The 461,373-nt window shown below is 63.1% G+C and carries 436 protein-coding genes, 3 tRNA genes, 1 other RNA gene and 1 pseudogene (1 of these 441 only partly in view); 197 read left to right on the top strand and 244 right to left on the bottom strand.

Annotation, left to right across the window (positions count from 1 at the left end; all coding sequences use genetic code 11):
- The 9 genes from thiL to cmk all read right to left on the bottom strand — a co-directional run.
- A protein-coding gene (gene thiL, locus VGG89_16740; GenBank protein ID HEY1978202.1) for a thiamine-phosphate kinase crosses the window boundary here: on the bottom strand, positions 1–888 show its 5' portion. Its footprint begins 99 nt before the window's first position; only the first 888 of its 987 coding nucleotides appear in the window; the start codon lies at positions 886–888; its stop codon lies off the left edge, out of view.
- A gap of 1 nt (position 889) precedes the next feature.
- Positions 890–1,543, bottom strand: coding sequence for a ribulose-phosphate 3-epimerase (rpe, locus tag VGG89_16735; protein ID HEY1978201.1), 654 nt, complete (start codon positions 1,541–1,543; stop codon positions 890–892).
- 2 nt (positions 1,544–1,545) lie between these two features.
- On the bottom strand, positions 1,546–2,544 hold the full coding sequence (locus tag VGG89_16730; protein HEY1978200.1) for a PASTA domain-containing protein: 999 nt from the start codon (positions 2,542–2,544) through the stop codon (positions 1,546–1,548).
- 62 nt (positions 2,545–2,606) lie between these two features.
- Positions 2,607–3,353 carry a YebC/PmpR family DNA-binding transcriptional regulator gene (locus tag VGG89_16725; protein HEY1978199.1) on the bottom strand — a complete coding sequence of 249 codons (747 nt, stop codon included), beginning with the start codon at positions 3,351–3,353 and terminating at the stop codon, positions 2,607–2,609.
- Positions 3,354–3,378: 25 nt separating this feature from the next.
- Positions 3,379–6,786 carry a phospholipid carrier-dependent glycosyltransferase gene (locus tag VGG89_16720; GenBank protein ID HEY1978198.1) on the bottom strand — a complete coding sequence of 1,136 codons (3,408 nt, stop codon included), beginning with the start codon at positions 6,784–6,786 and terminating at the stop codon, positions 3,379–3,381.
- Positions 6,783–7,682 carry a polyprenyl synthetase family protein gene (locus tag VGG89_16715; protein ID HEY1978197.1) on the bottom strand — a complete coding sequence of 300 codons (900 nt, stop codon included), beginning with the start codon at positions 7,680–7,682 and terminating at the stop codon, positions 6,783–6,785. Before VGG89_16715 ends, VGG89_16720 begins: the two co-directional genes overlap by 4 nt.
- Before the next feature lie 82 nt (positions 7,683–7,764).
- Positions 7,765–8,604 carry a 4-hydroxy-3-methylbut-2-enyl diphosphate reductase gene (gene ispH / locus VGG89_16710; protein HEY1978196.1) on the bottom strand — a complete coding sequence of 280 codons (840 nt, stop codon included), beginning with the start codon at positions 8,602–8,604 and terminating at the stop codon, positions 7,765–7,767.
- A 10-nt stretch (positions 8,605–8,614) separates the two neighbouring features.
- Complete coding sequence (locus VGG89_16705; protein ID HEY1978195.1) at positions 8,615–9,214, bottom strand: lysophospholipid acyltransferase family protein; 600 nt, start codon at positions 9,212–9,214, stop codon at positions 8,615–8,617.
- A complete protein-coding gene (gene cmk / locus VGG89_16700; protein ID HEY1978194.1) occupies positions 9,211–9,894 on the bottom strand; it encodes a (d)CMP kinase in 684 nt (227 codons plus the stop codon). Before cmk ends, VGG89_16705 begins: the two co-directional genes overlap by 4 nt.
- A 68-nt stretch (positions 9,895–9,962) precedes the next feature.
- Here cmk and radA point away from each other — a divergent pair, with 68 nt between their 5' ends.
- From radA to VGG89_16680, 4 genes are read left to right on the top strand one after another with little or no spacing between them, the layout of a single operon-like run.
- Positions 9,963–11,279: a DNA repair protein RadA gene (gene radA, locus VGG89_16695; GenBank protein HEY1978193.1), complete on the top strand. Its 1,317-nt coding sequence runs from the start codon at positions 9,963–9,965 to the stop codon at positions 11,277–11,279.
- The gene (gene ftcD, locus VGG89_16690; protein HEY1978192.1) at positions 11,269–12,117 is read left to right on the top strand and encodes a glutamate formimidoyltransferase; all 849 of its coding nucleotides are present in this window, start codon (positions 11,269–11,271) and stop codon (positions 12,115–12,117) included. Before radA ends, ftcD begins: the two co-directional genes overlap by 11 nt.
- Positions 12,114–14,801: a pitrilysin family protein gene (locus tag VGG89_16685; protein ID HEY1978191.1), complete on the top strand. Its 2,688-nt coding sequence runs from the start codon at positions 12,114–12,116 to the stop codon at positions 14,799–14,801. The genes ftcD and VGG89_16685 overlap by 4 nt, the downstream gene beginning before the upstream one ends.
- Positions 14,802–16,196 carry an NAD-dependent succinate-semialdehyde dehydrogenase gene (locus VGG89_16680; protein HEY1978190.1) on the top strand — a complete coding sequence of 465 codons (1,395 nt, stop codon included), beginning with the start codon at positions 14,802–14,804 and terminating at the stop codon, positions 16,194–16,196.
- On the opposite strand, the gene VGG89_16675 is transcribed toward VGG89_16680, so the two are convergent.
- Positions 16,186–16,530 carry a hypothetical protein gene (locus VGG89_16675; GenBank protein ID HEY1978189.1) on the bottom strand — a complete coding sequence of 115 codons (345 nt, stop codon included), beginning with the start codon at positions 16,528–16,530 and terminating at the stop codon, positions 16,186–16,188. The genes VGG89_16680 and VGG89_16675 overlap by 11 nt on opposite strands.
- A 6-nt stretch (positions 16,531–16,536) precedes the next feature.
- Positions 16,537–16,902: a Rieske 2Fe-2S domain-containing protein gene (locus VGG89_16670; protein HEY1978188.1), complete on the bottom strand. Its 366-nt coding sequence runs from the start codon at positions 16,900–16,902 to the stop codon at positions 16,537–16,539.
- 42 nt (positions 16,903–16,944) lie between these two features.
- Here VGG89_16670 and VGG89_16665 point away from each other — a divergent pair, with 42 nt between their 5' ends.
- Positions 16,945–17,475, top strand: coding sequence for a Uma2 family endonuclease (locus VGG89_16665; GenBank protein ID HEY1978187.1), 531 nt, complete (start codon positions 16,945–16,947; stop codon positions 17,473–17,475).
- On the opposite strand, the gene VGG89_16660 is transcribed toward VGG89_16665, so the two are convergent.
- Genes VGG89_16660 through VGG89_16645 form a run of 4 tightly spaced genes read right to left on the bottom strand, consistent with a single transcriptional unit; the run spans position 17,464 to position 20,721 of the window.
- The gene (locus VGG89_16660) at positions 17,464–18,093 is read right to left on the bottom strand and encodes an NAD(P)-binding domain-containing protein (protein ID HEY1978186.1); all 630 of its coding nucleotides are present in this window, start codon (positions 18,091–18,093) and stop codon (positions 17,464–17,466) included. The two genes, VGG89_16665 and VGG89_16660, sit on opposite strands and share 12 nt — an antisense overlap.
- A gap of 9 nt (positions 18,094–18,102) precedes the next feature.
- Complete coding sequence (locus VGG89_16655; GenBank protein ID HEY1978185.1) at positions 18,103–19,245, bottom strand: pyridoxal phosphate-dependent aminotransferase; 1,143 nt, start codon at positions 19,243–19,245, stop codon at positions 18,103–18,105.
- Complete coding sequence (locus tag VGG89_16650; protein ID HEY1978184.1) at positions 19,242–20,063, bottom strand: 2,3,4,5-tetrahydropyridine-2,6-dicarboxylate N-succinyltransferase; 822 nt, start codon at positions 20,061–20,063, stop codon at positions 19,242–19,244. Before VGG89_16650 ends, VGG89_16655 begins: the two co-directional genes overlap by 4 nt.
- Before the next feature lie 4 nt (positions 20,064–20,067).
- Complete coding sequence (locus tag VGG89_16645; GenBank protein HEY1978183.1) at positions 20,068–20,721, bottom strand: hypothetical protein; 654 nt, start codon at positions 20,719–20,721, stop codon at positions 20,068–20,070.
- Between the two features lie 57 nt (positions 20,722–20,778).
- Between VGG89_16645 and VGG89_16640 the strand changes: the two genes are divergently transcribed.
- From VGG89_16640 to VGG89_16630, 3 genes are read left to right on the top strand one after another with little or no spacing between them, the layout of a single operon-like run.
- A complete protein-coding gene (locus VGG89_16640) occupies positions 20,779–21,231 on the top strand; it encodes a hypothetical protein (protein ID HEY1978182.1) in 453 nt (150 codons plus the stop codon).
- Positions 21,206–22,501, top strand: a complete 1,296-nt coding sequence (locus tag VGG89_16635) for an MASE1 domain-containing protein (GenBank protein HEY1978181.1) — start codon at positions 21,206–21,208, stop codon at positions 22,499–22,501. Before VGG89_16640 ends, VGG89_16635 begins: the two co-directional genes overlap by 26 nt.
- Positions 22,429–22,776, top strand: a complete 348-nt coding sequence (locus VGG89_16630; protein ID HEY1978180.1) for a SpoIIE family protein phosphatase — start codon at positions 22,429–22,431, stop codon at positions 22,774–22,776. Before VGG89_16635 ends, VGG89_16630 begins: the two co-directional genes overlap by 73 nt.
- A gap of 72 nt (positions 22,777–22,848) precedes the next feature.
- Here the strand turns inward: VGG89_16630 and VGG89_16625 are convergent, their stop codons facing one another.
- Positions 22,849–23,076 (bottom strand): hypothetical protein, encoded by a 228-nt coding sequence (locus VGG89_16625; protein ID HEY1978179.1) that lies wholly within the window; start codon positions 23,074–23,076, stop codon positions 22,849–22,851.
- A gap of 55 nt (positions 23,077–23,131) precedes the next feature.
- Between VGG89_16625 and VGG89_16620 the strand changes: the two genes are divergently transcribed.
- The 3 genes from VGG89_16620 to VGG89_16610 all read left to right on the top strand — a co-directional run bounded on the left by VGG89_16620 (position 23,132) and on the right by VGG89_16610 (position 25,810).
- On the top strand, positions 23,132–23,380 hold the full coding sequence (locus VGG89_16620) for a hypothetical protein (protein ID HEY1978178.1): 249 nt from the start codon (positions 23,132–23,134) through the stop codon (positions 23,378–23,380).
- Positions 23,381–23,543: 163 nt separating this feature from the next.
- Positions 23,544–25,007, top strand: coding sequence for an alkaline phosphatase family protein (locus VGG89_16615; GenBank protein ID HEY1978177.1), 1,464 nt, complete (start codon positions 23,544–23,546; stop codon positions 25,005–25,007).
- On the top strand, positions 25,004–25,810 hold the full coding sequence (locus tag VGG89_16610; GenBank protein ID HEY1978176.1) for a creatininase family protein: 807 nt from the start codon (positions 25,004–25,006) through the stop codon (positions 25,808–25,810). Before VGG89_16615 ends, VGG89_16610 begins: the two co-directional genes overlap by 4 nt.
- Positions 25,811–25,816: 6 nt before the next feature.
- On the opposite strand, the gene VGG89_16605 is transcribed toward VGG89_16610, so the two are convergent.
- Positions 25,817–26,155, bottom strand: coding sequence for an STAS domain-containing protein (locus VGG89_16605; GenBank protein ID HEY1978175.1), 339 nt, complete (start codon positions 26,153–26,155; stop codon positions 25,817–25,819).
- Between the two features lie 80 nt (positions 26,156–26,235).
- Here VGG89_16605 and VGG89_16600 point away from each other — a divergent pair, with 80 nt between their 5' ends.
- From VGG89_16600 to VGG89_16590, 3 genes are all read left to right on the top strand, one after another.
- Entirely contained in the window at positions 26,236–27,372 is a 1,137-nt protein-coding gene (locus VGG89_16600) for an erythromycin esterase family protein (GenBank protein HEY1978174.1), read from the top strand.
- A 62-nt stretch (positions 27,373–27,434) separates the two neighbouring features.
- On the top strand, positions 27,435–27,779 hold the full coding sequence (locus tag VGG89_16595) for a rhodanese-like domain-containing protein (GenBank protein ID HEY1978173.1): 345 nt from the start codon (positions 27,435–27,437) through the stop codon (positions 27,777–27,779).
- A 45-nt stretch (positions 27,780–27,824) separates the two neighbouring features.
- A complete protein-coding gene (locus VGG89_16590; GenBank protein HEY1978172.1) occupies positions 27,825–28,181 on the top strand; it encodes a hypothetical protein in 357 nt (118 codons plus the stop codon).
- On the opposite strand, the gene VGG89_16585 is transcribed toward VGG89_16590, so the two are convergent.
- The 5 genes from VGG89_16585 to VGG89_16565 all read right to left on the bottom strand — a co-directional run bounded on the left by VGG89_16585 (position 28,105) and on the right by VGG89_16565 (position 34,272).
- Positions 28,105–29,859 carry a SpoIIE family protein phosphatase gene (locus VGG89_16585; protein ID HEY1978171.1) on the bottom strand — a complete coding sequence of 585 codons (1,755 nt, stop codon included), beginning with the start codon at positions 29,857–29,859 and terminating at the stop codon, positions 28,105–28,107. The genes VGG89_16590 and VGG89_16585 overlap by 77 nt on opposite strands.
- Before the next feature lie 70 nt (positions 29,860–29,929).
- Complete coding sequence (locus VGG89_16580) at positions 29,930–31,501, bottom strand: peptide ABC transporter substrate-binding protein (protein HEY1978170.1); 1,572 nt, start codon at positions 31,499–31,501, stop codon at positions 29,930–29,932.
- The gene (locus tag VGG89_16575; protein ID HEY1978169.1) at positions 31,488–32,402 is read right to left on the bottom strand and encodes a phosphotransferase; all 915 of its coding nucleotides are present in this window, start codon (positions 32,400–32,402) and stop codon (positions 31,488–31,490) included. Before VGG89_16575 ends, VGG89_16580 begins: the two co-directional genes overlap by 14 nt.
- Positions 32,399–32,980 (bottom strand): alpha-ketoglutarate-dependent dioxygenase AlkB, encoded by a 582-nt coding sequence (locus VGG89_16570; GenBank protein ID HEY1978168.1) that lies wholly within the window; start codon positions 32,978–32,980, stop codon positions 32,399–32,401. The genes VGG89_16575 and VGG89_16570 overlap by 4 nt, the downstream gene beginning before the upstream one ends.
- Positions 32,981–33,000: 20 nt before the next feature.
- Positions 33,001–34,272, bottom strand: a complete 1,272-nt coding sequence (locus VGG89_16565; GenBank protein HEY1978167.1) for a Glu/Leu/Phe/Val dehydrogenase — start codon at positions 34,270–34,272, stop codon at positions 33,001–33,003.
- 108 nt (positions 34,273–34,380) lie between these two features.
- Here VGG89_16565 and VGG89_16560 point away from each other — a divergent pair, with 108 nt between their 5' ends.
- Positions 34,381–35,049: a PilZ domain-containing protein gene (locus VGG89_16560; GenBank protein ID HEY1978166.1), complete on the top strand. Its 669-nt coding sequence runs from the start codon at positions 34,381–34,383 to the stop codon at positions 35,047–35,049.
- Positions 35,050–35,059: 10 nt separating this feature from the next.
- Here VGG89_16560 and VGG89_16555 read toward each other — a convergent pair whose 3' ends face one another.
- The 4 genes from VGG89_16555 to VGG89_16540 all read right to left on the bottom strand — a co-directional run bounded on the left by VGG89_16555 (position 35,060) and on the right by VGG89_16540 (position 39,641).
- Entirely contained in the window at positions 35,060–35,290 is a 231-nt protein-coding gene (locus tag VGG89_16555; GenBank protein ID HEY1978165.1) for a diguanylate cyclase, read from the bottom strand.
- Between the two features lie 72 nt (positions 35,291–35,362).
- A complete protein-coding gene (locus tag VGG89_16550) occupies positions 35,363–35,926 on the bottom strand; it encodes a hypothetical protein (GenBank protein HEY1978164.1) in 564 nt (187 codons plus the stop codon).
- A 32-nt stretch (positions 35,927–35,958) separates the two neighbouring features.
- A complete protein-coding gene (locus VGG89_16545) occupies positions 35,959–37,608 on the bottom strand; it encodes a DUF6600 domain-containing protein (protein HEY1978163.1) in 1,650 nt (549 codons plus the stop codon).
- A 77-nt stretch (positions 37,609–37,685) separates the two neighbouring features.
- Positions 37,686–39,641: a DUF6600 domain-containing protein gene (locus VGG89_16540; protein HEY1978162.1), complete on the bottom strand. Its 1,956-nt coding sequence runs from the start codon at positions 39,639–39,641 to the stop codon at positions 37,686–37,688.
- A gap of 108 nt (positions 39,642–39,749) precedes the next feature.
- Between VGG89_16540 and VGG89_16535 the strand changes: the two genes are divergently transcribed.
- On the top strand, positions 39,750–40,037 hold the full coding sequence (locus tag VGG89_16535; protein HEY1978161.1) for a high-potential iron-sulfur protein: 288 nt from the start codon (positions 39,750–39,752) through the stop codon (positions 40,035–40,037).
- 6 nt (positions 40,038–40,043) lie between these two features.
- Here the strand turns inward: VGG89_16535 and VGG89_16530 are convergent, their stop codons facing one another.
- The 13 genes from VGG89_16530 to VGG89_16470 all read right to left on the bottom strand — a co-directional run bounded on the left by VGG89_16530 (position 40,044) and on the right by VGG89_16470 (position 60,478).
- The gene (locus VGG89_16530; protein ID HEY1978160.1) at positions 40,044–41,375 is read right to left on the bottom strand and encodes an alkaline phosphatase family protein; all 1,332 of its coding nucleotides are present in this window, start codon (positions 41,373–41,375) and stop codon (positions 40,044–40,046) included.
- A 2-nt stretch (positions 41,376–41,377) separates the two neighbouring features.
- Entirely contained in the window at positions 41,378–42,802 is a 1,425-nt protein-coding gene (locus VGG89_16525; GenBank protein HEY1978159.1) for a glycosyltransferase, read from the bottom strand.
- Positions 42,799–43,932 carry a HEAT repeat domain-containing protein gene (locus VGG89_16520; GenBank protein HEY1978158.1) on the bottom strand — a complete coding sequence of 378 codons (1,134 nt, stop codon included), beginning with the start codon at positions 43,930–43,932 and terminating at the stop codon, positions 42,799–42,801. Before VGG89_16520 ends, VGG89_16525 begins: the two co-directional genes overlap by 4 nt.
- Positions 43,910–44,761, bottom strand: coding sequence for a YaiO family outer membrane beta-barrel protein (locus VGG89_16515; protein HEY1978157.1), 852 nt, complete (start codon positions 44,759–44,761; stop codon positions 43,910–43,912). Before VGG89_16515 ends, VGG89_16520 begins: the two co-directional genes overlap by 23 nt.
- Positions 44,758–45,738: a GDP-mannose 4,6-dehydratase gene (locus VGG89_16510; protein HEY1978156.1), complete on the bottom strand. Its 981-nt coding sequence runs from the start codon at positions 45,736–45,738 to the stop codon at positions 44,758–44,760. The genes VGG89_16515 and VGG89_16510 overlap by 4 nt, the downstream gene beginning before the upstream one ends.
- Positions 45,735–47,252: a nucleotide sugar dehydrogenase gene (locus tag VGG89_16505; protein HEY1978155.1), complete on the bottom strand. Its 1,518-nt coding sequence runs from the start codon at positions 47,250–47,252 to the stop codon at positions 45,735–45,737. Before VGG89_16505 ends, VGG89_16510 begins: the two co-directional genes overlap by 4 nt.
- A 188-nt stretch (positions 47,253–47,440) precedes the next feature.
- The gene (locus VGG89_16500; GenBank protein HEY1978154.1) at positions 47,441–48,250 is read right to left on the bottom strand and encodes a YaiO family outer membrane beta-barrel protein; all 810 of its coding nucleotides are present in this window, start codon (positions 48,248–48,250) and stop codon (positions 47,441–47,443) included.
- A 9-nt stretch (positions 48,251–48,259) separates the two neighbouring features.
- Positions 48,260–49,447 carry an acetyl-CoA C-acyltransferase gene (locus tag VGG89_16495; GenBank protein ID HEY1978153.1) on the bottom strand — a complete coding sequence of 396 codons (1,188 nt, stop codon included), beginning with the start codon at positions 49,445–49,447 and terminating at the stop codon, positions 48,260–48,262.
- Positions 49,440–51,584, bottom strand: a complete 2,145-nt coding sequence (locus tag VGG89_16490) for a 3-hydroxyacyl-CoA dehydrogenase NAD-binding domain-containing protein (protein ID HEY1978152.1) — start codon at positions 51,582–51,584, stop codon at positions 49,440–49,442. The genes VGG89_16495 and VGG89_16490 overlap by 8 nt, the downstream gene beginning before the upstream one ends.
- A gap of 2 nt (positions 51,585–51,586) precedes the next feature.
- Complete coding sequence (locus VGG89_16485) at positions 51,587–53,407, bottom strand: acyl-CoA dehydrogenase (GenBank protein ID HEY1978151.1); 1,821 nt, start codon at positions 53,405–53,407, stop codon at positions 51,587–51,589.
- Positions 53,408–53,440: 33 nt separating this feature from the next.
- Complete coding sequence (locus VGG89_16480; protein HEY1978150.1) at positions 53,441–53,851, bottom strand: PadR family transcriptional regulator; 411 nt, start codon at positions 53,849–53,851, stop codon at positions 53,441–53,443.
- A gap of 69 nt (positions 53,852–53,920) precedes the next feature.
- A complete protein-coding gene (locus VGG89_16475) occupies positions 53,921–54,358 on the bottom strand; it encodes a universal stress protein (protein ID HEY1978149.1) in 438 nt (145 codons plus the stop codon).
- 486 nt (positions 54,359–54,844) lie between these two features.
- Positions 54,845–60,478 carry an Ig-like domain-containing protein gene (locus VGG89_16470; protein ID HEY1978148.1) on the bottom strand — a complete coding sequence of 1,878 codons (5,634 nt, stop codon included), beginning with the start codon at positions 60,476–60,478 and terminating at the stop codon, positions 54,845–54,847.
- 26 nt (positions 60,479–60,504) lie between these two features.
- Between VGG89_16470 and pbpC the strand changes: the two genes are divergently transcribed.
- On the top strand, positions 60,505–62,742 hold the full coding sequence (pbpC, locus tag VGG89_16465; protein ID HEY1978147.1) for a penicillin-binding protein 1C: 2,238 nt from the start codon (positions 60,505–60,507) through the stop codon (positions 62,740–62,742).
- Here pbpC and VGG89_16460 read toward each other — a convergent pair.
- Positions 62,714–63,853: a hypothetical protein gene (locus VGG89_16460; protein ID HEY1978146.1), complete on the bottom strand. Its 1,140-nt coding sequence runs from the start codon at positions 63,851–63,853 to the stop codon at positions 62,714–62,716. The genes pbpC and VGG89_16460 overlap by 29 nt on opposite strands.
- Positions 63,854–64,010: 157 nt before the next feature.
- On the opposite strand from VGG89_16460, the gene VGG89_16455 reads away from it, so the two are divergent.
- Entirely contained in the window at positions 64,011–64,595 is a 585-nt protein-coding gene (locus tag VGG89_16455) for a hypothetical protein (protein ID HEY1978145.1), read from the top strand.
- Between the two features lie 8 nt (positions 64,596–64,603).
- Here VGG89_16455 and VGG89_16450 read toward each other — a convergent pair whose 3' ends face one another.
- The 18 genes from VGG89_16450 to topA all read right to left on the bottom strand — a co-directional run bounded on the left by VGG89_16450 (position 64,604) and on the right by topA (position 81,371).
- Entirely contained in the window at positions 64,604–65,602 is a 999-nt protein-coding gene (locus VGG89_16450; GenBank protein ID HEY1978144.1) for a N(4)-(beta-N-acetylglucosaminyl)-L-asparaginase, read from the bottom strand.
- 15 nt (positions 65,603–65,617) lie between these two features.
- Complete coding sequence (locus tag VGG89_16445) at positions 65,618–66,277, bottom strand: copper homeostasis protein CutC (GenBank protein HEY1978143.1); 660 nt, start codon at positions 66,275–66,277, stop codon at positions 65,618–65,620.
- A gap of 132 nt (positions 66,278–66,409) precedes the next feature.
- Positions 66,410–66,679 (bottom strand): hypothetical protein, encoded by a 270-nt coding sequence (locus VGG89_16440; GenBank protein HEY1978142.1) that lies wholly within the window; start codon positions 66,677–66,679, stop codon positions 66,410–66,412.
- A 101-nt stretch (positions 66,680–66,780) separates the two neighbouring features.
- Complete coding sequence (locus VGG89_16435) at positions 66,781–68,070, bottom strand: alpha/beta fold hydrolase (GenBank protein ID HEY1978141.1); 1,290 nt, start codon at positions 68,068–68,070, stop codon at positions 66,781–66,783.
- Between the two features lie 5 nt (positions 68,071–68,075).
- Positions 68,076–68,528 carry a cytochrome c gene (locus VGG89_16430; protein ID HEY1978140.1) on the bottom strand — a complete coding sequence of 151 codons (453 nt, stop codon included), beginning with the start codon at positions 68,526–68,528 and terminating at the stop codon, positions 68,076–68,078.
- 17 nt (positions 68,529–68,545) lie between these two features.
- Positions 68,546–69,331, bottom strand: coding sequence for a divergent polysaccharide deacetylase family protein (locus VGG89_16425; protein HEY1978139.1), 786 nt, complete (start codon positions 69,329–69,331; stop codon positions 68,546–68,548).
- Position 69,332: 1 nt separating this feature from the next.
- On the bottom strand, positions 69,333–70,550 hold the full coding sequence (locus VGG89_16420; GenBank protein HEY1978138.1) for an FtsW/RodA/SpoVE family cell cycle protein: 1,218 nt from the start codon (positions 70,548–70,550) through the stop codon (positions 69,333–69,335).
- Between the two features lie 17 nt (positions 70,551–70,567).
- The gene (locus VGG89_16415; GenBank protein ID HEY1978137.1) at positions 70,568–71,311 is read right to left on the bottom strand and encodes a hypothetical protein; all 744 of its coding nucleotides are present in this window, start codon (positions 71,309–71,311) and stop codon (positions 70,568–70,570) included.
- A 4-nt stretch (positions 71,312–71,315) separates the two neighbouring features.
- Positions 71,316–71,753, bottom strand: a complete 438-nt coding sequence (locus VGG89_16410; GenBank protein ID HEY1978136.1) for an FHA domain-containing protein — start codon at positions 71,751–71,753, stop codon at positions 71,316–71,318.
- Positions 71,754–72,461 (bottom strand): FhaA domain-containing protein, encoded by a 708-nt coding sequence (locus VGG89_16405; protein ID HEY1978135.1) that lies wholly within the window; start codon positions 72,459–72,461, stop codon positions 71,754–71,756. It abuts the gene before it with no gap.
- A 75-nt stretch (positions 72,462–72,536) separates the two neighbouring features.
- Positions 72,537–73,871, bottom strand: coding sequence for a transcription antitermination factor NusB (locus tag VGG89_16400; protein ID HEY1978134.1), 1,335 nt, complete (start codon positions 73,869–73,871; stop codon positions 72,537–72,539).
- A gap of 4 nt (positions 73,872–73,875) precedes the next feature.
- Positions 73,876–74,700: a methionyl-tRNA formyltransferase gene (gene fmt, locus VGG89_16395; GenBank protein ID HEY1978133.1), complete on the bottom strand. Its 825-nt coding sequence runs from the start codon at positions 74,698–74,700 to the stop codon at positions 73,876–73,878.
- Positions 74,697–75,212: a peptide deformylase gene (gene def / locus VGG89_16390; GenBank protein ID HEY1978132.1), complete on the bottom strand. Its 516-nt coding sequence runs from the start codon at positions 75,210–75,212 to the stop codon at positions 74,697–74,699. Before def ends, fmt begins: the two co-directional genes overlap by 4 nt.
- 65 nt (positions 75,213–75,277) lie before the next feature.
- Positions 75,278–75,787, bottom strand: coding sequence for a hypothetical protein (locus VGG89_16385; GenBank protein HEY1978131.1), 510 nt, complete (start codon positions 75,785–75,787; stop codon positions 75,278–75,280).
- 58 nt (positions 75,788–75,845) lie between these two features.
- Positions 75,846–77,288: an ATP-dependent protease ATPase subunit HslU gene (hslU, locus tag VGG89_16380; GenBank protein ID HEY1978130.1), complete on the bottom strand. Its 1,443-nt coding sequence runs from the start codon at positions 77,286–77,288 to the stop codon at positions 75,846–75,848.
- Positions 77,285–77,815 carry an ATP-dependent protease subunit HslV gene (hslV, locus tag VGG89_16375; GenBank protein HEY1978129.1) on the bottom strand — a complete coding sequence of 177 codons (531 nt, stop codon included), beginning with the start codon at positions 77,813–77,815 and terminating at the stop codon, positions 77,285–77,287. Before hslV ends, hslU begins: the two co-directional genes overlap by 4 nt.
- 36 nt (positions 77,816–77,851) lie before the next feature.
- Positions 77,852–79,192: a methylenetetrahydrofolate--tRNA-(uracil(54)-C(5))-methyltransferase (FADH(2)-oxidizing) TrmFO gene (gene trmFO, locus VGG89_16370; GenBank protein ID HEY1978128.1), complete on the bottom strand. Its 1,341-nt coding sequence runs from the start codon at positions 79,190–79,192 to the stop codon at positions 77,852–77,854.
- Positions 79,193–79,196: 4 nt separating this feature from the next.
- The gene (gene topA / locus VGG89_16365; protein ID HEY1978127.1) at positions 79,197–81,371 is read right to left on the bottom strand and encodes a type I DNA topoisomerase; all 2,175 of its coding nucleotides are present in this window, start codon (positions 81,369–81,371) and stop codon (positions 79,197–79,199) included.
- 194 nt (positions 81,372–81,565) lie between these two features.
- On the opposite strand from topA, the gene VGG89_16360 reads away from it, so the two are divergent.
- Positions 81,566–81,949: a hypothetical protein gene (locus tag VGG89_16360; protein HEY1978126.1), complete on the top strand. Its 384-nt coding sequence runs from the start codon at positions 81,566–81,568 to the stop codon at positions 81,947–81,949.
- 49 nt (positions 81,950–81,998) lie between these two features.
- Here the strand turns inward: VGG89_16360 and VGG89_16355 are convergent, their stop codons facing one another.
- From VGG89_16355 to secG, 3 genes are read right to left on the bottom strand one after another with little or no spacing between them, the layout of a single operon-like run.
- Positions 81,999–83,060: a dipeptide ABC transporter ATP-binding protein gene (locus VGG89_16355; protein HEY1978125.1), complete on the bottom strand. Its 1,062-nt coding sequence runs from the start codon at positions 83,058–83,060 to the stop codon at positions 81,999–82,001.
- Entirely contained in the window at positions 83,057–84,070 is a 1,014-nt protein-coding gene (locus VGG89_16350) for an ABC transporter ATP-binding protein (protein ID HEY1978124.1), read from the bottom strand. The genes VGG89_16355 and VGG89_16350 overlap by 4 nt, the downstream gene beginning before the upstream one ends.
- A 9-nt stretch (positions 84,071–84,079) precedes the next feature.
- The gene (gene secG, locus VGG89_16345; protein ID HEY1978123.1) at positions 84,080–84,469 is read right to left on the bottom strand and encodes a preprotein translocase subunit SecG; all 390 of its coding nucleotides are present in this window, start codon (positions 84,467–84,469) and stop codon (positions 84,080–84,082) included.
- Between the two features lie 148 nt (positions 84,470–84,617).
- On the opposite strand from secG, the gene VGG89_16340 reads away from it, so the two are divergent.
- From VGG89_16340 to VGG89_16330, 3 genes are read left to right on the top strand one after another with little or no spacing between them, the layout of a single operon-like run.
- Positions 84,618–85,259 carry a phosphatase PAP2 family protein gene (locus VGG89_16340; protein ID HEY1978122.1) on the top strand — a complete coding sequence of 214 codons (642 nt, stop codon included), beginning with the start codon at positions 84,618–84,620 and terminating at the stop codon, positions 85,257–85,259.
- A complete protein-coding gene (locus tag VGG89_16335) occupies positions 85,256–87,895 on the top strand; it encodes a DctP family TRAP transporter solute-binding subunit (protein HEY1978121.1) in 2,640 nt (879 codons plus the stop codon). Before VGG89_16340 ends, VGG89_16335 begins: the two co-directional genes overlap by 4 nt.
- Positions 87,896–87,918: 23 nt before the next feature.
- The gene (locus VGG89_16330; GenBank protein ID HEY1978120.1) at positions 87,919–89,313 is read left to right on the top strand and encodes a serine hydrolase domain-containing protein; all 1,395 of its coding nucleotides are present in this window, start codon (positions 87,919–87,921) and stop codon (positions 89,311–89,313) included.
- Here the strand turns inward: VGG89_16330 and VGG89_16325 are convergent.
- From VGG89_16325 to VGG89_16310, 4 genes are read right to left on the bottom strand one after another with little or no spacing between them, the layout of a single operon-like run.
- Positions 89,275–92,250 carry a diguanylate cyclase gene (locus VGG89_16325; GenBank protein ID HEY1978119.1) on the bottom strand — a complete coding sequence of 992 codons (2,976 nt, stop codon included), beginning with the start codon at positions 92,248–92,250 and terminating at the stop codon, positions 89,275–89,277. The two genes, VGG89_16330 and VGG89_16325, sit on opposite strands and share 39 nt — an antisense overlap.
- Before the next feature lie 9 nt (positions 92,251–92,259).
- A complete protein-coding gene (murI, locus tag VGG89_16320) occupies positions 92,260–93,099 on the bottom strand; it encodes a glutamate racemase (protein HEY1978118.1) in 840 nt (279 codons plus the stop codon).
- A 17-nt stretch (positions 93,100–93,116) separates the two neighbouring features.
- The gene (locus VGG89_16315; protein ID HEY1978117.1) at positions 93,117–95,057 is read right to left on the bottom strand and encodes an N-acetylmuramoyl-L-alanine amidase; all 1,941 of its coding nucleotides are present in this window, start codon (positions 95,055–95,057) and stop codon (positions 93,117–93,119) included.
- On the bottom strand, positions 95,020–95,541 hold the full coding sequence (locus VGG89_16310) for a GerMN domain-containing protein (GenBank protein HEY1978116.1): 522 nt from the start codon (positions 95,539–95,541) through the stop codon (positions 95,020–95,022). The genes VGG89_16315 and VGG89_16310 overlap by 38 nt, the downstream gene beginning before the upstream one ends.
- Positions 95,542–95,584: 43 nt before the next feature.
- On the opposite strand from VGG89_16310, the gene VGG89_16305 reads away from it, so the two are divergent.
- Both VGG89_16305 and VGG89_16300 read left to right on the top strand, forming a co-directional pair.
- Positions 95,585–95,950 carry a CHAD domain-containing protein gene (locus VGG89_16305; GenBank protein ID HEY1978115.1) on the top strand — a complete coding sequence of 122 codons (366 nt, stop codon included), beginning with the start codon at positions 95,585–95,587 and terminating at the stop codon, positions 95,948–95,950.
- The gene (locus VGG89_16300; protein ID HEY1978114.1) at positions 95,947–96,327 is read left to right on the top strand and encodes a CHAD domain-containing protein; all 381 of its coding nucleotides are present in this window, start codon (positions 95,947–95,949) and stop codon (positions 96,325–96,327) included. The genes VGG89_16305 and VGG89_16300 overlap by 4 nt, the downstream gene beginning before the upstream one ends.
- 4 nt (positions 96,328–96,331) lie before the next feature.
- On the opposite strand, the gene VGG89_16295 is transcribed toward VGG89_16300, so the two are convergent.
- On the bottom strand, positions 96,332–96,517 hold the full coding sequence (locus tag VGG89_16295) for a hypothetical protein (protein HEY1978113.1): 186 nt from the start codon (positions 96,515–96,517) through the stop codon (positions 96,332–96,334).
- Positions 96,518–96,729: 212 nt separating this feature from the next.
- Between VGG89_16295 and VGG89_16290 the strand changes: the two genes are divergently transcribed.
- Positions 96,730–97,356 (top strand): GNAT family protein, encoded by a 627-nt coding sequence (locus tag VGG89_16290; protein HEY1978112.1) that lies wholly within the window; start codon positions 96,730–96,732, stop codon positions 97,354–97,356.
- Here the strand turns inward: VGG89_16290 and VGG89_16285 are convergent.
- From VGG89_16285 to VGG89_16275, 3 genes are read right to left on the bottom strand one after another with little or no spacing between them, the layout of a single operon-like run.
- A complete protein-coding gene (locus VGG89_16285) occupies positions 97,335–97,628 on the bottom strand; it encodes a DUF6504 family protein (GenBank protein ID HEY1978111.1) in 294 nt (97 codons plus the stop codon). The two genes, VGG89_16290 and VGG89_16285, sit on opposite strands and share 22 nt — an antisense overlap.
- Entirely contained in the window at positions 97,628–98,791 is a 1,164-nt protein-coding gene (solA, locus tag VGG89_16280; protein HEY1978110.1) for an N-methyl-L-tryptophan oxidase, read from the bottom strand. Before solA ends, VGG89_16285 begins: the two co-directional genes overlap by 1 nt.
- On the bottom strand, positions 98,784–99,914 hold the full coding sequence (locus tag VGG89_16275) for an aromatic ring-hydroxylating dioxygenase subunit alpha (protein HEY1978109.1): 1,131 nt from the start codon (positions 99,912–99,914) through the stop codon (positions 98,784–98,786). The genes solA and VGG89_16275 overlap by 8 nt, the downstream gene beginning before the upstream one ends.
- 122 nt (positions 99,915–100,036) lie before the next feature.
- Here VGG89_16275 and VGG89_16270 point away from each other — a divergent pair, with 122 nt between their 5' ends.
- From VGG89_16270 to VGG89_16240, 7 genes are all read left to right on the top strand, one after another.
- Positions 100,037–101,146, top strand: coding sequence for an aromatic ring-hydroxylating dioxygenase subunit alpha (locus VGG89_16270; GenBank protein HEY1978108.1), 1,110 nt, complete (start codon positions 100,037–100,039; stop codon positions 101,144–101,146).
- Entirely contained in the window at positions 101,143–104,067 is a 2,925-nt protein-coding gene (locus VGG89_16265; GenBank protein ID HEY1978107.1) for a hypothetical protein, read from the top strand. Before VGG89_16270 ends, VGG89_16265 begins: the two co-directional genes overlap by 4 nt.
- Before the next feature lie 4 nt (positions 104,068–104,071).
- Complete coding sequence (locus VGG89_16260; GenBank protein ID HEY1978106.1) at positions 104,072–107,779, top strand: carboxypeptidase regulatory-like domain-containing protein; 3,708 nt, start codon at positions 104,072–104,074, stop codon at positions 107,777–107,779.
- Position 107,780: 1 nt separating this feature from the next.
- The gene (locus tag VGG89_16255) at positions 107,781–109,367 is read left to right on the top strand and encodes an NAD(P)/FAD-dependent oxidoreductase (protein HEY1978105.1); all 1,587 of its coding nucleotides are present in this window, start codon (positions 107,781–107,783) and stop codon (positions 109,365–109,367) included.
- A complete protein-coding gene (locus tag VGG89_16250) occupies positions 109,364–110,818 on the top strand; it encodes a CapA family protein (protein HEY1978104.1) in 1,455 nt (484 codons plus the stop codon). The genes VGG89_16255 and VGG89_16250 overlap by 4 nt, the downstream gene beginning before the upstream one ends.
- Before the next feature lie 56 nt (positions 110,819–110,874).
- The gene (locus tag VGG89_16245) at positions 110,875–111,297 is read left to right on the top strand and encodes a CARDB domain-containing protein (protein HEY1978103.1); all 423 of its coding nucleotides are present in this window, start codon (positions 110,875–110,877) and stop codon (positions 111,295–111,297) included.
- A gap of 85 nt (positions 111,298–111,382) precedes the next feature.
- Positions 111,383–111,775, top strand: a complete 393-nt coding sequence (locus VGG89_16240; GenBank protein HEY1978102.1) for an opioid growth factor receptor-related protein — start codon at positions 111,383–111,385, stop codon at positions 111,773–111,775.
- Here VGG89_16240 and VGG89_16235 read toward each other — a convergent pair.
- The 4 genes from VGG89_16235 to VGG89_16220 are packed head-to-tail and all read right to left on the bottom strand — an operon-like array spanning position 111,742 to position 115,183.
- Positions 111,742–112,566, bottom strand: a complete 825-nt coding sequence (locus VGG89_16235; GenBank protein HEY1978101.1) for a glycoside hydrolase family 16 protein — start codon at positions 112,564–112,566, stop codon at positions 111,742–111,744. The two genes, VGG89_16240 and VGG89_16235, sit on opposite strands and share 34 nt — an antisense overlap.
- A 36-nt stretch (positions 112,567–112,602) precedes the next feature.
- Positions 112,603–113,244, bottom strand: coding sequence for a hypothetical protein (locus VGG89_16230; protein HEY1978100.1), 642 nt, complete (start codon positions 113,242–113,244; stop codon positions 112,603–112,605).
- 34 nt (positions 113,245–113,278) lie between these two features.
- On the bottom strand, positions 113,279–114,367 hold the full coding sequence (locus VGG89_16225) for a permease (protein HEY1978099.1): 1,089 nt from the start codon (positions 114,365–114,367) through the stop codon (positions 113,279–113,281).
- A complete protein-coding gene (locus VGG89_16220; GenBank protein ID HEY1978098.1) occupies positions 114,368–115,183 on the bottom strand; it encodes a VIT1/CCC1 transporter family protein in 816 nt (271 codons plus the stop codon).
- Between the two features lie 65 nt (positions 115,184–115,248).
- On the opposite strand from VGG89_16220, the gene VGG89_16215 reads away from it, so the two are divergent.
- Genes VGG89_16215 through VGG89_16185 form a run of 7 tightly spaced genes read left to right on the top strand, consistent with a single transcriptional unit; the run spans position 115,249 to position 123,612 of the window.
- Positions 115,249–115,911 carry an energy transducer TonB gene (locus tag VGG89_16215; protein ID HEY1978097.1) on the top strand — a complete coding sequence of 221 codons (663 nt, stop codon included), beginning with the start codon at positions 115,249–115,251 and terminating at the stop codon, positions 115,909–115,911.
- Between the two features lie 15 nt (positions 115,912–115,926).
- Positions 115,927–116,094 (top strand): hypothetical protein, encoded by a 168-nt coding sequence (locus tag VGG89_16210; GenBank protein ID HEY1978096.1) that lies wholly within the window; start codon positions 115,927–115,929, stop codon positions 116,092–116,094.
- Positions 116,095–116,116: 22 nt separating this feature from the next.
- A complete protein-coding gene (gene galK, locus VGG89_16205) occupies positions 116,117–117,172 on the top strand; it encodes a galactokinase (protein HEY1978095.1) in 1,056 nt (351 codons plus the stop codon).
- The gene (locus tag VGG89_16200) at positions 117,169–119,718 is read left to right on the top strand and encodes an MBOAT family protein (GenBank protein HEY1978094.1); all 2,550 of its coding nucleotides are present in this window, start codon (positions 117,169–117,171) and stop codon (positions 119,716–119,718) included. Before galK ends, VGG89_16200 begins: the two co-directional genes overlap by 4 nt.
- Positions 119,719–119,753: 35 nt before the next feature.
- Positions 119,754–120,755, top strand: a complete 1,002-nt coding sequence (locus tag VGG89_16195) for a UDP-glucose--hexose-1-phosphate uridylyltransferase (GenBank protein HEY1978093.1) — start codon at positions 119,754–119,756, stop codon at positions 120,753–120,755.
- Positions 120,752–122,455: a beta-galactosidase family protein gene (locus VGG89_16190; protein HEY1978092.1), complete on the top strand. Its 1,704-nt coding sequence runs from the start codon at positions 120,752–120,754 to the stop codon at positions 122,453–122,455. Before VGG89_16195 ends, VGG89_16190 begins: the two co-directional genes overlap by 4 nt.
- Before the next feature lie 50 nt (positions 122,456–122,505).
- Positions 122,506–123,612 carry a patatin-like phospholipase family protein gene (locus tag VGG89_16185; GenBank protein ID HEY1978091.1) on the top strand — a complete coding sequence of 369 codons (1,107 nt, stop codon included), beginning with the start codon at positions 122,506–122,508 and terminating at the stop codon, positions 123,610–123,612.
- Here VGG89_16185 and VGG89_16180 read toward each other — a convergent pair.
- The 8 genes from VGG89_16180 to VGG89_16145 form a co-directional block, all read right to left on the bottom strand.
- Entirely contained in the window at positions 123,596–124,468 is an 873-nt protein-coding gene (locus tag VGG89_16180; protein ID HEY1978090.1) for a dihydrodipicolinate synthase family protein, read from the bottom strand. The genes VGG89_16185 and VGG89_16180 overlap by 17 nt on opposite strands.
- Positions 124,465–125,388, bottom strand: coding sequence for a proline dehydrogenase family protein (locus VGG89_16175; protein HEY1978089.1), 924 nt, complete (start codon positions 125,386–125,388; stop codon positions 124,465–124,467). Before VGG89_16175 ends, VGG89_16180 begins: the two co-directional genes overlap by 4 nt.
- 6 nt (positions 125,389–125,394) lie before the next feature.
- Positions 125,395–126,387 (bottom strand): adenosine kinase, encoded by a 993-nt coding sequence (locus VGG89_16170; GenBank protein HEY1978088.1) that lies wholly within the window; start codon positions 126,385–126,387, stop codon positions 125,395–125,397.
- 82 nt (positions 126,388–126,469) lie between these two features.
- Positions 126,470–126,859 (bottom strand): fluoride efflux transporter CrcB, encoded by a 390-nt coding sequence (gene crcB / locus VGG89_16165; GenBank protein ID HEY1978087.1) that lies wholly within the window; start codon positions 126,857–126,859, stop codon positions 126,470–126,472.
- Positions 126,856–127,197: a DUF190 domain-containing protein gene (locus VGG89_16160; protein ID HEY1978086.1), complete on the bottom strand. Its 342-nt coding sequence runs from the start codon at positions 127,195–127,197 to the stop codon at positions 126,856–126,858. The genes crcB and VGG89_16160 overlap by 4 nt, the downstream gene beginning before the upstream one ends.
- Complete coding sequence (locus tag VGG89_16155) at positions 127,197–128,633, bottom strand: PQQ-binding-like beta-propeller repeat protein (GenBank protein ID HEY1978085.1); 1,437 nt, start codon at positions 128,631–128,633, stop codon at positions 127,197–127,199. The genes VGG89_16160 and VGG89_16155 overlap by 1 nt, the downstream gene beginning before the upstream one ends.
- On the bottom strand, positions 128,630–129,079 hold the full coding sequence (locus VGG89_16150) for a secondary thiamine-phosphate synthase enzyme YjbQ (protein HEY1978084.1): 450 nt from the start codon (positions 129,077–129,079) through the stop codon (positions 128,630–128,632). Before VGG89_16150 ends, VGG89_16155 begins: the two co-directional genes overlap by 4 nt.
- Positions 129,076–129,972 (bottom strand): DUF5996 family protein, encoded by an 897-nt coding sequence (locus VGG89_16145; GenBank protein HEY1978083.1) that lies wholly within the window; start codon positions 129,970–129,972, stop codon positions 129,076–129,078. The genes VGG89_16150 and VGG89_16145 overlap by 4 nt, the downstream gene beginning before the upstream one ends.
- 38 nt (positions 129,973–130,010) lie before the next feature.
- On the opposite strand from VGG89_16145, the gene VGG89_16140 reads away from it, so the two are divergent.
- Positions 130,011–130,829, top strand: a complete 819-nt coding sequence (locus VGG89_16140) for an isocitrate lyase/phosphoenolpyruvate mutase family protein (GenBank protein ID HEY1978082.1) — start codon at positions 130,011–130,013, stop codon at positions 130,827–130,829.
- Here VGG89_16140 and VGG89_16135 read toward each other — a convergent pair.
- Both VGG89_16135 and VGG89_16130 read right to left on the bottom strand, forming a co-directional pair.
- Complete coding sequence (locus VGG89_16135) at positions 130,826–131,305, bottom strand: VOC family protein (GenBank protein HEY1978081.1); 480 nt, start codon at positions 131,303–131,305, stop codon at positions 130,826–130,828. The genes VGG89_16140 and VGG89_16135 overlap by 4 nt on opposite strands.
- A gap of 21 nt (positions 131,306–131,326) precedes the next feature.
- A complete protein-coding gene (locus VGG89_16130) occupies positions 131,327–132,337 on the bottom strand; it encodes an aldo/keto reductase (protein HEY1978080.1) in 1,011 nt (336 codons plus the stop codon).
- 222 nt (positions 132,338–132,559) lie between these two features.
- Here VGG89_16130 and VGG89_16125 point away from each other — a divergent pair, with 222 nt between their 5' ends.
- On the top strand, positions 132,560–133,417 hold the full coding sequence (locus VGG89_16125; protein ID HEY1978079.1) for an NAD(P)-dependent oxidoreductase: 858 nt from the start codon (positions 132,560–132,562) through the stop codon (positions 133,415–133,417).
- A gap of 106 nt (positions 133,418–133,523) precedes the next feature.
- On the opposite strand, the gene VGG89_16120 is transcribed toward VGG89_16125, so the two are convergent.
- Positions 133,524–133,883, bottom strand: coding sequence for an STAS domain-containing protein (locus VGG89_16120; protein ID HEY1978078.1), 360 nt, complete (start codon positions 133,881–133,883; stop codon positions 133,524–133,526).
- A 90-nt stretch (positions 133,884–133,973) separates the two neighbouring features.
- Here VGG89_16120 and VGG89_16115 point away from each other — a divergent pair, with 90 nt between their 5' ends.
- Together VGG89_16115 and VGG89_16110 are read left to right on the top strand one after the other, a co-directional pair.
- Positions 133,974–135,146, top strand: coding sequence for a HAMP domain-containing sensor histidine kinase (locus VGG89_16115; GenBank protein ID HEY1978077.1), 1,173 nt, complete (start codon positions 133,974–133,976; stop codon positions 135,144–135,146).
- A complete protein-coding gene (locus tag VGG89_16110) occupies positions 135,143–135,817 on the top strand; it encodes a response regulator transcription factor (protein HEY1978076.1) in 675 nt (224 codons plus the stop codon). Before VGG89_16115 ends, VGG89_16110 begins: the two co-directional genes overlap by 4 nt.
- Here the strand turns inward: VGG89_16110 and VGG89_16105 are convergent.
- Positions 135,810–136,478, bottom strand: coding sequence for an HAD family hydrolase (locus VGG89_16105; protein ID HEY1978075.1), 669 nt, complete (start codon positions 136,476–136,478; stop codon positions 135,810–135,812). The genes VGG89_16110 and VGG89_16105 overlap by 8 nt on opposite strands.
- A gap of 40 nt (positions 136,479–136,518) precedes the next feature.
- Between VGG89_16105 and VGG89_16100 the strand changes: the two genes are divergently transcribed.
- Entirely contained in the window at positions 136,519–139,335 is a 2,817-nt protein-coding gene (locus tag VGG89_16100; protein ID HEY1978074.1) for a GAF domain-containing protein, read from the top strand.
- Here the strand turns inward: VGG89_16100 and VGG89_16095 are convergent.
- Positions 139,332–139,889 carry a hypothetical protein gene (locus tag VGG89_16095; protein HEY1978073.1) on the bottom strand — a complete coding sequence of 186 codons (558 nt, stop codon included), beginning with the start codon at positions 139,887–139,889 and terminating at the stop codon, positions 139,332–139,334. The genes VGG89_16100 and VGG89_16095 overlap by 4 nt on opposite strands.
- 62 nt (positions 139,890–139,951) lie before the next feature.
- Here VGG89_16095 and VGG89_16090 point away from each other — a divergent pair, with 62 nt between their 5' ends.
- Positions 139,952–140,305: an STAS domain-containing protein gene (locus tag VGG89_16090; GenBank protein HEY1978072.1), complete on the top strand. Its 354-nt coding sequence runs from the start codon at positions 139,952–139,954 to the stop codon at positions 140,303–140,305.
- Here VGG89_16090 and VGG89_16085 read toward each other — a convergent pair.
- Positions 140,295–141,131: a helix-turn-helix transcriptional regulator gene (locus tag VGG89_16085; GenBank protein HEY1978071.1), complete on the bottom strand. Its 837-nt coding sequence runs from the start codon at positions 141,129–141,131 to the stop codon at positions 140,295–140,297. The two genes, VGG89_16090 and VGG89_16085, sit on opposite strands and share 11 nt — an antisense overlap.
- Positions 141,132–141,268: 137 nt before the next feature.
- Here VGG89_16085 and VGG89_16080 point away from each other — a divergent pair, with 137 nt between their 5' ends.
- A complete protein-coding gene (locus tag VGG89_16080; GenBank protein HEY1978070.1) occupies positions 141,269–142,819 on the top strand; it encodes a DHA2 family efflux MFS transporter permease subunit in 1,551 nt (516 codons plus the stop codon).
- 10 nt (positions 142,820–142,829) lie between these two features.
- Positions 142,830–143,105 carry a hypothetical protein gene (locus tag VGG89_16075; protein ID HEY1978069.1) on the top strand — a complete coding sequence of 92 codons (276 nt, stop codon included), beginning with the start codon at positions 142,830–142,832 and terminating at the stop codon, positions 143,103–143,105.
- Here VGG89_16075 and VGG89_16070 read toward each other — a convergent pair.
- The 4 genes from VGG89_16070 to VGG89_16055 all read right to left on the bottom strand — a co-directional run bounded on the left by VGG89_16070 (position 143,102) and on the right by VGG89_16055 (position 146,469).
- Positions 143,102–143,878 carry a hypothetical protein gene (locus VGG89_16070; GenBank protein ID HEY1978068.1) on the bottom strand — a complete coding sequence of 259 codons (777 nt, stop codon included), beginning with the start codon at positions 143,876–143,878 and terminating at the stop codon, positions 143,102–143,104. The genes VGG89_16075 and VGG89_16070 overlap by 4 nt on opposite strands.
- Positions 143,875–145,632 carry a M56 family metallopeptidase gene (locus VGG89_16065; protein ID HEY1978067.1) on the bottom strand — a complete coding sequence of 586 codons (1,758 nt, stop codon included), beginning with the start codon at positions 145,630–145,632 and terminating at the stop codon, positions 143,875–143,877. The genes VGG89_16070 and VGG89_16065 overlap by 4 nt, the downstream gene beginning before the upstream one ends.
- Complete coding sequence (locus tag VGG89_16060; GenBank protein ID HEY1978066.1) at positions 145,629–146,015, bottom strand: BlaI/MecI/CopY family transcriptional regulator; 387 nt, start codon at positions 146,013–146,015, stop codon at positions 145,629–145,631. Before VGG89_16060 ends, VGG89_16065 begins: the two co-directional genes overlap by 4 nt.
- 82 nt (positions 146,016–146,097) lie before the next feature.
- Positions 146,098–146,469 (bottom strand): hypothetical protein, encoded by a 372-nt coding sequence (locus VGG89_16055; protein HEY1978065.1) that lies wholly within the window; start codon positions 146,467–146,469, stop codon positions 146,098–146,100.
- 129 nt (positions 146,470–146,598) lie between these two features.
- On the opposite strand from VGG89_16055, the gene VGG89_16050 reads away from it, so the two are divergent.
- From VGG89_16050 to VGG89_16020, 7 genes are read left to right on the top strand one after another with little or no spacing between them, the layout of a single operon-like run.
- Positions 146,599–147,483, top strand: coding sequence for a hypothetical protein (locus VGG89_16050; GenBank protein HEY1978064.1), 885 nt, complete (start codon positions 146,599–146,601; stop codon positions 147,481–147,483).
- A 20-nt stretch (positions 147,484–147,503) separates the two neighbouring features.
- Complete coding sequence (locus VGG89_16045; GenBank protein HEY1978063.1) at positions 147,504–149,363, top strand: S9 family peptidase; 1,860 nt, start codon at positions 147,504–147,506, stop codon at positions 149,361–149,363.
- A 9-nt stretch (positions 149,364–149,372) separates the two neighbouring features.
- Complete coding sequence (locus VGG89_16040; GenBank protein HEY1978062.1) at positions 149,373–150,323, top strand: alpha/beta fold hydrolase; 951 nt, start codon at positions 149,373–149,375, stop codon at positions 150,321–150,323.
- A 4-nt stretch (positions 150,324–150,327) separates the two neighbouring features.
- Positions 150,328–151,188, top strand: coding sequence for a DNA-formamidopyrimidine glycosylase family protein (locus tag VGG89_16035; protein ID HEY1978061.1), 861 nt, complete (start codon positions 150,328–150,330; stop codon positions 151,186–151,188).
- A gap of 7 nt (positions 151,189–151,195) precedes the next feature.
- Positions 151,196–152,464, top strand: coding sequence for an NAD(P)/FAD-dependent oxidoreductase (locus tag VGG89_16030; GenBank protein ID HEY1978060.1), 1,269 nt, complete (start codon positions 151,196–151,198; stop codon positions 152,462–152,464).
- A gap of 50 nt (positions 152,465–152,514) precedes the next feature.
- Positions 152,515–153,003, top strand: coding sequence for a hypothetical protein (locus tag VGG89_16025; protein ID HEY1978059.1), 489 nt, complete (start codon positions 152,515–152,517; stop codon positions 153,001–153,003).
- Positions 153,004–153,018: 15 nt separating this feature from the next.
- Positions 153,019–153,561, top strand: coding sequence for a hypothetical protein (locus tag VGG89_16020; protein HEY1978058.1), 543 nt, complete (start codon positions 153,019–153,021; stop codon positions 153,559–153,561).
- 5 nt (positions 153,562–153,566) lie between these two features.
- On the opposite strand, the gene VGG89_16015 is transcribed toward VGG89_16020, so the two are convergent.
- Complete coding sequence (locus tag VGG89_16015; protein ID HEY1978057.1) at positions 153,567–154,277, bottom strand: hypothetical protein; 711 nt, start codon at positions 154,275–154,277, stop codon at positions 153,567–153,569.
- Positions 154,278–154,420: 143 nt separating this feature from the next.
- On the opposite strand from VGG89_16015, the gene VGG89_16010 reads away from it, so the two are divergent.
- Positions 154,421–155,134, top strand: a complete 714-nt coding sequence (locus tag VGG89_16010; GenBank protein ID HEY1978056.1) for a hypothetical protein — start codon at positions 154,421–154,423, stop codon at positions 155,132–155,134.
- Positions 155,135–155,155: 21 nt separating this feature from the next.
- Here the strand turns inward: VGG89_16010 and VGG89_16005 are convergent, their stop codons facing one another.
- Complete coding sequence (locus VGG89_16005) at positions 155,156–155,419, bottom strand: hypothetical protein (protein HEY1978055.1); 264 nt, start codon at positions 155,417–155,419, stop codon at positions 155,156–155,158.
- 143 nt (positions 155,420–155,562) lie between these two features.
- On the opposite strand from VGG89_16005, the gene VGG89_16000 reads away from it, so the two are divergent.
- Both VGG89_16000 and VGG89_15995 read left to right on the top strand, forming a co-directional pair.
- A complete protein-coding gene (locus VGG89_16000) occupies positions 155,563–156,036 on the top strand; it encodes an ATP-binding protein (GenBank protein HEY1978054.1) in 474 nt (157 codons plus the stop codon).
- Positions 156,037–156,043: 7 nt separating this feature from the next.
- A complete protein-coding gene (locus VGG89_15995) occupies positions 156,044–156,667 on the top strand; it encodes an HAD family phosphatase (protein HEY1978053.1) in 624 nt (207 codons plus the stop codon).
- On the opposite strand, the gene VGG89_15990 is transcribed toward VGG89_15995, so the two are convergent.
- Together VGG89_15990 and VGG89_15985 are read right to left on the bottom strand one after the other, a co-directional pair.
- Complete coding sequence (locus VGG89_15990; GenBank protein ID HEY1978052.1) at positions 156,633–157,709, bottom strand: NIPSNAP family protein; 1,077 nt, start codon at positions 157,707–157,709, stop codon at positions 156,633–156,635. The genes VGG89_15995 and VGG89_15990 overlap by 35 nt on opposite strands.
- On the bottom strand, positions 157,693–158,733 hold the full coding sequence (locus VGG89_15985; GenBank protein HEY1978051.1) for a hypothetical protein: 1,041 nt from the start codon (positions 158,731–158,733) through the stop codon (positions 157,693–157,695). The genes VGG89_15990 and VGG89_15985 overlap by 17 nt, the downstream gene beginning before the upstream one ends.
- Positions 158,734–158,786: 53 nt before the next feature.
- Here VGG89_15985 and VGG89_15980 point away from each other — a divergent pair, with 53 nt between their 5' ends.
- Both VGG89_15980 and VGG89_15975 read left to right on the top strand, forming a co-directional pair.
- Positions 158,787–160,211: a PLP-dependent aminotransferase family protein gene (locus VGG89_15980; protein HEY1978050.1), complete on the top strand. Its 1,425-nt coding sequence runs from the start codon at positions 158,787–158,789 to the stop codon at positions 160,209–160,211.
- A 5-nt stretch (positions 160,212–160,216) separates the two neighbouring features.
- Positions 160,217–161,128: a zinc-binding alcohol dehydrogenase family protein gene (locus tag VGG89_15975; protein ID HEY1978049.1), complete on the top strand. Its 912-nt coding sequence runs from the start codon at positions 160,217–160,219 to the stop codon at positions 161,126–161,128.
- Positions 161,129–161,139: 11 nt separating this feature from the next.
- Here VGG89_15975 and VGG89_15970 read toward each other — a convergent pair whose 3' ends face one another.
- From VGG89_15970 to VGG89_15960, 3 genes are read right to left on the bottom strand one after another with little or no spacing between them, the layout of a single operon-like run.
- The gene (locus VGG89_15970) at positions 161,140–163,587 is read right to left on the bottom strand and encodes a hypothetical protein (GenBank protein HEY1978048.1); all 2,448 of its coding nucleotides are present in this window, start codon (positions 163,585–163,587) and stop codon (positions 161,140–161,142) included.
- On the bottom strand, positions 163,581–164,234 hold the full coding sequence (locus tag VGG89_15965) for a hypothetical protein (GenBank protein HEY1978047.1): 654 nt from the start codon (positions 164,232–164,234) through the stop codon (positions 163,581–163,583). Before VGG89_15965 ends, VGG89_15970 begins: the two co-directional genes overlap by 7 nt.
- A gap of 13 nt (positions 164,235–164,247) precedes the next feature.
- Complete coding sequence (locus VGG89_15960) at positions 164,248–165,996, bottom strand: S53 family peptidase (protein HEY1978046.1); 1,749 nt, start codon at positions 165,994–165,996, stop codon at positions 164,248–164,250.
- A gap of 62 nt (positions 165,997–166,058) precedes the next feature.
- On the opposite strand from VGG89_15960, the gene VGG89_15955 reads away from it, so the two are divergent.
- Positions 166,059–167,597, top strand: coding sequence for a hypothetical protein (locus tag VGG89_15955; protein ID HEY1978045.1), 1,539 nt, complete (start codon positions 166,059–166,061; stop codon positions 167,595–167,597).
- Positions 167,598–167,603: 6 nt separating this feature from the next.
- Here VGG89_15955 and VGG89_15950 read toward each other — a convergent pair whose 3' ends face one another.
- Positions 167,604–168,638, bottom strand: a complete 1,035-nt coding sequence (locus tag VGG89_15950) for a cupin domain-containing protein (GenBank protein ID HEY1978044.1) — start codon at positions 168,636–168,638, stop codon at positions 167,604–167,606.
- Positions 168,639–168,666: 28 nt separating this feature from the next.
- Here VGG89_15950 and VGG89_15945 point away from each other — a divergent pair, with 28 nt between their 5' ends.
- On the top strand, positions 168,667–170,730 hold the full coding sequence (locus VGG89_15945) for an AAA family ATPase (GenBank protein HEY1978043.1): 2,064 nt from the start codon (positions 168,667–168,669) through the stop codon (positions 170,728–170,730).
- On the opposite strand, the gene VGG89_15940 is transcribed toward VGG89_15945, so the two are convergent.
- The 7 genes from VGG89_15940 to VGG89_15910 form a co-directional block, all read right to left on the bottom strand.
- Complete coding sequence (locus VGG89_15940) at positions 170,716–171,315, bottom strand: hypothetical protein (GenBank protein ID HEY1978042.1); 600 nt, start codon at positions 171,313–171,315, stop codon at positions 170,716–170,718. The genes VGG89_15945 and VGG89_15940 overlap by 15 nt on opposite strands.
- Positions 171,316–171,334: 19 nt before the next feature.
- Positions 171,335–173,458: an alpha/beta fold hydrolase gene (locus VGG89_15935; GenBank protein HEY1978041.1), complete on the bottom strand. Its 2,124-nt coding sequence runs from the start codon at positions 173,456–173,458 to the stop codon at positions 171,335–171,337.
- Positions 173,459–173,508: 50 nt separating this feature from the next.
- On the bottom strand, positions 173,509–173,931 hold the full coding sequence (locus VGG89_15930; GenBank protein HEY1978040.1) for an SRPBCC family protein: 423 nt from the start codon (positions 173,929–173,931) through the stop codon (positions 173,509–173,511).
- Positions 173,932–174,012: 81 nt separating this feature from the next.
- Positions 174,013–174,306 (bottom strand): hypothetical protein, encoded by a 294-nt coding sequence (locus VGG89_15925; GenBank protein HEY1978039.1) that lies wholly within the window; start codon positions 174,304–174,306, stop codon positions 174,013–174,015.
- Between the two features lie 54 nt (positions 174,307–174,360).
- Positions 174,361–174,435 (bottom strand) — tRNA-Val (locus VGG89_15920).
- A 242-nt stretch (positions 174,436–174,677) separates the two neighbouring features.
- On the bottom strand, positions 174,678–175,037 hold the full coding sequence (locus tag VGG89_15915) for a hypothetical protein (protein ID HEY1978038.1): 360 nt from the start codon (positions 175,035–175,037) through the stop codon (positions 174,678–174,680).
- Between the two features lie 123 nt (positions 175,038–175,160).
- Positions 175,161–176,492 carry a DUF4440 domain-containing protein gene (locus tag VGG89_15910; GenBank protein ID HEY1978037.1) on the bottom strand — a complete coding sequence of 444 codons (1,332 nt, stop codon included), beginning with the start codon at positions 176,490–176,492 and terminating at the stop codon, positions 175,161–175,163.
- 100 nt (positions 176,493–176,592) lie between these two features.
- On the opposite strand from VGG89_15910, the gene VGG89_15905 reads away from it, so the two are divergent.
- Both VGG89_15905 and VGG89_15900 read left to right on the top strand, forming a co-directional pair.
- Positions 176,593–177,153 carry an NTP transferase domain-containing protein gene (locus VGG89_15905; GenBank protein HEY1978036.1) on the top strand — a complete coding sequence of 187 codons (561 nt, stop codon included), beginning with the start codon at positions 176,593–176,595 and terminating at the stop codon, positions 177,151–177,153.
- Positions 177,146–178,063, top strand: a complete 918-nt coding sequence (locus VGG89_15900) for an XdhC family protein (GenBank protein ID HEY1978035.1) — start codon at positions 177,146–177,148, stop codon at positions 178,061–178,063. Before VGG89_15905 ends, VGG89_15900 begins: the two co-directional genes overlap by 8 nt.
- On the opposite strand, the gene VGG89_15895 is transcribed toward VGG89_15900, so the two are convergent.
- Genes VGG89_15895 through VGG89_15880 form a run of 4 tightly spaced genes read right to left on the bottom strand, consistent with a single transcriptional unit; the run spans position 178,050 to position 185,593 of the window.
- The gene (locus VGG89_15895) at positions 178,050–180,767 is read right to left on the bottom strand and encodes a molybdopterin cofactor-binding domain-containing protein (protein HEY1978034.1); all 2,718 of its coding nucleotides are present in this window, start codon (positions 180,765–180,767) and stop codon (positions 178,050–178,052) included. The genes VGG89_15900 and VGG89_15895 overlap by 14 nt on opposite strands.
- A complete protein-coding gene (locus VGG89_15890) occupies positions 180,764–181,576 on the bottom strand; it encodes an FAD binding domain-containing protein (protein HEY1978033.1) in 813 nt (270 codons plus the stop codon). Before VGG89_15890 ends, VGG89_15895 begins: the two co-directional genes overlap by 4 nt.
- Positions 181,573–182,508, bottom strand: coding sequence for an antibiotic biosynthesis monooxygenase (locus tag VGG89_15885; GenBank protein HEY1978032.1), 936 nt, complete (start codon positions 182,506–182,508; stop codon positions 181,573–181,575). The genes VGG89_15890 and VGG89_15885 overlap by 4 nt, the downstream gene beginning before the upstream one ends.
- Positions 182,498–185,593, bottom strand: coding sequence for a multicopper oxidase domain-containing protein (locus VGG89_15880; GenBank protein ID HEY1978031.1), 3,096 nt, complete (start codon positions 185,591–185,593; stop codon positions 182,498–182,500). Before VGG89_15880 ends, VGG89_15885 begins: the two co-directional genes overlap by 11 nt.
- Positions 185,594–185,754: 161 nt before the next feature.
- Here VGG89_15880 and VGG89_15875 point away from each other — a divergent pair, with 161 nt between their 5' ends.
- Both VGG89_15875 and VGG89_15870 read left to right on the top strand, forming a co-directional pair.
- Complete coding sequence (locus VGG89_15875) at positions 185,755–187,590, top strand: PQQ-binding-like beta-propeller repeat protein (protein HEY1978030.1); 1,836 nt, start codon at positions 185,755–185,757, stop codon at positions 187,588–187,590.
- 40 nt (positions 187,591–187,630) lie between these two features.
- Complete coding sequence (locus VGG89_15870; protein ID HEY1978029.1) at positions 187,631–188,575, top strand: EamA family transporter; 945 nt, start codon at positions 187,631–187,633, stop codon at positions 188,573–188,575.
- Here VGG89_15870 and VGG89_15865 read toward each other — a convergent pair.
- The 3 genes from VGG89_15865 to VGG89_15855 are packed head-to-tail and all read right to left on the bottom strand — an operon-like array spanning position 188,495 to position 191,537.
- Positions 188,495–189,049, bottom strand: coding sequence for a dihydrofolate reductase family protein (locus tag VGG89_15865; protein HEY1978028.1), 555 nt, complete (start codon positions 189,047–189,049; stop codon positions 188,495–188,497). The two genes, VGG89_15870 and VGG89_15865, sit on opposite strands and share 81 nt — an antisense overlap.
- A gap of 14 nt (positions 189,050–189,063) precedes the next feature.
- Complete coding sequence (locus VGG89_15860) at positions 189,064–190,578, bottom strand: glycosyltransferase family 39 protein (protein ID HEY1978027.1); 1,515 nt, start codon at positions 190,576–190,578, stop codon at positions 189,064–189,066.
- Positions 190,575–191,537 (bottom strand): GlxA family transcriptional regulator, encoded by a 963-nt coding sequence (locus VGG89_15855; GenBank protein ID HEY1978026.1) that lies wholly within the window; start codon positions 191,535–191,537, stop codon positions 190,575–190,577. The genes VGG89_15860 and VGG89_15855 overlap by 4 nt, the downstream gene beginning before the upstream one ends.
- A 155-nt stretch (positions 191,538–191,692) precedes the next feature.
- Here VGG89_15855 and VGG89_15850 point away from each other — a divergent pair, with 155 nt between their 5' ends.
- The 5 genes from VGG89_15850 (at position 191,693) to VGG89_15830 (ending at position 200,450) form a co-directional block, all read left to right on the top strand.
- The gene (locus VGG89_15850) at positions 191,693–193,483 is read left to right on the top strand and encodes a multicopper oxidase domain-containing protein (GenBank protein HEY1978025.1); all 1,791 of its coding nucleotides are present in this window, start codon (positions 191,693–191,695) and stop codon (positions 193,481–193,483) included.
- Positions 193,484–193,520: 37 nt separating this feature from the next.
- Positions 193,521–195,866, top strand: coding sequence for an AAA family ATPase (locus tag VGG89_15845; GenBank protein HEY1978024.1), 2,346 nt, complete (start codon positions 193,521–193,523; stop codon positions 195,864–195,866).
- Positions 195,863–196,795: an HD-GYP domain-containing protein gene (locus VGG89_15840; GenBank protein HEY1978023.1), complete on the top strand. Its 933-nt coding sequence runs from the start codon at positions 195,863–195,865 to the stop codon at positions 196,793–196,795. Before VGG89_15845 ends, VGG89_15840 begins: the two co-directional genes overlap by 4 nt.
- 176 nt (positions 196,796–196,971) lie before the next feature.
- The gene (locus VGG89_15835; GenBank protein ID HEY1978022.1) at positions 196,972–198,255 is read left to right on the top strand and encodes a S53 family peptidase; all 1,284 of its coding nucleotides are present in this window, start codon (positions 196,972–196,974) and stop codon (positions 198,253–198,255) included.
- Positions 198,256–198,296: 41 nt separating this feature from the next.
- Positions 198,297–200,450, top strand: a complete 2,154-nt coding sequence (locus VGG89_15830; GenBank protein HEY1978021.1) for a SulP family inorganic anion transporter — start codon at positions 198,297–198,299, stop codon at positions 200,448–200,450.
- Here VGG89_15830 and VGG89_15825 read toward each other — a convergent pair.
- Positions 200,400–200,852 (bottom strand): VOC family protein, encoded by a 453-nt coding sequence (locus VGG89_15825; protein HEY1978020.1) that lies wholly within the window; start codon positions 200,850–200,852, stop codon positions 200,400–200,402. The genes VGG89_15830 and VGG89_15825 overlap by 51 nt on opposite strands.
- Positions 200,853–200,927: 75 nt before the next feature.
- Here VGG89_15825 and VGG89_15820 point away from each other — a divergent pair, with 75 nt between their 5' ends.
- A complete protein-coding gene (locus VGG89_15820) occupies positions 200,928–201,419 on the top strand; it encodes a MarR family transcriptional regulator (protein ID HEY1978019.1) in 492 nt (163 codons plus the stop codon).
- On the opposite strand, the gene VGG89_15815 is transcribed toward VGG89_15820, so the two are convergent.
- A complete protein-coding gene (locus tag VGG89_15815; protein HEY1978018.1) occupies positions 201,416–201,685 on the bottom strand; it encodes an STAS domain-containing protein in 270 nt (89 codons plus the stop codon). The genes VGG89_15820 and VGG89_15815 overlap by 4 nt on opposite strands.
- A gap of 52 nt (positions 201,686–201,737) precedes the next feature.
- Positions 201,738–202,781 carry a hypothetical protein gene (locus VGG89_15810; protein ID HEY1978017.1) on the bottom strand — a complete coding sequence of 348 codons (1,044 nt, stop codon included), beginning with the start codon at positions 202,779–202,781 and terminating at the stop codon, positions 201,738–201,740.
- Positions 202,782–202,936: 155 nt separating this feature from the next.
- On the opposite strand from VGG89_15810, the gene VGG89_15805 reads away from it, so the two are divergent.
- Positions 202,937–203,278, top strand: a complete 342-nt coding sequence (locus VGG89_15805; protein ID HEY1978016.1) for a hypothetical protein — start codon at positions 202,937–202,939, stop codon at positions 203,276–203,278.
- A 100-nt stretch (positions 203,279–203,378) separates the two neighbouring features.
- On the opposite strand, the gene VGG89_15800 is transcribed toward VGG89_15805, so the two are convergent.
- Entirely contained in the window at positions 203,379–204,353 is a 975-nt protein-coding gene (locus tag VGG89_15800; GenBank protein ID HEY1978015.1) for a quinone oxidoreductase, read from the bottom strand.
- 54 nt (positions 204,354–204,407) lie between these two features.
- Between VGG89_15800 and VGG89_15795 the strand changes: the two genes are divergently transcribed.
- Positions 204,408–205,910, top strand: coding sequence for an aldehyde dehydrogenase family protein (locus VGG89_15795; protein HEY1978014.1), 1,503 nt, complete (start codon positions 204,408–204,410; stop codon positions 205,908–205,910).
- On the opposite strand, the gene panE is transcribed toward VGG89_15795, so the two are convergent.
- The 3 genes from panE to VGG89_15780 are packed head-to-tail and all read right to left on the bottom strand — an operon-like array spanning position 205,900 to position 208,530.
- Positions 205,900–206,814, bottom strand: coding sequence for a 2-dehydropantoate 2-reductase (panE, locus tag VGG89_15790; protein HEY1978013.1), 915 nt, complete (start codon positions 206,812–206,814; stop codon positions 205,900–205,902). The two genes, VGG89_15795 and panE, sit on opposite strands and share 11 nt — an antisense overlap.
- Positions 206,815–206,821: 7 nt before the next feature.
- On the bottom strand, positions 206,822–207,841 hold the full coding sequence (locus tag VGG89_15785) for a hypothetical protein (GenBank protein ID HEY1978012.1): 1,020 nt from the start codon (positions 207,839–207,841) through the stop codon (positions 206,822–206,824).
- Complete coding sequence (locus tag VGG89_15780; GenBank protein ID HEY1978011.1) at positions 207,838–208,530, bottom strand: peroxiredoxin-like family protein; 693 nt, start codon at positions 208,528–208,530, stop codon at positions 207,838–207,840. Before VGG89_15780 ends, VGG89_15785 begins: the two co-directional genes overlap by 4 nt.
- A 164-nt stretch (positions 208,531–208,694) precedes the next feature.
- Between VGG89_15780 and VGG89_15775 the strand changes: the two genes are divergently transcribed.
- Positions 208,695–208,859: a hypothetical protein gene (locus VGG89_15775; protein ID HEY1978010.1), complete on the top strand. Its 165-nt coding sequence runs from the start codon at positions 208,695–208,697 to the stop codon at positions 208,857–208,859.
- Positions 208,860–209,034: 175 nt separating this feature from the next.
- Here the strand turns inward: VGG89_15775 and VGG89_15770 are convergent, their stop codons facing one another.
- Positions 209,035–209,796 (bottom strand): SDR family oxidoreductase, encoded by a 762-nt coding sequence (locus VGG89_15770; GenBank protein ID HEY1978009.1) that lies wholly within the window; start codon positions 209,794–209,796, stop codon positions 209,035–209,037.
- Positions 209,797–209,879: 83 nt separating this feature from the next.
- Between VGG89_15770 and VGG89_15765 the strand changes: the two genes are divergently transcribed.
- The 3 genes from VGG89_15765 (at position 209,880) to VGG89_15755 (ending at position 213,510) form a co-directional block, all read left to right on the top strand.
- On the top strand, positions 209,880–210,527 hold the full coding sequence (locus VGG89_15765) for a TetR/AcrR family transcriptional regulator (GenBank protein ID HEY1978008.1): 648 nt from the start codon (positions 209,880–209,882) through the stop codon (positions 210,525–210,527).
- Positions 210,528–210,728: 201 nt separating this feature from the next.
- On the top strand, positions 210,729–212,483 hold the full coding sequence (locus VGG89_15760) for a CDGSH iron-sulfur domain-containing protein (protein ID HEY1978007.1): 1,755 nt from the start codon (positions 210,729–210,731) through the stop codon (positions 212,481–212,483).
- 55 nt (positions 212,484–212,538) lie between these two features.
- On the top strand, positions 212,539–213,510 hold the full coding sequence (locus VGG89_15755) for a hypothetical protein (GenBank protein ID HEY1978006.1): 972 nt from the start codon (positions 212,539–212,541) through the stop codon (positions 213,508–213,510).
- Here VGG89_15755 and VGG89_15750 read toward each other — a convergent pair.
- Both VGG89_15750 and VGG89_15745 read right to left on the bottom strand, forming a co-directional pair.
- The gene (locus tag VGG89_15750) at positions 213,507–215,327 is read right to left on the bottom strand and encodes an ABC-F family ATP-binding cassette domain-containing protein (protein ID HEY1978005.1); all 1,821 of its coding nucleotides are present in this window, start codon (positions 215,325–215,327) and stop codon (positions 213,507–213,509) included. The genes VGG89_15755 and VGG89_15750 overlap by 4 nt on opposite strands.
- Positions 215,328–215,329: 2 nt before the next feature.
- On the bottom strand, positions 215,330–216,142 hold the full coding sequence (locus VGG89_15745) for a hypothetical protein (protein ID HEY1978004.1): 813 nt from the start codon (positions 216,140–216,142) through the stop codon (positions 215,330–215,332).
- A gap of 189 nt (positions 216,143–216,331) precedes the next feature.
- Here VGG89_15745 and VGG89_15740 point away from each other — a divergent pair, with 189 nt between their 5' ends.
- A complete protein-coding gene (locus VGG89_15740) occupies positions 216,332–216,823 on the top strand; it encodes a hypothetical protein (protein ID HEY1978003.1) in 492 nt (163 codons plus the stop codon).
- Between the two features lie 258 nt (positions 216,824–217,081).
- Entirely contained in the window at positions 217,082–218,500 is a 1,419-nt protein-coding gene (locus tag VGG89_15735) for a hypothetical protein (protein ID HEY1978002.1), read from the top strand.
- Here VGG89_15735 and VGG89_15730 read toward each other — a convergent pair.
- The 3 genes from VGG89_15730 to ssrA form a co-directional block, all read right to left on the bottom strand.
- Positions 218,485–219,195, bottom strand: a complete 711-nt coding sequence (locus VGG89_15730; GenBank protein ID HEY1978001.1) for a hypothetical protein — start codon at positions 219,193–219,195, stop codon at positions 218,485–218,487. The genes VGG89_15735 and VGG89_15730 overlap by 16 nt on opposite strands.
- Before the next feature lie 63 nt (positions 219,196–219,258).
- Complete coding sequence (locus VGG89_15725) at positions 219,259–219,837, bottom strand: hypothetical protein (GenBank protein HEY1978000.1); 579 nt, start codon at positions 219,835–219,837, stop codon at positions 219,259–219,261.
- A 125-nt stretch (positions 219,838–219,962) separates the two neighbouring features.
- Positions 219,963–220,317, bottom strand: a transfer-messenger RNA (tmRNA) gene (gene ssrA / locus VGG89_15720).
- Between the two features lie 159 nt (positions 220,318–220,476).
- Here ssrA and VGG89_15715 point away from each other — a divergent pair.
- A complete protein-coding gene (locus VGG89_15715; GenBank protein ID HEY1977999.1) occupies positions 220,477–222,264 on the top strand; it encodes an EAL domain-containing protein in 1,788 nt (595 codons plus the stop codon).
- Here VGG89_15715 and VGG89_15710 read toward each other — a convergent pair.
- The 5 genes from VGG89_15710 to VGG89_15690 form a co-directional block, all read right to left on the bottom strand.
- Complete coding sequence (locus VGG89_15710) at positions 222,261–222,632, bottom strand: phage holin family protein (protein ID HEY1977998.1); 372 nt, start codon at positions 222,630–222,632, stop codon at positions 222,261–222,263. The two genes, VGG89_15715 and VGG89_15710, sit on opposite strands and share 4 nt — an antisense overlap.
- A 23-nt stretch (positions 222,633–222,655) precedes the next feature.
- Positions 222,656–224,620 (bottom strand): excinuclease ABC subunit UvrC, encoded by a 1,965-nt coding sequence (uvrC, locus tag VGG89_15705; protein HEY1977997.1) that lies wholly within the window; start codon positions 224,618–224,620, stop codon positions 222,656–222,658.
- Entirely contained in the window at positions 224,617–225,240 is a 624-nt protein-coding gene (locus VGG89_15700; protein ID HEY1977996.1) for a DedA family protein, read from the bottom strand. Before VGG89_15700 ends, uvrC begins: the two co-directional genes overlap by 4 nt.
- 10 nt (positions 225,241–225,250) lie before the next feature.
- Positions 225,251–225,658, bottom strand: a complete 408-nt coding sequence (locus tag VGG89_15695) for a Clp protease N-terminal domain-containing protein (GenBank protein ID HEY1977995.1) — start codon at positions 225,656–225,658, stop codon at positions 225,251–225,253.
- Between the two features lie 36 nt (positions 225,659–225,694).
- A tRNA-Pro gene (locus VGG89_15690) sits at positions 225,695–225,768 on the bottom strand.
- Positions 225,769–225,831: 63 nt separating this feature from the next.
- Here VGG89_15690 and VGG89_15685 point away from each other — a divergent pair.
- Together VGG89_15685 and VGG89_15680 are read left to right on the top strand one after the other, a co-directional pair.
- On the top strand, positions 225,832–226,509 hold the full coding sequence (locus VGG89_15685; GenBank protein HEY1977994.1) for an NAD-binding protein: 678 nt from the start codon (positions 225,832–225,834) through the stop codon (positions 226,507–226,509).
- A gap of 1 nt (position 226,510) precedes the next feature.
- Positions 226,511–227,191: a TrkA family potassium uptake protein gene (locus VGG89_15680; protein ID HEY1977993.1), complete on the top strand. Its 681-nt coding sequence runs from the start codon at positions 226,511–226,513 to the stop codon at positions 227,189–227,191.
- On the opposite strand, the gene VGG89_15675 is transcribed toward VGG89_15680, so the two are convergent.
- Both VGG89_15675 and VGG89_15670 read right to left on the bottom strand, forming a co-directional pair.
- Complete coding sequence (locus VGG89_15675) at positions 227,188–227,823, bottom strand: response regulator transcription factor (protein HEY1977992.1); 636 nt, start codon at positions 227,821–227,823, stop codon at positions 227,188–227,190. The two genes, VGG89_15680 and VGG89_15675, sit on opposite strands and share 4 nt — an antisense overlap.
- A gap of 1 nt (position 227,824) precedes the next feature.
- The gene (locus VGG89_15670; GenBank protein HEY1977991.1) at positions 227,825–229,405 is read right to left on the bottom strand and encodes a HAMP domain-containing sensor histidine kinase; all 1,581 of its coding nucleotides are present in this window, start codon (positions 229,403–229,405) and stop codon (positions 227,825–227,827) included.
- Positions 229,406–229,412: 7 nt separating this feature from the next.
- On the opposite strand from VGG89_15670, the gene VGG89_15665 reads away from it, so the two are divergent.
- Positions 229,413–231,542 (top strand): hypothetical protein, encoded by a 2,130-nt coding sequence (locus VGG89_15665; GenBank protein ID HEY1977990.1) that lies wholly within the window; start codon positions 229,413–229,415, stop codon positions 231,540–231,542.
- On the opposite strand, the gene VGG89_15660 is transcribed toward VGG89_15665, so the two are convergent.
- Genes VGG89_15660 through kdpF form a run of 5 tightly spaced genes read right to left on the bottom strand, consistent with a single transcriptional unit; the run spans position 231,543 to position 236,418 of the window.
- Complete coding sequence (locus tag VGG89_15660) at positions 231,543–231,950, bottom strand: nuclear transport factor 2 family protein (protein HEY1977989.1); 408 nt, start codon at positions 231,948–231,950, stop codon at positions 231,543–231,545.
- Positions 231,951–231,968: 18 nt separating this feature from the next.
- Positions 231,969–232,544 (bottom strand): potassium-transporting ATPase subunit KdpC, encoded by a 576-nt coding sequence (gene kdpC / locus VGG89_15655; protein HEY1977988.1) that lies wholly within the window; start codon positions 232,542–232,544, stop codon positions 231,969–231,971.
- Positions 232,545–232,553: 9 nt separating this feature from the next.
- Complete coding sequence (gene kdpB, locus VGG89_15650; GenBank protein ID HEY1977987.1) at positions 232,554–234,617, bottom strand: potassium-transporting ATPase subunit KdpB; 2,064 nt, start codon at positions 234,615–234,617, stop codon at positions 232,554–232,556.
- Entirely contained in the window at positions 234,617–236,317 is a 1,701-nt protein-coding gene (gene kdpA / locus VGG89_15645; GenBank protein ID HEY1977986.1) for a potassium-transporting ATPase subunit KdpA, read from the bottom strand. The genes kdpB and kdpA overlap by 1 nt, the downstream gene beginning before the upstream one ends.
- A gap of 11 nt (positions 236,318–236,328) precedes the next feature.
- Complete coding sequence (gene kdpF / locus VGG89_15640) at positions 236,329–236,418, bottom strand: K(+)-transporting ATPase subunit F (GenBank protein HEY1977985.1); 90 nt, start codon at positions 236,416–236,418, stop codon at positions 236,329–236,331.
- A gap of 215 nt (positions 236,419–236,633) precedes the next feature.
- Here kdpF and VGG89_15635 point away from each other — a divergent pair, with 215 nt between their 5' ends.
- The gene (locus tag VGG89_15635; protein ID HEY1977984.1) at positions 236,634–237,461 is read left to right on the top strand and encodes a hypothetical protein; all 828 of its coding nucleotides are present in this window, start codon (positions 236,634–236,636) and stop codon (positions 237,459–237,461) included.
- Between the two features lie 12 nt (positions 237,462–237,473).
- The gene (locus VGG89_15630; GenBank protein HEY1977983.1) at positions 237,474–238,304 is read left to right on the top strand and encodes a hypothetical protein; all 831 of its coding nucleotides are present in this window, start codon (positions 237,474–237,476) and stop codon (positions 238,302–238,304) included.
- On the opposite strand, the gene VGG89_15625 is transcribed toward VGG89_15630, so the two are convergent.
- The 6 genes from VGG89_15625 to mutL all read right to left on the bottom strand — a co-directional run bounded on the left by VGG89_15625 (position 238,287) and on the right by mutL (position 244,303).
- A complete protein-coding gene (locus VGG89_15625; protein ID HEY1977982.1) occupies positions 238,287–239,381 on the bottom strand; it encodes a sodium:proton antiporter in 1,095 nt (364 codons plus the stop codon). The two genes, VGG89_15630 and VGG89_15625, sit on opposite strands and share 18 nt — an antisense overlap.
- A 1-nt stretch (position 239,382) precedes the next feature.
- Positions 239,383–240,525, bottom strand: coding sequence for a radical SAM protein (locus VGG89_15620; GenBank protein ID HEY1977981.1), 1,143 nt, complete (start codon positions 240,523–240,525; stop codon positions 239,383–239,385).
- 92 nt (positions 240,526–240,617) lie between these two features.
- Entirely contained in the window at positions 240,618–241,409 is a 792-nt protein-coding gene (gene dapF / locus VGG89_15615) for a diaminopimelate epimerase (protein HEY1977980.1), read from the bottom strand.
- A 1-nt stretch (position 241,410) separates the two neighbouring features.
- Positions 241,411–241,674: an RNA chaperone Hfq gene (gene hfq, locus VGG89_15610; protein HEY1977979.1), complete on the bottom strand. Its 264-nt coding sequence runs from the start codon at positions 241,672–241,674 to the stop codon at positions 241,411–241,413.
- 2 nt (positions 241,675–241,676) lie between these two features.
- Positions 241,677–242,597 (bottom strand): tRNA (adenosine(37)-N6)-dimethylallyltransferase MiaA, encoded by a 921-nt coding sequence (miaA, locus tag VGG89_15605; GenBank protein ID HEY1977978.1) that lies wholly within the window; start codon positions 242,595–242,597, stop codon positions 241,677–241,679.
- On the bottom strand, positions 242,594–244,303 hold the full coding sequence (gene mutL, locus VGG89_15600; GenBank protein HEY1977977.1) for a DNA mismatch repair endonuclease MutL: 1,710 nt from the start codon (positions 244,301–244,303) through the stop codon (positions 242,594–242,596). Before mutL ends, miaA begins: the two co-directional genes overlap by 4 nt.
- A gap of 34 nt (positions 244,304–244,337) precedes the next feature.
- Here mutL and VGG89_15595 point away from each other — a divergent pair, with 34 nt between their 5' ends.
- On the top strand, positions 244,338–244,469 hold the full coding sequence (locus VGG89_15595; protein ID HEY1977976.1) for a hypothetical protein: 132 nt from the start codon (positions 244,338–244,340) through the stop codon (positions 244,467–244,469).
- A gap of 12 nt (positions 244,470–244,481) precedes the next feature.
- Positions 244,482–244,766 (top strand): annotated as a pseudogene (locus VGG89_15590) (peroxiredoxin).
- Here the strand turns inward: VGG89_15590 and mutS are convergent.
- Both mutS and miaB read right to left on the bottom strand, forming a co-directional pair.
- Entirely contained in the window at positions 244,763–247,252 is a 2,490-nt protein-coding gene (gene mutS / locus VGG89_15585; GenBank protein HEY1977975.1) for a DNA mismatch repair protein MutS, read from the bottom strand. The pseudogene VGG89_15590 and the gene mutS overlap by 4 nt on opposite strands.
- 1 nt (position 247,253) lies before the next feature.
- Positions 247,254–248,654: a tRNA (N6-isopentenyl adenosine(37)-C2)-methylthiotransferase MiaB gene (gene miaB, locus VGG89_15580; GenBank protein HEY1977974.1), complete on the bottom strand. Its 1,401-nt coding sequence runs from the start codon at positions 248,652–248,654 to the stop codon at positions 247,254–247,256.
- A gap of 63 nt (positions 248,655–248,717) precedes the next feature.
- On the opposite strand from miaB, the gene der reads away from it, so the two are divergent.
- Genes der through VGG89_15545 form a run of 7 tightly spaced genes read left to right on the top strand, consistent with a single transcriptional unit; the run spans position 248,718 to position 256,144 of the window.
- Positions 248,718–250,109, top strand: coding sequence for a ribosome biogenesis GTPase Der (gene der / locus VGG89_15575; GenBank protein HEY1977973.1), 1,392 nt, complete (start codon positions 248,718–248,720; stop codon positions 250,107–250,109).
- Complete coding sequence (gene plsY / locus VGG89_15570) at positions 250,106–250,702, top strand: glycerol-3-phosphate 1-O-acyltransferase PlsY (GenBank protein HEY1977972.1); 597 nt, start codon at positions 250,106–250,108, stop codon at positions 250,700–250,702. The genes der and plsY overlap by 4 nt, the downstream gene beginning before the upstream one ends.
- Entirely contained in the window at positions 250,699–251,259 is a 561-nt protein-coding gene (gene efp, locus VGG89_15565) for an elongation factor P (GenBank protein ID HEY1977971.1), read from the top strand. Before plsY ends, efp begins: the two co-directional genes overlap by 4 nt.
- A gap of 17 nt (positions 251,260–251,276) precedes the next feature.
- Entirely contained in the window at positions 251,277–253,196 is a 1,920-nt protein-coding gene (locus tag VGG89_15560) for an adenylate/guanylate cyclase domain-containing protein (protein ID HEY1977970.1), read from the top strand.
- A 9-nt stretch (positions 253,197–253,205) separates the two neighbouring features.
- On the top strand, positions 253,206–253,982 hold the full coding sequence (locus VGG89_15555; protein ID HEY1977969.1) for a sulfite exporter TauE/SafE family protein: 777 nt from the start codon (positions 253,206–253,208) through the stop codon (positions 253,980–253,982).
- A 9-nt stretch (positions 253,983–253,991) separates the two neighbouring features.
- Positions 253,992–255,218, top strand: coding sequence for an MFS transporter (locus VGG89_15550; protein ID HEY1977968.1), 1,227 nt, complete (start codon positions 253,992–253,994; stop codon positions 255,216–255,218).
- The gene (locus VGG89_15545) at positions 255,218–256,144 is read left to right on the top strand and encodes a hypothetical protein (protein HEY1977967.1); all 927 of its coding nucleotides are present in this window, start codon (positions 255,218–255,220) and stop codon (positions 256,142–256,144) included. The genes VGG89_15550 and VGG89_15545 overlap by 1 nt, the downstream gene beginning before the upstream one ends.
- On the opposite strand, the gene VGG89_15540 is transcribed toward VGG89_15545, so the two are convergent.
- Complete coding sequence (locus tag VGG89_15540; protein HEY1977966.1) at positions 256,141–257,880, bottom strand: diguanylate cyclase; 1,740 nt, start codon at positions 257,878–257,880, stop codon at positions 256,141–256,143. The two genes, VGG89_15545 and VGG89_15540, sit on opposite strands and share 4 nt — an antisense overlap.
- Positions 257,881–257,927: 47 nt before the next feature.
- The gene (gene fumC / locus VGG89_15535; GenBank protein ID HEY1977965.1) at positions 257,928–259,361 is read right to left on the bottom strand and encodes a class II fumarate hydratase; all 1,434 of its coding nucleotides are present in this window, start codon (positions 259,359–259,361) and stop codon (positions 257,928–257,930) included.
- An 81-nt stretch (positions 259,362–259,442) separates the two neighbouring features.
- Here fumC and VGG89_15530 point away from each other — a divergent pair, with 81 nt between their 5' ends.
- Complete coding sequence (locus VGG89_15530; protein HEY1977964.1) at positions 259,443–259,889, top strand: GNAT family N-acetyltransferase; 447 nt, start codon at positions 259,443–259,445, stop codon at positions 259,887–259,889.
- Here VGG89_15530 and VGG89_15525 read toward each other — a convergent pair.
- On the bottom strand, positions 259,886–260,449 hold the full coding sequence (locus tag VGG89_15525) for a SprT-like domain-containing protein (protein HEY1977963.1): 564 nt from the start codon (positions 260,447–260,449) through the stop codon (positions 259,886–259,888). The genes VGG89_15530 and VGG89_15525 overlap by 4 nt on opposite strands.
- 36 nt (positions 260,450–260,485) lie before the next feature.
- Here VGG89_15525 and VGG89_15520 point away from each other — a divergent pair, with 36 nt between their 5' ends.
- Genes VGG89_15520 through VGG89_15505 form a run of 4 tightly spaced genes read left to right on the top strand, consistent with a single transcriptional unit; the run spans position 260,486 to position 263,415 of the window.
- Complete coding sequence (locus VGG89_15520) at positions 260,486–260,926, top strand: tetratricopeptide repeat protein (protein ID HEY1977962.1); 441 nt, start codon at positions 260,486–260,488, stop codon at positions 260,924–260,926.
- Between the two features lie 54 nt (positions 260,927–260,980).
- Positions 260,981–261,829 (top strand): M55 family metallopeptidase, encoded by an 849-nt coding sequence (locus tag VGG89_15515; protein HEY1977961.1) that lies wholly within the window; start codon positions 260,981–260,983, stop codon positions 261,827–261,829.
- A 3-nt stretch (positions 261,830–261,832) separates the two neighbouring features.
- A complete protein-coding gene (locus VGG89_15510) occupies positions 261,833–262,657 on the top strand; it encodes a M55 family metallopeptidase (protein HEY1977960.1) in 825 nt (274 codons plus the stop codon).
- The gene (locus tag VGG89_15505) at positions 262,654–263,415 is read left to right on the top strand and encodes a M15 family metallopeptidase (protein HEY1977959.1); all 762 of its coding nucleotides are present in this window, start codon (positions 262,654–262,656) and stop codon (positions 263,413–263,415) included. Before VGG89_15510 ends, VGG89_15505 begins: the two co-directional genes overlap by 4 nt.
- Positions 263,416–263,419: 4 nt before the next feature.
- Here VGG89_15505 and VGG89_15500 read toward each other — a convergent pair whose 3' ends face one another.
- Together VGG89_15500 and VGG89_15495 are read right to left on the bottom strand one after the other, a co-directional pair.
- A complete protein-coding gene (locus VGG89_15500) occupies positions 263,420–264,823 on the bottom strand; it encodes a hypothetical protein (protein ID HEY1977958.1) in 1,404 nt (467 codons plus the stop codon).
- Between the two features lie 20 nt (positions 264,824–264,843).
- On the bottom strand, positions 264,844–266,169 hold the full coding sequence (locus VGG89_15495; GenBank protein HEY1977957.1) for an NAD(P)/FAD-dependent oxidoreductase: 1,326 nt from the start codon (positions 266,167–266,169) through the stop codon (positions 264,844–264,846).
- A 29-nt stretch (positions 266,170–266,198) separates the two neighbouring features.
- Between VGG89_15495 and VGG89_15490 the strand changes: the two genes are divergently transcribed.
- The 3 genes from VGG89_15490 to VGG89_15480 are packed head-to-tail and all read left to right on the top strand — an operon-like array spanning position 266,199 to position 268,984.
- Entirely contained in the window at positions 266,199–267,011 is an 813-nt protein-coding gene (locus VGG89_15490; GenBank protein ID HEY1977956.1) for a site-2 protease family protein, read from the top strand.
- Positions 267,004–267,588 (top strand): hypothetical protein, encoded by a 585-nt coding sequence (locus VGG89_15485; protein HEY1977955.1) that lies wholly within the window; start codon positions 267,004–267,006, stop codon positions 267,586–267,588. The genes VGG89_15490 and VGG89_15485 overlap by 8 nt, the downstream gene beginning before the upstream one ends.
- A complete protein-coding gene (locus tag VGG89_15480; protein HEY1977954.1) occupies positions 267,572–268,984 on the top strand; it encodes a glycosyltransferase family 87 protein in 1,413 nt (470 codons plus the stop codon). The genes VGG89_15485 and VGG89_15480 overlap by 17 nt, the downstream gene beginning before the upstream one ends.
- Here VGG89_15480 and VGG89_15475 read toward each other — a convergent pair.
- From VGG89_15475 to VGG89_15455, 5 genes are read right to left on the bottom strand one after another with little or no spacing between them, the layout of a single operon-like run.
- Positions 268,932–270,545 (bottom strand): peptide ABC transporter substrate-binding protein, encoded by a 1,614-nt coding sequence (locus VGG89_15475; GenBank protein ID HEY1977953.1) that lies wholly within the window; start codon positions 270,543–270,545, stop codon positions 268,932–268,934. The genes VGG89_15480 and VGG89_15475 overlap by 53 nt on opposite strands.
- A 27-nt stretch (positions 270,546–270,572) precedes the next feature.
- The gene (locus VGG89_15470; GenBank protein HEY1977952.1) at positions 270,573–272,243 is read right to left on the bottom strand and encodes a peptide ABC transporter substrate-binding protein; all 1,671 of its coding nucleotides are present in this window, start codon (positions 272,241–272,243) and stop codon (positions 270,573–270,575) included.
- Positions 272,240–273,403, bottom strand: a complete 1,164-nt coding sequence (locus tag VGG89_15465) for a hypothetical protein (GenBank protein ID HEY1977951.1) — start codon at positions 273,401–273,403, stop codon at positions 272,240–272,242. The genes VGG89_15470 and VGG89_15465 overlap by 4 nt, the downstream gene beginning before the upstream one ends.
- Before the next feature lie 9 nt (positions 273,404–273,412).
- Positions 273,413–274,966: a TolC family protein gene (locus tag VGG89_15460; protein HEY1977950.1), complete on the bottom strand. Its 1,554-nt coding sequence runs from the start codon at positions 274,964–274,966 to the stop codon at positions 273,413–273,415.
- Between the two features lie 3 nt (positions 274,967–274,969).
- On the bottom strand, positions 274,970–276,271 hold the full coding sequence (locus VGG89_15455; GenBank protein ID HEY1977949.1) for an efflux RND transporter periplasmic adaptor subunit: 1,302 nt from the start codon (positions 276,269–276,271) through the stop codon (positions 274,970–274,972).
- A gap of 101 nt (positions 276,272–276,372) precedes the next feature.
- Between VGG89_15455 and VGG89_15450 the strand changes: the two genes are divergently transcribed.
- Both VGG89_15450 and VGG89_15445 read left to right on the top strand, forming a co-directional pair.
- Positions 276,373–276,768 carry a thioesterase family protein gene (locus tag VGG89_15450; GenBank protein HEY1977948.1) on the top strand — a complete coding sequence of 132 codons (396 nt, stop codon included), beginning with the start codon at positions 276,373–276,375 and terminating at the stop codon, positions 276,766–276,768.
- A gap of 197 nt (positions 276,769–276,965) precedes the next feature.
- A complete protein-coding gene (locus VGG89_15445; protein ID HEY1977947.1) occupies positions 276,966–278,291 on the top strand; it encodes a copper amine oxidase N-terminal domain-containing protein in 1,326 nt (441 codons plus the stop codon).
- A gap of 313 nt (positions 278,292–278,604) precedes the next feature.
- On the opposite strand, the gene VGG89_15440 is transcribed toward VGG89_15445, so the two are convergent.
- Positions 278,605–279,477 carry a hypothetical protein gene (locus VGG89_15440; GenBank protein ID HEY1977946.1) on the bottom strand — a complete coding sequence of 291 codons (873 nt, stop codon included), beginning with the start codon at positions 279,475–279,477 and terminating at the stop codon, positions 278,605–278,607.
- A gap of 141 nt (positions 279,478–279,618) precedes the next feature.
- Here VGG89_15440 and VGG89_15435 point away from each other — a divergent pair, with 141 nt between their 5' ends.
- Genes VGG89_15435 through VGG89_15405 form a run of 7 tightly spaced genes read left to right on the top strand, consistent with a single transcriptional unit; the run spans position 279,619 to position 288,101 of the window.
- Positions 279,619–280,923, top strand: coding sequence for a carbon-nitrogen hydrolase family protein (locus VGG89_15435; protein ID HEY1977945.1), 1,305 nt, complete (start codon positions 279,619–279,621; stop codon positions 280,921–280,923).
- Positions 280,920–281,492 carry a DUF4337 family protein gene (locus VGG89_15430; protein ID HEY1977944.1) on the top strand — a complete coding sequence of 191 codons (573 nt, stop codon included), beginning with the start codon at positions 280,920–280,922 and terminating at the stop codon, positions 281,490–281,492. The genes VGG89_15435 and VGG89_15430 overlap by 4 nt, the downstream gene beginning before the upstream one ends.
- Positions 281,492–282,766 carry a hypothetical protein gene (locus VGG89_15425; protein ID HEY1977943.1) on the top strand — a complete coding sequence of 425 codons (1,275 nt, stop codon included), beginning with the start codon at positions 281,492–281,494 and terminating at the stop codon, positions 282,764–282,766. The genes VGG89_15430 and VGG89_15425 overlap by 1 nt, the downstream gene beginning before the upstream one ends.
- Positions 282,727–285,075 (top strand): phosphodiester glycosidase family protein, encoded by a 2,349-nt coding sequence (locus VGG89_15420; GenBank protein HEY1977942.1) that lies wholly within the window; start codon positions 282,727–282,729, stop codon positions 285,073–285,075. The genes VGG89_15425 and VGG89_15420 overlap by 40 nt, the downstream gene beginning before the upstream one ends.
- On the top strand, positions 284,963–286,384 hold the full coding sequence (locus VGG89_15415; protein HEY1977941.1) for a TldD/PmbA family protein: 1,422 nt from the start codon (positions 284,963–284,965) through the stop codon (positions 286,382–286,384). Before VGG89_15420 ends, VGG89_15415 begins: the two co-directional genes overlap by 113 nt.
- On the top strand, positions 286,377–287,711 hold the full coding sequence (locus VGG89_15410; GenBank protein HEY1977940.1) for a TldD/PmbA family protein: 1,335 nt from the start codon (positions 286,377–286,379) through the stop codon (positions 287,709–287,711). Before VGG89_15415 ends, VGG89_15410 begins: the two co-directional genes overlap by 8 nt.
- Before the next feature lie 12 nt (positions 287,712–287,723).
- Positions 287,724–288,101 (top strand): hypothetical protein, encoded by a 378-nt coding sequence (locus VGG89_15405; protein HEY1977939.1) that lies wholly within the window; start codon positions 287,724–287,726, stop codon positions 288,099–288,101.
- Between the two features lie 38 nt (positions 288,102–288,139).
- Here VGG89_15405 and VGG89_15400 read toward each other — a convergent pair whose 3' ends face one another.
- Genes VGG89_15400 through VGG89_15390 form a run of 3 tightly spaced genes read right to left on the bottom strand, consistent with a single transcriptional unit; the run spans position 288,140 to position 289,778 of the window.
- Entirely contained in the window at positions 288,140–288,988 is an 849-nt protein-coding gene (locus tag VGG89_15400) for a hypothetical protein (GenBank protein HEY1977938.1), read from the bottom strand.
- Positions 288,985–289,521, bottom strand: coding sequence for a TlpA disulfide reductase family protein (locus tag VGG89_15395; protein HEY1977937.1), 537 nt, complete (start codon positions 289,519–289,521; stop codon positions 288,985–288,987). The genes VGG89_15400 and VGG89_15395 overlap by 4 nt, the downstream gene beginning before the upstream one ends.
- A complete protein-coding gene (locus VGG89_15390) occupies positions 289,518–289,778 on the bottom strand; it encodes a hypothetical protein (protein HEY1977936.1) in 261 nt (86 codons plus the stop codon). Before VGG89_15390 ends, VGG89_15395 begins: the two co-directional genes overlap by 4 nt.
- A 60-nt stretch (positions 289,779–289,838) precedes the next feature.
- Here VGG89_15390 and VGG89_15385 point away from each other — a divergent pair, with 60 nt between their 5' ends.
- Complete coding sequence (locus VGG89_15385; protein ID HEY1977935.1) at positions 289,839–290,699, top strand: bifunctional 5,10-methylenetetrahydrofolate dehydrogenase/5,10-methenyltetrahydrofolate cyclohydrolase; 861 nt, start codon at positions 289,839–289,841, stop codon at positions 290,697–290,699.
- Here VGG89_15385 and VGG89_15380 read toward each other — a convergent pair.
- Positions 290,696–291,409, bottom strand: a complete 714-nt coding sequence (locus VGG89_15380; GenBank protein HEY1977934.1) for an LON peptidase substrate-binding domain-containing protein — start codon at positions 291,407–291,409, stop codon at positions 290,696–290,698. The genes VGG89_15385 and VGG89_15380 overlap by 4 nt on opposite strands.
- Positions 291,410–291,465: 56 nt before the next feature.
- Between VGG89_15380 and VGG89_15375 the strand changes: the two genes are divergently transcribed.
- The 5 genes from VGG89_15375 to thpR are packed head-to-tail and all read left to right on the top strand — an operon-like array spanning position 291,466 to position 295,473.
- A complete protein-coding gene (locus VGG89_15375) occupies positions 291,466–292,044 on the top strand; it encodes an O-methyltransferase (protein ID HEY1977933.1) in 579 nt (192 codons plus the stop codon).
- Positions 292,041–292,523, top strand: a complete 483-nt coding sequence (locus VGG89_15370) for a flavin reductase family protein (protein HEY1977932.1) — start codon at positions 292,041–292,043, stop codon at positions 292,521–292,523. Before VGG89_15375 ends, VGG89_15370 begins: the two co-directional genes overlap by 4 nt.
- A gap of 53 nt (positions 292,524–292,576) precedes the next feature.
- Positions 292,577–294,274, top strand: coding sequence for a hypothetical protein (locus VGG89_15365; GenBank protein HEY1977931.1), 1,698 nt, complete (start codon positions 292,577–292,579; stop codon positions 294,272–294,274).
- An 18-nt stretch (positions 294,275–294,292) separates the two neighbouring features.
- Entirely contained in the window at positions 294,293–294,931 is a 639-nt protein-coding gene (locus VGG89_15360; protein ID HEY1977930.1) for an MBL fold metallo-hydrolase, read from the top strand.
- Positions 294,928–295,473 carry an RNA 2',3'-cyclic phosphodiesterase gene (gene thpR, locus VGG89_15355; GenBank protein ID HEY1977929.1) on the top strand — a complete coding sequence of 182 codons (546 nt, stop codon included), beginning with the start codon at positions 294,928–294,930 and terminating at the stop codon, positions 295,471–295,473. Before VGG89_15360 ends, thpR begins: the two co-directional genes overlap by 4 nt.
- A gap of 2 nt (positions 295,474–295,475) precedes the next feature.
- Here thpR and VGG89_15350 read toward each other — a convergent pair whose 3' ends face one another.
- A complete protein-coding gene (locus tag VGG89_15350; GenBank protein HEY1977928.1) occupies positions 295,476–295,973 on the bottom strand; it encodes an iron-sulfur cluster assembly scaffold protein in 498 nt (165 codons plus the stop codon).
- Positions 295,974–295,988: 15 nt separating this feature from the next.
- Positions 295,989–296,621, bottom strand: a complete 633-nt coding sequence (locus VGG89_15345; protein HEY1977927.1) for a helix-turn-helix domain-containing protein — start codon at positions 296,619–296,621, stop codon at positions 295,989–295,991.
- Between the two features lie 107 nt (positions 296,622–296,728).
- Between VGG89_15345 and sufC the strand changes: the two genes are divergently transcribed.
- The 7 genes from sufC (at position 296,729) to VGG89_15310 (ending at position 302,599) form a co-directional block, all read left to right on the top strand.
- Positions 296,729–297,499, top strand: coding sequence for a Fe-S cluster assembly ATPase SufC (gene sufC / locus VGG89_15340; protein HEY1977926.1), 771 nt, complete (start codon positions 296,729–296,731; stop codon positions 297,497–297,499).
- The gene (locus VGG89_15335; GenBank protein HEY1977925.1) at positions 297,492–298,679 is read left to right on the top strand and encodes a SufD family Fe-S cluster assembly protein; all 1,188 of its coding nucleotides are present in this window, start codon (positions 297,492–297,494) and stop codon (positions 298,677–298,679) included. Before sufC ends, VGG89_15335 begins: the two co-directional genes overlap by 8 nt.
- A complete protein-coding gene (locus VGG89_15330; GenBank protein HEY1977924.1) occupies positions 298,676–299,920 on the top strand; it encodes a cysteine desulfurase in 1,245 nt (414 codons plus the stop codon). The genes VGG89_15335 and VGG89_15330 overlap by 4 nt, the downstream gene beginning before the upstream one ends.
- A gap of 3 nt (positions 299,921–299,923) precedes the next feature.
- Complete coding sequence (locus VGG89_15325; GenBank protein ID HEY1977923.1) at positions 299,924–300,313, top strand: SUF system NifU family Fe-S cluster assembly protein; 390 nt, start codon at positions 299,924–299,926, stop codon at positions 300,311–300,313.
- A 68-nt stretch (positions 300,314–300,381) separates the two neighbouring features.
- Positions 300,382–300,609, top strand: a complete 228-nt coding sequence (locus tag VGG89_15320) for a hypothetical protein (protein HEY1977922.1) — start codon at positions 300,382–300,384, stop codon at positions 300,607–300,609.
- A gap of 5 nt (positions 300,610–300,614) precedes the next feature.
- Positions 300,615–300,968, top strand: coding sequence for a DUF485 domain-containing protein (locus VGG89_15315; GenBank protein HEY1977921.1), 354 nt, complete (start codon positions 300,615–300,617; stop codon positions 300,966–300,968).
- Positions 300,968–302,599, top strand: coding sequence for a cation acetate symporter (locus VGG89_15310; protein HEY1977920.1), 1,632 nt, complete (start codon positions 300,968–300,970; stop codon positions 302,597–302,599). The genes VGG89_15315 and VGG89_15310 overlap by 1 nt, the downstream gene beginning before the upstream one ends.
- Positions 302,600–302,605: 6 nt before the next feature.
- On the opposite strand, the gene VGG89_15305 is transcribed toward VGG89_15310, so the two are convergent.
- Both VGG89_15305 and VGG89_15300 read right to left on the bottom strand, forming a co-directional pair.
- A complete protein-coding gene (locus VGG89_15305) occupies positions 302,606–303,409 on the bottom strand; it encodes a hypothetical protein (protein HEY1977919.1) in 804 nt (267 codons plus the stop codon).
- A complete protein-coding gene (locus VGG89_15300; GenBank protein ID HEY1977918.1) occupies positions 303,406–303,804 on the bottom strand; it encodes a hypothetical protein in 399 nt (132 codons plus the stop codon). Before VGG89_15300 ends, VGG89_15305 begins: the two co-directional genes overlap by 4 nt.
- A 62-nt stretch (positions 303,805–303,866) precedes the next feature.
- On the opposite strand from VGG89_15300, the gene VGG89_15295 reads away from it, so the two are divergent.
- The 3 genes from VGG89_15295 to VGG89_15285 all read left to right on the top strand — a co-directional run bounded on the left by VGG89_15295 (position 303,867) and on the right by VGG89_15285 (position 305,707).
- Entirely contained in the window at positions 303,867–304,175 is a 309-nt protein-coding gene (locus VGG89_15295; protein ID HEY1977917.1) for a hypothetical protein, read from the top strand.
- A gap of 109 nt (positions 304,176–304,284) precedes the next feature.
- Positions 304,285–304,869, top strand: a complete 585-nt coding sequence (locus VGG89_15290) for a hypothetical protein (protein HEY1977916.1) — start codon at positions 304,285–304,287, stop codon at positions 304,867–304,869.
- A gap of 61 nt (positions 304,870–304,930) precedes the next feature.
- Positions 304,931–305,707 carry a hypothetical protein gene (locus VGG89_15285; GenBank protein ID HEY1977915.1) on the top strand — a complete coding sequence of 259 codons (777 nt, stop codon included), beginning with the start codon at positions 304,931–304,933 and terminating at the stop codon, positions 305,705–305,707.
- Here VGG89_15285 and VGG89_15280 read toward each other — a convergent pair.
- Positions 305,643–306,035, bottom strand: coding sequence for a hypothetical protein (locus VGG89_15280; protein ID HEY1977914.1), 393 nt, complete (start codon positions 306,033–306,035; stop codon positions 305,643–305,645). The genes VGG89_15285 and VGG89_15280 overlap by 65 nt on opposite strands.
- Positions 306,036–306,284: 249 nt before the next feature.
- On the opposite strand from VGG89_15280, the gene VGG89_15275 reads away from it, so the two are divergent.
- From VGG89_15275 to VGG89_15240, 8 genes are read left to right on the top strand one after another with little or no spacing between them, the layout of a single operon-like run.
- Positions 306,285–306,911, top strand: a complete 627-nt coding sequence (locus VGG89_15275) for a sigma-70 family RNA polymerase sigma factor (GenBank protein HEY1977913.1) — start codon at positions 306,285–306,287, stop codon at positions 306,909–306,911.
- Positions 306,898–307,629 carry a methylated-DNA--[protein]-cysteine S-methyltransferase gene (locus tag VGG89_15270; protein HEY1977912.1) on the top strand — a complete coding sequence of 244 codons (732 nt, stop codon included), beginning with the start codon at positions 306,898–306,900 and terminating at the stop codon, positions 307,627–307,629. Before VGG89_15275 ends, VGG89_15270 begins: the two co-directional genes overlap by 14 nt.
- 20 nt (positions 307,630–307,649) lie before the next feature.
- Positions 307,650–308,366, top strand: coding sequence for a hypothetical protein (locus tag VGG89_15265; protein HEY1977911.1), 717 nt, complete (start codon positions 307,650–307,652; stop codon positions 308,364–308,366).
- The gene (locus VGG89_15260) at positions 308,330–309,934 is read left to right on the top strand and encodes a hypothetical protein (protein ID HEY1977910.1); all 1,605 of its coding nucleotides are present in this window, start codon (positions 308,330–308,332) and stop codon (positions 309,932–309,934) included. The genes VGG89_15265 and VGG89_15260 overlap by 37 nt, the downstream gene beginning before the upstream one ends.
- 32 nt (positions 309,935–309,966) lie before the next feature.
- Positions 309,967–312,003, top strand: a complete 2,037-nt coding sequence (locus tag VGG89_15255; GenBank protein HEY1977909.1) for an elongation factor G — start codon at positions 309,967–309,969, stop codon at positions 312,001–312,003.
- Positions 312,000–313,625 (top strand): peptide ABC transporter substrate-binding protein, encoded by a 1,626-nt coding sequence (locus VGG89_15250; protein HEY1977908.1) that lies wholly within the window; start codon positions 312,000–312,002, stop codon positions 313,623–313,625. The genes VGG89_15255 and VGG89_15250 overlap by 4 nt, the downstream gene beginning before the upstream one ends.
- Entirely contained in the window at positions 313,613–314,167 is a 555-nt protein-coding gene (locus VGG89_15245; GenBank protein HEY1977907.1) for a hypothetical protein, read from the top strand. Before VGG89_15250 ends, VGG89_15245 begins: the two co-directional genes overlap by 13 nt.
- Entirely contained in the window at positions 314,164–315,177 is a 1,014-nt protein-coding gene (locus VGG89_15240) for a hypothetical protein (GenBank protein HEY1977906.1), read from the top strand. Before VGG89_15245 ends, VGG89_15240 begins: the two co-directional genes overlap by 4 nt.
- Positions 315,178–315,282: 105 nt before the next feature.
- On the opposite strand, the gene VGG89_15235 is transcribed toward VGG89_15240, so the two are convergent.
- Positions 315,283–316,056, bottom strand: coding sequence for an MBL fold metallo-hydrolase (locus tag VGG89_15235; protein ID HEY1977905.1), 774 nt, complete (start codon positions 316,054–316,056; stop codon positions 315,283–315,285).
- Positions 316,057–316,085: 29 nt separating this feature from the next.
- The gene (locus VGG89_15230; protein ID HEY1977904.1) at positions 316,086–318,005 is read right to left on the bottom strand and encodes an NAD-binding protein; all 1,920 of its coding nucleotides are present in this window, start codon (positions 318,003–318,005) and stop codon (positions 316,086–316,088) included.
- 2 nt (positions 318,006–318,007) lie between these two features.
- On the opposite strand from VGG89_15230, the gene VGG89_15225 reads away from it, so the two are divergent.
- Positions 318,008–318,610 carry a methyltransferase domain-containing protein gene (locus VGG89_15225; GenBank protein ID HEY1977903.1) on the top strand — a complete coding sequence of 201 codons (603 nt, stop codon included), beginning with the start codon at positions 318,008–318,010 and terminating at the stop codon, positions 318,608–318,610.
- Between the two features lie 2 nt (positions 318,611–318,612).
- Here the strand turns inward: VGG89_15225 and VGG89_15220 are convergent, their stop codons facing one another.
- From VGG89_15220 to VGG89_15185, 8 genes are read right to left on the bottom strand one after another with little or no spacing between them, the layout of a single operon-like run.
- Complete coding sequence (locus tag VGG89_15220; protein HEY1977902.1) at positions 318,613–318,942, bottom strand: rhodanese-like domain-containing protein; 330 nt, start codon at positions 318,940–318,942, stop codon at positions 318,613–318,615.
- A complete protein-coding gene (locus VGG89_15215; protein HEY1977901.1) occupies positions 318,935–319,729 on the bottom strand; it encodes a thiazole synthase in 795 nt (264 codons plus the stop codon). Before VGG89_15215 ends, VGG89_15220 begins: the two co-directional genes overlap by 8 nt.
- A 2-nt stretch (positions 319,730–319,731) precedes the next feature.
- Positions 319,732–319,932: a sulfur carrier protein ThiS gene (thiS, locus tag VGG89_15210; GenBank protein HEY1977900.1), complete on the bottom strand. Its 201-nt coding sequence runs from the start codon at positions 319,930–319,932 to the stop codon at positions 319,732–319,734.
- A complete protein-coding gene (gene thiO, locus VGG89_15205; GenBank protein ID HEY1977899.1) occupies positions 319,929–321,041 on the bottom strand; it encodes a glycine oxidase ThiO in 1,113 nt (370 codons plus the stop codon). The genes thiS and thiO overlap by 4 nt, the downstream gene beginning before the upstream one ends.
- Complete coding sequence (locus VGG89_15200) at positions 321,038–321,586, bottom strand: hypothetical protein (protein ID HEY1977898.1); 549 nt, start codon at positions 321,584–321,586, stop codon at positions 321,038–321,040. Before VGG89_15200 ends, thiO begins: the two co-directional genes overlap by 4 nt.
- The gene (locus VGG89_15195) at positions 321,583–322,689 is read right to left on the bottom strand and encodes a PLP-dependent transferase (protein ID HEY1977897.1); all 1,107 of its coding nucleotides are present in this window, start codon (positions 322,687–322,689) and stop codon (positions 321,583–321,585) included. The genes VGG89_15200 and VGG89_15195 overlap by 4 nt, the downstream gene beginning before the upstream one ends.
- Before the next feature lie 20 nt (positions 322,690–322,709).
- Positions 322,710–324,365, bottom strand: coding sequence for an electron transfer flavoprotein-ubiquinone oxidoreductase (locus tag VGG89_15190; protein ID HEY1977896.1), 1,656 nt, complete (start codon positions 324,363–324,365; stop codon positions 322,710–322,712).
- A gap of 9 nt (positions 324,366–324,374) precedes the next feature.
- Positions 324,375–325,103 (bottom strand): succinylglutamate desuccinylase/aspartoacylase family protein, encoded by a 729-nt coding sequence (locus VGG89_15185; protein HEY1977895.1) that lies wholly within the window; start codon positions 325,101–325,103, stop codon positions 324,375–324,377.
- Between the two features lie 14 nt (positions 325,104–325,117).
- Between VGG89_15185 and VGG89_15180 the strand changes: the two genes are divergently transcribed.
- Genes VGG89_15180 through VGG89_15165 form a run of 4 tightly spaced genes read left to right on the top strand, consistent with a single transcriptional unit; the run spans position 325,118 to position 329,055 of the window.
- Positions 325,118–325,735 carry a hypothetical protein gene (locus VGG89_15180; GenBank protein ID HEY1977894.1) on the top strand — a complete coding sequence of 206 codons (618 nt, stop codon included), beginning with the start codon at positions 325,118–325,120 and terminating at the stop codon, positions 325,733–325,735.
- Positions 325,728–327,086, top strand: coding sequence for an MBL fold metallo-hydrolase (locus tag VGG89_15175; GenBank protein HEY1977893.1), 1,359 nt, complete (start codon positions 325,728–325,730; stop codon positions 327,084–327,086). Before VGG89_15180 ends, VGG89_15175 begins: the two co-directional genes overlap by 8 nt.
- Entirely contained in the window at positions 327,086–328,108 is a 1,023-nt protein-coding gene (locus VGG89_15170; GenBank protein HEY1977892.1) for a low specificity L-threonine aldolase, read from the top strand. Before VGG89_15175 ends, VGG89_15170 begins: the two co-directional genes overlap by 1 nt.
- Positions 328,105–329,055 carry a threonine/serine dehydratase gene (locus tag VGG89_15165; GenBank protein ID HEY1977891.1) on the top strand — a complete coding sequence of 317 codons (951 nt, stop codon included), beginning with the start codon at positions 328,105–328,107 and terminating at the stop codon, positions 329,053–329,055. Before VGG89_15170 ends, VGG89_15165 begins: the two co-directional genes overlap by 4 nt.
- Here VGG89_15165 and VGG89_15160 read toward each other — a convergent pair.
- Positions 329,039–332,512 carry an AAA family ATPase gene (locus VGG89_15160; protein HEY1977890.1) on the bottom strand — a complete coding sequence of 1,158 codons (3,474 nt, stop codon included), beginning with the start codon at positions 332,510–332,512 and terminating at the stop codon, positions 329,039–329,041. The two genes, VGG89_15165 and VGG89_15160, sit on opposite strands and share 17 nt — an antisense overlap.
- Positions 332,513–332,609: 97 nt before the next feature.
- On the opposite strand from VGG89_15160, the gene VGG89_15155 reads away from it, so the two are divergent.
- The 3 genes from VGG89_15155 to VGG89_15145 all read left to right on the top strand — a co-directional run bounded on the left by VGG89_15155 (position 332,610) and on the right by VGG89_15145 (position 334,711).
- Complete coding sequence (locus VGG89_15155) at positions 332,610–332,810, top strand: hypothetical protein (protein HEY1977889.1); 201 nt, start codon at positions 332,610–332,612, stop codon at positions 332,808–332,810.
- Entirely contained in the window at positions 332,807–333,859 is a 1,053-nt protein-coding gene (locus tag VGG89_15150; protein HEY1977888.1) for a multicopper oxidase domain-containing protein, read from the top strand. Before VGG89_15155 ends, VGG89_15150 begins: the two co-directional genes overlap by 4 nt.
- Before the next feature lie 69 nt (positions 333,860–333,928).
- A complete protein-coding gene (locus tag VGG89_15145; protein ID HEY1977887.1) occupies positions 333,929–334,711 on the top strand; it encodes a phosphodiesterase in 783 nt (260 codons plus the stop codon).
- Here the strand turns inward: VGG89_15145 and VGG89_15140 are convergent.
- A complete protein-coding gene (locus VGG89_15140) occupies positions 334,708–335,946 on the bottom strand; it encodes an NAD(P)/FAD-dependent oxidoreductase (protein HEY1977886.1) in 1,239 nt (412 codons plus the stop codon). The genes VGG89_15145 and VGG89_15140 overlap by 4 nt on opposite strands.
- A 72-nt stretch (positions 335,947–336,018) precedes the next feature.
- On the opposite strand from VGG89_15140, the gene VGG89_15135 reads away from it, so the two are divergent.
- Positions 336,019–336,366 carry a hypothetical protein gene (locus VGG89_15135; protein HEY1977885.1) on the top strand — a complete coding sequence of 116 codons (348 nt, stop codon included), beginning with the start codon at positions 336,019–336,021 and terminating at the stop codon, positions 336,364–336,366.
- Here VGG89_15135 and VGG89_15130 read toward each other — a convergent pair.
- On the bottom strand, positions 336,363–337,520 hold the full coding sequence (locus tag VGG89_15130; protein ID HEY1977884.1) for an amidohydrolase: 1,158 nt from the start codon (positions 337,518–337,520) through the stop codon (positions 336,363–336,365). The two genes, VGG89_15135 and VGG89_15130, sit on opposite strands and share 4 nt — an antisense overlap.
- Positions 337,521–337,641: 121 nt before the next feature.
- On the opposite strand from VGG89_15130, the gene VGG89_15125 reads away from it, so the two are divergent.
- Positions 337,642–339,894 (top strand): hypothetical protein, encoded by a 2,253-nt coding sequence (locus VGG89_15125; GenBank protein ID HEY1977883.1) that lies wholly within the window; start codon positions 337,642–337,644, stop codon positions 339,892–339,894.
- 33 nt (positions 339,895–339,927) lie between these two features.
- Here the strand turns inward: VGG89_15125 and VGG89_15120 are convergent, their stop codons facing one another.
- The gene (locus VGG89_15120; GenBank protein ID HEY1977882.1) at positions 339,928–340,230 is read right to left on the bottom strand and encodes a hypothetical protein; all 303 of its coding nucleotides are present in this window, start codon (positions 340,228–340,230) and stop codon (positions 339,928–339,930) included.
- 113 nt (positions 340,231–340,343) lie between these two features.
- Here VGG89_15120 and VGG89_15115 point away from each other — a divergent pair, with 113 nt between their 5' ends.
- Positions 340,344–340,589 carry a hypothetical protein gene (locus tag VGG89_15115; protein ID HEY1977881.1) on the top strand — a complete coding sequence of 82 codons (246 nt, stop codon included), beginning with the start codon at positions 340,344–340,346 and terminating at the stop codon, positions 340,587–340,589.
- A 258-nt stretch (positions 340,590–340,847) separates the two neighbouring features.
- Here the strand turns inward: VGG89_15115 and VGG89_15110 are convergent, their stop codons facing one another.
- Complete coding sequence (locus VGG89_15110) at positions 340,848–341,651, bottom strand: energy transducer TonB (protein HEY1977880.1); 804 nt, start codon at positions 341,649–341,651, stop codon at positions 340,848–340,850.
- Between the two features lie 116 nt (positions 341,652–341,767).
- Between VGG89_15110 and VGG89_15105 the strand changes: the two genes are divergently transcribed.
- From VGG89_15105 to VGG89_15055, 11 genes are read left to right on the top strand one after another with little or no spacing between them, the layout of a single operon-like run.
- Complete coding sequence (locus tag VGG89_15105) at positions 341,768–342,796, top strand: thiamine pyrophosphate-dependent dehydrogenase E1 component subunit alpha (protein HEY1977879.1); 1,029 nt, start codon at positions 341,768–341,770, stop codon at positions 342,794–342,796.
- On the top strand, positions 342,789–343,814 hold the full coding sequence (locus VGG89_15100) for a thiamine pyrophosphate-dependent dehydrogenase E1 component subunit alpha (GenBank protein HEY1977878.1): 1,026 nt from the start codon (positions 342,789–342,791) through the stop codon (positions 343,812–343,814). Before VGG89_15105 ends, VGG89_15100 begins: the two co-directional genes overlap by 8 nt.
- Positions 343,805–344,818, top strand: coding sequence for an alpha-ketoacid dehydrogenase subunit beta (locus VGG89_15095; GenBank protein HEY1977877.1), 1,014 nt, complete (start codon positions 343,805–343,807; stop codon positions 344,816–344,818). Before VGG89_15100 ends, VGG89_15095 begins: the two co-directional genes overlap by 10 nt.
- Positions 344,818–346,113, top strand: coding sequence for a dihydrolipoamide acetyltransferase family protein (locus tag VGG89_15090; GenBank protein ID HEY1977876.1), 1,296 nt, complete (start codon positions 344,818–344,820; stop codon positions 346,111–346,113). The genes VGG89_15095 and VGG89_15090 overlap by 1 nt, the downstream gene beginning before the upstream one ends.
- Position 346,114: 1 nt before the next feature.
- Positions 346,115–346,474 (top strand): hypothetical protein, encoded by a 360-nt coding sequence (locus VGG89_15085; GenBank protein ID HEY1977875.1) that lies wholly within the window; start codon positions 346,115–346,117, stop codon positions 346,472–346,474.
- A 24-nt stretch (positions 346,475–346,498) separates the two neighbouring features.
- On the top strand, positions 346,499–346,879 hold the full coding sequence (gene queD, locus VGG89_15080; protein ID HEY1977874.1) for a 6-carboxytetrahydropterin synthase QueD: 381 nt from the start codon (positions 346,499–346,501) through the stop codon (positions 346,877–346,879).
- The gene (locus VGG89_15075) at positions 346,863–347,438 is read left to right on the top strand and encodes a 7-carboxy-7-deazaguanine synthase QueE (GenBank protein ID HEY1977873.1); all 576 of its coding nucleotides are present in this window, start codon (positions 346,863–346,865) and stop codon (positions 347,436–347,438) included. The genes queD and VGG89_15075 overlap by 17 nt, the downstream gene beginning before the upstream one ends.
- A 3-nt stretch (positions 347,439–347,441) precedes the next feature.
- A complete protein-coding gene (gene mqnB, locus VGG89_15070) occupies positions 347,442–348,062 on the top strand; it encodes a futalosine hydrolase (GenBank protein HEY1977872.1) in 621 nt (206 codons plus the stop codon).
- A complete protein-coding gene (locus VGG89_15065; protein HEY1977871.1) occupies positions 348,059–348,901 on the top strand; it encodes a 1,4-dihydroxy-6-naphthoate synthase in 843 nt (280 codons plus the stop codon). Before mqnB ends, VGG89_15065 begins: the two co-directional genes overlap by 4 nt.
- On the top strand, positions 348,898–349,344 hold the full coding sequence (locus VGG89_15060; protein ID HEY1977870.1) for a hypothetical protein: 447 nt from the start codon (positions 348,898–348,900) through the stop codon (positions 349,342–349,344). Before VGG89_15065 ends, VGG89_15060 begins: the two co-directional genes overlap by 4 nt.
- Complete coding sequence (locus VGG89_15055; protein HEY1977869.1) at positions 349,344–350,567, top strand: DUF1343 domain-containing protein; 1,224 nt, start codon at positions 349,344–349,346, stop codon at positions 350,565–350,567. The genes VGG89_15060 and VGG89_15055 overlap by 1 nt, the downstream gene beginning before the upstream one ends.
- On the opposite strand, the gene VGG89_15050 is transcribed toward VGG89_15055, so the two are convergent.
- Positions 350,564–351,085, bottom strand: a complete 522-nt coding sequence (locus VGG89_15050; protein HEY1977868.1) for a PilZ domain-containing protein — start codon at positions 351,083–351,085, stop codon at positions 350,564–350,566. The two genes, VGG89_15055 and VGG89_15050, sit on opposite strands and share 4 nt — an antisense overlap.
- Positions 351,086–351,137: 52 nt before the next feature.
- On the opposite strand from VGG89_15050, the gene VGG89_15045 reads away from it, so the two are divergent.
- The 7 genes from VGG89_15045 to VGG89_15015 are packed head-to-tail and all read left to right on the top strand — an operon-like array spanning position 351,138 to position 360,130.
- Positions 351,138–352,520: an FAD-linked oxidase C-terminal domain-containing protein gene (locus tag VGG89_15045; GenBank protein ID HEY1977867.1), complete on the top strand. Its 1,383-nt coding sequence runs from the start codon at positions 351,138–351,140 to the stop codon at positions 352,518–352,520.
- Entirely contained in the window at positions 352,517–353,737 is a 1,221-nt protein-coding gene (locus tag VGG89_15040) for an FAD-binding oxidoreductase (GenBank protein ID HEY1977866.1), read from the top strand. The genes VGG89_15045 and VGG89_15040 overlap by 4 nt, the downstream gene beginning before the upstream one ends.
- A 14-nt stretch (positions 353,738–353,751) precedes the next feature.
- Positions 353,752–354,822, top strand: coding sequence for a DUF2600 family protein (locus tag VGG89_15035; GenBank protein HEY1977865.1), 1,071 nt, complete (start codon positions 353,752–353,754; stop codon positions 354,820–354,822).
- 49 nt (positions 354,823–354,871) lie between these two features.
- The gene (locus VGG89_15030) at positions 354,872–356,728 is read left to right on the top strand and encodes a M28 family peptidase (protein ID HEY1977864.1); all 1,857 of its coding nucleotides are present in this window, start codon (positions 354,872–354,874) and stop codon (positions 356,726–356,728) included.
- 1 nt (position 356,729) lies between these two features.
- Positions 356,730–357,941: a hypothetical protein gene (locus tag VGG89_15025; protein ID HEY1977863.1), complete on the top strand. Its 1,212-nt coding sequence runs from the start codon at positions 356,730–356,732 to the stop codon at positions 357,939–357,941.
- Between the two features lie 9 nt (positions 357,942–357,950).
- On the top strand, positions 357,951–359,273 hold the full coding sequence (locus VGG89_15020) for an aminopeptidase P N-terminal domain-containing protein (GenBank protein ID HEY1977862.1): 1,323 nt from the start codon (positions 357,951–357,953) through the stop codon (positions 359,271–359,273).
- Positions 359,270–360,130, top strand: a complete 861-nt coding sequence (locus VGG89_15015; protein ID HEY1977861.1) for a TIGR01777 family oxidoreductase — start codon at positions 359,270–359,272, stop codon at positions 360,128–360,130. The genes VGG89_15020 and VGG89_15015 overlap by 4 nt, the downstream gene beginning before the upstream one ends.
- Here the strand turns inward: VGG89_15015 and trxB are convergent.
- The gene (gene trxB, locus VGG89_15010; protein ID HEY1977860.1) at positions 360,095–361,036 is read right to left on the bottom strand and encodes a thioredoxin-disulfide reductase; all 942 of its coding nucleotides are present in this window, start codon (positions 361,034–361,036) and stop codon (positions 360,095–360,097) included. The genes VGG89_15015 and trxB overlap by 36 nt on opposite strands.
- A gap of 47 nt (positions 361,037–361,083) precedes the next feature.
- On the bottom strand, positions 361,084–362,565 hold the full coding sequence (locus VGG89_15005; protein ID HEY1977859.1) for a S41 family peptidase: 1,482 nt from the start codon (positions 362,563–362,565) through the stop codon (positions 361,084–361,086).
- A gap of 101 nt (positions 362,566–362,666) precedes the next feature.
- Between VGG89_15005 and VGG89_15000 the strand changes: the two genes are divergently transcribed.
- Positions 362,667–363,446, top strand: a complete 780-nt coding sequence (locus VGG89_15000; protein ID HEY1977858.1) for an MBL fold metallo-hydrolase — start codon at positions 362,667–362,669, stop codon at positions 363,444–363,446.
- Here the strand turns inward: VGG89_15000 and VGG89_14995 are convergent.
- From VGG89_14995 to VGG89_14970, 6 genes are read right to left on the bottom strand one after another with little or no spacing between them, the layout of a single operon-like run.
- Complete coding sequence (locus VGG89_14995) at positions 363,443–363,811, bottom strand: hypothetical protein (protein HEY1977857.1); 369 nt, start codon at positions 363,809–363,811, stop codon at positions 363,443–363,445. The two genes, VGG89_15000 and VGG89_14995, sit on opposite strands and share 4 nt — an antisense overlap.
- 7 nt (positions 363,812–363,818) lie before the next feature.
- Positions 363,819–364,580, bottom strand: a complete 762-nt coding sequence (locus tag VGG89_14990) for an ABC transporter permease (protein ID HEY1977856.1) — start codon at positions 364,578–364,580, stop codon at positions 363,819–363,821.
- Positions 364,577–365,407, bottom strand: a complete 831-nt coding sequence (locus VGG89_14985) for an ABC transporter ATP-binding protein (GenBank protein HEY1977855.1) — start codon at positions 365,405–365,407, stop codon at positions 364,577–364,579. The genes VGG89_14990 and VGG89_14985 overlap by 4 nt, the downstream gene beginning before the upstream one ends.
- Positions 365,326–366,054 carry a metallophosphoesterase family protein gene (locus VGG89_14980; GenBank protein HEY1977854.1) on the bottom strand — a complete coding sequence of 243 codons (729 nt, stop codon included), beginning with the start codon at positions 366,052–366,054 and terminating at the stop codon, positions 365,326–365,328. The genes VGG89_14985 and VGG89_14980 overlap by 82 nt, the downstream gene beginning before the upstream one ends.
- Positions 366,055–366,064: 10 nt before the next feature.
- Positions 366,065–366,901 (bottom strand): hypothetical protein, encoded by an 837-nt coding sequence (locus VGG89_14975; GenBank protein ID HEY1977853.1) that lies wholly within the window; start codon positions 366,899–366,901, stop codon positions 366,065–366,067.
- 21 nt (positions 366,902–366,922) lie between these two features.
- On the bottom strand, positions 366,923–369,277 hold the full coding sequence (locus VGG89_14970) for a bifunctional YncE family protein/alkaline phosphatase family protein (protein HEY1977852.1): 2,355 nt from the start codon (positions 369,275–369,277) through the stop codon (positions 366,923–366,925).
- Between the two features lie 66 nt (positions 369,278–369,343).
- Here VGG89_14970 and VGG89_14965 point away from each other — a divergent pair, with 66 nt between their 5' ends.
- Positions 369,344–370,396: a 3-oxoacyl-[acyl-carrier-protein] synthase III C-terminal domain-containing protein gene (locus tag VGG89_14965; protein ID HEY1977851.1), complete on the top strand. Its 1,053-nt coding sequence runs from the start codon at positions 369,344–369,346 to the stop codon at positions 370,394–370,396.
- Complete coding sequence (locus tag VGG89_14960) at positions 370,393–370,896, top strand: isoprenylcysteine carboxylmethyltransferase family protein (protein HEY1977850.1); 504 nt, start codon at positions 370,393–370,395, stop codon at positions 370,894–370,896. The genes VGG89_14965 and VGG89_14960 overlap by 4 nt, the downstream gene beginning before the upstream one ends.
- Positions 370,897–371,193: 297 nt before the next feature.
- On the opposite strand, the gene VGG89_14955 is transcribed toward VGG89_14960, so the two are convergent.
- The 19 genes from VGG89_14955 to VGG89_14865 form a co-directional block, all read right to left on the bottom strand.
- Positions 371,194–371,442, bottom strand: a complete 249-nt coding sequence (locus tag VGG89_14955) for a hypothetical protein (GenBank protein HEY1977849.1) — start codon at positions 371,440–371,442, stop codon at positions 371,194–371,196.
- Positions 371,442–371,750, bottom strand: coding sequence for a hypothetical protein (locus VGG89_14950; GenBank protein ID HEY1977848.1), 309 nt, complete (start codon positions 371,748–371,750; stop codon positions 371,442–371,444). The genes VGG89_14955 and VGG89_14950 overlap by 1 nt, the downstream gene beginning before the upstream one ends.
- A 15-nt stretch (positions 371,751–371,765) precedes the next feature.
- Positions 371,766–373,259, bottom strand: a complete 1,494-nt coding sequence (locus VGG89_14945) for a PLP-dependent aminotransferase family protein (protein ID HEY1977847.1) — start codon at positions 373,257–373,259, stop codon at positions 371,766–371,768.
- Positions 373,228–373,920 (bottom strand): response regulator transcription factor, encoded by a 693-nt coding sequence (locus tag VGG89_14940; GenBank protein HEY1977846.1) that lies wholly within the window; start codon positions 373,918–373,920, stop codon positions 373,228–373,230. The genes VGG89_14945 and VGG89_14940 overlap by 32 nt, the downstream gene beginning before the upstream one ends.
- 24 nt (positions 373,921–373,944) lie before the next feature.
- Positions 373,945–375,276: a TldD/PmbA family protein gene (locus tag VGG89_14935; protein HEY1977845.1), complete on the bottom strand. Its 1,332-nt coding sequence runs from the start codon at positions 375,274–375,276 to the stop codon at positions 373,945–373,947.
- Positions 375,269–376,672: a metallopeptidase TldD-related protein gene (locus VGG89_14930; GenBank protein ID HEY1977844.1), complete on the bottom strand. Its 1,404-nt coding sequence runs from the start codon at positions 376,670–376,672 to the stop codon at positions 375,269–375,271. Before VGG89_14930 ends, VGG89_14935 begins: the two co-directional genes overlap by 8 nt.
- 36 nt (positions 376,673–376,708) lie before the next feature.
- Positions 376,709–378,175, bottom strand: a complete 1,467-nt coding sequence (gene dacB, locus VGG89_14925; protein HEY1977843.1) for a D-alanyl-D-alanine carboxypeptidase/D-alanyl-D-alanine-endopeptidase — start codon at positions 378,173–378,175, stop codon at positions 376,709–376,711.
- Between the two features lie 94 nt (positions 378,176–378,269).
- The gene (locus VGG89_14920; GenBank protein ID HEY1977842.1) at positions 378,270–380,786 is read right to left on the bottom strand and encodes a M1 family aminopeptidase; all 2,517 of its coding nucleotides are present in this window, start codon (positions 380,784–380,786) and stop codon (positions 378,270–378,272) included.
- Positions 380,783–381,538 carry an SDR family oxidoreductase gene (locus VGG89_14915; protein ID HEY1977841.1) on the bottom strand — a complete coding sequence of 252 codons (756 nt, stop codon included), beginning with the start codon at positions 381,536–381,538 and terminating at the stop codon, positions 380,783–380,785. The genes VGG89_14920 and VGG89_14915 overlap by 4 nt, the downstream gene beginning before the upstream one ends.
- Before the next feature lie 25 nt (positions 381,539–381,563).
- On the bottom strand, positions 381,564–382,325 hold the full coding sequence (locus VGG89_14910) for a copper amine oxidase N-terminal domain-containing protein (GenBank protein HEY1977840.1): 762 nt from the start codon (positions 382,323–382,325) through the stop codon (positions 381,564–381,566).
- A gap of 57 nt (positions 382,326–382,382) precedes the next feature.
- Positions 382,383–386,054, bottom strand: coding sequence for an efflux RND transporter permease subunit (locus VGG89_14905; protein ID HEY1977839.1), 3,672 nt, complete (start codon positions 386,052–386,054; stop codon positions 382,383–382,385).
- A gap of 186 nt (positions 386,055–386,240) precedes the next feature.
- Positions 386,241–386,327, bottom strand: a tRNA-Leu gene (locus VGG89_14900).
- Positions 386,328–386,374: 47 nt separating this feature from the next.
- Positions 386,375–387,316 carry an oligopeptide ABC transporter permease gene (opp4C, locus tag VGG89_14895; protein ID HEY1977838.1) on the bottom strand — a complete coding sequence of 314 codons (942 nt, stop codon included), beginning with the start codon at positions 387,314–387,316 and terminating at the stop codon, positions 386,375–386,377.
- Between the two features lie 10 nt (positions 387,317–387,326).
- Positions 387,327–388,301 (bottom strand): ABC transporter permease, encoded by a 975-nt coding sequence (locus tag VGG89_14890; protein ID HEY1977837.1) that lies wholly within the window; start codon positions 388,299–388,301, stop codon positions 387,327–387,329.
- A gap of 12 nt (positions 388,302–388,313) precedes the next feature.
- The gene (locus VGG89_14885; protein HEY1977836.1) at positions 388,314–389,144 is read right to left on the bottom strand and encodes a 3-keto-5-aminohexanoate cleavage protein; all 831 of its coding nucleotides are present in this window, start codon (positions 389,142–389,144) and stop codon (positions 388,314–388,316) included.
- A 28-nt stretch (positions 389,145–389,172) separates the two neighbouring features.
- Positions 389,173–390,777, bottom strand: a complete 1,605-nt coding sequence (locus VGG89_14880; protein HEY1977835.1) for a hypothetical protein — start codon at positions 390,775–390,777, stop codon at positions 389,173–389,175.
- On the bottom strand, positions 390,774–391,664 hold the full coding sequence (locus VGG89_14875) for a hypothetical protein (protein HEY1977834.1): 891 nt from the start codon (positions 391,662–391,664) through the stop codon (positions 390,774–390,776). The genes VGG89_14880 and VGG89_14875 overlap by 4 nt, the downstream gene beginning before the upstream one ends.
- Positions 391,665–391,680: 16 nt before the next feature.
- Positions 391,681–392,244, bottom strand: coding sequence for a manganese efflux pump (locus VGG89_14870; protein ID HEY1977833.1), 564 nt, complete (start codon positions 392,242–392,244; stop codon positions 391,681–391,683).
- A gap of 9 nt (positions 392,245–392,253) precedes the next feature.
- Positions 392,254–392,673 carry a response regulator gene (locus tag VGG89_14865; GenBank protein HEY1977832.1) on the bottom strand — a complete coding sequence of 140 codons (420 nt, stop codon included), beginning with the start codon at positions 392,671–392,673 and terminating at the stop codon, positions 392,254–392,256.
- A 71-nt stretch (positions 392,674–392,744) separates the two neighbouring features.
- On the opposite strand from VGG89_14865, the gene VGG89_14860 reads away from it, so the two are divergent.
- Genes VGG89_14860 through dtd form a run of 3 tightly spaced genes read left to right on the top strand, consistent with a single transcriptional unit; the run spans position 392,745 to position 394,879 of the window.
- Positions 392,745–393,518 (top strand): ABC transporter permease subunit, encoded by a 774-nt coding sequence (locus VGG89_14860; GenBank protein HEY1977831.1) that lies wholly within the window; start codon positions 392,745–392,747, stop codon positions 393,516–393,518.
- Positions 393,519–393,534: 16 nt separating this feature from the next.
- The gene (locus VGG89_14855; protein ID HEY1977830.1) at positions 393,535–394,419 is read left to right on the top strand and encodes a proline dehydrogenase family protein; all 885 of its coding nucleotides are present in this window, start codon (positions 393,535–393,537) and stop codon (positions 394,417–394,419) included.
- Between the two features lie 10 nt (positions 394,420–394,429).
- Positions 394,430–394,879 carry a D-aminoacyl-tRNA deacylase gene (gene dtd, locus VGG89_14850; GenBank protein HEY1977829.1) on the top strand — a complete coding sequence of 150 codons (450 nt, stop codon included), beginning with the start codon at positions 394,430–394,432 and terminating at the stop codon, positions 394,877–394,879.
- Positions 394,880–394,882: 3 nt separating this feature from the next.
- Here dtd and VGG89_14845 read toward each other — a convergent pair whose 3' ends face one another.
- Positions 394,883–396,337 carry a peptidylprolyl isomerase gene (locus VGG89_14845; GenBank protein HEY1977828.1) on the bottom strand — a complete coding sequence of 485 codons (1,455 nt, stop codon included), beginning with the start codon at positions 396,335–396,337 and terminating at the stop codon, positions 394,883–394,885.
- A gap of 122 nt (positions 396,338–396,459) precedes the next feature.
- Between VGG89_14845 and VGG89_14840 the strand changes: the two genes are divergently transcribed.
- The 3 genes from VGG89_14840 to VGG89_14830 all read left to right on the top strand — a co-directional run bounded on the left by VGG89_14840 (position 396,460) and on the right by VGG89_14830 (position 398,279).
- The gene (locus VGG89_14840) at positions 396,460–396,813 is read left to right on the top strand and encodes a hypothetical protein (GenBank protein HEY1977827.1); all 354 of its coding nucleotides are present in this window, start codon (positions 396,460–396,462) and stop codon (positions 396,811–396,813) included.
- A gap of 115 nt (positions 396,814–396,928) precedes the next feature.
- A complete protein-coding gene (locus VGG89_14835) occupies positions 396,929–397,576 on the top strand; it encodes a hypothetical protein (protein HEY1977826.1) in 648 nt (215 codons plus the stop codon).
- A 16-nt stretch (positions 397,577–397,592) separates the two neighbouring features.
- A complete protein-coding gene (locus tag VGG89_14830) occupies positions 397,593–398,279 on the top strand; it encodes a hypothetical protein (GenBank protein HEY1977825.1) in 687 nt (228 codons plus the stop codon).
- Here the strand turns inward: VGG89_14830 and VGG89_14825 are convergent.
- Genes VGG89_14825 through dnaG form a run of 3 tightly spaced genes read right to left on the bottom strand, consistent with a single transcriptional unit; the run spans position 398,276 to position 402,034 of the window.
- Entirely contained in the window at positions 398,276–398,980 is a 705-nt protein-coding gene (locus tag VGG89_14825) for a hypothetical protein (protein HEY1977824.1), read from the bottom strand. The two genes, VGG89_14830 and VGG89_14825, sit on opposite strands and share 4 nt — an antisense overlap.
- A gap of 51 nt (positions 398,981–399,031) precedes the next feature.
- The gene (gene rpoD / locus VGG89_14820) at positions 399,032–400,198 is read right to left on the bottom strand and encodes an RNA polymerase sigma factor RpoD (GenBank protein ID HEY1977823.1); all 1,167 of its coding nucleotides are present in this window, start codon (positions 400,196–400,198) and stop codon (positions 399,032–399,034) included.
- A 36-nt stretch (positions 400,199–400,234) separates the two neighbouring features.
- Positions 400,235–402,034, bottom strand: a complete 1,800-nt coding sequence (gene dnaG, locus VGG89_14815) for a DNA primase (protein ID HEY1977822.1) — start codon at positions 402,032–402,034, stop codon at positions 400,235–400,237.
- A 41-nt stretch (positions 402,035–402,075) separates the two neighbouring features.
- Between dnaG and VGG89_14810 the strand changes: the two genes are divergently transcribed.
- From VGG89_14810 to VGG89_14790, 5 genes are read left to right on the top strand one after another with little or no spacing between them, the layout of a single operon-like run.
- Positions 402,076–403,311 (top strand): HD domain-containing protein, encoded by a 1,236-nt coding sequence (locus VGG89_14810; protein HEY1977821.1) that lies wholly within the window; start codon positions 402,076–402,078, stop codon positions 403,309–403,311.
- Positions 403,304–404,215: a prohibitin family protein gene (locus VGG89_14805; GenBank protein ID HEY1977820.1), complete on the top strand. Its 912-nt coding sequence runs from the start codon at positions 403,304–403,306 to the stop codon at positions 404,213–404,215. Before VGG89_14810 ends, VGG89_14805 begins: the two co-directional genes overlap by 8 nt.
- Positions 404,212–404,481 (top strand): hypothetical protein, encoded by a 270-nt coding sequence (locus tag VGG89_14800; GenBank protein ID HEY1977819.1) that lies wholly within the window; start codon positions 404,212–404,214, stop codon positions 404,479–404,481. The genes VGG89_14805 and VGG89_14800 overlap by 4 nt, the downstream gene beginning before the upstream one ends.
- Entirely contained in the window at positions 404,471–404,743 is a 273-nt protein-coding gene (locus VGG89_14795; protein ID HEY1977818.1) for an SH3-like domain-containing protein, read from the top strand. The genes VGG89_14800 and VGG89_14795 overlap by 11 nt, the downstream gene beginning before the upstream one ends.
- Positions 404,740–405,345: a nitrile hydratase subunit alpha gene (locus VGG89_14790; protein HEY1977817.1), complete on the top strand. Its 606-nt coding sequence runs from the start codon at positions 404,740–404,742 to the stop codon at positions 405,343–405,345. Before VGG89_14795 ends, VGG89_14790 begins: the two co-directional genes overlap by 4 nt.
- Here VGG89_14790 and VGG89_14785 read toward each other — a convergent pair whose 3' ends face one another.
- From VGG89_14785 to VGG89_14755, 7 genes are all read right to left on the bottom strand, one after another.
- Positions 405,346–405,564 (bottom strand): type II toxin-antitoxin system HicB family antitoxin, encoded by a 219-nt coding sequence (locus VGG89_14785; GenBank protein ID HEY1977816.1) that lies wholly within the window; start codon positions 405,562–405,564, stop codon positions 405,346–405,348.
- Positions 405,565–405,809: 245 nt separating this feature from the next.
- Positions 405,810–408,482: a pyruvate, phosphate dikinase gene (ppdK, locus tag VGG89_14780; protein ID HEY1977815.1), complete on the bottom strand. Its 2,673-nt coding sequence runs from the start codon at positions 408,480–408,482 to the stop codon at positions 405,810–405,812.
- A 22-nt stretch (positions 408,483–408,504) separates the two neighbouring features.
- On the bottom strand, positions 408,505–409,812 hold the full coding sequence (locus VGG89_14775) for a glycine--tRNA ligase (GenBank protein HEY1977814.1): 1,308 nt from the start codon (positions 409,810–409,812) through the stop codon (positions 408,505–408,507).
- Between the two features lie 47 nt (positions 409,813–409,859).
- Positions 409,860–410,999 carry a glycosyltransferase family 2 protein gene (locus VGG89_14770; protein HEY1977813.1) on the bottom strand — a complete coding sequence of 380 codons (1,140 nt, stop codon included), beginning with the start codon at positions 410,997–410,999 and terminating at the stop codon, positions 409,860–409,862.
- 2 nt (positions 411,000–411,001) lie between these two features.
- Positions 411,002–411,841, bottom strand: coding sequence for an SDR family NAD(P)-dependent oxidoreductase (locus VGG89_14765; protein ID HEY1977812.1), 840 nt, complete (start codon positions 411,839–411,841; stop codon positions 411,002–411,004).
- Positions 411,838–412,644: an SDR family oxidoreductase gene (locus VGG89_14760; GenBank protein ID HEY1977811.1), complete on the bottom strand. Its 807-nt coding sequence runs from the start codon at positions 412,642–412,644 to the stop codon at positions 411,838–411,840. The genes VGG89_14765 and VGG89_14760 overlap by 4 nt, the downstream gene beginning before the upstream one ends.
- Positions 412,628–413,020: an MmcQ/YjbR family DNA-binding protein gene (locus VGG89_14755; GenBank protein ID HEY1977810.1), complete on the bottom strand. Its 393-nt coding sequence runs from the start codon at positions 413,018–413,020 to the stop codon at positions 412,628–412,630. The genes VGG89_14760 and VGG89_14755 overlap by 17 nt, the downstream gene beginning before the upstream one ends.
- 40 nt (positions 413,021–413,060) lie before the next feature.
- Here VGG89_14755 and VGG89_14750 point away from each other — a divergent pair, with 40 nt between their 5' ends.
- Positions 413,061–413,681 (top strand): hypothetical protein, encoded by a 621-nt coding sequence (locus VGG89_14750; GenBank protein ID HEY1977809.1) that lies wholly within the window; start codon positions 413,061–413,063, stop codon positions 413,679–413,681.
- Here VGG89_14750 and rlmN read toward each other — a convergent pair.
- From rlmN to VGG89_14735, 3 genes are read right to left on the bottom strand one after another with little or no spacing between them, the layout of a single operon-like run.
- Positions 413,664–414,761 (bottom strand): 23S rRNA (adenine(2503)-C(2))-methyltransferase RlmN, encoded by a 1,098-nt coding sequence (gene rlmN / locus VGG89_14745; GenBank protein ID HEY1977808.1) that lies wholly within the window; start codon positions 414,759–414,761, stop codon positions 413,664–413,666. The two genes, VGG89_14750 and rlmN, sit on opposite strands and share 18 nt — an antisense overlap.
- Before the next feature lie 4 nt (positions 414,762–414,765).
- Complete coding sequence (locus VGG89_14740; protein ID HEY1977807.1) at positions 414,766–415,458, bottom strand: uracil-DNA glycosylase; 693 nt, start codon at positions 415,456–415,458, stop codon at positions 414,766–414,768.
- A complete protein-coding gene (locus tag VGG89_14735; protein HEY1977806.1) occupies positions 415,455–415,796 on the bottom strand; it encodes a heavy metal-binding domain-containing protein in 342 nt (113 codons plus the stop codon). The genes VGG89_14740 and VGG89_14735 overlap by 4 nt, the downstream gene beginning before the upstream one ends.
- Before the next feature lie 39 nt (positions 415,797–415,835).
- Here VGG89_14735 and VGG89_14730 point away from each other — a divergent pair, with 39 nt between their 5' ends.
- On the top strand, positions 415,836–416,807 hold the full coding sequence (locus VGG89_14730) for a glycosyltransferase family 9 protein (GenBank protein HEY1977805.1): 972 nt from the start codon (positions 415,836–415,838) through the stop codon (positions 416,805–416,807).
- A gap of 57 nt (positions 416,808–416,864) precedes the next feature.
- Entirely contained in the window at positions 416,865–417,785 is a 921-nt protein-coding gene (locus VGG89_14725; GenBank protein HEY1977804.1) for a hypothetical protein, read from the top strand.
- Here the strand turns inward: VGG89_14725 and VGG89_14720 are convergent.
- Positions 417,782–419,170, bottom strand: a complete 1,389-nt coding sequence (locus VGG89_14720; GenBank protein ID HEY1977803.1) for a DUF2079 domain-containing protein — start codon at positions 419,168–419,170, stop codon at positions 417,782–417,784. The two genes, VGG89_14725 and VGG89_14720, sit on opposite strands and share 4 nt — an antisense overlap.
- Positions 419,134–420,144 carry a peptide chain release factor 2 gene (prfB, locus tag VGG89_14715; GenBank protein HEY1977802.1) on the bottom strand — a complete coding sequence of 337 codons (1,011 nt, stop codon included), beginning with the start codon at positions 420,142–420,144 and terminating at the stop codon, positions 419,134–419,136. Before prfB ends, VGG89_14720 begins: the two co-directional genes overlap by 37 nt.
- 186 nt (positions 420,145–420,330) lie before the next feature.
- On the opposite strand from prfB, the gene VGG89_14710 reads away from it, so the two are divergent.
- Both VGG89_14710 and VGG89_14705 read left to right on the top strand, forming a co-directional pair.
- Positions 420,331–421,335 carry a hypothetical protein gene (locus VGG89_14710; protein HEY1977801.1) on the top strand — a complete coding sequence of 335 codons (1,005 nt, stop codon included), beginning with the start codon at positions 420,331–420,333 and terminating at the stop codon, positions 421,333–421,335.
- Between the two features lie 204 nt (positions 421,336–421,539).
- Positions 421,540–423,747 carry a LamG-like jellyroll fold domain-containing protein gene (locus VGG89_14705; GenBank protein ID HEY1977800.1) on the top strand — a complete coding sequence of 736 codons (2,208 nt, stop codon included), beginning with the start codon at positions 421,540–421,542 and terminating at the stop codon, positions 423,745–423,747.
- Positions 423,748–423,764: 17 nt separating this feature from the next.
- Here the strand turns inward: VGG89_14705 and secA are convergent, their stop codons facing one another.
- From secA to VGG89_14660, 9 genes are all read right to left on the bottom strand, one after another.
- The gene (gene secA / locus VGG89_14700) at positions 423,765–426,416 is read right to left on the bottom strand and encodes a preprotein translocase subunit SecA (protein ID HEY1977799.1); all 2,652 of its coding nucleotides are present in this window, start codon (positions 426,414–426,416) and stop codon (positions 423,765–423,767) included.
- A 10-nt stretch (positions 426,417–426,426) separates the two neighbouring features.
- Positions 426,427–428,874, bottom strand: coding sequence for a GAF domain-containing sensor histidine kinase (locus VGG89_14695; protein ID HEY1977798.1), 2,448 nt, complete (start codon positions 428,872–428,874; stop codon positions 426,427–426,429).
- Positions 428,875–429,020: 146 nt separating this feature from the next.
- Positions 429,021–430,283 (bottom strand): hypothetical protein, encoded by a 1,263-nt coding sequence (locus VGG89_14690; GenBank protein ID HEY1977797.1) that lies wholly within the window; start codon positions 430,281–430,283, stop codon positions 429,021–429,023.
- Positions 430,284–430,322: 39 nt separating this feature from the next.
- Complete coding sequence (locus VGG89_14685) at positions 430,323–430,505, bottom strand: hypothetical protein (protein HEY1977796.1); 183 nt, start codon at positions 430,503–430,505, stop codon at positions 430,323–430,325.
- On the bottom strand, positions 430,505–431,311 hold the full coding sequence (locus VGG89_14680; protein ID HEY1977795.1) for a polysaccharide deacetylase family protein: 807 nt from the start codon (positions 431,309–431,311) through the stop codon (positions 430,505–430,507). Before VGG89_14680 ends, VGG89_14685 begins: the two co-directional genes overlap by 1 nt.
- Before the next feature lie 12 nt (positions 431,312–431,323).
- Positions 431,324–432,694: an LCP family protein gene (locus VGG89_14675; GenBank protein HEY1977794.1), complete on the bottom strand. Its 1,371-nt coding sequence runs from the start codon at positions 432,692–432,694 to the stop codon at positions 431,324–431,326.
- Positions 432,691–434,064, bottom strand: coding sequence for a 30S ribosomal protein S12 methylthiotransferase RimO (rimO, locus tag VGG89_14670; protein HEY1977793.1), 1,374 nt, complete (start codon positions 434,062–434,064; stop codon positions 432,691–432,693). The genes VGG89_14675 and rimO overlap by 4 nt, the downstream gene beginning before the upstream one ends.
- A gap of 4 nt (positions 434,065–434,068) precedes the next feature.
- The gene (locus VGG89_14665) at positions 434,069–434,560 is read right to left on the bottom strand and encodes a YajQ family cyclic di-GMP-binding protein (protein ID HEY1977792.1); all 492 of its coding nucleotides are present in this window, start codon (positions 434,558–434,560) and stop codon (positions 434,069–434,071) included.
- Between the two features lie 22 nt (positions 434,561–434,582).
- On the bottom strand, positions 434,583–435,329 hold the full coding sequence (locus VGG89_14660) for a RodZ domain-containing protein (protein HEY1977791.1): 747 nt from the start codon (positions 435,327–435,329) through the stop codon (positions 434,583–434,585).
- A 50-nt stretch (positions 435,330–435,379) separates the two neighbouring features.
- Between VGG89_14660 and mnmA the strand changes: the two genes are divergently transcribed.
- From mnmA to VGG89_14645, 3 genes are read left to right on the top strand one after another with little or no spacing between them, the layout of a single operon-like run.
- Positions 435,380–436,459 carry a tRNA 2-thiouridine(34) synthase MnmA gene (mnmA, locus tag VGG89_14655; GenBank protein HEY1977790.1) on the top strand — a complete coding sequence of 360 codons (1,080 nt, stop codon included), beginning with the start codon at positions 435,380–435,382 and terminating at the stop codon, positions 436,457–436,459.
- 57 nt (positions 436,460–436,516) lie between these two features.
- Positions 436,517–437,185, top strand: a complete 669-nt coding sequence (locus VGG89_14650; GenBank protein ID HEY1977789.1) for a PilZ domain-containing protein — start codon at positions 436,517–436,519, stop codon at positions 437,183–437,185.
- Between the two features lie 54 nt (positions 437,186–437,239).
- Positions 437,240–438,079, top strand: coding sequence for a PilZ domain-containing protein (locus VGG89_14645; GenBank protein ID HEY1977788.1), 840 nt, complete (start codon positions 437,240–437,242; stop codon positions 438,077–438,079).
- An 80-nt stretch (positions 438,080–438,159) separates the two neighbouring features.
- Here the strand turns inward: VGG89_14645 and mqnC are convergent, their stop codons facing one another.
- The 5 genes from mqnC to VGG89_14620 are packed head-to-tail and all read right to left on the bottom strand — an operon-like array spanning position 438,160 to position 444,222.
- Entirely contained in the window at positions 438,160–439,245 is a 1,086-nt protein-coding gene (gene mqnC / locus VGG89_14640) for a cyclic dehypoxanthinyl futalosine synthase (GenBank protein HEY1977787.1), read from the bottom strand.
- Positions 439,229–440,062: a menaquinone biosynthesis protein gene (locus VGG89_14635; GenBank protein ID HEY1977786.1), complete on the bottom strand. Its 834-nt coding sequence runs from the start codon at positions 440,060–440,062 to the stop codon at positions 439,229–439,231. The genes mqnC and VGG89_14635 overlap by 17 nt, the downstream gene beginning before the upstream one ends.
- A gap of 2 nt (positions 440,063–440,064) precedes the next feature.
- Positions 440,065–441,285, bottom strand: a complete 1,221-nt coding sequence (locus VGG89_14630) for a CofH family radical SAM protein (GenBank protein ID HEY1977785.1) — start codon at positions 441,283–441,285, stop codon at positions 440,065–440,067.
- Complete coding sequence (locus VGG89_14625; GenBank protein ID HEY1977784.1) at positions 441,272–441,922, bottom strand: phosphatase PAP2 family protein; 651 nt, start codon at positions 441,920–441,922, stop codon at positions 441,272–441,274. Before VGG89_14625 ends, VGG89_14630 begins: the two co-directional genes overlap by 14 nt.
- A 17-nt stretch (positions 441,923–441,939) precedes the next feature.
- Positions 441,940–444,222, bottom strand: a complete 2,283-nt coding sequence (locus tag VGG89_14620) for a DNA translocase FtsK (GenBank protein ID HEY1977783.1) — start codon at positions 444,220–444,222, stop codon at positions 441,940–441,942.
- Between the two features lie 114 nt (positions 444,223–444,336).
- On the opposite strand from VGG89_14620, the gene VGG89_14615 reads away from it, so the two are divergent.
- Both VGG89_14615 and VGG89_14610 read left to right on the top strand, forming a co-directional pair.
- Positions 444,337–445,413 carry an isocitrate/isopropylmalate family dehydrogenase gene (locus VGG89_14615; protein ID HEY1977782.1) on the top strand — a complete coding sequence of 359 codons (1,077 nt, stop codon included), beginning with the start codon at positions 444,337–444,339 and terminating at the stop codon, positions 445,411–445,413.
- A gap of 89 nt (positions 445,414–445,502) precedes the next feature.
- Positions 445,503–446,354: a PilZ domain-containing protein gene (locus VGG89_14610; GenBank protein HEY1977781.1), complete on the top strand. Its 852-nt coding sequence runs from the start codon at positions 445,503–445,505 to the stop codon at positions 446,352–446,354.
- A 13-nt stretch (positions 446,355–446,367) separates the two neighbouring features.
- On the opposite strand, the gene VGG89_14605 is transcribed toward VGG89_14610, so the two are convergent.
- From VGG89_14605 to VGG89_14585, 5 genes are all read right to left on the bottom strand, one after another.
- Positions 446,368–447,159 (bottom strand): hypothetical protein, encoded by a 792-nt coding sequence (locus tag VGG89_14605; GenBank protein ID HEY1977780.1) that lies wholly within the window; start codon positions 447,157–447,159, stop codon positions 446,368–446,370.
- A 5-nt stretch (positions 447,160–447,164) separates the two neighbouring features.
- Positions 447,165–448,001, bottom strand: a complete 837-nt coding sequence (locus VGG89_14600) for a hypothetical protein (protein ID HEY1977779.1) — start codon at positions 447,999–448,001, stop codon at positions 447,165–447,167.
- A 27-nt stretch (positions 448,002–448,028) separates the two neighbouring features.
- Complete coding sequence (locus VGG89_14595) at positions 448,029–448,868, bottom strand: DMT family transporter (protein HEY1977778.1); 840 nt, start codon at positions 448,866–448,868, stop codon at positions 448,029–448,031.
- Between the two features lie 12 nt (positions 448,869–448,880).
- The gene (locus tag VGG89_14590) at positions 448,881–449,657 is read right to left on the bottom strand and encodes a hypothetical protein (GenBank protein ID HEY1977777.1); all 777 of its coding nucleotides are present in this window, start codon (positions 449,655–449,657) and stop codon (positions 448,881–448,883) included.
- 74 nt (positions 449,658–449,731) lie between these two features.
- Positions 449,732–451,432 (bottom strand): ribonuclease J, encoded by a 1,701-nt coding sequence (locus tag VGG89_14585; protein HEY1977776.1) that lies wholly within the window; start codon positions 451,430–451,432, stop codon positions 449,732–449,734.
- 53 nt (positions 451,433–451,485) lie between these two features.
- On the opposite strand from VGG89_14585, the gene VGG89_14580 reads away from it, so the two are divergent.
- The 9 genes from VGG89_14580 to dnaK form a co-directional block, all read left to right on the top strand.
- Positions 451,486–451,773, top strand: coding sequence for a hypothetical protein (locus VGG89_14580; GenBank protein HEY1977775.1), 288 nt, complete (start codon positions 451,486–451,488; stop codon positions 451,771–451,773).
- A 66-nt stretch (positions 451,774–451,839) separates the two neighbouring features.
- Positions 451,840–452,592 (top strand): hypothetical protein, encoded by a 753-nt coding sequence (locus VGG89_14575; GenBank protein HEY1977774.1) that lies wholly within the window; start codon positions 451,840–451,842, stop codon positions 452,590–452,592.
- 3 nt (positions 452,593–452,595) lie between these two features.
- The gene (locus VGG89_14570; GenBank protein HEY1977773.1) at positions 452,596–453,963 is read left to right on the top strand and encodes a TolC family protein; all 1,368 of its coding nucleotides are present in this window, start codon (positions 452,596–452,598) and stop codon (positions 453,961–453,963) included.
- Positions 453,964–453,965: 2 nt separating this feature from the next.
- On the top strand, positions 453,966–455,273 hold the full coding sequence (locus VGG89_14565; GenBank protein HEY1977772.1) for an efflux RND transporter periplasmic adaptor subunit: 1,308 nt from the start codon (positions 453,966–453,968) through the stop codon (positions 455,271–455,273).
- Positions 455,270–456,466, top strand: a complete 1,197-nt coding sequence (locus VGG89_14560) for an ABC transporter permease (protein ID HEY1977771.1) — start codon at positions 455,270–455,272, stop codon at positions 456,464–456,466. The genes VGG89_14565 and VGG89_14560 overlap by 4 nt, the downstream gene beginning before the upstream one ends.
- Before the next feature lie 79 nt (positions 456,467–456,545).
- The gene (locus VGG89_14555) at positions 456,546–457,742 is read left to right on the top strand and encodes an ABC transporter permease (GenBank protein ID HEY1977770.1); all 1,197 of its coding nucleotides are present in this window, start codon (positions 456,546–456,548) and stop codon (positions 457,740–457,742) included.
- Positions 457,735–458,445 (top strand): ABC transporter ATP-binding protein, encoded by a 711-nt coding sequence (locus VGG89_14550; GenBank protein HEY1977769.1) that lies wholly within the window; start codon positions 457,735–457,737, stop codon positions 458,443–458,445. The genes VGG89_14555 and VGG89_14550 overlap by 8 nt, the downstream gene beginning before the upstream one ends.
- Positions 458,446–458,532: 87 nt before the next feature.
- On the top strand, positions 458,533–459,801 hold the full coding sequence (locus VGG89_14545) for a trypsin-like peptidase domain-containing protein (protein HEY1977768.1): 1,269 nt from the start codon (positions 458,533–458,535) through the stop codon (positions 459,799–459,801).
- Between the two features lie 255 nt (positions 459,802–460,056).
- A partial coding sequence (gene dnaK, locus VGG89_14540; protein HEY1977767.1) for a molecular chaperone DnaK occupies positions 460,057–461,373 on the top strand: 1,317 nt, incomplete at its 3' end.

Genomic DNA, 461,373 nt, shown 5'->3' with positions numbered 1-461,373 from the left:
CGCGTGCAGCGTGCGGCCGAAGCGCGCCGCGAACGCCGCGGCGACACGTTTGAACGCGCGCGGACGAATCGCGACGATCAGTTCGAAATCCTCACCGCCGGCGAGCGCGAAACGCTGCGGATCTTGGCCGAGCGCGCGTGCCGCCGCGTTTGCGGATTGCGCAACGGGAATCTCGTCGAGCGACGCTCCCAAACCGCTTGCAGCACAAAGACGGTCGAGGTCAGTCGACAAGCCGTCGGAGGAGTCCATCATCGCATCGACGTTTCGGCTCGCGGCAAGGAAGCGCCCTTCGTCGCAGCGTGCCTCGGGGCGCCGAAATGCCGCCAGCGCGCGCGATCGAAGGTCGCCTTGAAGCAGCGACGGTTCCTTGGCCGCTTCCAGCCCGGCGCGCGAAGCCCCGAGCTCGCCGGTCACGGCGATGACGTCGCCCGCTCGCGCGCCGCTGCGCAGCTTAACGTTCGACGCGCGCACTTCCCCGACGGCGGCGATCGAAACGGTCAACGCGGGGGCGCGTGAGAGATCGCCGCCGGCGATGGCAAGGCGCGACGCGCGCGCCGCTGCGGCGATGCCGCGGTAGAGCTCCAAAACGTCGTCGCGGCCGTCCGCTTCCGCAAAGCCCAAACTCACCGTCGCGAGGACCGGCCGCGCGCCCATCGCGGCAAGATCGCTCGCGTTCGCTGCCATCGCCCGCCAGCCGGCGTCTTCGAGCGACATGAGGTCGCGCGTGAAATCCACGCCCTCGACGAGCATGTCCGAGGTGATCGCACTGCGGTGCGAGCGCGACGGCTGCCACAGCGCGGCGTCGTCGCCGATGCCGAGGTTTACGCGCCGGTCGAACGGCGAACTCGCGATCTCGGCGATCGCGGCGATGAGCGCATCTTCGTTCATATCAGAGGAGCGAACGGATGCGGCGCAGTTCGGCGCCCGGATCGCCGGCGCCGAAGATCGTCGAACCCATGACCAGAACGTCGACGCCCGCGTCGGTCAGCGCGCGCGCGTTACGCTCGCCCACACCGCCGTCGACTTCGATCAAACAGTCCGGATTGCGGCCGTCGATGAGCGACCGCGCCTGACGCACTTTTTCAAACGTGCGCTCGATGAACTTCTGGCCGCCGAACCCGGGATTGACGCTCATGACCAGTACGAGATCGCAGTCGTCGATAATATCTTCGAGCATCGCGACCGGCGTCTGCGGGCAGATCGCCACGCCCGCCTTTGCGCCCAGCTCGCGAATCCGCGTGAGCAGCCGCGGCGCATGCGGCGTCGCTTCTAAATGGAACGTGATCCTGTCGCATCCCGCCTCGCGAAAATCCTCGACGTACCGTTCGGGCTCGACGATCATGAGATGCGCGTCGAAGACGAGCGGCGACAGCCTGCGCAAATCGCCGATGATCTTCGGCCCCCAAGTAATGTTAGGCACGAATCGCCCGTCCATGACGTCGAGGTGAAGCCAGTCGGCGCCGGCGTTTTGCACCGTCGCGATCTGATCCGCGATGCGCGCGAAGTCGGCCGAGAGCAGCGACGGCGCGATCAGCGCGGCCATCCTCAGAACGCTCCCGGCGACGGCGAGGGCGACGCTTTTTCCGTGTACACGGCGGGCGGCTCGGCGCCCAAACGCGTCTCACCGACGAGCACGTTGTTGACGTACATGCCCACCACGGACGTACCGATGGCCGTCACGGTGAAATCCAGCTTCTGCCCCGGCTCGGCGAAGGCGTGATAGAGATCGTACTTTCCGGTTGCATCGTACATGGTGAGTTTGACGTCGAGCTGCTGTCCGTTTTGATAGTTTTCGGGCACCGGAACCGACACGAGCACGTGCACTTGCCGGATAATACGCCCCGACTCGAACCGGCCGGCACTCACCTGCAGCGAGACCGGCTGATAGGCGACCGTCTTCGCGTTGGCCGGCGGGTACTGGCGAACGACGGCGCCGTGCTCCGGACCCTCTTTCCCCAGCGGCGTCCAAACCACTTGGCCGAGCTTGATCCCGCTCTTGTCGGCGAGCGCGCGGGCGTCGTCGATCTGCATGCCGACGAAGTTCGGCACCTTGAGCACGGCCTGACCGCCCTTACTCACCACGAGATTGACGGTGTCGCCCTCGGCAACGTTGGAAAGCGGCGCGGGATCCTGCGAAATGACGTGGTCGCCGGGGATGACGTCGCTGCGAACGTACGACACTTTCCCGAGCTTTAATCGCGAGTGGGACAGATCGAGACTCACCTCGCGCATCGACTGATACCGCAAGTCCGGCATCAAGTGCGCGACGATGCCGTCGCTGATGATGAACGAAACTTGCCGTCCCTGCCGGACCTGTTCGCCGGCGAGCGGACGCTGCGCGATAATGACGTTTTTGGGATAGCGATCGCTGATCGTGTGATCGGCGACGGCCGAGCTGAGCTTCAGACGCTCCACCTCGGCGTCGGCGTCGGCCAGCGTCTGACCCACGAACGACGGAATGGTCACCGTGTTCGAAGGCGGCATCAGGAAATCGCGGATCTCGCGGCCGAACCACACTAGGACGGCGACGAAGAAAGCCAGCACGATTGGAAAAACCCAATCGCGCGGAAGGTACGCCGCCAGCCGATCTCTGGTGCTCGCCGGCTCTATGCCAGAACTCCCTCGGGAATGTTGTTGAAATCGAGGTTGCTGAAGACGCGCTGCACGTCTTCGTGTTCCTCGAGCGCGTCGAGAAACGCGAGCGCTGCGGTTAGCGCGGCGCCTTCGAGCTCCAGCTTGTTCTTCGCGCGCATTCCAAGATACGCGTCGGAGATGCGCATGCCTCGTTCGCGCAAAGCATCGCGTACGCTGGCGAGCCGCACGGGATCGGTATAGACCGTTGCGCTGTCGGCATAGTACTCGACGTCCTCGACGCCGTCGACGAGCGCGTCTTCGGTGAACGCATCTTCCGGCTTGCCGGCCGGATCCACGTCGAGGATGCCGACCGGGTCGAACATCCATCCCACGCTCCCGGTTTCGCCCAACGTTCCGTCGTGCTTCGAAAACAGAAACCGCAACTCGCCGGCCGTTCGATTGCGATTATCCGACGCAACGTCGGCGACGACCGCCAAGCCGTGCGGACCGTAGCCTTCGTACCGAATCTCCTCGATGTCGCGTTCGCCCGTCTGGCCCGATCCACGAGCGATCGCGCGCTTGATGTTGTCGGCGGGCATGTTGAACTCGCGCGCCTTGTCGACCGCCATCTTCAAGCGGTAGTTTGCCTCTGGATCGGGCGAACCGCCCTTGGCCGCTAAAATGATCTCTTTGCTGAGTTTGGTGAAGAGCGCGCCGCGTTGCGCGTCGACCTTGCCCTTCTTCAGCTTGATGTTATGCCACTTGGAATGCCCTGACATGAGGGGGTTGGCCTTCGCCTCGACCCTAGCCGGGCCCTATAATCCATTTGTCGATCCACATGCGATGGTGCCAGGCGTCCCAGGTGATGCCGTGCGCTGCGAGGATCGGATAGAAGAATATGAACGAGGCAAGCGCGATGCCGACGTAGCCGCCGACGCCGGCGAAGGCGACGTATTTCGCGTAGACTTCTTCGCTGCGTTTACCCCATTCCCAGAGCCGCTGCAGCACGACCGCGATGCAGATGCAAATGAGCGGTATGTCGACGTAAAAGTGATACGCGAACGTGATGCGCGGCGACTGCATCCACGGCAGCCACTGCATCAGATAGGTGACGACGATCAGGGCGTAACCTTTGTTGCGCTCCCTCCACGCCAAGACCGCTACCCACGGGACGCAAATGAGCCCGAACCACAAGATCATCGGATTTGGCATCGAGGTAATCTCGTAGACGCAGCATCCCTTCGGATCGCTTTGATTCTTGCGATGGTCTTGGTAGAAATACGCGACCGGCACGTAGTCGAGCGGCCATTCCCAGAACTTTGACGAGTACGGGTGCGTAGCTTTGAGCTGGTCGTGATACATGAACATCGTGTACTGGCGATACACGACGTCGTTGGCGTTGTGAATCTCGTTGGGATCCTGCGAGTGCCGTGCGAGATCGGGGACCCATGCGAGCGCGTAAACGGTCATACTCACGAAGAGGATCGTCACGAGGGCGCCGTCGAGCCGGAAGCCGCGAGGGTTCCCCCACTGGGTCGGGCGCCGCGCGAAAATGTACCGCTGCAGAAACAGAAAGATCAGCACGACGAAGCTTACGCCGAAGCCCATCACGCCGTACCACTTGCTCGCGACGAGCAGCCCGAGCGCGACGATGAAGAGAATCAGCCAGAGTTTCGACGAGCGGCCTTGATCGCGCCCAACCTCCGAGCGAATCTCGTCGTCGGCGTACGTAACGCCGGCGACGGGCGTCTGATAGCTCACCGACGCGTCTTTGCGGTATTCGATCGTCAGATCGTCGTCGCGATAGACCAGCGTACCGCCCTTATTTTGCGACGCGGCGCCGCGCTGCACTTTGCCCCGCGAATCGATCGTGCCGCCGTCGGCGGCGTACGTCGTCGTGTTCGCGGAATCGGCGAGCGCGAACGAGCCTTCACCATAGGACAGCTCGCGGCGCCCGTCGGCAAAATACCGCGGAAAGACGGCGTAACGGATCGCCAGATAGATACCGCCGGCGAACCAAAGCAGCACGACGGCGCGATCGACGAATCCCAGTGGAACCTGTACGCCCTCGATGGTGACGCTATTGCCGCCGTCGCTGCCCCAAAGGCCGGCCAGCGCGAACGCCGCGATCGCGCCGATGACGAGCGACGCGCCGACCGCAGCCGCAAACGCCCACGGCGGCACCTCGATGTGCGCGCGGTCGCCCACCTGCGAGCTGATCCAGAATCGGTAGAACGCGTACGTGACGAGCGTCGCAAAGAAGACCACGAAGCCTTCGGGCGTTGCGATGCGCGACTGCACGAAATGCATGCCGTCGAGGCTCAACAGCAGCGCCGCGATCGTTGCGAACAGCGTCGAGCCAGTGATGCGTTTGGCGAACGCGTAGAGCAGCATGACGACCAAGGCGCCGAAAACGACGTCGAGGAAACGCCAGCCGTACGAGTTGTCGCCGTTGTTGAGGTGGCCGAGGATGCCGTTGAGGAACGTCCAGCCCCCGAGGCCGTGACCTTTGGGCATGCCGCCGAACAGCATCATCGAGAACGTCACCAGCAGCTTGGTCAACGGCGGGTGCGTGTTTTCGTAGATGCGCATGTTCTGCAGATACTCTTCGCCCGCGCGCGCGAAGTAGATCTCGTCGAAGACTTTGTCGGGCGGCCACCAATAGCCGACGAACGACAGCACGAAGTTCGCAACGCCCAGCGCGCCGGCGATCGCGTAGTCGAGCGGCCAACGCATGGCCGTCAATCCTTCGCGCGGATCGAACCAGCTGCGCGCCCCGCTCGCCGCCGAAGCCGTTGCAGCGCTTCTCACCTTGTCATCCTGAGCCCCTCGACTTTGCTCGGGATAAACTCCGCGCTCGGAGGGCGCGGAGTCGAAGGGCGGGGCTGCTTCGGTCACGGGACCTCCCAAGAACGTGTAGCCCAGATAGAAGAACGTCCCGACCGCGAGCGCCGCGAGGACCTGCGTTCCCAGTCCCCACAGATTCTGCGCGTCGACGCCCGGCGTTTGCGCCGTCACCGCGGTGAGATACTGGAGCGAGTAGACGAGGTTGGCGAAGAGCACGATGGACAGCGCGACCGCGCTCCAGAGGTACCGGCGCGCGAACGGCAGGCAGGCGATCGTAAAGACGACGCCGTTGAAGAGGTAGCGCTCGTGCATGCGCGTCGCCAGAATGAAAAACGCGATGGTCGCGATCGCGCACGACTCGAGCAGCGCGCGCGACGTGCGCTCCTGCGCGTAGCGCCATACGGTCAGCGCCAGTGCGGCGACCACCAAGCCGATGCCCCACACGTACTGCGGGATCAGCCGGAAAAGGTAGTAGGTATCGGCTTGCGGCGTATCGGGCTGCCACATTTGCCCACGCAGCGCCCAGAGGTTGAACGCGTTGACGCTGTTGTACGCGTACACGTTGGAACCATAGCTGTAGCGTTCGAAGAGCCAGCGGAGCGTATCGATCGGGTTGCCGGGATGGAACGGTACCGAAAGAATCAGCGCCAGCAGCACGCCGGCCCCGATGCCGAGTCCCGTCGAGCGCAGCCGGGTGCCGCGGCGCGCCGAATCGAGGAAAGCGAACGCCACGAGCAGCGGCAGTAAGACCGCCGCTTGCGGCTTGATCAGCATCGAATAAGCAAATGCCAGCCATCCGTCGACGATCCACCAGTTGACCGCAGCGTTCGGCGGCGCGTCGTCGCTGCGAAGCAGCAGATAGATCGCCAGCAGCGCGAGACCGCCGGAGATCGAATCGACTTGTCCCCACAGCGCCGAGTTATAAATGATCGCCGGGTTGAGCAGGTAGAGCGCGGCCGCACCGATCGCGACGCCGGTGCTCGCGTAACGGCGAGCGATCGCGTAGAGCAGCGCGCCGACGCCCAAGTCGGCGAGAATCGCGGGCAGCTTGACCAGCGCGCGCAAAATGGCCAGTTGGCTGTCGAAACCTTTGAAGAGCCCTTCCCACAGATGTCCGACCGCAGCCAAGATATAGAAATAGCCGGGCGGATAATCGGCAAAGCCGGCGTGAGCGTAGAACTGTCCGAAGCCCTTTTCGGCCAGCGAAATCGCCCACGCTTCGAACGTGCCGACGTCGGTCTTGAACCCTTCGTTCGGGATGAAGGCCAGCCGAATGAGGAAGCCCACGACGAGCAGCACGGGCAAAGCCCACGTTAAAGAGCCCGTTTCGCGCACTGCCGTGCGCGCGGATGCGTCGGTAGTCACTGCGTTACGTACAGGCCGAGTGTGGTGAGGAGATAATCGCGGAGTTCCTCGTTGCGATGGCTTTCGATGACCGCGACATGTTCTGCGACGGCTCGCCGCGCCGCCTCTTGTGCCCTCAGCGAATCGAGCGCTGCGACGACACGTTCGACCTCCCGCGGCTCGAGAGCGCGGCCCAGCGCGTAGGCGCCGGCGACGGCGTCGCGCGCGGCCGAGGGCGGCTGCGAGATCGCCCACACCACGGGGAACGTCCACTTACGCCGCGCGATGTCGACGCCGGTCATTTTGCCGGTCTCGTCGACGCTGGCCCAAATACCTAAAACGTCGTCGCGAATTTGAAACGCTAACCCGTAAGCGCGTCCGACGTCGCCGTATCCGTCAATCGTCATTTCGTCGCACCCGGCGGCGTGCGCGCCCAAGCGGCACGACGCATCGAAAAGCTGCGCGGTCTTGCAGGCGATCATGCGGTGATAACGGTCGAGGTCGACCAGCGTTTCGCTTTCAAAGTGCAGATCGAGCGACTGTCCTTCGCACATCACGGCGTGCGCTTCGTGAAGAACGGCGATCATGTGCAGCGCGCGCGCCGGATCGAGATAGACGCCCGCGTGTTCGAGGCTCAGAAAGCTCAACGCGCACATAGCGTCGCCGGCATTGATGGCTTTGGCAACGCCGTAGGCGCTCCACAAGGTCGGGCGTCCGTGACGCAACTCGTCGCGATCCTCGATGTCGTCGTGAACGAGCGAATAGTTATGGAAGATTTCGACGGCGACGGCAGCGTCGAGCGACCACTCGAGCGGCGCGCCTTCGCCGGTAGCGACCCGCATCACCATTTGCGGCCGCAAACGTTTGCCCCGGCGCGCCGGCCCGTACGGCCCGTATCCGAAGTGACGCAAAAGCATATCGGAGATCTCCCTCGATCCCCGATATCCGGACACCCATTCCTCGAGGGCGCTTTCGAAGCGCTCTGCCAAATGCGTTGCGCTATGCAGAGGGAGCGAGTTCCTCCATGCGTGCTTCAACCTTATCTACCAGCCACCCGGGTGTCGACGCGCCCGACATCAATCCGGCGACGTTCACACCGGTGAACCACTCCGGCTTGAGTTCGTCGGGGCCTTCGATATGATACGCGCGGGCGCCGTGGGATTCGGAAAGCTCGGCGAGATGCTTGGTGTTCGCCGACGTCTTTCCGCCGACGACGACCATTACTTCGACGTCTTTGGCTAAGCGCAGCGCTTCGTTCTGACGGTTGTGCGTATCGGTGCAAATCGTATTGACGGCCCGCACTTCGTAGTACTTCGCCGACAGGGCCTGCACGATTTCGGTGAACTGGACGCCGGACCACGTGGATTGAACGACGACCCCGACCTTGCTCGAGCGCGGGAGCTTCTCGACGTCTTCTACTTTCTGTATGCACCACGCGCCGGGCACGTGGCTCAACGTGCCTTTGACCTCAGGGTGTGACGGATCGCCGATCACCACGATCTTGTAGCCGTCGGCCTTGAGCTTCTCGGCTTGCACGTGAATCTTGGTCACCATCGGGCACGTGGCGTCGATGATCTCGAGGCCCTTCTTCTTGGCTTTGTCGTACACTTCGACCGGCAGGCCGTGCGCGCGCACGAATAGCGAACCCGAGTCGACCTCGTCGACGCTGGCGGCGTTGTTGAGCCCACGGGACTCCAGCGACGCAACCATCTGCGGATTGTGCACGACGTGTCCGAGGGTCGTCACTTTTTCGCGCGATTCGATCGACTCTTCGGCCTTCTTGACCGTGATAGCCACGCCGAAACAGAACCCCTGAACCGACGCCTTCTTAATCTGCATGTTGGATATCTTACTTGCTTTCGGAGTCCGGCGCGAGTGCTGAAATCGCGCTCATGACGTCGGCCGTGAACTTCGCCAGATCGTCGTGGGTTGCTTTCCGGCCGGCCGGCAGGCTCAGCGGAGGCCCGAATACGACTTTAATCTGAGCGAACTTCATGGCCCGGTCGCTTCCGGCGATATGCGCCGGTACGACCGGCGCCCCCGCCAGGGAGGCCAGGAGCGCGACGCCGGTTTGAGGCTGCACCGATCCGTCGCGATTGCGCGTGCCTTCAGGGAATATGCCCACCGCTCCGCCGTCTTGCAGCACTTCCAGCGACCGCTTGATCGCGGCGCGCGCGCTGCCCTGACGATCGACCGGATACGCGCCGACCGCTCGAATCGCCGGCCCGAGGATCGGAATGTCGAACAGCTCTTTCTTGGCCATGTAGCTAATGCGCCGGGGACAGAAACAGCCCATTCCCGGCGGATCGAGATACGAACGATGATTGCAGGCCACGATGAGCGGGCCGGTCCGCGGCACGTTTTCCGTTCCGGTAGCGCGAGCGCGCCAGAGCAGGCGCATGAAGACGCGGATCGTTCCGGCTGCGAGATCGTACAGACGAGGATTCATCGGCACCCCGTCGCGGCGATCGAGCAAATCTCGTCGACGACCCGATCGGCGGTCATGTCGCTCGAATCGATAACGTGTGCTCCGGGCGCCGGCACGAGCGGCGAAACGGCGCGCGTGCGATCGAGCCGGTCGCGTTCTTCGATCTCCTCGGTGAGCCGATGAACGTCGACGTCGACGCCGGCCGCTTCGAGCTGCGCTTTGCGGCGCGCGACGCGCGCGGCAACCGATGCCGTGAGAAAGATCTTCACGGCGGCATCCGGCAGCACGACCGTTCCGATGTCGCGTCCCGCCATCACGACGGAAATGGAATCCGCCGCCGCGCGCTGCGCACGGACCATCAGCTCGCGAACCTCTTTATGGGCTGCGACGGTCGAGACGATGGCCGTGACCTCGTTCGATTGCAGGGTCTCTTCGGAGAGCTCGGCATCACCCGCAAGCACGCGAAAGCCCAAGGCAACGTTACGGTCGGGAACCACACGAATCGGCTGCGCCGCTTCCAGTCGCGCCAGCGCCGCCCCGTTGTCGGCATCGGTCCGCGTGTGCAGCGCGAGGTAGGCGAGCGCGCGATACATCGCGCCCGTATCGAGATACAGGACGTTGCGACGGCTTGCAACGCCTCGGGCTACCGTGGTCTTCCCCGAGGCGGCCGGCCCGTCGATCGCGATCTGCAACTTTTCCACGAGGGCTAGTCTATTAGTATCGACTATGTCGCGAGCCTCTTGGGCATCCCGTGGCGAAAACGTCCATCGTGGCTAAAGCACGTTCGGTCTACTTCTGTTCGGGCTGCGGATTCGAAGCGCCGCGATGGCTGGGGCGCTGCCCGCAGTGCGACGCGTGGAACAGCTTCGACGAGCGGCCGTTTACCGTCGCACCCGCGCGCGGCGCTCGCGCGCAAGTGCAGCGCAGCGCCGCTTCCGGTCCGATTCCGCTGCAAGACGTGGACGGCGAGCGATTGGTCCGGCTGCGATCCGGGATGAGCGAGTTCGACGCCGTGCTGGGCGGCGGCATCGTGCCGGGAAGTCTGACGCTCATCGGCGGACCGCCGGGTGCGGGCAAGTCGACCTTGGTGCTGCAAATCGCTTCGCGACTCACGCGTCACGGCGACATCGTGTACGTCTGCGGCGAAGAGAGCGCGGCCCAAGTAAAACTGCGCGCGCAGCGTGTCGGCGCGGCCGCCGAGCTCAACGTCTTTCCCGAGACGAACCTGCGCGTGGTGCTCGACGCGCTGGCAAACCGGCAGCCGGCCGCGCTGATCGTCGATTCGATTCAGACGGTGTGGCTTCCGGAAGCCGAAGCGTACGCGGGCAGCGTGACGCAAATTCGCGACTGTACGCAGGCGCTGATGGAATACGCCAAACGAACGGGATGCGCCACGTTCATCGTCGGCCACGTCACCAAGGACGGCGCCATTGCCGGACCGCGATTGCTCGAGCACCTCGTGGACACGGTGCTCTATTTCGAGGGTGAGGCCAACGGCGAGTACCGGATCTTGCGCGCCTATAAGAATCGCTTTGGATCGATCGACGAGATTTGCGTCTTCGGCATGCACGATAACGGTTTAACCGAAGTGACCAATCCGTCGGAACTCTTTCTGGGCACGCGGTCGCAGCGGCCCAGCGGGTCGTGCGTCGTCGCTTCCATCGTCGGCTCGCGTCCGGTGCTGGTGGAAGTGCAGGCCCTCGTCGGGGAATCCAGCTACGGAACGCCGCGGCGGCTGGCCAACAATCTCGATCAGCAGCGCTTGGCGATGATTCTCGCGGTGCTCGAACGGCGGGCGGGGCTGCATCTCGGCTCGCACGACGTGTACGCATCCATTGCGGGTGGACTGCGCGTCAGCGAACCGGCCGCCGATCTCGGCATCGCGCTGGCGATCGCATCGTCGTTCCGCAACGCCGCGCTGGCACCGGATGTCGCCGTCTTCGGCGAGCTCGGTCTTTCGGGAGAAGTTCGCGCGGTGTCCGCAGCCGAGCGCCGCGAATCCGAAGCGCGCAAGCTCGGTTACACGCGCGTGTTATCTCCCGCGAACGTTCGCGACGTCGCCGACGCCCTCGACCGTGCTCTTTGAATTCGTTCCGAACCTCTCCGAGGGACGCGACGCCGCCGTTATCGACGAAGCGATCGCGGCCGTCGAAGCCGGCGGCGCGCACGTGCTGCATCGCACGAGCGACCCGGTTCACCATCGCAGCGTTTTGACGGCGGTGGGTACGGCAGAGCAGGCGCTCGACGCCGGCGTCGCGCTCGCCGGCGTCGCGCTGACCCGCATCGACCTCCGCGCGCATCGCGGCGTCCACCCGCGGATCGGCGCCCTCGACGTGCTCCCCTTCGTGCCGCTGCGCGGCGCGGCGCTCGCCGACGCGGTTGCCCTGGCGCATCGCGCCGGCTCCGCGATTTGGGAGCGTTATCGCGTGCCTTCTTTTTACTATGGTGCGGCCGCACGCCGGCCCGACCGCCGGTCGCTGGCGCGCGTGCGCCGCGGGGAGTTCGAGGGACTGCAAGCGCGTTTTGCCGACCCGCAATGGGCACCCGACGAGGGCGACGCCGGCTTCCACCCGACTGCCGGCGCGATCGCGATCGGGGCGCGCGACATCCTTATCGCCTATAACGTTGAACTTGCGACGGACGATTTGGCTGCGGCGCGAGAGATCGCACGCGACGTTCGCGACCGTGACGGAGGGCTCTCGACCTTGCGCGCACTCGCCTTTCCGCTGGGCGCCGGCCGGGTGCAGGTATCGCTGAACGTCACGAACTATTCCGCAACGCCGCTCTACAGAGTCGTCGAACTGATCCGCGCCTTGGCTGCACGGCGCGGTATCCCCGTGGCCGCTACCGAGCTCATCGGTTGCCTTCCACGCGCGGCAGTCGAGGCATCGGCAGCGTACTACTTAGGAGTCCCCAGCCTTTGAAACATCTCGCCATTACGGTTCTCGCCCTCGCCTTTATCGCGGCAACGCCATCGACGACGACCCCAAGTGGACCGGGGGACGCCGGCATCTATGCAACCTCGCTGCCCAACGGTCTCAAAGTGGTCGTCGTCGAGGACCATGCCGCGCCGGTGGTACAGACGGCCATGTGGTACGGCTTCGGCTCGCTCAAAGAGGTTCCGGGACGAACCGGTCTCGCGCACGCGCTCGAGCACATGATGTTCCGGGGAACGCCCGAGGTCTCGGCCGGCGGCCTCGACGATATCGTCGCGCGGCTGGGCGCGCAGATGAACGGCGAGACGACCTACGATTACACGCAGTTCTACTTCACGATGCCGTCGGACAAGCTCGACGTCGCACTCTACACCGAGGCGGACCGCATGCAGCACGCGTCGCTTCGGGCCGCCGATTGGGCCATCGAACGCAAGGCCGTGCTCAACGAGATCGACGGCGACGCGAGCTCGCCGTTCTTCAACCTGCTGTCGCTGGTACGCGCGGCGGCATTTCCAAACCAGCCCGCGGGGCGCACGCCGCTCGGCGAACGCCGCGACGTTGCCGACGCTCCGGTCTCGGAGATCGCCGATTACTACCGCGAATGGTACGCGCCGAACAACGCGACCTTGGCCGTTGCGGGCGACGTCGACCACCGCGTCGTTTTCGAGAAAGCAAAGAAGTACTTCGGCGCGATTGCGTCGCGGACGCTGCCGCACGCGGCGACCGCAACGCCGGTCGCGACCGCGACGACGCAAACCGTCGAAGCGCAGTTTCCGTTTCCGTTTGAAATTCTCGACTTAGCCTACGCCATTCCAGGCGACAAGGAACACGGCGAACCCGCGATTAGTACGATTGCTACCCTGCTCGAAAATCAGCGATCGCCGTTCTATCACTCGCTCGTGGAGACCAACGTCGCGTTGGCCGTCGAGGCAAACGCGGACACGCAGTTGCGCGGCGGACTGCTCAACGTCTTCATCATTCTCAATCCCGGTCATTCCAGCGATGAGGCGCAGGCGATCTTCAACAATACGATTGCGCAAGTGCTGGCCGGCGGCTACGACCCCGATTTAGTGACCGCGGCGAAGCGACTCACGATCGCCGACCGCATTTACACCGGCGACTCCATCGACGCGATCGGCGACCTCGCCGGGTATACCTACGGAATCGTCGGCGAAAAGATCGCCGACGAGGACGCTCGGTTGGGAGCGCTGACCGGCACCGATCTGCTCGACGCCACGCGCAAGTATTTGAGCCGGCCGACGGTTATCGGTCACCTGCGTCCCAACGACTCGCCGCCGAAGGGTTCGTCTCAAAAGAGCGACGCATCGGCCAGCGACGATTTCTCCAAACGCGTCCCGAGTGGACCGATCGTCGTGCCGCCCTGGATCGCCCGCGAGATCGCGCAGCCGACGTCGGCGCGCAGCCCGCTGGCGCCGGTGCAGTTCACGCTCTCGAACGGCGTGCGCGTGCTCGTGCAGCGTAAATCCGACCGCCCGACCTTCGTCATTCGCGGCACGATCGCGTCGTCGCCGGCATTCGAGCCCGACGGCAAAGAGGGCATTGGACGGCTGGCTTCTGAGGTCGCCGACTACGGCAGCGAGAAATATCCGTTTGCGGCGCGGCGCAAGCTCACCGACGAGATGGGCGCGTTTCTCGAAACCGGACAAAGCTTCTCGGCGCAAGGTCTGTCGCACGACTTCGAGAGCGTCGTCGACGTGCTCGCCGACGGCGAGGAACATCCGGCGTTCGATCAGCGGTGGTTCGACATCGAACGATCGCAGCTCGCCAACAGCCTGCAGTCCGAACAGAACATCTCCGGCGTGATGATCGATCACGCGTACCAAGAACTGCTGCTCAACAGCGCCGATCCGTCGCTGCGCCGGCCCAGCGCCCATAGCGTTCAAAGCGTCAGTCGAGACGACCTGATCGCCTACGCCAAGCGATACTGGCGCCCGGATCTCACCACGATCGCCATCGTCGGCGACATCACGCCCGAACGCGCGCGCGCCGCGCTCGAAGCGGCGTTCGGCGGTTGGCAGCCGGCGGGCGCCAAGCCCAACCCGCACCTGATGGCCATGCCGTCGCCGACCAAAGGGCACGACTACATCAGCACCGACGCAAATCAAGTCTACATCCGGCTCGGACAACCCGCACTATCGCGGTCGAACGCCGATTACGACGCCTTCTTGGTCCTCAATCAAATTCTGGGCGGCCCCGGCGCGTTCGAATCGCGGCTGTGGCAAGAGTTGCGTCAGAAACGCGGGCTCGTCTACAACGTCAGCAGCTCGCTCGACGCCGACGCCGACCGCGGAGACCTGCGCATCGAGCTCAACGCTTCCCCCGAACGCGTCGTCGAAGCGGTGCAATTCGTTCGCGACGAGTTGACGCGGCTTCAGAATCAGCCGGTGACGGCGACCGAGCTGCAGGAAGCCAAGACCCGGCTCGCGGGCGACGCGCTCATCGACGAAGCCTCGTCGACGGGGCAGGACAAACATCTGCTCGACATCGGCGTGAACGATCTACCGCTGGATTACTATCGCACGCTCAACGAACGATTCGCCCGCATCACGGCAGCCGACGTCGAGCGCGTCGCCCGAACGTATTTGCGTCCGAGCCGGCTCGTGGAGGTCTATGCAGGTCCGTCCGGCCCGTGGGCGGGACATTCCTTATAAATGATCACGACGATCGATCCGGCGACCGAAGATGTCATCGAGCGTTTTGCGTACATGGACGCCGGCGCGGCCAATGCGAAGGTGCAGCGGGCCGACGCCGCCTTTAGCGCCTGGCGAACGGTTGCGTTGGAACAGCGCTCGGCATTACTGCGCAACGTTGCGCAGCGGTTTCGCGCCGAGAGCGCTTCGCTCGCGGCGACGGCCGTGCGCGAAATGGGCAAACCCATCGTGCAGGCTCGCGCGGAGATCGAGAAGTGCGCGTGGGCGCTGGAGTATTTTGCCGATCACGCCGGCGCCATGCTCGCCCCGCAAGAAACGCCGTCGAATGCGGCACGGAGCTACGTTGCGTTTCGGCCGCTAGGCGTCGTGCTCGCGATCATGCCCTGGAACTTCCCCTATTGGCAAGTCGTGCGCGCTGCCGCGCCGGCGCTCATGGCCGGGAACACGATGCTGCTCAAGCACGCCGACAACACCACGAAGTGCGCGCTGGAAATCGAACGCGTCTTTCGCGATGCCGGCGCCCCCGACGGCGTTTTTGGAACGCTGCTGATGACCAACGAAGCGGTCGACGAACTCATCGGCGACGCGCGTATTGCGGCCGTCACGTTGACGGGCAGCGAACGTGCCGGTGTGGCCGTGGCGTCGGCGGCGGGTCAAGCGCTGAAGAAATGCGTGCTCGAGCTGGGCGGCTCCGACGCGTTCGTGATTCTCGAAGATGCCGACCTGGAGCGTGCGGCGACGACTGCCGTGACGGCGCGCTTTCAAAACAACGGGCAGAGCTGCATCGCAGCCAAGCGCTTCATCGCGGTCGATTCCGTCTACGACGACTTCCTGTCGCGATTCGTCGAGATCGCCCGGCGCCAACGTATCGGCAATCCTTCCGACGAGACGACCGACGTCGGACCCTGCGCGCGCGGCGATCTTCTGAAGACGCTGCACGAACAGGTCGCCTCGACCATGCAGCGCGGCGGCGACCTCGTACTCGGCGGTCGCCCGCTCCAAGAGAAAGGCTACTACTACGAGCCGACCATCGTCGGCGGCGTCGAGCCCGGCATGCGGATGTTCGACGAAGAGGTTTTCGGTCCGGCGGCCGCCGTGATTCGTGCAAAAGACGCGCGCGAAGCCATTGCGCTTGCGAACGCTTCGAGTTACGGACTGGGGTTTTCGATCTGGACGAGCGACGCCGCACTCGCCGAGCGCGTTGCCGGCGACGTGGAAGCCGGCGCGGTATTCGTCAACGGGATGGTGTCCAGCGACCCGCGCCTGCCGTTCGGCGGCGTCAAGAAAAGCGGCTACGGCCGCGAGCTATCGGCGTTCGGCATTCACGAGTTCGCCAACATTCAAACCGTGTGGTTCGGCGCGGCTGCGGCAACGCAGACCGTCCCTAGCGAGTAATCGTCACCTCGCTGACGGCGCAGAAATCGACGTCGCTCACCTGCGCCGTCGAACCGTCCGCGAACGAGACGCGCACGTCCCACTTGCAATCGCTTTCGTCGTGCGAAAATCTCACCACGAGATCGGTGTGATCGTCGAGGATATCCTGACCGAGGATGTCCTCGCTCCAGCGATCGGCACCCGTCGGCGAAACGTAGAGCGACTTGATCGTGTGCCGGGTGTGGTTGTGCAGCGTAAAGTCTTGATCGGCGGCCAAGACTGGTGCGCCCGCGGCCAACGCAAAGACCGCGGTCGCAGTGAGGGCGACGCTGCGGCGCCGGGTCATCTTCTCCATTACTGTCTATTTTCGGTCGAAGATCGCCGTTTCTACATCAACGTACAGCTCGTCGCCGCGGCGCTCGAGCGGGAAGGTTGCAAGCGGGGCCCAGTCACGCACCAGTTCGGGATCGCCGAACAAAGCGCGATCGCCGGGAAACTCGTTCTTTCCCGTTTTGACGTCGTAGCAGAAGCGATGCCACGGACATTCGATCTGTCCCGCGCGCACCGGCGCGTAGTCGAGCGAATACGTAAGATGCGAACAAAACGGCGAATGCGCGTAATATTCGCCGCCGTATTCGCAGATAATAATCGTACGGCCGCCGGCCGAAAACTCCCGGCATTCCGAACGCGGAACGTCGCGCGTCGTACATACGAGTGTGAACGGCACCCCTAGTTATTGGCGGCTTCGTCGTGATATCATTGGCGTGACGTGTACGCTTGGGTTTCGGAAAAGTCGTATATCGAGTTCCACCGCGGCCGGAAGCTCCGCAAGGTGAGCCCCAACTTTGGCCACGGGATCGTGGAGGTAACGCTCGCCACGATCTTCCGGAAACTCGCCGGGCGGCGCGGTGCCGTCTTGACCGAGTGTCATTTCGACATGTCGATCCAGCTTGGGACGAAGACCATCTTGGTTCCCGACGTAGCGTTTATCCGTAAGGAGCGGCTATTCGGGCTGTCGGACGACTATCTTCAAATACCCGCGTTCTCTCCAGACATCGCGGTCGAAATACGCGCGCCTTCGGATCGGCCCGGCGAGCGCGAGTGGAAGATCGAGACGTACCTGCAAGCTGAGTCCGCGCTCGTGCTCGACGTCGCCTTGAAGGAGCGCGCGATTCACGCTTTCACGGCCGCCGGCAGCACGTCGTTCTCGCATCGCGAAACGTTCGCGACGGACGTCATGCCATGGCTGCGCTTCGACGTTGCCGAAGCATTCGCGGATTTAGAATCGCTAACGGAGTAGCTTAAAGGCGTGATGCCAGGTATTGGTGCGCGCGCCGTAGGCAACCCACGCCATACACATCGGCTCCAAATAGCGCGACGCCTCGATGCCGCCGAGATCGGCCACGTCCCAACCGAAGTCGCGCAGAATCCCGGAAACGAATTGCTTCGCGCGGTCGTCGTCGCCGGCAACGAACATCGTCGGCGGACCGCCCTCGAACTTCGGATCGATCATGTACGGCGAGCCGACGGTATTGAAGGCCTTGACCACGCGAGCCTGCGGTATCGCGCGCTGCACCTGCTCCCCGAGTGAATCGTCGAAACCGATTGCGAGCTGCGGCCCGGCGTTGCCTTGGCGCAACGGGTTGGCCGCGTCGATGACGACCTTGTCCGCGAAACGATCGACTCCGGCCTGACGCAGGGCGTCGACGGTAGCCGTTCCCAAGGTCGCGAGCACGATGACGTCGCCGAACCCCGCAGCGTCCGCGAACGAACCAACTCTCCCGCCGGGATTTTCCTTCTGCCAATCGGTCAGCTTCGTCACATCGCGCGTCCCAAGCATCACCCGGTGTCCGCGCGATAAAAACCCCGCGGCCAGCGCTTTGGCAACGTCACCGCTGCCCAATATTCCAACGTTCATGGTCTTTAGTTACACCCGCGAACGCGACGCGGTTGCGCAATAGGCGGCGATGCGCGAAATGCCCTCGGCGACACGCTCGGCGGGCGCAACCCAGCTCAAGCGCAGCCATCCTTCCAGCGAGGGACCGAACGCAACGCCCGGTATGGCCAAAACGTCGTAGCGATCGATGAGGTCGTTGGCAGCGTCGAGCGACGACGCTCCGTCGGGTAGGCGGACACACGCGTAAAACGAGCCTTCGGGGGAAACGTACTTGAGTTTGTCTGAATCCAGCGCGTGCACGACGGCTTTGCGCTGTTCGCGGTACCATGGCGCGTGTTCGCGCACGCCTTCGAGCTCGGTAAAGATGTGCAGCGCGACGGCCTGCGCGAACGAATCCGCGCACGACGTGCACCAAGCGTGCGTTTTGATCGCGTGCTCGACGAACGTCTCCGGAGCCAGAATCCACCCGAGCCGGAGACCCGTGAGCGCGTTGCTCTTACTAACCGAATTGGTCACGATCGTATACGGATACATGTCGGCCAAGTATGCCGCGTCTTCGACGAAGGTCTGCTCGCGATAGATTTCGTCGTGGATGAGCCAAACGTGCTTCTTCGGATGATGCGCAAGGCCGCGGACCAGCAGCTCGGCTTGCTCGCGCGAGAGAACGCGGGCCGTCGGATTGCATGGCGAACAAATGACGATCGCGCGCGTCGCCGGCGTTACGGCCGCAAGAATGCGGTCCGCATCGAAGGCAAAGTCGTCGTCTTCGCGCATCGCTACCGTCCGGCACGCTACGCCTTCGAGGGCGGCCATTTTCACATACGACGGAAACGCCGGCTCGACGACGAGGAGCTCGTCCTGCGCGGGGTCGAGCAGCGTTTTGAGCGTGACGTACATCGCTTCTTGCGAGCCGGTCGTCACGCAAACGTTGCCGAGTTTTTGCATCTCGGGATAGCGGTAGTACCGCGCGATCGCCTCGCGCAGCGCCGAATCGCCCGCGTTATGTGTGTAGCGAATGCCGTGTTCGGCGACATGCCGCATCGCGTACGCTAAATGCTCCGGATTCGGCGCGAGCGACGGTTCGCCTAAACCCAGGTCGATCGACGACGGCTTCTTCTTCGCCGCGACTTTGCGAATGAGCGAACCCTGTATCTCGAGGACGCGCGGATTCACACCGCCACCTCGAACTCGCGCAGCGCGGCGTTGAGCGACGTCTTTTGATCGGTCGACTCGTTGCGCGTGCCGACGATCAGGGCACAGGGCGCTCCGTACTCACCGGCCGGAAACCGCTTCGGCAGGGTCCCCGGGATCACGACGGCGCGCGCGGGTACGCGTCCCTTTGCGGTCGCCGATTCGCTGCCGCGCACGTCGACGATCGGCGTACTGGCCGTCAGCACCACGCCGGCACCCAGTACTGCTTCGCGCTCGACGCGCACGCCCTCGACCACGATGCACCGCGAACCCACGAACGCTCCGTCCTCAACGATCACCGGAGCCGCTTGCGGCGGCTCGAGCACGCCGCCGATTCCAACGCCGCCGCTCAGATGAACGTTCTTGCCGATCTGTGCGCACGAGCCGACGGTCGCCCACGTATCGATCATCGTTCCATCGTCGACGTAGGCGCCGATGTTGACGTAACCCGGCATCAAAATGACGCCGCGTCCCAGGAACGAACCGTAGCGGGCAACTCCGGGAGGAACGCAGCGCACTCCCAGTTTCTTATAGTTTTTCTTGAGCGGAAGCTTGTCGTAATAGATGGGGCCGTCACCGCCGCCGATCCAGTCGGCATCGCGCCGCGCGAAGTAGAGGAGGATGGCCTGCTTCACCCATGCGTTGGTGACCCAGTTTCCGCCCTGCGGTTCGGCCACGCGAAGCGTGCCTTCGTCGAGCATCTCGATGACGTCGTCCACGGCACGGCCGTCGCGACCGCGAACGTCACCCTCCCCGCGCGCCAAACGTTCGACGCGCTCGCGTATTTCTTCGATCGTCACCGCCCTAGCGTTCGCCGTGAATCGCCGCGACCGCTGCCGAGACGCTGGGGAAGCGCCGGAACTCGCTCATTGTCAGCTGCACCGTCGCGCCGCCTTTCCAGAGCGCGTAGCGGCCCGCGAACTGCTGCGCCTCCTGCGTAACCGCCCAGTATCCGGCAAGGACCTTTCGCCGCGCGCCTACGACCGTGCCCGACGTCGCGTACTGCGGCAATACCGCCGGCGAATACCTGTACGACGTGACGTTTTCGGACGAATCGTAGGCAAAGGTTCCGGTTCCGTGACCCGCATCGCTTACCGCAGACACGAACGAAACGCGATCGGGCGCAATCGGACCGTAACGGTATTCGCCGAAATGCCGCGGATCGTAAGGCGGATGGAAGGCGTCGCCGGGTTTGGGATGGATCCACTGCTGCTCGGCAGCGGCGATCTGTTGCGGCGTTTGCGCCTTACCGCCGATCGTATCGGAAAGAATGTGCACGCTCACGAGCGTTCCGCCGCTATAGACGCCTTCGAGCACGAGATCGTCGTGACGGCTCGACGGGCCGGCGTGCACGTCGAACACGCGATGCAGGCGAAATGCAACGACTCCGCGCGCAGTTTGCAGGTAACGCCGGCCGATCGACGCGACGATCGGGGGAACCGTCACGGCTGCGATCATTGGGGCAATGTACCCGATAGCATGGGCGCGTCCTGTGAGAATCGAAGCAGGCTGGCGGTGGACCGCGTACCGGACCCCTTTCCGACCACGACGCTCTCGGTGCCGAACCTTTCGGAACTGGTGGCTCGGCTGCGCGATCCGGCCCTCGCGCGCTGCGTGACGGTGATCCACGCCAAGCGAGCCGGCGAAGGCGAGTGGGTACTCGCCAACGCGGCGGCGCGATTGACGCGCGGCGGCATCAAGGTCTTCGGGCCCGAGCCCGGCACCGCCGCCGGCGTCATCGAACACGGACTACGCACCGACGCGAAGGTGATCTTTACCGGCGATCTGCGGCGCAGCGACGACGCGATGGCGTTTCGCAAAGCGGCCGCGCTTGGCGTCAAACCCGTCGGAACGATCACGGTCATTCGATTGATCGAAGCGCAAATGACGATGGAAGCGATGGGGCCGTGGCACGGCTACGACGTCATGCTCCTCAGCGTCGATTTACCGGGGCAAAAAGATCAATAGATTTCTCGCCTGCGCGCTCGTTGCGGCGGCCTACGTGGGATGCGCCGAGCTTGGCTTCAGCGTCGCCTTTACGACCAAGCAAGTCACGGCCGTTTGGCCGCCGACCGGCATCGCCGTTGCCGCGCTCGTCTTATGGGGATTGCGGCTGTGGCCGGGCGTATTCGCGGGCGCACTGATCAGCAACGCGATTACCGGCGAACCGTGGTGGACAGCGGCGGCAATCGCAACGAGTAATACGGCCGCACCGGTCGTCGCTACCATGTTACTGCGTCGCGTGGATTTCGCGCGCACGCTCGAGCGTGCACGTGACGTCGTCGCGATCGTCGTCATTGCCGGGCTCAGTATGACCGTGTCGGCGACGTGCGGCGTCGCGCTGCTGGCAATCGCAGGCATCGTTTCGTGGCACGCATACGCCTCCATCTGGCCCGTTTGGTGGGCCGGCGATGCGATGGGAGTGCTCGTCTTCGCGCCGGTTCTGCTCACGTTTGCCGGCAAAAGTTCCATGGGAATCGAAAGAGCAAAACGGTTAGAACTGGCCGCGCTCTTCGTGGCCGTTTTTGCCGTAACGTGGCTGACGTTCGTCAGCGATTTGCCGGTGCGGCTGTCGGTGTATCCGCTGGTGGTGTGGGTTGCGCTGAGGTTCGGCCAGCGCGAAACGGCGGCCGCGATCTTAGCGATTACGGCGATCTGCGTGTGGGGCACGGCGCACCAGCTCGGCTCGTTTGGAGACGGAACGGAAGATCAACGTCTCCTGTCGGTCATGTCGTTCGTCGCGATTCTTTGCGTGACCGGCCTGCTGCTGTCGGCGGCGATGAGCGAGCGTCGCGCCGCGAACGCGCGTCTCGTCAGCGCCGTCGAGACCCTGCAATCCGGCTTTCTTCCGAGTCAGTTACCGCAACGCGACGGCGTTCGCATTAGCGGATCGTACCTCGCCGCCGGAAGTGAAGCGCTTGTCGGCGGAGATTGGTACGATGCTTTCGAGCGACCCGACGGGAGCATCGTCGTCTCGATCGGCGACGTCGCCGGCCACGGCTTGGGCGCGGCGGTAGCGGCCGGCAAGCTGCGCCAGGCCATCTTTGCAACCGCGTTCGACACCGACGATCCGGCGCGCGTCCTCGAACGCGTGAACCGGACGTTGCCGCTGCAAACCGAGACGGTAGCTACCGCGCTCGTCGCCATATTCGACGCCTCGCTGCGATGCATGCGTTTGCGACCGCAGGACATCCACCGCCGATACTCGCCTCGGCGTCGCAGCCGCCGTACTCGTTAGCGCATGGCGGAATCCCGTTGGGAATCGATTATGACGTACGTTCGCAAACGCACGAGGTCGAACTCGCCCCCAAGACGTGGATTCTTTTTTACACCGACGGCCTGGTCGAGTTCGATCGCCATTCGGATCGCGCCGAGGAAACTGCGCGCGACGCGCTCGCGCGGATGACGGCGACGGCAACGTCGAACGATGCGGCCGCGGAGATTACGCGAGCGGTCATCGGAAAGGCGCGGCCCAGCGACGACGTCGCAGTCGTGGTGGTTCATCTAGAATAATGCTTAAGGGCGGCCTCCGCGCAGGCCGCCCCATCACGAGTTTCGCGAGCCGCGTGATGCGGCGCGAGGAACCTACATCTTGACCGAAGCGATCGTGATCATCGTCTTGCCGCCGGAGACCGAAATCGTGACGGACTTCTGATCTTTACCGGCTTCACCGAGCATGAAGACCGCGCTCTGAACCGGCGTCGTGGTGTGCGCCTTCTCCGAGCCGGCCGGCATGTTCTTTTGATACCACGCATAGACTTTGTCGAAGGAGTCGGCGCTCGTCATCACTTTGCCCGACGCGGCTTTCGTCATACCCATGCTCGACGAGCTGCCCGCCGCTTCGGTGGCCGCGCCCGGATAGCTGGGGATGTCCGACGTAGCGGCCGCGCCCTGCGACTCAGATGCCGACGAGGAAGCTCCGCTCGTATCCGATGCACTCGAAGTCGCGGAGTTATCCGCTGACGAGGTATCCGACGCCGCCGAGGACGTCGCGGAGGATTGGTCCGTTGAGCTCGACGACGACGATCCGCCCGAACAGGCGGTGATAGCCACCGCGGCCAGAATGGCCATCAGCGACGTGGTGAGCAAACGCATGTACTTCTCCCTATATCAGTAGCGATGTGCGTTGTTCGGCAACGCCTGCCATACTATGGCGCCGAAGCCGTCCACTTATCGTCCACCGGCGTCCACACCCTGCTTGCCCGGCTGACCGGCCGAAAAGAAGCCTCGCCCGGTGGAGCGAACCACGCCCCTCCAGCACGAATCCAGCGGAGGTCTCCTTGAAACGTTCCCGCGCCCAGGCGATTGCGACGACGATCGTTGCGACAGCTGCGACGATGCTCGCGGCCTGCTCGAGCTCGAACTCACCCGTCACGCCGGTGACTCCAAAGGCAAAGATTGGGCACGTCATCGTGCTCTTCCAAGAAAACCGAAGCTTCAACGTGCTCTTTGCCGGGTTTCCGGGGGCGTTGACGGCAATGTCGGGCCCGTGCGCGACGCACTTCCCCGACGGGACCGCCGCAACGTGGTGTAAAGCCGGCACGAACGTGCACCTTCAACAGATAACATTGGAGTCGACCGGAAAGCCGGCGGCGGGAACGGACCTGCAACACGATCACGCGGCGTACGAGCTGGAATACCACGGCGGCAAGATGGACGGCTTCGATCTCGTCACGCTCGGTACCGGCGGCGGACAAGGCAACGCCAAGCTCTACCCGTACGCGTACGTGGAGCGTTCCGAGGTCAAGCCCTACTGGGATCTAGCGTCGTCGTACGCGTTAGCCGATCACATGTTCTCGACGGCGACGACCGACAGTTTCGTCGCACACCAGCAAATCGTTGCCGGAACGACGCAGCTCAACTCGCACGAGTCCGTCGTCGACACGCCCAGCGCATTTCCATGGGGTTGCGACGCTTCGCCCGGCACCGCAACCTCGATCATCACGACGAGCGGGAAAGTGATTACCAACGGCGGTCCGTTTCCGTGCTTCGCGTACAAAAGCATGGCCGACGTCCTCGATGCGGCCAAGGTGTCGTGGAAGTACTACGTCTACGGCGATCCGTTCACGTCGTCGGGTCCGGATACCGATTTCTCGGGTTCGGTTTGGAACGGCTTCGACCCGATCGCCAAGGTGCGCTGTGCCCACTTTAATGCTCCCGATCGCTGCACCGGAACCGGCGCCGATTGGAAGACACACATCAGCGAGCCCGCCGGAAACGTTCTGGGCGACATCGCGAAGGGAACGCTGCCGCAGATGTCGTGGGTCATCCCCGGTTTGCTCTGTTCGGACCATCCGGCATCCGGCGACGACAAGGGCCCGTCGTGGATCGCGCAGGTCGTCAACGCGGTGGGCAAGAGCAAGTATTGGAACGACACCGCGATCCTCATCCTGTGGGACGATTGGGGAGGCTTTTACGACAACGTCGCCCCGCCGCAGACCAGCTACACGAGCCTAGGCATGCGCGTTCCGCTCATTATCGTCTCGCCCTACGCAAAGAGCGGTTTCGTTTCGCACACGCAGTACGATTTCGGCAGCGTGCTCAAGTTCGTCGAGCAGACGTTCGACACCGATTCGCTTGGCACGAGCGACGCGAGCGCGACCTCGATCGTGGACGGCTTCGACTTCACGCAGAAGGCGCACGCCTTTACTCCCGTTGCCGCCCGGTATCAAAATCCGCACTGCGCCGCCGGCGCAACGGCCAAACAAATCATCGACAACGACGGCGGTATCGTTCCCGAATGACCGCGAAGTACCGGTATGGCGAGCTGACGTGGCCCGAAGTCAAAGCGGCGGCCGCGCAGAATCGCGTCGCGGTGATCCCGATCGCGACGATCGAGGATCACGGGCCGCATCTCCCGATCGACACCGACTTGCGTTTGTGCAACGCGGTGTGCGAGGCCGCGGTCGCTCGAGCTGCCGATCGTGCGATCCTCGTTCCGTCGATCAATCACGGATACAGTCCGCACCACATGGATTTTCCGGGCGCCATCACGATCGGACCGCACACCCTGCTCGACTACGGACTCGACGTCTGCAAGAGCTTGGCCCATCACGGTTTCAAGAAACTGCTCGTCGTCAACGGACACGGCAGCAACACCCCGTTCGTCGACATCATCGCGCGTTTGGCGGTCGTGCATAGCGGCGTGCTCGCCGCGGCCGTAAACTACTGGAACGCCCCAGGCGTTCGCGACGTAGCCGAAGGGTTGCGCGAATCCGACAAGGTCGGCGGCATGAATCACGCTTGCGAGTTCGAGACGTCACTTTACCTTGCAATCGCGCCGGATCTCGTCGACATGAGTCTCGCGCGCCGCGAGCTGTCGCATCGTCCGACCGAGAACTATTGGACCGATCTCGTTGCAGGCGACGGTCCGCTGGTCATGATGGAGGCGTGGAGTTCGCTGTCGCAATCGGGCGTCATGGGCGACCCGACGAAAGCCACGGCCGCGAAGGGGCGCGCGCTGCTCGACGCGGCGGCCGGCGGCATCGTAACCTTGATCGACGAGATGCTCGCACGCGCGCCGGCGGTCGGCATCGACCACCACTAATCGGCGTTAGGCGCGCTGGGCGTCCTCAATCGAGTCGTAGATCTCGAAGAGCTTGTCGAGGTGGCAGATCTCGAAAATCCGCCGAACGCTCGTCACGGGCCGCGCGATACGCACGGTTCCCGCGCGTCCGCCCTCCAACATTCTCCCGCGCAGCTTCACGAACGCCGTCAAGGTCGTCGAGTCGACGTAGTTCACGGCGCCCAAATCCAGAACCACGACGTCGCAGCCTTCGGCGTGCGCGAGCGTTTCGCGTAACTCGGAAAGCGTCTGCACCGACAAGTCCCCGCGCAAGACGATCGTGATCACCTGGCGCCCTTCGACCGGCTCACGACCCGTCGAAAGCATGCGTCCCTCCTCTTGACGGCTCCCCAATTCTTTCACACCTTCTTCATTCAGCATTCCCGTCGGCGGGGCAAACTAGACCCATGGCACCGTCGGCTGAGGGGCGATTGGCGATCGACCTTGCGCACGCGCTCGTTCCGCTCAAGGGCGGGGTAAGCGACGATGAGACGCTGTTCGGCATGATCGGCGACGCATCCGTCGTGCTGATCGGCGAATCGACCCACGGCACGCACGAGTTTTATCGAGCGCGCGCCGATATCACGCGACGGCTCATTGATCGCCGCGGTTTTACGGCGGTGTGCATCGAAGGCGATTGGCCCGACGCGTATCGCGTGAACCGATACGTTCGCGGCGCGAGTGACGACGCAGACGCGCTCGAGTCGTTCGACGGCTTCAAACGATTCCCCACGTGGATGTGGCGCAACGCGGAAGTCCTCGATTTCATCGCGTGGCTGCGCGAACATAACGACGGAGCGCCCGCGAGACGGCGCCCAAAGGCCGGCTTTTACGGGCTGGATCTGTACGGCATGTACGCCTCACACGCCGTCATGCCCGTGGCAGACACGGATTGCCGGGACCTGCTCGTCTCCGAGCTGTTGGATATTGCGCGCATGGCTTCGCATCACGCTCCAATCGACGAGCGCGTCCCGGTCGATCAATACTTCTACGCGCAGCAGAGCGCTCGTGTGGCGGGAAACGCACAAGAGTATTATCGGGCCATGCTCGATGAGTCGCCTTGCGCGCGAAACCTGCGGGACGCGCACATGTTCGACACGCTCGAGCGTCTGATAGAACATCTCGCGATCGCACAGGGCCCGACGAAGATCGTCGTTTGGACGCACAACGAAACGAACGTCGGAGCGCTCGCGCGCCGGCGATTCGGCCCCCAGGCAATCGTCATCGGGCTCACGACGTACACCGGAACGGTTACCGCAGCGTCGCAATGGCACGCGCCCGTCGAGCGTAAGCGGATCGTGCCCGCGCGCGGCGACAGCTACGAATATCTTTTCCACGCGACCAACGTACCTCGGTTCCTCGTGCCGCTACGGGCGCATCGGCCGAAGCTGGCCGGTTTGCCGCAGCAGGCCCGCGAGCGCGCCATCGGCGTCGTTTACCAGCCGCAGACCGAAGCGGACAGTCATTATTTCACGGCCCGGTTGATCGATCAGTTCGACGCGCTCTACCACTTCGACGTCACGCGCGCGCTCGAGCCGCTCTAACCCCAGCGTGGGAGCGCCCCCTCGTTCGACTTCGGGCGAAACAATGCGGGTAGAAGCGTTGGGTGAAAACGATTAGACCGGACGAAATCGATACGACGTCGACCCCCGTGGTCGACGTGCGCATGCGTCCCGGACGCAAACAGATCCGCGGCGCGATCCATTACGATCCGAAGCACGTCTTGGAAGCCGATCCGCTGGTCTTACCGTTGCCCCGCGACGGCCCGATCGCCGTGTACGGCGATTCGCAAAACGTTGTCGCGGCCGTCGTCGACAAGATGCAGCGCAGCGGTTATGCCGGCGCGGCGTCGCTCGACGGCGGCATCGAAGGCTGGCACGACGCGGGTTTACCGCTCGAAGACGCGACGCAAGAACAGCCGGTTCCAGGCGAATCCGGAGCCGGCATATAGCGCCCTTGGGAGGCGGCGCGTCCGGCGGGTGGTAATATGAGACGTATGCTCAAGCGCATTTCGATTCTCACCGCCGCTCTCGGACTGATCTGCGCCGCCGCGATCCGTCCCACGTCTGCCGCGGATCAAGTGGTGTATCAGTTTGCGGCGCTTCGAGGCAGCGTCGATCGGTGTCAGTGGTTCGACGACAATTTAAACGATCGCTCGGAAGCGGCGCTCGTGCGACAGGTCGACGCGTTGTACAATCGCGTCGCCTTACTACCCGCGGCGCCGGTAAACGTGACGCAGAACGCCACCGCGGCGAGCGGCGCACCGCTGCTCGGATTTACGCTCGGCCGGACGCAGCTCTGCGCTGGAGCGGATGCGATTCGTCCGTCTCCGGCACCGTCCCCCTCGTCGTAACCGCGCCGCGGCGCGTCTCGTTCGTTACGCAGCGCACCGGAAGCACGGCGCAGACGTGGCTTCCCGCCCCGGGTAGGCGCTCGACCTCGACGCCTCGCGCAAGCTGCGAGACAAGAAAAAGACCGCGTCCCGATTCGGACCAAATGTCCCGCGGCAGCGAAGGTTCGAACGTGAAGCCCGGACCCTTATCGATGATGTGAAGCAGCACTTCTTCACCGCGAAACTCGAGCGAAACGCTCAACGGACCCGACGCGTGCCGGACGGCGTTACCGATCAGTTCCGCGAAGATCACGCCGCACAGCGACAGATCGTCGGGCTCGGCAGCACAAACGCGTTGAAGATTCGCGAGATAGTCGTTTCGTAAGGAATACGCGGTTCTCGCATCGGCCGCTTCAAAGCGCCAGCGCATCGTTCGCCGCGTAAACGTCACGACCAGAATCGCGATGTCGTCGCGCGGCGGGTCGTCGCCGATAACCCGTTCGAGAAACTCCGCTGGATTGGCCGCGTACAAGACCGCCTTCGCTTCGAGCAGCTCTTGCAAGCGACGCTCGCCGGTAAGGACGTCGCGATTGATTTCGACGATGCCGTCCGTATAGAGCGCGAGGACGCTGCCCGGCGAACACCGTGCTTCGTGCACGTCGAACGCGACGTCCGCGAACGCCCCCAACGGCGCCGACGGCGGTTCGAGCTTCGTTATCGTTCCGTCCGGCTGCCGAATCAACGGCGGCGCGTGGCCGGCCGAAACGTAACGCAAAACGCCGCTTTCGGAATCGATCACGCCGACGAACGCGCTCGCGAAACGTTCGCCGCCTTCCTGGAGCAGCAACCGGTTGCAAACGCCGGCGATGTAGTGCGGATCGTCCGAATCGAGCGAGGCCACGCGAACGGCCTGACGCATCAGCACCATCAGGCGTGCCGCCTCAATGCCCTTTCCGGTGACGTCGCCGATGGCCACCACCACGTTCCCGCTCCCGTTTACGAACGCATCGTACCAGTCGCCGCCGATGTCCGCTTCCGTGGAACCGGGCCGGTAGTGCGCACTCACCTGAAATCCGCGCCGCGACGGAAGCGTCCTCGGCAGGAACGCGCGCTGCAGCGTCTCGGCGACGTGCTGCTCGCGATGGTACTGTTTGGCGTTGGCGACGGCGACGCCCGCGCGGCGTCCTACCTCGATGGCAAACTGCAGATCGGCGTGATTGAACTCGACGTCGGCGTCTGTGCGCACGAAGGTCAGCGCGCCGAAGATCTGATTCTGCGACACCACCGCAACGACGATCTTCGAGCGGTAGCCGAACTGACGCATGTACCGTTCGTGCTGCCGCGACGCCGCGTGACTCATCAGCACTTCTTCGCTGATGTGCGGCAAGAAAAACGGTTCGCCGGTGCGCGTGACTTGGACGACCGGATGAACGCCGAACTCTTCGACGTAGAGAATCGACTGGACGCTTGCAAGGGCCTGTTCTTTGCTTGGGTCACGATGGGCGGAGGCGGTAACGAAAAGGCGCTCCGAGCGCTCGTCGATTAAATCGAAGAGGCAAATTTCCGCAAACGTCTCCACGGCCAGGCGCGCGACGTTGTTAAGCGTTTCCGCGACATCCAGCGACTGATGAAAAATCTCTCCCGATCTGACGAGAAGCGCGAGCCGTTGCTGGTCGCGGTTTCGGGTCTTAGCTGCCAAGAGTAACCCCCTAGGCGCTTTTGCCCAACTTAAGTCACATTACACATAAGCAAGCTTGGCTCGCCTCGATTTATCGGGCGTCCCAGCTCTGCGGATCGACCGGATACATCAACATATTCCGCCGGAAGCCGCTTACTCGATCCGCTATGCCGTCGATGCGGGTCTCAAAGGCGATCGGTACGATCGGAACGTCGCGCCGCACGATCCGCTGCATCGCTACGTAATCTGCCGCGCGGCGGCGCATCGACGGGGTCGTCGCTTGGTCGTCGAAGAGCGCTTCGAACTGCGGGTCGCAGTAATCGGAATCGTTATTACCGTTGGCGCCGCGTTGGCTGCACGCAAAGATGACCGATTGCTCGGGATCGGCGGCGCCGATCCACTGACTCGAAGCCAGGGTGAAGCGGCCGCTGCGCAACGGGCCCTCAGGGGCGTTGAACTCGGTTCCGGTAAAGGGTTTGAGCGACGCGTCGATCCCCGCGGCGCGCAACTGTTCTTGCTCGATGACTTCCATCCACGTTTCGAGACTCGGCTCGAAATCGACGGTCACGCTCAACCGCTTGCCGTTCTTCGTCCACCACTGTCCGTCGCGATGCCAGCCGTCGCCGCCGAGTTCGCGCTGGACCGCTGCCGGACGCGCCGCCGTAGGCCCGTGGTCGTGCCAGGCAAAGACGGGCGGTAAGAACGAGTCCGCGGCCGTCAGCGCGCCGTACCGTCCGCGAACGATGGCATCGCGGTCGATCGCCGCGTCAATCGCCCGGCGCACCGCGGCATCGCTCGTCGGCGGATTGGTGACGCGCAAGGTCAACATATACAAACCGTTGACCGGGGTGACCATCAGGCGCACGCCGGAGAGGCCGCGCGTCTCGGGAAGCTGCGCGGGATCGAGGTAAGCGACGTCGACGTCACCCGAGCGTAACGCTACCAGCGACGCTTGCCGAGACGGAATGAGCAGAAAGACGACGCGCCGCAGCTTGGGTACCGGCCGGTAGTACGGATTGGCCTCCAGGACGATGCGGTTGGCCCGCTCCCATCGGACCACGCGAAACGGTCCGGTGCCGTAGGGGAGTTGATTCCACGGCGCGTGCGTCACGTCGGTCGACGCGAACGCGTGCGACGGCAGAATGCCGAAGGCAAAGTCCGCCTGCGCGAAGAGCTGCGCGACCGCGGCGTTCCAGCGCTTCTTGAGCCGTATGACGACGGTGTGCGCGTCGGGCGTCTGCAACGACGCGACGCGCCGATAGGCATCCTGCGACTCGACGGGGTTGCGCGGATCGAGAATGGCGTGGAACGTGAACGCAACGTCGCGCGAGCTCAGCGGCGTGCCGTCGGCGAAACGCACGCGGGGCTTGAGATGGTAGACGATCGTTTTTCCATCGCTCGAGACGTCGCCGTTGGCGCGCGTCGGCACGCGCGTCACGAGAATTGGGACGAGCCGGTTATCGGCCGAGAGCCCGACGAGCGTTTCGGTGACGAGCAGATCGTATCCGATCGTGTCCTGATCGTGCGCCAGCAGCGGGTTGAGCGAAGACGGATCGACGATGTCGGCGATGCGCAGCACGTGCGGCTCGCCGTGCGAACGGCTGCATCCCGTCAGCGCGAGCAGTGCGCAGAGCGCGGCGCCGGCTAGGTTACGGCGCCGCATACTTCAAGCCGCGCAGGCCGGCGCGCAGCGTCTCCTCGCTGCCGATGCGGTACCCGTAGTAGGCGACGAGCGCCGCGTGGTAAATGGCGCGGTAGCGAGCTAACCGCCACGTTTGCTCATCGATCGTGCCGTACGCATCCGTAAACGCGTCGCGTGCTGCAGGCGGCAGCATTTCGAAAACGATCGAAAGATCGATGGCAGGATCCCCGAAATGCACGTCGCCCCAGTCGATGACGCCCTCGACGTCCCCTCCGGCATCGACGATGACGTGCTTGGCATAAAGGTCGCCGTGCACGATGGTCAACTGCTCGGTTCGCGGCGCCTGCGGTGCTGCCTCGTGCAGGTAGTCGAAAAACGGTTGAGGATCCGCGACAAGCCCGGCCACCGATAATGCGGCGAACCGCTCGTCGAGCTTGGGCATGCGCACGGCGTGATCCAGTCGCCCGATCTCGTCGTCGGGCAATCCTGCGGCCAGTGCGGGCGCGGGATCTACACGATGCAAGACGCGCAAGAACTTCCCGAGCGATGCCGCCAATCGCAGATACGCCGGCGAACTCAACTCGGCGGCCGAGAGCGCGATGCCGCGAAACGATCGATAGCCGGCAAATGGCCACGAGTACGCCGGCACGGGCGTTCCCACGAATCGCGGCGCGCTGATTGAAACTGGAAGCTGCGGCGCCAGGATCGGCAAGATCGCGATCTCGCGCGCCATCAAAGGGGCGGCGACCGCGCGGCGCGGGAATCGAAACACGAACTCGCCGCCGGCTAAGAAGGCGGCGTTATCCCACCCTTCGCCCAGCGCTTCGACCGGCGCACCGGCAAGTTCGGGAAATTGGCCGTCGATGAGCGTGCGAGCGAGCTCGACGGTTATTGCGACGTCGGCGGCCCACGGTTCGGTCACACCGGCGGCTTCACGCGAAACGCGACGCTGATCCGCTCGCCGGCGGGATCGGCGGTTTTCGGTATGCCGTGATCGTAGTGAAGCTGCGTTTCGTAGCTCATTACGAGCAAGCTGCCCGCCTCGAGATCGACGTCGAATACCCGCCGCGGCCGCATCTTGCTCCGAATCGTCATGCGCCGCGTCGACCCCAGTGTGAGCAGCGCGATCGGGAACCCTTCGACGATTTCGTAGAGATGATCGTTATGCGGTGCGACGCTGTCGCGTCCGTCGCGATACAAATTGAGCCCGGCGCCGTTAAAGGGTGCGCCGGCACCGGCGCTGACGCGTTCCGCGGCTTCGTGCAGCGCATGTGGAAGGGCGCGGTCGTCGAGACGATAGGCGGCGTGCCGGCGAGGGACGTCGACGTCGCGGTCGTACATCCGCCGGCGTTCGCCGCGCCACGGTACCTCGTCGCGCAGCGCCGCGAACCAGCGCGCCGCGGTAGCCGCATCGATAAACTCCGGCGTATATTCGATTCGGCCCGTTGCGTCGTTGACGAGCAGCCGAGGACCGGATTCAAAAAGCGCAAGCTGTGCCATGACGATGACACAGCTTATAACTACGGATAGAGGCCGCGCAGTTTCGTAGCCTCCGCGACGCGGTCCACCGCCACGCAATAGGCCCCTTTTCGCATCGACACCTTGTGCCGCTGCGCCTGCTCGTAGGCCTCGCGGAAGGCCCGCACCATCTTGCGCTTGAGCCGCTCGTTGATCTCGTCTTCCTCCCAGAAGTTGGCTTGCAGGTCTTGGACCCACTCGAAGTACGACACCGTAACGCCGCCGGCGTTAGCCAAGATGTCGGGCAGCACCATGACGCCGCGCTGGAACAGAATGTCGTCGGCTTCGGGAACCGTCGGACCGTTGGCCGCCTCGGCGACGATCTTGGCTTTAATGCGTTGCGCATTCTCGCCCGTAATGACTTTTTCCAGCGCCGCCGGAACGAGCACGTCGCACTCGTATTCGAGCACCTCGCGATTGTCGATGCGCTTTCCGCCTTTGAAGCCGACCACCGAGCCGGTCTCTTGCTTGTGCGCGCTCAAGCCGCGCGCGTCGAGTCCGTCATCATTGGCGACACCGCCTTGCGAATCTGAGACGGCGACGATCTTATAACCGCGCGCCGCCATGAGCTGCGCCGCATACATGCCCGCGTTTCCGAACCCCTGAATCGCGACCGTCGCGCCTTCCGGCTTTTTCCCAAGCGCGTTCATCGCTTCGTCGACGACGTAGAGGCAACCGCGCGCAGTCGCCTTGTCGCGCCCCAGCGATCCGCCGATCGAGATCGGCTTTCCCGTGACCACGCCGGCGATCGAGTACCCGTGCTGCATCGAAAACGTGTCCATGATCCACGCCATGATTTGCGGCGTGGTGTAGACGTCGGGCGCCGGAATGTCTTTTTCGGGGCCTATGATGATGGAGATCTCGCTGGTGAAGCGCCTCGTGAGGTTCTCGAGCTCTTGCATCGACATGTGCTTGGGATCGCAAATCACGCCGCCCTTTGCGCCGCCGAACGGAATGTTGACCAGCGCGCACTTCCACGTCATCCACATGGCCAGCGCTTTGACTTCGTCGAGCGTTACGTCGGGGTGGTAGCGGATGCCGCCTTTACCCGGCCCGCGCGCCATGTTGTGCTGCACGCGGTATCCGGTGAACATGCGGAACGATCCGTCGTCCATCCGCACCGGAACCGAAACCTCGAGCACGCGCTTGGGTTGACGCAAGTAACCGTGGATCGACTCGTTGAGGCCGATCAGCAGCGCCACTTCATCGAGTTGCTGCCGCGCCATCTCCCAGACGTTTTCGCCCGCAGCAACGGCGGATAGATCCTGAGCCATTGGGCCCCCCTTTACAAAGGCTTTTCCGCTTTCGGCGACCCGGGCGGCCCGCCCCCGCTTAAAAGACCTAGCGGTTTTCCAGCAGGCAGGCCGAAAACACATTCAGGAATGATTAACGACCTCATCACGTTTTTCACCGGCAGCCCTCAGAACCGGCGCAAATACCCGCGCCGGACGGGCCCGTTTAAGGCGTGGATGGCGCAGGGCAATAACTGGGCCACGGTCGTCTGCATGGACATCTCGGGCAGCGGGCTAGGCGTCGTGTCGCCCGGCGAGGCGGGGACCGAGGCGAACTTCCGCGTGATGCTCGATGCCCGCCCGGTGCTGATCCGCGCCAAGCGCGTGTGGCAGAGTCAGGGAACGCTTGCGGGCAAAACCGCCTGGCGTTACGGTTACACGTTTACCGGCATTAGCGCCGACGATTGGGATGCGGTCGTTCGCTTCTGTAACAACGAAGCGGTCGTCGTCGAGAACGTCGCGCAAAAAGAGCTCGAACTGGTGCGGCTGCAGGCCGACGACGTCGACCGGCTGCTGCCCAAGCGCTTACAGGATCAGCTGCTCGCCATGCTCGTCGAGCGCCGGCGATTGGCGCCACTCGACGGCAAGACGCCCCTGGTGCAGTTCATGTACGGCGGCGTCGTCAAACGCCAAGGCATCGCGCTGCACCGGCTGGTCATTCACTCGCGCGTCCGCGATGCCGCGACGGGCGACATCGTCTCGTTCGACACGCGCTTCGTCTTCGACGATCAAGGCAACAACGTCGCCATCGACGAGTAGTTCCACATTGTCACCCTAACAATAGGATAGCTCTCCTGATGCCTTGTTTGGCGCGGTACATGTTTGCGTCGGCGGCGAAAAGCGCTTCGCGCGTTGCATTGGGATCCGGAAAGTAACCGACGCCGACGCTGACCGACATCGGCAGTTCCTGTGCGTCGAGAAAGAACGGCTCGCTGATCGCATCGCGTACGCGTTCCTTCACGCGTTGCGCGACTGCCGGAAAGAGAAACGCAACGCCCATTATAAGGGCCGTTAGAGCATAACGCATAGAAGTCGTGCGGGGTCGCTTACGCGACCCCGCGATGAGTCCGGATTAGTAGTGCTTACCGTAGATTCCCTTATTCAGATGCGGCATCGCCGGATTCTTCCACTTCGTTCCGTCGGTGAAAGTAATGCGCAGCGGCACGCATTCCGTCATTGAGGTTCTCAATGGAAACACGTTCGGGTTGAGGCCGAACTCGTGCTTGATTTCGGCGCCCGGTGAAAACGTGCCGACGTCGCGCACTTCGGCGACCAGATTGCCGTGCGCGATCAGACCGAACTCGATGTCTTTCATCGGGACGGTCGTTTCGTTAACGTAGTCGATGCTCAGGGTCGGATTGCCTCGCACCGGATATTGATAATACGTGTAGCCCGGATAGGCGGCCGGCCATCCCCAGTATGGTCCGACGCCGACCGGGTAGTACGCCGGCGCGTAACCGGTCGCCATATAGTTATTGTGCTGCGGATTGCAGCCGTTGATCTTGATCGGATGCGGAATATTGACGTGCGGCGAGTGGGTTTTCAACGGCGCCGGCGCTTGTGCGGCGACGATGGCCGGCATTCCGGCGAACAACGCGAGCGCAACCATGCGCGTGAAGTAGCGTGCGGTTTTCATGTCCGCGCACTTCTCCAAGCCGCCAAGTCCCCCTATGCTGGCGGGTGAGAGCCGCCGGTGTTGCCGCCGCTCCCTTTGCCGCTTCCGCCGGTTGCGCCGTGCGACCCGCTGCCGCCGGTTTCGTGGACCGGCGCAGACGGCGCGCGTTCGATTGGCGCTTGATCGAGGGGATGCGTGGGCGTTAGGCTCTGGGGCAGGTGCGGCAGCGACGGCGCGGACACGTTGCCGCGCCCGGCATCGTACTCGTGCCACGCGCCGGGTTCCGGCGCGACCGGCATCTCGTGGTGCGACAGCGGCGTCGTCGTTTGCGACGTGCGTTCAACGTCGGTGAAGCGGTGCGACAACGGGGCCGCATGCACCGTTTCTATCGGCGGCCGAGCGATCGGCAACGCGACCGGTTGTGAGTCGTGGCGGATCGTAACGGTTGCGAAGCGTCCAGGATCGAAACGAATCGGCGCCGGCCTCATGCCGTCGTGCACTTTGCGCGCGTCGAACGTCGAAGCCCCACCGAAGGCGGCATTGCGATACTTCGTCGCGATGGGATGCATGCGAATCGGCCCATGATGTTGATGCGACGGAGGCGGCGGAGGGGGCGGTGGAAAGCTGCGCTGCCAACGCGGCCACGGATTGTACCAGCCCCAATACCACGGGTACCAAGGATAGAACGATTCGTACGGCGCCAGGGGAACCCAGCCGAAACCGTACGGGCCGCTACCGTAATCGAAGAACGCGACGAAGGCGGGAACCCAGACCGGCGCGATGCTCAGCGAGGGCGGATACCAGCACCAACCGTAGCCGCTTGCATAAAACCAGCTGCCGTAATGATAGGGCAGCCATCCCCACGGCTCGTTTCCGACCCACGTCCATCCGTACGACGCACCCCATACCCACGTGCCGTCACGATACGGCGCCCAATCGCTGCTCTGATTGGGAATCCACGATTGACCGTATGGCGCGACGTCGGCCCAGCGACCGTACTTGTCGAGGTCGTCGTACGAGGCGATATCGGACGGCACGCTCGTGTTCTCGTTGATCGCGGCGAAGAGCGCGCGATCGCGGTTGTGATTGAAATCGTCGAACGCGTCGTTTGCAACTTTGTCGACTGAGTCCAGCGACGGCGAATCGGCGTCGCCGCGCACGAGAATCGTCTTCCCGTCGGCAACGTCGAACGTGCCGTGCGGCGTCACGAGGTCGGCATCTCCGCGACGCGACGTGACCGACGTTTGTCCGTCGGTCGAAACCCATATCCGGTAATCGCCCGGCTTCAACGCGCGAACGACGACGTTAGGCGTGACGACCTCGCTTACGCCGCCGTCGGGATGCAGCACGGCGAGCTCGACGAGACCCTGCGCTAGATCGATCTCGCGCGTCTTGGCGTCGTTGGCCGCCACACGCAATTGAACGCCGCCGGAGAGACGCAGCGCCGTGTAACCGTCGAGCTGCAGTTCGGCCAGGGTGTCGGCGTCGGTCGTGCTTACGTAATCCCCCGCGAAAACCGGCATGTTGACGCTGCCGGTCACTGGGGTTTTGGTTTTGCCCGAACGCGTCAGCAGGACGGTGCCGCTGGCAAGGACACTAATGCGTGCAACGCCCGGCGGGATACCCTGCGGAGCGTCGGCTCGAGCGACGGCCATCGTCAGGAGAACCGACGCGGCCGCGAATGCGATGGGTCGAAATAGCACGGGTCCGTGGACCTCCCCCCAAGCTAATTATTGGAGTTGTGCCCATGGACCCGCATTGTAGTCCGATTAAGGAGCGATTAGAGCGGAGGCGCCGGGCTGGCCGTTGCCTTCGTATGGCGCTCCGGAGTCGCCGCCGGCCGCTGCTGTTGCTGCGGGGGCGCCGTTGCCGGACGTGCTTGGGGTGCCGGATGCGGAGGCGGAACTGCGCGCTGCGGCTGCGGCGTGAACCGTTGCGGCTCGATCGTGCGTTGCGGCTCGATCGTGCGCTGCGGCTCGGCGCGCTGTGGCGCCCGCTGCTCAGGCGGCACGAACTGCTGCGGAGCAACGGTGCGTTCCGGAGCCATGCTCCGTTGCGGCGCCATCGTCCGTTCGGGTGCTGCGTGGCGTTGTTCCGGGGGCGCGAACTGCTGCTTCTCAACCGGCTTGGTCGCAGTCTTCGGCGCGGGGACGGGCGCTTTGAACGTCTCGGTCCGGGCCGGAGCCTGATAGACCGGGTGCGTTACCGGCGTCGTGCGTACGGGCGCTTCGATTTCGCGCGGTTTTGCGGCAACGGCGGTCTCTACCGCGGCCGCTTGGCGTTCGAACGACGCCGTGCGGACGATTTCCGGCGCCTTCTCGGCAAACGCGGGCTGCTCGAAGCGCGTCGACAGCCGAACCGTCGCCGGCGCACGCCGTACGCCCAATACCGCCTTGGTGGGCACGATCGGAATCGCACCGCGGACGAGCGTGAGTTGGCCGACGTCGCGCGCCGGTACGAGGACGGCATGCGTAAAGTCGCCGTCGCGGAACCGGTTGACCGGAATCACGCGCACGACTTTGACATATCGCATGTTGCGATAGACGTTGTAGACGTTCGTCACGTTCACCCGGCTAAGCGCCGTCTGCGGGAAGGCCGCGTTGGCACCGAAGCCCGCGTACCACGGAACGTATTGCTCGCCGGGAGCGAGCGGTACCCAACCGATGTTGCCATAGCCGTAAGCCGAGTTCAAACCTGTTACCAGTGCGGCGTTTCCGTTACCGCCGGTAAGGAAGAACGCAACCATTGCCGGCAGCCAAGCCGATGACAGCGCGTTGGGATTCTGGTATTGATAGGACGGCGGCTGCCACATCCATTGGTTGTAGTTTTGTGCGTAGTACCAGTTGCCGTAGTGATACGGAACGTAGCCCCACGACTCATTGCCGACCCAGGTGTAGCCGTAGCCGGGTTCCCAGACCCACTGACCGTTCGAGTACGGCGACCAGTTGTTGGCCTGATTAGACGGTGCCCACGATTGGCCGTAGCCCGGTACGTTGTACCACTGGCCGTAGTTCGAAAAGTCGGAATAGCCGGCTAACGCGGGAGCCAAGTAAGGATTGGAGTTGTACGAAGCGACCACGTTTTGATCGCGACGTTCGTTGAAGTTGTCGAAAGCGTCGTAGGCAATCGCTGCCTGCCTCGAGACCGCAGCGTTGTTATACGACCCGTAGGCAACCAGCGTCGAGCCCGCCGTAAGATTTTCCGAGCCGTTTCCGCTGGAAACGTTTGCCCGACCGCTGCGCACCGTCACGAGCGTCTCGCCGTTGGACAAGACCGACACGCGATAATCGCCGGCTCGAGCCGGGCGGACCGTTACCGACGGGGTGTCGATCTGCGATCCGCCGTCGTTATTCTGCAACACCGCGAGCTCTGCGGTACCCGAAGCGAGCTGCACTTCGCGCGAACCCGGATCCAAGTTCACGATGCGCACTTGCGTGTCTTGGGCGAGCCGAATCATCGAAATGCCGTCGAACTGTACTTCGGCTTTCGATCCGTCCGCCGTGCTAATGTAATCGCCGGGCAGCATCGGCGTATTGATTGCCGCACCGACTTGAGCGCCGCTGTCGCCGCGGACGATGACGACGTCGCCTTGCGCGACGCTGACATCGGCCACGCCCGGCGCTCCCGGCACGGCGTACTGCGCCGCGGCCGGCTGCATCGCGGCCAGCGTGGCGCCCAGCGCGAGCGTCGTCGCAAGCAACCCGCCGATCGCCCTTCGTAGTAGAGAAATATTCATATTGCGTTTTTCACCTCGCACTGTAGTCAACGAAAGACGTACCCGATGCGTCCGGGCCGAGGGTCCGTGCGAGGTTAGGATTGCCTGAAACCAAGCCTAAGGGTTAAGATGATCGATATGAAGGATCAAGACAAGCTCTCGCGCGCCGCCTTCGTTCGCGCTTCAGTCATCTTACCGGCTCTCGCCGGAGTTCTTGGAACCGTTGCTTCGGCCCAGGCCCCTCACGGCACCAAAGCGCAGTTCAAATATCAGACCACGCCTAAGGGCAGCGATCAATGTTCGAACTGCACGTTCTTTATCGCGGGTAAGACCGCGACGGCAAACGGAACGTGCAAGATCGTGCAAGGCGATATCAGCCCCAAGGGCTACTGTATCGCCTGGTCCGCAAAGAAGTAGGCGAAATCAGTCGTTGTCGGGAGCTAAGCCCGATGGCGGACGCGTCAGGAAGTAGTCCGGCGGATACGGCGCGGGAATCGGCGTAAAGGCGCGCGGCTTCTGCGTGAAGTCGAAGGCGTCGACGATGCTGTTCCCGCGCCGGTCCGTGTACATCGACGGTGGCCCCAATGCCGGCAGACCGAAGGTGTCTTCCACGAATCGGAGGATGCTGCCGAACTCGTACTGCGTGTGCGACACGTACCCGGCGTGGACGTACGGCGAAATGATGAGACACGGCACGCGGATGCCCAATCCGAGATAGTCGAGCTGCGGCGGCTTGGCGTTGTCGTACCAGCCTCCCCAGTCGTCCCACACGATTACGATCGCCGACGTCTTCCAGTCCGGTCCTTCGCCGACCGCGTTAACGACGCTCGCGACCCACGACGGCCCTTTATCGCTGGCCACCGCCGGATGATCTGAATCCTTCGCGTCGGGGACAACCCACGTCACCGACGCAAGCTTTCCGGCCTTTGCGTCGGCGAGCACCTTCGTTTGCGGCGTGATGACGCGTTTCCAATCCCTTCCGTAACGCACGCGGCGAATCGACGAGAACGTCGACCAGATGCCGCCGTTGGATCGCAGTCGGGGAGCGTAAAACTTCCAGGACGTATACGTCTGGTCGAGCGTGTTCGCCATCGACGCGAACTGGTTGAAGCACGGGAACGGACCGTTGGTCGATACCTGCCGTCTCGCGCTCACGGTCGCCGTCGTCGTGCCGGCCGGTGCGTCGCAGCCCCACGACGAGCCTGACGTCGGCGAGTTGACCTCGGCGAGGTTCGGCGCGAGCTTCGCGGTGGCGGCGATCAGATCGAGATGCGCGGTGAAGCTCGGTCCGAACTGCGTCGGAAACATCGCGTCGGCGAGCACGTACTGCTGGGCCATCGTCCAATACGGCGCAACTTCGGTCCGATCGAGATACGCGTACGGCGCGAGCGGCCCCGATTTCGGAATCGACAGATTGAGGTTGAATCCATCCATCCGCCCATGGTCGTAATCCAACAGTGCCGTGCGCCAGCTGTGCGAGAAATCGTAGGCGTGAAAAGTGATCTGATGGAGCGCGACCCGCTTGCCGTTCGACGTACGGCCTAACATCGGAGCGTTCGCGCCCGGGTAGCCCGCGAAGATGTTTTCGAACGTCCGGTTTTCTTGGATGACGATCACGACGTGCTTGATGTACTTGCCCGGCGAAGGCAGCGACGCGTAGGGCACGGCCGCCGCCGGCGACACGCCGGCGCCGCTGACCGCAGCGGAACACCCCGCCGAACTCACGGCGAGCCATAGGGCCAGAATCTTACGCAACGCTACGTCTTTGGATACGGTTTGACGAACATCCCGGGTGGCCGCCGACCGCGGTGCGGCGTTCGCATTGCCCAGTTGATGAAGCCCATCAAGCTCGCAAACGTGACGAACTGGCGGTACCCAAAGTTCTCAAGAAACGCGGCTAAAAAGAGATTCCAGATGTCGCGAAGGCGATAGGCGGTAAACGAGATCTCGTCGAGCAGAATGGCGACGAACGAAATCAGAATCGCCAGCGTCAACACGAGACCAAGCAAAATGAGCTGCGAGTACCAATCCAAGAAGCCGAAAACGATACCGGCAATGCCGAAGCAGATACCGAAAGCGACGACCAGAGGCGCAAGCCACTCGAAGAATACGAGGTACGGCAGGGTCATCCAGCCCAGCGCGCCGCCGCCGAAGAGCAACCGCCGGTGTATGGCCATGCACTCGCTCAAGTGCCGGTGCCACAAGACCCGCTGAGTATAGAGCTGCGACAGCGAGTTCGGCACCATCGTCCAGCAGACGGGATAAGGCGTGAAGGCAACGCGGTACACGCGCCCCTTGCGCCGCATCATGTGGTGAGCGCGCAGGGTCATCTCCATGTCTTCCCAGACCGTGTCGCGCCGGTACCCGCCCGCCTCGACGAGCAGATCCTTTCGCCAAAGACCGCACGCGCCCGATACTATACCTAGGGCGTTGAGCGGCGCCCAGCCAAGCCGGTTCGAGAGAAACGCGCGCAGATACTCGAGCGCCTGGAAGCGCGGCAGCATTTTCTTCGGCAGTGACGGCTTAAACGGATCGCCGAACGACTCGGGAATGCAGTCGTTGCCGACGGCAATCGCGCCGCCCACCACCATCGTGCGACCGTCCTTTTGGAATGGCTCGGTCATCCACTGCAAGGTCGCCGGATGGTAGTACGAGTCCGCGTCACCCGAGAGCACCAGCGGATAGCGAGCGATGTTGAGCCCGGCGTTGAGCGCGTCGGCTTTACCGCCGTTGACTTTGTCGATGACGATGAGCTCGGGATACTGGGCAGAGCGATAAATTTCTCGCACTTCCTCAGTCGGAATCGAGACGCGGTACGCTTCGGGGTAGGGTTCGAGCGAAAACTCTTGGCCGAGCTTCTCGAGCGTACGGTCCTCGGAGCCATCGTTGACCACGATGATTTCGAACGTCGGATACTCCATCGCGAGCAGCGACCGCACCGTTTTGACGATGACTTCCTCTTCGTTATGCGCCGGAACGATCATCGAAACCGGCGTATCGAGCGAAGAGTACGACCGCCGGAGCGGATCGACGCGATGCAACCGCATAAACAGCGGCAAGTTCAGGAGCGCGAGAACCGCGGTGAAGACGTAGTAACCGTTGACGAAGAGGAAATAGGCAAAAAGGCAGACCTCGATGACGAGCACGACGAGATCCCAAGGATAATGCAAGCCAGTGCTCATCGACGACTCCTTTCGGCACGGCGATCGCTAGAACGGATTGCGCTGCTCGCACGCTGGCCGGCGAGCGCCGCGGTGACGGCAGCTTTGGCGTACGGATCTTCGTGCGCTTCGAGAACGCGCGCGGCGATCTCGTTACCCGTATCGATGGAAACGAGCGTCTCGGCCGCACGCTGACGGACCCACCAGCTCGAATCGCTGGTCATCTTTTCGAGCAGCGGCAGATCTTGCGGCGTCGCCGTCTCTTTGAGCACGCGCAGCGCGGCCAAACGCAAGAACGGTCGTTCATCTTCGGCAAAGCGGCGTCCCAGATCGGCGTCCTCGGCCTGCGCGACCGTGGCCAGCGTCTTGAGCGCCGCCGCCACCAGTTCGCCGTTGCTCGACGTCGTGACGACGGCGCGGCAAATTTCTCGGGCGGCACTAGGCGACGCGCAGCCGAGGTAATCCAGCAGCCGCATCTTTCCGCGGTCGTCGGAGAGCGTAACGACGCGCTTCATCGCCGGATCGAGCCGTGCGGTTCCGACCTCGCGCAGCATCAGCTCGACACGCGCGCGCACGTAACCGAACCGATCGCGCACTTGAACTACGACGTCCTCCACCGAGGTGGAATCGAGCCGCAACAGCGCTTCTGCCGCGGCACGCGAGAGACTAGCGCGCGCCGTCTTCATAAGATTGCGAATAATGGGAACCAGCCGCGCATCACCCATCCAGCCCAGAAGGTTGAGCGCCGCGATCTTATCCGCGTCGTCTTTACGATCGAGCAGGGTGACCGCAAACGCGTCCAAGCCGATCTTGCGCGCCATGTCGTTGAGCGTCGGACCGTACGCGGTGCGGCCATCGCGATCGGTCTCTCGGTCGGACTGCCGCAGCTGGCGCACTTGATTGAAAACGAGCAAGACGTCGTAACGGTCCTTCTTGAGAATGGGCGGAAACTCGGTCAGGGGCGTCGTGAACGTGGTACGGAACGTCTTCTGCCAACGCTGCTGCAACTCGATGCGGTGACGCGAAATAGCTGCATTGCGACGTCGCAAGACCACGAGAACGACGCCGAGCAGCACGCAGACCCCGGCGAAAAACACCACCGCGATCTCCATCGCACGGAGGAAGACGTTAAAGCCGGACGCGTAGACCAAGCAACACCTCGTAGCGCTGGTATGCGCCGGCTAAGGAGTTATAGTTGACGTCCGCGTGAATCGCCGTATGCGGGTCGATCCAGTGCACGTCGTCGAGCACGAGTACGGCCGACGAATAAAAGGCGACGTGGTTGAAGCCGGTGTTCTCGATATCTCGGCCGACGTTGACCGCCGCGGTCACCGTGTCGCTAGGAAGGATCTTCGACCACGATACGGTCTGCGAAAAGCCGACGCCGGGTGTCCCCGATAATGAGGCCAGCGTCGCGTTGTAAGCAAACCGATCGTTGCCGATGTACTTATCGAAGCCGCCATTCCAAATCGACGCGTCGATGGCGGTGTAGGAGCGATTGCTATATCCGGCTTGAATGCCGAAACCGCCGTTGAGCCGCAGGTCGTATCCGGCCGTCACCTGCGACGACGGAAGGTTATTGTGCTGCGGACTGAAGCCGTACTCGACGTTGAGCGTTCCGTGTGGAACTTTTGTCGGAACGTACACTCCGGCGTAATAATACTTGTCATCGAGTCCGAAGCGAACGCCGTCGAGATAGCCGCCGTACGCCTTGAAACCCGACGTCGAAGCAAACGCGGCGTTGGCGTAGCTGCCGTGCCACATGCCGCGGCCCGCGTTGAGCCAATCGTTCGACCCCCCGGCTTCCAGATCGACGGTATCAAACGGCTGCGGCTGCGTCGGCCACACCTGTCCGGCCGTCGGAGTGGCCTGCGCGACGGGCGCCGGCGGCGCCGCCAGCGCCTGGTCGGCGCGCGCGGCTGCCGCCGTTCCAAGGGCTAAGAGTACCCCCAGCGCTACGGTCGCTGCCTCCGCCCTCACGCGACGTGCTCGCGCTTACGGGCGCTTTCAATAACCGCAGCGATGATCTCGCTCAAAGACACGCGCGGCACGAAGCCAACCGTTTCGTGCAGCTTCGTAATGTCCGGAACGCGGCGGTGGATCTCTTCGAAGCCCGCAGCGTAAGCTTCGTCGAACGGAACGAACCGCACCGTCGACGTCGATCCGGTTTGGCGGATGACCTCCTGCGCTAAATCCAGGATGCGCACTTCTTGCGGGTTACCGAGGTTGTAGATCTCGCCGACGGTCGCTTCGCAGTCGAGAATGTCCAGCAGCGCGCCGACGACGTCGCCCACGTAGCAGAAGCTGCGAGTCTGCGTGCCGTCGCCGTAGACCGTCAGCGGTTCGTTCGCTAGCGCCTGGCGTACGAAACGCGGCAACACCATTCCGTAGCGCGCGCTTTGGCGCGGGCCTACCGTGTTGAAGAGCCGCACGACGGTGCTGGGAAGCCCGCGCTCGCGGGCGAGCGCGAGCGCCAGAAACTCGTCGACGGCCTTGCTGCACGCGTACGCCCAGCGGCCTTTCGTCGGGGAGCCGAACGTGATCGGATCCTCCTCGGCCGATGGAATCTTGGTCGCCAAACCGTACACCTCGGACGTCGATGCGACGATCGTGCGGCAGCGGTAGCGCGTCGCCGCGCCCATCACCGCCTCGGTTCCTCGAACGTTGACGTCGACCGTGCGCAAGGGGCTTTCGATGACGAGCTTGAGACCGATGCGCGCGGCCATGTGCACGACGACATCGCTCTTGCGAGCCAGCTTGTCGACCAGCGGCGCATCGCAAATGTCGCCGACGACGAGGTCGAAGTTACGGTTGGACAGCGCGCTCTCGACGTTGTCGCGGCTTCCGGTCTCCAGATTATCCAGCGCGATAACGGAGTGCCCTTTCGCGAGCAGCGCATCGGTAAGATGCGACCCAATGAAGCCGGTGCCGCCGGTGATCAGAAAACGCTTCTTCATAGCCGCACCACGAGTCCGGGAGCGTTGCGCCGCTGGTCGTCGTCGAGCGCGTTGCGCGTATCGATGATGATGTCGCCGACTCTCGCGATGCGGTCGTAGTCCACGCCGGAATGCGCGGTGATGATGACGACGCAGTCCGCGCGCGCGATCTCCTCATCGGTTAGCTCGGCGCTGCGCAAGCCGTCGTGACGGCGGCGGGTGACTTCGGAACCGGCCGCGCGGCGATCGACGTGAACGGCGCGAGGCTGACCATCGCCGCGCTCCTGGCGCCGCTCTTGGCCGTTGTCGGCGCGTCGCCGTCGCTGCACGACGTTGAAAACGCGGCGCGGCCGCCACTCCGGCCATTCGCTCAAGTCGATGTCCAAGTGCGCAACGAGCGGATCGTGGTAGGCGACGTTCGCGCCTTGCGAGCGCAGCCGATCGATGATCGGAATGGCCGGCGTTTGACGCGTGTCGTTGATATTCTCTTTGTACGCAACCCCCACGAGCAGGATGCGCGAGCCGCGCAGCGATTTGCTGCGGTCGTTGAGCGCGTGCGATATGAGCTGCACGATGTGCGCCGGCATCGCGGAGTTGACTTCGTCGGCCAGCGCGATGAAGTGCGAGATGAACCCTTGCTGCTTGGCCTTCCACGATAAGTACAACGGATCGAGCGGGATGCAGTGGCCGCCGACGCCCGGACCCGGATAGAACGGCATGAACCCGAACGGCTTGGTTGCAGCCGCCTCGATCACTTCGTTCGCATCCATGCCGAGCTGATGGCACAGCAGCGCCATTTCGTTGGCGAGACCGATGTTCACCAGGCGGAACGTGTTTTCGAGCAGCTTCGCGGCTTCGGCGGCGCGTGCCGTGGAAACCGGATGCACGCGCCGCATGATCGAGCCGTAGAGCGTAGCCGCCGCCTCGGTCGACGCTTTCGAGCAGCCGCCGACGACTTTTGGAATCTCGATGAGCTTGAAGTTTTTGTTGCCCGGATCGATGCGCTCGGGCGAAAACGCGAGGAGGAAGTCTTTGTCGAGCTCGAGTCCGCCTTTTTGAAAGAGCGGCAGGAGCAGCTCGTCGGTCGTGCCGGGATACGTCGTCGACTCGAGCACGACCAGTTGACCGGGCCGCAGCAGCTTAGCGACGATATGCGCGACGCCTTCCACGTAGGAGAGATCGGGGCTCTTGCTTTTCTCGAGCGGCGTCGGGACGCAGATCACGATCGCGTCGCAGTCGACCAGCCGGTTGAAATCGGTAGTTCCGCTGAACGAGCCGGTTTTTACGACGTGTTCGAGGTCTTCGGATTCGACGTCCATGATATAGGACTCGCCGCGCTCGAGCTTCTCGACCTTGCGGGGATCCGTGTCGAATCCGACCACGCCGAACTGCTGTGCGAACTCGACCGCGAGTGGTAACCCGACGTATCCGAGGCCAATGACCCCGACGCGCGCACTTCGATCGGCAATGCGCTCTAGAAGCTTCTCTAAGGAAGCCTCCTCGCCCACAACGCGGGCAAGCTGGCTGACCGCCATACAACCCCTTCCACACTTACGCCACGAGCCCGCCCCTTAGCTCAATAGCCCGGACCACGGACGATCATGCGCCCGCTCGGTGCACAATTCTATCACATAGGTCATCAAGGGTAGCCTCAAAGAGCGCCCCTATGAATAGCCTTATCGGCCGGAACCGGGGCAAGCCTTCGCTCCGTGGGCCCCTCGGGCTAAAAAAGGCGCCCCATGCGAACGCGCAATCCGACCAGGACGAGGAAGCGCTGGTATGCTCGCGCGACGGAAAAATATCCCGCATCCAAACGGACTGCGGTATGCGGATCGAGCCAGTGGACCTCGTCGGCGTCAAAGCCCACCACGTCGTGGATCGCGACCCGCGCGCGCCCGGTATTTTCGGCGCCACGGCCTGCATCGGCCGTCAGCGTTACCGTGTCGAGCGGCAGAAAGTCGGACCAGCGCAAACCTTGTACGATGCCGAGTCCCGTCTTGCTCGAAACGGTCGAGAAATTCAGGAAATATCCGAGGGCTTGATGATCCCAATGTTTGTCGGTCCCCACACCGTAGTTTGCCGCGCTTGCCGACGAGAAGTCGCGACCGACGTAACCGAACTGGTAACTCCATCCGCCGCCCGTTCGTAGATCGTAGCCCGCGAGAATCGCTTTCGAGGGGATGACTTCGTTCCTCGAACTGACGCCGTAGCCGAGGTGCAAAGTACCGTTGGGATGTCCCGTCGGAACGTCGACGCCGGCCGCGTACACGTCCGTGCTCGTGCCGAAGCGGACTTCGTTGAGCGCATCGACGTGAACCCCAAAACCGGACGGCGCTCGATACGAGGTGCCAAAATATCCCGTCTCCCAACGCCCTTTGCCGTTGTTGAGATACGAGTTCGAACCGCCGGCATCCACATCGACGATTGCCGGCCGCCGCGAAGCGCCGGGAGACGGCGAGGGCGCCGGCGTCGCTAACGGAAAGACCGGAGTCCCTTGCGTTACTTGCGCCAACAGCAGTGCGGCGACGAGCATGAGCCGGCGCTAGACGACTTCGAAAAGGCCCGCGGCACCCATGCCGCCGCCGATGCACATCGTTACGACGACGTATTTCACGCCGCGGCGCTTACCTTCGATGAGCGCGTGCATCGTCATGCGCGCGCCGCTCATGCCGTACGGATGGCCGATCGAGATCGCGCCGCCGTCGACGTTGAAGCGGTCGTTCGGAATGCCCAGCGTGTCGCGGCAGTAGACGGTCTGCACCGCAAAGGCCTCGTTGAGTTCCCACAAGCCGATGTCGTCGATCTTCAAACCGTGCTGCTGCAGCAGCTTCGGCACGGCGAACACCGGACCGATGCCCATCTCGCCCGGCTCGCATCCCGCGACCGCGAAGCCGCGATAAATGCCGAGGGGTGCGAGATTGCGCTGCCGCGCGAGCGTTGCGTCCATAATGACGACCGCGCCGGCGCCGTCGGACAACTGCGAACTGTTGCCGGCGGTGATCGACGTTTCTTTTATGCCGGGAACGGCGCCGGGCAGTTTCTGCAACGCTTCTAGCGTCGTCTCGGGACGATTGCCTTCGTCCTTATCGAGGACCACATGCTGTTCGCTCACGGTGCCGCTGTCTTTATCCTGCACGTACTTCCACGACGGAAGCGCCACGATCTCGGCGTCGAAGCGTCCGGCAGCCTGCGCGACCGCGGTCCGCTGCTGACTTTGCAGCGCGTACTCGTCTTGACGATCGCGCGACACGTCGTACTTCTTGGCAACGTTGTCGGCGGTATAGAGCATCGGCATGTACACGTCGGGCGTATGGCGCAGCAGCCACTCCTCGGTGTAGAACTCCATGTTCAAGTAATTCTGCACCATGCTGACCGACTCGACGCCGCCGGCAACGATGACGTTCGCACCGTCGGCAATAACGCGCTTGGCGCCCGCCGCGATGGCGTCGAGCCCCGACGCACAGTAGCGGCTAACGGTTTGACCCGCAACCGTTACCGGACAACCCGCGCGCAGCGCGGCGGTACGGCCGATGTTGTTGCCGGTTGCGCCTTCGGGCAAACCCGAACCGATGACGACGTCGTCGACTTCGGCGGGATCGATACCGGCGCGCTCCATCGCGTTCTTGACGACGTGTCCCGCCATCGTCGCTCCGGGCGTTTGATTGAAAGCACCGCGAAACGCACGCCCGATCGGCGTACGCGCGGCAGAGACGATGACCGCCTCACGCATTGACTAACTCCTTGGTGGCTGCAGTGTGCTTGGCGAAGGTTCCGCCGGACTTTGCTATCTCGGCCAGGAGCGGCGCTGGGGTCCATTGCGGACCGAACTCGCGCGCAAACTCTTCCACCTTGGCGTAGACGGTGTCGACGCCAACCTCGTCGGCGTACCACATCGGTCCGCCCTTGTGCGGCGGGAAGCCGTAGCCGTAGACGTAGACGATGTCGACGTCGCCGGGCCGCAGCGCGACGCCTTCGGCGAGCAAGAACGCGCCGCGATTGATCAGCGCATACACGAGCCGGTCGGCAATCTCGTCGTCGGTATAGGTGCGCGCGGCGATACCGGCTTTACGCGCCTCTTCGGCAAAGAGTTCCTCGACGTGCGGATCGGCAATGGGCTCGCGGCCTTTGCCCACGGCTTTGTCGTACTTGAAGTAGCCGGCCATCGTCTTTTGACCCAGCCGCTTGAGCTCGACGAGCCGGTCGATGATGTTCGTGCGTCCCTTACCCTCTTCGCCGCGCGATTTTTGAATGTGCCACGCGACGTCGATACCGGAAAGATCGCTCATGGCAAAGGGTCCCATCGGGAAGCCGAACTTCTTCATTACCGCGTCGACGCGCATCGGCGACACGCCCTCTTCGGCGAGCGCTACCGCTTCACGCGCGTAATCGAAGATCATGCGATTGCCGATGAAACCAAATGCGTTCCCCGAAAGCACCGACGTCTTGCGCAGCGTCTTGCCGAGCTTGAACGCCGTCGCCAGCGTCTGCGGCGAGGTTTCCGAGCCGCGCACGATCTCGAGCAGCGGCATGATGTTCGCTGGTACGAAGAAGTGCAGACCGAGGAACTGTGCCGGCCGTTTGGTGACCGACGCCATCTCGTCGATGTCGAGCGTGGAGGTGTTCGAAGCGAAGATCGCTTCGGGCTTTACGATCGATTCGAGCCTGGTGAAGACGTCTTTCTTGACGTCCATGTTCTCGAACACCGCTTCGACGACCACGTCGGCGTCGGCGAGCTCGCTCCAGTCGTCGGTGAACTTAATCGACTGACCGCGCTTCCAGGCTTCTTCTTGCGTCAGCTTGCCCTTCTGCACCTGATACATGAACATGCCCATCACGGTTTGACGAGCTTTGTCGACGGCTTCGTCGTTGGAGTCGACGACCACGACGGGAATGCCGGCTTGCGCGAACGTTATCGCGATGCCGCTGCCCATCGTGCCCGCACCGATCACGCCGGCCTTCTTGATATCGATCGGTTCGGCCGCCGGAAGCCCCGGAATCTTGGAGAGCTCGCGCTCCGCGAAGAACACGTGGCGCAGGGCGAACGACGGCGCCGAGCGCGCAAGCTCTTCAAAAAGCCGCGCTTCGCGCGCGATGCCGAACTCGAACGGCATTTCGACCGCGGCTTCGACGGCGTCGATGAGCTTGTGCGCGGCGAATCCGCCGTTGTCCTCGGGGGGCACCATCTTGTGCGCTTGCGACACCACGAAGGGTCCCGCTTGCGTCGAGATCCCTTTGCCGATGAACGGCTTCATCTTCGAGATGCGCCGCTTGGCCGGCATCCCTTGCGCCGGATCGATAACTTTTTTGGCGAATGCGACGGCGTCGTCGACGGCGTTATCATCGATGATCTCGTCGATAATGCCGAGCTCTTTTGCCTTGTCCGCCGGGTGCGTGTTGCCTTTGAGCATGAACTCGAGCGCCGCCTGCGCGCCGATGAGACGCGGCAGCCGCTGTGTCCCGCCGGCACCCGGCAGCAAACCGAGCTTGATTTCCGGCAGGCCGACCTTCGAGCGTTGGGTCGCCCCGCGATAGTCGCACGCGAGCGACAGCTCGAGACCGCCGCCCATACAGTTTCCGTCGATCGCCGCGACGTACGTCTTCGCGCCGCGCTCCACCGCCGCGATGACGTCGCGAACGGTCTTCGTTTCGGGCGTCGGCTCCGTCGAGAAATCGTTCACGTCGGCGCCGCCGCTGAACAACCCGTTGGCGCCGGTGAAGATGATCGCTTTGACGCCCGGATCGGCTTCTGCCGCTTCGACGGTGTTGAGCAGCTCCGCCGAGTAGGCAAACGAGAGGGCGTTGACCGGCGGATTGTCGAGGGTGATCACGCGAACGCCGTCGCGATCTTCAATGCGTACTTGTCCCATGGTTATGCCGTTACCGTCATCTTTCGATCGAGTTCGAACTGGTCTTCGGTGAGCGTCATCACATCGCCGGAACCGTCCATGATCTGTTTCGTGAAGTACGCGCCTTGCGACAGGACGTGCGTCGCGTAGAACTTCGCCGTCGCAAGCTTGGCTTTATAAAACTCCGCTTCCGGGTCGCCGGCGGCGATTTTTGCAGCCGAGATGTGCGCGGCGCGGGCCATCTGCCAGCCGCCGGCGATCACGCCCCACAGCTTGAGGTAGGGCACGCTGCACGCGAGCGCTTTTTTCATGTCGCCCATGCCCGTCATGCCCATCCACTGCGAGACTTCCGTCAGCGCGGCGAGGCTCTTGAGCAGCGCTTCGCCGATGCTTTTGACGTCGGCGTTGTCGCTGGCGGCGCACTCCTTGGCGGTGGCTTCCATCTTCTTGCCGACGGCCATCGCGCTCGCGCCCATGTCGCCGATGAGCTTGCGGCCGAGAAGATCGAGGGCCTGAATGCCGGTCGTGCCCTCGTAGATGGTGATGATGCGCACGTCGCGGTACTGCTGTGCGATGCCGGTCTCTTCGATGTAGCCCATGCCGCCGAAGATCTGGAGCGCGTTCGAGCAGAGATCGATCGCGTTCTCGGTGCACCAGCCTTTGACGACCGGAATCATGAGCTCGACGAACGCCTTGTGCTCCTTGCGCACTTTCTCGTCGGGACTCTTATGGGCGTAGTCGAGCGACGCGGCGGTGACGTAGGCCAGCGCGCGCATCGCCTCGATCGTGGCCTTCTGCCACATGAGCATGCGGCGCACGTCGGGATGGTGGATAATCGTTACCGCGCTCTTGTCGCGCGTGGTGACGTCGCGGAACTGGACGCGCTCCTTGGCGTACTCGAGCGAGTGTTGGTAGGCGCGATCGGCCAACGCGATGCCTTGCACGCCGACGGAAAATCGCGCGGCGTTCATCATGATGAACATGTACTCGAGGCCGCGATTGGCTTCGCCGACCAGATAACCGACGGCGCCGCCCTTCTCGCCCAGGCTCATCGTGCAGGTCGGATTACCGTTGATACCGAGCTTGTGCTCGATGCCGGCGCAAACGATGTCGTTGCGCTCGCCGACCTTTCCGTCCGCGGTGACGACGAACTTCGGCACGACGAAGAGCGAGATGCCCTTGGTGCCTTCCGGCGCGTCCGGCAGACGCGCGAGCACCAAGTGAATGATGTTCTCGGCCATGTCGTGCTCGCCGAACGTGATGAATATTTTCTGACCGGTCAGGCGGTACCGGTCGCCTTCCGGAACGGCTTTCGTACGTACTTGCGCGAGGTCCGACCCGGCTTGCGGTTCGGTGAGGCACATCGTGCCGGTCCACTTGCCGCTGACGAGGTTCGGAATGTACGTCTTCTTCTGTTCGTCGCTTCCGCACAGCTCGATCGCTTCGATTGCGCCTTGATTGAGCAGTGGACCGTTTGCAAAACCGATGTTGGCCGCGTTCCACATCTCCAACGTCGGGCCGAGCAACAGCGACGGCAGCCCTTGACCGCCGTATTCCTCGGGAACGGGAAGACCGATCCAGCCGGCGTCGGCGAACTTTTTGTACGCCTCTTTGAAGCCCTTGGGCGTCGTAACCTCACCGTCGTTCCACGTGCAGCCTTCTTTGTCGCCGATCCGGTTGATCGGATCGAGCACCTCGGTTGCAAACGTTCCGGCCTCCTCGAGAATCGGATCGAGGACGTCCAACGTTTGTTCGCAGCCGGGAAGCTTCGAAAGTTCTTCGACGTTTGCAAGCTCGCGCAGAACGAACTGCATGTCGCGAAGGGGGGCGCGGTACGTGCTCATCGTTGTTTACGTCTTTCTTCTATGAAGTGGTGGTCAGGAAGCCGAGGCGTACAACTCGCCGCGCAAACGCGCAACGGAAGCGGCTAACATCTCGAGGTAAGGCAGCATCCCGGTCTTGATGCGGTCGAGTCGCTCGATTCCGGCGTCGGTAACTTTGTAAAAGCGGCGCGAACGTTTGGTGGGATGCTCCCACTCGCCGACGATGAAACCGCGTTCCTCGAGCCGCCGCAATAGCGGGTAGATGGTGTTCGTGTTGACGGCCAGCAGGCCCTCACACAGCGCTTCGATGCGCGCCATCAAACCGGAACCGGTATCGGGCTGTTCGGCGAGCAAGTGCAGCACCAAGACGGGGAAGACCGTCTTGGACTTGATGGGTCCGCGAATAAGCGTTTCCGCTACGCGGGCGGAGGGCTGGGAAGCCCGCTCTGCGACTCGGGATGCCATGTGTGATTAGGTATAGCATTATTAAAACTAATAATGCAAGGCCCGAGCAAGCTTATTTCAGGGGCACGGTTACTCGGGCTCCCGAACGACCATGACGGGAATGGCCGTCGACCGGACGATCTTTCCGGCTACGCTGCCCATCACGATTGCCGCGAGCCGGTTGCGCCCGCGGTAACCCGCGACCAGAACGTCGGCTCCGACCTTTTCGGCGCATTCCAGGAGCGCCGGGACCACCTCGCCGGTCAGCAGGTGGGTTTGCGGCTGCAGGCCGGTGGCGAAGGCTAGGGCTGCCGCCAGCTGGACCGCCTCCTGGGCTTGGTCGGAGAGCAAGTCGGGCGCGTTGGCGGGCTGCTTCGCAAGCATCAACGGGATATCCGCATACGCAACCACCGACGCGATATGGAGGCTCGCGCCGGCCCCCAGCGAGAGTGTCAACTCCACAGCCTTGCGGACGGCGGCCATCGCCTCGTCAGATCCGTCCGTGGCAACCAGCACCGTGCGAAACATCAATGCCCTCCTGCGCACCCATGATACAGTGTGCGCGATTATGGTTACGGTCCGGAATCACTGACGAAGAATGCGGCACTTCTGTCATCCTGAGCGTAGCGAGGGCGAGCGGAGTCGAAGGGCAGGCGCTAGGGTGTAGAGCTACCAAGGTTCCAAACATCACGCCGAAGACAGCGACTGCGCGGTAGCTGATCTCCCAATATCCAGGGCGAGAAGCGATTCCGAAGGATCCAATTTTATAAAGCCACATTAGCGGACCGCCGCGATTGTAGAGTTCAATTTGCTTCTCAGCCCAAGGTCTTGCCTTGATCCAAATGACCACCGAAAGCGTGAGCCACCCAGCGGTAACGAGATAAAACGGGAGCATCTCGCGTGTCACCTTAACAGCCGTTAGACGTGGGATACGCCTGCCCTTCGACTCCGCGCCCTGCGGGCGCTACGCTCAGGATGACAATGCGGCGGTCTAGCGCAGCTAACATTTTGGCCCTAAGGCGTGATGTGGAGTTGCGTTGAGGCGCTGCGGCCGAACTGTTCGGGCGCGTCGCGCAGATACGCCTTCGCGCCGGGCCACAAGAACGTTCCCGGCGTCACCGACCGCACCAGATAGTGCATCTCGTACACGCCCGGACCTAAGTGCTCCGCAAATCCCATCACGCGGTCGCGATAAATTTGCTGCGTGTCGAGTTCCCAGCTGTCGCTTTGCGGCACGAGCGTCGCTAACGTCGTGCGGAAGCTCGTATCGACGGCTTCAAAACCGGCCGGCAGCGGATCTTCGATCAATAGGCGGTCGACCGGATGATCGACGATCACGCGCACGCCGACGTCGAAGACGTTGCCGGCAGTGATGTCGACCGGCGCGACGGCTGCCAAATCCATGGTCGCTACCGGCGTGCTGCTCGCTCCCGGTGGAGCGACCGTGCGGATCACGCGGAACGCCGCGAGCTCGCCCGGCGCGTTCGCAGCAACCGGATACGAGTAAAGCACGATGTAGTGAATCGTTCCGCCCTGCGCCGCGACGTCGAGAGCGCCGCCCTTGACTTTGCTCGCCGCAATCGTCACGCTCTGCGACGACGCAACGCCGTTGAACTGCGCCGATGCCAAGGTCGCGCCGCCGGCCGTCACCATCGCCGATGCCGGCCCTAAATGCTCGGTCGCAGCGTACGCGGCGAGCGCCATCGTTGCCGAGGCGGTGTCGTCGATCGTCGGCCATCCGCAGCGGCATTGCTGTGCGACCAGTTGGCGCACGGCACCGTCGAGCTGTTCGACCGGAGCGTGACGCTCGATCAGCAGCTGCAGCATCTGCGCCTGTGCGTCGACGGTCGAACCCATCCATCCCCACTGCGACGACACGTTAGCGGCGGAGTACCGTCCGGTGACGTACAGCGTTTGCTGTAAACGATCGGCGAGCGCGGCTCCCTGACTCTGCCACCCCGGCGTCGCCAGCAAGAACCGCGCCAACCGGATTTTGGTCGCGGGATCGAACGTCGACTGCTGCGCGACGATATCGTTGAGGAAGTCGGTCTGACGGCGTCCGCTTGCCGCCAGCGCCCACAGCGCCTCGAATCGCAGCTGTGCCTTACAGTGCGCGTCGTCGCACCATTTATAGCGCGACGGGTTGGCCAGCGATTGGGCGACGAAGGCCTGCGCGCGAGAGACGACACCCGAATCGACGGCAACGCCGTGCGCTTGGGCGAAGGCCAGGGCTTCCAACGCGTAGGCGGTGGCAAACGGATCGCTCGCCTTCGATCCCTCGCAATACGCGAAGCCGCCGTCGTCGCGCTGCAGCGCGTACAGTTTCGCAAGCACGGTCGCTATCTGCGCTGCCGGATCGAACGAAAGATTCAGACGGTACGGCCCGCGTAATCCCTGCAGCGCGCCGGCAACCTCCAATCGCGAGGCGAGCTCGTCCGCGAAGGGATACGGATCGGCGTCCATCATTCGTTCGCTGGGAACGACGAACTGCGGAACGATGGAGTTGGCCAGTGTAATCTGCACGAAACCGCCGCGGTTCAAATCGATCGGAATCGACACACGCGACGCGGTTGCGCTGCTCTCGATCACCGCGTCGGTGCTGCCGCGATCGATCGCCCCGAACGAAACCTTGAACGCATCGCTTGCCGAGCCCAAATGGCTCGTTGCTTCAACCATCGTCGGCGACGGCGTCCCCACGTGTACCGGGAAGCGCCACGCCTGCGTGCCGGTCGAAGCTTGGTCGGACGTTTGCATCCGGTGCGGGTCGCCCGACGTAAACGCCAACGCACCGCTGAGCTGCAGCACTAAATCGAGCGCACCGCCGTTACCGGTTTGATTCGACGCCGAGACGCCGAGTCCGAACGTGTCGCCGGGCCGCGCGAACTGCGGCAGCAGCGGATTGGTCATCAACGGCAGCGCCGAGATGAACGTCGTATCCGACGTAACAAAGTGCGCATCGTCATCGGCAACCGCTACCGCCATCACGCGCCACGTCGTGAGGTCGTCGGGCATCGAGAACGTGACGCCGGCTTTGCCCGATGCGTCGGTCGGCAGCACGCGATAGAATGCCAGCGGCAAGAAGTGCTGCCGCACGCGCGTGCTCGCGGCGCCCGCCAAGTATCCGCCGCCATAGCCGAAGCCTTTCTCGGGGGGCGGCGTTTGCGTTTGCAGCACGATGCCCTCGCGATTGTCCGAGAAGATCGTCGAGACGGGTTGATCGGCGAAGACGGTCTGCACCAAGTCCGGAGGGCGATAGCCCGAGAGCTGTAAGATCGCGTCGTTGACGACCATCGCAACGACCTCGCCGCGCGCCGGGCTGCCGTCTTTGTGCGTGAGGGCAAAATCGACGTGCTGCGAGCCGCCCGGCTGCACCTTGGCGGACTTGGGAACGATGCCGAGCTTCAGATACCGGTCGGCCGTGCTGACTTCGAAGCTCGCCATGCCGACGCGCGACAGGCCGTCGACGCTGCCCGGCTTGGCCGACGCGACGCTGGGACCCCGGCGAACGACGACCGCTTCGAACGCCGCGTTGGGCAGCATCTGGGGCGTGATCTTGAACGAAACGCGCGCGGCGCCGCCGGCGCCGCGCATTGTCGTGCGATACAGCATGTCGCCGCGCACCACGCTTACGTAGACGTCCGCCTTCGCATACGGCGAAGCGACCATCGCGGTCGCGGTGTCGCCGACCGCATACGACTTCTTGTCGAGCTTCACCGCGACCGCGTTGGCATCGCTCAAGCCCCAATCGGCTTCGCCCGGACCGAACGCAAAAATCTGATAATCGGTCGAGGTTGCATCACCTTGAGCGCTCGCAAAGTTTGCGACGACGCGATAAGGTCCGGGGTCGGGCGGCGTCAACTGAGCGTCCACCGGCGCCTGAGCCGACGTCACGTCGGTGCTGCCGGCATCCGCATACTCGATCGATTGCTGCGCGCTCTGACCGCCTTCGACTTCCTGGGTCGCCGACGTGTACGTCATCTTCTGCAACACGAGATGCACGCCGCGTCCGGCGATCGGATGGCCGCCGGCGTCGGTGACGATCACGTGCAGCGGCATCGGTTTTCCGGCCACGCCGCCCACGTCGGAGCTGATACCGATAACGCCGTCACCCGGCAGCGCCAGAAAACTCTTCGAGTCGGAGACCGATAGGTTCGAGACGTCGGTGGTTTCCATGTCGACGGTGTACGTCATCGGGAACGGCAGATCGCCCGGCACGCTGACGCTCAAGCTCGCGTTGCCCTGCGCGTCGAGCGGCAGATCGCGCTGCAGCACGTCGGTGTCGAACGACGGCGTCTGCTCGGGATAGAACCACTGACGCCCGAACAAGAACGCGTCCCATCCCTGCGGTTGAACCGACGCCAGCTCGCGCGTGACGTACGCGTGCGCGCTTCCGCCTTGCAGCGGGGCGCCGAAGAGATACATGGCGTTCGCGTTTGCCCGCACCTCGCTGCCGGCTTGCGCGGACGTTCCGCTCAGCGACAACGTCAGCTTGAAGTTCGGCGGCTTGAACTCGGCAACACGAAATCCGCCGTTGATGTCGTTTCCGCTCGCACCTTTGGCGTCGACCGTGTAATAGCCCAACGCCTGCTGCTTCGAGAAGATCAGCGGCAGCGAGAAAATCCCGTACGCGTCGGTCTTAACCGATCCGAGCGAGCTCTTATTATTACTGGGATCCTGCAAGGTGAGCGCGTACGTCGCGTTGCGATCCGCGACGATGCGATCGCCGCTGACGTAATAGGCGACGCCGGTGATTTCGCCGGTTTCGCCGGGCTGATACATGTCGCGATCCGGGAACACGGTTCCGCGCGAGAGCGGCGCGCCCGACGACCAGCCGCCGTTGACGTCGAAGCGGTAGATGCCACTATAGCTCTGCGTCTGCAACGTCGCAACGTCGCCGCCTTCGGTAGCAACCACACCCATCGTCGGCGCTTGATTGGCGTCGGCACCGGCGTAACAGCGTTCGATGTCGACGCCGGAGAAATCGGCCTCACCGTTTTGGCCCGTCGTGCCCTGCGCGCACGTGCCGAGCACCGTGTTGTTCGAGTTGTCGTAGCGATAGAGCGTCACGTTGACGCCGGCAGCCGGGGAACCGTCGCTCAAGTGCTGGGTCATCACGATACCGCGCTGCGGGAACCACTGCGCGAAGACGCCGATGTTCGTTAGCTGCGCGATACCTACCAGTCCCGGGCTGCTGTCGGCCGGATCCAAATCCGTGCGGAAACCATAGGCGAGCGCACCGTACGGGCCCCCGAGCTGCGCCTGCAGCGACACGCGGACGACGCTCTGCGCGTTGCGTTTGGCACCCGCGAGCGTGTGCTCGGGCCACGCCGACGGAGCGGGCAGCCAGTGCAGCGCGTCGAGACTCGTCATCAGGTCGTTGGCGGCAACTCGCGCGGTCGCCATGCGATACGCGTTGCGCGGAAGATTCGTCGCGTAGAAGTTGAGCTGCACCGGCGCGCCGGCCGCGATCACGTTGGCTCCGCTCGGCGCCCACGCGCCCGGACCGAAGTCGCTGGTGCGAATCGTGATCGTGCGCGCCTGACCGAGCGTTTGCCCGAACACGTCTTTGATCGTGGGCCCGAGGGTGGCAGCGTACGTCGCGTCGGGATCGAGAGCGTAGGGATCGATCGACAACGTCGTGCCGTCGTCGGAAAGTGTGACGAGCGATTTGACGTTCGCGGGCGCCGGCGAAACGGTCACGGCTCCCGCGATCGACTTTGCGTCGAGCGGATTGTTGAACGCGATGGACGGATCGCCGGCGGCAAACCGGGATCCGGAGCCGGGCGCGGGACTCGCGCTCGGCGTCGGCACGATCGCCAATGCGTCGTACGTGTGAATAGCGCCGCTGAACTGTTTGCTCGACGCAACGTTGCCGTAGGCAGGCTCGACACCCGCAGCGATGACCAGCGAGTAGGTGGTGCTCGTCTTCAAATCGCGCTGCGGCTTGACGTCGTACGTCCAGTCGTTGAGCGACGGATCGAAGAGCTCCGCACTGTTGCTTGCGGGATACGGCGTAGGCTGCGCTTCGAGGACGGCGGTAGCCGGCACCATCTCGCCGCCGCCTTGGAACGTCGTATGCGCCGCGAGCGAGGACGCGTCGACCGCGGCGTTGGACGTAATCTTGAGCGTGGGTAACGTCGGGGCCGGCCCGGGCGTCGCGCTTTCGTCCTGTGCGGCTTTGAGGGACGGCAAGTTGGTCATCGCGAGCGGATCGGTCTCGAACGTCCACGCGAGGTCGTTGGCAAGCGTGTCGCCGTCGAGATCGTGCAGGCCGGCGGAGAGCTTGACCGCCACGCGGGTGCCGATCGGCAGGGCTTGCTCCGCGACGAAGCCGACCATGCGCGGCGTGAGCAGCGAGAACTTTCCTTTGAGCGGCGGATCGAGCGAGAAGTGCGACAGCACGTCGGCCGGACCGGCCCCCGACAGCGCTTCGACCTTCGCAACCGGTTTGGCGAAGATAACGCGGACCTGCGCGAGCGACTCCGTCTTGCCGGTCGGCGAAATCGAAGCGATCCACGTGGGCAGCACCGGCTTTACGAGCGGTGCCACGGGCGACAGCTTTGTGGGTGTGGGCGCGTTTTGATTGCACGACGTCACGGCTGCGGCAGCAGCGATCAGGGTAACGGCGAAAAACAGCGATCTACGCACCGCCGTCGTACATTAACTCAAGCAACGTGAAACTCTTTGTGCGCGTCGTACCTTTTATCGCGGTCGTCGCAGCGGCCGCGACGCTCCTGGGCGTCTATCTCTGGGGCGTGGACGTCTCGACGCTTGCGCGAGGCCGCGATGCCGTCACCTTTACCGATCGAACCGGCGCACCGCTGGGGACGATTTTAGCTTCGGACTCGTCGCACGCCGTCTTCGTCCCGCTCTCGCGCGTCTCGCCCGCATTCGTGGACGCCATCGTCGCTGCCGAGGACGCTCGTTTCTATCGACACGGAGCGGTCGACGTGCCGGCACTGATTCGCGCCGCGCGCGAGCTGATCGTGTACGGCGAACCGCGCAGCGGCGGCTCGACGATCGCGATGCAGCTCGCACGTCTACTCCAGCCGTCGGGGAAGCTGGCGCAAATCGTGGACGCCGAACGCATCGCGGTCCGCTCGAGCAAGACGGCAATCCTCGAAGCGTACGTCAACCGCGTTCCGATGGGCGGCAATCTCTACGGCGTCGAGGCCGCGGCGCGCACGTACTTCGGCGAGCCCGCATCCGACCTCGACGTCGCCCAGGCCTCACTGCTGGCCGCGATTCCCAACGACCCCGGCCGCCTATCACCCGACACCGGCTGGAAGGCGCTGCGGGCGCGACAGCACTACGTGCTCGGCCGAATGGCCGCACTCGGCGATATCTCGCCGGCGCAAGCGTCGCGCGCGCTTGGCGAAACGCTCCACGTGCGCCGCCACGACGCCGGAATTGCCGACGCGGCGCACGCGCTCTTCTATCTCTACTCGCGAGTGCCGCCGGGAAGCGGACGCGTGCGCACGACCCTCGACCGCGCGCTGCAGCGCTTCGTGCAGGCGCAGACGCGCGACGTGGCCGGCGCGCTCGACGCGTATCACGTCAACGATGCCGCGGCGCTCGTCGTCGACAATGCGACCGGTGCAGTGCTCGCGTACGTCGGATCTCCCGATTACTTCTCCGACGAAATTCTGGGACGCAACGACGGCGTGCAGGCACTGCGCCAGCCGGGCTCGTCGCTCAAACCGTTTACCTACGAGGCGGCGCTCGAAAACGGAACGATCCGTTCCACGACGATTCTGCCCGACGTGCCGTCAACGTACGCGATCCCGGGCGGCAAGCTCTACCAGCCGGCCGACTATAGCGGACGGTTCAGCGGCCCGGTGCGCGTTCGCTACGCGCTGGCGAACTCGCTCAACGTCCCCGCAGTACACGTCTTGTCGTCGCTCGGCGTCGACGTGCTGCTCGACCGGCTGCACGCGCTGCACTTCGAACATCTCGACCACCCGGCTTCGTATTACGGACTCGGCTTGACGTTAGGCAGCGGCGAGGTGACGCTCTGGGAACTGGTGCAGGCCTACGCGACGATGGCGCGGAGCGGTTCGTACGTTCCGCTGCATCTCACCGGGAACGCCGCGCCGGCGCGCCCCGTCGGCACTGCGGCGACGTGGGCGCTCGTCGGCAACATGCTTGCCGACCCGCACGCGCGCGTCAAAGCGTTCGGCATTCATTCGGTGCTCGAAATGCCGTTCTGGGCGGCGGTGAAAACCGGAACGTCGTCGGACTTTCGCGACACGTGGACGGTCGGGTTCTCGCGTGAGTACACCGTTGGCGTGTGGGTCGGAAACTTCGACGGTTCGGCGATGCGCGGCGTTTCCGGCGTCACCGGTGCCGGACCGCTGTGGAATCGCATCATGCTGCACCTGCACGAAAACGGCGATCCGCCGCCGTATCCGCCGCCGCCGGGGTACGTGCGCGTGAGAATCTGTGCGACGACGGGCCACGCGCCGCTGGCGGGTTGCCGCGCCGTCGTCGAGGAGTGGGTGCTTCCGCGCGATGTGGCGTTCGTGCGGCACGCGGTGCCGTTGACCTTGACTCACGAGTACGATCCCTGGCTCGCGCAGCATCGCGAGATCGCTTCGCGCCGCGTCCGCATCGTTTTTCCGCACGACGGCGACGTGTTCGAACGCAACGCCGTAACGTCACCGCTGCAGGCGCGCGAGCAGCGCCTCGCACTGCGCGCGATCGCTCCGTCGATCGGGGCCGTACTCTGGTCGGCAAACGGCGTGCCGCTCGCATTGGATGCGAACGGCACGGCGTTTCTTCCGGTTCGATTAGGGACGTGGACCGTACGCGCCTACGACGGACGCTCGGCCGACACCGTGACCATTCACGTGGTGCCGGCGCCGCGCGACGACCGTCCCGGTTTTACTTCGTCAGCGCATCTACCGTATTAGTGTTATCGTCGTTGAAGTACAGCACCGGGCTCTTCTTGGTACCGCCGACGGCGAGACCGAACAGTGCGCCCGCCGCACCTTTGTCGACGTTGACTTTATCCAAAACGGTTGAAGGTTTGCAGGGCACCGCCGAACACGCGGGCTTAGCGATTTCGATCAGGCTGTTCGTGCCCGCCGGCTCGGTCGTGTTGCCGACGACCAAGTTGCCGTTGGCGAACTCCGCGGCGCTGATCGGACCTTTGAGCGGACTGCCGGAGTAGACTAACGAGGCCCACGACTTCTCGGGACCGCCGAACGTCTTTCCGCTCTTCCCGACCGTGATGCTCTTGGGCTTGCGCAGATTCATGACGTTGTGGATCGCGACGACGGTGTTATTGGCGCCGTCGACGACATAGAGCGTTCCGCACGCCGGATTGGCGCCGATCTTCACGCAGTTCTTCGGATCGAATACGAGGCCGGAGGGACCGAGAATGCTGCCCGGCTGTCCGTGGTTGACTTTAAAGCCGGTGACGATGGGCGTCATCGGCGCCGTGCATCCGCCGCCTCCCGCGCACGAAACCGCGAGAAGAATGGATCCCGTCGTCGCGTCGCTGACAAACAGCGCTTTCGATGCGTAAAAGTAGACGCCGCTCGAGACCGCCCACGCCGCGCCCCACGGACGCGAGAGCTTGTTGGTGATCGATTTGAGTTGCTTTCCAACACCGCCGCACTTACTCGTGGCGCAATATTGGTCGATCGCCGGTGCCAGCGCTCCGGTTGAGTAGATGCTGTAGACACCGTTTTGTTTCTTGCTGGCCGACAACGCGGAACATCCCAGGAGCGAGCTGTCGCCGGCAAAATGCTGCGGCGCCGAGCCGGGCTTCGTGGAAAGCGTAACGATCGTCGTGCCCATGCCCTGAACGTTCGCCGAGTTGTTGAAGTTGCAAACGTAGAGCGTGCTTCCGACGATCGTCAATCCGTAGGGATTGACGTCGCCGTTGTCCGGATCGACCGTCGAACCGATCGCCACGTGCTTCTTCAGAGTCTTTAAGACCGAAGCCGTGCCGCCGGCGTCGCCGAACAGCGCGCTTGCTTGATCGGGAGCCTGCGGGATCGCATGCCCGCCTCCCATGCCGGTACAAGCAGTCGCACACGCAAGTGCCGCTGCCGCAAATAGATTTCTCGTACGCATGAAGGCCCGGTGTTCGCAAGCCGCTGCGACCTGACCTTTTGCAAAACGGCAATATCGCGGTCATCTCGGCGTCACGCCCGGCGGCGACGATGCAGGCATGCACGAACCAACCGCAGAGCTGGCGCGTTCACTCTTTACGCGCGAAAGCGCGCGTCCGATCGAAGACGATGCCGTGGCGACGCTCGTTCGCTTTGGTATGGGTCCGCTGGCCTACGCGCGCGATGCGGCCATTCGCGTCGTGCTTCTCACGCGGGGTGAATCGTACGCCCACGCGTCGGGTGCGCTCATGCGGCTCGGCATCGACGTCGACGCGTGGCCGTGTCCGCCGGCCGGATTATTCGTCGTCGAAGAACGCACCGTGTATCTGCGATCGCGCAGTCCGATGACCGTCGCGCACGAGTTCGCGCACGCACTCGATTGCGCCCTCGGTTGCGGCGTGTACCGTTCCGGTGTCGATCCGCGCGTGCGCACGCTCTTTGGCAATGCGCCGGCGTTCGTTACGCCATACGCCGCTACCGGCGTCGACGAATACTTCGCGGAAAGCGTGCGCGCGTACGTCGAGATCAACGATCCCGCATCGCCGTGGCCGCGCGCGACGCGCCGCCGCCTATTGCGCGTCGATCCGGAGATGTACGACTACGTCGCCACGATCTTTCGAACCGAGTTTTCGATTGCCGCGTAAGGTAGCGGTCACTGCACCGCCGTTACGATTGCTGCGGCGACGTGCAGCTTCGCGGATCCGTCGCGCCAGACACCGTAATGGAACCGTGAGTCGCTGCGCATCTGTGCGGCGCCGACGGTGCCGCGATTGCTAACGGCAATCACTGCGGCTTGGATCGACGTCGTCTTCGGGTCGGTGCGCGCCATGTGCCGCAAGCCTTCTTCGCACGCTCGTTGCGGCGAAAGGCCTTGCCCCATCAGCGTCACGACTAGAAAACTCAAACAGTAGTTCGTCATCACGTCGCCGTCGCCGGTCCCCGCGGCCGCGCCAACGTTATCGTCGGCGTAGAGCCCACAGCCGACCAACGATGAATCCGCTACGCGACCCGGTAGCTTCCAAGCGATGCCGCTCGTCGAACAGCCGGCGACGACGTGGCCTCTGCCGTCGTACCCGAGCAAACCCACCGTGTCGTGGTGTGACGAGTTCGCGGGCGAATGTCCGGGCAGCCAATACGTCTGATGGTGCGGGTCCCGCTTCCACGCTTCCCACGCGGCGCGCGCTTGGGGCGTCAGCAAGTCCGTCGATCTAAATCCCATCTCGCGCGCGAACTTCAGCGCACCGGCACCCGCAATCGTCGTATGATACGTATTCTCCATCAGCGCCCGCGCGACCGAGATCGGATTCTTGATCGTCTGCAGGCTGCACACACTTCCCGCGCGCACGAGGGTGCCATCCATAATGGCCGCATCGAGCTCCACCTCGCCGTCTGCATTCGGAAAGCCGCCATAGCCGACCGTGTGGATGTTCGGATCGTCTTCGACGGCATTGATGGCCTTCTCGACGGCATCCATCAGCGAACCGCTCTTTTTATAGACGTCGCCGGCAATCGGCAAATACGGGAAACTATCGCTCCACGTATTGACGAAGACGGGCGACGTCTGCGCGTGCGCCTCAGCGATCTCCGGACGACCGGCGGCAACCGCGGCCGACCCGGCCACCGACGCAATGAACGCACTTCGCTTCACCATGATGTTCACTATAAATCATAGCGCGCTCATCGCCCTTTTCAGCGACGCGACTCGCTCCCTATCTATCCGGCCTCCGATGCGCGCGCCGTTGCCGACGTGGATTTCCCGTGCCTGCGTTGCCGCGAGCAAATCGCGCACGTTTCCCTCGTGGATCCCGGCAGCCGGCACCACGATCGGGCCGCTGCGCTTTGCGACCAGACCCGCGAGCACGGCGCGCCCGCCCCACGCATCTGCAGCACCGCCGGATGTGAGAACGCGAGCAATCTGTCCGAACTCGGCTAGAACGTCGAAGCCGGCCTCTACATCCGCGAGTTGATCGAACGCGCGATGAAACGTTATCGGTAACCCGCCGGCAGCGTCGAGAATGTCGCGCAGCAGCGGAACGTCGATGCAGCGGCGATCGTCCAGCGCCCCGGTCACGATCGTTGCGGGTTTGAGCGCGGCGATGCGGGACAGGTCGCGAAGGAGCGCCTCCCGGTCCGCACCGCGATAGGTAAACGTGCGAGCCTGCGGCCGCGCCATGACGTGAACTGGAATCGCAACGGCTTCAAGGACTGCTTTCACCGTCGAAACGTCCGGCGTAAGTCCCCCGCAGTCTCGATCCGCGACCAGTTCGACGCGGCCGGCACCGCCCGCGGCCGCGGTAAGCGCCTCATCGACGGTGGTCACGATCACTTCAAGAAGCCGCACCGCCGTCGTAATTGTGCCGCTGAAATGAGGGACCCTCCGCGAGAGACGACTTCGCGGAGGGTCGGGGTGTGGTGTGGCTTACGTTTTGTCTTCGCGCTAGAGTTTCTCCAATAGTTTTTACACGTGCTGGCGGATCCAGCCGGCTACTTCGCTCGTTCCCACGCGTATGGTCCGCCCGATCTCGGTGGTCTCGTACCGAATGTTGCTCGACGCATCGAACGACTTCACGTTATCGCGAACGCCCTGAACGGTTTGGACGTAGCGCTGGGAGAGTTCGTCGTCGGCCGGTACGCCGGCCGAGTACGCCAGAAACGGAATCATGAAGATCGCTGCCGACATCGCTAGGAAGAAACTCAAACGCATTTTCGTGACCCGTGCCTTTCCCACTACGACCGTAGCACTCGGCCGGGCAGGATGGAACCATTAACGCGTCAACATGCAATAGACACCGCGTAAAGATTGGCACATAATCGCCCGGCGGCGACCGCCTATTTTAGGCCGTCGAAGAACTGGCTGCGCGCCAGCGGCAGACAGAACAGCGCCACGACCACGTGGTAATCCGTGATGGGGACGTCCTTGGGGATCAGGCGGTTGACGTTGGTCAACGTCACGGTGACGCCGTGGGCTAGGAAGTACGCTTTGGCCTTCTCGGCATTCTTGAACTCGACTTCGGGGTCGCGCCTGCCCCCGCACAGCCAAACGGGCGCCTTGGGCACCCAGCCGCCCAGCAGATCGTTATCGGCCGTATCCTGGCGCGCCGGGCTCGACGGATCGTTGAGGAAGCTCTTCACGAAGGCCGGCTGCAGCAGCGCTCCGAGCTGCAGCGGCAGCGTCTTGCCGTAGAGCTTCTTCTCGTCGCGATAGGTCGCGACGGGCAGCAGTGCGTCGATGCGCGACGCGTATGGATTCTTGAAGATCTGCGTTGGATGCGCGTAGACGTTTCCGTAGATCTTCTGGTAGCCGGGCAAGATGTAGGCCGCGAGGATCGGCGCGTCTTGCGATTGGTGCTGCAGCGAATCTTCGAACGTTTGCGTGAGCGCGTACGGACCGCTCGACGGCGCGTCCCCGCGCAAGTTGAACTCGCCCGAGTACTGCGCTTCGATCGCGCGTTGTGTCGCTACCGCCGACTGGCCGCCCTGCGAATGGCCCGTGAGAAACACTTTGCCGGAGAGGCGCACGTTCAACTTCAGCGCGGCCGCGCGCGCGGCGCGCATCGAATCGACCACGGCCGACGCTTCGGACGCAGCGTGCAGATACGGGTGGAACGGATACGTCGAGAGCCCCAGGCCGAGGTAGTCGGTCGCGGCAACGGCATAGCCGTGCGCGGCGAAGACGGCGGCGACGACGACGGGATCTTGATCGGGCGCAGTCCAGGTGGCGCTGGTCGTTTTGGGGCTGGTGATCAGCTGCTCTTTGACTGGATTCGTGCCGTGCGCGTACCCTACCAGCGGAAACGGCGGCTTACACGGCGCCTGCGGAATGAAAAACGCGGCGCTGGCGTTTGCTCGTTCGCCGTTGACGCCCACGGTTTCATACTTGATGCCGAAGAGCTTCACGGCGCACTTCGGAGCACCACCCAATTCGGTAATCACCTTGCCGAACAGACCCGCCGACATTCGCGATTTGCTCAGCGTCGTCACGAAGAACAGGCGATCGATCTTTCCGCGCGCCGGCACCGCGAACCGTGCCGAGGAGGACTGGCGCGGCAGCGTCGGCACGGACGAATTCGAGCAGGCGGTTATCGCGAGGGCGACGATCGGCGCAATAATTTTACGCATGGGCCTTATTTCGACGCCGTAGCAACGTCGCCCAGAGTGACGGGTTTGGCGTCGTTGTGCCATGAGGCGCGGATGTAGCTGACGACCGACGCTATGTCCTCGTCGGAAATGAGCTGTCCCCACGCCGGCATCGTTCCGTTATAGCCGCCGCCCTCCACCATCGTCTTCCCGCTCACACCGAACTTGACGATGGCGATCGTTCGCAGCGGATTTCCGGTGACGAGCGGGTTTGCGGCGAGCGGCGGAAATGCGCCGGGGACGCCGCGGCCGTCGACCTGGTGGCAGCTCGAGCAGTTCTTGATATACACGCGGCCGCCGTCGTTGGCCGACGCCGGATTGATCTTGGCGATGGCTTGCGAAACTCGCGCGCCCGCGTCGGACTTGGCCGCTCGCGAGCCGCAGGCGGGAAGCAGCACGAGCAGCCAGGCGAGCGATGCCGCTGCGGCAAGACGTGACACGCTTAACGGATTCTGCGCTATTGCAAGGCGATCATGCGCACGTCGTGCGCCGCGCCGAAGTCCGCAAGCGCTTCCAGCGTCGACGGCTGCGGCCGGACGAAGACGACGACGGGACCGTTGCGCCGCGAGAGCGCCGCCGCCCGGCCAAGCATGAACGTCACGTAGCCCAGACCACCCCGGTTGTCGGCGGTCACGTCGCGCCGCACGAGTCTTACGCCCATTCGCGCGAACGTGTCCCCATTTGCCGCGTCGCCACGCTCGTCGAAAAACGCCAGCCCGGTGCCGTGCAGCGCGACCGCCATTCCGGCTGTGTGGCGCGACGCAATGCCGTCGAACTGCCCGATCGTTCGACGAAGCGCCGCGAGCGTTTGCACCGCGGGCGGCTCGTCGAGCTGCACCAGCAGCGCGTCACCGTTGTCGCGCACGAGATCGGCAAAGGCGCGCGCCTGCTCGGCCGCCGGATCGAGGACGAATGCGACCGGATACCGCAGCCGCAAGAAGCCCGACTCGGCGGCAACGGAACTGCCGCAAATCCCGACCACGAGCTGCAACTGCTCGCTTTGCCACTGCGGCTGCGGCGTTCGGGCGCGATCGACGACGACCTCGTCTTGCGCGAAGGCATCGTCGAGCGCTTGCGTCTGCGCTTCGCGCCTGACGCCGGGCTGCGGCGCGGGGAGCGTTTCAGGGTTCGAACGGAGTTGCGCGATCGGCGGCGGCCGCGTCTGCACGCTCGCCTGCACGTACCCCGCGCCGATAGCGGCCAAAGCTCCGGCAATCAGCGCCCACCAAAACGCACTCCGCATCTCAAGAAGTATTCGGCGACGTGCGTCTGGGCCGGGAGCTCATCGCCCACACGAGAGCGACGAGTAGAAAGTTCGCCACGAGCGAGCTGCCGCCGTACGAGACGAACGGCAGCGTGATGCCGGTGAGCGGAAAGAGTCCGATGACGCCGCCAACGATAATGAAGATTTGAAATCCCAAGGTCGCTCCGAGACCGGCGGCCAGCAGCTTCGTGTAGAGATCGGGCTGTTCCAGGCCGGTCGCGAGAATGCGGCGCACGAGTCCCAAAAAGATGACCAGGACGATCAGCGCGCCGATCACTCCGAACTCTTCGGAGAACGCGGCGTACACGTAGTCGGTCGCGACGTCGGGAATGAAGCCGGGATGCCCTAAGCGATAACCGGTGCCGAACACCCCGCCGGCCGCGAGCGCGTAATAGGATTGCGACGACTGAAAGCCCGCGCCGAGCGGATCGGAAAAGGGATTGCGCCACACGGCGATGCGCGTCTGCACGTACGGATAGTGGCGAACCGCCCAGTACGCGACGCCCGCAAAGATGGCGGCGCCGAGCACGACGATGTCCACGCGGCGCGTCGCGACGAACAGCAACGTTGCAAACGTCAGCAGCAAGAGCGTAGCCATACCGAGGTCGCGTTGAACGACCAAGATCGCCATCGAGGCGCCCCACCCGATGAACAGCGGCCCGAGATATTTGAGGTTGGCGCGCAGCGACCACGGTCGCGCCTCGGCGATCACGTCGGCCATTTCCGCCAGATACGCCGCGAGAAAGAAGACGATGAAGAGTTTGATGAGTTCGATCGGTTCGTACTCGACCGGACCGAGCTTGATCCAAAGCCGTGCTCCGTTGACCTCTTGACCGAAGGCGAGCAGTAGGCCGAAGAGGACGAGCGATCCGATCACCCACAGATATTTGTACGCGGCGAAGCGTCGAAAGTTCGAAAAAGCCGGTCCGAATGCGAGCACCAGAACGAGCGACACGAGCAGCCACGCTTGCTGTTTTTGCGCGAGCTCGGGCGAGAGGCGCGCGACGATGGCCAAGCCGAGCGCTGCCAACACGATCGCCAACGCCGGGAGCATGTCGTCGCGCACCGACCCCGGCGGCTGCACCAGCACCCACCCCATCGCAAGAAATCCGAGCAGGGCGAGCATCCACCACGGACCGATGGTATGGGGAGGGGCGAAGGTTAGGATGAGCGCGGAGATTGCCAATGCGCCGGCCATCGGCGCCAGCGAGCGGATCAGCGCGCGAATACCATTGCGAGAACGAAGCCTATCGCCGCGGCGATGCGCGCGAGCGAGGCTGCCACGTGCAGCGGACGCAACGACGCCACGGCTTGCGCACCCGACTCGGACGCATCGTCGTGTTCGAACCGGGCAACCAAGAGATGTTCTTGGGGATCGGCCGCCTCGACGTGTGCGATGAGCGCGCGACGGTCGATCTCACCCGGAACGCGCCGGCCGCACAGAATAATGACGTCGCCTTCGTCGAGCATGACGCTGGAAACGGCAACGTCGAGCGTGGGCGTCGTTCCGAGAGCGCGCGCGAGCAGCGGCATTGGAGTGTCCTCGAACGTATCGTCGCCGGAAAGCGCGACGACTTCGCCGCGATGTGCCAAATAGGCCGCCGTTCCGCCCGCGTGCATGACGTAAGCGCGTCCGCGAACGACCAGTGCGGCGGTTAAGGACGCGGCCGCGGTCACGTAGTCTTCGTGTCCGGCGGTGCGCGCGTGCAGATCGGAGTTCACACGGGCGAGCGCGGCGAGCACCGCCGTGGCGGCGGCGTGCGGGCGATCGACGGCGCGGCGAAAACGCTCGCTGCGCAACCGGCGTTCGCATTCAGCGCGAAGGCGCGTCAGCAGTGCGCGCTCGATGGCCATACCGTCGACGCTGCCGAATCCGCGCGTGACTGCCAAAAACCAGGTCCGCGGACCGAGCTGCATCGTCAGACACGATGCGCGATCGCCTCGAATCGCTACGTCCATGGCGTTAAGTCCATTCTTCCACCGTACGTACCATCATGCGCGTCGTTCCGACGTCGACGGCGTCGCCTTCGCGCACCTCGATCGCTTCTGTAACGCGCCTTCCGTTGAGAAAGGTTCCGTTGCGGCTTTGCAGATCGTCGACGTAGACGATGCCGTTGCGGCTCTGGAAGCAAGCGTGCTGCCGGCTGACCTCCGGATCGCGCAACGAGAGCTCGGCGTCGGCACCGCGGCCGATCTCAAACGGGGGTCGGCCTTCGAAGCGGCGCGTCTGGCCCTGCTCGAAGATTTCCAAGGTGAGGCGCATCGGGACGAGGCGTCCGGCCTCGCTGGCGGGACGAATGCGCGGGCGGGTGGCGGCTACGGCGACGACGGCCAGCCCAGCAAGAATCTCGAGCGAGCCGACTCGCAACTGCGCTTCCACTGCCGCGCCGAATAGGACCATTTACGCTCCGCTTGCCTCGAACCGCATCCGCGTGTTCCCGAACATCAATTCATCCCCATCTTCGAGCTGCCTGGCCTCGATTCGCTCGCCGTTGACGAAGGTGCCGTTCGTGGAACCGAGATCGCGCACGACCGGTTGCATGCCGTCCACCTCGACGATCGCATGCGTGCGCGAGACGCTCGGGTCGACGAGAAAGACGTCGCTTTCTTCACTGCGCCCGATCTGCGCCCGTCCCTCTACAAAGTATACCCCGTAAGCCGGCACGCCTTTAATCATTCGCAGATGAAACCGGCGACCGGCCCCGGGCGGCCGCGGAATCGTCGCGTCGATCGCGACGGTGGCCTCGCCGATTGCGGTCACCTCGACTGCGCCCGCGGGAATGCTCTCGCGCGGCGACATCTCGATGTTGGGATCACCCTCGAGGAACTTGACGCCGACGCGGCCGGCCAAATCGCGCAGCAACTCGGCCCATTCCCGTTCGAGATACGCCTGATGCTCGGCAAGCCGCGCGAAATCGTCCGGATTGACGTACACGAGGTACGAGCCCGGGGCGTACATCGCGCCCTCGCCGCCGCGCGTGCGCGCTTCCATCGTCGCGACGAGCTTGCGCGCGATTTGAGTCGGCTCGAGGTCGCTGGGAAACGTCTTGGCAAACGTGCGCTCGATGAACGCCGCACACGCCTGCTCGACGCGATCCAGAAACGACACTATCTCACCGCCCTTCGGGCGCCGCGCTACGCGCGGGGACGTCCTGTCCGTGACAATGGCTCACATCCTGTTCGCTCAAGTCCGACTCTCTAACCGCGCGATGTAAAATCCGTCGCGGCCGTCGATGCCGGGAGGTACGAGCACGTCGCCGCTATCCGTGAGCAAGGTCTCGTACGCGGCCGGTATCAGGCCGCGTTCGAAGTTATGCCGGGACAAAAACCACTCCACTACTTCAATCGTTTCTCGCGGATCCGTCGAACAGACTGCATATACGAGCGCGCCGCCGGGTTGGACGTGAGACGCCACGCGCTCGAGCACGCCGCGCTGCGTGAGAGCAAGGCGTTCGCCGTCGGTCCCGAGCTTCTTCCAACGCGCTTCAGGGTGCCGTCCGACCACGCCGATTCCCGAGCAGGGCGCGTCGACGAGGATACGATCGAAGCGCTGTTCGGCCGGTAACAGCTCGGCCGTAGCGTCACCGATAACGGTGCCGGCCGGGATTCCAGCCTCCTCGAGACGCCGGTCCAGCGTCTGCGCCTTGCGCGGGTCGCGCTCGATGCACAAGAGCGTCCCCTCGCCGCCAAGGCGCACGCCAATCTGAAGCGCCTTGTTGCCGCGGCCGCTGCAGACGTCGAGAACCGCTTCACCGGGTTGCGGATTGAGCACGTCGACCGGCATCGCCGAACTTTCCGATTGCTGCCACCAGCGCGCCGCCGTTTCGCCTTCAATTGCAGCCAGTGCGCCCGCAGCGCGTACGAGCAGCGATTCCGCGACGATGGGCGATGCGGCCGCGGCGACGCCGGCACCCTCGAGCCGCTCGGCAACCTCGTCGCGCGTGTTGACGAGCGTGTTGACGACGATCGCGGCTTGCGCGGGATCGTTCACGGCCGCGCAGACGGCTTCGGTGCGTTCGCCGAACGTTTGCCGCCACTGCCGTACCAGCCACGCGGGCAGCGAGTAGCGCGTTCCGAGGTACTCTTCTTCGAGTTCGAACATCTCGCGTTGGGGCGGCGGCGGATTCGCACGCAAGAACGAGCGCAAGACGGCGTTGGTGAGATTTGCGAGGCCCCGGTGGCCGAAGCGCTTGGACAAGTTCACGAACTCGAAGACGGTCGCGTGCTGATCGGCCCGCGTGTATGCCAGCTCGTAGACGGCTAGACGCAGAATTTCCCGGATCGCCGGCGGCAGCGGCTGCTTGCGCTCGCCCACGAACGGTTCCAAGTACCAATCCAAGGTGCGGCGCATCTTGATCGAGCCGTACGCCAGCTCCGTGGCGAAGGCGCGGTCCTGCGCGCTGAGGCCGGCCTTGCGCACGCGATAATCCAGCGCTTCCTGCGCGCCCCGCTCGGCCAGATTGCTCTGCGCCGGAAAGACGTCGCGAACGACCGCTAGCGCCACATCGCGCGCACTCACGTATCTATTTGCCTTGCACGTATTGCGACCACGACATGCGGCCGCGGTTGGGTGCGATGAGTTCGTCGATTTCGACTTTTCCTTCTTCGCCGACGTGAGCGCGCAGAACTTTCACGGTTTCGCCGTCGACGGTCGCCCGCGCCGCCGGCTGCGGCGAGTAGGCGCGCACGTGATCGACGATACGCTGTGAAGGCCACGACCAGTCGACGATCAGATCTTCCTTCGCGATCGGTTTGGTGAGCGTGGGTTCGCCGCGCTGTGGCGAGTGGGGCAGTGCGCCGCCGCTCGCGGCAAGATCGAGGGCGTGTCCGAGCAGCTCGGCGCCAATAATCGCCAGACGATCGTGAAGCTCGCCGTACGTCTCGCCGGAAGCGATCGGCACCCGCTCGCCCAGCACGACCTCGCCGGTATCGAGCCCCGCGTCCATCAGCATGATGCTGACGCCGGTTTCGCTGTCGCCGTTGCGCAACGCCGTTTGAATGGGCGTCGCGCCGCGATACTTCGGCAATAGCGACGGATGGACGTTGAGCGCGCCAAGCCGCGGCAGCGAGAGCAGCTCTTCGGGTAAGATCCGGCCGTACGAAGCCAGCGCGAAAAGGTCGAAGCCTTCGCCTGCGATCGACTCTGCGAATTCGCGCAATTTGCGCGGCTCGTACACGCGTGTGCCGAGTTCGAGCGCGCACGCCTTCACGGGCGAAGGCGTCAGCTTCTGGCCGCGCCCGGCGGGACGATCGGGCTGCGTGACGACGCCGGCGAGCTGCGAACGCGCGGCCGTCACGCGCAGACTCGGAACGGCAAAGGCGCTCGTTCCAAAAAAAAGCGTCTTCACTCCGACGCCGTTTCTGCGATCTCTTTCTCTTCCTCGGTAACGGCCGGGCGGATGTTACGGGCGTTGTCGACGTAGAGCACGCCGTTGAGGTGATCGATCTCATGCTGCAGGCACTGTGCGAGCAGGCCGTCGCCTTCCAAGCGAATCTTTTCGCCGTTGCGATCGAGGCCGCTCACCGCAACGCGTTTGAAGCGCACGATCTCGCCGACCATTCCGGGGACCGACAGACAGCCCTCGGTCATCTCTATTTCTTCTTCCGCGCTCTCGATCTTCGGATTGATCACGACGGCGGGCTCGTACTCGTCGTCGTGAACGTCCATTACGAAGAATCGTTTCGAGACGTTGACCTGCGGAGCGGCCAAACCCACACCCGGCGCGTCGTACATGGTCGCGAACATGTCGTCGATGAGCTGCTGAAAAAGCGGATCGGCAATTTCCTTGGGGTCGACCTTCTTGGCGACCTTGCGCAGCGTCGGATGACCGTCCCGAACGATTTCGCGGATGTAGGGCATGGGCGGCCTATTCCCGCAAAATGCGGGGGCCGCCCTGCCGGTCGCGGACGGCGCGCCGGAATCGACTACTTCGTCCTAAACGCGCTGACGATGAAGTTGGGATTGCACTGCAACCCGGCGTCGTTCCAATACAGGTTGACGGTTTGCGTCGGGCCGATCGGATTGTTGAAGAGCGTCACGTAGTACTGCGGATTCGGGAAGCTCGCCGTGGCGTGAGGACTCGGAATTTTGGAATACGCAATCGTCGTGAAACCCGAGCCCGGACCATAGACCGGTCCGCCGCTAACGTTTCCGGTGAATTGAGCGCTGCCGTTACTCTGATTCACCCACAGGTCGTATTGATTTCCCGACACGAGCGCTTGACTGAACGCCACGACCGCGCCGCCCACGTTCGGGGGAATGCCCTTTGCGTTGGGCTTGGGATAAATGACTTCCATATTGTACGGTGGCTTGCCGCAGTTCGTACCGTAACCAGGCGGAGGTGTGGGTACAGCGCTGCCATTGCCGTTGTTACACGCAGCCAGAACTGTGGCGGCCGCAATGGCACCGAAAAAGACGCCGATCGATCGTTTCATGTTTCCAATCATCCTACTGCGGGAGCGCGGCGGCCTGCCGAAATTGATGTGAATTCGCTTAGAGGATGTACCCCGAAAGGTCGGCGTTCTCCACCACGTCCGCCAATCGCGACCGAACGTACTCCGCGTCCACCACGACCGTCCCGGTTTGCTCGGGGGCGGCAAAGCTGACCTCTTCGAGCAGCCGCTCCAGCACCGTGTGCAGCCGGCGCGCGCCGATGTTCTCGCTCTGTTCGTTGACGCGCATCGCGTAGGTCGCCAACTGCTCGATTGCATCGGGGCGGAAGTCGAGGATGATGCCGTCGGTCGAGAGCAGCGCCTTGTACTGTTCGACGAGCGCGTTCTTAGGTTGAGTTAAAATTGTTTTGAAATCTTCGGCGGTCAGCGAGTCGAGCTCGACGCGAATCGGCAGCCGGCCTTGGAGCTCGGGGATAAGGTCCGATGGCTTGCTGATGTGAAACGCGCCCGCACAGATGAACAGCACGTGATCCGTCTTGACGGGCCCGTGCTTGGTGTTGACCGTGGAGCCTTCGACGATTGGCAGGATGTCGCGCTGCACGCCTTCGCGTGAGACGTCGGGGCCGCCGCGCGGGCCCGCACCGGCGACTTTATCGATCTCGTCAATGAAGATGATGCCGTCTTCGGCGGCGCGCCGCACCGCTTCGCGCTTGACCGCGTCCATGTCGATGAGCTTGTTGGCTTCTTCTTGCTCGAAGATCCGCCGCGCATCGGCGACGGTCACGCGCTTACGAACGCGTTTCTTCGGAAGGATCCCGCCGAGCATCTCACCGATGTCGCCGCCTTGATCGGCCGGTCCGCCGATGACGCCGATCGGCAGGCTCTGCGCTTCTTCGACTTCGATCTCGATAAGGCGCACGTCGTAAAACCCGCGTTCGATCTCGTTGCGCGTCTGTTCGCGAACCTGCTGCGCGTCGGCGCTCTGCGCGGACGCCGGCGGCGGTTGAGGCGGCTGCTGCGGCGTAAAGCTGTTGCCGAAGATCGAACCCAAAGTCGCCGCGAAGGGATTGTTCGAACCTTGCGACGACGGCGGACGCGTTTCGGGATGAAGCGCATCGATGATGCGTTCGACCGCGTGGCGCTCCGCAAGTTCCTTGACTTCCCCACGGCGTTCGTCGCTGACCGTGCGAATCGACGCTTCGACGAGATCGCGAACCATCGACTCGACGTCGCGGCCGACGTATCCCACCTCGGTGTACTTCGTCGCTTCGACTTTTACGAAGGGCGCGCCGACCAGCGACGCCAGCCTCCGCGCGATCTCGGTTTTGCCGACGCCGGTGGGGCCGATCATCAGGATGTTCTTCGGAACGATCTCTTCGCGCAAATCTTCGCGGACGCGCGCACGCCGGTAGCGATTGCGCAGCGCGATGGCCACGGAGCGCTTGGCGTTGGCCTGGCCGACGATGTATTTGTCGAGCTCCGCAACGATTTGCTGCGGCGTGAGCGTCGATGGATCGAGGGTTGGCGTTACGGTGGTCGTCACGGAAGGGTCTCCACGGTGATGTCGTCGTTGGTGTAGATGCAGATTTCGCCCGCGATCTCGAGCGCTTTGCGCGCGACGTCGGCGGCGCCGAGCTCCGTGTTGCGCAGCAGCGCGGCGGCCGCGGCTTGCGCGTAAGGGCCGCCGCTGCCGATCGCCGCGACGCCTTCGTCGGGCTCGATGACGTCGCCGCTGCCGGAGATAACGAAGAGATGGTCGGTATTTCCCACAATGAGCAACGCTTCCAGCCGACGCAGCGCGCGGTCCTGGCGCCACTCTTTGGCCAGCTCGACCGAGGCGCGAACGATGTCTTTGTACTCGCCGAACTTGCTTTCGAACTTTTCCAATAACGTAATGCCGTCGGCGGCCGAGCCGGCAAAACCGGCCAGCACCTTGCCGCCGGCCACCTTGCGCACCTTACGCGCGCCGTGCTTGACGACGGTCTTGTCGAGCGTCACCTGCCCGTCGCCGGCGATTGCCAGCTGACCGTTGCGGCGGGCCGCCAGGATGGTGGTGGAGCGAATCTTCATACCTTGCGTCAGTACCCGGGGCGCGGGTCCGGGGTTTCAGGAAACGGGGGCCGCCTCGAGCCGCAGACCGGCGGCAAAGGTGTCGATCTCGACCAGAGCGCGTTGGGCCATTAGGCGCCGGCGCTCTTTTTTGTCCCTGACGCTGCGTTCGAGCGGCGGGAAGGGCGCCCAGGTGACGTTTGCAGGTTGAAAGTCGTGCGTCTGCGCGTTCTGCAGGTGCGCGACCACGGCGCCCAACGCGCTGGCGCGGGGAAAGTCGACCGGCGGCAAATCCAGGATCGCGCGCGCCGCATGGATCCCGCACATCGCACCGCATGCGGCGGCTTCGACATAGCCTTCGGCGCCGGTAATCTGGCCGGCGAAGTAGAGCTCGCCCCGATCGCGCAATCGCAAGCGCGCGTCGAGCAGGCGCGGCGAATCTAAGAACGTGTTGCGATGCATCACGCCCAAGCGCAGCCACTCGGCGTCGTGCAATCCGGGAAGCTTCGCGAACGCGGTCTTTTGCGCCGGCCACGACAGCCGCGTTTGAAAACCGACGAGATTATAAGCGGTCGCCGCGACGTTCTCTTTACGCAGCTGCACGACGGCGTACGGGGCTTTGCCGGTGCGCGGATCGCGCAAGCCCACCGGCTTGAGCGGTCCGAAGCGCAAGACGTCGTCGGCGCGGTCGGCCATCTCTTCGATCGGCAGGCAACCCTCGAAGTATTTCACGCCGCCGGCATCCAGCTCAAAATCCTTGGGCTGATGCCGCTCGAGCGTGCGCAAATCGTGAATCAGCTCGAGATACTGGTCGCGATCGAGCGGAATGTTGAGGTAGTCGTCGCCATCGCCCTTGTCGTACCGCGATTTCCGGTACATCGGCATTTCGTCGATCGAGTCGGCCGCGACGATGGGCGATGCCGCATCGTAATAATGAAGGCGGGCGTTCCCAACGAGCGCGTCGATGCTTGCGAGCAGCGCGTCGCTCGGAAGCGGACCGCAGGCCACGACGACGGGACGATCGGCGGGAATCAAGGTGACTTCTTCGCGATGCAGCGCTATGCGCGGCTCCGACGCGATGCGTGAGTCGACGGCGGACGCAAAACGTTCGCGATCGACCGCGAGCGCGCCGCCGGCCGGAACGGCCGCTTCGCGCGCCGACGTGATAATAATCGAATCGAGCCGGGCCAACTCTTCTTTGAGCAAACCGACGGCGTTTTCCAGCGCGGCGCCGCGCAGCGAGTTGCTGCAAACGAGCTCGGCCAAGGCGCCGGTCTTGTGCGCGGGTCCGCTCCGGTTCGGCCGCATTTCGTAGAGATCGACCTCGGCTCCGCACTTCGCCGCTTGCCAAGCCGCCTCGCATCCCGCGAGCCCGCCCCCGATTACGGTGAGGCGCATGCGTTTACGGAGATACCAGCTCGGGTTCGGCTGAGGCTTCTTCGACGCCGTGAGCGCGGGCGACGGCCGAAACGTCGTGCTCCTTGTTCGCGGCGCACTCGTATTGAACGGTACCGCCCCGGCGAGCCTTGCTAACGACGTACGAAGCGCACACCGGGCACGGTTCGGCGACGACCCGGTCCCACGACACGAAGTCGCACTTCGGATAGTTGGCGCAGCCGTAGAACGTGCGGCCCTTTTTCGAGCGGCGTTCGACGATCGCGCCGCCGTCCTTGGGACACTTCGCGCCGGTATCTTTGACGATCGGTTTGGTGGTCTTACATTCCGGATAACCGCTGCACGAGATAAACTTGCCGAAACGCCCGGTTTTGATCACCATCGGACGGCCGCAGACGTGACAGATCTCGTCGGTCGGCTCGTCGCGCAGCTCCAGGCGCGGCAGCTTCTGTTCGGCGGTTTGGAGCTCGCTTTCGAACGGGCCATAGAACTTGCGCAGCAGTCCCACCCAGTCTTCGTTGCCGACCGCGACTTTGTCGAGGTCGCCTTCCATCGTCGCAGTGAAATCGAGATTGACGATCTTGGGGAAGTGCTCGACGAGCAAATCGTTGACCGCGACCCCGATCTCGGTCGGCATGAAACGCCGCTCCGTCTGCGTCACGTACCCTCGAGCCTGAATCGTGTCGACGATCGTGGAGTAGGTCGACGGACGGCCGATACCGTTTTCTTCGAGCGCCTTGACCAAGGTCGCTTCGGTGTAGCGCGGCGGCGGCTCGGTGAAGTGCTGCTTGGGATCGAGCTTCCGGCAGTCGAGCGTCTCTTTTTCGCTGAGCTCGGGAAGACGAACTTTTGATTTCACCCGGGTGTCGGCGCTCGCGCCGCTGCCGGCGCCCTGCGCCGCGTTGGGATCCTCGTCTTTGCCTTCCTCATACACTTTGGTAAAGCCCGGGAACCGCATGATCGTGCCGGTCGCCCGGAACGTGTAGTCGGCGGCCTGCACGTCGACGGTGGTCTGATCGAGCACCGCCGGCGACATTTGCGAAGCGACGAAACGCTCCCAAATCATCGTATACAGCCGCAGCTCGTCGCGTTTGAGGACGGCGGCCATCCGTTGGGGCGTGCGCGAAACCGACGTCGGGCGAATCGCTTCGTGCGCGTCCTGCGCGCCCTCACGAACCTTGTGAACGCGGCCCTCGGCGTACGCTTCGCCGTACGTGTCGACGATAAACGCGCGAGCGGCGTCGCGCGCCTGGTCGGAGATGCGCGTCGAGTCGGTGCGCATGTACGTGATGAGACCGACGGTCCCCTCGCTGCCGCCCAAATCGACGCCTTCGTACAGCGCCTGCGCGATCTGCATCGACCGCCGAACCCGGATGCGCAGCTTGCGCGACGCCTCTTGCTGCATGGTCGAAGTGGTAAACGGCGCCGGGGCGTTGCGGCGAACCTCGCGTTTCTTGATGGAAGCGATGCGGTACGTCGCTCCGGCGAGGTCGCGCAGAATCGCATCGGCTTCCGCTTTGCCGGCGATCTCCAACTTCTTCCCGCCGCGCGCGATCAACTCGGCTGGAAAGACCGTCTCGGGTTCGCGTTCGCCGGCGAGCAGCGCGGCGATGGTCCAATATTCCCTTGGGACGAACGCGGAGATTTCGCGCTCGCGATCGACGATGAGGCGCACGGCCACGGACTGCACGCGCCCGGCCGAGAGACCGCCGCGCACTTTCGCCCAGAGCAACGGCGAGATCTTGTAGCCAACGAGACGGTCGAGAATGCGCCGCGCCTGCTGAGCGTTCACGCGGTTCATATCGATTTGGTGGGCGTCCTTGAGCGCCGCGAGCGCGGCTTCTTTGGTGATCTCGTGCAGTTCGATGCGTTTGGGCTCGGGCAGCTTCAGCAGCTCCGCCAAGTGCCAAGCGATCGCTTCGCCTTCGCGATCGGGGTCGGTCGCCAGATAGACCTCGCTCGCGGTTTTGACGGCGCTCTTGAGCTCTTTGATAACGTCGCCTTTACCCTTGATCGTTAGATATTTCGGCGCGAAATCGTGCTCCACGTCGACGCCCAGCGTGCTCTTGGGCAAATCGCGTATATGCCCGACGGAGGCCTTCACCGCATAACGCGCGGGAAGAAACTTCTTGATCGTCCGCGCCTTGGTCGGCGACTCCACGATGATCAGGGGCTTTTTCACGGGGCCTAGTATACAGCCGCGGTCAAGTGGCGGGCAAATTCATCCCCTTATACTCTGTATACCGCGCGCGTACGTATGCGCGCGTGCGCGCGAATTTGCACTAATAGGAAAAATCCTTTATGATGCGCTCAAAGCGCCATTTGGGGCGCTGTCCAAAAAACGCTAATCGTCCCCCGGGGGACGAGGAGGAATGAATGGACTCCGATACCATGATGAACGGCGGGATGATGGCCGAAGAAAAGAAGCCTCGCCGCAAGCGCCGCAAAGCCGGTGGCCGTAAGAAAGCCGCTGCGGGCGGACGTAAGAAGACAGCGCGCAAGGGCGGTCGCAAGAAGGCTGCCGGCGGACGTAAGAAGGCCGCTGGACGTAAGAAGGCCGGACGCAAGAAAGCCGGACGCAAGAAAGCCGGACGCAAGAAAGGCGCAGCCAAAAAGGGCGGACGCAAGAAAAAGGGCGGACGTAAAAAAGCTGCCGGCGGTCGCAAGAAAAAGGGCGGACGCAAGAAAGGCGCAGCCAAAAAGGGCGGGCGCAAGAAGGGCGGACGTAAGAAAAAGGGCGGACGCAAGAAGAAAGCCTAACAAGGCATCGTCATAGAATCGATGGGCGGTCGTTGCGACCGCCCATTATTTATTTCTTCTCCAGCACCACCGGGCCGGCGATAAGATTCGGAGCTTGTCCGCCGTGTTCTTCCACCCAGTGACAGGCGGCAAAGTGCCCCGGCGCATACTCGTTGAACGGCGGAATCTCCGTCACGCAGCGATCGAACGCGACCGGACACCGGGTGTGAAACCGGCATCCCGACGGGGGATTTACCGGCGATGGAATGTCGCCGGTGAGCACGATGCGTTTGCGGCGCTTTTCGAGCACCGGATCGGGGATCGGAATCGCCGAGAGCAGCGCCTGCGTGTAGGGATGCAGCGGGTTATGATAGAGAGCGTCGCGATCGGCCAGCTCGATGATCTTGCCGACGTACATCACGGCAACGCGCGTAGAGATATGGCGAACGACGGAAAGGTCGTGCGCGATGAAGAGGTACGTCAAGCCGAACTGGGCCTGCAGATCCTCGAGCAGGTTGATGACCTGCGCTTGAATGGAGACGTCGAGCGCGGACACGGGCTCGTCGCAGACGATGAACTTCGGATCGACGGCCAGCGCTCGAGCGATACCGATGCGTTGGCGCTGCCCGCCGGAAAACTCGTGCGGGTACCGATTGGCGTGATAAGGCCGCAAGCCGACGAGCCGCAGCAGCTCTAGCACTCGATCGTGCACGCCGCTGCCTTCGACGATCCGGTGAACGCGTAACGGCTCGCCCACGATCTCGCCAACCGTCATGCGCGGATTGAGCGACGCGAACGGGTCCTGGAAAATGATCTGCATCTCGCGGCGCAGCTTGCGCACGTCCCGGCGATTGAGCGCCACGACGTCCTGGCCGTCAAAGTGAATCTCGCCTTTGGTGGCCGGAAGCAGTCGCAGCAAGAGCCGGCCGATCGTGGTTTTGCCCGATCCGGATTCTCCCACCAAGCCGAGCGTTTCGCCGGCGGCGATCGAGAAGCTCACGCCGTCGACCGCCTTGACGTCGCCGACGTGGCGCGACATCAAACCGGCGTAAATCGGAAAATACTTATAGAGCTCGACGGCTTCGACGAGCATTTTGCTCGGCACCACGGCGGGTGCTGTGCCGGCACTCACAGTTCGGTCACCCGCGCGGCGGGAAGGTCGAGCGGACGGTCTTCGGCATGTTCGTCGTAGAGCCAGCAGCGCGAAACGTGTCCGTTACCGAGGTCGTAGAGGCGCACCGGATCGTCGCAGATCGCCATGCGATAGACGCAGCGCGGTGCGAAGGCGCATCCGGGCGGCAAGTTGAGCAAGTTGGGCGGCTGCCCTTTGATCGGCTCCAGACGGCGGTGCTCGGTGGAGTCCAAACGCGGAAGCGAGGCTAACAGTCCTTGCGTATACGGCATGCCCGGATCGCCGAAGATCTGCTCGGCGGTTCCGTATTCGACCATGTTTCCGCCGTACATCACGAGCACGTTCTTGCAGACCTCGGCGACGACCCCGAGGTCGTGCGTGATGAGAATGATCGCCGCGCCGGTCTCCTGCTGGAGCTCGTTCATGAGCTCGAGGACTTGGGCTTGAATCGTGACGTCGAGCGCCGTCGTCGGCTCGTCGGCGATGAGCAGCTGCGGATTACACGACAACGCCATCGCGATCATGACGCGCTGGCGCATACCGCCGGAAAACTGATGCGGATAGTCGTTGAGGCGCCCCGCGGGCGCCGGAATGCGAACCTTCTCGAGCATCTCGATGGCGCGGTCGCGCGCCTCGTGCTTATTGAGACCCAAGTGGAGACGCACCGCTTCGGCGATCTGCTCGCCGATGGTGAGCACCGGATTGAGTGAGGTCATTGGATCCTGGAAGATCATCGCGATCTTGTGACCGCGGATCCGACGCATCTCCGTCTCGCTCTTCTCGGGCAGATTCTCGCCGTCGAACGCAATGCGATCTCCGGTGACGGCTGCGTTCCGTGCGAGCAAGCGCATGATCGAAAGCGCGGTAACCGACTTTCCGGAGCCGGACTCGCCGACGATGCCGAGCGTTTCGCCGGCGCCGAGTGAGAACGACAGTCCGTTGACGGCGGTGACCGGACCGTCTTCGGTTCGGAACGTCACCCGCAGGTTCTTGACCTCGAGCAGCGACATGCGGCTGATTTAAATTCCGGTCAGCGACAGGATGAAGGCGCTAATGACGAACGCGGCGGCGACGAAGCCGGTCAGACGTTTGAGCTGCTCCTCGGCGCCGAGGCGTCCGCGATACGCGGACTCGACGCGACCGCCGATCGATCCGGTAAGTCCCTCTTGTTTGGTCGTCTGAATCGCGAGTAAGAACACCAGCGCGATCGCCGAGATGATGAAGATGCCGGCAATGCCGTGCGTGAGCCACGGGAAATGCTGCGCGACCGGCGTTTGGACCGGTGCCGGCGTAGGCGCCTGCAGCGGAACGGGCGGTACGGCGGCCGGCGACGCGCCGGGCTTGACGGCCCCCGCCGTCGCGAGCGCAGCCGGTTTGGCCGTCGCTACGGCGAGTAAAAGCGATAACAACGCGGTGGACTCTCCTTTGTAATAGACGCCGCTCCGGCGAAAAATCGGCGGAGGGTGCGATCCGACCACCAACTTTACGACCGATGGGGCAGACCTGCCTGCCCCACACGCAGGAGTCCTGCGCAGTAAGACTCTAGTAGCAGGCGTGTTGGAACCCAACCAAACGGTCGTTCCTCTCAAACAGCGGCGGGTATGGCGCGATCTCGCAAAGATCCTTTCGACGATCTTCAACCCGTTCTTGACGGCGCTGGCGTTGTACGTCATTTTGTCGCACGCGACGGCGCGCGATACCGTTGACTTCTGGCGATTGTTATTCGTCTCGACGTTCTTCACGTCGATCGGTCCGATGCTCTACGTCTTCTGGCTGTACGCGACCGACCGCATCTCGGATCTCGACATGTCGGTGCGCGCGGAGCGCGAGACCGTCTTCACCGCCTTCGTCGCTTTCTATTTGACCGGAGCCGGAGTGTTGTGGCTCGTGCACGCGCCGCGCGTGTTGATCGCGACCATGCTCGGCTACTTTGCGGCGACGCTCGTGGTTGGATACATCACGCGCTACTGGAAGATCAGCACGCACGCCCTCGGAATCACGGCGCCGCTGGTCGCGCTCACGCTGCTCTACGGACGGCAAACGCTGCCGTTTCTGGTGCTGGTTCCGATGGTCTGCTGGGCGCGCGTCTACCTAAAGGCCCACACGCTGGCACAGGTGGTCGCCGGGGCCGTGCTGGGCGGCGTATCGACGACGCTCTTCTTCTACATCTTCCACGTGCGCACGATGATGACGTTATGATCGAGACGCGACGAGACGAAGGCTTCGACAAGTTCAACGCCAGCATCTCGGCGGCGGTCGACGCCGTGCGCACCACGTCGGAAGGCATCGCCGCCACGGCGCAGGAGCAAACGACGCTCATGGTCGCGCTCTCCGAGAGCGCGGGAATCCTCGCCAAGCAATCGCAAGAGACGGCCGACCGACTGGGGGCCGCGCAAACGCAAGCGCGCAGCGCGGCCGAGGACCTCGGCAACTCGTTCGAGGTCGTCGGCACGCTGCTGACGTCGGTTCAGCAGCTCGCCGAACTTTCGGCGGCGACCGCGGCCGCCATGGACGACTTCGGTCGACTGATGAGCGAGATCGGGCGCATGACCGATTTCGTCGAAGAGGTTTCGGACGAAACGCAGCTCTTGGCGCTCAACGCCGCGATCGAAGCCGCGCGTGCGGGAACGCACGGGCTTGGTTTCGCTGTCGTCGCCGGCGAGGTCGGACGCTTGGCGAAGACGACCAGCGAATCGACCACGACGATCAAGCATCTCGTCGGCGACGTGCAGCGCGAAGCCGAAGCGACGATTCACGCGGTGCGCGCGAACGCCCAGCGCTCGGCCGAATCCGCTCCGCTCGCGGACGCGGCGCACTCGTCGCTCGGTGAGATCGCCGAGCTCGCCGCGGATCTTTCCGTGGCAATCGACCGCGCCGTGGTCGCGGGGCGCGAGCACAGCGCCTTGGCCGGGCAGATGCGCCGCGAAACCGACGGTTTTGCCGGCACCGCCGCCCATCAGGGGCGTCAGGCGCTCGAATCGGCGTTTGCGACTCAGCGTCTATCGTATTACGGCGCCGAGATCGCCTACATTTCGCGCGCGCGAACCGTGGCCAAATCCGAGCGCACGTCGTTGAAAGTGGCGACTTTGCTGCCGCCGGGATATCCTCCGTCGCGCGCGTGGCAGCACGTCGCCAAACGCGTGGCGGAGCTTTCCGCCGGGCGACTCCAGCTCGAGCTCGAGATTCCGTTTACCGGCGGAACCGAGTTCGAAGCGCTGCTGCGCGTACGTTCGGGCGAGCTGGACATGATCAGCGTCACCACGTTCGTGGCGGGCGCTCTGCTGCCGCTCGCGCAGCTTTTTGACATGCCGTTTGCGTTCGACAACCTGCGCGAGGCGCATGCGATTCTCGACGGACCGCTGGGCAAACACGTGCTGCAATCGTTCGGTTCGTTCGGCTTAACGGGCATGGCGTACTTCGAAAACGGGATGCGGCACTTCACCAACTCGCTCCGGACGATCGCGCGCCCGCACGACGTCAAGCGCATGCGCGTTCGCATTCAAGACTCCGTCGTCTACCTGGCGTTGATGCACGCACTCGGCGCGTCGCCGAAGGTCATTCCCTTCACGCAGCTCCGTGCGGCGCTGGCCAATCACGAAGTCGACGCGCAGGAAAACCCCTTGCCGAACATTCTCGGCGCCCGTTTGCACGAGGTGCAGAGCCATCTCTCGCTCACCGCGCACGCCTACAACACGCAAATCGTCCTGGCTAACGTCGAGCGAATTCACGCGCTGAGCAGCGAGGATCGCGAGATCTTAGAGGCCGCGTTTGCCGAGGCGACCGCAGTCCACCGGCGCATCGCCGCCGAGGACGAGCTGCACGCAATTGCGGAGCTGCGCAAGTACCTGCAGATTCACGACCTGGCGCCCGAAGAACACGACGAGTTCGTCCACGCGGCGCGTTTTGTCTGGGAACGCATGGAGCCGCTCTTTGGAGCCGACGTCTTCCGTTTGCTGGTCTCGCGCAATCTATCGGCCTGGCATCCGAAAACGGCGATGACTTCGCACTCGCATCAAAGCTTCACGATCGACGACATCGTGACGTCGATCGACGAATCGGTTCGCGCCGTGCGCAGTACCGGCGAGAACATTTCGGCGCAAGCCCGCACGCAAATCGCGGGGCTGCGCGGCCTCGCCCAGCACGCTCTACGGTTGAGCGATTCGAATCGGACGCTATCTAGCGAGTTTTCCACGCTGAGCGGACGCTTCACGGCGGTGGCGCCGCAGGTAGAGACGATGCGCGGTACGGTCGACCAGCTCATCTCGACGATCGAGACGCTTTCGTCGATGGCCGTGCAGAGCCGCAAGGCGCTCGATCAGTTCGCCGGTTCGATGAAGCAGATCGTCGAGATCATCGCGCTGGTGCGCACGGTCTCCGACAAGACGAACCTGCTCGCGCTCAACGCCGCGATCGAAGCCGCGCGCGCCGGCGACTACGGTAAAGGCTTCAACGTCGTTGCTGGCGAGGTCCGCAATCTCGCCGAAAAGACCAAGGCTTCGACCAAAGAGATTCGCATGGTTCTCACCGATCTCGAACAGCGCGGAAAACAGGCTGCCGTCGCGATCGAGTCCGGCGTCTCGAAAGCCGAGCACAGCTCGCGCCAAGCGCGCGCTGCGCAAGAAGCGTTCGGCCGCATCGAAACGTTTGCGTTTTCCGCGTCGCGCACGCTCGGCGACGCGTTCGAAGCGGCGCAAGCCGAATCGCAGCGTTCGCACGCCATGTCGGGCGACTATTCGCAGATGGCCGAACTCGTCGATGCCTACGCGACGGAGAGCACGCGCGCGATGGGCGTCGCCGTCGAGCTCGAGCATCAGCGAAAAGCGTTATTCGCTTAAGCTAAAGTACTGGCAAACACAGTATGAAGTCCGGTGAAATCCTATCCTGCGGGATATTTCTCGCCGCCTGCCTCGGTGTCGCGGCACCCGCGGCTCCCAGACCGGCGCTGACCGGCGCGCAGACGGCAGCCGTCGATGCTTTTATGACGCAAGAAATGGTCCGCACGCACGTTCCCGGAGCGGCCGTCGGAATTTACAGCCGAGGAACGATGCTTCTCGCGAAGGGCTATGGCCTCGCTAACGTAGAGCTCGCCGTGCCGGTCAAACCGCAGACGATCTTTCAATCGGGCTCGGTAGGTAAGCAGTTCGTCTCGGCGGCGATCATGATGCTCGTCGAGCAAGGACGCATTTCGCTCGGCGACGGCATCGCGAAGTATTTCCCCGGCGCTCCCGCGTCTTGGGCCGCGATCAAGATCGAAAACCTTCTCTCGCACACCTCCGGTCTGGCCGAATACGAAACCGACGCGCGCACCGGCCCGAACGGACCATTCTACTTACGCCTGGATTTTACCGAAAACCAGTTGCTGCAAAAAATTGAAGCGCTGCCGATTGAGAACGCTCCGGGCGCCCGATGGGCGTATCGAAATACGAACTACGTGTTGCTGGGAATCCTGATCCATCGCGTGACCGGCCTGTTCTACGCGGATTATCTCGCCAAACACATCTTCAAGCCGCTGGGCATGACTTCGACCCGCCTCATTAGCGAAGCGGACGTCATCCCTAATCGCGCCGCCGGTTACCAATGGCAAAACGAAACCCTTAAAAATCAGGACTGGGTCTCGCCCACTTTCAACTCCACGGCCGACGGGGCGCTCTACTTCAACGTGCTCGACTTGGCAAAATGGGACGCGGCGCTGTACACGACCCGGTTGCTCAAACAATCCAGCCTGGACCGGATCTGGACGGTCTATCGGCTCAACGACGGAAGGCCTAACCCGGCTCAATACGGTTTTGCATGGCGGATCCACACGCAAAACGGTCATCGAATTGTCGAGCACGGCGGAGCTTGGCAAGGGTTTACGTGTCAGATCGCGCGATACACCGGCGATTCACTCACCGTCGTCGTCTTGACCAACTTGGACGCGGGCCACGCGCGTCCGGATTATGCGGCGCACGTCATCGCCGGACTGGTCGACGCTGCCCTTCTTCCGCAAAAGCTTACCGCCATTGCAGGCCCCGATCCACGCGTCATGGCTTCGCTCCGATCGGCGCTCGACCGTCGCCACCTCACGGCGTTGTGGCCGGGCGGCGACGTAACGCTGGTCGACCGTACGATCGACGAGGACGACCCGACGCTGAGGATCTATCAGTTTCGCCTTCTTAAGGCCTCACGCTCGGTTTTGCTCGACCTCGTCATCAACGCAAAAGGTCACATCGATTCACTCTTCGCGGAGCCCGACAAAGAGTACCGAGCTTAGGCGCCACGCGTTGCGACCCGCCTCTTTTGCTTCGTAGAGCGCCGCGTCGGCACACTCGATGACCTGCCACCACGTAGACGCCTCCGGTTTGCCCGGATCGAGCGGATAGGCGGCAACGCCGATCGAGACGGTTTTCCGTAACTGCGTGCCGTCTCCGAGCGTAAACGCACGGTCCTCAATGGCGCGCAGAACGCGCTGCGCCATTTCGCCCGCATCCTCGCGGCGCATGCCGCGCGTAACGGCCAAGAACTCTTCTCCGCCCCAGCGCACCAGGAAGTCGCTTTCGCGAAACACTTCTTCCAAGCGCTCGCGGACCTGCACGAGGACCTCGTCGCCGGCGCGATGACCGTGCTCGTCGTTGACCTGCTTGAAATGATCGACGTCGATGACGAAAAAGACGAGGTCGTTGGGCTGGCGCCGCGCGAGCGCGATCTCGCTCTCGATGTTTTGTGCGAGGAAGCGGCGGTTGCGCAATCCCGTCAACGGATCGGTGAGGCTCATTTCCTCGAGCGCACGGTTGGCTTGCGACAGTTCGGCGGTTCGATCGCGAACGGTCGCCTCGAGTTCGCGCTGGCGCCGCTCCAGTACGGAAGTTCGACGCTTTAGCGCCAAGAGCATCGTGCCGAGAACGAGCAGCGCAACGAGGAGGCGAAACCACCACGATTCGTACCAAGCCGCGATGGCGCGCACGTGCAGCAAAAGCGAACCCCCGCTCCACACGCCCAGCCGGTTCGTCCCGCGAACCTCGAGCGTGTAGCTGCCCGGCGGCAAGTTCGTATAGGTTGCCGAACGGTGCTCCGAATCGGCAGCGATCCAATCGCGATCGTACCCATCGAGACGATAGCCGTAATGCAGATCTTGCGGTCCGGAATAATCGAGCGCGGCGAACTCCGCGGTGAAGTCGTGATGTTGCGCCGCCAGATCGATCGTCGTGCCGGCGTTGGCCGCGTACGAACCCAAATCGCGACCGCCGGCCTTCAATGCGGTCAGGACGACCGGCGGCACGTAGTTCCACGGAGAAGCCGCGCGCGGCGCGATCACCGTCACGCCGTCGCCGCCGGCAAAGAACATCGTTCCGTCTTCCGATTGCGCGAAACCGCCGCCCCAGTAGCCGTAATCCGAGGTGCCGTCGGCCAACCCGAACGTTCGAGCGCGCAGCGTTCGCGGGTCGATCGCGGCCATCCGTTGATCCGTGCTGGCCCAAATCCGGCCGGACGGACTCTGCGCCAGACCGTCGACGTTCTCGTTGGGCAAACCGTCGGCGCGACCGAGATGCTTCACGGTGACCGTTCCGTTCTGCCGTTCTTGCAGGACGTTGAGCGGACCGCCGACCGCTCCGGCCCAGATGCGGCCCCGGCGATCCTCGAGAATCGTTTCGATCGTACCGGGACCGACCGAATCGGGATCGTGCGGATCGAACGTATAGCGAACGACGCGTCCCGTCAGCGGATCGATGCGGTCGAGACCGTTGGCCGTGCCGGCCCATAGCCGGCCGCGCCGATCGAAGTGCAGCGACGTCACGCGGTCGTTCGATAACGTATCGAGCGACGCCGAGTGACGAAACACGCGAACCGCTTTGCTTGCGGTGTCTTCTTCTACTATTCCGGCTTCCGTGCCGAGCCAGAGATGGCGCGGCGACGACGCGATCGCCGTAATGCGGGCGTTCGCCGCGATCTTCGGTCCCGCCGGACAGGTTGCGGCGGTCGCGTGCGCGCGAAGGGCACACAAACCTTGCAGCGTTCCGATCCAAAGCGTACCGTCGCTTGCGGGGCGCAGCCGGAGAACGATCGGCTGATTCGGCAGTTGGTAGCGTGCGATCGTCCCCGACTTGGGATCGAGCGACATAATCGCTCCCTTAAAACCGCCCTGCCATAACTTTCCGCCGAAGGCTGCCAAGGAAATCACGTCTTGATCGCCCAGACTGATGCCCGGACGGTTTTTCGAAAGCTCGTAGATACCGGTCGTATTGGGATTGTGCCACAACAAATCGCCGGCGGCGTTTGCGATCCAAATCAGGCCGGAACGGTCGCGCAAAAAGCCGACGGTCTGTCCTTCGGTGAGACCGCCGCTCGAATCGCGGTCTGCCGCGATGCGCCGGATCGCGCGCGTTGCGGAATCGACGATCGAGATGCCGGAGTCCGAGCCGATCCACATTTCGCCGGGCTTCACCTCGATGAACGACCGCTGCCAACCGGGTGTAAGCGCGGCATCGCCGGAGGCGGCGTCGATACGCTCGACGTGACGTCGCGACGCGTCGACGAGATAGACCGCGTTGTGCGATCCGAGCCATAACGTACCCGCCGCATCGATGTACGCCGCAGAAAATGCCGGCGGCGCGGCGCCGATTGGAAATCGCGCAAAGCCGCGCGCGTTACCGAAGAACAACCCTTCGCTGGTCGCTGCCCACACCACGCCGTCGCGGTCGATGGCGATTCCGCGAACGCGCGGCTGCGGCCTAAGCCCCGAGAACGCGACGTGCGAAAACGTTCCCGTACGCGGATCGAAACGGTCCACGCCTCCGTCACCGCCGACCCAAAGCATGCCGTTACGGCCCTTTGCCAGCGCGAGCACCGTAGCGCTGCGCGGACCCGCAGTCCCCGCCGTTACCGAGCGCCACGTGCGGAAGGTCTCCGACGCTTCGTCGAACCGCACCAATCCGCTCGATTCGGTTCCGATCCAAAGTCCGGGGCCGTCGGCCAGCAGCGTTAGCAAATATCCGTCGGGCAACGCTTTGGGATCGCTTGGATTCGGCGCGAACACGCGAAAGCGGTAGCCGTCGTAACGCGCTAATCCGCCTTGCGTCGCGATCCACATGAACCCGATCTCGTCTTGCGCGACGGCTTCGACGGTGGGCGGTAAATCACGCACGTCGACGCGCACGAAAACGGGGCTCGCGAGATTCGACCACAGCGTTGCGGCGAGTACGAAAGCGATCACGTCATAAATTCACGATGATAAGGTGCGATACGCCTGCCCTTCGGCTTCGGCCTGTTCTGAGCGTAGCGAAGCGGAGTCGAAGGGCTCGGGATGACACGTGCCGACGTCAGGGCTGCCGTCTCCCATAATACGGGCGACGTTGGAGCGAAAACGCGAAAGATCGCCGCTGGTAACGTAACGCAGGCGGCCCGATTCGGGCGGTCGGCCTTCGATGAGATGTGCGGCACGCTCCGCCTGCATGACCGCGGGATCGACCAGCGCGACGCCGGCGCCAAGTGCGCGCCGGAAATGTTCTTCCAAAAGCGGATAATGCGTGCAGCCGTAGATGACCGCATCGAGATCGCGAGGCAACTCGGCGCAGACCGCGGCAACGGCGTCGTCCGCGCGCTGCGTTCCCATTTCACCGGCTTCCACCAGCGGTACGAGCGCGGGGGCGGCGACTTCCCAAACTTCGGCGCCGGCGATCGCCGAGCGCAAGGTGCGGCCGTACGACCCCGCCTTGACCGTCGCGGCGGTCGCGACGACGCCCAAACGCCGGTAGCCGGCGCGCTGGATGGCCGTAGCGGCCGAGTCGATGAGGTCGAGCACGTGCGCGCGCGTCGAGGGCCAGCCGTAGCGCTCGGCAATTGCGCACGACGTGTTACAGCCAATCACGATTGCGGCGGCGCCTTGCGCGTCGAGCCATGCCAGATTCGCCGACAGCAGCCGATGCAGATCGTCCGGCGCGCGGTCACCGTACGGAACGTGCGCCTGATCGGCAAAAAAGAGCAAATCCGCCTGCGGAAGGCGCTCGTGCACGCGGCGCACGACCGTCAGGCCGCCGAGGCCCGAGTCGAAGAGTCCGATCATCGCTTGAGTGTAGGGTCCTATTGTGCCGGCTGATTGGGGACGGGATTTGCCTGCGCGTATTCGGCAATGCCGTCGGCGATCTCTTGTGCGACCTTTTGGTGCCACGACGGAGAAGCGAGCAGTGAGTAGTCGTGCGGATTGGTAAGGAAGGCCGTCTCGACGAGCACGGCGGGCATGCGCGCGTGCAGCGTTACGTACAGATGGCTCTTGATGATTCCGTCGTTCTTGGTCCCGTCGTCGGAAAGATGGCGCGAAACGTCACGTGCGAGCGCCCAATCCCGCTGCTTCGAGATGTAGCACGTCGTGCCGTACGGGCCGGAGTTGATAAACGCGTTCGCGTGAATGCTGACGAACATTCGGGCGCCAGCGATGTTGGCCACGTCATCGCGCGCTTGCAGCTCGTCGTGCGCCGACGCGTCGGGTCCGTACACGTCGACGTCGGTCTCACGGGTAAGCTTCACCTGCCATCCTTGCGACACCAGTAAGTCGCGCAGCCGCTTCGCCATGTCGAGCGCGATGTCGGCCTCGCGCAACCCGCCGTGCGCCGATCCGATGTCGCTGCCGCCGTGCCCCGGATCGATCACGATCAGACGAGGATTGGTCGGAACGTATCCGTTGTCGCGCGGTCCGAACTTCCAATTCGAATCCTCGGTGCCGTTGTCGCCGCCGTTCTCGCTAATGGGTGCGGGCGTCACGAGATCTTGCTGTTCGTCCGACGCGATCACCGATCCGATGCTGCCGGTGCCCATGCGCGCGACCTCGGAGGTGTCTTGACGACCGACCGTCAGCGTCAGTCCGGTGGCCGAAGGCGAGATCGTCAACGATTTGGGTCCGATCAGGGAGATCGCGACGCGCACCGTTTGCGGATCGTTCTGTCGTACGCGCAGCGATGCGAGCGGATCGGGTTCGTCTTGATCGATCGGAGGCCCGGCGAGCTGCGCGCCGGTGATGTCGACCCAAAAGCGGTTGTCGGGATCGCGTAAGCGATGCCATTCGAACGACGCATTACCGGTGACCGCGATCGAGACGACGTAACCGTCGGGCGATTGCTGCACGGAAACGCCGGTGACCATCGCGGGCCCCGTCGAAGGCGTCGCGGTCGGCTCCGACGACGGTTGCTGCGCCGGCATTTGCGGCGCGGTCGCCGGTTCCACCGGCTGCGTGGGAGCTTGTTGTTGAGCGACAGCTTGCGGCGCGGACGGTCCGGCGCCGCTAAACGCCAAGACGACGTCGCGGTCGTCATTACTGCGCGGTGCCTCGTGTGCCGCTCCGGGCAGCAGCTGCACGGTGACGAGCGTCTTGGGATCGCGGATGGTACCCGCTTGTGCGATCTGCATCGCGCGAATGCCGCCGGCGTTGACGGCACGCGTTCCGCTCAAGGTGGTGCCGACGCCGTCGAACTCGTACGTGATCGAAGACGGCGTTTCGTTGGTCACCCGGGGACGCAGCGGCGCACCGCCGTGCGCGACGACGGTCGTGCGACCGCCCTGCGTGGAAACGTCGAGCGTCGCGAGCTGCGGTTGCAGGAACGCGACGGCGCCGTCTTGGCGCAACGCGAGATCGAGCGAGCGAAGGACTTCGTCGAGCGGCAGATAGACTTCGGAGCCTTCCTGGTAGGGGGCGAAACCGGCTTGCAAGCTGATCGGGCCGACTTCGTAGCGGCGATCGCCGACTGAAAAACTCACCACCACCGGAACCGACGTCGTGATCATGACGTATCGCTCGCCGGGCTTCCATGTCAGGACCGCGCCCGTCGCGCGCAGCAGCGCTTGCAGTCCGGGATCCTGACTGCCGATCGCCAAACCGAGACTTCCCGATTCGACGTGCGTGAACCGAATGGTTTGTTGCTGATACTGCGCCGTAATAGGCGCGTTCGTTCCCGCGACGGCAGCCGTTGCAAGCGCGAAAGCGAAAACGAGACTAAAAGTCGGAACGATGCAGTGGCGTATCAAGCTCAACGTGGCCCCCCGGAAGCGTTGCTAGCTTCTGCCCTTCGACTTTGACTTGCACGGCGTCGACGCCGGACAGTCCGGTCAGGGTGTAAACGAGTGCCTTGAACTCGCCGTTCTCAGCAAACGCCCCACCCGGCTGCTGCTCTACTTCCTTAGAAAGATCGACCGTTGCCGTCGATCCGTTAACGGTCGCGCCCAGGACGCGAGTTCCCGGCGGAAAGCGTATCGCTTGCACCTCGCTCGGTGGGCCGGCAACCGCTTCGACGGCAGCGTATAGTGCGGTGTTGTGCCGGTGTTCCGCCGCGCTCTCACCCGGCTGCTGCGGACGTAAAGAGACGCTCTGCGTAGCGAGCGTCGTTCCATCGAGTTTCGTGTAGTAGACCGTCAGGCTTCCCCCGGCGGCCGGGGGTCGGTGAGAGAGGTAGTACCACGTGCCGGCGGCGACGATCGCCAGCACCAGGACGAGCAGAGGTAAGCGCGATCCCCTCACGTTCTACCGGTATTCTCTGATCCGTGCGCGTATCCATGCAGTTATGAAGTGGGTCGGCAAGACCATCGACGGCGAGCGGCGCCGTTTGGAGCGCGCGCGGCGGCGGTTTATCGACGAGCCCGATGAAGAACGCCTCCACGAGCTGCGTACCCGAGCACGCCGGCTGCGCTCGTTCCTGGAAGCCGTGGCGGAACTGGAACCCCGCCCAAAACTGCTGCGCCGGCTCAAGCGCGCGGCCGCGTTGACCGACGCGGCGCGCGACGCCGCGATTCTACTGGCACTGCTCGACAACGCCGTCGATGAAACCGAACGCCTAACGGCCGAACCCCTTCTCGAGCAACTGCGCGAGCGCGAACGCACCGCGACGAGCGAAGCGCGCAGGCTGCTGCGCAGGATCGAATTCGCGTGAAGCCGCGACGCGTTCCTCTCGACGACGCGCGCCGCGCGCGCGACGTTATCGACGCCATCGTGCGAACGCGTCGGGCGGAGACCGAGGCGCTTTCGGCCGCCTTTGCTTCGAATCAAATGCACGAGCTGCACGACTTTCGCATCGCATGTAAACGGTTACGCTACGCGATGGAGCGATTTAGCAAACGCGTTCCGGAGTTCGAAGCGCCGGCTGCGAGCCTAGCGGCGATTCAAGACGCGCTTGGCGAGGCCCACGACCGCGACGTGCTGCTCGCCATTCTTCCACCGACGATGCCGGAGACGGAGCGTGCGCTGCAGGAGCAGCGCGAGGAACTCGTGCGGCGTGCCGCCGACATTTGGGCGTCCCTCCCGCCGTAACTTGCTATAAGGACGCGCATTCCGCTGCGGTATCGTCCTCAATCGGCTTGTTGGCAAGGTCTCGTATTTTTTCTTCGTCTTCTTCCAACTCTTGTTCGGCGCGCGCTTGCTCGGCTAACCCCTCGCCGCCGGCTTCCGGATTAGCGATTGCGAAGGCAAAAGCGCCGCCGAATGCCGTAAGTCGAATCACTTTACAGAGCCTGGCGAAAATCTTCGCCTGGCGCGCGGTGGCAAGATTACTTTGACTTCATGAGTGCGAGAAGGCGAGCAATCCAACGATTCATCCGATCCTCCCCAAACGCGGTACGGGCGTAGAGTATTCGAGCAAGGGATGGCTGCCCGATTTTAGCCGAGCGCTAGGCTGCCTTTGTCCCCATTGCCCCTAAGTGCTAAGAAACAAACATGGGAGTTATGGAGCGAAGCGATATCGTTCTTACGGGAAAACACGTGCGGCTGGAGCCGCTGGATTACCGGCACGCCGAGGGCCTGGCGCAGGCCGGCGCCGGCGCCGATCCGGATCTCTACCGGTGGAGCTTCGTTCCCGTCGGAGCGGACGCGGTGCGCACGTACATCGAGACGGCCCTTCGATGGCGCGACGAAGGCAACGCGTTTCCGTTTGCAACCGTGCGATTGAGCGACGGGAAAACGATCGGCAGCACGCGCTTCTTCGACTTCGAGCGCTGGCCGTGGCCGGCAGGCTACGAGAACGCGGGACGGCCGTTCGACGCGTGCGAGATCGGATTTACGTGGCTCGGTCCCGACGCGATCCGAACCGCAGCCAACACCGAAGCGAAGCTGCTCATGCTGACCTACGCATTCGAAACGTGGAACCTGTGGCGCATCGTCTTTCATACCGACGAACGCAACGAGCGTTCGCGTAACGCTCTAGCACGCATCGGCGCGAAGTTCGAGGGCATCTCGCGCGCCTATCGTATTGCAACCGACGTGACGCCGCGCAACTCGGCCCGCTTCTCGATCCTCGCAAGCGAGTGGCCGGAGATAAAGCGTCAGCTTTCGTCGATGGTGTAAAGCCACCAGTGCGAGGAGCCTTTGCGCGCTTCGCGGTCATAATAGGCTTCGATTCGCGAACCTTCGGCGGTTTGCAGTTCGAACCAATGACGTTTGAGATACGTATCGCCGCGATCGTCCTTCGTCGAACGCCACGAGCGCAGCACCGACGCGATGTGGAGCTCGCCTTCTTTCCAGCCGAACGTGCTTGGAACCGGCGGCGCGCTTGCGTCGGCCGCGGTGATGAACCCATCACCGATCGGCGTTAGCGGTGCGCTGACAAAGCGACGCACTAGACCATATACGATTTGGGTGGGGCGTCCATTTGGAGGATGGGTCGATCGATGGTGAAATCGGCGATGCCGCTGCTGGTGATTCCGTCGATTGCCAGATCGCTCAAGATGCGGCCGATGACCGACGCGAACTTAAACGCGTGCCCCGCACCGATGGCGACGCAGACGTTGGGGTGCTCGGGCAGCGTATCGATGACGAAGTCGCGATCGGGCGTCAACGTGTAGAGGCACGTCTTAACCAGATGCAGCGGACCGTTCGCATCCGGGAGATTCCGTTCTAAGAATCCAGTCACGCGGCGCGTGATCTCGGGATCTTCCTCGAACGTGCGCCTATCGGCATCGACCGGCTCGCCGCCGGCGTCTTGCGTGACCTTCACCGCTCCGTTTTCGCCGAATACGGGAAAGCCGTAGAACGACGGATCGTCCATCCAAATCCACACCGGAAAGCGCCCGAACGCAAATCGCTCCACGTTGCGCGCGCGAAAGTACATCGCTTGCTCTTTGGTGACCTCGAGCGGGGGGCGCACGTCGAACTGCGCGAGCGCACGCGCGCTCCACGGACCTGCCGCGATTGCCAGCGCGCCGGAACGATACCGTTCACCGCCGGCTTCGACCTCGATTTCGCCGCCGCGGGTGCGTATGGCGGTAACGGGCGTACGGTCGAGCAAGGTCGCGCCGTACGCGCGCGCCGCACGCTGATGAGCGGCCGTCGCGCGCTCGGCCGCGACGATTCCGCTCTCGGGCTGAAAGAGACCGCGAACGTCTTCGCCGATCGTGAACGCCGGCCAGCGCTTGCGAATCTCCGCCGCATCGAGCCATTCGAAGGGGACGCCGCACGCACCCATCGCGTCGGCATAGCCCTGCAGCGGAATTGCGCCGTTCTCCGGACCGATATCCAAGCCGCCGGTTTTGAAGACGAGCTGCTCGCCGGCGTCGCGTTCGACCGATTCCCATGCCGCATAGGCTTCTTTTGCAAGACGCACGTACGGTGCGGTAACGTACGACAGACGGATGATACGCGAGTGATCGTGCGATTCGCCGCGCGCGTGCCCGAGCTCGAACTGCTCGATGCCCAGCACGCGTACGCCGCGCTTAGCCAACCAATACGCCGCACCGCTGCCGATGCCGCCCAGACCCAAAACGATGACGTCGTACTCAGCCATCGCCGAGCCGCTCACGAACGTACCGGCGAATATCCAAACTATAATCTTCCATCGGCGCGTAGTAACCGTATTCGAATCGCTGCGAGCTCATGCCCGACTGCACGCAAGCGCAGATCCACCAATCTTGACGGTTGACCAAATCCCAGAAATCGATCGCATCGCTGGGGTCGAAACCCGGCTTGGCGATCTCCGTTGGATGAAACAGAAAATCGCATTGCACGACGGTTTTCGACGGGCTCTTGGGCCAGAGCGAAAACGCCGCGACGTGCTCGGCCGAGAGGCTCAGCATGAAGTTGGGATAGATGAGCTCGCCCTTGTGGCGCACGCGCTCGTCGTCGTCGAGACCGGGGAACGGCTCGCGCGCGGTCGTTCCGCTGAACGTAAACGTCCAAGCGCCTTCGCGATGCGCAATGCCCCGCTCCCAGTCGAGCTCGGCGCCGCCCTGACGTTTGAACGCGGGCACGACGCGGCACAGCTCGGGATGGACGCCCGCGCAGTGGTAACACTCGTTATAGTTCTCGAGCAGAACCTTCCAGTTCGCATCGACCTCGTAAACGATCGATTTGACGGTGACGAGATCGGCGAGCGGATAGCGCGCGAGACGTTCGGGGACTGCGCCGAGCTGATCTAAGAGATGCCCGCTCTTCGACTTCGCCTGTCCTGAGCGTAGCGAAGCGGAGTCGAAGGGCTCAGGATGACAATTGATAAACAGGAATCCGCCCCACGTGTCGACCGCAACGGGATGCAGCTTGCGCGCTTCGATTGGGACGTCGCCGTCTTCGACGAACGGTGTCGCGACGAGCGTTCCGTCGAGGGCGTAAGACCAGCCATGGTACGGGCAGCGGATTGCGCCGCGCTGCACCCCCTCGCCGCACAGCAGACGGCTGCCGCGGTGGCGGCAAAGATTGATGTGACCGTAGAGCCGGCCGTCGCGGTCGCGGATGACGATGATGCTCTCGCCGGCAAGGTCGAGCACCTCGAAAGCTCCGGGCTCGGAGAGCCGATCGGCACGCCCCGCGTAGAACCACTGATCCCAGAAGATTGCCCGCCGCTCGCGCTCGAAGAAAGCGTCGTCCCAGTAAGCGGCGCGGGGCAGGGAGACGTCCAGAGGTCGTTCGGCCAAGAGCTGGCTACTCCCGAAGGCTTCGGCGGTCTTTTCAAGTAAACGCCAAATAAATCGTTGGTCAGGAGGGGTTTCTAACAAACGGGATGGAATCCTCGGGACCTGCCTCCGGAGTGACACTCATGGACACTTTTGCACGGCCCTCCGTCGGCTCGGGCGCAATGACGCTCGACGCCTCTTGCTATACCTCGGCCGACGTTTTCACGCGCGAACGCGAGCGCATTTTCTCGCGAAGCTGGATTTGCGTCGGACGCGAGGAGCAGGTACGTCAGCCCGGCGAGTTTTTCGTCGCGGACGTCAACGGCGACAGCCTGATCGTCACGCGGGACGCAAGCGGCACGCTGCACGCCTTCTATAATGTATGCCGCCATCGCGGCACGCGCATCTGCGAGCAGCACTCCGGCCGCTTTCAAGGCTCGATCCAATGTCCGTATCACGCCTGGACCTACGGCTTGGACGGCGCGCTCAAAGCGGCGCGCAACATGGCAGAGGTCGTGGGCTTCGACCGCGCGCAGTATCCGCTGCACGAAGCTGCGATCGCGACCTGGGAAGGCTTTATCTTCGTTACGCTTGCCGAGAAACCGGAGCCGTTCGCGGAGCTTTTCGCGCCGCTAGTCGGACGGTTTGCGAAGTGGCATATCGGCGAGCTGCAGACGGCTGCGACAATTCACTACGATCTGGCCTGCAACTGGAAGCTCGTCTTCCTCAATTACTCGGAGTGCTACCACTGCCCGTTGGTGCACCCGCAGCTCGATAAGCTTTCGCCGTCGGACAGCGGGCGCAACGATCTAACGGACGGTCCGTTCCTGGGCGGTTACTCCGAGCTGCGCACCGACGGTACCAGCTTGACGACTAGCGGCCACACGTCCCGCCCGCCGATCGGCGAGGTCTCGGGCGACGAGCTCAACCGCATCTTCTACTACACGATCTTCCCGTCGATGCTCCTCAGCCTGCACCCCGACTACGTGATGGTGCACTACGCGAAGCCCGTGGCGCCCGACCGCACGTTAGTCGAATGCGCGTGGCTCTTCGATCCAAACGAAATGGCCAAGCCTGGATTCGATCCGAGCGATGCGGCAGATTTTTGGGATCTGACCAATCGTCAGGATTGGCACGTCAACGAACTCACGCAGCTTGGCATGCGCTCGCGCGCGTACACGCCGGGACCGTACTCTAATGCCGAAGGCCTGCTGAGCGCGTTCGATCGCCACTACGTTGGTGTGATGAGTTGATCGCGGCCGCTACCGTAGCGCTTATGCTGCACTGGCGCAACGTCGGGCCGGCAGTGGCCGGCGGACGCACGGCCGCAGTCGCCGGGACCGATGCCGACCGCAATCTCTACTACTTCGGAAGTGCCGGCGGAGGCGCGTACAAGACGGCCAACGGCGGATTGACGTGGAGCGACGTTTCGCCGCACGGCGCGACCGCCGCGATCGGTGCGATGGCGATTGCGCCGTCAAACCCCGAGGCCGTGTGGATGGGAACCGGCGAGCCGAATCCGCGTAACGACGCCTCGTACGGCAACGGTGTTTGGCTAACGCGCGACGGCGGGGCGACGTGGGCGCATCGCGGTCTCGAGCGCACCTACGCGATCGCCAAGATTCTCGTCGATCCGCACGATGCGAATGCCGCGCTGGTGGGCGCGCTCGGCAATCCGTTTCGCGATACTCGCGAACGCGGCGTGTACCGTACGACCGACGGCGGCAAGACCTGGCAGCAGACGCTCTTTGCCGGACCGCAAAGCGGCATCTCCGACATGGATTGGAATCCGCGCGATCCGCGTGTCGTCTACGCCGGCGTGTGGCAGTTTCGGCGTAAACCGTGGACGTTTACGAGCGGCGGTCCCGTCGACGGCATCTATAAATCCGGTGACGGCGGCAGTACCTGGCACAAGCTCGCGGGCGGCGGATTGCCGCGCGGATACATGGGACGCATCGGTATCGCGGTCGCGCCCAGCGATCCGCGTCGCGTCTACGCGCTCATCCAATCCAAGGCGGGACTGCTGTGGCGATCCGACGACGCCGGCGCGCATTGGCGGACGATGAGCGACGACACCCTGATCGACCAGCGGCCGTTTTACATGAGCCGGTTGATCGTCGACCCGCGCAACGCCGATCACGTGTTCTTCGCGTCGGAGAATCTCATCGAAACGCACGACGGCGGTAAAACGTTCGACGACGTGTCGTCGGCGGTGCATCAAGACCATCACGGTTTTTGGATCTCGCGCGACGGAAAGCGCCTCATCGAAGCCGACGACGGCGGCGCGCCGATCTCGATCGACGGCGGCAAGACGTGGGATTGGCGCTTCAACGTCGATCTCGCGCAAATCTACCATATCGGTTACGACGATCAGAATCCCTATCACGTGTGCGCGGCGATGCAGGATGACGACTCGTATTGCGCGCCCAACACCAGCCTGAGTCCGCTCGGCCTCACCGAGCGCGACTGGCGCGACGTCGCTAACGATGCGGACGGCGTCGCGGTGTGGCCGGAGCCCGGCAATCCGAACTCGGTTTGGAACGTCGGCATCAACGAGCTCAGCGGTCAGCTCGGAATTTTCGATTTGGACTCGCGCCAGAACTATGACATCACGCCGTACGTACGCGATACCAACGGTCGTAAGCTCGAAGGCCTGCCGTATCGTTTTAACTGGGAGGCGCCGATCGCCCTTGGTCCCGGTGTGGGGTACCTCGGCGCCAACGTGGTCTTCAAAACGACCGATCGCGGACGCACGTGGGCCGCGATTAGTCCCGATCTCACGCGTAACGATCCGAGCAAACAACAGCTCGCGGGGGGACCGATCAACACCGACATCTCCGGTGCCGAGTTTTACGACAACCTGCTCGACATCGCAATTTCGCCGCTCGATTCTAAGACGCTTTGGGCCGGAACCGACGACGGGAAGATCTGGCGCACGCCCGACGACGGCGCGCATTGGACCGACGCGACGCCGGCTTCGATCGGACCGTGGGGGCGCGTCGAAACGGTCGAGCCGTCGCACGCCGCGTTAACGCGCGCCTACGCCGTCGTCAACCGCCACGGGATGGGCGATCTCACGCCTTACGTTTTGGTGACCGACGACGGCGGCGCGCATTGGCGTACCGTTACCGCGGGTTTACCGGCCGGCGAACCCGCGCACGTCGTGCGCGAGGATCCGCGCAATCCCGACGTGCTGTACGCCGGACTGGAGCAAGGCGCCTGGATCAGCTTCGACCGCGGCGCGAGCTGGCAGAACATGCATCTCGACATGCCGGCCGTTTCGGTGCACGACATGCGCGTGCAGCCGTCGGCCAACGATTTGATCGCCGGCACGCACGGCCGCGGCATCTACATTCTCGACGATCTGGCCCCGCTGCAGGGTTTGACCGCCGCGCAGCGCGCCGGTCGCGTCGAGCTCTTCGGGCCGCGTACCGCCTACACGTGGTACGTCTGGTGGGAGGGACAGTACGGAACGTACGACGACGAGTGCTGCGTCCCGACGGGCGTCTTCAGCGGCACCGACGCGCAGTACGGCGCCTTGCTTTCTTACTATCTGCCGCATTCCGTGCCCGGCGCATACGTCGAGATTCGCGATGCGGCCGGCAAGCACGTGCGGCGTTTCGACGTCGAAGGCGGCGCGGGCGTACGGCGCGCCGCGTGGGATTTGTTGGAGGATCCAGTGGTGGCGTGGAAAGCCGCACGCGATTGGAACAAGACGTGGACCGCGCCGATGGTCGTCCCGGGAACGTACGAAGCGGTGCTGCACGCCGGCTCCGAAACCGTCTCGCGGACGATCGACGTGAAGGCTGATCCGCGCGCGCATTGGACGCAAGAACAGTACGTCGCGCGTCACGACTTCCTCGCCGAGCTTGACGGCGAGCTCTCGGCAATCGACGCCGCGCTCAACGATCTCGATGCTCGTCGCAGGCATGCCGGCGGCGCGCAAGGTCACGCGATCGACCGCGTCTACGCTCAGCTCACGTCGGGCATCGTCAACTCCGAGGACGACCAATGGCGCCCCGACAGCTTGAGGGAACGACTGACGATTCTCTTGGGCGTCGTGAATCTCTCCCAGGGTCCACCGCTACCGCCGCATCTCAAGGAAGCGGCGGAGATCAAAGCCGAGTACGACGCAGCCATGGATGCTTATCACGCTCTCACTGTGAGGCCATAGAGTAATGAAACGCCCGTTATCATTTTTCGTTCTCCTTCTTCTGGCGCTCGCACTCGCGATGCCGGCCTACGCCGGAACCACGGGCGGATTGAGCGGAACGGTCACCGACGCGCAGAGCCACGCGCCGATCGCCGGCGCGCGAGTCACCGTCATTAGCCCGTCGCAGACGGTCGCCGCCGACACCGACGCGGGCGGACACTTCGTTTTCGTCTCACTCGCACCGGACACGTATACGGTGACGATCGCGAAGCAAGGCTACGACTCGGTCAGTTTCGCCGGCGCGGTCGTTTTCGCCGACGCGCAGCAGACGCTGACCTTCGTGCTGCGCAAGGCGCTCAAGACGATCGCAAACGTGACGTCGCGCAGCTCCTCGGATCTGGTGCGCTCGGGCACGACCGCCGATCTCTATTCGGTCAATGCCGCTCAGCAGGAGCGCGTGAGCGCGCTCGGCGGCGGCAGCAATCTCAACAGCGCGTTCTCGGCCATCGCCAGCGTACCGGGCGCTTACGTGCCCTCAAATCAGTCCGGATATCTCTCCGGAGTCCACGTGCGCGGCGGCGACGCGTACGAGGTCGGCTATGAGTTCGACGGTATTCCGGTTAACCGCGCTTTCGACAACTACCCGTCGAACGCGCTCTCGTCGCTCGGCCAACTCGAGCTTCAAGTCTATACCGGCGCAACGCCGGCGGGCGCCGAGGCGCAGGGCTTAGCCGGTTTCGTCAATCAGGTCATCAAGACCGGAACCTATCCGGGATACGCGACGGCCGGATTCGCGCTGGGAACGCCGACGTTCTATCACGATTTTCAAGCGGAGGTCGGCGGTTCGACGCCCGATCGCACGTTCTCGTATTACGCCGGTTTCGACGGCTACAATCAAGAGCACCGGCTCGTCGATCAGTTCAACGGTGCCGCCTTAGCGCCTGAGTTCGGACAGCAGCTCGCGCAATGTCCCACCGGCGCGAGCGCCTACGGCGTTCCGATCAACGCGTCGACCTATCCGTCGTGCTTCACCAACGGAAAGCCGAACGTGGGGCCTAACGGTTCACCGGGCTGGCTGTTGGGTCCGTTTGGATTCGGAACGGCCAATCCGATCGGGATCGCCGATCGCACCTTCGTAACGAACTTCCACATTGCCGTCCCGCACAAAAACGACGGGCTTCGCGACGACATTCAGCTGCTCTACGACAACGACGAAATCTTCACGACGTTCTCCAGCTCGGTCGCCGATGAAGGGCTCCCGAACTGGCTCGTCTCCACGGGCGGCGCGATTCCGCCGTACTATTACAACACCTATTCGTATCACGGTCCGGTCGGCACGCTGCTGCCGAACAACTACCAATCGATGATCGGCCGGTACCTCTATCCGTCGTCCGGGCAGCAGGGGTCGGGCGGAACGATCCCCGACGGGACCTACCAGCGTGACGGCGGTTTCAACGGCCAGGCGATCGTGAAACTGCAATACCAGAAGAACTTCAGCCCGAGCTCGTACTTGCGGCTCTACGGCTACACGTACTACTCGGACTGGATCGAAAACGGCCCGATGGAGACGCTTCAATACTACGCGTACTACGATAGCGGCGACTACGAGATCAACAACCACACCCGCGGCGTAAGCCTCTCCTATGCCAATCAGCTCAATTCGCAGAACCTGCTCAACGTCGAGGGCTCCTACACGACCTCCGTCGGCGCGCGTATTTACAACGAGCAGATGTTTGCGTACGGCCGCTACTACGGCAACGCGTTTGCCGAATTGGTGAACGCCAAAGATCCCATGAGCGGCACGTGCTACCGCATCCAAGCCAACGGCACGAGCACGTTTGCGACGACGTGCTACGACGGCGGCGGCAGCGGCGTCTCCTACGGCTACGGCAGGCTGCCGTCGTTCGTCGGGCTCAACGGCGGCGGCTCGACCGGCAACGTGAGCGGACTGTCGTGCGGCAGCGGACCGTGCGCGTACTTCGTCGGCGAAAACGGTGCGTACGGCGAGAACAATACCGTGAAGCCCGTCTTTACCGGCTACTCGATCACCGACCAGTGGCGTCCCAGCGATAAACTCAATCTCAACGCCGGCGTGCGCGTAGACAACTACAGCTTCGTGGGACCGAACACCGACACCGGAGCGGCCCGCGATTTCTGGTTCAAAGCCTTCAACGAAGACACGTGCTACGACACGCAGACGCTCACGTTGGTCGACCGGTCGGCAATCCTACCGAAGACTGGCTGGAGCACCAACTCGCAAACGCCTTGCAGCTCCTTCGGTAAGCAATACGTCAACGCTAATCTGCAGAACACGCCCGCCTCGTTCGACTATAACATCGTGCAGCCGCGGATCGGCGCGACCTACACCCTCAACGCCGATACGGTGCTTCGTGCCAGCTACGGCAAGTACAACGAGCAGCCGAGCTCGGCGTACGTGCAGTACAACTCGCTCGAACAGAACTTGCCCGATACGCTGACCGAGTTCTACGCTCTTGGGTTCAGATCGCCCGGTCACGACGTCGCACCGTCGATCTCGTTCAATAGCGACCTTTCGCTCGAGCACCACATCCACGGTACGGACATGTCGTTCAAGCTCTCGCCGTTCTTGCGTCAGACGCAGGCCGAAGTCTCGAACTTCTACCTCAATTACACGACGGGTTTGGTCTCCGGCCTCAACGCCGGCTCTCAAACCTCCCGCGGCTTCGAGTTCCAGTTCGACAAAGGCGACTTCAGCCGAAATGGGTTCGCCGGCCAGGTTTCGTTCGCATACACCTATGCGACGTTTAAGTACAGCCCGCTGCCCAATGGCACGACCTTGATGACGCCAATCAACACCGGCATCGCGCAGTACAATGCCTACACCAAAGGATGCGCCAAGGGCGGCGGCTCGTTCGGTAAGACGCAGTTCGGCTCGCCCGTCTGCGGCTACACGACCAACAACTTGCCGGCGGCCCCATGCTACACGCCGAGCGGCGCGCCCGATCCGTCGTGCACCAAAGGCGACGTAGCGAACCCGTACTGGAACTCGCCGGCGTTCACGCTCTACGATCCGAACGCCGCATACATCCCCTATTCGATCTTCCCCGGTCCCGTCGGGTCGGGCGTAAACGCGTACAACTATCCCTACGTTACGACCTTGATTCTGAACTGGAAGCACGACAAACTGTCGATTACGCCGTCATTCCAGTTCACGGCCGGCAACCGTTACGGTGCGCCGCTTACGATGCCGGGCATCGATCCCGCCGCGGGTTGCGGCGTGCTGCCCGGTTCGCCCAACGGCGATCCGCGCTATCCGTTTGGCGCCAAAGGCGGCTCGCCGTACGATTCACACTCGTGCGCGTCGGACGCGCTCGCGATTCCGGATCCGTACACCGGTCAGTTCGATGCACTGGGTTCCTTCCGGGAACCGGCGCAGCTCCTTGGCCACCTGCGTATCAACTACGACGTATCGCCGAGAATCAGCTTGACGGTCACGCTGGCCAACCTCATCCAAACGTGCTTCGGCGGTCAGACCACGGGGTTCACGTACTATAAGGGAAGCAACGTGTGCCTCTACACCGATCTCAACGGCGGTCCGAGTTCCCCGCCGGTGGGTAACGCGTACAATCCGCGCGACAACGTGCAGACGTTTCTGCGTTATCCGTACGAGCCGTATTTCGGCGTCTACAACGACCAATCGAGCTCGCTTACCCAGCCCTTTAACGCCTTCTTCAACGTGAAAGTGAAAATCTAAATTGGCAGCTTCGAAATACGACGCCATCGTCATCGGCGGCGGCCACAACGGACTCGTAACCGCCTGCTATCTCGCCAAAGCCAAGTGGAAGGTGCTCGTACTCGAGCGCCGCTACATCGTCGGCGGCGCGTGCGTCAGCGAAGAGGTCTGGCCCGGATACAAAGTCTCGACGGCCGCGTACGTCAACAGCCTCTTCCGGCCGGAGATCGTTCGCGATTTGAACCTGCGCGATTACGGCTTCGAACCGATCGAAAGAAACCCGGCCTCGTTTTCGCCGTTTCTGGACGGCCGCTACCTCATCATGGGAACCGGCACGCACAAAGACGTCGACGAGATCGCGAAGTTCAGCAAGCGCGACGCCGAGAACTATCCGAAGTACGAAGCGATGCTCGAGCGCGTGGCGTCGGTCGTCGAGCCGACGCTCACGCAAGTTCCGCCCAACCTGATCCATCCGAAGCTCGGGCAGCTCCTCGAGATGGGCAAGATGGGCAAAGCGATGCAGAAGCTCGGACCGGCAATGGGCGAGGCGATCGAAGTGCTGACGGGGCCCGCGCGACCCATCCTCGACCGCTGGTTCGAATCGGAGCAACTGAAAGCCACGATCGCGACCGACGCCATCATCGGCGCGTTCATGGCCCCGTCGATGCCCGGCACGGCGTACGTCCTCTTCCACCACGTTATGGGCGAGACCAACGGCAAACGCGGCGTGTGGAGTTACATGCGCGGCGGCATGGGCGGTTTGACGCAATCGATTGCGAAGGCGGCCCAAGATCTCGGCGTGGAGATTCGCCTGGAAGCCGAAGTCGCCAAGATCCTTACGCGCAACGGTGCCGTTACGGGCGTCGCGCTGAAGAACGGCGACGAGTTCTACGCAAAGAAGGTCGCCAGCGGCGTCGACTGCCACCTAACGTTCCAGAAGTTTTTGGATCCCACCGCGCTGCCGCCCGAGTTCAACGACGCGGTCGAACGCATTTCGTATAGCAGCGCGTCGTGCAAGATCAACGTCGCGCTCGAGAGACTGCCGAGCTTTACGGCGCTGCCGGGGCACGACCCCGGACCCCAGCATTTCGGGACGGTGCACCTCTGTCCGGATCAGGACTTCATCGAGCGCGCGTACGACGATGCGAAGTTCGGAAAGATGTCGGAGCGGCCGGTCGTGGAGTGCACTATGCCGTCGTCGCTGGACGACACGATCGCTCCGCCGGGCAAACATCTCATGTCGATGTTCACGCAATACGCACCGTACACACTCGCCGACGGCGAGTGGACCGATGCCAAGCGCAACGAGTACGCCGATCGCTGCTTCGACATCGTCGAGCAGTACGCGCCGGGCTTCAAGGCCTCGGTGATCGACCGGCAGATCCTCACGCCGGTCGATTTGGAGAAGACGTTCGGATTGACGGGCGGCAGCATCTTCCAAGGCGCCATGCCGCTGCATCAGCTCTTCATGTTCCGGCCGGTTCCGGGCTACGCTAGCTACAACACGCCGATCAAAGGCTTGTTCATGTGCGGAGCCGCGGCGCATCCGGGCGGCGGCGTGATGGGCGCGTCGGGCTGGAACGCCGCGCGGGTAATGCTGCACTCGTGATCCGACGGCTCGCCCCGCTCGTCCTTGCGGCGGTGACGATGCTCGGCGTGGGCCCTCAAGTAAAAGACCCATCGCTCTTGGATCCGCGCCGCCCGCTCGATCGCGAACTGCAAACGAAGGTCCCCGACGGTTTCACGTTTACGGCCGTCGGAGACCTTATTATTTCGCGGCCGCTCTCGCACTATGCGGCAAGCGATTCGGCATTCGAAGCGATCCTAGGTGTGCTGCACGGCTCCGACGTGGTCTACGGAAACATGGAAAGCACGATCTTCGACGTGCGGACCTTCAAGGGGCATCCCTACTCGTGGGACGGCGACTGGACGAACTCCAGCCTTCCGTCGGTCGCGACCGATCTGCGCAAGATGGGTTTTGACATCGTTTCGCGTGCCAACAATCACGCGCTGGACTGGGGTATCGACGGGATGCGCGAGACGAGCAAATATCTCGACACCGCGGGTATCGCGTGGGCGGGCGCAGGCGAAACGCGCGGTCTCGCACGTGCCGCCGGCTATTACGAGACGCCGCAAGCGCGAGTCGGTCTGGTGTCGTTTGCCTCGACGTACCGTCCGACCAGCGACGCACTTCCGGCGGAGGGCGCCGCGCCGGCGAGGCCGGGCATCAGCGCGCTCGCCGTGACGCAGCGCGTCGGACTGCCGCCCGCGGAAATGCGCAAAATGGCGTTGATCGACTGCAGCCTCGAAGGCGCGGCGTGCGGGATCGACGGAGCCGCGAAACCGGTGACGGTTTTTGGAACGACGTTCGTGCCGTCGCCCCGCTTCCGGTATGACTATACCGTCGATCCCGAGGATCTTTCGGGAATCGAGGACGGCATCCGCAGCGGAAAACAGAACGGCGACTTTCTCATCGCGTCGATTCATTCGCACGAATGTTCTCTCGGCTGCGACGATCCCAAGCATCCCTATCTCGTCGCCGATTTTCTCAAAACCGTCGCGCACGACGCGATCGATAACGGCGCCGACGCGTTCGTTACGACCGGCATCCACAATCTCGGCCCGATCGAGATCTATCGCGGGCGCCCCATCTTTTACGGATTAGCAAACTTCTTTTGGAGCGACATACAGCTCCCATTGCCGCACGATCTCTATCAGCAGAACGCCTCGCTGCTGCAGAGCGCCTTCAAACATCCCGGCCGGGCGACACCCTACGATCTCGCCGCACTGCTCAATGCCGGATCTTTTGCCAACGCCTTTACGTTCCAAAGCGTTGTGGCGCAGTGCACGTTCGAGCATAACCGGCTGAGCAAGATTACGCTTTACGCCGTCGACCTCGGCTACGGACGTAAGCTCACGCGCAGCGGCGTTCCCGAGCTCGCACCGCCCGCCGAAGCGCAGCAGATCTTTGCTCGAATCGCCTCGGCGACCCGGCAGTTCGGGCTGCCGGCGCTCGACATGCGCGTCGACGGCAGCATAGCGACGATCGAAGCGAGATAGCGAGCGTCCGCAAAGAGGGTATGAACCTGGTAGCACTACAGGAAGGAAGCTACCGCATGTTTCGTATCGCAATTCTTGCTCTTTTTGCCCTCACGTCGAGCTCCGTGGCGGCCGTGGCCGCTGGAAGCTGCGCCGGTCCCGATCCGTCGCTGGGCAGCATCACCGTTACGGGCGTAACGCAGGACAACGGCCTCAACGACTATCACATCACCGGCACCGTCACAAACGCCGGAAGCGCAACGCAGGCCAAGGACGTGCTGCAGTCGGTCGACATTTTTATGGCCGGACAGAAACTCGACTCCAAGAGCATTCCGCCGCTGGCGGCCGGACAGTCCGCGCAGTTTACATACGTGTACCAGCGGTCGAAGGACGCGGGCCAGGGAACGACGCACCTGCGCTTCGTGCTCGACATGCACAATCCGGGCGGCACCGAGCAAAACTGCTCCACCCAAGACGACACCGGCGAAGTCCAGTTCTAACATCGCAGACGAAGACGGCGGCCGGCGCATCGTAGCCTTCTACGAAGGCACCGGCCGCGACGACCGAGGCCGATCGCTCGACGACGTGCTGCGCTTCGACGACGCGACGCTCGATTACACGCACGACTTCATTCAATGGCTGTTTCCGCTGCGGGAACGCAGCGGCGCGAATCCAACGGCGCCCCGGCTCGACGACCCGACGGTCGAGGCATTTCGCTCCCGGCCGGAGCTGCGCGCAAACCTGCGGCGGTCCTACGATCGGATGCTGGCATTCTACAAAGCCGATCTGGGGTGGCTAACGCCCGGCGACCACAATCACTTGCGTCTGACGCGCATGATGATCTCGCTGGGTACGCTCGGTTTGCAAGAGCAAGCGCGAGAGTTGTACGACTACGTGACCGGACTTGCCGCGCAACGCAGCGGCGTCACGGCAGACACGCTGCGTTATTGGCGCGACGCGCTCCAAATGCGAACGTAATCCACGGATGCCGTCGCCGGAAAGCTCTTGCGTTTGGGCTCGAGCTGATGCGGCAGCCATCCGCCGACTGCGAGATTGAGAATAACGTACATCGGCTGGTGCGGGATATGCGCGGTGTCCGTGTACGACTTGATCGCTTTGCCGTCGAAGTACCACGTTACGCGCGAGGCCTCCCAATCGAGGCCGTACGTATGGTAACCGCGCCATAAATCGGTCCCCGTATCGACGGTGCTGCCGTTTTGCTGCGGATGTTTGGCGGTGCCCCAGTGGATCGTCACGATGTCGTTCTTGGGCCGGACGCCCTGGAACTCCATGATGTCGATTTCGGGAGGCCACGTCCGGTTTGCGGGCACGAGCCAGAACGCAGGCCACATGCCGGCGCCGCGCGGCAGCTTGATACGCGCCTCAGCGTACCCGTAGAGATATGAGAACGTCGATTTGGTGTTGGGCCTTCCGCCGGTGGCGATCATGCCGGACGTGTAGGGATGTCCGGCATAGGCCGTCTGCGGCTTCGCGGTGAGATTCAGGTAACCGCCGCGCAGCGCGACGTTATCCGGCAGATACCATTCGAGCTCGAGCTTGCCGCCGTTCGTGCAGCCCCGCTTGGGGTTCGCCCAAGGATAGCACGTCGACCAGACCCGGTTGAGCGAAGCGCCGTCGAACTCGTCGTCGAAAATTTTGGTTGCGCGCGAGGCGGTTACGGCATGCGCCGATAAGCTGGTCGGTTCGCCCGGCGGCGAGCACGAGCCCAGCGCGGCTAGCAAAATGAGAAGCCCGTGCCGCAGACTCACACTAGAGTTTTCGGCACGGGCGGATGGTTTACGGTGCTAGCGGCCGGGGCCGTCTCCGTCGTTGTCGTGGTGACGGTCGCCATCGCGGTCGCGCTTGCGGTAGCGCTTGATGACCGTCTTGTACGTCCTATCGACGTAGCGATTCACCGTCGTCGTACCGGGGGCGTAGCCGCCGTTGTACGTTGAGGGGTAATAGCCCCCGTTGTAGTTCGCGGGATAGCCGCCGTAGTTCGCGGGATAGCCGGCGCCATAGTTCGCGGGATAGCCGCCGCCATAGCTCGCGGGGTAGGCGTTATAGCCTTGGTAGCCGTTGTATGCCGGAAAACCGGGAGATCCGTACCCGTAGCCGCCGTAGCCGACGTTTTGGCCAACGATGGCGCACTGGTAGCCGTTGCACTGAATGTTCTCGCCTTGATTTCCCGGGTACCAGACGGCACCGGTGCGCGCGACGACGTGACCGTCGGCGTAGACGCGCGAACCATTTGGAAGATATCCGACGAGCTGGTTCGCCTTAGCATTTTTCTCGGCGACGTTGACGCCCGTCATGAGAGCTGCCACCGCTGCCGCGGTGATGAGCAGGGTAGACGTCGTATCGGCCTTTGCGGGCTGAACCGAGAAGCCGAAAGCCATGGAGCTCATGATGAGGGTTGCCACCCCCGAGCGTAACCACTTAATCATGCTTCGATTCTAGGCGGACGCGCGTTCGGCTACATTAGGTAGGCGTGAGGGACGCCCTCCTCGCGGCAATAGCAACGCAAGCTGCCGCGACGATTCCCACGACGTTCGAGACGAGCGTGAAGCGGTCGTTGATCGCCATCGACCCCATCGTCATCAGGCCGGTACCGCCGCCGACCACGCGTTCCATGATGGCGCCGGCGAGGAGCGCGCCCGCAAAAAACAAGCCGACGAACGTCCACGTGATTGCCGGCGGGAACGACTTGCGGTAGATCGCGATGAGCGGCAGAATCAACAGATCTCCGTAGATGAAGCTCGTGTTCGCTCCCAGCGGAATGCCCGCATTGGCCAGGTAACGAGCGACGGGCACGTTCCCCATCGAGCAAACGAACGTTGCGACGGCGATCAGCACGCCGACGATCAGCAACAGTACGTAGCCCACGACCGGGACGCCGCCGACGGCGTGCAGCGCCGCCGCGAGCCAGTGCGGCGGAATCAACGCGGCGGCGTAGCCGGCGATGAGATAGCCGACGACGAGCTCGGTGCGGAGCATGCGGACGTCGCCGAGCGCCGTATCGGCGATTTCACGCCACGTTTGCGCGTTGGCCAAGCCGCGCGACGGAGCCGTGCCGGCATCGTGATGGTGACAGCAGGGATCGCCGTCTTCTTCCTCGACTCCGGCTTCGGGCTGCGCCCGCAATCGATCGCGTGAGAACAGCAGCGAAAAGCCGGTGACGACGACGGCTATGATGATGACGCCGCCGAAAAACTCGGCAAACGCGAAACGCCAGCCCAGCAGCGACCAGAACAGAATCAAGATCGCAAGATTCATGTTCGTCGACGAAATGAGAAAGGCGAAGACCGAGCGCACGTCGGCGCCGCTGCGATAAAACCCGCGCGCCGCGGCGGCGGCTCCGTACGAGCAGGCCGACGAAATGATCCCGAAGCCCATGCCGCAGAGGATTCCGCGCAGGTTCGGTCCGAGATACTTCTCCATCGACTCCGGCGTCAGCACGGTTTGGACGATCGCGGAGATCAAAAATCCGAAGATCAGGCCGAAGAGACTGTCCCAGAAAAATCCGGCGGCTTGAACGAGTCCGGCGATCAGCGCGTTGAGTATAACCATTTAGCCGCCGACCGCAACCGGTGCGTGGCCGAAGAGCGGCGGAATATAATGTCCAGCCAGATACGAGATCACGAACACGCCGCAGCCGTAGAGCGCGATTTCCAACCCCTTCGCAAACGAATTGCGTTCGCTGAGCGTTCCCGCATAGTAGCCGACGCCGAAGAGTCCCGCGACCGCAAAGCCGAGCGAAACGAGCGTCGATACGCTCATGGCGAACGGCAGCAAAAACGCAACGATCGGCAGAAACGAACCGATCGCATACGACACGCTCATGGAAAACGGCCCGCGTAGTCCCTCGTTTTGCGCTTCGCGCGGATCGATCCCGAACTCGTCGCGCATCATTTCGTACAGATAGATATCCGGATGCTGCGTGAGACGGCGCACGATCATCTGCGCCTCGTCGGCGCTGAAGCCTTTCAGTTTATAGTAGGCGACCTGCTCGGCAAACTCGGCCTGCGGGTCGGCGGCCATCTCGCGCTTCTCCATCTCGATGGTCGCTTGAATGACTTCACGCTCCGACTTGCGTCCGAGAAACTCGCCGACACCCATCGACAGCGATCCGGCGAGCAGCGCGAGGAAACCGCTGATAAAGACGGCGGAACGGTCGCCCTCGGCAACGCCGACGCCGGTGATGATGCCCAAGGTCGTGAGGATGCCGTCCTGCACGCCGAACACGATCTCGCGAACGCTGCGCTGTTTTTCTAGCGTGCGGCGCTGCAGCGTGTCGGGGATGCGCGGTTTGACCTCTTGCCACCCGGGAACGTCCACGACGACGTCGTGGATGACCGGCGGAATCGGCGGATCCTTCGGCTCCATAGCGCGCATCGTTCTACGGAGGCGTTTTGTGACCTCGCTCGCGCACGTCACAAGCGAGCAGCGCCGTGCACTACTCGTACGTGAACGGACGGTCGAGCAATCGGATTCTGGTTTGGGCGCTGGCGATTTCGCTCGCGATCCACGTCGTTTTCGCCATCGTTGCGCGAACGACGCCGCCCGCGCGAGCGCAAGCTGAGGTACCGCAGCACATCAGCATCGTCCATATCGCGACCCCGCCGCCCACGCCGCCGCCCACGCCACGCCCGCAGCCACACCACGTTATGTCACCGTCGCACGCATCGACGAGCACGCGGGTTAGCGTTCATCCGCCGCATGCCGTCGCTCACGGCGGAGGTCCGGTTTCGGCCGGACCTCCCGTCGTTGCTACGTCGGGACCGTCCATTGCCGGCGACGGTATCGGGTCCGCTTCGCCGTCGCCGATTCCGCAACCGGCGTGTTCGAATCCGTACGCACCGGCGCATGTGCTCGATGCTATCAGTCCCGACGAACCCGAAGACGCCGCCGGCACACAAGCGACCGCACAGGTGCAGGTATCGCTCGACGGCCGCGGACGCGTTACCGATGCGCACATCTACACGTCGACGGGCACGATGAGCTTGGATCGTGCGGCCGTCGACGCGGCACGCCGCTCGACGTACGCACCGTCGATCGTGGACTGTCAGCCGGTCGGCGGGACGTACCTTTTCAAGGTCGATTTCGCCTCGTAGTCAAAATCGCTCGCCATGAAGGCGTTGCTCGCGCTAGTCGCGGTGCTGTATTTTGATGCGCACAATCATTTTACGGGCGGCCACGCTCGGTGTCTGCTCGGCACGGATGCCGACGGCGTCGAGCACTCCGGCATCGTTCGCGAATACGCCTACGCGTCGTCACCCGGCATCGAGCCGACATGAGCGGCGACGAGGTCCCGGCATATTGAGCGCGAGTGCCGGGCGCGCGCCGGGGCGCGTGAACCTCATCGGCGAGCACACCGACTACAACGACGGTTTCGTCATGCCGTGCGCGATCGGCTATTACACGGAAGTGACGGTGCAGGCGCGCGCCGACGACCGTGTCGTGCTCGCAAAACCGCACGACGATAGAGCCATCAAGTACGCCGAGGGTGTGGTGCTCGAGTTGCGGCGCGCCGGCGTCGCGGTGGGCGGCATCGATATCGAGGCCGGCGGGGACCTCCCGATCGGCGCCGGTTTGAGCTCGTCGGCATCGTTCGAAGTCGCGGTCGCTTTGGGCGCGCTCGGCATTGCCGGTGCGGAGATCGATCGCGTGGCGCTAGCTAGGATCTGTCAGCGCGCCGAGCACGAGCATGTGGGCATTCGCTCGGGCATTATGGATCAATACGCGGTGCTCTTCGGCGAACGCGACCGTGCCATACTCTTGGACACGGAGACGCTGCAACACCGCTATCTACCGGTCCCCCGATCCGCTCGTATCGTGATTTGCAATACTATGGTGAAGCACGAGCTAGCCGCGGGCGAATACAACAAACGCCGCGAGCAGTGCGAAGCAGCAGTGCTGGCGTTGCGGCAGTGGTATCCGATCCTCACTTCGCTGCGCCACGTTTCACTCGACGAATTACTGCGTCACGAAGCCGAGCTCGACCCCGTCCTCTTCCGGCGGGCGCGCCACGTCGTGACCGAAAACGCGCGCGTGCTAGAGGCGGCAAAGGCGCTCGAAGGCCGCGACCTCGCACAGTTTGGTGCGCTCATGAACGCGTCCCACGACAGCTTGCGCGACGATTACGAGGTGAGCGCCGAGGAACTCGATACGATGGTCGGCATCGCTCGCGGCTGCGACGGCGTATACGGTGCGCGGATGACGGGCGGCGGCTTCGGCGGCTGTACCGTCAATCTCCTAGCGGCCGCTTCGGCGGACGCGTTTCGCGAACGCATCGCGCGCGAGTATCGCGTCGCTACCGGTATCGTACCCAGCCTCTACGACGGCACGCCCGTCGACGGAGCGACGTCCGGATGAAGCGCTTGGTGCGTCTTTCCAACGTCCTGCTTGTGGCGGTGCTGCTCTTTGTTGCTGCCGACGCGTTGCTCTTCTACACGCCCATCTATCGAAACGTGGTCGACCCGGATTCGAGCGCGGGCGACTTCGAGGCGGCGCGCCGCGTTTTGCTCGACTTCACGGCGAACCCACGCACCGACGTACTCGTCGTCGGCGACTCTCGCATCTACTCGGGGCTCGATCCGGCGACGGCGGCTGCTGCTGCCGGAGGAGAGCTGCGTTTCGTTAACGGCGGCGTCCGCGGAACGACGCCGCGATGCTGGTATTACTTCCTGCACGAAATCGATCCGACGGCACGGCGCTTTCACGCCTTGGTCATTCCGGTCGATACCTACGCCGACGACGACAGCGCCATCGGAAGCATTGACGGCGACCAGCGCGAGCAAGACTTACACTACTTGGTTTTTGCGGTCGCGCCGGCACAGATTCCGAAGATTGCCGGAACCTTCGACGGGCTGACCATGCAGCTCACGACCGGCCTCGACTTATTGTTGCGCGGGCCGATTCTGCGCGACGACATTCAGGCCTTTGCCGCCGATCCCGGCGCCCGGTTCGCCGCCATCGCGCGAGCTCGTGCGAAGCCGTTCTATGCGCCGCTCGTATGGCATCCGCGCGAGGAGACGCTCGAGGGAATGCGCGTCGACTTCCGCCGGAATCAGATTCAATACCCGCCCGGCGTTACACCGGAGGTGCGCGCGGCCATGCCCGCGCAGGTTCTGAGGATCCCACACGCCAGCCCAACCTATGCGGCGTATCGCCGCGAGTGGCTCTATCCGATCGTGAAGCGCTACGTTGCGGCGGGCACGCCGGTCATCTTCGTGCGCATTCCGACGCGCCCAGCGCACCGAAACTCCGGCGAGGCGCTCGGGGCGTCGTTGAAGGCGCTCGCACGGAGCGGGCTCGCACGCCTGTTGCCGGCTCAAGGCTACATGAGCTTGGAGCAGCCGGCACTCTTCGCCGATCACGATCATCTCAATCGCGACGGCAGCCTGCGCTTTAGCGAGCTTCTCGGTCGCGACGTCGCGCGCGCGCTCGCCGGCTCGGCCCCGCCACAGCATTCGTTGATCGGGCCCATGCCGCCGGCGTCCACGCTGCAGTTCCCAATACAATCGATGCGCTGGGGCATCGGCGCCGCCGTTTTGGTCGCGATCGTCGCCGCGTTTTTCTACGTGCTACCGACGATGTGGCGGCGATACTTGCTATTGATCGCAAGCTACGTCTTCTACGCCGCCTGGAACGGGTGGTACGTCGTTTTTCTCTTCGCGCTGACCGCGAGCGATTTTTTTATTGCCTTGGCCTTGGAACGAACGTTCGGGCGCCGCCGGCGGCTGCTGTTGGCGGCCGGCGTCGCCGCCAACCTCGCATTCTTAGGTACGTTCAAATACGCCAACCTCACCACCGCAACGATCTCGGCGCTGTTCGGCGTTCATCCCGATCCGTGGCTGGTCAATTGGATCGTCCCAATCGGCATCAGCTTCCACACCTTTCAAAGCATCTCGTATCTCGTCGACGTCTACCGCGCCAAGACGCCGGCTATCCGCAGCGCGCCGGATTACGCGCTCTATATCGCGTTCTTTCCGCAGCTGCTGTCGGGCCCGATCGTACGCGCGGGGCTGTTCTTCGGCGAGCTGCTGCATTGGAAGCCTCCGAACGCAAGCGACGTGGCCTACGCCGCCGGCCGCATCACTTTTGGGCTTTTCAAGAAACTGGCGATCGCCGATCAGTTTGCGCCGGCCGTCGACGCCTATTTCGGCGCAAGCGGCGCTCACCCGGGTGCGCCCGCGGCGTGGACCGCCGCCTTTGCATTTTCGATGCAAATTTACTTCGATTTTTCCGCCTATACCGATATCGCCGTCGGAACCGCGCGGCTCTTCGGATTCGTCTTTCCGGAGAACTTCAATCTGCCGTACCTCGCAACGAGCGTCACGGACTTCTGGCATCGCTGGCACATGACGCTCTCGACGTGGCTGCGCGACTACCTGTACATTCCCCTGGGCGGAAGCCGCGGCGGCCGGCTGAGCACGATACGCAACTTGATGATCACGATGCTGCTCGGCGGCCTTTGGCACGGTGCCCAGTGGACTTTCGTTGCATGGGGCGGTTTGCACGGGCTGTTCTTAGCCTTCGAGCGCATCACCGGCATCGGCAAAGTCAATCCTTCAAACCGGCCGATGGTAGCGCTGCGAGCGCTGCTCACGTTCACCGCGGTCACGCTCGCGTGGATTCCGTTCCGAGCGCAGAGCTTTTCGCAAGCGTTCGAAATCTACCGTGCAATGTTCACCGGCGGTCCGGGATCTTCGACGATTGCCGGCTGGTGCGCCGTGATCGCGGGTGCCGTCGTACTCTTTGGGATCGTGCGCATCGCGCTGGGCGAAAACGCCGTACGCTTTACGTGGGCCGCCCTTCCTCGGTTTGCGCAAGCGAGCGCCATTACTGCGATGCTGCTGGGAGCCGAGCTATTCTCGTGGCCCGGCGCCGCCGAGACCTTCATCTACTTCAAGTTCTAGATGACATAGCGGTGCCGGCGCGCAAATAGGCTCGGATGGCCGAGCGGCGATTCAATCCATTGACGCGGGAGTGGGTGCTGGTTTCTTCGCATCGCATCGAGCGGCCGTGGCTGGGCGAACGATCTCAGGCGCCGGTACCGGCGGCGCAGCGTTACGACCCTACGTGCTACCTCTGCCCCGGCAACGAACGCGCGAACCATGAACGCAATCCGCACTACACGTCGACGTACGTGTTCGAAAACGACTTCCCGGCATTAGTACCCGAGGTCACTCCAGCCGTTCGACACGCTCAGGACGACATCGTCGTGCGGCAAGAGGTTGCCGGGGAATGCCGCGTTCTCTGCTTCTCGCCACGCCATGACTTGCACTTCGAATCGATGCCGGAGAGCGAGATCGTGGAGATCGTCGATTGTTGGGCGGCACAATATGAAGAACTCGGTGCGCTGCCCTTCGTCAACGCGGTGACGATCTTCGAGAATCGCGGCTCGATGATGGGTGCGAGCAATCCGCATCCGCACGGACAAATCTGGGCCGAGTCGTCGATTCCAAACGAACTCGCGAAAGAATGCGTATCCTTACGCGAGCATTGGAAAACGTCGGGCGAGTGTCTGCTCTGCGCGTACGCCGCCTTCGAGGTCGAGCGGAAGGAGCGGCTTATCTACCTCGACGATCGCACGGTCGTGATGGTGCCGTTCTGGGCAACGTGGCCGTTCGAAGCGATGATTCTCGGACGACGGCACCGCGGATCGCTCGACGAGTACGATGCTCAAGAGCGCGCGAGCCTCGCGCGCGCCATCAAGACGCTCGTCACCCGGTACGATCGCCTGTTCGGCGTACCGTTTCCGTATTCGATGGGCTTTCATCAACGGCCGTGCGACGGTGACGAGCATGCCGAATGGCACGCGCACGCACACTACTATCCGCCGCTCCTGCGCTCGGCAAGCGTTCGCAAGTACATGGTCGGCTACGAGATGCTGGGGCAGCCGCAACGGGATCTCACCGCCGAGGACGCGGCTAAGCACTTACGCGACGCGTGATCGCCGGCGGCCAGTTCTTCAGCGGCGAGATGCATTACCCGCGAATACCGCGGGAATACTGGCGCGCGCGATTGGAGATGGCGTACGCCATGGGGCTCGACGCCGTGTCGACGTACGTGTTCTGGAATCTGCACGAACCTCAACCGGAGCGCTTCGATTTCGCGGGGCCTAACGACGTCGCCGAATACGTCCGGCTCGCTGCCCAGTGCGGACTGGCGGTCGTGCTGCGGCCGGGGCCGTACGTGTGCGCGGAGTGGGATCTCGGCGGCTTGCCGGCGTGGCTGCTGGCAAATCCGGAGATGCGCCTGCGCACCGCGCACGATTCGTACATGACTCCGGTACGGCGATGGCTGCGCCGGCTCGGAACGGAGCTTGCGCCCCTGCAGCGTTCGCGCGGCGGCCCGATCGTCGCCGTGCAGCTTGAAAACGAATACGGTGCGTTCGGCGACGACGCGTCCTACCTATCGGCGATGCGTACCGCACTCGACGACGCCGGCTTCGGCGAATCGCCTTTTTACACCGTCGATCAGCCGGGCGACGTCGGACGCGGCGCACTTGCCGATATCGCCGTCGCATCGACGTTTGCCCCCGGCGACCCCGAGCGAGACTTGGCGATCCTGCGCGAGCTGCGGCCGCTGCAGCGTCCGATCTGCGGTGAATACTGGGCCGGCTGGTTCGATCATTGGGGCGAACCGCACCAGTTGCGCGACGACGCCCAGCAGATTCGCGACGTGGCGTGGATGGCGCAATCCGACTGTTCGTTCAACGTGTACATGCTGCACGGCGGCACCAACTTCGGTTTCACCAACGGCGCCAACGGTTCGGAGCGCGAGCCGTACGCGCCCGTGACGACGAGTTACGACTATCTGGCGGCCATTGACGAAGCGGGGCGGCCGCGGCCAAAATACTTTGCCTTTCGCGATGCGATCGCCGCGGTTCGCAAGGTGCCGCTGCGACCCGTACCGCCGGCTCCGCAGATCCTGGAGATCGAGGAGTTCGCGTTGCAGGAGTGCGCTTCGCTCGAACCGCTGCTGCGCGACGCGGTCCGGGTCGAGCGGCCGCAGTCGATGGAAGCGTTCGGACAAGCGTTCGGATTTGCGCTCTATCGAACGACGCTTGGGGACGCTTGCGCCGGGCTGCTCGAGATCGACGCGGTGCGCGACTACGCAACGGTCATGCTCGACGGCGCCGTTGCCGGCAGCTTGGACCGTCGCACCGGTTCGACCGGATTGCATCTCCCCGCGCGTCCCGCCGGCGCAACGCTCGATATCCTGGTAGAAAACTGCGGCCGAATCAACTACGGTCCGCTCATCGAGGCCGAGCGTAAGGGTATCGAACGGTCGGTACGTTACAACGGCGGCGAACTGCTCGACTGGCAAATCTTCCCGCTGCCGCTCGACGATTTTTCGCCGCTGAAGTTCGACGGCGGCGTGCGGGCCGCGCCCGCGTTCTTCCGCGGAACGTTTGACGTTTCGCAGACGCACGATACGTTTTTGGACATGCGCGGCTTCGGCAAGGGTGTGCTCTTCGTCAACGGGCGAAACCTCGGCCGGTACTGGTCGGCCGGACCGCAAGACGCGCTCTACGTCCCGGGCGCCTGGCTGCGCCCAGGCGTAAATGAAGTCATCGTTTTTGAGACTGCCGGCGTACGCAAGGCCTATATAAGAGGGGCAAACGGCCCATTCGTTAGAGCTTTATGAAGTAGGAAGGGCGTTTACGCATACCTGCGATAAGCCGATAATCTAATAAGATGAAAGCGTTGGTTCTGAGCGGCGGCGGAGCGCACGGTGCCTACGAGGCAGGTGTCGCATCTGCTCTTCTCCAGCGCGAGCGATACGACGTGATCTGCGGCGTCTCGATCGGCGCGATCAACGCAGCGCTCATTGCAGCCGGCACGGTAGAGAACGCGCTCGAACGCTTTTGGCACCAGGAGTTTCCGACCCACGCCCGCGAGCTCTTTCCACACGTACCGCGCCTGCGGCGCCTGATCGATCACGTCGGCTCGATCGGCTACGGCAACCCGTGGCGCGACGCGATGGGGGTGGCGCGCGCGGCGTCAGCGCTGCCGTTCCTTCGCAAGCTTGGTGAGTACCATAAGTCGAGTTTGGCCGCCGTCCACGAAGCGCTGGGGAAGATGGTGGACTTCGATTGCTTGCAGACGTCACTGCTCATCGGCGCCACCAACGCCTCACAAGCGTCGGCCGCCGTCTTCCGGGCGTTCGTCAAGGACGTGGACATGCCGCGCAGAGCGCGACTCACCGAATATCACGACCTGACCCGCGAGAACTTCGTCATGGCGCTGCTGGCATCGTCGGCGATGCCGGGGCTCTTCAGCCCAGTCGAGTTAGCATTCGGCGAGCAGCACAACCTTTACGCCGACGGCTGCATCGTGCATACGTCGCCGCTCGGCATAGCGGTCGATAACGGCGCGACCGAAGTCACCGTCGTCTTCGTCGATTGCGAGCGCAATGCGCTGGCCGAAGGATCGACGCTCGGCCTGGCGGAGATGGCTTACAACATTGCGACGCTTTGGCAACAGCGCCTGATCGACTACGAGCTGCGCATCGCGCAGGCTACCAACGAAATCGTGCGCCTGGGAGGAGCTCAGGACAAGCGGCAGATCACCATTCGTCAAGTTCGCCCGGAAAAACCGCTGGAACTCGATATGCTGGCGTTCGACGATCGCGATGCGCTCGTCTGCGCGTTCGAGCGAGGCGTCAAAGACGGCAGCGTGGTGCCGCGGGTGATGCTTCCGGCAACGCCGGCTCTGCCGGCCGCTCTCGCATCGGCGCCCGACACGTTCTGGGAGACGTTGCGCCGGGTCTTCGGGAATACCGCGCTCAAGCGCAGCGGCTGACGGCCGCTTCGAGCGCGCCCTTCTCTTCCATCGTCATCGGCACGAGCGGCGGCATCGGACGTTCCCACGCATCGTCGTCGCGCATTCGCGACGTAAGGTAGCGCACCCGCACGAGCATGTTCGGTCCGGCGATGCAGTGACGCAGTCGCACCAGGCGTTCGGCGCCCTCACCGGTTTGCCACACGCGCTGCGAGAGCTGCGGCCAAAGCGCGACCGAACCCGAAATGCAGCCCGATGCGCCGTACTCACGCGCCGTCGTGAGAAACTCTTCGGAGCTCGGAAAAACGGCCAAGTCGGGATGACGCGCGAGGACGTCGCGCTGGAGCGGCTCGTTGTTGGACGTGTCTTTCATGCCGCAAATAGCGTGTGGAAACTCGCCGATCAGCCGGTCGACGAGAGCCGTGTGGAACGTGATGCCGCTCACGGCCGGCCAGTTGTACAGCATCAAGCGTCGTCCCGGATCGTCGATCCTTGCCAGTAGAGCCGCAAAAAATGCGACGACGCCGTCGTCGCCCGCGTCGCGAAAGAAAAAGGGCGGCATGATCAGCGCGGCGGCAAATCCGCAGTCGAGCGCGGTTTGCGTGAGACGCACGGTATCTTCGAGCGACGTCGTACCGGTTCCAATCATCATGCGGTCGCGGGGAAGACCGCTTTGCGCGATCGCTTCCATATAGCGAATCCGTTGGCCGGTGCCGAACGACGGCGCTTCGCCGTTGCTGCCGAGCACGTTGAGACCATCGATGCCCTCGTGCAGCAGCCAGTCGTAATACTCGACGGCTTTGCGCGGGTCGGGTCGCAGCTGCCGGTCGACCGGGGTCAACACCGCCGACCACACGCCCTTACGCAACGCGCTCATCGCCCCAAAGCTCCGCGCAGGAAGAACGCCAGATTGGCGGGGCGCTCGGCAAGGCGCCGCATGAGATAGGGAAACCAAAAACTGCCGAACGGTACGGCCAGGCGCACGCGGTATCCCTCATCAATCAGCTTGCGTGCCAGTGGTGTGGAAATGCCGTAGAGCATTTGAAACTCGAACCGGCCTCGTTTCGGAAGACCCTTGCGCGCCGCGAAGGCGCGCACGTGCTCCACGATCGCCGGATCGTGCGTCGCAATACACGTGTATCCTTCGTTGGACAGCGCGTTCTCGGCAAGGCGCAAATAGCTATCGTCGACATCGCGTTTCTTCGGAAAGGCGATTTCCGGCGGCTCGAGATACGCGCCCTTGACCAGCCGAACGTTGGGACGCAACGGCGTCAGCGCCCGAAGATCGTCGAGCGAACGGTGCAAGCACGACTGCAGAACGAAGCCAACGTTCTCGAAGCGCTCGCGCAGCCGGCGGTACGTGGCGAGGGTCGAATCGACGTAGCGCGACTGTTCCATATCCATACGCATCGTGTTGCCAGTATCGAGCGCGGCCTGCGCGATCCGGGCCGCGTTATCGTAGGCAAGTTCGGGATCGAGATCGAGGCCCACGTGCGTCAGCTTGAACGCAACGTTGGCATCGAGCCTGCGTGCGGCAAACGTCCGCAAAAGCTCGCAATAGGTATCGGCCGCCGCCGTTGCCTCTGCGCGATCGCGAACGCCTTCGCCGAGAATGCCGCACGCAACCGCAAAGCCTTGTGCGTTGAGATCGGCGGCCACGCGTAGGAAGTCGTCGGCGCTCTCCCCGGCAACAAAACGCGCGGCTCCCAAGCGGAAACCGTAGCGCGTCACGACGCGGCGAACGGCCGTATTATCGGCGGCGGCAAGAATCGCAGCGCGCAAAGGACGGTCGAGCATCTCGCTCTACGATAACGTCGCTGCCGGTACCAACGTGTGCAGCGGCGTTTGCGGGCGGGCGCCAAAGTGGCCGATAATCTCGGCTGCGGCGATGCTCCCCAAACGTCCGCACTCGCGCAACGGGACGCCTCGCGTCAAGCCGAACAGAAAGCCGGCGGCATAAAGGTCGCCGGCACCGGTCGTGTCGACGACGCGATCGACGGGTTCGGCGGCAACTTCGATGACGTCGTTTTTCGTGATGACGACCGAACCGCCGGGGCCGCGCGTGATCGCCGCGAGATCGGTGAGCGGCCGGAGGTGCGCGATCGCTTCGTCCCATCCGCATTCGAAGAGCGCTTCGATCTCGCCCCGGTTGCCGAACAGCACGTCGACGTGATGTTCGACCAGCGCGAGGAAATCGCTGCGGTGCCGTTCGACGCAGAAGGCGTCCGAAAGCGACAGTGCGACGCAACGCTTAGCGGAATGCGCGACCTCGGCGGCCGCATGGAACGCGCGCTTGGCGGCCGGATCGTCGTAGAGATACCCTTCGAGATACGTGTACTGCGCGGAACGGATGAGGTCTTCGTCGATATCGTCTGACCCGATATTGACGCAAGCTCCGAGGTAGGTGTTCATCGTGCGCTGCGAATCGGGTGTCACGAGTATCAGGCACTGCGCGGTCGCCGGACCTTCAGTCGCCGCGGGGGTGCGGAAGATCGTACCCGCCGCCGTGATATCGTGGCGAAACGCGTTGCCGAACTCGTCGTCACGGACTTTCCCAATGTAACCGGTACGGCCGCCCAGCGATGCGATACCGGCGATCGTGTTGCCGGCCGATCCCCCCGACGAGATCATCGTGGGGCCCATTCGCGCGTAGATCGCTTCGGCGCGTTGCTGGTCGACGAGCATCATGCCGCCCTTTGACATGGCGTGCGTTTCGAGAAATGCATCGTCGGCCGATGCGATAATGTCGACGATCGCATTTCCGATACCGACGACGTCAAGGGTTGGTTGCGGCATGGCGGGCGATTTCTACCTGCGATGCGCCTGCCCTTTGACCGATGCGCCTGCCCTTCGACTTCGCGCCCTTTGGGCGCTACGGTCAGGATGACAAACGCACCACGACGATGCCGGCAAAGGCGGCGATGATACCGCCGGCGACACTGGCCAAGACGTAGACGATCGCCGGAATCGAAAGCGCCTCGCCGGCGAGCGTGACGGCATCGTAGGCGAAGGTTGAAAACGTCGTAAAGCCGCCGAGAACGCCGACGACGAGGAACAACCGCGCGCTGGACCCGATGCCGAACGCACGCGTCTGCGCGAGCTCGGCGACGATACCGATCAAGAAACAGCCCGCGAGATTGATGGCGAGCGTTCCGTAGGGAAAGCCCGGTCCGAAACGTTGTAGGAAGACGAGACCGGTGAGATAGCGCGCGAGCGAACCCAAGCCGCCGCCGACGAAAACCGCCAACAGCTCAACCGGGCGATTCACGGCGCCTTACCGATCAAACGCATGGTGATGCGCTCGAGGGTGATCAGCCCCTCGGGGATCATTGCGCACAGCACCGGAACGATCGCTTGGATTTTCTCCTCGGTTTCGGCCACCTCGACGACCACCGGGAGATTGCTCGCGTAATCGACGCTGCGCGCGGCGTGCACCTCGCGATGCGCGCCAAAGCCCTCGATGCCCTTGAGCACGGTCGCGCCGGCAAATCCGTTGCGGCGCAGCTCCTCGATGATTGCCGCGTACAGCGGCCCTTTGTCGCTGCGATCGGCCTCGTCGACGAAGATCCGCATGAGCGTCGCGCGCCCAGCGCTGGTAAGCTCCACTACCGCAGCGCGTACGCGGTGAGGTGGCCGTTCTCGTCGGAGCAGAAGACGGCGCCGTCGACGACGATCGGGCTTTCCCAATGCACTGGGCCGATCGAGCGCAACGCACTGCGCCGAGCGCTCGACCAGAGCGTTCTGCCGGTATGGGCGCTCAGCGCCACGATTTGGTTGTCGAACGCGGCGAACACAACGCCGTTGCTCACCACGGGCGACGTGCCCTCGCCGCCGGTGCTGCCTGCCGGCGAATGCCAAACGCCGCGCAAGCGGCTCTCCCCGTTGGCGTTGGTGACGAGAACGTACGCATCGACCGCCTGCGAAAGCCCGACGAAGAGCCACGTGCGATTGCCTTCGGTCCACACGGCGGGCGTCGAAAAGAGCCCTTGCGGGAGCGAAATTTGCTGCAGCTCGTGCGCGATGCCCGGCAGCGGATCGCGGTTAACCAGGCGCAAAATCGCATCTTTACCGCCCTGCGCGAGCATCAGCGGCGTTCGGCTTCCCGGCTGGCGCGGCAATACCACCGGCGACGTGCTGCCCACGTCGACGTCGCCGCTATCGAGCTGCGCGTAGTCGCTGGGCGTATAGTGACCGAATAACTGCGTTGCGTCCGCGCTGACGGCGATCACCGAGTCGCCGTAGTCGCTGCCGCCGTCACGGACGTCGAACTCACCGTTACCGGTCGCTGCGTAGACCGCGCCGTGCATCGACGGATCCGGATCGACGACGGCGCCGCCGCGTCCCCAAATGCCCGAGTCGCTTGCCGGGCACGTGTTCGGTCCGGGCAACCCGGTCGTATCGCTGCAGAGCGAGTTGAATACGTGCGTCCCTCCGTCGCTCAAACGAACGCTGACGACGTGACCGATGTACGGCGGCGCGTCGCCGTAATAGCCCGACGTCGTTGCATAGAGACGTCCGTTGGCGAGATTGAGCGCCGACGCGTCTTTTTCGGTTTGCGGCATGCGCGTGATGCGCGCCGGGAAACCGGGCGCTCCCAACTCGCGACCCGTCGCGGCGTCGAGCTTGTGCAGCATTGCGTCGACACCCGGAACGTACACGGCCAAACCCGTGGGATCCGCTGCCGGCGTCGACGTCGTGATGTTCGGACCGTGCGTGCGAAACCGCCAGCGAATGAGCCCCGTCAACGCGTCGATGCCGTACGTCACGCCGCTCTTGTCGGTCTGAAAGAGCATCGGGCGAACTCGGCCGTGAATCGGGACGCGCTCGAGAAAGATCGGCGTCGAATCGGCGGTGGTACCGAGCGAAACCTGCCAGCGCATACGCAAGCGGCGAACGTTGGACGCGGTAATCGCCGTACCGCCGGCATCGACGCCGGTGCGCGCCGAATCGTGCCCGAACAGCGGCCAATCCTCGGCACGAGCGGTGGTTGCCGTTGCGGCCGCAACGAGCAGCGCGAGGGCGAAGCGGCCTGCGAGTCTCACGAGCGTGTGCTTCGACCTTCTTCCGCTATCCCTAGCGCTTTGAGCAGAACCCGCTTGGGACGGCAACCGTCGAACTCGCCGTAGTGCACGCGTTCCCACGGACCGAGATCGAGCTTTCCTTTCGTGACGGGCACGATCACCTGATGACCGAGCAGCATGCGCTTGAGGTGTGCGTCGGCGTTGTCTTCACCGGTGAGGTGATGCCGGTACTGCGGCTTTTGCGGCGCGAGCTCTTCGAGCCACGTCATGATGTCCTGCCAAAGACCCGATTCGTGATCGTTGACGAAGATGCTCGACGTGATGTGCATCGTGCTCACGAGCACGAACCCGTCCCATAGCCCGGCGTTTGCCCGCGCGCGTTCGACCATTTCGGTGATGTCGCGAATCTCGTAACGCGCCGGTGTTTGGATCGTCTGGTACTCGGTATGCGAAATCAGATCGCTCATCGTCGCAGGCCGCCCTCCCAGCGTGCCGACCCGGCACCTGCATCGTAGGCGGAGGTAAAAAACGAAAGCACTGCATCGTCGGGATCGGCCGACGTACGTACGCTTTCGTAGGGCAACAGGAACTCGCGCATCTGCGCGTTCCAACCCGCGGCTTCGGGGCGTACCGTCGCTTGCGCGTAGCCGGCCGGCTCCGGATACGCGTATGCGTAAAAGGCAGCCTCCGCACCGTTACCGCCGGGCCAGAAGCCAAAACTCTGTTCCTCATGCGAATACGCTTCGCGCGTCACGCGATCGGGCAGGTTAGGAAAGCCGCCGGGATGCGGGGGCGCTGGGCGTCCCGAGAACAGCGACACGGCCAAATCGAAGCTGCCCCAGAAGAAGTGCACGGGGCTGGCTTTACCGAGAAAGCCGGCCCGAAATTTTTTGCAAAGCCGATCGATCTGCACGAGTGCGCGCCAGAAGCGCTCGACGTATCGGCGATCGTACGACGCGTGCGTCTCGTCGGCCTCGAACGCAATCGCCTCGACGACCTCGTTTGGCTTCGTATTGATCCGCACCGGAAAGTTCATTACGGCCAACTCGTGCATGATTTTACCGTAGAACGCCGCGACGCTCATCGGCTCGAGCGCGAGCTCGCGGGCGTTCGCATCGCAGTCGGTAATCCGCAGCACGTGGTCGATGAAATCGAAGTCGATTGCAAACGTCCGGCCATCGCGATACGGCATTGGCGAGGTCGTCAGTCCGCGCTGCGTGACGTACAGCGCGACGTTCCACCAATGATTGATCAGCGGCTCCTGACGCAGCCGGATCTTTCCGACGATCTGCGTCCACATCTGCAGCGTTTGCTGCGTATCTTTCCAATCGTCGTAGCGAAGTTCGGGCCAACGCTCCATCCCAGGCGCTTCTACGTGGGTACGTCGAAGCCTCGGGAATGAAGAGTCACGCCGAAAAGACCGCCGCTTTCCGCGCGCTGCACCTGCGCGATCGCGCCTTCATCATTCCGAACCCGTACGATCCCGGAACGGCGCGCCTGTTGGCGTCGATGGGATTCGAGGCGCTGGCCACGACGAGCGCCGGCTACGCGTACACGCTGGGCAAACCCGACGCAACTATCGGTCGCGACGACATGCTCGCGCATTGCGCAGCCATGGTGCAAGCGACCGATCTTCCGGTCAGCGCCGATTTGGAAAACGGCTACGGTGATACGCCCGAGGCGATTGCGCAAACCATCCAACTGGCGGGGGCAGCGGAGTTAGCGGGGTGTTCGATCGAGGACGTGCCGACCGGACGCGGCGGCGCTCCATACGACGTTGCGTTTGCCGCCGAGCGCGTGCGCGCGGCGGTGGAAGCATCGCGTTCGCTCCCGGTGCCGATCGTCATCACGGCGCGGGCCGAGAACTTTATCGTGGGACGGCCGGATTTACGGGATACGATCGCACGGCTCCAGGCCTTTCAGGAAGCCGGCGCCGACGTGCTGTTCGCGCCGGGCATCACGAACCAACGCGACATCGCCGACGTGATTTCGTCGATCGATCGGCCGCTCAACGTCATCGTGGGGTTGCAAGGCGCGAGTTTGACGCTCGAGCAGCTCTCCCGGCTAGGGGTGCGGCGCGTGAGCGTCGGGAGTGCCCTGTCGCGCGCGGCATTGGGAGCATTCTTGCGCGCCGCGCGCGAGTTGCGGGATTCGGGAACGTTTACATTTGCTGCCGATGCCGTGAAGTACGCCGACATCAACGCGATGTTCGCTTAGGTTTTACCGGCGTAGGCGCGCTCGAGCTCGGCGATGTCGAGCTTCTTCATTTCGAGCATGGCTTTGAAGACGCGACCGGTCTTCTCGTCATCCTCGTCGTTCATCATCTCGCCGAAACGTTCGGGAACGACGTTCCAGTTCACACCGAACCGGTCTTTGAGCCAGCCGCACTGTCCGGGTTCGCCGCCTTCGGAAAGCCGGTCCCATAAACGATCGGTCTCCGCTTGATCTTTGGTCGTAATGTAAAAAGCCGGCCCCGGTGCGCCGGCGTCGTCTTGAGAAAAGAAGTTCAACGCCATGAACTCGCGACCGTCCAGCTCAAACATCACCACCATCGCCTTGCCTGCCGGCCCCGGCCCGGCGTCGCCGTACCGCGAGACGTGCGTGATCTTCGAGTTCGGGAAGATCGACGTGTAGAGCGTGGCTGCCTCTTCGGCTTGATCCTCGAACCAAAAGAACGGTCGAATCTTGTCCAAGGTCCTCTCCTTATCGGGGCGTTAGCTTTCGGACGGGACGGGGGCGTCGGATTCGATCAAGAGCTCGGACCGAAGATCCGACCAAAAAGCTTGAGGAATCTTCGTGTCGAGCGACGAGTAATCCGCGAGGACCTGCTGCGAGTTCGAGCAGCCGACGACCAGTGCAACCGCGACGTCCGGCGCGCTCGAGAACTGCAACGCGGCCGTGCGAAGGTCCACGCCGTGACGCGCCGCTACGGCGCGCAGACGGTCGCGCTTTTCGATGGCTTCAGCGGGGATCTTGTAGTTCTCTTTGCCGTAGTTGAAGCGTGCGCTGCCGCTGATGAAGCCCGCGTTGAGCGACGAGCCGACGACGAATGCCATTCCACGCTGGCGCGCCTTCGGAAAGACCTCGTGCAACGCCCTCGCGTGATCGATCAATGAATATTGACGCGCCAAGAGACACACGTTCGCGTCGGCGACCTCCATGAGCTTGAGAATAGGATCGGGTGAGTTTACACCGACGCCCCAGGCTCGGATCACCCCTTCTTCGCGCATCTTACTCAGCGCGGGAAACGCGCCTTTGCGCGCGATCTCAAACTGCTCCTCCCACGATCCCGGGAGCCACGGATTATCGGGCGAGAGGTCGTGGACGAAGACGACGTCGAGCGCGTCAACCCCGAGCCGCTGCAGACTATCCTCAATCGAGCGTTTGACTCCGTCGGCGCCGTAGTCGTAACGCAAATTGTTCGGCGAAGGGGTGAACGGAAAGTACTCTTTGGCATTGTTGTTGCGCGACGCGGTCAGGAGTTTCCCCACTTTCGAAGAGAGGACGAATTCGCTGCGCGTCTGCCGGTGTAAAAAGGTGCCGAGGCGTCGCTCGGCGAGTCCAAGACCGTACCATGGTGACGTGTCGTAGTAACGCACTCCGGCGGTCCACGCCGCCTCGACGGCAGCGTACGCATCCTCGTCGGTGACGTACGCAAACTCGTTGCCGAACGGCACGCCGCCGAGGCCAAAGGATTTTCCCCGGAATACTTCGGACGCATCCATGATAACGCTTATGCCCGCAACCTGGGGGTACCATCGATGGGCGCGATTCTTTTAGCATTCGGAACCGGTCTGGCCGTGGGCATCGCTTTTAGCCTCGTGAAACTGCCGTCGCCGGCGCCGCCGTTCTTAGGGCTCGTCGGACTATGCGGGATGTTCGTTGGCCAGCGGTTGTGGCCGCTTGTTGCATCCCGCTTGTTTCACACATAAGATCGAGACGTTACGATGGGCACCAATCTTCGTGTCGGGGTCGTGGGCCTCGGCAAGATGGGTAGCGCGCTGGCCCGCAACTGGCTAGCGCACCACTATTCCGTAGCGGTGTGGAACCGTTCGCCGCAAGCCGCGACCGAGCTGGCAAAAGCCGGCGCCACGCCATTTTCTACGATCGAGTCGATGATTGCCGCGGTCGACTGCGTCGTTACCATGCTCTGGGGTGATGAAGTCGCGCGAGAGGTCAGCCTCGCGAAAGTCGTTCCCGCGGCAACGGCGAGCACCGTCCTCGTCGAAATGTCAACGCTCTCGCCTCAGATGTATTCAACCCTCGCCGCTGCTGCAGCAGATCGGCACGTTCGCTTCATCGCCGCACCGGTTCTGGGAAGCGTCGATCAGGTTCGAGCCGGAACGCTCACCGTACTGGCCGGCGGCGACGCCGCGACGATCGACGTGCTCCGTCCGCTGCTTGGATGTTTGGGAACGGTCACGTCGACCGGATCGCCGGCCGCGAGCGGGTTTCTGAAGCTTGCCAACAACGTCGTGCTCGGCATTTTTGCCGAAGCCGAGGCCGAGTTGTTGGAATTGTGCGTCCGAGCCGGGCTCGATCGTCACCTCGCCGTTGAATCGATCACCGGTGCGTTCGAGCGAGCGGCTAGGTCAAAGCTGCAGCAGATCTTGGACGACGACGAACGCGCGCGCTTCTCGCTCGACGCGCTGCTCAAGGATTTGCGACTGGCGAGCGCAGCGTCGGAATCGGCTAAGTCACCCATCGAGCTGCTCCAGTGCGTACTGCCGCGTTTTACCGAGGCGGCCGATCGGGGACTCGGCGACCGGGACTATATCGCGCTTACTCTCGAGCGGCTTAAGTAAGGTCGATCCGGAAGCGGAGGCCGTCGCGAACCGTGTCGGGCGACCAGCGGGCGCAGCAACGCGTCGACGTACGCCGGAAGATATTCCGGCGCCGGCTTGACGAGGATCACTGCCGGGCGGCGTTGCGAAAGGTAAACTCGACGCGCTGCAGTGCCGCAACCTCGTGCGGGACCTCCGCGACGTCTTCGACGACGTTGAAAACGCGATAGAGGTCGAGCACCTCGAACAGCCGACGGATCGGCGTCTTTCCCAAAATAATCGTCTCGCGCTGCAGACTATTCGTGATGCGCAAGGTGTGCATGCGCAAAAGCTCGGTAACGCAGGTGGAATCGATGAACGTCACCTCGCGAAAATCGAGGACCAGATCGGGAATCTCGGCGATCCGATCGAGCAGCGTCCGCAATGACGCCTTACTGCCGACGTCATACTCGCCGGCAAACACTACCATCGTGGGATCCAGCTCCATCGATCCTCCGTTATCGCCGCTAAGCGCGCTTGTACCCGCAGCTCACAGATTTCTGCAAGATTCCGTGCCTAGCATCCCTAAGGCGAAATAATGGTACCGCGGCACTCCGTGATCTTGACCCAACTCATCGGGCTGGTCGCCGCCGTCCTCGTCGGCGGCACCCTGGCCTGGGTGCTGCACGTGCGCTCGGTGGGGGCTCAGCTCGACGCACAAGCCTCGGCGGCTCCGGGACTCCTGGCGACCACCGACAACCCGCGACACGCCATCGCCCTCCTGTCGCGCTCCGGGATCGATGCGCGCTTCGTGCCGCGGACCGGGATGCCGCCGCCGGGCCCCATGCCCTTCGGCCCATTACCGCCCCACGTGCACGCGAACTGGTTCGCCCACACCGTCGCCATGATCGCGCACATCCCACCGCACGTCGTGACGGCGGGCGGTCGCAGCATCGTCCTGATAGCCTCCCCGGAGGCGCTCGCGCAGTGGTTTCTCGCCGACGTCGCGATCTGCGCGTGCGCGATCGCAATTCTCTTCTTTAACGCGATACGCTCGTACGGCGTTGCAACGCACGCCGTCGCGCGCGCGCTGGCCGAACGCGAGGCGGCTGCGGCCGAATACCAGCGTTTCCTCGCCGACGCCGGACACGAGCTCCGCACGCCGTTGACGATCCTTTCAGGTTACATCGACGTACTAGGCGGCTTCGCGCACGACGAACAACAGGAGCGCGTACTGCGGGGCATGCGTTCCGCATCGAATCGCATGCGCGGGCTGGTCGAAAAGATGCTGCTGCTCTCTCGGTTGGAATCGACCGAAAGAGCGCCGAACCTGGTCTCGGTAGCCGAGGTCAGCGACGAAGTGGCGCAAGACATGCTGTCGCAGCACCCGAACCGGCAGATCGTGCTCAAGTGCGATGTGAAGGCACGCGTCCGCATCGACGAAGACGACCTCTACGAAGCCGAACGGAACTTGCTCGAAAATGCGCTGCGTTATGCGCCGGATTCGCCGGTACGAGTGGAAGCGAGCGTACGCGACGGCGCGGTCGAAATCGCGGTAATCGATCAGGGACCGGGTATTCCCAAAGACGAGCAAGAGATGGTTTTCGAACGTTTTTATCGCGGTCGCGGCAACGACGGACAAGAGGGGACGGGCCTCGGTCTAGCGATCGTGCGCCGCGTGGTCGACCGCTGGAACGGCAGCGTGGCGCTCGAATCCAACGATAACGGAACGCGGGCGATTCTGCGCTTCCCCAGCGCGGCCGAAGCGTGAGCAAACCGCGCGTTCTCGTGATCGACGACGAACCCGAGCTGCGCGGCGTGCTGGATCTGGGATTGACGCAGCATGGTTTCGAGGTGCAAGCCGCGGCCGACGGTCAGGCGGCGCTCGCCATTCTGAAATCCGGCTGGCGTCCCGATGCCATCGTCATGGACGTGATGATGCCGAAGGTCGACGGCATGACGCTCATTCCGATGGTGCGGCGCTTGACTGAGGCGCCGATTTTGATGCTGAGCGCGCGCAAGGAAGTGCCCGATAAAATCGCCGCGCTGACAGCCGGCGCCGACGACTATCTCGGCAAGCCATTCGATCTCGGCGAGCTGGCCGCGCGGCTGCACTCGCGGTTACGGCGCCCGCAACTGTCCAAACCACAGATGATCGCACACGGCGACATCATGATGGATTTGGAGCGGCGCGAAGTGACGCGCGGCGAGATCGCGGTCGCGTTGACCACGCGCGAGTTCGACCTACTGGCGACGCTGCTGCGCGAACCGGGACGCGTTTTTACGCGCGAACAACTCATCGACCGCGTCTGGGGCAACGACGCGGCCGTGGAGCCCAACGTGGTGGAAACCTACGTTTCCTACTTGCGAACGAAACTGGACGAGCCGGATAAGCCGTCGCTCATCAAGACGGTCCGGCGCGTGGGCTACACCATTAGATAAGCGCTTCGTCGAAGTTGTTGAGGATGTCGGCGGGGTCGTCGTAGATTGCGTCGGCGCCTTTGAGATCTTCGTCGTTCCATCCGCCGCAACGAACGGCGATGCAGCGAATGCCGGCTCGCCGGGACGCTTCGACGTCGTAGGGCGTGTCGCCGATATAGATTGCTTTCGTACGATCGACTCTCGCCTTCTTCAGCGCAGCGTGCATCACGTCGGCGTCGGGTTTCGATCGATCGACGTCGTCGGAAGTCACTTCGGTATCGAACTGATCGGCTACGTGCGCGACGTCGAGGAGAACCGCTAACTCCTTACGCTTGGCCGACGTGGCTACCACGCGCTTGATGCCCGCGCTTGCGAAGCGCTCCAGGAGGTCGCGACCGCCGGGTGTCGGCGGCAATGCGCGCACATACTCATCGAGGAATATTTGCAAGTGCAATGCCGAGATCGATTTTCCCGGCTCGGTGTCGGGCGAAAGCGTTGCGTCGATGGTTGCGAGAATCTTATCGCCGCCCATCCCGACCAGCCGGCGCAGCCGCGTTTCCGAAACGTCGAAACCGTACCGCGCGAAGGCCCGCTCCCACGCGCGCGCGTGAGCGTCGTTACTGACTAGCAGCGTCCCGTCGACGTCGACGAGCGCGGCTTCGATGGCACCGTTTGCAGGCATGGCGGGTCTTTACCCCTTCCGGCACTAACGACACAGACCAATGGTAAGCAAGGGCGTACTGACCGGTCGCTTGCGGGCTTATGCGTACGGCGTCGTCACGACGACGCTCTTCCTTACCCTCGCGGTCACCGAGAGTCTGACCGAGAGTTTCATCTCGGCGCATTCGCGTACGGCCGGGACGATCGTCGCAATCGTCATCATCGTCGTACTCGCTCTGGCTTTTCGACCTTTTCACCGGTGGGTCGACGAATCGATCGAAGCGGCTTTCACGCGGCGGCGGCGCGAAGCGCGCGCCGCCCTAGCCCGGCTGCGTAAGGAACTCACGTCGTTCAACGACGTGCAGCAAGTGCTGCGGCGCGTCGTCGAAGCGGTCGATCATCAGATGGGTACCGACGGGTCGGCGATCTATCTGCGGCACGGGTCGTACGACGTCGAAGCCTCGACGTTCGACGTGGCGGTGACCTGCGTCGAGCCCGACGACGCTCTCGTCATTCGTTTGCGATCGTCGGCCGCGCCGGCCGATCCCCGAGCGCTGGAGTCGGCGGCACTCGGTGAGCTGGCGTTTCCGATGATGGCCGCCGGCGATCTCGTCGGCTTCTTGACGCTCGCGCCGAAACACGTCGAAATCGACGCTGAAGATCGGCACGCGCTTGGGGAGCTAGCCGAGTCGGCAGGCATCGCATTGCTGGCGCTCGATGCGCGATTGCGCGCGCAAGCTACGCGCCGGCTCTCGATGCGGCCGAACAATCTGCCGCGTCAATCGACCAGCTTCGTCGGGCGTCAAGACGACGTCGCCGCCGTTTGCGAGCTCGTACGCAAGAACCCGCTGGTCACTATCGCCGGCGCGGGCGGCATGGGCAAGACGCGTCTGGCCTTGCAAGTCGCGACGACGCTGTTGGACGAGACGACTGAAGGCGCGTGGTTCGTCGACCTCGCGCCAATTGGCGACGGCCGGCTGGTAGCAAGTGCCATTCTCTCGGCGCTCGACGCCGATCAGAGCGGCGAAGCCGACCCGCTCGAGCGCGTGGTAAAATTTCTCGCACCGCGCGCGTTGCTGCTCGTCCTTGACAACTCCGAACATCTCATCGCCGATATCGCGCGCGTCGTCGACGCGATCGTCAAGCAGTGCCCGAATGTCAACGTACTCGCTACGAGCCGCGAGCCTTTGGGAACCGGCGGCGAGGTGGTGCATCGTCTGTCGTCACTCGACGACGCGACCGCAATGCAGCTCTTCGCCGAGCGCGGGCGCGCCGTGAACGCTCGCTTCGAAATCACCGATACGAATCGAGCCACCGTTGCCGACATTTGCTCGCATCTCGGCGGCATTGCGCTGGCCATCGAACTCGCCGCGGCGCGAGTGCGCAGTATCTCGGTCGAGGAGTTGTCGCACCGGCTGCAGCTGAGGATCCTGGGCAGCGGCGGGCGCGAGCCCTTGGTACGCCATCAGACGATGCATGCACTGATCGATTGGAGTTACGACCTGCTCTCCCCGGTCGAACAGCGGCTTTTTATGCAGCTCTCGCCGTTCATCGGCGGTGTTTCGCTCGAAACGGCGATGGCGACGTATTGCTGTGACGACCTCGACGATCTCGAACTGCTGGACTTGATTACGTCGCTGGTCGATAAGTCGCTCTTCGTTGCCGACGTCAGCGAGACGACCCAGCGCTATCGGTTTTTGGAACCAATCCGCCACTACGCACTGGAGCGGCTCGAAAAGAGCGGCGAAGCGGGCGACGTGATGTTGCGATATGCGCGAACCTTCGCGGCATTTGCCGATGCGGCGTACGAGGAATTCGATACCGGGCCAAAGGACGATTGGCTGGAGCGGAACGAACGCGAACTCGACAATGTGCGCGCATCGCTGCGATGGGCTCTCAACGGCGGGAACGAACCTGAGGTCGCCGCACGCCTTGCCGGCGGATTCGGCGTGGTATTTCTCCGGCTAACCTTATTGCAAGAAGGCATTGATTGGGGCCACCACGTTCTAAGGAGCGACGCGTCGCTAACGCCGGCAATTGAAGCAAGGCTACAGTACGTACTCTCGATGCTTAACAACAACCAAGGCCACTATAGTGAGTCGCTGAAGTCCTCACGAAAGGCTCTGACCTCGTACCGTCGCGCGAACGACCAGCGCGGCATCGTACGATCGCTTTCACAGGTAGCGCAACAACTCCAAAACACCGGTGAGTCCCACGAAGCGCTCGTTACGGGTGAGGAGGCGGTTGATGCGGCTCGGCGCATAGACGATCGCGCGCTGCTTGCCTTCGTCCTGGGTCGGTGCGGGAATGCCCTCGGATCGGGCCACATTCGAGACGCTCGTGAACGGTATGCGGAAGCGGCGCAGATTTTTAGGGAGCTCGATCGCGAGGCCGATCGCTCCAACGTTCTCTACTGGTGGGCCGACTCTGAATGCAAGGTCGAAAACTTCTCCGAGGCGGCGCGCCTCATCGAGGACGCTTTACCAACGATAAAGGCTAATGCGAAAGTTCCGGCGACCATCTTGGCCTCGGCGATTTACTGGGCGCTCGACGATGTCGATAAAGCGGCGCCAACCACCCGAACGGCGCTTTTACTAGCCCGTGAAACCGGCGACTCGCTGATCGTTGCTTATGCTTTGACCTGGGCGGCCGTACTCGCGGCGCAGAGCGACGCGTGTCAAGCGGCTAGGTTGTTCGGATACGCCGACAAACAGCGCAGGGATCTTGACTGGCCCTGCGATCGCTATGAACTGAAACTATGGCAAGACACTCAGAACGAGCTTCGAGCTAAACTCGGCACCGATCGATACGTCGCGTTTTTAGCGGAAGGCGCCGGTTGGGACCTTGATCGAGCCCTTTCCGCCGCCACCGTCTACTAGCACGCTTTAGGCAGGTTGCGCGGCCGGAGTCCATCCGCAAGGGGCTTCGCCACGACGTAATAGCACTGTTCCTTCGCCGAGAACGAGCCTTTTTGTCCGGGCGCGCAGTTGTTGAACGCCTTATACGAGCCGTTCAGTGTGTACGTCTTGCGGTCGAACTTGGCCGAGATCGCTAACGTGCACGGCGGCGTGCCGGTGAGTAACGCCACCGCGTTGCCGTCGATCTTCTTCATGCTGCTTGCGTCGAGCGCCACCGCGCTCGAGACCTTCGTCGTCCCTTTACCGAACGTGAGCTGCATCGAGCCTCCGGCTTGACCGCCGACGACTTGCGACAACTGAAAATCGGCTTTCCCCTTGCCCAAAACGCTGTCGGTAACGCTTCCTTTGAACTCGCCGGCAACGCCGTCGATCCCCGGCGGCGCGTTCGGCGCGAGCAACGCATCGCCGGCACCCGAACCGGTGCCGGCCGGATTGGTTGCGGAGCTTCCGGCGCAGCCGCCGAGCGCAAATGCCAGAGCCAAACCTACCGTAAGTAGCCTCGTTATCTTTTTCATTTGGGTACTATCAGACGAAGGCGAGTTTATTCCTACTCGCCTTGGGGTACAAGCCAGCGTCTATGCGCCCGTACGTCTTGGGAGAAAACGCCTACGTCGTCCTCGACGGCGATCTCGACATCTCGCGCAAAACCGAGGTGCTCGCGGCACTTCCTGAAGCCAGCGTGCTGCGAAACGTGGTGATCAATCTTACGCGCGTCTCCTACATCGACTCGTTTATGCTCGGTTCGCTGGTTCAGTTTCGCGCAAACTTCATCGCAGGCGGTGGAACGCCCGAAAATCTCATGCTCGTGCTCCCGCGGGGGGGCATTCTCGAGCGCACCTTCGAGCTGACCGGCTTGAACAAACTGTTTTGCATAGCCTCGCTCGAGGCCGCGCCGCGCGTCGAAGAGGTACCTAGCGGCGTTACGCGATAAGCGCGGGCGTCAACAGCCTCAACTTGCGTTCGCTTTCGGAGCGGGGAGCCGCGGTGAGGACGACCATGCGGATGTCTCCGTCGCCGGGAATCTCGAACGCGGTATAGTCGAGGATCAACTCGCCAAGCTCCGGATGGAGATAGCGCTTGAGCCCTTCGGCAGCACCCATGACGTCGTGCTGCGCCCAGAGCTCGCGAAACTCCGGTGACGTGGCGCGCAGTTCCTCGATAAGTTCGATAAACTGCGAATCGTTGGAATACTTCGCCGCGACGCTGCGAAAGTTTGCAACGGCGCGTCGCTTCATGCATTGCGGATCGCCGAGGCGATAGGGCATTTCCGGATCGCAAAAGAGGCGCCAGATAATGTTTCGCGCTTTACCGGTAGAGCTCGAAAAATCTGACAGCGCGTCGGCGGACCGATTGTAAGCAAGTACGTCCCAACGGCGCCCGCGGATATACGCCGGACAGGGGTTGAGGGCTTCGAGCGTGCGCAGTACCAACTCGCTCACGCTCTCGTCGCCGTGGGCGGCAATCGCGAGCGGAACCCCGGCGAGCAGGTGCAGGTGACGCCGCTCCTCAGACGTGAGACGCAGCGCGCGTGAAATACCGTCGAGCACGTCGGCCGAGACGTTGATCGGCAAGCCTTGCTCGAGACGCGTGTACCACGTCGTGCCGATGTTGGCGAGCAGCGCCACTTCTTCGCGGCGCAGCCCCGGCGTGCGGCGTCGCGCGCCGTCGGCCAAACCGACGTCGGACGGCACAATTTTGGCGCGCCGGGTCCGGAGAAAATCGCTGAGTTCTAGACGGCGTTCGTCGGTCGAGTGCATGGCGGTCCTCGTGAGGCTGGCCCTGCCAGTGCTAGGATAATGCAGGTCCTAGTCATAGTATGACACAGACGCTAGACTAGGATCAAGCCCCGGGCAACCGCGGCCGCACACCTACAGAGGTAGACCGCACAAACCCCATGACAGTTGCCGAGAGAACCGCCGTCGCCGGCGTTATCCCCGCACGCCCGAAAGCAACCGTTCCGGCTCAACACCCTCACGATGACAGCCGTACGCGGACGCTCGTCGTCGCTGGCGTGATGATGGCAGCGCTGCTGCAGACCGTCGATCTGACGATCGTCAACGTCGCGCTGCCGACGATTCAGGGAAATCTCGGCGCGACGGTCGACGAGGGCACGTGGGTGCTCACCGGTTACGTGATCGCCAACGTCGTCGTGATTCCGCTGACGCCTTGGCTGCAACTGAGATTCGGAAGAAAGAATTATTTTCTCGCGTCGATCGCGGGATTCACAGTCGCGTCTCTGTTGTGCGGACTAGCGTCGTCGCTGATGGCGCTGATTCTCTTTCGGATCGTGCAGGGCGCGTTCGGCGGCGGACTGCTCGCGACGGCGCAGGTGATTCTGCGCGACACGTTTCCACCGGAGAAACTGGGATTGAGCCAGTCGATCTTCGCGCTGGGAACGATTCTCGGACCGTCGATCGGCCCGACCATCGGCGGTGTCCTCGTCGACAATCTGTCGTGGCCGTGGGTCTTCGACGTGAACCTCGTGCCGGGCGCTTTGGCATTCATTATTTTGGCGCGCTATTTGCGCGATAAGGCCAAGCCGCAGCGCGCACCGGTCGATGCGACCGGCATCGCCCTGCTCGTCGTGGCCGTAAGCTGTCTACAGTACGTGCTCGATCAAGGGCAGCACGACGATTGGTTTTCGGACGCGTCGATTCAGATCTGCACGGTGCTTGCGACGACGGCAACCGCAGCCTTCATTTGGTGGGAGCTGCGCGTCGCACAGCCGATCGTCGACTTGCGCGTGATGCGAACGCCGGCCGTCGCCGCGGCGCTGGCAATCGCCGGCGCGTACGCTGCCGTCATCTTTCCGAGCCTTCTTCTGCTGCCGCAGTTTACGGTCGAGAACCTGGGATTTACGAGCACGCTCGCCGGCGTCTTAATCGGCGTGCGTGCACTTCCGGTGTTATTCTTGACGATTCCGGTGGGACGGCTCACGAGCAATCCACGATTGGATTTACGCTGGCCGATCGGCATCGGGTTAGCCATGGCGGGTCTGGGATCGCTATGGCTGGCAAGCGGCGTGACGACGACCAGCGACATCGGGACGTTCGTCGCGCCGCTGCTCTTCATCGGCGTCGGCGCGGCATTCGTGTACTCGCCGCTGCTGGTCGCAACGATGCGCGCGGTCGCGCCGGAGGCGGCGGCCAAAGCGTCGTCGTTTATCGTCCTCTTCTTCCAACTCGGCGGATCGATCTCATCGGCCTCGATCGTGGCGCTCTTGGATCGCCGCCTCCAGTTTCATCAGACCGTGTTGGCGGCGGAAACGACGCTCTCGCGACTGCCCGTGGCCAATTTTTTACAGCACGCGAGTCCGGCCGCGCTGGCAGCGGCCGTCGCCGAGCAAGCCGCAGCGCTCGCGTACGCCGACGCATTTCTCGTTACCGGCGCATTAGCGCTGCTCATCACCCCCGGCGTGCTCTTGCTGGCACGCAAACGAGCTTAGGAGTAGAACAGTGGATTACGAAGCCGCATGTGACCGCATCTGCGACAACATCGCGAACCTATTGCTAGCCGTGGGGCGCCCGTCACCGCGGGCAACCTTCGCGGCCGCGCGGGCAACGCGGGGAATCGCCGACGCCCTACATCACGCCGCGGGCCTCCCCGAGGACAAACGGTGGTACGACGCGTTGACGAATCTCGAGACGTTCGTCAACATCTACGACGTCGAGCCGCGTCCGGTTGGATCGACGGCGCTAGCCGAGCTGCGTTCGTTTCTCGGCGAGAACTAGAGCACGTCCAAGGATTTGAGACGCACCAGATCCTCGACGGTCGGGTGCGCGATGCCATGAGCCTGCACCTTGCGAACGAAGGCCGCGTCGATTCGGAGCGCGCGCAGTTCCACGAGTTGGTGCGACGAGAGATTCGTGTAGCCGACGGACGCGAGCGTTTTCACGTAGGCCAGGTCGACGTTGAGGGCTTTGAGCGAGATGATCTCGCGCGCGGTGTTGACGTTGATCCCGACGGAATGGAGATCGTCGACGTAGGCAGGATCGGCGTTGAGGGCCCGCATCGCGATGAGATCTTCAAACGACGGCTTCTCGATGCCGGTCTGCGCAAGACCGTCAACGAAAGCGTTGGAAAGGTCGACCGTCGCAGCCGATGCGAGTTGTTCGAGGCTGGGATCGTAACCGCGCGCGTTCATCTTCGCAATATAATCCGCGCTCGGCGCGAACGTCACCGTGCCGCCGCCCCGGCCGTCGGCTATCCAGCCGTCGCACGCAAACGAACCTGCGTCGCGTGCAATCGTAAAGCGCACGTGACGTCCCGAGGCCGCGAGCTGCTGTTGCGTGAGACCGATTGCGGAGGGAGTGTAATCGGAACCGCTGCGGCTATGTGAGTGTCCCGCCGGGTCGTCGATGGTCAGATCGAAGTAGAATTTTCCGGCGGAAGCTGCGGGCGAAATCGCCCAAGTTCCGGTCAGATCGGCCGCGCTTGCGCTACCGTACGTTGCCAAGGCGAGCACCGACGCTAACGCGACGAAGGCAAACCGTTGGCAAGTCATAATATCCCGCTGACCTTCAGACGAATGAGTTGCTCGATGCTGAGGTTGTGAAACCCGTGCGCGTTAGCGCGCTCGATGAAATCGGCATCGATTCCCAGCGCGCGCAGGCGCGCCGCATCGTCGACCGATAAGCTGGGATAGACGCGCTTCATCTGATCGATGTACGATGGCGTCACGCCGAGCGCGCGCAGGCGGCAAAGCTGCTCGACGTCCACTGCACCAAAATGTTGGCGTATATCCCGAACGAAGTCGGGCTGCACGTCAAGTGCCCGCATTTGCGTGAGCTCTCGAACCGTCGGATGCTGCAGGCCGGCGCTTTCTAGCCCGCGGATGTAATCGGCGGTAACGCCGAGAGATCTGAGCTGGATGAGCTCATCGACGGTAAGGTTCGTATACCCGGCCGCCGCCAGTTCGTCGATATACGCGGGCGAATTCGCGGCGACGACCATCGACGTTCGCGTCGCGGTCTTTGCGGCGGTGCGTACGGCAGGTTTTGCAGCCGGGGGCGCCGTCGGTGCGACGATCGTAGGCGTGGCTGCGGGCTCGGTCGCGGCGGCGGTCGCTTTTGCGACTGCATTGAGGGCTATTGACGGTACTTGAGGCTTCGCCTGAGACCGGCGGACAGTGTGGCGCGCGACGAGTGCTCGATGGAAAACGGGAGCGGTCGAAGATTGCCCCGGTGCCGCCACCGTGTAGGCGAACGACGGTGAGACAAACGCGGCGCCGATACCTAACGCACCTAGTGCCGCAATGACAATGCCGGTCGGTCCGAGCGACGTACGGACGCGCACGTCGCGCTGCGCGGTGAGCAACCGTTCGATGCGTACCGACATCGCGCGGCGCGTCAAAAACGCACCCGGCGCCGACATCGCACGGTACGGCCACACTGCCGACTCAACCACTTTTGCAAGGCAGTTGGCGTACGGCAAAGGGTCGTTCTGCTGCAGTACCCAGTCGTCGCACGCGACTTCCCGCTCGAGATCGAGTTGCGCGACAAGCCATGCGATGCCCGGATTGAAGAACAGCAGTGCGGACGCAAGACGCTCGACGGCATTGATCCAATCGTCGGCGCGGCGCAAGTGTGCGAGCTCGTGCAGCACGATGCGATCGACGTCGGCCGGTTCGAGCTCTTCGAGAAACCGCTCCGGAATGAGAATCATCGCGTCGAAGAGGCCGACCGCGATGGGAATCGCAATCTCACCCGAGCGGCACAGGCGTACCGTGCGCGAGCCCTTGGTTGCCGCACTCCAGCGCGTGAGCTGGGCGCGATACTCGACCGCGACCGGCAACGCGTCCTTCTTGAGCCGCTCGAGGTGCCAGAGACTGACGATCAAGCGGACGAGGACGAAGAGGGCGCCGAGCAGCCACAGGACGACGATCGCAACGGCGATCGAGCGCGGCAGCGCGATATTCGCGCGCGGGGGCGCGGTAACGGCCGGCGTTGCTTGACGCGACGGTACGGTAATCGCGGATGCCTTCGGCGATAACGTTCGCGCGCTGGGCGGCGGTTCGTGCGCGCTTGCCGCAACCGGAGCCGCGGCTGGATGCATTGTCGTCACGACGGCGGTCGCGACCGGTAGAACGAGGCTTGCGAGCAGCGCGGCGACGAGCACGGAATGGCGCGTCGTGGCGTTGCCGTTGGGCATCGCGCGCAGCGCAATCCACGCCACGATGGCCAGGAGTGCGGCTTCCCACAAACCGTTGAAGAGAACGGCGATGATAAAACGAACGGCGGTGTCCGCGGCGGGCGTCATGGCGCCTCCTCCTCATAGCGCGCAATCAGCGCTTTGATCGATGCGAGCTCTTCGGCGTTCGGTTTTTCCTCGGCCATCAAACGAACAGCGAGCGCGGTTTTGCTGTCGGCAAAAAACGAGCGCAGAACGTCGCCGACCGCTGAGGTCGCCGCGTCGTCGCGCTCGATACAGGGATAGTAGACGTGCGCTCGCCCATCGGGCTTGCGCCGCACGATGCCCTTTTGCTCGAGGATCCGCAGCATGGTCAACACCGTCGTGTAGGCTAAGGGCGGCGGCGGCAACGCTGCTACAACGTCGGCCACCGTGCCGTTGCGACACTGCCACAGTACTTCCATGACGCGCAGTTCCGCCTTGGTGAGAGTCTTGAGCTTCTTTCCGGGCATGCAATCCTCGCTCGAACTACTAAAGGTTTAGTAGATTCTAGCCCTTCCCGGCCGGCTTGTCAACTAAGAGTTTAGTAGATGTCTAGTCTACGGGTCCGCTGTCGGGAACCGCGCGCATGATCTGGTGCGCGAGCGCGTTAGGGTCCTGGCCGCTCGGCAACTGAACGGCGATACGAGGATAACGCTCACCGCGCGTCTCGATCACGAGGCAATCACCGTCGCCGACATCGACGAAAATCAGTCCTTGCGGATTGGCAAAGACGCCCATCGTCTTCAAAAGCCCGAAGTTGGTGCCTCTGAGGTCGTATTGCAGCTCGAGGTCCTCGAAATCGCTGACGTACGCGTTGGTAACGTGCGCTAACGGAATATGAAAGGATCCATGAAACGCAAGAAGGGAGTCCATCAGCGACAGTTTGATGTTCAGCGTTCCGTCGTCGATCGTTACGGTAGCCAAGATTTTCTCCTAGGGAGGCCGTCAGCAGCCACATACCCTGAGATTTTGAAAGACCGGCGACGCATCCTTTGGAAAGCGCGTACGTCACAATTCATACGCTCTTAACGTTTATCCCATACAATGGCTGGCATGCGCGTCGAGGCCGCGTCGGTTGAGATTCTCTACGAGGCGGCTCGTAAGGCACGCGATCTCTGCGACGCGCCGTCCCTGGAGCGCCTGTCGCAAATCATGCTCGCTCACGGAAACGCGGGCAACGCGAAGTTGTTGGCCGACGGCGAGATGTTCTACGCCTTCGGTTTGCTGTTGCGCGGGGATTCGGCTCACGCGCACGTCGCGCTCGATGCCGCCGCCGCAGTATTCGACACGCTTGCCGATCGGGACGGCCAAGGCGCCGTTGCATCGATTCGAGCAACGCTCGCGTTTCATTTAGACGGCGACCGCGAAGCGACTCGACGCTACTGCGAGCGCTGTTTGTCGCTGGCCGAAGCGAGCAGCGATCCACACTATGCCGGCATGGCGTTCGCAAATCTCGGGGAGATTGCCGTGCTCGAAGGCGACTATCACGCGGCGCTTCGCCACGAGTCCGATGCCATCGCAATCTTTCACGAGCTCGGCGATCGCGGGCGCGTCGGGTGGCAACTCTCGTCGATGGCGCACGTGCATTTGCTGCGGCGCGATATGCCGGCCTTTCGGGCGGCCATGGAGGAAGCGTTTGCCGAGCTCGATGGTGAGCGGACGCCGCGATTCCTCGCTCGCTATTTCGACGTCTGCTTTCTGGGAGCGGCGCGCTTGCAGCGCTGGGCCGAGGCAGCGACGATCGCGGGGTTCATCGGCCGGCTCCGCGACGACGCGAACGAAACCCGGTTGCAGGGTCTCTTGCCGTGGATCTCCGGGTCGACGGAAAGACTTTCACAGAACGTGCCAGAACCGCGGCTGACCGAACTGCTGCGCGAAGGCGAAAACCTCTCGGTGGAGGACGCCCAAGAACTGGCGATGCGAACCTTCGCGGCGTAACGGCCTGGAAGGTTGTCATCTTGAAGAACGGTCTCATTCCTCGCGACGTGCTCTTCGGAAACGCGGAGCGCAGTCAAGCGCGCATCTCACCCGACGGCACGATGCTCGCGTACCTCGCCCCGAGCGACGGCAAGATGAGCGTCTGGGTGCGCACGATCGGAAGAGACGACGATCGTCTCGTCGCCCACGATCCGGCGCGTCCGATTCCGTGGATTGCCTGGCAAGCCGACGGCCAACACGTACTCTTCCTTCAAGACAGCGGTGGCAATGAGAACTACCACCTGTTCCAGGTGGGCCTCGACGGAGGCCAGGCGCGAGAGCTGACGCCAGGCGAGAACGTGCGCTGCACTCCACTGGCGATCGATCACCGCTTTCCTTTTGAAGCGCTCGTCTCGCTCAACGAACGCAATCCGGCACTGTTCGATATTTGCCGCATCGACTTTCGCACCGGATCGCTGACGACGGAAGCGGAAAACCCCGGCGACGTCATCGCCTGGCTGGCCGATCATACGTTTGCCGTGCGCGCCGCGGTCGCACAGACTCCCGACGGGTCGACCGAGATTCGCGTGCGCGATGACGCCGGCGGCCAGTGGCGCGTCCTCGATACGATTGCGTCGTCGGATTCGATTCCGGACCTTGTGGCGTTCTCACCGGATAACCGCTCGCTCTACGCGATCAGTGCAAAGGACGCTAACGCCAGCCGTCTCGTGAAATACGATCTGACCGCTGGTACGTACGATGCCGTTTTAGAAGATCCGCGCTACGACGTGGCCGGCGTCTATACCGATCCATCGACGTACGCCGTGGTTGCCGCCGCGGTCCTGCGCGAGCGCTTGGGATGGACGGTTCTCGACGCGCAATATCAGCCTACGTTCGAAGCGTTGGGGGCGCTGCACGACGGCGACTTCACGATCGACGACAGCAGCGCCGACGGCAACACGCTGATCGTCCACTACCGCAGCGATGTCGGTCCGACGCACTACTACGCATTCGATCGGCGCGCCGCCCAAGCAACGCTGCTCTTTGTGGATCGGCCGCGGCTGTTCGATTACACGCTGGCGCCGATGCGGCCGATCGCGTTTGAAGCGCGCGACGGCTTGCGCATCGAGGGCTATCTCACGTTGCCCTTAGGCGTTGAGCCGCACAACCTGCCGACGATCCTGTTCGTGCACGGCGGCCCATGGCATCGCGACCGCTGGGGCTACGACGAGATGGCGCAGTGGCTGGCCAATCGCGGCTATGCCGTGCTGCAGGTGAACTTTCGCGGCTCGACGGGTTACGGCAAGGCGTTTCTCAATGCCGGCAATCGGGAATGGGCCGGGGCGATGCGAACCGACCTCATCGACGCCCGCGAGTGGGCAGTCGCGCAGGGTTTCGCCGATCCCGATCGCTTCGCGATTTTCGGCGGCAGCTACGGGGGATACGCAGTGCTCGCGGCGCTCACGTTTACGCCCGATGCGTTTACGTGCGGCGTCGACGTGGTCGGCCCGTCGAATCTCAATACCCTTCTCGAAACGATTCCGCCGTATTGGGAGCCGATGCGGCGCGTGTTTTACGAGCGCATGGGCGAGGATCCGGAGTTTCTCAACTCGCAGTCTCCGTTGTTTCGCGCGAAGGACATTCGCGTGCCGCTTTTAGTCGCGCAAGGCGCGAACGATCCGCGGGTCAAGCAAACCGAGAGCGATCAACTCGTGGGCGCGATGCGCGAGAACCAAATCCCCGTGACGTACATCGTCTTCGACAACGAGGGGCATGGGTTCGCCAATCCGGAAAACAACAAGCGCTTTACGGCGCTGGCCGAGCGGTTCTTCGCGCAGACGCTCGGCGGCAAGCTCCAGCCGCCTCAACCCGACGAGGACTTCGAACCTTTCCTGCGCTAGAAGCTCCCCATGAAGCGTTTCGCTTTCCTCGCGAGTGCGGGGGCGTGCGTCGCGGCCGCGGGCGCGCGCGTCGCGGTTGCTGCGGCCGAATCCGACATCGCGCTGCAAACGCCGAGCGGCACGATCTACGGAACGCTCGCGTTGCCGGCGAAGCTGCCCGCGCCGGTCGTGCTGATCGTTGCCGGATCGGGGCCCGTCGACCGGAACGGAAATGCCGGCATGCTGCAGACGAATACCTACTCGTTACTCGCGAGGGCCCTCGCGCAGCGCGGCATCGCATCGGTTCGTTACGATAAGCGCGGCGTAGGCGCCAGCGCCATGCCGGCAACGTTGGAAAAGGATCTCCGAGTCGAGACGTATGCCGACGACGTCGCGGCCTGGGTGCGACAGTTGACTTCCGACAAACGGTTTTCGCGGACGATCGTCGCGGGTCACAGCGAAGGATCGCTCCTCGGCATCTTGGCCCTGCAGCAAGCAAAAGCAAACGCATTCGTGAGTTTGGAGGGCGCCGGCCGTCCCATCGGCGTCGTGCTCGACGAACAGCTCAAGAAACGCCTCTCACCCGATCTCGACAAGAAAGCCGAAGCCGTGGTCGCCCAGCTCGAGCAGGGCAAAACCGTAGCCGATCCGCCGCCTGAGCTCTTAGCGCTGTTCCGTCCATCGGTTCAGCCTTACTTCATCTCGCTCATGAAATACGAGCCCGCCAAGGAGATCGCAAAGCTCACGGTGCCGGTGACTATCGTACAGGGTACCGCGGACGCGCAAGTGACGATGGACGACGCGAACGCGCTCAAAGGCGGCGCTCCGAGCGCAAAACTGGTGGTGGTGCAAGGAATGAACCACGTCTTGAAGCACGCGCCGGATACGTCGTCGCAAGCGGCGATTGCCGCCGGCTACACCGATCCGTCGTTGCCGATCGAACCGCAAGTCGTCGACGCCATCGTAGCCGCATCGCAGTAGCTTCGTGCCCGAGCTGCCCGATATTGCGGCGTACATTACCGCACTGCAGGAACGAATCGCCGGTCAGACGCTGACCGGGGTCGCGATCGCCAAGCCGTTCGTGCTGCGCACGATCGATCCGCCGATCTCCGCACTGGTGGGACGTAACGTACGCGAGCTGCGTCGCATCGGCAAACGAATCGCCATCGGATTCGACGACGACCTTTGGATCGTGATTCACCTCATGATAGCGGGGCGGCTGCAGTGGCGAGGTTTGAGTGCGAATCTCGCCGCAAATCGAACGACGCTGGCGTCGCTGACGTTTGGAAACGGCACGCTGGTGCTGACCGAAGCCGGAGCCAAGCGACGCGCGTCGATGCACGTCGTACGCGGCGAAGCGGCGCTAGCAGCGATCGATCCCGGCGGCATCGAGCCGCTCGACGTCGATTTCACGACGTTTCGGACGGCGCTTTCGGCCGAGAACCACACACTCAAACGCACGCTCACGGACCCGCATATCATCAGCGGCATCGGCAACGCGTACTCCGACGAAATTCTTCACGCGGCCAAGCTGTCGCCGATCGCGATGACGCAAAAGCTCGACGACGAACAGTGGCGGCGCTTATACGACGCGACGCAGGCGACGCTGCACCTGTGGATCGATCGTTTCCGGGCCGAGACGAAATCGGGGTTCCCGACCGGCGTTACCGCGTTTCGCGAAGGCATGGCGGTGCACGGCCGATACCGCGAACCGTGTCCCATCTGTGGAGAGCCGGTGGCGCGCATCCGTTACGCCGACAACGAAACCAACTATTGCCCGCAGTGTCAGACCGGCGGCAAGCTGCTTGCCGACCGCGCGTTATCCCGATTGCTCAAACGTGGATAATACCGCCATGGATACCGACGTCATCGTTATCGGCGCCGGCGCGGCCGGGCTCAACGCGGCGCGTAAGCTCGGCGAACGATCGCTGCGCGCGATCGTGCTGGAAGCGCGCGATCGCATGGGCGGCCGCGTCCTGTGGAAAAACGTGCCCGGCGGGTCGACGCCGGCGGAGTTGGGTGCGGAGTTCATTCATGGTTCCGCCGCGGAGACGTTCGAGCTCCTGCGCGCCGCCGGGTCCGGCCCGCAGCCGCTTGCCGACGAGTCCTGGAGCTTTCGGAACGGGCGGCTCGAGCGCGACAGCGACGACTTCGGATCGTGGGCGGCGATCTTCGAGCGCGCGGCAGACATCGATCCCGATCGCACCGTCGACGAGTTTTTGGCGCAGTTCGCCGGCGACGCCTCGATGCGCGAAGACGTCGAATCGGCGCGCGCGTTCGTCGAGGGATTCGATGCGGCCGATCCCGCGATCGCAAGCGTGCGCAGCATCGCGCAGGAGTGGACGTCAGGCACGGACGAAACCGCCGCGCGGCCACGCGGCGGTTATGCACCGATGTTCGCGTATTTGCAGCGCGCTTGTGAGACGCACAAAGTCGAGGTGCGACTATCTACGCTCGTGCGGCGCGTCTCCTGGCGACGCGGTGAGGTAACCGTTGACGGGCTGCGTGCGCGCGCGGCGATCGTGACCGTTCCGGCCGGCCTCGTGAACGCGATCGACTTCGATCCGCCGCTTCCCGCCGCAAAGGACGACGCGCTGCGCTACATCGAGTCGGGAAACGTGGTGAAAGTTGCGATGTGGTTTCGCACGGCGTTTTGGGAACGCGCCGACGGCGGACGCTATCGAGACAGCGGCTTCTTCCGCGGGATCGACACGCCGTTCGTTGCGTATTGGACGCAGGTGCCCGAACGCAGCCGGCTGATCGTCGCGTGGGCCGGAGGGCCCAAAGCCGACGCGCTGCAGGGTATCGCCGAGAGCCGCCTCGTCGAGCTCGCCGCGCGCAATTTTGGCGAGATGTTTGGCGTCGATGCGTTCGTCGAACTCGAAGGCGCGGCCGTCCACGATTGGGCGAAGGACCCGTTTGCCCGCGGCGCTTACAGCTACGTGCGCGTCGGCGGCGCGCACGCGCGTGCGGCCTTGGCGGAACCGCTCGAGGATGCGCTTTTTTTTGCGGGCGAAGCCACCTCGACTAACGGCCAAGGCGGCACCGTCAATGGCGCTTTGGGTTCCGGAGAACGCGCGGCAGCAGAGGCAACCGCAACGTTGGCCGCCAAGCGGACGTAATGGGCGAAAGCGTTTCTTCGCAACTAAGCGCTTGGTCGACGTTTTATGTCATGATAGCGACGTCGGCGGCGACGCTCACCGGCCTCGTGTTCGTCGTGATCACGCTCGTGCGCGACAGTCGCACGACGCTGCCCGACGAAGAAGGGCTCGCGACCTTTACGACGCCCATCGTGATTCATTTCGGGGCTGCGCTGTACGTTGCCGCCGTTTTCATCGTACCGTGGCGCGCGTACGGCGGGGTCGCGGTTCTCGTCGGCCTGTGCGGAGTCTACGGCGTCGCGTTTATGTTACGTGTCGTACTGCGGACGCTGCGTCTTGGCTCCGACACGTACGTACCCGACGCCGAAGACTGGATCTGGTACAACTTCGTCCCACTGCTGTCGTATTTGACGATTCTCGGCGGCGCGATCGCGCTGCCGCACGCCGCGCTGCAGGCGCTTTTCGCAATCGCAGGAGGAGTACTGCTGCTCCTCTTCACCGGAATTCGCAATGCGTGGGACGTCGTCACCTATCTCGCGATAAGAAGTCTCAAGGATTAAGGAAGGAGCATCAACATGCGCAACCCCTTTGCGGTTCTGCCGTCCGTTCTCTTGACCGCTTCGCTATGTACGGCCATCGCTCGCGCCGACGCCAAAGGCGACGTGCTGGCGGCAGCACAAAACTTCGGCGCCCAAAAATCGGTGCACGCAACCATCACGACCAATGGCGATACCTTTTCGGTCGACATGGTCGAACCGAACAAGGTCCGCGGCACTACCTCCCAAGGGATCCAGTTCGTCATGATCGGGTCCAACACGTGGGTGAATATGGGCGGCAGTTGGCACGCCTATCCTGCCGGAGCGAACTCGGTGAAAACACAGATGGCCCTCGCTCGCGGAAGCGAGTTCCAAAAAAGCATCCTCAGCGAATGTCGAATGAGCGACAATGGAATGTCCACCGCCAACGGGGTGCCCGCGCACAAATACCACGTGGTGTGTAATGCGAGCGCTACGGACGTGTGGATTGCAAACGGGCTTCCGGTGAAGATGCTCGACGGCGGCACGACGATCGTGTGGTCGAACTTTAACGGCGTCACGGACATCAAGCCGCCGATGTAGCGCCGCTAGGGCGGACAGGCTAGACTCGCTCCGTTATTGGCAATCTCGACGCTGACGATTTGCGCGGCGGGATCGCTCGGCGGATTGATGTCGACGTTCTTGTAGTAAGGGTTGTTGAAGTTCGTACAGATGGGCAGCGGAGGCGATACCCACGTCGTGTCGGTTGCGCCGCCGACGCCCATCGAATCGACGAAGATCATCTGGCCTTGCGCATTGGCCTGCGTAACGAACGCGTTGAACAGCCAGGTCTTCGCATACGGCGACGGCGTGGAGTTACGAAACAGCGACCGCGAGACCGTTATGGTGAACTCCGTTCCGGTACCGTTGCTGTTTGGGAGGTACTCCAGCTGCTGCGGCGTCGTTCCCAAAAACAGCGGGTACGGCGAACTGACGACCGTCGTGCTCTTCCTCCACTGCACGGCCTGCGCCGCCGTAGCTCCGTTTGCGCCACCCGCCAGGACTGCGTCGGAGAACGCAGTCCAGTTATTTTGTTGGGGATTCGTCAGCGGCGATATGCCGCTGCCGCTAGTGTTGAAGACGATCCAGTACCGATATGTCGAAAAATTGAATGGCGCCGCCACGTCGAATTTGATCGTCATGAAGCCGGGATTCGCGCCGCCGGCGCCCAGATTAGGCGGGTTCGGCGTTACCTGTCGCCCGCACGCGGCCAGCGCCGCCGCCATGCCTACAAGTAAAGCAAATAGGAACTTGGGCATACTTGGCAGCTTAGCGAGCCGGGTTGGGAGGCGGCTGACCCCAATTGGACGGTTTGGGGACGGGTGAAGCGCCATGCTCGAGGCGGCTACACTCGGAGGAACTCGAACCGATGCGAACGTTCATTGCTGGTTTTATGTGCCTAATGGCCCTGTCTTCGCTGCCCGCCTGCGGTGCCGCTCGCGACGCGCAGCAAAATCCGCAGGCCGCATCAAAAGATGCAACCGATCACATCGCGATTTACGTGACGCCGTTCTATAACTCGGCCGGACCAATCGTGCGGGTAGGCCAGTACAGCGCAGGATTGGCGTCGCACGACGAACGCGACGTCGTTGCGACGATTCGGCGCATGAAGCAGCACTGGTCGTCCCTGCGCTTCTACGAGCTCTATGTCGGCGCGATTCGCCTGTACGACTTGGGCTATCGCAACGAGGCCGTCTACTGGTTCTACACGGCGCAGTATCGCGGCCGGCTGTTCGGGATGCTCGCCGACGAAAAGCGTTTGGGTTCCATCGGCGATACCGGGTTCGAACTCTTCCACGCGCAGAATGCCTTTTTCGAGCTCAGCGGACCGGCGATCAACGGCTATGCCTTCGGCGACGTCGATCGGCTCGCCGGCGTGCTGATGCGCGTCGAACGCGAGAATAGCGCGGTTCCCGAATTGCACTCACTCTATCCGGGGGTCGCGTTCGTTGCGCGCAGCCAGTGGCCGGGAAAGAACGCCGGTCTGTCGGCAGGCCTGGGCGGGCTGGCTTCATCCCTGGGCGCGCAGAAAGCGCAAATCGCGGCGCAGCGCGAGCAAAACGGTGCCGCGGCGCGCTATGCAAAGCTAACGAGCAAGGACTTGCCCACATTATAAAATTGGTCCACGGGCTAGAAGCTAGTCGGAGCCGGCTTCGGGACGCCGGAATTCCACGACGTTGTCGGCCGTCCCGTGCGGCTCGTCCTCGCCGTGCTCGTGGCCGCATTCGTGACACACCTTGATGGCGCGATACGTGGTTTTCTCGAGTTCCATCTGCGCCTCGAGCAGTGCGTCGCGTGCCTGGGGCGTTGGAGCTTCGTCGACGTCGCGCTCGGCGCGCGCCTTCTGTTCGGCTGCTTCGCGCAGCTTATAGATGGCGTCAATCTTTTCTCTAGATTCCACCTGCATCCAGCCTAGCATTATGTTCGGCAGTTGGAAAGTCTGAGCCCGCGCTGGGATTGGGCGCGCGATCGCTCGGGGAAGATTGAGGCGTAGTTGTGAACGCACGAGTGAGGGAGCAGAAGCGAAATCGCTGGCAGGTCGCATTGCCGCGCACGCGACCGGCTGCTTCATTTGCGCGCCATCTTCTGCTGGACTGGGTTTCGCGCTGGCTTTCGCACGGAACGCTCGCCGACGTCGAGTACGCCGTCGGAGAGGCACTCGCGAATAGCGCCGAACACGGCGGCGGATCCATCATGACGTTGAGCTGCTGGCACGACGGTACGAAAGTCATCATCGAAGTCTCCGATCGTGGAAGCGGCTTCGAGCCCCGGCTGCGCGACCTCAATCAAGGCTCCGGCAACCGCGGTTTCGGCCTGCATTTGATGCACTCGCTCTCGGATGGCGTCGAGTTCTTCGACGACGGACGCCGGGTGCGCTTACACAAGGAGCTGCGCGAGGACGATTACGTCTTTCGCAACAACGTTCGCCGCCAATCGAAACGACGCGCGTTTCGCGAATTCACACGCCGGATGTTGACGCCGCTCGAAGTGGTCACCAATCGAGTTCGTAGAACGTAAGCCCTGCATGATCTTCGACCTCGACGGAACGCTCGTCGAGACGGAGCAAGTCTGGCGGGACGTGCGGCGCGACTTCGTCGTCGCGCACGGCGGCCGGTGGCACGACGGCGCGCAAGCGACGATGATCGGCATGCGAACCGCCCAATGGGCGGAGTACATTCGCGACGATCTCGGCGTCGCGCTGCCGCCCCACGAGATCGCGCGACTGGTCGTCGACGGCATCGTCGCCGCCTTGCGCGCCAACGTCCCGATTCTGCCGGGAGCGCAGGCGGCGCTCGATCGCGCTTCCCGAGACTTTCGTCTCGGTCTGGCCACGTCGGCAGCGCGGCCGGTTGCCGAGACCGTGCTTGCAAGCACGGGATGGACGCGCTTCTTTGAAGCCGTCGTCTCAGCCGACGACGTCGCACGCGGAAAGCCGGAACCCGACGTCTACCTGCGCGCGCTCGAGCTCATGCACGCCGACGCCGGGAGCAGCGAAGCCGTCGAAGACTCCACAAACGGGATCCGCGCGGCTCACGCCGCGGGCTTGCGCGTGATCGCGATTCCCAATCGCGAGTTCCCGCCCACGCCTGAAGCGCTGGCGCTCGCCGCATGCGTCATTCCGAATCTCGACGCTCTGAAAACTCCATAGTCCAGTTCGTCTCCCACGTACTACCGCCGTCGGTAGAGAAGGCCTGCTCCCATCGCGGCGCACCGGTCGTGCGCCCCGACCACACGAATCGTGCGAGTACGGGTGTGCCGTTTTCGACGTCCGTACCGTAGAACTCGCCGCGATCGCCGTCAAAGCCGCCGTGGACGGGTGAAAAGAGATTGCCGGTTTGGCTGGTCGTCCAATGAATCGTCCAGCGTTGGGCGGCGACGTCGAGATTGCGAATGCTGCACCCCTTCGACTGCGTCGCGGGAAAGTCGAACTCGTCGACGCTGACGACGCCGCCGCACCACGAATCGTGCCGGCATTCGGCGGTAAAGGTTTCCCACTCCGTACAGTTGCGCAGGCGTTCGCGCAGCTTGCGGTGCGTTGCGGACCACTCGCCGTTGAGGAAACAGAAATCGTGCGGCTTTCCGGTAAAGGCGAGTTGGATGCGGGATCGCTTGGTGGGAACGAGCTCGACGACGCCGGCAGTCTCGCGGTTCGGCAGCTCGTCGGGAACGATGCCGGAGACGAGCAGCACGATCGCGCGGACGTCCTCGCGTACCGGAAGGCGAGGGTAGGTGTTCGCGGACGTTTCCGTTTCAAACGACGCGACGATCCCGCCGCCCTTGCGTTCTATGGCTTCGACGTCTGGCTCAACTCCGTTGAGGTACGTTAGGGCGAGCAGCGGCGGACGGAGCGTGGTATCGACACTACTGCTGCCACGCGGCCGCAACAGCAGGACGTTGTCGGAGTCGAGCATGGTGGCGTTGGCGGCATTGCGATGCTGTTGCCAGACGGGGCCCTCGTAGAAGTTCGCCAGCGATTGCTTGCGCGACTCCATGTCGGGGAACGCTCGCAGCCAAACGAATCGATCCGGGTCGCGTGCGTCGCGAAACGTTCCAAGGAGCTCCATGCCGGCGGCTTCCTGCGGCTCGACGAACTCACGCTCGAAGAGCTCGATTAACTCGTCGCGCCGGCCGGGCTGCAGCGTGTACTGCCGCAGCTCGACGACGCCGGTTGCGTTACGATGCGCGATCATACACCGTCGTCCAGTTCGTTTCCCACGACTTGCCGTGGTCTTGCGAGAAGGCTTGCTCGAAATACGGGTGTCCGTCGCGGGTGCTCCAGCGATAGCGCACGAGGACGTGCTTGCCGTGCCACGTATCGGGCGCGATAAAGACGCCTACACCGTGGGAGTCGAAGGCACCCAGCTGCGGCGGCGTCAGCAAGCCGAGGGTCTTGGTGCCGAACCACAGCTGCCACTGCTTAGTCGACGTATCGTAGACGCGGAGCGTAACGCTGTCGATCGTTTGTTTAGGGCAGCGGATATTGCCGTCCTCGAGATTCCCGCTACCGGTCCAAAACGGCCGGACGACCGACACCCCCTCGCAGTCGTACCAGGTGTGATCGTTCGCGAGCGGATGCAGCAGCCGGCGATAGTGCGTGCGCCAACTGCCGATCAAGAACGCGAAGCCGTTGTCTCCGGCTTGCTTCGCGCCGTTCCAGACGCCATTCGACGTTTCCGGGACGCGCTCGTAGTCGGTCGTCCAGTTCGTTTCCCACGTCTTGCCGTTGTCGGCTGAAAACGCTTGCTCGAAATGCGGAGTACCGTCGGGATGCGTCCACTGAAAACGCACGATGACGTGCTTGCCCTCCTGAACGTCGGGGGTGTAGAAATTGCCTACACCGCTCTCGTCGAAGTGACCGACTTGGTCGGGCGGAACGACGCCGAGCTTGCGCGTACCCCACCACAACTGCCACTGATGCGTCGCGCGATCGTAGAGCCGTAAGGTCAGCCCGCCGACGTAACGACGGTCGCACTTGAGATCGCCGTCTTCCAGATTCGCGTCGCCATTCCAGAACGGCCGGACCACCGACGTGCCCTCGCACGAGTACCAGTCGTGATTGTTGACCAGACGATGACGCAGCAACCGATAGTGCGTGCGCCAGGTCCCAAAGAGGAAGTTGAAGTCGCCGCTTCCGTCGCGTGCGGCGGTCGCTGAGGGAGCCGCCCCGATGAGCATGAGCGCCGTCAGAAAGCCGGCGGTTATCGTTGGCATCATGGCTGCATGATACGACAGGATTGGCTCCCTGTAATGTGCCATTAAAGGGTAATATGAAGGAGCCAATCGATCTCGAGCCGCTCTTTCCCGACCGCGCTTCGGGTGAGGCTGTCGGCGCTCAGCTCGTGCGGCGCTTGCGACACGCGATCGAGACGGGGTTCTTCCCGCCCGCCGTCAGACTGCTGCCCTCACGCGAACTCGCCAAACGCCTCGGCGTCGCGCGCAACACGGTGGCTTTTGCTTTCGATCAGCTCGTGGCCGAGGGATACCTCGAAGCTCGGGTCGGCGCCGGCACCTTCGTAAGCCCCGGAATCGGCCGCGTGAAACCGCGGCTGCCGTCGAGCCAGCGCGCGTTGCCGCGCCGCGCCGTCGCGGTCGCGGCGGCCAAGGCCGAACTCGACCGCGTCGGTTCCTCATTTGGGCCGTTGCGCGCCGGAGTGCCGGATCTGTCGCTCTTTCCGTTTCACGCGTGGCGCAAGGTAGCGCGCAAGCATCTCGACGCGACCGGCGCGTATCTGCAGTACGGCGAGTCCTGCGGACTGCGCGCCCTGCGCGAAGCGATCTCGCGGCACATCGCGCAGTTTCGCGGCGTGGTTGCCGACCCGGATCAGGTGGTCGTAGTAGAAGGCGCGCAAGGTGCGATGCACCTGATTGCGGTCGCGCTTTCGCAACCGGGTGATGCAATTGCGGTGGAGGATCCCTGTTACCAGAACGCGCGAGCCGTGTTTCGTTTGCACGGTTTAAAACTGCGTCCGGTGAGCGTCGACGAGATGGGCATGCGGACCGCCGAGTTGCCAAGCGAAGCGGCGCTAGCGTACGTATCGCCTTCGCATCAGTTTCCGCTCGGCGTCGCATTACCACAAGGGCGGAGGATCGAGCTGCTGCAGTGGGCACAGCGCACGAACGCCTACGTGATCGAAGACGATTACGATAGCGAGTTCGACGCACATCCGCTGCCGTCGCTGCAGAGCTTGGATCGCGACGGCCGCGTGATTTACACCGGAACGTTCAGCAAGACCCTGGCTCCGGGATTACGGCTTGGATACCTGGTGGCGCCACCGCATCTGGCGCCGGCGTTTCGCGCCGCGCGCGACGTCGTGAGTCTCGGCACGTCCGCGCAACTGCAGGCAACGCTGGCGGATTTCATCGCACAGGGCTATTTCAGCCGCCACGTTCGACGAATGAACGGCGTATACGAGCGCCGCCGCCGGATCCTCGTCGACGCGCTGACCCGCGACGTGCCGCCCGGCTTCAAACTGGGCCCGGCACAGACGGGGTTGCACGTCGCGCTGTGGGGACCGCGCGATTTCGACGACGTCACGGCGGCCGATTCCATGGGCGCGGGGCGCTGCTTGCCGTTTTCGACCATGTGCGTCCGCCGCAAAGACTGCAAGGGGCTTCTTGTCGGATTCAGCGCGGGCGGCGACGAAGCCGTGGCCAACGCGGCGACGGCGCTCGCGCATCAGCTTCGGGGGTAATGAACGTGAGAGCTTTGCAAATCACGCGCACGGGTTCGCTCGACGCGCTTACGGTTCGCGACGTTCCCGATCCGGTACGCGCCGGCGACGACGTCGTCATCCGAATCGAAGCTGCGGGCGTGAATCCGAGCGACGTCGGCATCGTGATGGGGCGCTTCCCGCAGCTGACGCTACCGCGTGTGATGGGACGCGATTTCGCCGGCACCGTCGTCGACGGACCGGCCGGTCTCATCGGCAAGCCGGTGTGGGGAACGGGCGGCGGGGAGCTCGGACTCACACGCGACGGCGCGCACGCGCAGCTCTTGGCAATTCCGGCGCATGCGGTGTCGGTGCGGCCGCCGCATCTCTCCGCCGAAGGCGCCGCGGCGATCGGCACGCCGGCACTCACCGCGTGGCTGGCGCTCGTCGAACTCGCGGCCACGCAAGCTGGCGAGTACGTTATCGTCACCGGCGCGGCTGGATCGGTCGGCACCGCCGCGGTGCAGATCGTGAATGCACTCGGCGCGCATCCGATTCCGGTCGATCGCGGGGACGATATCGTAGCCAAGACGCGCGAGCTAACGAACGGTGAAGGCGCCAACGTTGCGCTCAATGCCGTGGGCGCGGCGGTGTATCCGGCGCTCGTCGATGCGCTCCGCAAAGGCGGCCGCATGGTGATCTTCTCCGCCGCCGGCGGGAAAGACGTTGCACTCGACCTCTTCGCCTTTTACCGCAAGCGTCTAACATTTTACGGGCTCGATTCCGCGGCGCTTTCGCTCGAAAAAGTGGGCGCGCTGCTCGATCGCATCAATCCGTACCTCGAGTCGCGCGCGCTCCAGCCGCCGCCGGTAGCGGAACGCTATCCGCTCGAAAGCGCACCCGAGGCCTTCGCTCGCGTGAGCGGCGGCGCGAGCGGAAAGATCGTCCTTACGTTCTAGGACCGGATCATCTAGTACACCAGCTTACTCAACGAACTGAATGTCAGTTCGAACTTCGAGTACCAGAGGTTGCCGTGCGTGTCGAACGCGAGATCGTGCACGTGCGCGATCGGATTGAAGCTCGGAAAGTCGCGAATCGTCTTACCATCGGTGGTGATGTAACCGATCTTGCCGGCGAAGTTCCAGAAACCGCCGCCCGTTTCGGTAAACCAGACCTTGCCGTCGGGTCCTGCCGCAACGTAGAGCGGTCCCGCGAACGCGGTCGGAACGGCAAACTCGCGCAGCTTTCCAGATGGCGTCATGCGGCCGATGAGGTTAGCGTTGAACTCCCCGAACCACAGATTCTTGTCGGGGCCGACCGCAATACCCCACGGCGCCGCGTTCTTTGTGTGCAGATGATGAATCGCCAGAAGCTTACCCGACGTCGACATCACGTCGATGGCGTTGAGTCCCCCGTCGGTGATCCACATGTTTGCGTCGGGGCCGGCAACGATCGACTGCGGACTCGAGCGGTGCGGCAATGCGTACTTCACCATCTTGCCCGACATGTCGATCGCTCCCACTCCGACGGCGTTTATGCCCTGATCGACAAACCACGTTCGCTTGTCGGGGCCGGGTGCCGTTGACGAGGGCTGTGACTGCCCTCCCTTGGGAACGGTAATTGTATACTGCGTGATGGTGCCGGACGTCGTAATGCGGCCGATCTTTCCGGCGCTCGCTTCCGCGAACCACAAATTTCCATCGGAGCCGACGCTGATGCCCAACGGCTGCGTACCGAGTAGCGGATACGTCGTATAGTGTCCGCTCGAGTCGATCTTCTCGATGGCGCCACTCGATGCACCGGTCGCCCAGATGTTGCCGTCGGGGCCGACGCACAGGTCCGAAACGCCGACGGGCAGCGGCCCGTTGTGGGTGTGTAAGAACGGCGCTTTGTACTGTGCGACGGTCGTTGCGCTCGGTGCGAAAACGGCGGACGCTTTCGGCGCGCCCGATACGGACGCCGTCAATCGCGCGACCGACAACGGCGCGCCGTCGTATGAAAGACTAACGTGCGTCGACGAGCTCGTTACCGACGTTGTCGACAGCTTCGTCGCTCCCGACGCATCCGTGTCGGTCAGCGTGACGGGATTTGCGTACGTGCCTGCGATCGGATTGCCGTCGGCATCGAGTTCTTGAACCAGCACCGGGGTCTTAACCGCCTTTCCGGCCGGCGGATACGCCGCGTGCACCATCAGCGAGACGCTTGCGACCTTGGCGGTCGATGCGCGTTCGTGGCGACGGTGTCGTACGCGGTCGAGCGAGGTGTAGATGGCGGCGGCACCCTGCAAGCGCAGTGCGTCGACGCCGAGCGCCACGTTGGCGTCGAGCGGCATGGCCACCGCCGAAGAGACTTCGGTCCCGCTCGCGCCCGATGCTTGCCGCAAACCGAGGACCTCGTCGGTAGTGGTGGTTGTCAGCGGCTTTTGCGAGAACGCGAAAGCGGTGTAGTCGTAGTGCGTTTCGAGTACGTCGTGCACGTGCAGGCAGAGCAGACCCGCGGTGCCGACGTAGGCCGTCCGCTCGATCGTTTCGTAGTCGCCGAAGACGATGTCGACGCGCGTTGCCGTTTCGTCGATCCCGTTTGCGGTCGTGCCGAAGTGCGGCGATACGCGGCACGTCTTGGGGATGCGAACGCTCCCCACGTTCTGCGTCGTATCGCTTGCCAGCACGAGCGGCCGCGACGGATACCACGAGTGCAGCGTGATGAAGTCGGTGACGTGGTGCGTCGCGTCGGTAAAGAGCACGCGCAGCGATCCGTATTTTGGCGGCGTATAGGCGATCGACGAGTTTTGGTACGCGCCGCCGAACGGCCACTGGTAGACGGCATTGCCGTCGGGATAGCTTTGCAGCGACGCCTCGAGTCCTTCGACCGGAACGGCGCGTTCGTCGTACGAGCCGTCGGCGGCATAGCGATCGTCAAGCGTCGAGCCGGCTTGCGAGTTCGCCTCGAAAACGACGCGGGTTGCGGTATTGCTCCAGCGCGTTCCGTTCGCCTCGGGCAGCTCGTCGAAGATGCCGTTACCCGCACCGTAGGTGGTCGTCGCACTGATTCCGGTCGAATCGCTCACGGCGGATTTGAGGCGCTTCACGTTGCTGCCTTGGCGAGCGGCGTTGCGAAGTTGCTCCACGGCGGCGTCGAACGTCGTCGTCAGCGACGTGCCTTTGCCCGTCTCGACACTTTGACCGTGATAGTTGACGACGTTTTGACCCGCGGTGCCCGCCGCGGTCACGCTTTCGGCGATCGCGAACCGTTTCGCGCTTCCGCCGGTATTGGTTTGCTGCAGCGTTCCCGCGTAGGAAAGGGTTGCGTTCGTCGCTCGCCCGACGGCGGCCGGCACCGCCGCGTTCGGCGGGGCGCTCGGGAGCGTGCCACCGCTGCAGCCGGTTAAGATGAGGATTACCGCAACGCGCTTTAGCACGACGCTGCCACGTGACCCTTTGAATACACTTCGATTGTAATGTTCGCCGCGCCCGGGATGGCTTGGCCCTCGAGCACCGTGCCCAGATTCGGCAACGCGCCGCCGGCCTTCGCTTTCACCGCGGTCGCCTTACAGGGCGGGAAGTTAACGAACAGGATCGCGACGCCGCCGTATTTGGCTTGGCCGTAGACGTAATACGCTTTTCCGGGTCGCAGCGTTTTCGACGTCAGGCCGCCGGCGGCCGCGTACGTCGCTGCAAACGTGGTCGCCGCGGTCGTTGCCATCTGCAGATAGAAGACCGGTTTGCCTTTGCTCAGCGCCGGCAGCATCGTGTTGTAGTTCGTCGTGCTGCTCGTAAGCGTCGCCGCGACGGCGGGCGTCGCGGCCGGATAATGCAGCGATCCGCCAAAACCCGCAAACGCGGGAATGCACGCGTGGGTGTTGCGGCTCTTGAGCTTCGTCGGCTTCGAGGTGGCGTATTCACTGCTCGTCGTTTGCCCTTTACACGTGGCGATCGCCGCATCCGGGCGGGCGAGCGCCGCGAGTTGACCGGACGGAACCATTGCGGCGCTCTGGCCGCCGCAGGCTGCGAGCGCACATGCCGCGGCCAACGCACCCCATTTTGAAATTCGCTTGATATTTACCACTGAAATCTCCGCCTTACAGAATGCTCGCGAGGTTCCATGCGTCGATCGATCCGATGCCGGTGGTGAGATCGTAGCCGGTGCTCGCGTAAAAGGTACCGTTGTTGCCTTGCACGACGTCGTGGAAGTACGGCGTCGCTCCGGATCCGTAGCCGTGCGCGGCAAAGGCCGCGTACAAGCCTCCGGCGGCCAAGCCGAGACGGCCGCCCTTCACTTGATCCAGCTCCGCGACCGCTGCCCCAAAGAGCGGCGAAGCCAACGACGTGCCGCCGAGCGGATCGTATTGCGTGTTGAACGTGCCGGTGTAGTACAGCGCGATACCCGTGTACGGATCGGCGTCGAGCGCCACGTCGGGAACGTTGCGGCCCCGATCGATCGTACCGGCCGTCGTCGCTTGCCAGGCGGGACGCGCGAAGATCGTCGAGATTCCGCCGCCGCCGTCCGTCCACGCGGACTCGAGCGCCCACGCGCCGCCGGAGCCGACGGTGAGTGCCGTGCCGCCCACGGCCACAAAGTACGGCGAACTCGCGGGCGCGTTCGCGCACAAACTTCCGCCGCTATCGCCCGTGGCCGCGTGAAACGTCGTGCCTTTGCTCGCGCCTTGTTCGGCCAGCGCGCTCCACGCGGCGACGGTCTTCGTACCGATTGCCGCTTCACACCCGCCGAAGCTGGAGTTGAGGGCGTCGACCGCGTTCTGCGAAACGGCCGCGTCATACGCGTCGGTAATGCTCTTATTCTTGAGGTTCTTGATTTCGTAGACGGTTAGGGCGGTGCCGGGCGCGCCGCCGACGATCGCCTCGGCATCGAGCGCGGCCTCGACGGAATCCGTCGACGCGTCGCCGGGAGGCGGCCCGCCGTGCAGCAGCACGCGGTGCGTTGCCGGCCCCGTGCGCGCGATCTTGAAGTAGGTGAGGAAACCGCGCAGATCGCTTTCGGCAAAGTCCGCGTCGATCACGATGCCCGACGCGCGTCCGCTTCCGTCATAGTGACCCGACGCGGCCGCGTGCAGGATCGGAAAATCGTAGCCCGCCCAAAACGCCGCCGGTGCGTATCCGCGAGCGTGCGTGACGGAGCTGATTGGACCGAAGAGCGCCGACGTAGTGGTCGCAGACGGGATGCGCGTCGCGGCCGCGCCACCGATGAGCGCGTAGAAAGGATGCACGACGGCAACCGTGTCGAGGCCGTCGACGCTCAGCAATGTGCCGGCCAGCGCAGCCGGCGCGTAAGCCGGGCGAACGTTGACGTACTCCGAGCCACCTTTAGCGGCCCGCACGCGATGGATGGACGTACGGAAATAACGCGCGATGACGGCGACGCCTGCGCTCGCGTCGACCAGCGTGCGGTTTTCGTACGCACGATCGATGTGAAAGCCGGCGTGCCGCAGCGACGCAAGCACCGTGCGGTAGGTCGCTTTACTCGGGGCGAAGCGCGCATCGAACTGCGAGTTGCTCAGCCAGCGGCGATATAGCGGCGACCTTGGATCCGATTGATCTGCGACGAGCCGATCGAGCGCGCTCTGATTTCGGTAACGCAACACCATCGCCAGGGACAGCGTCGTCGAACGCGGTGCCGTGCCGGCATCGGTCACGCCCAATTGACGCAGGTCGGGCGCGGTTGCGAGGATTTCGCCGCGAGCCGCCGCGTTGGCATTACCGGGTGCAGAGTCGCCGGGCGCCCGTGCCGGCAGCATCGATCCGCCCGAGCACGCTGCCGCGAACGTGGCACTGAACGCAACAAGGAATGCAGTGCGAAGATGGCCCATCATAGATTCGTGCTTACGCAGTGCGATTGCGTCAACCTAGTGACGACGGTGCCGTTTAGGTGCCAATGACCGATCGCGAGCTCGTCGCCGCAGCACGCCATGCCCTTGCCAACGTCGAGAACGAGCAACTGCTGCTGCGCAATTCGCTCCTGCCGCGCGACCACCGGCTGTCGTACGGCACGCTTCGTTTCATCGTGCTCAACTCGCTGCAATCGCTCGCGCCCGCCAGCGGAGGGCCCGCCGCGCAGCGAGAGCGCCGGCTGTGCACCATTTTAGTACGCTGTGACCTCAACGGCGAGGTTCATAAATCAGTTATCAAATCGATGGCGCTCTCGCGGCGCCAGTTCTATCGCGAAAGGCACGAAGCGCTGTTGCGTTTGGCGGCAACCGTCCGGCAACACGTCGATAAGGCGCAAGGCCAAGCCGAACCGGCGCCTTCGTCGGCGACGCTCGTCGATCTCGGCGACGCGGCCGAGGCATACATCGAAGCCCTTCGCGCCGCAGGCCAGCATGGCTTGGTATTTGAGGAAGCGTTTTCGCTGGCGGGACGCAATCCAGGCGATGCGCGCGAGGTCGACTTCTGGCTCGTCGCATCCGAAGCGGCACGCTTTCTCGGCGACGTAAAACGGTCGCAGCAGGCCCTCGACCTGTGCCTTGCGACGCGCGGTGACTCGTACTGGCGATCGCTGTGGATAGCCGGCAGCGCGATGAGTCTGCAGTGGGTGCGCGGTGAGAGCGCCGCAGCCCGGGCGACGTTCGAGCGCGCCGTTGGTGCGGGGCCCGACGAACGAACGCTGCACGGAAAAGAAGCCACCTTACTGGGCATGATGCTCAGCGGAGCGGCGCGTCTCGAGATCGATTGCGGTCGCTGGGATCGGGCACGATCGCTGATCGCGCGCGCCTCGAACCTCTTACAAAACGGCACGGCGGCAAGACCGCAATCGATGTCCCGCCTTTCGGCGCTGATTTTCCGCGTTTCGTCGCAGCTCGCGCTCCACGCCGACGGCGATCGGCCGCGATCGGTTCTCGGTTTTCGCGCCGCGCTCGACGCGGCCCGAGCGTCGGGCGAGTTGGGAGGCGTCTCGGACACCGCGATTCGCTTCGCGGCAGCGTTGGCGCCGGACGACGCGCAAACCGCGCTCACGTACGCAGACTACGGCTTAGAGATCGCGCGGCGCTTTTATCCGGGAGATCGTCTTTCGGAGCTCACGCTCGCGGCGCTGCCGTTGCTGCTGCACGAGCGCGGCGCGGAAGGGGCCGAGCGTGCGATGGTTAACGCGCGACAAGACCGCTTGGGCTTGCGCGACACGCTCTACTTACAACTCGGCGATGCGAAGATCGCGGCACGTGCCGGCGACTACCGCTCGGCGCTCGAGCGCGCCGAAGACGCAGCGGCCTCCTTCTTCCGTTTGGGAATCGACGCGTGGGCGTGCGACGCCCAGCTTATCGCGATCGAAGCGTGCGAACGCCTCGGCTTCCACGCGCGCGCCAAACGAGCGCTGTCGGTGATGGGCGACGTTCTAAGTCGCGCTACCGCCGAAACTCGTGCGCGTGCGCGCCGCATGCACGTGTCGGAATCGCTTAACGTCATGCTCCCGACGTAGCTCGCGCTACTCGCCGTCGTAATAGTCGAGTTTGGGGGACGAACGGATAAGGCCGAGGCCGCGTTCGGCGGTCCACAGTCCGACTTTTTCTGAATCGGGATAGAAGCACGCCTCGAGACCGGCGGCCGAGTCTTCCATTCCGACCAGCAGCACCAGCGCGGACTCGTTGCTTTCGTTGAGCAGTTGATGTGCGCCGGATTCTCCGGTCGGAAACGCGATGAAGTCACCGGGACGACACTCGAACGTCCCTTTGTGCGTGCGAATCGACGGGCGGCCTTCGATGACGTAAAAGAACTCTTCGCACCGCACGTGCCAATGCAGCGGACAGAAGGCCTTGCCCGGCGGGATACGGGCGACGCGATAGCCCAGATCGCGCGCACCGAGCGGCAACCCGATTTCGCCGTCGTAACATTCCCACTTCGTGCCGGCGCCGGCGTGACGAAAGGTGATCTCATCGAGATTGACGCGATGGAGCGCGACGGGGCCTTCGCGTTCTAAGAGCGCGCCGATGGCGGCATCGGCGCCCGTAAAGAGCGGCTGTCCGTCGCCAAGCAGCAGCGTTTGCAGCTGCAAACCCCACAATCTCTGCAACGTCGTGACGAAACGATCGCGGTCGGCCAGTTTCTCAGCCGGAAGCAAGCTCAACGACCCCGCCGGCGTGCCGATAAGCGCGTCGCCCACGACCGCGGCTTGGTTGTCGGGCAAATACAGCGCGACTTCATCTTCGGTCTTCCCGTGCGGCAACGGCACGACGAACGCACCCGGAAAGACTTCGCCTTCCGGTTCGAGCGTCGCGTTGCGCGCGCCAAACCGATCGCGAAGCGCTTGCGCGCCGCGTTCGTGATCGCGGTTGGTGATTACGATCGTGCGAACGCCGCCGAGCTTGGCGATTTGATCGAGCGATTGATCGTCCAGCGGAAGCGGGTCGACCGCGATACAGCCGCCTTCGCGCTCGAAGAGATAGCTGTTGAAGGCCATGCCGCGGTCGGGCTGCCACGACGACCACATCCACGCGCCCGGAATATCGAGACGTGCAAGCATAGGCGCCGGTGTTGCCGAACGCGTCCGCGTGGCCCTGCAGCTCCAGCAAACGGTTGCTCTGATCGGGCGTGACGACGCTATTGCCGACGTTGCGGCGTTGATGGAGCGCGCGCGGCTCGTCACGATTTCCGGGCCGGGCGGAATAGGCAAGACGCGCGTGGCCGAAGAGTTGGCCGGCGCGGCCGCGCGCCACGATAACGGACTCGCATTTGTCGATCTTGCCTCGCTGGGGCAAGGCGATCTGATTCCCGACGCGATCACGCGCAGCGCCGGACTCGAGTTGGGTTCCCAGAGCGATCCGCTCGAAGCCTTGATCGCGAGCTTACGCCAACGCTCGCTGCTGATCGTGCTCGACAACTGCGAACACCTCACAGCCGACTGCGTGCGCGTCGCCTCAGCGTTGTTGCGCGAATGTCCCGGGGTCAGTATCCTAGCCACGAGGCGCGAGCCGCTCGGCGTCGATGGTGAGCTCGTCTATCGGCTTGGACCACTCGACGAGAGGTCCGCACTTACGCTCTTCGAGATGTACGCGCGCCGCGATCATCCCGAGTTTTCGTTCGCAGAAGCGGAGTACGGTGCCGTACGTGAGATTTGTAAACGTCTTGACGGGCTGGCGCTGGCAATCGAGCTAACGGCGCCGTACGTGCACTCGATGACGCTCGGCCAGCTGCGCTCGCGTCTGGACGGACACTTTCGTTTGAGCGTCGGCTCCGGCCGCATCGAGTCGGTGGTGGCGTGGAGTTACGAACGTTTGCCTGAGAACGAGCGCGCGGTCTTTCGCCGGTGCGGAGTCTTCGCCGGAAGCTTCACGGCGCACGCCGCGTGCGCGATTGCGGGCGGCGCTATTGAGGTCATCGCTGAGAAGTCGATGCTGGTGCGCTCCGGCGAACGGTATCGCATGCTCGAGCCTATTCGTCAGTTCGCGCTCGAGCGTTTACGCGGTGAAGGCGAGGAGGCTGCGACGCGCCGCGTATTCGCGGCCTATTACACGCAGCTCGCCGAAGAGGCAACCCGCAAATTCGGATTCGATACGCAAGAAGGATGGCTGGGCGCTCTCGAGCCGGAGCTCGAACATTTTCGCGCGGCCTTGGAGTGGACGCACGATCACGACGTGCCGCTCGCGAGGAAGCTGGTAGCGAGTCTCGTGGATTTTTGGGAACTCGCTAATCTCGCTCCCGAAGGTCTGCGGCGTTCGGAGACGATTTTGGCGGTGACGCGCGATCCTGAAAGTCACGAGGCGCTGCCGATTCTGCTGGCGATCGCGCGACTGGCGATGATCTCACACGTGTATTGGCACAGCTTCGAACTCTACGAACGCTCGAAGGCGTTGGCGCGGCGCTACGAGGACGAACGCGGGTTTGCCGAAGCCCTGCGCATCGGAGCACGGGCGCGCCGAATTCTGGGCAACGAAACGCAGCGGTGCGTTCCCGAGCTGCGCGACGCGCTCGAAGTCATTCGAAAAGAAGGCAATCCGTATCGCGTCGCTCGCACCCTGACCGATTACGGTTTCGAGTTGGTCGACAGCGGCGACGGCGAGGGCGGCCGAGCGATCCTGCGTGAAGCAGAAGCCGCGACCATGGCGCTGGACTGGCCGCATCTCAGCGCGCACCTGGAGATCAATCTCGCCGAGCTCGAGTTTCGCAGCGGTGAAGCAGCGTCGGCAGTTGAGCGAGGGCGGCGGCTCGTGGAAACGCTGGAGGCGCGCAGCGCTACCGCTATGTACGCCCTCGCGCTGACTAACCTCGCCGCCTACCTTGCGGTACAAGGCGCGCTGGACGAGGCCTACGACCGCGGGCGCCACGCCATTGCGGCGTCGATCGCCCGCGATCTCCATTTCTGCGTCGCCTGGTGCATCCAAACGGTGGCGCTCGTGCTGGCCAACCGCGGCCGAACGGAGGTGGCGGCGCGGCTCTTGGGTTACGTCGACGAGTACGTCGAGTTTACGGCGAGCAAACGCGAGCCGACCGAGACGCTGGTGCAAAAGCGTTTGCTCGCCTTGCTGCAGCCGCTCGGCGAACGCCGCTTCGACGAAGAACATCGCGCCGGTCGAGCGCTAGTTGAACGCCAAGCGATCCACCTAGCTCTGGGGTAGCTTGTACCGCAAGACCTTCGAGAGATCCATTCCGCGGACGATACCGGCCGAGTGATACGTGAGACCCCACGAATCGATGACCGAGAAATCCGAGAAGACGCAAAACGGCGTCCGGTTATTGCCGCTGGGACGCTGGCCTTCGGGCACCCAGCTCCCGCCGATCGTAAAGAAATCGGCTCCAAAGAGCTCTTGCCGGCAATAGCACACCGCCGGATCGGCCAGGTACTTACTGCACTCCTTTTTCAGTTTGAGTTCGGCGAAATAGGCGAGCGCCGCCAACGTCGGTTTGGTCGAATACAGCGTGTTGACGTCGAGATCGATCGTCGATTTGTCTTTCGCCTGGTAGTGGCAGAAGGTAGCCGATGCGTTGAGGCGGACTTGTCCGCCCGCGTTGTTCGTGTACCACGCATCGCGCACTTGAACTTTTCCGCCGGTCTTGCGGCAGTAGTTCGACGCGGCCGTGAGACTGTCGGGGGCCGCGGCGCGAGCGGCGGTCGCCGGAGCGGCGATCTGGGCTACGGGCGGATTCGAGACGCCCGCACAGGCGGCGAGCGCCAATAAAAAGACGACGGAAACTTTATGCATTGCACCATTCCTGGAAGATTTAGGAGTGGCTTAGCCATTCGATGATCGTCTTGCTCAGCTCCTGGTCATATGTTTGGGGCGTACCGTTGGTGTCTGCGGCCGCAGCGTCCTTCGCCGAGGCGGCGACGGCGAGCAAATGTGACATGTTGTCGATTGCGACGAACGACGCGAAACCGGAATGCCCCGCGTTGACGATGTCGACGATGCGTTCGTGGTCGGCGCGTTCGGTAACGACGTCGGCGGTGCCGTATATGGCCAACACCGGAACGTTGACGCGCGTCCACGGCTCGATGACGTTGAGCCGAGCCACTTGCCGCACGTACCACGGATCGACGGGATAGACACCGTTGTGCGCGCCGCATTGGGGCATCGTGGATTCGATCGTCGCTTCGGGCTGGTTTTCAAAGAGCAGCATCTGCATGCAGCGCGTCTTTTCGAGCAGCAGGCGATCGACGTTGGCAGGCGTTTCGCCGCCCAGCTCGAGTTGGCGCCGGAGATTGCGAATTTCGTATTCGGGCCAATCGCGCCCGACCGCCTCTGCGACGATGATCCCGGCAACGCGATTTGTCGTCGCCAACTGGGGTGCGATCACGGAACCGATGCTGTGCCCAAAGAGATAGACGCGTTTGGGATCGACGAGCTCGTTGGATGCGAGCGATTGCAGCGCAGCTTCGTAGCCGCGGCGTTCCGCTTCAAAATCGACCTTCGCGCACGGTGGCCCCTGACTGTCGCCGATGCCGCTCTTCTCCAGCCGCATGACCGCGAAACCGGCGCGCGACAGGTCGTGTGCGACGTGCAGGTACGCGTCGTTGGGATTGGAAGCGACGTCGACCGAGAAGCAGCCGATGCCGCCGATAATCAGTACGGCGGGCAGCTTCCCGCTCGCGCTTTGCGGCACGGTGACGATCGTGCGGCGCAGCGAGTCGTCGACGTCGACGCTTTGGTAAATCGTTTTCACGGTGGGGTCGGCTTCGTTCGACGCCGTGCCTAGCGTGATGGTTGCGTGTTGCGATACGCTCTTGCGAACGAACGTGACGTCGATCGGCGTGCCGGCGCGTGCGTCGTGTACGGCCGTGTAATAGTCGGCCGTCGTCACGATCGCACGTTCTCCCATCTGCTGCAGCACGTCGCCCGTGCGCAAACCGGCAACATACGCCGCGCCGCCTTGTGGGACGAAGGTCAACGTTACGCCGCCGGGCTTTTGCATCGCCGCCGCACCGAACAGCGCATGCCGTACGAGTCGATCGGCCGGCGCCGGCGGAATCTCCGTCACGTGAAAGAGCGACGTGTCCGCCGGCGCATGCTGCGCGGACCACGAGACGATGCGCCGATCCGGATAGTCGAAGACGACGTTGAAGCGCTCGAGGAAGCCGTAGCCGATGCTGCCCGCATAATCGGCGCTTGCAAAAGCACCCTTCGACGCGACCGGCAAGCGCGTCGGAACGCCGGTCGAGGTCGTATTGAAAGCTTGGAGCGTGGTGCGCAGCAGGTCGGCGTAAAGTGGACCGCCGACGCCTTGACCGGTCAGGGCGTTGCGCACGGTCGCAAACGCAAAGAAGTCGTTGGCTTGCGCGAACGGCTTAAACAGGGTGAGCTGCGAGCGGTCCCCGGTATCGACGAGAAACGTGCCATGCACGCCGTCGACCGCGGCCGCAACGAACGGTAATCCGCCATCGACCGTAAACGGCGTCACCGCCGCGGTCGCCGGTACGGTCAGCGGCGCGCTCGAAAACGTCAAGCGCCGTCGATCCGCGTCGACGAGCATGCGAAGGTTCTTGAACTGGTCGTAGCCGATGACGCCGTCGAGGCGTTTGAAGCCAATCGCCTTTCGAATCGCCGACAGATCGCCGACGAAGGCTTGTGCCGCGTCGAAGCGCACGCTGCCCAGCCGCAGCCCGCGCACGGTGACCGCGGTGGCGGCGACGCGACCGCTTCCCGCGCCCGTCATGTAGCCGGCCGGCTTTCCGGCGAGCCCGATACGTCGCGCTACGTCGGGCGTTACGACCAAACCCGACGATCCCGTGTCGACGATCATCGCGAACGGCCCGGCGTTGCCGATCGTGGCGCTGACGAAGATGCGGTGGTCTTGCAGCGAGAACGGAACGCTGCCGGCGATCGTGGTCGCAAAGATTAGCGCTAACATGCACCTAGTATACTAGGTGTAACGAAAATGGGCTCTCAAAATGCCATCAGTTATGACTGCGCTTCGGCGGTACGAGCGAGATCGTCGAGCACGGACACGAAGTGCTTGGCCATTTCGGCGCCCATCATCGCACCGAAGAGAAAGCCCAGCGGACCGGCAAACGCGACGTTCTGCGCGATCGTGCTGCCCTGACCGTCGGGTACGATGTCGCACGAAAACGTGATCGTGGTCAGCGGCGGACCCGCCATCGAGAGGCTGAAGCCTTGCCCTGCAATCACGCTGTGAAACGTTACGTCGTGGACGCTGCCGCGATTCGTGGTCATAACGCCTCTGACGCCGTCGGAAATCGGCCCGTCGACCTGCGCGGAGCGTATTCCCGAGTTCCACGCGCTCCAGTTATTGGCGTCGGCCCAGAGCCTCCAGAGCGTCTGCGGCGACGCCGCCGTCGAACGTGAAACGCCAAAGGTCTTCATATCCGTCAATCCTCCACGCATTTAGGGCTACTCCCAAGACGTGAAGAACTTCTGAATCATTTGTCGGCAATCGCCGTACGTTTAGCCGGGACTCTCCTCTTTGGACTGGACCGATGCCGGTGTGACGCCGCCGGTATCGATGTTCGCTTGCGCCTCAGTTCGCTGCGACGGATTCGCCGCGTCGCACGCGGGACACTCAAGACCTTCGGCTATGTGCGCCCAGGCCTTGGGATCCGCCCACGTTTCCGGCGGGGTCTCAACGAACGGCGAACCATCTTCCCACATCGGCGGCTTGGGCGTCGTGCAGTTCACTCTCCCTTTGTGGGGAGGCGCTTCACAGTTCGCGTTTGGGCAGTCGCACGTCGTAACGGCCATTGCTTCAGGTCCTACCGCAAAAAAGGGGCGCACCAAACGGTGCACCCCTTGATTTGGTCGGCGCTGCGTGAGTCGAACACGCGACGACCTGCTTGTTAGACAGGCGATCTCCCGTTGATCTAAGCGCCGAAACTACACTGCAGAAAAAGACCGAGGGGATCGAGCGTTTCCGCTACGATCCCCTCGGGGAATCCGTCAGCAGAAATAGCTCGAACTTACGTGACGACCATACCCGTCGCGACGAGACAGTCGAAATTCGGCTCGCACAAATATCGTTTTTCTAAACTCTGCTTACGCATAGCGACCTTAGTCTAACACGAAAAGTGTGATTGTCAACGGCGACGCGAGTTTAGAAAAGGACCGGCACCGCTTCATCGCGGCGGGGTGCCCTTCACTAACGTGATGTTGAAGATGCCGCCCTGGTTCTTATTCGGTTTTAACAGCAGCTCGCTGGTGAGATAGAAGAGCCTCCATTGACCGTTTGATTTCGCCCACTCGGCGCTCGCGGCGACGGTCGAACCGCTCGTAAGCGTGACCCCGAACGACCAGTGCTGCCCCGGACATAACTTATCGAGCGCGATCGTGCCGTTCCAGCGCTGATTCGGCGCAAGCGTCACGTGAGATGGAGCGCGCTTCACGCACACGTCGTCCTGCGTCTGCGGAGCCATCGTTATGGTGATGCCCGTTGCATTCGTAACCGACATGTTCAACGCGGTGACGTTCGGGTTCACAGGCGTGAGCGACTGACTGCTGCCGCATGCGCTCAGTGCGAAAGATAAAAGCAAGATCAAAACAAGCCGATGTTTGTTCACGACGATGTGTTTGGACGCCGGGCGAGCGCGCCCCTAGCCGCCTCACAAGACAGGTCTGCTCGATTTTTGCGGCGCCGCGAATCGCCACAACAAGCCATCGTGATAGTCGGTGAGCCAGATCGAACCGGCGCCATAGCGGACGGCGTCCCCGCCACGACCGCCCCAGTGGCGAACCGCGTTGGTCGCGGAGTCGATTTGCGTCAAGGGAACGCCGACGATCGTCGCCCACGCCGCGCCTGCGCCGTAAGTTATCTCCCCACCGCCGCCTGGTATCAGCGTTTGAACGTTTGCGATCAAACGTTTGGCACGCGCGTCAACCTTACTGACCGTGCCATCACCTTGATTGAGCGTCCATACCAGCCCGTCACCGGCGGCGAGGAAACGTGGCTTGAGACCTACGGGAATGGTCGATACCATTTTTCCGCTGGCCGAATCGACCCCCGTCAAGAGGTTGCGCTTACCGCTGGTAACCCAAACGATGCCGTCGGCAAATAGTGGATTATAGGAGCCCGGAGGAACCGCTACGGTTTGGCGGATGCGATTCGTCGCCGGATCGATACGAGCCAGCACGCCGTCGTTGACGACCAGCCATACGCTGTCGTCGCTCGCCGTTATTCCTCCCTCGGAGAAGGCCGGCCCGATGGGAAGAAGCGCGGCTACGGTATTGTGCCGGGGGTCGATGCGTGCGAGCGAAGGATGCGAGCCGCAGAGCGGCACCCACAAACTTCCGAATCCGAAGACGAGCCCCGAACATGGTTCAGCCGGCAGCCTGACACGAGCGACGAGTGCGTTCGCGGCGAGGTCCACGCGCTGAATCGATTTGAGTGCGTCGTTTGCGACCCACACGGAATCCGGCGTGACCGCAAGCCAATCCGGAGTGCCGCCGAGGCGGAGCGTGGCCAGCGGATGTAAAACGTCCGCGACGCTTTGCGGAACGAAGTCCAACGCAACGTAGGCCTCGTAAACGATTTTCCACGTGCCGGCGGTCTTCTCCCAGGATGCGAGATACGTGCCCGACCGCACTCGCTCGGGCGCCCTGTTTATTGCCGTCCACTCCCCGCGCTCGGCCGCGTGCTTGCCGTTCGCGGCGATCCTGATACTCGTTGGAATGCGAACGTACTCGACGAAGTTCGGGTCCTTGAACTCAACGGTGGCGTAGCTTTTGGCCAACTGATCAGCACCGGTCCACTCACTTCCATCGCTTTCGAGAAGATGTATATTCGCCTTCCACGGTTTGCGCAACGCGGCGACGTCGCGCTCGAAGATAGCGCGGTTGTTCTCAAGCCGCAGGGCACGGATTTGCGCGACGTCCGAAGGGGCGGCAGCGGCTGCGCAACAAAAAACAATAGCCGCCAACGCAAAAAGAGTCCGCATGGCGTGCTAATCCGACCCTCGAGCGCGAGCCCCTTCTTGCCGGCGCCCGCATTTGCGTTCGCTGAGATGAATTTTGCTCGACGCCGGGTAAACGTGCGGCGTGAACTACGTCGTGCTGGCGGCCGGCGAATCCGGGCGCATGGGCTTCGATAAAACGACGACGCGCCTGGGCGAAACGACGCCGCTCGAACGCATCGCTCATGCGCTCGGCAAACGACGCACGATCCTGGTCGTTCCGACCCGGCTGCGCGCGTTCGCCTCAGAGATGATGCCGCACGCCGAGGTCGTGACCAACGACGAACCGCGACGCGGAATGACGCATTCTCTGCGCATTGGTTTGAGCGCGGTTCCCACGAGCGAGCCGTTCGGCGTGCTGCTGGGCGACATGCCGGCAATGACCGAAGCGACGATCGCGCAGACCGAGGCGCTGCTCGGCGACGGCATCGACGTGGCCTTTCCGGTTCGCGCAGACGGGGTACCAGGTCACCCGGTACTCTTCTCCGCGCGGTCGCGGGCAGTCGTCGACTCGTTGCGCGAAGGCGATACCTTGCGGCACGCGCGCGACGACGCGTCGCTGGTTCGTGCGACGTGGATCTGCACTGGCGCGTCGGCGTTTCTCGATCTCGACGTTCCCGCGGAGTGGGAGGCGTTTCGTGCGTGACGTCTATCGCGAAATAGCTGCACGCCTGCGCGACGGGTTCTCGTTTGCGGTCGCGACGCTGGTTTCGACGCGCAACGCCGCGCCTGCGCCCATTGGGACGTCGCTGCTCGTCGCGTCCGACGGATCGTTTCTCGGTAACGTCGGCGCGGGTTGTCACGAGGGCGAGCTGGTCGAAGCCGCGCGCGCGACCTTGCGCGACGGTCGGGCGCGGACGATCGATTTCGATCTCGCCGACGAACTGCTCGACGGCTCTGCTTGCGGCGCAGCGATGACTGTCGTTGTTTGGAGGCCCGGCGCAGCGTTCGAATCACTCGCACAACGGATCGCGGAGGGACTAGAAGACGTGGAATACGATTGCGACGGTCACGGAGTCATCGTTCCAGCGCAGCGGTCGTTGCTCGTCGTGGGAGCGACGGATTTAGCCGCGCAACTCTCGGCGCTGGCGCAAGCGGCGGACTTCACGGTCACCGTCGTCGATCCGCGAGCGGAGTTTGCGACGTCGAAGCGGCTTCCGAACGTCGATCGTCTCGTGGTGGCGTGGCCGCAAGACGCGCTGCCGGAGTTGCTGCCGCAAGCCGATGCGATCGTCGTCGTCTCGCACGACGCCAAGATCGATTTGCCGGCGCTTCGCTGCGCGCTCGACACCGACGTCGCTTACATCGGAGTGCTGGGAAGCCGGCGCAACCAACGTTACCGGCGCGAAGTGCTCGCGCAGGACGGCTACGATGACGCGAGCTTGGATCGAATTGCGGGACCGACCGGCCTCGACATCGGCGCGGTGACGAACGGCCAAGTGGCGTGTTCGATTCTCGCTGAGGTGCTGACCGTCCTCAACGGACGCAGCGGTCTACCGTTGCGCGAGACGTCGGGCCGCATCAGCGGCCCGCAACCGCAACCTAGCGCGCGCTAAGCTTTTCGAAGATTCGGTCTTCGGTAAACGGGAGTGACGTGAAGCGCACGCCGGTGGCATTACGCAGCGCGTTGCCGATGGCCGGCGGAATCGCGTTGTTGGTATTCTCCGCGACGGACTTCGTGCCCAGAGGACCAATTTTGTCGTGGGTGTTCGCGAAGAAGACCTCCGTCTCGGGAGCGTCGGCGATTGCAGGTATACGATAGTTGCGCAAGGTGGGATTGACGACCGCTCCGGCCGCATCGTACACCATCTTCTCCTGCAGCGCATAGCCGATGCCCATTACGACGCCGCCCACGACCTGACCGCGCAGCTGGTGCGGATTCATGACGACGCCCGCATCGACGGCCTGCGCGCTGTAGAGGATCGCGATCTCGCCCGTGATTCGATGCACGGCAAGACGAACGCCGTACGCCATGAACGAAACGGTTCGCGGTGCGCCGTACGCTTTGCGGAACGCCCGGAAATCGACCCCTTCTTGCACGCCTTTGGCGCGAAGCTCGGTGAGCGGCATCTTGTGACGGCCGCAAATGACGCGGTCATCCTCGATGCGGCAGTGCTCGAGTTTTTCGCCGGTCGCGCGGCTGGCATATCCGAGAATTTTTTCGCGAAGGGCTGTTGCGGCGAGCTCGACGGCCTTCGCCGGCACCATCATGCCGACGCTGGCAAACGTACCGCTATCGTACGGCGTTTTGTCGGTATCGGCGTTGAGCACCGAAACGCGCGAGGTCGAGCAACCCATGATCTGTGCGACGATCTGCTGCTGCGCCGTGACGAGTCCATTGCCGATCTCCGTCGATCCGACGGTGAAGTGATAGCTTCCGTTTTCGAGAAGCTCGATTTCGGAACCGGAACGCTGCTCCGTGGGCGGCACGCAGTCGAGCATCGTGATCGCCATGCCGTTGCCCTCGAGCCAATGCTCGCCGTCGGGCTTCTTCTTCCCTCGACCGCTGCGCAAGCCGTCCTCGATTGCATCGACGCATTGATCCAAGCCGTAGCTGCTGATCGTGAGATCGCTCACTTCCTCGAACACCGCTTGAAGGTTGTCGTAGGCGCCCACCATGTTCTTGCGGCGCATTGCGATAGGATCGATGCCCAGGGAATGTGCGAGCTCGTCGATCGCGGATTCTATTGCAAAGGTCGTTTGCGACGTGCCGTATCCTCGGAAGCCGCCGCCGCAGTGCGTGTTGGTGTAGACGGCGTAACCGTCGCCCTTTTTATTGGGACACTTGTAGAGCGCCCACGGGCCCGACATGCCGTTCGCAAGCGTCTCGCCGCCGTGATTTCCGTACGCGCCCGTGTTCGAAACGACGCGATATTGCATGGCCGTGAGCGTGCCGTCTTTTTTCGCGCCGAGCTTCAGGTGAATCTTCACGGGGTGTTTGGTGGTCGCGCCGATGAACTGCTCTTCGCGGGTGAACTCCCACTTCACGGGACGTCCGGTCTTGAGCGTGGCGAGCAGCGGCAAATCCTCGCTCATCATGTCTTGCTTGCCGCCAAAGCCGCCGCCCACGCGTTCGCAGAAAACGTGCACGTCGCTCAGGTTGAGTCCGAAGATGAAGCACAGCTTGGACTTGACGATAAACGGGCCTTGGACGCTGGTGCGAATGTGGTAACGGCCGTCGTCGCCCCGCCAGCTGATCGCCTGCATCGTCTCGAGGTGGACGTGCTGCTGGCGCGGAGCAAAGTACGTGTCTTCGTAGATCGCGTCGGCTGCTGCGAAGCCCCTTTCGACGTTACCTACCTCGCCGTGCAGTTCGAGAAAAATGTTTTGCTCGGGATGCATTGCGCGGGAAAACTCGCCCTTATCGTGCAGGCGCGGCGCGCCGGGCAGCATCGCTTCTTCGGGATCGAAAACGGCGGGGAGAACTTCATACCCTACCTCGAGCTTGCGCACGCCCTCCTCGGCAGCCGCTTCGGTATCGGCGACGACCGCTGCGATGCGCTGGCCGACGAAGCGCGCGACGTTGTCGAGCACGTAGGTATCGTCGGGATCCACGCGGTTGTCTTCGTGAATGGCCGTCGTGAAGAGCTTGCGGGGTACGTCTTCCCACGTAAAGACGTCGACGACGCCGGGCACGCCGAGCGCTTTCGACTTGTCGATCGACGTAATGCGCGCGTACGCGTGCGGCGAACGCAGCACCTTGAGGTGCAAAATGCCCTCGGGCAGCGGAATGTCGCTGGTGTAACGCGCGTGCCCCGTCACGATGTCGCGCGCGAACGGATTGGGCACGCTCTCGCCTTGCGATTTGCCCGCGTCGTCGCGTTTGACGTTCGTTTGTCCGGCGAACGCGTCGCGGATCGCACCGTAACCGGTGCAGCGGCAGAGATTCCCCTTGAGCGCGCGCGGAAGGTCGTGCTTTTGTTCGTCGGTCAGCGACGCGCCCGTCATGATCATACCGGCGGTGCAATAACCGCACTGAAACGCCTGCGCGTCTAGAAACGCCTGCTGCATTGGATGCAGCGTGCCATCGGGACTGGCGAGGCCCTCGATCGTCGTGACCGACTTGCCGTCGGCGCGAACTGCAGGGTAGAGGCAACTGTGGACGGGCTTGCCGTCCACCCAGACCGTGCACGCCCCGCAGTCGCCGCCGTCGCAGCCCTTTTTCGTGCCGAAAAACCCGAGGTCGCGCACGAACGTGCGCAGACACTGCCCCGGTGCCGGCGACGCGGCGTACTGCTTACCGTTTACGCGGAAGTTCACGCGAAGAGCTCCCCGCAGATTTCTTTGGCAAAGTGATAGGTGAGGTGACGGCGGTGCGCCGGCGAGCCGTGGACGTCGTCGAGATAGACGTCCGGAGCGATGGCGGCGTCGATCGCCGCTCGCAGATCGCGTTCGCTCATCGCTTTTTCAAACGAAATCTGCACCGGCTTGACGGTCGCGGCCGTGATGGTAACCAGCACGCCGTTGTCGCCAAGCGTGCCGATCAACAGCACCGACGAGCGCCCGAGATGCGTGAGCGATGCTCGGCGGAACGCGTGCCGCTTCCTCAGCACGTCGCTCCTGACCCGAATCGCGCGAAGCAGTTCGCCGGGAGCGAGCACGTTGGCATGATTACCGTTGACGAACTCTGCCGCGGGGACTCGGCGCGCGCCGCCGTCGCGCGGCCAGAGCTCGTACTCGGCTTCCAGCGCGACGGTCAGCGAGATCATCGGGCCGGCCGGGAGCGACATGACGATGTTGCCGCCGATCGTCGCTTCGTTCCAAATCTTGAACGACGAGAGAAAGGAGCGGCAACATTCGCCGATGAGGCCGCCGGCCGGCCACTCTTTGGGCGGCTCGTACGCGTACAGCTCGGCAATTTTGCAGGTTGCGGCGATTTCGAGACCGTCGTCACTTGCGATCAGCGACGGCCAATCGAGCGTTTCGAGATCGATGAGCGTGTCGGTATGCACCTGCGGCTCGGAAAATAGCCACGTTCCGCCGGCAAGCCACGCGTTGCCGGCGCGCCAACCTTGGATCTCATCGAGGCTGCGCGGCCGCTTCACCTCGGTAACGGTGTTGAGATTCACGACAGCAATCTCCAAAGGATCGCCAGCTCCGCGCCATAACACGCGACAACCAAAACGGGGCTGGTGAGTACGAGCCACTTCGGCTGCTTCTCCGGGAAGAGCCACGCGTGGAACAGACGAATCGCCAGCGGCATGAGCGGCCACGTCGTGAGCGCGACGCTGATCGCGTTGCCAATGAACGTGCCCAGCGCCGGCGGAGTCGCCAGCGTTTTGAGCACGGGATTGAGAAAGCGTAGCTCGAGCATGACGACGGGGAACAACGTCATCAGCACCAGCGCAGCCGTCTTCCACATGTTCGGCGGTTTGCCGGTCGCCGGATCGGCGGGCACCCAGCCCGGGAACGACGTATCGACGCGTTGCGCTTCGAAGCCTTCGATGAGATCTTCGGCTTCTTGGAGCAGCGCCTTACGTTCCGGCGAGTTCATCCAGCGATCGAGATCGCGCTGCGCTTGAAAGCGCAGTACGGTCGTCCACCCCGTCTCGTTTTGGTGCGGCGGCTGCACGAACGAACCGATATAGCCCGGAAACACCTGCTGCGCGCGCTGGATGCGATCGGCGAAGGCTCGATACTCGGTGTCTTTGCCGGGTTTGATGCGCGTGATGATGACTTCGGTCGCGGTGTGCGCAACGTAATATTCAGCCGCGGCACCGCCCGTTAGCTGCATCAGCACGCCGCCGTCGACGAGACCGCTCGCCTCAGCAATCAAGTCGCGGTTGGTTTCGCTGTGCCGCCAAACGCGCAGCGCGTCGAACGTTGAGAACCGCGCAATCCCGACGGTCTCGTCTTGATCCGGCGTCTGCGGAATGATCTCGAAACTTTCCGCACCCGGCGAACGCAGCAGCGCGTCTTGCCAGCGCGCTTGCCAGGCGCGAAACTCCGAGTCTTTGCCGTCGCGCACGCGCGCGCACAGCAGGAGGGTTTCAGTCTCCACCGATGACCGCCGGCTGCGTTCCCGTTCCGGACCAGACGTCATGCACCGGCAACGCGGTGAAGAGATGGTCTTGCGGATGCGCCCACTTTAGCCGGTACTTCTGAATCTGCACGCGGTCGCCGGAACCGCCGCTAACGAGCAGATCGGCGCCAATGGTCGTCGACGTCGTTGCGACGCGAACCGAGAAGGCACCCGCGAACGGCTTGAACGAGGCGACTTCGCTGAAGTTCGAAACCAGCTCGTGCATCATCGCACTGTGCAAATACATCGTCGGAGCGCCTACGAGCGTCGTCGTCGTCGAGAACACCTTCACCGTGCCCGCTCCCGAAAGCTGTCCGGCGGTAATGGCCTCGGCGCCGCCGTATGGGCCTGCAAGCCATCCGGTAGCGATCGACATCGGACCGCGATAGCTCGCGCCAAAGGGGGTGAAAACCGCATCCATGTGCGGCGTACCCGGATTGTTCGGCCACGCCGGCGGTGCGCCGATCGGCGTCATGAGCGAGTACGAGAACACCTTGACTTGGCCGCCCGCGCCGGGTGCCGTTACGATGCTGTCGCGCCCGGTTAAAAAGTCGACGAAACCCGCCGCGAGATTCAAACCGGACGTGTCGCTTCCGTACGGCTCGAACGTTGCGAACGTCGCGGGTGCCGTACCGCGCGCGCCCAGTTCGCTGCTGAAGATCTTCACCTGGTCGGTCACGCCGGCGCCGGATCCGACGATGATGTTGTCCGGCGAGCGTCCGTCGATCTGCGTGGAGGCGACCGACACGCCGCCGGTCTGCGCGGCATCGAACGCTTGGAAGCGCGCGAGCTCGGTTGTAAACGGTTTACCGCCGCTCTGCGCGCCCGAATACGCGACGACTTCGGGCGCATGTCCCTTACCGGCACCCACGATGAGATCGTAGATGCCGTCGCCGTCGACGTCGCCGATGGCGACGCTGGGCGTTCCGTAAAAGTCGGGAAACGGCGTAACGGTCGCGATCAAACGATCGCCGTCACCGTCGAAGACGTTGACGGTTGCAGGATGACCCGGCGAACCCCCAACGGCGACTGCGTAATCCGAGACGGCGGGTATGACGTTCACCAGCATCATCAGCCCGTTGTCTTCGTGGTTGAGCCGGTGGCAGTGCAGTACGTATAAACCCAAGTAGTCGATGAACTTCGTGCGCATCGTCAAAGTGCCGGGCGCGATGAGCGATTCTTCCGGTCCCAGCTCGGGGGCCGGAACGTTGGCGTTGTCTTCGCCGTGCATCTGCGGTCCGAGTTTCAGGCCTACCGTCGGATCGTCGTATTTGGTTACTTGGAAATCGTTGACGTGCACGTGAATCGGGTGCGCGTCGTTATTGTGGTTGACGAAGTTCCACTCTTCCACCGATCCCAGCCGCGCTTGAATCAGCGGCACGTTGGGGAACGCGTTTCCGAAGAACGCGTAGACGAACGCCTTGGGATCTTGCTTGCTGGCGTGATTGTTGAGAAATCCGCCGTTGATGAGCAGCGTGCGGCTCACGTCGGGCTTGACTTTTGAGAGGTCGTGGAACGGCGTCGGCGCGTTGAGTTCCTGTCCCGGTACGAACGCGGTGGTGACACCCTTACCTTCGTCGGGAGCGGCGTCGAGCAGCGTCTGTGACGGAAAGATGAAGAATCCGTCGGCGTAGCTGATCGACCGGGGTAAAATGCTCAACGAGCCTAAATGACCCGGCGGGTTCTTCGTGCCGTCGTTGGTGTACAGAATGCCCGGCGCCGAAATCGAACGCGCGCCCGAGCCTAAGCCCGGCAGCTCCATGCGCAGGCCGCCTTTTTCGGGCATCGTCACGGCAATCGCGTAGCGCGACGCCGGCGGAATCAGCAGCTCGGTTCCATCCGTTTCGTGCGGATACTCGACTTTGCCGTAGGCGATGCCGTCTTGCCCGACGATGGCAATCTTGGGGTGGTAGCCGGTTGCGGTCTCGGTCAAGCGAACGTTCATATAGGCAATGTCGCTGACGTTGGCGAGCACCCAGATCTCGGTTTGACCCGGTTTGATCTTGAGCACCGGTTCGAACTGTCCGTTGACGGTGAACTGCGTGTCGCGCTCGTAGTCGGGAAGCTTCAAGTTCGCCTTCAAGACGGGCTCGCCGGCCTTAAACGGCGTGAACCGCTGCAGGTTCATCGGTACGAACTGGAAACGGCCCCGCGTGTTGTGAATCGACAGCGGTCCCGAGTACCACACCGTCGCCCACTGCGTGCCCTTGGGCGAATCCAAGAAGTTCACCGGCGCGAGCAACGGCCGATACGTGCCGTCGGCGAGCTCGTTGCCTTTGGGCGGGATCAGCGTGCTCACCCACTGCGGCCAGTTCGGATTGGTCATCTGCGCCAAACCGTCTTTACGATCGAAGACCGTATTATATTGCAGCATCATCGTGCGGATCGGAATGTTCTTTTCCGTTACGAGGGGGATCTCGCTGTCGGCGCGGCCGACGAGCAGCATGCCGGCCAGTCCGTAGAACGTCTGCGATGCCGTCAGCGTGTGCAAGTGGCTGTGATACCAGAACGTGCCGGGCGTCATGTTCTTGGGAATGTCGTAGACGTAGGTGTTCGCCATGCCGGCATCGATGTGCAGCAGCACGTTGTCGGCGTTTCCGCGCGGGCTAACGTGCGCGCCGTGCACGTGCAGGTTGATCGGCGACGACGTCAACATCGTTGGATACTTTGGCACCGGCCGGCCCGCGGGCGTGTATTGCGGATCGTAATAGTCCGCGATCGAGAGATTACGCAACTCGTTGTTGAGGTGAACGATGAGACGTTCGCCGGGCGCGACCCGCAGGGTCGGCCCGGGATACATATGGTTGCCCGACATCCGACCGTCCGACGCAGTACCGCGTTGCAGTGTGTAGTCGAAGAGCAACATGTTCTTTACGGGCTTTGCGACGGTGTCGAGAGACCCGGTATCTTGTCGTGGAATCAGCGTGACTTCGAGAATCCCGTCCCGGCTCGAAAGGATCACCGGTTCTTTAAACGGGCGAGCGCCCATTGGGGGATCGGCAGCCGCTCCGGTCGCAAACGCGAGCATAACGAGCAATACCGACACGCCAAAAATCCGCGGCATGGTAAGAAGCCCCCCTCGTTCAAGGCGCGATTAGAGCGTGACCGTTTTGTGCGAGAGCAACGGGGTCCTTCGGCGGGGCACGGCTCGGTTACGTCGAAACGTAAACTTTCGTTATGCGCTTGCCTGCCTATATCGTTTGGAGCGGGTGCATTTTTGCACTTGTGACGACTGCTGCCTCGAGCGACACTGCGCCACCCGTTCGCTGCGCGACGCCCTGCGCGACATTTGCCGCGTTTCCGGTGCCGGAAGCGCATCCGCACGGGATCGTCTACAACCCCGAGGGTCCGCTCAAAGGCATCTGGTTCGATAATAGAACGACCGACGGCACGTCGGGCGTGGTCGCGTTCGCAACGAATGGAACGCAGCGACGCTATCTCACGCCGACGCCGGGGTCGCAGCCGGGTTCGATCAATATCGCCGCGGATCACACGATCTGGTTTACGGAAAGCGCCGCGAACAAACTCGCGCAAATCACGTACGACCGGAAGATTATCGAGTATCCGGTGCCGACGAAGAACGCACATCCGCTCGACATTACGCGCGGCCCCGACGGTGCTATGTGGTTCGTCGAGTGGGCGACGGGCAAGATCGGGCGCGTCGCCCCCGACGGCAAGTTCACCGAGTTCCGCGTCGGAAGCGCCGCGAGCCATCCGACCGCGCTGATCACCGGGCCGGATAAGGCGTTGTGGTTCACCGAGGTCGGCACGCACACGATCGGTCGCCTGACGACATCGGGCCAGGTACGCCATTTCAGCGCCGGACGCGGCGATCTGACCGGCGACGTTACGACCGCCATCGACGATTCGTTCTGGTTCGGTAAGCGCGACGCGGTGACGCGGATGACGACGACCGGAGCGCTCACGGAGTACAAGCTCGCCAACGTCGTCGATTCGGGAGCGATTTTCGGCAGCCGTTTGGGCGGCGTCTTCCTCGGCGTGATCAAGCGCGACGGCACCGGTGCGGTTGCCACCGTCTCGGCCGGCGGCAAGCTCTCGACGTTCGATCTGCCGCAGAAACATCTGCTGCCGGCGGAGTTCGCGCAGAACGCCGACGGCGCGTTCTACATGGCGGTGGATAGCGACGGCCGCCAAGCGTCACCGTCGCAGCTGTTCTCACTGCACGTGACGCCGACGGCCGCCTCGATCGACGTGCCGCGCACGACGATCGTCACGGGCGGAGGGCCCGATTGGATGGCGACGGGCGCCGGCGCGATGTGGATCGCAAACATCAGTTTAAAGGAAGTCGAGCGCATCGACGCCGCCGGCAGTAAGATCGCGGCGCGCATTCCGGTAAAGGGCGTGCCCTGTTCGGGCGCCGCGTTCGGTTTCTCGAGCGTCTGGATTCCCCTGTGCGCGAACGGTAAGGGAACGTCGCTGGCCCGGATCGATGCCGCGACCAATCGCGTCGTCGCAACGCTGCCTATCGCGCCCGCAAACTCTGAAGGCGGTATCACCGCGAGCTCCGATAGCGTGTGGATGGCGACCGGCGATCGCGAGCTGTCGCGCATCGACCCGTCGACCGGCAAGGTTCGTCAGCGCGTTCCGGTCGCCGCCGGCTCGCAGAATCCCGTCTATGCCGATGGGACGGTGTGGATCACCAGCAAAGCGTCGAACGCGCTCACGGCAGTCGACGCGAGTAGCGGGCAAGTGCTGACGACGATTCCGATTCCCGGCGGTCCGCACTTCGTGGCGGCCGGCGGCGGCGCGATTTGGACGATCGGTCAGGGTGACGGCGTGGTGACGCGCGTCGATGCCAAGAATAAGCGCGTGGCCGCGCGCATCTATGCGAATATCGCCGGTTTCGGAGGCGACGTCAGGTATGGCGCGGGGTACGTCTGGACGACGCTGGTGGGCGTTCCGTTTACGAAAATCGACGCAGAAAACACCCGCATCATCAAGCAGTGGTACGGCCGCGGCGGCGACGCTATCGACTTCGGCTACGGCACCGTCTGGCTCGCAAACTACAACGATCACTTGGTCTGGCGAATAAAACCTTAGCGCTCGAAACTCGCCGCCGCCGCGCGGTGTTGTGAGGGCGATGCCCGCTCGCCGCTATTTGCCCTCGATCGCGCTCGTAGCCGTTTGGTTCCTCTGGGGATCGACGTATCTAGCGATTCGTGTCGGTGTCGAAACGCTTCCGCCCTATTTAATGATCGGTACGCGGTACGTTATCGCGGGGGTGGTGTTGTTCGCCATTTTGCGAGCGCTGGCGCCGCGCGACAAGAAGCCGCCGCTGCCGACGCCGCGGCAGCTTTTTCACATCGCCGTTACCGGCGTGTTGCTGCTGACGATCGGCAATGGATTATTGGCGGTGTCCGAGACGCGCGTCGATACGAGCATCGCAGCGCTCTTGGTAGCGAGCACGTCGATCTGGATGCTGCTGCTCGAAGCGATTCGCGTACGCAAACCGATCGGCACAGCGTCGGCAGCGGGCTTAGTGTTGGGTACGCTAGGGATCGCACTGCTCGTCGGGCACCCTTTGGGTGGGTCGGACGCGTGGTACATGGTCCTTTTACTCGTCAGTGCGTTTTCGTGGGCGCTCGGCTCGGTCTACGCGCGTGGTTCTGAGCATCATCCGCTCGCGGCGCCTTTAGAAATGCTCACCGGCGGCGCTTTGGCGGTGATCGTCGGCTTGTTCTTGGGTGAAGCCTCACATCTCAACCTTGCGGCCGTTTCGCTGCAATCGTGGCTCGGGATGCTGTGGCTGATTATCGGCGGGGCGCTGGCGGGATATACGGCATTCGCGTTCATCCTGCGCACGCTGCCGGCTGCAACGGTCGCTACCTTTAACTACGTGAATCCGGTCGTGGCGGTGCTGCTGGGCGTTACGTTTCTGCACGAACCCATGACGTGGAACGTCGCCGCAGGCGGCGTTGCCGTGATCGCGTCGGTCGTGGTGATTTTACTTGGCAATCCGGTAACGCAAGTAAACGACTGCGGTGCCGATTCGGCGCGTCTCAAGGAGCTCGAGACTACGCCGTAGGCCGCCGGGCCGAAATGCCGGCTTTCCGTCACCCAAGATCGTCGAGTGGAGCAGCAGGTGACATTCGTCGACGAGATCGGCTTCAATCGCAACCGCGGCAAGCTCCGCACCGCCGATGGTGATGTCGCGATCCGATTCCCGCTTGAGCTTTCGAATCGTCTCCGGGTTGAAGTCCCGTTCGATACGTGTGCTGCGTGTCGCAGCGCTCGTCAACGTTCGTGAGAAAACGATCTTCTCAGGCTTCTGCCAGATCCGAGCGAACTCACGGTGTTCGGGCCGATAGTCCTCGACCGGTCCGTCCCAGTAGGCCATCGTCTCATAAAGGCGCCTTCCGTAGAGATACGTTCCGACAGGCCGCAACAACTCACCGGCAAACGCGTGCACCTGATCGGCACTGAGCCAGTTAAAGTTACCGGTTTCGTCCTCGATGTACCCGTCCAGCGACGTATTGGTGATGTAAATCAGCTTCGACATACGCAGTAAGAACTCTAAATGTACTTTCTGAGTTTCGGCCACAACGTGGCGAGCGGAATCTTGATACCGTTGCAGACCATGATCGGAACATCGTGCTCGTACGAAATGACCCATGGTGCGTCGAACACCGCGGCGCGGCGGGACGACGCGAAAAGGTGATCGCGGGCACCGCAGTCGCCGTGCACGTCGATGATGACGTTGCCCGTGTAGCCGTGGGTTCCCCATAGCCAGTAGTTGTTGTGACCGGAGACGGCCGGCGGTAAGCCATAAGCGCTTCCAAAGAAATCGACGGCGGCGGCTTCGCCATAGTTACTGGCGACGATTGCCGCCTGGCGCCGGTGATCGGGCGGCAGCGCGTTATAGATACCGGCGATCGTCGCGACGAGCTCCGGCCAACCGTGCATGTCCGCCCAGTCGGTCGGTAACTGCGCGGTTTGGCCGTGTTCCGTCGCCATCGTCGAGCGGCTGATGTGCAGCACGTTGCCGACCCACTGCTGATAATCGACCATTTGCGTCTCGCCGAGAACCGGCAGCGAGAACGGCAGGAAGAACAATCCCGCGACGATCATTACCGGCACGAGCGCGACGCGTACGAGTCTAACGTTTTGCGTCCAGCGCTCGATTGCGACGCCGCCGGCGGCAATGACGATCGGGTACACGTCGCCGGGATAGTAGTGCTTGCCGTGCGCGACGATCATCAGCAGGATGAGGATCGCGTATGTCCACGCCAAAAACCGTGCGGATCCGTCGCGGAACAGCCGGATCAAACCCACGATCCACACCGGCGAGAGAAACAGATTCGTCAGAAGCAGCTGCTGGAAGAGGTAAACGCCGGGGCTGACGACGACGTTCTTGCCCATCGTTTGCGCATTGCGCAGCAACTCGAACATCGGGTAGCCGTGAACGGCTTGCCAGATGAAGTTCGGCAGCGCGATGACGACGGCGAGCGCAGCACCGGCGAGACACCAGCGCGAGAACAGCATCCGGCGCTGCGGCGTCAGCGCAATGCCGGCGATCAGCGCGACGGTAAAGAAAATCACGCTGTACTTGCTTTCGAGGCTGAAGCCTATTGCGGCGCCGGCGGCGAGCCAGAGTCGCGGATCGCCGCCTTTGGCGATGCGCAGCACGAAAAGCGCGGCCAGCGGCCACAGCCAGAGCCCAACCATGTCGGGGCCCACTTTCATGCCGAAGGCCAATAGCACGTTGCAAAAGAGGTAGGCCAGCGTAGCGACGACTTCTGCGAACGCATCGCCGCCAAGCTCGAGCACGATCTTGCACGTGACGTATGCGCCCGCGGCGGCGAAGATTGCCGGCACCGCGCGCAGTAAAAACAGCGAGTGGCCGAACAGCTGCGAGCCGGCCGCAAGCAGCGGCGTCACCGGCGGTTGGTCGACGTAGCCCCACGCCGGATGAAAGCCGCAAATAATAAAGTACAACTCGTCGCGGAAGAATCCGTAATGCGGATTGCCGGCGAGGTGAACCGCCAGCGCCACCAGCGCCGCGACGAACGGAACGCGGGCCGCGTTCACCCGAAACGGCTCCTGTATTCCGTTGGCGCGACTCCGAACCGGCGCTCGAACGCCCGGCGGAACGTATCGTCGCTCGAGTATCCGACGTTTTCTGCGACCTTGCTAATGGAATCGCGCGCGTTGACGAGCAGCCAGCGCGCTTCGTCGAGCCTCAGCTCCTCCACGAAATCAGCCGGCGTAACGCCGAGCAAATGCTTGAACTTGCGCGTGAAGTGGCGCGGGCTAAGATTGGCATGTTCGGCGATCGACTCGATCGTCAAGTTGTCCGCGAGATGTCCGCGAATCCAGCCGGCGATGTCGCCGAAGTGCTCTTTCGCCTGCGTCTGCAGTAGGAGCGGCTGCGAATACTGCATCTGGCCGCCCGAGCGTTTGAGATAAACGACCAGCTCGCGTGCGACTTTGAGCGCGACTTCCTGTCCGCAATCTTCTTCGACGAACGACAAGCAGAGATCGATACCCGCGGTAATCCCGGCCGAAGTGTAGTACTTGCCGTCTTTGACGAAGATGGCATCGGCATTCATGCTGACCTTCTTCCACGTATCGCGCACGTCGCTTGCATAGCGCCAATGCGTGGTGGCGAAGCGTCCGTCGAGCAGGCCGGCATCGGCGAGGGCGTAAATTCCGGTGCATACGGAGGCGACGCGCCTCGCCTTCGCGGCGTTGGCGCGAAGCCAGCGCGAAACGGCCTCGCGCACCTTCGGGTCGACGCGAATTCCGCGACCGCCGGGAACGACGATCGTATCGAACAAGCCGCCTTCGGCGAGCGTTTCCTCCGCGAACAGACTGAGTCCCGATTCGGTTTTGACGCGTCCTTTGCGGACGCCCACCAGGACGACCTCGTACGGCGGGACCTTCCCGCCGGCCTCGGCGTTCGCGGCTGCGAACGTATCGGCGGGGCCGATGACGTCGAGCGCCTGAACTCCGTCGTATCCGACGATTCCAATGCGTCGCGTTTTCATGACTAAAGTCTAGAGAGAACCGGCCATGGCCGCAATGACCGGAAAGCGGCGATTTCGGACATCATCGTCCTGGGTCTAACGTAGCAGGCGCAGGCGCTTTCGTCTGGAACTTTTGATTCTGCTGGGAACGTTTTCTAATTTCGGGAGGTTCGTGTATGAATCGTCGCCGCTTTGTCGTTGTTGCCGCTGCCGCAGGCGTATCGGCAGCCGCGGTTGCCGCTTGCAGCGGTCGCTTTGGTGGGCCGGTAAGCGAGCTTGAGCCGCTCGTTACCGGACGCGCTTCAGGACGCAAATACTCGGTTACCGTAAAGTACGCAACCACGAGTATCGACGGTAAGATTTTCCGAACCCGCACGTACGACGGCCACATTCCAGGCCCGACGCTCGTGACGCGGACGGGCGAACTGCTCGACGTCACGATCGTCAATAAGTTGCCGCGAAACCCGAAAGCTCCGTGCCCGAAAGGGCCGATGCGGGCGCCCGCCATCCACGACGAGATGGAAGATGCGGAACCCAATCCGCGGCACTACCGAATGGCAACCGGCCCCATCGATTGCATGAACAATCCCCACGACTTCAACACGACGAACCTGCACACGCACGGCATCCAGACGATACCGCATCTGTTCGAGCCGCTCGGTACCTCGAATCCGGCTGCGCCGATGCTTGGGATCGAGCCCGGTCACCAGTTCCACTTTCCGCTTCCGGTTCCTCAGAATCATCCGTCGGGTTTACACTGGTATCATCCTCACCACCACGGTTCGACCGACGTTCAGGTATCCAACGGCATGGCCGGGCTCATCGTCGTGCGCGGACCGATCGACGCGGTTCCGGAGATTGCGGCCGCACGCGAACTCTTTTTGGTGATCCAGTCGCTTCAAGTGAACAAAGGCAAGAAGACGAATCATTACGACCTCGAACCCATCGCGTATAAGCCAAGGAACGAAGGCGGATACTACGTCGATACCGACTACACGATGTTTACCGTGTCCACCGATGGATCCGAGGGGCGCACCGACGCCCGCGGCGTGATGTGGGAAGACGCCAGCGTGTACGGCAAAAAGACCTACGAACCGGTCCTCCCGACCCCAACCTTTACGATGCAGCCCGGCGAAATTATCCGCCTGCGGCTGCTCAACGGCTGCAATCAGCACGCGCTTCCACTGGTCTTGGTCAACGATACCACCGGCGCAACCATGGACGTCAGGCAAATCGCATTCGACGGCGTGAACTTAAAGGCACCCAAGAAGATCGACATGAGCGGGAAGCTCGGTCTACTCGGTGGACTCACCGTGAAGAACTTCATCGATGCGCCCGTTCGCATGACGGTGCCGGGGAATCGCATCGAGTTCTTGATCCAAGCGCCCAACACGCCCGGAACCTATACGCTCTCGTCGTTAAAAGCCGACGATCTGCACGGCCCGGGAACCAAGATCGCGTTCATGACATTCGTTGTAGCCGGAACGCCGAAGGCGATGGAGTTTCCGAAATCGCTGCCCTTACCCGAGCGCGAGTATCCGTTCATCGAAAAACCGTCGGCGGAGGGTAAGACGTTCGAGTTTAGCTTCAAAGGCGATAGTAATACGATCCTCACCGGATTCGACTTCTTGGTCAACGGCGTGCACTATATGGAAGAGGTGTGCCCGACGACGGTGAAGCTCGGCGACACGGTCGAATGGCGCATCGAGAACGCCACGGGCAGCATTCATCCGTTCCACCTCCACGTCAACTCATTTTGGCTGGTCGCCATTAACGACAAAGTGCTCGACGAGCCGGAAATCTGGGACACGTTCTACGTTCCGCCCAAACGCAGCCGGGACGACGGTAAGAACGGCAGTATCACGATTCGGGTTCGCTGGCTGCAATGGCGTGGAAAAACGGTGCACCACTGCCACTTCCTCAGCCACGAGGACACCGGCATGATGCAGAATTTCCTGATCCAGTAAAGTACTGCCCTCCGGGGCGCCGAAATAGAAAAGCGTCATGGTCAAGCGCGACCGCGTGACGCGCGAGTTCCAACGGCGGGCTGACTTCCCCATTCTCTTCGTGCGGGGTCCGGCCGGTTGCGGGAAGAGCGTGGCGTTACGCGACTACCTTGCGGCGAGCGGGCAAGATTGGGTTCTCTACGACCTCAAGCGCGAGCGGAGCACGTTTGCGCGCTTCGTCTATGGGTTTACCGAAGCGCTGGCGGCAAGAGCGCCGGGCGCCAGGAGTGCGTTCGCGGGCGCCTACGAAAAGGCCGTCGTTTCGCAGCGCCCGGCCGAGGATCTGGCGGCGTGGCTGCACGAGCACATCAAGGCACTCGACGTCGTTATCGCAATCGACAACCTCCACAACGCCGCCGGCGATCCGCAATCGGAGGCGTTCGTGGCGTCGCTGATCGACCGCATGGCGGACAACGTGCGCTGGATCGTATCGACGCGCGACGCCGACGGTTTTTCGCTGCCCGTGTGGATGGCGTTCCGTTGGATGGACGTTCCGCTGGAAGGCACCGACTTGGCGTTCGACCGCGACGACGTGGCCGCGCTCGGACGTAACGCCGGCGTCGCTCTCGGTGCCGCCGCTTGCGACCGCATCGTCGAAGAAACCGGCGGGTGGGCGACGGGCGTCGCCGCCACCGTGCACGCCCTCTCCACGGCCGGGACGAGCTCGATGACCCGCTTTTCGGCGTTCGAACCCATGATCGACGCACTTCTGGCTCAATGCGACTCTTGGGAGCTGCGCGCACTGATCGGCACGGCGCTGATGCCCGACCTCTCCGAAGAGCTGCTCGGAACCGGCCCGGCGAGCGACGCAGTTGGCAACCTGCGCCGTCGCGCGCCCTACCTTTTCTTAGGCGCCTCCGGCGAGCGGTATCACGACTTAGTGGCCGAAGCGCTGCGCGGACGCATGCAATCGATAGACCCGCGCGATCTGCAAACCGCGATTGGCGTAGCGGGACAGGCGCTGCGCCGCCGCGAGCGTTTTGCCGAAGCGCTGGAGCTTTACGCGGAGGCCAATCACCCCGACCAGGTGGCAAAATTGCTCGAATTGCAAGGCTTGAGGCTTTTGGAACAAGGATACGCCGACGTCGTCGAACGCGCGTTGGCCTGTTCCGAACGCAGCGGGCACGTCGAATCGGCGATCGTCCTGGCCTTGCGCGCGATCGTCACCTCGCGTTTAGGCCGATTCGATGCGGCCGAATCCTGGTTCAATCAGGCGCTCGCGCGCGCCGCCGACAACGACACGCGCATGATCGAAATCAAGTATCTGTTCGCATGCGACCTGATGCGGCGGTATCGCCCCGACGCGTTGGATTTGATCGCGCCGCACGCGGCCAACGAGGAGCTTCCGGCCTCCCTGCGGGCCGGGATCTTATCGGCGCTGGGTGAGGCGTACATGCTCTCGGGCGACTCCGATCGTGCGCACGACGCCGTCGGGAAATCCCTATCGCTCGCCCACACGCTCGGCGACGATGCCATGAAAGCGCGCGTTCTCGCGCGAGCCGCGTACGTGTATCATAGCGATTCGCAGAACGAGGAAGGTGCTCGCTATGCGATTGCGGCCGTCGAAGCCGCGGAGCGAGCCTCGTCGTTTAACGTCGCGGCGGCCGCCTATAGCACGCTCTTCGCGATAGCAATGGATGACGAAGACTCCACAGCTGGTCATACGTACTTGGATCGGTTGCTGGAAAATGGCCTAAAGTCCGGTAACCTTGGGTTTCTTCTCTATTATTTCACCAATGCGTTCGAGATTGCCGTGGAGCGCCACGACCTGACGGAGTTAGCGCGCAGCGAGGCTGGGCTGCGCGCCTTCGATCTGCACTACGATGACGCCGATTCGCACGAATCACTGCTGCCGGCGCAAGCGCTGCGCGCTTCGTGGAGCGGTGAGTTCGATTACGCTTACCGTTTGTTGTTCCCGACGGCGGCGCAGCAAGCCGGAACCGACCGCACCGCACTCCGCTGGGGCGAAGTGGCGTTCTACGCCGCCGCGGCGCGCCGGCCGGCCGAAGCGCGCGAGGCGATCGACCGCGTGTCCGAAACCCTCGGCTCGATCGAGCAAGAATCGAGCCGCTCGGCACGAGCGCGTCTGCTCGCGTATCTTGCAGCAGCGCTCGTAATAGGAAATGGCGAAGCAGAGCGATTCGTTGCGGAGCTGGATGCATCGCGCCTGCCCGCGCGGCTGACGGCTCTGCACGATGCAGTCCGCGCGATCGGCGAACACATCGACGGGGCGTCCAACCACGATGCGGTGGATCGCGCGCTGCGCGCACTCTATGCAAACAACTTCGGCGGCTTCGCGCGCATGCTCGAAGCGCTTCCCCTCCCGCTGGCGGCGCACGCATGAGGGCCGGCGTCGAAGGCACCGCTTCGGGCTCGCGCCCCGAGGTCGCTTCGGCGGTGTTGGAACGCGCGATCTTGCCGCAGGAGCGAACGCTGGCAACCGAGATCGTCGTCATGCAGTTGCTCGATCGCATCGCAGAAGTCGCCGACGGTGCGAGCGCAGCGCGGTTGATGCAGTGGCTCGAAGATATCTCGGCACGCCATCCGGAGTTGGGCTGCTTGAGCGTGCTGCTATCGGCGACGTGGCGGCAAGTCCTTGAGAATGGGGCGCTCGAGGGGCGTATTGCCGACAAGACTATGCTGATGGCGCTAGGCGAGACGATCGACGCGGCGGCGCGCAAGCCGCGGCCGCTTTCGATCGCACGCGACGAACCGTTCGATGAAATCGATGCGTGTTTGGCGGACTTGATCGTGCGCCTGTTCGAGCACGACCCGATCACCGCAGAACACTCCAAGGCGGTCTCGTCGTGGTGCGCGCGACTGGCGCGCAAGCTCGGCTTATCACCGGCCGACACCCTGCTGGTTAAACGCGGCGGCCTCGCCCACGACGTGGGCAAAATCGGCACTCCGGAAACGATTCTGCTGGCTCCGCGCTCGCTCAATGACGACGAGTGGGCCGTCATGCGACGACACACGATCGACGGCGCCGAGATCGTGGCCGACCTTCCGCTCCTGGCCGAGCTCTTGCCCGCAATCCGCAGCCACCACGAGCGCCTCGACGGAGCGGGGTACCCGGACGGTTTGCGAGGTGACGACATCCCGCTGAGCGCCCGAATCGTGGCGGTCGCCGACTGCTTCAACGCGATGATCGGGCGGCGGCCTTACCGACCGCCGATGGCACCCTCACGCGCCTTGGAGCTGCTCGATAAAGCCGCGGGGACGCACCTTGACCCCGAGATTGTCGCTGCGATGCGGGCGATCGTGACAGGGTAGGTCTTTCCTGCCATAACCGCCGTGTAACGATTGCTTTACATTGCTTGAAGAAGCGCTCGGTTGGAAATACTGTTAGGTAGGAGACGATACCTTACCTCAGCAGATCGAGAGCGCGCATGGTGTGGCAACTAGGGAACTCTCGCTCCAGCATGGCCTGTGTGGCCGCGCTGAGCTTTTTGCTTTCCGCCTGTTCGGCGGCCGCAACCGGACCGGCTTTACCGTCGGACGATACGGCGGCGCCTGGCGCACCGGAGGCGGCGCATCACCGGATGCACCGACACGACACCGAGGCCCTTCCGATCAGCTCGCGTGCGATTCCGATCAGCTCGCGCGCGATCCCGATCTCTTCGCGCGCCATTCCCATCAACTTCGCGGCCTTGCCGCAACTGCTGAACATCTGCGGATTGCCGATCGTCGGACGCGTCTCGTGCGGCGCGATTCGCCGCCTCGACGTATTGCCGCAACTGGGGCTCCTGCCGTCGCTAATTGCAGGATATCAACCGTCGGATCTGGCCAGCGCGTATAACGTCCCGCAAGGCGCAGCCGGCGGAACGATCGGCATCGTGATCGCTTACGGCGATCCTAACGCCGAGAACGATCTCTCCACCTACCGTTCGACGTTCGGTTTGCCGCCGTGCGGCACGAGCGACGGTTGCCTACGCTTCGTCAACGGTGCCGACGGTTCGAGCACGTTACCCGCGGGCAGCGAAACGTGGGCGCAAGAGCTGTCCATCGATCTCGATATGGCGTCGGCGATTTGCCCGAACTGCAAGCTGCTGGTATCGGAAGCGCCGTCGGCCGACATCGAGGCGCTCACGACCGCGATGCAGATTGCGATCCAAAAGGGCGCGACGGTAGTCAGCAACAGTTACACCACGCCCGAAAGCGCGACCCTCGCTGCGGACAATCCCAAGTGGAACCATCCGGGCACGCCGATCGTGGCGGGCGCCGGAGATTCGGGATACGGCGTTGGCTGGCCGGCATCGTCGTCGTACGTGACGGCGGTCGGCGGCACGACGCTGCTGCCGATTCTGAGCGGTTTCGCGTGGCTTGAAACGGCGTGGGGCAGCACGGGCAGCGGCTGCAGCAAGTACGTATCGAAGCCGGCGTGGCAACGCGACGCGGGTTGCAAGATGCGTACGCTCAACGATGTGGCTGCGATCGCAAATCCCGTTCCCGGCGTCTCGGTCTACGACACCTATTTCGCTAACCAGTCGATGCAGGGATGGGCCGCGTACGGCGGCACGAGCGTCTCGACGCCAATCGTCGCTGCACTGTACGCGATGTCGGCGAATCGCTCGGGAACGGGCGCATCGACACTGTATTCTGCGCCGAGGTCCGGCTTCAACGACATCCTACTGGGAGCCAACGCCTTGTGCCTGACGTATCTGTGCACCTCGGGGCTGGGATACGACGGACCGACGGGTCTCGGTACGCCCAACGGAGTTGCCGGGCTCTAAGCGCGAATACCCTTACACCCTCGGTGTAAGGAGGCGCGGTCGTGCGCGACGTTTCCAGCGGCATCTTAACGGCGATCGTTTCGCTGGCTTACACCTTGTCGTGCGCGGCGCTGATCTTTTCGGGACCGCTGTCTTACGGTTTGAGCGTCGGCGTCGCCGCATCGCTGATCGCGATGGCGACCTGCATGCTCGCGACCGCGCTGCTCGGTCCGTTTCCTCGGGCGATCGCCGGCGTCGACGGTAACGCCGCCGCCGTTCTCGCGGCCATGGCCGCGGCAATGGCGTTGTCGCTGGGCCAGAGCGGCACGCCGCCCGGGCCGCAGCTGGTCACGGTTATGGCCGCGATCGCGATCGCCACGCTGTGCACCGCGATGCTGCTCGCGTTTCTTGGTTTCGTACGCGGCGCGCGATGGGTGCGTATTATTCCGTATCCCGTGATGGGTGGATTCATCGCCGCGGTTGGATGGCTGCTCGTCGTCGGCTCGGTGCGTGTCGCCACCGGAATGCCGGCAACCGCTGCGAACGCCGCTGGGCTTACGCACGGGACCCCGCTCGCTCAACTGATTGCGACCGTCGCACTCGCCGCGGCGCTTATCGTCGCGGCCAGACGCATCGTCTCGGCCGCCGCCATCTCGCTGGTGCTCGTCGCCGCGGTCGCCATCGGCGACACCGTTCTAGGCCTGCTTCCGGGCGGATTGCACGCGGCCGCAGCGGCGGGATGGTTTCCGTTAGCCAACGATCGCGCGGGCTGGTCGCTGTGGTATCTCAACCTCAACCTTCACGACATTGCGTGGCCGGCAATCTGGCAGGTTTGGCCCGAAATCGTGACCGTCGCCGCCATATCCACCATCACGATTCTCATTAACGCCACCGCCTTCGAGCTCGTTTCGCAAACCGATGCCGACCTCGACGCACAGCTGCGTGCCGACGGCATCGGAAACATCGCCTCTCTCGTACTCGGCGGATTCGTGGGATACTTCGCGCTGGCGCGCAGCGTCCTCAACGTTCGGCTCGGAGCGAAGGGCCGGCTCTCCGGCTACACCGTCGCCGCCATCGGCGCGGCGCTCGTCTTTGCCGGTTCGAGCATCGGCAGGTACGTACCGGTGTACCTGCTAGCCGGTTTGTTGCTCTACATCGGTTACACGATGCTCGACACGTGGATCGTCAAAACGCGACGACCGCTGCCGGCGTTGGAGTGGGTCGCGCTTTTGATCATCGTCGTCGTCATCGTGAGCTTCGGCTTTTTCTACGGAATCATCGCCGGACTGGTCGCGTGCACGGCCATCTTTGCGTTCAACTACAGCCGCACGACCGCAATCGCATCGGTGCAGTCCGGAGCGCAGTATCGCAGCACGCTCGTGCGGTCGCCGTCGGAGTTCGCGGCGCTCGTCGAGCACGGTGACGAGATTCGCGCGATCGCGTTGCATGGATTTCTCTTTTTCGCCGTTGCCGACCGGCTGTATCGGCGATTCTTGGATACCGTCATCGACGGAAAGGCGCGATTTGCGATTCTCGATTTCAGCCGGGTCAACGGAATCGACGCCGCGGCGGCAACGAGCTTCGTGAAAATGGCCCGAGCGGCTGACCGCGCCGACGTGGCGATTGCCTTTGCCGCCATGAGCGACGGCGTTGCGCGGCAATGGGCTGCGGCGGCAGGTCCGCTCGACGATGGGGTCAAGCGCTTTACGGATCTCGATCACGCCATGGAATGGGGCGAAGACCAGCTCATCGAGCGCTATGCGACGGTGCCCGGCGACGATCCGACACTGCGCGGATGGCTCGAGACGGAGTTCGGTGACGCCGGGGTGGCCGCGCGTTTGGTTGCCGTATTACAGCGACGCGAAATCGCTGCCGGCGAAACGCTGTGTCGTGAAGGCGAAGCGGCGGATTCGATGTTCTTCATCGAGAGCGGGCATATCGGTATCGTCGTGCGCAGAGACGACGGATCGATGCAGCGGTTGCGCAGCCTGGGCGAGCACACGATGCTCGGCGAGATGGGTCTCTATCGCCAGACCCCGCGCAGCGCGTCGGCCGTCGCGGAAAAACCTAGCGTCGTCTTCGAACTTACGCGCGAAGCGTTCGCGAACATCGAGCGCGCGGATCCCGAGCTTGCCGGAACCATTCACCGCACGATCGTCCGCACGTTATCGGATCGGCTGTCGTTCCAGAACGTCCTGCTCTCGCGGCACGTTTGAGACATAAGCACTCAGTTCGATGGTATTCCCGTCGGGATCGAGCACCTGGAACGCGTGCGCGTCGTCGCCTCGCGCGCCGAAATTGCCCTCCATTTCGCGCACGACCGGAACGCCGCGATCGCGCAGAAACGCCTCGATTTCGTACGGAGCGTTGTCGAGCGAGAGCGCAATGTGATTGACGTTGTTGCCGCCGGGCGTCGCGCGGTGATAGCTCGGGGGGAAGAAATCGAGGATGGTCTGCCCGTTGACCCGCACCGACGGGAAGGGTACCGTACCGGCGCGGTACTGGTCGAGGCGCTCCGGCTGCAACCCCAGCACCCCGGCATAGAACGCGACGCTGCGTTCGGGGTCGGCGACGTTGAATACGACGTGGTCGAGGGATTTGACGGCGATCTTCGACATTGGCTTCATCCTCATTATCTTAATATCAAGATACATCTAGAGGTCTCGGGCTGTCAAGTGTCTTAACGCTAAGATATGCGTGACCGAATCGATGCCATCGTCGCCCAATGGAAGGGCGAACGCCCCGATCTCGATACCCACGCCATGGCCGTGGTCGGACGCTTACAGCGCGCGGCGGCTGCGCTGCGCCCAAAGCTGGACGAGACGCACGGCGCGTCTGGGCTGCAGGGCGAAACCTTCGACGTCCTCGCGTCGCTGCGCCGCTCGGGCGCGCCGTATCAGTTGTCGCCGACCGAGCTCTACCGCGAGATGATGCTGACCTCGGGCGCCATGACTAACCGCATCGATCGCCTGGAAGAGGCCGGCCTCGTCGCGCGGCGCCCGGATCCCGACGATCGCCGCGGAACGCTCGTCCGATTGACGGCCAAAGGCAAGACGCTCATCGATACGGCAACGAGCAAACACGTCGCCAACGAAGAGCGTCTGCTGTCGGCGCTGAACGCGCGCGAACGCCAGCAGCTCAACGAGCTGCTGCGTAAGCTATTGATGAGTTTGGGCGACGTTTAGGCGGCGTCGACGACCGTAAAGACGCGATCGAGCGCCGTCACGGCCAGCGTCTTGCGCACGTCGGGCCGCGTCGCGCGCAGCGCGAACTCGCCGCCGATGTCGCGGCTCTGCCGCAAGAGTTTGATCAGGCGGCGCATGTCTTCAATACCCAACACCGGCACGTAGTCGAGGTTAACGATAACGTTGCGGCCCTCGTTGAGCGCCTCGAGCGTGGCAGCTTCGAGCTGCTCGCACGTGCGCTCGTAGACGATGGTCGTATACTTCATGCTCCCATGGTAAACCGCGGTGCGTCCACAAACCGTCCAACGCGGGGCGATTCTACCGTTGAGCGAGAATCGGGACGCTGCCGCCGACGGCGCGGCGACGGTTAGCGTCGGTCAAGACTACAATCGCGTTAGGAAGCGCCACGCCGACGTAGACTCCTCCGTCATCCTCGAATTTCGGTAGAGGTGTCACCGTGGCGGTTCCGTCGCGATGAATATTATAGATCCCGTCTATTCCCAAAGCCCCCACCGTTGCGCCGTCGACGATCAGACCGTAGAACGCTACAGTCATGAAAGGTTCATCCTCGCCGGGATGTTGGGGACCGCCGTTCTCCCACACCTTGAAATACAGACGCCTGACGTTGTCCCCGCACACCTCGTCGATTCTCCCGTGCGGCGCCATATGGACGAGTCCGACCGCCACAATGATACAGTCTGGCGCCCAAGGATCGGCGGCGATCGCGTTAACGGGATCGCATGCGGTGTTCAGCGGACCTCCGCAAAGTGCGCCGCTCTCGTTGCGCTCGATCACGCTGGTTTCGCCCGTGCTTCGATCGATTCGTCGTAACCCGCCGCCCCACTCACCTCGGTTTATGCCGACGAACACGTACTTGGAGGTCGCGAAAACGGTCGCGACCTCGGAATGGATCGGCAGATCTTTCGACAGCCGGACGGCAGAGAACGAGGAGCCGGTGGCGACGATAAGGCGACGATTGGTTACGAGGACCGTCCCGGATTCGTCGCATCCGAAACCAATGAATTTTTCGCCGCCTTTCGGCACCTTTACGTCTTCGACCCACGCCTGCGCTCGACGGTGGGACTCAACCCAGACGCCGTCATCGCCGGGCGCCTCCGAGATGGCGAAGAGCGTGTGGTTCGCGGCGCAAATGTCTAGAACACGGCCTGCGAACGTTTCAATCGATCGCCGGCGCGTGTCGAGTGCGACACTCGACAACGCCCCGCCGTCCGAAAGTAACCAAAGGCGGCTTTCGCTAACCACCGCGCGAGTGATGAACGATTCCTGAGACTCGCCTAACGGCAAAGCCCTACCGGTCGCCGCTAGCGTCAGCAGCGCAAGGGTAAGCGCGAACGGTTTCATGCCTTCGGCGGGACGCGGACCCAACGGCCACCGGGTAACGGGGGCAGCGGCGGACGGGGCTCGGGAGAGGTGTTCATCCCGCCATTCTACAAGATTTTGCGGTGTGGCTGGCGGCTCGTGCCGTCTGGGGGATGGGAATGGACGAACCTGTCCGGGTGTTTACAACCATCGTGCTTCTTGCGAGCGCGGCGTACGTCGTGGTGACGAATCTGCAATTCCGTCGCCAGTGGCCGGAGTTGGTCGAGCGCTGTCGCCGGCGGGTGACTTCGCTTGGCATCGAAGCCGCTGCGCTGCCGGCTATTGAGGGCGATCGCAACTTCATGGTCTTCGTGGCGTCCTTCGCCGGTGCGCTCTCCGGAGCGCTCGCAGGTCTCTTGTTCAACGCCTCGCTGATGATGCTCGTCGCGCCGCGGATCGATCGCGATGCCGGCAGCGACATTCTCGTGGGCGCGGCGTTCGGCGCACTCGCCTTTGCCATCCTCGCCAACGAGAAGTAACGCGCGCAATCGGGCATTAAGCTGGGTGCGAGTGCCCCCTCGGTGGTGCAAAGGCTCGGGGTAGACCGCGTAGGCGAAAGAATCAGTATCTGGTTCCCGGTCATGGGATGAGCAGCACTTTGCCAATCGCCGAGCGATTCTCGAGGTACTCGTGCGCTGCCGATCCGTCGCTCAGCGCGAACGTCCTTGCGATCGGAACGCGCAGTGCGCCGGTGAGGATGAGTTCGAAGAGCTTGCTCGTTCGCCGTTCGCGCTCGTCGTGAGACGTCAGGACGTTCCAGAGATCGCCTCCGACGAGTCGCTTCGAGCCGTCCATCAGCACGCGTGGGTCGACCGGCTTCGGATCGCCGCCGGCAAAGCCGTAAAACACGACCGTACCGCCGGTTCGAACGCTGTCGATGGACGCATCGAGCGTCGAGCCGACCGAGTCGTAGACAACGTTGGCGCCGTGCGCCCGTTCGGGCCATCCCTCGGCATACGTGTACGCTTCCGCCGCGCCATAGTGCCGTGCGGCCGCGCACTTTTCGGCCGTCGAGGCGAACGCGATCGCGCGCGCGCCGGCGTGCACGAGAAGTTGGACGAGCAGCAGCCCGACGCCGCCGGCCGCGGCGTGCACGACGGCCGTATCGTTCGGCATCGCAGTGTAGCTGTCTGAGATCAGGTACTGTGCGGTCAGCCCTTGCAGCAGCACTGCGGCCGCAGTGTTGAAGTCGATGCCGTCCGGCAGCACGACCAGTTTGTCGTACGGAACGGCGACGAGCTCGGCGTTGGCAAACGGACTGTCGGCGAAGGCCACGCGCGTACCCGGTTGTATTGACGGCGGCGCTCCGTCGCCGCACTGCACGACGGTGCCGGCCGCTTCGTACCCTGCGACGAACGGAGGCTCGCCCGCGAGATGATAGTTTCCGCGCCGGCGGTAGACGTCCGCAAAGTTCAAACCGATCGCGGCCGTTTCCACGAGCGCGTGACCGCGCGACGACACCGGATCGGCAATGTCGCCGTATGTCAGTACGTCGGGTCCGCCGAATCGTTCGAAGTAGAGCGCTTTCACGTTGGCCATAACGTTCGCCGCCAAGCGCGGCAGCTCTCTACAGAGGAATCGGAAAAATCGCTCGGCAAACGTGACCCTATGTCGCAGTACGCACAAGAGGCGGCGCAAGCGCTCGCGCGCATGGGAGCGTCGATTCGCTCCGGTAGCGCAAAAGTACATTCGCCGATCGACGGTTCGCCGCTGGCGTCGATTGCCACGGAGGACGGGCGCGCGGCCGAACTCGCGATCGAAAAGGCGCGAGCCGGATTTACGGCGTGGTCGCAGTCACCGGCACCGCGACGCGGCGAGCTCGTTCGCCGATTCGGCGAGGAGCTGCGCAAGCATAAAACGGATCTGGCGCTCCTCATCAGTCTCGAGGTCGGGAAGATCGCGACTGAGAGTCTCGGCGAGGTTCAGGAGATGATCGACATCTGCGACTTCGCGGTCGGATTATCGCGTCAGCTCTACGGACGAACGATCGCGTCCGAGCGCGCGGATCACGCGCTACGCGAGCTTTGGCATCCGTTGGGCGTGGTCGCGGTCATCACGGCGTTCAATTTCCCCGGAGCGGTGTGGGCTTGGAATACGGCCCTCGCATTGATCTGCGGCGATGCCGTGATATGGAAGCCCTCCGAAAAAGCGCCGCTTACCGCACTCGCCTCGTCCGCGCTGCTCGACCGCGCAGGCAAAGCGTTTGGCGCGCCTGACGGACTTCATCAGCTTCTCGTCGGCGACCGCGAAGCCGGCATGGCTCTAGTTGAAAACCAAGGCGTCGACCTCGTCTCGGCGACTGGTTCGACCGCGATGGGCCGCGACGTCGGGACGCGCGTCGCTCGCCGGTTTGGGCGCAGCCTGCTGGAGCTCGGCGGCAACAACGCGATGATCGTGACCGCAACGGCCGACTTGGATCTGGCACTGCAAGCGATTGTGTTCGGCGCCGCCGGAACGGCCGGCCAGCGCTGCACTACATTGCGACGCGTGCTGATTGACGAAACCGTCTACGAGGAACTCGTCGCAAAAATACGATCGGCCTACGCCCGCATTTCGATCGGCAACCCGCTGGATGATGAAACGCTCGTGGGGCCGCTCATCGACGCCGGCGCGTTCGAGCGAATGACCGATGCCCTGGCGGCCGCGCGTCGAGAAGGCGGCACGGTGTACGGCGGACGGCGCGTTCTCGAGGATCGCTTCCCGCACGCGTTTTACGTCGAACCCGCGCTCGTCGAGATGCCCGGTCAAACCGAGATCGTTCGTCAGGAGACGTTTGCGCCGATTCTCTACGCGATGCATTATCGAGAGCTTCGCGAAGCCATTGCAACGAATAACGGCGTTCGGCAAGGTCTCTCTTCGGCGATCGTCACGCGAGATCTGGCCGAAGCCGAAACGTTCATGTCCGCGCAAGGCAGCGACTGCGGCATCGTCAACGTCAACACGTCTCCTTCGGGGGCCGAAATCGGCGGCGCCTTCGGCGGCGAAAAGGAGACGGGCGGCGGTCGCGAGTCCGGGTCGGATTGCTGGAAGGCCTACATGCGCCGCGTCACGGCCACGATCAACTACGCAAACGGATTGGTACTCTCGCAGGGCGTGAACTTCACGCCATAGCTATCGACAGCTGGGCGTAGGCAGCGGCGAGCAGCGGGAGTTTCACGCCCGCGGCTTCGCCGCGAACGCACATATCGCCGATGATGGCGTCGGCTTCGAGCTTCGCGCCGCTTTGCAGGTCGCGATACAGCGACGAGGTTAGGTTGGAATCGGGGTCCGTTAATGTCGTGCGGATTCGTTCCAAGGCCGGCGCGCGCGGCGCGTATCCGGCCGCCGTTGCCACCGATACGCACTCGTCTATCGCCGCGCCTGTTAGGTCGCGACCTCGGGGTGCCCGCGCAATCTGACCGACGCTTCCGCGAAGCAGACACGTAATGGTGCCGAGCGTCGCGATGAAAACCCACTTCTCCCACATCTCCAACTCGATGCTCGAAGACAACCGTGCGGTGAAACCGGCGCCCTGGAGGCTGCGATCGACATCGAGCACGCGCGCGGAGTTGCTGCCGTCGAGCTCACCGTAGGTCAGTTCTTGCATCTCGCGAAGCTGAACGATACGTCCTTTTTCGTCGAGCGTCGTCGCGACGATGCAGACGCCGCCCAAGACGTGTGACCTGCCGAATTTCGCACTGAGCAAGTCGATGTGACGAACGCCGTTGAGGACCGGCAAAATCACCGTGTCTGGGCCGATTGCGGGTGCGAATTCGCCGATCGCGGATTCCAGTGCGTACTGTTTGACGGCTAGCAGCACCAGGCCATACGGCTCGTTCAGCTCGGCCTTCGTGACGATGCCGGGAGTTATTTTTGCGTCGCCGTGCGGGCTCACGATCTCGAGCCCGTTCGTGCGCAGCACTGCGGCGCGGCCGTCGCGCACGAGAAACGTAACGTCACGTCCGGCTTGTGCGAGGCGGCCGCCGAAGTAGCCGCCGACCGCCCCCGCACCCACGACGAGTATGCGCATCGCCATGGCTCGACTAGTATCCGCCGCTCGTGTCCAACGCGATCGCCGGACAGTTGACGGCGAATCCCGCGGGCGTGGCGAGCGGTCCGACGTCGGCGTATGAGGTGAGACGTTTGCTTTGCGCCTCGCCGACGACGAATACCGACCACAGCGGCGTGTAGGCGTTGGACGCATACGGCTTGGATGTATCCGGCACCAGCGAGAGGACGTTGAACGGGGAGCCGATCGTCGCCGCGTTTGCCGCCGTGGCATCGTCGCCTATTGGCGTTTTGAGCGCGAGGTATGCCAAGCCCTGAACGGCGTCGCCGGTCTGCGGTCCGTTGGCAACGACACCGATCGGGATTTCACCCGCCGAATCGGCCTTCGCTAGGCGCGGCACGTAGGTTGCGCGCTCGACTGCTGCGGCGGTCGGGTCGGACGCGTCGGTGCTCACGTAATAGATTGGCTTACCGTTAAAGAATCCACGCGCCAGCGCGAGAGTAACGGTACCTTTAGTGGTGTCGATGGCAACGACGCGGTCTTCGGTATCGGAGTGCGTCGTTACGTCGAACGGTCCGTTCCCGCTCGCAACGATCGGCGCGTTGAGAACTCCGGCCGTACCATCAACACGCACGAACGGTGAATACCCGTCGTCGCCAATCGCGCCGGGTTTTGCCGACGCGGGCGGAAATCCGCCGGTTCCGGCAACGTACGAGCGTTCCGGTGAAAAATCGGGCTTACCGGCAAACGCTACGATACCGTTGTGCATCGTCGCCGCGACGATCGCGCTATCGCCAAGCTTGGCGATGCCGGGTGCGTAGACGACACCGTAACGCTTTGCTACTCCGGCGTCGGACGCGTCGGTGACGACGTACCAGACCGTCTGTCCGTGCGACTCGCCGCGGCGAAGCGGAAACGTCGCGGTGTGCGTCGACGTGTCGACCGAGATGACGCTGGGGAAGAAAAACGCTGAGGCCGGTTCGGACGCAGCGTCCGCAAAGCCGGTTCCTGCGCAAATGAGGGCGGCGAAAGACGCCGCAAAAAGTGCTTTCATGCTCGCAATACGTCCTTCGTAGGATTTTGGATGACTCCCGGTGCTTTCAGCGCTTTGAGCCGCTCGAGAATCGTTTCGGGCTCCGGTCGAACGGTGTAGTCCGGGTTAACCTCCGCATCGGCAATCGTTCCGTCAGGCGTGATGAGGAACCGCGCCGGTATCGGCAACTGCCAAACCTCGGTCTCGTTCCAGGCCTTTGAGTCGTTCCCGAACTCACGGTAGAGTGCGTCGAGATACTCCGGCAGCGTAAAAGCGATTCCGAATTGTTCCGCGATTTCGTTGTGGAAATCGCGCAGTATGGGAAACCCGATGCGATATGGCTTCACGAGGTCGGCGCTGAACTCACTTTTTTGCGGCGAGATCACGACCAGCTCCGCCCCAAGCTCTTTGACGCGCGGATAGATTTTAGCCAGCGCCGACAACTCCAGATTGCAGTACGGGCACCATTTACCTCGGAAGAAGCTGACGATTAAGGGACCGTTTCGCCGGAGGTCCGCCGAGGATACCGGGACGCCGTTGACGTCGGGAAGCACGAACTCGGGAGCGAGATCGCCTTTCTTCAGCGTGCGCTCGAGGATCCCGGAGCGCGCGAGCTCCGCCGTAGCTCGGTGTATTTTTTCTATCGTCTCCGGCGGTGCTTTTGCCTCGAAATCGTGCTTTAGTTTAGCTAGCTGATCTGCCAACGACACGTTACACCGCTCCTTTGCTCGCCGCAGCTGCGAGTGCTTCCCCGGCCGTGAACGCGGCACAGGCCAACAGGCAAAGGTCCTTGATGAGGAATGCGCCCGTACCCGATAGTGCGGGGAAGGCCGGTGCCCATACGCCGGGAGTACTCAGCAGAAAAGAGAGCGTGGTGAGAAAGGTGACGATTGCCAAAAGGCTGCCGGCCGCCGACGCGATCGCCGATATCGGCCGCGACGCGATGAGTAACGCTACCGCGATCTCGATCGTACCGATCGCGCGTGAAACGCCGTCCACGCCGGTCAGCGAGTACATCCAAGACATGAGCGGGCTGTGAGAGACCAGCGGCTGGATTCCTAAAGCCTCGCCGTGCGTGAACTTCAAGCCTCCGATAAGTAGGAGTATCGCGACTAGTCCATAGCGTCCGATCCATAACCCGGCTCTCGTTGAGAAAGCGGCTACGTCGGTCGTGCGAGATCTCCGAAGGGTTGTCGTCGTCATTGATCGCTCCTTTATACGGCCGTTCGGCCGCCGTCGACCGGCAGCACGACGCCGTGCACGAAACTTGCGCGATCGGAAGCAAGATAGACGATCGCGTCGGCGATCTCTTCAGGAGACGCCGGATGGCCGGCGGGCGCTGCGGCGGCAAGCTGCGCGAGACCGTCCCCCATCGCGGCCGTTCCTTCCGTGCGAGTCGGGCCCGGGCTGACGGCGTTCACTCGCACGCCACTGGGGCCAAACTCCGCGGCCCACGCCTTCGTAAGCAAATTGATCGCCGCTTTACTCGAACCGTACAGCGCCATTCCCGCCATACCAAACTCACTGACCATGCTGCTCAGGTTGATGATGGCGCCTTTGCCGCGGTCCGCCATTTTCGGCGCCAACTCCCCAACGAGAATAAACGGCGCCCGCACGTTGGTAGCGAAAACGTCGTCGAACACATCCGGCGGCGTTTGCGCGGTCGGCCCGAACGGGAAGGCGCCGGCGTTATTCACGAGGATGTCGACACGACCGGCGATTTCCAGTGCGCGCTGCGCTAGCTTCCGCGTAGAATCGGCGTCGCTGAGGTCCGCTTGCAAGAAATCGGCGGCCCCGTTTTCAGCCCGGATAGCCGACACGACGGATTGACCCCGAACTTCGTCGCGGCCTGAGATAAGAACACGCGCTCCACGCCGCGCGAGCGCGAGCGCGGTTGCTTTGCCGATGCCGCTGGTTGCGCCGGTGACGAGGGCGGTACGGCCGTTGAGATCTTGAAGGGTGCGGTTGTTATCCATTGCCTTTCCTTAAACTGGAGTGGTAAATCCAATATAAGTGTGCTAAATTGGATTATCAACTCCAAAAAGGGCGATTTCGAACGATGAGGACGCTAACAGCCAAAGATCAGAGCTTTACTCCCAAGGGGCTTGCGACGCGGGAGCGCATCGTGGCCGCGGCCGCCCGCCTCATTCACGAGCGCGGGGTAGCGGGGACGACGACCGAGGAAGTCCGCGATGCGGCCGCAGTGAGCTCGTCGCAACTCTACCATTACTTTAAAGATAAGATGGCTCTCGTGCGCGCCGTGATCGCCCACCAGACCGACGCGGTCATCGGGGCACAAAAAGAGTTCTTGGGGCATCTCAACAGCATGCGGGCCTTGCGCGAATGGCGGGATCTGCTCGTGCGCATTCAGCGCGGGGGGCATTGCGCCGGCGGCTGTCCGCTGGGAACCCTTTCGAGTGAAATCGTCGAGATCGTTCCGGAGTTCCGAATCGACCTCAACCGAGCGTTTTCGCGTTGGGAAGACGGAATTCGAAGCGGATTGCGCGAGATGCACGCCGGCGGGCAGTTGCGAAGGGATGCCGATCCCGATCGGTTGGCGACGGCGCTGCTTGCGGCCGTTCAGGGCGGGTTGGTATTAACGCAGCTTCGGCGCAATACCAAACCGTTGGAGGCCGCGGTCGACGCAATACTCGACCACATCGAATCGCTTACCGTGCATCGAACGCGTCCCGCGCGCCGAAGCTAGCGGAGGCGCTGCAGTTCCGGGCTGCGCTTCCGGATAGACCGGCATGACGAGAACCGCGAGGAGCGTTGTTGATAAAATCACGTGCATTGGAGCTCCTTTTGCATTTTGGATTAGTAGTGCGTCGCTAGCTAGCCTGCCCCGGCGATTATGGGCGCAACCGAACGGAGGCGACCCGACATTCTAGGGTGCCAAGGAGAGAAAATGCCCACAACCGCTTCGACCTATAGAGACCTACTTTCCGGCGTGCGCCGGTTGCGCGCTTCTTTAGACGATGGAGGCAGCGATGGCGTCGCCGCGCGGCTCGATGATTCGGTTATTCGCCCATTGACGGCACTAGCCGGTAGCGAAGACGATCTACCTCAGCTCGCGCACGAGCCGGCCGAGTCGCTATGGGATCTGGCGAAACGCGCAGCAGCGTGGCGTCGCGAGGGACTTCCGCCGACTGCGTTGCTTGAGGCTACTGCCGCGCTTGCGCAGCTTGCATGCGCCGAAGTGTCGTCGGACGCGAACGCAGTCGCGGCACGCATTGCCGAACTCGAAGCGCTCTATAACGGGTTAGATGCCGAAATACGCCTTTCACACAACGGTCCGCTGTTAGTTACCAATGTAAAGAACCTGGTCACGTGGCTGGGCGAGCCGTTGTCTGCATTTCCGCAGATGGCTCTTTGCCGTTGCGGTGCGTCCGCGATCAAACCGTACTGCGACGGCAGCCACGCGAAGATCGGCTTCGATGATGCGAAGGATCCCAAACGGGTACCGGACCGCCAAGACGTCTACGTGGGTCAGCAGGTCACGATCTTGGATAATCGCGGCACGTGTCAGCATTCCGGCTACTGCAGCGACCGCCTGAGCAAGGTGTTCCGGACGAAAAGCGAGCCGTTCGTCGCGCCGAGCGGCGGCCGCATGGACGAGATTATTCGCGCGGTTCGCGACTGCCCGTCCGGTGCTCTGAGCTATGCGGTCGATGGCGTCGAGGCGCGAGCAGATGTCAATTGGCACGGCCGGCGACAACCGGCGATTGAAGTCTCTAAAGACGGCCCGTATCGCGTCACCGGTCCGATTGCGCTACGTGACGACCAAGGCAACGATGTCGTTCGTAATGCCGGTGCGTCCTTCGAACACTGCGCGTTATGCCGGTGCGGTCACGCGCAGAATAAACCATTTTGTACCGGGATGCACTGGTACGTCGAGTTTCGTGATCCCCTACCGCCGCCGGACCGCCAGCCTTCGATTTTCGAGTGGGCGGGAGGGCTGCCCGCACTCACGCGCATGACTCGCCTATTTTACGAAAAATTCGTGCCCGCGGACGATTTGCTTGCACCGCTGTTCGCAAATATGTCCGCCGATCATCCGCAACGAGTGGCGAAGTGGTTAGGCGAGGTCTTCGGCGGCCCAAAACGTTATAGCTCGGAGTACGGCGGCTATCCGCGTATGCTCTCGCAGCATCTCGGCAAATGCCTCACCGAAGAAATGCGCGCTCGCTGGGTCACGCTCTTGTTGCAATCTGCGCGTGAATCCGGTCTTCCGAACGATCCCGAGTTCCGCTCCGCGTTCCAGGCGTACATCGAGTGGGGATCGCGCTTGGCCGTTGAAAACTCGCAGACCAACGCGCAGCCTCCGCAGCACATGCCGATGCCTCACTGGGAGTGGACCACCAGCGCCGGACCGCCGGGCAGCCGTGTATCGGCGCTAGCGCCGCACGAAGAAGTTCAAGTGGACTTGCCGGCTCCGGGCGAGCCGGTCAGTTTCGCCAAGCACGTTAAAGCGCTTTTTCGAGAGCGCGATCGCAAATCGATGCAATTTGCATTCGATCTGTGGGCGTATGCCGACGTAAGCGCTCATGCCGACGCGATACTCGAGCGGGTCAAAGCTGGTACGATGCCGTGCGACGGCGCTTGGACACCAGAAAAGGTCGCGGCTTTTGCCGATTGGATCCAGGGCGGCAAACAAGAGTGAAACGACTACAGGCCGGCAAAGGTTATCATATCGCCCCGAGTATAAATACAACTGCATGCGTAGAACTATCGCAGTCGTTTTGCTTCTCGGCGTTGCGGCATGCACTGGCGGTCCCGCGGGCGCTCCGCCGATCGCTCAAATGCCGCAACCGGGCGTGGCCGCGCGCAACGCATTCGCGCTGCCTGCGAACCTGCGCGGCATAACCTACGACGATCTCTCGAGCCGGTGCGGCGTGAGTTCGGACGAGCTGGCGACAGTGAAGGCGCTGAATCGTCCGACGGTTCGCGTGGTGTTCGATCCAATCGGGCCGTCGTGCTACGCGTCGGGGATGCACGCCTTGCACCAATCGGCGCATACCATGGGCGAACTGGCCGACAGTTCTTCGATCAAACGCTATTCGCTCGCTCAAATCAAGGCGCGCACGAAGGCGTACGTGAACGCACTCGCGAGCGATACGGATCTCTGGGAGATCGGCAACGAAGTCAATGGCGAATGGCTGAGCAGAGTGCGCTGCCCTTCGTCGCACGAATGCGCCGCCCAGGCGAACGACGTGATGTCGAAGGTGAAGGCCATGTACGACATCGTCAGCGCGCGCGGGCTGACGACGGAAATGACGCTCTACTACCAGGTCCCGAAGTGGGTGACGCCCGGATACGACATGATTTCGTGGGAGCGCACCTACGTGCCGGCTTCGATGCATCGCGGCCTGCGCTACGTACTGGTTTCGTATTACGAAGCCGGGAACTACGGTGCGCGGCCCAGCGTCGCGCAGTGGAACAAGATTTTCGCGCGTTTGGCAGCCGACTTTCCCAACGCCAGGGTCGGCTTTGGCGAGATCGGCATGGCTGCCCCCATTACCACCGGCTCGCTTTCGGACGCGCAGAGCATCTTCTCGTACTATATGTCGATCGTTCCGCCGAGTTTGACGCGCTTCACCCGCGCCGGCTTCTGGTGGTACGCCGCGGAGGATCTCGTTCCATCGACCAAGTGGCCGTCGTTCTACGGAGAAGTGCAGTCGACGCTTTAAGCGTCCATCGCTTCGAGCTCGGCGTGCAGCGACTCCCAGCGTGCGACGAGTTCGCCGCTTTGCGATCGCACGTCGGCGAGTTCTTTACTTAGCGCTAACGATCGCACGTGGTCGGTGTTGACTTCGGGCTGTTCGAATAGTGCCTCGATTTCGGCAGTCCGAGCGTCGAGCCGTTCGATCTCGCGTTCGATCCGGTCGATTCGCGTTTGCAGCTGCGACCGAATCCGCAACGGCGTTTGGCGCGACGTCTTGGGGCGCTCTTCCGTGTCGGGGGCCGTCTGCTCGAGGGAAGCACGCTCGCGGTCTCGCTGAGATGCTTCGTAATCGTCGTAGGCACCCTCGACGATTCCCCACTGTCCGCTTTCGATCCAAAGGACGCGATCGCATAATCGTGAGAGCAGGAAGCGGTCGTGCGACACGACGACGATCGCACCCGCGTAGTCGCTCAGAACGCTTTCCAACGCTTCGCGGCTATCGATGTCGAGATCGTTAGTGGGCTCGTCGAGCAACAGAACGTCGGCTTTGCGGGCCGTCAGGCACGCGAGCATAATTCGCCGCCGCTCGCCGCCTGAAAAGTCACGCACCGGTTTATCGGCCGCGTCGCCGCCGATCCGCATGCGCCCCAGCAACGTTCGCGCCTCCCAATTCGTCCCACCGGATGCCGCCAGCACAGCTTCTACGGCGCTGGCGTCCATGTTGAGTTGCTCGTGGGAGTTTTGCGCGTAGTACGCCACCTGAGCCGCCGGATTGAACCGCACCGAGCCGGCATCGGGCGCAAGTTCGCCGGACAAGATTTTGAGAAGCGTCGACTTCCCCGACCCATTCGGGCCGACGACGGCAAGACATTCCCCTCGGTCAACGCGGACGGTGAGATTGGAAAACAACGCGCGGGCGTACGACTTCCCAACGTCAGTCGTCTCGAAAACGTACCCGCCGCCGCGGCGCACCTTCTCCAGCCGTACCGCGATACCGCGTGGAGCTGCGACCGGTGCCGGCGCTTCTACCGTCGCCTCGACGCGCGCAAGTTGCTTCTCGCGGCTGCGCACTTGGCTGTAGTCCGACGAGGTGTGCGTGGTACGCAATCCGGCGATCGTCGCGCGTCGCTTATCACGCTCGGCAACGAAACGTTCATAGGCTCGCCGTTCTTCTTCCAGTCGCGTTTGTTTCTGAGCGACGTATGCGGTATAGGCCGCGGCCGAAGGCGCGTAAGCGTGCAATCGTGCGCGCTCGATTTCCCAAATTCGCGTCGCGATTCGATCGAGAAAATAGCGGTCGTGCGAAACGACGATATACCCGCGGCGATCGTTTGCGATGAACGTTTCCAGCCATCGCACCGTCCCTATATCGAGATGGTTGGTCGGCTCGTCGAGAAGGAAGAAGTCCGGCTCGTCGATCAAAAGATGTGCAAGCGCCGCCTTGGCTCGCTGACCGCCGGAAAAGGCGCGCAGCGGGCGCTGGTATTCGGCCGGTGTAAAGCCGAATGCCGCTAACATGACGTGCAGCGCTTTATTGCGCTGCGCCCACGATTCCGCGTCGACCTTCGCAAGCGCCAGATCGATCAGTTCTTGCAGCGTAGATTCGGTTTCATCGGCGACACCCTGCGCGAGATAGCCGAGCCGAACGTCTTTCGCCCTAACGATCTTCCCACCGAACGGGGGCTCGACGCCCGCGAGCAGGCGTAATAGCGACGTCTTTCCTGCGCCGTTCGCACCGACCAGGCCGATCCGCTCGCCATCGTTGAAAACACCGGTCGCACCGGCGAAGACTTCGCGCGCCCCGTAATGACACTCGAGGTCCGAAAATCGCAACAGTTCCAAGGCTAGGACGTTTTGATGGCGGCGCTGGATTTCGCCTCTCTAGCCGCCGGGAACCCGGCGCCCGAGAAAAACCGCGCGGCGGCGTCGACCGCTTTTGGCCATAGGCGATCGTCGCAGAACCAGCGGCGCAACGTGAGGGTCATTGGGTTCCAGCTGCCGCTAAGGTTGAGATGATTGGCTCGCGGATCGTCGACGAACGCATGGGGCACGTGCCCGCCGAGAGTCGCTAAATCGACGAAGACGACGCCGTCGGTGAGATGCCGGTAGCGTGGAACGCGTCCAATGAGATTGAGAATCGGTACGTCGCGAGCCGTAACCCACGGCTTCTTATTCGGACGCCAGTGCTTTTCATGCGTAGCAGAGTCCGTCTCCCAATGACCGGCCGTGCCGTTGAGCCACTGCATGAAGGGCGACTCCAAATCCAGATCCTCGATGACGTCCATGGAGAAATGGATCCGGTGCAGCAGCCCGGCGACATGGTCGGTGACGATACCGCCGTTTGGGGCGCCGAGTTGGAAGAGCGCGCCGATCTTCCATTCTGACGCTTGTCGCGAGCGCATCAACCCACGTGCGATGATTCCGCCGGCGCTGTAACCGAAAAGGAGCGTAGGGTCGCCCGAGTTTCCGTTGGCACGCACGCCTGACAGAAACTCCGCGAGCTGATCGATCCGTTCGTTCAGGCCGCCCCTGCCGCCGTCGAACGACACGCACTCGTACCCAACTGCCGCCAACCCCGGCAACCCATTGCGGCCTTCCGCAAAGACCCGCATGCCTTTCCCGCTCTCGTTCCATCCCGGAATCAACACGACGCGCATCAATCTGGATGTACCCAGATCGTCCGCACCAGAATTCCCGCGAACTGGCAAACCCGCATCCCGGCAGAGCCCTTTGCGAGAAAGACCTGTCGGTAGATTTGGCGTGAATCTACGGCATCGAACTCGAACTCGGCGACGGTGAAGGACGCCTTCATATGCTACGGAAGCAAAGCGGGAGGAGGAACTCTTATGACGTTCACTCGACGATTGATGACGCGCGTTCTTTTTCTGCTAGTAAGCCTCACCGTCGCTTGCAGCGGCCCCATCACGTCGAGCGGCGATCGAGCCGTCATACCGGCACAGGACGCCGCACTGCATCCCCACCTACCGTACGTTTTCGTGTATCTCAACTACACGCGCTCGACGATTCACCTGAAATCGTTCGGCAGCCAGTGCATGAGCCGCATTCCGCCCGAGATGTCGATCCGCCCGCAACGCACCGCGGATGTGAGGATCACCACGAGCGCCGGCGGCCGGTGCCTGACACGGCAGTCGGTGTACTACACGACTTACACGGGAGCGCCGGGCGGAAAGTTCGATATCCAGTTCACGAAGAAGGTCCATACTGCGTGGGTAGTGCGGAACTCGGGACCCAGAAATACGATGGTCAGGTTCTGCTGGTATCCCGACGGCCTCGGTGGCACCGCCGTTATCGTCAACGGAACCCGCTGCATCGTTTAAAACGCGGTGCTTTCTAACGAACTCGTGCATCGCGTTTTCTCAGGATCAACCGATAGAGTCGAATTTTGGTGGAGCTGTCGGGGTACTGCCCCCCGACTCCAGAAATCCTAACCGGCGCGTTCTCCAGGCTCAGCTCCCTCGAAGACCGGCATGCCTTTCCCGCTCTCGTTCCATCCCGGAATCAACACGACGCGCATTAATCTGGATGTACCCAGATCGTAGATTGAGAGGGTGGGTATGTTCGTAACGATGACATCCGTGGGTGCGAGAAGCGCCATAACCGCCGGCATGTGCGCGATCGCCAGCGGCGCACTGTTCTTTTTCTCGACGAATCTCGGGTCCATTTGGCCGTTAGCATGGCTCGCCGCCACACCGGTGTTATGGCTCGCATACGGCCGGGCTCGGTCGTGGCAAGTCTTGGCAGCGGCGTTTGCGGCGTTTGCGCTCGGGCAGCTTACGCTGTTCGAAGCCTACGGAATCATGGCGGCCACTCTGGCCGTCCTATTGGTGGTGACTTCGGCCGCATTCGCCGCCGGCGTGTTGCTCGCGCGGCTGGCTTACCGACGACTACCGCCCGCGGCCGCCATACTTGTATTTCCGGCATACTGGACGGCGTTCGAGTTCGCGTTTACGCACCTTTCGCCGAACGGATCGTATGGGTCGATCGCCTACAGCCAGACTTTCGTTCCGGTGCTCATCCAAAGCGCAGCCCTGGTCGGGTTAGGCGGCGTGACGTTTCTTATCTGCGTCGTTGCAAATGCCATCGCGATGATTGCACGAGAACCACGCCGCGCGCTTTGGCCGGCGGTCATAGCGGCCTCACTTGTGCTTGCCAACGTTGCGTTCGGTTTCGTTCGACTCGACGGGCCGGCGCCGCCGCGATACCGCGTTGCGGCCGCCGCAGACGATCGAGTGCGCTTTGGCTGGACCGAAGCGCAAACGCTTGGCATCGCTCGCAGCTATGCTAGGTTGACGACACAATTAGCAGCGCAAGGCGCACACGTCGTCGTGTTCTCAGAAAAGGCTGCGGAGATTCAACCCCAATGGCTTCCGGTATACGAGGTGCTCCGCCAGAGCGCCCGCGTAACCAAAACGACGTTGATCGCCGGTTTTGAAGAGCACGGAACGGAAGTACAAAACGTCGCATTAGTTTTTAGGCCCGACGGATCGATGCTTCGATACGTCAAGCAACGCTTGCTGCTGGGTTTCGAGAACTACCCGGCCGGAACCACGCCGGGTATCATCGGGGACGGCCAAGCCGTCGAGATCTGCAAAGACATGGATTATCCGCACGGAGTGAGGAACGACGTTCGCGGTCGCGATATCAACGTTGTCTTCGTGCCGGCCCTCGACTTCAGCCTCGACGTGGACGCGCACGCGCGACTCGCGATCATGCGTGGTGTCGAAGACGGTTTCGCGGTAGTTAGGGCGTCGCGCTTCGGACTCTTGACGGTTACCGATGCGAACGGCCGTGTCATCGCCTCGGCCGCGTCAGATACAGGCTTGGTGCGCGCGATTGTAGCCGACGTGCCGCTTGGCCCCGGCCACAGTCTCTATCTGTCAATCGGCGATTCGTTCGACTGGCTCTGCGTTGCCTTCACGCTCGTTTGTGCCGGCGTTGGAATGTTCCATCGCAGCGCTCCACGACCGCCGCTGTTCGCCTATTTGCAGACGTAGGCAAAAAAGTATGCTCCTCCGGAACCCGAAAAAGTGAGAGGGGGGCCACTCCTTATCGAGAGCCTGCCGCCGACCGGCTCCGCGTACGGCATGTTGAGGATTTGCCATACCCACGTTTTGAGGTGCTCGAGGTTGGCGATGATGCACTTGGTTCCAGGATATGGCCGGGTGTTCGTTATTTTCATTTTCGGTGAGGTGTGGAAACCGATCTCAAACGACGTCGCGTTTAACGTGAAGCTGTAGAGAAACGCTTTACCCGGACAGGTGATCGGGTGAAAGAAAGGGTCGATGCACTTGACCGAGCCGTACTTCGGGAATCGGCTTCCGTGATAGGCTCCCGTGATGTCTCCGTTGCCGGTGGCGTCCCCACTGACAAAGGTGTTGGATAGTGGCGGATTGGGCGGCGGCCATAGCATCGTGAGCGCGATACCATGGTAGGCAGCGAGGGCTACGGTCGTTCCCTTTTTCTGCATGGCATATTTGATACAGGAACCGTGGAGGTCAAAATTTCCTTTGAAGTCGCAGGGAGAACTTGCGGCGGCTTCTCGCGCTACGCTTGGAATTGAAACGAGTGGTTGTCGCATTACGGGTGGCTGCTGCGAAGCGCCGGGAACGATCGCTCCCGTTCTCGAGCACCCGGTGAGCGATGCGGTGACGGTGATTGCGGTGATGACCCGCGCGCACAGCGAATTCATTCAGTTGAACGATCTCTGAGCTTTTCTAAATCCAAAAATGCGCTAGCCGCGTGCTTGATTGAACTAAGCCGGCTGCATGGCAGCGGCGGAAGATCGTTGAGCCTTAACGCATAGGTCGTAGACCCTCTGCGCCTCGCCGATACCCTCGAATGATGGAGCATCAGGCCCTCCCGACCAGTTCTGCCTACCGCTGAACCACGTCGCTGCGGGCGCGTCGCCAAACGTTATGGTGCCGGTCCCCGCCGGCGCGAGCTCAAGATCGATTTTATTGATGCTGGGCAGGTAGAGTCGTTGAAGTTTTCCGGCCCAGCCTTGACGCAAGATGAGCGCCGAATCGGACGTCACTCCATACCAGGTTTGGCTACGACGGTATGCGTCGACAAAGAATCGACCGGCAATCATGTAAAGGCCAGCGAGGACAAACGGAATGCCCCACAGCTTAAAAAACCAGGGCGTACCGATGCTGACGGCCATCGTCTCCCAAAAGATCGCGAATCCGCCCCACATTAGGCTAAAAGGAACGTAGAGCGCATCGTTGCGATGAAATCTCAATCCACTCGCGGGTCGACCGGTCCACAGCAAATCGGTCGAGCGGATGCCATAACTCTCGAACATTCTCGGTGCTGGAAGGAAAGAACTCATGCCGGGCTTCCCCTTCGCACAATGTTGCCGGGCTTCCGCTGATTTTTGTAAGCGCAATCGGCACTAGTTCTAACGAACTAGTGCGTCGCGTTTACTCGGGATCAACAACCGATAGATTGAAGTTTTGGTGGAGCTGTCGGGGTACTGCCCCCCGAGTCCAGAAAGCCTAACCGGCGCGTTCTCCAGGCTCAGCTTCGATTTTAACTTGATCGCGCGTACGCCTCAAAGCGGGGCTTACCGCGCGCTGCAGACCCTTTTTCTCGTACGAGCGTCGAATCACGCGCTCGCACCAGCCCGAGTTATTGACCGGAGGGCAGAGCGATTCGGGCCGACCCTCTGCGTCCGGTGACTAACCTAAATTAGGCAGCCAGTGCGTATTCGTTGTTGGCAGATATTGCCGTTGCGATCGTTTAAGGAGGGCTCGCAACTCCGCCTGCTGACGCCGACCACGGATCTCCCTGTCGAACCTATTTCAGCCCCGTAGCCAGACAGAAATTGTAACACGGCCAGGCAAGCGCGGGTTGCGGGGGGCTTCTGCCGATAAAGTGAACAAGCATGCCTTCCTTCGAACCAGGCCTTTATAGGCCTTGGCTTCAGCGTACTGCGACCGCGACGCTGTGGATTTACAGCGCCTTGATCGTGGTTTTGCTGCCGGCGTTCCACTTCGTCTTGTTGGCGATCCCCGGCATGCCACCCGACTCGCTGACCTTGCGGCTGGCAGCTTCGGCCGTCTCGGCCACGGTCGCCCTGGCCGTACTCGCCTTCCCGGCGCTTCGGCGCCACTCGGCCGAACTGCAGCTGGTCAATATGCTGCCGGTCGCGATCGTCGTCCCGATTCTCGTCGTCGATAGCGGCAATCATCCGTATTACATCGCGGCCAGCCTACTGGTCGCCGTCGGCGTTCAGCAGGCGTTTTATCGCACGTCGTATCTCGTCGCCACGGCGGTCGTCGCGTGCGTCACCGAGCTCCTCTATTCTGTCTGGGCCGGCGTATTGACGCAGCCGGCAAACATCGTCGCGCTGGCGATTGTGGCGAGCGGTTACGTCATCGCGGTCACGATCGGTGCTCTGCGCATTCGCATTCAGTACAACGAGCTCAAGAGCCGGTTCGAAGCGCTTCGCATGAGAGAGCACCTCGACCGCCTGGCGCACTTCGACACGCTCACGGAACTGCCGAATCGTCAGACGCTCATGGAAGGCCTGGAGCAGAGCCTGCGAACCAATCACGGCTCCCAGTGCGCGGTGCTTTTCCTCGATCTCGACCGCTTCAAAGACGTCAACGACACGCTGGGACATGCAGTCGGCGACGTGCTGCTCCACGCCCTCGCGCTGCGACTGCGTTCGGTCATGCCGCCGAACGCACTGCTCGCGCGTTGGGGCGGCGATGAGTTCGTCGTTGCGCTTCCCGCGGCGGACGGCGCGCCGGCCGCCGAAGACCTCTCCAAACGACTCATCGCTGCGGTTAGCGAGCCGCTGTTTGTCGATGAGTACGAGTTCGTAGTGTCGGCGAGTATCGGCATCGCGATTTCGCCCGAGCACGGCGTGGACGGTGACACGCTCATTCGCAACGCCGACGCCGCGATGTATCGCTCGAAAGAGCCCAACGGCCCGCGCTACACGTTCTTCGAGCCGCAGATGCATCAAGCGGCGCTGCTGCGCCAACAAATTCGTAGCGAGCTGCGCAAAGCGCCGGAGAACGGCAGCCTCGAGCTCTACTACCAGCCGATCGTCGAAACGACGACGACGCGCATCGTCGGAGCGGAAGCGCTGCTGCGCTGGCGTCAACCCGACGGCCGGCTTCTGGATCCCGATCAGTTCATTCCGATCGCCGAAGACAGCGGGCTGATCGTGCCCATCGGACTGTGGGTTCTGCGCACGGCGTGCGCGCAGCTGCGCACCTGGCAGGATGCTCGCGTACCGATGACCGTTGCCGTCAATATCTCGGCACACCAGCTCGCGCATCCGGAGTTTCTTCACGACCTCGAGCACGTATTGCGCGAAAGCGGCGTCGACCCGTCGGGCCTAGAGATCGAAATCACCGAGACGACGATGATGAACTACGTCGACGAGATTCTTTCACGCCTGCACGAGATCAAGACACTGGGCGTCAACGTGACCGTCGACGATTTCGGCACCGGCTACAGCTCGTTCGGTTACCTCAAGCGCTTCCCGCTCGACTCGCTCAAGCTCGATCGCACGTTCGTGACCGGCATCGAGCACCGCGAGGACCGTGCCATCGTGCGATCGCTCATCACGGTCGCGCAGGCGCTCGGAATGAAAGTGACGGCCGAAGGCGTCGAGAGCCGGATGCAGTTTGAGATCCTGGCCGACTCACGCTGCGATCACATTCAGGGATATCTGACGGGGCGCCCGATGGCGCTCCCTGAGTTCGAGCGTTTCTGCGCGCTAGCCGCCGAAACGCGTTAGCGCGTCGCGCCTTCCGGCGGTCGCGTGGCCGCGTGCATGAACGTCGAAACGATCATCATGATGATCGCGCCGTAGAGATCCGCTAACCACCAGCTGATCTGGCCCGTCGTGTAGAAACCGGGCGAGACCTTGACGACGATCGCGAAGAGTATGAAGTTCACGACGATAGAGAACAGCCCGAGCGTGAGGAACGTAATCGGGAAGGTGATGAACCGCAGAATGGGACCGAGGATCGCGTTGACGAGGCCAAAGATGACGGCGGCGATGACCGCCGACGTCACCGTGATGTTGTGATTGAATCCGGGCACGAATCGTGCGATGCAGTACAACGCTACTGCGTTGACGATAAAGCGAACGATCAAGTGCATCGTACCCCCTTCTGCGACCGGGCTTAGCGCTCGAGCGCCTGTTTCACCTTTGCGGCCAAGCTCGCGGTCATCCCTTTGACGGCGGCGATTTCGTCGATGCTGGCGCGCCGAATTCCGGCTGCCGACCCAAAGGTAGTGAGGAGTCGCTTCTTTCGGACCGGGCCCACGCCTTCGAGGCCGTCGAGCGCCGATACGGTCATGGCTTTCGCGCGCCGCTGGCGATGGTAGGTAACCGCAAAGCGATGCGCTTCGTCGCGAATACGCTGCACGAGGTGCAGCGCCGGCGAGTTGGCGGGTAACACGATCGGCTCCGACTGACCCGGAAGATAGAGCCACTCGTGCTCTTTGGCGAGTCCGGCAACGGGAAGGCCCGTCATGTCGAGTTCTTCCATCACCTCGACGACCGCGCTGAGTTGCCCCTTGCCGCCGTCGATGAGCAGCAGGTCGGGCTTTTTGTTGAACTTCTCCTTCTTGGCGAGCTCGCGCTCGAGCGGCGTGTCCTTTTCGTCGGTCGCTTTACGCAAATAGCGCAGCCGGCGGCGCAGCGTCTCCTGCATCATCGCAAAGTCGTTAGGCCCGCGATCGTATTGAATCTTGAAACGGCGGTAGTCGCTCTTGCGCGGCCGGCCTTCCGCAAACACGACCATCGACGCGACGGGATTCGTTCCCGCAATGTTCGAGATGTCGTAGCACTCGATGCGATGCGGCGGTTCGGGAAGCTCGAGCGCGTCGGCCAGGTCGGTGAGCGAGCGCGCCTGAGCCGTTTCCTGCACTTCCTGATGCGCCAGGAACGCCTTGAGATTTTGTTCGGCGTTCTTGCGCACCAGACGCATGTACTCGGCGCGCGCGCCGCGCTGCGGCTGAAGGACGCGCACGCGCTGGCCCTTGGTCTGCGACAGCCACGTTTCGATCGTCGCACGATCCTCGGGAAGGACCTCCGCGAGAATCTCTTTGGGCACCGCGCTCGATTGCGCGGTCGTGAGGCGCCGGCGCGTCTTGAGCGGAATCGGAACCTCGTTGTCCCGCGCAATGCGCACCGTCGAGAGCGGTTCGCCTTCGGGCGCCGCGGCCGTACGCGCGGTATAGAACAGCTTGAGGAACTCTCCCATCAACAGTGCGTCGGACTGTTCGTGCACGCCGTCGAGGATGAAATGTTCCTGGCCGATGAGTTTTCCGCCGCGCACGAGGAAGACTTGCATGCAAGCCTGACCGCGACCGCGCGCCACCGCGATGAGATCCATGTCGAGCCGCGATTTCCAGACGACCTTTTGATTTTCGGTCACGCGCCGCACTTGCACGATCCGATCGCGCAGACGCGCGGCCGACTCGAAGTTAAACAGCTCCGCGGCGTCAGCCATGTCTTGCTGCAACCGCGCGAGCAGCGACTCTTGCTTGCCTTCGAGAAAGAGTACGACCTCATCGATCATGCGATTGTAGTCGTCTTCGGTCTGATAGCCGACGCACGGCGCGAGGCAGCGCTTGATATGATACTGCAGGCAGGGCCGTTTGCGCCGCCCGTCGATCGGCTCGCGGCACGTACGCAGCGGGAAGACCAGCCGCACGAGGTCGATCAGCTCGCGCAGCCCGTGCGCGTTGGTGTACGGGCCAAAGTAACGGGCGCCGTCGTCCTTTACGAAGCGCGTGAATACGACGCGCGGAAACGGTTCGTTCGTCACCTTCAGATAGGGGTAGCGTTTATCGTCGCGCAGCCGAACGTTGAACGGCGGCTGATGCCGTTTGATGAGGTTGGCTTCGAGGATGAGCGCTTCGACTTCGTTGGTGACCACGATCGTGCGAACGTCCCGAACCTTCTCGACCATCGCCGTCGTCCGGATATGATGGACGGCGCTTTCCTGAAAATACGACCGCACGCGGTTGCGCAGCGAGATCGCTTTTCCGATATAGAGAATCTCGCCGTCGGCTCCGATCATCTGATAGACGCCGGGCGCGTCGGGAATTTGCGAGAGGGTCTGCTCGAGCGGCGTCATGGCGACGCTGCGGAGTCACCCCTCGCGCGCGAGCGCAGGAAAACCACTGCGCCGGCGATCGCGACGATCGCAACCGCTAATGCAACGTACCCGCCCTTGCGCACGAGCGGAAGGATGACGTCGAGGTGACCGCCGGCGGAGTAGCCGAGCAGAACCAGTCCGCCGCAGAAAATAGCCGAACCGGCCAGCGTCCACAGGTAGAACTGCACGAGATTCATCTCCGCGATGCCGGCCGGAAATCCGGCGATGCCGCGAATCACCGGCAAGAACCGGCAGATGAACATGGCAAACGTTCCCCAGCGCTCGAAAAACCGGTGCATGATTCCCAGTCGCTCGTGCGTGACGTGGACGTATTTTCCGTATCGCTCGAGCAGCGGTTCGCCGCCGTACCGGCCGATGGCGTAGGCGATCGTATTGCCGCCGAGCTCGCCCGCGACGGCCACCACGATGGTGAGCCAGAGGTTGCTCAGATGCCCGGTGGCGGTAAGGCCGCCCGCTGCAGGCAGCACCAGCTCGCTTCCGATCGGCGCTCCGATATTTCCGAGCACCAAGGCGATGAAGAGGCCGAAGTATCCGTACTGGTCGACGAAGCTGACGACTGCGTGCTCGATGTTTGCCATGCCGGTGATGCTACTCCGCGGCGGGTGCCGTGTTTCGGTTATCCTGAGCGCGGCGAAGGATCTCCGCTGCCAGGCTCGAGCCCTCCGCGCGGAGCGCCTCGTACAAGTCGATTGGGGCGATTTCCCGGTCCCCGGCTCGCTGCTCGGCCAGCGCGACGATTTTACGCAAGCGAGGCGTCACCAGGATTCCTTCCCACAGCCGGTCTTCGCCCATGCCCAGCGCCCGGCGAACTTCCGCGTGCACTTCGCGAGCGTCGATGCCGGTCGCGTCGAGATTATGCAGAACCGAGGGGTCGCGCTCTTCGAGCAAGGCCACCAAGAGGTGTTCCGCGCCAACGTAGTATTGGCTATGATTGCGGCACTCTTGCTCTGCGATACGGAGTACGCGCCGCGAGGCTGGATTGAACCTAGAAAACAAGCCTGCTCCACGGCTCGAGCGGTCGGGCTGGAAATATCGGGGCGACTGGATTCGAACCAGCGACCTCTACGTCCCGAACGTAGCGCTCTACCAAGCTGAGCCACGCCCCGATAAAAACTCCCGCTTATTCGCAGGGATGCGGGAGGGTCCCTGGGTAAGCCAGCCCGTGATTCATGAGATACCTCATCGTGGGGTGCGGCCGCGTCGGTTCCGCGCTTGCGAAGTACCTGGACGCGGACGGACACGAAGTTATCGTCGTCGACGAAAACGCTTCCGCATTCAAACGGCTCGGTCAGAAATTCAAAGGGCGCGTCGTCGTCGGCACCGGCATCGACTACGACGTCCTCAAGCGCGCCGGTGCCGCGACGGCCGACGGCTTCATCGCCGTTACCAACGGCGACAATCGCAACATCATGGCGGCGCTGATCGCGCAGCGGATGTTCAAGATCAAGCGAATCGTCGCGCGGATTTACGACCCGCCGCGCGGACAGATGTACCGCGAGCTGGGCGTGCAGACCGTCTGCCCGACGACCGTAGGCGCCAAGCTGATCCGCGACGTTTTGATGGAAGCACCGTGGGACTCGCTGCAATCTTTCGACCTCGGAAAGCTGACGTCGCTCTCGGCGATCGTGACGCCCGAGGACGCCGGCAAACACGTGAGCGACATCGAGGAACCGGGCCGCATCCGCATCGCGGCGGTTCGGCGCGGAACCGGCGGCGTGATGGTCGCCTCCAACGACCTGGTGCTCGAAGAAGGCGACGAACTCAACGCGGTCGTGGCGCCCGAAGCGATCAGCGAGTTTGCGAAGCGCTTTCACAGCGCGGCTCCGCAACAGCGAATGACGGCGTAGCGTGTTCATTCTGATCGTGGGTGGCGGCAAGGTCGGGTCGTATCTCTCGCGAGCCTTGGTCAATCAAGGCCACGAAGTCGTCGTCGTCGAGAAGGACGAGCGCAAAGCCAAGATGCTCGAGCGGCTCATCGATCGTCAGGTAACGGTCGTGGGCGACGGCTGCGATCCCTTGGTGCTCGAAAACGCCGGCGTCGCGCGCGCGGACGTCGTCGTCGCCGATACGGGCGACGACGAAGACAATCTCGTGGTCGTGCTGCTCTCGAAAAAGAAATCGAAGGCCCGCTGCATCGCGCGCGTGAACAATCCGGCCAACAAACTCATCTTCGATTCGCTCGATACCGAAGATCCCGTCACGGTTATTTCCTCGACCGAACTCATTCTCGACGTCCTCAACGAGCAAGTCAACGCCTCGAAGTACCGCTCGATGCTCGAGACGATGCATCTGTTCGGCAAGGGCAACATGCAGCTCGTAAAGGTCGCCATTCCCGAGCAATCGCCGGTCGACGGCCGCATGCTCGCCGAGATCAACCTTCCGCACAATTCCGTCGTCGTAGCTGTCGATCGGCCCAACCGCGATTTGGAAATTCCAACGGGAGACACCGTGCTGCACGCTGGCGATTCGATGATCGTGATCGTCAAGAACGGCGCCGCGGAGCGAATCCGGGCCATCGTTTCTCGCTAGATATAACCCTTTCGTAAAGCGGTAACGGCCGCTTGTGTGCGATCCGCAGCCGACAGCTTCTCGAGGATGTCGCGAATGTGTCCCTTGACGGTACCGAGCCCGATATGCAGGCTATCCGCTATTTCCGTGTTTGCGTGACCGTCGGCGATGAGGCGCAAGATCTCCGTTTCGCGCGGCGTCAGCGGCGATTGACTTAGCGCGTCTTTTGCATTCGGCGAGAATCTTGCGAGTACGACGTGTGCGATCTGCGGATCGAAATAGGCGCCCCCTTCGGCGGCAATTCGCACGGCGTCGACGATGCGTTCGGGGTCGGAGCTCTTGAGGCAATACGCGTCGGCGCCTGCGGCCAGCGCCGCGACGACTTCTTCTTGCAGGTCGATCATCGTGACGATCACGACGTGCGTTGCGGGCAGCTCCGCTCGGATACGTTGTGTGAGCGCGATGCCGTCGATACCGGGCAAGCCGATGTCGACGACCGCCACGTCCGGATGCTCGCGCGCGATGGCTTCGAACCCGGCAATCCCATCGGGCGCTTCCGCGACGACGTCGAAGGTCGATTCGAGCGTTGTGCGCAAGCCCGCGCGCGTCAATGCGTGGTCTTCGACGATTGCAACCCGTATGCGCGCTTCCACGCTATTCATCTCCATTGGGAAGCGTCAAGGTAAAGACGCTGCCTTGCGGCCCGTTCGGCGCGTACGCCACCGACCCGGCGTGCTTTTCCGCAACACGTCTAACGATGTAGAGGCCCAAGCCGGTGCCGGCGCCACCGCGTACGCCCGAGAAGCGCTCGAATAGCGACGCACGCCGCCCCGGCGGCACGCCGTAGCCGGTGTCGGCGACTGTAATGACTACGTCGGCGCCGCGTCGCTCGGCACTAATGCGAATCGTACCATGTTTCGGCGTCGCTTCGACGGCGTTGGCGACTAAGTTGATGACGGCGCGGCGGATCTCGTGCGCGTCGCCCATGACCGAAAACGGCTGCGCCGTCTCTAGTTCAAGCGCGATTCCCTTCGCTTCGGCAATGGGGCGAAAGTCCTCGGCAATCCGGGTCACCAACTCGTTGCCGGCGAGGCGCTCGCGAACGTTCGACTCTTCCCCCGCTTCGTAGCGTGCCACCAGAAGCAACGTCTCAACGATCCGGCGTTCGTCGGCATTGGCGGACAGTGTGGCGCGAAGAATCGGCTGATACCGTTCGGGCAGTTCGCCGTAGGCTCCCGAAAGCGCCTGATTCATCGTTAGCTCGGCCGCAGACAACGGCGTGCGGAGGTCGTGCGCCAGTGCGTAGACGATGTCCCGAATGACGTCGCCGCGGCGACCGATCTCATCGCTCTGTCGCGCGATTTCACGGTTTTGCTCGCCGAGCTGCGTGAAGAGGCGCGCCTGCTCGAGCGCCGCGCCCGCCTGTTCGGAGAACGCTTCTGTTACGACCAGCGCGTCGGCCGCCAGGGAAGCCGAACCGGCGACGGACCCGATGAGGACGCACTCCATCTCGCCTACCGCTGCGACGGTCGCGACGATCGCTTCTTTTGCGCCCAGCACTTCGAGCGTTAACCGACCCAGCGCGTCGTCCGGTGTCAACCGAAACGGCGCTTTGGCTTCGAGAGCGCGAGTCACGAGCGACGCGAGCTCCATCGACAGACTCTTGCGCCCGTAGGAAACGTCGCCGTCAACTGCTTCGAGCACCATGATCAGCGGAAGAGCAAACGTGGATTCGCGAACGACCAGGCGGGTCTGCGAGGCTCCAAGCAGTTTCATGGACTCGCGGAGAACGCCGCGCAGCACCAAATCGACGTTGAGACTGCCGCGAACGCGGCCGGTGGACTCACGAAGGGCTCGCTCTATTTCGACCTGCCGAGCGCGGCCCGACGACTCGCCGGCTTCGCGCGCGAACTCCTGCGCTTTGACGCTAAGGTAGCCGACGAGCACGAACGACGCTGCGAGCAGCAGGCGATCGCCTAACGCGATAACGTCCCAGCGGTATCCGGATTGAACGCCGTTCACGTATCCCGAGACCGCGTTTGCGATTTCCGCCAGGATGACGAGACGCGCCGTCAGCGCGCTTCGCAGGGCCGTGCTGCTCAACGCGATCGGCCCGTTGAAGAGAATCGCCGCCACGAGGAGCTGCGGGGTCACGAGGTCCAGGACCCACACGGCGGCCACCAGACCGTAACAGAGCAGCGGCAGCACGGGATGGCCTTCTCGCTCGCGAAGCACCCGCCTTGTGAAGGATCGTTCCGAGAAGGCCGAGGAGCTGTTGCGCGAGCTCGGCGGCCGCGCGCGTCTGGTAGTCTATGTCGCGAGCGCGCCGGGCGCCGGCAAGACCCGCCGTTTACTTGAGGACGCCCGCCGCATGCAAGCTGCGGGACGACACGTCGCGATCGGGTGGATCGAGACGAAGGGACGTCCCGATCTCGAGCGCGTGGCCGCGCAGCTGTCGCGCATCCCCCCGCGAAAGGTGAAGCTCGGCGACAGCTTCTTCGAAGATTTCGATTACGAGACGGCACTTCAGAGCAAGTTCGATGTCGTCATTCTCGACGAACTCGCGCATGACAACCTCGACGGCGGTACGCACGCTAAGCGTTGGCAGGATGCGCTTGCGTTGAAGGAGCACGGTATCAGCGTTTACGGTGCTTTCAACATCGCACACGTCGAAACCGTAGCGCCAGTCGCGGAAGGCCTGATCGGATATCCCATCCGGGAAATCATTCCGCTCTCGTTTTTGCAATCGGCCGATGAGGTCGTCGCGCTCGACGTCTCCTCGCGGCTTCTGCGAAGCCGGGTGCGTGCCGGCAAAATCGTCAATGACGGCGACATTGAACGCGCGCTGGCGGGCGTCTTCAAAGAACAGACGCTCTCCATCCTGCGGGAACTGCTCTTGCGCACCGTCGACAACCTCGCTCTGCCTGCCGTCAAAGCGGGGAGGACGTCGGTTGCGACCGCGTTTGTTTATCCAAATACGGAAGTCGAACCATTTCTCCGGCGGACGGCCGCCGTTGCTCACGCGCTCGATCTGGCGCTCGAGGTCGTGCCCGTCAATGCGGCGGATCGCACCGCGGTCGAGCGCGTCGCGCGCGAGCTCAACGGAGAAGTGCTGCGGGAATCGATGGACCCCGAGAAGGCGCCGTCTAATGCTTTGAGGGCGTCACTGGTTGCCGTTCCGATCGGGAAGGCGGCCGCAAAACTCGCCGGCGCTCCCCAGCCGTACGACCTGTTTATCGTAGGCAGCGGCCAGACGTACATTGGCGAGAATCCGAGCCAGTCGCCGTACTCGCAAACGGTCGGCGATCGGATGCGCGTCGGGTACGGAAAACTTACCGTCTACCTTGGCGCCGCAGCCGGCTCCGGCAAAACGTATGCCATGCTCGACCGCGCACATCAGCTCAAGGCTGACGGGGTCGACGTCGTCGGCGGCTTTATCGAGACGCACGGTCGAAAGGAGACCGAAGCGCTTCTAGACGGTCTCGAGATCTTGCCGTCCAAAATCATCTCGCACGACGGACTGACCTTTAAAGAGTTCGATCGCGATGCCCTGATCGTAAGACACCCGCAGGTAGCGCTCATCGACGAGCTGGCGCATACCAACGCAGCGGGCTCCGTTGCGCCGAAGCGGTTCCAAGACGTTCTCGCGGTGCTGCGAGAGGGCATCGACGTCATCACGACCCTCAACGTGCAGCACCTCGAAGCGCTCAGCGATACCGTCTTGCGATTAACCGGCACGCTCGTACGCGAGACGCTTCCCGACGGCATTCTCACGCTCGCCGACGAAGTTATTTTGATCGACATCACGCCGGAAATGCTGCGTCAGCGTCTTCGCGAGGGCAAGATCTATCCGCCCGATCGAGTCGAAACGGCGCTAACGCATTTCTTCCGCACGGAAAATCTCTTCGCGCTCCGCGAGCTCGCACTGCGCGAAGCGTATCGCGCGCGCTATCGCGAGCACATCGCCTCACCGTTCGAACGAATATTGCTCAGCGTCGGCTCGCAGGCCATCGACATACCGATGATATCGCGCGCGGGTCGCCTCGCCGCTCGCCTAGGAATCGAGTTCGCGATCGCACACGTCGTTGGACCCGACGATCAGGTAGACCCTGCTGCCGTAGAGACGATGCGGACGGAGGCGCGCAAGACGAATATCGAGTGGAACGACGATAAGGCCGACGAGGTACCCAAGCGCTTGCTCCAGATCGCTCGATCGAAACCCGAGACGACGATCGCGATCGGCGGCACGCAGCGTACTCCGCGCCTCTTCGCACGCCCGTCCTTTGCCCGCAGCCTTCTCGATGCCGGGGCACGCGAGTTGCTCGTGCTGATGCGGCCGAAGATCGAGGATGTTACGCTGCCCGAAGACTAGCTACGCCGTTACGATGTTCCCGTCCCAGTTGCCGCCCGCGGGAACAGACGCATGTTGGTGAATTAACCGCCATTCGTTGTTGCGCTTTTCAAAGCAGTCCGTTTGGCGTGCCAGTACAAGTTTACTTTCGCCGCTCTTAAGCACGATGTTGACCTTCTGAACGGTGCACACGATCCCCATGTTTCCGTTTAGCATCACCTCCATGTCGAGGATGTCGACTTTGCAGGAGGCAAAGCCGCCAAATACTTTGTCGAACATCTTCAGTGCCGGCTGAACGCCCTTCGAGGCAAATGCCGGAATGTCGAACCACAGCGCATCTTCGGCCCAGTGCCGCGTGCTCTGCGTCCCGGTCATGGATTCTGCCATTTCCTTCACGATCGAAACGATCGCTTGCTCATCCGAGTCCATCGTCGTCGTAGTTCTCCCTTAGCTGGGCTTCAGTCCGTCTAACGCGAGGTTGAGCTCGAGCACGTTGACGTGCCTCTCGCCCAGAAAGCCAAACGTTCGCCCTTGCACGTGTCGAGCGATAAGCGCGTCGACCGCGACGACGCTCATGTTGCGCGCTTTCGCGACGCGCGGCGCTTCCCAATACGCCGCTTCCGGGCTGACGTCGGGATCGATCCCACTCGCGCTCGACGTCACGAGATCGATCGGCGGGGCACCTTTTGCGCCGGGATTCTGCTTCTCCAGCGTGGCGATGGTCGCTTTTGTTGAATCCAAGAGCTTTTTCGACGTCGCGCCGTAGTTGGTACCGCCGGTTGAGGTCGGATCGTAGCCTTTGCCGGCAGCGGACGGACGGCCTTGAAAGTACTGCGGCTTGGTCCAGAGCTGCCCAATGATCCACGACCCTACGATCCTGCCATTCACCGTGACGAGCGAGCCGTTCGCCTGCTTTGGAAAGAGCGCTTCCGCTACGCCGGTCATCGCGAGCGGGTAGATCAGGCCGAGAATGACGATCGACACGACCGTCATCCGGAAGGCAGCACCAAAGTGTTTGAGCATTTCTTCTTCCTACGTTCTAGTTAAGTGCAGCGCAGCCAAGATCACATCGATGACCTTGATCCCGACGAACGGAATGATGATACCGCCGACGCCGTAGAGCATCGCATTTTCGAAGAGCACGCGATTGGCGCCCTTGGGCTCGTACCTCACGCCCCGAAGCGCCAGGGGAATCAGAGCGATAATGATGAGCGCGTTGAAAATGACGGCGGAGAGTATTGCGCTCTGAGGAGTGGTCAATCGCATCACGTTGAGCAGCCCCATTGCCGGATAGGCAGTCGCGAACATCGCAGGAAGAATCGCAAAGTACTTTGCGACGTCGTTAGCGATCGAGAACGTGGTTAGCGATCCGCGCGTCATCAGCAACTGCTTACCTATTTCTACCACTTCGATCAGCTTGGTCGGATCGGAGTCGAGATCGACCATGTTGCCCGCTTCTTTAGCCGCCTGCGTACCCGAATTCATCGCCACGCCGACATCGGCCTGAGCCAATGCGGGCGCGTCGTTGGTGCCGTCGCCGGTCATCGCGACCAGACGGCCGGAGCCCTGCTCGCGCTTGATGAGATCCATCTTGGTTTCCGGAGTCGCCTCGGCCAAGAAATCGTCGACTCCGGCTTCTTTGGCAATGGTTGCCGCCGTGAGCGGATTGTCGCCGGTAATCATCACCGTGCGAATGCCCATCGCGCGTAGGCGATCGAAGCGTTCGCGCATGTTCGGCTTGAGAATATCCTTTAAGTAGATAACCGCCATAATTAGCTCGTTGCGAGCCAAGAGCAGCGGTGTGCCGCCCGCGCGGGCGATCCGGTCGACCTGTGGCGCAAGCTCCGACGATGGATTGCCGCCCTGCTCGCGTACCCACGCCATCACCGAATCCGGCGCGCCCTTGCGAATCTTTGTGCCGTCGGCCAAATCGAGGCCGCTCATGCGCGTATACGCGCTGAACGGCACGAACGTCGATCCGGACGGGGTCTCGCCGTTTCGCGATCCCTGTTGTGCGGCCAGCGCGACGATCGAACGTCCTTCGGGCGTCTCATCGGCCAGCGACGAGAGATACGCGATGCGCGCGACGTCTTTTACATCTATGCCGTCGGTAGTGACGAACTCGACCGCCTGGCGATTGCCAAGGGTGATCGTGCCCGTCTTATCGAGCAGCAGCGTGTCGACGTCGCCGGCGGCCTCGACCGCGCGGCCGCTCATTGCCAGCACGTTGCGCTGCATGACGCGATCCATGCCTGCGATGCCGATGGCCGACAGCAGACCACCGATCGTCGTGGGAATGAGACATACCAGCAGGGCGATGAGGATCGTAACGCTTTGATGTTGCCCGCCGTAGATCGAAAACGGCCCAAGCGTTGCCACCGCGATCAGAAAAATAATCGTCAGTCCCGCGAGAAGTATCGATAAGGCTATTTCGTTGGGCGTCTTCTGCCGCTTCGCACCCTCCACGAGCCCGATCATCCGGTCGAGGAAGCTTTCGCCCGGATTCGCGGTGACGCGAACGACGATGCGGTCGGAAAGCACCCGCGTGCCCCCGGTCACCGAACTGCGGTCGCCGCCGGCTTCGCGAATGACCGGTGCGGATTCGCCCGTGATCGCGGACTCGTCGATGGTTGCGGCACCTTCGATCACGTCGCCGTCGGCGCCGATAACTTCGCCCGCGTCCACGACGAAGCGGTCGCCTTTGCCCAAACTCGTGCTCGGGACCTTTTCCTCGCCGCCCTCAAGCAAAAGGCGCGCCAGCGTATCGGATTTGGTGCGGCGCAGATAATCTGCTTGCGCCTTTCCGCGCCCTTCCGCAACGGCCTCGGCGAAGTTCGCGAAGACAACGGTAAACCAGAGCCACGCAGCGATCGCGAAGTCGAAGCCGGCATTACCGCTGTGGCGCAGGACGTTGCGCACGAAGAAGATCGACGTCGTCAGCGCGCCGACTTCCACGACGAACATCACGGGATTGCGCACTTGCCAGTGCAGATCGAGTTTTTTGAACGACTCGGCGATCGCGCGGATGACGATATCGCGGTCGAAGAGCGAGCGGGCCTGAGGACGACGCTCAAAGCGTCTGTGCCGAACGAACATTAGTAGGTTTTCCCTTGCAGCAGCAGCAGGTGTTCGACGATCGGACCGAGCGAGTCGGCCGGCAAGAACGTCAACGCGCCGACGATGATGATGACGCCGAGAAGTAACGCGACGAAAATCGGCGAGTGTGTAGCGAAGGTGCCGGGTCCCTCCGGCACGGCTTTCTTTCCCGCGAGCGCACCGGCGAGTGCCAGCGCCGGAATGGCGACGGCAAATCGCCCGAACATCATGTTCATGCCCGTTACGAGGTTGTAGAACAGATTGGGTCCCAAGCCGCCGAACGCGGATCCGTTGTTGGCGTTGGTCGACGTAAAGGCATACAGAATCTCGGAGAACCCATGGGGGCCACCGTTGTTGAGGGTCGCTAATCCGACCGGAATAATGGCGGCGACGGCGGTCGGCACCAAGCAGAGCACGGGTGTCACGAGCGCCGCGAGAATCGCAAACTGCACCTCGCGCCGCTCGATCTTCTTCCCAAGAAACTCCGGTGTCCGCCCCACCATCAGCCCGGCGATGAACACGGTGAGCACGACGAAGACGATCATGCCGTAGAGACCGCTGCCGACACCGCCGAAGACGATTTCGCCCAGCTGCATGTTTACAAGCGGAACCAAACCGCCCAGCGGCATGAACGAGTCGTGCCACGAGTTCACGGCGCCGCACGACGTATCGGTCGTGACGGTAGCAAAGAGCGCCGAGGCCGACACGCCCAGCCGGCACTCCTTGCCCTCCATGTTCCCACCGGCGACACCCATCGCGTGCACGAGCGGGTTACCTTGCGCTTCGGCCCAGTATGCCAGAGTAAAGCCTGCAAAAAACAGGATCGCCATCGCCGCAAAAATGGCCCAGCCCTGGCGCACGTCTTTGACCATCTTGCCGTACATGTACGTCAGGCCAGCGCCCAGTGAGAAGATCAGAATCAACTCGATGAGGTTGGTCAGCGGCGTGGGATTCTCGTTCGGGGATGCCGAGTTCGCGTTGACGAACCCACCGCCGTTAGTACCGAGCTCCTTGATGACCTCCTGTGAACCCATCGGACCGCCGGTGATCGTTTGCCTGAAGCCCTCGATCGACACGACGTTCTGATACGCGTGGAAGTTCTGCGGCATGCCCGAGGCCACGAAATAGAGGCCGACCACGATCGAGATCGGCAGCAGCAAGTAAAGCGAGCAGCGCGTCAGATCGACCCAAAAGTTGCCCAGCGTCTTGACGCTGGTCCGAACGACGCCGCGAACCACTGCGACGGCAATGGCGATACCAACGGCGGCCGAGACGAAGTTATGCCATGCCAATCCCGCCATCTGCGAGAGATAGCTCATGGTGCTCTCGCCGGAGTAGAACTGCCAGTTGGTATTCGTGGTAAAACTGATCGCCGTGTTGAATGCCAAGTCCGGCGTCATATTGTCGAAGTGCTGTGGATTGAACGGGAGCCACTTCTGCGTGCGCAGCAAAACGTACAGATAAGCAAAGGTGATGACCGAAAACGCCAGCATCGCAAAAGCGTAAGCGTACCACGACATCTCCTGATCTTCGCGCACGCCGCCCAAGCGGTAGATGAGCCGCTCGACCGGCTGCAATACCCGCGAGAGCCACGTCTTCTCTCCCGAGAAGACGTGCGTCATATACAAACCAATCGGCTTGGTCAGCGCTAAGACGATTGCGAAAAAGACGATGGCTTGAATCCATCCGGTGGCCGTCATCGCTATACTCCCTAGAACCTCTCCGGTCGCAGCATCGCGAATACCAGATAGGCGAGCCCCGCGACCGTCAGCACGAGGCCGAGCAGGTCGTCGAATTGCATAACGCTAGACCGTCTCGCAGCCGGTGACGTACCAATCGAGGACGACGAATCCGGCGATCGACAGCGCGATGACTCCCAACTCCAACAACATGCTTCCAGCATAGGGCCGCGCCGCACCGGCCGCCAGCCGCCGAACGGATCATCCAAACGAAGGATGCGAAACGTCCGATTGAAGGCTGCCCGGGGGGCGCAGCGCCTTCTACAATGACGACGCTATGTCGTTCGCACCAATCTTCGCGGCCCTGCTTCTTGCGCAAGGATCGCCGTCGCCCTCACCGTCGCCGAGTCCAAGCGCTCCTAGCGACCCGTGCGGTTCGATCATGTCCATCGTGAACCGCCCGACGATCACGACCGGAGTGTGCACGGTGCAAACCGGTCACTTCGTGGTCGAAAACGGCTACTCGAACGCCACGACCACCGGACCCGGCGGCGGCAATACCGTCATGGCCGGACAGAACGACGTCGGCATCGCCTTCGGAACGTTCGACCCGCACCTCGACATCGAGTTCACTCCGCCAAACTACGCGCGCTCGTCGCTAGGCGGCGTAACCGCTACCGGCTCAACCGATATGACGTTGGGTGCCAAATACGAACTCGGATATACCGGCAAAGCTCTGTGGGGTGTGGCCGGATTCGCCACCGTTCCGTCTGGAACGCCGGCATTTACGGCGCATAACGCCCAGTTTACCGGCGACTTCAACTGGGGTTACACGCTCAACCCCACATTCAGCCTCGCGACGACACTTTCAGGCAACGCTCTGAGCGGGGTCAACTCCGGCGGCCAATCGCAGTCGTACTTCGCGTTCATTCCCTCGCTGGAACTCGAGGCAACCCTCCCTGGATCGCCAAACGCGCTCTACGGCGAGTACGCGTACTACTCAGCAGCGGGCCCAAATCTCGGCGGAAAAGACGTCTTCGACTTCGGCTACATTCGTGATATCGGACAACACGTGCAGCTCGACGTCGAGTACGGCTGGTCGCCGACGGTTATCAACGCGGAGCAATACCACTACGTGGGCGCAGGGATCTCGTTCATGAACTAGTACCGTGGCGGCATGGGTCGAGGCCGTTTCGTCGTCGCAGGACTCTCTTGTGCGTTCGCAACCGCGCTCTTCACCGCACCGGCGTTGGGCCAAACCGCTCCGTCAGCCACCCCCACGCCGAACCCGTGCGACGGAATCCTCAATCTCATCAATCGGCCCACCTTGGCGTCGGCACCGTGCGCCGTCGCCCCGAATCACGTGCTCGTCGAGAGCGGCTATGCGAACGTCGTTTCGACCGGGGCGGGAAGCGGTGTCGCGGCAAACTATCCGCAGGCCGTCATTCGCGTCGGCACCTTCGATCCGAAGTTCGAGTTCGATATTTTCGCTCCCAACTACACGCATTCAAACGGTGCCCCGAGCGGGTGGGGTGACCTTGCGCTCGGTACGCAGTTCAATCTCGGCTCGAACGACAAGGCCGTCTGGGGAGGCGGCGCTATCGTCTCGATCCCTACCGGCAACCAAGCCTTTACGGCCGGCGGCGCGCAATACACCGCCGACTTCAATTGGGTCTACAATCTCGGGCCGGTTTTCGGCCTATTCGGCACCGAGAGCTTCAACGCGCTCAGTGCTCGCAGCGCTTCGGGCGCGGCGCAATCCTACTTTGCGTTCGAACCGTCGACCGGCATCAGCGCGCAGCTTTCTCCAAACATGGTACTCTATGGCGAGCACACGTACTTCTCGCAAGTTGGTCCAGGGCCCGGCAGTAAGAGTTCATTCGACTTTGGATACGAACAGGCTCTCAACTCGCATATCGAACTCGACGTCGAGTACGGGTTCTCACCACCCGATCCTACCGGACTGAAACAGCACTACTTCGGCGCCGGCCTAGCGTTCATGAACTAATGCGCGGCGGACGACGCGGGACGCACTCAAGCTGCCTGCGATAATCGTCGCGACCGCGACGGCAAAGCTCGCGTCGATCATCGCCTGACGATACGGCATGGCCGCGGGAACGGCCAATGCCAGCGCAATGGAGAGCGCTCCGCGCATACCTGCGATCCGCACGACGTCGAGCCACGGCCGCGGATAGGGAGCTGGCAATAGGAAGGCTGCGACGACGATGCGCGACAGCGCGATTGCGATGAGGCACGCCGCGATAAAGGCCGGCTCGCGGGCAACTTGGCCGATCTGCAACGCAGCGCCGACTAAGAAAAACACGAGAGCGTTTGCCGCCCAGGCCGCCAGATCCCAGAACCGGTTGACCTCCTCGACAATCCTGAGTGCGATCCATCGGCGCTCGAAATATCGCAGTGCGATGCCGCAAGCGATGACGGCGAAGATGCCCGATAGGTGAAGACGGTCGGCGGCAAAGTACGACCCGTACGCGCAGACGACCGTGCCTGCGATTTGCACTTCCGCACGGCTTCTGCCGCGCAGAGTGCGCGCCACGGCAAATGCGAGCGCAACACCGAATGCGATGCCGCCGACCGCGCCGGACAACGTTTGGAGCGCTACTACTCCGACGTCCCGCGAACTCAGCGCCCCCAGCGCGATTCCCGCGAGGACGCCGCGATAGAGTACGACGGCGACCGCATCGTTGAAGAGGGCCTCGCATTCGACGATCGTCACGAGAGTTTTCGGAGCCTTGATCGATCGGAAGATGGCGATAACCGCGATCGGGTCCGTTGCGCTCAAGATTGCGCCCATCAATAGTGCCGAAGCGATGTCGACGTGCACGATCGTCAGAGCTCCGGCAACGATGAGCGCGGTAACGAATACGCCGGGACCAGCTAAGGTCGCGATCGCGGCCCACTGACGCACGATCGCGCGATAGCTGAGATTCCACGCCGCCTCGAAAAGCAGCGGGGGCAGAAACACGTACAACGTCGCGTAACCGAGTGCGTACTCGAACTTGCCCGGCTCGGCCACGCCCACCAAGACGCCGATTGCTAAGGCGACGGCGATTTGCCAAGCTTTCATGCTAGTGCGTGTGCGTGAAGTTGCCGACGCGCACGAACTGCTGCATCGCGTCTAACGCGTAGCGCATACCTAGGGGATTGTCCGGACGGCCGACCATCTCGAAGTACCGGTGCGGATCAATGTTGAGGGTGCGCGTTTGAATCATGTCGACGCGAACGCCTCCCAGGAAATCGGTCATCGCCTCGAGTTCGGCCTTCTCGTCGGTTACGCCCGGATGTGTCAGCAGATTGAGGCTGACGCGCAATCCGGCGTCCGACGCGACGCGAATCGACTCCAGCACGTCGTCGATTGCGTACCCAATCGGACGGTAATATGCAGCGTAGGATTGCGGGCGGAACGAGTTCAAGCTGACGCGAACGGCCTGCAGCCCCGCATCGATGCAGCGTCGCAACTCGCCGGGCATGCTGCCGTTGGTATTGAGATTAATCGTTCCGTTCTCGCGCTCGGAGCGAATCACTTCGATGGCGCGCGCGATCGAAATCGCCCGCAGGAGCGGCTCGCCCTCGCAGCCTTGTCCGAACGAGACGATCCCGTCCTCGACGCGGTCGAGGTGCGCGACCGCGACGCGCGCGAGCTCTTGCGCGGTCACCTCGTAGGCGATTCGTCGTTGGGGCGACGGCATGCCGGCATCCGGTTCGAGTTCGGAGATGCAGCCGACGCACCGCGCGTTGCACTTGGGCGAAACCGGAAGCGCGGCTTCGCCGCGTTCGAGAAAGACGTTTTGCGCCGTAAAGCAGCCGTAGTCGCGCGAGCAGAGCGCAACCTGTCGCAGCACGCCGTTCTCCGGATCGCGCGACAGCCGGCGCTCGATTATCGCTTCGAGCTCGCCCTCGGCAAAGTACCGCGGCTGCCAATCTTCGGATTCGTCGGTCTTCATCGCACCGACGTACAGCTCGTCGTCGACCACGCAGGCAAACGTGTACCCGAACAGCGGCAGCGGCGGTGCGTCCGGAAGCTCTTCGTAGGCCGGAAGCAACAATCGCGTGTAGCCGGCGGGGAGTGCGACTGCTAACGGGTAGATACGCCTGCCCTTCGACTTCGCGCCTGCGGCGCTACGCTCAGGATGACAATCTCGCAGCAATGGTCTGCGCTCGGGTAAGATCATTTGCACGATGCCGGGGGGCGCGGGGATGAGTTCGTTCATCGATGCGCGACGAACGATGCCGCCGTCGGCTAGCGGCTCGACCTCTTCGTCGTAATAGATCCGTCCTTCGCGATCGCAGTACGGAAGTCCAATCAGATGACGGCTCCTGCTTCGACGCGGACCGCGGTGTCGAAGACCCGCACCGCCGGACCGGTAAGAAACGCTTGACCCGCTCCGTTCCACTCGACGACGAGCCGGCCGCCCGGAACGAGAACGTCCACCGGTGACTCGACCAAATTTCGGTCGATCGCCGCCGCCGCGCACGCGACCGCGCCGGTGCCGCACGCCATCGTCAGTCCGACGCCGCGTTCCCAGTGCCGTACGCGCAACACGTTCTTCTCCTCGAGGGCGGCGAGGTGCACGTTGGTTCCGTTGGACAAGCCCTCCATCGCTTGCATGCGCGTCGCGACCATCGTCAGATCGACGTCGTCGACGCGCTCGCGAAAGAGGACGACGTGCGGATTGCCCACGTCGACGAAGCGCGCGTCGTCCATAAAACGCACCGGTTCGGGTCGCACGCGTGGAGCGCCGATTGCCGCACGCACGAGGTACTCGGGTTCGCGCGCGACGACCGACGTCTCGACGACTCCGGCGAGCGTTTCGAATCGCAGGCGATCGCCTTCACCGGCCTCTTCGAGCCAGCGCGCAGCGCAGCGAATGCCGTTGCCGCACATCTCCGCCTCGCTGCCGTCGGCGTTGAAGATGCGCATGCGCACGTCGGCGACCGCCGACTGGTCGATAACGATGAGTCCGTCGCCGCCTATGCCGGCGCGGCGGTCGCACCCCCAGCGCGCGAACGCGGGCAAATCGTCGATAGGGCTAGTGCGGTGGTCCAGAACGATGAAGTCGTTGCGTGCCCCGTGCATCTTCGTGACGGGCGTCATGTCAGGTCGGCTCGCTGACCTCGGCGCCGTTGGCCCCGACGCCCGCGTCGTTGCCGCTGACGGTTACGGCGGCGACCGGGGAGATCGTCGAAATCGCGTGCTTGTAAATCAAGTGCGTCTTGCGTTCGTACTCCAGGAGCACCGTAAAGGGGTCGAACCCTTTGACGACTCCGCGAAGCTGAAAGCCGTTGACCAGGTACACGGTCACGGTCGAACCCTGCCGCTTACACTCGGCAAGGAACGCGTCCTGAAGACCCGCGGGCATAGTTAGGTTGCCTTCGGAGACCACCCGAGATTCTCCCGTACGGCGCGTTCCACGGCGTTGGGCTGCAGCCATAGCGTTTCGCGCTCTCCGCGGAACCACGCGCGCTGGCGGCGCGCGTAGCGCCGGGTCGCTCGAACGAGCAGCGTGCGGAGTTCGCGCTCGGTGATCCAACCACGTCCAAAGGCGAGCGCTTGAGGGTAGCCCACCGCGTCGGCGGCGACGGCACCGGCACCGACGCGCTCGGCCTCTTCGACGAACCCGCGCCCGAGCATACGATCCGCACGCGCCGCAATGCGCTCGTCGAGCACATCGAGCGGCAAGTCGAGAAAAACGAGGAGCGCTGAAACGCCTGCCGTGACTAGGTTTCGCCTGCCCTTCGACTTCGGCGCTTCGCGCCTACGCTCAGGATGACAGATAAGGGCGACTTCTAAGGCGCGAAGCACCCGATACGTGTCGGCGGGATCGAGTGCGGCGGCGCGCTCCCTGTCGTGCACCGAGAGCCATGCGTGCAAAAACTCCGGCGGATGCGAACGTGCTTCGGCTGCCAGACGGCCGCGCAGCGCTTCGTCGTATTCCGGCGCGAGCTCCACGCGTCCGAGCAGGGAGCGAATGTAGAAACCCGTTCCGCCCGCGATGATGACGCGTTTGCCGCGCCGGCGGATCTCCTCGACCGCCGCCATCGCATCCTCGACGTAGCGCGCGGCCGAATACCGGTCGCAGGGATCGAGAAAGTCCACCATGTGATGCGAAACGACCGCAAGCTGCTCGGCCGAAGGCATCGCCGTTCCGATCGGCATGCTGCGATAGATCTGGCGCGAATCGGCACCGACGATCTCGGCATCGAACCGCAGCGCCAGCTCGACGGCAAGGGCCGTCTTCCCACTCGCCGTCGCTCCGGCGAGGACGAGCACGCCGTCGCTCACGTGCGTTTGAAGAGGCGCGCGATCTCTCCGGGATCGAGCCGGACCATCGTCGGCCGGCCGTGCGGGCAGTGCATGGGATTGACGCACTGCTGCAGCCGCTCGACCAGGGTCGCCATCTCTTCGGGTTCCAAACGTTCGCCGGCAATCGTTACGCTGTGACACGCCAGCGACGCCCAAACGCGCTCGCGCACGTCGCGCTGTTTGGGATCCTCCGTGAGATCGCTCAAGAAACCGCCCAGATCGAACGTCCGCGCGCCGAAGCCCGCTGGGGTTGCGAGAATCCGATAGGAGCGCTCGCCGAAGCCTTCGATCTCGAGGCCGCCCTCGTTGAGCGTCTCCAGCACGCGATCGAGCGCCGCGCTCTGCGTCGCGTCGAGCTCGACGACGTGCGGCACCAGCATCGGCTCGTTCGGCGCAGGTTTGCGGGCTCGCTCGACGATCGATTCGTAGGCGATACGCTCGTGCGCGGCGTGCTGGTCGACCAGCAACAGGGCGTCGCCGTCGGTGGCGACGATGTAGGTACGGTGCAGCTGCGCGAGCACGCGCAGACGATGGCTCGGAACGTCGGCGGCGTCGCCCACCGGCCGTTCGAACAGCGACTGCACGTGAGCCAAACTCGTGTCGACGCTGTCGGGAAGCGCCGAGACTCCGGCCGCCGGCGCAGTGTGTTCGCGAAAACGCGCGGATGCGTCGCGGTGCAAAGTCGCGGAGATCGCGCGGCGCGCCGCCTCGAAAACCTGATTGGGAAAGCGCAGCCGCACGTCGCTCTTGGTGGGATGCACGTTGGGATCCACGTGTTCGGGCGAAAGCTCGAGAAACAGCACGCCGTACGGCTGACGCCCGATCATCGCAAACGTTGCGTACCCCGCGGTCCAGGCGCCCGCCATCAAGATGCTGCGCAGCAGCCTGCCGTTGACGAAGAGCAGCTGCATGCGCCGGTCGGGGCGGTCGTGGCCCGGCGCGCTGACGTAACCGCGCAGGCGTCCATCCAACGTGCTCGCCGCCGACTCGTCGATCGGGAGCAGCCACTGTGCCGCATCGCGCCCGAAAACCATGGCGAGCCGCTCGCGTTCGTCGGCGGTCTGCGGCATCGTCCAGACGTCCTTGCCGTCGTGCCGAAGCGCGAACGTTACCTTCGGATACGCTAGAGCAAAGCTGGAGAGCCACGACGAGATGCGATTGAACTCGGTCTGGGCCGACCGCAGGTACTCGCGGCGCACCGGCACGTTGCCGAACAAATTTTCCACGCGCACGCGCGTCCCCGGCGGCGACGCTACAGGCTCGACGGCCTCCGTGCGCTCCGCGTGTGCGCGCACGCGCGCGCCGACCTCCTCCGACGACGGGCGCGAAACGATCTCGAGTTGCGAAACGGCGGCGATCGACGCCAGACCCTCTCCACGAAAACCCAGCGTCGCAATCGACTCCAGGTCGCTCGCGGTCGCGAGCTTGCTCGTCGCATGGCGGCGCACGGCTAGCGGCAACTCGCCGCGGTCGAGTCCTGCGCCATCGTCGGCGACCTCGATGGAATCGATTCCACCGCGCTCGAGAATCACCGTAATGCGCGACGCGCCGGCATCGACCGCATTTTCGACCAGTTCTTTGACGACCGAGGCCGGGCGCTCGATGATCTCGCCGGCCGCGATTTGGCCGATGGTGACCGCGTCGAGTTCCACGATTTTCACGACGCCGACCGGTTCTGGCCCCAAGGAGAGGCTGCCTCCATCAATAAACGTCACGCCCATGATTGCAGAAGGCGCTACAATGCCGGCGGTGACTCTGCTCGACGACGAAGGCCGCGAGGTCGACACGACGAGCCTACTGGGTGGTCCGCTGGTTCTCTGGTTCTATCCGAAAGACGACACACCGGGTTGAACGAGCGAAGCTTCGCAGTTCCGCGACGTTTACGCAAAGTTTCAAGCGAAAAACGCCCGGATCGTCGGAGTGAGCTGCGACTCGGTCGAGTCGCATCAAGCGTTCAAAAAGAAATACTCGATTCCGTTCGCACTGCTCGCCGATACCGATGGAAAGCTGTGCGAAGCGTTCGGCGTTCCAAACGAAAAGTATCCGCAACGTTCGACGTTTCTCATCGATGCCGGCGGCACGATCCGTAAGGTGTGGCCGAAGGTCGACGTCAAGGGACACGCCTTGGACGTCTTAGCAAACCTCTAAGAAGAATCGCCGCCCAAGAACGTCAACTGGCGTTCTTGCGGCGGCTTCTTGGGCATCTTCTTTCGCAATGGTACTTGCGCTTCCACGTCGGCGTGTCCCGAGAGCGCGTCGGCGATTTCTTGCGCGCGCTCGACGACGGCTTCGGGCAATCCGGCCATACGCGCTACCTCGATACCGAACGATCGCGAGGAGCTGCCGGGCTGCACGCGGTGCGAAAAAACCGGCGCTCCGCCGCGCGCGGTATTTTCGACCGCCGTAATGTGATAGTTCGCTACTTGCGTCCAATGCTCGGTCAGCGCGCACAGTTCGTGAAAGTGCGTCGCAAAGAGCACCATCGGTGCCCACTCCTCGAGACCGAGCAAGAACTCGCAGATCGCTTGAGCGATCGAGAGCCCGTCGAGCGTCCCGGTACCACGACCGACCTCGTCGATCAACAGCAGCGATCGATGCGTGCTGCGCCGCAAGATGTTCGCCGCTTCGGCCATCTCCATGTAAAACGTCGATTGACCCGATGCCAAGTCGTCGCCGGCGCCGATGCGCGTGAAGATCCGATCGACGATCCCCAAGCGCATGCTCTTGGCGGGGACGAACGAACCGACGTGCGCCATGATCGCCAGCAGACCGGCTTGACGCAAGTACGTCGACTTACCGCCCATGTTCGGTCCGGTGAGCAGAATGAAACGATGCCCGTCGTCGCGCAGCTGTAGGTCGTTGGGAACGAAGTTGGTGCGCAAGACGGCTTCCATCACCGGATGGCGTCCGTCTTCGATCCCGACGACGCTTTCTTCGACGAACTCCGGCCGAACGTATCCGCGCTCGGCGGCACACTGTGCCAGCGACGTGAGCGCGTCGATGGTCGCGATCGTGTCGGCAGCCTGCAGCAGATCGTCGATCTGCGCGGCGACGCGATCGACGAGCGCTTCGAAGAGCTGCGTCTCGAGACGCTGCTGTCGCGACTGCGCGGTTGAGATGGCCAGCTCCAGATCCTTGAGCTCGGGCGTGATGTATCGTTCGCCCGTCGTGAGCGTCTGTTTGCGAACGTAATCGGCCGGAACGCTGCCGGCTTGGCTCTTGCTGACCTCGATCGCGTATCCGAAGGCGCTTGCGTACTTGATCTTCAGCGTTTTGATGCCGGTGCGTTCCCGCTCGCGTTCTTCGAGTTCGGAAAGACGCGATCGAACGTCGGTCCGCAACGCGATGCACTCGGCCAAATCGGCATTGGCCTCGTGACGAATCACGCCGCCGTCGCCCAGAAGCGCCGGAGGCTCGTCGACGAGCGTCGTCTGCAGATCATCTAATAGCCCGGAGAAATCGGCTATGCCGTCGAGCATCGGTACGATCGCTCGCGGCAGCACGGCGCGCAACGGCAACAACACGTCGAGCGTGCGCCGGAGCGATGCCAGATCGCGCGGACCGGCACGCCGGAACCGCACTTTCTGCGCGATTCGCTCGAGATCGAAACAGCCTCTGAGAATCTCGCGAACGGCCTGCCGGCATGCGTGTTCTTCCAGCAACGTCGCCACGCATTCTTGACGTTTGCCGATCGCGTCGCGATCAACCAGCGGTGCGAGAATCCAGCGCGCCAGCATGCGCGATCCCATCGACGTCGCGCACTGATCGAGCGTCGCCAGCAAGGTTGCTCGCGGGTTCTGACCCTGTGCGCGCGTGAGCTCGAGGTTCTTACGCGTCGCCGGATCGAGGGCGAGAAAGGTTTGGCTGCGGTAAAACTGCGGCGTTTGGAGTCCGCCGTCGCCGTTGGTCACGCCGGTGCGACGCACGAACGCGCCGAGCGCGTCGAGCGCGCGATGGATCGCCAGCGACTCGTCGTGCGAGAACTGCTCGATGGCGCCGCGCGGGCGCGCCTCGACCAGACCGAGCACTGGGGCCGCCAAGCGCGCGCCGACGTTCTCGATCGCGGTTCCCATCGCGGCGCGCAATCCGGCCGGCAGATCGGCCACGACCTCGGCGGGTCCGATGCGGCCCAGCTCGGTTAGGACGTCGTCGTACGCACTCTCGCCGCCGAACGCCGTCGCGGCGCAGTAGCCCGTCGAAACGTCGGCGTAGGCGACCGCGAACGTCTCTTCGATCGCGGCAATCGCGGCGAGATAGTTGTTCTGCTTCCCGTCGAGCAGCTGTTCCTCGACCAGCGTGCCGGGCGTCACGAGCCGCACAACCTCGCGTCGCACGAGCTTGTTGGGCTGCGGAACCTCCAACTGCTCCGCCAGCGCCACGATGAAGCGCTGCTGCACCAGCCGCGCCAGGTATTGCGTCAGCGCGTGATGCGGCACGCCTGCCATAGCGACGCGTTTACCGCCGCCGGCTTCCTTGCTCGTCAGAGCTATTTGCAGCGCGCGCGCAATCGTTTCGGCGTCCTCGCCGTACGCTTCGTAGAAATCGCCGACGCGCGACAGCAGAATCGCTTCGGGGTGCTTACCTTTCATCCCGAAGTACTGCTCGAGCATCGGCGAATACTTCGCGGCGCTCACTTCAGAGCAGGCTTAGCACGGGTGCTTCAACGGACCTGCCGCCGTCGTCAAAGCTTGCGGATCGCCGAAGGATCGTGCCGGTGCATCCCCAGAGGCGCGCCGCGTCGACGCGGACGTCCGTCCAAGGCGTTGCCGCGTACCCGGCTTCGTCGTAATCGGCCGGCTTCGGCACGACGACCGTCACGTTGTCGAGCGCTTTGACGGTAAGCTTGGTCGCGTCTTTCTTTGACGTCCCGCACGTCAGCGCGCGCACGGTTGCTCCAACCTTGCGATCGTGATACGCGCGAGTCGACGCGTTCTGCGCGGCGACTAAGCGCGCGAAGCGCTCCGCTGCGACGTCTTTGGGTACCTGTTCCCACTGCGCGGCGGGCGTTCCACGTCGAATCGAATACACGAACATGAACGCGTTACTGAAAACGTCGGTGCGCACGTAATCGAGCGTCGCTTCAAAATCGTCTTCGGTTTCGCCGGGAAATCCGACGATCACGTCGGTGGTGATCGCCCAATTCGGCAAGTACCGGTGGATCAGATCGACCTTCTCCCGGAACTGTGCCGACGTGTACTTGCGGTTCATCCGGCGCAGTACCGCGTCGCTGGCGGATTGCAGCGGTAAATGGATGCGCGGATTGAGGCAGTCTACGGACGCCAGATCGGCGATCATCTTCTCGCTGAAATCCTTGGGATGCGGCGAGATGAACGTCAAACGCTCCAAGCCCGGCAGATCCGCTACGAGTTTGCACAGGTCGCCGAAATCGGCGCCGGCGACCGGATCGCGCCACGCGTTGACCGTTTGTCCGACGAGCATGACCTCGCGCGCGCCGGCCGCGATCTTGGCGCGAACCTCGTCGACGATTTCCGCGATGGGACGGTGATCGAAGCGCCCGCGGACGTGCGGCACGATGCAAAACGTACAGTAGTAGGAGCAGCCGCGCTGGACGTTGACGAACGCGCGCAGATGCGAGAACGCATCGGCGATCGCATCGGGCGTTCCGCCGAGCGGCTCGAGCAGCGACCGATCGTCGCTGAAATCCACGTTCTCAGCGAACCCGGGCTGCCAAGCGGCGAGCTGATCGCCGAGCTGCGCCAGCTCTTTGGTGCCGAACACCGCGTCGACGTGGGGGGCGAGCTTCTGCATGCGGTCGCGATCCTGCTCGGCCAAGCACCCCATCACGACCAGCCGCACGTGCGAAGCGGCGTCCTTGAGGCTCTTAAAGTGGTTCATCCGCCCGTACGCTCGGCGTTCGGCCTTGTCGCGGACGGTGCACGTGTTGATCAGCAGCACGTCGGCCTCTTCGGGCACGGCGGTAACGGCATAGCCCGCGGAAACGGCGCGGTCGGCCACGTACTGGGAGTCGGCCTCGTTCATCTGGCAGCCGAAGGTCTCGATATAAATGTTGGGCATCGCGGCCGGGGGTGATTCGACGGGTGGGGGCGCCTTCACCCCGCGTCTAACACAACGGGCCTCGTGGATACCGAACCCCTCTCCGACGTTGCCGGCGGCGCGCTGCACCCTTCCACCGTCGCCATCGTGGGGCGCCCGAACGTCGGCAAGAGCGCGCTCTTCAACCGGCTGATTGGCCAGCGACTGGCGATCGTCGAGGATACGCCCGGCGTGACGCGCGACCGCTTGTACGCTCTATGCGACTGGCGCGGACGCGTGTTCTCCGTCGTCGATACCGCCGGTATCGATCCCGACGCCGACGTCGCGCACGGCGAGCAGTTCGCCGAGGCGACGCGACGCCAAGCCGAGGCCGCGGCGGAAGAAGCCGAGGTCGTGGTCTTCGTGGTCGACGCGCAGACCGGGCTGCATCCGCTCGACGACGACGTCGCGCGCATCTTGCGCGCGAAACGCCGCCCGATCGTTCTCGTGGCCAATAAAGCGGAGTCACCCAGCGCCGCCGCGTCGGTGCACGCCGAGTTCTCGCGCTTGGGTTTTGGCGAACCGGTTGCCGTGTCGGCAATCCACGGTGAAGGCACCGGCGATCTGCTCGATCGCGTCGTCGACCTGCTGCCGCCCGAAGCGCCGGACGCGACGCCCGCCGGCGAGCTCGCGCTGGCGATCATCGGACGTCCGAACGTCGGAAAGAGTTCGCTGCTCAACGCGCTGCTGGGTGAGGAACGCGCGATCGTCTCCGAGGTTCCGGGAACCACGCGAGACGCCATCGACACGCTCCTTACTTTGCACGATCGCAAGATTCGCTTGATCGATACGGCCGGCGTTCGCAAGAAACCCGAGGCGCACGGTGCGATCGAGTACTACTCGGCGCTGCGTTCGCTCAACGCGATCGCTCGCTGCGATATCGCGCTGCTCGTCTTCGACGCAATGACCGGCGTGACCGCACAGGACCGCCGGCTCGCGGGCATCGCCATCGAAGAACGTAAAGGGCTCATCCTCGTCGGCAACAAGTGGGATCTGGTGCGCGAGCAAGGCGGCGACTACAGTCAGGGCGAGCTCGCCAATGCGATTGCGGACTTAATTCCGTTCGCGCGCTTCGCGCCGATCACGTTTTTGTCGGCAAAGACGCACCGCCGGCTCGGAAGCCTGATGCCGGTCGTCAATCGCGTAGCCGAGAACCTCGATCGCAGGATCGCGACCGCGCCGCTCAATTCGATCGTACGCGACGCCGTGCTCGCGCATCCGGCTCCTGCCGTCGGCGGCCGATTGTTCAAGATTTACTACGCGACGCAGCCGGCAACGCATCCGCCGCTGTTCATCTTTCACTGCAACGATCCGGACTTGGTCGTAACGCACTACCGGCGCTTTATCGAAAACATCCTGCGCCAGCACTTCGATTTCGAAGGCGTGCCGTTGACCCTGGAGTTCCGTCCGCGCCGCGAAACGGATCCCGAAGCGTGATAGCCGTCGCTTTCATCCTCGCTTTCCTCATCGGGTCGGTTCCATTCGGTTACGTTATCGGACGCTTCTTCTACCGTACCGATATTCGCACGCAGGGCTCGGGGAATATCGGCGCGATGAACGCGCTGCGCACGCTCGGAAAAGGCGGAGCCGCTGCCGTTCTGCTGCTCGACGCGCTCAAGGGCTTCGTACCGGCATTTTTGGCGAACGCGTACTTCGGACACGTTTACGCTGCAATCGTCGCTGCGGGCGCGGTGCTGGGTCATTGCTATTCGCCGTGGCTGAAGTTCAAAGGCGGCAAAGGCGTCGCGACGTCGTTCGGTGCGATCTTCGGATTGTGCTGGCCGGCCGGACTCGTCGCGGTCGCGGGATGGATTGCCGGCGCCGCGATCACGCGTTACTCGTCGGTCGGCTCGATGTTCGGCAGCATCCTCGCACCGATCGCGCTGTGGTTCGTTACGGGGTCGATCGTGGAGACGGCATATGGGGTTTTCGCTGCGATACTTATCGTATTCAAGCACCGTGACAACATCGGTCGCATCCGCGCCGGGACGGAAGGCCCTATCCGCCTGTCGAAGCCCAGGCCCCTATGATTTCGTCGAACGATCTCCGTAACGGCGTGACGATCGTCGTGGACGGGAACCTCTGGACCGTCATCGAGTTCCTGCACGTCAAGCCTGGAAAAGGGTCGGCCTTCGTCCGCACGCGCCTCAAGAACGTGAAAACCGGCACGACCTTGGAGCGCACGTTCCGCGCCGGCGAAAAACTCGAGCGCGCGACCGTGGACAACCGCTCGATGCAGATGCTTTATAACGACGCGGACGGGTTCCACTTCATGGATCAGGAGTCGTTCGAAAACGTCACCATCCAGCGCGACCTCATCGGCGGTCCGGCCGACTTTCTCAAAGACGGCATGGTCGTCGACGTGCAGTTTCACGACGGCACACCAATCGGCGTCGACCTTCCGGCGCACGTCGAGTTGAAGATCGTCGAAACCGATCCCGGCTTCAAGGGCGACACCGCCACTAACACGACCAAGCCGGCCAAGCTCGAGACGGGCGCGACCGTTCAGGTCCCCCTCTTCGTCGAGAGCGGCAACGTCATTCGCATCGACACCCGCGACCGCCGATACATAGGTAGAGCGAACTAACGTAAGAGGAGGAGCTCATGCCGGCTAAGGTCCGCGCACTCGTCATCGCCTTAGCCCTTGGCGCGCTCGCAAGCGCCATCGGCGAAACGCTCCAGCTTCTCCCGCTCAGTACTTTCCCATTAGCCAATCGAATCGCCGACTTGGTAGCCCACGTCGGCGTCATGGATTACTCGCAGCAGCTCGGCTTCGGCCAACCGGCTTACGATGGCGAGCCAAACCCAAATATCGGCATCATCGACGTCGACGATATCACCTACAAGAAGATGGGCTTTCCGTTCCCGCGCTGCTATTACGGACAGCTCGTAAAGAAACTCAAAGCGGCCGGCGCTAAGACCGTCGTCTTCGATATCGACTTTCTCAACCCGAGCCGCTTCGGTCCGCAGGACGACAAATGTTTCGCGGACGGATTGCGCGCCATGCCTTCCGTCCTCGGATATACGGTAAATACGACCTCCACCGGCCAGATCGGCGTTGAGGCCACCGATCCGGCGTTAGCGCCCTACGCGGCTGCGCTCGGCCATACCACCCTCGATACGCCCGGCGGCTACGTCATCGGCCAACCCATCGAGATCGATACGGGCAGCACGGGCGAACACAGCAACCAGCACTTCTATGCACTCGCCGCGGCCGGCGTGTCGACGTTTTATGGAAAGCCTCTCAATCTGCAGGCCGTTCCGACGTACCAGGGCGTTATGCTGCTTCTGCCGCCCCGAATGCAGCATCACCAAGACCTAGAAACCGAAACAGAGACGCTGCAGCCCGAATATCCGGGTCGTGGTATCGAATCGTTTTCAAGCACCTACTCAATGAGCGTCAGCGAGCTTCGCGTTTTCGCAAAGGGCGCGATCATTTACATCGGTGGAACGGCTACGGCCCTGACCGACTATGCGGATACCGCGCGCGGACGCCGTCCGGGACTTTTCATCAACGCCCGTTTTGCCGACCAACTGATGCGCGGGTATTTCCTGCGAGTCGCACCCATTTGGTTCGACATTTTGCTGGCTATCGGACTGCCGCTGCTGGCCGCCGTATCGTTCACGCTGATGCGGACGTCGCAAGCGATTCTCATTTCGCTGTTTGCTACCGTCGTTTACGCCTACCTGAACTTGGCGATTTTCGTCAAGCTCCTGATTTGGATCGACTTGGTCCACGTCGTCGGCGCGATGATTCTGGGCACGATGTTCGTGGCGATCTACCGCGTGATCAACGAGGGCTCGCAGCGGCGCATGGTGACCAACATGTTCGGCATGCACGTTAGCCCGGCGATCGTGGCAGACATCCTCAAGCAAGACGACCCGAAGGGGGCGCTCGCGCTCAAGGGCAAACGCGTCAAGGCGACGATTTTCTACAGCGACATTCGCGGCTTCACGTCGATGAGCGAAACGATGACCCCGGAAGAGATCTACACGCAGCTCAACGAGTACTTCGAAGAGATGTGCAACATCATCTTCGAGTACGGCGGCTATGTCGACAAGTTCATCGGCGACTGCGTCATGGCGGTCTTCTCGGCGCCGTATCAAACGCCCGACGACGCGAAGAACGCCGTCATCTCCGCGGTCAAGCAGCAAGAGAAGATCCTCGAGTTGTCGGCAAAGTGGAAAGCCGAGGGCAAAAAAGAGTTCACGGTAGGCATGGGGATCAACACCGGCGAGCTCGTGATGGGCAACCTGGGTGCCAGTTCGCGCATGAACTACACCGTCATCGGCGACAACGTCAACGTGGCGGCGCGTTTGTATAACGTCGCCAAAGGCGGCGAAATCATTATCAGCGAGTCGACCTATTCGGAATGCAAAGAGATCGTCGACGTTGACGAACTCGAGCCGGTCGCGGTAAAAGGCAAAGTTCAGCCCATCAAGATCTACAACGTCAAGAGCCTTAAAGCGGCAGGGACCCCGGCATCGCCTCCGCCGGCTCCCCCCGAGTTACAGCCGGCCTAAGAAACCGCTATGCTGACGCGCGGTGGGGTGGAACTCTTCGCCGCGGCGTTCGTCGCGAGCGTCTTCGGCTCGATGGTCGGCTTGGGCGGCGGATTCATCTTCGTCCCCATTCTGCGGCTGTTTCTCGGATTCGCACCGGCCGAAGCCGCCGGCACATCGCTCGTGCTCATCGTGGCCAACAGTGCGAGCAGCGTCGCCACGTATCTTTGGCATCGGCGCGTCCACGTAAAGATCGGGCTCATCATCGCGCTCGGCGGATTGCCGACCAGCATACTCGGCGCGATTTTGGCGCTGCATATGCCGGCGAAGCTCTTCGATTGGATCCTAGCCGCGATCTTGGTCGCGGTCGCCGTCGATATGTTCTGGAACGCGGAACGCCGCCTCGCGGGCAGGCCGGAGCACTACCACGTCGCGCGCCTCAAAGGTATGTCGCATCGCGCGGCGTTCGGGATCGGTTTGGTCATCGGTCTGTTTTCCAGCCTTTTCGGATTGGGCGGCGGCATCGTGCTGGTGCCGACCTTGCTGTACTTCTCAGAACTCCCAGCACACGCGATCGGCGCGACGTCCCAGTTTGCGATCCTCCTGACGTCGCCGGTGGGTTTGGCAACGCACGCGTGGGAGCGTGACGTTGACGTCAGCGGTGCGATTCCGCTGATTCTCGGCGGCCTGCTGGGCGGTCCAATCGGCGCGCGGCTCTCGCTGCGACTGAAATCTCCTCAACTTCTCATCGCCGTCGCAGTAGCATTGGCCATTGCCGCCGTAAGTTTGATCTGGAAACACCTTTAGAGGAGTTCGATGCTTTCCGCGCAGGCCGCGCCGAGCATCTTTCGCTCGCGCGCTTTTCGACAGTATTTCATCGGGCAGTCGCTCAGCATGCTGGGCGACGGCTTGCGCACGCTCGCCGTTCCGCTGCTGGCCTATCACTTGACGCACTCGGCGCTGTCGACCGGCGGCGCCTTCATCTGCGAGACCGTGCCGTTCTCCGTCTTCGCATTGATCGGCGGATCGTTGGCCGATCGGCTCGACCGCCGCAAGCTGATGATCGGCTGCGACGCCGTGCGCTTTGCCGTCATGGCGTTCTTTGCGATCGCCTACTGGTTGCACTTCCTCACGCTGCCGATGATCTACGGCGGATTAGTGGTCATCTCGACCTGCGCCGCCGCCTTTTTAGGCGGACAATCGTCGAGTATCCCCTACATGCTCGGACGCGAACGGTCGACGGAAGCCATCGCGGTGCTGATCGCTTCGGAAAACACGTCGAACCTGGTCGCACCGGTCGTCGGGGGTGCCTTGTTCGCGTACTTCGGTCCGCTTCCGGCGTTAACGCTCAATGCGCTGACCTACCTTGCTTCGCAAATCTCGCTGTCGCGCATCGGGACACTCGGCCCCGAGACCGCCGGCGGATTGCCGTCGCTCGCTCAACTGCGCAACGACGTGATGCTCGGATTCCAACAGCTCTGGGGCGACCTCACCATGCGAGTTCAAACGCTCGCCGGCCTCGCGTTCAACTTCTTCGGTTTCGGTTGCTATGCAATATTAATTCCCTTTCTGAAAAAAGGCTTTGGCGCGACGGATCAGCAGGTGGGTATCTTTCTGGGCATTGCCGCCGGCGGAGCCGTAGCCGGGGCGGCGTTTGCCGCGAAGTTCGCGCGCCGCTGGCCGTTCGGACGCGCCCTCACCATGGCGTACGCGATTGACGCCCTCATTTTCATACCCGTCGTGCTGACGAAGAATCTCTGGCTAGCAGCGGCCTTCTGGGCGGCAGCGAACACCGTCGCCAACTTCGAAGTCGCGCAGATCATCGGTTTTCGCATGCGCGTCTCGCCCGAAGCGATGATCGGCCGAGTCATGGGTGCCGTGCGGCTGATCGTCCTCTCGTCGATTGCGCCGGGCGTATTGATTTTTGGCTACGTATCCGATAAATATTCGCCGCTCGCGGCGATGTGGATCGGCGCGGTCGGCTACATCGTCATCGCCGCCGTCGCCGTATCGATTCCGACGCTGCGAAACGAGACGCGTTGATGCACGCTCTGGTCCTCGCCGCGATAACGGTGCATCTCCTCAAGCTGCCAAACCACGCGACGATCGATCCGTTCGGAGGGCGCGCGCTGATGACGGTATCGGCCCGCGGTGAGGTTTCGGCCGTCGTTACCGTTCGGGGATACCTCACGCGCACCGTCGTTTGGCACGGAGCGCGGCCGGTCGCGCCAATCGGCGACGCGCAGGTGCTCGGCGACCTGCGGCGCCTGTGCGAGAACTTTCCGCAATCGTCGCTCGGGCCGGTGCTGGCGGGGACGCTGAGCGACGGCTCGGTCATCGCCACGATGCAATCTCCGGCGATCGTCGATCTCGACGACACGTCGGGACAGTACGCGCCGGTCGTGCTCCACCTGCGCAGCAATCAATGCTTGAATATGGGCAACGGCGTCGCGCTTGCAACGGCCGGCCTGTATACGGCCGGATATACCGCCTACATCAACGGCGTTCCGGCGCCCTCGAACGTCGTTTCGCAAAACGAACGCTTCGTGGCGATGCGCTGGCACGACCGTACGCGCGAGGCGCTGGGACCCGGGGTTGCCATCGGGATTACCGCCGCCGGAGACGCCGCCGGCGCCGACGTTCCGCCGGGCAAGGGAGCGGCATTCGCCGCCGCATCGCACGCGCGCGCGTGGATCGGCGGATCGGCGATCGAACCCGCGAACTCGGCCGCCGCGAGCGTCGCGTACGCTATCGATTCGCGCGACCGGGTCATCGGCATGATCGAAGACGGCGACGGACGTCACTACGCATTTCTTTGGGTCAACGGATCGCTGCATCGCCTCGACGACCTCGTGCGCGCTCCGGGGTGGCGCTTTGAGTGCGGATACGCCTTCGCCCCCGACGGCGGCATCGTGGGCATCGGAACCTATCGCGGCGACGCCGCGGCGTTTTCGATCGAGGGGCTTTAGGGCGTTTCGGAGCGGCCGCGCTCCTTCGCGCGATACATGGCGGCGTCGGCGGCGCGAATCAACGCTGCCGGCGTCGTGCCGTCTTTCGGAAAGAACGCGAGCCCGATGCTGCACCCCACCGAAGCGGTACGCTCGTCGTCCAGCCGAATCGGCTTGCGGACGGCCGCGGCGACGCGTTGCGCGAATTCGGCGGTCGACGCAGTATCTTTGACGCCCGCCTGAAGCACGACGAACTCGTCGCCGCCGATGCGCGCGACCAGGTCGGCGCTGCGAACGATCTCGTTCAGACGCTGCGCGATCTGTTGAAGAACCAGGTCGCCCGACTCGTGTCCCCACTCGTCGTTGATCGGCTTGAAGCGATCCAGATCGATGAAGTGCAGCGCGAACCCGTCTTGCGAGCGGCGTGCGCGCGCGATCGAGCGGGTGATTTCCTGATCCAGCTTCGTACGGTTGGGCAAGCCCGTAAGCGGGTCGCGCAGCGAATGCGCCTCGAGCTCGCGATCGTCGATTTCGCGTGCGACGGCACCGCCGACGAGGACGACCAGAAGATCGATGAAATCGAGATCGGATTGATCGAACTGCAGCTCGCGCGGACGCAAATCGAGAAACACGAGCGTACCGTAAGTCTCGCCGCGAATCGAAATCCGGCTTCCGATGCAGCTCTTCCCGCCATCGAAGTCGTCGAATGCGAGCGCGCGCGGACTTGCTGCGAGGCGCTCGCCGACATCGGCGGACGGAATCAAGCCGTCTTCGGGACCGAACCGGTGCCGGACCACGAACCCGCCGTCGCCGCGCTCCGTCACGAACCCGTACGCCATGCCCAGCGAGTCTGCTCCCAGCACCAGCGCCCGATCGATTTGCGTGCCGCCGCTGCCCGCGGACGAAGCCACGCGGTAGAGCGCGCTGAATCGATCGTCCTTTGCCGTCAGCCGGTTGGCCAGCGCGCGTTCGTGCGTAAGATCCTTAACCGTCATATAAAAGGCTTCGACGCGCTCCTTGACGCGCACGGGCAGCACGTCGACGGAAACGGGGATCTCGTGATCGCCGCGACAGAAGAGCGTCGCGTCGTAGGCGACCGCTCGGGGGTGCACGGTGAGATCGGCCAATCGCTCCTGCGCCATCTCGCGGCGGTCGGGCGGCGAAAACATCAGCGCCGACTTTCCCACGATTTCCTCGTTCCGATAGCCGCTGAGGCGCTCCATCGCGACGTTGATGGCGGAAATCGTGCCGTCGGGTTTCACCGCCGCCATCGCGTGCGCGCTCTGTTCGAACAGCGCGCGGTAGCGCTCCTGACTGGCGAGCATGTTCTGCTCGTACTGCTGCTCGGCGCTCACGTCGCGCGCGGATCCCACGACGCCGACCGTTCGACCGTGCACGACGATCGGGGCGAGATTCGTCACGACCGGGATGCGCGTGCTGCGGGCATCGACGAACACGGTTGCGAGTTCGTTGGCTTGGCCGGCAAGCGTCTGCGCGAATGCATGCTCTACCATGGCACGCTCTTCGGCGGCAACGTGCACGCTGAAGTGCTTGCCCGCGTGCTCGCTTCCCACGCCCAGACGCCGCACGGCTGCCGGATTGAACCTGACGATATGTCCGTGGACGTCGTACATGCACATCATCTCGGAGCTGTTCTCGAACATCGATGCAAAGCGCCGCTCGCGGCCGCGTGCGGCGATCGCGTAGCAGATGCAAACGAGCGCGATGGCAAAAGCAATCGCGGCAACGACGGTCATATGCGTTGCTCGCTACTTTGGGGGACCCAGCGGCTATGCCGCATCATTCATGATTTGGGGTACGTCATTTCCTTCGGAACGACGACTTTGTCGTATTGTTCCTCGGTAACGTGTCCCAGTTCCAGCGCCGCTTCCTTGAGCGTCTTCTTCTTATGGTGTGCGTGTTTGGCGATCTCCGCCGCCTTATCGTAGCCGATGTGCGGCGCGAGCGCCGTGACCACCATCAGCGACTCGTCGAGGTACTTCTTGATCTGTTCCTCGTTGGCTTGGAGTCCTTCGATCGCATGCTCGCGGAACATCGTGCACGCGTCGCGCAGCAGCGAGCACGAGTGCAGGAAGTTGTAGATCATCACCGGGTTGAACACGTTGAGCTCGAAGTTGCCCTGCGACGCGCCGAAGCTAATCGCGAGATCGTTGCCGTACACCTGTGCGACCACCATGGTCATCGCTTCGGACTGCGTCGGATTGACCTTGCCCGGCATGATCGAGCTGCCCGGCTCGTTCTCCGGCAAAACCAACTCGCCGATGCCGGCGCGGGGGCCCGAAGCCAGCCAGCGGACGTCGTTGGCGATCTTCATGAGCGCGGCGCCCAGCATCTTGAGCGCGCCCGACGCGAACACGAAATCGTCGTGCGACGCCAGTGCCGTGAACTTGTTCGGATGCGAGCGGAACGGTAATCCGGTCAGCTCCGAGATCTTCTTGGCGGTCCGCTCGCCGAACTCGGGATGCGCGTTGAGGCCGGTGCCGACGGCCGTGCCGCCGATAGCGAGATCGTATAGGTGATGCAAAGCTTCTTTGCACGCCACCATGGCGCGATCGAGCTGCGTCACGTATCCGGAGAACTCTTGGCCGAGCGTTAGCGGCGTCGCATCCTGCAGATGCGTGCGGCCGACTTTGACGATGTGCGACCACTGCTTCGCCTTCTCGTTGATGGCGTCGCGCAGTTTCTCTACCGCCGGCAGCATCGCGACCATCGCTTCGGCGGCAGCCATGTGCATGGCCGTCGGAAACGTGTCGTTGGACGATTGCGACATGTTGACGTGGTCGTTGGGATGCACCGGCTTCTTCGAGCCCATCTCGCCGCCCGCGATCTCGATCGCGCGGTTGCTGATGACCTCGTTGACGTTCATGTTCGTCTGCGTCCCCGAGCCGGTTTGCCACACGCGCAGCGGAAAGTGCGCGTCGAGCTTGCCGTCGATCACCTCGTCGGCGGCTTTCACGATGAGATCGCTCTGGGTGCCATCGAGCTTTCCGAGGTCGCGGTTGACCAGCGCGGCCGCCTTCTTGAGGGTGGCCATCGCGCGGATGACCTGCTTGGGCATCACGTCGCGCGGCCAGACGCCGTCACCGATGTCGAAGTGTATGAGCGAACGCGCGGATTGCGCGCCGTAGTACTTATCGGCCGGGACCTCGATCTTGCCCATCGAGTCGGTCTCGGTACGCGTTTTGGCCCCGTTGGGGGAAACCCGTGCAGTCGTCATAGCCGCATTATTTTCGCCCGCCGGCTCCGATCTCTGCCTGGACCTAGGTAGCAACCTGCCGGGAATCGTACTTGGCCGCCCATGCCTCTGACCGTGCGGACCGCGACCCCCGAGGATCTCGACGCGATCGCGCCCCTGTTCGACGCGTACCGGCAGTTTTTCACCGAAAAGCCGGATCTCGAGACCTCGCGCCGGTTTTTGGGCGAACGCTTGGAACGCGGCGAGTCCGTCGTGTTGGCGGCCTTCGAGCGCGAGCAGGCTACCGGCTTTTTACAGCTCTACCCGCTCTTCTCGTCGTGGTATTGCAAACGCCAGTGGTTTCTGAGCGACCTCTACGTCGACGAACGGTTCCGCGAGCGTGGAATCGGCAAGCACTTGGTCTCGGCCTGCGTCGATTACGCAAAACGCAGCGGCGCGCGCGCGATTTTAGTCGAGCTGCCGTTCTCGGAACCGCATCTGGTCAAGTTCTACGGTGAGTTGGGCTTCGCCAAGGACGACGTCTTCGAGTTATATCGACTCGTGTGTTAATGGCCGCGTTCGGCGGCGCGAAGGCCTTCGATCGTGTTCCCGATCGGGCGCATGTCGACGATCTCGTAAATCGTCAGCGGATACCGCGCGTCGAAGCGGCGCTTATTGCAACGCGCGCAGCTCACCGGCTTTCCGGGCCGTTTCTTGCGCAGGACTTCGAAGGCGCAGTGTTCGCACCGCAGCACGTATCGCTTGCTCGACTCGTTGAGCGGGCGCACGCTGCCGAGCTCGTGATAGATCGACGTGATGCCGCACTCGCGCGCCTTCTTCTTAAATAGCGGGCCATGGCCGGTGTCCCGGTAGCGCGCGTAACACCACGCGTGCACCATTTCGTGAAGCAGCGTCTCCTCGAGCGCGCCGGGATACTTGCGGAAATGCTTGGGCGAAAGCTCGATGACCAGCGGATTCTTGCCGTAACTGATGCGGCCGGCGGAGTTTGAGAACCGCTCGTTATAGGCAATGCGGCAGTCGGGAACCTCTCCGTTAAAAAACTGATAATTCAGCCGCGCAAAAAGAAGCTGAAGCTCTGATTCCGCCGGTAGACTCAATTTGTCGGTCACGAAAGATTATTTCGCCGCGCGTCCAAACGACTCTTGGTGCCAAGACAACCGTCGCGCGGCTTGCCGCCGCGTATTGCACTCCCGATCGTCGCGGTCGTATCTTTGATTTTCCTCGTTATTATGGCGTATCTCGTTGCCGAAGGGTTCGGCGTGACGGGCTCGGTCTTCGGCAAGGCTGCCAAGCCGGGTACGGTCGCAGGCGCGCAGCAGCAATCGCAGGGCTCGCAAGACAACGTCGAGGGCGGTCCGCCGCCCGCCGTCGCCGAGCAGCTCAAAACGTTGCGCGATCGGATTGCAAAGCATCCCGACGACGACGTCGCGATCACGCAGCTCGCGGATATGTACCTCGCCGCGAACCGGTACGCCGACGCGGTTCCGCTCTATCGCCAAGCGCTCAAGGCCAATCCGCGCAACGTCGCGGCGCAAACGGGTCTTGCAGAGGCGCAGGAAGCCTTACGCGAAACGAACTCCCAATGACCACCCTTCGACTTCGCCATCCATGGCTACGCTCAGGATGACACGGCACATCCTGTGCCTTGGATTGATGTGAAAATTTACATTTCCTCTGACATGGAGGGTACGGCGGGCGTGTGTTCGTGGAATCAAGTCGATCCGTCGAACGCACACGAGTATCCGATCTACCGCCGTTACATGACGCAAGAGATTCGCGCCGCGATCGAAGGCGCTCGCGCGGGCGGAGCGACCGATATTCTCGTCAACGACTCGCACTGGTCGATGCACAACCTGCTGTTCGACGAGCTGCCGCAGGACGACGGCCTGCGCATTCTGTCGGGCGCACCGAAGCCGCGTTCGATGGGGCAAGCACTCGACGGCGGGTTTAATGCGGTCTTTCTCACCGGCTACCACGCAAAAGCCGGCGATTCGGCCGCGCTCGCGCACACGATGACCGACCTCGTATACTCGGTGAGCGTCAACGGTATCCCATGCAGCGAGGCACTGATCTTTGCGGCGCTGGCGGGAAGCTACGGTGTTCCCGTCGTGCTGCTCACCGGCGATCGAACGATTTGCGACGAGACCGCGAAGTATTTGCCGTGGGCCGTCGGCGTGGCCGTCAAAGAGTCGATCGGCTTTTCTTCGGTCAACTCGCTGACGCCGAAGGCCGCTCAGGACGCGATTCGCGACGGAGCTCGAGCGGCAATGGGGCGCATCGGCGACGCCAAGCCATTCACGTTCGATCCGCCCTACGAGCTGATCGTCGAAACCCTCGGCGTGGAACACGCCGACATGATCGAGCTGATGCCCGAGTTCCGGCGTATCGGTACGCGCGCCGTGCGCTTCGGCGCCAACGATTACCGCATGCTTTTGCGGGCGTTTATCGTCGCTACGCGCATTGGCGCCGCCGCGAACGCGCGAGCGTAAAATATGAAGGTCTACATTTCTTGCGATATGGAAGGCGTGGCCGGCGTGTGCGCGTGGGAACAGGTCGACGCGCGCACCCCCCATCCGGAGTACGCCATTTACCGCCGCTACTACACGCAAGAGGTGTGCAGCGCGATCGAAGGCGCGCGAGCGGCCGGCGCGGGCGACGTTCTCGTGAACGACTCGCACGGCCCAATGCGCAATCTCGTTCTCGACGAAATGCCTTCCGACGTGCGGGTGCTCTTCGGCAACCGGAAGCCGCACTCGATGGTGCAGGACGCCGATCCGTCGTTCGGCGGAGCATTTTTCGTCGGCTACCACGGCGCGATCGGCGACGCGGACGCGGTTCTCGGTCACACCTACACGCCGTCGGTGATCTACGACGTGTCGGTCAACGGCGTCGTGTGCAGCGAAGCGACGCTCAACGCCGCACTGCTCGGACACGCCGGCGTTCCGCTGCTGCTCGTCACCGGCGACCGTACGACGGTCGAAGGCGTTCGCGGGCAGATGCCCTGGGTACAAGGCGTCGTCGTCAAAGAGTCGATCGGCACGTTTGCGGCCACGTCGCTGACGCCGGCCGCGGCGCAGCGCGCGATTCGCGACGGCGCGCGCGCCGCAATCGAAAATGCGGCAGCCGCAAAACCCTATCGCTTCGAACCGCCGATTCAGCTGGAAATCACGCTGGCCAAGACGGAGCAGGCCGATCTCGTCGAGATGATTCCGGGATTCGCGCGCACCGGGCCGCGCAGCGTGCGGTTCGAGCACGTCGACTTTCCGGTCGTCTTTCGCGCGTTCGTCGCCACATGGCGCTTGGGCGCGCAGGCGTGAAACGCTCGAGCGCGGCGCTCGGCGCCGCTGCGCTCGCCGGCCTTCTCGCCGCGACGCCGCGACCGCATGGAACGCTGCCTCCCGGCTTCGTGTATCTTTCCGACGTCGCTCCGTCGATCGTTCAAGACATGCGCTATGCCGGCGACTATAATCTCGTCGGCCGTCCGATCGCCGGTTACGACGCTCCTGAGTGCGTCCTCACCAAACAGGCCGCCCAAGCACTGGCCGGCGCCCAGCGCGAGATCGGCGACATCGGACTGACCCTGCGCGTCTACGACTGTTACGCCCCAACGCGCGCCACCGGCGACCTTGTTGCCTGGAGCAAGAATCCGTCGGACCAGGCGATGAAAGCCGCGTTTTATCCGCGCGTCCCGAAAACCAAGCTCTTCGCGCTCGGCTTCCTCGACGTCAAGTCGGCGCACTCGCGCGGAAGCAGCGTCGACGTGACGATCGAACGCCTTCCGCTTCGCGATCTGCCCCGCTACGCCAAAGGCGACGCGCTGTACTCGTGCGTCGGCCCGTATCGAGAACGCTATCACGACGGATCGATCGATATGGGTACGACGTTCGATTGCATGGACGAGCTCTCGCGCACCGACGCCGACGTCGGCCCGATCGCCGCATCGCACCGGCAAACGCTTGCGACGGTCATGCACAAACACGGTTTTACCAGCCACAAGGAAGAGTGGTGGCACTACACGCTGCGGTGGGAGCCGTTTCCAAAGACCTATTTCGACTTCCCTATCGAAAGTCGCTAAAGAACTAAGCCGTCGCGGCGGCCGCTTTAGGTTTCCCTAAAGCCATGGCGAGGTCGATCACGTCTGCTTCGTTGAGCGATAAACTGCGCATCGCCCGTTCGTAGGCTTCGATCGCCTCTTCGCTCTTACTCGATGCCGCGCGCTCTTCGCGCAGCCGCTTGATCTCGTCGGTGACGCGGTGCGCCAGCTCCGCAGTCACCTCGACGCCCGAGTCGCCGAGTTTGGATTGCCACTTATGCAGCGTCTGCTCGACCAGATTGACGCCCGAGTGCTTGCCGAAAACGAAACTCGTCTCGCCGCCGACGAGCTCGCTGGGGACCGCTTCGTACATACGGTGGTCGATCAACACGGCGTGCGTGTGAATGCCCGACTCGTGCGCGAAAACCTTCGATCCGACGATCGGCTCGTGCTGCTGCATCGGGATGCCGCTCATGCGTTCCATGAAGCGCGCGAGATCGCGCAGCTTGTTATATTTAAATCCCGGAATTTCGACGCCGTAGAGAATGCGCATTGCGACGGCGTATTCGTGGAGCTTCACGTTGCCGGCGCGCTCGCCGTACCCGTTGGCGGTGACCGAAATGACTTTGAAACCGCACGACGTCGCGGTAATCGCGTTGATCGTACCCAGCCCGTAGTCGTTGTGCAGGTGCGCGACGATCGGCAGTCCCTTCGGCAGGCCTTGTACGATGCGCGAACAGTACCAGCGGGTCGCCTCGGGCGTGAGCGTACCGACCGTATCGGGCCACGCAGGCCGGGTACCGCCGGCCTCCAGTCCGGCTTTGAAATAGCTGATGAAGTAATCCACGTCGCCGCGCGAGCCGTCCTCGGCTCCGAACTCGATGTGGTCGATGCCGTAGTCGCGCGCGTGCGCGATCGCATCGCACTGCAACCGGACGTTGGCGTTGCGGTAGAACTCGAGCGGCAGGTCGAGCCAATCTTTTTCGTCGCGGCCTTCGAAGCGCAGCAGCGTCTTCCCGATCTTATATTTCAAGTGCAGATCGCTGCCGCTGGTAAAGATGAAGAAGGTGACCTCTTTGGGTTCGATTCCGGCTTCGTTGAGCGTCTTGACGGTGACGTCGATGTCGTTGCGGTTGCTGCGGCACATGACGACGATCTCGACGTCGCCCAACTCGCCTTTGCGTTTGGCTTCCATAACCAGCTGCAAGGTACGCCGATCGCCGGCCGAGGCGGCTGGAAATCCCACGCTCATGACGTGCACGCCGATATCGGCGAGAACTTTGGCGATCTCCAGCTTCTGCGGCGGCGTGTAACACACGCCGGGCATCTGTTCGCCGTCGCGCAAGGTCTCGTCGTAGAGGCGCAGCTGCGACGGATCCGGGAAGTGCACGTTGCGCGTGAACTCCTTCGGATCGCGGATCAGGCGCTCGATCGGCTCTTTGAGGTCCATTGAATGAACGTTCGCCGTCGCTACCCGTCATCCTGAGCGTGGGCCGGAGGGGCCGAAGTCGAAGGGCCTGAGGAGGCATCGGGGGCCCTCTGGGTGCCCATCCGCAACACCGCGATATCCCTCGGGAAAATCAAGTCGAGCGTCCAATCGAACGCGACGCGCAGCTTACGATCGAGGCCCGGCAGCCGCAACAGGTAGTAGCTGCGCCAGAGGAACCAGGCGATGAATCCCGTGATCACGCGATCGCCGGGCAGTTGGGCAACGGCGCGGCGAGCGCCTAGTGACGCCATCATCCCGAGCGACCGGTAAGCAAACGCCGTCGTCGGCTGCCCCCGCAGCGTTGCAACGAGGTTGTCGGCGAGATGCGGCCCTTCGCGAATCGCGTGCTGCGCCGTCATCGGGTAGGTTCCGCCATCGCCGTCGGGAATTGCGGCGCAATCGCCCAGAGCCCACACGTTTGGTATCGTCGCCACCCGCATATCGGACCGCGTAACGACGGCGCCGCGCTTGGTCGCCGGCAATCCGCACTGCTTGACGATCGGCGACGGAACAACGCCGGCACTCCAAACGATCGTCGACGTGTTGATGCGGCGCCCGCTCTGCAAGGTAAGTCCGTTTTCGTCGGCCGACGCCACGCCGTCACCCAAAATGATTTCGACGCCGCGCCGTTGCAGATTGCGTCGCGAATATTCACCCATCTTGCGCGGCAGTCCGGCGAGCAGCGTGTCACCCGCTTCGAGCAGCACGACGCGAACTTCCTCGAGTTTCAACCGCGGATAAAAGTGCAAGACGCTGCGAAACAGCTCGACCATTTCGCCGGCCGTCTCCACGCCGGTAAACCCGCCGCCGACGACGGCGATCGTGAGCAGCGATGCGCGCCGGTCGCTCGGCGGCAGCGTATCGGCCAGTTCGAGCAGCCAGACGAAGCGATTGCGCAGCGCGTCGGCATCTTCGAGCGACTTCATGCTCCAGGCGTATTCAGCGACGCCGGGCAGTCCGAAGGTCGAAGTGGACGATCCGAGAGCTAAGACGAGGTGATCGTACTCGACCGTTTCGGATAAGCCGGTGAGCACGTGACGAAATTCGACGCGGCTGCGGTTCGTATCGACTTCCGTTACGTCGGCCAGGACGAATGACGTGTGGCGGAGCTCGGTGCGAATCGGCGTGACGATGTGGCGCACCTCGAGCGCCCCGGCCGTGACCTCGGGCAGCATCGGCGTGAAGAGCGTGTAGTTCTCCCGGCTGAGCAGCACGATTTCGGCTTCCCGCGGTTCGAGGCGGCGTTCGAGCTGTCGGGCGACCGCGCTTCCGGCGAAACCGCCGCCCACGATTACAATAACAGGCACTCGCAGCAGTCGCGGTTGAAGAGTGCGAGGTGGATTACCTGCCGCCGCCCGCCGAGAACGAGCCCTCGCCGCCGAGCGTAACGACGAAGCGTAAGGCCGGTGGAACGATCGGCGCTCTTTTGGCTGCGGCGCTGGCCTTCCTCGCCAAGTTCAAGCTGCTGTTTTTGGTCGGCCTGAAGTTCTTGGCGCCCAGCTGGACGTTTTTGCTCTCGCTGTGGATCTACGTTGCGTTCTTCGGGTGGAAGCTCGCCATCGTGGTGATGTTCGTGTTGCTGGCGCACGAGCTGGGACACTATTATGCGTTCCGCGCTTACGGGCTGCCCGTACGCTTGCCGGCGTTCGTTCCGCTGTTAGGCGCGTTTACCGCCGGCGCACCGCCGGACGATTTGGAGCACGACGCCAACATTGCGATCGCTGGCCCGCTCACGGGGTTGGGGCTCTCCGCGGTTTGCTACGCGGTCGGCGACGCCACCAACGACCGGTTCTGGCTGGCGTGCGCGGACGTGTCGGCCTTTCTCAATTTGTTCAACATGATTCCGGTACCGCCGTTTGACGGCGGCCGCATCGTCGCGGCGATTTGGCCGCCGCTCTGGATCGCCGGCTTTCTGCTCTTCGTCGCCTTTGCGGCGTACTTTCACGTCCCCATCTTCTTCATTGCGATCATCGGCATTTTAGGCTTGCCGTCGATTCTCGCCGCGTGGCGCGGGCAAGTCGATCCACGCGCCGCGGCGATGACCCTCAACGCCAAACTGCGCGTCAGTGCTTGGTATCTCGCGACGGTTTTAGGGTTGTTGTGGGTTATGTCGCGCGCGCACGTTATTGTGGGGGGGCTTCGTGGATAAGCGTCCGGATGAGCCGGCTCCGGATTTCGCAATGACGCGCGCCGTCGAAATTCTGGCGCAGATATACGAACGCCAGCGCAAAAAAGCGGACGTACCGCCGGTACCGTTCGACCGCGTCGTGGTGCTGTTCAACGAAACGGTCGCGTTCGACGTTACCAAAACGAGGCGGCGCGACGTCGAGCGCGCGTTCGGCATTGCCTTTGCCTACCCGGTGCGCGGATGGCACACGTACTGCGTGCGCGGCGTCAACGGCGGTCGCGAGTTCGTCAGCCTCTTCTACGAAACGCCGTCCAACGCGCAAAGCGCACTGATCTCCGCCGAGCTCTATCTGCCGAAGGTCGATCGCGCACCGCCGCTCGAGCCGGCCGACCTGGGCGGCGTGCGTTTGGTGCCGGGGGAGGTTGCCATCGGTACGGCACTAACGTCGCTTCCGGAAAACTTCGCGCGCATCGAAAAACCAGACGGACTCGGTCCGTACGAAGACATTTTCGAAGCGCGGTTCCCGGGCGGCTCCGCATACGCGATGGGCAATAAAGGCGCGATCGAGCGGCTGGCGATCTATGGGTTACGTACGTAGCGTCGCTTTGGCGCTCGCGTGCGCGTTTATCGTCATCGGCGTTACGATCGCTCGTCCGGCAACGACGCCCGGTCCGCTCCAACGCGACCTCGAAGCGTATTGGAGCGCGGGTGCGACCGTCAACTCCGGTAAGAGCCCGTACGGACGCGCGATTTGGGAGGCCGAGCGCGCGGTCCCCGGCGTCGATCCGTCGCACGACGAGGTTCTGCCTTTTATCAGCCCTCCGGCCACACTCGTGCTCTGGAGCCCGTTGGCGCGCTTGCCGTTCGATCTCGCGACGCGCCTGTGGTACGGCGTGCTGCTCTGCGCGCTCGCCGGCCTGATTCTCGCAACCCTGCGCGGCAGCGGCGAACCGCTGACGTTCTTTTCGTTTCTTGCCGTGCTGGCGTTCGCGATCGGCTTTGGACCGGTGACGGCGAACCTGGCGCTCGGACAAATCGCCATGGTCGCCTTCGTGGGCGCGCTGCTTGCCACCACGGCACGCTCGCGGCTTGCGAAGACGCTCGCATCGTTCGTCGCGTTCTTCCAACCTAACGTCGCACTGGCGCTCGTTTCGCAGTTCGGCCGAAACGTGACGACGTTGGCCGTCGTGCTCGCGGCGGCATGCAGCTATGTCGTGGGGGCGCTTTGGGCGGGATGGAATTGGCCATGGCGCTACGCAGCGCTCCTTTCGTCGCACGTAAACGGCGAGCGCTACGGAGCCATTCAGTACGCGCCGGGACCGATCGCGTACGAGTTGCACCTGCCGCCGCCGATGCCCGAACTCGCAACGGTCGTGCTCGCGATTGCCGCGGTCGCGGCGGCGATCGCGGCTTGGCGGAGCCTCGAGGGCGGCTTCGCGCGTTTCGCCGTCTTTTCCGCGCTGACGCCGTTCGTCGCGACGTTCTTTCACGATCACGATTTCGTCGTCGCGTTTCCGGCGGCGGTGTTCTGTGCGCTGCGCGCGCGCGGAGCGGAGCGGGCGCTGGGCTTCGCCGGCGCGCTGCTCGTGTCGATCGATTGGTTCGGTCTCGCGCAGCGTCCCAACGCGATTCCGCAGAGCGCGTTTCTGCTGGCGGGTGCGGCCGCGGCCTTTATCGCGCTCGGCGCCCAGTCTGATCTGCGGTTCGTCTCGTATGCGGCGATGCCGCTGGCGGCGTTATTTGCCGCGGGCGCGTGGCTGGGAAGCGCTCAACCGGCGCCGGTGTGGCCCTACCATCTCGGCAGTTTCCACGCGCCGGCGACCGCGTCGATCGCGACGATTTGGTTTTTGGAGCAGCGGCAAGACGGGCTCGAAGCCGCGATCCCGGCGTGGGCTCTCCTCAAGTCGCTCTCGCTTCTCGGCTGCGCCCTGCTGGTCGTAACTATATGTCGACGTCCATCATATTATCGAACGGTGTCTCCGGCCCGGGATTGAAGCCGGTCAAGCCCGGTTTGTGCGCGTAGCCCTGATCGAGCACCCACAAGACGATCGTAGGCGCGTCGCGCTGGATGATGACCATCGCGCGCCCGAGCAGTTCGGTTTGCGTTTTTTCGTCGTAAGTGCCCTTTATTTGTTCGAGCACGCGATCCAGCTCCGCATTACAATAGTGCGATACGTTCTGGCCGTTCGGCGGAATCTGATTGCATTCAAAGTTGTTGGAAATATCGGGATTCGGTAACGCGCCCCAGGAAAATTCCGTCATGTCGAATTTTCCGCCATATACGATGCCGCCACTCTGGTAAGGGCCGAAGAACACGGCTGCCGCCGTCTTGCGGGTCGTCATCGATATCCCGATTCCTTTGAGTTCTTGCCGGATCACCTCAACGAGGTTATCCGTCGAAGCGGAACCCGTATAGTACTCAAAGTCGATCGAAAGTTTGTGGCCGTTTTTCGCGCGAATGCCGTCCGGCCCGACTTTCCATCCCGCCGAGTCGAGAATTTGGCGCGCCTTCACCGGATCGTACGGTGTGGTAGAAACCTTCGGCGCAAAGGGAAACACGGAAGGAATAACGCTGTCCTGCACTTGGGCGTAACCGTGATCGATTTTCTGGACGAGACTCTGGCGATCGATCGCATAGCGTATCGCTTGCCGAACGCTAACGTCGCTCACCGCCGGCCGGGTGACGTTGAAGTCTAGGTGCGAATAGTAGGTACCCGGTATCACGTCAGTTTGAATGTTGGGGATCGTCTTAGTCTGATAGATGTAGGAGGGTCCGACCAATGGCCACAGATCTACTTCCCCGCTGCGCATCTCCGTCAACAGGGTATCGTACGAGGGAATAAGCTTGTAGGTTATGCGTTTGAGCTTGGGAAGGCCGCGGAAGTAGTACGGATTCGCCTCCAACTCGATTTTATCGCCGCGGGACCACGAAACCACACGGAACGGTCCGATTCCCACGGGCTTGGAGTTGTACGGCGCGTGATTGATGTCCGGAAGTCCGCCGAGAATATGCTTCGGCAGGACGCTCGGATTGGCTCCCGCCGACCCAAAAAACGTCGGCAAGAATGACGAGTACGGTTTACTCAGATGGTACACGACGGTGTATTTGTCGGGTTCATCGATCTTGGTGATAAGATTCCATCCGTCGCGCCCCACTTCGTTGTTCGCCGGATTGTTGACGGCGTTGGTCGAGAAGACCACGTCGTCGGCGTTGAACGGCGCACCGTCGGACCATCGCACGCCGCGACGCAGGTGCCACGTAATGACCTTACCGTCTTTGCTGATTCCACCGTTCGGCTGCGTCGGAACCTCGGTGACGAGCTCCGGATACGGGCGGTTATGCGCGTCGTATTTCACGAGATACGCTTGCGTCATCTCCGCGATGAAGCCCAGCGTCGTCTCCGTAAAGAGATGTGGATTGAGCGTCGGGACGTCACCCGTTCCGTCGGCGATGACGAGGTGGTGCGTCATGGGAGCACTGCTTTGCCCGGCTTTCGTACAGGCGCACAGTAAGACGGCGATCGACGCAACGGCCACGAGGCGCGACAATCTCATGCGAAGCTCCTTGTTACACGAGAAGAATTAGATCGAGTAATCCCAGGGATCCCAGAACCCGGAAATAACCGGCGACGGATTGAAATTCTTTAGATCCGTGTTATAGACGTAGGGGAAACGCACGAAGTAGAGGATGATCGTCGGCACGTCGAGTGCCACCTGCTGTTGCACGATCACGTAATCTTTCTTCCGGCGCGCTTGGTCGACCGTTTTGAGCGCGTCGTTCATCGCGTCGGTCGCTACCCGATTATTCCAGAACATTGCGTTTTGCCCGTGCGGAGCGAGGTTGTCGCCGGAATAGATCGCGCTGTCGTCCGGATCGGCCGCGCCCAGCCACGAGAACCCGGCGACATCATAATGACCACCTTGAAGAATGCCGTTGGTCGAGTTGTCGAAAAATTCCGAGGTGGGGTAGTTCTTGATATCGGCCTGCACGCCCACTTCGCGCCACTGACGCTGAAGCACGGTTTGTATGGCCTTGCCGTTGGTCGACTCGGTTTGCGTGCTCATCGTGAACTCGAGTCGTTGACCGTCTTTCACGCGTACGCCATCCGGACCGACCTTCCAGCCATCGGCATCGAGCAGCTGTTTGGCCTTCTCCGGATCGTAGGGATAGTGCGCGATGTCGTTCGTATAGGCCCACGAGAGATGCGGCTGCTGGTCGGTATCTGCGGGAATGGCCGATCCGTGCACGACTTTGTTCACGATCTCGTCTTTGTCGGTTGCGTACGCTATTGCCCGGCGAACCTGAACGTCGGAGACGATGGGCTGCTTCAAGTTAAAGTCGACGTGCGTCCACGCGAAGCTGTCGACGCGGATCGCGGTGAGTCCGTTCTTGGGATCGGCCGCAAGTTCGGCGTACTGCGGCCACTTGAGGCCCGAGCCGAGCGCGAGCATGTCGATCTCGTGCGTCTGAAGCTGCGTCTCTGCGGTATTTTCGTCGGGAAGGATCTTGTACACGACTTCGTTGAGCTTGGGACGGCCCAGGTAGAAGTTGGGATTAACTTGCATGCGTACTTCTTGGCCGCGTTGCCATTGCACGACTTTGAACGGGCCGCTTCCAACTGGGAGCGCGTTGTAGGACGCGGTGTTGAACGAACCTTTGTCGTCGTTGTATTTCGCCAAGAGATGTTCGGGAAGAATCGGCGCGTTGCCGTTGACGCTCCACAGCTGCTGCAGAAACGGAGCGTAAAGTTTTTTCATGTGAACGACGGCGACGTACGGATCGGAGCAATCGATGCTCGCGATGTCTTTATACCCATCGGTCGTTACGACGTTGTTATGCGGATTCATCACGACTTGCCAGGTAAACTTTAGATCGTTGCACGTCACCGGGGGTCCATCTTGCCACTTCATGTTGTGGCGCAACTTGTATTTGAGCGTCAGTCCGTCTTTGCTGACGTCGCCGTTGGCGATCGTCGGTATCTCGCTTACCGCGTCGGGAATCGGCTTGCCGTTTTGGTCGTAGCGAACCGTCCAAGAGTAAATAAACATCGAAAGGTCGAGCGTCGGCGCCGCGGAGTTGAGCACCGGATTGAGGTTCTTGGGGTCGGAGAACTCGGTAAACCGCAGCACGCCCGGCTGAGTCCACGGATGGCGTCCGCTGCTCGTGGTTCCATTGGACACTTTAGAACAGCCCGACCACACGATCGTTGCGGCAATCAACGCCGCGACGGCGGCAAAAGACCGTCGATTCACCCGGATGCTCCTTTCTCGCCCTCCTCGGCAAGCATGTCGTTGGGATCGATTCCGTGACGTTCGCAAAACGCTCGGTACTCACTGGGCGCGATTTCCGAGGGCTTGATCTCGCTGCGCCCTCCCCAGAAGACGTTGGTATACGAGAAGCCTATGCCGGCTTCCCGGAGATGCTCGTCGATGGCGGCTTTGTGCGCGAGCACCTTATCCTTCTCCATGCCGTGCGCGACCGCCATGACGTTGACGTCGTGAAACTCCGGGCCGCCCTCGCGCCAATAGGCGTGCGTGATGACGTAATGCCGCGCGACTTCGCGCCCGGCTTCGGTTTCGCGGCCGGGCGGCACCGCCCAGTGAAACAGGGCGTTATACCGCGTCACGCGCTCGTTGTTGGCCGTCGCCTTGACGTGTTCCAGAAAGGTTGAAAAGCGCCCGATAACCTTGCGTTCGCTCAGCGAGCGCGCGACCGCGAGGAACGTTTCGAAATCGACTCCGGCTTCGGCGGCACGCGATCGCCACAGATCGCGAACGAGTTCGTGCGGAGCGAATTCGCGCTTGAGCGCGACGAGCACGCGCCACTCTTGCGCGGTCAACTCGACGATCTTCGTGTCGAGCGGCTCGCCCGGTAGGTCGGAGCGCGCACCTGGTTCTAGACCGCGCCGGCGCACGTGCCCGACGCCGAGCGTGAACAGCATTTTGGCCGGCATCAGCCGGAAACGCTCGGCACCGATTTCGCACGCTAAGAACGCGGCGTGTTTGTGCAGCGAAAATCCCTGCGGAACCTTTAGGGTCGTCCACAAGCGATAACTGCTCCCGGCCGATACCGCGTCGGTGGTGCGAATGACGACGTGACCCGAAAACGGATCGTCGCGAAAGAGATACTCGAATGCGGCGTCGAGTTTTTCCGGCGGGACTTGCCACGCGCACAACGCACCGCTGGCCAGGTTCGTGGCCATCAGCGTCTGGCGCACGCGGCGGATCGTTCCGGCACGCAGCATCGCGCCGATGCGCTCGATGACGATGTCGACGTCGACGCCGCTGCGCGCGGCAATCTCCCCGAAAGGATCGGCTTGAAAACCCGACAGCCGATCCTCGGAGATCGCTAAGATGGCGGCGTTGACCGGGTCTGAAACCGCGGCCGGGACCGCCGGGGCAGGGGAAGACATGTCGACCCTTTAGAGTTGGAGGTCGGATGCTCCCGTCGCGAAGAGGTAGTTCTGCTCTGCAGTCCTGACGGTGTAGAGCGCGGAGATGTACGACGCGGTAGCCGTCGAGAGATTTGCCTCGGCGGTTACCAAATTGAGGATCGTCGCCGCACCTACCCGGTACTGCGCCTGCGTCGCGTCGAGCGAAACCTGCGCCGATTGACGCGCCGACGTCGCCTGCACGAGATTCGCACGTGCCGAAATCAGGTTCGCCAGCGCGGTACGCACGTCGGATTCAACCGTCAGCTTGGTTAGCTGAAGACTATCTCGCGCCTGATCCAGCTGTGAGGCCGCGACCGCAATGTTGTAGTTGGTCAAGCCCTGATCGTAAATCGGAATCGACAAACTCAAACCGAGCTGCTTTATATTGTCGTAGCCGTTGCCGCTTATCGGCCCTGGAGACCCCACGCCGCCAATACTAACCCCACCACCGCCGTTGATCCACGTATTGCTGAAGTCACGCGACACCGTGTCGGAAGCACCGGCAGAGAGAACGGGGAACCGCGCCAACTTCGCATAGCGGACGTTCTCTTGCGCGGCCACGACCGTGTATTGCGCCGAGAGATAATCCGGGCGTAACAATAGCGCGCGTTTAAGGGCGTCGGCATAGGTCGGAGTCGCCTGCGTCGTCTCGGCGGTAATCTGTTGCGGAACGACTTGCGCGTCGGCGTCGAGACCCAGCGTCGTGGCAAACGCGGCTTGCGCCCCGATCGCGGCGCCTTGCGCCGTCACGAGCTGACCGCGGGCCTGTGCCGTTTGAAACTGCGCGCCGGCAATGTCGGACCGCGCCGCCGCACCGTTACGAATTTGCGCGCTCACGGAGTTTTCGTTCGTTTCGAACTCGCGCACGAGCTGCACGTCGGCAGCAACCGTGGCGTTATCGGAGAGAACGGTGTAATACGCGCTCGCTACGTTGATTTGGAGCGTCTCGAGCTGTCGTAACAGCGTGTCGCGACCGGCCATGTCGGACGACTTCGCCGTATGAATCGCGGCGATGACTCTTCCGCCGTCGTAAATGAGCTGCGTAACCGAGATTCCGACGGACCCCGACGACGACGTCGACTGAAATAAGTTGCCCGGTCGCGGAGTAGAGCTGCTGCTGCTGCTGGAGTTTGAGCTGCTACCCGAACCGCTGCTCGTACGATTTTCGTACCTGTTGCCCAGCGTGGCCGTGCCGCTGACACCCGGGAACAACGCCTGTTGCTCCGAGGTGTACTTCGCGTGAATCGCGGCCCACGCTGCGTTCTGACTGGCAAAAACCGGCGATAACGCGACGCTTATCTTCTCGGCTTGCTGCAAGTTCACCACAGACGGAACGCCGGGTTTCGCCGTGAGTGCCTGGACGTCGGGCGCGGGCGAACCGTACGCGGGATAGGGAACCGGTGAACTATTTGACGTCGGCGTCGGCCGCGGAGAGGGCATCTGTACGGGCTGCGCCTGATTTTGGGCGCGAGCCGCCGGCGCCACGAGCATTGCGAAAGCAACCGTCGTCGCAAACGCGGGCGCGAAGGATCGTAACGTCATCGATTAATGTCCGCTCGGCTTGGCGCTCGGAGCCGCTTTGCCGGCAGCGCCGGCGCCGGGAGCGGCTGCTCCGGGAGCACCTCCGGGCGGACCACCGGTGTTGACCATAACCGGACTCCCGTCTTTAAGCGCGTCGGGGCGGGTGGTGACTACGTTGGTACCCGGCTGCACCTTCGGGCTAACGACTTGCGCCATCGTATCGGTCTGCACGCCGACCTTCACGGGAACCTCGACGGCCTTATTATCCTGCACGACGTAGACGACGTTGCCGTTCTGCGTCTGCGCGATCGCGCTGCGCGGAACCACGACCGCGTCGTTGGCGGATTGCCGCGGAATCGTCGCCGAGATCAGCATGCCCCCGCGCAGCTGTTCGCCGGGATTGGCGGTCTGCATGCGCGCAAGGTACGACAGGGTTCCCGAGGTCGGAACCGCGTTGACGGTCTGAATCACGCCGCGGAACGTTTTGCCGGGCAGCGACGAGCTCGTATACGTAAACGGTACGCCCGCACGGACGTACCCGAGATCTTCGTCGGGAACGTTGATGTTGAGCCACACCGTGTCGATGCGGGAAATCGTCAATACCGGCTGATTCGGCGAGCCGAAGGCGCCCGGATCGAGCAGACGCTGCGAGATCACGCCGTCGAACGGCGCGTAGAGATACGTCTGCGACACCTGCGTTGAAAGCACGCCGGCTTGGGCGCGCGCAGCTTGAGCCGCCGCCTGTTGAGCCTTGACGTTCTGCGCACTAACCACGTTGTTGCGCAATCCTACCACGGCATTGTTGTACGTTTGCTGAGCGGAGACGTATTGCGAGCGCGAGTTCTCGAGCTGCGTTTCGGAAACGTAGCCCTGCTTGTACAACTGCTGGTTCTGCTGGTACACCAGGCGCGCGTTATCTAACGAAGCTTTGGCGCTTTGCACCGCGGCCTGATTGGCTTGCGTCTGCACCGGAAGACCGACGACGGCGCCTTGGGCCGTCGCGCCTTGCTGCGCGGCTTGCGCGTTTGCCTGTTCGAGTTGTGCCGAAAGCGTGGATGGATCGATGCGCGCCAGCAGCGTTCCCTTCTTCACCACGTCGCCGATGTTGACGTAAATGCCGATGATCGGCGCGCTTTGCTGAAATGCCAGCGTCGACTGCTCGAGTGGGGCGACTTGCCCGTCGAGCACAATATGCGTGGCGATGTTCTGGCGCTGCGCTTGGGCGGCGTCGACGCTCAACGGCGGCGGACCGTTGGGGGTGCCTCCTTTACCGCACGCGCTGAGAACGAGGGTGGCCGCGACCATTGCTAAAAGCGGGCGCGTCACCCTAAGTTGATACTGCATCTTTCTCCTCATCCAAGTTCGAACCGTACCCTCGATGTACGGCCGCTAGGGGGATTTTGATTCAGGGCGTATTTCCCCCCGGCATGAGCGCGAAACTCGATATCGGACGCTCGTACAGTCTCCAGAGCCGCGTTGAGGAGTGGATGACCGCCGAGAAGGCCGGAAATAAGGGCGTTGACGTCCTTTCCACTTCCGTATTGGTGCAGCTCGTCGAGAGCGCTGCAGTTCACTGCATCGATCCGGTTCTCGACGAGAGCCAAGTCACGCTGGGCACGCATATCGACATTGAACACCACAAACCGGTACCGGTTGGTTTCATCGTGCGTACCGAAGTTGAGGTCGTCATGGTCGACGGACCGCGCGTCAGTTTCGCCGTCCAAGTCTTTGACGAGCAGGAGGCCGTGGCCGAAGGGACCCACGAGCGGTACATCATCGACCGGGCCAAGTTCCTCGCGAAGCTTGAAGAAAAGCTTACATAACGGTAGGGTTACGAAAGGACCGCGGTAGGGTAACAGGCTGAAAGAACCCGCCGTCCCCTCGCCCTCCAGGCTCCCACTGCAGGGGGGGCAATCGTGTGTTCCCGAAGAGATGGCGGATTGCCATCCGGTCTGATCGCCCCTCGGGGCCTGGCCGGGGGCATCTGAGGTCTAATTAACTAGCTAGCTAGGAGGAAACATTGAAGCGACTGAGCACCGGAGTCCTCGCCGTGCTGATGGCAGCCGGCCTTGGGCTTAACGCGGTCGCAGCCACGTCCAACGCATCGCATGGCAACATTGGAACCAACGCGATCGCGCAGGCCGGAGGCTCGACCATGGCTGCTCCGCCGGCGAATTTTGGATCCCCGCCGTCGGGTCAGATCCCGATTCTCTACAATGACCACCACGTCTACGCTAAGCCCGATGTCCTGAAGCAGGGTCGCGTCCTCGCCGCGCTCGTTCGCGGTGGAACGCTCCTGATTCCCCTCCGCTCGATGTTCGAGCAGATGGGTGCGACTGTGTCGTATGCAGCGGGCACGAAGACGGTGACGGTCAGCAAACCCGGAGCCGAGGTCAAGGTGACCGTCGGTAAGCCGGAAGTCGTCATCAACGGCGAATCGCGTCCGCTGGACGTACCCCCGATGATCTACAAGGGCACGGTCCTCGTACCGGTCCGCGTGATCTCGGAAGGTATGGGAGCGTACGTGCAGTGGGTCCCGGATCAACACGTCGTCGTCGTGCGGTACATCCCGCCGACGCCGCCGCCGACCCCGGCTCCGACTGAGCAACCCACTGTGGTGCCGCCGACGCCCACGCCCACCCCGGCCCCGACTCCGTACTGGGACCACTACGTCGCTGGTGATTACATCATCTCGCCGAAGGTCTACAACGAGTTCAACCCGGGCATCACGACGAGCAACAACACGAACGGCTTCTCGTACCGTCTCCACGGTGCAGTCGAGTTCCCGTTGTTCAACTTGCCGTGGATGGTCGAAGGCGACTATCGTCAGATCAACTATCCGCGCACGAATACGTCGGTAACCGCCATCGGCGGCCTGTACAACTATCCGTGTTCTCCGGGTTGCTCCGGCACCAACGGCCGCGACTACGATCTCGATGTGCGTCTCGGACTTCGCGTCCTTCAGCCGCGCATCTACATCGGCGTCGGCTACATGTGGCGGAACAACAATGCCGGCTATCCCACCCTCACCGGTGTGGGTGGCGGCCTCGAGAAGCTGCCGAATCTCTCCCGCGCATTCGACTGGTATGGTAGTGCATACTACTATCCGTCGGTTCGCGGAACGTATGTAAGCACGAACCCGATCGGATGTTCCGTGGCGGCTCCGTGTAACTACAACGTCGGATACGGCATGCTGAAGTACGACATCGGCGTCGACTACTCGTTCGAGAACATCCCGCTCTTCATCGAAGCTGGATTCCTCGGCGACCGTGGTTGGCACCAGATGTCCGCTCCGGCAGACTTCTCCGAGAACGGACCGTACGTCGGTATCGGTATCAAGTTCTAACTTAACCCGAACCGATAAGGAAAAGCCCTCGGCAGTGATGCCGGGGGCTTTCTCTTTCACTCGATCGTGCGCTGCGTGTTTGGACTGGTGGGACGCCGCGGAGCCGCTCGTCGCTTCGCCATCCTGGCTCCGCTCCTGCTGCCTTCCTCGCGCCTCTCGCCATCCTGGCTTCGGCGCTCGTTCAGAGCCTCCGCGTCATCCCACCAGCCCAAACACACAGCGCACGATTGCATTCATTCGTGGCTGCACGAGAAGTAAACATAAAGGAGTGGTTGTTAGACCACCCCTTTATGTAGTGCGAAAGGTATTTGCTTTACGGGTGTTTTGAGGGTGAGGGGGATGGAGAGGGCGATAGGTCCGGTAGTGCGCCGGGGGACTTGTATCCGCTCGGGTAGGCGACTGGTGTGGGTGACGGGGATGGTGACGGCGACGGCGTGGTCTTCTTCGAGCCCTTCGGCGTTGGCGACGGCGAGCCGCTCGGAGACGCGTAGGGATTCGGTGACGGCGACGGCGGCTGCACGCACGGCGGCGTGATGATGTTGACCGCCGGCTGTCCTGGAGCCGGTGTCGGACTCGGGGTTGAAACCGGCTCGGTTTCCGGCATCACGCCCGTGGGCAATGGGGTCGGACAGGTTTGCGGCAGCGCGAACCAGTGCTCGGTGAAGCCGTTTTTCACGAGACTGAGCTTCATATTTTTTCCGAAAAACGAGTTGGGGAATTTGTGCAGGAGCTCCTGGATGTATTCCCACGCGAGGTGCTGACCGTCTTGCGTATAGACTTTGCGCCAGACGGCTTCGCCGAAGAAGTACGAGCGCGCGAGCTGCGGATCGTTGGGATACTTCTTTTCCCACGCGCGCAGCGCGTCGTCGGCAAACATCAGCTTGGAAATGAGGCGTTGATCCGTCGTATACGCGCCGGCGCTGACGACGCCGTCTTTGAACGTATTATCGATACCGAGATAGCTCAACTTCATGCGGCCGAAATATTCGTCGCCGGGCGCGGAGCCGTTGAAGTTCATACATTGCAGGTGCTCCCACTTGCTCTTAGTAGCACCGCAGGGATCTTTCTTTGGGTTGGGAGTCGGCGTTGTGGCCGTCGCCGGCGTTGCCGCGACGGTAGTGAGGGGTGCAAACCCGAGTCCCATGATTGCGAAGGCGGCCAGAGGCGCCCATACCATTGCTCTCATGGACCACAAACGTTTCGCACGTCGTATGCGTCGTCCTTGAGCGCCTCGTCGCCTCTCGCACATCCTGTGCTGCGGCGACATGTCCCACATCGTGTAGTGCACGGGGGGCGGTCGCACGAGTGCCGCGAAACCTGCGGCACGATGAAACGCTCCGTTCGCGTCGCCGCGATGCAATTGCTCGCCCACGACCGCGCAGATTTTGCTCGGGTCGGCGAACAGATCGTCGAGGCCGTTGCAGACGCTGCGAACGGCGCCGAGATGGTCGTCCTTCCCGAAGGTACGCTTCCCGCGTACGTCCTCGGCGATTCCGCGACCCACGACGACGAACGTCTCGTGACGGCAACGCTCGAGCGCTTGTGCAACCTCGCGCGGCAAACGAGCACGGTGATCGTGGCCGGCGCGGCGTTGCGCCAGGGAAACGCGCTTCACAATGCAGCGGTCACAATCGATCGCAATGGCTCGCTCGCCGGGAGTGCCGATAAGCTTTTCTTGTGGCATTTCGACCGCCGCTGGTTTGAGGCCGGCTCGCGATTGACCCCGATCGATACCGCAGTCGGGAAGCTCGGCGTTTTCGTTTGCGCTGACGGACGGCTTCCCACGATCGCGCGAACCCTTGTCGACCGCGGCGCGGAGATGCTCGTCATGCCGACGGCGTGGGTCACGACCGGACGTAATCCGCAAGCGCTCGAGAACGTCCAAGCCGATCTGCTCGGACGCGTGCGCGCGTACGAAAACAACGTTCCGTTCGTGGCGGCAAATAAATGCGGCTCCGAGTTGGGGATGGTCGCTTACTGCGGCAAGAGCCAAATCGTCGGAAGCGACGGCGAGATCGTCGCGATGGCCGGCGAACGGCGTTTCGAGGCGCTCGCCGGAGTGATCGAAGTCGGCGATGCGACGCCCAAGCGCGGCATAGCTTCCGACGTCGCGCCGCGTGGCGGGACGGCCGATCTTCCATTTCGCGTGGCGATTTCGCCCGACCGTTTACCGCGCGACGTCGACCGGCGCTTGGAAGTGCTCGACGATGCGTTCGCACTCGGACCCGGCGAATCGGACCGTCTGGCGGCGCTCGATCGCGTGCTGCCCGCCGTCAGCGTCAGCGACGACACCATTGTCGATCCGGGCGGGTTGGTCGGTTATCGACGCGCCGGATACCGGCTCGCGGTTTGGACCACTGGTGAGGCTTCGCCCTGGACCGAACGCATCGCGCGCGCGCGCGCGCTCGAGCTTCGCATCTACGTCGTCGTTTTCGATCGGACCAACGATCGCGCGTACGCCGTCGATCCCGACGGAACCGTCGTTGCGGGGACCTTCGAGGGATATCGGCTCGCGAGTTTCACGCTCGATCCGCGTAAGACGCTCGAAACGGCGGTCGCGCCCGGCACCGACGTCGTCGAGGGGCTGGAGCGCGTTGCGGCGATCGTGCACCACGAAACAGCGGGTCGATGAGCGAGAACGTTACCAAGGTTCTTCAAGAGGCCGGCGAGCGTCGAGAGAATATCGAGCGCGGTAATCGAGGCGCGGCGCTAGCCGCCGCAATCATTGCCGTTTTAGCCGCGTTGGGAACGCTCTTTTCGCATCATCGTTCGATCTCGGCCCTGACCGCGAAGAGCCAAGCCATTCTGCTTCAAGCGCGGGCGGTCGATCGCCGCAACGCCGCCGAAGCCAAAAACATTCGATCCGAGCTCTACGCTGCGCTGCTCAAGGCCGACATCGCGCAGACCGCGCAGTCGCGTCAGGGGCTCGCGTCGGTGGCCGACCGTGAAAAAGACGCGGCTGCGTCCGCGAACAAGGAAGCCGACACCTTCGAGAACGAGTCGCTCGAGTACGACTCGAGTTCGGATGCGGCGATGAAGTCCTACGAAACGCTCGAATGGGCCACGGCAATCTTCGAGATGGCGATCGTGCTCGTATCGATCTCGACGTTGTCGGTCAACCGCACGCTGCTCGTCGCCGGATGCGGCCTCAGCGCATTCGGTCTGGTTCTCATGATCGTGGGATTGTTGCAAGGCCACTAGTGTATCGCTTTGCCGCTGCGGCGGTGCTCGCAGCGCTCGCCATTGCGGCCCTTACGGCTTCGGCAGAACGTCCGGCACAAACGCGTGCGGCGATTGGCCAAATTACCGCTTCGAAATGGCCGTATGTGCCGGGGAGCGTTCTGGGTCTTCGAGTCGACGGTATTCCCGTGCCCTACCACGTTGCGCTGGTCGGCGAAGGGACGTTGAGCGACGCCGGCACGTACGCGCTCAGTGACGCGGCGAAACCCGGTACGGCGACGCTCGTCGCCGGAAATGCCGACGGAATCGCGGCCCGCACCGTGCGCATCGGCGCACCGCCCTCGGCAGACCGAGATCTCATTGCCGTCGCGTCCTACGACGACGGCCTCGTTTTTCACGACGCCGGTTCCTTTTCCGCGCTCGGCGTTCTCGCCATCGCGGGCGCTTCCAGCGACGCGGCGTTCGACGCGCGCGGGCGAGTCGCGGTCACCGACACGCAGGGGAACGAGCTGACCGTTGCGTCGTTGAGCCCCTGGAGCGTCGCGCGGGTGGAAAACGTCCCGCTGGGTGACGAGCTCGCAATCGACTCGAGATCGGGCGACGTCTTCGTGACCAACCGCGACGTGGGGGGCAGCGGCGCGTTGACGCGCGTCACACCCCAAGGTACGGCGACGACCGTGAAGACCGGACAAACGGCCGAAGGGTTAGCGATCGACGAGCGACGTCACCTCGTGTACGTGGCGAATGCCAACGACGGCACCGTTGCGGCAGTCGATTCGCGCTCGATGCGCGTCGTGCAGCGCTTCCGCGCCGTCGACCGCGTCTTCTCGCTCGCGCTGTCGGCCGACGGAAACGTGCTCTACGCCGTCTCCAATCAGAGCACCGGATCGCCGTTCGGCGCTCCGGGCGCGGTCGTCGCCATGGCCGTTGGAACGACGCACCCGCGCGCGATCGCACGCCGAGCGAACCTGAGCTTTCCGATCGGCGTCGCGCTCGACCGCGCGACCTCGACGCTTTTCGTCACCGACGAATCGGCCGACACCGTCGACGTCTTGAACGCCAAGACGCTGCGCGACCGCCGTTCGCCGGTCGCGACGTGCCGCACGCCGTGGAAACCGTACCTCGACGAACCGACGCAGCGGCTTTACGTGCCCTGCGCGCGCGCCGATCGCGTCGACGTACTGGACGCGCGCACGCTGCGCCGCGTCCCCGGCGCCCCGTTCCAAACGGGCGGCTATCCGCTTGCCGTCACGGTATGGCACGGACGGCCGAGCGCGAATCGTTCATCGCGGTGATGAAGCACTTCGCGTATGCATTTGCGTTGCTGGTCGCGCTCCCGATAGCGGCTGCCGCGGCCGACCTTCCGTCGAACGTCGCGCCAGGTTCGCCGTTTCCTCACATTCTCGAGCAAGCGCCGACGATCGAGTCGATCGCACCGGGCATCGAGTATGGCGACTATCAACTCTACACCGACGCCGGTCCGCTTTCGATTCACGTGGTGGCGGTACAGCCGCATCACGGCGACGTTCACGTCGCTAGCGTGCTCGCGAACAACGTCTTGGAATCGCGCGGCGAAACGGTCGGCTCCATGGCGAAACGAACCGGTGCCGTCGCGGGGATTAACGGCGACTACTTCGACATCGGCAACACCAATCGTCCGCTCAATATCGTGGTACGTAACGGGCAGCTGCTGCAAATGCCGCGCAAGCGCTACGCGCTCGCGATAGCGCGCGACGGCACCGCCGGCATCGACGAGTTCGGTTTTCTCGGGCAAGTGCAGTTAGGCGATAAAACGATCTCGCTCGACGCAATCGACCAGCTTCCGGCGCCCAACGGTGGTACCGCGTTCTTGACGCCCGAGTTCGGGAACGTGCCGCCGCAAGACAACACGACCTTAATCGCGTTGCAGCTGATCGACGGCACGCCGCCGCTCGCGCGCTATCGCGTGACCTCGGTCGCCGACAATTTAACGGCGCAGCCGGCGGGCTATTATCTTGCCGTCGGCCCCGGCGCGTACGGCGACATCGACACGCCCAATCCCGGCGACGTCGCCAGCGTGAGCGGCGATCTTTCACCGGTCGGACTCGATCAGTTGATGACGGCGATCGGCGGCGGTCCGCTCATCCTCCACAACGGTGCGTGGTTCAACGATCCCGACGGACCCAACGGCGGCGAGTTCGCAAAACGCATTCCGTCGTCGGGCGCCGCGATTGCCCCCGACGGAACGCTTTTCTTGATCGAAGTCGACGGGCGGCAGCCGTCGATTAGCGTCGGCTTGAGCCGCCCCGAGTTCTCCGCACTCATGCGCGCCCTCGGCGCGACCGAGGGGCTCGCGTTCGACGGCGGCGGCTCGTCGACGATGGTCGTTCGGCGTTTAGGCGACGCGGGCACCAGTGTCATCAACGCGCCGTCGGACGGCATCGAACGTCCCGTCGGCGACGGGCTCTTGGTGTACAGCACCGCGCCGGTTGGGGCCGCGGTTCGATTGGTCGCGCAGCCCGGAGTCATCCGCGCCGTCACCGGCGCCGACGTTCCGGTACGGATCGCTGCCGTCGACGCTGCCAATCACGTCGCTTCGACGCAAGCCCCGCTCGTTGCGAAAGTCGACCCGCCGTCGCTGGGCATCTTCCGCGACGGACGTTTCACGGCGCTGCAGCCGGGCACCGGAAACATCGTCGTGCGCAGCGGACGCGTCGCGGGTGACGTCAGCATCGAAGTGCTCCGTACGCCGGCACGCACCACGATTCTCCCGCCAAACCCGAACGTCGAAAAGGACGGCACGATCGCGCTTTCCGTGCGTGCGATCGACGCGCGCGGATACCATCTGTCGCTTCCGGCATTGCTCGCTTGGGAGACAAAAGACGGATATGTCGACGCGCACGGCGTCTACCGTGCCGGCGCGCGCGACTCAACGGTATCCCTACGCATCGGCGACGGCCTCGCCAGCACGCTGGTAACGGTTGGTTCTCACGAATCGACGCTCGCCTTTGCCGATCACGCGCATTTCACAACGATGCCGCATGGCGGACCGGGATCGTTGGATCGTGATCCGTCGTGCGGAAGCTGCGTGGCCTTGAACTATTCGTTTTCAGGCAGCGAGCGTGCGGCATACGCCATGGCCGACCTGCCGCTTCCTCCCCATACGATCGGGCTGACGTTCGACGTTCTCGACGACGGCAGCGCATCGCGACTGCGCGTCGGTCTGCGCAACGCCATAAACGAAGACGTCTTCCTCGACGCGACGACCTTGGATGCGCCCGGTTGGCGGCACGTCACGGTGCACTGGTCGGGGGAAACGGCCGAAGTCGCCCGCCTCTTGGGCATCTACGTGCTGCCGCCAAAGGGTATGGAGGTTTCGAGCGGCCAGATCGTCCTTCGAAACGTGCGGGCGGTGGTCGCCGGCCAATCGGCACAAACCGTAAGCGGGCAAGGGCACCGGGCCGCGGCCTCAAATACCCGCTCGCATGGACTTCGCGGGCTTAGCAGCACGCGTGCTCGACGGTGCAACGGCAGCGGGTGCAAACTACGCCGACGTTCGGTTCGAAACGCAGCACGCCCACCGCATCGAGGTACGCAACGGCGTCGTAGCGACGCTGGCCGATAGCGTTAGCACCGGCTATGGCGTTCGCGCCTTAGTCGACGGGGCGTGGGGCTTCGCGGCCAGCTCCGACTTGAGCGACGCGCAGCTCGACCGCACCGCGGCACGCGCCGCGAAGATTGCCCGCGCGAGCGCCTCCATCGCACGGCGCCGGATCGGCTCTCCGCCGCCGGCGCCCTACGTCGATACGTTCGATACCCCGGTCGTGCGCGATCCCTACGACGTGCCGCTCGGTGAGCGCGTGGCGCTGCTCCTCGATGCCGAGCGATTGCTGCACGTCTCGCCGGAAATTACCGTCGGTCGCGCATGGCTCGATCTCTGGCGTACGGACAAGACGCTGTACAGCACGACCGGATCGCGTATCGCGCAGCGGTTGCGCCACACCGGATGCGGCGTCGAAGCGATGGCCGTCGGTGACGGCGACGTACAGTCGCGCACTTATCCGGGCGACGTCGGCTTGTATCAATCGGGCGGTTGGGAAATCGTCGAAGCCGCAAAGCTTCTCGAAGGTGCTCCGCGCGTTGCCGAGGAGGCCGTGGCGCTGCTTCGCGCACCGCAATGTCCCGCCGGAACGTTCGATATCATTTTAGGCGGATCGCAGATGTCGCTGCAGATTCACGAGTCGTGCGGCCATCCGGCCGAGCTCGATCGCGTAATGGGGTGGGAAGCGAACTTTTCCGGAACGAGTTTCCTCGAAATCGATCAAATCGGCAAGCTGAAGTACGGTTCGGACATCGTCTCAATCGTCGTCGACAACGCGCTGCCGGCCGGCATGGCCACCTGCGGATACGACGACGAGGGAACCAAATCCGTGCGTTCGGATATCGTCCGCAACGGCATCCTCGCCGGGTACGAGATGAGTAACGACACGGCACGCACCATCGGGCGTGACAGCAACGCCTGCGTCCGTGCGCAGAGCTGGGAGTACGTGCCGATGATCCGGATGTGCAATCTGGTACTGCTTCCGGGATCGGTTCCGTTCGACAACCTATTCGACGACGTCGCGGACGGCATTTACATGGAAAGCAATCGCTCGTGGTCGATCGACGACCGACGGCTCAACTTCCAGTTCGGCTGTGAAATCGGATGGGAAGTCAAAAACGGCAAACGCGGCCGCATGCTCAAGAATCCAACGTACGCCGGCATGACGCCGAGGTTCTGGAACTCCTGCGACGCGATCGGCGACGACCGGTCGTGGTTTGCGTGGGGAACGCCCAACTGCGGCAAGGGCGAACCGATGCAGACGGGATTGACCACGCAGGCGACGGCGCCGGCTCGTTTCCGCAACGTTGCGGTGGGTGTCGGTTATGCATAGCGCGCAGCGCGAAGCCGTCGCCAAACGCGCGCTGGATATGGCTGGCGCCGCCGACGAGGCGGAGGTGCTGGTGTCGGCCGCCGATTCGGCATTGACGCGCTTCACGCACCAAGTCAGCAATCAAAACGTTGCAACGGCGGAAGCGGGTATTTCCATCCGTGCGGTCGTCGATAAGCGTACCGGCGTCGCGCGCACGAACCGTCTCGACGACGCGTCCATGCGCGAGGCGGTCGACCGCGCCATCGAAATGGCGCGACTCGCACCGCAAGATCCGCTGCATCCAACGCTTCCTACCGGCGGAAAGACCGCCGCCCCACCGGGCGCGTACGATCCCGGCACGGCCGACGCGCCGGCCGATCTGCGCGCGTCGATGTGTGCGGCGCTCTTCGACGAGGCCGAATCGGCCGGGCAATGGTGCGCGGGCTACGTCTCGACCTCGACGGCAGGATACACCATCGTCAACACGTCGGGCGCGCATGCGTCGTTCGACGGAAGCGACGCCGGCGTCAACGTCAAGATGAACGCGTCCGACTCCACCGGCTTTGCCGAGGCGTACTCGACGCGCGTAGGCGACATCGACGCCGCGTCGGTCGGGCGCCGCGCGACCGGTAAGGCCGCCGGCGCCACGCACCCGGTCGCCGTCGATCCCGGTTCGTGGACCGTCATCCTCGAGCCATCGGCGTTCGGCGAGCTCTTCGTCTATCTGGCCGAACATTTCTCGGCGCAAACCTTCGACGAGGGCGCGTCGTTCTGCAGCGACGGGCTCGACCGCAGCTATTTTGCCGAGAACGTCAACGTTTCCGACGACTACGCGCATAGGCTCAACCCCGGAATGCCCTTCGACTTCGAGGGTCATCCAACGATGCAGCTGCCGCTCGTCGAACACGGCATCGTTCGCAACGTCGTCACCGACAGCTATTACGCGAACAAGCTGGGGCGGCCGGACACCGGCCACGCGCTGCCCGCGCCGAACTCATTTGGTCCGCAAGCGCGCAACCTGGTCATCGGTGCCGGAACCAAGAGCGCAGAGCAGCTCGTCGCCGAAACCAAGCGCGGCTTGTTTATCACCCGGTTCTGGTATATCCGCACCGTCGATCAAAAGAAGGCGGTCGTCACCGGAATGACCCGCGACGGCACGTTCCTTATCGAAGATGGGAAAGTCACGGGGGGCGTGCGCAACCTGCGGTTCAACCAAAGCATTCTCGACTGCCTGCGCCAGTGCGAGTTCGCGAGCGAGCAGACGCGCACCGGTTCCTATCACTACTCGCTCGTATCGCCCGCAGTCAAGATCGAAAACTTCCGCTTTACTTCGACGACGGAGTTCTGAAGGGAGGATCCCATGAAGAGCACGTCTCTCTTTGCGCGCTGCTTTCTCATAGTCGCGACGATAGCGTTTATCGGCGCCTCACCGGCTCCGGAGGATCCGGCAAAGACAGCGCAATTCCAAGCGTTCTTCACCACCATTCTTGCGGGGCAGGTTCCCACGAAAGGCGTGACGCCGCAGATGGCGCAAGGATTCGCCCCGGCTCTCGTGGCTCAGATCGACGACAATCTGGCGCCGTTTGGCAAGTTTCAAAAGCTCCAATACGTGAGCGAAGATTCAGTGCCAGGCTACGACCGCTATCACTATACGGCGATTTTCGATAAGGGGTCGCGCAATTTCTTATTCGTGCTCGATTCGAGCGGAAACATCGCCGGCTTCTTCAGAGACGAGTAGGGAGTTCTAGGCCTAGCCGTTAGCATCGCTCGTCGCGGCTAAGAGCCTTTGCGCGTTTGTCTCCTCATGGCGAACAGTCCGCCGAACACGAGTAGCGTTCCAATACCCGCGGCGACGAGCGACGGCACGGCGACAACCTCGATCGCGGGGTATTGCAGGATGTCGGCGTGCAGCAAAAGGCCGCCGACCGTAACGGATTGGCCGTCGACGCACAACGCGATCGCGTGCGGCAACGGCCGATCGTTGTCGTCGTCAACAGCGAAGAGCACTGCCCCGGTTGCCAGCCCTTGGATACCTCGCAGCATCGCCGCCTGCTGCGGAGAAAAGAGTACCGCCTTTACGATGCGGTGCGCGGCCGGAACGGCAAACGAATCGTACGGCAGCATCAAGCCGGCGATCTGCTGTTGTTGCTGCATCAGCAAAACCGGCGACAGAAACGCGGTTCCCGTCGGTTGGGTGACCGTCAAACGGTTTTGTCGCGCGTCGCGCGCTTCGACGTAGACGACGCTGCGCTCGACGGGGTGTAAGACGAACGTGGTCAGCGGCGGTCCGAGAAACGCGACCTGTTGCCGCGAGGTTCTGGGCTGCGCGAACGGAAACGCCAGCGTACCGCCCAAATCGTCAACGCGCACGCGCTGTCCGGGCGCGCCGACGACGGTATGGTTGTCGGGCGCGAAGAGTCCGCCGGCAATGGTCGCGCCGGCGACGACTGCAGCCCCCAGCGCTACCACGAGATTTCGTCTTCGGGCGCCGGCAACGCAGATGACGACGAGTGCGGCTAGTGCGACGTTGAACCAGCCGGTGTGGTAGAGGTCGCGACCCGGAATCGCGACCTCTATCCATGCCACTGCCGTCAGGACGATCGCAATGGCGGCATACGCGCTCAACGCGCCGCCACCAAGTCGTTCACCGCCGCCCGCATCTGCGGATACGCCAGCGCTCCGTCGAAGCCGCGCACCACCGTTCCGTCGCGTCCGATGATAACGGTTGTCGGCATTCCGAGCGCCGCGTACACGCGACCGTACTGCTGCTGGTCGTCGATCCAAATCGGGAAGGCGATGTGGAGCGCGTCGGCAAATGCGCGCGCGCGTTCGGGCGACTCGCCTTCATTGACGCCGACGATGGCGAGACCACGCCCGCGATACGTCTGCGATAATCGCTGCAAATCGGGCATTTCGGCACGGCACGGCGGACACCACGACGCCCAGAGATTCATGACGACGACTTGGCCGCGATAGTTCGCAAGCGAAACCGGCTGACCGCGATCGTCGCGCAGGGCAAACACGGGAGCCGCTTCCCCCGCCATACCGGCCGGTCCGTTCGCGTGACCCGATTGCGAGCCAAAGAGCGGAACGAGAATCCAAAGGGCGGCAATGACGACGACGGCGGCAACCACCCACGCGACGACGCGCGATCTCACCAGTCACCCATTCGGTCTTCGTCGACCTCTCCTTCGAACACGACCGTTCCAGCCGGCAACACGGCCGCGTAGAGCGGGATGCCGCGAAAACGCACTTCCTGCAGGCGCGCCGCGTCTTCGAGCCGTTCGAACAGCTTGCAATAGCGGTCGAGCACCTCGGGACTGCAGCGTCCGACGGTCGGCGTGACGTTATAGGTCTGCACGAAGCTCTCGAACGCGCGCTCGAACTCTTCGGGCGCGAAGCGCGACCGCAGCAAAACTTCGCGTGCAACGCGTTCCAGGGGGTTTGCCTCCTTCGGCGGACGAACGGCGACGGCGTGCCCGCCAACATTCTCGACGGAAAGGCGCTCGCGGCCGACTTACGCGTGGAACTCCTCGGCCGTACGAGTGCGCTGCGCGACGCCGGGATTCATCCCCGTCTCGACATCGTTTTCGTTGGAAGGAACGAATCGAGCGTCGCCTACGTGCGTAATCTCGCCAAGACCGGGGAACGGGTCGGCGTGACGGTCGAGGTCGACCAGCTGCCCGAATCGGCGTCGCTTGCCCAGGTGCGCGAGCGCCTCGAGCGCCTGCGCGACGATCCGACGGTGCACGGCGTGATGCTGCAGCAGCCGTTGCCGGCGCATCTCTCGATCCGCGAAATCGCCGACGCTATTCCGGTGCACAAGGACGTCGACGGAACGCACCCCACCAATCAGGGCCATCTGGCCTTCGGCAGCGGCACGGAGTATGTGGCCGCAACGCCCGCAGCCGTGATGCTGCTGCTCGAGCGCAGTCCGCACTGGCCGCTGCGCGGCCGCAAAGCCGTCATGATCGGCCGATCCGTCGTCGTGGGTCTTCCGGTCGCCATGCTGATGCTGGCACAAGACGCAACGGTCACGATTCTACACAAGGAGTCGCGCGGTTTACAGCCCTACACGCAGATGGCCGACGTGGTCGTCATCGCAACCGGCGTACCGGGGATGCTCCGCGGCGAAGATCTCAAGCCGGGTGCGACCGTTATCGACGTCGGTACGACGCTGGTCGACGGTGCGCTTCGCGGCGACGTCGATTTCGAGAGCGCCGTGCAAGTCGCCGGCGCGATCACGCCCGTCCCCGGCGGCGTCGGACCGGTGACCAACATCGCACTGCTACGCAATGTCGTCAAGAGTGCAGAGCATATGGTTACCGCGCGTTAATTCGGCGAGAAGTATTTTCCGAAGAATTTTTCCTGATTGGGACGAAACGAAATGTCCTCGCCGCGCTCGCGTCGCGCCTCGAGCTCCTTGCGCCGGCGTTCCAAAAGGCGGCGCAGCTGCGGCAGCAACCGCTGTAGGAAATCTTCTTCCGCGACCAGCCGTTTTTTCGTCGTCTCCAGTTCGAGTAGACGCTGCTTGATCGCTTCGGCAATCTGCAGCGTATCGCCGACGACGAAAGAGGCACGTTGGGGGTCGTCCGGAAGGCGCACCTTGGCCTCGCTTCCGGAAAGCTCCACGACCAGTTCCAAATACTCCGCGAACAGCGAGTGGACGCGCTCGTTCAGGCGCGCGATTTCCTCGTCGTCGTCCTCGGCGTCGTCGAGAACGTCGGCGTCGACCATGAGATACGGCTCGCGGCTGACGATTTCGCAGATGCGAAAACGCTGCCGTCCGACCGTCGAGATGAAGTAGCGATCGAAAGGCAGCGACTGCACGTCGACGATTTCCGCGATCGAGCCAACTTCGTGCGGAGTGACGTTGGGATCGCCTGCCTCGGCTCCCTCCGCAATCAAGGCCACGCCGAATCCTTCGCCGCTGCTCAGACACTCGTCGATCATCTGCTTGTAGCGCGCCTCGAAGATGTGCAAGTTGAGCACGGCACCCGGAAAGAGCACGGCATTGAGCGGAAACAAACGCAGGCGGCGGAGCATGGGACGGCCTCTTTTCGGGCAGGTCGCCCCTGGTTCCCGGCCAACAGAACGCGACGATGGAGCTGGATTTGCAAAGTCTCGAGGCGGTACACCCGGAACCGCATCCACTGCTGCTCGAGCTGGAGCAGCACGGACGCAAGGACGGAGTTCCGATTGTACCTCGCGAGACCGGGCGCCTGCTGTCCACGCTGGTCAGCGCGATGCAAGCCAACCACATTCTCGAAATCGGAACGGCCTACGGATACTCGACGCTGTGGATGGCGCTCGCGCAACCACGTATGGGCAAAATCTGGACGATCGATCCGGACACGCATCGCACCGACATCGCGCGTTCGTACTTCAGACGTGCCGGCGAAGACGATTTCATCGAAATTTTCAACACGCCGGCGCTGGAGCTGCTCGAAAATTTTCCGCAGCGCAACCTCGACATCGCGTTCATCGACGCCGACGAGCGCGAGTACCGGCAATACATGGATCTTGCCCTCCCGATGCTCAAGCTATCGGGCCTCATCATCGTCGACGACTGTCTGGCGGCCGGTCGCGAATTCATCGACGCGTTTCTCGGTCACCCGTCGCTCAATGCCACCATTCTGCCGCTTGGCAACGGAACCGGTATCGGCGCGCGTATCCGATGACGGGCCCGTTGGAGTTCAAACACACCATGCGCCACGTTCCCACCGGCGTCACGGTCGTCACGAGCTTCAAAGACGGTGAGCCGCGCGGCATTACGGTCAGCGCGTTTGCCAGCGTTTCGGCCGATCCGCCGATCGTCCTCATCTGCATCAATCGCGCGGCGCGCAGCTATCTCTTCATCTCGGCATCGCGCGCGTTCTGCGTCAACGTGCTCGCCGGAAGTCAGCGCGACCTCGCGGAACGTTTCTCCGGGAAGATCCGCGACCGCCAGTTCGACGAGATGCAGTACCGCGTCGGCGAAACCGGCGCCCCGGTACTGGAGGGAACGATCGCGCACTTCGAGTGCACGGTCACCGAAGAGCACCATGCGGGCTCCCACTCCATCTTCTTGGGGCGCGTCATTGCTTGTGCGGGCCGGCCCGGCACGCCGCTTGGATACTTCAACGGCGGCTTCCACGATTTCGGGATCCAGGTTGACTAGGAAGGACTCGCTTTTTTGACGTAAGTCACTCTCTTGCTACGAGGGGGTGCCGTATGAGATCGTTGCGCGTCTATGCGTTTGTCGCCGCGTCGGCTTTGAGCGCGTGCCGCGGAGGCGGAGCGCTTCCGCAAATCCCCGCACCGGCGTTTCCGGCGACCACGTCGGACGTCACGCCCGCCGGCGCCACTGCCGGCGGCGTCGTCAACACGAAAAACTGGAGCGTCGCGACCGGCAAGACGGTGAAGGTGACCAAGAACCTCGCGGTCTTTGCGAGCGCCTCGATTACGATCTCCGGCACGCTCGTGGTTCCGCGCGGGATACAAGTTGCGTTCTTTACGCCGTCGTTTACGATCGTGGGGCCGTACGGAGGCATCGAGACGACCAAGAACGGTAAGTACGCCGGGCCGGTCGACGACTTCGTGAGCGCGTGCCACATCGATCTGCAGAGCAAGTGGGAGATCGCTTCGGGCGACAACGCCGGCATCACGTCGAGTACTAAGCAAAACGCCAATCCGAAGCAGCCGTGCATCGCGCGATTCGGTGTCGGCATCGCCTTCGATGACGGCGCCAAAGGCGGCACCGACAAGAACCGGCCTAACGGACAGAACGGCGGATCGATCGTCATCGGCACGTCCGATGCCGTCTCGCGCACGCAAGCGCTCGCGAAAAAAGACGGCCACAAGACGGTCAAGGCGTACCCGCCCGACGTCGTAGAGATCGAGAGTCCGATACTGTCGGGCAACGGCGGGGATGGAAAGGACGACAACGCCGGAACCGCGACCGCCGACGGCTATACGTTCACGGGAAGCAACGGCGGTCACGCCGGTTCGATCGAGATCACGACGAGCAAGATTACCGGCAGCTCGCCGAACCTGATGGCCGGTCACGGCGGTAAGGGCGGCACGTTGGCGGCGTCTTTTTGGTCGGGCATCGGCTACAGCAGCTCGAACGGCTATCCGCTAAACGGGACGCCCACTCATCCGAACGGATACGACATAACGTTCGTGCAAGGTGCGGGCGGCGGCGGCGGCTCGATCTTCATCAAAGCGAAATCGTGGCCCAAGTCGTCGATGTGGCAGCCCGGCAGCGGCGGAAGCGTTTCGGCGTTCAGCGGCGCCGAAATAGGCTCCGGTTACTACGGCGCCTGTCAGAACTGTATTTTGGCCGGATTCGGATTACACGGACTCGGCGCCGCCCCGGGAAGCGGCGTCAGCAACGGCGGCTCGGCCGAAATCGACTTTGCGCAGATTGGAAAGAAAGGTACCGGCGATCGTAACGACGCGCATAGCCGGCCGGTCAACGGATCGTACGCGGCGTATCGAGTCGAAGGCGGTTGGGGCGGCAATTGGAGCCAAGGCGACTTGAACACGGGCGTTGCCGGCGGAAACGGAGGCGACCTCACCCTCGTTCCTCCCAAGCACATCGCGATCGCGTCGCTCAAGCAGTTCGGGTTGTCGATCACAATCGATCAATTTGGGAATGGTGGCCCGGGGACGTACTGGTGTCCCGACACACCGCCGGCGACCGGAGCCGGCTACAAGGGCGGCAACGGCGGCCGCCTCTACGAAAACGGCTTGATCGATTACATCAGCATCATCACGTATGGCTCGAGTACGAGCAGCAAAGATCTATCGAAGAGTTTTAACGGAGGGAACGGATCCGACGGAAATCCGCCCGCCGCCGGCGGCTCCGGAGGCAGCTCCGACGAAGGCGCGGTCGGGCAAGACGGCAAGACGGGAAACCCGTGTTGAGCCGGTAAACGCAGACGGGTGATCTGCGAAACGTTTACGGTGGGACCGCTCGCGTGCAACTGCACGATCGTTGCCGACGAAACCAGCGGAGAGGCCATCGTGGTCGACGGCGGTGACGGCGTCGACGAAGTTGCGGAGTACTTGAAGCAACGAAATCTTCGCGCCAAGCTGCTCGTGCACACGCACGCGCACATCGATCACATCGGCGACCTCGGGCGGCTCAAAGAACTCACCGGCGCCGGCGGCCTTCTTCACCCGGCCGATCTTCCGCTGTATGAAACGCTCGCGATTCAAGCTCGCTGGATCGGTTTGGCGCATGCGCCCCCGATCGTACCGCTCGACGGTGACCTGCGCGACGGCGACTCGCTTCGCGTTGGCAGCGTGCGCCTCGACGTGCTACACACGCCGGGTCACACGCCGGGAAGCGTCTGCTTCGCGCTGCGCGACGGTGAAGGTCTGCGCACCACGCTGCTCACGGGCGATACGCTCTTTGCCGGATCGATCGGGCGCTGGGACTTGGGCGGGACGTCGATGGAAGACATCGTCGATTCGATACGCGAAAAACTCTTACCGTACGACGATGCAACGCCGGTCGTTCCCGGTCACGGACCTTTTACGACGATCGGCACCGAGCGGCAATCGAATCCGTATCTGTGAGGCTGTTCGCGGGCATCGAGCTCGACGATACAGCGCGCGCTGCGTGCGGTGCCGTCATCGAGGAGCTCGCGCGCAGCGGATTCGCGGCAAAGTTCGAAGGGCTGGACAAGCTGCACGTCACGCTGGCTTTTTTAGGCAACGTGGATCCGGAACGCCACGTCGAGATCGTGCGCGTCATGGACGAAGCGGCGGCGGCGACCGCTCCGCTCGACGTTGCGCTCGACAAGGTCGGCGCGTTCCCGCACGAGCAAAAGCCGCGGATCGTTTACGTTGGAGCTCGCGAACAGGGACGCGACTTTCGCACGGTGTGCGAGCGCCTTCGCAGCGGGTATGCCGGCCTCGGGTTTACTTTCAAAGACGACGCCGTCGCGCACGTCACCGTCGCGCGAGTGAAGGATCCGCGCCGGCCGCTGCCGCTCGTAAACGTTGCACCGGTAACCCTGCGGATCCGTGCGCTGACGCTCTTCGAGTCGGTCCACGACAAAGAAAAAAATACGTCGCGCTATGTGGTTAGCGCGACGTCTGAGCTGCTGCGAAAATAGCGTTAGCGCAGTTTGATCAAAAGCTTCCCGTCGTCGGCGGCGGCGGTGCCGTTGGCCTTGGGCTCGACAACTTCTGCCGCCGGGGCGGCAGCGGCGCGAGGCATCGTGCCGTAATCGGGAACGGCCCCGCTCGAAACCTTCTGCCGGTAATCGTCGAGCGCGACGTGGAGCGCCTCGAGCGCGCGCTCGGGATAATCTTTTTTCTTTTCGGGATATCCGCCGAGCTGCGACTCGACGTCGGAGGCGGCGATCGTCGCCGCTTCGTCCACCGTCTTGCCTTTGGCCAAATCGACGACCAAGCTGCAGGTCGCGGTACCGAAACCGCAACCGGTCGTGAAGTACGAGATGTCCTCGATCACCGCACCCGGGCCGACCTTCAGGAAGAAGTTGTACATGTCACCGCACGAGTCGCTGAAATACTCGCCGCTCGCGGTCGCGTTCTCCATCGTGCGGAACCCGGTACGCTCTTCGACCAATCGCTGAAACTTCGGAAAATCCATACTCTCGTTATTCCCCTATGCAGTAGGTTTCATCTCGAAGCGGCACTCCTTGCCGCCATGTGCTAGCGACTCCGTTTGCACGTGCTCGCCGCCGATCGTCTCGTCGATGACCTGGTGGATCACCTGGCACACCTCCGGATGTTCCTTAACCACGCCCGAATACGGACAGTTGTGCTCGTGCAGCGCGTAGCCGCCGTCGATCAAACTGTACTCGGCGACGACACCGTTATCGCGCAGCATCTGCGTGAGTTGAGCGACGCGCTGTTCGGGTTCTTGCGCGGTAATTTTGTGGCGTGCGCGTTCGACCGCCCTACGCGAGAGCCCCTCAAAGATGCGCTCGACGGCCGGCGACCCGAACTGGTCGCGCACCTCGCGAAGAACCGCGTCGAGCATCTTGTCGTAGGCCTGCGGGAAGAGCTTGTCGGCGTCGTTGGTGAGCGAAAACTCGAGCGTGGGCTTGGTGGGGCCGCGCCGCACCGATTTCTCGACGACCAGGCCGTCGCGCTCCAGGACAACAAGCTGCTGGCGCACGGCGTTGGGCGAGAGCCCGAACTCGCGCGCTAAGTCTGCCGCCGAAGCCGTTCCGCGGCGGCGAAGTTCCGCCACGATCTTGCCCCGGGTCGTCTGGAAAAAGCGGTCTACGGTCACCTTGAGCCTATCCTAGCACGGACCCCCTAGATAGTAAAGTTTTTCCTTGACTTTCTAGGACAGGCTCGGCTACGATACCAGAGGCTCAAAAGAAAGGAACCCCGCACGTGTCCGACCAGGGTTTGCGCATCGCCGACCTGCACTGCAGCGTCGCCGGAAACGAGATTCTCAAAGGCATCGACCTCGTCGTCGAGCCCGGAAAAGTTCACGCGCTGATGGGGCCTAACGGCAGCGGCAAGTCGACGCTCGCCTTCTCTTTGACCGGCCATCCGCAGTATGCCGTCAACAAGGGATCGGTGACTCTCGACGGCGCGGACTTGCTGGCCCTCGCGCCCGATAAGCGCGCGCGTGCCGGCCTGTTCCTTTCGTTTCAATATCCGGCCGCGATTCCGGGCGTGAAAGTCGCCAACTTTTTGCATGCCGCGCGCCAAGCCGAGCGCCCCGGCGATTTGCCGCCCGCAAAATTCCGCGCGTTGCTGCTCGAAAAGATGGAACTTCTCGGTATGGATCCGTCCTTTATGGGACGCTATCTCAACGACGGGTTCTCCGGCGGTGAAAAGAAGCGGCTCGAAATGCTTCAACTCGCCGTGCTCGCGCCCAAGTACGCCGTGCTCGACGAGACGGACTCGGGTCTCGACGTCGACTCGCTTAGAGCTGTCGGCGAATCGATTGCAGCGCTGCGCGCGAGCGACGAGGGACGCAACACCGGCTTTCTCGTCATCACGCATTATCCGCGGATCCTTCAGCACGTCGCGGCGGACGTCGTGCACATCATGATCGACGGGCGCATCGTCAAGACCGGCGACCAGGAGCTCGCGCATAGGATCGAGCGCGAAGGTTACGACACCATTCGCGAGGAGATCGGCGCCATTGCCTAGCGCGACGATCCCCGAAACGGAACTCCATCAGCGCATCGAAGGACTCGACGCGACCCTCTTAGCGCCAAAAGCGCGCGCGGAAGCGCTCGATCGTTTCCTGACCACGCCCAGCGGGCGCCAAAGACCCTCGCGCTTTTGGCGCGTCGATCTCGACGCAATCGCGCCCGACGCCGATACGATCTCGCCCGAAGGGGCGACGGTCCGCATCGAGCGTGCCTCCGAGCGCGTCATCGCCTGCGACCTGAGCACGGCGGCGCGCCGCCACGCCGAGCTGCTCGCGCGCGCGTTTGGTGCGACCGAAGCGACGACCGCGAAGTTCGGCGCGCTCGCTCGCGCGTTTGCGTCGGCCGGATGCTTCGTATACGTGCCTGCGGATTACGACTGCAGCGAACCGATTACCATAACCTATTCGATAGCGCCGAACGCGGGCGTCTTTCCCTATACCGTCGTGCTGCTCGAGCGCGGGGCGCGCGCGACGGTGCTGGAACGCTATACCGGCGGCGCCGGCGCGTTCGTGTGCGCCGTCACCGAAGCGGTGAACGAAGACAACAGCGATCTCACGTGCGCCGCCTATCAGCAGCTCGATGCCGGCGCGCGCTTTTTCGCGACCCGCGCCGCACGCCCGGGACGCGACGCAAAAATCGCCTGGGCATCGGCGGATTTCGGGGCCGACTTGAGCGTCGGTGACCTGTCGGCAACGATCGCACAGCCGGGTGTCGAAGCCGCCATAACGTCGCTCTTCTTCCCGATCGGATCGCAGCACGTCGACATCGTGAGCACCGTCGATCACGTCGTCGGTGAATCGTCGTCGCAGACGCACGTGAAGTCGGCCGCAGCCGGAAGCGGGCAAGCGCGATACCTCGGCAACATTCGCATCGCCGCTAACGCCCAAGGCACCGACGCGAGCCTGCGTGACGACGCGCTGCTGCTCTCCAAGCGCGCGCACATCGATTCCGTTCCCGCGCTGGAAATCGCGGCCAACGACGTCAAAGCGTATCACGGCGCAACGGTCGGTGCGCTCGACGAAGAGCAAATCTTTTACCTGGAAAGCCGCGGCATCGAACCAACGGCCGCCGAGCGCATGATCGCGCTGGGCTTTTTCGAGCCGGGCATCGCGAACTTTCCTACCGAGGCGCTGCGCGAAGAGCTGCGGGAAGCCCTGCGCACTAAAGCATCATGATCGCCGCCACCGATAAGAAGCTCGAGCGAATCGTCGCCGACTTTCCGATTCTGGCCCGGCCGACGTCGCGTGGAAAACGGCTGGTCTATCTCGACTCCGCCGCCACGTCGCAAAAGCCGCGATCGGTGATTGCGGCACTGGTCGACTACTACGAGCAGTACAACGCCAACATCCACCGCGGCGTCTACGAGATTGCCGCCCGCGCTACCGATGAGTTCGAAGGCGCACGGCTGAAGGTCGCGCGGTTCATCAACGCCGATCCCGCCGAGGTCATCTGGGTGCGCAACACGACCGAGGCGATCAATCTGGTCGCTTATTCGTGGGGATCGACCAACGTCAAGCGCGGCGACGCCATCGTACTCAGCGAGCTGGAGCACCATTCCGATCTCGTGCCGTGGCAGCTGCTCGCACAGCGAACCGGCGCAGAGCTTCGGTTCATTCCGATCGACTCGTCCGGGCGCTTCGTCCTCGGCAATCTCGACGCGCTGCTCGACGGCGCTAAGCTCGTCGCGGTCGCCCACGTCAGCAACGCGCTAGGCACTATCGCGCCGGTACGTGAGATCGTCGAGCGAGCCCACCGTGCCGGTGCCGTCGTCCTCATCGACGGTGCGCAAGGCGCGCCGCACCTTCCGGTCGACGTGAGGGCGCTCGGCGCAGACTTCTATACGTTCAGCGGACACAAGATGCTCGGTCCGACCGGGATCGGCGTCCTGTACGGCAAGCGCGCGCTGCTCGAAGCGATGCCGCCGTTCGACACCGGCGGCGACATGATCCGCAAAGTCGAGTACGCGCACACGACGTTTAACGATCTGCCGTGGAAGTTCGAAGCGGGAACGAGCAATATCGCCGACGCCATCGCATTCGGCGTTGCCATCGATTACCTGCAGGACGTGGGCATGCCGTGGATTCGCGATCACGAGCTGCGTCTGACGGGTTACGCGCTCGAGCGGCTCGGCGAGTTCGAGCGGCGCGGCTTGCATATCTACGGCCCGCGCAATCCCGAGGAAGTGTCGGGCGTCATCTCATTCAACTTCGCCGACATTCACGCGCACGATCTGGCGTCGGTTCTCGACAGCGAAGGCGTCTGCATCCGTGGCGGACACCACTGCGCGATGCCGCTAATGGAAAAGATGGGCTGGCCGGCGACGGCCCGCGCGTCGTTTTATCTGTACAACACCGAGGCCGACGTCGATGCGCTCGTAGACGGGCTCGACAAGGCCGCGCACGTCTTTAAACTGTAGCGAATGGACGATTTCTACCGCGACTACATCCTCGACCACTACCGCAATCCCCGCAACTTCGGTCACATCGAGAGCCCCGACGCGCAAGCCGAGGACCTCAACCCGTTGTGCGGCGACCAGGTCCGCATCGAGCTGAAAGTCGACGACGGCGTGATCAGCGACTTGAAGTTTTCCGGCAAAGGCTGCGCGATCAGCCAAGCGTCGACGTCGATGCTTACCGAAGCCGTCAAGGGGATGAAGCTCCAAGACGCCGCGAAGCTGTCCAAGGACATCGTGCTCGAGAACGTCGGCATCGGTATCAGCCCCACGCGTATGAAGTGCGCGATGCTTGGCCTGCGCGTCCTCAAGAGCGCTGCGATCGGCGAAATCGCCGGTTGGCCGGACGAGGAATAGCTACTTACTCGTTCGTCTTAGCCGAGTTCGCGCGCTTTAGCTGCGCGGCACTCGTCGCGTTTGCCGGAATGATCCTCGTTAAATCGCGCCGCCGTCCGGTACTGCAGTGGCTCGTCCGCGCGCTCGCGGCGGCCGTATTGTTCGCCGCCGCGCTCTGGATGGTGTACTCGGCAACGTCCTATCCGGCCGACCCGGCCGCCCCGGTTTTCGCCATCGTCGGGAGCGCCGTGTTGATCGCGGGTCTCGCAGCAGAGGAGTTCGTCGGCGCGGACATTCGCCGCATACTGCGAATGTAGGCCGCATGCAAGGCCAGCACCATCACGTCACGACGGCACAGTGGGACGCACTCGCCGCGGAACCCGAGTTTCGATCGCTGGTTCGAGCTCGGCGATGGTTCGTCGTTCCGGCGACGATCTTTTTCATCGCGTTCTACCTGGGCCTGCCGGTCTCGGCGGGGTTCGCTCCGGCGGCGATGAGCCGGCCCGCGATTGGGTCGTTGACCTGGGCCTATTGCTACGCGCTCGCGCAGTTCGTCATGGCGTGGGGGCTGCTTGCGGCCTACCTGTGGCGGGCGCGCGCGTTCGATTTGCAGGCCGCGCTCTGCCGCAAACACGAGACGGAAGAGATTCGCGAGACCGAGGAGACCGCCGGCTGATGCGCACGCAAGAGACGCTCGTGATGTTCGGGATCTTCGTCGGCATCACGCTGGTCGTGACGTACCTGGCCGCCGGACAAAGCACGACCAGCCGCGGTTTTTATACCGCCCATCGCCGCATCGGCGGCCTGCAAAACGGCTGGGCGATCGCCGGGGACTACATGTCCGCCGCATCGTTTTTGGGCATTACCGGGTTGGTCGCGTTCTACGGATTCGACGGCTTCATGTACGCGACCGGAGCATTCGTCGGTTTCCTGGTTGTGCTCTTACTCGTCGCCGAGCAGCTGCGCAATACCGGCAAGTACACGATGGCCGACTTGATTTCGTTTCGCTTACGCGGCCGGAACGTTCGCGCGGTCGCCGCCCTTTCGACCCTGGTGATCAGCATCTTCTACATGATCGCGCAGATGGTCGGCGGCGGAGCGGTCGTTCACTTGCTCTTACCGCAGCTCAGCGACATCGTGGCAATCGTGGTCGTGGCAGCGTTGATGCTCACGTACGTGTTCTTCGGCGGCATGCTCGCCACGACGTGGGTGCAGGTCATCAAAGCCGGGCTGCTGCTGGTAAGCTCGGTCATTCTGTCGGCGCTGGTGCTGGTTCACTTCAACTTTTCGATTGGAGCGATGCTGCAGGCGGCAAGCGCGGTGCACAAGGCTGCCGGCGCAAGCGCAAACCTCCTCAACCCCGGCCTGCTCTTCATCGGATCGGTCGGCGCGTGGAACCTGCTATCGTTCTCGCTTTCGCAGGCCCTCGGGACCGCGGGGCTTCCACACGTTCTCATCCGTTTCTTTACGGTGCCTTCCGCAAACGCCGCACGGCGGTCGGTCGCGTGGGCGATGGTGCTCATCGGCATCTTCTACGTGCTCATCTCGTTCATGGGACTCGGTGCCGCGACGATCGTCGGCGAGCAGCAAATCGGTACTCGCCTGTACGCGGGCCAGGCCATTTCCTACATCGCGCACCACCCCGAACAAGCCGACAAGCTCAACGCGGATCTGGTCGCGAACAACTACATCGTTCCCAAGCAAGATAGCAACTTAGCGGTTCCGCTGCTGGCCGCGCACCTGGGCGGCTCGATGCTGGCGGCGTTCGTTTCGGCCGTGGCATTCGCAACGATTCTCGCCGTCGTCGCCGGACTCACCATCGCGGCCTCATCGGCGTTCGCGCACGACATCTGGTTCAATCTCGTTCGAGACGGCAAGGGTGACGAAACCGAAAACCTCTACGTCGCGCGCGCGACGGCCGTCGTTGTCGCCGTCATTTCCGCCGTGCTCTCGATTTCGCTACGCGGATACAACGTCGGATTTCTCGTCGGACTCATCTTTGCGGTCGCGGCCAGCGCCAACGTTCCGGTGATCTTGCTGTCGCTGTGGTGGAAGCGCTTTTCCGGCGGCGGTGCGATCGCGGGCATGCTCGGCGGTCTCGCATCGTCGATCGGTCTGATTGCGATCAGCCCCGTAGGGATGGGCCCGCACGCGATCTTCCCGATTGAAAATCCCGGCATCGTTTCGATTCCGGTCGGCTTCGTCTGCGCCATCATCGGAACGCTCGTCGCCCCCGATCGCGAAGCCCAAGAAATGTTCGGCCAACTGCAAGTACGTGCCGTAACGGGATTAGGCGCCGAAATCTAGCGGCTGCTACGGTTTGATCGCGTAGTGGTCGACGATCTGCAGACCGCCGGTACCCTGCTGCAGCGTAAACGTGATGTAGTATTCGCCGGTGGCGGTTTGTACGTCGGCACTGACTTTGTACGGGCTCGCGCTGTTTTCGCTATGAACCGAAACGATCCGCGCGTTGGCATCCATGAAGGCTTCGCTGGGAAGCCCATGCGCGAGATAGCTCGTCGCGGTCGCGCGATCGCCGCGCGCGAGCGCACCTAAATACGAGCGCACGATCGAAGCGGCTTGATCGCCTCCGGCCGCGACGTAGTTCGGTGCCGGTGACGTCGCCGCGGCGATAACGGGCGTTGCTGCGGACGGCGTGAAGACGTTGCTGGGTGCTGCAGTCGGCCGGTGCGGTGCGGGCGTCACGTAAACGACCCGCGCCGACGGCGACGGGATCGGCTTCGGCGACGCTTTGGGGGTTGGAGATTCGCTCGGCGCACTCGACGGCTTGGCGGATGCGGCGGGCGACGCTTTTTCGGACGGTTTTGCCGATGGCTTCGCGGTCGCACCAGCGGTCTCGGTCGGGATCGGACGAGGCGTCGCGCCGCGCGTTACCATCGCGAGCGGAGCCGTCGACCGTTCGGGCGCAATCGTAAACGTGCTCGGCGGGGGCGTCGATTTCGATGAAGACGCGCCGCCGAAGAACTTCGCCAGCACACCGCCGAGCAGCAGACCGGCAAAAATGACAACGAGGATCAACGGGAAGAGCGGCAGTCCACCGCCGCCTCCGCCGCCGGAATCCTCTTCTGAGCGGCGACGCCGCGGTCCGTCGCTCACGTGACGTTCGTCAACCGCTCGGCAATCGCGCTTCTCAAAACCGCGGGCAGCGCGCCGGCCAGATCGGGATGGCGCTCCACGAAGACGATCGTGGCCTCCTTCATCAACCCCGGATTCTGACGCGCGTACTCGACGAACGCCTGCGTCGCAACGCCGTCGCGTGCTTGAATGCTCGCGATCGTCGTGCCCGCTCCTTCGGCTGCGTCCTCGGACGACTCGCCGCGATCGCGAAACGCGTCGAACATCGCTTCGACGAACGCAGCGGCGGCTTCGGGCGGCATCGTCGACAGCTCGTGCGAGAAAGCGGCGGCAAGTTCCGCCTCATCCATTTTCGAGACGAGCTTCTCTACGGTGCCGACCAGTACGTCGGCCGGCACGTTCCCAAAGTGGGACATTATTTAATTACCGTTATCCCCGCAGGCAGGCAGCTCCTCGATGCAGCAGAAAATGTTCCATCGTGATTCGCGTTCGGGTTCCGTTGGATCTCCACGCCGTCGCCGCCGACGGATCGGCCGCCTTCGCGCTTGCAACGCCGTTGCGCGTTCGCGAGCTGCTCGCGCTAGCCGTTAGGGAAGCAATCGGATCCCGCGCTCCGTCCGACAAGTTCATGCGCAGCGTCCACAGGACGCTCGCCGGCCTGGCTCGGGGCGATTTCATCGTCGACATCAATGGCCGCAGCTTCGTCGATGCGGACGCAGTCGTCGTCTGCGAAGGCTCTGCGGACGTCCGCTTCTTCCTGACGCAGCGAGCCGGAGTGCGGCGTTAAACCCTTCCGCCCGTTTCTCGAACTCACGGGACTGGCTTTCCAACTGACGTTTCGCCGTTGGCAGCTCTATACGACCGCGGTCCTCGTTGCGTTCGCCGCACAGGTGGCCTTGGCACTCGTCTGGCGCGTACCGCACGCTGACGAGCTCGGCGGCGCGATCGCCGTACCATTGGTAGCCGCGCTCGTCTACGCGTTCGTCTCGACCGACGCCGCTGAAACGCCGATAGCGGAGAGTCTAGTCTGGGAGCGCTTCCTCGAACGAGCGTGGGCCGTCATCGTCTTGGATTTCTTGCTCAGCTACGTATGGATCGCGGCTCTCATCTATAGCACGTCCGCCAATCCCCTCCAACTGCTCGCGGGCCTTGCGGCTTTCGGCTTCTCCGTCGTCGCGGTATTCGCCGACACCGCGGCCGTTGTCGACGACGACGTTTCCGTCTTGACGGTGATCCCTCGTTCCCTCGTGCGCAGCGTCGTGACGGCCTGGAATAGCACCGTCTTCGTGCGGGCGCTGGCGATCGTCTCACTGTCGCTGCTCGAGTTCGTGGCGCAGAACGCGCTCTATTTCGCGCTGGTGCATTTTCACGTGCCGCAGGCGGAGTTCTGGGCGGAGATACCCATCGCGACGGTCTTCGCGCCGCCGATTGCGGCTATTACCGTCGTCGTCTACCGCGACGCTGCGGGCGTGTTACGATAAACCGGGTATACTGCTAGCAGCCACTTGCCAGAAACGGGGTTCGGACATTTCACGCGCACCGTTGAGCCTCGCTTTGATCGCGGCAATCGTTGCGACGACCGCCGTCGCTGCGGCGGATCAGCCGTACACCGTCAGCGGGCAAGACGTCTACCGGATCGGGGCCTCCCAGACGACGTCGCGCGTGACGTACGACGGTACCGAGACGCTCATCGTCGCGAAACAAGGCAAGGGAGCGCGGTTCGAAGCGCAGGCGCACTACGTACGCAGCGATGCCGGCGGAAAGCACGACGCCACCGCCCGTTTCATTCAAGAACTTCGGCCCGGAGGAACCTTCGAAGACAGCTGGGACGAGGATCCCGACTTTCTCACGATCCTCAACCAGCCGTTTGCGGTGCAGCTCGACCGCGCCACGATGCGCGATCTTCTGCATTTGCACGCGTCCGTGCCGTTCAACGCGACCTCGCCCCTAGGAGGGGATGCCGTTCTGCGCGGCTACCTGCGTCCCGGCACCGGCGGTGAGATCGCCGGGCGTCCCGCGGTGGCGGTCCGATTCGAAGCGGCGGGGCCAATGAGTGGCGGTCTACCCGGCGGTCACGCAACGATGTCGGGGAAGATGCGCTTGGACGGAATCGCCTACTACGCGCTCGACGACGCGCTGCTCTTGGCACTCGACGCGACGCTCACCATTCACGCGCAACTCAGCGAGTCCGCGCAAGCGGTGCCCGTGCAAATCACGTACCGGCGCTACATTCGCGCGCGGGAGCGGGAGCTGCTTAAAACGCCCCTACCAGCTCAACCTGGAGCGGGTGCCGGAACGGCGTTTCTCCCAGCTCGGTAAGCGGGGTGAACGCGAGATGATTCTGGTGGCAGTCCACCAGCATCTCAATTCCGCGCTTCACGCAGCCCGTCTCCTCGATATATTTGCTGAGCTTTCTCGTAAAATACGAGTGCGGATCGCGCAGCACTTTTGCGTAATACGGATCATCCGTCAAACCAGTCGAATCGATTCCGTCTTTTGGAACGAGCCAAACGAACCACGGATCCTCGCCTTGGCGGTAACCGATCAATACCAAGGGTATCGCGCGCGCCGAATCGAGGTTGGGTAAAAAGCTGCACATCGTGTACGCGTCGAGCGCGATTTCCGTCGGTTCGATGGCTTGATGCATTCGTTCTCCCTTTTGAAGGAAACAAAAAACCGCTTTATCGTCGTGCGATTAAGCGGTTGTTTCTCACGTCGATCCGGATCGCCCGGAATAGGAGGGCCATGGTGAGGCATTAGGAGGCCCCGAAAAAATCCCCTTTTGCTATCCACAGGCAAGGAGGCGGCCTGCGGGGGGTATGAAACCTTCCAGGCGGCAGCGGTGGTCTCCAGTCACGTAATGAGTGTGCTCGCACCGCTCCGACAGGGAGTGTTCGTGCCATCTGCGGTTCCCTCCGGAAGGGTTGCGGCCGGCCAGCCGCAGCCGGCTGCCGGAATCGAGAACTTCGAGCGGATCGTCGACGACTATCAGCGACGGCTGTATGGTTTCGCCCTGCGCATGACCGGTAACCGCGAGGACGCGGAGGAGATCGTCCAAGATGCCTTCGTGCGGGCCTATCGCGCGCTCGGAAAAATGTCGCCCGAGCAACGCGGGGAGCTCCGCCTCCAGCCATGGCTCTACACGATCACGCTCAACGTCACGCGCAACCGGCTCCGCAGCAAACGGCCTTCCAACGTCGCACTCGACGCACTGGCCGATCCCGACGCGCTCTTGCGCGAGTCGAACGAGGGACCGCCGCAGCCGGAGACCATCGTCGAGCAGAACGCCGACGTGGCTTTGGTCGAGCGCGCTTTGTTACAGCTCCCCGTCCATCTTCGCGCGGCCGCGACGTTACGTTTCATCGAAGGCCGCTCTCACCCGGAAATTGCGGAGATTCTGCATCAGCCGATCGGCACCGTGAAGTCTCACGTCCATCGCGCCGTGCGAATTCTGCGACGCATTTTGGGTCCGCAGATCGGACGACTCACCCCTGAAGGAGATTCCGTGCATGCGCTGTCGTGAGGTCGAGTCGTTATGGGACGAGATTCGTGGCGACTGCACCAAATCGCTCAGAGAAGCCGTTAGCGGCCACTTGCGAGCGTGTCCTCCGTGTCAAGAACTCTACGAACAATACGAAGGCGTCGCGTTTTGCCTGTCGTGCCTCCCGCAGCCCGAGCCCTCATGCGACCTCACCAAACGCGTGGTCGAGCACATTCTCACGCTCAAAGGAAGACACCGATCTCCGGTCGTTCTGTCATCGGTAACGACGCCCATCGGACGGTTGTACGTCGGGTTCAAAGAGAACCGGATTGCGTATATCGGCTTCGAAACGGGCGAGCCGTTGGAAAACGTCCGTTCGCGCATCGAAGCCCGGCTGCGCCGTCCGGTCACCGTCGGCGAAGCGCCGTCGTGGCTGCAGCCGACGCTCGATCGATTCTTCGCAACGTGGAAACTCGACGATCAGGTCGTCGACATCAGCGACCTGACCCCGTTCGAACAAGCGGCCCTGCGCGCTGCGGCTTCGATTCCCCCGGGCGAGGTGCGATCGTACGGCTGGGTCGCGACGCAAATCGGCAAGCCCCGCGCCGCGCGGGCGGTCGGGCGGGTGATGGCGCGCAATCCGTTGCCGCTGCTCTTTCCGTGTCACCGCGTGGTGGACTCGTCGGGCGGCTTACACAACTACTTCTACGGACTCGACATGAAGGCGCGGCTTCTCAAAATGGAGGGATATCGCGGATAACGGCGCCAACCTAAGCGAAGGTGCCTAAACGCGTCCTTATCACCGGTTTTGAGCCGTACGGTGGCGACAAAATCAATCCCAGCGAGCTGGTTGCCCGTAGTTTGGAGGGGCGGCTGATTTCCGGCCGCCCTCTTTCCGTCCGCATCTTACCGGCCGAAACACGCACGATGCGCGAGCGCATGGAGCAGACGCTCCTCGAGGAAGATCCCGACATCGTCATCGCGACGGGACAGTTCGGCGGACGCACCGCAATGGCGCTCGAGCGCGTCGCGGTCAACGTTCTCGACTTCGAGCATCCCGATAACGTCGGCGTTATGCGCAAGGGCGACGTCGTCGCGCGAGGCGGTGCCGACGCGCGTCTTTCGAACCTCCCGTTCGAACGCATCGTCGAGGCGTGGCACGCCAATGGCGTACCCGGTTACGTCTCAAACTCGGCCGGAACGTTCCTAGGCAACCAGATGCTCTACGAGCTGCTCGGCCTCACCGAAAGTTCCGCGACTCCGGTCATCGCTGGGCTCCTGCACTTTCCGTTTCTCCCTGCCCAGGCAATCGCCGCAGGGTCGGAATCCAACCCCTCGATGAGCTACGAGCTCATGAAGAAGGGGGTGGAGGTGCTGATCGAGACCGTGATACCGTGGGTCGATCAGCGCGCCGCCGAGCCGCCGGAGCCTTCGCCGAAAGACAAAGGACGCCGGCAGATGTGGATCCCTCGCGGAGTAAAGGAAGTAGAACGCTGAGCGACCCTCGCATCGCCGCCATACCGGACGTCCACGGACACGCAAAGGGCGAGCATCGCCCGTTTGCCGAGGAGCGTCCGATTGCGTACACGCCACGCATGCTCTTTCTGTGGTTCTACCACGCCTGCCGTCGTGGGTCGCCGCGCTTTTTGATGGTGGCCGACCACATCAACTACCTGACGTTCGAAGACCCGGGAGCGGTCAACACCGTGCGGCGCGCGCTCAAGCTCGCGCATGCCGGCGACCTCTACGGAGCGGCCGAAACGGCCGGCGTGGACGTCGCGCATGCGTCGGTCGTGTCGGACGGCTTGCGCCGCGGGATGCGGTTCTCGATCGGCGCCGAGGTCGACAACGATCCGCGTGCAAGACCCGACGCGCAAAACATCGTCGACGCGATGCGGCCCGACGGCGTCATTCGCTCGGTACACTTCATCAACATCGATCATCCCGAAAAGGGCGCCGACTGGTCGTGGGCTTTCGATAACGACGAGTTCGCGCATCTCTACGACGTCGTGGGAGCCGATCGCATCTGGCAACTCTACACCACGAAGCTTTTCGACGACCTCGAGAAGCTGCCCGGTAACGTTGCCGGACACTTCTACGGTCCGGCCGTATTCGGTCATTGGCCCGCGCAGAAAGCGCTCGAAGGCTACGAAGACCGGCTCTTGGAGATCTGTCACGCTCGCGGAACGGCCGTCGAGATCAACACGCGTTTCTTGTATCGCGACAGTTCCGAAGATCTGAAAAGACAGTTCCTCGAAGCCAACGCCCGGTTGATTCGTAAGGCCAAGGATCGCGGCGTCGGCATCGCGATCGGCTCCGACGCGCACAGTCCCAAGGATCAAGGCCACGGCTTCGACGCGATTCTGCGACTCTTGGACGAGGCGAAGATCAACGAAATCGTTTTCCCGGTCGGCGGCCGGCTGGCGCGCGTGGCTCTGCGCGCGACGCGCGAGCACCTGGAAGCGCAAGCTAAGACGCGCGAGACCTCCACGCCGGGCAGCAGCATCACCGGCTACAGCCGCGCCGAGCTCGGACTCCCCGAAGAGGCCGAAACCGCGGGCGGCCGGCGCGAAGGGCCGCGTTCGCCCCGCGAGGCGGGGCCGAAGAAGCGGGCAGCCGACGCAACGCGTTCACCGAGCACGTCGCGCCGCACGCCGGATTCCTCGACGCAATCCAGCAAGGCCAAAGCGGCCCGCGTTCCCGCAAAAGCGGCTCCCGCGAAGGCGCCGCCGCCCTCCAAGAAAACTGCCGCTCCCAAACCGGCCGCCGCCAAGATCGCCAAACCCGTCAAGCCGGCAAAGCCGCCAAAACCGGTCAAGCCCGCCGCTAAGAAGGCGGCGGCGCCCGCGCCGCGTTCCAAGAACGCCAAGAGCAAGCCGGCGACCAAGCCGCCCGCACGTAAGCCCGCGGTAAAAAAGGCGCTCGCCAAAAAGACTGCGGTGAAATCCGCGGCGAAAAGCAAGAAACTTGCCGCCAAACCAGCGGTTAAGAAGCAAGTCAAAAAAGTCACGAAGCCATCGAGCAAAGGGTCGGCGACAAAGAAAAAGTCTGCCAAACGGCGTTAAGGCTTCACCAACAACCGTAGAGGAGAGTAGGGATGGCGGACATCGCTCGCCTACGTAATATCGCATTCGTCGGACCGCACCACGGCGGAAAGACGACGCTCGTTGAAGCGGTCCTCGCACATACCGGCGCGATCGGTCGCCGGGGCTCGATTGCCGACGGTACCACCGTCACCGATCACGAGCCCGAAGACACCGCCCACGCCCAAAGTACGACGGTTGGGTTCGCGCATACGACCGCGGACGAAATCGACATTACCATCGTCGACTGTCCCGGCTTTATCGATTTCTTCGAAGAGACGCGCCTCGCGCTCGCCGGCGTCGATGCCGCGGTCGTCGTCGTCGAAGCCGATCCCGGCAGGGTCGTGCACACGCAGGGTATCGTGGATCTCCTCGAGTCGACGAAGATGCCGCACTTGTTCGTCATCAACAAGATGGATCGTCCCGGCGCCGACTTCGCCGGAACGCTCGCCGCATTACAAGAAGCCTACGGCCGTCACGTCGTCGCCGAACAGTGGCCGATCGGCAACGCCGAACAGTTCCGCGGTTACGTCGATCTCGCGGAGATCAAAGGCCGCACGTTTGAGGGAGACAAGGAACGCGAAGACGCGATTCCCGGCGATCTCCAAGACCAAGTACAGCGCGCCCGCGGCGAGCTGCTCGAAGCGATGGCCGACTTCGACGACCATTTGATGGAAGAGCTTCTGGAGGGGATCGATCCGCCGATGGACGAGGTCGAGCGCGATCTGTGCAGCGAGTGCTCGCACGATCAGATCGTCCCGGTGCTCGTCGGAGCCGGCGTCTCCGGCGCCGGCGTCGCCGCATTAGTGAGGGCGATAGAGAAATGGTTCCCGTCGCCGGCCGACGCTCCGCACGTCGATGCCGAAGGCCGCCCGATTCAACCCGATTCCTCGGGTCCGGCGATCGCGCGCGTCATCAAGACGTCGATTCATCCGCAGAGCGGCAAGGTATCGGTCGCGCGCATTCTCAGCGGCACGGTGAAATCTGACGCGACGCTGACCAACGTCAGCAAGGACGGCGAGAAAGTGCGGCTCGGCGGACTCTACCGCCTGCAGGGCAAGAAGCAAGAAGCCATTCCGGAAGCCGGCCCCGGTGCGATCGTCGCGTTCGGCCGTCTCGAGTCGGTATCGACCGGCGATACGCTTACGTCGAACGGGCAAAAGGTGCTGCTGCCGCGTGTCGCGGTTGCCGAACCGGTGTTTGGCGTCGCGATCAAGCCCAAGGAGCGCATCGACGAAGCAAAGATCTCGCAGATGCTCGCACGCATCGTCGACGAAGATCCGGCGCTGCGTTTAGATCGCGCCGACGTCACGCACGAGTTGCTGCTGCTCGGCCGCGGCGAGCAGCACGTCTCGATGGCCGTCGAGCGGCTGGCGCGCAAATATAAGGTGGAAGTCGACGTAGCCCCGCCGACGATTCCCTACGTCGAGACGATCGCCAACGGTGCGGAGATTCACTCTCGGTACAAACATCAGACCGGCGGACACGGACAGTTCGGCGACGTTTGGCTGCGCTTCGAGCCGCGCGAACGCGGATCGGGCGTTACCTTCGAACAGAAGATCGTCGGCGGCGTCGTTCCGCGGCAGTTCATTCCAGCCGTTGAAAAAGGGGTGCGCGAAGCCCTTATTCATGGGAGCAGCGGTTATCCGGTGACCGACTTGCACGTCGTCCTCTTCGACGGGCAGTATCACGACGTCGATTCCAGCGAGCAGTCGTTCAAGACGGCGGCCGGGATGGGCGTGCGCGAAGCGCTGCCGAAGTGCAATCCCGTCGTGCTCGAACCTATCGTGCACGTGCAGGTCACCGTGCCGACGACCTATACATCCACCGTCATTGCGCAGCTTACCGGAAAGCGCGGACAGATTCTCGGTATGAATCCGAGCGACCGCAGCGGATACGACGTCGTCGAAGCGTACGTTCCGCAAGTGGAGCTTGCGCGCTACATCACCGAGCTGCGCACCGCGACGCAGGGGCTGGGCACCTACTCATGGCGTCACGAGCGCTACGATCCGGTTCCCGGAAATCGCGTAGCGCCAAAGGCGGCCGTATGAAGCGCGCCTTACCGTGCGCGCTGGCTCTCGCCGTGCTGGCTGCCTGCAGTCGCGTGGGCAACGGCGGCGGAGGCCGTCTTCCAGGCACGGTTCCGGGGATCTTGCGAATTGCCATACAGCAAGACGTTAAGAATCTCAACCCGCTTCTCAACTCGAACACGACCGACGGTTTCATCGACTTCCTCATGGACGAACCGCTCTTATGGGCGGACGATAAAGGCAATCCCGTTCCGGCCCTCGCGCTCGTGGTACCGTCGCAAGACAACGGCGGCATCAGCTCCGACGGGTTGACGATTACCTATCACCTGCGCAAAGACGCCAAGTGGAGCGACGGCGTACCGGTGACGTCCACGGACGTCAAGTGGTCGTGGCAAGCGATCATGAATCCGGCCAACAACGTCGTCTCGCGCCACGGCTACGACTTCGTCAAGAGCATCGATACGCCGGACAAATATACGGCGGTCGTACACCTCAAGCAGCGCTTCTCCCCGTTCGTCAACACCTTCTTCGCCATGAGCGACCAGCCGTATCCCGTGGCGCCCGCGCACGTGCTCTCGAAGTATCCCGACATCAATCAAATTCCATTCAACAACGAGCCCAGCGTCAGCGACGGGCCGTTCCGTTTCGCGGAGTGGTCGCACGGCGATCATATCTCGCTGGTGCGTAACGACAATTTCTTCATGGGCACTCCGGCGCTTCGCCGGATCGAGATCAAGATTATTCCAGACGAGAATACGTCGGTGAATTTGCTCAAGACGCACGCCGTGGACTACATGTTCCAAGCTTCACCCAATACGTATCCGGCGCTCAAATCGGTCGCGGACATCAAGCTCGTGTGGGTGAACGTCAACGGTTACGAATATCTTACGGTCAACACGTCGCGCCCTAACGTGAGCGATCCGGTCGTGCGTCAGGCGATCGCCTATGCGATCGACAAAGATCAGCTCGTTCAAACGCTCACGCACGGTCAGATGAAGGTTGCGACCGGGGACATTCCGGACTGGATGTGGGCTTTCGACCCGTCGGTGAAGTCGGCTCCGCACGATCCGCAAAAAGCGCGCGATCTGCTTCGCGGCGACGGCTGGATTCCGGGCCCCGACGGCATCGTGCGCAAGGACGGTCAGCCGCTCATTCTCGTTACGGTTTCGAACAACTCCAATGCGACGCGGCGTCAAGGCGTCGTCGAACTCCAGCAAATGCTGCGCCAAGTCGGCATCCAGATGGAGATCAAGTACTATCCGGGCGATCAACTCTTCGCGCCGGCCGGAATGGGCGGCATCCTGCAGCTCGGCAAGTTCGATTTATCGTGGGCCGGCTGGTATGCCGGAATCGATCCGGACGACAGCTCGCAGATGATGTGCGAAAACGTGCCGCCCGGAGGCTACAACTACTCGCGATACTGCAACCAAGACATGCAGCGCGCGCAGACGGGCGCACTCAACGAATACGGCCAGGCGCAGCGTAAGGACGCGTACGGCACGATCGAGCAGCTGGTGGCGCGCGACAATCCGTACATCTATTTCTGGTGGACGCGGCAGATGGAGCCGATCAGCATCGACTTCAAGGGCTTCGATCCTAACCCGGTGCTAGAGTCGTGGAACGCGTGGCAATGGAGCATCTAGGGAAGCCCGATCGTCCTACCGGTCCGCTGCCCGAACTCGTCTGGCTGCGTAAGATTATCGTCGAGCGCGCTCTCACGCGCGGCGATTACGTTCTGGCGGGCGGGATGCGCAGCGACTACTACATCGACAAGTTCAGCCTGTTCTCCGACCCCAACGTCTTGCGGCGAATCGCGCGCCTCTTCACGCCGCTCATCGCCGAGGTCAACCCCCATTTGATCGGCGGAACGGAACTGGGCGGCGTGGTGATCGCCACCGCCGTTTCACAAATGTCGGGGATTCCGATGATCGCGGTGCGCAAGAAGCCGAAAGGCTACGGTGCGTTCGCCAACGAGTACGTCGAGGGACCCTACGAGAACGGGCAATCCGTGCTGCTGCTGGAGGACGTCGTCACGAACGGACGCGAGCTGATGACGGCGACGGCGCGTCTGGAAGAGTTGGGGCTGCACGTCACGCCGTGCGCGGTCGTCAGTCGCGGATTGGCACCGGTGCGGGCTTTGATCCACTTCTCGCTGCCGCGTCCCGAGACGCGCATGGAGAATTGAACCCGGAAGAACTGCTCGCTGAGTTTCGCTCGCTGGGCGGGGTTTTTGAAAACGCCCGCATCGGTGAAGGCGCAACGGGTCGCGGCGTTCTCGTTCTCGATCCGGCCAAACCGGCGATCGTTCACGTCCCGCCCAATCTGCTGGTTCCCATCAGTGACGTCGAAGTACGCGACGGCCGCCTGACGGTCAACGCGCACGGCAAAATCGGCGCCCGCGAACGCGCGTTCTTCGAGACGTATCAGCGTCACTTCGGATGGAGCGCCGGTCTCTTCGAGGAGATCGCTGCGCAGCAGACCGGCTGGTACGAACTTCCCGACGAGATCAAGCGCCGGATCTGCACGATGGGCGCGGTAGGCAACCCGGAGAGTCGATTCGAGGCCCCGACGATCGAGGCGTGTCTCAAGAACTATATCGAAACGCGCGACGTCTATTTCAGAGGCAAGCCGCATATCGCTCCGTTACTCGAACTGGTCAACCACTCGCCCACCGGATGCGACTACGCAACCGATGACGGAGTTACGGTGGCGGGAACGTTCGAGGCCGAAGTCTTCGCGCGCTACAACGTCCGCGACGCGTGGGCCGTCGCACTCCATTACGGATTCGCGCATCGGTCACCGTACGGGTACAGCTTGGCGATCACCGTCGACATCTACGCCAACAAACGGCTGGTCATCGACCGCGATGCCGCCGCAGTTCGGATGGTCGACGGCATTCGCTATCCGCGACGCGAGGACGACGGCGACATCGTCACGCTCACCAACGTGATGCTGGGCGACTCGACCGCCATGGACGTACCCCGCGCCGTCTTTCGCAAGCTCTTGAGCGCGGAGCTGACGATCTCGCAAGCCGATGAGGTCTTCGATGGCATTGCTTTCTACAATCGACGCCGTTTTCTCGACATTCTCTCGGCGCTGCAGAGATACGAAGGCAATGTCGTGAGGATGCTGCAAGCGGCGGCAATCCACCAACTGCACGCACTGTCCGCGTGCGTGGGAGCCCGCATTCTGTAAAAATGTAGAAGGGCTGATTTAGTTCAGATCTAGGAGGCGAGTGGTCGAAGTGTACTGTGGTACACGAGACCCGAGCCGACGACGAGCTGGACTAAATCAGCCCTTCTACAGCGAGAGTTCGACTCCGTCGTCGGCTATGGAGATGCGGCCCTTGAAGGCGATCTGCGCGGCTTCCTCGAGTTCGTCGGCCGCATACGTACTGCCGTAATGCGTCAGGATCAGGCGGTGCGCCCCCGCCCGCGTTGCCATTTGTCCGGCTTCCTCGGCGGTAAGATGACCGCGCACGCCCTGTTCGGTCCCTAATCCGATCGTCGCCTCACAGATAAACAGCGAGCAATCGTGCGCGAGTTCCTCGACCGCGTCGCACGGCGCGGTATCGCTGGAGTAGACGATGGAAGCGTTTGCGCGATCGGCGCGAATGGCGAACGTGTCGATGTAGTGACGCGTTCTCCGGAACGTTAACCGCATGTCATTGATTTCCAGCGGCTGCGACGGGTCGTACTCGTGAACCTCGAAGACCTCGTCGAGAAAGTCCTTAGGACCCTCGTTTGTGAACGCCTTGGCGATCGTGCGCAGAATGTCCGAACCGCCGGGAGGCAGCCACAACGGCATGCGGCCGTCGCGAAGCAGCGGGCCGTACTTGAGTCCGTACCGCAGGGGAATGATGTCGAGAAAGTGGTCGGCGTGCATGTGCGACACGATCACGGCATCGAGCTGCGGATAGTCGATCGCCAGGTGCAGATTTCCCAGCGCGCCGCTGCCGATGTCCAGCAGCACGGCCGCATCGCGCGAGCGCAACAAATAGCTGCTGCACGCCCGGCCCGGACGCTGCACCGAAGGACTCGAACCCACCACTCGCATGCGAATGGTGGATGCCATCACTGACGCGATAACAACGCCCCCTTCACCTATTCGCTAAATTGGTCCAGCGGGACCATGAAAAGTAGCCGATCCCCACTGTAGACCTCAGTCGCAAACTTGTGTATCGGCACCGCCTCTCCCTTGCCTGCCCCCCTCTCCCGCCAGGCGTACAGGGGCACCCAGCGCACCTTGTATCCCGGGCGCTCGGGCGGGGCGGGCGGCGGTGCGTTCTCGGGCCCTTGGAAGCGCTCGGCGAGTTGAAACGTCTGCTCGTAGTCGGTGCCCGAAAAGATTTCGAAGCGTCCGCGGGTGCTTTCGAAGCGTGCCAGACCGGCGATCGTGGGCGCCGTGAGCTCCGTCGTCGAGAACGACGAGATGCCGAAATGGCGTTTGATCGACCTCCCAAAGGCCATATCGTCGATGCGCAGGACGATGTGCAGCGCCGCGTCGATCGTGCTGCGCACGCGCGACCGCGCGCCCAGCGCCGTTTCGAGATTCGCCGTGTCGCTGTTCGTGACGCCCACGAGGCTCTTAGCGCGTTCGGGGCCGCAGTAGGTAATCGTCTCGTCATTGGTGGCGTCGCCCGTCAAGAGGTCGATCTTCCGATCGCGGGCGAGTTCGATGAGCAGGTTGTCGGGGTTCTTTTCAACGACCACCACTTGCTCGCCGAGTTGACGTAAGTAATCGATCACCAGCGTTCCAACGTTGCCGGCGCCGCACACGATCACGTGACCGCTGCGATGGATGCGGCGTAAGCCGCGAATGCGGCGAAGCGCGGCCGCGTTGAGCGCCGACGTCAGCGATGCGGTCAGAATCGCTACCGTCGTGACGCCGACGAGCATGACCGCCATGTCCACGAAGAGCGGAATAGCTTGCGCGGCCGCGATCGGGCCGTGCTCGCAGCCTCTACAGGGCGATACGTCGCCGTAGCCGACCGTGGTCATCGTGGTCAAGACGAAATACATCGTCGCGGGAACGTCCCACCGCATCGTTCGCGAGAAGAATACGACGAACGCGATGTAGCAGATAACGCTGATCAGAATCGCCGTGCCCAGTACGGGTTCGATCCGGCGAATGCCTGAGACCACGTCGCGCCACTGCGAACGCAGCCGCTCGCGCCGCATCCCGCGCCGTTGCGATGACTGCGGGCCGATCGCCTTGAGCTTTGCGACGGGTCCGAACACGACGATTCGGTCGTCACCGGCCAGCGGACGCGCGAGGAGCTCCTCGTCGAAATGTTCTTCCTCGCCGTGGCAGAGAAATGGGGCGCGTCCGCCGACCGAAACGACGCGCGCGCTCAGTTGCGTCTCCGCGTCGACAATCGTCAGTCCGGCGACGCCAAAATCCGCCGCACGCCGGTCGCAAAAACCGAAAAGCTCCGAGCCTTCTTCGGCAACGGTGCCGGGATCGATGCCCGCTTCTCGGCGGTGCGCCACGCGTGCCACCATCGACTCGAGCGTCGGAAACGGCAGTGCGTAGAAGCACGACACGTCGACGGCTGAGGCGGCGTAGGTTGCCGCCGCGTGAGCCGCCGGCGAAATCGCCGTGCAGTTGTAACGCAAGCCCTCTTGGATCTTGTGGCCGAGCAGCGGATTGAACTGGCGAAGGGTCACCCGAACCCGTTCGTTGATATCGCGCGCCAGCAGCGCCACGCGCAAGTTGAGACGGTCGTCTTGCGCGACCGTGACGACGCAGAAATTTCGGCCGTCGCTCTGGCCGGCGGAGGGTTCGAGCCCGGCACGGCGCAGCGCGCCCGGCTCGGTCGGGTCCTCGTTGAGAAACGTAAAGTCGTAGCCGAACTCCTCGGCCAGAAGATCGGTCTCGTGCCGCATCAAGCGGCCAGCTCGTTCGTCGGCGTGCTTCCACATGAGCACGACCGCGTGCCCCGCGGTCTTTAGAATCTCTTTGCAGATCTCGAGCGCGAGGTAGTCACCGCCGACGACAATAATCAGAGTCTCTGACGCCATCGATGCCGCCTACTTCGCCACAAGACGACGCCCCCATTCGCCCGCCGCATCCGTTGGCGCTGCGCGCGATCGAGCGTCTGCGCGAGCGGCTTCCGGGTCGCGTCCGCGTGCTGGACGTGGCGGCGGGGAGCGGGCGCAACGCCGCGGCGCTGGAGCGCGCCGGATTCGACGTGCTTGCCGTCGACGACGAGGCCGCGATGCGGGTCAGTGCGATGCGATCGTTGCACGGCGCATTTGCCGGAGCGGTTTCGACCCACGGCTTTCTCCACGGCACCGCTGCACAGATCGCCGAGCGCCTCGACGCGTTAGCCGCACACCTTGAACCGGATGCCGTTTTTGCTGCGACGCTCGGATCGACGAGCGACGCGCGATTCGGGAAAGGAACCGAGCTCGACCCTTCGACGTATGCGCCGGAGGGGGGCGATGAAGCCGGCGTCGCGCACGCGTTCTTCACGCGCTCCCAAGTCGACGCGCTGCTGGAGCCGCAATATGAGATCGAGTGGATCGAAGAGTGCGGCGTCGACGAGATCGCGGGGAAGTGGGCGCACCGCGAAACTCCGCTAGCGGGCGCGGTTCATTGGTTCGTTATCGCCCGGCGCCGCTAACGTTACCCGTATCTCGGAATAGACGGATCGACGATGGCGGCGTAGCGGTCAATGCCGCCGGCCACGTTGTAGACCGTTTCGTAACCGTGTTCGGCGAGATATCGCGCAACCGCGTGACTGCGCACGCCGGCATGACAGAGAACGGCAACCGCAGTGTCGTGCGGAATCTCCGCGGCGCGCGACGGAACGTCGTTCATCGGCACGTGCAGGGCGCCGTCGAGTGAGGCCAGCGCGACCTCGTCGTCTTCGCGGACGTCGAGCAGCACGTGAGCTTTACCCGTACGACGCCACTCCGCCAGCTGCTCGACTTGCAGCTGCTCGACCTTAGACACGTTCGGTCGTCGAGATGAGGTCGCGCATCGGACTCGACGCGTTCGCGTAGAGCCGCTTCTCCATGCGCCCCGCGAGAAACGCTTTGCGGCCCGCGATCACGGCATGCTTCATGGCCTCGGCCATCGCGACCGGATCGCGCGCGGCCGCTATGCCGGTGTTCATCAGCAGCGCGTCGACGCCCAGCTCCATCGCGATGGCCGCGTCGGAGGCGGTTCCCACGCCGGCGTCAACGATCACCGGAATCGTCGCGCGCTCCTTGATGATGCGGATCGAATACGGATTGCACACGCCCAGACCGCTGCCGATCGGCGCCGCGAGCGGCATGATGGCGGCGCAGCCCACCTCTTCGAGCTGTTTGCACGCGACCGGGTCGTCGCCGATATACGGCAGCACCGTGAACCCGTCGTTCACGAGCGTTTCGGCAGCTTTCACCGTTTCGGCGGCGTCGGGATGGAGCGTCTGCGCGTCGCCGATGACCTCGAGCTTGATGAGATCGGTTTCCAACAACTCGCGCGCGAGCTGCGCGGTGAGCACGGCATCTTTGGCGTTGAAACAACCCGCCGTATTCGGAAGCACGCGCAGCCGTTGGCGATCGACGAAGTCGAGCAGCGTCTTCCCGGTGGGATCGTCGAGGGCGATGCGGCGGATCGCAACGGTCACCATCTCGGCGCCGCTGGCCGCGTGCGCCGCACGCATGACGTCCATCGACGGGTACTTTCCCGTTCCGACGATGAGACGCGACGCGAACTCGTAGTTTCCGATTTTGAGAATGTCTTTGTTAGCCACAATTATCCACCAGCGACGGCGCGAATGATTTCGACGCGGTCCCCGTCCACAATGACGTGCGTATCGTAGTGCGCTCGCGGAACGACGCGCTCGTTATGCGCTACCGCTATTCCGGTGCGTTTGGTCCCCAGAAGCTCGAGCAGCGCCCCTACGGTTGCTCCGTCGGGCAAGTCGTGCGCTTCGCCGTTGACTACCGCTATCACGATGCCTTCATTCGACGGTGCAGCGAAAAGGCCGCCAGCTGCGGGTCGGCGTTGCCCGCGATAGCCTCGGCAACGAGGCGTGCGGTCACTGCCGACAGGAGGATTCCGTTCTTGAAATGCCCGGTCGCAACGTACAAGCCGTCGATCGGGGTCGGCCCAATGAACGGGAGGCCGTCGGCGCTTCCCGGACGTACGCCCGCCCACGTCTCGGTGACGGCAAAACCGGCCAGCGCGGGCGCCGAGTCGAGCGCCGCGTGCAGCAAGCGGTGCAGCCCTTCGGACGTAACGCGAGTATCGGCGTGCGCGCGCTCGACCGTCGCGCCGATCAGCAGCCTGCCGTCGTCACGCGGTACGACGTAAGCGTTGGGCAGCCACGTCGAGCGGCGAACCAGATCGACGGGCGCTTGCAACGCCAGCATTTGTCCCTTGAACGGCTCGACGGCGGGGCGCGCTTCGTCCGGAATGCCGGCGAGCGCGGCCGACCATGCGCCGCAGGCGTTGACGACTGCGGCCGCCGGCGTAAAACCGAAATCGTTGCGTACGCCGAGCACGCGCCGCTTATCGCACTCCACGCGCAGTGACGCAACGCGCGTTACCGATACCCCGCGCGCCGCGCACGCCGCGATCAACGCTCTTCCGAGAAGCCGGTTATCGACTTGACCTTCCCCCGCGATCGCTAGCGCGCCCGTGGCGTGTGCGCCGAGCCACGGTTCGGTCGCCAGCAGCCGCGCCCGGTCGAGAACCTCGCACGCAACGCCCCGCGTTCGCAGCGCGTCGGCCCGTTCGCGCATTCGCTCGAGTGCAAGATCGTCGAAGGCGGCGTGCACGTGGCCGTTGAGGTGCAGATGCGGATCGACGCCGCTCGCGTCGCGTACGCGTGCCACGAATGCCGGATAGGCCTCCAACGACTCTTCGCACAGGCGCAGCAGTGCTTCGTCGATCGGCTCGGCGTGCGGGGAGAGCATTCCCGCGCCGGCCCACGACGCGGCGCGCGCCGGCTCGTCGCGATCGTACACGCGCACGGCGGCGCCGCGTTCGGCCAGTTCGAATGCGATCGAAAGCCCGATCAAGCCGCCGCCGATGACGGCGACGTCGCCGCCGGGGCTCACGTGCGCTTCAACCGGCGGGCCTGTTTGGGCTCGCCGAACTCAGCGATGAACGGCGCGTAGAGCTGCAGCACTTCGCGTGCACCTTTTAAGGCCTTCGCGTCCGCGGTTACATCATCGACGATCCGCTTCTCGCGCTCGATCGCCGCCATGAACGTGACGTACCGCGGCCCGAGAACGTCGATGAGGTCGCTCATCTGCGCTCGTTCGTAGAGACTTGCGTTGCTGCGCCGCCATATCGCCGCATCCAGTGCCTTGCCTCGATATGCGTTTTGCACGTAGCTGCAGTGTGCGAGCAGACGCGCTGCCAAGTCGGCGTGCACGCGCACGCGCAAGTCGCGCCGCGTCAGTCGGCGCGTACGATTCTCGCGCGAGAGGGACAGATAGTGGTTGATGATGCCGGCCGCGATGCCCCCTCCGACCGGAATGACGACGGCGAGCACCTGCCAATGATCGCTGGTCCACTGCGCGACCGCATGAAACCACGACGCGTAGAACGGATCGGGCGCGCGCCGATGACCGAACAGCCCGGCAACGAGCATCGTCACCCGGCTGCCTCCAACGCCTGCCGCAAGTCCGCGACGATGTCGTCGGGATGCTCGATGCCGACGGAGAGACGCACCAGCGACTCAGGGGCGCGCGTGTGCGCGCCTTCGATCGACGCGCGGTGCTCGATCAACGAATGCGTGCCGCCCAAGCTGGTGGCGCGGGCGACGAGCTTGAGGCCGGCGAGCATCCCGAACGCTTCCGCCCGGCCGCCGCGCACCTCGAACGACAACATCCCGCCGAAACCACGCATCTGCTTCTTTGCGACGGCATGGCCGGGATGGCTCTCCAATCCCGGATAATACACGCGCGTCACCGCGGGGTGATCGTTCAAGAAGCGGGCGACGGCAAGCGCGTTGTCGCAGTGGGCGCGCATCCGAATCGCGAGCGTTTGAATGCCCCGCAAGGTGAGCCACGCACTAAACGGATCGATGGTCGAACCGGCATTGGTTTGAAAGCTTCGAACGCGGCGTTTGAACTCACCCGGCTCCTTGAAGACGACGGCGCCGGCCAAAACGTCGCTGTGGCCGGAAAGGTATTTCGTAACGGAGTGCACGACTGCGTCGGCTCCGTGTGCGAACGGCCGCTGAACGATCGGCGTCGCGAACGTGTTCTCGCACACCAGCAGCGCGCCGGCGTCGTGAGCGGTCTTTGCGGCCGCTTCAATGTCGATGACTTCCAGCAGCGGATTGGATGGCGTTTCGATCCACACCATCCGCGTCGACGGCGTACACGCGGAGCGTAGTGCACCAGGCTCGTCGACGTCGACGAAAACCGCTTCGACACCCCATTGCGGGAAATAGTCGATCAGCAGCTCCCGTACGCCGAAGTACGTGTCGCGCGCGACCACGACGCGATCGCCCGGCCGCAGCGCCTGCAAAACCGCGAACGCCGCCGCCATTCCCGAAGGAAACGCGATCGCTTCGCTCCCGCCTTCCAGCTCGGCGACGCAGCGCTCCAATGCATTGCGCACGGGGTTGCCTTCACGACTGTAAATGTAGCCGCGCGAGTATTCGCCGCCGGCATCGCGTTCGAACGTCGTCGAGAGATGCAGCGGAATCGCGATCGCACCGGTTGCCGGATCGACACTGCGTCCCGCATGCACGCCTAGAGTTTCGTCGTGCATCACATCCCGGTGTAAACGGGACCTTCACCACCTTGTGGAGGCACCCAGGTGATGATTTGATAGGGATCGATGATGTCGCAGGTCTTGCAGTGCACGCAGTTGGTGAAGTTGATCTGCAGGCGGCCTTCTACACCGCCGTTGCTCTTCTCAAAGAGCGGTTCGTAGACTTTCGCCGGGCAGAAATACTGGCACGGATTACCGTATTCGACCGTGCACCGGTCGCGGCAGATGTTCGTGTCGGAGACCTTGAGGTGGCTCGGCTGATCTTCCTCGTGCATCGCTCCGCTTAGATACACGTCGGTGAGCTTGTCGAAGGTCAGCACGTTGTCGAGCTTGGCGCGCGGCGTCTCCTTCGGTTTGTAACCGGCCTTCTCCATAACTTCGTAGCCCGGCTCGCCCTTGATTCGGTCAACGATGCCGAAACCGCGTCCGCCGGTGAAGGTCGCCAGGCCTGCGTTGAACATACCGGCCCACATACCGCGTTTGAATCCCTGATGGAAGTTCCGCGCCACGCGCAGCTCCGAGTACGCCCACGAATCTTTGAAACGCCGCTCCAGCGCCGACAGCGTCTGCGCGTCGTACGTATCGGCTTGGAGCGCGTCCCAGGCCGTCTCCGCCGCCATGATGCCCGACTTGATCGCGAGATGAATGCCTTTGAGCCGCATGCCGTTGAGGAAGCCGCCCGTATCGCCGACGAGCATCAAACCGTCGGCGTACGGACGCGGCATTGCAAACAACCCGCCTTCGGGAATCGCTTTGGCGCCGTAGCGAATCATCTTGCCGCCTTCGAGCATCTTCGCAAGGACCGGATGCTCTTTCATCCGCTGCAGCTCGTTGTGCGGATCGGTCGTCGGATTCTTATAATCCAGACCGGTCACCATGCCGAGGTCGAGGATGTTGCCGGCCATGCCGTAGATGAATCCGCCGCCGAACGTTTCGGCAGGCAACGGATAGCCAAGGGTGTGAATCACCGATCCGGCTTTGAAGCGATCGTCGGGAAGCTGCCAAAGCTCTTTAATTCCGGCAGCGTACACCTGCGGCTCGCGGCCGTCGTTCAGCGGCAGCTTCGCCAAGGCTTGCTTGGCGAGCGTTCCACGCGGGCCTTCGCCTAACACCACGATCTTGGCAATGAGATCGGCGCCCGGCTCGTAGTTCGATTTCGGATTTCCGTTGTGATCGACGCCTTTATCGCCCGTGCGCACGCCGACGACGCGATCGCCGTCCCACAACAACTCTTGTCCCGGAAACGCCGGAAACACTTGCGCGCCGGCCGCTTCGGCTTTATCACCGAGCCACTTCGTGAGCTTCTGCAGCGAAGCGACGTACTTGCCGTGATTGTTGAGCGGCGGCGGAGTAAACGGCGCTTTGATCTTCCCGCTCGACGTCAGGAACCACAGCTCGTCGCTGGTCACGGGCGATTCGATAGGCGCGCTGTCGCGCCAATCCGGAATCAACTCGTCGAGACCCCGCGGATCGACCACCGCACCCGAGAGTCCGTGATTGCCGACCTCGCCGCCCTTTTCGATAACGAGAATTTCGAGCGCGCGTCCGGCGGCTTTGGCAAGCTCTCCGAGCCGGATCGCTCCGGCGAGGCTGGCTGGGCCGGCGCCGACGAAGAGAACGTCGACTTCGAGCTGATCGCGGGTAGGTGGCATACCGCCTACTTACGCGCCCTCGAGCCGGAATCCTGAAACGACGGATATCGCAGCGAGAACGGCCGTCCGGTGCATGCCGATACGGCTTTCCCACGCTGCGCGCGAGGGCGTTTCAAAGGTGAGCGCGTGGCGGGCGGCATGACGGGCAATCGCCAGCGAGTACGAGAGGCCGCCGAGCGTCGCGGCTTCAGCCGTGGGGTCGGGCGTAAGCCGGTGCAGCAGTTCGAGCGGATACCCGGCGGCGGAGAGCGCGGCAACCGTTTGCAGTCCAATTTTTCCGCCGCCGTATTCGTAGCAATAAAAGCCGCTTGCGTCGCAGTCTTCGTGAAGATCGAGCGAGAGCACGAACTTGCGATCGCGGTTTGCCGTGACGACGGCGCGCGCTTCGGGCGATTGGCCGCCGCGCCCGAAGGTGCGGTTCACGTCGACGCCTTCCGCGCTCTCGCGCGTTCCGGCCTCGAATCCGCTCGGATTGGTGCACGGCCAAATGCGATAGGCGAATCGTTCGTCGAGCGCGCCGTCCTCGACGAGGTCGAGAAGCGCCCACGGACCGGCGGGCTCGTCGCCGTGCACGCCCGCGCTCAGCGCGATCGACGACAGTCGCGCATCGCCCCATTCGACACACAATAAGGTGCGCGGCGCGCCGACGCAGGCGACTTCGCGAACCGTCATGCGATCCGAGCGCAGCGCCTTCCACCGGCGGCCAAAGTCTTGGTAGGTACCGTTGAGCGGTTTCACGATACGTGTGACACATGCACATCCAAATCGGCGTCATGGGGTCGGCCGGCGGGCACATCGGGGCCGAGCATCTCGCCCTGGCGCGCCGGGTCGGCCATCGGATTGCCGAACGCGGCTGCACGATCGTGACCGGCGCCTGCCCGGGATTGCCCCACGCGGCCGTTTTGGGCGCGACCGAGGCCGGCGGCGTGAGCCTTGGGGTCTCGCCGGCGCTCTCGCGCGAGGAACACGTCAACGTTTACGGCTCGCCGCTGCAGCCGTACACCGCGATCGTCTTCACCGGATCCGGCTTGATGGGACGCGAGACGCACAATATCCACAGCTCCGATTTCGTCATCTTCGTCGGAGGCCGCAGCGGCACGCTCGGTGAGTTCTGCATCGCCTACGACGAAGGTAAGCTCATCGGCATTTTGACCAACTCGGGCGGCATCAGCAACGAGTTCGTGCCCATCGCGAAGATGGTGCAGAAAGAGACGGGTTCCATCATCGTTACCGACGACGCTCCCGAAAAACTCGTCGATCGCCTCATCGATATCTACGAGAAGAACCCCATTCCAAGCGCCGTGGCGTTCAATCGCACCGAAGAGTTCCCGATCCGGCGCGCCCCCGTAACGGAAGAAACTCGTGGCTGAGCTTACATTCGTCGGTGCGGCCGGCACCGTAACCGGCAGCAAACATTTATTGACCGTCGGCGGAAAGCACGTCTTCGTCGATTGCGGCTTATTTCAGGGCGTCGTCGACGTGCGAGCGCTCAACGATCTGCCGCTGCCCGTTCCCGCAAAGCAGATCGACGCGGTCGTCATCACGCACGGTCATCTGGATCACGTCGGCTATCTGCCGAAACTCGTGCACGACGGGTTCTCCGGCCCGATCTACTGCACGCCCCCGACGCGTCCACTGATGCAGATCGTGCTCGACGATTCGGCGCACTTGCAGCAAACGCTCCACCAGCGCGGATTCCATCACGAACGTCCGCACGCGCCGCCGATGTACTATAACGAAGACGACGTCGCCGCCACGATGAAGCTGGTGAAGACGGTTCCGCTGGGTCAGACGTTCGATCTCGTGGACGGCGCCACCGCGACCTATCACAACGCCGGTCACATCATCGGTTCGGCGTTCGCCTCGATGTCGATCGAGGGGAAACGCGTGACGTTCTCGGGCGATCTCGGACGGTACGATCGGCCGCTGATGTACGATCCCGATCCGATCGGCGCAGCCGAAGTTTTGGTCAGCGAATCGACCTACGGCGATCGCGTACACCCGCCGGATCCCTCCGACGAGCTGCGCTCGGCGCTCGTTGCGGCCATAGCGCGGGGCGGCCCGATCGTCATCCCGGCATTTGCGGTGGAACGCTCGCAAGACATTCTGCTGGCGATCGGGCAGCTTCAACGGATCGACTCGAAGATCGCGGCATTGCCGGTCTATCTCGACAGTCCGATGGCCTCCAAGGTCGACGACTTGTTCGAGTCGTTTCCCGACGCGCACAAGCCGATTCCGCGCGACAGCGCACGCTCGCCCTTCGGCGTGAAAAACTTCACGGTGTGCGTCACGAGCGACGATTCGAAGGCGCTCAACGCGATCCACCATCCGTGTGTCATCATCTCAGCGAGCGGCATGGCGTCGGGCGGGCGCATCCTGCACCATCTGCACAACCGGCTGAGCGATTCGACGGCAACCGTGATTTTTGCGGGATATCAAAGCGCGGGAACGCTAGGGTATCTGATGATTCACGGCGCGCACACCGTCCGCATTTTTGGCGATACCCTGCCGATCAAAGCCGGCATCGTCCATCTTTCCGGCTTCTCGGCGCACGCGGATCAGAACGATCTCAAGCGCTGGTTCGGGACGTGTACGACGAAGCCGCGCCTCTTCGCCGTGCACGGCGAAGTCGAATCGGCGACGGCGGTTGCGACCTTGGCCAATGCGGCGTTCGGTTGGAACGCCAGCGTCGCACAGCGCGGAACGACGGTGACGCTATAGTGAATCGCAACTTCGCCAGCGATAATACCGCACCCGTCGGACCCGAGATCGTCAAAGCGCTATTGGCTGCAAACGAGGGCGCCGCCATTCCTTATGGCGGCGACGACTGGACCGCGCGCGCCAAGCAGCGCTTCCGCGAGCAGTTCGGCGCCGAGACCGACGTCTATTTTGCGTTTAACGGTACCGGAGCCAACGTCGCGGGGTTGAGCGCGCTGCTGCGCCCGTGGGAAGCCGTGCTGTGTCCCGAAACCGCGCATTTGCAAACCGACGAGTGCGGCGCGTTCGAGCGTTTCAGCGGTTCGAAAATCATTCCGATCCCCACCGAGGACGGAAAGCTGAAGCCGTCCGATCTCGAGCCGTACTTAAAACCCGTCGACGTGCACTTTCCGCAGCCGCGCATCCTTTCGATCTCGCAAGCGACCGAGTATGGCGGGGTGTACGAGCTCGAGGAGCTGCGGACGCTCTGCGCGTTCGCTCACGAGCACGGACTGAACGTTCACGTCGACGGCGCGCGGCTCAGCAACGCCGCGGCCGCCCTGGGCGTTTCGCTAAAGGTCATGACGGCCAGCGTCGATCTCTTGTCGTTCGGTGGAACCAAAAACGGCATGATGCTGGGCGACGCGATCTGTTTTCTCAAGCCCGGCCTCGGCACCGGATCGGCCGCGTTCGTACAAAAACAGGCGATGCAGCTTTCGTCGAAAATGCGCTTTATCGCCGCCCAGTTCGAAGCCGTGCTCACCGGCGATCTGTGGTTGCAATACGCCTCGCACGCCAACTCCATGACCAAACGCTTGGAAGAGCGCGTCCGCGGCATTGACGGCATTCGTATCACGCGGCCGGTCCGATGCAACGCCATTTTCGCCACGATGGACCGCGCCGCCATCGAGCGCGCCCAGCGCGACTACTCATTTCTGGTGTGGGACGAACGCTCGTCCGAGGTGCGCTGGATGACGCACTGGGCCACGACGCCCGAAGACGTCGACGCGTTTGCCGACGCTTTGCAGCGCGCGGTGGCGCCGTGAAGCCGATTACCCCCGAAGCGATCGAGGCGGCGCGCGAACGGATCGCCGGGACCATTTTGCGCACGCCGCTGGTGAAGCTGCAGACCGGCGGCGACACCGAGATCTACCTCAAGCTCGAGAACTTGCAGCCGATCAACTCGTTCAAGCTGCGCGGAGCGGCCAACGCGATAGCGATGCTGCCGCCGGACCGGCGCGCGCTCGGCGTATGGACCGTCAGCGCGGGAAACGCGGGACAAGGCGTCGCGTACGCCGCGCGGCAAGCCGGCGTCCCCTGCACCGTCGTTACTATCGAAACCGCGCCGGCCACGAAGGTCGAGCGGATGCGAGCGCTCGGAGCGCATCTCGTCAAGGCGCCGTTCGACGCGTGTTGGGAAGCGATGGAACGCGGCAGCTTCCCGGGCGTCGAAGGCACGTTCGTCCATCCGTTCGACGACGACGATTTCATCGCGGGCAATGCGACGATGGGTCTAGAGATCGTCGAAGACTTGCCGAGCGTTGCGACCGTCGTCTGCGCGATGGGCGGCGGCGGATTGGCAACAGGCGTTGCCAGCGGCGTCCGCGCGCGCAAGAGCGGCGTCAAGATCTACGTTGCCGAGCCCGAGACTGCGGCGCCCGCCAGCGTGTCGTTTGCTGCCGGCAAAGCGTCGGAGTTTCCCGGCTGGTCCAAAACGTTCGTCGACGGCGCGGGCGGAACGAGCGTTTTTCCCCGTATGTGGGAGCGGATGCAGGGTCTGGTCGACGGCGCGATCGTCGTGACGCTCCACGAGATCAAGTCGGCTATGCGCGTGCTCGCCGAGAAATCGCGTGTGATCGCCGAAGGCGCGGGCGCGTTACCTGTCGCCGCAGTACTCAGCGGTAAAGTCCAGAGCGACGGCCCGATCGCGTGCGTGATCTCCGGCGGCAACGTCGACCTCTCGACGTTTTTCGAACTCATTGCAGCATCGTGACGCCATGAGGATCGTTGCGTAGGATCGTCGCGTTGACCGGTACGCGCAAAAATGCGCTTCGCGTTGCGTCGTCCCCGATGCGCTCGGCAAATTCCGCAAGCTCGAGGCGCGCCCGCGCGGCGGCTCGGCGCGCCTCGCTCGCGTCGCCGCCGGCAGCTAGGCCTTGCGAAGCGGCCCACCACGCATACTGCGGCCAAAACGCACCGTCGAACGACGCACTTCCGATTGAAAGAAGCTCGCGGGCCGTCGCGAGAGCCTGGTCGTTTCGTCCGGCGATCACATACGCGAGCGTGAGGTCGGCAAGGTCGTCGACGAAATCCCGAGGCTCTTGAATCGAGCGGCGAATCGCCAAGCCGGCCTCCATGTGTTCGATCGCCGCTCCGGTCTCGCCGAGGGCGAGCTCGGCGTTGCCGAGATTGGCTAGTGCGGCGGCTTCGAATACGGGATAGGCCATCTCGCGCGTGATCTGCAGCGCCGACGTCGCGAAAGCTTTGGCTTGGGTCGCGTCTCCCAGCTGGAGGTTGACGAAACTCGCGTTGACTTGATTGGCCGCAATGGTCCGCCGTTCTTGGACCTTTTCGAACAGATCGTTCGATCGTTCGATCGAGGCGAGCGCTTCGGCGAACATCCCCGTCCGCATGAGCAGCAGCGTCTTATTCGCGTGCGTGGCGGCGAGCCCGCGCTTATGCCCGAGCGACTCGTAGATCGCGATCGCCGCATCGAACTCACGCAGCGCAACGCTATAGTCGCCGAGCCATGCGGCGGTCACCGCCAAACGGCTGCGCGAGGCCGCCTCACCTTCGCGATCGTTGAGCGTCAAACGGAGTTCTAGGCAGCGCTCCGTCAGCAAGAAGCATTCGCGATACTCTTGGCGCAGCAGCGCCGCGACACTGGCGGCGGCCAGCGCACGTGCCTCCATTGCCTGGTCGCCGAGCCTCGCCGCGCGTTCGCGGATCTGATCCATGTAGCCGCGAGCGGCCTCCAGGTCGCCGATATTCGTCGCGTACTCGACGAGCACGCAAAGACACTCGAGCTGTCCTTGCAGATCGCCGCTGCACTCGTAAAGCTCCAGTGCGCGCCGAGCCGGAACGATGGCCTCCGCGGATCGGCTGCAGTTGCCCAGATACGTTGCTGCCTGCGCGAGTGCGCGCGCGCGCGCCGCGTCGTCGAGCTGGGCGGCAAGCTCCTCAAGGCGCGCGAGATATTCGCGCTCTTCATTCGCGTCGCCCAAGGACCGAGCGAGCCAAATGCGCCGAAGCAGGACGTCAAACTGCGCGGGCCGATCGGCGATCGCCAGTCGCTCGAGCGCATCGATATCGCGCCGCTGTCCGTCGCGGTCGCCGCGCCGGCTGCGCGCCGTTTCACGGATTTCGAGCGTCTCGCGGCGCACGTCGTCGAAATCGGCGTTGTGAAGGGCTTTCCCGGCGAGTTCGATCGCGTCGCCGTGTGCGTGCACGGCCGCAGCGTCCCGTGCAGCGGTCAGATACCATTTTGCCGCTCGCTCGCGCGCGCCCGCCGACTCGTAGTGGCGCGCGACTTCGCGCGGCGAGACCGACGCGTCGGATTCGAAAACTGCTTCGAGACATTCGGCAACCCTGAAATGCCGCTGCTCGCGGAATGCCGGCTCGATCCCGGAATAGATGGCGTCGGCAATCAGATGGTGGCTAAAAACGTAGTCGTAGCCGGCACGCGCACCCGCTTCGCGAAGAATGCGCTGATCGAGGAGCTCGTCGAGGCCGCGCGCGATCGCGGTGCTCGAAAGATTCGACACGTCGCGAATCAGTGGAACGCTGCAGCCCGCCCCTACGACCGCGGCAATCTCTGCCACCGAACGGCCTTCCAGTCCGAGCCGCTCGACGCGCCTTGCGATCGTGCCCGACATCGTTGCATCTTCGAGCCGAGCTTCGCGATTCTCGAGCAACGCATTGATCGCCCCTTCGAGAAACAACGGGTTACCTTCGCATTGAGCGTATAAAGCCCGCACGAACTCTTCCCCACGCTCGCGCAAACCTTCAACGCGGCCGACGAGCTCGCCGACCTGTTCTTCATCTAATCGCTCGAGCTCGAGCTCTTCTACGGCGCCGTGGGTTCGCAACGAGCGCTGGAGCGCCCGCAACGGGTGGTTTACGGGTGTCTCCTCCTGCCGGCACGTCGCGACGACGAGTATCGGCGAGCGGATCGCATCGCGAAATATTCCGCCGAGCGCCTCGATGGTCGCCGAGCCGGCCCAATGCAGGTCTTCGAGCACGAGCAACAGCGGGCGCGGAGATGCCAGCGCTCGCACCGCAAAAGACAACGCTTCGTAGATGCGTGCGGTCGCACGTTCGGGCGACGTCTCCGAGAAGCGCACGTCGGAAACGTCGGGATCGCGCAGTTCCGGCAGCAACGGTGACAAGACGGTCCGGCGCTCGGGTGAGATTTGCCGCGCAAGCAGCAGCGGCATGCCGGCTCGCAGCGCTCCGACGACCGCTTGATAGGGCATCGCCTCCGGCGACGCCGTCGTTCCGACGAACACTCTTCCACCCTCGGCTTGAACCATGCGTGCGAGTTCGGCCGTAAGGCGGGACTTGCCGACGCCGGCCTCACCGGCGATCACGACCAAAGCGGCCGGTCCGCGGGCCGCACGACCCCATGCGTTGCGAAGGAACGCCAGCTCTTTGGTGCGCCCGACGAACGGAAGAATCGAAACCGTACGCCGAACCTCTTCGGGTTTTGCAGCCGCAACGCCGACGGCGCCCGGAACGGCTTCTTGGCGCAAAATCAACTGGCGAATCGCGACGGTTTCCGGCATCGGTGCGACGGCGAGCTCGTCGCGCAGGCGCTTGGCAAACCGGTCGTATTCGGCAAGTGCGCCGGCGGTATCGCCGGACTCGTACCGAATCGCGACGAGAGCGCGCAATGCGTCCTCTCGCCACGGATCGCTCGTTAGCACGCGCTTGGCACAGCTAATGGCGGCGGGAAAGTTTCGCTCGGAGCGATAGCGGGCGATCAAATCGTCGAGCAGTACGAAGTAGCGCGCACGCAGCCGTTCGCGCTCCGCGACTACCCAATCCTCGTAAACGTTTTCGAGCAAATCGCCGCCGTAGAGGTCGACGGCGCGCTGCCACGCGTGCGGTTCGCCCGCTAGGCGCTCGAACTCCGCGACGTCCACGAATGCGCCGCCGAGATCGTTCCAGCGAACCGTTTCGGCATCGCTCACGATCCACGGGTCGCCATCTCGAGCGGGCAGCGCTTTGTTCGCAAGGTATAGATAACGGCGCAACTCCGCTAGGGCATTGACTTCGTCGTCGTCCGGAAAGAGCGTGAACGCTAGCGACTCGCGTGACAGCGCTCGTCCTCCCTTGAGCACGATGTGCGCGAGCATTGCGAGCGTGGCGGAGCGCTTGGCAAATTTGACGGGGGTACCGTCGCAGCGGATGTCGGGTTGACCGAACAACCGAATTTCCAACATCGGCATTTCCGATTTCCCGCCTAGCTCGCGGTTCCCGTTAGCTCGCTCGCTTGCTCCCGAGCCTCGGCACGCCTGCGGCACGCGCACGGCCTATGCTCGGCGCATGAACCCGAAGCGGCAAGACGCGACGTTCCTGGTTCGCATGTGGCTGACCGAAGAGCCCGATAGCGACGCGCAATGGCGAGGCTCCGTCCTCGAGGTCGTGTCGGGAAAGCGCTTTTTCGTGACTCAGCCCCGCGACGTTGCCGATTTCATCGACGCCCACCTGGCCGAGTTACGGGTTCGGAAAGCGGGAACGACATGATTCGCGTTATTTGCCTGGTGCTGCTGTGTTGCGCACCCGCCGTAGCCGCGGAGCGCACGTATTACATCGCTGCCGACGAGATCGTTTGGAACTACGCGCCGAGCGGCACGAACGTGCTCACCGGTGCGGCTCTCAAACCCGATAAGGACCAGCTCGGCTTTTCCTATCATAAGATCGTCTATCACGGATATACCGACCCGACGTTCGAGACGCGGGAGACTCGCAGCCAAAGCGATCAGTACATGGGAACGCTGGGGCCGCCCATCCGCGCCGTCGTCGGCGATTCGGTCGTCGTCGTGTTCAAAAACAACTCACATCTGCCGCTGAGCTTTCACGTCCACGGTTTGCGTTATTTGAAGACGTCGGAAGGGGCTCCGTATCGCGACGGAGTCGGACCGCAAGTAAAGCCGGGAGACGCGGTAGCTCCAGGTGCCACGTACACGTATCACTTCGACGTGCCGGAACGATCGGGTCCCGGACCGATGGATCAAAGCTCCGTATTATGGATGTACCATTCGCACACTGACGAGCTGCGCGACGTGAACACCGGCCTCGTGGGACCAATCGTCGTAACGCGCCGTGGAGCCGCCAAGGGTGACGGGACTCCAAACGACGTCGATCGTGAGGTGTTTGCGATGTACGCCCAATTCGACGAAAGCCAAAGCCGCCTGTTTAGCCAGAACGTCGCCGATCCGGCGATCAATCCGCGCCACTTAAAGCCAACCAGTTCCGGCTTCGTCGACGACAACACGATGTTCTCGATCAACGGTTATATATATGGCAACATGCCGATGATAGACGTGCACCGGGGAGAACGGACGCGCTGGTACCTCATGACGACGATGAGCGACTTCGATTTTCACGCGCCTCACTGGCATGGCGAGACCGTCACTATCAACGGTATGCGCACCGATACGGCGCAGCTGGGCCCTATGGGCATGGCGGTCGCCGACATGATTCCCGACGATCCGGGCGTCTGGCTCTTCCACTGCCATCTGAACGTTCACCTCGAAGCGGGGATGGTGACACGTTTCCGCACGCTGCCGTAGCCCGAGAATAGTGCTTACCGTCAAGAACCTTTTAACGTGCAGATAACGTAAAGCTGTTACGCTGTTAGAGTGATCGTCGCACAGATCACCGACTTGCATATCAAACGGCGCGGGCATTTTCTGCACCACATGCCCCACGTCGCGCAGCCGCTTCGCCGGGCGCTCGCCGCGATCGCGCAGTGGCCGGAGCGGCCGGCCTGCATCGTCGCCACCGGCGATCTCACGGAGTCCGGCACACCCGAAGAGTACCGCCGGCTCCGAGAGATCCTGGCGGAGTCCGATATCCCGGTCTATTTGATCCCGGGCAATCACGACGACCGTAACGCACTGCGAGCCGCCTTTCCCGGCGATGCGTATCTGCATGCGTTCGGGCCGGCGATCCAGTTTACGATTGAGTTTTCGTCGATGCGCGTCGTCGCGCTCGACACCAGCGAAGGCCGCCGCCGCTCCGGCTACTTAGACGACGCAAGGCTCGAGTGGCTGGCGGATCGATTAGCGGAGCGCCCCATCACACCGACGATCCTGGCGATGCACCATCCGCCCTTCCCCACCGGCGTACCGAACTTCGACGGACCGCCGTTTGAGGGACGTCACGGACTCGGCGCGATCGTTCGCGAGTTTCCTCAGATCTGTCGCATCGTTTGCGGGCACATTCACCAACCGCTGGTACGAACGTGGTGCGGGGTTTTGGGCGTCACGGCGCCGAGTACGGCGCCGACGCTCGTCATCCATCCGCGCGCGCCCGGCCTCTCGTGGGAGCCGGGCGGCTTCTTATTACACCGCTACGACGCGCAGCGCATGACGACGAAGCTCGTGCGCACGGCAAAGGCGCCGATCTCGATGATCGCTTAAGCGGTCCAATCCAGCAACGCTTCCCACTGCGGTTTCGGGAACGCTTCTTTGCTCTTGATCGCTTCGACGTACTTGCGCTTGCCGGCACGGTTGCCTTTGCCCAGCATCAATCCGCCGACGAGGCGATCCTGCCAGAAGAACAGCGCACGGTACCACTTCTTCTCGCGGTCGATCTTGCGCACCATGTCGAGATCGGAACGCAGCTCGGGACCCATGCCGAACTGCGTGATCGTTTGTCCCTTGAACAGCAGCGACGAGTACTCCGGAACGTCGTGATAGACGTCGCTGCCGCCCATCATGTTGAGCGCCGCGACTTTTCCGTGCGCGCCGGCGTTGTTCCAGGTGCCCATGCGATAGCGTATTTCGAGGATCGGGTCGTAGAAGTCGGCGATGTCGCCCGCCGCAAAGACGCCACGAATATTCGTTTCGAGATGGTCGTCGCAGAGGATGCCGTTCTTGCTCGTCTCGATGCCGCTGCCGTCGCAAACTTCGGTGTTCATCGCGAGGCCGAAGCCGTACGCATAGCACTGCGCTTCGATCTCGAGTCCACCATTCGTTCGCACTTTCGTGATGACGCCGTTGGAGCGAACGAACTCCTCAACTTCGTGGCCATAGTGCATGTGCACGCCGTCGGCTTGCGCCGCGTCGTGCAGCAGCTCGCCGGCCAGGTCGTCCATGACGCGGTGCAATCCGCGCGGCCCGCGCATCAGCCAGTGCGTCTCCACGCCTCGCGAGCTAAACGCTTCGGCCAGTTCGTAGGCGATGAACGATCCGCCGATGGCGACGGCCGCCTTGCTGCGATCGATCTGTTCGGAGATCGCGCGCGTGTCGTCGAGATACTGAAACGGGTAAAGATTGGCGGCGCCGTCGGCTCCGGGCTTTCCGGTTGGATTTGGACGCCCGCCGGTCGCGATCAGCAGCGCGTCGAACGGGTAGGACTTGCCGCCGGCCATCACCACGCGCTCTTGCGGAACGATCCGCTCGACGCGCGTCCGTAGGTGCAGCTCGATTCGGTGCTGCTCGTGCCACGCTTCATTTCGGATCATCACCTTTGCTTCGGGAATTTGCCTGCGCAGCATCGGCGGCAGCGAAATGCGGTTGTAGAGCGTGTACGGCTCGTCGCCGAAGAGCACGATCTCGCACGACGGATCGTGCTTGCGCAGCTGCTCGGCCGCAGTGGTACCTGCAAACCCGTTGCCGATGATAACGTATTTGCGAACGTCCGAAGTCGCCAAATGTCCCTCCACGCAGCAGTTTGCGCTTGCCGGCCAGGCCAAGGTTCGCTATCGACCGAAGTCGTCATGCCGATGGATGTACGCCTCGTTCAGCTCCTTGGGTCGTTCATCACCGCGCGCAGCCAATACGCGCTCGCCCGGCTCGAGTTTGCCATGCAGCACGGCCAAGATGCCGCGCCTCCGGTGATCGATCGCCTTGCGGAGCCGTCGGAGCGTGCGTTGCGCGACGAGTGGCCAAACCTCGAGGCGCAGCTCGAAGCGGCGGTCGAGTACGTCAAACGCATCGAACGGACGCGAACCTCGCGCGGCGGCCGGGACGAAAGCTTCCGCTGGCTGCAACGATCGGTGCGGGAGCTCGATCAATATGCCCGTGCGATCCGCTGGGTGATGACCGTGAGCGAAAAAGAGACCGGATCTTAACTCAGGCCGATTCCCACCATCATCTTGAACCCGATCTCCAGCACGCGTTCGTCGATGTCGTAGCGAGCGCTGTGCTGCGGCTCGACGCCCTTTTCGAGGCCGCGCGCGCCGAGGATGAAGTACGACCCCGGGCGCTCCATCTGCATGAACGCCATGTCTTCGGCCCACATCACGATGTCGTGCGGATCGATGACGTTCGCCTCGCCGGCAACGTCGCATCCCACGGCCCGGACGACGTCGTTGACCGTCTTATCGTTGACCGTCGGCGGGTAGCCCCACTGATACTCGTACTCGTAATCGAGACGCAAAGCATCGCACAAACCTTCGGTTATTCGCTCGATTCGTTTCGGCAGCGAGTCGCGCACTGCGGGATCGAGCGCCCGCACCGTACCCTGCAGCAGCGCCCTGTCCGGAATAACGTTGAACGTTGTGCCGGAGTGAACGGAACCAACGGTAACGACCACTGGATCCTTGGGTGCGATTTCGCGGCTCGCGATCGTCTGCAGCATCAGCACGAGTTGCGCTGCCGCCACGATGGGATCGACAGACGAGTGCGGCATCGCGCCGTGCCCGCCTTTCCCAAGCAAGGTGATCTCGAAGCGATCCGACGACGCGAAGAACGCGCCGTCGCGAATGCCGATCTTGCCGGCTTCCAATCCGGTGTACACGTGAAGCGCGAATGTGCGATCGACGTGCGGATTCTCGAGCGCCCCGTCTTCGATCATCAGCTTGTTTCCGGCGAAGCCCTCTTCGCCGGGTTGAAAGCAAAAGACCAGCGTTCCCTTGATCTCATCGCGGCGTTTGGCTAAGGCGCGCGCTGCCGAAAGCAGGATCGCCACATGAGCGTCGTGTCCGCAGGCGTGCATCACGCCGGGACGCTGCGATCGATATGCGGCCTCGCCTTCCTCGGTGACGGGCAACGCGTCCATATCGGCGCGCAGCAGCGTTACCGGACCTGGACGCCCGCCTTTGAGCGTCGCGAGAATGCCGGTTTTTCCGATGCCGGTCCGAATTTCGTCGAAACCACCGCTTGCCAGCTCGCCTTCGATGAACGCGGCCGTTTCGAACTCTTCCATCGAGAGCTCGGGGTGCGCGTGAATGTGCCGCCGATACCGTACGAGCTCGTCGCGGGGTACCTCGACCGGAATTGCCATAGCCACAAAGGCCCTGTTACGAAAACGTTACCAGGCTTCCCTCGCCCGGCATCGAGGGACAATGACTAGGGTAGCTGAAAAGCGTGCTGTAGCCTGCTTCCCGAGCAGGCCGGAGGTGCCCATGTCGACGACGGCGCGTTATTGGATCGTTCTATTCGCTTTTTCCGCGGTTCTGTGCGCGTGCGGCGCTCGAAGCGGAGCACCCCTGCCGTTTATTCCTCAGACGTCGACGCTGGCGGCCGGCGACACTGCCATCGCCTCGCCCGATCTGCAAACCTGCGCGACCGACAAGGCCCAGCCGGGCTGGGTGTTCCGCGGCGTCTGCAAGTTCGTCGGCAAACTCGGCGGCGGAAAATCCATCGCGATGCCGGCGTACGCCGGCTTCACGGTGGCGGTGAAGTACCCCAAGAACAACGCCGCTCCGGCCCACAAAATCATCGTGGCGGTTGCAAACCGGACCAATATCGCCGCCAAGAAGGGCCGGCATCGCCTCGGGCCGTTTCCCACCGACAAAGATGCGTTTCTCTACTTCAAGACGGCCAACGGCGGCGTGCCGATCAAATTCGGCAAACACACGCAAGTGGTCTTCGATCTCACCAACAACAGCGGCACGGCTCTTGGAAAGCCGTGCACCATCGACGTGCTGCAGAGAAGCGGCGGCACGAACACGTGGAAAACGTTACCGGTCACCGGAACGCTCTCCGGGAAACTCCTGACCTTCTCGATTTCGAAACGTCATTACGCGACGATCCCTCACGGCGGCACGTATTACGCCTTCACGTGCGCGGCCGCGCCGACGCCGAGCCCATCGCCGTCACCGACGACCAAGCCGACCACGAAGCCGACCACCGGACCGACACCGGGGTACTGCGCCAACTATTCCGTGCCGGCGACCAACACCGTTCCGATCAACGTGACGGACGCCTCCGGCCTCGGCGCGTCGGTCATCATGTACGTCCGTAACGGCACGACGTGGATGACGAACGCGGGCGCTTTCGGAGCGACCGCCGCCAACCCGATTCCGCTGGCGTGTTTCCCGAAGAGCGCCGGCAGGCGGAACGGATTGCAGTTTGCGCTGCCGCCGAACGTCGCGGCGGGGCGGATCTACATTTCGTACGCGGTCTCGAGCAGCACGACCGTCGTCCCGAATCCGCTTGCTGGAATGCCGGCGGGTGGCCCCGCTCTAGCCTACGGTAACGCGGACTGGAACGTGCCGTGGGACGTCGTCGAGTTTGGTACGACGTCGGGCGCGATCGTGGATCTCACCGCGGTGACGGACCTCGGATTGCCGATGGAGCTGTCGCAGGCTAAGCCCGGCAAGTCGGTTCTTGCCGACGCCGGGAACGACAGCGCGCGGCCGGCCGGCTTCCGCGCGCGCTCAATTCCGGCACCTTGCGCGACGAGCGGCGCCGGAGTCATCGGCGTCACGTCGTGCAACTATGCCAACATCTACACGGCCATGTCGTCCACGCCGCAATATCAGCATCTCGTTGCGACCGGCAAGTTCAACGGCAAGATCATCGATCTGCGCATCATCAATCCGGCAAAGACGCAAGGCGTCTGGAACTTCGGATCCGATTGGTTCTACAATCCAGCCTATCTGGGCGCGTACCCGTCCCTGTGCTCGGGCGTTCCGACGCCCCTTGCCAACGGCTATCTTAGTTGCGTGCTGGCGTCGTATGCGACGACCTCGCGCCTCTACGCGACCGCTGGATCGGGTGTAACCAAAGTGAGCGGAAGCAACTACTGCGTCAGCTCCGACGGCTCGGCCAACTTCGGATTCACCAACGTGAAGACGGCAACGTCGTGTGCCGGAATCACCTACACCTCGCCTAGCACGTCCCCGATGCCCGTCGCGCTCTTTAAGTACGGCACGCCGCCGCAGTCCAAAGACGGGAAAGGCTGCGACGCCGGTTTCCTGTTTGGCCTTCCGCCGAACACCAACTGGATAAGCACCGGATCGAGCAAGCATCCCAGTAAACACCCCAACGTTTTCGCCAGCGCCGACGCGTTTGCGGTGTGGAAGGGCTTGGCACTCGAGCTCAATCGCGGCGCGGCGCTCTCCACTTCGTCGCATCCGGCCGGAGGGTGGGCGGCAAACTTCGCCAGCCCTGCGGCTTTCAGCAACTACTATAACGATCCGCTGTCCAACGAGTACGCATACATCCTGCACTACTATTACGACCACAATCAGTCGTACGCGCTGTCGTACGACGAGCCGGGTGGCCAAGCATCGGCGTTTGCTTACGTTACCGGAAACGCGCTCGACATTCGCATAAACGCGGTGCCGACCGCTGCGGCCGTCATCCCCTCGGCGACGCCCGTTCCGTTCCCGGTGCCCAACCCGTGCCCGGTATTCCCAACGGGCGTTTGACGCCGAACAGCAGGAACGCGACGAGCAGCGTCTTCATTTGGACCCCGCATCGATCGGCTTGAACCACAGCAGACGGTTTTGATAATCGAACATCAAATTGAAATGTGAGAGCGCGTTCCTCCCGATCAAGCCATCGTAGTTGCGGCCTTGAGCGAACGGCCCGAACGGCACGACGACCTCAGCGTCACCGAAGATCCAGTCCCCCAAAGCCAACCGCTTCACGATGAAGTGTTTGATCGGAACGGGCTTGCCGGCAAGCGTGAACAGCGTATCTCCGTTGTAGCTGCCAGGCGGCGCGACGACATGAATCTGGGAGAAGTACTGCGGATAGAGCATCGTTTCGTCGAGCCCAAGTCGACGAGGAACTGTCCGTCTCGCCCGTTAAACGCGGCCTCGATTAAAGGGACTCCCCACTCGAACCGCAGCGGTATCGAGGACCAGCCGGCGACGTGCAGCCCGCTTGGAACGGCACCGTGAAGGATGAGGCGGTGCGTTTCGAAGTCGACTTCAAGGGCGCCGCTCCAGAGAAAATCCGCCCCAAGCAGTCCGTCGACTCGCCTTCCTGCAGGTTGCCGATGAAGGGCCGCAGTGGAAATCGCGACGTTGGTCGCGCGAAGATCGCCGACGGTTATATCGGGCGCACGGCTATTTTCCACCGTGTAGTCTCCGCCGAAGCTCGCGGTAGCCCGTCCTAACGAAGGCATGCCCAGGCCGCGCGCCACCTGCGAATCGAGAAGGCTGTACGCAGAACCGGAATCCAGAATGAAGTCGAGATTGCGCCCCGCAATCCCGACGCGAACGACGATACCCGCCTTGGTAAAGACCGCCGGAATCCCAACCGCGGCGCGCGATCCGAGATCGAAGAGTGACGTCGGTGAATAACCATCACCCGGCGGCGTCGACGCGCAACAGATGAGTGCTGCCAGCGTGGCGATCGCGGCGCGATACATTTGCTAAGGATTATACTCCATTTCGATCGACATCTCGCTGACGACCGGCGTGCAAAGAAACCTTGCGGGCGAATAACGCGTGTGTTCCACGACTCCAAGCACGTTCTCGTCGAGGCCTTCGATGCCCGAAGGCCGCTCGATGCTCGCGGATGCCGGAACGCCGTTTGAATCGATGAAGATTCGAATGACCGTCGACTTACGCACGTTTCCGTACGCGCCGACGACGGCGCCGGCCCCGCGCGGGAGCTCCGCCGGAATGTAGGCGCGCCCACACGTAAGGGCTGGCAGCGCCTGAAGAAACGTCGCGTTCACGGGCTTGACGTCGGCTCCAATGCTCACGTGGGACTCGTTGCTCGCATCCCGGGTGGACGCGCGCACCGGCTGCACGACCGTCGGACACACTGCCGGAGCCGCACCGTCGACGCCGATTTGATCCACGTACGCGTAATGCACGTCGACGGGTTTGTCGAACGCAACGAAAATGGGCTCGGCGTAGAAATTGTCGCTCCCGGCTGAACGTAAGAGATCGGTGCGTGCGATGGGGACAGAGTACGCCGAGTCGGACGTGATGAGCGTTACCACGCCGGCGACATCGGTTTTCCCGTTTGCGAACACCTCGAGAACGTACCGATCGCTCGAGAGGCTCGTCGACGGCGTGCCGCCGCGCGCGTCCCAGGGCACGACCGCGACCAACCCCGAGCAGAACGGATTATCCCAGCCGTCGCCCGCGTTCGCCGGCGCCGGGGCCGCCAGTCCGAGACAAAGGAAGAACGAAAGGCCTGCAAAGGCCGCTAACGTACGAAGCATCCGCGCGTTTTTTGGGCGGCCGCCCGCTTACCCCCTTGAGCCGTTGGTCGCACTCGCTGACGCCGTGGGTCAAAGGTAGAGGATTTATCGCCGGGTCCGGGCGAGTACCGCAGTCCGTGGCACCGAAAGTCGACACGTCCTTCGAGCGGCATGGCCTGACCGACGAGCAACTCGTCGCGCTGTTTCGCGTCATGCTCATGCACCGGACGCTCGAGAGCCGGGGCTTCCAGCTCAACCGCCAAGGGAAGATTCCCTTTGCATCCGCCGGGGAAGGCCACGAGGCCGTTCAGGCCGGCGCGGCGCTCGCTTTCGAGCGCGGGACCGACGTGCTCGTTCCCTACTACCGCGATCTGGGACTCAACGTCGGGATCGGCCTGACGCCCTACGAAGTGCTGCTTTCGCTGTTCGGGCGCGCGGCGGATCACTCGGCGGGGCGCCAGTTTCCGCACCACTACGCTAGCCGCAAACTGGGCTTATACTCGATCAGCTCCGTGATCGCCGCGCAGCTCCCGCACGCGGTCGGCGCCGCCTACGCGATCAAGTACCGCGGCGAGAAACGTGCCGTGCTGACCACGTGCGGCGACGGAGCGACCAGCGAAGGCGAGTGGCACGAAGCGATGAACTTCGCCGCGGTCCATCGGCTGCCGGTCGTTTTTCTGATCGAAAACAACGAGTGGGCGATCTCGACGCCCCTTTCCAAGCAGATGGCACAGCCGGACATCTATAAACGCGCCGAGGGCTACGGGATGCCCGGCGTCGTGGTCGACGGGATGGATCCGATTGCGTGCTATGCGGCCGTCAAAAACGCGCTAGACCGCGCCCGATCCGGCGGTGGTCCGACGCTCGTCGAGGGAAAGTGCTATCGGTTTCTCGCGCATACGACCGACGACGACGATCGCGCGTACCGCTCGCGCGAAGAAGTGGCCGAGCGCCGCAAGGGCGATCCGGTTCCGTGCTTCGAGCGAACGCTGCTCGAGCACGGCATTATGACCGACGCGGAAGTTGAGGCGCTGAAGCGTTCGGTCCTCGAGGAAACCAACGAAGCTACGGATCGCGCCGAAACGATGCCGTATCCGAACCCCGACGATCTCTACGCAGACGTTTACGCCGACGGTTGGGAACCGTGGAAAGACACACATGGCTAAGACTGACGTAAAAACGGGACGGCTCGAACGTCACGGGCTGAGCGACGAGCAGCTGCGCGCGCTGCTGCGCAACATGCTGCTGCAGCGCCAGCTCGACAATCGCGGCTTTCAGCTCAACCGGCAAGGCAAAGTCCCGTTCGCGCTGGGCAGCGAGGGTCACGAAGCGCTTCAGGCCGGTGCCGCGATGGCGTTCAACCGCGGCAAAGACATTTTGGCGCCCTACTATCGCGATCTCGGGCTGTGCTTGGGCATCGGCCTCTCGCCCTATGAAATTTTACTGTCGATCTTCGCCCGCGCGGCCGATCATAACGGGGGCCGCCAGTTCCCCAATCACTACTCGTCCAAGGCCGCGGGATTAATGTCGTTCTCGTCGATCTTGGCGGCGCACATTCCGCACGCGGTCGGCGCCGCGTACGCGATGAAGTATCGCGGCGAAAAAGGCCGGGCGGTGCTGGTCACGTGCGGCGACGGAACTACCAGCGAAGGCGAGTGGCACGAATCGATGAACTTCGCCGCGATTCACAAGCTGCCGCTGGTGATGCTCGTCGAAAACAACGAGTGGGCGATCTCGACGCCGCTCGAAAAGCAGATGGCGCAGCCGGAGATTTGGAAGCGCGCCAAGGGATACGGTATGCCGGGTGCGCGTTTCAACGGTTTCGATCCGATCGAAACGTACGGCGCGGTCAAGGAAGCCATGGATCGCGCGCGCGCCGGCGAGGGCCCCTCGCTCGTCGAAGGCACCTGTTACCGTTACCTCGCGCACTCGACCGACGATAACGACATGACGTACCGAACCAAAGAAGTCGTGCAGGAGCGCCGCAAGAACGATCCGGTGCCGCGCTTCGAAGCGCTGCTCGTCGAGTACGGCGTCATGAACGAAAAGGACGTCGAGACGATGCGCAAAGACGTTCTGCGCGAAACGAATGAAGCGACCGACGCCGCGGAGGCGCAGCCGTATCCGCAGGCGTCCGATCTTTACACCCACATTTACGAAGGAGCCTGGGAACCGTGGCAGTGAGCAGCAGCAGCGCGACCTCGACGGTAATGAACAACGTCGAGGCGGTCCGCGCGACGCTCTACGAAGCGTTGAAAAATGACGACCGGACGGTGATTCTGGGTGAAGACGTCGGCGCGCGCGGCAACGTTTTTCTGATTACGAAGGACTTCATCAACGAGTTCGGTCCGCAGCGCATCATCGACACGCCGATCGCCGAAGCCTCGATCGTCGGCATCGCCGTCGGCATGGCGATGGAGGGATTGCGGCCGATCGCCGAGATCCAGTTCGCCGACTTCATCTATCCTGCGTTCAACCAGATCGTCGGCGAAGCGGCCAAGACGCGCTACCGTTCCAACGGCGAGTATACGTGTCCGCTCGTCATTCGCACGCCGTACGGCGGCGGGGTTCGCGGCGCGCTTTCGCACTCGGTCTCGATCGAAGCGCTCTTCTACCACGTGCCGGGGCTCAAAATCGTGGCGCCGGCGTTTCCCGCCGACGTCAAAGGTTTGCTCAATACCGCAATCGACGACAACGATCCCGTGCTCTTCCTCGAGCACAAGAAAACCTATCGCCTCATCAAAGGCGAGGTGCCCGACGGTCACTACACGATTCCGTTCGGCAAAGCCAACGTGCTCAAAGAAGGCACCCAGCTCACCGTCGTCTCGTACGGCCTCTACGTGCACTGGGCACTCGAAGCCGCACAGAAGCTCCAGTTAGAGGAGGGCCTGTCGGTCGAAGTGATCGACCTGCGCTCGATCCGCCCCATGGATAAAGGTGCGATCTTGCGCTCGGTGGAGAAGACGCGCAAGCTGCTCGTCATTCACGAAGACAACAAGTTCGGCGGTATCGGTGCGGAGATCAGCGCGATGGTCGCCGAGAACGCTCTGTTTCATCTCGACGCGCCGATTCGCCGTTTGTGCGCGCCCGACGTTCCCGCCATGGGATACGCGCTTCCGCTGGAGGAAGAGTACATGTCGTCGCCGGCCGAGATGGCCGACGCGATGCGAGAGATGGTGAAGTTCTAATGGCAACAACCATTACGATGCCGCAGTTGGGTGAGACGGTGACCGAAGGAACCGTCGCTCAGTGGCTCAAGAAAGTCGGCGACAGCGTCGACAAGTACGAAGCGTTCGTCGAAGTTTCCACCGACAAGGTCAACGCGGAAGTTCCGTCGCCCGTCACGGGGACGATCCGCGAAGTCCTCGTGAAGGAAGGCGAAACCGTTGCAACGGGAACGCCGATCGCGGTGATCGACGAAGTCGGCGCAGCCGCGCAATCGGCTGCGGCACCGGCCGCGCCCGCGCACGCATCGGCCCCGGCACCGGCAGCACCACCGTCCTCCAATGGCGCGGGCAAGACGAGCGCCGTCAGCGCCGATGTTGAGAGCGCGCTGCGCGGCGCATCGCCGGCGGTTCGCCGTTTGGCTCGCGAACATCATCTCGACGTTCGCACGATCAAGGGAACCGGAACCAACGGCCGCGTGACCGCCGACGACGTGCTGGCGGCTGCGAGCATGGGTCCGTCGGCTGCAGTCGGTCAGGCGATAACGTCCGCGCCACCGTCGACGCCGTCGGCACCGAAAGCGCCGCCGCCGGCGGGTACCTCGACCTACGGCGAGCCGATTCCGGGAACGACGATACCGCTCACGCAGGCGCGCCGCATCATCGCCGAGCGCATGGTCGAGAGCAAGCACACCGCACCGCATGCGTGGTCGATGGTCGAAATCGACGTCACCAACGTGTGGAAGTGGCGCTCGCGCGAAAAGGACCGCTTCGAGCGCGAAACGGGTTACAAGCTAACCCTCCTGCCGTTCTTCATTCGCGCTGTCGTCGAGTCGTTGGCGGCCTTCCCGCTGATGAACGGCAAGTTCACCGCCGACGGCATCTACGTCAACAAGGACGTCAACGTCGGCATCGCCATCGGTCTGGCGACGAATCTGGTCGTTCCGGTCATCAAGAACGCCGATCAGCTTTCGATCAAAGGCCTGGCGATTGCCGCCGGCGAGTTGATCGACAAAGCGCGCCGCAACAAACTTGGCGTGGACGATCTCGCAGGCGGTACGTTTACCGTGAACAACAACGGCGCGAACGGATCGTGGGCGTCGGCGCCGATCATCAACGGCGGTCAAGCCGGCATCGTTACGATGGAAACGGTCGTCAAAAAACCGGTCGTTCGCGAAGACGACTCGATCGCGATCCGCAGCATGATGAACTCGTGCTTGTCGCTCGATCACCGCGTCGTCGACGGGTACGTTGCCAGCGGCTTCCTCGCCGACCTCAAGAAACGGCTCGAAAAGATGGGGCCGGAAGGCACGCTCTAACGTGGACGAACGGGCTTACGAACGAGTCGCTCGCACGCTCGACGCGTACGGCGTTTGGACGAGCTGGTGCAGCCAGTTTCTCAAAGAAGCCGGCATCAAGCTGATCGGCATGGAGCACTTGCAGCGCACGTTGCGCAAGCACGGTTGGAACGGCCAGCATTTGGCGCTTCACGCCGATATCGACCCCGGGTCGGGCTTTGGCTACGGCTTGGCGTTGATCGACACCGACCGCTTTACGGATACCGAGCACAGCAAGAACTGGTTCAAAGCGGTGCACAATCACCTCAACGACCATCACATGGCTTACGTGCTGGAAGGAAAGCGATCCAACTGCATCTCGGGCGCCGTCATCTCTCACTAATCCTCGCGATGGCGGTGTTGACCCATGCAAATTCGTAAGCATTTCCGATTCGAGGCGGCACACGTGCTGCCGTATCACCCCGGCAAGTGCTCGCGCATGCACGGTCACTCCTATCGTCTCGAAGTAAGCGTTCGCGGCCCGATTCAAACCGACGGTCCCGCGCGCGGAATGATCGAGGACTTCGATGAAATTCGGCGCCTGGTACGCGAAACCGTAATCGACGTACTCGACCACCAGACGCTCAACGATTTTATCGAAAATCCTACCGCCGAACACATCGTCATGTGGATTTGGAAACGGCTCGAGAACTCGCTGTCGGGACTGGACGAACTGGTGCTGTGGGAAACGTCGAATTCGTGCGCGGTTTTGCGCCGAAGCGATTTTCGTGATGCTTGCGTTAGCTGAGATCTTCTACAGCATTCAGGGCGAAGGCACGTGGACCGGAACGCCGGCGGTGTTCGTGCGTCTGGCCGGCTGCAACTTGGCCTGCGATTTCTGCGACACGGATTATTCGCTCAAGCGTCTGGCGACGGTACATGAAGTCGTTCGCGACGTTCGTATCGCCGGCGGCGATTGTCCGATGGTGATTCTGACCGGCGGCGAGCCGCTCGCCCAAGCCGAGACGCCGGCGCTCATCGACGCGCTGCGCATCGACGGCCGGCGAGTGCACGTTGAATCCAACGGTACCATCTACGCGCAGCTTCCCGACGACGTCTGGTTGTGCGTCTCGCCCAAAGAACGCGTCGATCGGCGCATGGCAGAGCGGGCGAACGAGGTCAAGCTCATCGTCGACGAACGGGTTCCCGAGGAACAGCTCGAGCCTTTCGTGGGTAAAGAACCGTTCTTGCTGCAGCCCGAAGGGAATAAGCCCAAAAACGTGCGCATCGCGCTCGAGCACGCCAAAGCGCATCCACGGCGTTTCCGCCTCTCGCTGCAAACTCACAAGTTCATCGGGGTACCGTAGCGCGTGATCCTGCTAGCCTGCGCGGTCGAAAAGGAGCTTTCGTTTTGGAAACCGCGGCACGACGTCGAGCTGCTCCTCACCGGCGTCGGTCCGGTTGAAGCCGCTTGTTCCGTGACGCGCGCCCTGGCACAGCAGCGGTATCGCCTGCTCGTCAACGCCGGCCTGGCCGGAGCGATCGGCGGTGCGGCCGAGATCGGCGAAGGAGTCGCCGTGAGCGACGAGGTGCTGGAGCTCGGCCTCGAAGACGGCCGGCCGATCGAGTTGCCCGAAGGCCATCGCGTCGTCGACAAGGTTCATTCCGATATTCGCTTGGTCGCCGCAGTTGCTAACCGCGGGTGCCGCGTCGTGCGCGGCATCACGGTCGCGCGCGTAACGTCGAGCGAAGAAACGGCCGAACGGATCGCGCGTTTGGGAGCCGGCGTCGAATCGATGGAAGGTTTCGCCGTGCTGCGGGCCGCGCAGCTCGCGGGCATTCCCGCGATCGAGCTGCGTGGAATTTCAAATCGCGTCGGAAGCCGCGAACGAAGCGGCTGGAGCTTCGAAGCGGGTCAGCGCGGATTACAACACGTTTTGGGGGCGTTTTTCGACGCAGTCGATGCGGCCGAAGCGCAAGTCGTGCCGTGACGGTTCGGACCCTCGCCTATTCGCCGTGTCCCAACGACACGTACATCTTCGCAGCGCTGACCAACGGCATGCTCGACGGTGCGCCGCCGGTCGAGGCGCATCTCGCCGATATCGACGAACTCAACGCGGCCGCCGAACGCGGCGACTTCGAGCTCGTCAAAGTCAGCTACGGCGCGGTGCCGTATCTCGCCGAGCGCTATCGCGTTTTGCGCGCCGGCGGTGCCGTGGGACGCGGCTGCGGCCCGCTGCTCGTCGCGCGCCCGGAGAATGCGCCGGAGCTCTTTGCGGACGTGCGCGATAAACGCATCGCTATTCCCGGCGAGCGCACCACGGCGTTTCTTCTGCTTCAGATGGCGTTGGGGGGGCGTCCGAAACACGTCGAGCGCGTGCGCTTCGATCGCATCGTACCGGCCGTTGCGGAAGGCAAAATCGACGCAGGGCTCATCATCCACGAATCGCGCTTTACCTATCGGGACGCAGGCTTGATCGCGATCGCCGATCTCGGCGAGTGGTGGGAGAACTTCACGCGCATGCCGATACCGCTGGGGGCGATTCTGGTCCGCAAAGACATCGACGACGGCGAGGCCCACCGCTTGGGAGAAGCCATCCGGGGCAGTCTGGCCTTCGCGCGAGCCCATCCCGAACGCGTGATGCCGTACGTCCGAGAACACGCAGTCGAGATGAGCGACGACGTCATGCGACAGCATATCGATCTCTACGTCAACGACTTTACCGACGACCTGGGCGACGACGGAATGCGCGCGGTCGCGGCGTTGCTGGCGCGCGCGCGGGAAGCGGGGGTTCTTACTAAGAGCGCGGAAGTCGCGTTCGTAGCGTGAAACAAAAGCTGCTGGTCTCGCCGTTTCCCGACATGCATCTCGCGACGATCGAGTGGCACGGCGGCACTCCCCGTCCGAAGCCCGACGAAACGCAGCGCATTCTCTACAGCACCAAAGGCAACGACACGGCCCAGCTGTTCCTCGTCAACGAGCTCTACGATCTGTCCCCCACACCGCTGGTGGACTTGAACCTCCAGTCGTGGACTTTCGGCATGCGTAAGGCGCAGCTGCTGCGCGGCAACCACTACCTTTTCTGGTCGGAGGCGCAGCGAATCGCCGCGATCATGGCTTCGCGGCGTACGGCACGCGTGGACGAGTTGACGTTCATCCCGGTGCGCCTAAAGCCGCGGCCCAAGCGGCGGGAACCCTTTCCCGATCTCTCGGAGGTTCCCGGCACCCAATACCTCGAGCGCTTAACGAAGTATTTCGCCGACGATCCGTGATGCGGCGCAGTCACTTCTTGGGAGCAGCTGCCGCGCTCGCGGCTTCTCGTGCGCTGCCGGCACGCGCGGAGACGCTCCCGCATGCGAACGTCACGCTCGGCGACGACGTTTTGCTGCACGACGTGTGGCCGCAGCTCGCGGACCGAACGGTCGGCATCATCACCAACCAAACCGGCGTCACGTCGCGGCTCGAATCGGTCGTCGATGCGGTGCACCGCGGGACCGAGCTGCACGTCAAAGCCGTCTTCGCCCCCGAGCACGGATTTCGCGGAGACCGTGCCGCCGGCGCATCGGTAGGAACCTACACCGATTCGCAAACCGGTTTACCCGTCTATAGTCTGTACGGCGCGACGCGCCACCCCAGCGCGGCGATGCTCGACGGTATCGACGTATTGCTCTTCGACATTCAAGACGTGGGCGCGCGCGCGTATACCTTCGTCTCGACGATGGCGTACGCGATGCAAAGCGCCGCAGCGCACGGAAAAGAGTTCTGGGTGCTCGACCGTCCCAATCCCGTGGGCGGTAAGCTCGTGGAAGGGCCCGTACTCGAACCCGCTTACGAGTCGTTCATCGGTCTCTACCCGATCGCCATGCGGCATGGCATGACCGTCGGCGAGTTGTCCACGCTCTTCAACGATCGCTTCGGGATCGGCTCGAAGCTCCACGTCGTGAAAATGCGCGGCTGGGATCGCTCGCAGATCTGGCCGGACACCGGTTTGCAGTGGGTGCAAACGTCGCCCAACGTTCCGACCTGGCAAACCTGCTTCGTACTGCTGTGCACCGGCCTGATCGACAACGCCGGCGTCAATAACGGTACCGGCTACAGCAAGCCGTTCTTTTATGCGGGCGGAGCGGATATCGACGGGTCGCACCTCGCGCGCACGCTCAACGCGCGCGACCTTCCGGGCGTCTGGTTTCGTCCGGCCGCATGGTCGCCGTTTGCGGGGTTTTGGAAAGATCGCGAACTTTCCGGTGTCGAGCTCGACGTCTTCGACGAACGCCGCTTCGCCGCGGTGCCTACGGCGGTCGAGATCCTCACCGCGGTACGCGATCTCTTTCCATCGGCGTTGCACGTCAAGGCGACGGGACTCGCCCACGATTGGGGAACGGACTCGCTTCGCCGCGGATTACTCGAAGGAAAGAGCGCCGGCGAGATCGTGGAGGGTTGGAGCGCCGCGCTCGATCGCTTCAAAACGATCCGCGAAAAGTACCTTTTGTACTAGTCCGGCCTGCGGGTGCGCAAGTAGTGGATTTGCCATATGTGGATGAAGCGCTCCAGCTCTTCTTGCATCTCTTTTTCCGACGCGCCGAACTTCGCACCGTACGCGAACTTCTTTTCGACGCGATCGAAAAACGGCATGAGGACCGTTGCACGCATGCGCATCGGCTTGAATCCGGGCGGCTGCACCTTCACCGTTTGCGGGCGTAATCCGAAGGGCGTTTGTTCGAAGACTTCCTTCTCGATGGTCATCTCCGATAAAAACTCGTCGGGAAGGTGAAACTCGAGATCGAGCCGCGATCCGCGCACTAAGTCTTCGTCCGTCGCTAACCGCAAGCCGCCGGATGAAAGGTCGTTCGCGCGCGCGCGCCGTTTGCCGGGCCGGCCGTCGAGCGTGTACGAGACCTCGAACTCAACCGGCATGCGAAACGCGTTGCGTTTTTGGCCGGTGCCCGCCTTCGGGCGCACCATGCTCTTAGGCGCGGCTTTCTTCTTCTTACCGAAGCCGAGAAATGAAAACACTGCCGACGCCCTTGGTGCGGGGAGCCTCGCCTTCCTGCCGAAGGTCGTCGTGTTGCTACACCAGCGCCTCGCCGAGGCGGTCGGCCAAGATGCCGTGTTAACGGCGCCTGAAGACCTCGCCGCCTACGCTTTCGACGCATACACCGACGGAAATCTTCCCGCCGCCGTCGTCTTACCCGCGTCCACCCGCGACGTGAGCGCCGTCGTGCGCGTCGCGCGGGCCGTCGGCGCAGCGGTGGTGCCGCGCGGCGCCGGTACGGGACTCTGCGGCGGTGCCGTCCCCATGGAAGGCGGAGTCGTCATCTCGTTTGCGCGTATGAATCGCATCCTCGAACTCGATGCGCGCAACCGGCGCGCGCGCGTGCAGCCGGGCGTCATCAACCTCGATCTCTCTGTAGCCGCGGCGTCCACACAGTTATTTTACGCGCCCGATCCGTCCTCGCAGCGCATCTCGACGATCGGCGGAAACATCGCCACCAACGCCGGCGGCCCGCACTGCCTCTCCTACGGAACGACGGTCAACCACGTGCTCGCATTGGAAGTCGTGGATGACCGCGGTGAGGTTTTCACGACGGCCGTGGACGACGCGGGCTACGATCTGACCGCCGCGCTGGTGGGCAGCGAAGGGACGCTGGGCATCGTTACGTCGGCTTGGGTTCGTCTGATGCGGCTTCCCGAAGCGGTCCGGGTTTGGGTGGTGGCGTTTCCTTCGATCGAAGCGGCTTCCGAGGCCGTTTCGGCAATCGTCGGCGCGGGCATCGTTCCGACCGCGCTGGAGATGATGGACAAAGTGATCGTGCGTGCGGTCGAGGCGGCGTTCGGCGCGGGTTATCCGACCGATGCGAGCGCCGTATTGCTCATCGAAAACGCCGGCTTCGAAAACGACATGGACGCGTGCGAAGCGTCCATTCGCGCGATCGTCGATCGGCACGGCGCGCTTTCGTGGCGAAGCGCGCGCACGAGCGCCGAACGGGATGCCCTCTGGGCGGGACGAAAAGGCGCGGCCGCCGCCACCGGCCGCATCTCACCCAACTACTATACGCAAGACGTGTGCGTTCCGCGCAGCAAGCTTCCCGAAGCGTTGCGCGAGGTCGAAGCGGCCGCCGCCAAGCACCGGATTACGGTTGGAAACGTCTTCCACGCGGGCGACGGGAATCTGCATCCGCTGCTCATGTACGACAAAACCGATCGGGCGCAGGTCGCGGCGGTCATCGAAACCGGAAACACGATCCTGCAGGCTGCCGTAGAACTCGGCGGTACCATCAGCGGCGAGCACGGCGTCGGCTATGAAAAACGCGACGCGATGACGCGCGTCTACTCGACGGCCGATCTGGCGGCGATGGCGCGCGTTCGCGACGTTTTCGATCCCAAGCGAATGCTCAATCCCGACAAGATTTTTCCGAGCGGAGTGCGATGTCCGGAAGTCGCCGGATGACCGTCGCGGAGCGCGCCGCGCCGAAAAGCGTCGAGGAACTCGGCGAACTCGTCGCTAGCTGCGACGCGGGCGGGCGTAAAATCCTTATCGTGGGCGGCAACACGCTCGCCGGGATGGGACTGCCGCCGGCGCGCGCCGACGTTACGCTGTCGACCATCGGATTGAATCGCATCGTCGACTACGAACCAGCCGATCTCACCATCGCGACTCAGAGCGGAACGATCCTTCAATCCATCAACGTTGCGCTCGCGCAGCGCGGTCAGTTCGTACCGTTCGACGCTCCGCGTCCGCGCGACGCAACGGTCGGCGGAACTTTGGCGGTGGGATGGCTTGGACCGCGCCGCCACCTTTACGGCCGGCCGCGCGATTATCTCATCGGCACGACGGCCGTGCTCGCCGACGGGACACCGGTGCGCGCGGGCGGGATGGTCGTCAAGAACGTCGCGGGCTACGACATGAGCCGTCTCTACGTCGGATCCTGCGGTACGCTTGCGGTTTTAGTGCAAGCCAATCTCAAGACGCTGCCGCTGCCCGCGAGCGCGCGCGCGTTCCTCGCACCGCTGCCGGAAGGCACGCGCGCGGACGCCTGCAGATTTCTCGAATCGCTGCCGGTTCGGCCCTCCGCCGCGTTTTGGATCGACGGCTTTCACAACTCGGTCGACGGCGAAGACGGCGACGACGGCCGGATTTTCGCGCTTCTCGAGGGCAGCGAAGCACTGCTCGAACGCGCGACGCGCGATCTGCGTTCCGCGCTGGGGCGCGCGGGCGTTCCCGACACGCGCGTCATCAACGCGGGCGCCCGCGAATCGTTCGAGCGAGTCGTCGACGCGTACGTTGCGGTGCTGGGCGAGCGATCGATCACGTATCGCATTCTCTGCACGCCGGACGCGTCGGCCGAGCGCGCGCTGGGGGTGCACGATTTGGCGGCGCGGTTCGAGCTTCGCTGCGAAACGATTGTCGACGCGCTCAACGGCGACGTCGTGGTACGCGTGAGCGACTTAGATTCGCGCTCGCTTGGAGCGAAGATCGAAACCTTCGACGAGGCGCTGCACGCCGCGCAGCCGCAAGCAATCGTCCTGGCCGGAGAGCATCCATTTCGCGGATCGCTCAACGTTTGGGGCGAGCCGCCCGCGGCAATCGAACGCATGCGCGAACTCAAAGCTAGGTTCGATCCTAACGGTACGCTCAATCCCGGCCGCTTCGTCGGCGGAATCTAAGCCCGAGGTCTGGAGTGCGCGATGAGATCGCATGGGCCGTGCGTCACGTGCTCCTCAGTCCGGGTCGCCTGCGCTTCCTCGTGGACGACGGACCCTTCACCCCGGCGAACATCGTGCGCTTCTTACGGACGATCGTGCCGCACGCGCGATTGGAACTCGACGGAATCCGCTCGCTCGCCGGCTCGATTCGCGACGACGCCCTGCGCGACGAAGCGCTCGCGAGCATCGACGGCAAAGCCTACCACGTTGCCGGCGGATGCATTCTCGCGACCTTTCTTCCCCGGACCAAAGCGCGCGCATACGTCGAGTTGATCGCGCCGCTCGAATCGATCTACGACTATCTCGACAATCTGTGCGACCGCCACGCCGACGTTCCGGTCGAAGCGTATCCCGTGCTCCATCAGGCCATCGCCGACGCGCTCGATCCGAACGCGTCGCCGCGCGACTACTACGCGCTCGGACCGGCGGGTCAGGATAACGGTTATCTGGAGCGGCTCGTCACGCGCGTGCAGCGGTCCTTACGCCGCATCGCCGGACACGAAGCGCTGCTGCCGATCTTGCGCGAAGCCGCGCAGTTATACGCGGAGATGCAGACCTACAAACACTATCCGGCCGGCGAACGCGAGCACGCGTGCCGCCAATGGTTCGCGGCGCGCAAGGACGGCCGCGTTGCCGATTTGGAATGGTACGAGTTCGCGTGCGCGGCGGGATCGCAGTTCCAAGTCTATGCGCCGCTCTACGAGCTGTTTGCCGGACGAGCCGACTCGGCGGCGGCCGCGTACGGCGCGCATTTCCCGGCCGTCGCCGCGCTTCACGTGCTGCTCGACTCGTTCATCGATCAAGCCGAGGATCGCGAGCACGGCGAGCTCAACTTCGCGGCCGCCTACCCGTCGCCGGCGACAATGCGCGAGCGGGCCGGCTATTTGGCCGGCCTGGCCAGGCGCCGCTTCGCGACGCTCCCGGAACGACGGCCGCACGAGTTCGTTCTGCGGGTCATGTCGCTCTTCTACCTCACGCATCCGAAGGTTTACGCGCAGGGTCTCAACGGCGAAGCCGAGGCGCTGCTGCGCACGATCGACGGATAAAAGGAACCCTCTTTTAAGGGCCTCACCGGCGACAGCCGAAAAAAGGATTATGCCGTATCGCTGGATCGCCGCCGCGCTCGCCGCCTGCCTCGTGCTGTCCGCTGGAAGCGCACGCGCCGATAACGGCGCCCCGGACGACCGCCAGATCGAGCAGTTTCTCGTTACTATTCCCACGTCGCAGGGTGCACTCGACGACTCGGCACGCCTGAACCAGGAAGCGCATTATCCCGGAAGCAGCGGCGATTACAAGATGGCCGTTTGGATGCGCGACACGTTGGCGTCGTACGGTTTCGACGCGTCGATCGAGCGAGTCTACGCGCAAGTCCCGATTCTCAAGAAAGCCGTGCTGCAGCTGCTCGTGAAGCCGCACGTGGATTTCGATCTCAAAGAGGCCGGTTTGGCGCAGGATCCCGACGCGTCTCGCGGCGACGCGGGCGTGCCGTTCAACGCATGGAGCGGTTCGGGTGACGTTACGGCGCCGCTCGCGTACGCCAACCACGGGCGCGACGAAGACTATCGAGCGCTGACGTCGGCGGGCGTCGACGTCCATGGACGCCTCGTGCTCGTGCGTTACGGCGGCGAGTTTCGCGGCGACATCGCGCGCCGCGCAATGGCCCATGGCGCGGCCGGCGTCCTCCTGTACTCCGACCCGGCAGACCGCGACGGCATCGATCACGGCGTTGCGTATCCCTCGGGCCCTTATCGCCCGCTTGGATCGGTGCAGCGCGGCAGCCTCGGCGCACCCGCGCTGAAGATCCCGGTACTGCCCGTGAGCGCGCTTACCGCCGCGCGTCTGCTCGAGGACGTAGCCGGTCCGGAGGGTCCGCAAGCATGGCGCGGCGGACTCGGCGCATCGTACGCGCTCGGAACGAGCCGCGACCTCGTGCACATGCGCGTCGATGAGTCGTACAACTGGATCTGGTTGTGGAATACGATCGGCGTTCTTCGCGGCGAAGACGCTTCACGCAGCGTGATTTTGGGCGGACACCGCGACGCGTGGGTGTACGGCGTCACCGACAACGGATCGGGCATCTCAACGCTGCTCGAGGCGGCGCGCGCGCTCGGATACGTCTACCACGAAGGCTGGCGACCCAAGTATTCCATCGAGATTGGCGGCTGGGACGGCGAAGAGATCGGCGAGGTGGGCTCCAACTCGTTCGTTCGAACGCATTACTGGGCGTTGCGGCGTGGATGCATCGCCTACGTCAACGCCGACGAAACTGCGACCGGCAACTTCTTCTACACCACGGCTGCCGCCGCGCTCGCGCCGCTCGCTCCGCCGATCGCGCGCATGGTTTCCGATCCGCGCTCGCCTTCGCAAACCGTGTGGGATAAATGGCGCGCACAGAACGGCGGAGTTCAAACGTTCGCGCCGGGCGGCGGGTCGGATCACGAACCGTTCTTACACTTGCTCGGCATTCCGACCATAGAAATGGCATTTGCCGGACCGTTCGGCGCGTATCACTCCGCCTTCGACGATTTAACCTATGCGACGACGCAGGCCGATCCGCATTTCGCCAACCATCAAGCGCTCTCGCAGATGCTGGCATTGCTTGCCTACAAACTCACTTCAGACGACCAGCTGCCGTATCGTTTCGACGCCTACGTGCCGTCGATGCGTCAGGCGCTCGCGTCGCTGGCAAACAACAACGGAACCGGCGTCAGCTTCGCACCGATCTCACAGGCGATCGACCGTTTCGCCGGCGTTTCGATCGGGGCGTCGTCGGACAAGGCGATCGACGCCGTACACCGTCTAGACCTGCTCTTCTACGGCAGCCAAGGGTATGCCGAAGTCGCTTTTCCTACGCTGACCGAAGCGATGGAAAGCGGAGACCGCTCGTCGGTCCAGCGCGCAGTCGACCAAACCGCCGGCGAAATAGAGTCGATCGCCCGCAGTCTTCAATAGCGTGGTTTCGCGCCGGCGCGCGATCTTTGCGACCTTCGCACTGGCGGCTTGCTCGCCGCGCGCGCTTCTCACGCCGTCGCTCGTAAACCCCTCACACGCCGGGGCGCACGCGAACTCGCCTTCGTCGACCCGCGCGTTTGCGTTTCTCGATCGCATGATGGACCTCTACGGCGCCGGTGACGCATTGCGGCTCGCGCAGAGCTTCGTTCCAACCAAGGCGCTTCGCCTAGGCGCGACGGCCTTTACCTACGACCAGGCGGTCCTGATCGCGGCGTATCTCGCACGCGGCACGAGCGACGATCTTGCTCGAGCGCGAGTTCTCGGGAACAGCCTCGAGTACGCGCAATCGCACGATCCGGCCGGCGACGGACGCGTCCGCAACGCGTATTGGGTGCGTCCCTTCGTTTCGCAGGGCGGGAAAGTCACGTTTGCCGGTGCCGGCACGGACACAGGGAACATGGCGTGGACCGGCATTGCACTTGCTCAACTGTACGGCGCGACGCACGAAGCAACGCATCTGACCGCGGCGACCGCGATTGCGAACTGGATCGCGCAGAATGCGGCGGATTCGCGCGGACCCGGAGGATATACCGGCGGTACGAACGTGCGCTGGAAGTCGACCGAGCATAACATCGACGTCTACGCGTTCTTCACGATGCTTGCTGCGCTGACGAGCGATTCGAGTTGGAGCACGGGTGCGGCGTCCGCGTTGGCGCTCGTCGACGCGATGTGGAACGCGCGTAGCGGCTTTTATTGGATTGGGACGCTCGACGACGGGGCAACGCCCAATCGCGTTCCGATTCCCGAAGACGTTCAGACGTGGAGTTTTCTTGCCACCGAACGCACGATATACGAAGCCTCGTTAGACTGGGCAGCGAAGCGCCTCGCCGTAAATGAGGGCGGTTTTCGGGGCGTCAGTTTCAGCGATGCCGACCGAAGCGGCGTGTGGTTCGAAGGCACCGCACATTTGGCTGCGGCGTTGCTGGCTCGCGCAAAGGCCGGCGATCGGCAAAAGGCCGTTGCCTACCTCGGAGACCTGGCATACGCGCAGCGGCATGCGCCCAACGCCGACGGCGACGGCATCGACGCGGCTTCGAAGAACGGCTTGCGGACCGGCGACGGCGATTCGTACTACGCTTGCCTTCACGTCGGCGCCACAGCCTGGTACGCGCTGGCGGCGCTTGCCTCCAATCCGCTGCGTCTCTTACAATAGGGGGCACTTATGGAACCCTACATTGCTCGGCGCGAGCGCCTGGCCGAGGCGATAGCCGGCGGCGCCGCCGTCATTCCGTCCGCAAAAACGATCCTACGAAACAACGACACGTCGTATCCATTTCGCCAAGACTCCGACTTCTATTATCTCACCGGCTTCGACGAACCCGAGGCCGTACTGGTGCTTTCGCCCGAACATCCCGAACATCGCAGCGTCCTGTTTCTGCGAACGCGCGATCGGGATCGTGAGATTTGGGACGGCACGCGCTTAGGAGTCGAGCGCGCAGCCGAAACGTTGGGCGTCGACACGGCCTATCCGATCGCCGAGTTCGCGGAACGGTTGCCGGAGTATCTGATCGGCGCGACGACCTTGCACTATGCGACCGGCAGAGACGCCGCAACCGACGCACTCGTGCACGCAGCAATCGAGGCCGCGCGCGGCCGCACGCGTCAGAAGGGGCGCGTACCGCGCACGTTTGCCGATCCGGGGATCGCGGTGCACGAGATGCGCCTGATCAAAACCGATCGCGAGATCGCGACCATGCGCCGGGCCGCGGGCATTACGCGACAAGGTTTTGCGGCCGGCATGCGCGCGACGCGGCCGGGTCTCCACGAGTACGAAATCGAGGCGCTCATCGAGGCCGAATACCTACGCAACGGCGCGCAGTTCGTCGCCTACGAATCGATCGTCGCTACCGCCGACAACGCCACGACCTTGCACTACGTCAATAATCGCGACCGCCTCGAATCGGGAGCGCTGCTGTTGGTCGATTCCGGCTGCGAGCTCGATTACTATGCGACCGACGTCACGCGCACGTGGCCCGTCGACGGGCGCTTTACGGCCGAGCAGCGTTCGATCTACGAACTCGTCCTGGCGGCACAGGAAGCGGCGATCGCGCAAGTGCGCCCGGGCGTTCGCCGCGATCAATTCCATGAAGCCGCAATTCGCACGATCACCGAGGGCTTGATCGAGCTCGGCTTGCTTTCGGGCACCCTCGATGAGAACATCGAGGAGAAACACTACCGCCGGTACTTCATGCACGGTACGGGTCACTGGCTTGGCCTGGACGTTCACGACGTCGGCGCTTACCGCGACGACGAAGACGAAGCCGTGCGACTGCGGCCGGGGATGGTCACGACCGTCGAGCCCGGTGTGTACGTTCGGCGCGATCTCGACTGTCCCGATCGTTTCAAGGGTATAGGCGTACGCATCGAAGACGATATTTTGGTTACGATCGACGGCAGCGAAAACTTGACCGCGGCGATTCCGAAAACTGTGGACGAGCTCGAGGAGATCGTCGGCAGCGAAGGAGCCACGCTGGCGCACCGGTGAGAGTCGCCGTACTTGGGGTTTCCGGTTTTATCGGCAGCCGATTGGCGGCTGTGCTGCGCGCGCGCGGCGACGTCGTCGAACCGCTATCGCTGCGCGATCCAGCAGCCGCGGCCGAGGCCGCCGCGCAATGCGATGCCGTCGTCAACGTCGCGGGCGAAACGATCGCGCAACGCTGGTCGTCAACCGTCAAGCACCGGCTCGAATACAGCCGAACCGAGCTGCCGCGGCGGTTTCTCGAGCAGCTCGGCCGTCACGACAAGCGGCCCGCCGCGTACGTATCGGCCTCGGCGGTCGGCTATTACGGAACGAGCGAAACGGGGACGTTCGACGAGTCCAGTCCTCCCGGTGAAGATTTCCTGGCGCGGCTGTGCGCGCAGTGGGAGGCGGAGGCGTCGCGCGCACGCGATCTCGGCATGCGCGTCGCTATCGTGCGCTGCGGCGTCGTCTTGGATACCGGCGGTGGCGCCCTTGCAAAGATGCTGCCGCCGTTTCGAGCCGGTCTCGGCGGTATCGTGGGCAACGGGCGCCAATGGATCTCCTGGATTCACATCGCCGACGCGATGCGCGTCTACGCGCTCGCGATCGATCGCGTCGACGGCGCGGTTGACGCGACTGCGCCGAACCCCGTAACCAATGCCGCGCTCACGCACGCGCTCGGCGCGGCGATCGGACGTCCGACGTTCGCGCCGGTTCCCAAGATCGCATTACGCGCGTTGCTGGGTGAAGGTGCCGTCGTGGTGCTCGAAGGTCAGCGCGTACTTCCGACGCGCTTGCTCGAAGAGTACGCGTTCGAGTTTCGGTTTACGGAGATCGACGCAGCGCTACGGAACCTGTTCCATAGCGACGCGAAACTCTAACGCCTCGAGATACTTTTCGGCGTCCATCGCGGCACGGCAACCGGCGCCGGCGGCGGTCACGGCCTGCTTGTACCGAATGTCGTTCACGTCGCCCGCAACGAAGACACCCTCCACGTTCGTGGTCACACTGTCGGCCGAAACGATATAGCCCGCTTCGTCGAGATCGAGCTGGCCTTTGAAAATATCCGTGTTGGGCGTGTGACCGATCGCGATGAAGAGCGCATCAGCTTCAAACTCCGAACGGCTGCCGTCGGCGAGGTTGTGCAGGCGCAGCGCTTTGAGCTGCCCGTCGCCGAGGGCTTCTTCGACGACCGTGTTCCAAATAAAGCCGATCTTTTCGTGGGAGCGCGCACGGTCGGCCATGATCTTGCTGGCGCGCAATCCGTCCCGGCGGTGGATGACGGTCACATGTTTGCCGAAACGCGTGAGAAACAGCGCTTCTTCCATGGCGGAGTCGCCGCCGCCGACGACGACGATCTGTCTGTCGCGGAAAAATGCGCCATCGCAGGTCGCGCAGGTCGAGACGCCGCGGCCGCGCAGCCGCTCTTCGCCGGGAATGTCGAGCCAGCGGGCGCTCGCGCCGGTGGCGACGATCACCGTCTTTGCTTGATACTGCGCATCGGGCGTGCGCACGGCCAAGGGTTTGGCATTGAACTCAACCGACGTTACGTCGACGTTTTCGATCCGCGCGCCGAAACGTTCGGCCTGCTCGCGGAAACGCATCATCAAGTCGGGGCCCATGATGCCTTCGGGGAAACCGGGGTAGTTCTCGACTTCGGTCGTGAGCATCAGCTGGCCGCCGTAAAGGCCGCCCGCCAAGACGAGCGGCTTGAGATTCGCTCGTGCGGCGTAGACTGCGGCCGTGAGTCCCGCCGGACCGGATCCGATGATGACGACGCTTTCCATTGCTTGGGTTTTCGACCGCTTGGACGCCCTTTCCGGTTGCACAGCTGTTATGTGGCCGAGTGACGGAGAATTCGGTCGACGGCGTAGTCGAGTACCGGATCGCGGCCCGCGCGGTCGTCGGCCTCGGTCGGCACGATCGTCACGTCGGGAACGACGCCCTCGCCGTCTTTAAAGGGGTCGTCATTGTAGTATTTGGTGGTGAATCCGAACGCGACGCCGACTCTCGGCGAATATCCTGAGTACACCTCGCCGGTGTGACGCACGGGCGAGGTTTCCTCGCCGACGATAGTCGCTAGTCCGCCCGTCTTGGCTTCTTGGGCGCATCCGATGGCCGATGAAAACGTGCCTTTGCCGATCAAGAGATACACCGGACCGGCGAATTGCAGCGGATTATTTTCGGGCCGATGCGCTGCCAACCGCGTGACGTCAAACTGCGCGATCGAGCCGTCGCGCAGGAACCACGCCGGCGGAAAATAGTGCATATTATAGAGCCAAAACCCGTATTCGCGTTTGAGACGGCTGCTGACTTTTAGCATAAACCGGCCACCGGGCGAAAACGGCCTGTTGGAAACGAACGGCCACAAGACGTCGTTGACGTCCGCGTCGCCCCCGCCGTTGCGCCGAATATCGATGACGATTCCCGCAACGGGATTCATCTTTATGCCGCTAAACGTCTGCGTGAGGAACTGCCGGAACGCTTCCTTGTCGAGGCAATGACGGTAGTCGACGTAACCGACGCGCCCTCGGGCAATACGGGAAAATGTATAGTTCGCTTCGGTTTGCTTCGGAGCGCGCTCGAGCGTGCGCGACACCTCATCGGTGGTCGTCGTCGCAACGGCGGCAGTGACGCGCTTACCGTCTGGTTTCGTAGCGCTCACCTCGTAGCTGCTCCGTTCCCCGTCGCGCGCGTAGAACCACTGGCGCATGACGTAGTCGGTATTCAGACCGATGAGCGCGCGCCGAATTCCTAGAGTTTGCGCGCCCTGCAGCGAAACGAGGGCCTCAATAAGCGCATTCGAAGGCGTTCCGTCGATCGCGTCGATTCTCGTTCCCGGCGGGAAGCCGCTCTGGGTCTCGGTCTCAACGAACAAACCGTGTTCGCGAAGGCGGGCCAGCAGCCCAAACGCGCGCCCTTTCCGGTCGCGCCACTCGTTATATTCGTGCCCTAAGAGAATCGAAACGTGCCCGTCGTTCATCCCGGCAAACAACGGCGCCGCGATGAGGAAGAACTCTCGCGCGTTTGCCGGACGGTCGAAGCGGCCGAGCCGATCGCGATAGGCACGCTCGAACGCGGTTTCATCGGCGAACGCGAACGGCTTGGCGCCGACTTCACGCATCGTATCGACGAGCCACGTCAGCTCGGCGCGCAGCTCAGCGACCGAAAACATCGTGCCGAGCGGAGCGAAATCATGCGGTGGGGGCGTACCGCCAAAAAACGTGCGCGGACCGCCGCCGGGAAGCGACAGCGCGCTCGCTCCCGCAACGAGCGCACCGGCGGAGCCTAGTAACGCGCGCCGCGAAATTCGCATGGGCTCGCAGATTCTTGCGGCAGGGCGTCGAACCTGCGCGCATGAGCGCCGGATCGCCACTTCCCCTAGAGGATACATTCGGGGACATACTGCGCAAGGCGATGCGCGGTAATAGAGTCACACTGGATCAGCTGTCAAAAACGACCGGCATATCGGCCGCGAGCATCACGGCGTGGCTCAAGGACGACGGTGCCGCAGACGGCGATCAAGCTCGCGCGATCGCCCGCGCGTTACGGCTCGATCCCGGCAAGTTCGCCGACACCGCGGCGCAACGCTGGTATCCGCCGCCGATCGAACGCGACGACGTCCGCCACCATCCGCACGATCCGCATCCGAGCAACGGCTACGTCTTTTTTCTCGACGGCGGACGGCGCAGCGCGCTGGTCGATCCGGCGGGCGTTCCGGCCAATCTCCTGCGCGTCTTACGCAAGGGCGATTATCACCTGCAATACATTCTGATCACGCACAAGCACGCCGACCATTGTGACGCCACCGCCGACGTCGCATCGGCGTTCCCGCAGGCGCAAATCGTCATGCATAAGGCCGACGTCGACGCTATCGGCGGCTTAGCCAAGAACGCGACGCTCGTCCGCGACGGTGAAGATCTGCCGTTCGGCGATGCAGCGTCGGTGCGCATGCTGCACACGCCCGGACACACCGACGGTTCGTCGTGCTATCTCTTCCAAGGGATGCTTTTTAGCGGCGATACGCTATTTGCCGCGAGCGTCGGAGGTGCGTTCGGCGACGAAAGCACCTACGACGACATTCTCAACGGCGTGCGCAGCAAGATCTTCACTTTGCCCGACGATACCGTTCTCATGCCGGGGCACGGACCGCCGTCGACGATCGCTTTAGAAAAAGCGCACAATCCGTTCTTTTAGCGTGTAGCTACGGGGACGTCGACGGACGAGCCGTCGTCGCCGACGATGCGCGCGCCGCTGGTGGCCGGCGCGGAGTCACCTTCGCGAATGAGTTCGAACTGGTAGACCGCTTGGCCCGACTTGGGCAGGTCGACGCTGACGCGTCCCGGTGCGCACACCTCGGAGGTGCAGAACGCGCCAAGCCATCCGTCGGCCACACCGGTCGCTTCGAGCCGCAGATGCGCGTTCGGTTTGCCGGTGACCACCAGCCGATACCTCGCCGCGGATTGCGTTGCGGTCGGCAAATCTTTGCCGTTCCAGGGCGCAATCTCGAGGTGAGCGGACGTTGCGGCAACGGTAGCAGCGATGAGCAGTGCGGCGATCATGATCTCCTCAGACGCGTAGCTTGTATCCGGTCGCCATCAACCGCAGCACGACGCCGACGGCAATGACGGCCAGCAAAACGATGGCTCCCACGGAGTACACGGGGGCCAGGAAGCTGTCGCCCGTGTAACTGCGCCGAAACGCATCGATCGTATAGAATATCGGATTGACCAGCTCCAACTTTTGCAGCACCGGCGGCAGCATCGACGCCGACGTAAAGACGCCGCCGACGAACGTCAACGGCGTGATGACGAACGTCGTCAAGATGGCGATATGATCGAACTTCTCCGCCACGAGGCCGAAGATCAGCCCGAGCGCGGAGAACAGGACCGAAACCAGCGCGATGACGCCGATGTAGAGCGCCCAATCGTGAGGCACCGCGTGAACGAGGGAAATTCCGAGGATCGTAATCAGTCCCGCAATGAGAAATGCGCGCGAGATACTGCCGACGATGTAGCCGCCGACGATCTCGACCGCCGACATCGGCGCTACTAAGAGTTCCTGAATCGAGTTCATGAAGCGCCCCTGGAAGAGCGAGCTCGAGCACTCGCCGTAGGACGAATCGATCACTTGCAGCATGATCAGGCCCGGGATGAGAAACTGCGCGTAGTTGACGCCCTGCACGCTTTGAATTCGACTGCCGATCGCCAAGCCGAAGACGAACACGTAGAGCAAGGTCGTGATGATCGGCGGCCAAATGACCTGGTTGATGATCTTGAGGCTGCGCACCATTTCGCGGCGCACGAGCGTCCAGAATCCGACGGCGTTCACGCGCGCACTTCCTCGTCGCGCGTGAGTTCGAGAAACACGTCTTGCAGCGACGCTCCGTCGGCCAAGAGCTCGTGCGTCGGCTTCTCCGTGACGATCCGTCCGCGCTGAATGATGGCGATACGCTTGCAGAGTTCTTCGGCTTCTTCCAAATAGTGCGTGGTGAGAAAGATCGTGAGGCCCTCGGCGTTGAGCGACTTCAACCATGCCCAGAGTTCGAGCCGAAGCTCGATGTCCACGCCGGCGGTCGGCTCGTCCAAAATGAGCAGTTCCGGTTCGTGGATGAGCGCCCGCGCTAGGGTCAGTCGCCGCTTCTGACCGCCTGAAAGGCGCGTGTATTCCACGTTGGCTTTCGACGTGAGTCCGAAGCGCTCGAGCAGTGCGTCGGCTCGATCGGCAACGTCCTTTCCGCGCAAACCGAAGTAGCCCGCCGCGTAGATCAGGACGTCGCGGATCGACAAGTACCGATCGAAGTTGAACTCTTGCGGTGCAAGTCCGATCAGCAGTCTAGCTTCGCGCCACTGCGTGACGTTGTCGTAACCGAAAATGGAGATGCGTCCGGAGGTCCGCTGCGCCAACGCGACGATCGCGTTGATGGTCGTCGTTTTGCCCGCGCCGTTGGGACCTAGAAAACCAAAGAACTCGCCGGCTTCCACGCGCAGCGACACGTCGTCGACGGCGGTGAAGTCCGCATACCGTTTGACGAGGCGATCGATTTCGATTGCAGGCGCGCGTTTGCCGTTGGTGTTTATGGTATCGATGATTTCAGCCGTTTGTAGCGGTGGCGCCGGAGCGTCGCGATGAGCTCCGCACTCCCCGGAATCCCGCAATCGGCCAGTTGGGTTGCAACTTTCTTCACGTCGAAGACGACGCGGCGGTGTTTGACTTGCCAGCCGCCGTCGCGCTCGGTTAGGATCGCGTAGCAGGCACGCGGGTCCCCGTCCTTGGGCAGGCCGGCGGACGCCACGTTCACGAGCAGCTTGCCGCGCCACAGACGCACGTAGGGCAAGTGCAAATGGCCGAAGGCGATCGCCGCCGCGGGCTCTTCGCCGATGAAGCGTTCGAGAGCCTCGTCGTCGGCGTCGGGCCAGAGATGTTCGTCGTCGGACTTTGGATTGGCGTGCACGATCAGCAACTGATTATCGTCGTCGCCGATGCGCAGCGCGAAGGGCAGATCCCGCAAAAACGAGATCCAGCGCTCGCCGAGATCGTTGCGCGTCCACGCAATTTGGGCGTCGTCCACGCCGTCGACCGCTTCGGTGAGTTCTTCGGACAGATACCGATCGGTGTTGCCGCGCACGCACTGCGCGCCGACTTCTTCCAAACGCTGCAGCACCTTCTTGGGCTTAGGACCGTCGAGACATAGGTCGCCGGCCGCAACGATCGCGTCGGCACCGCCCTGTGCCTGCAAGTCTGCCAAGCAAGCATCGAGCCCGACGAGATTACCGTGGATGTCCGAAACGACCGCAACGCGCACGAGCGAACCTCTACGTGCGTTTCAAGGCGAGCACCAGCATCGACGGCGTCAATCCGATCTTTCCGTATTCGTACAGATCGATCGCTTCGACCGTGACGCCGGCGCGGCGCATCGTCGTCAGTGCAGTTTTGTAGCGAATGTCCGCAATAACGTGCTTGTCGCCGATCGGCAGTACGCCGGCCGCCAACTCCTCACCGCGCTCGAGCACGATCGTGCGAAAGCCCTCGAACGCGCTGGAATCGACGCGATCGGCCGCTATGACGACGGTGTCTTTGGCGATCGCCCCGACGACCGCGCGCAACGACGGCACGTTGGGATCGATCTTGACTTCGACGACGCGATAGCCGTGCGCTTGGGCCACTTGAGCGAAGCCGCCGCGGCCGATGTCGTTACCGCGCTTTCCGGTTCCGACGAACGCGGTGTGTCCGACGAGAACGACGTCGGTTCCGTCGAGCAGTCCGGGAGCGGTAATGTGTCCCGCAAGGGGCACGTCGATGTGTGAAAAGTGACTCTTGAGGCGATCCGCTTCGCCGCGCCGCGCCATAGCCGTGGGACGCATCAGCATCGCCCCGTCTTCGAATGCGACCGCTGCGTCGCAAACCGACGTTTCGTACGGGTCGTCGCCGTGAGTATCGAGTATGACGGTCTCGACCCCGAAATACGCCAGCGTCTTGCAGAGGATCGCGTGCTGGTCGGTCGCCCAGGCGTGCACCGTTCCCGGTTCGCCGGGCAGCGGTTTTGCGTGCTCGATGGAGCGGTTCGGTCTGACCAGTACCGCGGCGCGCAACGTTCCGGTGGGCGAGCCGATCAGTCGCGGTCCGAAGTGAGGGGCGGCTTTGGTCGTCATATTCGGCCTTTTTCGGAGTGACTAGTGCAGCGCCTGGTACGGCTCCGGCGCGGGCGCATCGACGAAGAAATCGGCCATATCCGTCGCCAGCAGATCGCTCAGGCTCAGCGGCGGCAGGCCAAGGATCTCCTCCTCGGTCTTGACGACGCTCGGCACGCTCAAATGCGCGTGTCCTACGTAGCCGCGTCGCGCCAGCGGCGAAACGACCAGTGCGTAACTGCGCAGCCGGTTCACGTGGTCGGTACCTTCGGTGGCCGCGTCGGGCACCACGAAAACCGCCGTCGAGCTCCAGTGCGGCGTATGCGAGAGGTAGTCGACGATCGCGCCGAGCGCGCGATCGGCTCCGGCAACGCCGCCTTGCGACGGACCGGTGGGAAGCCACACGTAGGTGAAGGCCGGCTCGGCGTCGGCCGCGACGTAGCGCTGCATGTCGCGCTCGAACTCTGCGGCGCGATGTGCGTCGTCGACGCGCGGATTCCAGCCGCTGTAATCGAGATCGACGTTGTTCGCCAATCCCGCAAGGCCCGGAACGTCGAGATGATACGCGCCGTCGCTGTATCCCGCTAAACGCAGTAAGCCGCCGTAGTCGCGAAACGACAATCCGGCGCGCGCCATCGCGTTGAATAGATAGCCGCCGCGTCCGTAATCCACGGGATCCTCTCCGTGGCCGCCCACGCCGGCGCGAATCGCTTCTACCGGCGTCGTCAGCTCCGTTACGAGCGTTGGCTGGCCGCCCAGCGCAAACGCCGTTGCGGCGTCGGCGTTGTCGTCGGGAGCGTAAAAGTTGTCGGCCAACGCGTATTCGCGTGCCAGTGCGTGCACGTTCGGCGTGACGTTCTCGGGCGACGTGGTGTAGGACTCGGAGCCGTTACCGTGCGGTTGGCCGCCGGCGTTCTTGAGATCGCCCAGGACCGCGTCGTACGTCTGGGTTCCCACCGACACGTACACGATGTGATCGATCGCCGTGCTTCGCTTGTTCGAGCGCAGCGGAGGGACGACGGCATTGAACTTCGCCACCTGCGGAGTCCGGTTGAAACGCAGCGTGTCGAGCGTAGTCTTCACCAGCGACGTGTGCTTGAGATCGATGCGCTGAAGAACACCGAAGCCGTCGACGCCTTTCGTGCTCAACACGAACAAGTAGCGGCCGTCGGCGGACATCGCGAGCGCCGTTGGGTACCACGCCGTCGGAATCAATCCAAAGCGATACCGCGTCGGCATCCGCGCGTCGAGCACGGCAACGGCGTTGAGTCCTGCGAGGGCGACGTAGAGGCGTTTGCCGTCGCGACTAAGCGCTTCGCCGGAAGGCTGAGCGCCGAACGGCGCGTCCGGGAAGAGCCGTAGGTCTAAACCGCGCACGACGCGCGGCTGCGATTCCAGCGAAACGACTGCGACGCGGTCGACGTTCGACAGCGAGACATACGCTTCGCGCCCTCCTGGAGCGATCACGATCGATCCCGGAGCGGCACCGCCCACCAGCTGCGTTCCGTCCGGAGCCCCGTCCATGCGTACGACCGCAGGGTCTCCGGCAACGTCGCCGGTGCCGGCGAGATCGACGACCGAAACCGCCGACGAGCGTTGGGCGTCAAACGACGGCGCGGCGAACTGGGGCGCGTTGCGCGGTTGCGCCAGCGCGTGGTATGCGGCCAGCCCCGCGGCGCTGGTCAGCACGTGGCGGCCGTCGGCAGCGACGTCGAACGGGGCGTTCCCGGCCGGCAAGCTGCGAACGGCGGTCCGCGTGGTCAGATCGATGACATCGACCGATGCCCCGAGGTTGTCTGCTACGTAGGCATAGCGCCCGTTGGGCTCTATCGCGATGCCCGCCGGAAAGGCGTGACCCAGGGCGTTGGCCGGAAGGGCGATCGGCTGCCCCGAGGGCGTCAACCCGCCGCCGGAATCGAGGCGGAAGACGCGCACGGCCCCCGCCCCCCCGTCGGAGGCCAAGACCAGCGTCTGACCGGGGTCGCGCGGGTCGCGGACCGCCGCCACACCCATGTAGAACGTCCCGTCGTCGCGATAGACGCTGGCGAGGCCCATCGTGGCAACGTCGACGACGGCCAGCGAATAGCCGATGGCCGGCGGAGGCTCGATATTGGGAATCGGGAGGCCGCCCGTGCGGTCGTCGCCGTTGGTGACCACCACGTATCGTCCGTCGGGCGTTAGGGCCATTCCCAGCGGGGTCGTGCCCACAAAGACGCTTGCTCCGCTAGGCGCCGCTATACGGCCGTTGGGAAGAATCGCGTTAGTCGGATGAACGTTATCCGCGCCCGCCGGCCGGTCTCCGGCGGGGGCCGTATACACGATCAATGGAGCCGGCTTGTGGGCGGCACCCAACAAAACGGCGGCCAACGCGGCCGCTGCGAGCGATCTAAACGACACGGGAGGTAAGGCAATACGAATGCGAGCCGCGGGTACCCTGCTGAGAAATCGTAAAGGTACGCTCGTATGCTAAACAATCCGGCGCGCATTGAAGCGATCGCGACGGCGGTACCGCCGTACTCGCTGGACCAAAACGACGTCACGCGACGCGTCGAACTCGTGTTGGGTCCGAAATCTCAGGAATACGCGCGGCTGATTCCCCTGTTCGCCAACACCGGCATCGAACGCCGCTATTCGTGCGTACCGATCGAATGGTACGAGTCGCTGCACGATTGGCCCGAGCGCAATCGCATCTATCTCGAATCGGCGATCGACTTGCTAACGCAAGCGACGCAGTCGGCGCTGCAGCAGGCAAACCGCGCTGCCGAAGAGATCGACGCGATCGTTGCCGTGTCGACGACCGGCATCGCGACGCCCAGCTTAGACGCGCTGCTGATGGAACGCATGGGCCTGCGGCGGACCATCTCGCGGTTGCCGATCTTTGGATTGGGCTGCGGCGGGGGCACGATCGGTCTGGCGCGCGCCGCGACGATGGCTCGCAGCCACCCGGGTTCGCTCGTCTTACTTCTGGTCGTCGAGTTGTGCGCGCTCTGCTTTCGTCGCGACGATTTCACCAAGAGCAACATCGTTGCAACCGCGTTGTTCGGCGACGGCGCCGCTGCAACGCTGCTGAGTTCCGAATCGAACGGCCCGGCAGTAGTCGGTGAAGGCGAATACACGTGGCCGGAAAGTCTCGACGTGATGGGCTGGGACGTCACGCCCGAAGGCTTCAAAGCCATCTTCTCGCGCGACATTCCCGACCTAGTGACGAACGAGCTGCGCGAGGTCGCGGTCGCCTTTCTCGCCGATCGCGGTTTGACCTTGCGCGACGTCGACCGGTTCATCTGTCATCCCGGGGGCGCCAAAGTGCTCGACGCACTGGAATCCGCGTACGAGCTTTCCCCGGGTACGCTCACCGAATCGCGCGACGTGCTGCGGGACTACGGCAACATGTCGGCGGCGACCGTGATGTTCGTGCTGGAACGCGCGCTCAACAACGGCGCATCGCATTGGAACCGCGCGCTCGTGAGCGCTCTGGGTCCCGGATTCACCGCCGGTTTCACCCTACTGGAAAAATGAGTTGGCTTTGGCTGATTTTGGCGCTCGTTGCGCTACAGCGCGTCGGCGAGCTCGTATACGCTCAACGCAACACCGAACGTCTGTTAGCAGATGGCGCCGTCGAAATCGGCGCGTCACACTATCCGCTCATCGTGCTGCTGCACGCGGCGTGGCTCGTTACGATGGCCGTCGTCATTCCGCCGTACACCCAACCCAACTGGTGGCTGATCGGCCTCTACGTCTTGTTGCAGCCGCTGCGCGTCTGGACGATCGCGTCGCTGGGTCCGTATTGGACGACGCGCATCATTACCGTGCCTGGCGCGCCCGTCGTCCGTCGCGGGCCTTATCGCTTCTTCCGCCACCCTAACTACATCGTCGTCTGCTCCGAAATCGCCATTCTGCCGCTCGCGTTTGGAGCCGTCGAACTCGCGATTATCTTCTCGATCCTCAACGCAGCGCTTTTATCGTACCGTATTCGCCTGGAAGAGCGAGCGCTCGCGACGCGCCGGTCCGCCTCATGAACCAAGGTCCCAACGAAACGTTTTGGACACGGATCAGCGCGTACTTGCGCCTCGAAAAGCGGCGTGCACAGACTGCGCCGATAATGCTGCTGCTGGCCTTCGTCAGTCTCGGCTTGCTAATTTCGGGCCGGTACAATCTAAGTAACCCTTGGCCATATTGGATTTCCGGCGCGGTTTGCGTCGGCTTGATGGTTGCTATCGTTGCGTTTCAGGAACCAGATAAAAGCTAGAGCTTCGATACGCCTGCCCTTCGACTTCGCGCCCTTTGGGCGCTACGCTCAGGATGACAGTGCGGCGTTACGTCAGGGCGTCGAGACTCTTGAAGAAATCGCCGGTGGCGATTTCGAGATCGGCGATGGCGTGCGCGACCCCGCTCATCTCCTGAACCAGTCCACGGGCGCGCAGCGTCTCGGCGAGCTTCGGTTCGTCCCGGTCGAGCTTTTGAATGATTCCGAGCGTCGCGGTGATCGACGCGTCGACCGTCCTCAGATGCGAGAGAATGTTGTTGGCACCGCTCAATACGGTGCTGCGCATGCGTTCGTCCATTACTTAACCTCGAAGCTGCCGAGGCCGGGAGGTGCCAGCGGCGTGTAAGTATCCGAATCCGTACTGCGAAAACCTACGCGCCACACCCGGTCGTGCGGCAAAAACGGTTCGACGGTGCCGAAGGCCGCGCGAGGATTCGTCGTCAGAATGAAAATATTGAACTCGCCCGATCCCATGTCGTGACCGTCGACGTCGAAACCGTCGCCTTCGAGCTCCATGAACTGCGATTCCAGGGCAGTCAGCGCTTCGAACTCGTCCGGATACGGCATCGGCTGCGCCAGCGGAAACTGGATGACTAACTGATACATATGCCTCCGGCAAGCTCAGGGTGACAAACGCGATAGCGCGCGGCCGAGACGGGCGACGCCCTCGCGTGCTTCTTCTACCCGCAAGTGCCCGAACGACAAACGGATCGCCGGCGGCCCGGTGCGCGTGGGATAGAACGGCTCGGCGGGCATCACGAGCACGCCCTCGCGCGCGCACGCATCGAATGCGGATTGCGTCGACAGCCGCGCGGGCAACGGCACCCACACGTTGACGCCGGCGGCCGGCGATCGCACGTGCGCCCACGGAATCGCCTGACCCAACGCTTCGAGGAAGGCGTCCCGGCGTTCGCGATAGAGCGCGCGAGAGGAGCGCAAATGCCGCGCGTACGCGGGGCCGTCCATAAAACGCCAGAGCGCACGCTGCGTGAGCGTCGACGTGAAGACGTCGGCGCGCGCCTTGGCCACCTCGAGCGCTTCGGCGATACTGCCCTTGGCATAGAGATAGCCGATGCGCAGCGCCGGAAAGATCGACTTCGATAGACTCTCCATCATGATGACGCGGCCGTCGGTATCGTGCGACGCGAGCGGTGCCGGCGCAGCCGCATCGTACGTCTGCTCCCAGCCGGTCTGATCCTCGAGAACCACGACGTCATAGCGGCGAGCCAGCGCCACGATTTGCTTCGCGCGACGTGCCGGCAGCACGGCGCCGGTAGGATTCTGCGCGATCGGATTGACGTAAAACAGCCGCGGGCGGTATTCCGCGAACACGCGCTCGACGTCGTCGGTGCGCACGCCGTCGTCGTCGCTGCGCACCTCGACGTAGGTCACCCCGCGCGCGTCGAAGACGCCCAGCGTTCCTGAATAGGTCGGGCTTTCGCTTGCGACGACCGCTCGTTCGTCGAGCAGCACGGTTGCAACGATGTCGGCGGCCTGCTGCGCGCCGGAGCACACGATCACGTCGCTCGCGTCGGCGCCGCAGCCGCGCCGCCGCAAGAAGCCGGCGAGCGTTTCGCACAAATCGCGGTCCCCCGTCGACGAGCGATATTGCATCAGCTCGGGCGGATCGTCGAGCAGCGTGCGATGGAACGCGCGGCCGAAATCGTGCAGCGGAAACGTTTCCGGTGCGGGATGCCCCGTCGCGAAATTGATAACGCCGGGCGTCGTCGCGCGCGTGAGCTGCTCCGTTACGCCTTCCAACCGCGCGGCGCGCGCGAAACGTCCTGCGTCGGGCTCCCACCGCCGTGCAAACGGCCTTTGCAGATCGGGCGGTGGAGCGACGAACGTTCCTTTGCCCACGCGCGATACGACGCGTCCGCGGGCGGCGAGGAGTTCGTAAGCCTGAGATACGGTCACGAGCGCGCATCCCAGCGAGCTAGCGAGCTCGCGCATTGCGGGTAGGCGTTCGCCCGGTTTTACTTGCTCGCTCTCGATCGCTTCGACGAGCTGATCGGCGAGTTGGACGTACAGCGGCCGCGGGTCGTTGGGTTCGAGCCGCAACGACTCTATGACGCCGGAGACCTCACTTCTTATCGAGGCGATAACCGATTCCACGCACGCTTGCGATTTCGAGCGGCGCGTCGACCTCTGCCAGTTTTTTCCGCAGTGCGGCAACGTGGACGTCGACGACGCGCGTCGGCACGCCGGACGTGTCGTTCCACACGTGTTCGAGAATTTGCGCGCGCGTCAGCAATCGTCCCTCGGCTTCGCCGAGGAACCACAGCAGCCGAAACTCGAGCGCGGTCAAGGTGATGCCGGTGCCGTCGTTCGAGAGCGTATGAAAATCGCGATCGAGCTGCGCGGTGCCCAAGTTCAGCATGTTGCCGGGCGTCGGCTTCGTCACGCTCTTCTCCCGGCGGCGTAAGAATGACGCGACGCGCGCGACGAGCTCGTTGCCGGAGAACGGTTTGGTGATGTAGTCGTCGGCACCCAGGCCCAATCCCAACAGAATGTCCTGCTCGCGCGAATGACCGCTCACCATCAAGATGAAGGCGTTGTTCGAGTTTGAAAGCGACGTGCATACGTCGAGTCCCGAAATATCCGGAAGTCCGACGTCCAAAACGATGACGTCGGGTTTGTAGGATTCGGCGAGTTCGAGGCCTTCGGCGCCGGTGCCGGTGACCCTGAGCTCGTACCCTGCACGCTCGAGCACCGTCTGCTCGAGGCGCGCGACGTCCTCGTCGTCCTCGATAACCAGAATCCGAGCTAGCGCCATGCTCGATTCTTTACCAGCGTCCGCCTAGTTCCCGCTGATCGTCATTTCCGCTACGCGGAAGGACGGCGAGGCCACCGAGGAGTCGAAGCGCAGATCGGCGCCCACCGCATCGATACCGGCGAGAATTTGGCCGTACGTTCCGGCGATCGTGAACTCGTCGACCGGATATGCCACTTCCCCGTTCTCGATGAAGAGGCCGCGGGCACCGCGGCTGTAGGTGCCCGATGCGTGCTCAGTGGCAAAGCCGATGGTATCGAGCACGAGCACCCCGCGTTTGGTCCCGGCTATCAACTGCGCGAGGGTCTCGGTTCCCGCTTCCAGGTAAAAGTTACCGGTGCCGACTCCGTTACCGGTCGAGTTCCCGGTACTGACGGCACCGAGTTTGCGCGCGTAATACGTGTCGTACAGAAACGTTTGCAGCGTGCCCCGCTCGAAGACCGGCGTTCGCTGGGTCGCAACTCCCTCGCCGTCAAACGGCGACGTTCCAAGCTTTCCGGTCATGCGGCCATCGTCGACGATCGTGACGTGCTCGCTGCCGACCATATCGCCGACGCGACCGACGAGCCACGAATTTCCGACGGCGACGTTGGCCGCCGAAGCCGCTGCGAACACGTCGTCGAGCACGCTCGCGGCAACTTCGCGCTCAAAGATGACGGCGTAGGCGCCCGTCGGCGGTTTTCTCGCACCAAAGAGCGCCGTTACGCGCTCGGCCGCCATGCGCGCGACGGCGTCGAGCGATTCAAGTTCCGCAACGTGACGTGCGGCCGTGCCGTAATGCGCCGTGCGTTTCACGTCGCCGTCGTGCGCGACGGGTCCGGTGGCTCGCGCGGCGCGCGTCGACGTGTAGGCGGCGGCAAAGCCGGCCGAGTTCGCAATCGCGGTGACTGAAACGACGTCGTTATAGTGCGAACCGCTCGAGTTGACGATGCGCGCATCGCTGCGACGGATGAGCCGTTCCAACTCGAGCGCTTCGGCGACGCGCCCGTCGCCTTTCCGCTGAGAAATCGAGGGGTCGTACAGCTCGAGCTCCGGCGCATCGCCGGCAAAGCGCTCCGGAAGTCCCGCGTAGCGATCGACTGCCACGAAGCGCGCCTGCTCGACGGCGCGCGCGAGCGCCGCGCGCATACCGTCGTCGGAAAGATCGGAGGTTGCCAGCAACGCTTTTCTGCCGCCGGTAAAGATCCGCACGCCCAGCGTTTTTCCGGTCGACTGTTCGAGTTTGGAAACGGTTGCATCGCGCGCTTCGACGTGGAATCGCCGCGAAACCGATACGGTTGCCTCGACTTCGTCGGCCCCGGCCGCACGCCCGAACTCGACCGCGCGCTGCGCCAGCTCGACCGCCCGCGTTTCATCCATGCGAGGTGCCGCCGACGGTAATCGAGGAGATCTTCACCGTGGGCATACCCACGCCGACCGGAACGTACTGGCCGCCCTTTCCGCACGTGTAATGGCGGCGCGCGAGGCGGCTGTCGTTTCCGACCGCCACTACTTTGGTCATCGCGTCGGGACCGTTGCCGACGATCGTCGCGTTCTTCAGCGGCGCCGTAATCTTACCGTTTTCAACCAGGTAGCCTTCGCCGACCATAAAGACGAAGTCACCCTTGCTGATCTCTACCTGGCCACCCGAAAACGACTTTGCGTAGATGCCGCGTTTGGTCGACCTGACGATGTCGTCGACGGCGGACTGTCCCGCGGGCATATAGGTGTTGCACATGCGCGGCTGCGGCGCGAACCGGAACGATTGACGGCGCCCGCTGCCGGTCGACGCCGTGCCCATCAAGCGCGCGTTGAGTACGTCCTGCATGTAACCGCGCAGGATACCGTTCTCCACGAGAATCTTGTGCTGGCCGGGAACACCTTCGTCGTCGACGTTGAGGCTGCCGCGTTCTTCGGCTAAGTTTCCGTCGTCGTAAATCGTTACGAGTTCGCTCGCGACGCGTTCGCCGACCCGGCCGCTGTAGAGCGACGTACCGCGCCGGTTAAAGTCGCTTTCGAGGCCGTGTCCGACCGCCTCGTGCAGCAGCACGCCGCCGCCGCCGGCGCCGACGATCATTTCCATTTCGCCCGCCGGCGCCGGACGTGCCTCGACGTTGACCGCCGCAATGCGCGCTGCGTCGGACGCGAGTTCCTCCGGCGAATGCGCGTCGAAAAATGCAATCGACGTGCGGCCGCCGTCTCCGGCGTAACCCGAGCCCCGTTCCTTCCCATCGCTTGCGACGACCTGGACGCCCAAGGTGATCATCGGGCGTCGATCGTGCACGAAGCGTCCGTCGCTAGTCGCGATCCAAACCTCTTGAAGCTCGTTGGTGAGGTGCGCGTTGACGGCAACCACGCGGGTATCGAACGTTCTTGCCGCCGTGTCGGCGCGCTCGAGCAACGCGACGTACTGCGCCTGAGCGACGTGGTTTGCGCCCGCGCCGTCATAGAACGCCGCGTGCGGCGTAGACGCGTTGGCAGGCAAGGTCGCGCGTACGCCGCCGCCGGCCGACGTGCGTGCGATCAGCGATGCCGCGTCGGCCGCTTCGAGGAGCGCCTCGAGGCTCAAATCGTCGGAATACGCATAACCGGCCGACTCGCCGGTGACGACTCGCACGCCGACGCCGAGCGCGACGCCGATCGAACCGTCGTGAATGTGACCGTCCTGAAGACGGTACGCGAGCGAACTCCGGCGCTCGCAAAAGACGTCGGCCAGCTCGCCGCCGCGGCTGAGCGCTCGGCCGAGAATCCGCGACAACACCGATTCATCGAGCATTCCGGTCTCTATCTTCTCGCTGTCGTCCGAAACCTGTCAGAAGTCGACGATCCGGTTGACGGCGCGAACGATCGCGGCGTCGGGGTCTCCCGGCGAGCCGTTGATCGAAAACGCGAAGACCACCCGCCCGTGATGCAGCGTGTTGACGTAGCCCGCCAGCGATGCCACTCCCGTGATATGTCCGCTCTTGGCCCGAACGCGTCCGAGCGCAGTCGTAAAATCGTACTCTTTGAGGGTGCCTTGACGACCGCCCAACGGCAACAACAGATAGAGCGAACGGTCGCCGCCGCGCACCTCGGCATCGCTGAGCACGCGAGCAAGCGTGATCGCGGCAATGCGATCGCCCGGCGCCAAACCGCTGCCGTCGTCGAGGCGCAGCCCCGGAGTCGGAATTCCGCGCTCGCTCAAAAAGCGCAGTTCGGTTGCAATACCGGATCGAGTGTTCGAGATCCCGGCACGTTCGCCGCCAACCGCGGCCAGCAGCTGCTCGGCATAATGGTTATCCGATAGGAACAGCATGTGCGATTCCAACGACCTTAGCGGCGCCGACCGATGATCCCAGAGCACGATCGTATCTAGAGGCGCCTGTTCCACCGCCGGAGGCGCGCCGGTTGCAACGTTGCGATCGCGCAGCAAGCGCTCCAGTACGGCGCCGGCGTATGCCGGCACGCCTTTGATTGGCAGCCAATACTTTTGCAGGTCGCCGGCGGCGATCGATCCGCTCACGGCAAACGTGTTCGGCGTCGCCTGGGGAGCGATTACGACGTCCGCGTCGCTCTCCGAACTCGTCGTTCGAATCGCACCGCGCAAAGAAACGGAGTCGCTCGGCGGATCGACGCGCACGTCGGCCGGTTCGCCCGGCGATGTTCCCTCGACGTCGAACTCGACGGTGTCCCCGTCGATCGACACCGCACTGGTCGGCGCGGCGTAATCCTCTCCGAAATCGGATGGATCCCAATGTGGGTTGAGCTCGGGCCCATGCATCGCATCGGCATCGACGGCGACGCTGCCGGTGACGCGCCGCAGTCCCGCTCGCGCGAGCGTGCCGACGCCGCCGGCCAGATCCGTATTGCGAAACGACGGATCGCCCGAGCCGACGAGCCAGAGATTTCCATCGAGCGTTCCGTCCTCGCCGATGCCGTGCTCCGCCGCCAAGATCGTGTGAAACCGCCGATCGGGTCCGAGCTGATCGAGCGCCGTCGCCGCCACGATGAGTTTCAATACACTCGCGGGCGTAATCCAATCGTACGCACGATTATCATAAATCGTAACCCCGTCGGCCCCCAGCACCGCCATACTCCATCTATCCGCTCCTTCAATAGCCGGACCAAAAGCAGAATTCAATTCCTTAGCAAGTCTTAGCCGATCTGAGTTCGTCCAAGGAGCCGGCGACGGCGTTGCCGTGGGGCATTCGGTTGAGGGGCGTCCGGATTTTCCGCCAAAACAGGATGTTTTCTTCAAAGCTTGCTCTGCGGAAAATCCGGCCGAGCGCTTTTCGGACACGATGTCCGAAAAGCGCGTCCCCGAAACCGAATGCCACACGGCAACGCCGCCAATGACAAGCGCAACGAGGAACAGAAAGGCTAAAGCGCGGCGCTTACGTCCGCGAGAGTGCCTCGATCTTCTCCTGAAGTTTCCGCTGCTCTTCACGTAACCCGTCGATGTCGGTGCGCATGGCCGTGACTTGCGCCGGCACTTTCGCACCTTCGCGAATGCGAATGGCGGCCTCGGCGGCGTCGCGGCGCACGCGCCCGTCGAACGCCGATTGGCTCAAGCGATCGAGTGCCGGCAGCAGACGTGCGTCACCGAGCGTTTCGGCGGCGCCGACCGCGCCGAGCTGCACGAGGAACATCCGGTCGTCGAGCCGTTCCTCTAACGCTTCAACCGCCAGCGTGCGTTCGGACTCGACGAGCTCGCCGATTCGTCCGACTGCCCAAACGGCGGCGCGTCGTATGCCTTCGTCGCGATTCTCGGCGCCTGCGTCTCGAACCAACGGCATGGCGCGCGCGTCGGCCAGTTCGGCGAGACCGCGCACCGCGCCGGCTTCGACGGTACCGTTCCACGTCGTCTCGCGCACGGCCGACGCGAGCACGTCGAACGCTCGAGGATCGCGCGTCTTGCCGAGCGACGTCAGCGACGCCGACCGCACGAAATACGACGCATCGCTCTTCGCCGGCCCGATCAACGCCGACGCCGCGTCCGCGTGCCGGAAGTTTCCAAGAGCTGCCGCGACCGCGCGGCGCACCTTCGGGTGCGCGTGACCGATCGCTTCGACGAGCATCTCGCGCGCCCACGGTGCGCGGGTCTCGCCGATTGCAGCAGCCGCCTGCACCAGCACGCCCCAAAACGTGTCGCCGGCAAAGGCGTCGCGCAATGCGTCGCGCGCCGCCGGAGAGCCGTCTTTTGCCAGCTCGCGCGCCGCGCGTATGCGCGCAACGACGTCGGTCTCGTTGCGCATGATAGCTGCGGCCGCATCGACGCCGACCTTGTACGTCGCGCTGCACAGAACGAACGCGCCCGGATCGAAGCGTACGAACTTCGGTTCGGAATCCAGCGGGACGGTAATCGTTTCGTGCTGGCGTTCGATCGTCGCCCGAATCCGGCGCTCCGACTCGCCGGCGAACGCCACGTCCACGTCGAACCGAAACGCCGGATGTTCGTCGTCGATCGGCTGCTTCTGATCGACCGTAACCATCGCAATCTTCCGCTTTGCGTCCCACACGTATGCGATCTGGAGCTCCGGGTGGCCGCCGCGGAAGACCCACTGATCGAAGAAGGCGCGCATATTGCGCCCGGTCGCTTCTTCGATCGCGCGAATGAAATCGATCGTCTCGACGTTGCGCTGAGCGTTGCGCTCCACGTAGTGCCGGATCGCGCGCCAGAACCGCGCGTCGCCCAAGTCGCCGCGCAGCATGTGTAATACTGCGGCGCCTTTTTCGTACAGGTGCCGGTCGAAGATTTCAATCGGGCTGCGATACGTGTTGCAGACGATGGGGCGACGATAACGATCGGCGTCCTCGCGCTGGTATTCCTCGACGCACTCGAAGATATGATAAAGGTATTCCTCGTATCCCAGATCGGCCTCGCGCCAGATCGCCTCGAAGAACGTTGCAAACCCTTCGTTGAGCCACGCGTGCGACCAGTCCCGGCAGGTCAGCAGGTCGCCGAACCACTGGTGCGCGAGCTCGTGCGCCACGAGCGGATCGCTCGAAAAATCCAAATGCGCGGTTTCGTCGTGCAACGTTCGGTCGGTCTGCGTCGTCGCCGACGTATTCTCCATTCCGCCGAAGATGAAATCGCTGACCGCGATCTGCGAGTAGCGCGCGTACGGGTACGGCATGCCCGTGCGCTTTTCGTACACCTCGACCATGCGCGGCGTTTTGCCGAACGCGCGCTCGCCGTCGGCTTCGCGTCCGGGCAGCACGTAATAGAACACCGGCGTGTCGCTTTCGCCCGCGGTGCCTTGCGCGACCTCGACGAACGGACCCGCAACCATCGTCATCAGGTACGTGCTGTGCGGGACGTCTTGCCGATAGCGAAAGATCGTGTTGGCGCCGTCGTCCTTGCGCTCCACTAGGGCGCCGTTACCGAGCGCGAACGTTCCCTTCGGAACGGTTATCGTGGTGGTCGTTCGCTGTTTTTCGTGCGGATAGTCCAAGCACGGAAACCAGTAGCGCGCGTTTTCGTCCTGACTTTGCGTCCACGCGTGCGGCACTTTCTTCGGGTGAGCGGACGTCGGCGTCACGAAGAACAGTCCGTGACGCGGCTTGTTCGCGGCATACGTAACGGAAAACGTCGCGCGATCGCCGGCGGGGATGGCCGTATCTAGGTCGATCTCGAGCTTGCCGTTACGCCGTACGAACCGCTGGGGGCGCCCGTCGCGCACGACGGAGTCGATGTCGAGATCGACGGCATCGAGAACGAGGCGGCTGACGTCTTCGTCGAGCGCTCGAACGGTAGTCGTACAAACGCCTTCGAGCCGCTCTTTTTGCAGATCCGGCTTGAGATCCAAATCGATCGCCTCGACGGCCACGACTTTGTCGGGTCCGTAGTGGGGCCGCGACCCCGGAAGCGCAAACGCGCGGTGGTCGCTAGTGTCGTCACGTCGGATCATGAGCGGGGTTCGTTTCGCTCGTCGGCTTGCGTCAACCCTCCGGTGACGTCGAGAACGGCTCCCGTCACAAAATCGCGTTCGGACGCAACGAAAAAGCGCACCGCATCGGCGATGTCTTCATAGCTTCCTGCCCGGCCGAGCGGATTGACCGCCTCGACTTCGCGCGCGGCCTGGCGGCTGCGCGTTTTATCCCGAATGTCGCCTGGAACGACGACGTTGACCGTGATGCCGTGCCGCGCTTCCTCGACGGCCAAGCAGCGCGCGAACGCGACGAGCGCGCTCTTTGCCGCTTGGTAGAACGAGAAGCCTCGATAAGGCCGCGTCTCGCTCGCGCCCAGCGATCCGAAGTAGACGATCCTGCCGAACCGCATCTCACGCATCGCGGGCAGCACGGCTGCGGCCGCCAATATCGCGCTGCGCACGTTGCCGTCGAATACCTCCCGATAGTCGGTCGTAGAGAGCTTTGAGAAACGTTTGATGACGATCGGCCCCACGGCGTGCACGAGCGTGTCGAACGGTCCGTGCTCGGCGACAACGCAAGCGAGTGCGTCTTCGATCTCGCGCTCGCCGGCGGAAAAGTCGACTCGCGCGCCGGCCGCCTCGGCTCCCGCCGACCGGATCGCCGCAAGGGTGGTATCCGGTAGCGAGTTGCGATAGGTAATCGCGACGCGTTCGAAGCCGTCACGAGCTAAAGCGGAAGCGACGCCGGCGGCAAGGCCGCCGGCCGCTCCGGTAACCAAAGCGCGACGCATCACGCCTTGGACGTTTTACGCTCCCCTAGTAGGAGCCTTGATTGAAGTCCCAGCCAAGGTTGAAGTTGGCGCCTGCGGCCGTCTGACCGGTGATGCGAACGCGGTGGTTGCCCATCTGCAGCGAGAACGGCACGGTGACGTAGTAATACTGTCCGTTCCACTGGACGCGCGACGAAACGTCGTTACCGTCGACGAGAACGCGATAGCTTCCGTCCGCGACGCGGCGGTTGAGGCTGAACCGAATCTGCGGATAGTGGTTGTAGATCGTTCCGGTCGGCCACTGATACGAGAGCACCATCGGGCGCCCTTGCGGCGGAGGGGGCTGCTGCGGGCGATTGCCGCCGCCGCCGGTGATCGTGACCGTCGACGTCTGGTCGTTCCAGTCAACCGCGGCCCCGAGCGCTTGCGCGATGAAACGCAGCGGTACGAGCGTGCGGCTGCCGACGAGGAACGGTGCGACGTCGAGAATCTGCTGCTGCCCGTCGACCGTTGCTTGCGTCGATCCGATGTTCAACGAAACGGTGCGCCCGCTTCCGGTGGCGTTGATCTGTCCGTTAGCGTAGACGACGCTGGCGCCCAGCTGTTCGAAGACGCCGCGCAACGGAACGAAAACGCGTCCGCTGCGAACGATGGGCGGCTGGTCGAACTGCATGGTTTGGCCGTTGACGATGACGGTGACGCTGCTCTGCGCCGGTGCCGCTGCCGGCGCAAAGGCGAGCGCGGCGATTGCGGCCGCCGTCAGGACGGCACGGCGCGACACGATAAGGCGGTTGCACGATTCACTCATGCCACCGCCTCTACCCACGCTTGCCAGCTCCAAAACGGCGGGGCAAGTGCTCGCTAGCTAAGAGCGCGACGCCGCTGCGGCCGGATGCGACATCTCGGCTGCCAGCGCGCGCCGGTCTGCGCTCCGCTCGAAGAAACCGATCCACGTGTTGTAAATCATCGGTACCATGAACAGCGTCAGAATCAGGGAGCTCGCGAGACCGCCGATGATTACCGTTCCCATCGCTTGACGCCATTCGCCGCCCTCGGCGAATCCCAGCGCGAGCGGCAACATGCCGAAGATCATAGCGCACGTCGTCATGAGAATCGGGCGGAATCGCGTACCGGCCGCTTGCAGCACCGCTTCGCGCACGCGCATGCCGCGCTTGCAAAGCGTATTCGAGTAATCGACGAGCAGAATGCCGTTTTTCGAAACCAACCCGAAGAGCATGATGATGCCGATCATCGACATGAGATTGAGCGATTGTCCCGCGTTCGGCTCGATGCGGTGCATGAGCGCCAGCGCGACGAGCGCTCCGATGACCGCCAACGGCACCGACATCATGACGATCAGCGGCTCGACGAACGAGCTATACAGGATGACCATCAACATGTACACGAGCATGAACGAGAGCAATAGCGCCAAACCCATGTTGGCCATCGTCTCTTGCATGTATTGCGTGTCGCCTTGCGCGGTTAGCTGTACGCCGCCGGGCAAGAATCCGGGCTGTTTGAGCGCTTTCTCGAGCGGAGCGGTAACGGCACCGAGCGAGTAGCCCGGCAATACCGACCCGTACACGTCCACCACGCGCTGGCGGTTGAGGTCTTTGATTTGCTGGGGAGCGGTGGTCATCTGGAACGTCGCGATGTCGCTCAGCGGCACCAGGGTGCCGTCCTGCGCACGGACTCGTGCGGCGCGAAGTTCGTCGACCGTCGACCGCATGGCACGCGGCAGCTGCACGCGCACGTCGACCAAACCGTTCTCCGTTCGCACTTTCGTCGCGACGGCACCGTCGATAGCTAGACGGGCAGCCAGTGCGGCGTCGCCCGGCGAGATGCCGAGAACTTCGGCTTTCTGCGGATCGACGTCCACGTTGAGCCGCGGCGCGGAAGACTCGTTGCTGGTTTGCACGTTGACGCTTCCCGGCGTATCGCGCAAGTACTGCGCGACTTTATCCGCGGCGGGTACGATTGCATCTTCGGGCCCGGACAGGGAGTAGAAGATCTGCGCTCCCGATCCACCGCCGCTGTCTCCGGAAACTTGGAAGTTCGATCCCGGGACCAAGTACGCTAGCTTACGAACCTCGTCGACGATCTTGTACGTATCGCCACGGCGATTGTCGAGCGTTTGCGCGTTGAGCTTGGCGTAGTTGCTGCCGATCGCGTTGCCCCACCCTTCCGGTTTGCGACCCACCGTGGAACTGACCGACTTGATACCGTCGATCTTCAAGATGCCGTCTTCGAGTTGGCTTACGAACTTCTCGGTCGTCGCGAGCGGGGTTCCGGCCGGGTAGGTGACGGTCATATCGATCTCACCCGTTTGAACCGACGGAACGAAATCGAAGTTGATCGGTCCAAGCGCCGCGAAGACGACCGCGAGCACAATCGGCAAGCCAAGCGTGAACGGTACCAACCGCCGGTTACGCCCGGTATCGTAGAGCCAACGTCCTAACAGGCGGACGGCATTGCACGCCTCCAGGTACAAGCGTTCACCGATCCCACTCTCGGATCTGCCATTCGTGTAACGCGTCCCCCGGCTCATGCTGGCCCATTTCACAAGAGCCACCAGAGCCGCGATTGGGGCGAAAGGCAACACGAAAAGCCACACGATGGCGTCGACGATCGAGTTCCCGTGCGGCAGTTCGAGGGGTTCCAAACGCTTCGGATCGACCGTCCGACGGAAGACAACCGCACCTGCGTGCCACAGCACCGCGGCAATCAAGATGAGTACGTCCATTGTCGCGGTCGCCGAGCCCGCGCCCGCCGCCAACGTCAATGCGTTGATAACGAGCACGACGCAGACGAATACGACGAACGTACCGTTTGCCAGTGCGTACGGGAGCGCGCGGGACTTATACCAGTTTAGGATCGCGTCGTAGCGTTGCACGACGGCATTGAGCAGCAGCACCGCGACGATCATGATCGGCAAGATGGCCCGGAGCTCGGGGAGTGGCCACGGAATGACCGCGAGCACCGCGGCGACCACTAACAGCTGAATTTGCGTCTTCCACGAGTTCATGGCCGTCATCCAGCGCGGCGGCGCGACGGACCGCTCGAGCACACTCCACTTGGCGGCGAGCAGCGGCGTGAGCGTGAACGATACGAGCAGCGAAAACAGCGTAGCGATGACGATAACGGCGGCAAACTCGCGCAGATACGCTCCGACGATGCCGGGCAAGAACGCAACCGGCAAGAAGACCACGACGTCGACCATCGTGATCGCAACCGCTGCGCCGCCGATCTCACTTCGGCCGTTGATGGCCGCATCGATCGGGCCTTCGCCCAAATCTCTGTGACGAGTGATGTTCTCCAAGACAACGATCGAGTCGTCGACCAAAATACCGATGATGAGCGATAGCCCCATCGTCGACATGAAGTCGAAGTGGAAACCAAACAGATTCATCAGCACGAAGGTCGAGAGAATCGACGTCGGGATCGAGATCATGACGACGACGGAGTTGCGCCACGCGTGCAGGAACAGCAGCATGACGACCATCGTCAGCACGATGCCTTCGAGCAGCGACTGCCAAACGCCGGCGAGTGACTTTTGCGTGTAGTCGGCCGGAGCGTCAATTTCGTTGAACGTCAGTTCCGGAAACTGCGCTTGGATCTTCTTGATTTCGGCGCGAGCGATCTGGGTCGATTTGATTTCGTCGGAGTTGATGTTCCGGTCGAGCTCGACGTAGACGCGCGGCTGGCCGTTGTAATGAGAGATGGCCGTCGGCTCGACGTGACTGTCGATCGTATTTGCCACATCGCCGATGTTCAGATTCTTATTCGAGCTGCCCGGGACGTTGAGTGGAATTCCGGCGAGGTCTTGGGCCGTATTAACTTCGGCATGGACGGAGACGCTCGTCTCTTGCGTGCTGCCGTGCAGAACGCCACCCGGAAGATTCGAGTTGTTCGCCGCTACCGCGGCAAAGACGTCACCCATCGTCGCGTTGGTGCCGAGCAGCCGTGCCGGAATCGGTTCGACGTGAAACTCACGGTCTTGCGCGCCGTAGACGCCGACCGTTTGGACGTTGGGAATGCCCTTGAGGATGGGCTCGAGACGGTTGTTGACGACGTCGGCGAGCTCGGTCTGCGAGAGCGACTTCGAACTGACCGCGATATCCAGCAACGGTTCCGACGCGCCGTTTTTCTCAACCGACGGCGGGTCGAGATCGGTGGGCAAGTAGACGCGTGCCGTATCGACCGCGCTTTGAACGTTGATCGCCGCCTTATCGAGATCGGTGCCGAGCTTGAACTGCACGACGATCGTCGCAGTGCCTTCTTGTGCGGTGGCGTTGAGCTGATCGAGGTTGTCGATGCCGTCGAGCTGATCTTCGATCGGCTTGACGATCAGCCGTTCCATCTCTTGCGGCGACGCACCGGGGTAACCGGCATAAACGACCACGACCGGAAACGCCGTTCCCGGCGGATCTTGGCTGCGCCCGATTTGATTGAAAGCTATGATCCCGAAAATGGCGAGTGCAATGAACACCATCGCGGTGATCACTGGTCGGGTAATCGCAAAACGGGTCAGCCACATGGTTTTTAGTACAGCTCCGTGGGCGGCGTCATCTGAACGCTCTACGCCGCAGGTCCGCCGACTGTTTCAAGTGCCATCTCTAAGGCACTGTGACAAAAACAAGGCGGTCCGGCAACAGCCTAACACGGCCCCGACCATCGTACCGTCAAAAACTAAACAAAAGGTAAAGAGGTAGGTTAGAAAGATTGGTGCGCGAGACTGGACTCGAACCAGCACGAGATTGCTCCCGCTAGCCCCTCAAGCTAGTGCGTCTACCAATTCCGCCACTCGCGCAAAGAGGGATGTAGCCATCCGCTAGGACAGCCCGGCTATCCTATCGCCTAGCGCATATTGGGGTCAAGGGCGTCTCTCAGGCCGTCGCCCATATAGTTGATGGACAGGACGGTCACCAGGATGCAGAGGCCGGGGAAGACCGCGGCCCACCACGCGATCGAGAGATTGGACTGGGCGTTGGCCAGCATGTTGCCCCACGAGGCCGTCGGCGGCTGGATGCCCAGCCCTAGGAACGACAACGTGGACTCGGTGATGATGACGCCGGCCACGTCGAGGGTCGCCTGAACGACGATCGGGGCCACGGCGTTGGGCAACAGGTGCCTGAAGATGATGCGGCGGTCGGAGTTGCCCAGAGCCCGTGCGGCTTCGGCGAACTCGCGCTCGCGCAGGCTCAAGAACGACGCCCGGACCAACCTAGCCACGGTCGGCCACGACAAGGCTCCGATGATGATGACGATGACCCCGAAGCTCAAGCTGGCTTTCGTCGAGCTTGCCGCCACGATGGCGGTCAGGACGAGCAGCAGCGGCAGCAGCGGAATCGACAGAAAGACGTCGGTGACGCGCATGATGACGTAGTCAATCCAGCCGCCGTAGTAACCCGAAATCGCGCCCAGAATCGTCCCGATGATCACTTCCATCACCACGGCCGAGAGCCCGACCGTCAGCGAGATCCGAGCGCCGAAGAGCAGACGCGACAGCAGGTCGCGGCCGACCTCGTCGGTGCCCAGCGAGTGACCGCCGCATTGCGACGCGTCCTGGAAGCACGGCGGCAGCGGAGTACCTTGCCAATGCGCGTTGTCGATAAAGTTCGGATCGACCGGCGCGAGCTGGCCTGCGAAGACCGCGGCGAGGATCATGAGCGCCAGAACGACCATTCCGGCAACGGCCAGCTTGTGGCGGCGCAGACGCGTCCAGAACGTGACCTTCGAGACGTGCAAATCGTCGTCGACGACGTATGACGGAGGTACGGCCGGTGCGGTCGATGCCACGAATGCGCTCCTAGTCGTACTTCACGCGCGGATCGAGCCACGCGTAGAGCACGTCGGCGAGCAGGTTACAAAAAACGACGAGAACGGCGACCATAATCAGGTAGCCCATCAGCAGCGCGATGTCGCTTTGCGTGAGCGCGTTGTAGAAAAGCCGGCCGGTTCCGGGCCACGCGAAGATCGTCTCGGTGATGATCGCGCCGCCGAGAATACCCGGAAGCGCGAGCGCGAGAATCGTCACGACCGGAATGAGCGCGTTCTTGAGGCCGTGCTTGAATAGAATCGCTCGGAAGTTCAGGCCTTTGGCGGCGGCGGTACGCATGTAATCGGTGCCGAGCACCTCCAGCAGCGACGATCGCATGAACCGGCTGTAGAGCGCGAGCTGGAGCAGCGACAGCACGATCACCGGCAACACCAAGTGCGATAAGCGGTCGCCAAGATCGAACGTATCCCCGCTCGAGATTCCCGCCGACGGTAACTGAATCTGATAGCCGAACGGCAACGGTATTCCGTGAACGGCAAACGCCAGCTGCATCATCAGCGCGAACCAAAACACCGGCATCGATTGACCGAAGAACGCGAGCGTCGTGATGAAGTAGTCGACGAAACTGTAGCGATAGACTGCCGAGATGATGCCGGCGCTCACGCCGATGATCACCGAAAAGACGAACGACGTCAGCATCAGCTCCAGCGTCGCGGGTATGCGTTCGACGATCGCTTGGAAGACCGGCTCCGAGTTGCTGGTCGAATAGCCCATGTCGCCGATGAGCACGTGCCCGAGCCACTTCATATACTGAACCGGGACGGGCTGATCCATGCCGAGGTTGTGCTTGAGCCGCGCGATGTCGGCCGGCGTGATATGGGGATTCTGCAGGTATGGTGCTAGCGGACCTCCCGGCATGTTGTAAAGGATGCCGTAGAGGATGATCGATATGGCAATCAGGAGCGGGATCGCCTGAAGCGTCCGCCGGATGACGTACGTGAACACGCTCGGCCCCGGTTACCGCGCCGCCGCGGAAATTGCCTTCAGGCCGAGGATCTCTCGCGCTTGGTCGGGTGTGGCGACCGGCCTTCCCGCTTCCTCGGCAATGCGTGCGACGCGCGCCACGAGCTCCTCGTTGCGCGCGAGGCGCCCCTTACTGTAGAAGAGATTGTCCTCGAGGCCGACGCGCACGTGGCCGCCCATGGCAATGGCCGTCATGGCCATCGGCAGCTGCTGGCGCCCAATGCCCGCCACGGACCACGTACAGCCCGGCGGCAGATCGTCGACGAGATCGCACAGGTTTTGCACGGTCGCGTCGAGACCGCCGGGAACGCCCAAGACGAGGTCGACGTGCTGCGGCAGCTTCAGCAGGCCTTCTTTGGCGAGCCGTCGCGCGTTGGCGAGATGCCCTTTGTCGAAAATCTCGAGCTCCGGCTTCACGTCGAACTCGATCATCTTCTGCAAGATGCCGCGCATGATCGGAAAGCTGTTCTCGAAGATGTCGTCGCCGAAGTTCACGCTGCCGCAGGTCAACGTCGCCATCTCGGGCCGAAGCTCCAGCACGCTGGCGCGTTCGAGCGGCGTCATGCCGATCGCGCCGCCGGTAGAGAACTGAACGATAAGGTCACTATTGGCGCGCACGGCCTCGAAGGCTTCGCGGAATCGCTCGACGGAATGCGTATTGCTGCCGTCGTCGTTGCGGCAGTGTACGTGAACGATGGAACCTCCGGCCTCGCGCACGGCTGCGGCGGTCTCGCCCAAGAGCCTCGGAGTGTACGGCAGATACGGCGTCTGATCGGGGCTGATTTCGGCGCCGACCGGGGCGCAGGTGATGATCAACGGGTCCATGAGACCCACTTCTGCACGCCGCAGCGGCCTACTTCAGCGCGCGGTACGCGGCTTCGATGAGACCGGCGTCGAGCCCGAGCAGGGCGGCAAGGGCAATCGCGTCGGCGCGCGCTTCGGATTGACCGTCTCCGACTTCCACGATGGTGTAATCCATCGAGCGCGCCAGCGAAGCAAGCGCCTCGCCGAGATCGGCGACCGCCGGCCGTTCGGGAATGCCGCGCAGCCCGCGGACGGCAAAGTGGCGAACGCCGGCATCGCTTGCGACGCCGCCCAAGTGCGTCGCCACCATGCCGCACGCGCCGCGGTCGCGCAGCGCTTCGATCAGTGCGATCAAGAGCGCTTTACCTTCGTGCGGCGTCGTCGTGCGCGCGAACTCGTCGACCAGCACGAACGCGTTGCGGGCCGGTCGCGCCATCACGTCACGCAGCCTTACTACTTCGCGCGCGAACGAGGAGAGCAACCCGCCCGAAACGCCGTCATCCGTACCGATGCCGAGCCACGCAATCTCGTCGAAGAGCGCCGTCTCCGCACGGGCGGCCGGAACCGGCAGCCCGAACGCCGCGCACATCACGACGAAGCCGCAAGTTCGCAAACACACGCTCTTTCCGCCCATGTTCGGCCCGGTCAGGACGGCAACGTCGTGCAGCTCGACGTCGATCGGCGTAAAGTGCCGCCCCGACGACTCGAGTTCGTCGGCGAGCGGTAAGAACCGCGCGCCTTCGAAGCTCACGCTCGCGCGCCGCACGATCCGCGCGGGACGGCAATCGAACGTGCGCGCGAAACGCGCTGCGGCGACGAGCACGTCGGTTTCGCCCAAGCGACGCGCCGAGCGATCCAGCTCGGCGGAACGCGCGCGCACCGTTTCCGAAAGGGCGACGCGAACGCGTTCCTCGGCGGCGGCAACGGCGTCGACTGCTTCGTCGCGGCGGCCCATCGCCGCCAATGTCGGCTCGTCGTACTCGAGCGCGCACAAATAGTACGTCGGCGCTTCACGCAGGACGCGCACGCCCGCGGGAAGTGCGCGCACGTCGGCGCGCATGACGATGAACTCGTCGCCGCCGGCGTCGTCGCGTCCCAGCTCGCGCGCCGCGCGTTCGACGGCACGTCCGCGCGCCGCGTCCAACTCCGCTTGCAAACGAGCGGCGCGCTCGCGCGCCTGGCGCAGCGCCGGATCGAATCCGTCCGCGAGATAGAAGCCGAACTTTCCCGCACGTCCGCCCTCCAATGCTAGCGCCGTTTCACGTACGGCCGCGCTCCCGATCGCCCCCGCCGGTGCGATCCCCTCGAGCAGCGAGTCGACGCGCGCGACGGCGTCGCAGAACCGTTGCAGCTCGAAGAGCGCAGCATCGCCGAGAACGTCACCCATCGAAGCGCGCGCCACGGCGCCCGATGCGTCAGGCGCGGCGCGCAACGCCTCGCGAACGGCATCGAGGCGCGCCGCGTCGGCGGCTCGCGCGAGCGCGTCGATGACGCACGAACGCTCCGACGCGCGCTCCTCGTCTCCGCGCGTAAACGGCGCGCACTCGGCGAAGACGCGGCGGCCGTATTCACTTGCCGGCGCGAGCGCCTTCACGAGCCACGCAAAATCGAGTGCCTGCGCGGTCGCGGTATCCAGGAGGGTGCCGGGAATCATGCTGCGCGCACTGCGGCATAGACGTCGAACGTGGGCAGCTTCGTCGCGTCTGCAACCGCGTGCGCAAACGCGCGCGGCTCGAACGCGCGATCGCGACCGATCGAAGCGACCGTTGCTGCAATTACGCGCAGCGGGCGCTCGCAGCGTACGGTCAACGCGCCGAGCGCGTGTGCGGCCGCTCTGCCCGTCAGCGCGATCTGTGTGGGGTCGCGCACCACGATTTGACGTGCCTCGCGCGCGGCGATCAGCGCCGCACTCTTTGCCGGAGTCAACGCGCCGTCGACGCGCACGAACGGCTGCGCCGGATCGAACGCCGGGACGCGCAGGCGCGCGACGAGCGCAGCGATACCGTCTACCGCTTCGGCCGCAGTCGCCGCCGCGGACGCTCCGCACGACACGACGATCGCGTCGTCACCGCCGGCGAGCGCGGCGACACGATCGATCGCACCGTCGACGATCGTCACGCCGGCAAACTCCAACAGGCGATCGACGATTTCGCGCACGCCCGACGCCGTAGGCGGCCCAACCAGCTCGTAAAACGCGTGAGCGTGCACGCGCGCGAAGAGCAACCGCCCCGCGGCGGTAGGAAGATCGGAGGTGGCGAGTATCTCGCTCGCGGGGGCCGACGGGAGCACGTCACGTGCGGTAGCAATCGCCGTGCCGGGCCGCAGAAAGAGGCGCGGCTTGGGCGCAGCGTCGCCCGCGTCGACGGCCTCGCCGTCGCGACCGATCGACGACAGCCCCACGGTCACGCCGGCATCGGCCGCCGCTTCGTAGATCGCCCGCATGGCGACCGTCTTTCCGACGTTTTTGCCCGTGCCGACCACGAAAATCGACCGCGCGCCCGTCTCCCGCGCGAGCTCGTACAGCGCCTTCCCAACTCGCATTGCTGCGAGCCTTCTATTAGCCGATATTGAGCGCCTTGAGTACGGTGAAGACGAGGCCCGTAAGCAGCAACAGCAATCCGCCGAGGAATGCCGCGTTCTGTTCGGCGCGAGCTCCGATGCGCTGACCCAACGAAAGGCCCAGCGTCGTCGCACAGACCGAAACGATCGCGATCACGACGAGCGCTTCGACCAGCGGCACGCCAATGTAGAGGATCGAGAAACCGATGCCGAGCGAGTCGAGGCTGATGGAAAGCGACGCGAGCAAGAGTCCGAATCCTCGCGATAGGTCGAGTGCCGCGCCCTCCGACAGCCCGCTGCGGCTCTCGCGCATCATGTAAATGCCGAGGCCGACGAGCGCCGCAAAACCTAAGTAGCCGGCGACGCTGCCGATCATTTTGCCGGCCGCCAAGCCCAATCCGGCGCCGACGACGTTCATGACGACTTCGGCACACGCGAACGCGATGCCGATTCGAATCTTCGTCGCGCGCGGCACGCCGCGTACGCCGACGCCGATGCTCACGGCGAACACGTCGAGCGCAAGCGCCAACGCTACGGCGAAAACTTTGAGAAACGCAGCCAAGCTTAGCTGCTATCTATTCGCGGGCGATCCGGAGAACGTGTCGATTCGGGGCGAGGCCGACAGCAGTTGATTCACCGCGGCCCGCAACTGCGAAATGGTGAACGGCTTGTTGAGAAACATGTTGGCGCCGGCGTTTTTCGCACGCCCGTCCATCGCGTAGTTGGTGTGGCCGCTGATCATCAAAATCGGTACTCCACGCGTGTTTTCGCTGCCGCGCAAACGCTCGATGAGGTCGATGCCCGAAATTCCGGGCAGCATGAAATCGCAAATGATGATATCGAAGGGCCCGTGGCGATCGACGGCAACCAGCGCGCTTTCCGCGTCGTTGCAAGTCATCATTTCGTAGGGACCCTTGCGAAGGACCGTGTCGATGAGCGAGCAGATGGCTGGATCGTCATCTGCAATCAGCACTCGCCAATTACGCTGCACCCGGTCAGCCATTCGCGTCCGGACACCCCCAGCCTCGCCTATCCCGGTGTTGCTTTGGTAAACTTTCGATCATGGTACGCCCGTTTCCGGGGCCGCTCTTTCCCGCCGCCGCCCTGCTGCTCGTGGCAGTGCTGGCGGCGCCCGTGGCGGCCGTGCTGCTCGCAATGTCGCCCCACGACGCATTGGCCGGCTTTGGCTATAGTGCCCGCGACGCGCTGCGCGTCTCGGCGATCGCCTCGATCGGCGCAACCGCCGTCGCCACGTTTCTAGGCGTTCCGGCCGGCTATTTTTTGTCGCGAACTTCGCTCGCGCTGCGGGGAGCGGCGCTCTTTGTGCTCGCCCTTCCGCTGGCATTTCCACCGGTGGCATCGGGCTTGATGCTTATCAATTTTTTCGGCACCCGCGCGCCGGTGGGAGCGTGGCTGTCCGCGCATGGATTGGGCGTACCCGATTCGCTCCTGGGCGTTTCGATTGCCGAGTTTTTCGTCGCCGGCTCCTTTGTCGCGATCGCGGCAACGGCCGCATTTGGGGCGCTCGACCCGATCGTGGAAGACGCGGCGCGCACGCTGGGGGCAAGCGAATGGCGAATATTCGCTCGCGTATCGCTGCCTAACGCCGCCGGGAACGTCGCGGCCGGAGTCGCGTTCGCGTGGCTCCGAGCGATCGGAGAATACGGCGCCACGAGCATCATCGCGTTCCACCCCACGTCGCTGCCGGTCGCGCTGTACGTTGCGCTCTCGGCTTCGGGCGTACGCGCGGCGCTGGCGCTGTGTTACGGCTTCGTGGTGCTCGTTGCAATCGTGGTGGCGGCCGCCTGGGTTTTGCGCCGCCGCGTCGTATTCTAAGCGGCCTATGGCCTTGATGGACCGTTTATTCGCACCCGATTCCGCGTTTCAGAAGAACTTCTTTTTCCTAGCCAAGCGCTTCGTCCCCGGCGAAACGATAGCATCCGCGATAGAAACGGTACGGGCCCTCAACACCGCCGGCATGAACGCCTCCCTCGATTTCTTGGGAGAGGACGTCCTCGAGCGCGCAGCGGCCGTCAAGACGCGCGATGCCTACGTTCGCATGCTCGACGCGATCGACTCCAGCGGCGTCGATTCAAACGTTTCGGTCAAACTCACGGCCATGGGTCTATTGATCGACGAGGATTTTGCCGTCGACAACCTGCTGCAGATCATGCAGCGAGCTGCAAAAAACCGCGATCCCTTCGTGCGCATCGACATGGAAGGCTCCGGCGTCGTCGACGCGACCTTACGCGTCTTCGAGAAGGCTTTCGCGCAGCAGAAGAACGTCGGCGTCGTCTTCCAGGCCTACCTCAAACGAACGGCGGCCGACGTCGAACGCGTCATCGCGCTCGGCGCCCGCGTGCGCCTTTGCAAGGGCGCCTATAACGAACCTCCCGAGCTTGCCTACAAGAAGATGCCGGAGATCCGCGAAAATTATTTGCGTCTCGCGAAGGAGCTGCTCACGCGCGGTAACTATCCCGGCATCGCTACCCACGACCGGCGTTTGATCGAAGCCGTAAAGGCCATCGCGAAAACGGAAAACGTGAGCAACGACCAATTCGAGTTTCAGATGCTGTATGGATGCCGGCCGCACGTTCAGCGCGACCTCGTCGCGCAAGGATACCGGATGCGCGTGTACGTGCCGTTTGGAACGCACTGGGCCGGCTACTTCTACCGGCGCGTTCTCGAGCGCCGCGAAAACGCAATCTTCGCCCTCTCCTCGATGTTCTCGCGCTAGCAAACGCACCGTGAGAGCCGTGGTCCAGCGCGTTTCGCGCGCCGCCGTCACGGTCGACGGCCGGGTGACCGGAGCGATCGAGCGCGGCCTGTTAGTGTTCGTCGGCGTTGCGGTCGACGACACCGAACGCGACGCGATCCTCACGGGAGAGAAGGTTGCCGGGCTGCGCATCTTTGCCGACGACGCCGGCCTCATGAACCGCTGCCTGAGCGAGACGGGCGGCGCGGCACTGGTCGTCTCGCAGTTTACGCTGTACGGCGACGCCCGCAAGGGACGCCGTCCGTCCTTCATTGCAGCCGCAAAAGAACCGCTGGCGCGCGACTTGTACGAACGCCTCGGCGCGACGATCGCCGCACGGGGAATACGCGTCGCATACGGCGAGTTCGGCGCGCACATGGACGTCGATTCGGTCAACGACGGTCCGGTAACGATTCTCTTAGACTCGAAGCGAACGTTTTGACTCTTACTTCAAAACGACGTCCGCGATGCGCTCGATTCTCACCACGCGATCCGACTCGACCAAACGCCCGAGAACGTCGACACCGCCGACGACGTCGCCAAAGACGGTAAAATCGCGATCCAAGTGAAGCTGCGGCGAAAGGGTGACGTAGTATTGCGTCCCCGCCGAATCGCGAATCGGCGTGTTGGTCTTGTCGTCGTAGTTCAATCCCATCGATACGACGTAGCTGTGCTGCTCGAGCGGATTCTCTTCCGCGCCGATCGTGTAGCCGGCATCGCCGTTTCCGTTATCGTGCGGATCGCCGGTTTGAACGACGAAGTCCGGAACGATGCGGAACCAGCGATTATTGTCGTAGTAACCGCGATCGGCAAGATTGAGAAAGTTCGCAACGGTGAGCGGCGCCCACTCCGGATAGAGAACGACGTACAGGTTTCCCTTGGTCGTAACGATGCGCACGCGCGGATGCAGGCCGGGGACAGGTCCGGTGATTCCCGCGACCGTCGATGGATCCGGTCTCCATTCCCAGTCACGATATCCCGAGAACACGTCCTCGATGGAAGGCGTCTCCGGCTTTTTGCCGGCGTCTCTTCGGGGGAGCGCGGGCAGCGACGCCAACGGATCGGGCTGAGGTCTGGGAACGTGCACGTAAGATGGAATCTTCGTGAGATGTTGGGTTGCCGGTTTGCCGGTTAGCGCCAGTATCGTCTCTCCGGCCTGCTCTTGAACGCGCCACGACTGATCGTGCAGCAAGGGTTTAACGAGCGGAACAAGCGACGCATCTTTGTATCGACCCATCGCGCGCACCGCTTCGATCCGAACGAGCTCGTTTCGGTCGCGCAGCGAGCCCTCGACAACGCTTCGACGTACGCTCAGCGCGTATCCGCGATAAATGCACCACATGGCATGCCAGCGCACGTTGACATCGCTATCGTTTTGAAAAGCCGCCGTCAACGCGGAGGCAGCCTGCCCAGTCATAGCGCCGTCACGAAACTCGACCAACGCCGTCGCGGCGCGCGCTCGTACCACTGCGTCGGCGTCCTCGGACAGGGTTCGCTCGACCGCCGATTGAGCCTCGGTTTGCTGCGCGGTGGAGAAGGCGTGCGCAGCCTCGTATCGTGCGATCGCATCGAGTGCCGCCACCCGAACTGCTCCCTCGGTGTCCGAGAGCGCAGCGATTACTGCCGGCGCCTGCTCCGCGCTAGCGATCAGTCCAAGGCCGTAGACGCTCATGGCTCGGACGCCGACCCGTGAATCGTTGAGATGGGTCACAAGCAACGGGGCGCCGGCGCTCTGCTTGGTACGGCCTATAGCCAGCGCCGCTCGCGCGGCGATCCTGGGGTCGGGCAGAGCGAGGTAGTGCGCTAAGTAGCCGAGCTCACGCCTGTGCTCGTCGGCGATAAGCTGGGGTCCGGCCGGCGCGGTACCCAAGCCAGCCGCCAGAATGAGAATCAGAGTCATGAATTTTAAGCCAGCCAAGGCAACTAAACCAACCCTTTTCATTGGCTCCCAACCTTAGAGGTCGAACTTGCGTTCTAATATATGGAAAGAGAACGCCGTCCTCCCGGGCGGCCAGCATAAAGGTGAACAAGAACAACATGCCAGTCCCAGAACAGCAAGAACCCAAGCGCACCAGCGGTATGTCGGTCAGAGAAGCGGGCCAAAAAGGCGGCGAGACCGTCAAGCAAAAATACGGGCCCGAGTTCTACGAGCAGATCGGCCGCAAGGGCGGGCTAGCCACAAAGCAGGCTCACGGTCACGAATTCTACGAGCAAATCGGTAAGAAGGGTGGAAAGAAAGGCGGCGAAGCCACGCGCGATCGCTACGGACCTAACTTCTACGAGAAAATTGGACAAAAAGGTGGCCAACGAGTCAAGCAGCTCATCGAAGAAGGCAAACGCGCGGCAGCTGCAGCGCGGGAGAAGCGCGCTAGCTAAAGGCGCGCTCTTTCTTCTCTGCGTCGCAACTGGCGCGGGTAGCGCGAGTGCATTCCCAGTCGCTCCAACCCCCGCGCCGGTACCGTCTCCGAGCACGTCTCCAACGGCAACCCCGATGGGCAACGTCTTGCCCTTCGATTCGGGTTTGATGTTCGTTACCGACGAGCCGATATCGTCGAAGGCTTCACACGCCGGTCAAATCGTGAAAGTACATCTGAAGACCGCTCTGTCGGTCGGCGGACACGTGATCGCTCCCGCGGGAACGCCCGGCAGCCTTCGCATCGTCTCGGTTTCAAAGGCGAATATCGGCAACGTCTACGGCTTCGTCGACGTCTATTTCGAGCCGCTGGCGCTGCCCGACGGCCGCACGTTGCCGCTTCGCGCACCCTACGCTCGTTTGGCCCCGCGCGACACGGCAGGCCACGAGTCGACGGTCGGACTCGAAGACACGGTCGGCAGCATGACCGTTCCGTACTATATGCTCTTTTCGATCTTCCGCAAGGGCAAAAACTTCGTGCTCAACCCCGGCGCGGAGATTCCGGCGCGCACGGAAGCCACGCTGACGGCATTACCAAACGGCACCGTCGCCATCGAGACGCCGCGGCCGCCCAGCACCAGCCTGGCAGTCCCCAACTCGAGCTTCCCCGTCGAGCCGCTCGCGACTCCGTTCGGACCGGCATTAGGAAAGCGGCAGGTTCATCCGTCACCCTCGCCAACGCCATCGCCAACGCCATCCGGGAGTCCGACTACGGCTCCCAACTGAGAAAGGGACGCCGATCGTGATGATCACTCGTATGCTGGGCATGCTCGCGCTGTGCGCGCTCGCCGGCACCTCGCTGCTCGCAGCCGCTCCTACGCCGTCGCCGGCTCCCGTGAAGATTTCGCCGTTTCCCCAAGGAGACGAAGTCGCGTTCGTCCAGTCAATCCAAAAAGATTTGGGCTCGCGCTTCGCGACTATCGCCGATGCCGAAAAAGCGGGCTACTTCCGTTACGGCAACGAGGACGAAGACGGCGCGATCAGCTATGCCAATCTGCAATGGCAGAGCGCCGATCCGCAGCATCCCAGCCAGCTCTGGTACGACGTAAAGGGGAACTTGCTCGGCGCCGATTTCTCCGTGCTGCAAAGCTCGTCGATGGCACCACCCAAACTCTGGGGCGTCGACTATCGCCGCTGGGCTTCGTTCCGCGAGCACATTCACTACGTCTTAGCCGGACCCAACGGCACCGAGACTTACGGCGGCCTTTCCGCTAAAAAGTTTGCCGCCGCCGGCGGTAACGTCGACGACCCGCAGGCCGAAACGATCGTCAAGATGGGAAAGGCAAAGAACGTCGCCGACGTCAAACACGTCTTCTTGTTCCCCTCGATCTGGGACCTCATCGTGTGGATCAAGCCCAATCCGGCCGGCGCTTTCGCAGACAAAAATCCCGACGTCGTACCTTCGGCGGCCGCTGAAAAAATGGACTAGGGTTTCGGCGACGGCGACGCTGCCGACGAGCACTGCGTTTCTGCTGCGGTCGTAGCAATATCCACCGCTTTGTCTTCTCCCCAGCCGATGGTTTGGCGTTGCTGGGGGAAGTGCAGAACGACTTTGACGTTCTTCTCGTCGGCCGGCACCATGTTGTCATGCGGCGTCCAACCGTTGAGCGGATGCTGTCCACGCATAATGTTATAGTTCAGCATCGCGTGAGCTAGGCTCATGAGGTCGGTCGAAAGCTGAAACTGGTGCAGATACGCGTCCTGCAGTTGCGCCGCAGCGTCCTTCATCTGTTTGGCGGCTTGCGGATCGGTCGTTAACGACGCCGAATCACGAAGGGCGTCGATCTGCGCGCGAATTGGGTTGAGCGACTGCTCGAGCGTTCCCGACTCCTTGACGATCTTGGCGCGCAGGTCCATGAACCGATTGACGTAGTCCGGATAGTTGAACATGACGTTCATATCGTCGAGCTGCACGTCGACTGCATCGAAGACGCGGTCGTTTGCGACCATCGGAACGAACGCTCCGTTGAAATGCTCGGCGAGCGCGTTACAGTACGGCGACGACTTCACCGTGACGATGGTCTTGAGTGGGCGTGGCGCCACCGCAGGTCCCGGCGAGGCGGCGGAGGTCGCGACCGGCCCGGCGGGCGGTATCAGGGCGAAAAGAAGGCCGGCAATCGAGAGTATCACGTTACCTATAACGCACGGAGGGTGCCCGCGTGATGCAGTCCTCCCCGCCCGTTACTCGTTACTCCAATAGTCTTTTAACGCTTTTCCGCGGGACGGGTGACGCAGCTTGCGCAGCGCCTTGGCCTCGATCTGCCGGATGCGCTCGCGGGTCACGCCGAACTCCTGGCCGACCTCCTCGAGCGTCCGCTGGTGGCCGTCCTCTAGGCCGAACCGCAGTACGAGCACCTTGCGCTCGCGCTCGGTCAGGTTCTGGAGCACGTCCTGCATCTTTTCCTTGAGCAGCATGACCGACGCCGCCTCGGCGGGAGCCACGGCTTCCTGGTCTTCGATGAAGTCGCCCAGATGTGAATCTTCTTCTTCGCCGATCGGCGTCTCGAGCGAGATCGGCTCCTGCGAGATCTTCATCACCTCGCGCACCTTTTCGGGCGTGAGGCTCATCGCTTCGGCGATTTCCTCCACCGAGGGCTCGCGACCGAGCTCTTGGAGCAGCTGCCGCGACACCTTGATCAGGCGATTGATCGTTTCGACCATGTGCACGGGAATGCGGATCGTGCGCGCCTGATCGGCCAGCGCGCGCGTGATCGCCTGACGTATCCACCATGTGGCGTACGTCGAAAACTTATAACCCTTGCGGTAGTCGAACTTCTCGACGGCGCGGATCAAGCCCAAGTTGCCTTCTTGAATCAAGTCCAAGAAGAGCATCCCGCGGCCGACGTATTTCTTTGCGATCGACACGACGAGGCGCAGGTTCGCCTCGGTGAGTTGGCGTTTGGCTTCTTCGCCGGAATCGACGACGGACCAATCCGCCGAACCGTTTCGGCGCGCCTCGAGCTCGCCCGCTTCGATGCGCATGGCCAGCGACTTCTCTTGCTCCATCGAGAGCAGCGGCACGCGGCCAATCTCTTTGAGGTACATCCGAACTGGGTCGTCGAGCGACAGCCCTTCGGCGATCTGCTCTGCGGGTTCGTCGTCGCCTTCGGTTTCCGGCTTCTCGTCCTTCGAGTCGTCGACGACCTCGACGCCCGCGGCGACGGCCTCTTCGAAGAACTCCTCCATCTGCTCTGCACTGAAATCTTCGAGCGCGTCGAACGCCGTGTTGATTTCCTCATAGGTCAGCGACCCGCGGCTTTTGCCGCGCGCGAGCAGCTTCTTCTTGAGTTCCTCAAGCGTTATGGGCGGCCCGGGGGGTTCGGCCGTTCCGCTTTTCTTGCGTGCCATCGTTTTCGCTCTCACCTCCTTTCTCGGAATTTTTTACTACCTTTTTAAGCGGGCCACGAGCGTCTCGAACTCACCGCGAAGTTCGTCGGAGACCGGGCGACCCGCAGCCAAATGCTCGTCGATGAGACGCGACACCTCCTGGTATCGGCGCTGCTCGTCCTCGTGCTGCAGCCGTTCGACCACCCGCTCCAGATGCGCCCGTCGCTCGTCGGAGCCGCCGTAGCGAACCGTCGAGCTGCGGTCGCGCCGTCCCAACGTGGCCAACGCGTCGAGACTCGCCTGATCTTCCGCGAAGAGTCCGAACACGTCGGCAGTCGTGCGTATCGTCGAAGCGGCTTCGACGAAGCGCTCGTAGATCCGACGATAGATTTCGTTGCGGAAGCGCGCCGAAGGGATGCGTTGAGCGTACTCCGTTGCGAGAGCGGGATCTTCGAGCACGATGCTCATGACCTCACGTTCGAACGAGAGCGGCTCGATCGAGGCTCGCGTGTGGCGGCTGCCCACGCCGCTCGCCGGGACAGGCGAGCGTGGTGCGAAGTTTGCCCCGTTTGCGAGAAACCGGCTATTCCTAAGGTCGTCGACGTTCACCTGCAGTCGACCCGCGACGTACACGCGCCAGCGATCCCACTCCTCGCGCGGTGTGAGCTGACGAATCAGCGCTTCGGCCTTTGGGGTGATTTTTGCCGGCGTGTCAAAGCCGGCGCGTAAGCGATCGATCTCGGCGTCTATCTTGAACTCGATGGCTGGTTTGGCGCGCTCCAACTGGTCGCGAAGCGCCGCGGCTCCGTGCTGCCGCAGGAAACTGTCCGGATCTTCACCCGGCGGGAGAAGCACGATCTTGACCGCAGACCCGGTGTGCTCGATTGCCTTAGACGCGACGTCGACGGCTTTGGTTGCAGCCGTATTGCCCGCGATGTCTCCGTCGAAGCACAAGTACACGTACTCGGCATATTTCCGAAGCTCGGTCGCTTGCTCGGGGGTAAAGGACGTCCCTAAGGCCGCCACGGCATTTTCGAAACCGGCTTGATGCATCGCGATGCAATCAAGGTACCCTTCGACGACGATAAGCGTTCGGTCGCTTTGCGCAGCCCGCCGGGCGACGTTGAGCGCGTACAGATGTTGTCCTTTGGTATAGACGGGCGTGCCGGCGGTGTTGAGGTATTTCGGTTCGGCATCGCCGAGCGCGCGACCGCCGAACGCGATCACCTCGCCGGTAGTCGCGTACGTGGGCACCATCAGCCGGTCCCGGTAAAAATCGTAAAAGCCTCCGCGCTGACTCGGCTTCACCAAACCGGCCTTTGCGGCCAATGCGAGATCGACCCCGTTCTCGCGCAGATCGTCGACGAGCGCGTCCCACGAATCGGGTGCGTATCCTAGGCCGAAACGCTCGACGGTCGCCGCCGAGAAACCTCGCTTTTCGCAGTACGCGCGCGCCCGCGCGCCGGCCTCGCTTTGCAAGGCGCGAGCGAAAAACGCCGCCGCCAAGCGGTTCGCATCGTAGATCGCTTCCCGTTCGCTTCGCGCGCGAGCGGCGTGCGGATTCTCGGGTTCGAGTTCGACGCCCGCTTTGACGGCGAGCGTGCGTACCGCTTCGGCAAACGCGACGTTCTCGAGTTTCTGTAGGAACGTAATGACGTCGCCGCCCACGCCGCATCCGAAGCACTTGAAGAATCCGCGATCGGGGTGAACGTGAAACGACGGCGTCTTTTCGGAATGGAACGGGCACAAGCCGACGAGATCGTTTCCGCGCTTACGCAGCGGAACGTACTCGCCGATGAAGTTGGCGATGTCCACGCGCGCGTGGATCTCGCGTAAAACGCCCTGGTCGTATCGCACTTCTAGATGGTATTTAATGAGACGAGCGAAGCTGCCTGGCATTGAAACGGATTTTTGACCCGGTCCACCGCTTCATAGAACTATCCACAGCCGAGGCGCGGTTGCTGGACGCGCCGGCGCTGCAGCGACTGCGGCGCTTGCGCCAGCTCGGACTGGCGTACCTTGCGTTCCCCTCGGCCGAACACTCGCGCTTTACGCACGCTCTGGGCGCCCTGGCGATGGGTACGCGCGCCTTCGACGAGCTGGTTCGCCACGGGCGCGCGTTCTTCGGCGGCGACGCCGACGTTGCGTACCAGCGGCGCCTCGTGCGCGCCGCGCTGCTGCTGCACGACATCGGTCACGGGCCCTTCAGCCATGCGTGCGAAGCGGTCTTGGGCGTCGCACACGAGGCCCGAACGAGCGAGCTGCTCGCGCTCGACGGCTTGCGCCGGGGACTCTCGGACCTCGAGGTTTCGCCCGACGACGTTCTCGGCTTGGTGCTCGGCGACGCGCAGAGCCGCTATCCCGCTTTGCGCGAGCTCGTCAGCGGACCGAATCTCGACGCCGATCGAATGGACTATTTGCAGCGCGACGCGTATTTTACGGGCGTCGCCAGCGGGCGTTACGACGCCGAGCAGCTCGTCGCGTCGCTGCGCTTATTCGAGCGCAACGGGCGTCTCTCGGTCGGAATCGACGCGCGCGGCGTCGTCGCGCTCGAGTCGTTCGTTACCGCGCGCTATATGATGTTTGCCTCGGTGTATTTCCACCATACCACCCGCATCTTCGAACGCGTGCTGCAGGACGTACTGCGCGAGCTCTGGCCCAATCCTCGCGGGCTCGACGCGATCGACCAGTTTCTCCGGTGGGACGATTTCCGGGTGCTCGACGCAATCGCCGACAAACCCAGCGAACCGGCGCGCGCCTTACGCGAGCGGATCGTTCCCTACGCGCTCGCCGCCGAGTTCAACGCCGAGCGCGATTTGAGCGTCTTCGAAGCGTGCGAATCGGCGCTGCGCGACCGCTTCGGCGACGACAAAGTCTGGGCCGACGAACAGTCGCAGGTGCTTCACCGTCTGCCGCTGGGCCTAGGCGACGAGCGGACGGTCTGGGTGGAAACGCCGGCCGGACCCATCGATGCCCGCGAGGCTTCAGACCTCATCGCAAAGCTCAGCGGCAAGGCGTTTTGGCGCAAGTTGTTCGTAAGAAGAACCGGCGTCGACGTTGGAGAAGCGCGCACGATCTGCGCCCGCATCGCCGGAAATCGCCGGTCTGCGTTGAACGACGCCACGCATGAGTAGCTCCACCGTACTCTTTCTTTCTACTATTCTGGGCGCCGCCGGAGGTTTCGTGGCGTACTTAGCTCAGGGCGAAAAAGCCGGATCGCGCATAACCGCCGTCGTTTACGGCGTCGCCGTCTTCTTAGCGTGCCTCGTTTTGGGACGAACGATAGTGGAAGTCAGCGGGAACGACGCCGCGGTCGTAACCAACTTCGGTGCGTACACGAATACCGTTCTCCATCCCGGGTTGAACTTCAAAGCGCCGTGGCAAGGCGTTCTCACGATGCGCACGTCGGCCGTCGTGGCTCAGTTGTCGCAAGACGAAGCCTTTTCGCGCGACCAGCAGGTCGAGCGCAATGACGTGACCGTCAACTATTCGCTCGACGATGCGATGCTGTCGCAGATCGCCCAGCGCTATCGCGACGACATCCTCGACCAGCTCATCAAGCCGCGCACCGAACAGTGGCTCAAGACGATCGAGCCCAACTATACCGCCGCGCAGCTCATCGCCAAGCGCCAGGAAGTCAGCGACCAGTTGCGCGACGATCTCGTGCGAGAGCTCGGACCGCAGGGCGTACGCGTCACGTTCGTGTCGGTCACGGACATCGTGCCGAGCAAGGAGTATCAAGACGCCTCCGAACAGCGCGCCATCGCGCAACAGGAACTCCAACGCGCACAGATCGAGCTGCAGACCAAAGGCGTGCAAGGCCAGCAAAACTACGTCACCGCGCAGTATCAAGCCAAAGCCAATCGCGACCTGATCAACTCGTTCGGCGGCGATCCGCGCTTGGCCGACGCCATCGTGCGGCTCAAAACGATCGAGCTGCTGCGCGATAAATGGACGTCGGGGAACCTACCGGCGGTCATGGGTAACGGCTCGGCGCTGCTCGACATAGCAGGGGGCAACGCGCCGAAGTCACCGTGAGTCGCATCAACGACGTCGGCGGCATGCACGGATTCGGCCCGATCGAGACCCGCGACGACGGTGCGCCGTTCCATCACGAGTGGGAAGCCCGCGTCTTTGCCATCAACCGCCTGATGCTCGAGCGCGGAGCGTACACGCTCGACGAGTTCCGGTACGCCATCGAACGGATGGACCCGCAAGAATACCTCGGCGCCTCGTACTACGAACGCTGGCTCCACGCCATCGAAACGTTGCTGCACGAAAAAGACGCGATCGATGAGCTTTAACCTTGGCGACCGCGTGCGCACGCGCCTGAACAATCCCGAGGGGCACACGCGGCTGCCGGCCTACTTGCGCGGTCGAACGGGCCGCATCGAGCGCGTCATCGGCGCGTATCCCTTCGCTGACGAACGCGCGTTGGCCGGCACGGCGGCGGTGCAAACGCTCTACACGGTCTGTTTTGCCGGCATTGACGTGTGGGGCGACGACGCGCAGGCGGCGACGATCTCGGCCGACCTTTTCGAATCGTATTTGGAGCGGATGTCGTGAGTTCTCTCGAACACGCGCACGATCACGAACGCAGTGCCGCGGTCTCCAATCGCGTCAAGCGTCTCGTCGCCGAACTCGAACGCCGAAATCTCGTGCGCGAATCGGCTCTCGACGGCATCGTCGAAGACTTTTTGCTTCGCGCGTCGCCGGCCAACGGAAAACGCGTGGTCGCACGCGCCTGGACCGACGCGGCGTTCAAAGCGCGATTGCTCGAAGGCGCAAGCGAAGCCGTAACCGAGCTGGGAATCGACATGAGCCATTGGGCACCGGTGAAGCTGCGCGCCGTCGCGAACACCGAGCAGCGCCACAATCTCGTCGTCTGCACGCTCTGCTCGTGCTACCCGATCGCGCTGCTTGGGCCTTCACCCCCATGGTACAAGAGCGAAGCGTACCGTTCGCGGGCGGTACGCGATCCGCGCGGCGTTCTCGCCGAGTTCGACGTCACGCTCGCCCCGAGTGTCGACATCGACGTTTGGGACAGCACCGCCGAAACGCGCTACCTCGTCGTGCCGGCGCGCCCGTCGGGCACTGAAGGTCTGAGCGAAGACGAACTAACCGCGCTCGTCACGCGCAACGGCATGATCGGCACGGCATTGGTTTAGTTACAGGGAGCCGACTTCGACCGGTTCGGCTACCGTAATGGGTGGCGGTACATCGTGACCACGTTCACGCTCGACCTCAATCCATAGCTCAATAGCTTCGCGAACGTTCAGGCGCGCTTCATCGAGTGTGTCGCCTGCCGACGTGCAACCCGGGAGGTCTGGAACGACGGCGCCCCACGAGCCATCGTCTGCCGGATCAAAAACTACTGCGTATTTCATCGTGGCCTGCCTTGTACGCGCAAAATCGCTCTCCGTACGGTCATTTCAACGCCGATGGAAAGTTCTCTTCCGGCGTGATACGGCACTATCATCGAACGTTGGCCGCGATGCTCCGGATGAGCGAAAATTACGTGGCTGCCTTGTTTGCGTATAACCACGAATCCCGCGGACAGCAGGAGCCTAACCGCTTCCCTTGGTCTCACGGAGAGACCAATCACGCCGCAACGCCGGAGGGCTAGAGGGCGTTACTCTAAAACGCCGATTGAGGCTTGTGCGGCGGCGAGTCGCGCGATGGGAACGCGAAACGGCGAGCAGGAGACATAGTCGAGGCCGAGCTGATGGCAGAACGCAACGCTGCTCGGCTCGCCGCCGTGCTCGCCGCAAATACCGATCTTGATGTCCGGACGCGTCGACCGGCCGCGCATGACCGCCTCCCGCATCAGCGTTCCGACGCCGCGCCGATCGAGTACGATGAACGGGTCGGCTTTGAGCACCTTCTTCTCGAGGTAGACCGGGATGAACGACGCCTCGGCATCGTCGCGGCTATAGCCATAGGTCGTCTGCGTGAGGTCGTTGGTGCCGAACGAGAAGAACTCCGCGTCCTCGGCGATCTCGTCTGCGACCACGCACGCGCGCGGAAGCTCGATCATCGTGCCGACCTTATAAGGCAGCGTAACGCCTTCTTTGGTCAGAACCTCGTCCGCGGCCGCTTTGGCGGCGTCGCGCGTCGCACGCATCTCTTCTTTCGTACCGACGCCGGGTATCATCACCTCGGGAATAGGATCGAGGCCCTCGCGCTTTAGCGCGCACGCGGCCTCGAAGATCGCGCGAACTTGCATGGCATAGATTTCCGGGTACACGATCCCTAGACGGCACACGCGCAAGCCGAGCATGGGGTTCTGCTCGTGCAGCTGCAGCACGCGATGCAGCACGGCATCCTTGATCTTGAACTCCGGCGAATCGCTGCCGCGCGTGACGCGCAGTTCCGTCGCTTCGACCAGCAGTTGCTCGAGCGACGGTAAGAACTCGTGCAGCGGCGGATCGAGCAGCCGAATCGTCACCGGCAATCCGTCCATGGCGCGCAGGATGCCCACGAAATCGCCGCGCTGAATCGGCAGCAGCTTAGCCAGGGCCGCGTCGCGCGCCTCGCGCGAGTCGGCGAGAATCATTTGCTGGACGATCGGCAAGCGATCTTGCTGCATGAACATGTGCTCGGTCCGGCAGAGCCCGATGCCCTGGGCGCCCAAACTGCGAGCCCGCGTGGCGTCTTCGGGCGTGTCCGCGTTTGCCCACACATGCAAACCGCGCAGCTCGTCGGCCCACGACAAAAAGATCGCCAGCCATTCCGGCAGCTCCGACGGCGGCGGAATCAACGCCAGCTTGCCCATCGAAACGTTTCCGGTGGAGCCGTCGATCGTCATCCAATCGCCTTCGCGAACCGTCGACTCGCCGACCGTCGCCTGTTTGTTGCGGCGATCGACGTGCAGAGCGTCGCAGCCGGCCACGCAGGGCTTTCCCATGCCGCGCGCCACCACGGCGGCGTGCGACGTCGCGCCGCCTTTGGCGGTGAGAATGCCTTGAGCCGCAATCATGCCGTGAACGTCGTCGGGATTCGTCTCGGTGCGAACGAGGATCGTCGTCTTGCCTTGCTCTTTCCACTCGACCGCATCGTCGGCGGTAAAGACGACCTGTCCGGTCGCGGCACCGGGCGACGCGTTGAGTCCTTTGGCGGCCACGTTCACGCGTTCGTTGGGATCGATTCGTGCGTGGAAGAGCTGATCGAGCGATTGCGCGTCGACCATACCCACGGCGTGGCGCCGGTCGACGATATCCTCGGCCACGAAGTCGAGCGCAATTTTGACGGCGGCTTCGGCGCTGCGCTTTCCGCTGCGCGTCTGCAGCATGAATAGCTTACCGCGCTCGACGGTAAACTCCAGATCCTGCATGTCGTGGTAGTGTCGCTCGAGCCGCCGAGCGATGTCTTTGAACTGCGCGTAGACTTCCGGCTGCGACGTCTTCAGATCGGTGATCCGCTCCGGCGTCCGGATACCGGCGACGACGTCTTCGCCCTGCGCGTTACGCAGGTACTCGCCGAACAGCATCTTCTCGCCGGTATTTGGATTGCGGGTGAACGCGACGCCCGTGCCCGAATCGTCGCCCATGTTTCCGAAGACCATCTCCATCACGCTGACGGCGGTGCCCCACTCGTCGGAAATTTTATTGTAGCGGCGATAATCGATCGCGCGCTTGGAGTTCCACGAATCGAACACGGCGGTGATGGCCAGTTCGAGCTGTTCGCGAACGTCCTGAGGGAAGTCGCGGCCGGCCCGCTCGCGAATCAGCGTTTTAAAACGGCCGCTGAGCTCGCGCCACGATGCGGCATCGACTTCGGGATCGGTCGCCACGCCGAGCTCGCGCTTACGCTCGTCGATGAGTTCGTCAAACGCCTCCTTGTCGACGCCCAGGACGATGTCGGCGAACATCATGATGAATCGCCGATATGCGTCCCACGCGAAGCGTTCGTTGCCGGTCAAACGCGCCAGCGTCTCCACCGTGCCGTCGTTAAGCCCGAGATTGAGAATCGTGTCCATCATACCGGGCATCGAGACGCGCGCGCCGCTGCGCACCGAGACGAGCAGCGGATTTTCGACCGAGCCGAAACCCTTTCCGGTACGCTGCTCGAGCTCGCGCATCGCGACGGAGACTTGATCGCCGAGCCCGCTTGGAAACGTACGTCCCTGGCGATAGAACTCCAGACACGCCTCGGTGGTAATCGTGAAGCCGCTGGGAACCGGTAAACCGGCCGACGTCATCTCCGCCAAGCCGGCGCCTTTGCCGCCCAGCAGGTCGCGCATGGCTTCCGCTCCGGCGGCTTCCTTTATCGCGTTTGCCTGCTCGAAGAAATAGACGTACTGCACACCGGCTCCTACGGACACGGCTTCAGAGTCGCTCTCGTAAGTAGCGTTCCAACTGCTCGGCTTGTACCCGGTCTTGTCGCATCGAATCGCGCTCGCGCACCGTAACGGCGGCGTCCTCGAGCGTCTGGTGATCGACGGTAATGCAGAACGGCGTGCCGATCTCGTCTTGCCGCCGGTAGAGCTGGCCGATGTTGCCTTCGTCGTACTGCGTGCGGAAGTGCGGGCGAAGGTTCGATTCGATTCCGCGCGCGCGCTCGACCAAATCGTCGCGATTGCGAGCCAGCGAGAAGATCGCGGCTTGAACGGGCGCGATCTGCGGGTGAAAACGCAGCACCGTGCGTTCGATTTTCTTGCCGTTGGGATCGACGCTGCTCTCGCGGTCGTAGGCGTCGATCAGGAACGTCAGCGCCGTCCGGTCCATGCCCGCCGAGCTTTCGATCAACAGGGGCGTGTAATGCGTCTTGCTGGCTTCGTCGAAGAACTGCAGGTCCTTACCCGACAACTTCATATGCGCGTCGAGATCGTAGGTCGTGCGGTGCGCGATCGATTCGAGCTCGCCCCAGCCCCACGGAAAGAGGTACTCGACGTCGATACCGGCCTTGGCGTAGTGCGGACGTTCCGCATCGGTGAGCTCGTAGAAACGCAGCCGCTCGGGCTTGATACCGTAGCTCGAATACCACGCTTTGCGCCGGTCGACCCACTCACGAAAGACGTCCATGTCCTTCCCGTCGTCGGGAACGAAATATTCGAGCTCGGCCTGTTCGAACTCACGCACGCGAAAGGTAAAGTTTCCCGGCGTGATCTCGTTTCGGAAGGACTTACCGATCTGAGCGATGCCGAACGGCGGCTTCTTGCGCGCCGTCTGATAGACGTTCTTGAAGTTGACGAAGATGCCCTGAGCGGTTTCCGGACGCAGGTACGCAACGGCCGACGTATCTTCCATCGGCCCGACGGACGTCTTCATCATCAGGTTGAAGTTGCGCGGCTCCGTAAACGAGTCTTTGCTCCCGCAATCCGGGCACTGCGCGCGATTCTTGAGATGGTCCAAGCGAAAGCGGTGCTTACAGACCTTACAATCGACCATCACGTCGTGAAAGACGTCCACGTGACCCGACGCTTTCCACACGTCGGAATGCATGATGATGGAGGAGTCGAAGGCGACGACGTCGTCGCGCAGCTCGACCGTATCCCGCCACCAGGCGTTTTTCACGTTTCGCTTGAGCAGCGCGCCGAGCGGCCCGTAATCCCAGAACCCGTTGAGGCCGCCGTAAATCTCGCTCGATTGAAAGATGAAACCGCGGCGCTTTGCCAGCGCCGTGATCTCTTCCATGGTTACGCGGGTCTCCTGGGCCGATTCCATAAGGCCTTGTAGATTTATCAGCCCGCGCCGTAGCGCCTTCCTCGCCAGACGACGCCGCGGCCGCTCGCAAAGAGCGCGATCGAGACGGTCAAGACCGCAACGGTGAACGCGGTGCCGACCGGATACCACGGCACCGAGGAAGCCGGCGCGCGCATGAGGCGCATTTGGTACGCGACGACTGCCAGAACCGCCGCCATGGCGACCGCGAGAACCGCCGCGTCGATCCACCGCGCCGACAGCAGCGCTGCGATAAAAGTAAGTTGCGTAAGCGGCGAGATGCACGCCAGCGCGCACGCGCCGATCGCTCCCCACACGGGGCGCTCGCGCAAGCCGAGCGCGAAGTTCTTCGTGAACCCGGCCCAGATCTCGCCCAGTGACCGGTACATTCGCGTGTGCGCGACGCCTTCCGATCCGGTCAGTGCGATCCGAAAACGTCCGTCGCGTTTGAAACGGCGTGCGAGCTCCAAATCCTCGGCGATCTCGTTGCGCACCGCCGCATGGCCGCCGATCGCTTCGTACGCCGTGCGCGACGCCAGGACGTACTGCCCGTTGAACAGCGCGACGTCGGGTTTTTCCGGATCGCCCACATCGCCGATCGGCCCCGTTCCGCCGAGAATAGCGAGGAAGAGGCTCGGCATGAGCGCGCGCTCCGGCAACGTCACCAGATCTTGATCCGTGAGCACGCTCAGCGCGCCGAGATTGCGTTCGATCGCAGCGCGCTGCACGGAAGCGGCGCCATTGGGATAGTGAAAGGTGTCGGCGTCGGTAAACAGCAGCCACGCGCCGCGCGACTCACGCACGCCTTGCGTCAACGCCCATGGCTTGCCTACCCAGCCGTCGGGAAGCGCCGTACCCCAGACGATACGCAAACGCGCGTCCTCAGACGCAAGGCGTGCAAGGATTTGCGGGGTCGCGTCGTCCGAGCAATCGTCGACGACGACGACTTCAAAGTCGTTGTGGCGCTGCGCCAGCAGCGAGCGTACGCACTCCTCGATTTGCCGCTCTTCGTTGCGAGCCGGCACGACGATCGAAAGTGTGGGCAAAACGGACACAACGTCGCGCGCCTCGACGCGATCGTAGGGTCGCCGGGCTAGTACGAAGCCGCGAAGTGCGAACAGCAGGTTGACCGCGACGAGGAATGCGACGAACGCGGTCAACGTTACGACAGGCGCATCGAAGCGCGAACCGCGCGGTCCCGCAGTGCGGGCGGCAATGCCGCGACGAAGCTTCCCATGCGCGCCGGCGTACCCAGTACGTACTCCGCCCGCGGCCGGCGCGCAGCCAGGGCGTGGAGGATCGTCGCAGCGACGATCTCGACCGGCATACCGTCGCGCGCCTCTCGCTCGGTAATGGAAACGATGCGCTCGAGGGCCATCCGGTAATGCGGACGCTTGCTGGCGTGTCGCGATGCAATTTGACCGGCTTGGGCGCGCCCCTTTGCCCAGATCGGCGTCTTCACCGAGCCCGGCTCGATCAGAGATACACGAATTTCCGCGGGCGCGAGCTCGACACGCAACGCATCAACCAGACCTCGCAGTGCAAACTTCGAAGCGCTGTACGGACCGACATAGGGCATCGCCAGTCGTCCCGAGATGGAACCGACGAAGACGATGCGGCCGCCGCTCGCGGAAAATAACGGAATGAAGGCCTGCGCGAGCGCGAGCGCACCGAAAACGTTGACTTCAAACTGTTGCCGCATGTCGTCCATAGAAACGTGCTCGAGAGGGCCGCCGACGGCAATGCCGGCATTACTGACGACGCCGTGCAGTTCGATTCCGCTACCGCGCACGATTTCCGCGGCGCGCGTCACCGAATCGGCTTGCGTAACGTCGAGCATCACGGGTCTCACGCCCGGCGAAACCGCGGCGAGCCGTCGCGCGTCGTCGTCGCTGCGCACGCCTGCGAAGACCACGTACCCCTTCTCGGCGAGCACCAAAGCAGTCGCGGCGCCGATGCCCGTCGACGCTCCGCTGATGACTACCCCGCGCGGCGTACTCAAGTCGCGGTCTCTCTGGCAGCACGCTCGGCACGCGCGTCGCGGTTCAGACGCTCTTGAATGCGAGCGTCGCCGAAAACGAGGTCGATCAACCCCGGAAAAGCGGTAGCTATGCGAACCACCGGCGAGTAGTACCAGGGAACGATCGTGCGGCGGCGCGGCCGCCGAATCGCGGCCACGACCGCGGCGGCGACGATATCGGGGCTCGGCAGACCGTCGCCCATCGCTTCGTTCATTTTGCTTTGCACGAAGCCGGGTTCGATCAACGTCACTCCGATACCGTAGCTGCGCACCTCGCGACGAACGCTGTCGGTTAAGCCGCGCAAACCGAATTTCGAAGCCGAATAGATCCCCATGACACCCGCTTCACCGGCGATCGAACCGATGTTGACGATCGACCCGCGCCGCTGTGATTTCATAATCGGCAAGACGGCACGCATCGTGCGCGCGCAGCCGGTGAGGTTTATGTCCACGACCGCTTCGATCGAGGCGTTCGTTTCGTCGCACAACGAAGGACCCGACCCAATACCGGCGACGTTGCAGAGGATGTCGACGCTCCCAAAGGCATCCAGCGCGGACCGCACCAAGCGGCTTACGTCGTCGTTGCTGCGCACGTCCGCCGAAACGGCGATCGCACGAACGCCGCGCGCTATCGCTTCGGCTACAAGCGCGTCGAGCAACGTTGCTTCGCTGGGAATTGCCGCTAACACGAGATTAGCGCCGGACGCGGCTAAGGCACGCACGGTCGACGAACCGATGCTGCCCGACGCGCCCGTGACGATGGCGACTCTACCGCCGGTTTTCATGCAAATACTCCGCTACGGCACGTTTGCCCGCGCGCGATAGCCACGCTTCCTCGATCACGTCGCGCAGACGCTTCACGCCGATCTTGCCCAGCCGCACGAGTACCGCGGGATATCCGTCGAAGTGAGGTGTCGTAAAAAAGATCTTCGGATCGCTTGCGAGCAGGACGTCTTTCATCTCGAGATCGGCGGTTCGCACGCCGAGAATAGGTCCCTTCGGCGCCCCGGCACCCAGCGCCGCGAGATCCGACTTTCGTAACGGGCGTTCCCAGACGAAAAACTTCTTGTTCACCGTCCAGGCCGCGGTTCCAAATGCCGTCCCTTCACTCGCGCCGGGAAATGCGAGCGCAATCTTGCGCACGTCGCTCCACGTAGCCATGGAGAAAGACTCTTCCGGCCTTACCATGAAGTTCCCCGCAGTGGCATCTTTGGAGCTCGTCAATACGCTTGCGACGTTGGGGACGTTTCTCGTCATCGCCGCGACGGCGATTGCGGCGATCGTTCAGCTGCGTCACGCGCGGGGCAGCAACCAGATCGCCGCCCTTGCCGAGCTCAGAGACGCCTTCCAATCCCGGGAATTTTCGGAAGCGAGGGGTTTTATCGAGACGCGATTGCCCGAGCTGCTGGAGAATCCCGAGTTCCGATATCAATTCTGCAACGAATCCGAGCGTACGGCGGAGTTTCGGGACGACATCGACAGACTGCGGCTCATCGGGAACTACTTCGAGGACATGGGCGCGCTTATGCTCGCCGGCCTCGTCGATCGCGAGTCGCTCTGCATGATCTACTCGTCGGATTTGAGCAATGCTTGGGAAGCAGTGGAACCCGCCGTTGCGCTCGCGCGTCGCAAGATCGGCATCTCGGTCTGGGAGAACTTCGAGTACGCGGCAATGGTGTCGTTTCGGTGGATAAAAGCTCATCCCCGAGGGGCGTATCCGGCTGGGGAACCGCGGCTTCCAGTGGCAGACCGGTGGCTGGAATTCGACAAGGAGTATGCCGCGTCGCGGCAGGCGCGAGGCGGGTTAAGCCGGCGCGCGTAGCTTCGGCTGCGTTTGCGCGCGGAGCTGCCCGCACGCGGCGGCGATGTCGCGTCCCATATTCCGGCGTACGGTTACGGGTACGCCGGCGGCTTCCAGAATCGCCGCAAACTCCCAGATTTTCGCATCGCCGGTCCCGGCGAACGGTCCGTCGGGCGTCGTGTTATAGGGAATCAAATTCACGTGATACAGCCGCCCGCGCATGAGCTCGGCCAGTTCGCGTGCCGTTTCCCGCGAATCGTTGACGCCTTCGAGCATGACGTATTCGAAAAAGACTTTGCGGTTGGTCTTCTCGACGTACCGCTCGCACGCGGCCATGAGTTGAGCGATGTCGAACTTTCGGTTCACCGGCATGATGCCGGATCGAATCGTGTCGTTGGGGGCGTGCAGCGAGATCGCGAGATTCACCTGCACATGCTCGCCGGCAAAACGGTCGATCTTGTCGACGAGGCCGACGGTCGAGATCGTGATGTGACGATGACCCAAACCGAAGCCGTGCGGATCGTTGAGCAGTGCCACCGCTTCCATCACCGCGTCGTAGTTATGAAACGGCTCGCCCATGCCCATGAACACGATGTTGGTGACGCGCTTGCCGCGCGACGCGAGCTCGCGCGCGAAGTAGCGCGCTTGATCGAAGATTTCGACGGCGGTGAGGTTTCGCGTGAAGCCGGCTTGGCCCGTCGAGCAAAACGCGCATGCGAACGCACAGCCGGCCTGCGACGATATGCAGACGGTCGTGCGATCGCCGGTATGCTCCATCAAAACCGCCTCGACTTCTTTTCCGTCGGATAGGCGAAACAGCGCCTTGGTCGTCTGGGCGTCGATCGAACGCTGCACCACCGACGGCGTCACCGCCGAGAAACCAATGCCGCGCTCGGCTAGGCGCGAGCGCAGCTCCTTGGGCAGCGTCGTGACGTCGTCGATACCGGCGGCGAGTTCCTTACACGCCGCGCGATAGAGCTGCGTCAGGCGGTAGGGCCGCAACTCAAACTCGGCAGCAAACGACGCGGCATCGGGAAACCCCGCGGGCCGAACGACGTTGGAAAGCCAAATGTCCTTGGGCTCGCGAATCACGGCGGCCATTGTATCACACGTCGCCAAAGAGGCTGAACTGCTCGGGTTGGAGGGCAGCTTCTTGCGCCGGAGGCGCCTCGCGGACGGCGGCGATCTCGTCGAGCCTCGTGCGTACCGCCTTGAGGTCGGCCCAAACCAGGCGTTTCACGGCTTCGATTTCTCCGCCCGTCTGCCGCAGCACGTACGCCGGATGAAAGGTGACCATCAACGGTATGCCGTTCGGTCCGGCATACCAGCGACCCCGCATCTTCGTAATTTGAAAGTCGCGGCCTAAGAACGATTTTGCCGCGGGCGATCCCAACGCCATAATCACGTCGGGGCGGATGATATCGATTTGACGATCGAGGAACGGACGGCAGTTCGCCATCTCTTGCGGATCCGGCGCGCGATTGCGCGGACCGCGTGGTCCCGGTAAGGTCGGACGGCACTTCACCGTGTTGCAAATATAAACGTCTTCGCGCGGCAGGCCGATCGCGACGAGCATGCGATCGAGCAGTTGTCCGGCACGTCCGACGAACGGACGCCCCAACTCGTCTTCGGTTTCTCCCGGACCTTCGCCGACGACCATGAGACGCGCGCACGGATTGCCTTCGCCGTACACGTTGTTGCGGCGTTGCGCGCCGATCGCGCACAGACGGCACGCGTCGGCAGCGGTCGTTTCTTGCTCGAGCAGCCGCAGGCGCTGCGCGCGTTCCTCGAGACTCACGCCGGATCGGCCTTCGTTACCAGCACCGCCTTTCCGAAGGCGACGACCTTGCACGATCCGTCGCTGCCTTCGGAAACATAGAACTGCAGTCCCAAAACCGCGTTCGCGCCGAGCTCGTCGGCGCGGCGGCGCAATCCGTCGAGTGCGTCGGTACGCAACTGCTCCGCATCGCTGAGAAACTCGCCGGCCGATAATCCGATAAGCATACCGAGGCTGCGGAACGTCGAGCGCAATCGATTCCTCTGACGCGACGCGATGCCCGAGACGTACCCGAAGCTACGAACGGTGCGGTAGCCGTCGATTTCCTCGAACGTCACGACGTCGTCGCGCGCGATCACCGAGCAGGCGTCCTCCGGGCGACGGTCGCAGAGTGCAGCATGCCCCCCACTTCCCCGTCGGTGCTCGTCATCCGCCTCGACGCGATCGGTGATGCGCTGGCGCTGGTTCCGCTGCTCGATGCGTTCCGGGAACGCGCCATCCCGGCCGACGTGGTGCTGCGCCCGTCTAATGCCGGCGTGTTTTCCAGCCGCGCGGTGCGCGACGTCGTCATCGCCGCCGGAGTGCGCCAACGATCTGACGACGCGGATAATCTGGCCGCAATCGACCGGTTGGGGCAAGGATTGCGAGCGCGTGACTACACGCACGTGCTCGTGGCGACCGAAGACCCGGCCGGCTACCGTCTGGCGCGCGAGACGCAAGCACCGCTGCGCGTGGGGTTTACCAATCTCTGGGGCAAGCCGTTGAAGACGCTGTGGTCGCGCAGCTGCATCAACGTGCGCGTTTATCGCAGCGCCGGTCTCGACCCGCGGGCACCGCACGAGTGCGAGGTGTTGTTTCGGCTCGGCGCGCCATTACTCGGCGACGCGCAGCCGTCGCGCGACCTGCGGCGCCTGCGCCCGCTCGTGCTCGAAACCGAACCCCCGCCGGACGATCGAGTCGCGGTCCAGATTTCCGATAAGTGGGAACGGCTCGGCATGCCGTTTGCATCCGTCATCGAGCTGATCGAGCGTTGCAGCGCGTTGCGCGAGTTGCGGCTGATCGCATCCGAAATTGAATCGGCCTACGCCGCTCGCGTCGAGACTGCAACGAGGATGCGCGTCGAGCGCTTCGCCGCGCTCGAGCCCTGGAAGTCGGCGATCGGTGCCGCCAGGGCGATCGTCGTACCGGATTCCGGCGCGCTGCACGTCGCTGGTTTCGTGGGAACGCCGGTCGTTGCAGTCTTTCCGCCGGGCCGCGACTTTGGGCTGCAAGTCGCACGCTGGTCGCCGTGGGCCGCATCGCACCGCATCGTACGCGCCGATGGCGACTGGCCGATCGGAACGGCCCGCGCTTTGGCACAGCTGATCTAACGCAATCTTCAGCCGGCGAGAAGGGCGCCGCGCGCGCACGCGCGCATTGCTTGGCCTATGCTCACCGCGTTGGTCTTGGCAGCGGCGACGCTTCAGGCAGACTCGAACGCCGGTTATGAAATATTCGGCAAAACGCGGTTGGCTTGGGAATCACAGCGCTATCCCGAGCTTCTAGCCTACGACGTTGCCGTAACCGTCACCGAAAACGGCCGGCAAAAAACCGAGCGCTATCGCAGCGCTTACGACGCGGTCCAGGACGTCGTTCACTTCAACTCGGTAAGCGACTACGAAGAGGCGCATCCCTATTACGCGCCGGGCGGCTTCGGGCTCGTCTCTCCATTCGATCGTATCCACAGCACGAACGCCGGGATGGATTTCCTGGGCATACCGATGCTCGCACCGAACTATTCATTCGGCTTGGGAACGACGCCGCGCGGCTGCGCCGAGAGCGAGCCCAACGACGCGCAGCTCGTGGAAGAAATCCGGCAAGCGTTCCGCGATCCGATGCCGCGAAATCGACCGGCGCCGGCGCCCGAACCGACGTCCGGGCTGCGCGAAATTGCCGTCGTCGAGGCGCGGTCGCGAACCTATGCCATCTCGCTCGTCGGGATAGAGAACGCCGCGACGCGGCCGGCCTATCATCTGCGATTGCAGCCGCTGCGCGATCCGGGGCGCTTTCGTTTACGCGAGCTTTGGGTCGATACGCGAACGTACGCTCCGATCAAGCTCGTCGAGGCATTGAACTTTGTAACGGGGCCGGGAACGGCAGTTCCGTGGTCGATCACCTTCGATCGGATCGGCGAAGCGTCGTACATCGCAACCGAGACGGCGCTCGCTCCGATCCAGTTGAAAAAGCACGGGTACAGCTCGGCGAGCGTCTCGTTCGAAAACGTACGCTCGGTCGCACGCATCGATGCCGGATTATCGACGTTCGTGCCCGACGATACGCTGATCCTGACGGAGCCGCAACCCGGCTAGCGGCATCGCGCCGAGCGGCGATACAGCTCGATACCGCCTTCCTTCCCAACGGGCACGTAGACGCCGTTACGCACGAGGGTTGTAAGCGCACTCCCGTATTCTCGCAGCCGCGGCGAATTCGGAAAGTCCCGATCGATCAAAACGAAGCACGCCTGCGTTTCGACCCGCGGGTCTTCCGGAAGCAGACGCACGTAGGGGTCGTCGAGCGCGAGGTGCGTGTAGGCTTCTTCTTGCGTTGCTACGCTTGCGTCGCGCGGTATTCGTGCCAACGCCGCGTCGAGCGCGACGTCGCGCGCCTGGCGCGCGCGCAGGTTCAATCCCGGATGCAGCGGATTTGCCACCGCGAACTCGACGACGCACAGCCCCAGGGCCCAATAGAGCGTCAGTCGCGCACGATTGCGCTCCGCCAACTGACCGATACCCGTAGCGAACGCAACGAGTACGTAACCGATCCAGGCACCCGCGTAGTGCGACCCGAGCGTAAACGTGGTGCTCATGCGCGATGCGAGCACTTCAACCAGCGGAGCAAGCGTGATAACGATCGCGCGAGTCCGCAGGGGAACGAACGCAAGCGGCGCGAGGATCAACGCGAGGAATCCGATTCGTTCTAAAATGCCGCGCGGAAACAGTGCGTGCCGGTCCGCGCCCGTCCATGCGAAGAAACGAGTGGGCTGCCACGCCGGCAACGCGTTCGCGTGCGGCTCGATGACGAGAAAGAACACGGCTTCGACCGCCAGCGAGACGAGCGCAACACCCACGGCAAACCGCCACCGGCGCGCGTCGCCGCGGTACGCAAACGCCATGCCCAGTTCGGCGCAGGCCAAGAAGATCGCCTGATCTTCTTTGACGGCGAGCACGACCGCCGCAAACAGACCCGATATCGTGAGGGCGCCGGCGTCGAATGCGTAGAGGCTCCATGCCACCGCCGCGGGCGCGAACCCATTTTCGTGAAAATCTCCGAACACCAGGCCGGCCAGCGGCGGATACAGCCACGCAACGACGGCCGCGAGACGCGCGGTCGAAACGTCCGCGCGCGCCCTGACGATGCCATATACCGGTGGAGCGCACAACGCCCCCGCGATTGCTTGCAGCGCGACCAGCGTCAGCGGCGAGTGGACGACGGCAACGGCAGCGGCGGCGAGATAGAGGATGGGCGAGAAGTGGAAGGCCCAGTGGCTTCCCTCGAGCGGGTTACAAAAACATCCGAACGCGCTCGCTACCGTCTGCTGGAAGATACCGAAATCGACGAGATTGCGGTGAGCGGCGTACTTGACGGCGCCAAGAAACGTGAAAAGCGCTGCGTAAAGAAGGCAGCCCAGCCAAAGCAGCCCGTCGCTAACGCGACGTTCTAGACTGCCGCGCGTCGCTTCAGCAGATATGGCCAAATGAACCCATCGATGTCCCCGTCGAGCACCGCCTGTGCGTTGCCGGTCTCCACGTCGGTGCGATGATCCTTCACGAGTTGGTACGGCTGCAGCACGTAGGAACGAATCTGGCTGCCCCACTCGTTGGCCTGGCGCTCCCCGCGTAAACCGGCGAGTTTGTTCTCGTGCTCCCGCGCGGCCCGCTGCACGAGCTTCGCGCGCAAGATGTTCATCGCGACCTCGCGGTTCTGCGCCTGCGACCGCTCCTGCTGCGACGCAACGACGATTCCACTCGGAAGGTGCACGATCCGGACCGCCGATTCGGTCTTGTTCACGTATTGACCGCCCGCACCGCCCGACTTGAACGTCTCGATGCGCAAGTCGTCGGATTTAATCTCGACGTCGGTGCTTTCGTCCGCCTCGATCTCGGGAATGACGTCGACGGCGGCAAACGACGTGTGCCGCCGATGCGCGGCGTCGAACGGCGAGAGGCGAACGAGCCGGTGAACGCCGCGCTCGCTCTCGAGCATTCCGTACGCGTTGCGGCCGCGCACGAAGAACGTTATCGATTTCAATCCGGCCTCTTCGGCCGGCGACTCGTCGACGATTTGCGTCTGGAAGCCTTTGGCCTCGGCCCATCGCAAATACATGCGCGCCATCATCTGCGTCCAATCGGCCGCATCGACGCCGCCCGCACCGGCAAAAACGCTGAGAATGGCGTTGTGCGCGTCGAACTCGCCGTCGAAGTTGGCGGCCATCTCGAGGTCGTCGACGATTTGCTGGGCCGACGCGATCCCCGTATCGACGTCGCGCGTGGCCTCGTCGTCGTCGCCGAAGAGTTCGAGAACGTCGCGCGCGTCCTGCAGCGCCTTTGCGGCGGCTTCGATCTTGGCGTTCTCCTCGCGGAGGCCGGCGAGCTCCTTCATGATGCGCTGAGCGCTCTCGGGCTCGTTCCAAAAACCCTCCGCGTGCGAGCGCGCTTCGAGCTCGCTTATGCGGCGCGACTTACCGGCGAAGTCAAAGACGCTCCTTGAGCGTCGTGAGACGATCGTCGAGACGTGCGATGGCGGTAAGTTGAGAGTCGCTCATGAGGGGAAAGCGTTTTCGGGAATTCGGCCGCCCTCCCTTGTCGCCGCGCGCTCCCGTCGTGAACGGTGTGCGACTCACGACGGAGGTGTGCAATGTACGTCCAACCCCTAGACGGCCAACTCGGCCCCACAACGCTCGCACCGCTCGAGACCGCGGCCGAGAGCGTTCTTTCACCGGCGCAAAATCTGCTCGCTCAGCCGCTCGGTACCCAGGACGGTATCACGCGCTTCGTGCCGCCGGGAATCAGCGACGCCATGCAGCAAAACCCAACTCAGACCGCACTCTTCGGCCCGCTGTCGGGCCTCTTGCAACAGCTCATGCAGATGCTGCAGTCGATGATGGGCAACGCCGGCTACGGCGAATACGGAGGATACGGCGGCTACACGGGCGGCTGCAACGGCTACGGCAACGAGCAGTACTTTTCCAACGCCTCGGGATCGAGCACCGGCGACCCGCATCTGTCCTTCAACGGCAGCCATTGGAACAGCATGTCGTCTCAGCCCGATCTGCTCGACTCCAATTCGATTCCCGGCGGCTATCAGGTCTCGACGCAGGTCACGGCGCCGAACGCCAAAGGGGTGACGTGGAACCAGTCGGCCACGGTTGCGCTCGACAACGGTAACGTCGCAGTGTCGATGAACAACGAAGGACAAGCCACCGTGCGCGATGGAGATCGCATGATTCCGATCGCCGCGGGACAGACGCTCAATCTCGGCAGCGGCGCGAGCGTTACGTGCAACGGCAATGGCTCGCTTTCCGTTCTAGCGCAAAATCAGTACGGCGGAAGCATTCAAACGACGCTCACCGCTCAGGGTCAAGGCGTCAACGTTGAAGCCAACGCGCAGAACGTCGATCTCGGCGGTTCGCTCGTCGCCGGAAATCAGCAATCGCCGATCGGCACGCCGACTCCCATCGGTACGCCGATTATCGGCGGCCCGGTCTTTGGCCCAATCTCAAATCCGCCGCTGGATCCTTGGCAACCGATAACGCCATCCCCGATCGGCTCGTCACCGATCGGCACACCGCCGGTCGCCGGCCTCATAACGGCTCCCATCTTCCCAACGCAGCAACCCCCGATCCACTTGACCCCGTACTAAAAACGCGACCGGCCCTTGGCCATTCGGCCCATATCGTTGCGAACACGAGGAGAGTAGAATTGCGGGAAACCTTCCTACGGGGTGTTGCAAATGAAAGATCGGCGATCTTGCGGGCCAGTCCGTTCCGCGTTATCTATTCTCGTAGCTTTTGCTTTGCTTGCGGGTTGCAGCGGTCACGATTCGGCGCCGATTCCTACACCGAGAATGCCGGCGAACGGCAAGTTCCACGTTCACCCGTTTCAGTCGTCCGCCGATTACGCCCAGGTCATTCTGGCCGATTCACCAACGGCGTACTACCGTCTTGACGATACCGGCACGACTGCGCACGATTCTTCGGGGCGGGCCCTGAGCGGGAAGATCGGCAGCTCTATTGCGGAAAGCGCTCCGGGGCTCATCGCGACGTCCACCGACGCCGCGATGTCGTTTCCGGGTCTGGCATCCGCAGCCGGCGTCGTTGCGGTACCGGCTACGACGTTATTGCGACCCTGTTGTGTGGTCTCGTTCGAGGCATGGGTACGATTTGCTTCCGTACCGTCGAACCAAACGTTCGTCCTCGGATACGGTAACGACGGGTCGTCCTCGCCGCTTTACGGGCTCTTCTTATCGGCGGACGGAAAGATCAACGTCACGCTTTCACTTGACGGCGGTACGGTGAATCTCGCCGCGCCGACTCCGCTTTTGCCGAACACGACGTACTACGTTGCCGGAACGTATGATGTGCATACGGCACGGATTTTCGTGAACGGTTCGCAGGTCGCTACCGCGCCGGCACCGGCAGGACGCGACTTCAAATCCAATCAAGGAGCCGGCTTGACGATCGGCAACGCACCGGCGCTCAACGGTCCGTCATTCAAGGGGACCATCGATGAAGTGGCCGTTTACGCCGGTAGAGCATTGACGGCCACCCAGATCGCGAATCACTACGCCGCCGGGACCGAAAGCAGCGGGTATGTCGACTGGAACACGTTTGGATACAATTTGCAGCGGACGGGTGATAATCCGAACGAAAGCACCCTTACAGCAAGCAATGTTTCGAGCGGATTGAGCGAAAAATGGGCGACGCCGACAGATCTCGGAGCTGCGATCACCGCCCAGCCGGTACTAGCCACCAACGTTTCGATGAATGGTACGCCGGTGAACGTACTCTACGTCGGCGCCGAAAACAACGTCTTCTATGCAATCAACGCCGACAGCGGCGCCGTGCTATGGAGTAACTCCACCTTTGGGGCCCCGCAACACACCAGTTGCCTCGACCTTCCCGGAGGTCAATTCGGTATTACCGGGACGGCTACGTTCGACAGGAGCTCCGGCCTCGTGTACGTCGCTGACGCCAGTGACAACGTGCACGCGCTCTCGATGTCCACGGGTGTCGAGCAGTGGCGGGTAAATATTCTCTTCGATCCGATTACGCAGTCCGTCATCGGGACCCCGGCGCAAGATCATATCTATTCGGCGCTGACATTTAACCCCAGTAACGGTTTGCTCTACGCCGAGACGGCAGCCTTTTGCGATAGAGCGCCATGGCATGGCCGCATCGTCGCAATTAGTACGGCAACACACCAGGTCGTTGCCGCCTTCCTTCCCAGCAGGACCGCGCCCAGTACATCCGCCACCGTTTATTGCGGTGGTGGGATTTGGGGAATGGGTGGCGCGTCGATCGATCCCCTGACGAACGACGTGTTGGTCGCGACCGGCAATATAGCGACGACCGCAAGCGGCTGCCCGACTAATACTATGGGCGAAACGTATCCGTACGGAGATGCCGTCGTCGAGCTGAGCCCGCAGCTGAATCTCATAAGCTATGAAGGGGCGACTATCAACGGCGTCAACGTGAAGAACGATTCCGACTACGGAGCGACGCCGATGCTCTATAGTACTCCCAATTGCTCCGCGGAGCTTTCGACCACGAAAAACAAGGACGGATATCTCTACACCTATGGGGAAAACTCAAGCGGCCTTACGGCGGTGCAACAAATTCAAGTCGCCAAGACCACGGATATCGGCGACTTCATCGGAGTGCCGGCATTCGATCCGGCTACCGGGCTCGTCTACGTGGGCAATCCGAAGTCGACCGGAAACTATGCGTACGGGCTCAATGCATTCGCGCAAACTGCGGGCGGCTGCAAGGGATTAACGCTCCAGTGGAAGGCCAGCGTCGGCACGACGAACGCGACGGATAACGACAATCAAGCTCCCACGGTTGCAAACGGAGTCGTCTACTTCACCGACGGCATAGGCGACCAGCTCTGGGCGTTCAACGATGCGACGGGGGTGCTTTTGTGGCATAGCGGGACAATCATCGGCTCGCCCTGCACTTCGTACGGGAGTTGCGGCGTCTTTGGAGCACCGCTGGTCGATAACCGCGTCTTCGTCGGTTCGTTCAACCATAAACTCTATGCGTTTGGGCCTTGACCAGACCTGCGTTTACGCTACGCCGCGGCCCCGTGACATTTTTTGAACTTCTTGCCGCTTCCACAGGGACATAGTTCGTTGCGTCCGACCTTGGGTTGTTCGCGTTGCATGGGCTTAGCCGGCGACTCGTCGTCCTTGTTGGTGTGGAGCTGCTGGGGCCGGCGATCCGTGCCCGGCATCGGGCCGAGAAGCTGCTCGACCTCTTGCGGTGCGAGACGACCCTGTTGCGCGGGTTGCGGAAGAATTTCACCCGACGGAATCGGTTCGAACTGCGGTCCCGCTCCGTGTTGCTGCGCCATCAGCTCCGCGGGCGGCGGCCCGTGTTCGATCTGCACGCGGAAGACGCCCTTGATCGCTTCGTCGGCGATATTGTTCTTGAGGGACTCGAAGATTTCGAAGGCTTCCTTTTCGTACTCCACACGCGGATCTTTCTGACCGTACCCGCGAAGGCCGATGCCGGTCTTGAGATGATCCATCACGTAGAGATGGTCGACCCACTGCCGATCGATGATCGGCAGCAGCAGATAGCGCTGCTCCACGACGCGCAGAATCTCCGGCGTCACCTCGTTTTCCTTGGCTTCGTAGGCTTCGAGCGCTTTGGCGTTGAGGAAACGGCGAATTTCTTCGCGATCCTTGTTCTCGAGATCGCTCACCGACGCGGCGCGCTTGGCGGGGAAGATGATATCGAGTTCGTTGATCATCTCGCCCAAACCCCAGTCGCTGGGGTGTGCGTTCTCCGGTGCGTTCTGCTCGACCGTCTCGTCGACTTTTGCCTCGAGCGTCTGCAGCAGGAAGGTCCGCGAATCGAATTTGCCTTCGAGAATGGCGCGGCGATCGGCGTAGATGATCGCGCGCTGCTTGTTCATCACGTCGTCGTACTCGAGAACGTGTTTGCGGATCTCGTAGTTGTGATTTTCGACTTTACTTTGCGCGCGCTCGATCGACTTCGTAACGAGTCCCGATTCGATCGGCTGCTCGTCGGTAAAGCCGACCCTATCCATGATTGCCGTCATGCGCTCGCCGCCGAAGAGACGCATGACTTCGTCCTCCAGCGAAACGTAGAAGCGCGACGAGCCGGGGTCGCCTTGACGTCCCGATCGGCCGCGGAGCTGGTTGTCGATACGCCTCGACTCGTGGCGCTCGGTGCCGATGATGTGCAGTCCGCCGCTTTGCGCGACGCGCTCACCGAGCTTGATGTCGGTACCGCGGCCCGCCATGTTCGTAGCGATGGTTACCTGCGCCGGTTGTCCCGCATCCTTAATGATCTCGGCTTCCTGCTCGTGGTATTTGGCGTTGAGGACGTTGCATTCGACGCCTTTGCGGCGCAGCATCGCGGCCAGCAATTCGCTCTTTTCGATCGAGCGCGTGCCGACGAGAACCGGACGGTTTTTTTGGTGCTCGGCGATGATCTCGTCGACGACGGCTTCGAACTTTGCCTTCTCGCTCTTGTAAACGATGTCGGAGTTGTCCTTACGGATCATCGGCATGTTCGTCGGAACGACTACGACGTCGAGGCCGTAGATGTCGCGAAACTCACGTTCTTCGGTTTTTGCCGTGCCGGTCATACCGGCGAGATGATCGTACAGACGGAAGAGATTTTGGAACGTAATCGTCGCGAGCGTCTGATCCTCGCCGCGAACCTTGATGCCTTCCTTCGCCTCGATCGCCTGATGGATGCCGTCGGAGTAGCGCCGGCCGTACATCAGCCGTCCGGTGAACTCGTCGACGATGATCACGTCACCGTCTTTGACGATGTACTGCTGATCGCGATGGAACAAGTTCCACGCCTTGAGGGCCGCGTTGAGCTGGTGCGTCAGCTCGATATTGCGCTGGTCGTAGAGATTCTGGATGCCCAGCATCTTCTCGACCTTCGCGACGCCGGCTTCCGTGATCGGGACGGCGTGCGCCTTCTCGTCGACGGTGAAGTCTTCTTCTTTCTTGAGGCGCGGAAGGATTTGCGCGAACTTTTGGTAGAGCTCGGTCGATTCTTGCGACGGGCCGCTGATGATCAGCGGCGTGCGCGCTTCGTCGATCAGAATCGAATCGACTTCGTCGACGAGCGCGAAGTACAGCTCGCGCTGAACGAGGTCCTCGACCTGCCACGCCATGTTGTCGCGCAGATAATCGAAACCGACTTCGTTGTTCGTAACGTAGGTGATGTCGCAGGCGTAGGCCGCGCGGCGCTCCGCCGGGTCGAGCCCGTGCTGAATAATGCCGACGGAGAGGCCTAAAAACTGGTAGATTGCGCCCATCCACTCCGCGTCGCGACGCACCAAGTAGTCGTTGACGGTCACGAGGTGGACCCCGCGTCCTTCGAGAGCTCGCGCGAAAATAGGCAGCGTCGAAACGAGCGTCTTGCCTTCGCCGGTTTTCATCTCGGCGATCCGGCCTTCGTATAGCACTTGTCCGCCCATGATCTGGACGTCGAAATGGCGCATGCCGAGCGTCCGTTTTCCGGCTTCGCGGACCACGGCGAAGACTTCGGGCAACATCGCGTCGAGCGATTCACCTGCGTCCAAACGGCCGCGGAACTCCCCGGTCTTGGCGCGCAGCGCCTCGTCGGATAGCGCGGAGATCTCGCCTTCAAGGGCGTTGACCGCGACCGCAGTCCGCCTGACGCGGGCCACCTCGCGCTCGTTTCCGTCGAAAATACTCTTCAAAAATGACATAAAAAGGGTCCTAACTATTCTCCGCGATTGGAAGGGATACCGTGAAGGTGCTTCCCTCGTTTTCCTTAGACTGCACGTCGAGGGTCCCACGATGCGCCTCGACGACTTTTTTGGCAACGTAGAGTCCGATGCCCGAGCCGGCGATCCCGCGGTTTCGGGCGTTGCTCGCTCGCCCGAAACGGGTGAACAGGGCGGGCAGCTCCTCGGGCGGGATGCCGATCCCTCGGTCGGCGACGGCGATGACGGCGCGTCCCTTCTCGGCGCGCACCGTCACGAGCGCTTGTGCCTCGGAGTACTTCAGCGCGTTGGAAACCAGATTGTCGATCACGTGACGGAAGCGTTGCGGATCGAGTTCGACCGGTAACCGTTTCTTGGGCACCGACACGACCAGCCGCGGGTTGTTCGGCGCCGTTGCCTCGACGCACTCCTTCACGAACGTGCCGAGATCGACGGTCGTTCGAACCAGCGAGAACCCCTCGGCCTGCGTCTGCGCGAGCACGAGCGCGTCCTCCGAGAGTGCAATCAGCCGCTGCGTTTGGGCGTTGACGGTTTCGATCTCGTCCTCGTGATCCCGGTCGCTCTCCAGCAGCAGCTCGCAGTACCCCGAGATCACCGTCAACGGTCCCTTGAAATCGTGTGCGAGCATGGCCAAGAGATCGTCTTTGAACTCGCTGGACTCTTGCAGCGCGTAGTTCGCTCGAACGACGGCTTCGTACAGCTCGATGTTGCGCAGTGCCAGCACGAGCAGCGCGCCGAGCTCCTGGAGCAGGCGCAGCTCGTCGCGGCCGAACCGCTCGGCGCCCGGTTTGCCCACGAGCAGAAACGTGTCGATGGTGTCGCCGTCATTCTCGGCTACCGGCCGCGGCAGCGGAACGACGACGTACCCGGGTCCGTCGATGAACCGTTGAATGCGCCGCTCTTCCCCGCCCATCGCTGCGGACCGCTCGACGCGATGCGTCGTGTCGAAGCCGCTCTCGGCGATGAGAACGTCGACATCCTCACCGTACGAGCCGGTCCGCACGTACGACGCGCCGTGCCAGTTGAGAACGCAAGCGCTGCCGGCGTGCACGAGCGTCGCGGCCAACCGGCACATCGCTGCCGCTAGCGGTCCGAGCGCGCGGTGGCTCAGGATCGTCCGTGCCGCTTCAGCCAGCGTTTCGCGCTCCTGTGCGCGGCGCAGCTCGCGCTCGTATGCGTGCGCGTTGGCTAGCGCGATTTCCAAATGCGAACCCAGCGTACGAAAGAACGTCACGCGCTCCTCCGTCGACCATTCCAACTCCGCATCGGGCGTACCGCGAACCGCGAGCATCCCCCACAAACCACCGTCGAGCCGCAGCGGCACCACAACGCCGCTGCGCCCTTCGAACAGCGCGCCGCGCACGGCGCGCGGAAGCAGGGCCGCATCGCTGGGTTCGTCGACCGAGAAGAACGGCTCGAGGTATTGGCGCTCGATTCGCTCCTCGAAAACGGGCGAACGCTGCTCGCGCAGGCGCAGCGCGCGCCGCGCCATCACGTTGCCTTCAAGGCGATAAGCCGCGCAGTCGACGGGCAGTTCGTGCGACACGGTGACGACGAAGACGAGCAGCACTTCGTCGACGTACTGCGTGTCGCGCAGGATCCGAACCACGCGCTCCAGCGACTCGGCCTGTTTTCGGCGTGCCCGCTCGCGCTCGTACAGCCGCGCGTTCGAGAGCGCCAAACCGACGTGAAACGCGAGCGAACGCACCGCCGTCACGTCGGCGTCGTCGAATGCATTGGGCCGGTCGAACGACAGCATCAGCGCGTCCTCAACGCGGCCCTCGACGACGAACGGAACCGCCACGCTATCGTCGGTGCGAAGGGTGAGACCGCCGAAGACTTTGCGCAGGTCCGCGTCGAGCTCGACCGGCTCGGCCGTTATCGAAGCCGTGCTGCCTTGCGCCGCGACCGCCACCGGAACTGCGCGCTCCCCGTCGTGCGAGCGCTGATAGACGATGCACCGGTCCGCCCCGAAAGCCGCGCGCACGCCCTCGACGATGCCGAATAGAACGTCGCGCCGGTCGAGCGATTTATGCAGACGTTCGTTCACCATCGCCAGCAGCCGGCTGTCGCGCGATTGCCGTCGCGCCGACAGCAGCGCGCGATCCATGTCGATGAGGCGAGCGGCAAGCCGGCAAAAGCCCGTAAGAAGGTCGAGCGCGTCGCGATCGGGTTCGCCTTCGACGTTGACGACGACGACGCCGATGGAGCGTCGTCCAACCATCAGCGCGACGAGGACGACGTCACTCTTGCACGCCGACGCGCTCGTGCCCGCGAGCGGACGCTGCTGCGCGGTACCGAGGTACGTCGCGACGTCGCCATAGCGCGCGACGGCGTGAAGGAAGAGACGGCGCAGTTCGAGAGAGTCGTCGCGCAAGGTAAACGCGACGGCGTCGTGCGGCGAGGCCCCCACGATCGTCGTGGCGTCGCTGAAGAGCAATACGGTCGTGGTGCCGCCGCCAACCGCCGATCGTGCGGCCGCCGCAATCGCCTCGGCCTTCTCTCGCGGCGTTGCCGCATCGACGAGGCTATGGAGAGCCGTTACACCCAGATCACGCGAAAGAACGGCGGCTCCTTTGGGCGTTCCTACGGCACTACGATCAGACCGGACACGTTGCCGCCCGAGGTGTAGAACCCCATGGAGGCGGCGTTACCGTATTTGCCCGGCGCGAAGATGTAGACGACTCCGCTGCCGGACTGCGTCGTGTCGGCGACGTAGATCAAACCTTGCGAATCGACTTTGATATCGGTCGGCGCATTGAGCTGGGTCGCGCATCCGGAAATGATGTGCGCCGGCGGACTGCTGATGATGTTTCCTATGCCCTTGACCCTTGGATGGGCAAAGATGAGAATCGCCGGGGCGCTGTTGGAACCGCACTTGGCATGCGCGGCACCCTGGTCGGCGACGTACACGTTGCCTGCGTGGTCGAGCGCGACGCTGGTGGGAACGAACACGTGCGTGTTCTTACCGGTGATCGAAAACGTGGGGCGAACGTTGATCGGCGTCGGTGACGGCGAGGGCGATGCGCTGGGCGAAGGCGAGGTGCTCGGACTGGTCGACGGGCTTGCCGACGGAGTCGGCGTCGTCTTCGGCGTGGGCGTGGGCTTGGGCGTCGGGGACGGCGTCGGCAGAATGAACTTATCGACGCGCTGTCCTTGGACTTCCGTGACGTAAATGTTGTTGTTTTCGTCGAGCGCCACACCACCGGGAACGTTCAAATTCGGATTCGGACCGGCAATCGTGTCGTAGGGTCCGGTGGCGCCCTCGAGCCACAGCTGCAACTGGTTGGGATAAAAGGCGGTCGGGACGACGGCCGACATGACGATGATTTCGCTGTGGATTTTTGGGCTGGGACTTGGGCTCGGACTAGCGCTGGCGCTGCTCGTCGCGGCCGGCCGCACCCCGACCGCTGCCGGCGTGTAGGTCGGCGCCGCGCTCGACTTCGGCGTGATCGCGATTCCGCGCGGACGCCCCGTAAGCGGAATCGAGGCTAAGGGGAGCACGTTCCCGGTCGCTAGCGCGGCGATCTCGACGAGCACTGCCGCTCCCGTGGACGTGTTGTAGTTGGTAACCCAGAGATTCTTCTTGCTATCGAGTGCGATGTATTGCGGTCCGTTGAGGGTCGTGGTCGCTCCGCCGATCCGGTAGGCCGGCCCCGTTCCGCTCTTCTGGCCCTTGGTATAGATGTCGATGCTGTTCTGGTTGCTGCTGGCAGCGTACAGCGTTTGCGACGGGAAGCTCGGACCGACGCCGTTGCCGCCGACCGTCGACGAACCATACGAACTGCACGCCGCGACCGCGATGGCGATGCTCGCGGCGAAAAAGGCAAGGGTAAGCCGAGACAGCAAAATTCACTCTCCTGGGCAGGGGACCGCGGGAGGGTTCCCTTAGTGCGACGAGTTTCCTTGGACGGCGTGCGTCTCTACGGGTGCGGCGGCGTGATTTCTCATCAAGAACCAACCGGCCGCGGCGAGCGCCACCACGACCACGGCGACCGCGACAAAGGTCGTGATGCGCCGCCGGACGTAGGCCGGGCGGCTCGACTCGGTATCGATGATCTGGCGGGGCACTAGACCGCTCGCCGCAGGGGATGGTTGAGATCCGCCGCCTTCACGCGGGAGAGCAGGGTCCCGACGGTGACGAACCGGTAGCCCGCCTTCTCGAACCGATCCACGATGGTCGGCAACGCTTCGATCGTAGCGAGCTTTCCGCTGTGCAGCAGCACGATTTCGGGCGCGGTGGCGTGATCTAAAACGTGACGCTCGAGTTGTTCGACGGTCAACGTCCGCCAATCACCGCCGTCATCGGTCCAAAGCACGACGGAATATCCCAGCGATTGCGCGACGCGCAGCGTGCGCTCGGTGTAGCGTCCGTGCGGCGGACGCATCAAGGTCCGCGTAGCCGGATCGTGCGTAAGCGACCAGAGAACGTCGCCGCCGGTCAGAATCTCGCGGCGCACTACGTCGTTGGGTTCCTGGTCGAGGTTGGGATGAGTCAGCGTGTGATCGGCCACTTCGTTTCCGAGCGACTCCACGCGCCGCGTCAACTCGGGCCATTGCTGCGCGTCTTGTCCGATCAAGAAGAACGTGGCCGGAACGCGCAGATCGTGGAGCACGTCGAGCAGCATCGGAGTGAAGACCGGATACGGTCCGTCATCGAACGTGAGCGCGATCAGCCGCGGACGCCCGGAGCGATCGCCCCCGAGCGACTCATGCGTCGCGCGATAGATGCGCGAGGGCACGTCGTCGGAAAGTTCCAAATGGACGTTTGCACCGGGCGTTACCAGGGCCGGTTTGATATTGCTCTTGTGTACGATCGCACGCCACCCGCCTGCGAGCAGGGCGGCGAGCAAAACGAGCGCGGCGGCGACTTTCATCCAGCTAGTCAATTAACGGATCTGCTGCTGCGAACCTTGCGTCGCCAAGGTCGGAAGCTTGGCCAAATCCTCGCCGACGATCACGGTGACGTCGCTCGTGACCGCGGTCGCATCGGGTACCGGCGATCCGGCGGGGGACGGATCCGGAATCACTTCCGCCTTCGCGGGAGGCAGCGCCGCGCGGATCTTGGCACCCGCAAACGCGACGGTCGAATGTTCGTGAATCTCGGTGGCCGCATAGCCCGCGTGCGACGCATCGCCAACCGAACCAATGACGAAACCGGCTTTGCGCAGACGGTCGGCGACGCGTTTGGCGGCTCCGTCGATGCCGCTGCCGTTCTCGACGTCGACGCGCAGCGTCCCCGGCGCGATCGCGGCAAGCGCCATGGCGTCGGGCGACGGTTCGGGCACCGGCGGCGCCAGCAGCATGCTTTCGACGAGCCGATCGCGCTCTTGCTCATCAGGCACGAGCGAGTCGCCGTAACCCGGCAGATCGACGTCGTCCTTGTACGGCACCTGATTGGCCACGATCGCGCTTTGCGCAATGCCTTGATAATAGTTCGCGAGCGCGAGCAGCTCCGAATCGGTGAAATCGGTTTGCACGTATTTCTTGAAGGTGCGCAGCAGATCGGGGAGATGCATCAGCGTATTGACGCGATCGCCTTTGAGCTTGTCGATCATTGCGTGCAGGACTTGCTGCTGGCGCATGATGCGGCACGGATCGCTGCACCAATCGTGCCGGAAGCGCATGTAGGCGACGGCATCGTCACCCCCGAGGTGCTGCATGCCTTCCTTTAAATGAATGTGCAGGTGGCCCCAGGTGTCGTCGTAGTTGAGCGTGTCACCCGTGCAACCCGTCTTGTATCGCAAACAATCCGACGATTTTACGTCGACGTTCACGCCGCCGATCGCGTTGACGAACTCGCGGGTGGCATCGATTCGCAAGATCACGTACCGGTCGAATCCGGGAATTCCGAGGAACTGCGCAATCACGCTGCGCGCCTCGTTGACCCCGCCTTCGGATTGCGCTTCGTTGATCTTGGCTTGACTGCCGTTGGGCATCGTCGCGATGGTATCGCGCGGTATGGAGAGCTCGAATATCCGTTTGTTCGCGAAGTCGAGATTGACCGCCCAGATGACGTCGCTGCGCGAGTTGGTCGAAAACTCCTGATCGGCCGCCGTGTAGTCGTAATCGAGCCCTTCGACGAGCACGAGAATGTTGGGTTTGCCGAAGACCTGCAGCGGAGACGGCACGAACATCTGCGTGAACGCCACGATCGGATTGCGGTGCATGAAAATCGCGTAACCCGCCATCGTCGAGCCGATCCCCAGTGCGACGAGCCCGGCGATGAATACGATCCGTTTCAGAATCAATGCGTTCAAGCGGTTGCGTGCTCCATGACGGCCGCGCGGCCGAAGAAATCGAACGGCCCGCAGCCGTCGAGTGTGACCGATACAAAGTCGCCCACGTGCGCTTCGCCCGCGAAATATACCCCCCCGTCCACGCCCGGCGCTTCCCCTTGCGAACGTCCGAACCACGCCGACGCGCCGAGCGCCGCGCGCAGAGCGTGCGCTTTGGCGATGCTGCGCCGTTCCTCGACGAGCACCTGGACGGTCGAGCCGATACGTCGCCCGCGCGCGCGTTCCGAAGCGGCACGCTGCGCTTCACGCAGACGAATCAAACGCCGGCGGCGTTCCTTGGCACTGCACGCCCCCTGCATCTCGCCGGCAGGCGTGCCTTCCTCGGCACTATACTCGAAGAACCCGACGCGATCGAGGTCGGCCCGGCCGATCCACTCTTCGAGGTAGGCGACGTGCTCTTCGTTCTCGCCGGGGAAGCCGACGATGAACGTGGAGCGCATCGTGATGCCCGGAACGCGCGACCGAAACTCGTCGACGATCTCGAGATAACGCTCGCCGTTGGAGGGCCGCAGCATCGCGCGCAAGACGTCGGGATGCGCGTGCTGCAGCGGCATGTCCATGTACTTACAGACCTTGGGCAGGTCGGCGATGGCGGTTATGAGCTCGCGATCGACCGTTGCCGGATACAGATAGAGCAACCGAATCCACTCGATGCCGTCGACCTCGTGCAGGCGTTCCAGCAAAGCGGCCAGACCGCCGCGACGGTAACCACGGTCGCGTCCCCACATCGACGTATCCTGCGCGATCAGCACCAGTTCTTTCGTGCCGGCATCGGCGAGAGCGCGCGCTTCCTTGAGGATCGATTCCTCACTGCGGCTGCGAAACGTACCGCGCAACGTTGGAATGATGCAGAACGTGCACGGATGGTCGCAACCCTCGGCGATCTTGAGATAGGCGGTGGCGCGCGGCGTCGTCACCAAGCGCGGCAAGAAGTCGTGTTCCGGCTCCGCTTCGAAGCCCAGCCGAACGGGACGCAGCCCCGCTCGCGCGTCGTCGAGCAGCTCCGCGATGCCGGCGTAGGCGCCCGTGCCGACGACCGCGTCGATCTCGGGAATCAGCGACTGCAGCTGCTCGCCGTAGCGCTGCGCGAGACATCCCGCGACCACGAGCTGTTGGCCGGCGCGTTTACGCGACGCCTGTTCGAGAATCGCCTCCGTCGACTCGGCTTTGGCCGGATCGATAAAGGCGCACGTGTTGATCACGACCGTCCCGGCGCGCTCCGCGTCGGCTTCCAGGCTCCAGCCGGCAGCGCCCAGTTTGGCAATCATCACCTCGGTGTCGACCAGATTCTTCGCGCAGCCTAAGCTGACGAACGCAACGCTCTTTTGCACGCCTCTACCTATAGTTCGTAAACTGCAGCGGGAGGTCGAACTCCATCGCTTTGAGCGCGGTGATGACCTTTTGTAAATCGTCCTTGTTCTTGCCGGTCACGCGAATCTGCTCGTCCTGAATTTGGGCGTTGACCTTGAGCTTGAGCAATTTGATCTTTTCGAGGAGCGCCTTGCTCTTGTCTTTGGGAATGCCGTTGCGAAGCGCAATCGTTTGGCGAACCGTGTTGCCGGCGGCCGGCTCGACCTCCCCCATATCGAACGCCTTGACGTCGATGCCGCGGCGAACGGCCTTCTGCCTAACGATGTCGACGACGTTGCGCATCTTCAGCTCGTCGTCCGAAACGAGCGTGATCTTTTTGTCGTCCGATTCGATGCTGGTCTTGCTGTTCTTGAAATCGAAGCGGCCTTCGATTTCCTTACGTGCCTGATTGAGGGCGTTGTCCAGCTCTTGCTGGTCGATGCGTGACACGATATCGAACGACGATTCACTCGCCATTTCTCTGCCGTCCTAACCTTCTTTACAGGCTAAACGCGTGCTCGACGACGTCGCCCGGTTTGCCCAGCTTTCCAACATCCTTGCCGTCGACGAAGATCTCGACCCCGCCGGCGTTTCCGATGCGCACGAGGGCGTTTTTGCCGTGGAACGTTTTCGACGTACCGGCCGGAAACGTACCCTCCATGCTAACATTGCCGTCAACCGTAACGCGCAGCCAAGAGGGTGCGCTGAGCACCAGCGCGATCGAGTTGGGGCCATAGAGCCCGGGCGCCGCAGAAGGCGTCTGGGTCGCCGGCGGGGCGGCGCTAGGGCTATTAGAAGGAAGAGCCGGCGTCTCGGTATCGGCGGCCAAGGACGGCGGTGCCGATCGATGGCGCATCGTGAGTTCGTTGTAGACGACGAAGGCCACCAGCAGCGCGGCCACCACGGCGGCAAGCCAAATGACCGGCGCCCCGCGGCTCCCTCGCTCGTCCTGCGTGACGGGCGGCGCCACGTAGCTGCCGCGAGGGGTGCGTTCCGCGACGGCCGCGGGCTGGCTGGGGCCGGCGCTATTGAAGGAAGCCACGACCTCCTCGGGATCGAGCCCCAAAAACCGGGCGTACGTACGGAGAAAGCCGCGGACGTAGACGGGCGCCCCAATAGCACTCCAGTTCTCCTCCTCGATAGCGGCCAAGTAAACCGAGCGTATGCGAATCTGCTCGGAGACGTCTGAGAGGGAGAGACCGCGGGCCTCGCGCGCTGCGCGAAATCGCTCGCCCAAAGCTGACATTTCGGGATTTTGAGTTTGCCCCGGTCAGGTGTTATCCTGTCCGGAGTCACATGGCAAGAGAACGCGTAATTGCGGCAATGAGCGGCGGAGTCGACTCCGCCGTGGCTGCTGGTTTGTTGGTGGAAGCCGGATTCGACGTGGTGGGCGTGACGATGAAAATGTACTCACCGTCTAAGCCGGCACACGCAAAAAGTTGTTGCGGCATCGACGATTTCGACGATGCGCGCCGCAGCGCGGCAACCTTGGGGATCCCGCACTACGTGCTCGACTTTCAAGAAACGTTTCGCAAAAACGTGATCGAACGATTCGCCGACGACTACGCCGCGGGGCGTACGCCGAATCCGTGCGTCGCCTGCAATAACTTCGTCAAGCTTGGGACCCTCGCGGAGTACGCCGATCGCGTCGATGCGCGTTTCGTCGCCACCGGACATTACGCTCGCGTCGAGCACCGCGATGACGGGGCCCACCTGTATCGCGGCACGCACGCCAAAGACCAGGCCTACGCGCTGGCGCAACTGCGGTCCGATCAACTCGCTCGGCTGCTCTTGCCGCTGGGCGATCTCGATAAAGCGGCGACTCGCGAACACGCGCGGCGCCTGGGCTTGCCGGTACACGACAAACCAGAATCGCAAGACATCTGTTTCGTCGAAGGCGGCGACTATCGCGAAGTGCTGACGCGCATTCGTCCCGAGATCGATCGACCGGGCGACGTGCTTACGACCCATGGCGCGCCGGCGGGATCGCATCGCGGAATCGCGCGTTACACGGTCGGCCAGCGCGCCGGCGTCCCGCCGAGCGCCGAAGGCCCGCGCTACGTGACGCGGATCGACTCGCCGACCAATACGATCGTCGTCGGGCGCGAGGACGAGTTGTCGTCGACCGTCGTCGAAGCCGACGCACGCAACCTCATTCGACCCGAGCGCTTCGACGGAAAAACGCCGATGACGGCGATGATTCGGTATCGCTCGAACCCTGCGCCGGCGAACGTACGCCTGCTTGGTCGCGACGGAATCGAGCTGCGCTTCGATCGTCCGCAACGTGCGGTCGCGCCGGGCCAACTCGTCGCATTTTTTGATGACGACGGTTGCGAAGTGCTCGGAGCCGCGACGATTTCGCGCGCGCTGGCGTAAAGATTCGTTCAAGCCCTCGGGCGAGCGGCACGAAGAGGTCGAATACTCTAATAACACATGGGGTTCCAAACGCAGGTGAAGACAAGGGGCGTCGCACCGGCGAACGCCGTCGTCGAGCGGATCACGCCGACGGAGTGCGTGATGCGTTGCGTCTTGCTGTTCGATGTGAACGCCCCCGTCGAGTTCGAAGCGTGCTTTCCCGATCGTCCGCCGCTTGCGGTAAAAGGCACGATCCGTTCGCGCGTGCCGGTACCGCCGCGCTTCGAGTACACGATCGCCTTGCAGCCGCTCGAAGCTCCGGCAACTGCGGAAACTCGCCCCGAAGAACTCGGACGCAAACACCAACGGTACGAGGCCGAGTTTTCGCTGCAGTATCGCACCGCCAAGGAAGGCTTCCGAAAGGCCAAGGGCCGCAACGTCTCGACCGGCGGACTCTTGATGACGAGCAAAGAGGCACTCGTCGAAGGCATGTTTCTCGAACTGCACTTCCTTCTGCCGTCGGAAGTGCTCGCGGTGTACAGTTTCAAGAAGGGCTCCGATCGCTCGAAACTCCGCCAGCCGTTCGACGACATCGTCGTTCAGGCGCGCGTCGTTCACTATAGGCCGTTGGGCTCGGAGCTGTACGCGTACGGCGTCAATTTCGTCGGCCTCAGCCGTCACGATCGCGACCAAATCACGCGGTTTGTCGACGCCGTAGGCCGTGTAAAGCTTCGGCAAAAACCTTAATCTTCGGGGATAGGGCAGCCGACCATAAAAATCGAGCCGTAGGAAGTCTCGATTATGTCATGGATAGGCAACACAAAACAAAAACCGACCGCCCCCAAAGCCGAGCTCGCCAAAGCACCTCGGTCGCTCGAGTTTCCTACCACGGTCAGCACCCGCGGGATCGCTCCCGCGAACTGCGTGATCGAACATCTCAGCCCCTCCGAATGCCGTTTCCGGACGGTCGTGCTCTTCGAGTACGGTGACGTCGTCGAGTTTCCGTTCCAGGCGTCGAGCGGTCAGCGCGCGGTGGCGCGCGGAACCGTCGTCGCTCGTGCCCAGAGCGGTCCGCGATTCATCTATCGCGTTCGCCTCGACAAGATGTCGCCCCAGGAAGTCGACGAGCTGGCGCGGACGATGAACGCGAACTACCAGCGCCAGGCGCAAATGCGCGCCAATGAGGCGGCGGTTCGCAACCTCCCGACGACCGAGCGGCTTACGCGCTCGACCGTGCGGGTCGTCACCCAGTTCCCGATCATCTACCGCACGCCCAAAGAAGACTACCGGCAGGCGAAGGCGGGCGACGTTTCGGCCGGCGGACTGCTGATGATCTGCGGCGAGGCACTCGTCGAAGGGGAACCCGTCGAGTTGAAGTTCACGCTACCCGCCGACGTTCTCGCGGCGTACCCCGAAGAGACCGCCCTACTCGACGTGCGCAAGGGTACGGCAACGCCGCTGCGCAACGACCAGCGCCGCGCTTTCCAAGAGATGACGATCGGCGCGCGTGTAGTCAACCATCGGCCGCTGGGCAACAAGACCTACGCGTACGGTCTCGCGTTCACGTGCATCGACGGATTCCAGCACGAAGAGATCGCGCGTTACACGCACGCCGTCCAGCGCGCGCGCAACCGCCACTAGCCACAAGTTCTCGTCACGCTGGGCCATAGAGCCGCCGCATTGCAGCTACTGCGGCGGCTCTCACTTTTCCGCAACTGTCACTAGGCCGTGGCGAGCGCGACGTCGTCGCGGAGGTTCCAGTACGTGTCGCGGATGACCGGAACGAAGCCGGCGGTGCGAATGAGATTCTCTAAATCGCGGCGCGTGGCTTCGTTGGTGCTGCCGGCGTCGTGCACGACTTGCTCTTCGATGATCGTGCCGCCCATATCGTCGCAGCCGTAGAACAACGCGAGCTGCCCCATCTTCAGCCCCGGCGTCAGCCACGACGCTTGGAGATGCGGGAAGTTGTCCATGTAGAGCCGCGACACGGCAAGCACTCGAAGGTACTCGAGCCCGGTGGCTTCCCTACCGCGTAACGGCGTCTTGAACGGCACGTAGTACCACGGGATGAAGGCGGTGAAGCCGCCGGTTTCGTCCTGCAGCTCGCGCAAAACGTGCATGTGCTCGACGCGTTCCTCGGCGGTCTCGATCGACCCGAACATCATCGTCGCCGTGGTCGGCATGCCCAGCTGCTGCGCTTCGCGCATCACACCCAGCCAGCGGTCGGGCTGCACTTTCCGTGCCGAGATGCGCTTGCGGACCCGTTCGACCAAGATCTCGGCACCGGCGCCCGGCAGCGACTTCATCCCGGCGGCTTTCAGCCGCGCCAGCACTTCGCGCGTCGGCATCTCCTCGACGCTGGCCAGACCCACGATCTCCGAAACCGACAACGAGTGAATGTCCACGCCGGGGTACTCGCGCTGCACGCGCTCGAAGAGCGTTTCGAACCAGTCCAAACGCAGCTCAGGATTCACGCCGCCCTGGATCATGATCTGCGTCGCGCCCTGGTCGGCGGCGAACTTCACGCGCTCGAGCACCTTGTCGTGCGACATCGTGTAGCCTTCCTTGTGGTTCTCCGGCCGGAAGAACGCGCAGAAAGTGCAATGCACGTTGCAAACGTTGGTGTAGTTGATCGTCGTGTCGATCACGTACGTCACGACGTTGCTCGGATAAAGCTGCATGCGGCGCGCGTGCGCGGCCGCACCGAGATCGTGGAGGTCGGCCTCATTGTAGATACGCACGCCTTCGTCGAAGGTCAGGCGGCCGCCGGTCGCGGCGCGGTCGAGCAGATCAGCTAGCGAGGACACCGATCGCCTCGGGTAACGACGAGGGAACCGCTGGGATCGCGCCGATGGCGTGCAGCTCGCGGCAGAACGCGCCCAAACCGCTTTGCGCCGCGGAATGGAACGTGAAGTTGAGCTTTCCGTAGTACGACTCGTAGAATCCGGCCGGGCGTGCGATCGTGCGCTGCGCGGCTTCGACGACGTACTGCACGTGCGACCGCGACCACGTGTAGGCGTCGGTAAGCGCGTGCATGCACGCGCGGATCGCTTGCGGATCGCGTTCGAACGAGTCGCGCCGCGCGGCCCACACGGCAAAAACGGTTTGATGTCCGGTCCACTCGTGCCAGAGCTTGCCCAAGTCGTAACACGACTCCGGCGCGAAGCGCTCGCGCGCGTCGATGGCGGCATCGCCGATGAGCAGCGCCGGCTGTCCGGCCGCCGCGCGCTGCAGAGGATCGTCCACGGACTGGTACGACGGACGCACGCCGAAGCGCCGTTCGAGCAGCACGCGCAACAGATTGCGGCCGCTGGCCGATTCTTGCGTCACGTAGATCGTTGCGTCGCCCAATGCCGGCGGCGCCGCGGGCGACACGAGGATGACGGAGACGACCTCGTCGCGCGCGCCGATGCATAAGTCGGGAAGGAGCACGAGCTCGTCGGGATGCGCGGCCCAGGCGAACGCCGAGATCGGGCTGACGTCGAGCTCGCCGCCGAGCAGCATTGCGTTCAGGCGCGACGGAACGTCGGCGTGCAGCGTACCGGGATACGCGATCGCACCGGCGTCAAACGCAGCATAAATCGGAAGATCGTTCGTGTACTTGATGCGCCCGCAACGTAACACTGCTAGAGCCCCTGGGGGGCCCCGACCGCTTCGCGGGCGGGGGGCGCGGAGGCGCGCAGCGCCGCAGTGCCTGTTAAACCATCGGGGTCCCCGACGTGCGCAGCACGTTGGGGTGGGGACCAGTCGTAGGGGAACTCTTGATACGTCGAGTTGCGGCGAACGGGAACGTAGCCCGCCTCTTCGATCAAGCGCCGGAACTCGCGGTCGTCGACGTACTGCGCCGAACGCGTCCCGGCCGAGTGATAGATCATCTCCTCGTCGGTCGAGCCGTGCGTGCCGTCCATGTCGTCGGCGCCGAACTGCAGCGCGACCTGGCACACTTTCAAGCCCTGAATCATCCAGTACGCCTTGATGTGATCGAAGTTGTCGAGCATCAGGCGAGCGACGGCGAACGTGCGCAAGTCGTCGAGGCCGGTCGTCCAGCCGCAGTCGGAGAGCTCGTTGCCGTCGGGATGAAACGCCAGCGGAATGAACGCGTTGAAGCCGGGCGAGCGGTTCTGCGACTCGCGCAGCCGGATCATGTGATCGACACGGTCCTCGAGCGACTCGATGTGACCGTAGAGCATGGTCGCGTTGCTCGCGACGCCTTGCCGGTGAAGCTCCTCGTGGATGGCCAGCCAGTTGGCGCTATTGACCTTGTTCGGACAAATCTTAGCTCGCGTCTCTTCGCCCAGAATCTCGGCCGCGCCGCCGTTGACGTTGTCGAGCCCGGCCTCTTTGAGCTTGCCGACGATCTCGGGGAAGCTCATGCGGTGGCGCTTGGCCATGTACTCGATCTCGGCCGCCGTAAAGAGCGACAACTGGACGTGCGGCAGCGCTTCCTTGAACCTGCGCATCAGCGGAAGCCAATAATCGAGTGAGAGCTGACGCGGATCGTGGCCGCCGACGATGTGAATTTGGTTGAAGTTGTTTCCTGTTTCAACGGCCTTGGCGAAAACCTGATCGGCCGTCATCCGGAAGACGCGCTGCGGCTCTTTGAACTCGTCGGCTGCGAACGAACAAAATCGGCACGCGGCGAAACAGACGTTGGTCGAGTTGATGTAGCGGTTGAGGACGTAGAAAACTTTCTTGCCGCTCTTACGTTCTTTCACCCGGCGCGCGATGCGGCCGACACCGTGAAGATCGTGCGTCCGGTAGAGCGTCAGGCCGTCCTCGAACGACAGCGCAACGTTTGATTCGACTTTGCGCTCGATCTCTCGGAGCGCAGGATCAAGGTAGGTCATCGGTGTGGTCTCCGCTTCCCTCAGGCAGGGCAAATGCCTTCAGCGGAAGGACGGCTATCGCAGCCGACAATAGCGCGCAGGCGAGCAGTGCGCCGCCGATGAGGTCGGTCAGGTAATGCGCGCCGAGCGCCAGGCGCGACCAGCACGTTCCCAGCACGAGCGCGAGCAGCAGCAGTGGAAGCAAGGTCCGCAAGGTGCGACTTAACTCGGAGCGCCAGATCAATGCCGCCCACAGACCGTAGAACCCCAACGATATCGCGGCGTGCGAGCTCGGATACGAAAACGCCGTTTCGTGCCGCACGACCCAGTCGAGCCTGCGCGGTCGCGCAAAAAGGTGCTGAAAGAGATCGGCCCCCAGCCAGCAGAGCAGCAGCATCACCAGCGAAAAAGCGATGCGGCCGCGCCACGACGGCACGCGTACCGCAACGACGATGAGCGCGACCGCGACGGGCCCGAGTACGTAGACGTAACACGACCACGTCAGCCACCACGCGACGAGTGTCGAGTGATTCAGCAACGCGCTTTCCCAGCCGACGAATAACGCCGGCTCGCCGCTGCGCGCCGCGTACGATCCCAACCACGCGAAGACGGCGAACGCGACGATCGCGTTGATCAGCGCGCCGATGCGAAGCGTCACCGACGTAACCGGTAGCTTTAGCTTCCGCCGGCGGCGAAGAGGTTCTGCTGGCCGCCTTCTTCGCGTCCCATTCGCGATGCCATGATGTCGAGCTCGGCCAGGCCGATGAGAATCTTGCGCGGCTTCGTGCCCTCGTGGGCGCCGACGACTTTGAACTCCTCGAGCTGCTTCATGATCCGCACGGCGCGCGGGTGGCCGATCGAAAACTGCGATTGCAGCTGCGCGGTAGACGCATAGTTGGTTTCGATGATGAAGCGTGCGGCTTCGCAGCAAAGCGGATCGGCGTCCTTACGGGCGTCCTCGTCGGCGATCGGCGTCACCTCGACGTCGAGCAGATTGTCCGGACGTCCCTGGCGCGCCCAAAACTCGACCAGCCGGTTGACCTCGGAGGCGTTGATCAGCGCGCCCTGCGCGCGCACCGGTTTTGGCGCGTCGATCGGAAGGTAGAGCATGTCGCCGCGTCCGAGCAATCGTTCGGCGCCGTTCATGTCGAGGATGACGCGCGAATCGGCTTGCGAACTGACCGCAAACGCGATGCGCGATGGAATGTTGGCTTTGATCAAACCGGTGATGACGTCGACGGAAGGCCGTTGCGTGGCGACGATCAGGTGTATACCCGTCGCGCGCGCCAGCTGCGCGAGGCGCATGATCGTCGTCTCGACCTTTGCGGGCGCGACGAGCATAAGGTCGGCCAGCTCGTCGATGACGATAACGACGTACGGCAGTTTCTCGTCGGGGAATTTTGCGTTGTACTCTTCGATCTTGCGCACGCCCGCTTTGGCAAAGCGTTCGTACCGGCTGTCCATCTCTTTGGTCATTTCGAAGAGCGCGCCGGCGGCGAGCCGCGGATCGGTGATGACCTCTTTAATGAGGTGCGGAATGCCGTTGTAGATCGCAAGCTCCACGCGCTTGGGATCGATCATCAGCAGCTGAACTTGATCCGGCGTGGCGCTTACGAGCAGCGATGCGATAATGGTATTGAGGCAGACGGATTTGCCGGCACCGGTCGCGCCGGCGACCAGCAAATGCGGCATCTTCCCGAGATCGCCGAAAACGGGGCGCCCGGTAATGTCCTTTCCGAGCGCCATCCACAACGGCGGAACCTGGCCGCGGTTCGGCAGCGAGTCGAGGATCTCGCGAATGGCGACGATCGATATCGTTTGGTTGGGAACCTCGATACCGACCGCGGACTTGCCGGGAATCGGCGCCTCGATGCGTACGCTCGTTGCAGCGAGCGCGAGCGCTATGTCGTCTGCGAGTGAAGCGATGCGCGAAATCTTCACGCCCCGTTCGGGCTTGAGCTCGTAACGCGTGATCGACGGACCGCGCTCGATGTGCGAGACCTTTGCGCCGACGCCGAAGCTGGCCAGGGTGTCCTCGAGCACGTGCCCCCGATTGGACTCGTCGACCGCCTGCGCTTGCGGCGGATCGAAGATGGCCAGATCCGGAAGCCGGTAGGCGCGTACCGCGGTCACGGTGTCGGCGGATTCGTATTCGCCCGCAACGATCGCGGGCTCGGCTTCTTCCTCTTCCTCAACAACGTCTTCGACGGCGTCCTCGGCGTCGTGCGGCGGCGCGGGTGGGGCGACGAAATGCATCCACCCCTCGATCAGCGGCGGCTCGGAGCTGCGCGGCGGTTGGGGTTGTCGCGCCACAGCAAGCGGAGCGGGCTCGTCCGCCCGCGGCGCCTCGGCCTGTGGCGAGGGCTCCGGCTTAGGAATCGACGCAACGTCGAACGCCTCGCTCAACGACGCGTGGCCGGTGGGCACGTGAAGACTGAAGCGCGGCAGGCTCGGCAGTTTCGGCAGCTTCACGCCGCGTGACGCAACGATGACGCGGCCGATGAGCCGCTTGAGGCTCGCGTTGGTCAGCCACAGCGTCAGCGACAAGAACCCGATCGACAACGCGATCCAGGCCCCGACGGGGCCGATCAGCGCGTGCAGCGCCCACCAGATCTGCGCGCCGATAAACCCGCCGCGCGTCGATCCTCCCGCGCCCAGCGCGGCGTCGATCATAAGGAAGTACGCCAGCGCGGCGCTGCCAAAGCTCGCGATCAGGCGCGGAACGTTCACCTCGAGGAACACAATGGCGCCCATTGCCGCCAACAACACCGGGAAAAGCGCGGCACCGCCTCCAAAGAGGAGGCGCAACGTTGACGCGGTCCATCCGCCGAAGCTGCCGGCAAGGTGCGGAACGGCGAGCGAAACGCCGCAAAGGACGGCGAGTCCGATCGCGGTGATTCCTACGATTTCGAGGTTGAGCCGAGCTCTGGCAGTCGCCTTGGACCGCGCACGCGCCATGGAATAACACCGTTCGTCCTAAACGCGAGGAGTTCATCTTGAGCAAACACGACGTGAGCCATTGTCACGGACAGGATGTCCCCGCGCGCAGCGCGGCGCCCGGAGGGCGGTGAGATGAGCACACCGACCGTCGTCGTCCTGGAGGGAGACCAAACCGGGCAAGAGTTGCTGCTGGAAGCGCTGCGCGTCCTGGACCGCTCCGTCATCGACGTCGAGCTCGCGTTCGTCCGCTACGATTTGTCGCTGGAGAACCGGCGCGCGACGCAAAACCAGGTCGTCTTCGAAGCGGCCGACGCAATGAAGACTCACGGATTGGGACTCAAAGCCGCAACCATCACGCCTGAAGGCAAAGGCGACGTGGGTTCGCCCAACTTGCTGCTGCGCGAAGCGATCGACGGAAAAGTCATGATGCGAACCGGGCGCAAGCTGCCGCGCGTGCGCCCCGCGGCCGGCATTAACGCACCGATTTCGGTCGTGCGAATGGCGGTCGGCGACGCGTACGGCGCCAAGGAGTGGCGCGAAGGCGAGGGACTCGATGAAATTGCGTTTCGCACGGAGACGATTTCGCGCGCGGTGTGCCGCTACGTGAGCGAGTACGCATTCGTTCACGCAAAAAAGACGAAAGCCGTGGTGTTCGGCGGACCGAAGTATACGGTCAGCCCCGTGTACGAAGGCATGCTCAAAGAAGAAATGGATGCCGCGGCGGCCCGGCATCCCGACGTGCGATACGATCCGCAGCTCATCGATGCAACCTACGCGCTGCTGCTGTCAAACGTGGGCGACGACCCGCTCGTCATTCCCTCGCTCAATCGCGACGGCGATTGTCTATCGGATCTGGTGATGCAGCTATTCGGTTCGATCGCCGGCGCCGAATCGGTTTTACTATCGTTCGACGCCAACCTCAAACCGGCGGTCGTGATGGCCGAAGCTCCGCACGGAACCGCACCGCGACTGCAAGGCAAGAACGTCGCCAATCCGCTGGCGATGATTCTCGCCGCCGCCGCGCTGCTGTCGTACGTCGACGATCGCCGCGCCGCCAATGCGTCGCGCGCGATCTACGAATCGTCGCTCGAAGCGGTACACAGCGGCACGGCTACCGCCGATCTCGGCGGTCACTCCAGCACGACCGAGTTCACGGATGCCGTGATCGAGGGGGTGCGCCGAAAACTCGACGTCTGGTCGACGCTCTAAAAAACTGTAAAGTTTCGCACAAGTTGGGTCCTATGCACCACATCCACTGAGGACCGACGACCACCAAACTCAAATGAGCATCGTCGAGCATGGTGTGGTTATCGCGTTCTGCGCCCGAGCGTAGCAATCAGCGCCGGTCGTATCGGCAGTCTATTGAGCTGCCGATTGCGGTGAGCGTGCGCGGACTTCCCGCGCCGGTATACGGAACGCTCATCAATATCTCCGAAACCGGCTGCCGCTTGAGGTCGCTGATTCTTCTCGACCGCAACCGCATCATCGAGTTCGAGTTGAGCCGCCCGGGCTCGGACGGTCTGAAGCTGCGCGGTCGCGTGTTGTCGCGCGCTACTCCGCAAACCGACGCCGGCTACGAATACGGCGTCGCGTTCGAAGATGTCGAGGCAGGGCAACGCGACGTACTGGGACGCGAGATTGCCGAGATGCAGCGCCGCGCCGCGAGCGCTCGCGTCGCCGCGCGCGAGTCGGCCAAATACGTGGCCGAGGGCAACAAACAGCGCCGCACCAGCGTTCGTACGGTTTTCGCCGTCCCGGTGCGCTATCGCCCGGTCAATCGGCCCGCGGCGGTCGGCGAAGCCAGCGATATTTCGGCCGGTGGCTTACGCTTAATGTGTACCGATTCGTTAGCCATCGGCAGCGATCTCGAGATTCGATTCACGCTGCCGAGTAACGTGCTCAACGTCTATCCCGCCCCCGAGAGTCGCGTCGAGATCACGCCCTTCGGTCAACGCCGCGTTCACGCACCCGACAACCGACGTGCGTTCGAAGAGATGGCGATTCGCGGACGGATCCTTTCGCGGTACGAAGGGCAGCAAGGGCGCGAAATCTACGGCGTGACGTTTACCGACATCGACGGCTATCAACGCGAAGAGATTGCGCGCTTCACGCACGCAGTGCAGCTCGCGCGCATCCGCAGCAACGGTTGAACGGACTCGGCGTCTACTTACACCCGACCGCGGCATCGACGATCGTCTGCGATGCGGCGTTTTCCGACCGACCGATGAGAATTTGATCGACTCTCATCGCATCGGCCAGCTTTTCGTATGGGCTATATAAAGGCCGCGATGCCGACGCTTGAGCTATCCTGACTTGCGACGATGCGACCGGGTCGCTTGTCGAACCCGCACCTTTGACGATGTTCTTCTGCGACGTCAGCCGCGCTTGCAACGGCGAAAGCCCGTTGAGCGGGTCTGCCTGGCCCGTCGCACCTCCGTTGATAAATGAGACCGCTCCGGCATTGAACAGGCTTGCAAGATCCGACGTATCGGCAGTTCCGGCGAGAATATTTGCCGCCGTATGCTGACGATCGAGAACCGCGCTCAGTTGCGATTTGATCGCCGCCAGGTTCGCCTGCTCTTGCGTGCCCGAACCCGTTGCCAAATGCTTCGGATCGGAAAGAATCGTTTCGATCGTCGCGACGTTGTGGTCGATCGCCGAAGCTAACTGGCGCTGGCGGGAATCGAGTATGGCGGTCTGGCCCGAGGTGGGCGACCACTGCGCCGGTCCTTGTTGGTTGAACGACGAGGTTGGCTCGCCGCCATATTTCGCGTTGCGGTCGCCGGCCATCAATGCCGATCGCCCCAAGTCGATCAACTGGTCGTTTCGCATCAGACCGGCGAGCGCGGGTTTTACCGAGTTTGCCAATGCCGTACAGAAGGGTGACGAATGCACGGTTACGATGGTCTTGAGCGCCGGCTGCGGCGACGGCGCTCCAAGAACAACTAAGAGCAAGAGCGCTACTCGCAACCTTCTACCGCTTCGATAATCGCGTGCGCCGCGGTTTGTTCGGTTTGTCCGATCATCGCTTGATCGATCTTTAACGCGCTGGCGAGCTTCGCGTACGGACTGTCGAACGTGTTCGAGCCTGCGGCGCGGTTTATCGCTGCTTGCGATGCCGTGGTGGGATCGGTCGTTGGCGCGAAGCCCCTTATTCCTCCCCTTTGAGGCACGACGTTATTCTGCGACGTCAGGCGCGCGCCCAGTGCCGAAGTGCCGCTCTGATCCGCCGGCGTTATGGGCGCAACCACGTCCCTTTCGATGCCGGTGGCCGACGAGGAGTTATAGAGGCCCGCTAGGTCCGACGTGGCGGTGTTACCGGCAATAATGTTGGTTGCGCTGCGCTGCTCGTGCAGAATCAGGTCCAGTTGCGCCCTGATCTGCGCGAGCTTGGCCTTGTCGTCGCCGTCGGGCTTGGGCGCGTTTGGATTGGCCAGCACCGTTTGGACCATCTCCATGTTTTGCGTGATTGCCGCGGTCAGCTGGCGCTGCCGGGCGTCGAGCAGCATGACGTCGCCCTCCGAGGCGGTCCACTGCGCCGCGCCTTGCTGATTGAACGACGAGACCGGCGCGCCGCCGAATTTCACATCGCGGTCGCCGGCAACCAGGGTCGATCGTCCCAGGTCGATCAGTTGGTCGTTGCGCATCAAACCGACGAGGGCCGGCCGGATCGCCAGGACCAAGTACGTGCAGAACTGTGACGAATGCACGGTGACGATCGTCTTGGGCGGCGAGGGCTGCGGCGCGGGCGGAGATACCATAGCGGTGAGCAAGAAGCTGATCCATGCTAGCAGCATACGAGTTCCTCCGTCCCCAGATTACCACTACGCCGCGATGAGCGCCACGCCGATCAGCGCCAAACCCACGCCGAACTTCTGGACGAGCTGCAAGCGTTCGCGCAGGACGAAACGGGCGAGAAAAACGGTGCTGGCCGGGTAGAGCGAGGTCAGCACCGATGCAACGGCCAGCTGGCCGGTTTGCGCGGCCACGACGTAGAGCGCGTTCGCGGTCATGTCGATCGCGCCGGAGGCCACGACCGTTCCAAGCGTCGCGCGCGGCAGCCGCATCGGCGTTCGGCCGGCAAGCGCCAACAGCAGCAGACACACGACCGATCCGATGCGGGCGGCGAGCAAACCGCCGAAGCCGTGGCCGCGCTGACCCAGACCCAGCGCCAAGAAAAAGAGACCGATTGCGACGCCCGACGCAATTGCCTCTTTGACGCCTTCGGTCGCGATCTCGCGCTCTCCACTTTCTTCTTTCGACATCGAGATCAGCACGACGGCGACGAGTGCGACGAAGATGCCGAGCAGTTGGAACCACGTCAACGCGTCACCGCGGACGACTCCGGCGATGACGGGAAACGCCGCGGCAATGACGGCCGTGATCGGCGAAACCACACCCATCTTTCCGATCGAAAGCGCGTGGTAGAGCAGCGCGATACCTATTGCGCCGAAGACGCCGCCGGCCGCGCTCCAGAGCAGCTCGGAATGCAGTGGATGACCGCCGTAAAACGGCACGACGCCGAGCAGGCAGATCAGCCCGACCGACTGCGCGATAAGCGTGACGGCAAGCATCGGCGCGCGTTTTGACGCGAAACCTCCGAGGAAATCGGCCGACCCGTAGAACGCCGCGGCCGCGATTCCACAGCTAACCGCGACGAGAATCGGCTATCCTTCCTATTGGCATCCTCCCGAGGCTTCGACGATGCTCTTCGAGGCGACGCTTTCTGCATCGGAGATCGACGCCTCGTCGCTCACTAGCGCCCGCGTGAAGGGCTCGTATGGATCGTAGAACGGCCGCTGGGATATCGTCGCGGCTTGCCAGACGTTGTAGATCGCGTCGCCTTCCCCGCCGTGACCGGCTTTCATCGCCTCCAAGGGGCTCACTCCGTTGGTCGCGTCGGCACCGCCCCACGACGGGTCGCGATTGTACAGCGTCACGAGTTCCGAGTTTTCGACCTGTCCGGAGATGAGGTCGACGGCCGTGCGCTGCTTGGCGGCAATCGCGTTGAGTTGCGAGTCGATCGCCGAGAGCTTGGCCGTTTCATCGCTTGCCGTAATACCGGCAAAGCGCTTCTTGTCGGCGAGCATCGCTTCGATGGTCTCGACGCCGTCCTCGAGATTCTTGGCGAGCCGGCGCTGCCGGATCTCGACGATCGTGGCGTCGCCCTGCGATTGCGACGTAGCAGGCGGCCCTATGACTTCGGCAACGGAGGGACTGTCGATAGCGCCGTGCGTCGCCCGGTACCCCGCGTCCGCAAACGCAGTACGCCCTCGTTCGATCAATCTATCGTTGAGAATGAGGCCGGCAAGTACCGGACGTACCGCTTTCCCCAACGCCGTACAGAACTGCGACGAGTGCACCGTGACGATCGTCTTTAACGTCGTCGGCTGTGGCGACGGTGACGCCACGGCGGTCGCTACCAGAAAAGCTGCAACGGAAAGCGGCTGCATGATCGCAAGCACCCCTCACTCGAGTATAGCAGGGAACGCAACGCTGGACCGAGCGCGGCCGTGACCGGCCAAGCTTAGACCTCCATGACGACGGGAATCACCACGGGGCGGCGCTTGGTGCGATTGTGAATGGCGCGCGCGAGGCCGTTACGGATGTGCTCCTTGACCGTATTGACGTCGCGCATGCCTTCGACCGAAACCTCGCCGATGCTGGCGAGCAGCTCCGCGCGCAACTCGTCGAGCACGCCGTCGGATTCGGGCAGGTAGAAAACACCCTTCGAGATCAAGTCGGGCCCGGCGATCACGCGGGCTTCCTCGGCGTCGATGGCGACGACCACCATCATGATACCGTCGTTGGAGAGCGCCTTGCGGTCGCGAAGCACCGCTTCGCCGACGTTCCCTACGCCGGAACGGTCGACGAAGACGTGACCGCCGTACGTTTTGCCGATCTTGTCGCCGTATTCGTGCGTAAACTGGAGCACGTCGCCGTTCTCCAACACGAAGACGTTTCCGGACTCGACGCCGGTCTGTACGGCAAGGCGTCCGTGCTGCATCAACATCCGGTATTCGCCGTGAACCGGTACGAAGAACTCGGGCCGAACCAGGTTGAGCATCAGCAGCAGCTCTTCTTGTGAGCCGTGGCCCGAGACGTGCGAACGTCCGTCGGTGCCGTGAATGACGGTCGCACCGAGCTTGCAGAGGTTGTTGATCGTTTTATAAACGCTCTTTTCGTTACCGGGAATCGGCGTCGCGCTAATGACCACCGTGTCGCCCGGAACGATCCGAAACTTCTTGTGATCGCGTACCGACATGCGCGCGAGTCCGCTCATCGGCTCGCCTTGCGAGCCGGTGGTCATCACGACGACGCGTTCGGGCGGATGATTGTCGATCTCTTCGATCTTTACGATCGTCTCGGACGGAATGCGCAGATATTTGAGTTCGCTGGAAAAGTGCACGACGTTTTGCATCGAGCGCCCGAGAAACGCCACCTTGCGGTTGAAGCGCACGGCGTGATCGATGACTTGCTGAATCCGCGGCACGTTCGACGCAAACGACGCGACGACGATGCGCCCCTTGGCGTGCGAGAAGATCCCGGTGAACGCCTCGCCGACCATGCGCTCCGACAGCGTGTGACCCGGTCGTTCGGCGTTGGTGGAGTCGGAGAGCATGCACAGCACGCCCTCGTCGCCGATGCGGGCGATCCGCGCGAAGTCGGCCGGTTTGCCGTCGATCGGCGTTTGATCGAACTTGAAGTCGCCGGTGTGAAAAATCGTACCGACGGGCGTGCGAATCGCCAGCGCGCAGGCTCCGGCCACCGAATGGTTGATGTGCACGAACTCGGCTTCGATCGAACCGTACGTTACGCGGTCTCCGGGCTCGACCTGGACGAACTCGACCTCGCCCAGCTTCTGCTCGCCGCGCGACTTGGCTTTGATCAACGCGATCGAGAGCGACGTTCCGACGATCGGCGTCGACGGAAACTCGCGAATGAAGTAGGGTAATCCGCCGATGTGATCTTCGTGGCCGTGCGTCACGAGGACGGCGCGAAGTTTGTGCGCGCGCTCGCGGACGTAGGTGAAATCGTTGATCACGATGTCGACGCCGTACATCTCGTCGTCGGGGAACATCAGGCCGCAATCGACGACCACGAGATCTTCCGCCGTCTCGATGACGGTCATGTTGCGGCCGATCTCGCCGCAGCCCCCGAGCGGGACGACTCGCGCGTACGGCTCGGAAGGCGGCGCAGGGACGATCAGAGCGTCGGAATTGGTCAAGGGCTCTTGTTCTTTTGGCGTTGTGCGTGAAATGAGGTCCCCGGAGGACCTCGATGACCTACACTCTTCCTTTGGCCGCTGCCATCGCCTTCAGCGCGGCGGCCGCCAAGCCGAAGACCCGCACGACTCCGGCGCCGGCGCTGCGATCCGAGCGCGTCGACCAGCTGTTGTCGAAACGGGCGCTGCGCCGGGCCAAGCTCTTGATCCAACTGCGTCTTTACGAACTACGCGACGAGCGGTTGGAATGCGTCAGAATGGCGATCCTGCGCCGCCTCCCATGGGATTTGCGACCGCAGGAGCCGCTGCGCGGGTGCCTGGAGGCGCAAGCCTCGCCGGAGTGAAACAATCGGGCGCGCGACGGGCTAGTACTACCCGGCAGCGCTTGTTGAGAATAGCGAGGACTCTGTATGGCCGTCGATTCGTCCCAAGAGACGAAAGCCAGCGGGCTTAACACGCTCGTCGATACGATCATTTCCCCCAAAGAGGCCTTCGAGGCGCTCGCCGTCTCGCCGACGTGGGGATGGGCGTGTCTGGTCGCAATCGTGCTCCTCCTCGGCGGTTACGCATTGCAACGACCGGCACAGCTCCATGCCGCCGTTGGAACGCTTCAACACATGATGGCCACCAACTCGCTGTTCGCCAGCATGAGCGACGAGCAGAAACAGCGTGCCATTGAGAGCGCGTCGCACCCAAGTGCCCTACAGACTGCGTTCGGCGTCTTTGGTGTGATCGTCAGCTTATTCTTTGCCGCCTTGATCAACAGTGTGGTGCTGCTGATCGCAAATATAGCCGGGCGCGGGCGTGCCGATTTCGGTCGCTTGTGGGCGGCGTCGATGAACATCGCCATACCGACGTTCGGCCTAAACTACGTGGTGCTGGGCGTCATCTGCCTAGCCGTTGGCGCGGATCACTTTCAAAACACCGGCGATCTGCTTCGATCGGTTCCGGGGCTCGCGACGCTTCTTCCCGGAACGCGGGGCGCACTCGCCGGCTTCTTGATGGGCATAAACGTCTTCACGCTATGGGGTTTCGGCCTCAACGTCGCGATGATGCGCATTATGGCACGGGTAAGCGGCGCCGTCGCATGGATCTTTCCACTGTTGATACTGCTCGGCGGCGCCTGCATTTTTGCCGGCACGTCACGCTTCTACGGCGGCTAAAGAGTGTTCGCACTGCCCCTCGCACCGGTACTGGCCGTATCGATGACGCTCCCCGACGCCGTCGCGTACGCGATCGGGCATAGCTCCACGGTCGCGACGCAGCGCGCGGCGCTGACTTCGGCTCAGCACGCCCTGGCACTGCAACGCGGCGTGGCGTGGCCGACGGTCAACGGAACCCTTCAAAGCTTCTTGGCCAAGAGTGCGAACTTTCAAGGTACGTTCGCAGCCATTGGTGCGGCGCAGCAAAACGTCGTTAGTCAAAATACCGCGTCAGTGGGCTTCAACAATTGGAACGTAACGACCGGCGGGTTCTCGTTCCTCGCGCTGGCGGCCGCCCGCGCACAGACCGAGCAAGCGCAGAACACGCTAGCCAATGACGAAGACCAAGTAGCATCGACGGTTACCAACGCCTTCTACGGCATCGTTCAGAAGCAAGCTATCGTAAACGTCGATGCGATTACGCTCAACGCGCAGAACGTTCTGGTCGAGGTGGCCGTTGCCAAAGAAAAGGCCGGAGTGGCGGCCGGGGTCGACGTACTCCAAGCCAAAACGTCGGCGGCGAAGAGCGAGTCGTCACTGGTCGGCGATAAAGCGGCGGTCGAAGACGCGAGCGAAGCGCTCGCGCAGCAAATAGGCGCGCCGCTGAGCACGCGGTTCAATGTGGGTAACGAAGTGCCGCAACCGCCGATTCCCAAGGGAAGCGTCGATAGTCTGGTAGCGATCGCCGACGCAAATCGGCCCGACGTCTCCGCGGCGCGCGAAGGCGTGCTCGCGGCCCGCTACACGCGGCGCGGCTGGAACGTCGAGCTCTATCCGCAGATCTCGCTTTCCGCGAACATGGGCAACCAGTTTTCCCCGACGAGCGCCGCGGCGTCGCAGCTTTCCGAGGAGCAGCTCTGCCGGTTCTACGGTATCGCGCCGTGTCCGAGCGTTCCCCGAGGATCTCCGGGTTTCTGGTCGCTCCAAGCGGTTACGACGCTCACCTTGCCGCTCGTGGATTACAACGCGCGGCACAGCGAGCGCGTTAACGACGACGCGCAGCTGGTGTCGGCGGAAACAACGTTCACGCAGACGCGGCTGCAGGCCGAGTTGGACGTGCGTCAGAGCTACCGCGCCGCGCAAACCGCGCAGTCGCAACTCATGTGGGCCAAGCAAGAGTCGGACTACGGAACCGAATCGGCACGCATCGCGCAGCTTCAATACAAAGCCGGGGTCAAGACCATTTACGACGTCCTCCAAGCTCAACTCGCCGCTCAACAAGCCCTCGACGATTACGTCAACGCGCGCGTGAACTATGTCGACGCCATCGTCAAGCTTCGCGTATCGCTGGGTACCTACGACGCCCGCTCCGCCGTCATGGATTTGCAATAAAAATGAAGAAACGAACGCGTAACGTCATCGTGATCGTCGGAGGACTCGTCGTCCTCACCCTCATCGCGGTGATCGCCGGACGCCGCAGTAGCGGCGACGCCCTCGAAGTCCGCGTACAGAAGCTCTCCTACGCGCCGTTTACGATCAAGCTGCCGGAGAACGGCATCGTCATGCACGAACGCGCGGCTACGATTCCGGTCTTGGTTGCGGGCAACATCGGGCGAATGCTCGTAAGTGCCGGCAGCCAGGTGAGCGAAGGGCAACTGCTCGCCACTGTCTACAACCCGTCGATCGATTACGCTGCGGCAGGATCGTCGGCCGACCAAGCGTCGGCGACCGCCAACGTCACCGCGGCGCAAGTTCAGGAGCAGAACGCCAAGGTCGGCTACCAGGCTCAAGTCGACACGAACAAGTCGGCGCTCGACGAAGCCAAACGCGTTTACGATTCCGACGTCACGCTTTTTGCCAACAGGGCGATTCCGCGAAATCAGCTCGACGCCGACAGGGCAAAGCTCGAACAGGCGCAAGTCGCCTACGATCAATCCGTCGCGCAATTGAAGCTTGGAGCGGTGTCGGGATTCAACGGCGGAACGACGCAAGCGATGATAGCCGCCGAACAAAAAGCCCGCATTCTCAATGCTCAAAACCAGCAGCAAGCGGGATTCCTGGAAGTCCGCGCGCCGTTCGACGGCGTGATTCAAAGCGTCACCGCGCAAACCAACGATGCGCTGCGGCCGCTGCAGCCGGGCGATCAAGTCACTGCCGGACAGCCCTTGTTCACCATTGCCGGAGGGCACGGGTACATCGTCCGTGCCGAGGTCGACGAGCAAGACATTATCAACGTAAAGCTCGGAATGCCGGCGCACATTACGGGCCAAGATTTTCCGGGACGGACGATTAACGGACACGTCGCCGACATCGCACCGATCGCAACGAAATCGACCGATGCGTCGAGCACGGCCAAACAAGTGCTCACGACGATCGTACTGGATTCGAATCCGCCGTATCTTCGCGACGGAATGAGTGCCGACGTCGACATTCTCACGACCGACATCCCGCACTCGATCGTGGTTCCCAACGACGCCGTCTTCAAGGAAAAGAACAAGTCTTACGTTTGGGTGATCGTCAACGGCATGGCCGAAAAACGCCCGATCGTCGTTGGAAAGGTCGGCGACACCACGACGTTAGTGAAGTCCGGCCTTGCGCCGGGTAACGTGATCGTCGCGCAGCACAACGAGTTACTCAAACAAGGCGCGAAGGTGAAACCGGCGCCGTCCGCGTCGTCTCTTCCTTCGCCTAGCGGAACGTGACGGTTCTCTTCGCCTATGTCGAAGAGGCGGCCGCCGCGCTCTGGCGCAACCGCGTCCGCTCGGCGTTGACCATGCTCGGCATGATCATCGGAAGCGCGTCGATCATCGCAGTCTTCGGTATCAGCCGCGCGGCGACGAGCGGCATCACGGGGACTTTCGCCTCGTTTGGCGTTCTGCCGGTTTGGGTCAGCGTCGACGAGTCGCAGGACGACCCGACGGCCGCTCAGATTCAATATCGCGACGTCGCAGCCGTGCGGGAGGCGCTCGGCGATAGCGCCATCGACGTTGGGCCCGTATGGTCACGCAGCTATACCGTTGCGGCCGGCAATACGCACGACTACGAACAAGTTACGTCGTGGGACGGGTATAACGACAATTCGCTAGCGATGGCGGAAGGTCGCCAGATCGATCGCGACGACGTCGATCGTGCCGCGCAAGTCTGCGTGCTCACCGCAGATCTGGCACGCAAGTACCTTGGGGGAGGTCCGGCCGTCGGACGTTATCTGCGAGTCGGCGGGAACCGCTGCGAGGTCATCGGCGTATACGCCGACATCAAAGGCTCGTTCATGAGTGCGGTTTTCAGCAACAGCTCTGTGTACTTGCCCGCCACAACGTTCTACCGCAGCCTCAGTCCCGGCAGCGTCGATGACGTTCAGGTGTTTCCGGCCGATCAGAGCCGGGCCGACGAGATCGGAAACGAAACGATCGCGGCCTTACAGCGCATTCATGGATCCAAATCGCAGTACCAAGTTCAGAACGGCGCCGGATTCGTCGCCGCGTTCAGCAGCGTGCTCAGCGTCATCGCGACGGGCCTTTCCGCTATCGGCGGCGTCGCGCTGCTCGTAGCGGGAATCGGGATCATGAACATCATGCTGGTTTCGGTCGCCGAGCGGACGCGTGAGATCGGCATTCGCAAAGCGATCGGTGCCAGCCGCGGCAACATTATCCTGCAGTTCATGCTCGAGGCCGTTGTCCTTTCGATCATAGGCGGCGGAATCGGAATGGGCATCGGCATCGCGGCGACCATCGGAACTGCGTTCCTGCTGAGTAAGCAGCTCGGCGAACTGATCATTCCCTACGTCTTGATCGTGAGCATCGCGCTGTCGTTTTCAATTGCAATCGGAATGATCTTTGGGACGTATCCTGCGATTCGCGCGGCGAGTTTGGATCCCATCGAGGCGCTCCGCTCGTGAGCGAGCTGGAGGCGAGCCATTGTGACCCCACAGGATGTGGGCACGGGCCGAAGGCACGTGTGACGCGGAGCGGCGTCAGATGATTTACCTTCAAGAAGCGTTCGCGGTGCTGTTCGCAAACAAGGTCCGATCTCTGCTCACCATCACGGGCTTGATCATCGGCGTCGGCGCCGTGATCGCCATCCAAGTGCTGGGAGCCAGCATGGCCGGTTCGATTGACGGTCTCATAGGCAACATGTCCGATAACTCATTTATCATCTTTCCTTCACAGACGCAACGCAACGTCAACGAAGCGGTGATAAAGCTCAGCGACCTTCAACAAGTCGTCGACAACGTGCCGTCGATAATCGACGGCGTCCCGATCGGCGGCTCGCAAGATCTGGTGCGCAACGGACACGTCGAAGGGCGCTATCGCATTTCGCCTGAAAGCGCCAACCCGTTCAATAATCTGCCGCTGCTTTACGGACGCAAAATCGATGCCGACGACGTGACCGGTGCCACCAACGTCGCGGTCATCTCGAACGACGTGTACCTGCGATTATTCCCGAGCGGCGGCGATCCGACCGGCCAAAGCATCTACGCGGGCCCAAACCGCTTTCTCATCGTGGGGGTGTTGACGCCGCCGAAGCGAGGTTTTCTCAACGCGAGTTTCGGGGGCGGCATCGCCATCCCGTGGACGACGTACGTCCACCGCTACCTGCGCGGCGACCAGATCTTTGCCGCCCGCTTCGTGGCGTCGGACGCGTCGAAGATCGGCAGTTCCGAGGTCGCCGTCATCAACGAGCTGCGCCAACTGCGCGGCAAGCCCGATCTGCAGTACCAAACTTTCGACAAATCGCAGTTCTCGCAGGGCGTCGCCGGCGTTTTCAACGCGATCACGTTCGTCGTGGCGGTCATCGGGGCCGTCTCGCTATTGGTCGCCGGCATCGGGATCATGAACATCATGCTCGTCTCGGTTGCCGAGCGCACTCGGGAAATCGGCGTGCGCAAGGCGATCGGTGCGCGACGGTCACAAGTGCTCGCGCAGTTTTTCATCGAGGCACTCACGCTGTGCGGGGTTGGATGCGCGATCGGTTGGGCGATCGGCGTCGGCATCGGCGCGCTGGTCAATAACGTTGCGATCATTAAGGTGACGGGAAGCGTCGTACCCGTTCCATGGCTGCAAACGATCGCCACCACGGTCGCCTTCGCCGTCGTAGTAACGCTGGCGTTCGGTACCTATCCCGCATTTAGAGCGGCCAGTCTAGATCCTATTGAGGCGTTACGGTATGAGTAATAACGGCATCAGCGCGATCGATCTGCGCGACATTCGCAAGACGTATGAAAACGGGCCGCTGAAAGTGCCCGTGCTGCACGGCATCAGTTTTACGGTGCAGCCGGGAGAGTACGTCGCGATCATGGGGCCTTCGGGATCCGGCAAGTCGACGTTGATGAACTTAATCGGTTGTCTCGATCGTCCCACGTCGGGAACCTACGTGCTCGACGGCGTCGACGTATCGAAGCTCGACGACAACGCGCTGGCGGAGATTCGCCTACGCAAGCTGGGCTTCGTGTTCCAAGGATTCAACTTGCTCGCGCGCACCGACGCGCTCAACAACGTCGCGCTTCCGCTCTTTTACGCCGGGATCAACGGACGCAAACGGCGCGAGCTGGCGCAACGGACACTCGACGCGGTGGGTCTGGCCGACCGCGGACATCACCAGCCGACGCAGCTTTCGGGCGGCCAACAGCAGCGCGTGGCCATCGCCCGTGCCCTCATCAACGACCCCGCGGTACTCCTGGCGGACGAACCAACCGGGAACCTCGACTCAAAAACCAGCGCAGAGATCATGGCGCTCTTCGCCAAGCTTCACGGCTCCGGCCGTACGATCGTTATGGTCACGCACGACGAGCGCGTCGCCGCCCACGCCGGCCGGACGATCCGTCTTCTCGACGGCTTGGTCGTGGCCGACACGACCGTGCCCGCTTGCTCTGCCTAGCCGAAGGCCGCACCCCGCTGTGACTTTTTTTCGTTACGCGAGTAGATAGAGCCAAGACACTCCCCCATAGGGTACGATTGAGAAGCAATGTTAAGGAATAGAACACTGCCCACGCTGATCGTGGGCCTCATCGGCGCAGTCGTCGGCAGCTTTGCCATGATGATCTACGCCGGCTCGCACTTCGGCGGCGTTGCCGGACCGGGCCAAACGCCTCCAGCCTTCGCGTCGGCGCCGTTGACCGGAGTCAGCGATCAAGACCGCATCGTCAGTGCGGTCAAACGCACGAAGAGCTCGGTCGTGGCAATCACCGAACAGATCAACGGTCAGCAATACATTCCGGCAGATCCGTTCTTCCAGCAGTTTTTCGGGCAGCAAGGCCCCGGCTTCAGTCAGCCGTATAAAGCCGAAGCTTCCGGCTCGGGATTCGTCCTCGACGATCAGGGCGACATCGTCACGAACGCGCACGTCGTTCAGCCGCCCGAGCAGCCCAACTCGAGGATAACCAACCTCACTGTCGTGTTTGCGAACGGCGATAAAGTACCGGCGCACGTCGTAGCCGCCAACGTCGGTGCCGACGTCGCGATCATCAAGGTCGACAACTATAAGAAACTGCCGCCGCCGCTGCAGTTGGCCGATTCGGACCGGCTCGAGGCGGGTCAGTGGGCGATCGCCATCGGCGAGCCGCTGCAGCTCCAGCAAACCGTTACGGTGGGCGTGGTCTCGGCGTTCGATCGTACCGAGCCGATTCCGACCGAGAACGGCAGCGAGATCAACTTCAAAGGGCTGCTCCAGACCTCGGCGCCGATCAACCCGGGTAACTCCGGCGGACCTCTGCTCGACATCGACGGCCGCGTCATCGGCTTGAACCAATCGACGGTGAAGTCCGCATACGCGCAGGGAATCGGCTTCGCTATCCCTTCGAATACCGTCAGGCGCGTGGTCGCCGACCTTATGAAGCACCCAGGCGTCCATCAGGGCACCGACGAGGGCTTCTTGGGCATCCTCATGCAGCAGTTGACGCCCGGCTTCAAAAATCAGACCGGCTATCAGGGCGACAGCGGCATCGGGATCCGCGAGGTGGTCTCGGGATCGCCCGCGGACCAGTCGGGCGTTTCGCCCGGCGACGTCATCACGCAGGTCGACGGAAAGACCTACAGCGATCTCAAGTCGCTCCAGGACTACATCAAGAGCAAGAAACCGGGCGACTCGGTCCGTCTGAGCATCTGGTCGCAGGGCATGAAAAAGATGGTCGCGGTCAAGCTCGGCGAGATGCCGGCCGCCCAGCCGATGAGTCAGGAGCAGCAACAGCAACCCGAGCAGCCCGAACAGCAACCGGAGCAGCCCGAGCAACCGTAGTCCAATCCTGGGGGCCCGGCGCGACAAAGTCGCGTGGGGAAGGCCACTCCTGCAACCCCGGCACCTCAGCCGGGGTTGTGTAATTTTGGAAACACTAGACCGTGCCATCGTGTATGATGGTGCGGGTACATTTCAAAATCTATCCGGCCGCCCGTAAGCGGCAAGGCACCGCCGAGGAGGGAGTGCGACCTCGCGCACGACCGACCCGGCTAAGCTGGTCCAGAGCGCCGGAAATCCTAACGAGGTATCGTTTTCATGGCTAAAGTGGTCGGTATCGACCTCGGCACGACCAACTCGGTCGTCGCCGTGATGGAGGGCCCGCAGCCCGTCGTCATTCCGAACTCCGAAGGATCGCGCACGACTCCTTCGGTGGTCGCATTTACTAAAACCGGCGAGCGTCTCGTCGGACAACTCGCGAAGCGTCAAGCAATCACCAATCCCGATCGCACGATCGCTTCGATCAAGCGTCATATGGGCGAAGGCGATTATAGCGTCAAGATCGACGGCAAGGATTACACGCCGCAAGAGATCTCCGCGATGATTCTCCAGAAACTCGTCAACGACGCGAGTAACTATTTGGGCGAGCGCGTGACCAAAGCGGTCATCACGGTTCCCGCCTATTTCAACGATTCGCAGCGTCAAGCGACCAAAGACGCCGGCAAGATCGCCGGTCTCGACGTGCTGCGCATCATCAACGAGCCGACGGCGGCCGCCCTGGCGTACGGTCTCGAAAAGAAGGGCAACGAGACGATCCTGGTGTGGGATCTCGGCGGCGGTACGTTCGACGTCTCGATCCTGGAAGTCGGCGACGGCGTCTTCGAGGTGAAGGCGACCAACGGCGACACGCATCTCGGCGGCGACGACTACGACCAACGCGCTGTGGAATGGCTCGTCGACCAATTCCGTCGCGACCAAGGCATCGACCTCAGCAAAGACAAGCAGGCGATGCAGCGTTTGACGGAAGCGGCCGAAAAAGCCAAGATCGAGCTCTCGTCGGTCGTGCAGACGAGCATCAACCTGCCGTTCATCACGGCCGATCAAGAAGGTCCCAAGCATCTCGACTACACGCTGACGCGTGCGAAGTTCGAAGAGCTCACCGCCGACCTCACCGATCGATGCATCGGACCGTTCAAGAGCGCGATCGCCGATGCGAAGCTCGACATCTCGAAGATCGACGAAGTGATCATGGTCGGCGGCGCGACGCGCATGCCGGTCATTCAGGAACTCGTCCGCAAGCTTACCGGCAAGGAACCGAACCTCACCGTCAATCCCGACGAAGTCGTGGCGATCGGTGCGGCGATTCAAGCCGGCGTCCTAGCTGGCGAAGTCCGCGATGTCGTTCTGCTCGACGTGACGCCCCTGTCGCTGGGCCTGGAGACCAAGGGGGGCGTGTTCACCGTGCTCGCCGAGCGCAACACGACCATCCCCACCGAGAAGAAAGAGGTCTTCACCACCGCCGAGGACAACCAAACCGCCGTGACGATCAAGGTCTACCAGGGCGAGCGCCCGATGGCCGCCGACAACCGCCTGCTCGGCGAGTTCAACCTGGAGGGCATCCCGCCGGCCCCCGCG

The organism is Candidatus Baltobacteraceae bacterium, from assembly GCA_036488875.1.
Lineage (GTDB): Bacteria > Vulcanimicrobiota > Vulcanimicrobiia > Vulcanimicrobiales > Vulcanimicrobiaceae > JAFAHZ01.
The sequence above is the reverse complement of the archived record's forward strand: the minus strand, read 5'-3'. Positions and strand labels throughout refer to the sequence as shown.

Excerpts from the sequence above, each read along its gene's own strand:
- rpe (HEY1978201.1), bottom strand. The coding sequence starts at position 1,543 with ATGGCCGCGCTGATCGCGCCGTCGCTGCTCTCGGCCGACTTCGCGCGC.
- VGG89_16725 (HEY1978199.1), bottom strand. The coding sequence starts at position 3,353 with ATGTCAGGGCATTCCAAGTGGCATAACATCAAGCTGAAGAAGGGCAAG.
- VGG89_16715 (HEY1978197.1), bottom strand. The coding sequence starts at position 7,682 with ATGCTTTTGCGTCACTTCGGATACGGGCCGTACGGGCCGGCGCGCCGG.
- ispH (HEY1978196.1), bottom strand. The coding sequence starts at position 8,604 with ATGCAGATTAAGAAGGCGTCGGTTCAGGGGTTCTGTTTCGGCGTGGCT.
- VGG89_16705 (HEY1978195.1), bottom strand. The coding sequence starts at position 9,214 with ATGAATCCTCGTCTGTACGATCTCGCAGCCGGAACGATCCGCGTCTTC.
- VGG89_16680 (HEY1978190.1), top strand. The coding sequence starts at position 14,802 with ATGATCACGACGATCGATCCGGCGACCGAAGATGTCATCGAGCGTTTT.
- VGG89_16675 (HEY1978189.1), bottom strand. The coding sequence starts at position 16,530 with ATGGAGAAGATGACCCGGCGCCGCAGCGTCGCCCTCACTGCGACCGCG.
- VGG89_16660 (HEY1978186.1), bottom strand. The coding sequence starts at position 18,093 with ATGAACGTTGGAATATTGGGCAGCGGTGACGTTGCCAAAGCGCTGGCC.
- VGG89_16645 (HEY1978183.1), bottom strand. The coding sequence starts at position 20,721 with ATGATCGCAGCCGTGACGGTTCCCCCGATCGTCGCGTCGATCGGCCGG.
- VGG89_16630 (HEY1978180.1), top strand. The coding sequence starts at position 22,429 with ATGCATGCGTTTGCGACCGCAGGACATCCACCGCCGATACTCGCCTCG.
- VGG89_16625 (HEY1978179.1), bottom strand. The coding sequence starts at position 23,076 with ATGACGAAAGCCGCGTCGGGCAAAGTGATGACGAGCGCCGACTCCTTC.
- VGG89_16620 (HEY1978178.1), top strand. The coding sequence starts at position 23,132 with ATGTCCGACGTAGCGGCCGCGCCCTGCGACTCAGATGCCGACGAGGAA.
- VGG89_16610 (HEY1978176.1), top strand. The coding sequence starts at position 25,004 with ATGACCGCGAAGTACCGGTATGGCGAGCTGACGTGGCCCGAAGTCAAA.
- VGG89_16605 (HEY1978175.1), bottom strand. The coding sequence starts at position 26,155 with ATGCTTTCGACGGGTCGTGAGCCGGTCGAAGGGCGCCAGGTGATCACG.
- VGG89_16600 (HEY1978174.1), top strand. The coding sequence starts at position 26,236 with ATGGCACCGTCGGCTGAGGGGCGATTGGCGATCGACCTTGCGCACGCG.
- VGG89_16590 (HEY1978172.1), top strand. The coding sequence starts at position 27,825 with ATGCTCAAGCGCATTTCGATTCTCACCGCCGCTCTCGGACTGATCTGC.
- VGG89_16580 (HEY1978170.1), bottom strand. The coding sequence starts at position 31,501 with ATGCGGCGCCGTAACCTAGCCGGCGCCGCGCTCTGCGCACTGCTCGCG.
- VGG89_16570 (HEY1978168.1), bottom strand. The coding sequence starts at position 32,980 with ATGGCACAGCTTGCGCTTTTTGAATCCGGTCCTCGGCTGCTCGTCAAC.
- VGG89_16565 (HEY1978167.1), bottom strand. The coding sequence starts at position 34,272 with ATGGCTCAGGATCTATCCGCCGTTGCTGCGGGCGAAAACGTCTGGGAG.
- VGG89_16560 (HEY1978166.1), top strand. The coding sequence starts at position 34,381 with ATGATTAACGACCTCATCACGTTTTTCACCGGCAGCCCTCAGAACCGG.
- VGG89_16555 (HEY1978165.1), bottom strand. The coding sequence starts at position 35,290 with ATGGGCGTTGCGTTTCTCTTTCCGGCAGTCGCGCAACGCGTGAAGGAA.
- VGG89_16550 (HEY1978164.1), bottom strand. The coding sequence starts at position 35,926 with ATGAAAACCGCACGCTACTTCACGCGCATGGTTGCGCTCGCGTTGTTC.
- VGG89_16540 (HEY1978162.1), bottom strand. The coding sequence starts at position 39,641 with ATGAATATTTCTCTACTACGAAGGGCGATCGGCGGGTTGCTTGCGACG.
- VGG89_16535 (HEY1978161.1), top strand. The coding sequence starts at position 39,750 with ATGATCGATATGAAGGATCAAGACAAGCTCTCGCGCGCCGCCTTCGTT.
- VGG89_16525 (HEY1978159.1), bottom strand. The coding sequence starts at position 42,802 with ATGAGCACTGGCTTGCATTATCCTTGGGATCTCGTCGTGCTCGTCATC.
- VGG89_16510 (HEY1978156.1), bottom strand. The coding sequence starts at position 45,738 with ATGAAGAAGCGTTTTCTGATCACCGGCGGCACCGGCTTCATTGGGTCG.
- VGG89_16505 (HEY1978155.1), bottom strand. The coding sequence starts at position 47,252 with ATGGCGGTCAGCCAGCTTGCCCGCGTTGTGGGCGAGGAGGCTTCCTTA.
- VGG89_16500 (HEY1978154.1), bottom strand. The coding sequence starts at position 48,250 with ATGCTCGTCGCCGCACTGCTGTTGGCGCAAGTAACGCAAGGGACTCCG.
- VGG89_16495 (HEY1978153.1), bottom strand. The coding sequence starts at position 49,447 with ATGCGTGAGGCGGTCATCGTCTCTGCCGCGCGTACGCCGATCGGGCGT.
- VGG89_16490 (HEY1978152.1), bottom strand. The coding sequence starts at position 51,584 with ATGGGACAAGTACGCATTGAAGATCGCGACGGCGTTCGCGTGATCACC.
- VGG89_16485 (HEY1978151.1), bottom strand. The coding sequence starts at position 53,407 with ATGAGCACGTACCGCGCCCCCCTTCGCGACATGCAGTTCGTTCTGCGC.
- VGG89_16480 (HEY1978150.1), bottom strand. The coding sequence starts at position 53,851 with ATGGCATCCCGAGTCGCAGAGCGGGCTTCCCAGCCCTCCGCCCGCGTA.
- VGG89_16475 (HEY1978149.1), bottom strand. The coding sequence starts at position 54,358 with ATGTTTCGCACGGTGCTGGTTGCCACGGACGGATCTGACGAGGCGATG.
- VGG89_16460 (HEY1978146.1), bottom strand. The coding sequence starts at position 63,853 with ATGGGAGGCGGGCATGCGATCCCGCAGGCTCCCGATCAAGCAAGCGCG.
- VGG89_16455 (HEY1978145.1), top strand. The coding sequence starts at position 64,011 with ATGCACGAACCAACCGCAGAGCTGGCGCGTTCACTCTTTACGCGCGAA.
- VGG89_16450 (HEY1978144.1), bottom strand. The coding sequence starts at position 65,602 with ATGGTGAAGCGAAGTGCGTTCATTGCGTCGGTGGCCGGGTCGGCCGCG.
- VGG89_16435 (HEY1978141.1), bottom strand. The coding sequence starts at position 68,070 with ATGCGTAAAATTATTGCGCCGATCGTCGCCCTCGCGATAACCGCCTGC.
- VGG89_16425 (HEY1978139.1), bottom strand. The coding sequence starts at position 69,331 with ATGCGGAGTGCGTTTTGGTGGGCGCTGATTGCCGGAGCTTTGGCCGCT.
- VGG89_16420 (HEY1978138.1), bottom strand. The coding sequence starts at position 70,550 with ATGGCCGGCGCATTGGCAATCTCCGCGCTCATCCTAACCTTCGCCCCT.
- VGG89_16415 (HEY1978137.1), bottom strand. The coding sequence starts at position 71,311 with ATGGACGTAGCGATTCGAGGCGATCGCGCATCGTGTCTGACGATGCAG.
- VGG89_16410 (HEY1978136.1), bottom strand. The coding sequence starts at position 71,753 with ATGGTCCTATTCGGCGCGGCAGTGGAAGCGCAGTTGCGAGTCGGCTCG.
- def (HEY1978132.1), bottom strand. The coding sequence starts at position 75,212 with ATGCCCTACATCCGCGAAATCGTTCGGGACGGTCATCCGACGCTGCGC.
- VGG89_16385 (HEY1978131.1), bottom strand. The coding sequence starts at position 75,787 with ATGAAACGATCGATCGGCGTCTTTTTCGGTGCCATTGCGGCCGCCACA.
- hslV (HEY1978129.1), bottom strand. The coding sequence starts at position 77,815 with ATGAAGATTCGCTCCACCACCATCCTGGCGGCCCGCCGCAACGGTCAG.
- trmFO (HEY1978128.1), bottom strand. The coding sequence starts at position 79,192 with ATGCGCCTCACCGTAATCGGGGGCGGGCTCGCGGGATGCGAGGCGGCT.
- VGG89_16360 (HEY1978126.1), top strand. The coding sequence starts at position 81,566 with ATGGACTCCGATACCATGATGAACGGCGGGATGATGGCCGAAGAAAAG.
- VGG89_16350 (HEY1978124.1), bottom strand. The coding sequence starts at position 84,070 with ATGTCGCTGCTCGAGGTCAAGAACCTGCGGGTGACGTTCCGAACCGAA.
- VGG89_16335 (HEY1978121.1), top strand. The coding sequence starts at position 85,256 with ATGATCGAGACGCGACGAGACGAAGGCTTCGACAAGTTCAACGCCAGC.
- VGG89_16330 (HEY1978120.1), top strand. The coding sequence starts at position 87,919 with ATGAAGTCCGGTGAAATCCTATCCTGCGGGATATTTCTCGCCGCCTGC.
- murI (HEY1978118.1), bottom strand. The coding sequence starts at position 93,099 with ATGATCGGACTCTTCGACTCGGGCCTCGGCGGCCTGACGGTCGTGCGC.
- VGG89_16305 (HEY1978115.1), top strand. The coding sequence starts at position 95,585 with ATGAAGTGGGTCGGCAAGACCATCGACGGCGAGCGGCGCCGTTTGGAG.
- VGG89_16290 (HEY1978112.1), top strand. The coding sequence starts at position 96,730 with ATGGGAGTTATGGAGCGAAGCGATATCGTTCTTACGGGAAAACACGTG.
- solA (HEY1978110.1), bottom strand. The coding sequence starts at position 98,791 with ATGGCTGAGTACGACGTCATCGTTTTGGGTCTGGGCGGCATCGGCAGC.
- VGG89_16270 (HEY1978108.1), top strand. The coding sequence starts at position 100,037 with ATGGACACTTTTGCACGGCCCTCCGTCGGCTCGGGCGCAATGACGCTC.
- VGG89_16260 (HEY1978106.1), top strand. The coding sequence starts at position 104,072 with ATGAAACGCCCGTTATCATTTTTCGTTCTCCTTCTTCTGGCGCTCGCA.
- VGG89_16245 (HEY1978103.1), top strand. The coding sequence starts at position 110,875 with ATGTTTCGTATCGCAATTCTTGCTCTTTTTGCCCTCACGTCGAGCTCC.
- VGG89_16230 (HEY1978100.1), bottom strand. The coding sequence starts at position 113,244 with ATGATTAAGTGGTTACGCTCGGGGGTGGCAACCCTCATCATGAGCTCC.
- VGG89_16225 (HEY1978099.1), bottom strand. The coding sequence starts at position 114,367 with ATGGTTATACTCAACGCGCTGATCGCCGGACTCGTTCAAGCCGCCGGA.
- VGG89_16220 (HEY1978098.1), bottom strand. The coding sequence starts at position 115,183 with ATGGAGCCGAAGGATCCGCCGATTCCGCCGGTCATCCACGACGTCGTC.
- VGG89_16210 (HEY1978096.1), top strand. The coding sequence starts at position 115,927 with ATGAAGGCGTTGCTCGCGCTAGTCGCGGTGCTGTATTTTGATGCGCAC.
- VGG89_16200 (HEY1978094.1), top strand. The coding sequence starts at position 117,169 with ATGAAGCGCTTGGTGCGTCTTTCCAACGTCCTGCTTGTGGCGGTGCTG.
- VGG89_16195 (HEY1978093.1), top strand. The coding sequence starts at position 119,754 with ATGGCCGAGCGGCGATTCAATCCATTGACGCGGGAGTGGGTGCTGGTT.
- VGG89_16185 (HEY1978091.1), top strand. The coding sequence starts at position 122,506 with ATGAAAGCGTTGGTTCTGAGCGGCGGCGGAGCGCACGGTGCCTACGAG.
- VGG89_16180 (HEY1978090.1), bottom strand. The coding sequence starts at position 124,468 with ATGAGCGCGTTGCGTAAGGGCGTGTGGTCGGCGGTGTTGACCCCGGTC.
- VGG89_16175 (HEY1978089.1), bottom strand. The coding sequence starts at position 125,388 with ATGCTCGACCGTCCTTTGCGCGCTGCGATTCTTGCCGCCGCCGATAAT.
- VGG89_16170 (HEY1978088.1), bottom strand. The coding sequence starts at position 126,387 with ATGCCGCAACCAACCCTTGACGTCGTCGGTATCGGAAATGCGATCGTC.
- VGG89_16150 (HEY1978084.1), bottom strand. The coding sequence starts at position 129,079 with ATGAGCGATCTGATTTCGCATACCGAGTACCAGACGATCCAAACACCG.
- VGG89_16145 (HEY1978083.1), bottom strand. The coding sequence starts at position 129,972 with ATGGAGCGTTGGCCCGAACTTCGCTACGACGATTGGAAAGATACGCAG.
- VGG89_16140 (HEY1978082.1), top strand. The coding sequence starts at position 130,011 with ATGAAGAGTCACGCCGAAAAGACCGCCGCTTTCCGCGCGCTGCACCTG.
- VGG89_16130 (HEY1978080.1), bottom strand. The coding sequence starts at position 132,337 with ATGGATGCGTCCGAAGTATTCCGGGGAAAATCCTTTGGCCTCGGCGGC.
- VGG89_16125 (HEY1978079.1), top strand. The coding sequence starts at position 132,560 with ATGGGCACCAATCTTCGTGTCGGGGTCGTGGGCCTCGGCAAGATGGGT.
- VGG89_16120 (HEY1978078.1), bottom strand. The coding sequence starts at position 133,883 with ATGGAGCTGGATCCCACGATGGTAGTGTTTGCCGGCGAGTATGACGTC.
- VGG89_16115 (HEY1978077.1), top strand. The coding sequence starts at position 133,974 with ATGGTACCGCGGCACTCCGTGATCTTGACCCAACTCATCGGGCTGGTC.
- VGG89_16105 (HEY1978075.1), bottom strand. The coding sequence starts at position 136,478 with ATGCCTGCAAACGGTGCCATCGAAGCCGCGCTCGTCGACGTCGACGGG.
- VGG89_16100 (HEY1978074.1), top strand. The coding sequence starts at position 136,519 with ATGGTAAGCAAGGGCGTACTGACCGGTCGCTTGCGGGCTTATGCGTAC.
- VGG89_16095 (HEY1978073.1), bottom strand. The coding sequence starts at position 139,889 with ATGAAAAAGATAACGAGGCTACTTACGGTAGGTTTGGCTCTGGCATTT.
- VGG89_16090 (HEY1978072.1), top strand. The coding sequence starts at position 139,952 with ATGCGCCCGTACGTCTTGGGAGAAAACGCCTACGTCGTCCTCGACGGC.
- VGG89_16085 (HEY1978071.1), bottom strand. The coding sequence starts at position 141,131 with ATGCACTCGACCGACGAACGCCGTCTAGAACTCAGCGATTTTCTCCGG.
- VGG89_16080 (HEY1978070.1), top strand. The coding sequence starts at position 141,269 with ATGACAGTTGCCGAGAGAACCGCCGTCGCCGGCGTTATCCCCGCACGC.
- VGG89_16070 (HEY1978068.1), bottom strand. The coding sequence starts at position 143,878 with ATGACTTGCCAACGGTTTGCCTTCGTCGCGTTAGCGTCGGTGCTCGCC.
- VGG89_16065 (HEY1978067.1), bottom strand. The coding sequence starts at position 145,632 with ATGACGCCCGCCGCGGACACCGCCGTTCGTTTTATCATCGCCGTTCTC.
- VGG89_16060 (HEY1978066.1), bottom strand. The coding sequence starts at position 146,015 with ATGCCCGGAAAGAAGCTCAAGACTCTCACCAAGGCGGAACTGCGCGTC.
- VGG89_16050 (HEY1978064.1), top strand. The coding sequence starts at position 146,599 with ATGCGCGTCGAGGCCGCGTCGGTTGAGATTCTCTACGAGGCGGCTCGT.
- VGG89_16040 (HEY1978062.1), top strand. The coding sequence starts at position 149,373 with ATGAAGCGTTTCGCTTTCCTCGCGAGTGCGGGGGCGTGCGTCGCGGCC.
- VGG89_16030 (HEY1978060.1), top strand. The coding sequence starts at position 151,196 with ATGGATACCGACGTCATCGTTATCGGCGCCGGCGCGGCCGGGCTCAAC.
- VGG89_16025 (HEY1978059.1), top strand. The coding sequence starts at position 152,515 with ATGATAGCGACGTCGGCGGCGACGCTCACCGGCCTCGTGTTCGTCGTG.
- VGG89_16020 (HEY1978058.1), top strand. The coding sequence starts at position 153,019 with ATGCGCAACCCCTTTGCGGTTCTGCCGTCCGTTCTCTTGACCGCTTCG.
- VGG89_16015 (HEY1978057.1), bottom strand. The coding sequence starts at position 154,277 with ATGCCCAAGTTCCTATTTGCTTTACTTGTAGGCATGGCGGCGGCGCTG.
- VGG89_16010 (HEY1978056.1), top strand. The coding sequence starts at position 154,421 with ATGGCCCTGTCTTCGCTGCCCGCCTGCGGTGCCGCTCGCGACGCGCAG.
- VGG89_15995 (HEY1978053.1), top strand. The coding sequence starts at position 156,044 with ATGATCTTCGACCTCGACGGAACGCTCGTCGAGACGGAGCAAGTCTGG.
- VGG89_15990 (HEY1978052.1), bottom strand. The coding sequence starts at position 157,709 with ATGATCGCGCATCGTAACGCAACCGGCGTCGTCGAGCTGCGGCAGTAC.
- VGG89_15985 (HEY1978051.1), bottom strand. The coding sequence starts at position 158,733 with ATGATGCCAACGATAACCGCCGGCTTTCTGACGGCGCTCATGCTCATC.
- VGG89_15980 (HEY1978050.1), top strand. The coding sequence starts at position 158,787 with ATGAAGGAGCCAATCGATCTCGAGCCGCTCTTTCCCGACCGCGCTTCG.
- VGG89_15960 (HEY1978046.1), bottom strand. The coding sequence starts at position 165,996 with ATGATGGGCCATCTTCGCACTGCATTCCTTGTTGCGTTCAGTGCCACG.
- VGG89_15955 (HEY1978045.1), top strand. The coding sequence starts at position 166,059 with ATGACCGATCGCGAGCTCGTCGCCGCAGCACGCCATGCCCTTGCCAAC.
- VGG89_15950 (HEY1978044.1), bottom strand. The coding sequence starts at position 168,638 with ATGCTTGCACGTCTCGATATTCCGGGCGCGTGGATGTGGTCGTCGTGG.
- VGG89_15940 (HEY1978042.1), bottom strand. The coding sequence starts at position 171,315 with ATGCATAAAGTTTCCGTCGTCTTTTTATTGGCGCTCGCCGCCTGTGCG.
- VGG89_15935 (HEY1978041.1), bottom strand. The coding sequence starts at position 173,458 with ATGTTAGCGCTAATCTTTGCGACCACGATCGCCGGCAGCGTTCCGTTC.
- VGG89_15930 (HEY1978040.1), bottom strand. The coding sequence starts at position 173,931 with ATGAAGACCTTTGGCGTTTCACGTTCGACGGCGGCGTCGCCGCAGACG.
- VGG89_15925 (HEY1978039.1), bottom strand. The coding sequence starts at position 174,306 with ATGGCCGTTACGACGTGCGACTGCCCAAACGCGAACTGTGAAGCGCCT.
- VGG89_15910 (HEY1978037.1), bottom strand. The coding sequence starts at position 176,492 with ATGCGGACTCTTTTTGCGTTGGCGGCTATTGTTTTTTGTTGCGCAGCC.
- VGG89_15880 (HEY1978031.1), bottom strand. The coding sequence starts at position 185,593 with ATGCCGCGGATTTTTGGCGTGTCGGTATTGCTCGTTATGCTCGCGTTT.
- VGG89_15870 (HEY1978029.1), top strand. The coding sequence starts at position 187,631 with ATGCCCGCTCGCCGCTATTTGCCCTCGATCGCGCTCGTAGCCGTTTGG.
- VGG89_15865 (HEY1978028.1), bottom strand. The coding sequence starts at position 189,049 with ATGTCGAAGCTGATTTACATCACCAATACGTCGCTGGACGGGTACATC.
- VGG89_15855 (HEY1978026.1), bottom strand. The coding sequence starts at position 191,537 with ATGAAAACGCGACGCATTGGAATCGTCGGATACGACGGAGTTCAGGCG.
- VGG89_15850 (HEY1978025.1), top strand. The coding sequence starts at position 191,693 with ATGAATCGTCGCCGCTTTGTCGTTGTTGCCGCTGCCGCAGGCGTATCG.
- VGG89_15845 (HEY1978024.1), top strand. The coding sequence starts at position 193,521 with ATGGTCAAGCGCGACCGCGTGACGCGCGAGTTCCAACGGCGGGCTGAC.
- VGG89_15840 (HEY1978023.1), top strand. The coding sequence starts at position 195,863 with ATGAGGGCCGGCGTCGAAGGCACCGCTTCGGGCTCGCGCCCCGAGGTC.
- VGG89_15825 (HEY1978020.1), bottom strand. The coding sequence starts at position 200,852 with ATGTCGAAGATCGCCGTCAAATCCCTCGACCACGTCGTATTCAACGTC.
- VGG89_15820 (HEY1978019.1), top strand. The coding sequence starts at position 200,928 with ATGCGTGACCGAATCGATGCCATCGTCGCCCAATGGAAGGGCGAACGC.
- VGG89_15815 (HEY1978018.1), bottom strand. The coding sequence starts at position 201,685 with ATGAAGTATACGACCATCGTCTACGAGCGCACGTGCGAGCAGCTCGAA.
- VGG89_15810 (HEY1978017.1), bottom strand. The coding sequence starts at position 202,781 with ATGAAACCGTTCGCGCTTACCCTTGCGCTGCTGACGCTAGCGGCGACC.
- VGG89_15795 (HEY1978014.1), top strand. The coding sequence starts at position 204,408 with ATGTCGCAGTACGCACAAGAGGCGGCGCAAGCGCTCGCGCGCATGGGA.
- panE (HEY1978013.1), bottom strand. The coding sequence starts at position 206,814 with ATGGCGATGCGCATACTCGTCGTGGGTGCGGGGGCGGTCGGCGGCTAC.
- VGG89_15785 (HEY1978012.1), bottom strand. The coding sequence starts at position 207,841 with ATGAAAGCACTTTTTGCGGCGTCTTTCGCCGCCCTCATTTGCGCAGGA.
- VGG89_15770 (HEY1978009.1), bottom strand. The coding sequence starts at position 209,796 with ATGGATAACAACCGCACCCTTCAAGATCTCAACGGCCGTACCGCCCTC.
- VGG89_15765 (HEY1978008.1), top strand. The coding sequence starts at position 209,880 with ATGAGGACGCTAACAGCCAAAGATCAGAGCTTTACTCCCAAGGGGCTT.
- VGG89_15760 (HEY1978007.1), top strand. The coding sequence starts at position 210,729 with ATGCCCACAACCGCTTCGACCTATAGAGACCTACTTTCCGGCGTGCGC.
- VGG89_15755 (HEY1978006.1), top strand. The coding sequence starts at position 212,539 with ATGCGTAGAACTATCGCAGTCGTTTTGCTTCTCGGCGTTGCGGCATGC.
- VGG89_15745 (HEY1978004.1), bottom strand. The coding sequence starts at position 216,142 with ATGCGCGTCGTGTTGATTCCGGGATGGAACGAGAGCGGGAAAGGCATG.
- VGG89_15740 (HEY1978003.1), top strand. The coding sequence starts at position 216,332 with ATGACGTTCACTCGACGATTGATGACGCGCGTTCTTTTTCTGCTAGTA.
- VGG89_15730 (HEY1978001.1), bottom strand. The coding sequence starts at position 219,195 with ATGAATTCGCTGTGCGCGCGGGTCATCACCGCAATCACCGTCACCGCA.
- VGG89_15725 (HEY1978000.1), bottom strand. The coding sequence starts at position 219,837 with ATGAGTTCTTTCCTTCCAGCACCGAGAATGTTCGAGAGTTATGGCATC.
- VGG89_15710 (HEY1977998.1), bottom strand. The coding sequence starts at position 222,632 with ATGCACTTGATCGTTCGCTTTATCGTCAACGCAGTAGCGTTGTACTGC.
- uvrC (HEY1977997.1), bottom strand. The coding sequence starts at position 224,620 with ATGACGCCGCTCGAGCAGACCCTCTCGCAAATTCCCGACGCGCCCGGC.
- VGG89_15700 (HEY1977996.1), bottom strand. The coding sequence starts at position 225,240 with ATGGCAAACATCGAGCACGCAGTCGTCAGCTTCGTCGACCAGTACGGA.
- VGG89_15685 (HEY1977994.1), top strand. The coding sequence starts at position 225,832 with ATGAGATACCTCATCGTGGGGTGCGGCCGCGTCGGTTCCGCGCTTGCG.
- VGG89_15660 (HEY1977989.1), bottom strand. The coding sequence starts at position 231,950 with ATGGACTCGGATGAGCAAGCGATCGTTTCGATCGTGAAGGAAATGGCA.
- kdpC (HEY1977988.1), bottom strand. The coding sequence starts at position 232,544 with ATGCTCAAACACTTTGGTGCTGCCTTCCGGATGACGGTCGTGTCGATC.
- kdpB (HEY1977987.1), bottom strand. The coding sequence starts at position 234,617 with ATGTTCGTTCGGCACAGACGCTTTGAGCGTCGTCCTCAGGCCCGCTCG.
- kdpA (HEY1977986.1), bottom strand. The coding sequence starts at position 236,317 with ATGACGGCCACCGGATGGATTCAAGCCATCGTCTTTTTCGCAATCGTC.
- kdpF (HEY1977985.1), bottom strand. The coding sequence starts at position 236,418 with ATGCAATTCGACGACCTGCTCGGCCTCGTGCTGACGGTCGCGGGGCTC.
- VGG89_15635 (HEY1977984.1), top strand. The coding sequence starts at position 236,634 with ATGTCGTTCGCACCAATCTTCGCGGCCCTGCTTCTTGCGCAAGGATCG.
- VGG89_15630 (HEY1977983.1), top strand. The coding sequence starts at position 237,474 with ATGGGTCGAGGCCGTTTCGTCGTCGCAGGACTCTCTTGTGCGTTCGCA.
- VGG89_15625 (HEY1977982.1), bottom strand. The coding sequence starts at position 239,381 with ATGAAAGCTTGGCAAATCGCCGTCGCCTTAGCAATCGGCGTCTTGGTG.
- VGG89_15620 (HEY1977981.1), bottom strand. The coding sequence starts at position 240,525 with ATGAACGAACTCATCCCCGCGCCCCCCGGCATCGTGCAAATGATCTTA.
- dapF (HEY1977980.1), bottom strand. The coding sequence starts at position 241,409 with ATGACGCCCGTCACGAAGATGCACGGGGCACGCAACGACTTCATCGTT.
- hfq (HEY1977979.1), bottom strand. The coding sequence starts at position 241,674 with ATGCCCGCGGGTCTTCAGGACGCGTTCCTTGCCGAGTGTAAGCGGCAG.
- VGG89_15595 (HEY1977976.1), top strand. The coding sequence starts at position 244,338 with ATGATTGCAGAAGGCGCTACAATGCCGGCGGTGACTCTGCTCGACGAC.
- miaB (HEY1977974.1), bottom strand. The coding sequence starts at position 248,654 with ATGCCCAACATTTATATCGAGACCTTCGGCTGCCAGATGAACGAGGCC.
- efp (HEY1977971.1), top strand. The coding sequence starts at position 250,699 with ATGATTTCGTCGAACGATCTCCGTAACGGCGTGACGATCGTCGTGGAC.
- VGG89_15560 (HEY1977970.1), top strand. The coding sequence starts at position 251,277 with ATGCCGGCTAAGGTCCGCGCACTCGTCATCGCCTTAGCCCTTGGCGCG.
- VGG89_15555 (HEY1977969.1), top strand. The coding sequence starts at position 253,206 with ATGCTGACGCGCGGTGGGGTGGAACTCTTCGCCGCGGCGTTCGTCGCG.
- VGG89_15550 (HEY1977968.1), top strand. The coding sequence starts at position 253,992 with ATGCTTTCCGCGCAGGCCGCGCCGAGCATCTTTCGCTCGCGCGCTTTT.
- VGG89_15545 (HEY1977967.1), top strand. The coding sequence starts at position 255,218 with ATGCACGCTCTGGTCCTCGCCGCGATAACGGTGCATCTCCTCAAGCTG.
- VGG89_15540 (HEY1977966.1), bottom strand. The coding sequence starts at position 257,880 with ATGACCGTCGTTGCCGCGATTGCTTTTGCCATCGCGCTCGTTTGCATC.
- fumC (HEY1977965.1), bottom strand. The coding sequence starts at position 259,361 with ATGACGACTGCACGGGTTTCCCCCAACGGGGCCAAAACGCGTACCGAG.
- VGG89_15530 (HEY1977964.1), top strand. The coding sequence starts at position 259,443 with ATGCCTCTGACCGTGCGGACCGCGACCCCCGAGGATCTCGACGCGATC.
- VGG89_15510 (HEY1977960.1), top strand. The coding sequence starts at position 261,833 with ATGAAGGTCTACATTTCTTGCGATATGGAAGGCGTGGCCGGCGTGTGC.
- VGG89_15500 (HEY1977958.1), bottom strand. The coding sequence starts at position 264,823 with ATGGACCTCAAAGAGCCGATCGAGCGCCTGATCCGCGATCCGAAGGAG.
- VGG89_15480 (HEY1977954.1), top strand. The coding sequence starts at position 267,572 with ATGGGTTACGTACGTAGCGTCGCTTTGGCGCTCGCGTGCGCGTTTATC.
- VGG89_15475 (HEY1977953.1), bottom strand. The coding sequence starts at position 270,545 with ATGAGATTGTCGCGCCTCGTGGCCGTTGCGTCGATCGCCGTCTTACTG.
- VGG89_15465 (HEY1977951.1), bottom strand. The coding sequence starts at position 273,403 with ATGTCTTCCCCTGCCCCGGCGGTCCCGGCCGCGGTTTCAGACCCGGTC.
- VGG89_15460 (HEY1977950.1), bottom strand. The coding sequence starts at position 274,966 with ATGACGTTACGATCCTTCGCGCCCGCGTTTGCGACGACGGTTGCTTTC.
- VGG89_15450 (HEY1977948.1), top strand. The coding sequence starts at position 276,373 with ATGAGCGCGAAACTCGATATCGGACGCTCGTACAGTCTCCAGAGCCGC.
- VGG89_15440 (HEY1977946.1), bottom strand. The coding sequence starts at position 279,477 with ATGAGAGCAATGGTATGGGCGCCTCTGGCCGCCTTCGCAATCATGGGA.
- VGG89_15435 (HEY1977945.1), top strand. The coding sequence starts at position 279,619 with ATGAAACGCTCCGTTCGCGTCGCCGCGATGCAATTGCTCGCCCACGAC.
- VGG89_15430 (HEY1977944.1), top strand. The coding sequence starts at position 280,920 with ATGAGCGAGAACGTTACCAAGGTTCTTCAAGAGGCCGGCGAGCGTCGA.
- VGG89_15420 (HEY1977942.1), top strand. The coding sequence starts at position 282,727 with ATGGCACGGACGGCCGAGCGCGAATCGTTCATCGCGGTGATGAAGCAC.
- VGG89_15410 (HEY1977940.1), top strand. The coding sequence starts at position 286,377 with ATGCATAGCGCGCAGCGCGAAGCCGTCGCCAAACGCGCGCTGGATATG.
- VGG89_15405 (HEY1977939.1), top strand. The coding sequence starts at position 287,724 with ATGAAGAGCACGTCTCTCTTTGCGCGCTGCTTTCTCATAGTCGCGACG.
- VGG89_15380 (HEY1977934.1), bottom strand. The coding sequence starts at position 291,409 with ATGCTCCGCCGCCTGCGTTTGTTTCCGCTCAATGCCGTGCTCTTTCCG.
- VGG89_15375 (HEY1977933.1), top strand. The coding sequence starts at position 291,466 with ATGGAGCTGGATTTGCAAAGTCTCGAGGCGGTACACCCGGAACCGCAT.
- VGG89_15370 (HEY1977932.1), top strand. The coding sequence starts at position 292,041 with ATGACGGGCCCGTTGGAGTTCAAACACACCATGCGCCACGTTCCCACC.
- VGG89_15365 (HEY1977931.1), top strand. The coding sequence starts at position 292,577 with ATGAGATCGTTGCGCGTCTATGCGTTTGTCGCCGCGTCGGCTTTGAGC.
- VGG89_15350 (HEY1977928.1), bottom strand. The coding sequence starts at position 295,973 with ATGGATTTTCCGAAGTTTCAGCGATTGGTCGAAGAGCGTACCGGGTTC.
- VGG89_15330 (HEY1977924.1), top strand. The coding sequence starts at position 298,676 with ATGATCGCCGCCACCGATAAGAAGCTCGAGCGAATCGTCGCCGACTTT.
- VGG89_15325 (HEY1977923.1), top strand. The coding sequence starts at position 299,924 with ATGGACGATTTCTACCGCGACTACATCCTCGACCACTACCGCAATCCC.
- VGG89_15320 (HEY1977922.1), top strand. The coding sequence starts at position 300,382 with ATGATCCTCGTTAAATCGCGCCGCCGTCCGGTACTGCAGTGGCTCGTC.
- VGG89_15315 (HEY1977921.1), top strand. The coding sequence starts at position 300,615 with ATGCAAGGCCAGCACCATCACGTCACGACGGCACAGTGGGACGCACTC.
- VGG89_15310 (HEY1977920.1), top strand. The coding sequence starts at position 300,968 with ATGCGCACGCAAGAGACGCTCGTGATGTTCGGGATCTTCGTCGGCATC.
- VGG89_15300 (HEY1977918.1), bottom strand. The coding sequence starts at position 303,804 with ATGTCCCACTTTGGGAACGTGCCGGCCGACGTACTGGTCGGCACCGTA.
- VGG89_15280 (HEY1977914.1), bottom strand. The coding sequence starts at position 306,035 with ATGCATCAAGCCATCGAACCGACGGAAATCGCGCTCGACGCGTACACG.
- VGG89_15270 (HEY1977912.1), top strand. The coding sequence starts at position 306,898 with ATGCGCTGTCGTGAGGTCGAGTCGTTATGGGACGAGATTCGTGGCGAC.
- VGG89_15255 (HEY1977909.1), top strand. The coding sequence starts at position 309,967 with ATGGCGGACATCGCTCGCCTACGTAATATCGCATTCGTCGGACCGCAC.
- VGG89_15250 (HEY1977908.1), top strand. The coding sequence starts at position 312,000 with ATGAAGCGCGCCTTACCGTGCGCGCTGGCTCTCGCCGTGCTGGCTGCC.
- VGG89_15245 (HEY1977907.1), top strand. The coding sequence starts at position 313,613 with ATGGAGCATCTAGGGAAGCCCGATCGTCCTACCGGTCCGCTGCCCGAA.
- VGG89_15235 (HEY1977905.1), bottom strand. The coding sequence starts at position 316,056 with ATGGCATCCACCATTCGCATGCGAGTGGTGGGTTCGAGTCCTTCGGTG.
- VGG89_15230 (HEY1977904.1), bottom strand. The coding sequence starts at position 318,005 with ATGGCGTCAGAGACTCTGATTATTGTCGTCGGCGGTGACTACCTCGCG.
- VGG89_15225 (HEY1977903.1), top strand. The coding sequence starts at position 318,008 with ATGCCGCCTACTTCGCCACAAGACGACGCCCCCATTCGCCCGCCGCAT.
- VGG89_15190 (HEY1977896.1), bottom strand. The coding sequence starts at position 324,365 with ATGCCACCTACCCGCGATCAGCTCGAAGTCGACGTTCTCTTCGTCGGC.
- VGG89_15180 (HEY1977894.1), top strand. The coding sequence starts at position 325,118 with ATGCACATCCAAATCGGCGTCATGGGGTCGGCCGGCGGGCACATCGGG.
- VGG89_15160 (HEY1977890.1), bottom strand. The coding sequence starts at position 332,512 with ATGCCGATGTTGGAAATTCGGTTGTTCGGTCAACCCGACATCCGCTGC.
- VGG89_15155 (HEY1977889.1), top strand. The coding sequence starts at position 332,610 with ATGAACCCGAAGCGGCAAGACGCGACGTTCCTGGTTCGCATGTGGCTG.
- VGG89_15150 (HEY1977888.1), top strand. The coding sequence starts at position 332,807 with ATGATTCGCGTTATTTGCCTGGTGCTGCTGTGTTGCGCACCCGCCGTA.
- VGG89_15135 (HEY1977885.1), top strand. The coding sequence starts at position 336,019 with ATGGATGTACGCCTCGTTCAGCTCCTTGGGTCGTTCATCACCGCGCGC.
- VGG89_15130 (HEY1977884.1), bottom strand. The coding sequence starts at position 337,520 with ATGGCAATTCCGGTCGAGGTACCCCGCGACGAGCTCGTACGGTATCGG.
- VGG89_15125 (HEY1977883.1), top strand. The coding sequence starts at position 337,642 with ATGTCGACGACGGCGCGTTATTGGATCGTTCTATTCGCTTTTTCCGCG.
- VGG89_15120 (HEY1977882.1), bottom strand. The coding sequence starts at position 340,230 with ATGCTCTATCCGCAGTACTTCTCCCAGATTCATGTCGTCGCGCCGCCT.
- VGG89_15110 (HEY1977880.1), bottom strand. The coding sequence starts at position 341,651 with ATGCTTCGTACGTTAGCGGCCTTTGCAGGCCTTTCGTTCTTCCTTTGT.
- VGG89_15100 (HEY1977878.1), top strand. The coding sequence starts at position 342,789 with ATGGCTAAGACTGACGTAAAAACGGGACGGCTCGAACGTCACGGGCTG.
- VGG89_15090 (HEY1977876.1), top strand. The coding sequence starts at position 344,818 with ATGGCAACAACCATTACGATGCCGCAGTTGGGTGAGACGGTGACCGAA.
- queD (HEY1977874.1), top strand. The coding sequence starts at position 346,499 with ATGCAAATTCGTAAGCATTTCCGATTCGAGGCGGCACACGTGCTGCCG.
- VGG89_15075 (HEY1977873.1), top strand. The coding sequence starts at position 346,863 with ATGCTTGCGTTAGCTGAGATCTTCTACAGCATTCAGGGCGAAGGCACG.
- VGG89_15055 (HEY1977869.1), top strand. The coding sequence starts at position 349,344 with ATGCGGCGCAGTCACTTCTTGGGAGCAGCTGCCGCGCTCGCGGCTTCT.
- VGG89_15040 (HEY1977866.1), top strand. The coding sequence starts at position 352,517 with ATGACCGTCGCGGAGCGCGCCGCGCCGAAAAGCGTCGAGGAACTCGGC.
- VGG89_15030 (HEY1977864.1), top strand. The coding sequence starts at position 354,872 with ATGCCGTATCGCTGGATCGCCGCCGCGCTCGCCGCCTGCCTCGTGCTG.
- VGG89_15020 (HEY1977862.1), top strand. The coding sequence starts at position 357,951 with ATGGAACCCTACATTGCTCGGCGCGAGCGCCTGGCCGAGGCGATAGCC.
- trxB (HEY1977860.1), bottom strand. The coding sequence starts at position 361,036 with ATGGAAAGCGTCGTCATCATCGGATCCGGTCCGGCGGGACTCACGGCC.
- VGG89_15005 (HEY1977859.1), bottom strand. The coding sequence starts at position 362,565 with ATGCGAATTTCGCGGCGCGCGTTACTAGGCTCCGCCGGTGCGCTCGTT.
- VGG89_15000 (HEY1977858.1), top strand. The coding sequence starts at position 362,667 with ATGCGCGGTAATAGAGTCACACTGGATCAGCTGTCAAAAACGACCGGC.
- VGG89_14995 (HEY1977857.1), bottom strand. The coding sequence starts at position 363,811 with ATGATCGCCGCACTGCTCATCGCTGCTACCGTTGCCGCAACGTCCGCT.
- VGG89_14975 (HEY1977853.1), bottom strand. The coding sequence starts at position 366,901 with ATGACGACCAAAGCCGCCCCTCACTTCGGACCGCGACTGATCGGCTCG.
- VGG89_14965 (HEY1977851.1), top strand. The coding sequence starts at position 369,344 with ATGCTAAACAATCCGGCGCGCATTGAAGCGATCGCGACGGCGGTACCG.
- VGG89_14960 (HEY1977850.1), top strand. The coding sequence starts at position 370,393 with ATGAGTTGGCTTTGGCTGATTTTGGCGCTCGTTGCGCTACAGCGCGTC.
- VGG89_14955 (HEY1977849.1), bottom strand. The coding sequence starts at position 371,442 with ATGGACGAACGCATGCGCAGCACCGTATTGAGCGGTGCCAACAACATT.
- VGG89_14950 (HEY1977848.1), bottom strand. The coding sequence starts at position 371,750 with ATGTATCAGTTAGTCATCCAGTTTCCGCTGGCGCAGCCGATGCCGTAT.
- VGG89_14940 (HEY1977846.1), bottom strand. The coding sequence starts at position 373,920 with ATGGCGCTAGCTCGGATTCTGGTTATCGAGGACGACGAGGACGTCGCG.
- VGG89_14935 (HEY1977845.1), bottom strand. The coding sequence starts at position 375,276 with ATGGATGAAACGCGGGCGGTCGAGCTGGCGCAGCGCGCGGTCGAGTTC.
- VGG89_14930 (HEY1977844.1), bottom strand. The coding sequence starts at position 376,672 with ATGCTCGATGAATCGGTGTTGTCGCGGATTCTCGGCCGAGCGCTCAGC.
- VGG89_14920 (HEY1977842.1), bottom strand. The coding sequence starts at position 380,786 with ATGATCCGACGTGACGACACTAGCGACCACCGCGCGTTTGCGCTTCCG.
- VGG89_14915 (HEY1977841.1), bottom strand. The coding sequence starts at position 381,538 with ATGCGTCGCGCTTTGGTTACCGGAGCGGCCGGCGGCCTTGCCGCCGGC.
- VGG89_14910 (HEY1977840.1), bottom strand. The coding sequence starts at position 382,325 with ATGAGTGAATCGTGCAACCGCCTTATCGTGTCGCGCCGTGCCGTCCTG.
- VGG89_14905 (HEY1977839.1), bottom strand. The coding sequence starts at position 386,054 with ATGTGGCTGACCCGTTTTGCGATTACCCGACCAGTGATCACCGCGATG.
- VGG89_14885 (HEY1977836.1), bottom strand. The coding sequence starts at position 389,144 with ATGGACCCGTTGATCATCACCTGCGCCCCGGTCGGCGCCGAAATCAGC.
- VGG89_14880 (HEY1977835.1), bottom strand. The coding sequence starts at position 390,777 with ATGATTCCCGGCACCCTCCTGGATACCGCGACCGCGCAGGCACTCGAT.
- VGG89_14875 (HEY1977834.1), bottom strand. The coding sequence starts at position 391,664 with ATGCGAGTTGGGAAGGCGCTGTACGAGCTCGCGCGGGAGACGGGCGCG.
- VGG89_14860 (HEY1977831.1), top strand. The coding sequence starts at position 392,745 with ATGGTACGCCCGTTTCCGGGGCCGCTCTTTCCCGCCGCCGCCCTGCTG.
- VGG89_14855 (HEY1977830.1), top strand. The coding sequence starts at position 393,535 with ATGGACCGTTTATTCGCACCCGATTCCGCGTTTCAGAAGAACTTCTTT.
- VGG89_14845 (HEY1977828.1), bottom strand. The coding sequence starts at position 396,337 with ATGACTCTGATTCTCATTCTGGCGGCTGGCTTGGGTACCGCGCCGGCC.
- VGG89_14835 (HEY1977826.1), top strand. The coding sequence starts at position 396,929 with ATGGGCAACGTCTTGCCCTTCGATTCGGGTTTGATGTTCGTTACCGAC.
- rpoD (HEY1977823.1), bottom strand. The coding sequence starts at position 400,198 with ATGGCACGCAAGAAAAGCGGAACGGCCGAACCCCCCGGGCCGCCCATA.
- VGG89_14805 (HEY1977820.1), top strand. The coding sequence starts at position 403,304 with ATGAGTAGCTCCACCGTACTCTTTCTTTCTACTATTCTGGGCGCCGCC.
- VGG89_14795 (HEY1977818.1), top strand. The coding sequence starts at position 404,471 with ATGAGCTTTAACCTTGGCGACCGCGTGCGCACGCGCCTGAACAATCCC.
- VGG89_14785 (HEY1977816.1), bottom strand. The coding sequence starts at position 405,564 with ATGAAATACGCAGTAGTTTTTGATCCGGCAGACGATGGCTCGTGGGGC.
- VGG89_14775 (HEY1977814.1), bottom strand. The coding sequence starts at position 409,812 with ATGGAAGAGATCACGGCGCTGGCAAAGCGCCGCGGTTTCATCTTTCAA.
- VGG89_14760 (HEY1977811.1), bottom strand. The coding sequence starts at position 412,644 with ATGAAAACCGGCGGTAGAGTCGCCATCGTCACGGGCGCGTCGGGCAGC.
- VGG89_14755 (HEY1977810.1), bottom strand. The coding sequence starts at position 413,020 with ATGGCTACGTGGAGCGACGTGCGCAAGATTGCGCTCGCATTTCCCGGC.
- rlmN (HEY1977808.1), bottom strand. The coding sequence starts at position 414,761 with ATGGCCGCCGTGATTCGCGAGCCCAAGGACATTTGGCTTTCCAACGTC.
- VGG89_14730 (HEY1977805.1), top strand. The coding sequence starts at position 415,836 with ATGCCCCCCACTTCCCCGTCGGTGCTCGTCATCCGCCTCGACGCGATC.
- VGG89_14725 (HEY1977804.1), top strand. The coding sequence starts at position 416,865 with ATGCTCACCGCGTTGGTCTTGGCAGCGGCGACGCTTCAGGCAGACTCG.
- VGG89_14710 (HEY1977801.1), top strand. The coding sequence starts at position 420,331 with ATGTACGTCCAACCCCTAGACGGCCAACTCGGCCCCACAACGCTCGCA.
- VGG89_14705 (HEY1977800.1), top strand. The coding sequence starts at position 421,540 with ATGCCGGCGAACGGCAAGTTCCACGTTCACCCGTTTCAGTCGTCCGCC.
- secA (HEY1977799.1), bottom strand. The coding sequence starts at position 426,416 with ATGTCATTTTTGAAGAGTATTTTCGACGGAAACGAGCGCGAGGTGGCC.
- VGG89_14680 (HEY1977795.1), bottom strand. The coding sequence starts at position 431,311 with ATGAAAGTCGCCGCCGCGCTCGTTTTGCTCGCCGCCCTGCTCGCAGGC.
- VGG89_14665 (HEY1977792.1), bottom strand. The coding sequence starts at position 434,560 with ATGGCGAGTGAATCGTCGTTCGATATCGTGTCACGCATCGACCAGCAA.
- VGG89_14660 (HEY1977791.1), bottom strand. The coding sequence starts at position 435,329 with ATGTCAGCTTTGGGCGAGCGATTTCGCGCAGCGCGCGAGGCCCGCGGT.
- mnmA (HEY1977790.1), top strand. The coding sequence starts at position 435,380 with ATGGCAAGAGAACGCGTAATTGCGGCAATGAGCGGCGGAGTCGACTCC.
- VGG89_14650 (HEY1977789.1), top strand. The coding sequence starts at position 436,517 with ATGGGGTTCCAAACGCAGGTGAAGACAAGGGGCGTCGCACCGGCGAAC.
- VGG89_14645 (HEY1977788.1), top strand. The coding sequence starts at position 437,240 with ATGTCATGGATAGGCAACACAAAACAAAAACCGACCGCCCCCAAAGCC.
- VGG89_14630 (HEY1977785.1), bottom strand. The coding sequence starts at position 441,285 with ATGACCTACCTTGATCCTGCGCTCCGAGAGATCGAGCGCAAAGTCGAA.
- VGG89_14620 (HEY1977783.1), bottom strand. The coding sequence starts at position 444,222 with ATGGCGCGTGCGCGGTCCAAGGCGACTGCCAGAGCTCGGCTCAACCTC.
- VGG89_14615 (HEY1977782.1), top strand. The coding sequence starts at position 444,337 with ATGAGCACACCGACCGTCGTCGTCCTGGAGGGAGACCAAACCGGGCAA.
- VGG89_14610 (HEY1977781.1), top strand. The coding sequence starts at position 445,503 with ATGGTGTGGTTATCGCGTTCTGCGCCCGAGCGTAGCAATCAGCGCCGG.
- VGG89_14600 (HEY1977779.1), bottom strand. The coding sequence starts at position 448,001 with ATGCTGCTAGCATGGATCAGCTTCTTGCTCACCGCTATGGTATCTCCG.
- VGG89_14590 (HEY1977777.1), bottom strand. The coding sequence starts at position 449,657 with ATGCAGCCGCTTTCCGTTGCAGCTTTTCTGGTAGCGACCGCCGTGGCG.
- VGG89_14580 (HEY1977775.1), top strand. The coding sequence starts at position 451,486 with ATGACCTACACTCTTCCTTTGGCCGCTGCCATCGCCTTCAGCGCGGCG.
- VGG89_14575 (HEY1977774.1), top strand. The coding sequence starts at position 451,840 with ATGGCCGTCGATTCGTCCCAAGAGACGAAAGCCAGCGGGCTTAACACG.
- VGG89_14565 (HEY1977772.1), top strand. The coding sequence starts at position 453,966 with ATGAAGAAACGAACGCGTAACGTCATCGTGATCGTCGGAGGACTCGTC.
- VGG89_14555 (HEY1977770.1), top strand. The coding sequence starts at position 456,546 with ATGATTTACCTTCAAGAAGCGTTCGCGGTGCTGTTCGCAAACAAGGTC.
- VGG89_14550 (HEY1977769.1), top strand. The coding sequence starts at position 457,735 with ATGAGTAATAACGGCATCAGCGCGATCGATCTGCGCGACATTCGCAAG.
- VGG89_14545 (HEY1977768.1), top strand. The coding sequence starts at position 458,533 with ATGTTAAGGAATAGAACACTGCCCACGCTGATCGTGGGCCTCATCGGC.